Source organism: Quyinboa mangrovi (genome assembly GCF_042219825.1).
GTDB lineage: Bacteria > Bacteroidota > Bacteroidia > Bacteroidales > UBA5342 > JBHJHP01.
In genome coordinates this window covers 115,343-576,715 of record NZ_JBHJHQ010000002.1, presented here as the reverse complement: position 1 = coordinate 576,715, position 461,373 = coordinate 115,343, and the positions used below count along the sequence as shown (strand labels likewise).

At 39.1% G+C, this 461,373-nt stretch carries 377 protein-coding genes and 1 pseudogene (2 of these 378 only partly in view); 195 read left to right on the top strand and 183 right to left on the bottom strand.

Annotation, left to right across the window (positions count from 1 at the left end):
• The 15 genes from ACE1ET_RS05705 to ACE1ET_RS05635 all read left to right on the top strand — a co-directional run.
• Positions 1-466 carry the 3' portion of a 7-carboxy-7-deazaguanine synthase QueE gene (locus ACE1ET_RS05705; protein WP_375727402.1) on the top strand. Its footprint begins 398 nt before the window's first position, so only the last 466 of its 864 coding nucleotides appear in the window; the start codon falls outside the window, past its left edge; it ends in the stop codon at positions 464-466.
• On the top strand, positions 463-1,335 hold the full coding sequence (locus ACE1ET_RS05700; protein ID WP_375727401.1) for an NADPH-dependent 7-cyano-7-deazaguanine reductase QueF: 873 nt from the start codon (positions 463-465) through the stop codon (positions 1,333-1,335). The genes ACE1ET_RS05705 and ACE1ET_RS05700 overlap by 4 nt, the downstream gene beginning before the upstream one ends.
• 165 nt (positions 1,336-1,500) lie before the next feature.
• A complete protein-coding gene (gene tnpA / locus ACE1ET_RS05695; protein ID WP_375727400.1) occupies positions 1,501-1,953 on the top strand; it encodes an IS200/IS605 family transposase in 453 nt (150 codons plus the stop codon).
• A 458-nt stretch (positions 1,954-2,411) separates the two neighbouring features.
• Positions 2,412-3,242, top strand: coding sequence for a helix-turn-helix domain-containing protein (locus ACE1ET_RS05690; protein WP_375727399.1), 831 nt, complete (start codon positions 2,412-2,414; stop codon positions 3,240-3,242).
• A 103-nt stretch (positions 3,243-3,345) separates the two neighbouring features.
• Complete coding sequence (locus ACE1ET_RS05685; protein ID WP_375727398.1) at positions 3,346-3,882, top strand: YceI family protein; 537 nt, start codon at positions 3,346-3,348, stop codon at positions 3,880-3,882.
• Positions 3,883-3,892: 10 nt separating this feature from the next.
• Complete coding sequence (ygiD, locus tag ACE1ET_RS05680; RefSeq protein ID WP_375727397.1) at positions 3,893-4,783, top strand: 4,5-DOPA-extradiol-dioxygenase; 891 nt, start codon at positions 3,893-3,895, stop codon at positions 4,781-4,783.
• A 214-nt stretch (positions 4,784-4,997) separates the two neighbouring features.
• Positions 4,998-5,798, top strand: coding sequence for a M48 family metallopeptidase (locus ACE1ET_RS05675; protein WP_375727396.1), 801 nt, complete (start codon positions 4,998-5,000; stop codon positions 5,796-5,798).
• Between the two features lie 3 nt (positions 5,799-5,801).
• Positions 5,802-6,608 (top strand): SDR family NAD(P)-dependent oxidoreductase, encoded by an 807-nt coding sequence (locus ACE1ET_RS05670; protein ID WP_375727395.1) that lies wholly within the window; start codon positions 5,802-5,804, stop codon positions 6,606-6,608.
• 304 nt (positions 6,609-6,912) lie between these two features.
• Positions 6,913-7,479, top strand: coding sequence for a magnetosome magnetite crystal formation protein family (locus ACE1ET_RS05665; RefSeq protein WP_375727394.1), 567 nt, complete (start codon positions 6,913-6,915; stop codon positions 7,477-7,479).
• Between the two features lie 71 nt (positions 7,480-7,550).
• Positions 7,551-8,798, top strand: a complete 1,248-nt coding sequence (locus tag ACE1ET_RS05660) for a S41 family peptidase (protein ID WP_375727393.1) — start codon at positions 7,551-7,553, stop codon at positions 8,796-8,798.
• A 3-nt stretch (positions 8,799-8,801) separates the two neighbouring features.
• Positions 8,802-9,074, top strand: a complete 273-nt coding sequence (locus ACE1ET_RS05655; protein WP_375727392.1) for a hypothetical protein — start codon at positions 8,802-8,804, stop codon at positions 9,072-9,074.
• 27 nt (positions 9,075-9,101) lie between these two features.
• Complete coding sequence (locus tag ACE1ET_RS05650; protein WP_375727391.1) at positions 9,102-9,302, top strand: hypothetical protein; 201 nt, start codon at positions 9,102-9,104, stop codon at positions 9,300-9,302.
• Entirely contained in the window at positions 9,299-9,784 is a 486-nt protein-coding gene (locus tag ACE1ET_RS05645; protein ID WP_375727390.1) for a tetratricopeptide repeat protein, read from the top strand. The genes ACE1ET_RS05650 and ACE1ET_RS05645 overlap by 4 nt, the downstream gene beginning before the upstream one ends.
• Before the next feature lie 146 nt (positions 9,785-9,930).
• A complete protein-coding gene (locus ACE1ET_RS05640) occupies positions 9,931-13,974 on the top strand; it encodes an FG-GAP-like repeat-containing protein (RefSeq protein ID WP_375727389.1) in 4,044 nt (1,347 codons plus the stop codon).
• A gap of 52 nt (positions 13,975-14,026) precedes the next feature.
• The gene (locus tag ACE1ET_RS05635) at positions 14,027-14,812 is read left to right on the top strand and encodes a hypothetical protein (RefSeq protein ID WP_375727388.1); all 786 of its coding nucleotides are present in this window, start codon (positions 14,027-14,029) and stop codon (positions 14,810-14,812) included.
• A gap of 80 nt (positions 14,813-14,892) precedes the next feature.
• Here ACE1ET_RS05635 and ACE1ET_RS05630 read toward each other — a convergent pair whose 3' ends face one another.
• On the bottom strand, positions 14,893-15,438 hold the full coding sequence (locus ACE1ET_RS05630; protein ID WP_375727387.1) for a ClpP family protease: 546 nt from the start codon (positions 15,436-15,438) through the stop codon (positions 14,893-14,895).
• An 81-nt stretch (positions 15,439-15,519) separates the two neighbouring features.
• On the bottom strand, positions 15,520-16,620 hold the full coding sequence (gene pelA / locus ACE1ET_RS05625) for a pectate lyase (protein WP_375727386.1): 1,101 nt from the start codon (positions 16,618-16,620) through the stop codon (positions 15,520-15,522).
• Positions 16,621-16,900: 280 nt separating this feature from the next.
• Here pelA and ACE1ET_RS05620 point away from each other — a divergent pair, with 280 nt between their 5' ends.
• The 6 genes from ACE1ET_RS05620 to ACE1ET_RS05595 all read left to right on the top strand — a co-directional run bounded on the left by ACE1ET_RS05620 (position 16,901) and on the right by ACE1ET_RS05595 (position 22,944).
• Entirely contained in the window at positions 16,901-17,974 is a 1,074-nt protein-coding gene (locus tag ACE1ET_RS05620) for a hypothetical protein (protein WP_375727385.1), read from the top strand.
• Between the two features lie 51 nt (positions 17,975-18,025).
• On the top strand, positions 18,026-19,804 hold the full coding sequence (locus ACE1ET_RS05615; protein ID WP_375727384.1) for an aminopeptidase P family protein: 1,779 nt from the start codon (positions 18,026-18,028) through the stop codon (positions 19,802-19,804).
• A complete protein-coding gene (locus ACE1ET_RS05610; protein ID WP_375727383.1) occupies positions 19,801-20,928 on the top strand; it encodes a glycosyltransferase family protein in 1,128 nt (375 codons plus the stop codon). Before ACE1ET_RS05615 ends, ACE1ET_RS05610 begins: the two co-directional genes overlap by 4 nt.
• Before the next feature lie 260 nt (positions 20,929-21,188).
• A complete protein-coding gene (locus tag ACE1ET_RS05605) occupies positions 21,189-21,659 on the top strand; it encodes a macro domain-containing protein (protein ID WP_375727382.1) in 471 nt (156 codons plus the stop codon).
• 83 nt (positions 21,660-21,742) lie between these two features.
• Complete coding sequence (locus ACE1ET_RS05600; RefSeq protein WP_375727381.1) at positions 21,743-22,360, top strand: hypothetical protein; 618 nt, start codon at positions 21,743-21,745, stop codon at positions 22,358-22,360.
• A gap of 20 nt (positions 22,361-22,380) precedes the next feature.
• Positions 22,381-22,944 (top strand): GNAT family N-acetyltransferase, encoded by a 564-nt coding sequence (locus ACE1ET_RS05595; RefSeq protein WP_375727380.1) that lies wholly within the window; start codon positions 22,381-22,383, stop codon positions 22,942-22,944.
• 11 nt (positions 22,945-22,955) lie between these two features.
• Here the strand turns inward: ACE1ET_RS05595 and ACE1ET_RS05590 are convergent, their stop codons facing one another.
• Complete coding sequence (locus ACE1ET_RS05590) at positions 22,956-24,374, bottom strand: glycoside hydrolase family 88 protein (RefSeq protein WP_375727379.1); 1,419 nt, start codon at positions 24,372-24,374, stop codon at positions 22,956-22,958.
• Between the two features lie 344 nt (positions 24,375-24,718).
• Here ACE1ET_RS05590 and ACE1ET_RS05585 point away from each other — a divergent pair, with 344 nt between their 5' ends.
• On the top strand, positions 24,719-26,737 hold the full coding sequence (locus tag ACE1ET_RS05585) for a family 43 glycosylhydrolase (protein ID WP_375727378.1): 2,019 nt from the start codon (positions 24,719-24,721) through the stop codon (positions 26,735-26,737).
• 439 nt (positions 26,738-27,176) lie between these two features.
• On the opposite strand, the gene metG is transcribed toward ACE1ET_RS05585, so the two are convergent.
• The gene (gene metG, locus ACE1ET_RS05580) at positions 27,177-29,210 is read right to left on the bottom strand and encodes a methionine--tRNA ligase (protein WP_375727377.1); all 2,034 of its coding nucleotides are present in this window, start codon (positions 29,208-29,210) and stop codon (positions 27,177-27,179) included.
• A 256-nt stretch (positions 29,211-29,466) separates the two neighbouring features.
• On the opposite strand from metG, the gene ACE1ET_RS05575 reads away from it, so the two are divergent.
• The 6 genes from ACE1ET_RS05575 to ACE1ET_RS05550 all read left to right on the top strand — a co-directional run bounded on the left by ACE1ET_RS05575 (position 29,467) and on the right by ACE1ET_RS05550 (position 37,323).
• Positions 29,467-30,192, top strand: coding sequence for an SOS response-associated peptidase (locus ACE1ET_RS05575; RefSeq protein ID WP_375727376.1), 726 nt, complete (start codon positions 29,467-29,469; stop codon positions 30,190-30,192).
• Positions 30,193-30,372: 180 nt separating this feature from the next.
• Positions 30,373-31,476 carry a lipid II:glycine glycyltransferase FemX gene (locus ACE1ET_RS05570; protein ID WP_375727375.1) on the top strand — a complete coding sequence of 368 codons (1,104 nt, stop codon included), beginning with the start codon at positions 30,373-30,375 and terminating at the stop codon, positions 31,474-31,476.
• A gap of 206 nt (positions 31,477-31,682) precedes the next feature.
• Complete coding sequence (locus ACE1ET_RS05565; protein ID WP_375727374.1) at positions 31,683-32,417, top strand: DUF3667 domain-containing protein; 735 nt, start codon at positions 31,683-31,685, stop codon at positions 32,415-32,417.
• Between the two features lie 1,078 nt (positions 32,418-33,495).
• The gene (locus ACE1ET_RS05560) at positions 33,496-33,888 is read left to right on the top strand and encodes a hypothetical protein (protein ID WP_375727373.1); all 393 of its coding nucleotides are present in this window, start codon (positions 33,496-33,498) and stop codon (positions 33,886-33,888) included.
• Between the two features lie 318 nt (positions 33,889-34,206).
• A complete protein-coding gene (locus ACE1ET_RS05555; RefSeq protein WP_375727372.1) occupies positions 34,207-35,499 on the top strand; it encodes a serine hydrolase domain-containing protein in 1,293 nt (430 codons plus the stop codon).
• Between the two features lie 693 nt (positions 35,500-36,192).
• Positions 36,193-37,323, top strand: coding sequence for a Fic family protein (locus tag ACE1ET_RS05550; RefSeq protein WP_375727371.1), 1,131 nt, complete (start codon positions 36,193-36,195; stop codon positions 37,321-37,323).
• 71 nt (positions 37,324-37,394) lie between these two features.
• Here the strand turns inward: ACE1ET_RS05550 and hemH are convergent, their stop codons facing one another.
• The 11 genes from hemH to ACE1ET_RS05495 form a co-directional block, all read right to left on the bottom strand.
• A complete protein-coding gene (gene hemH / locus ACE1ET_RS05545) occupies positions 37,395-38,408 on the bottom strand; it encodes a ferrochelatase (RefSeq protein WP_375727370.1) in 1,014 nt (337 codons plus the stop codon).
• A gap of 500 nt (positions 38,409-38,908) precedes the next feature.
• Entirely contained in the window at positions 38,909-39,811 is a 903-nt protein-coding gene (gene hemF, locus ACE1ET_RS05540; protein ID WP_375727369.1) for an oxygen-dependent coproporphyrinogen oxidase, read from the bottom strand.
• Between the two features lie 41 nt (positions 39,812-39,852).
• Positions 39,853-41,223: a protoporphyrinogen oxidase gene (hemG, locus tag ACE1ET_RS05535; protein WP_375727368.1), complete on the bottom strand. Its 1,371-nt coding sequence runs from the start codon at positions 41,221-41,223 to the stop codon at positions 39,853-39,855.
• Position 41,224: 1 nt separating this feature from the next.
• Positions 41,225-42,604 carry an oxygen-independent coproporphyrinogen III oxidase gene (gene hemN, locus ACE1ET_RS05530; protein WP_375727367.1) on the bottom strand — a complete coding sequence of 460 codons (1,380 nt, stop codon included), beginning with the start codon at positions 42,602-42,604 and terminating at the stop codon, positions 41,225-41,227.
• 3 nt (positions 42,605-42,607) lie between these two features.
• Positions 42,608-43,639 (bottom strand): uroporphyrinogen decarboxylase, encoded by a 1,032-nt coding sequence (gene hemE, locus ACE1ET_RS05525; protein ID WP_375727366.1) that lies wholly within the window; start codon positions 43,637-43,639, stop codon positions 42,608-42,610.
• Between the two features lie 5 nt (positions 43,640-43,644).
• Positions 43,645-44,940, bottom strand: coding sequence for a glutamate-1-semialdehyde 2,1-aminomutase (gene hemL / locus ACE1ET_RS05520; RefSeq protein WP_375727365.1), 1,296 nt, complete (start codon positions 44,938-44,940; stop codon positions 43,645-43,647).
• A 27-nt stretch (positions 44,941-44,967) separates the two neighbouring features.
• The gene (hemB, locus tag ACE1ET_RS05515) at positions 44,968-45,936 is read right to left on the bottom strand and encodes a porphobilinogen synthase (RefSeq protein ID WP_375727364.1); all 969 of its coding nucleotides are present in this window, start codon (positions 45,934-45,936) and stop codon (positions 44,968-44,970) included.
• Between the two features lie 4 nt (positions 45,937-45,940).
• On the bottom strand, positions 45,941-46,732 hold the full coding sequence (locus ACE1ET_RS05510) for a uroporphyrinogen-III synthase (RefSeq protein WP_375727363.1): 792 nt from the start codon (positions 46,730-46,732) through the stop codon (positions 45,941-45,943).
• Complete coding sequence (gene hemC / locus ACE1ET_RS05505) at positions 46,725-47,657, bottom strand: hydroxymethylbilane synthase (RefSeq protein ID WP_375721054.1); 933 nt, start codon at positions 47,655-47,657, stop codon at positions 46,725-46,727. The genes ACE1ET_RS05510 and hemC overlap by 8 nt, the downstream gene beginning before the upstream one ends.
• Positions 47,658-47,668: 11 nt before the next feature.
• Positions 47,669-48,916 carry a glutamyl-tRNA reductase gene (gene hemA, locus ACE1ET_RS05500; protein ID WP_375727362.1) on the bottom strand — a complete coding sequence of 416 codons (1,248 nt, stop codon included), beginning with the start codon at positions 48,914-48,916 and terminating at the stop codon, positions 47,669-47,671.
• A 105-nt stretch (positions 48,917-49,021) separates the two neighbouring features.
• Positions 49,022-49,372 (bottom strand): hypothetical protein, encoded by a 351-nt coding sequence (locus ACE1ET_RS05495; RefSeq protein WP_375727361.1) that lies wholly within the window; start codon positions 49,370-49,372, stop codon positions 49,022-49,024.
• 761 nt (positions 49,373-50,133) lie between these two features.
• Here ACE1ET_RS05495 and ACE1ET_RS05490 point away from each other — a divergent pair.
• The 3 genes from ACE1ET_RS05490 to ACE1ET_RS05480 are packed head-to-tail and all read left to right on the top strand — an operon-like array spanning position 50,134 to position 58,138.
• The gene (locus ACE1ET_RS05490) at positions 50,134-55,317 is read left to right on the top strand and encodes a TIR domain-containing protein (RefSeq protein ID WP_375727360.1); all 5,184 of its coding nucleotides are present in this window, start codon (positions 50,134-50,136) and stop codon (positions 55,315-55,317) included.
• Between the two features lie 38 nt (positions 55,318-55,355).
• Positions 55,356-57,692, top strand: coding sequence for a RyR domain-containing protein (locus ACE1ET_RS05485; protein ID WP_375727359.1), 2,337 nt, complete (start codon positions 55,356-55,358; stop codon positions 57,690-57,692).
• Positions 57,693-57,706: 14 nt separating this feature from the next.
• On the top strand, positions 57,707-58,138 hold the full coding sequence (locus ACE1ET_RS05480) for a lysozyme inhibitor LprI family protein (protein ID WP_375727358.1): 432 nt from the start codon (positions 57,707-57,709) through the stop codon (positions 58,136-58,138).
• Between the two features lie 13 nt (positions 58,139-58,151).
• Here the strand turns inward: ACE1ET_RS05480 and ACE1ET_RS05475 are convergent, their stop codons facing one another.
• The gene (locus ACE1ET_RS05475; RefSeq protein ID WP_375727357.1) at positions 58,152-59,135 is read right to left on the bottom strand and encodes an endo alpha-1,4 polygalactosaminidase; all 984 of its coding nucleotides are present in this window, start codon (positions 59,133-59,135) and stop codon (positions 58,152-58,154) included.
• Positions 59,136-59,337: 202 nt separating this feature from the next.
• Here ACE1ET_RS05475 and ACE1ET_RS05470 point away from each other — a divergent pair, with 202 nt between their 5' ends.
• Complete coding sequence (locus ACE1ET_RS05470) at positions 59,338-61,404, top strand: DUF6055 domain-containing protein (protein ID WP_375727356.1); 2,067 nt, start codon at positions 59,338-59,340, stop codon at positions 61,402-61,404.
• Between the two features lie 18 nt (positions 61,405-61,422).
• Here the strand turns inward: ACE1ET_RS05470 and ACE1ET_RS05465 are convergent, their stop codons facing one another.
• The 4 genes from ACE1ET_RS05465 to ACE1ET_RS05450 form a co-directional block, all read right to left on the bottom strand.
• Positions 61,423-62,271 carry a hypothetical protein gene (locus ACE1ET_RS05465; protein WP_375727355.1) on the bottom strand — a complete coding sequence of 283 codons (849 nt, stop codon included), beginning with the start codon at positions 62,269-62,271 and terminating at the stop codon, positions 61,423-61,425.
• Positions 62,268-62,924: a hypothetical protein gene (locus ACE1ET_RS05460; protein ID WP_375727354.1), complete on the bottom strand. Its 657-nt coding sequence runs from the start codon at positions 62,922-62,924 to the stop codon at positions 62,268-62,270. The genes ACE1ET_RS05465 and ACE1ET_RS05460 overlap by 4 nt, the downstream gene beginning before the upstream one ends.
• 78 nt (positions 62,925-63,002) lie before the next feature.
• The gene (locus ACE1ET_RS05455) at positions 63,003-63,686 is read right to left on the bottom strand and encodes a hypothetical protein (RefSeq protein ID WP_375727353.1); all 684 of its coding nucleotides are present in this window, start codon (positions 63,684-63,686) and stop codon (positions 63,003-63,005) included.
• An 80-nt stretch (positions 63,687-63,766) separates the two neighbouring features.
• Positions 63,767-64,195, bottom strand: coding sequence for a DUF3788 family protein (locus tag ACE1ET_RS05450; RefSeq protein ID WP_375727352.1), 429 nt, complete (start codon positions 64,193-64,195; stop codon positions 63,767-63,769).
• 187 nt (positions 64,196-64,382) lie between these two features.
• On the opposite strand from ACE1ET_RS05450, the gene ACE1ET_RS05445 reads away from it, so the two are divergent.
• From ACE1ET_RS05445 to ACE1ET_RS05430, 4 genes are all read left to right on the top strand, one after another.
• On the top strand, positions 64,383-65,003 hold the full coding sequence (locus ACE1ET_RS05445) for a Crp/Fnr family transcriptional regulator (RefSeq protein WP_375721061.1): 621 nt from the start codon (positions 64,383-64,385) through the stop codon (positions 65,001-65,003).
• Between the two features lie 325 nt (positions 65,004-65,328).
• Complete coding sequence (locus tag ACE1ET_RS05440) at positions 65,329-66,594, top strand: plastocyanin/azurin family copper-binding protein (RefSeq protein ID WP_375727351.1); 1,266 nt, start codon at positions 65,329-65,331, stop codon at positions 66,592-66,594.
• A 2-nt stretch (positions 66,595-66,596) separates the two neighbouring features.
• The gene (locus tag ACE1ET_RS05435) at positions 66,597-67,433 is read left to right on the top strand and encodes a DUF5777 family beta-barrel protein (protein ID WP_375727350.1); all 837 of its coding nucleotides are present in this window, start codon (positions 66,597-66,599) and stop codon (positions 67,431-67,433) included.
• A 1-nt stretch (position 67,434) separates the two neighbouring features.
• On the top strand, positions 67,435-67,851 hold the full coding sequence (locus ACE1ET_RS05430) for a QcrA and Rieske domain-containing protein (RefSeq protein ID WP_375727349.1): 417 nt from the start codon (positions 67,435-67,437) through the stop codon (positions 67,849-67,851).
• 86 nt (positions 67,852-67,937) lie between these two features.
• Here the strand turns inward: ACE1ET_RS05430 and ACE1ET_RS05425 are convergent, their stop codons facing one another.
• From ACE1ET_RS05425 to ric, 14 genes are all read right to left on the bottom strand, one after another.
• On the bottom strand, positions 67,938-68,234 hold the full coding sequence (locus tag ACE1ET_RS05425) for a DUF1905 domain-containing protein (RefSeq protein WP_375727348.1): 297 nt from the start codon (positions 68,232-68,234) through the stop codon (positions 67,938-67,940).
• 74 nt (positions 68,235-68,308) lie between these two features.
• Positions 68,309-68,881, bottom strand: a complete 573-nt coding sequence (locus tag ACE1ET_RS05420; protein WP_375727347.1) for a GNAT family N-acetyltransferase — start codon at positions 68,879-68,881, stop codon at positions 68,309-68,311.
• 140 nt (positions 68,882-69,021) lie between these two features.
• A complete protein-coding gene (locus ACE1ET_RS05415) occupies positions 69,022-69,687 on the bottom strand; it encodes a class I SAM-dependent methyltransferase (RefSeq protein ID WP_375727346.1) in 666 nt (221 codons plus the stop codon).
• Between the two features lie 112 nt (positions 69,688-69,799).
• The gene (locus ACE1ET_RS05410; protein ID WP_375727345.1) at positions 69,800-70,015 is read right to left on the bottom strand and encodes a DUF5652 family protein; all 216 of its coding nucleotides are present in this window, start codon (positions 70,013-70,015) and stop codon (positions 69,800-69,802) included.
• 243 nt (positions 70,016-70,258) lie between these two features.
• Positions 70,259-72,061: a GAF domain-containing sensor histidine kinase gene (locus ACE1ET_RS05405; RefSeq protein ID WP_375727344.1), complete on the bottom strand. Its 1,803-nt coding sequence runs from the start codon at positions 72,059-72,061 to the stop codon at positions 70,259-70,261.
• A 362-nt stretch (positions 72,062-72,423) separates the two neighbouring features.
• Positions 72,424-72,993 (bottom strand): FMN-binding protein, encoded by a 570-nt coding sequence (locus ACE1ET_RS05400; protein ID WP_375727343.1) that lies wholly within the window; start codon positions 72,991-72,993, stop codon positions 72,424-72,426.
• Positions 72,994-73,001: 8 nt separating this feature from the next.
• Positions 73,002-74,201, bottom strand: a complete 1,200-nt coding sequence (locus ACE1ET_RS05395; RefSeq protein WP_375727342.1) for a hypothetical protein — start codon at positions 74,199-74,201, stop codon at positions 73,002-73,004.
• A gap of 503 nt (positions 74,202-74,704) precedes the next feature.
• Complete coding sequence (locus ACE1ET_RS05390; RefSeq protein WP_375721073.1) at positions 74,705-74,893, bottom strand: ferredoxin; 189 nt, start codon at positions 74,891-74,893, stop codon at positions 74,705-74,707.
• Positions 74,894-75,023: 130 nt separating this feature from the next.
• Positions 75,024-75,338, bottom strand: coding sequence for an antibiotic biosynthesis monooxygenase family protein (locus tag ACE1ET_RS05385; RefSeq protein ID WP_375727341.1), 315 nt, complete (start codon positions 75,336-75,338; stop codon positions 75,024-75,026).
• Between the two features lie 16 nt (positions 75,339-75,354).
• Complete coding sequence (locus ACE1ET_RS05380; protein ID WP_375727340.1) at positions 75,355-75,552, bottom strand: ferredoxin; 198 nt, start codon at positions 75,550-75,552, stop codon at positions 75,355-75,357.
• A 5-nt stretch (positions 75,553-75,557) separates the two neighbouring features.
• A complete protein-coding gene (locus ACE1ET_RS05375) occupies positions 75,558-75,854 on the bottom strand; it encodes a hypothetical protein (RefSeq protein ID WP_375727339.1) in 297 nt (98 codons plus the stop codon).
• Between the two features lie 91 nt (positions 75,855-75,945).
• Complete coding sequence (locus ACE1ET_RS05370; RefSeq protein WP_375727338.1) at positions 75,946-76,467, bottom strand: hemerythrin domain-containing protein; 522 nt, start codon at positions 76,465-76,467, stop codon at positions 75,946-75,948.
• Position 76,468: 1 nt separating this feature from the next.
• On the bottom strand, positions 76,469-76,912 hold the full coding sequence (locus ACE1ET_RS05365) for an RrF2 family transcriptional regulator (protein ID WP_375727337.1): 444 nt from the start codon (positions 76,910-76,912) through the stop codon (positions 76,469-76,471).
• Between the two features lie 3 nt (positions 76,913-76,915).
• Entirely contained in the window at positions 76,916-77,638 is a 723-nt protein-coding gene (ric, locus tag ACE1ET_RS05360; protein ID WP_375727336.1) for an iron-sulfur cluster repair di-iron protein, read from the bottom strand.
• 111 nt (positions 77,639-77,749) lie between these two features.
• Here ric and ACE1ET_RS05355 point away from each other — a divergent pair, with 111 nt between their 5' ends.
• The 7 genes from ACE1ET_RS05355 (at position 77,750) to arr (ending at position 84,179) form a co-directional block, all read left to right on the top strand.
• A complete protein-coding gene (locus tag ACE1ET_RS05355) occupies positions 77,750-79,996 on the top strand; it encodes a nitric-oxide reductase large subunit (RefSeq protein WP_375727335.1) in 2,247 nt (748 codons plus the stop codon).
• Positions 79,997-80,633: 637 nt separating this feature from the next.
• Entirely contained in the window at positions 80,634-81,053 is a 420-nt protein-coding gene (locus ACE1ET_RS05350; protein WP_375727334.1) for a DoxX family protein, read from the top strand.
• Between the two features lie 90 nt (positions 81,054-81,143).
• Positions 81,144-81,692: a dihydrofolate reductase family protein gene (locus tag ACE1ET_RS05345; RefSeq protein WP_375727333.1), complete on the top strand. Its 549-nt coding sequence runs from the start codon at positions 81,144-81,146 to the stop codon at positions 81,690-81,692.
• A 226-nt stretch (positions 81,693-81,918) separates the two neighbouring features.
• Positions 81,919-82,353, top strand: a complete 435-nt coding sequence (locus ACE1ET_RS05340; protein ID WP_375727332.1) for a YybH family protein — start codon at positions 81,919-81,921, stop codon at positions 82,351-82,353.
• Positions 82,354-82,395: 42 nt separating this feature from the next.
• Positions 82,396-82,821, top strand: a complete 426-nt coding sequence (locus ACE1ET_RS05335; protein WP_375727331.1) for a VOC family protein — start codon at positions 82,396-82,398, stop codon at positions 82,819-82,821.
• 117 nt (positions 82,822-82,938) lie between these two features.
• Positions 82,939-83,388, top strand: coding sequence for an SRPBCC family protein (locus ACE1ET_RS05330; RefSeq protein WP_375727330.1), 450 nt, complete (start codon positions 82,939-82,941; stop codon positions 83,386-83,388).
• A 386-nt stretch (positions 83,389-83,774) separates the two neighbouring features.
• Positions 83,775-84,179 (top strand): NAD(+)--rifampin ADP-ribosyltransferase, encoded by a 405-nt coding sequence (gene arr, locus ACE1ET_RS05325; RefSeq protein ID WP_375727503.1) that lies wholly within the window; start codon positions 83,775-83,777, stop codon positions 84,177-84,179.
• Between the two features lie 98 nt (positions 84,180-84,277).
• On the opposite strand, the gene ACE1ET_RS05320 is transcribed toward arr, so the two are convergent.
• Positions 84,278-84,475 (bottom strand): hypothetical protein, encoded by a 198-nt coding sequence (locus ACE1ET_RS05320; RefSeq protein ID WP_375727329.1) that lies wholly within the window; start codon positions 84,473-84,475, stop codon positions 84,278-84,280.
• A gap of 453 nt (positions 84,476-84,928) precedes the next feature.
• Here ACE1ET_RS05320 and ACE1ET_RS05315 point away from each other — a divergent pair, with 453 nt between their 5' ends.
• Positions 84,929-85,300 (top strand): hypothetical protein, encoded by a 372-nt coding sequence (locus tag ACE1ET_RS05315; RefSeq protein ID WP_375727328.1) that lies wholly within the window; start codon positions 84,929-84,931, stop codon positions 85,298-85,300.
• A gap of 621 nt (positions 85,301-85,921) precedes the next feature.
• Here ACE1ET_RS05315 and ACE1ET_RS05310 read toward each other — a convergent pair.
• The 13 genes from ACE1ET_RS05310 to ACE1ET_RS05250 form a co-directional block, all read right to left on the bottom strand.
• On the bottom strand, positions 85,922-86,362 hold the full coding sequence (locus tag ACE1ET_RS05310) for an NUDIX domain-containing protein (RefSeq protein ID WP_375727327.1): 441 nt from the start codon (positions 86,360-86,362) through the stop codon (positions 85,922-85,924).
• 76 nt (positions 86,363-86,438) lie between these two features.
• Positions 86,439-87,332 (bottom strand): pentapeptide repeat-containing protein, encoded by an 894-nt coding sequence (locus tag ACE1ET_RS05305; RefSeq protein WP_375727326.1) that lies wholly within the window; start codon positions 87,330-87,332, stop codon positions 86,439-86,441.
• Positions 87,333-87,549: 217 nt separating this feature from the next.
• Positions 87,550-88,446: a cation diffusion facilitator family transporter gene (locus ACE1ET_RS05300; RefSeq protein ID WP_375727325.1), complete on the bottom strand. Its 897-nt coding sequence runs from the start codon at positions 88,444-88,446 to the stop codon at positions 87,550-87,552.
• Between the two features lie 91 nt (positions 88,447-88,537).
• Complete coding sequence (locus ACE1ET_RS05295; RefSeq protein ID WP_375727324.1) at positions 88,538-90,181, bottom strand: DUF5060 domain-containing protein; 1,644 nt, start codon at positions 90,179-90,181, stop codon at positions 88,538-88,540.
• A gap of 17 nt (positions 90,182-90,198) precedes the next feature.
• Positions 90,199-90,897, bottom strand: a complete 699-nt coding sequence (locus ACE1ET_RS05290; RefSeq protein ID WP_375727323.1) for an SDR family oxidoreductase — start codon at positions 90,895-90,897, stop codon at positions 90,199-90,201.
• 189 nt (positions 90,898-91,086) lie between these two features.
• Positions 91,087-91,584 (bottom strand): SRPBCC family protein, encoded by a 498-nt coding sequence (locus ACE1ET_RS05285; protein WP_375727322.1) that lies wholly within the window; start codon positions 91,582-91,584, stop codon positions 91,087-91,089.
• The gene (locus tag ACE1ET_RS05280) at positions 91,574-91,900 is read right to left on the bottom strand and encodes an ArsR/SmtB family transcription factor (RefSeq protein ID WP_375727321.1); all 327 of its coding nucleotides are present in this window, start codon (positions 91,898-91,900) and stop codon (positions 91,574-91,576) included. The genes ACE1ET_RS05285 and ACE1ET_RS05280 overlap by 11 nt, the downstream gene beginning before the upstream one ends.
• A 168-nt stretch (positions 91,901-92,068) precedes the next feature.
• On the bottom strand, positions 92,069-92,449 hold the full coding sequence (locus ACE1ET_RS05275; protein ID WP_375727320.1) for a hypothetical protein: 381 nt from the start codon (positions 92,447-92,449) through the stop codon (positions 92,069-92,071).
• A 134-nt stretch (positions 92,450-92,583) separates the two neighbouring features.
• Positions 92,584-93,879 carry a class II aldolase/adducin family protein gene (locus ACE1ET_RS05270; RefSeq protein ID WP_375727319.1) on the bottom strand — a complete coding sequence of 432 codons (1,296 nt, stop codon included), beginning with the start codon at positions 93,877-93,879 and terminating at the stop codon, positions 92,584-92,586.
• 150 nt (positions 93,880-94,029) lie between these two features.
• A complete protein-coding gene (locus ACE1ET_RS05265; RefSeq protein WP_375727318.1) occupies positions 94,030-95,397 on the bottom strand; it encodes an FGGY-family carbohydrate kinase in 1,368 nt (455 codons plus the stop codon).
• Between the two features lie 53 nt (positions 95,398-95,450).
• Entirely contained in the window at positions 95,451-96,719 is a 1,269-nt protein-coding gene (locus ACE1ET_RS05260; protein WP_375727317.1) for an L-rhamnose isomerase, read from the bottom strand.
• A 7-nt stretch (positions 96,720-96,726) separates the two neighbouring features.
• Entirely contained in the window at positions 96,727-97,041 is a 315-nt protein-coding gene (gene rhaM, locus ACE1ET_RS05255; protein ID WP_375727316.1) for an L-rhamnose mutarotase, read from the bottom strand.
• Complete coding sequence (locus tag ACE1ET_RS05250; RefSeq protein ID WP_375727315.1) at positions 97,041-98,168, bottom strand: L-rhamnose/proton symporter RhaT; 1,128 nt, start codon at positions 98,166-98,168, stop codon at positions 97,041-97,043. Before ACE1ET_RS05250 ends, rhaM begins: the two co-directional genes overlap by 1 nt.
• 256 nt (positions 98,169-98,424) lie before the next feature.
• Here ACE1ET_RS05250 and ACE1ET_RS05245 point away from each other — a divergent pair, with 256 nt between their 5' ends.
• The 5 genes from ACE1ET_RS05245 to scpA all read left to right on the top strand — a co-directional run bounded on the left by ACE1ET_RS05245 (position 98,425) and on the right by scpA (position 106,148).
• On the top strand, positions 98,425-99,303 hold the full coding sequence (locus ACE1ET_RS05245) for a helix-turn-helix domain-containing protein (protein WP_375727314.1): 879 nt from the start codon (positions 98,425-98,427) through the stop codon (positions 99,301-99,303).
• Between the two features lie 125 nt (positions 99,304-99,428).
• Positions 99,429-101,522, top strand: coding sequence for a dipeptidyl-peptidase Dpp5 (dpp5, locus tag ACE1ET_RS05240; protein ID WP_375727313.1), 2,094 nt, complete (start codon positions 99,429-99,431; stop codon positions 101,520-101,522).
• Positions 101,523-101,696: 174 nt separating this feature from the next.
• Entirely contained in the window at positions 101,697-103,571 is a 1,875-nt protein-coding gene (gene mutA / locus ACE1ET_RS05235; RefSeq protein WP_375727312.1) for a methylmalonyl-CoA mutase small subunit, read from the top strand.
• Between the two features lie 45 nt (positions 103,572-103,616).
• Positions 103,617-103,958, top strand: a complete 342-nt coding sequence (locus ACE1ET_RS05230) for a four helix bundle protein (protein ID WP_375727311.1) — start codon at positions 103,617-103,619, stop codon at positions 103,956-103,958.
• 39 nt (positions 103,959-103,997) lie between these two features.
• Complete coding sequence (scpA, locus tag ACE1ET_RS05225) at positions 103,998-106,148, top strand: methylmalonyl-CoA mutase (protein WP_375727310.1); 2,151 nt, start codon at positions 103,998-104,000, stop codon at positions 106,146-106,148.
• Positions 106,149-106,195: 47 nt separating this feature from the next.
• On the opposite strand, the gene ACE1ET_RS05220 is transcribed toward scpA, so the two are convergent.
• Together ACE1ET_RS05220 and ACE1ET_RS05215 are read right to left on the bottom strand one after the other, a co-directional pair.
• Positions 106,196-106,528, bottom strand: coding sequence for a hypothetical protein (locus ACE1ET_RS05220; RefSeq protein WP_375727309.1), 333 nt, complete (start codon positions 106,526-106,528; stop codon positions 106,196-106,198).
• A gap of 17 nt (positions 106,529-106,545) precedes the next feature.
• Positions 106,546-106,791, bottom strand: a complete 246-nt coding sequence (locus tag ACE1ET_RS05215) for a transposase (protein ID WP_375727308.1) — start codon at positions 106,789-106,791, stop codon at positions 106,546-106,548.
• 262 nt (positions 106,792-107,053) lie between these two features.
• Here ACE1ET_RS05215 and ACE1ET_RS05210 point away from each other — a divergent pair, with 262 nt between their 5' ends.
• The 4 genes from ACE1ET_RS05210 (at position 107,054) to ACE1ET_RS05195 (ending at position 111,398) form a co-directional block, all read left to right on the top strand.
• On the top strand, positions 107,054-107,410 hold the full coding sequence (locus ACE1ET_RS05210; protein WP_375727307.1) for a DUF8058 family membrane protein: 357 nt from the start codon (positions 107,054-107,056) through the stop codon (positions 107,408-107,410).
• 126 nt (positions 107,411-107,536) lie between these two features.
• Positions 107,537-108,352 carry a 1-acyl-sn-glycerol-3-phosphate acyltransferase gene (locus tag ACE1ET_RS05205; protein WP_375727306.1) on the top strand — a complete coding sequence of 272 codons (816 nt, stop codon included), beginning with the start codon at positions 107,537-107,539 and terminating at the stop codon, positions 108,350-108,352.
• A gap of 149 nt (positions 108,353-108,501) precedes the next feature.
• Positions 108,502-110,022, top strand: a complete 1,521-nt coding sequence (locus ACE1ET_RS05200; RefSeq protein ID WP_375727305.1) for a TolC family protein — start codon at positions 108,502-108,504, stop codon at positions 110,020-110,022.
• Positions 110,023-110,207: 185 nt separating this feature from the next.
• Positions 110,208-111,398, top strand: coding sequence for an outer membrane beta-barrel protein (locus tag ACE1ET_RS05195; protein WP_375727304.1), 1,191 nt, complete (start codon positions 110,208-110,210; stop codon positions 111,396-111,398).
• Positions 111,399-111,579: 181 nt separating this feature from the next.
• Here the strand turns inward: ACE1ET_RS05195 and ACE1ET_RS05190 are convergent, their stop codons facing one another.
• Together ACE1ET_RS05190 and ACE1ET_RS05185 are read right to left on the bottom strand one after the other, a co-directional pair.
• On the bottom strand, positions 111,580-113,229 hold the full coding sequence (locus ACE1ET_RS05190) for a hypothetical protein (protein ID WP_375727303.1): 1,650 nt from the start codon (positions 113,227-113,229) through the stop codon (positions 111,580-111,582).
• A gap of 1 nt (position 113,230) precedes the next feature.
• Complete coding sequence (locus ACE1ET_RS05185) at positions 113,231-114,022, bottom strand: ABC transporter ATP-binding protein (protein ID WP_375727302.1); 792 nt, start codon at positions 114,020-114,022, stop codon at positions 113,231-113,233.
• 272 nt (positions 114,023-114,294) lie between these two features.
• Here ACE1ET_RS05185 and ACE1ET_RS05180 point away from each other — a divergent pair, with 272 nt between their 5' ends.
• The 3 genes from ACE1ET_RS05180 to ACE1ET_RS05170 all read left to right on the top strand — a co-directional run bounded on the left by ACE1ET_RS05180 (position 114,295) and on the right by ACE1ET_RS05170 (position 116,478).
• A complete protein-coding gene (locus tag ACE1ET_RS05180) occupies positions 114,295-115,389 on the top strand; it encodes a nickel-binding protein (RefSeq protein WP_375727301.1) in 1,095 nt (364 codons plus the stop codon).
• Between the two features lie 156 nt (positions 115,390-115,545).
• Positions 115,546-115,932, top strand: coding sequence for a cupin domain-containing protein (locus tag ACE1ET_RS05175; RefSeq protein ID WP_375727300.1), 387 nt, complete (start codon positions 115,546-115,548; stop codon positions 115,930-115,932).
• A 93-nt stretch (positions 115,933-116,025) separates the two neighbouring features.
• Positions 116,026-116,478: a group I truncated hemoglobin gene (locus ACE1ET_RS05170; RefSeq protein WP_375727299.1), complete on the top strand. Its 453-nt coding sequence runs from the start codon at positions 116,026-116,028 to the stop codon at positions 116,476-116,478.
• Between the two features lie 139 nt (positions 116,479-116,617).
• Here ACE1ET_RS05170 and ACE1ET_RS05165 read toward each other — a convergent pair whose 3' ends face one another.
• From ACE1ET_RS05165 to ACE1ET_RS05135, 7 genes are read right to left on the bottom strand one after another with little or no spacing between them, the layout of a single operon-like run.
• The gene (locus tag ACE1ET_RS05165) at positions 116,618-117,334 is read right to left on the bottom strand and encodes a hypothetical protein (RefSeq protein ID WP_375727298.1); all 717 of its coding nucleotides are present in this window, start codon (positions 117,332-117,334) and stop codon (positions 116,618-116,620) included.
• Positions 117,335-117,346: 12 nt separating this feature from the next.
• Positions 117,347-122,050: an efflux RND transporter permease subunit gene (locus ACE1ET_RS05160; protein WP_375727297.1), complete on the bottom strand. Its 4,704-nt coding sequence runs from the start codon at positions 122,048-122,050 to the stop codon at positions 117,347-117,349.
• Positions 122,050-125,169 carry an efflux RND transporter permease subunit gene (locus ACE1ET_RS05155; RefSeq protein WP_375727296.1) on the bottom strand — a complete coding sequence of 1,040 codons (3,120 nt, stop codon included), beginning with the start codon at positions 125,167-125,169 and terminating at the stop codon, positions 122,050-122,052. Before ACE1ET_RS05155 ends, ACE1ET_RS05160 begins: the two co-directional genes overlap by 1 nt.
• A 20-nt stretch (positions 125,170-125,189) precedes the next feature.
• Positions 125,190-126,251, bottom strand: a complete 1,062-nt coding sequence (locus ACE1ET_RS05150) for an efflux RND transporter periplasmic adaptor subunit (RefSeq protein WP_375727295.1) — start codon at positions 126,249-126,251, stop codon at positions 125,190-125,192.
• Positions 126,252-126,255: 4 nt separating this feature from the next.
• Positions 126,256-127,740, bottom strand: a complete 1,485-nt coding sequence (locus ACE1ET_RS05145; RefSeq protein ID WP_375727294.1) for a TolC family protein — start codon at positions 127,738-127,740, stop codon at positions 126,256-126,258.
• Between the two features lie 3 nt (positions 127,741-127,743).
• Positions 127,744-131,133, bottom strand: coding sequence for a hypothetical protein (locus ACE1ET_RS05140; RefSeq protein ID WP_375727293.1), 3,390 nt, complete (start codon positions 131,131-131,133; stop codon positions 127,744-127,746).
• Positions 131,130-132,041 (bottom strand): ABC transporter ATP-binding protein, encoded by a 912-nt coding sequence (locus tag ACE1ET_RS05135; RefSeq protein WP_375727292.1) that lies wholly within the window; start codon positions 132,039-132,041, stop codon positions 131,130-131,132. The genes ACE1ET_RS05140 and ACE1ET_RS05135 overlap by 4 nt, the downstream gene beginning before the upstream one ends.
• A gap of 339 nt (positions 132,042-132,380) precedes the next feature.
• Between ACE1ET_RS05135 and ACE1ET_RS05130 the strand changes: the two genes are divergently transcribed.
• The 4 genes from ACE1ET_RS05130 to ACE1ET_RS05115 are packed head-to-tail and all read left to right on the top strand — an operon-like array spanning position 132,381 to position 136,398.
• Positions 132,381-133,985, top strand: coding sequence for a tetrathionate reductase family octaheme c-type cytochrome (locus tag ACE1ET_RS05130; RefSeq protein ID WP_375727291.1), 1,605 nt, complete (start codon positions 132,381-132,383; stop codon positions 133,983-133,985).
• A gap of 11 nt (positions 133,986-133,996) precedes the next feature.
• Positions 133,997-134,677, top strand: coding sequence for a cytochrome b/b6 domain-containing protein (locus tag ACE1ET_RS05125; RefSeq protein WP_375727290.1), 681 nt, complete (start codon positions 133,997-133,999; stop codon positions 134,675-134,677).
• On the top strand, positions 134,674-135,192 hold the full coding sequence (locus tag ACE1ET_RS05120; protein WP_375727289.1) for a YeeE/YedE thiosulfate transporter family protein: 519 nt from the start codon (positions 134,674-134,676) through the stop codon (positions 135,190-135,192). Before ACE1ET_RS05125 ends, ACE1ET_RS05120 begins: the two co-directional genes overlap by 4 nt.
• A gap of 6 nt (positions 135,193-135,198) precedes the next feature.
• Positions 135,199-136,398: a YeeE/YedE thiosulfate transporter family protein gene (locus ACE1ET_RS05115; protein WP_375727288.1), complete on the top strand. Its 1,200-nt coding sequence runs from the start codon at positions 135,199-135,201 to the stop codon at positions 136,396-136,398.
• Positions 136,399-136,469: 71 nt separating this feature from the next.
• Here the strand turns inward: ACE1ET_RS05115 and ACE1ET_RS05110 are convergent, their stop codons facing one another.
• The gene (locus tag ACE1ET_RS05110) at positions 136,470-137,783 is read right to left on the bottom strand and encodes an aspartate kinase (protein WP_375727287.1); all 1,314 of its coding nucleotides are present in this window, start codon (positions 137,781-137,783) and stop codon (positions 136,470-136,472) included.
• Between the two features lie 160 nt (positions 137,784-137,943).
• On the opposite strand from ACE1ET_RS05110, the gene ACE1ET_RS05105 reads away from it, so the two are divergent.
• On the top strand, positions 137,944-139,239 hold the full coding sequence (locus tag ACE1ET_RS05105) for an MFS transporter (protein ID WP_375727286.1): 1,296 nt from the start codon (positions 137,944-137,946) through the stop codon (positions 139,237-139,239).
• A 53-nt stretch (positions 139,240-139,292) separates the two neighbouring features.
• Here the strand turns inward: ACE1ET_RS05105 and ACE1ET_RS05100 are convergent, their stop codons facing one another.
• Both ACE1ET_RS05100 and ACE1ET_RS05095 read right to left on the bottom strand, forming a co-directional pair.
• Positions 139,293-139,556: a DNA-binding protein gene (locus tag ACE1ET_RS05100; protein WP_375727285.1), complete on the bottom strand. Its 264-nt coding sequence runs from the start codon at positions 139,554-139,556 to the stop codon at positions 139,293-139,295.
• Between the two features lie 172 nt (positions 139,557-139,728).
• The gene (locus ACE1ET_RS05095) at positions 139,729-140,442 is read right to left on the bottom strand and encodes a phosphatase PAP2 family protein (RefSeq protein ID WP_375727284.1); all 714 of its coding nucleotides are present in this window, start codon (positions 140,440-140,442) and stop codon (positions 139,729-139,731) included.
• A 117-nt stretch (positions 140,443-140,559) separates the two neighbouring features.
• Between ACE1ET_RS05095 and ACE1ET_RS05090 the strand changes: the two genes are divergently transcribed.
• The 10 genes from ACE1ET_RS05090 (at position 140,560) to ACE1ET_RS05045 (ending at position 150,145) form a co-directional block, all read left to right on the top strand.
• A complete protein-coding gene (locus ACE1ET_RS05090; protein WP_375727283.1) occupies positions 140,560-142,995 on the top strand; it encodes an SPOR domain-containing protein in 2,436 nt (811 codons plus the stop codon).
• A 1-nt stretch (position 142,996) separates the two neighbouring features.
• On the top strand, positions 142,997-143,467 hold the full coding sequence (locus ACE1ET_RS05085; protein WP_375727282.1) for an NfeD family protein: 471 nt from the start codon (positions 142,997-142,999) through the stop codon (positions 143,465-143,467).
• A gap of 4 nt (positions 143,468-143,471) precedes the next feature.
• Positions 143,472-144,503 carry a flotillin-like protein FloA gene (gene floA, locus ACE1ET_RS05080; RefSeq protein ID WP_375727281.1) on the top strand — a complete coding sequence of 344 codons (1,032 nt, stop codon included), beginning with the start codon at positions 143,472-143,474 and terminating at the stop codon, positions 144,501-144,503.
• A gap of 212 nt (positions 144,504-144,715) precedes the next feature.
• Entirely contained in the window at positions 144,716-145,357 is a 642-nt protein-coding gene (locus tag ACE1ET_RS05075; RefSeq protein WP_375727280.1) for an O-methyltransferase, read from the top strand.
• A 284-nt stretch (positions 145,358-145,641) separates the two neighbouring features.
• A complete protein-coding gene (locus ACE1ET_RS05070) occupies positions 145,642-146,625 on the top strand; it encodes a TolB family protein (protein ID WP_375727279.1) in 984 nt (327 codons plus the stop codon).
• 267 nt (positions 146,626-146,892) lie between these two features.
• Positions 146,893-147,438, top strand: a complete 546-nt coding sequence (locus tag ACE1ET_RS05065) for a carboxymuconolactone decarboxylase family protein (protein ID WP_375727278.1) — start codon at positions 146,893-146,895, stop codon at positions 147,436-147,438.
• 66 nt (positions 147,439-147,504) lie between these two features.
• On the top strand, positions 147,505-147,927 hold the full coding sequence (locus ACE1ET_RS05060; protein ID WP_375727277.1) for a DUF1348 family protein: 423 nt from the start codon (positions 147,505-147,507) through the stop codon (positions 147,925-147,927).
• Between the two features lie 130 nt (positions 147,928-148,057).
• A complete protein-coding gene (locus ACE1ET_RS05055; RefSeq protein WP_375727276.1) occupies positions 148,058-148,822 on the top strand; it encodes a helix-turn-helix domain-containing protein in 765 nt (254 codons plus the stop codon).
• Entirely contained in the window at positions 148,812-149,132 is a 321-nt protein-coding gene (locus tag ACE1ET_RS05050) for an O-methyltransferase (RefSeq protein WP_375727275.1), read from the top strand. The genes ACE1ET_RS05055 and ACE1ET_RS05050 overlap by 11 nt, the downstream gene beginning before the upstream one ends.
• A gap of 155 nt (positions 149,133-149,287) precedes the next feature.
• The gene (locus ACE1ET_RS05045; RefSeq protein WP_375727274.1) at positions 149,288-150,145 is read left to right on the top strand and encodes a hypothetical protein; all 858 of its coding nucleotides are present in this window, start codon (positions 149,288-149,290) and stop codon (positions 150,143-150,145) included.
• Positions 150,146-150,248: 103 nt separating this feature from the next.
• Here ACE1ET_RS05045 and ACE1ET_RS05040 read toward each other — a convergent pair whose 3' ends face one another.
• From ACE1ET_RS05040 to ACE1ET_RS05025, 4 genes are read right to left on the bottom strand one after another with little or no spacing between them, the layout of a single operon-like run.
• Positions 150,249-151,556, bottom strand: a complete 1,308-nt coding sequence (locus tag ACE1ET_RS05040) for a glycosyltransferase family 2 protein (protein WP_375727273.1) — start codon at positions 151,554-151,556, stop codon at positions 150,249-150,251.
• A gap of 3 nt (positions 151,557-151,559) precedes the next feature.
• Positions 151,560-152,963: a TackOD1 domain-containing metal-binding protein gene (locus tag ACE1ET_RS05035; RefSeq protein ID WP_375727272.1), complete on the bottom strand. Its 1,404-nt coding sequence runs from the start codon at positions 152,961-152,963 to the stop codon at positions 151,560-151,562.
• A 3-nt stretch (positions 152,964-152,966) separates the two neighbouring features.
• Positions 152,967-154,019: an HlyD family secretion protein gene (locus tag ACE1ET_RS05030; RefSeq protein ID WP_375727271.1), complete on the bottom strand. Its 1,053-nt coding sequence runs from the start codon at positions 154,017-154,019 to the stop codon at positions 152,967-152,969.
• Positions 154,020-154,029: 10 nt separating this feature from the next.
• Positions 154,030-156,351: an SPOR domain-containing protein gene (locus ACE1ET_RS05025; protein ID WP_375727270.1), complete on the bottom strand. Its 2,322-nt coding sequence runs from the start codon at positions 156,349-156,351 to the stop codon at positions 154,030-154,032.
• A gap of 735 nt (positions 156,352-157,086) precedes the next feature.
• Between ACE1ET_RS05025 and ACE1ET_RS05020 the strand changes: the two genes are divergently transcribed.
• The 6 genes from ACE1ET_RS05020 to ACE1ET_RS04995 all read left to right on the top strand — a co-directional run bounded on the left by ACE1ET_RS05020 (position 157,087) and on the right by ACE1ET_RS04995 (position 168,701).
• The gene (locus ACE1ET_RS05020; RefSeq protein ID WP_375727269.1) at positions 157,087-158,538 is read left to right on the top strand and encodes a glycoside hydrolase family 28 protein; all 1,452 of its coding nucleotides are present in this window, start codon (positions 157,087-157,089) and stop codon (positions 158,536-158,538) included.
• 7 nt (positions 158,539-158,545) lie between these two features.
• Positions 158,546-160,648: a TIM-barrel domain-containing protein gene (locus tag ACE1ET_RS05015; protein ID WP_375727268.1), complete on the top strand. Its 2,103-nt coding sequence runs from the start codon at positions 158,546-158,548 to the stop codon at positions 160,646-160,648.
• 22 nt (positions 160,649-160,670) lie between these two features.
• Entirely contained in the window at positions 160,671-161,795 is a 1,125-nt protein-coding gene (locus tag ACE1ET_RS05010; RefSeq protein WP_375727267.1) for a glycoside hydrolase family 88/105 protein, read from the top strand.
• A gap of 192 nt (positions 161,796-161,987) precedes the next feature.
• A complete protein-coding gene (locus tag ACE1ET_RS05005) occupies positions 161,988-164,834 on the top strand; it encodes a glycosyl hydrolase (RefSeq protein WP_375727266.1) in 2,847 nt (948 codons plus the stop codon).
• A 3-nt stretch (positions 164,835-164,837) separates the two neighbouring features.
• The gene (locus tag ACE1ET_RS05000; RefSeq protein ID WP_375727265.1) at positions 164,838-167,672 is read left to right on the top strand and encodes a glycoside hydrolase family 2 protein; all 2,835 of its coding nucleotides are present in this window, start codon (positions 164,838-164,840) and stop codon (positions 167,670-167,672) included.
• Between the two features lie 12 nt (positions 167,673-167,684).
• Positions 167,685-168,701 carry a glycoside hydrolase family protein gene (locus ACE1ET_RS04995; RefSeq protein WP_375727264.1) on the top strand — a complete coding sequence of 339 codons (1,017 nt, stop codon included), beginning with the start codon at positions 167,685-167,687 and terminating at the stop codon, positions 168,699-168,701.
• A gap of 155 nt (positions 168,702-168,856) precedes the next feature.
• Here the strand turns inward: ACE1ET_RS04995 and ACE1ET_RS04990 are convergent, their stop codons facing one another.
• From ACE1ET_RS04990 to ACE1ET_RS04980, 3 genes are all read right to left on the bottom strand, one after another.
• Positions 168,857-169,045 carry a type II toxin-antitoxin system antitoxin gene (locus ACE1ET_RS04990; RefSeq protein WP_375727263.1) on the bottom strand — a complete coding sequence of 63 codons (189 nt, stop codon included), beginning with the start codon at positions 169,043-169,045 and terminating at the stop codon, positions 168,857-168,859.
• 12 nt (positions 169,046-169,057) lie between these two features.
• The gene (locus ACE1ET_RS04985; protein ID WP_375727262.1) at positions 169,058-169,912 is read right to left on the bottom strand and encodes an SPFH domain-containing protein; all 855 of its coding nucleotides are present in this window, start codon (positions 169,910-169,912) and stop codon (positions 169,058-169,060) included.
• Positions 169,913-170,164: 252 nt separating this feature from the next.
• Positions 170,165-170,680, bottom strand: a complete 516-nt coding sequence (locus ACE1ET_RS04980) for an aminoacyl-tRNA deacylase (RefSeq protein ID WP_375727261.1) — start codon at positions 170,678-170,680, stop codon at positions 170,165-170,167.
• Between the two features lie 326 nt (positions 170,681-171,006).
• Between ACE1ET_RS04980 and larE the strand changes: the two genes are divergently transcribed.
• Genes larE through ACE1ET_RS04950 form a run of 6 tightly spaced genes read left to right on the top strand, consistent with a single transcriptional unit; the run spans position 171,007 to position 176,787 of the window.
• On the top strand, positions 171,007-171,843 hold the full coding sequence (gene larE / locus ACE1ET_RS04975; protein WP_375727260.1) for an ATP-dependent sacrificial sulfur transferase LarE: 837 nt from the start codon (positions 171,007-171,009) through the stop codon (positions 171,841-171,843).
• A gap of 28 nt (positions 171,844-171,871) precedes the next feature.
• Positions 171,872-173,056: a nickel pincer cofactor biosynthesis protein LarC gene (gene larC, locus ACE1ET_RS04970; protein WP_375727259.1), complete on the top strand. Its 1,185-nt coding sequence runs from the start codon at positions 171,872-171,874 to the stop codon at positions 173,054-173,056.
• Complete coding sequence (gene larB, locus ACE1ET_RS04965) at positions 173,046-173,783, top strand: nickel pincer cofactor biosynthesis protein LarB (RefSeq protein WP_375727258.1); 738 nt, start codon at positions 173,046-173,048, stop codon at positions 173,781-173,783. Before larC ends, larB begins: the two co-directional genes overlap by 11 nt.
• Before the next feature lie 2 nt (positions 173,784-173,785).
• Positions 173,786-174,520, top strand: a complete 735-nt coding sequence (locus tag ACE1ET_RS04960) for a hypothetical protein (RefSeq protein ID WP_375727257.1) — start codon at positions 173,786-173,788, stop codon at positions 174,518-174,520.
• Between the two features lie 12 nt (positions 174,521-174,532).
• Positions 174,533-174,934, top strand: a complete 402-nt coding sequence (gene nikR, locus ACE1ET_RS04955; RefSeq protein WP_375727256.1) for a nickel-responsive transcriptional regulator NikR — start codon at positions 174,533-174,535, stop codon at positions 174,932-174,934.
• 56 nt (positions 174,935-174,990) lie between these two features.
• Positions 174,991-176,787 carry a TonB-dependent receptor plug domain-containing protein gene (locus ACE1ET_RS04950; RefSeq protein WP_375727255.1) on the top strand — a complete coding sequence of 599 codons (1,797 nt, stop codon included), beginning with the start codon at positions 174,991-174,993 and terminating at the stop codon, positions 176,785-176,787.
• A 74-nt stretch (positions 176,788-176,861) separates the two neighbouring features.
• Here ACE1ET_RS04950 and gnd read toward each other — a convergent pair whose 3' ends face one another.
• From gnd to ACE1ET_RS04930, 4 genes are all read right to left on the bottom strand, one after another.
• Positions 176,862-178,316, bottom strand: coding sequence for a decarboxylating NADP(+)-dependent phosphogluconate dehydrogenase (gene gnd, locus ACE1ET_RS04945; RefSeq protein ID WP_375727254.1), 1,455 nt, complete (start codon positions 178,314-178,316; stop codon positions 176,862-176,864).
• A gap of 14 nt (positions 178,317-178,330) precedes the next feature.
• A complete protein-coding gene (locus tag ACE1ET_RS04940; RefSeq protein ID WP_375727253.1) occupies positions 178,331-179,605 on the bottom strand; it encodes a nickel-dependent putative hexonate epimerase in 1,275 nt (424 codons plus the stop codon).
• A 10-nt stretch (positions 179,606-179,615) separates the two neighbouring features.
• On the bottom strand, positions 179,616-180,695 hold the full coding sequence (locus tag ACE1ET_RS04935; protein ID WP_375727252.1) for a sugar kinase: 1,080 nt from the start codon (positions 180,693-180,695) through the stop codon (positions 179,616-179,618).
• A gap of 134 nt (positions 180,696-180,829) precedes the next feature.
• Positions 180,830-181,675, bottom strand: a complete 846-nt coding sequence (locus tag ACE1ET_RS04930; RefSeq protein ID WP_375727251.1) for an SDR family oxidoreductase — start codon at positions 181,673-181,675, stop codon at positions 180,830-180,832.
• A gap of 202 nt (positions 181,676-181,877) precedes the next feature.
• Here ACE1ET_RS04930 and ACE1ET_RS04925 point away from each other — a divergent pair, with 202 nt between their 5' ends.
• Genes ACE1ET_RS04925 through uxaC form a run of 3 tightly spaced genes read left to right on the top strand, consistent with a single transcriptional unit; the run spans position 181,878 to position 185,608 of the window.
• Complete coding sequence (locus ACE1ET_RS04925; protein ID WP_375727250.1) at positions 181,878-182,906, top strand: LacI family DNA-binding transcriptional regulator; 1,029 nt, start codon at positions 181,878-181,880, stop codon at positions 182,904-182,906.
• A 24-nt stretch (positions 182,907-182,930) separates the two neighbouring features.
• Entirely contained in the window at positions 182,931-184,181 is a 1,251-nt protein-coding gene (locus ACE1ET_RS04920; RefSeq protein WP_375727249.1) for a tagaturonate epimerase family protein, read from the top strand.
• Positions 184,182-184,201: 20 nt separating this feature from the next.
• Positions 184,202-185,608, top strand: coding sequence for a glucuronate isomerase (gene uxaC / locus ACE1ET_RS04915; RefSeq protein WP_375727248.1), 1,407 nt, complete (start codon positions 184,202-184,204; stop codon positions 185,606-185,608).
• 1,274 nt (positions 185,609-186,882) lie between these two features.
• Here uxaC and ACE1ET_RS04910 read toward each other — a convergent pair.
• Entirely contained in the window at positions 186,883-187,494 is a 612-nt protein-coding gene (locus ACE1ET_RS04910) for a hypothetical protein (RefSeq protein WP_375727247.1), read from the bottom strand.
• Between the two features lie 29 nt (positions 187,495-187,523).
• Positions 187,524-189,467, bottom strand: a complete 1,944-nt coding sequence (locus tag ACE1ET_RS04905; protein WP_375727246.1) for a CotH kinase family protein — start codon at positions 189,465-189,467, stop codon at positions 187,524-187,526.
• Positions 189,468-189,669: 202 nt separating this feature from the next.
• On the opposite strand from ACE1ET_RS04905, the gene ACE1ET_RS04900 reads away from it, so the two are divergent.
• The 10 genes from ACE1ET_RS04900 (at position 189,670) to ACE1ET_RS04855 (ending at position 200,766) form a co-directional block, all read left to right on the top strand.
• Positions 189,670-190,791, top strand: coding sequence for a metallophosphoesterase (locus ACE1ET_RS04900; protein ID WP_375727245.1), 1,122 nt, complete (start codon positions 189,670-189,672; stop codon positions 190,789-190,791).
• A 161-nt stretch (positions 190,792-190,952) separates the two neighbouring features.
• Entirely contained in the window at positions 190,953-192,599 is a 1,647-nt protein-coding gene (locus ACE1ET_RS04895) for a S41 family peptidase (RefSeq protein WP_375727244.1), read from the top strand.
• A gap of 277 nt (positions 192,600-192,876) precedes the next feature.
• Complete coding sequence (locus tag ACE1ET_RS04890; protein ID WP_375727243.1) at positions 192,877-193,629, top strand: hypothetical protein; 753 nt, start codon at positions 192,877-192,879, stop codon at positions 193,627-193,629.
• A 116-nt stretch (positions 193,630-193,745) separates the two neighbouring features.
• Entirely contained in the window at positions 193,746-193,937 is a 192-nt protein-coding gene (locus ACE1ET_RS04885) for a hypothetical protein (RefSeq protein ID WP_375727242.1), read from the top strand.
• A gap of 56 nt (positions 193,938-193,993) precedes the next feature.
• Positions 193,994-194,617 carry a hypothetical protein gene (locus ACE1ET_RS04880; protein ID WP_375727241.1) on the top strand — a complete coding sequence of 208 codons (624 nt, stop codon included), beginning with the start codon at positions 193,994-193,996 and terminating at the stop codon, positions 194,615-194,617.
• A gap of 31 nt (positions 194,618-194,648) precedes the next feature.
• Entirely contained in the window at positions 194,649-195,068 is a 420-nt protein-coding gene (locus tag ACE1ET_RS04875; protein WP_375727240.1) for a peptidase associated/transthyretin-like domain-containing protein, read from the top strand.
• Positions 195,069-195,134: 66 nt separating this feature from the next.
• Positions 195,135-195,998, top strand: a complete 864-nt coding sequence (locus ACE1ET_RS04870) for a hypothetical protein (protein WP_375727239.1) — start codon at positions 195,135-195,137, stop codon at positions 195,996-195,998.
• Positions 195,999-196,198: 200 nt separating this feature from the next.
• Positions 196,199-196,612: a Fur family transcriptional regulator gene (locus ACE1ET_RS04865; protein WP_375727238.1), complete on the top strand. Its 414-nt coding sequence runs from the start codon at positions 196,199-196,201 to the stop codon at positions 196,610-196,612.
• 75 nt (positions 196,613-196,687) lie between these two features.
• Complete coding sequence (gene katG, locus ACE1ET_RS04860; protein ID WP_375727237.1) at positions 196,688-198,895, top strand: catalase/peroxidase HPI; 2,208 nt, start codon at positions 196,688-196,690, stop codon at positions 198,893-198,895.
• Positions 198,896-199,053: 158 nt separating this feature from the next.
• Positions 199,054-200,766 (top strand): T9SS type A sorting domain-containing protein, encoded by a 1,713-nt coding sequence (locus ACE1ET_RS04855; protein WP_375727236.1) that lies wholly within the window; start codon positions 199,054-199,056, stop codon positions 200,764-200,766.
• A gap of 390 nt (positions 200,767-201,156) precedes the next feature.
• On the opposite strand, the gene ACE1ET_RS04850 is transcribed toward ACE1ET_RS04855, so the two are convergent.
• Entirely contained in the window at positions 201,157-203,583 is a 2,427-nt protein-coding gene (locus tag ACE1ET_RS04850; RefSeq protein WP_375727235.1) for a glycoside hydrolase family 2 TIM barrel-domain containing protein, read from the bottom strand.
• A gap of 221 nt (positions 203,584-203,804) precedes the next feature.
• On the opposite strand from ACE1ET_RS04850, the gene ACE1ET_RS04845 reads away from it, so the two are divergent.
• Together ACE1ET_RS04845 and ACE1ET_RS04840 are read left to right on the top strand one after the other, a co-directional pair.
• A complete protein-coding gene (locus tag ACE1ET_RS04845) occupies positions 203,805-203,975 on the top strand; it encodes a hypothetical protein (protein WP_375727234.1) in 171 nt (56 codons plus the stop codon).
• Between the two features lie 12 nt (positions 203,976-203,987).
• A pseudogene (locus ACE1ET_RS04840) lies at positions 203,988-204,587 on the top strand (TPM domain-containing protein); the annotation flags it as partial.
• A gap of 72 nt (positions 204,588-204,659) precedes the next feature.
• On the opposite strand, the gene ACE1ET_RS04835 reads toward ACE1ET_RS04840, so the two are convergent.
• Together ACE1ET_RS04835 and ACE1ET_RS04830 are read right to left on the bottom strand one after the other, a co-directional pair.
• The gene (locus tag ACE1ET_RS04835; RefSeq protein WP_375727233.1) at positions 204,660-206,276 is read right to left on the bottom strand and encodes a hypothetical protein; all 1,617 of its coding nucleotides are present in this window, start codon (positions 206,274-206,276) and stop codon (positions 204,660-204,662) included.
• A gap of 180 nt (positions 206,277-206,456) precedes the next feature.
• Positions 206,457-209,372, bottom strand: a complete 2,916-nt coding sequence (locus ACE1ET_RS04830; RefSeq protein WP_375727502.1) for a bifunctional fucokinase/fucose-1-phosphate guanylyltransferase — start codon at positions 209,370-209,372, stop codon at positions 206,457-206,459.
• A gap of 77 nt (positions 209,373-209,449) precedes the next feature.
• On the opposite strand from ACE1ET_RS04830, the gene ACE1ET_RS04825 reads away from it, so the two are divergent.
• A complete protein-coding gene (locus ACE1ET_RS04825; RefSeq protein WP_375727232.1) occupies positions 209,450-210,247 on the top strand; it encodes a metal-dependent hydrolase in 798 nt (265 codons plus the stop codon).
• Between the two features lie 2 nt (positions 210,248-210,249).
• Here the strand turns inward: ACE1ET_RS04825 and ACE1ET_RS04820 are convergent, their stop codons facing one another.
• From ACE1ET_RS04820 to ACE1ET_RS04800, 5 genes are all read right to left on the bottom strand, one after another.
• Positions 210,250-210,591: a cupin domain-containing protein gene (locus ACE1ET_RS04820; protein ID WP_375727231.1), complete on the bottom strand. Its 342-nt coding sequence runs from the start codon at positions 210,589-210,591 to the stop codon at positions 210,250-210,252.
• Positions 210,592-210,602: 11 nt separating this feature from the next.
• The gene (gene tal, locus ACE1ET_RS04815) at positions 210,603-211,559 is read right to left on the bottom strand and encodes a transaldolase (protein WP_375727230.1); all 957 of its coding nucleotides are present in this window, start codon (positions 211,557-211,559) and stop codon (positions 210,603-210,605) included.
• A 141-nt stretch (positions 211,560-211,700) separates the two neighbouring features.
• Positions 211,701-212,270, bottom strand: a complete 570-nt coding sequence (locus ACE1ET_RS04810; protein ID WP_375727229.1) for a YceI family protein — start codon at positions 212,268-212,270, stop codon at positions 211,701-211,703.
• Positions 212,271-212,303: 33 nt separating this feature from the next.
• Positions 212,304-213,020 carry a pirin family protein gene (locus ACE1ET_RS04805; RefSeq protein WP_375727228.1) on the bottom strand — a complete coding sequence of 239 codons (717 nt, stop codon included), beginning with the start codon at positions 213,018-213,020 and terminating at the stop codon, positions 212,304-212,306.
• A 93-nt stretch (positions 213,021-213,113) separates the two neighbouring features.
• Positions 213,114-214,004 (bottom strand): AraC family transcriptional regulator, encoded by an 891-nt coding sequence (locus tag ACE1ET_RS04800; protein ID WP_375727227.1) that lies wholly within the window; start codon positions 214,002-214,004, stop codon positions 213,114-213,116.
• Positions 214,005-214,262: 258 nt separating this feature from the next.
• Here ACE1ET_RS04800 and ACE1ET_RS04795 point away from each other — a divergent pair, with 258 nt between their 5' ends.
• The 12 genes from ACE1ET_RS04795 to ACE1ET_RS04740 all read left to right on the top strand — a co-directional run bounded on the left by ACE1ET_RS04795 (position 214,263) and on the right by ACE1ET_RS04740 (position 232,840).
• Entirely contained in the window at positions 214,263-216,170 is a 1,908-nt protein-coding gene (locus ACE1ET_RS04795) for a toxin-antitoxin system YwqK family antitoxin (protein ID WP_375727226.1), read from the top strand.
• 5 nt (positions 216,171-216,175) lie between these two features.
• Entirely contained in the window at positions 216,176-217,468 is a 1,293-nt protein-coding gene (locus tag ACE1ET_RS04790; RefSeq protein WP_375727225.1) for an energy transducer TonB, read from the top strand.
• Between the two features lie 254 nt (positions 217,469-217,722).
• Complete coding sequence (locus ACE1ET_RS04785; RefSeq protein ID WP_375727224.1) at positions 217,723-218,412, top strand: NADPH-dependent F420 reductase; 690 nt, start codon at positions 217,723-217,725, stop codon at positions 218,410-218,412.
• A gap of 421 nt (positions 218,413-218,833) precedes the next feature.
• Positions 218,834-220,273, top strand: coding sequence for a circularly permuted type 2 ATP-grasp protein (locus tag ACE1ET_RS04780; RefSeq protein ID WP_473774470.1), 1,440 nt, complete (start codon positions 218,834-218,836; stop codon positions 220,271-220,273).
• A gap of 10 nt (positions 220,274-220,283) precedes the next feature.
• Positions 220,284-221,246: an alpha-E domain-containing protein gene (locus ACE1ET_RS04775; RefSeq protein WP_375727223.1), complete on the top strand. Its 963-nt coding sequence runs from the start codon at positions 220,284-220,286 to the stop codon at positions 221,244-221,246.
• 10 nt (positions 221,247-221,256) lie between these two features.
• Complete coding sequence (locus tag ACE1ET_RS04770) at positions 221,257-222,009, top strand: proteasome-type protease (RefSeq protein ID WP_375727222.1); 753 nt, start codon at positions 221,257-221,259, stop codon at positions 222,007-222,009.
• Between the two features lie 5 nt (positions 222,010-222,014).
• Positions 222,015-222,860, top strand: coding sequence for a transglutaminase family protein (locus ACE1ET_RS04765; RefSeq protein WP_375727221.1), 846 nt, complete (start codon positions 222,015-222,017; stop codon positions 222,858-222,860).
• Positions 222,861-222,948: 88 nt separating this feature from the next.
• The gene (locus tag ACE1ET_RS04760; protein ID WP_375727220.1) at positions 222,949-224,409 is read left to right on the top strand and encodes an arylsulfatase; all 1,461 of its coding nucleotides are present in this window, start codon (positions 222,949-222,951) and stop codon (positions 224,407-224,409) included.
• A gap of 111 nt (positions 224,410-224,520) precedes the next feature.
• The gene (locus ACE1ET_RS04755; protein ID WP_375727219.1) at positions 224,521-226,161 is read left to right on the top strand and encodes a SulP family inorganic anion transporter; all 1,641 of its coding nucleotides are present in this window, start codon (positions 224,521-224,523) and stop codon (positions 226,159-226,161) included.
• 151 nt (positions 226,162-226,312) lie between these two features.
• Positions 226,313-229,084 (top strand): T9SS type A sorting domain-containing protein, encoded by a 2,772-nt coding sequence (locus ACE1ET_RS04750; RefSeq protein ID WP_375727218.1) that lies wholly within the window; start codon positions 226,313-226,315, stop codon positions 229,082-229,084.
• Between the two features lie 137 nt (positions 229,085-229,221).
• Positions 229,222-231,936, top strand: a complete 2,715-nt coding sequence (locus ACE1ET_RS04745) for an alpha-L-arabinofuranosidase C-terminal domain-containing protein (RefSeq protein WP_375727217.1) — start codon at positions 229,222-229,224, stop codon at positions 231,934-231,936.
• Positions 231,937-232,009: 73 nt separating this feature from the next.
• On the top strand, positions 232,010-232,840 hold the full coding sequence (locus ACE1ET_RS04740) for a metallophosphoesterase (protein WP_375727216.1): 831 nt from the start codon (positions 232,010-232,012) through the stop codon (positions 232,838-232,840).
• On the opposite strand, the gene ACE1ET_RS04735 is transcribed toward ACE1ET_RS04740, so the two are convergent.
• The 14 genes from ACE1ET_RS04735 to uvrB form a co-directional block, all read right to left on the bottom strand.
• Positions 232,837-233,787, bottom strand: coding sequence for a CPBP family intramembrane glutamic endopeptidase (locus tag ACE1ET_RS04735; RefSeq protein WP_375727215.1), 951 nt, complete (start codon positions 233,785-233,787; stop codon positions 232,837-232,839). The genes ACE1ET_RS04740 and ACE1ET_RS04735 overlap by 4 nt on opposite strands.
• Positions 233,788-233,884: 97 nt before the next feature.
• Positions 233,885-234,328 carry a 50S ribosomal protein L9 gene (gene rplI, locus ACE1ET_RS04730; RefSeq protein WP_375727214.1) on the bottom strand — a complete coding sequence of 148 codons (444 nt, stop codon included), beginning with the start codon at positions 234,326-234,328 and terminating at the stop codon, positions 233,885-233,887.
• Between the two features lie 17 nt (positions 234,329-234,345).
• Positions 234,346-234,615, bottom strand: a complete 270-nt coding sequence (gene rpsR, locus ACE1ET_RS04725; protein WP_375721189.1) for a 30S ribosomal protein S18 — start codon at positions 234,613-234,615, stop codon at positions 234,346-234,348.
• A 3-nt stretch (positions 234,616-234,618) separates the two neighbouring features.
• A complete protein-coding gene (rpsF, locus tag ACE1ET_RS04720) occupies positions 234,619-234,966 on the bottom strand; it encodes a 30S ribosomal protein S6 (RefSeq protein ID WP_375721190.1) in 348 nt (115 codons plus the stop codon).
• Between the two features lie 195 nt (positions 234,967-235,161).
• Complete coding sequence (locus ACE1ET_RS04715) at positions 235,162-235,569, bottom strand: hypothetical protein (RefSeq protein ID WP_375727213.1); 408 nt, start codon at positions 235,567-235,569, stop codon at positions 235,162-235,164.
• 60 nt (positions 235,570-235,629) lie between these two features.
• Positions 235,630-237,129, bottom strand: a complete 1,500-nt coding sequence (locus ACE1ET_RS04710) for a TolC family protein (RefSeq protein WP_375727212.1) — start codon at positions 237,127-237,129, stop codon at positions 235,630-235,632.
• Positions 237,126-237,830 carry an ABC transporter ATP-binding protein gene (locus ACE1ET_RS04705; RefSeq protein ID WP_375727211.1) on the bottom strand — a complete coding sequence of 235 codons (705 nt, stop codon included), beginning with the start codon at positions 237,828-237,830 and terminating at the stop codon, positions 237,126-237,128. The genes ACE1ET_RS04710 and ACE1ET_RS04705 overlap by 4 nt, the downstream gene beginning before the upstream one ends.
• A 10-nt stretch (positions 237,831-237,840) precedes the next feature.
• Complete coding sequence (locus ACE1ET_RS04700) at positions 237,841-239,079, bottom strand: ABC transporter permease (protein WP_375727210.1); 1,239 nt, start codon at positions 239,077-239,079, stop codon at positions 237,841-237,843.
• Between the two features lie 10 nt (positions 239,080-239,089).
• Positions 239,090-240,283, bottom strand: coding sequence for an efflux RND transporter periplasmic adaptor subunit (locus ACE1ET_RS04695; RefSeq protein ID WP_375727209.1), 1,194 nt, complete (start codon positions 240,281-240,283; stop codon positions 239,090-239,092).
• A complete protein-coding gene (locus ACE1ET_RS04690) occupies positions 240,280-241,542 on the bottom strand; it encodes an efflux RND transporter periplasmic adaptor subunit (RefSeq protein ID WP_375727208.1) in 1,263 nt (420 codons plus the stop codon). The genes ACE1ET_RS04695 and ACE1ET_RS04690 overlap by 4 nt, the downstream gene beginning before the upstream one ends.
• On the bottom strand, positions 241,532-242,782 hold the full coding sequence (locus ACE1ET_RS04685; RefSeq protein WP_375727207.1) for an efflux RND transporter periplasmic adaptor subunit: 1,251 nt from the start codon (positions 242,780-242,782) through the stop codon (positions 241,532-241,534). Before ACE1ET_RS04685 ends, ACE1ET_RS04690 begins: the two co-directional genes overlap by 11 nt.
• Before the next feature lie 89 nt (positions 242,783-242,871).
• Positions 242,872-243,975 (bottom strand): DUF6340 family protein, encoded by a 1,104-nt coding sequence (locus tag ACE1ET_RS04680; protein ID WP_375727206.1) that lies wholly within the window; start codon positions 243,973-243,975, stop codon positions 242,872-242,874.
• Entirely contained in the window at positions 243,972-244,553 is a 582-nt protein-coding gene (locus ACE1ET_RS04675; RefSeq protein ID WP_375727205.1) for an acyltransferase, read from the bottom strand. The genes ACE1ET_RS04680 and ACE1ET_RS04675 overlap by 4 nt, the downstream gene beginning before the upstream one ends.
• A gap of 140 nt (positions 244,554-244,693) precedes the next feature.
• Positions 244,694-246,712: an excinuclease ABC subunit UvrB gene (gene uvrB / locus ACE1ET_RS04670; protein ID WP_375727204.1), complete on the bottom strand. Its 2,019-nt coding sequence runs from the start codon at positions 246,710-246,712 to the stop codon at positions 244,694-244,696.
• Positions 246,713-246,935: 223 nt separating this feature from the next.
• On the opposite strand from uvrB, the gene ACE1ET_RS04665 reads away from it, so the two are divergent.
• The 16 genes from ACE1ET_RS04665 (at position 246,936) to ACE1ET_RS04590 (ending at position 258,071) form a co-directional block, all read left to right on the top strand.
• Positions 246,936-247,391 carry a hypothetical protein gene (locus tag ACE1ET_RS04665; RefSeq protein WP_375727203.1) on the top strand — a complete coding sequence of 152 codons (456 nt, stop codon included), beginning with the start codon at positions 246,936-246,938 and terminating at the stop codon, positions 247,389-247,391.
• 58 nt (positions 247,392-247,449) lie between these two features.
• A complete protein-coding gene (locus ACE1ET_RS04660; protein ID WP_375727202.1) occupies positions 247,450-247,920 on the top strand; it encodes a hypothetical protein in 471 nt (156 codons plus the stop codon).
• Positions 247,921-248,178: 258 nt separating this feature from the next.
• Positions 248,179-248,664: a T9SS type A sorting domain-containing protein gene (locus ACE1ET_RS04655; protein ID WP_375727201.1), complete on the top strand. Its 486-nt coding sequence runs from the start codon at positions 248,179-248,181 to the stop codon at positions 248,662-248,664.
• 3 nt (positions 248,665-248,667) lie between these two features.
• Positions 248,668-250,128: a fibrobacter succinogenes major paralogous domain-containing protein gene (locus ACE1ET_RS04650; RefSeq protein WP_375727200.1), complete on the top strand. Its 1,461-nt coding sequence runs from the start codon at positions 248,668-248,670 to the stop codon at positions 250,126-250,128.
• A gap of 65 nt (positions 250,129-250,193) precedes the next feature.
• A complete protein-coding gene (locus tag ACE1ET_RS04645; RefSeq protein ID WP_375727199.1) occupies positions 250,194-251,669 on the top strand; it encodes a right-handed parallel beta-helix repeat-containing protein in 1,476 nt (491 codons plus the stop codon).
• A gap of 163 nt (positions 251,670-251,832) precedes the next feature.
• Complete coding sequence (locus ACE1ET_RS04640) at positions 251,833-252,507, top strand: VOC family protein (RefSeq protein ID WP_375727198.1); 675 nt, start codon at positions 251,833-251,835, stop codon at positions 252,505-252,507.
• Between the two features lie 31 nt (positions 252,508-252,538).
• On the top strand, positions 252,539-253,219 hold the full coding sequence (locus ACE1ET_RS04635; RefSeq protein ID WP_375727197.1) for a 3-keto-disaccharide hydrolase: 681 nt from the start codon (positions 252,539-252,541) through the stop codon (positions 253,217-253,219).
• Between the two features lie 18 nt (positions 253,220-253,237).
• Entirely contained in the window at positions 253,238-253,687 is a 450-nt protein-coding gene (locus tag ACE1ET_RS04630; protein ID WP_375727196.1) for a VOC family protein, read from the top strand.
• A 197-nt stretch (positions 253,688-253,884) separates the two neighbouring features.
• Entirely contained in the window at positions 253,885-254,526 is a 642-nt protein-coding gene (locus ACE1ET_RS04625; protein ID WP_375727195.1) for a hypothetical protein, read from the top strand.
• 91 nt (positions 254,527-254,617) lie between these two features.
• Entirely contained in the window at positions 254,618-255,433 is an 816-nt protein-coding gene (locus ACE1ET_RS04620; protein ID WP_375727194.1) for a hypothetical protein, read from the top strand.
• 104 nt (positions 255,434-255,537) lie between these two features.
• Positions 255,538-255,669 carry a hypothetical protein gene (locus tag ACE1ET_RS04615; protein ID WP_375727193.1) on the top strand — a complete coding sequence of 44 codons (132 nt, stop codon included), beginning with the start codon at positions 255,538-255,540 and terminating at the stop codon, positions 255,667-255,669.
• Complete coding sequence (locus tag ACE1ET_RS04610; protein WP_375727192.1) at positions 255,651-256,190, top strand: hypothetical protein; 540 nt, start codon at positions 255,651-255,653, stop codon at positions 256,188-256,190. Before ACE1ET_RS04615 ends, ACE1ET_RS04610 begins: the two co-directional genes overlap by 19 nt.
• 121 nt (positions 256,191-256,311) lie before the next feature.
• The gene (locus ACE1ET_RS04605) at positions 256,312-256,635 is read left to right on the top strand and encodes an ArsR/SmtB family transcription factor (RefSeq protein ID WP_375727191.1); all 324 of its coding nucleotides are present in this window, start codon (positions 256,312-256,314) and stop codon (positions 256,633-256,635) included.
• 6 nt (positions 256,636-256,641) lie between these two features.
• A complete protein-coding gene (locus ACE1ET_RS04600; RefSeq protein ID WP_375727190.1) occupies positions 256,642-257,106 on the top strand; it encodes an SRPBCC domain-containing protein in 465 nt (154 codons plus the stop codon).
• A 42-nt stretch (positions 257,107-257,148) separates the two neighbouring features.
• Positions 257,149-257,562: a DoxX family protein gene (locus tag ACE1ET_RS04595; RefSeq protein ID WP_375727189.1), complete on the top strand. Its 414-nt coding sequence runs from the start codon at positions 257,149-257,151 to the stop codon at positions 257,560-257,562.
• 44 nt (positions 257,563-257,606) lie between these two features.
• Positions 257,607-258,071 (top strand): phage tail protein, encoded by a 465-nt coding sequence (locus ACE1ET_RS04590; RefSeq protein WP_375727188.1) that lies wholly within the window; start codon positions 257,607-257,609, stop codon positions 258,069-258,071.
• A gap of 63 nt (positions 258,072-258,134) precedes the next feature.
• Here ACE1ET_RS04590 and ACE1ET_RS04585 read toward each other — a convergent pair whose 3' ends face one another.
• Positions 258,135-258,725, bottom strand: coding sequence for a hypothetical protein (locus ACE1ET_RS04585; protein ID WP_375727187.1), 591 nt, complete (start codon positions 258,723-258,725; stop codon positions 258,135-258,137).
• Positions 258,726-259,492: 767 nt separating this feature from the next.
• Here ACE1ET_RS04585 and ACE1ET_RS04580 point away from each other — a divergent pair.
• The 4 genes from ACE1ET_RS04580 (at position 259,493) to ACE1ET_RS04565 (ending at position 266,755) form a co-directional block, all read left to right on the top strand.
• On the top strand, positions 259,493-261,205 hold the full coding sequence (locus tag ACE1ET_RS04580; protein WP_375727186.1) for a hypothetical protein: 1,713 nt from the start codon (positions 259,493-259,495) through the stop codon (positions 261,203-261,205).
• A gap of 33 nt (positions 261,206-261,238) precedes the next feature.
• Positions 261,239-261,916: a hypothetical protein gene (locus ACE1ET_RS04575; RefSeq protein ID WP_375727185.1), complete on the top strand. Its 678-nt coding sequence runs from the start codon at positions 261,239-261,241 to the stop codon at positions 261,914-261,916.
• A gap of 213 nt (positions 261,917-262,129) precedes the next feature.
• On the top strand, positions 262,130-265,339 hold the full coding sequence (locus ACE1ET_RS04570) for a ligand-binding sensor domain-containing protein (protein ID WP_375727184.1): 3,210 nt from the start codon (positions 262,130-262,132) through the stop codon (positions 265,337-265,339).
• An 81-nt stretch (positions 265,340-265,420) separates the two neighbouring features.
• Positions 265,421-266,755, top strand: a complete 1,335-nt coding sequence (locus tag ACE1ET_RS04565) for a rhamnogalacturonidase (RefSeq protein ID WP_375727183.1) — start codon at positions 265,421-265,423, stop codon at positions 266,753-266,755.
• A 93-nt stretch (positions 266,756-266,848) separates the two neighbouring features.
• Here the strand turns inward: ACE1ET_RS04565 and ACE1ET_RS04560 are convergent, their stop codons facing one another.
• A complete protein-coding gene (locus ACE1ET_RS04560) occupies positions 266,849-267,433 on the bottom strand; it encodes a DUF502 domain-containing protein (RefSeq protein ID WP_375727182.1) in 585 nt (194 codons plus the stop codon).
• Positions 267,434-267,628: 195 nt separating this feature from the next.
• Here ACE1ET_RS04560 and ACE1ET_RS04555 point away from each other — a divergent pair, with 195 nt between their 5' ends.
• The 20 genes from ACE1ET_RS04555 (at position 267,629) to ACE1ET_RS04460 (ending at position 286,141) form a co-directional block, all read left to right on the top strand.
• Positions 267,629-267,853: a putative signal transducing protein gene (locus tag ACE1ET_RS04555; RefSeq protein WP_375727181.1), complete on the top strand. Its 225-nt coding sequence runs from the start codon at positions 267,629-267,631 to the stop codon at positions 267,851-267,853.
• A gap of 41 nt (positions 267,854-267,894) precedes the next feature.
• On the top strand, positions 267,895-269,043 hold the full coding sequence (locus ACE1ET_RS04550) for a hypothetical protein (protein ID WP_375727180.1): 1,149 nt from the start codon (positions 267,895-267,897) through the stop codon (positions 269,041-269,043).
• A 292-nt stretch (positions 269,044-269,335) separates the two neighbouring features.
• The gene (locus ACE1ET_RS04545; RefSeq protein WP_375727179.1) at positions 269,336-269,806 is read left to right on the top strand and encodes a GNAT family N-acetyltransferase; all 471 of its coding nucleotides are present in this window, start codon (positions 269,336-269,338) and stop codon (positions 269,804-269,806) included.
• Positions 269,803-270,294 carry a GNAT family N-acetyltransferase gene (locus ACE1ET_RS04540; RefSeq protein ID WP_375727178.1) on the top strand — a complete coding sequence of 164 codons (492 nt, stop codon included), beginning with the start codon at positions 269,803-269,805 and terminating at the stop codon, positions 270,292-270,294. Before ACE1ET_RS04545 ends, ACE1ET_RS04540 begins: the two co-directional genes overlap by 4 nt.
• Before the next feature lie 184 nt (positions 270,295-270,478).
• Entirely contained in the window at positions 270,479-271,639 is a 1,161-nt protein-coding gene (locus ACE1ET_RS04535) for an MFS transporter (protein ID WP_375727177.1), read from the top strand.
• Between the two features lie 61 nt (positions 271,640-271,700).
• Positions 271,701-273,077, top strand: coding sequence for a S41 family peptidase (locus ACE1ET_RS04530; RefSeq protein ID WP_375727176.1), 1,377 nt, complete (start codon positions 271,701-271,703; stop codon positions 273,075-273,077).
• 425 nt (positions 273,078-273,502) lie between these two features.
• Entirely contained in the window at positions 273,503-274,048 is a 546-nt protein-coding gene (locus ACE1ET_RS04525) for a hypothetical protein (RefSeq protein WP_375727175.1), read from the top strand.
• Between the two features lie 138 nt (positions 274,049-274,186).
• Positions 274,187-275,296, top strand: a complete 1,110-nt coding sequence (locus ACE1ET_RS04520) for a 3-keto-alpha-glucoside-1,2-lyase-like domain-containing protein (RefSeq protein WP_375727174.1) — start codon at positions 274,187-274,189, stop codon at positions 275,294-275,296.
• A gap of 518 nt (positions 275,297-275,814) precedes the next feature.
• Positions 275,815-276,051, top strand: a complete 237-nt coding sequence (locus tag ACE1ET_RS04515; protein ID WP_375727173.1) for a DUF2188 domain-containing protein — start codon at positions 275,815-275,817, stop codon at positions 276,049-276,051.
• A 269-nt stretch (positions 276,052-276,320) separates the two neighbouring features.
• Positions 276,321-276,572: a DUF2188 domain-containing protein gene (locus ACE1ET_RS04510; RefSeq protein ID WP_375727172.1), complete on the top strand. Its 252-nt coding sequence runs from the start codon at positions 276,321-276,323 to the stop codon at positions 276,570-276,572.
• A 2-nt stretch (positions 276,573-276,574) separates the two neighbouring features.
• Complete coding sequence (locus ACE1ET_RS04505; RefSeq protein ID WP_375727171.1) at positions 276,575-277,186, top strand: hypothetical protein; 612 nt, start codon at positions 276,575-276,577, stop codon at positions 277,184-277,186.
• Between the two features lie 19 nt (positions 277,187-277,205).
• A complete protein-coding gene (locus ACE1ET_RS04500) occupies positions 277,206-277,604 on the top strand; it encodes a TerB family tellurite resistance protein (protein ID WP_375727170.1) in 399 nt (132 codons plus the stop codon).
• 2 nt (positions 277,605-277,606) lie between these two features.
• Positions 277,607-278,869 (top strand): MFS transporter, encoded by a 1,263-nt coding sequence (locus ACE1ET_RS04495; protein WP_375727169.1) that lies wholly within the window; start codon positions 277,607-277,609, stop codon positions 278,867-278,869.
• Positions 278,870-278,886: 17 nt separating this feature from the next.
• Positions 278,887-279,777 carry a hypothetical protein gene (locus ACE1ET_RS04490; protein ID WP_375727168.1) on the top strand — a complete coding sequence of 297 codons (891 nt, stop codon included), beginning with the start codon at positions 278,887-278,889 and terminating at the stop codon, positions 279,775-279,777.
• Positions 279,778-280,033: 256 nt separating this feature from the next.
• Complete coding sequence (locus ACE1ET_RS04485; protein ID WP_375727167.1) at positions 280,034-280,522, top strand: ester cyclase; 489 nt, start codon at positions 280,034-280,036, stop codon at positions 280,520-280,522.
• A 170-nt stretch (positions 280,523-280,692) separates the two neighbouring features.
• Complete coding sequence (locus ACE1ET_RS04480; protein WP_375727166.1) at positions 280,693-281,685, top strand: S41 family peptidase; 993 nt, start codon at positions 280,693-280,695, stop codon at positions 281,683-281,685.
• A 427-nt stretch (positions 281,686-282,112) separates the two neighbouring features.
• The gene (locus ACE1ET_RS04475) at positions 282,113-282,901 is read left to right on the top strand and encodes an energy transducer TonB (protein WP_375727165.1); all 789 of its coding nucleotides are present in this window, start codon (positions 282,113-282,115) and stop codon (positions 282,899-282,901) included.
• A gap of 4 nt (positions 282,902-282,905) precedes the next feature.
• Positions 282,906-284,108 (top strand): DUF5700 domain-containing putative Zn-dependent protease, encoded by a 1,203-nt coding sequence (locus ACE1ET_RS04470; protein WP_375727164.1) that lies wholly within the window; start codon positions 282,906-282,908, stop codon positions 284,106-284,108.
• A gap of 286 nt (positions 284,109-284,394) precedes the next feature.
• Positions 284,395-285,345 carry a hypothetical protein gene (locus ACE1ET_RS04465; protein WP_375727163.1) on the top strand — a complete coding sequence of 317 codons (951 nt, stop codon included), beginning with the start codon at positions 284,395-284,397 and terminating at the stop codon, positions 285,343-285,345.
• 187 nt (positions 285,346-285,532) lie between these two features.
• Positions 285,533-286,141 (top strand): YdeI/OmpD-associated family protein, encoded by a 609-nt coding sequence (locus ACE1ET_RS04460; protein WP_375727162.1) that lies wholly within the window; start codon positions 285,533-285,535, stop codon positions 286,139-286,141.
• A 93-nt stretch (positions 286,142-286,234) separates the two neighbouring features.
• Here ACE1ET_RS04460 and ACE1ET_RS04455 read toward each other — a convergent pair whose 3' ends face one another.
• Positions 286,235-286,378, bottom strand: coding sequence for a hypothetical protein (locus tag ACE1ET_RS04455; protein WP_375727161.1), 144 nt, complete (start codon positions 286,376-286,378; stop codon positions 286,235-286,237).
• Between the two features lie 70 nt (positions 286,379-286,448).
• Here ACE1ET_RS04455 and ACE1ET_RS04450 point away from each other — a divergent pair, with 70 nt between their 5' ends.
• The 11 genes from ACE1ET_RS04450 (at position 286,449) to ACE1ET_RS04400 (ending at position 294,856) form a co-directional block, all read left to right on the top strand.
• Positions 286,449-287,582 (top strand): ATP-binding protein, encoded by a 1,134-nt coding sequence (locus tag ACE1ET_RS04450; RefSeq protein WP_375727160.1) that lies wholly within the window; start codon positions 286,449-286,451, stop codon positions 287,580-287,582.
• A 340-nt stretch (positions 287,583-287,922) separates the two neighbouring features.
• Positions 287,923-288,510 carry a dihydrofolate reductase family protein gene (locus ACE1ET_RS04445; RefSeq protein WP_375727159.1) on the top strand — a complete coding sequence of 196 codons (588 nt, stop codon included), beginning with the start codon at positions 287,923-287,925 and terminating at the stop codon, positions 288,508-288,510.
• 89 nt (positions 288,511-288,599) lie between these two features.
• Positions 288,600-288,968: a DUF1801 domain-containing protein gene (locus ACE1ET_RS04440; protein WP_375727158.1), complete on the top strand. Its 369-nt coding sequence runs from the start codon at positions 288,600-288,602 to the stop codon at positions 288,966-288,968.
• A 12-nt stretch (positions 288,969-288,980) separates the two neighbouring features.
• Complete coding sequence (locus ACE1ET_RS04435; RefSeq protein WP_375727157.1) at positions 288,981-289,199, top strand: DUF4287 domain-containing protein; 219 nt, start codon at positions 288,981-288,983, stop codon at positions 289,197-289,199.
• A gap of 520 nt (positions 289,200-289,719) precedes the next feature.
• Positions 289,720-290,109: a VOC family protein gene (locus ACE1ET_RS04430; protein WP_375727156.1), complete on the top strand. Its 390-nt coding sequence runs from the start codon at positions 289,720-289,722 to the stop codon at positions 290,107-290,109.
• A gap of 177 nt (positions 290,110-290,286) precedes the next feature.
• Positions 290,287-290,715, top strand: coding sequence for a hypothetical protein (locus tag ACE1ET_RS04425; RefSeq protein WP_375727155.1), 429 nt, complete (start codon positions 290,287-290,289; stop codon positions 290,713-290,715).
• Positions 290,716-290,799: 84 nt separating this feature from the next.
• Entirely contained in the window at positions 290,800-291,198 is a 399-nt protein-coding gene (locus ACE1ET_RS04420; protein WP_375727154.1) for a VOC family protein, read from the top strand.
• Positions 291,199-291,391: 193 nt separating this feature from the next.
• The gene (locus ACE1ET_RS04415) at positions 291,392-292,165 is read left to right on the top strand and encodes a DUF6090 family protein (protein WP_375727153.1); all 774 of its coding nucleotides are present in this window, start codon (positions 291,392-291,394) and stop codon (positions 292,163-292,165) included.
• Between the two features lie 18 nt (positions 292,166-292,183).
• The gene (locus ACE1ET_RS04410; RefSeq protein ID WP_375727152.1) at positions 292,184-293,008 is read left to right on the top strand and encodes a DUF6090 family protein; all 825 of its coding nucleotides are present in this window, start codon (positions 292,184-292,186) and stop codon (positions 293,006-293,008) included.
• A gap of 9 nt (positions 293,009-293,017) precedes the next feature.
• Positions 293,018-294,088, top strand: a complete 1,071-nt coding sequence (locus ACE1ET_RS04405) for a DUF3500 domain-containing protein (RefSeq protein WP_375727151.1) — start codon at positions 293,018-293,020, stop codon at positions 294,086-294,088.
• Positions 294,089-294,274: 186 nt separating this feature from the next.
• Positions 294,275-294,856 carry a Crp/Fnr family transcriptional regulator gene (locus tag ACE1ET_RS04400; protein WP_375727150.1) on the top strand — a complete coding sequence of 194 codons (582 nt, stop codon included), beginning with the start codon at positions 294,275-294,277 and terminating at the stop codon, positions 294,854-294,856.
• A 174-nt stretch (positions 294,857-295,030) separates the two neighbouring features.
• Here the strand turns inward: ACE1ET_RS04400 and ACE1ET_RS04395 are convergent, their stop codons facing one another.
• Positions 295,031-295,963 carry an NAD(P)-dependent alcohol dehydrogenase gene (locus tag ACE1ET_RS04395; protein WP_375727149.1) on the bottom strand — a complete coding sequence of 311 codons (933 nt, stop codon included), beginning with the start codon at positions 295,961-295,963 and terminating at the stop codon, positions 295,031-295,033.
• A 466-nt stretch (positions 295,964-296,429) separates the two neighbouring features.
• On the opposite strand from ACE1ET_RS04395, the gene ACE1ET_RS04390 reads away from it, so the two are divergent.
• Positions 296,430-296,954 carry a hypothetical protein gene (locus ACE1ET_RS04390; RefSeq protein ID WP_375727148.1) on the top strand — a complete coding sequence of 175 codons (525 nt, stop codon included), beginning with the start codon at positions 296,430-296,432 and terminating at the stop codon, positions 296,952-296,954.
• A gap of 151 nt (positions 296,955-297,105) precedes the next feature.
• Here the strand turns inward: ACE1ET_RS04390 and ACE1ET_RS04385 are convergent, their stop codons facing one another.
• Positions 297,106-298,326: an outer membrane protein assembly factor BamB family protein gene (locus ACE1ET_RS04385; protein WP_375727147.1), complete on the bottom strand. Its 1,221-nt coding sequence runs from the start codon at positions 298,324-298,326 to the stop codon at positions 297,106-297,108.
• 248 nt (positions 298,327-298,574) lie between these two features.
• On the opposite strand from ACE1ET_RS04385, the gene ACE1ET_RS04380 reads away from it, so the two are divergent.
• Positions 298,575-299,177 carry a riboflavin synthase gene (locus ACE1ET_RS04380; RefSeq protein WP_375727146.1) on the top strand — a complete coding sequence of 201 codons (603 nt, stop codon included), beginning with the start codon at positions 298,575-298,577 and terminating at the stop codon, positions 299,175-299,177.
• On the opposite strand, the gene ACE1ET_RS04375 is transcribed toward ACE1ET_RS04380, so the two are convergent.
• The 3 genes from ACE1ET_RS04375 to ACE1ET_RS04365 all read right to left on the bottom strand — a co-directional run bounded on the left by ACE1ET_RS04375 (position 299,137) and on the right by ACE1ET_RS04365 (position 303,628).
• Positions 299,137-300,762 (bottom strand): HAMP domain-containing sensor histidine kinase, encoded by a 1,626-nt coding sequence (locus ACE1ET_RS04375; RefSeq protein WP_375727145.1) that lies wholly within the window; start codon positions 300,760-300,762, stop codon positions 299,137-299,139. The two genes, ACE1ET_RS04380 and ACE1ET_RS04375, sit on opposite strands and share 41 nt — an antisense overlap.
• 79 nt (positions 300,763-300,841) lie before the next feature.
• Positions 300,842-301,579 carry a 23S rRNA (guanosine(2251)-2'-O)-methyltransferase RlmB gene (rlmB, locus tag ACE1ET_RS04370; RefSeq protein WP_375727144.1) on the bottom strand — a complete coding sequence of 246 codons (738 nt, stop codon included), beginning with the start codon at positions 301,577-301,579 and terminating at the stop codon, positions 300,842-300,844.
• Positions 301,580-301,687: 108 nt separating this feature from the next.
• The gene (locus ACE1ET_RS04365) at positions 301,688-303,628 is read right to left on the bottom strand and encodes an ABC-F family ATP-binding cassette domain-containing protein (RefSeq protein ID WP_375727143.1); all 1,941 of its coding nucleotides are present in this window, start codon (positions 303,626-303,628) and stop codon (positions 301,688-301,690) included.
• A gap of 439 nt (positions 303,629-304,067) precedes the next feature.
• Here ACE1ET_RS04365 and ACE1ET_RS04360 point away from each other — a divergent pair, with 439 nt between their 5' ends.
• The 6 genes from ACE1ET_RS04360 to ACE1ET_RS04335 all read left to right on the top strand — a co-directional run bounded on the left by ACE1ET_RS04360 (position 304,068) and on the right by ACE1ET_RS04335 (position 310,411).
• A complete protein-coding gene (locus ACE1ET_RS04360; protein WP_375727142.1) occupies positions 304,068-304,790 on the top strand; it encodes a hypothetical protein in 723 nt (240 codons plus the stop codon).
• A 91-nt stretch (positions 304,791-304,881) separates the two neighbouring features.
• The gene (locus ACE1ET_RS04355) at positions 304,882-305,475 is read left to right on the top strand and encodes a hypothetical protein (RefSeq protein ID WP_375727141.1); all 594 of its coding nucleotides are present in this window, start codon (positions 304,882-304,884) and stop codon (positions 305,473-305,475) included.
• 9 nt (positions 305,476-305,484) lie between these two features.
• Positions 305,485-305,997, top strand: coding sequence for a hypothetical protein (locus tag ACE1ET_RS04350; protein ID WP_375727140.1), 513 nt, complete (start codon positions 305,485-305,487; stop codon positions 305,995-305,997).
• A 157-nt stretch (positions 305,998-306,154) separates the two neighbouring features.
• Positions 306,155-309,169 (top strand): glycoside hydrolase, encoded by a 3,015-nt coding sequence (locus tag ACE1ET_RS04345; protein WP_375727139.1) that lies wholly within the window; start codon positions 306,155-306,157, stop codon positions 309,167-309,169.
• Between the two features lie 126 nt (positions 309,170-309,295).
• Positions 309,296-309,700, top strand: coding sequence for a hypothetical protein (locus ACE1ET_RS04340; protein WP_375727138.1), 405 nt, complete (start codon positions 309,296-309,298; stop codon positions 309,698-309,700).
• A 6-nt stretch (positions 309,701-309,706) separates the two neighbouring features.
• Positions 309,707-310,411, top strand: a complete 705-nt coding sequence (locus ACE1ET_RS04335; protein WP_375727137.1) for an RluA family pseudouridine synthase — start codon at positions 309,707-309,709, stop codon at positions 310,409-310,411.
• Between the two features lie 197 nt (positions 310,412-310,608).
• Here ACE1ET_RS04335 and trxA read toward each other — a convergent pair whose 3' ends face one another.
• Genes trxA through ACE1ET_RS04315 form a run of 4 tightly spaced genes read right to left on the bottom strand, consistent with a single transcriptional unit; the run spans position 310,609 to position 312,037 of the window.
• Entirely contained in the window at positions 310,609-311,019 is a 411-nt protein-coding gene (gene trxA, locus ACE1ET_RS04330; protein WP_375727136.1) for a thioredoxin, read from the bottom strand.
• Positions 311,020-311,021: 2 nt separating this feature from the next.
• A complete protein-coding gene (locus ACE1ET_RS04325; RefSeq protein WP_375727135.1) occupies positions 311,022-311,159 on the bottom strand; it encodes a hypothetical protein in 138 nt (45 codons plus the stop codon).
• Positions 311,149-311,436 (bottom strand): co-chaperone GroES, encoded by a 288-nt coding sequence (locus tag ACE1ET_RS04320; RefSeq protein WP_375727134.1) that lies wholly within the window; start codon positions 311,434-311,436, stop codon positions 311,149-311,151. Before ACE1ET_RS04320 ends, ACE1ET_RS04325 begins: the two co-directional genes overlap by 11 nt.
• Positions 311,437-311,455: 19 nt before the next feature.
• On the bottom strand, positions 311,456-312,037 hold the full coding sequence (locus ACE1ET_RS04315; protein ID WP_375727133.1) for a glutaredoxin family protein: 582 nt from the start codon (positions 312,035-312,037) through the stop codon (positions 311,456-311,458).
• A 249-nt stretch (positions 312,038-312,286) separates the two neighbouring features.
• On the opposite strand from ACE1ET_RS04315, the gene nhaA reads away from it, so the two are divergent.
• Positions 312,287-313,609 carry a Na+/H+ antiporter NhaA gene (nhaA, locus tag ACE1ET_RS04310; protein WP_375727132.1) on the top strand — a complete coding sequence of 441 codons (1,323 nt, stop codon included), beginning with the start codon at positions 312,287-312,289 and terminating at the stop codon, positions 313,607-313,609.
• Positions 313,610-313,621: 12 nt separating this feature from the next.
• Positions 313,622-314,620: an alpha/beta fold hydrolase gene (locus ACE1ET_RS04305; RefSeq protein WP_375727131.1), complete on the top strand. Its 999-nt coding sequence runs from the start codon at positions 313,622-313,624 to the stop codon at positions 314,618-314,620.
• Positions 314,621-314,632: 12 nt separating this feature from the next.
• Here the strand turns inward: ACE1ET_RS04305 and kdsA are convergent, their stop codons facing one another.
• Entirely contained in the window at positions 314,633-315,448 is an 816-nt protein-coding gene (gene kdsA, locus ACE1ET_RS04300; RefSeq protein ID WP_375727130.1) for a 3-deoxy-8-phosphooctulonate synthase, read from the bottom strand.
• Entirely contained in the window at positions 315,441-316,718 is a 1,278-nt protein-coding gene (locus ACE1ET_RS04295) for a replication-associated recombination protein A (protein WP_375727129.1), read from the bottom strand. The genes kdsA and ACE1ET_RS04295 overlap by 8 nt, the downstream gene beginning before the upstream one ends.
• A 207-nt stretch (positions 316,719-316,925) precedes the next feature.
• Here ACE1ET_RS04295 and ACE1ET_RS04290 point away from each other — a divergent pair, with 207 nt between their 5' ends.
• Positions 316,926-317,441 (top strand): DUF6265 family protein, encoded by a 516-nt coding sequence (locus ACE1ET_RS04290; RefSeq protein WP_375727128.1) that lies wholly within the window; start codon positions 316,926-316,928, stop codon positions 317,439-317,441.
• A 57-nt stretch (positions 317,442-317,498) separates the two neighbouring features.
• Here ACE1ET_RS04290 and ACE1ET_RS04285 read toward each other — a convergent pair whose 3' ends face one another.
• A complete protein-coding gene (locus tag ACE1ET_RS04285; RefSeq protein ID WP_375727127.1) occupies positions 317,499-318,263 on the bottom strand; it encodes an exodeoxyribonuclease III in 765 nt (254 codons plus the stop codon).
• A 182-nt stretch (positions 318,264-318,445) separates the two neighbouring features.
• On the opposite strand from ACE1ET_RS04285, the gene ACE1ET_RS04280 reads away from it, so the two are divergent.
• Together ACE1ET_RS04280 and ACE1ET_RS04275 are read left to right on the top strand one after the other, a co-directional pair.
• Entirely contained in the window at positions 318,446-318,991 is a 546-nt protein-coding gene (locus tag ACE1ET_RS04280; RefSeq protein WP_473774469.1) for a glutathione peroxidase, read from the top strand.
• Positions 318,992-319,050: 59 nt separating this feature from the next.
• Positions 319,051-319,929, top strand: a complete 879-nt coding sequence (locus ACE1ET_RS04275; RefSeq protein ID WP_375727126.1) for a carbon-nitrogen hydrolase — start codon at positions 319,051-319,053, stop codon at positions 319,927-319,929.
• Between the two features lie 9 nt (positions 319,930-319,938).
• Here the strand turns inward: ACE1ET_RS04275 and ACE1ET_RS04270 are convergent, their stop codons facing one another.
• A complete protein-coding gene (locus ACE1ET_RS04270; protein ID WP_375727125.1) occupies positions 319,939-320,328 on the bottom strand; it encodes a hypothetical protein in 390 nt (129 codons plus the stop codon).
• 45 nt (positions 320,329-320,373) lie between these two features.
• A complete protein-coding gene (locus tag ACE1ET_RS04265; protein ID WP_375727124.1) occupies positions 320,374-321,462 on the bottom strand; it encodes an EFR1 family ferrodoxin in 1,089 nt (362 codons plus the stop codon).
• A 110-nt stretch (positions 321,463-321,572) separates the two neighbouring features.
• Between ACE1ET_RS04265 and ACE1ET_RS04260 the strand changes: the two genes are divergently transcribed.
• The 3 genes from ACE1ET_RS04260 to ACE1ET_RS04250 all read left to right on the top strand — a co-directional run bounded on the left by ACE1ET_RS04260 (position 321,573) and on the right by ACE1ET_RS04250 (position 325,221).
• Positions 321,573-322,046 (top strand): SRPBCC family protein, encoded by a 474-nt coding sequence (locus ACE1ET_RS04260; RefSeq protein WP_375727123.1) that lies wholly within the window; start codon positions 321,573-321,575, stop codon positions 322,044-322,046.
• A 323-nt stretch (positions 322,047-322,369) separates the two neighbouring features.
• Positions 322,370-324,805: an ATP-binding protein gene (locus tag ACE1ET_RS04255; protein ID WP_375727122.1), complete on the top strand. Its 2,436-nt coding sequence runs from the start codon at positions 322,370-322,372 to the stop codon at positions 324,803-324,805.
• Positions 324,806-324,939: 134 nt separating this feature from the next.
• Complete coding sequence (locus ACE1ET_RS04250; RefSeq protein ID WP_375727121.1) at positions 324,940-325,221, top strand: encapsulin-associated ferritin-like protein; 282 nt, start codon at positions 324,940-324,942, stop codon at positions 325,219-325,221.
• 74 nt (positions 325,222-325,295) lie between these two features.
• Here ACE1ET_RS04250 and ACE1ET_RS04245 read toward each other — a convergent pair whose 3' ends face one another.
• From ACE1ET_RS04245 to ACE1ET_RS04220, 6 genes are all read right to left on the bottom strand, one after another.
• Positions 325,296-326,306, bottom strand: coding sequence for a beta-ketoacyl-ACP synthase III (locus tag ACE1ET_RS04245; RefSeq protein ID WP_375727120.1), 1,011 nt, complete (start codon positions 326,304-326,306; stop codon positions 325,296-325,298).
• Between the two features lie 76 nt (positions 326,307-326,382).
• Positions 326,383-326,568, bottom strand: a complete 186-nt coding sequence (gene rpmF, locus ACE1ET_RS04240) for a 50S ribosomal protein L32 (RefSeq protein ID WP_375727119.1) — start codon at positions 326,566-326,568, stop codon at positions 326,383-326,385.
• A gap of 14 nt (positions 326,569-326,582) precedes the next feature.
• On the bottom strand, positions 326,583-327,095 hold the full coding sequence (locus ACE1ET_RS04235) for a YceD family protein (protein ID WP_375727118.1): 513 nt from the start codon (positions 327,093-327,095) through the stop codon (positions 326,583-326,585).
• 99 nt (positions 327,096-327,194) lie between these two features.
• Complete coding sequence (locus ACE1ET_RS04230; RefSeq protein WP_375727117.1) at positions 327,195-328,364, bottom strand: sensor histidine kinase; 1,170 nt, start codon at positions 328,362-328,364, stop codon at positions 327,195-327,197.
• A 28-nt stretch (positions 328,365-328,392) separates the two neighbouring features.
• Positions 328,393-329,295, bottom strand: a complete 903-nt coding sequence (gene rsgA, locus ACE1ET_RS04225; RefSeq protein ID WP_375727116.1) for a ribosome small subunit-dependent GTPase A — start codon at positions 329,293-329,295, stop codon at positions 328,393-328,395.
• 44 nt (positions 329,296-329,339) lie between these two features.
• A complete protein-coding gene (locus ACE1ET_RS04220) occupies positions 329,340-329,942 on the bottom strand; it encodes a hypothetical protein (RefSeq protein ID WP_375727115.1) in 603 nt (200 codons plus the stop codon).
• Between the two features lie 152 nt (positions 329,943-330,094).
• On the opposite strand from ACE1ET_RS04220, the gene ACE1ET_RS04215 reads away from it, so the two are divergent.
• The 6 genes from ACE1ET_RS04215 to ACE1ET_RS04190 all read left to right on the top strand — a co-directional run bounded on the left by ACE1ET_RS04215 (position 330,095) and on the right by ACE1ET_RS04190 (position 338,710).
• Positions 330,095-331,252, top strand: coding sequence for a hypothetical protein (locus ACE1ET_RS04215; protein WP_375727114.1), 1,158 nt, complete (start codon positions 330,095-330,097; stop codon positions 331,250-331,252).
• Positions 331,253-331,543: 291 nt separating this feature from the next.
• Entirely contained in the window at positions 331,544-332,191 is a 648-nt protein-coding gene (locus tag ACE1ET_RS04210) for a Rossmann-fold NAD(P)-binding domain-containing protein (protein ID WP_375727113.1), read from the top strand.
• A 104-nt stretch (positions 332,192-332,295) separates the two neighbouring features.
• The gene (locus tag ACE1ET_RS04205; RefSeq protein WP_375727112.1) at positions 332,296-333,564 is read left to right on the top strand and encodes a serine hydrolase domain-containing protein; all 1,269 of its coding nucleotides are present in this window, start codon (positions 332,296-332,298) and stop codon (positions 333,562-333,564) included.
• A gap of 100 nt (positions 333,565-333,664) precedes the next feature.
• A complete protein-coding gene (locus tag ACE1ET_RS04200) occupies positions 333,665-334,405 on the top strand; it encodes a 3'-5' exonuclease (RefSeq protein WP_375727111.1) in 741 nt (246 codons plus the stop codon).
• 5 nt (positions 334,406-334,410) lie between these two features.
• Positions 334,411-335,841: an MltF family protein gene (locus ACE1ET_RS04195; protein ID WP_375727110.1), complete on the top strand. Its 1,431-nt coding sequence runs from the start codon at positions 334,411-334,413 to the stop codon at positions 335,839-335,841.
• 1 nt (position 335,842) lies between these two features.
• On the top strand, positions 335,843-338,710 hold the full coding sequence (locus ACE1ET_RS04190; protein ID WP_375727109.1) for a PD-(D/E)XK nuclease family protein: 2,868 nt from the start codon (positions 335,843-335,845) through the stop codon (positions 338,708-338,710).
• A 2-nt stretch (positions 338,711-338,712) separates the two neighbouring features.
• On the opposite strand, the gene ACE1ET_RS04185 is transcribed toward ACE1ET_RS04190, so the two are convergent.
• Together ACE1ET_RS04185 and ACE1ET_RS04180 are read right to left on the bottom strand one after the other, a co-directional pair.
• Positions 338,713-339,858 (bottom strand): acyloxyacyl hydrolase, encoded by a 1,146-nt coding sequence (locus tag ACE1ET_RS04185; RefSeq protein WP_375727108.1) that lies wholly within the window; start codon positions 339,856-339,858, stop codon positions 338,713-338,715.
• 71 nt (positions 339,859-339,929) lie between these two features.
• The gene (locus ACE1ET_RS04180) at positions 339,930-341,156 is read right to left on the bottom strand and encodes an isocitrate dehydrogenase (NADP(+)) (protein WP_375727107.1); all 1,227 of its coding nucleotides are present in this window, start codon (positions 341,154-341,156) and stop codon (positions 339,930-339,932) included.
• Positions 341,157-341,326: 170 nt separating this feature from the next.
• Between ACE1ET_RS04180 and ACE1ET_RS04175 the strand changes: the two genes are divergently transcribed.
• Complete coding sequence (locus tag ACE1ET_RS04175) at positions 341,327-342,697, top strand: exonuclease domain-containing protein (RefSeq protein WP_375727106.1); 1,371 nt, start codon at positions 341,327-341,329, stop codon at positions 342,695-342,697.
• A gap of 1 nt (position 342,698) precedes the next feature.
• Complete coding sequence (locus tag ACE1ET_RS04170) at positions 342,699-344,531, top strand: YgiQ family radical SAM protein (RefSeq protein WP_375727105.1); 1,833 nt, start codon at positions 342,699-342,701, stop codon at positions 344,529-344,531.
• A gap of 575 nt (positions 344,532-345,106) precedes the next feature.
• Here the strand turns inward: ACE1ET_RS04170 and ACE1ET_RS04165 are convergent.
• The 4 genes from ACE1ET_RS04165 to ACE1ET_RS04150 form a co-directional block, all read right to left on the bottom strand.
• Complete coding sequence (locus tag ACE1ET_RS04165; RefSeq protein WP_375727104.1) at positions 345,107-345,472, bottom strand: DUF1801 domain-containing protein; 366 nt, start codon at positions 345,470-345,472, stop codon at positions 345,107-345,109.
• 151 nt (positions 345,473-345,623) lie between these two features.
• Entirely contained in the window at positions 345,624-348,632 is a 3,009-nt protein-coding gene (locus ACE1ET_RS04160) for a glycoside hydrolase family 2 protein (RefSeq protein ID WP_375727103.1), read from the bottom strand.
• A 45-nt stretch (positions 348,633-348,677) separates the two neighbouring features.
• On the bottom strand, positions 348,678-353,114 hold the full coding sequence (locus ACE1ET_RS04155; protein ID WP_375727499.1) for a rhamnogalacturonan lyase family protein: 4,437 nt from the start codon (positions 353,112-353,114) through the stop codon (positions 348,678-348,680).
• A gap of 207 nt (positions 353,115-353,321) precedes the next feature.
• Entirely contained in the window at positions 353,322-356,957 is a 3,636-nt protein-coding gene (locus ACE1ET_RS04150) for a hybrid sensor histidine kinase/response regulator transcription factor (RefSeq protein ID WP_375727102.1), read from the bottom strand.
• Between the two features lie 272 nt (positions 356,958-357,229).
• Here ACE1ET_RS04150 and ACE1ET_RS04145 point away from each other — a divergent pair, with 272 nt between their 5' ends.
• From ACE1ET_RS04145 to ACE1ET_RS04130, 4 genes are all read left to right on the top strand, one after another.
• The gene (locus ACE1ET_RS04145) at positions 357,230-357,994 is read left to right on the top strand and encodes a polysaccharide deacetylase family protein (RefSeq protein ID WP_375727101.1); all 765 of its coding nucleotides are present in this window, start codon (positions 357,230-357,232) and stop codon (positions 357,992-357,994) included.
• Between the two features lie 24 nt (positions 357,995-358,018).
• Positions 358,019-358,753, top strand: a complete 735-nt coding sequence (locus ACE1ET_RS04140) for a DUF169 domain-containing protein (protein ID WP_375727100.1) — start codon at positions 358,019-358,021, stop codon at positions 358,751-358,753.
• 27 nt (positions 358,754-358,780) lie between these two features.
• Positions 358,781-359,665 (top strand): helix-turn-helix domain-containing protein, encoded by an 885-nt coding sequence (locus tag ACE1ET_RS04135; protein ID WP_375727099.1) that lies wholly within the window; start codon positions 358,781-358,783, stop codon positions 359,663-359,665.
• Positions 359,666-359,740: 75 nt separating this feature from the next.
• Positions 359,741-360,391 (top strand): NAD(P)-dependent oxidoreductase, encoded by a 651-nt coding sequence (locus ACE1ET_RS04130; RefSeq protein WP_375727098.1) that lies wholly within the window; start codon positions 359,741-359,743, stop codon positions 360,389-360,391.
• Between the two features lie 88 nt (positions 360,392-360,479).
• On the opposite strand, the gene ACE1ET_RS04125 is transcribed toward ACE1ET_RS04130, so the two are convergent.
• The 10 genes from ACE1ET_RS04125 to ACE1ET_RS04080 all read right to left on the bottom strand — a co-directional run bounded on the left by ACE1ET_RS04125 (position 360,480) and on the right by ACE1ET_RS04080 (position 387,824).
• Positions 360,480-363,275 (bottom strand): T9SS type A sorting domain-containing protein, encoded by a 2,796-nt coding sequence (locus ACE1ET_RS04125; RefSeq protein WP_375727097.1) that lies wholly within the window; start codon positions 363,273-363,275, stop codon positions 360,480-360,482.
• A gap of 98 nt (positions 363,276-363,373) precedes the next feature.
• Positions 363,374-366,328 carry a glycoside hydrolase family 97 N-terminal domain-containing protein gene (locus ACE1ET_RS04120; protein WP_375727096.1) on the bottom strand — a complete coding sequence of 985 codons (2,955 nt, stop codon included), beginning with the start codon at positions 366,326-366,328 and terminating at the stop codon, positions 363,374-363,376.
• A 304-nt stretch (positions 366,329-366,632) separates the two neighbouring features.
• On the bottom strand, positions 366,633-369,812 hold the full coding sequence (locus ACE1ET_RS04115; protein ID WP_375727095.1) for a LamG-like jellyroll fold domain-containing protein: 3,180 nt from the start codon (positions 369,810-369,812) through the stop codon (positions 366,633-366,635).
• Between the two features lie 113 nt (positions 369,813-369,925).
• Positions 369,926-372,004, bottom strand: coding sequence for a beta-galactosidase (locus tag ACE1ET_RS04110; protein WP_375727094.1), 2,079 nt, complete (start codon positions 372,002-372,004; stop codon positions 369,926-369,928).
• Positions 372,005-372,021: 17 nt separating this feature from the next.
• A complete protein-coding gene (locus tag ACE1ET_RS04105; protein ID WP_375727093.1) occupies positions 372,022-376,005 on the bottom strand; it encodes a beta-L-arabinofuranosidase domain-containing protein in 3,984 nt (1,327 codons plus the stop codon).
• Positions 376,006-376,053: 48 nt separating this feature from the next.
• Positions 376,054-378,108: a beta-L-arabinofuranosidase domain-containing protein gene (locus ACE1ET_RS04100; RefSeq protein WP_375727092.1), complete on the bottom strand. Its 2,055-nt coding sequence runs from the start codon at positions 378,106-378,108 to the stop codon at positions 376,054-376,056.
• 216 nt (positions 378,109-378,324) lie between these two features.
• Positions 378,325-381,141 (bottom strand): two-component regulator propeller domain-containing protein, encoded by a 2,817-nt coding sequence (locus ACE1ET_RS04095; protein WP_375727091.1) that lies wholly within the window; start codon positions 381,139-381,141, stop codon positions 378,325-378,327.
• Positions 381,142-381,429: 288 nt separating this feature from the next.
• Positions 381,430-382,869, bottom strand: a complete 1,440-nt coding sequence (locus tag ACE1ET_RS04090) for a BNR repeat-containing protein (RefSeq protein ID WP_375727090.1) — start codon at positions 382,867-382,869, stop codon at positions 381,430-381,432.
• 79 nt (positions 382,870-382,948) lie between these two features.
• Positions 382,949-384,361 carry a hypothetical protein gene (locus ACE1ET_RS04085; protein WP_375727089.1) on the bottom strand — a complete coding sequence of 471 codons (1,413 nt, stop codon included), beginning with the start codon at positions 384,359-384,361 and terminating at the stop codon, positions 382,949-382,951.
• Positions 384,362-384,473: 112 nt separating this feature from the next.
• Positions 384,474-387,824, bottom strand: coding sequence for a glycoside hydrolase family 2 TIM barrel-domain containing protein (locus ACE1ET_RS04080; RefSeq protein ID WP_375727088.1), 3,351 nt, complete (start codon positions 387,822-387,824; stop codon positions 384,474-384,476).
• A gap of 675 nt (positions 387,825-388,499) precedes the next feature.
• On the opposite strand from ACE1ET_RS04080, the gene ACE1ET_RS04075 reads away from it, so the two are divergent.
• A complete protein-coding gene (locus ACE1ET_RS04075) occupies positions 388,500-388,898 on the top strand; it encodes a pyridoxamine 5'-phosphate oxidase family protein (protein ID WP_375727087.1) in 399 nt (132 codons plus the stop codon).
• Between the two features lie 21 nt (positions 388,899-388,919).
• On the opposite strand, the gene ACE1ET_RS04070 is transcribed toward ACE1ET_RS04075, so the two are convergent.
• The 18 genes from ACE1ET_RS04070 to ACE1ET_RS03985 all read right to left on the bottom strand — a co-directional run bounded on the left by ACE1ET_RS04070 (position 388,920) and on the right by ACE1ET_RS03985 (position 404,579).
• Positions 388,920-389,291 (bottom strand): DUF2255 family protein, encoded by a 372-nt coding sequence (locus ACE1ET_RS04070; RefSeq protein WP_375727086.1) that lies wholly within the window; start codon positions 389,289-389,291, stop codon positions 388,920-388,922.
• A 12-nt stretch (positions 389,292-389,303) separates the two neighbouring features.
• Positions 389,304-389,531 carry a tautomerase family protein gene (locus ACE1ET_RS04065; protein WP_375727085.1) on the bottom strand — a complete coding sequence of 76 codons (228 nt, stop codon included), beginning with the start codon at positions 389,529-389,531 and terminating at the stop codon, positions 389,304-389,306.
• 27 nt (positions 389,532-389,558) lie between these two features.
• Positions 389,559-389,960 carry a cupin domain-containing protein gene (locus ACE1ET_RS04060; protein ID WP_375727084.1) on the bottom strand — a complete coding sequence of 134 codons (402 nt, stop codon included), beginning with the start codon at positions 389,958-389,960 and terminating at the stop codon, positions 389,559-389,561.
• Positions 389,953-390,741, bottom strand: a complete 789-nt coding sequence (locus ACE1ET_RS04055) for a carboxymuconolactone decarboxylase family protein (RefSeq protein WP_375727083.1) — start codon at positions 390,739-390,741, stop codon at positions 389,953-389,955. The genes ACE1ET_RS04060 and ACE1ET_RS04055 overlap by 8 nt, the downstream gene beginning before the upstream one ends.
• 9 nt (positions 390,742-390,750) lie before the next feature.
• Complete coding sequence (locus tag ACE1ET_RS04050) at positions 390,751-391,617, bottom strand: aldo/keto reductase (RefSeq protein ID WP_375727082.1); 867 nt, start codon at positions 391,615-391,617, stop codon at positions 390,751-390,753.
• A 55-nt stretch (positions 391,618-391,672) separates the two neighbouring features.
• On the bottom strand, positions 391,673-392,884 hold the full coding sequence (locus tag ACE1ET_RS04045; protein ID WP_375727081.1) for an NAD(P)-dependent alcohol dehydrogenase: 1,212 nt from the start codon (positions 392,882-392,884) through the stop codon (positions 391,673-391,675).
• Positions 392,885-392,899: 15 nt separating this feature from the next.
• Positions 392,900-393,664 carry an SDR family NAD(P)-dependent oxidoreductase gene (locus ACE1ET_RS04040; protein WP_375727080.1) on the bottom strand — a complete coding sequence of 255 codons (765 nt, stop codon included), beginning with the start codon at positions 393,662-393,664 and terminating at the stop codon, positions 392,900-392,902.
• An 11-nt stretch (positions 393,665-393,675) separates the two neighbouring features.
• Complete coding sequence (locus tag ACE1ET_RS04035; protein WP_375727079.1) at positions 393,676-394,248, bottom strand: DapH/DapD/GlmU-related protein; 573 nt, start codon at positions 394,246-394,248, stop codon at positions 393,676-393,678.
• 8 nt (positions 394,249-394,256) lie between these two features.
• Complete coding sequence (locus tag ACE1ET_RS04030; RefSeq protein ID WP_375727078.1) at positions 394,257-394,748, bottom strand: cupin domain-containing protein; 492 nt, start codon at positions 394,746-394,748, stop codon at positions 394,257-394,259.
• A 39-nt stretch (positions 394,749-394,787) separates the two neighbouring features.
• Positions 394,788-395,468 carry a cyclophilin-like fold protein gene (locus ACE1ET_RS04025; RefSeq protein WP_375727077.1) on the bottom strand — a complete coding sequence of 227 codons (681 nt, stop codon included), beginning with the start codon at positions 395,466-395,468 and terminating at the stop codon, positions 394,788-394,790.
• A gap of 206 nt (positions 395,469-395,674) precedes the next feature.
• The gene (locus ACE1ET_RS04020; protein ID WP_375727076.1) at positions 395,675-396,331 is read right to left on the bottom strand and encodes an SDR family oxidoreductase; all 657 of its coding nucleotides are present in this window, start codon (positions 396,329-396,331) and stop codon (positions 395,675-395,677) included.
• Positions 396,332-396,350: 19 nt separating this feature from the next.
• Positions 396,351-397,439 (bottom strand): Gfo/Idh/MocA family protein, encoded by a 1,089-nt coding sequence (locus ACE1ET_RS04015; RefSeq protein WP_375727075.1) that lies wholly within the window; start codon positions 397,437-397,439, stop codon positions 396,351-396,353.
• Positions 397,440-397,775: 336 nt separating this feature from the next.
• The gene (locus ACE1ET_RS04010) at positions 397,776-399,194 is read right to left on the bottom strand and encodes an MATE family efflux transporter (protein WP_375727074.1); all 1,419 of its coding nucleotides are present in this window, start codon (positions 399,192-399,194) and stop codon (positions 397,776-397,778) included.
• Between the two features lie 11 nt (positions 399,195-399,205).
• Positions 399,206-400,393 (bottom strand): MalY/PatB family protein, encoded by a 1,188-nt coding sequence (locus ACE1ET_RS04005; RefSeq protein ID WP_375727073.1) that lies wholly within the window; start codon positions 400,391-400,393, stop codon positions 399,206-399,208.
• Positions 400,386-401,243, bottom strand: a complete 858-nt coding sequence (locus tag ACE1ET_RS04000; RefSeq protein WP_375727072.1) for a DUF3737 family protein — start codon at positions 401,241-401,243, stop codon at positions 400,386-400,388. The genes ACE1ET_RS04005 and ACE1ET_RS04000 overlap by 8 nt, the downstream gene beginning before the upstream one ends.
• 282 nt (positions 401,244-401,525) lie before the next feature.
• Entirely contained in the window at positions 401,526-402,422 is an 897-nt protein-coding gene (locus tag ACE1ET_RS03995) for an oxidoreductase (RefSeq protein ID WP_375727071.1), read from the bottom strand.
• A gap of 180 nt (positions 402,423-402,602) precedes the next feature.
• Positions 402,603-403,661 carry an alpha/beta hydrolase gene (locus tag ACE1ET_RS03990; RefSeq protein ID WP_375727070.1) on the bottom strand — a complete coding sequence of 353 codons (1,059 nt, stop codon included), beginning with the start codon at positions 403,659-403,661 and terminating at the stop codon, positions 402,603-402,605.
• 24 nt (positions 403,662-403,685) lie between these two features.
• Positions 403,686-404,579 (bottom strand): cupin domain-containing protein, encoded by an 894-nt coding sequence (locus ACE1ET_RS03985; RefSeq protein ID WP_375727069.1) that lies wholly within the window; start codon positions 404,577-404,579, stop codon positions 403,686-403,688.
• A gap of 297 nt (positions 404,580-404,876) precedes the next feature.
• Here ACE1ET_RS03985 and ACE1ET_RS03980 point away from each other — a divergent pair, with 297 nt between their 5' ends.
• From ACE1ET_RS03980 to ACE1ET_RS03970, 3 genes are all read left to right on the top strand, one after another.
• On the top strand, positions 404,877-405,800 hold the full coding sequence (locus tag ACE1ET_RS03980) for a helix-turn-helix domain-containing protein (RefSeq protein WP_375727068.1): 924 nt from the start codon (positions 404,877-404,879) through the stop codon (positions 405,798-405,800).
• Between the two features lie 46 nt (positions 405,801-405,846).
• Positions 405,847-406,755, top strand: coding sequence for an aldo/keto reductase (locus tag ACE1ET_RS03975; protein ID WP_375727067.1), 909 nt, complete (start codon positions 405,847-405,849; stop codon positions 406,753-406,755).
• Between the two features lie 181 nt (positions 406,756-406,936).
• Entirely contained in the window at positions 406,937-407,833 is an 897-nt protein-coding gene (locus tag ACE1ET_RS03970; protein WP_375727066.1) for a helix-turn-helix domain-containing protein, read from the top strand.
• A gap of 170 nt (positions 407,834-408,003) precedes the next feature.
• Here ACE1ET_RS03970 and ACE1ET_RS03965 read toward each other — a convergent pair whose 3' ends face one another.
• From ACE1ET_RS03965 to ACE1ET_RS03850, 24 genes are all read right to left on the bottom strand, one after another.
• Entirely contained in the window at positions 408,004-408,216 is a 213-nt protein-coding gene (locus ACE1ET_RS03965) for a hypothetical protein (protein WP_375720739.1), read from the bottom strand.
• 42 nt (positions 408,217-408,258) lie between these two features.
• Complete coding sequence (locus ACE1ET_RS03960; protein ID WP_375727065.1) at positions 408,259-408,942, bottom strand: hypothetical protein; 684 nt, start codon at positions 408,940-408,942, stop codon at positions 408,259-408,261.
• 77 nt (positions 408,943-409,019) lie between these two features.
• Positions 409,020-409,583 carry a Crp/Fnr family transcriptional regulator gene (locus tag ACE1ET_RS03955; RefSeq protein WP_375727064.1) on the bottom strand — a complete coding sequence of 188 codons (564 nt, stop codon included), beginning with the start codon at positions 409,581-409,583 and terminating at the stop codon, positions 409,020-409,022.
• Between the two features lie 549 nt (positions 409,584-410,132).
• Positions 410,133-411,149: a DUF2971 domain-containing protein gene (locus ACE1ET_RS03950; protein WP_375727063.1), complete on the bottom strand. Its 1,017-nt coding sequence runs from the start codon at positions 411,147-411,149 to the stop codon at positions 410,133-410,135.
• Positions 411,150-411,451: 302 nt separating this feature from the next.
• Positions 411,452-411,826 (bottom strand): endonuclease domain-containing protein, encoded by a 375-nt coding sequence (locus ACE1ET_RS03945; protein ID WP_375727062.1) that lies wholly within the window; start codon positions 411,824-411,826, stop codon positions 411,452-411,454.
• A 186-nt stretch (positions 411,827-412,012) separates the two neighbouring features.
• Positions 412,013-413,896 carry a rhamnogalacturonan lyase gene (locus ACE1ET_RS03940; RefSeq protein ID WP_375727061.1) on the bottom strand — a complete coding sequence of 628 codons (1,884 nt, stop codon included), beginning with the start codon at positions 413,894-413,896 and terminating at the stop codon, positions 412,013-412,015.
• A gap of 15 nt (positions 413,897-413,911) precedes the next feature.
• The gene (locus tag ACE1ET_RS03935; RefSeq protein WP_375727060.1) at positions 413,912-415,738 is read right to left on the bottom strand and encodes a rhamnogalacturonan lyase; all 1,827 of its coding nucleotides are present in this window, start codon (positions 415,736-415,738) and stop codon (positions 413,912-413,914) included.
• A gap of 10 nt (positions 415,739-415,748) precedes the next feature.
• Positions 415,749-418,124, bottom strand: a complete 2,376-nt coding sequence (locus ACE1ET_RS03930) for a glycoside hydrolase family 2 TIM barrel-domain containing protein (protein WP_375727059.1) — start codon at positions 418,122-418,124, stop codon at positions 415,749-415,751.
• A gap of 251 nt (positions 418,125-418,375) precedes the next feature.
• Positions 418,376-419,146, bottom strand: a complete 771-nt coding sequence (locus ACE1ET_RS03925; protein ID WP_375727058.1) for a GDSL-type esterase/lipase family protein — start codon at positions 419,144-419,146, stop codon at positions 418,376-418,378.
• 53 nt (positions 419,147-419,199) lie between these two features.
• Positions 419,200-421,275, bottom strand: coding sequence for a beta-galactosidase (locus ACE1ET_RS03920; protein WP_375727057.1), 2,076 nt, complete (start codon positions 421,273-421,275; stop codon positions 419,200-419,202).
• A gap of 5 nt (positions 421,276-421,280) precedes the next feature.
• Positions 421,281-422,498 carry a mannonate dehydratase gene (uxuA, locus tag ACE1ET_RS03915; RefSeq protein ID WP_375727056.1) on the bottom strand — a complete coding sequence of 406 codons (1,218 nt, stop codon included), beginning with the start codon at positions 422,496-422,498 and terminating at the stop codon, positions 421,281-421,283.
• 10 nt (positions 422,499-422,508) lie between these two features.
• Positions 422,509-423,324, bottom strand: coding sequence for an SDR family oxidoreductase (locus ACE1ET_RS03910; protein WP_375727055.1), 816 nt, complete (start codon positions 423,322-423,324; stop codon positions 422,509-422,511).
• 61 nt (positions 423,325-423,385) lie between these two features.
• On the bottom strand, positions 423,386-426,121 hold the full coding sequence (locus ACE1ET_RS03905; protein WP_375727054.1) for a beta-galactosidase: 2,736 nt from the start codon (positions 426,119-426,121) through the stop codon (positions 423,386-423,388).
• 129 nt (positions 426,122-426,250) lie between these two features.
• Positions 426,251-429,130 carry a glycoside hydrolase family 2 protein gene (locus ACE1ET_RS03900; protein WP_375727053.1) on the bottom strand — a complete coding sequence of 960 codons (2,880 nt, stop codon included), beginning with the start codon at positions 429,128-429,130 and terminating at the stop codon, positions 426,251-426,253.
• 42 nt (positions 429,131-429,172) lie between these two features.
• Positions 429,173-431,950 carry a sugar-binding domain-containing protein gene (locus ACE1ET_RS03895; RefSeq protein WP_375727052.1) on the bottom strand — a complete coding sequence of 926 codons (2,778 nt, stop codon included), beginning with the start codon at positions 431,948-431,950 and terminating at the stop codon, positions 429,173-429,175.
• Positions 431,951-431,967: 17 nt separating this feature from the next.
• Positions 431,968-435,306: a DUF5107 domain-containing protein gene (locus ACE1ET_RS03890; protein WP_375727051.1), complete on the bottom strand. Its 3,339-nt coding sequence runs from the start codon at positions 435,304-435,306 to the stop codon at positions 431,968-431,970.
• Positions 435,307-435,342: 36 nt separating this feature from the next.
• The gene (locus ACE1ET_RS03885; RefSeq protein WP_375727050.1) at positions 435,343-436,728 is read right to left on the bottom strand and encodes a sugar porter family MFS transporter; all 1,386 of its coding nucleotides are present in this window, start codon (positions 436,726-436,728) and stop codon (positions 435,343-435,345) included.
• A 7-nt stretch (positions 436,729-436,735) separates the two neighbouring features.
• Positions 436,736-438,349, bottom strand: a complete 1,614-nt coding sequence (locus ACE1ET_RS03880; RefSeq protein WP_375727049.1) for a glycoside hydrolase — start codon at positions 438,347-438,349, stop codon at positions 436,736-436,738.
• A gap of 14 nt (positions 438,350-438,363) precedes the next feature.
• Entirely contained in the window at positions 438,364-440,910 is a 2,547-nt protein-coding gene (locus ACE1ET_RS03875; RefSeq protein WP_375727048.1) for a glycoside hydrolase, read from the bottom strand.
• Positions 440,911-441,009: 99 nt separating this feature from the next.
• Positions 441,010-443,940, bottom strand: a complete 2,931-nt coding sequence (locus ACE1ET_RS03870) for a T9SS type A sorting domain-containing protein (protein WP_375727047.1) — start codon at positions 443,938-443,940, stop codon at positions 441,010-441,012.
• Positions 443,941-443,969: 29 nt separating this feature from the next.
• Complete coding sequence (locus ACE1ET_RS03865; RefSeq protein ID WP_375727046.1) at positions 443,970-445,670, bottom strand: RagB/SusD family nutrient uptake outer membrane protein; 1,701 nt, start codon at positions 445,668-445,670, stop codon at positions 443,970-443,972.
• Positions 445,671-445,682: 12 nt separating this feature from the next.
• Positions 445,683-448,412 carry a SusC/RagA family TonB-linked outer membrane protein gene (locus ACE1ET_RS03860; protein ID WP_375727045.1) on the bottom strand — a complete coding sequence of 910 codons (2,730 nt, stop codon included), beginning with the start codon at positions 448,410-448,412 and terminating at the stop codon, positions 445,683-445,685.
• A gap of 21 nt (positions 448,413-448,433) precedes the next feature.
• The gene (locus ACE1ET_RS03855; RefSeq protein WP_375727044.1) at positions 448,434-450,248 is read right to left on the bottom strand and encodes a RagB/SusD family nutrient uptake outer membrane protein; all 1,815 of its coding nucleotides are present in this window, start codon (positions 450,246-450,248) and stop codon (positions 448,434-448,436) included.
• A 16-nt stretch (positions 450,249-450,264) separates the two neighbouring features.
• Positions 450,265-453,528, bottom strand: a complete 3,264-nt coding sequence (locus tag ACE1ET_RS03850; protein ID WP_375727043.1) for a SusC/RagA family TonB-linked outer membrane protein — start codon at positions 453,526-453,528, stop codon at positions 450,265-450,267.
• 352 nt (positions 453,529-453,880) lie between these two features.
• Here ACE1ET_RS03850 and ACE1ET_RS03845 point away from each other — a divergent pair, with 352 nt between their 5' ends.
• The gene (locus tag ACE1ET_RS03845; RefSeq protein WP_375727042.1) at positions 453,881-454,819 is read left to right on the top strand and encodes an AraC family transcriptional regulator; all 939 of its coding nucleotides are present in this window, start codon (positions 453,881-453,883) and stop codon (positions 454,817-454,819) included.
• Positions 454,820-454,965: 146 nt separating this feature from the next.
• Here the strand turns inward: ACE1ET_RS03845 and ACE1ET_RS03840 are convergent, their stop codons facing one another.
• The 5 genes from ACE1ET_RS03840 to ACE1ET_RS03820 all read right to left on the bottom strand — a co-directional run.
• A complete protein-coding gene (locus tag ACE1ET_RS03840; protein WP_375727041.1) occupies positions 454,966-456,765 on the bottom strand; it encodes an alpha-L-rhamnosidase-related protein in 1,800 nt (599 codons plus the stop codon).
• Between the two features lie 134 nt (positions 456,766-456,899).
• Positions 456,900-458,267, bottom strand: coding sequence for a glycoside hydrolase family 28 protein (locus tag ACE1ET_RS03835; protein WP_375727040.1), 1,368 nt, complete (start codon positions 458,265-458,267; stop codon positions 456,900-456,902).
• A gap of 43 nt (positions 458,268-458,310) precedes the next feature.
• Positions 458,311-459,657 (bottom strand): rhamnogalacturonan acetylesterase, encoded by a 1,347-nt coding sequence (locus ACE1ET_RS03830; protein WP_375727039.1) that lies wholly within the window; start codon positions 459,655-459,657, stop codon positions 458,311-458,313.
• A gap of 357 nt (positions 459,658-460,014) precedes the next feature.
• Positions 460,015-461,325: a citrate (Si)-synthase gene (locus ACE1ET_RS03825; RefSeq protein ID WP_375727038.1), complete on the bottom strand. Its 1,311-nt coding sequence runs from the start codon at positions 461,323-461,325 to the stop codon at positions 460,015-460,017.
• Positions 461,326-461,352: 27 nt separating this feature from the next.
• On the bottom strand, positions 461,353-461,373 hold the end of the coding sequence (locus ACE1ET_RS03820) for a peroxiredoxin (protein ID WP_375727037.1). The gene runs 543 nt beyond the window's last position; 21 of the gene's 564 nt are visible here — the last part of the coding sequence; the start codon falls outside the window, past its right edge; its stop codon occupies positions 461,353-461,355.

Below are 461,373 nucleotides of genomic sequence, written 5' to 3'. Positions count from 1 at the left end.
TATAAAAATAGCTATTGAAACCAATGGAACTATTTTTAATGAAAAGCTGGCTGACCTGATAGATTTTTTCAGCATTTCTCCCAAATTAAAAAATGCATTGCCGACCCTTGAAAAAGTAAAAAAAGCAGGCATTGTGCTGCCTGCTGATCCTGACAACTATAAAATGATACAAATCAATATCAGGGTGCTTCAAGACTACATTGATTTGTGTAAAAATTCGCTGGAAAAAGATTTTCAGCTTAAATTTGTAATTAGCTCAGAGAACGAAACGAATGAGATAAAAGATCAGTACCTGGACCGGTTAACAGGCTGGAAAAGTGAAGACATCGTACTGATGCCCCTTGGATCAACCCCGGAAGAACTGGCCCAAACGCGCTTAATGGCCATGGAAACTGCCATAAAAAACGGATTCCGCTACACCCCACGGCTTCAGGTAACTTATTTTGACGGAATTGCAGGTGTATGATGAAACCGGAAGAACAACATTTAGGTAAAGAAAGTCAGTATCCTCAGCACTACACTCCGGATGTACTGGTTGCCGTGCCACGGTCTGAAAACCGTGAGTTGTACAATATAAAGGATGAGAAACTACCGTTCTGCGGGGTCGATGTATGGCACGCCTATGAATTCAGTTTTTTACTGGGGAAAGGACTTCCGGTTGCAGGCATGCTTAAAATTGTATATGCCTGCTCCAGTAAATTTATAGTAGAAAGTAAATCGCTGAAACTTTATCTGAACTCGTTTAATATGACCCGGACCGTTGCCGAAAGGGAAACGGCGGTACAAAACATCTGCGTCACAATTAAACGTGACCTGGAGCGACTTCTGAAAACAACCGTTCAGGTCACTTTTTTTGATCAGAATGCTTCTGTTCAGCCTTTTGATTTTGTAGGTTATCCATTACTTGAAGACATGGTTGGGATTGATCTGACCATTGAGGAATATTCAGAAAATCCTGATATTCTCAGGCCACACCCGGGGATCACTTCACTGAAAATTTCCACCCATCTGTTGCGCAGTAACTGCAAAGTAACGCATCAGCCTGACTGGGGTTCAGTTTACATCTCAATGGAAGGCCCAACAATGCCGGATAAAACTACCCTGCTGAAATACATTGTTTCGTTGCGTAACGAAAATCATTTTCACGAGGAGATCTGCGAGATGATCTACAAACGTCTGGATGACATATTTTCTCCAACCGATTTGATGGTGTGCTGCCTTTATACCCGTCGTGGTGGTCTGGATATAAATCCGGTTCGTGCAAAAAACCAACACTTCAGACTGCTAAACCTGGTTCAACCTAACAAACTGACAGAAAGAGGATTCAGGCAATAAATATCTTTCGTTATATCGCATCAAGCTACGCATGATGCTGAAATACCACGTGCCGTTGGCACTGATCCAGCATTTATATCCAGTGAGAATAAATAGCCCGTACAAACTTGACGATAAGGTCTGTATTCACTAAATTTATCATCTAATTCCTAAAACTAAACAACCATGCCACAGTCTCTTGTTAAGAATTATGTCCATATCACATTTTCAACAAAAAACAGGTATCCTTTTATTGATGAAAACATTGAAAAAGAACTTTACAGTTATATTGGTGCAATATGCAGAGAATATGAATGTTATCCTGTAAAAATTGGGGGTTATAAGGACCATATTCATATTTTATGTCTCCTTTCACGAAAGATGGCCTTAATGAACCTTATTGAAAAGATTAAATCACATTCTTCAAAGTGGATAAAAACCAAAGGGAAATGTTTCGAGTTATTTTTCTGGCAGAGAGGCTACGGTTGTTTTTCTGTTTGCCAGAATGCAGTTAAACGCGTTGAAATGTACATTGAGAATCAAAAACAACATCACAATAAAGATACTTTCAAAAAGGAGTATTTGAAATTACTACAGAAAAATGACATTGATTTCGAAGAAAAATACGTTTGGGATTAATCGACGTCGCACCTTTGGTGCTTTTCTGGCCCTTCTGCCCATTGCATCAAGCTACGCATGATGCTGAAATACCACGTGCCTTTGGCACTGATTTTCACCTCTCCCTCTCCTTCGCCTAGGACTGCATCCTATGCATAATTAACTACGCGCCGTTGGCGCTAACCTACTTCAGTTACTTGTTTGAACACAAAAAGGTGCGATATAACTCTGTAATGAACGATTCCGCCGCGGAGCAGAGCGGGATCAATAAGGAATTGAATTATTCCTTTAATCGCCTCAAGGGCTGGAAAATAAAACCTACAGATCCCTCTACAAAAGCCCGGGATCAGTTCGACTTTGTAATTTCAGTTCACTTCGTTTCTGAAATCACAATCTCACTGATTTAAAATTATTACATGAACACCTCCACAACTTTAAACTGCTAACTTTGTTCTGATAGAAAATATAATTTGTTGCATATGCAGGAAATGTTCAAAATAAACAGGGTTTTCCCTGAAGATGTCGAGCGCATTCAAACATCTGAGAATAACCCACACACACACGATTATGAAGAACTCCTGATCGGTGTGGAAGGCAGTCTGGAACATTTCATCGATTTTGAATCCACAAAAATGGATGCCCCATTTGTAAGTTTTGTAACCAAGGGTAAAATACACCGCGTTATACCCTATTTAAAAGACGGGAAATGTGATATCTGGGCTATCCGGTTTAAAAGTGAGTTTATACCAGAAACCACTTTCCAGTTATACACCTATTATCACAATAATGCAAACATCCCGCTCCCGGCCGATCGTTGTTTTAAAAGAATGGAAACCATTTGTCGCATGATGCTGGAAGAAACGGAAGCTGATCAACCGGATTATTCGATTGTCCGCCACCTGTTAAGTGCACTTTTTACCATGGTTGAATCCGAACGTAAAAAATTAGTACCGGACGATTCTGAACTGATTAAAACACAAAGCTCTACTTTTAAAACATTTCTGGTGACACTCGAAGAAAATTTTCGTCGTCCAGAAGGTGTTGAATTTTACGCTGAAAAGCTCTTTATGAGCAGCCGTAACCTGAACATCATCTGCCAGAATATTATGCAGAAAAGTGTATCTGAAATCATAGAAACACGCAAGTTGATAGAAGCCAAAAACCTGTTGATGACCACTGATAAAACCATTTCTGAGATTGGTTTTGAACTGGGATATTCTGAAAATGCCTATTTTACCAGTGTATTTAAACGCAGGTCAGGACAAACTCCCGGTGAATTTCGCAAGGAAATGCAGCAGCTTATTTCCTGATTTTATAATTCCTTTTCCGAAAAGTGATACCTCTGGCGTGACAGGATGCCCGTACTTTGTATCAACAAAAAAGAACAAAGTATAAATAATAAAAATAACGGAAATGGAAACAAAAAAAACAATCTGGACATTAGATCCTTCACACAGCGAAATTACGTTTAAAGTTAAACACATGATGATCTCCAATGTAAGGGGCGAGTTTAAATCGTTTAGCGCACTTATAGAAGGAGAGGATTTTGAGAAAGCAAAGATCAGTGCTTCAATTGAAGCAGCATCGGTTTTTACAAATAGTGAGGACCGCGACAACCACCTGAAGAGTGCAGACTTTTTTGATGCAGAAAATTATGCAGCTCTTACCTTTGAGGGCATTTCTCTTAAAAAGTTAGATGATGATGAATATAAACTGACAGGCTTGCTAACTATTAAAGGTGTGAGCAAAGAAGTGACCTTCGACGTTGAATTCGGTGGTATCAATAAAGATCCGTGGGGTAACTACAAAGCAGGATTCTCTATTGAGGGAAAAATCAACCGGAAAGATTGGGGACTTAACTGGAATGCAGCCCTTGAAACAGGCGGTGTACTGGTGAGTGATGATGTAAAAATATCAGCTGAAGTACAATTTGTAAAACAAGAAGCATAACAACTGAAGTATGGAACGGAAACAGTTTCTCAAAATTCTGTCCCTACTTCCATTAACAGGAGCAGCTATGAAACTGAATGCACTGAATAAACTGACATCCATGGACAGCACGGAGCTTATGCCCCTGCTGTTTCTGGGTCATGGTAGTCCGATGAATGCCATTGAGGATAATGAGTTCACGCGGAATTTTCATGATATAAGTACGAAATTCGAAAGGCCAAAGGCTATATTGTGTGTTTCCGCACACTGGGAAACGCGTGGAACATTCCTTACTGCTATGGATCAGCCGCCAACAATTCACGATTTTGGAGGATTCCCTAAAGCACTGTACGATGTGCAGTATCCGGCACCGGGCAGTCCTCAACTGGCAAAAGAAACGTCGCAGCTAATCGGTTCAACCAAAGCGGATGTGACACAGAAATGGGGACTTGACCATGGAGCATGGAGTGTGATCAAACACCTCTACCCCAACGCTGATATACCGGTAATAGAAATGAGTATAGATTATACGAAAGATCCGGAATTTCACTACAACCTGGGGAGGGAACTTGCCGCATTACGCCGTAAAGGGGTTCTGATAATTGGGAGTGGAAACCTGGTGCATAATCTGCGGATGGTGGACTGGGAAAATATGAACACCATTGGGTATGGTTTTGACTGGGCCGTAGAAGCCAAAACCAAAATGAATGACTGGATCCTATCGGGTGACCACAAAGCGTTAATGCAGTATAAACAGCAGGGGAAAGCCCTGCAACTGGCTATTCCAACGCCGGATCACTTTCTGCCTTTGTTATACGTTCTGGGATTAAAAGAAGGAAAGGACGAAATATCGTTGTTCAACGATAAAACAATGGCTGGTTCATTGAGCATGACATCGGTTTTTATAAAGCCTGAGAACTAAAGAGTAAAAATGCATACGTAAAATAAGTCTGTCTCTTATATGGGGCAGACTTTTTTGCTTGCTTCAAAACCTGAATACAGACTATGTTAATCTTATTTCTTTATTCAAAACCAATAAAATTCCGGCACTTTTAACAAATACTGAATTTGTTTGTTAATGTGTTATCAGAAAGATAAATAATTTGTCTATTTCTCACTTGGTAACATAAAAGTCTATGAAACAAATCAGCATTATTTTAAGCGTTTTATTTTTAACCGCCTGTGCTACTGTTCCCCTAACAGGCAGAAAACAGTTTAAAGCCGTCCCGTTATCTCAGATGTTGTCTTTAAGTGCAAGCAGTTATGAACAGGTACTACAGGAAAATGCCATTTCCGATAATGAGAAATATCGTGATATGGTTAAGACTGTTGGTCACAACATTTCAGCTGCCGTAGAAAAATTCTTTACGGAAAACAATATGCAGGATGAGATAAATAATTACAAATGGGAATATAATGTGTTAGTCTCAGACGAATTAAATGCATGGTGCATGCCGGGTGGGAAAATAGCATTTTACGAAGGCATTATGCCTGTATGTGAAAATGAAACCGGGGTTGCCGTGGTCATGGCTCATGAAGTTGCTCATGCCATTGCAGAACACGGCAATGAAAGGCTATCGCAGCAACTGGCACTGCAATTGGGTGGCATGGCACTATCTGAAGCCCTTGAAAAAGAGAAGGAAACTACTCAGAATTTAGCGATGCTTGCCTTCGGTGTAGGCTCACAGGTAGGAATGATGTTGCCATACAGTCGGTTACACGAAAAAGAAGCGGATGAGATGGGGCTGTACCTGATGGCCATGGCAGGATACGATCCCAAGGAATCCATTACTTTCTGGCAGCGTATGATGGCCAACAGTGCAACAACAACGCCGGAATTTTTATCCACACATCCAAGTCCTGATAACCGGATCAAATACCTGGAAAGCAAGATGGATAAGGCCATGGAATATTACAATGCTTCAAAAGCGAGTTAAAACATGAAAGTAGATAACAAGGTTATAGTCGTTACAGGTGCCGGAAGCGGCATGGGCAGAGAAATTACATTGCAGCTTTTGTCTAAAGGGGCAAAGGTTGCCATGGTTGATATCAATGTAAAAGGCATGCAGGAAACTGCATCACTGGCCGGAGGTTCAAATCTGTCAACGCATGAAATTAATATTGCCAAACGTGATGAAGTTGAGAAATTACCTGAATCGGTAATTAAGGTGCATGGCGCAGTGGACGGATTAATCAATAATGCCGGAATTATTCAGCCATTTATTGACGTGAATGACCTGGGTTATGATACGATTGAACGCATTATAAATATTAATTTTTATGGTACATTGTATATGACTAAATCATTTTTACCCTATCTGCTAAAACGTCCTGAAGCACACATTGCCAATATATCCAGCATGGGAGGTTTTATTCCTTTCCCCGGACAAACATTTTACGGTGCTTCCAAAGCTGCAGTGAAACTTTTAACGGAAGGATTATATGCAGAACTTCGGCATACTAACGTTGGCGTGACCGTTATTCATCCCGGAGCCGTGAATACAAATATTATGTCCAACTCCGGCATTAAGTCCGAAGCCGAAGAAAAAGCTTCAAAGGATACACAAAGCAACATGGCGCTGCCTGCTGATAAGGCTGCAGAAAAAATCATACTTGCCATAGAAAAAAATAAATTCCGGGCAATGGTTGGAAAAGATGCCAAAGGTTTAGATATACTATACCGACTGGCTCCCAGATTTGCTGTAAAAATGATTGAAAAACAGATGAGTAAACTGGATCTGAAGTAAAATTTTTGCACTTTCTGCAGAACAAGGCAGTCTTATATTCTGTCAATATACCTTGAACCAAACCCAACAGATTCTATTATTTTTACTGAATACATATAAGTCTAACAGCTTGTAAATATAGTATTTGATGCTTACTTTTGATAGTACACAAAATACTAAAACCATAATTATGAACCTGTTAGTCTTTATTACGAATATGAATTTCAGAATACAGGCACAAATGCCATAAAAATGTCATGCTTAAACCGTAACAGTTTAAACATTACCGTTGTAATTTTGAAACCATATTTAAAAAGGAATTTCGGTGGAAACAATTGGCTCAAAAATTTCAGAAATAAGAAAACAAAAAGGATTATCCCAGGAAGAACTATCTGACAATGCAAATATTAACCTGAGAACACTTCAGCGTATAGAAAAGGGAATAAATCAACCACGGGGAAATACATTAAAAAACATATGTACGGTTTTGGAAATTAATATTGAGAACCTTCTTGATTACAATAAAAAAAAGGACTTAAAATTTTTACAGTATTTTCATTTATCTGTTTTGGCTTGTATCTTCTTCCCTCTTGGCAGTATCATACTTCCAATGGTGTTATGGCTAACCAAACGTGATAAAATAATTGATTTGAATGAACAAGGTGTTAATCTTTTAAATTTTCAAATTTTATGGAACCTGATATTCTATTCCTCTTTCATATTATGGTTCCTCCTAAAAATAAACCATTGGAGCAACAGTAATCTCTTATTCTATGTAATGGGGGTACTGTATGTCATAAATATATTTTATGCAATTATTGTAAGCATATTAATTGGAAAAGGGAAGTTAAAAATGTACTATTTAAATATTTTTCCTTTTATAAAAATGTGAACCAATGGAAGAAAACATCTATCGCTTGATTGCATTATTCAAATTACTACTCTAATTTAAATGCCACTATTATGAAAAATACAATCCTTATCCTGTACATTTTTATTTCTATTGCTTCCTGTGCTCAAAACAGCAGCATTGACTGGCGGGCTGATATCGACTATCTGAAAACCGAATTACCTAAAAAGCATTACAATTTATTTATGGTAAAAAGCCAACAGGACTTTAATAATGGTCTGGACCGGATTGCTGCACAAAAAAATGAGCTGTCGGATTTTGAAATTGCCGTAAAATTGCAACAACTCATCGCTTCCATGGGCGATATGCACACCTCTGTAAGCCTCAAACCATTCTTTGATTTTAACCGTATGCTCCCTTTGGGACTGATGTGGTTTAACGACGGAATTTTTGTCCAGACAACCACCAGAGATAATGAAGCTATCCTGGGAGGCAAGCTGCTAAAAGTAAACGGAACACCAGTAAACACAGTAATTGACTCGCTTTCAACTATCACAACTATAGATAACCAGGCAACGGTAAAAAAGATAATCCCGGAAACTTTACCTGCGATACAGCTTTTAGAATACTATGGATTTGCAGATTCAGACACTGTAGAACTACAGATTGAAAATGAAAACGGAGACATCATAAATTACAACATAAAGCCCGAAAGAATCAACAGAAGTAATGCCGTTAGGGTATTACCGGAACCTCTCCCACTATGTTATCAAAATGGAAGAGACCTCTTTTGGGACAAAATTGTCAAAGATAATAACGTCTACTATATTCAGTATAAGCAATGCTGGAGCCGGGAACATGTACCTTCCGGATTCAGAGGAAATGTTCAGGATTTACCTTCTTTTACAGAATTTCAGAACCGGATTATTGATACCATCAAAGCAAACAACTTTGATAAAATAATTTTCGACATCCGTTTTAACGGTGGCGGAAACTCGGATCAGGGAACCCAACTGATTAAAGAATTATCAACGCTAAAAAAAGCCAATAAAAAAGGTAAACTATATGTCATTATCGGACGCAAAACTTTTTCCTCCGCAATTATAAATGCCATGGATTTTCGAAATATGACCAACGCTATTCTGGTAGGTGAAGAAACCTCAGGTAAACCAAATCATCTGGGCGAAGTAAAGCGAATGCAATTGCCCTCTTCAGGTCTGTCAGTTCAGTATTCTACCAAATACTTTAAACGAACAGACAAGGATCTGAAAACCATAACTCCTGATCATATTATTGAAGCCAGCTTTAAAGATTTTAAAGAAGGACGCGACCCGTTTTATGAGTGGATAGTAAGTCAATAAAACATGAAAATATTTTTAAAACTAAAGCATTGGCAACTATTCCTTGTTTGGATTTTGAGTCAATTTCTATTCATTGCAACGTTACATACTGACTTTTGGTTAATCACATTCGAATTTTATGCTTTTACTGCTGTTGGCTGGATTTATTCAATCGGTAAGGTAACCAGTAAATTGAATTCAGATAATAAATCTAAAAACTACAAAGAAGAGCTATTGATGATTTTATATTTGATTTCAGGAATACCTTTTGCGTGGACATTCAGAGATTTTTTCTAATCATCATCTGATCATACCCTGTTAATTATGTTAGGTGGATTAATTGGATTTCCTGCGATGTTATTATTATTGAATTTTTCTGCAAAATCATATAAAAAACATTTATTAAAAAGGCCTGTTAAGCCAGGTGATTATTTAGCGGAAATGGTAATAATAGCTTTTTGGATTATTGGAATATGGATTATACAACCAAAATTGAATCAGATTATAAAAGGGAATAAACCATGAAAGGAATAAAGTATCAATATTTAAAATTAACTTTTACAATTTTATTCTTACCTATTACTTTTTTTTCAGCTTTTTCTCAAATTAATAATTTAACCGGTTCAGATTCTTTACTGCAAAGAGCCCAAGAGCTATTAGAGCAAAGGAAGTATGAAAGATGCAGGGACATGTCACTAAAAGCACTGGATATTGATCCTAATTGTGGTCAGGCATATATCTTAATTGCTTACGCCTACATTTTAACAGCCGATTCATGTTTTGATAAAAACCTTGAAAAGCGGATGGTTTATTTTTTGGCTTTAGATAAATTTGAAAAAGCAAAAGAAGTTGATACTTTATTGACTGAGAAAGTGAACAAATTAATTAACATTTACAGTAATTATTTACCAGACCTTGAAGAATGTTATTGTTTTTTTTATGAAGGCGATACTGTAAAAATTGGTTGTTGGATAAATGAAAACACTGTCATTAGAAATGCTCATTGATGCGTACAATTGTTATCAATTTGAGAATTAACTTATAATCCAATTACAACTCCCACATTTAACACTTTTTTGATTTTCAATAAATTCCTTATTTTTAAATCCGAATGTAATATGATGCAGACAGTGACCAATGCTGTTTAAAATACATGAAAAGAGCCGGATATATACAACTACTTCATTCTATTTCTGCACTTAAAATAATTGCTGCTTATATTTTTTTATCCTTTGGTTCATCAAATATGCTGCATTCCCAGCCTTTCAGGGAAATAAGTTTACAAAGTCACTTATCATCGGCATTTAACAATAATGGCATTGCTGTGGCTGATTACGATGACGACAATGATCGGGATATATTTATTGTTTCCCGTTGGAATAATATCACAAATGTTCCGGTCGCCAGTCAGCTTTTTCGAAATAATAACGATGGCAGTTTTACCGATGTAACAGCAGAATCCGGTATTGTGAGTAGACACAATTATTTTGAAGAAACGGTACCCGGTCCTTTTGGTTTCGGGGAACAGATGAGTGCTTCGTGGGGGGACTACGACAACGATGGTTTTCCGGACCTGTTTCTGGCCAGTGCCTTGTTTTACGAGCTTTACCATAACAATCAGGACGGAACCTTTACGAATGTAACTAAAACAGCAGGATTTACAGAGAAAAACAGCTGCTACAGTACGCATGCCCTCTGGTTTGATTTTAACAACGACAGTTATCCCGATCTTTACATTACCAGCGTATTCAGCTGTTCCGGGGCATTGTACAAAAATAATGCGGACGGAACATTTACGAATTTCACCGACAGTGTTGGTCTGAATCCTTCCGGGCAGGCTTCATGGATGTCTATACCCTGGGACATTAATAGTGACGGTTTCCAGGACCTGTACATTGCAAAGGACTTTGATCTGCCAAACGAATTTTTCATCAACGATAAGGGTACTTTTTTCAGAGACAGTGCAGCGGAATACGGCATAGAAGACGAATTTAAAGACGGTATGGGATTAGCCCTTGCCGATTACAACAACGATGGCTATCCTGACATGTTTATTACCAGCATCAACGAGAGTGCACTCTATAAAAATATGGATAACAGATCATTTACAGATGTGGCACCGGAGCTGTATCTTGAAAAGACGGAATGGGCCTGGGCCTGTCAGTTTGCAGATTTTGACAACGACCTGGACCAGGATCTGATGGTTCTGAATGGCTATTTTCTGGAATTCCCGAATAAATATTATGAAAACCTGCTGAACACAGGCGAAGAAAAATTTGAAGAGAAAGCAGCAGCTTATGGCCTGGATGAATCTACTTATTCCAGCAGCCTTGCTGTGTTCGATTACGACAACGATGGTGACCTTGATATGCTGGTAGGAAGTACTGACAAACAAATTCAGTTCTTTGAAAACCAGCGCATCGAGACAGCACCAAAAAATACCTCAAATTGGGTCAGCATAGATCTGGAAGGGACAACTTCAAACCGCGATGCTATCGGGACACTTATTCAGGTAAAAGTTAAGGATCAGGTCTTATCACGGTATAAACATGGCTCTTCGATTATGGCTCAAAGTCTGTTACCGGTTCACTTTGGCCTGGGATCCTATAATACCATTGAAGAATTAACCATAACCTGGCCCTCCGGTCTAAAGGAGACATATTACAACATTCCGGCAAATAAATCTTATTATTTTACCGAAGATTACGGGTATTATGAAATCTACATAAATACCAAAAAGATACCCGGATGTACAGATCCGGCTTCATGCAGTTACGATCCTGCAGCTACATTAGACGACGGTTCCTGCACATACCTTGAAAGTTTTGCAATTGAGGGCAATACTACGGCGGGTGTACTCACAGAACAGACCTATTCATATCCTTCAGCACCAGGAAGCACCTGTTACTGGCAAATTACAAATGGGAAAATCATTGAAGGTCAGGGTGATTCAGTGGTGACTGTGAGATGGGGAATTGCTGAAAAAGGTGGACTATCTGTCCGGGAAGTAAATGCATGTTCAAGTCTGCCCGTTGTACTGGATGTGAACCTTAATGCAACGGATGTACCGGATAATATTTCTGTCGCCCGTATGTGGAACGAATCCCTGTTACAGGCCATCCGTGAAGATTATGCCCGTCCCACCGTTCACGCAAGAAATCTGTTTCACACAAGCATAGCCTTATACGATGCATGGGCCCTTTTTGATGACAAGGCAGAAACCTATCTCATAGGAAAAGAACTGCATAATTTCATTAACAACTTCAACGGCTTTAGTACAGGTATCAACAAAGATGTTGCGGTAAAAACCGCCATGAGTTATGCCGCTTACAGGCTGTTAAGTTACCGGTTTAAGAATTCACCACATCATGATGAAACGCAACAGCGGTTTGATGCCCTCATGAAGCTGTTCAATTATGATATGGATTATACGTCATCCAACTATTCAGGAGGTGACCCCAGAGCTTTGGGAAATTTCATTGGCCAATCCATTATTGTTTACGGGTTAAGCGATGGCTCCAACGAAATTAATAAATACGCTAATACGTTTTACAAACCGGCTAATGAACCGCTGATTCCAAATTTGCCGGGGAACCCGTCTGTCTCAGATCCAAACAGGTGGCAACCGCTGCAGCTGGAAATATTTATTGATCAGGCGGGCAATATCACATCCGAAAACACGCCGGCTTTTCTGAGTCCGGAATGGGGCAATGTAAAACCTTTTGCACTGAAAGATGAGGACGCGAGCAGTTATTCCAGAGACGGAAATCTTTATACCGTATATCATGATCCCGGTTCACCACCCATGCTCAACAAAATGAAGCTGAAAGAGTCAGATATGGATCTTTACAAATGGAACTTTTCCATGGTTTCTGTATGGAGTTCTCATCTCAATCCTTGCGACAGCGTAATGTGGGATATTTCGCCCGCTTCAATAGGAAACATTGATTTTAACACATTACCGAAAAGCATCACAGAACACAATGAATTTTACAATTTTTTAAATGGTGGTGATACCGGCAAAGGGCGAACGGTAAATCCGGTAACAGGAAAAGCCTACGAAAGCCAGGTGGTTCCACGGGGAGACTATACCCGTGTTCTTGCCGAATTCTGGGCCGATGGTCCTGATTCTGAAACACCACCGGGACACTGGTTTGTATTGCTCAATTACATCAGCGACCATTCTGAGTTTAAGCGCATGTTCAAGGGACAGGATTTTTTTGGCGATCAGCTGGAATGGGATGTAAAATCGTATTTCACCCTTGGTGGTGCCATGCACGACGCTGCAGTGACATCCTGGGGGATAAAAGGATGGTATGACTTTATTCGTCCTGTTTCAGCAATACGATACATGGCCGATATGGGTCAGTCAACCGATCCAGAGATGGATAACTATACCATTAACGGTATTCCACTGATTGACGGTCTCATTGAAATTGTGCAAAAAGGTGATACCCTGGCAGGACCTCACGATGAAAATGTGGGTAAAATAAAACTGTATGCCTGGCGTGGTCATCACTACATCAACAATCCCGAAGTGGATCAGGCAGGTGTTGGCTGGATCCTTGCCGAAAACTGGTGGCCTTATCAGAGACCATCTTTTGTTACGCCTCCTTTTGCCGGTTATGTATCCGGACATTCAACTTATTCGAGGGCAGCTGCTGAAGTTATTACAGCTCTTACGGGAAGCCCCTATTTCCCGGGTGGCATGGGTGAATTTGTGGCAAAGAAAAATGAATTTCTGGTATTCGAAGAAGGCCCCAGCCAGGATATCACCCTTCAATGGGCTACCTACAGGGATGCTTCCGATCAGTGTAGCCTTTCCAGAATCTGGGGCGGCATACATCCACCCTGCGATGACATTACAGGGCGGCTTATTGGGGAGACAATCGGAAAAGAAGCGTTTGCCTTTGCCGAACATTACTTTAATGGCGATGCTACAGGCATTCAGCTGATTAATCAGGGGAATAATTCAGAGATTTATCCGAACCCGGTCAGTCATGGGCTGGTATATATTACCAGTACCGGCACAAATCAGGATTTCAGACTTTACGATGTGAATGGCAAAGAACTTAATATTGACCGAATAAAATATCACCAAGAAACTCATAGTGCCACCCTATCTGTGGATAATTTACCTAAAGGTTTTTATCTGTTAAAGTCAGGTCAGAATATATGGAAAATTGTTATTGAATAGTACATAAAAACAAATGCAAAACCGATACAGCATATTAAGATCTCCCCTTTTCATGATAGGTTTGTTCACACTACTACTGAATGATTTTTATTTAAAAACAATATTTGGCAATTGGCTGACCGGCAAATTATCGGACCTGAGTGGTCTGTTTATATTCCCTCTATTTTTATCTGTATTATTTCCAAAACAAAATAAGACACCTTTCCTGCTCACAGGCTTCATCTTTATATTATGGAAATTACCTGTTGCTGATTTTTTATTTAGCTTTTTCAGAGACTTTGGAATTCCTATAGGCAGAACAGTAGATTATACTGATTTTCTGGCACTCGTAATGTTGCCACTGGCTTATTATTACATGAATTCTCCATACAAATCGCTCAAAATAAATCCAGGATTGCTCGCCGTAATATCGCTTTTCGCTTTCTGTGCAACAACCATATCTCGAAAAGAAAAAATAAAGTATTCAGGGATCAACAAAATTTATCATTTTGATTTTTCAAGGCAATTACTGATTCAAAGATTAAACAGTTTATCAGCAAAAAAGATATACAGAGCACCTGAAATTATGGCGATTCATTATAACTCAGAAGAAGACCTGTTTATATCAAAAACATTTGGAGATACGGTGGCCGTATTCCTTGACGAACAACAAATTAAAAATAACGACACCATTCACTATGCCACAAAAATGGCAGATTTCATCATTGATGGAAATGACTCAACCTCAACATTAAAATTTTTAAGTATCTACAGGAGTACTCCTTATTATTCAGAGAAAGATTACAGAAAAAAAGTGATTAAGGTCTTTGAAAGGAGAGTAATAAAAAAAATTAAGTGACCATAGCTTGATTGAACACATAAAAATACCCTGATCAAACCAAAGCCTGACCAGGGTAATATATTTTACACTAAACTATTCTAAACCAGCTTATCCAGCTTTCCGTCTACTATGCCGTATTCAATGGACTCTTCTGCTGACATCCAGTAATCACGGTTAAAATCCTTCATTACCTTTTCCACCGGTTGTCCACAATTTTCAGCAAGAATTTCTGCCCCCAGCTGTTTTGTCTTAATGATCTCACCCATCTGAATTTCAATATCAGCGGCTACCCCTCTTGCGCCACCACTCGGCTGATGAATCATCACCCGGGCATGCGGCAAAACGAACCTGCGTCCTTTGGCTCCCGCCGAGAGCAAAATAGATCCCATGGAAGCTGCCAGACCGGTACAAATAGTTGAAACAGGACTGGAAATACCTTTGATGGCATCATAAATGGCAAAACCTGATGTGACATAACCACCCGGACTATTAATAATAAGCTGAATCTCCTTTCCCGGAGCAACCATATCAAGATACAATAAACGTTCAATGACGTGTTTGGCAGAATCATCATCCACCTCACCCCACATAAACACTTTCCGTTCATCCAGTATTTTAGAATCTATTATATCCTGTAGTTTCATTTCTTTGTGCATATTTTTAAGCTTTATGTTTCAAATAATATTTAATAACGTTTGCCAACACAATATTGTTAGTTACAATAATTACTTCCCTCCATATTTCTTCTGCCATACCGGATAATCCTCGGTTAACAATTGCTCCGGCCATCTGCCGTAATAGGCATATCCTCCACGTCTTTCCTGTTCAATTTCATTTAATTTGTAATGGATCACTTTATCACGTCCAATAAAAATTGGTTTATCTGTTTCCAGTTCATAAAACCGTGCCCAAAGTGGTGCCGCGTCCGGATCTGATTCCACAAAGGCATCCGGCTTGCCATTTTCACCCCATTTATGATGATAAGCCAGACCTGTAATCTGTACATCCTTAAACCACTGAACTGCACCTTCAATGGCTACTTTTACCTCCGGAGAAGGATTCGGTATTTCCATCAGGAACCGGACGATATCCACGCTTTCCTCTCCTGATAATGAAGGTGGTTCAAAGTTACGTGCCCATGCAGGTTTCAGTGTATTCTGGTCATACTGAGCGCACCATACGGTTAATCGACCATTTTGTTTTACCTGGGTCTTTAAAATACAATCTATTCCCTTCTCTACAGCAGACTCACTCTTTTCACGATGACTCTCATCCACAAAACCAAATGGTGCCTTTTTCTGAGCAATGTCACGCAATATAAACATCACGTTCATCATGGCATTGTCGTTATACGTAATCTCTGAATAATAGCCATGCTTCCTGAGTGGATAAAACTGTGGCCAGCCACCGTTATCATATTGAGATTCCAGCAAATAATCAAGGCCTTTCAAAAAAGATTCTTTATATTTTTTTTGTCCGGTTGCATCATACATCAACGCTAAAAACCGCATTGGACGTGTTGTGGCATTGTTATCAATGGTATTGGCTTCACCCTTTTCTTCAATTTCCTTAAATACTTCCTTATCCGGTTTCTTTGACAGGTCGGTATTCTTAGGCCATGCGCCATATTTTGACTGGTACAGCAAAACATTATCTGCAATATCCGTGGCTTCTTTCGATTCATACCATTCCGGAGAGCGATGTAAAATGGATTCTCCCCATTTAAAATTTACACCTCTGAATGTCCCCTGAGCATAAATAACTTCAGGTAACAACAGGATAACTCCCAATAAAAAGACCTTTACGACCTTAGTAAAACAATACATAACCGATACTTTTAGCGTTATAAAATTGTCCGTATTTCCTTTGCGACCTGTAAAATTAGACTTATAATTCAATAATGAAAATTCGTTTCAGTTGTTAAATTATTAAAAAACCTTAACAACCTGCATTTTTATATATCTGTTAAACCGATTTTAACGTATTATTTAATAAACAGAGGATTACAAAAATACCGCTTGCTTAATTTATCTTATTCTCAAAATGAACAACTTCAATGGTTAAAATCTTATTATATTTGTAACTATGATGGATAAAATGGTATTCATGAAGAATCGCATAAAAGCACGCTTTTTATTTATGCTTCTGCTGTTAACAACAGGGTTTTGCTCACAGGTATTTTCCGTGAATATTTCATATGAAAAAGATTTTGAGTACCCTGTTGATTCTTTGGCAAAAGTGCGTCTGAATAATCAACACGGGAGCGTCAACATAACCTTTGCCGATATTGATTCCATTTACATCAATGTGAATCTTTCTGTAAACCTGGATCTTAGTTCTGATTCTTCAACATTTTTTACGCACATTAACTACGCTGTTTCCGGATCATCCCAAAAAGTTGACATAGAGTTAATTGTTGACCCGGATTACGCATCCAATTATTTATACGATTCTGAGATCAATATAAAGGCTCCGTCCTATCTTTTATGGAGCCTTACAAACAAGTTCGGTGATGTATTTCTGAATGGTCCGCTTACCATACAAAATTTAACACTGGATTACGGCAAACTTCATGGGACAGATTTACTGTTTCAGCCTCAGCGCATTTCAAATCTCACATTCTTTCAGGCCGATGTAACCCTGCACTATATTGCCAATGCACTCATCCATTGCGAAAATTCAATTGTAGCCGTGAACCGCATCGATGAAGCCGTTATTAAAAGTGAATTTTCCACCTGGACTGTTCAGGACGGTGACAATCTGAACATTTCTACCGAAACAGACAACTTTAATATCAACAATGCGGGTGATGTAAAGCTTAACGGCATGTATTCTGAGTTCACCATTAATAATGTGACCCGGAATCTTGAAACGGTTTTAAATTATGGGAAGTTTCGGTTAGGCGATGAAAAGCCCGGTTTTCAGTCTATTAATATTGATCATAGTAATGTGTTCACCAACCTGGTATTTCAACGGTCTGTCTCTTTTAACCTTAATGCAGATATAAAATATTGTGAACTGGTGGTTGACAGAAATCTTTCAGCTTCGGTTAAAACCATTGAAGACGGGGCGTCAAGAATGATCAATGGTGTTGTTGGCAGCAATGCCAATACGGAATCTGCCGTAACGGTAATCGGACGTTTTGAGAATATCAACCTGAATCTGGCAGGCATCAAATAAAATATAACCTATATAAATACACAGAAGTTTTATTGCTTTAAACTAACAATTATGAGTGAAGTAACAACACGGATTGAAAACCTCAGAAACCGGATGCGCAACCATAATATCCAGGTCTGGCTTGTTCCGGGGACTGATCCGCACATGAGTGAGTATCTCCCTGAAGAATGGTCGGAAAGGGCATATATATCAGGTTTTACCGGGTCAATGGGCTTCGTCGTTATTACCCTGAATGACGCAGGTTTATGGACTGATTCCCGCTATTTTTTACAGGCAGAAAAACAGCTTGAAGGATCGGGTATCAGATTGTTTAAAAAAGGAATTGCCGGCACTCCCGAACCCATCAACTGGGTTAGAGAGAATCTTGATCCGGATCAGACAGTAGGTCTTAATGGTCTGATATTTCCTGCCGCAGAAGTGGAACGTATTCAAACTGTATTACAGAAGAAGAATATACATCTTGATACAAGGCATGATTTACTTTCTGAAATGAGATCCGAATCAGGGGTAAAAAGCGTTAAACCTGCAATGCTTCTCAGCATTGATTACAGTGGCGAAGCAACACAAAAAAAACTGGAGCGCCTGCGTAAGGCATACTCAGGAAAATGGATGGCCGTATATTCGGCACTCGATCAGATAGCCTGGCTCTATAACATACGTGGCAACGACGTGGTCTATAATCCGGTCATCATTTCTTACGCCATCGTTACTCATGAATCAGCTTATTTATTTGTTGATCCTAAAAAAATTGAAGACAGCGTTAAATCAAAGCTCAGTAAATCAGGGGTGACTATCTTACCATATGAATCCATTTTTGATTTTATACGTCAACAGCCTACCGATATCAGATACATCACCGAAAAAAGTGCGTTAAACTATGCGGTATACAGCACCATGGCGGAATCCCATACAGTTGAAAATGAGGTATCGCTGGTCAACCATTTCAAATCCATTAAAAATAATGTTGAAATATCAGGGTTTAAAAAATCCATGGTCAACGATGGCATTGCCATGACCCGGTTCATGATATGGTTTGAAAAGGCGATGGCTAAGGGAAAAACCATAACGGAATATGATATTGGGGTTCAACTGAAGCATTTTCGTTCACTTCAGGAAGGATTTATGGACGAAAGTTTTAACACCATAGCCACATTTAATGAGAACGGCGGATTTGTGCATTATTCACCTCCTGCTGAAGGTAGTGCAAAAATTGAGAAAGATGGGGTTTTGCTGATGGACTCAGGAGGTCAGTATTTGTTCGGAACAACCGATATAACCAGAACCATATCTACCGGGAAAGTGGATCAACAGGCCAAAAATGATTTTACACGGGTACTACAGGGACATATTAACCTTGCAAATGCTGTATTTCCGGTAGGGACCAGAGGTGTTCAGCTGGATATTCTGGCGCGTGAAACCATGTGGCGCATGGGGCTTGACTATGGTCACGGAACGTGTCATGGTGTTGGGCATTATCTGAATGTACATGAAGGGCCTCAAACCATACGTAAGGAAGGAAACGATGTGGTGCTTGAACCCGGTATGGTCATCACCATTGAACCCGGATTATACCGCGAAGGTAAATGGGGACTAAGAGTGGAAAACATGGTGTATATTGCAGAAAAAATGACAACAGAATTTGGTTCATTTCTGGGATTTGAAACCCTGACACTTTTCCCGATCGATCTGAGAATGATCAACATGAACCTTCTGGATATCAAAGAAATTGAATGGGTGAACAACTATCATAAATTGGTTTACAATGCTTTGTCATCACACCTTGAACCGGATGAGGTGACCTGGCTCAAAGAGAAGACACGACAGATTTGAACGAAAAGCGGATACATATAGTCGCTTTGGATATACCTTACCCCGCAAATTACGGGGGTGTAATTGATATCTTTAACCGGATAAGGGCTCTAAATAACAGTGGGATTAGGATCACACTGCATGCCTTTTATTCAAACCGTACGGAGGCGCCCGAGCTTAAAGAATATTGCGACAGTATTTTTTATTATAAACGTAAAATAAGTATCAGAAATTTCTTTTCGTTTATGCCTTTTATTGTTAAAACCAGGATAGATAAAAAGCTGCTTTATAACCTTCTCCGGGACACCGACCCTATTTTATTCGAAGGACTGCACACCACGGCATACCTTAATCATCCGCGATTGAAAGGCAGAACAAAACTGGTAAGAATGCACAATATTGAATATGAGTATTACTACCAGCTGGCAAAAGCGGAGAAAAATGCATGGAGAAAGTTGTATAACCTTATCGAAGGTTTTAAACTTAAGCGATATGAAAAAATAATAACGGTAGCGGATCATGTCGTCACCATTTCGCCGAATGATTACGATCATTACAACGCTACTTATCCCAATATAGAACTTATACCATCGTCGCATTCCACCCGCAAAATTGACAGCCTGCCGGGATACGGAGAGTACATCTTTTATCATGGAAAGCTCAGTGTTCCTGAAAATGAAAACGCCGTAATGTTTCTGCTTAAGAATGTTTTTACCCGTATAAAAACGCCATTTATTGTTGCAGGCATGAATCCATCAAACCGACTTAAACGAGTAATCAAAAAACTGGACCATGTTACACTGATCGCTGACCCCCCGGAAGAAGAAATGCTGAATCTGATCCGGGAAGCACATATCAATCTGATTGTAACTTTTCAGGCAACAGGTCTTAAATTGAAATTACTTAAATCGTTGTACTATGGCAGGTTTTGTATTGTGAATTCTCCAATGGTGAGCGGTACGGGGCTGGAACCACTATGCGAAATTGCCGATACTGCTGATGACCTGATCAAAACGATTGACGAATTTATGCATATTAATTTCAGTCCTGATCACATCAAAATTCGTCATGAGAACCTGATGCTGATGTTTGATCCTGTAGCTAATGCAAAAAAATGGACGTCTCTCCTTTTCCCTGAAGAATAACAGACTACACCTCCTTTATTTTCCGTTTTAGCAATCCATTATTCACGGACTCCAGTCTTCACATAAAACATGAATCATTTTTTTAAGTGGTCAACCTATATCAGGGACGTACATATGTCTTATGTCTTGTGTCTTATGTCTTGTGTCTTGTGTCTTATGTCTTGTGTCTTGTGTCTTATATCTTGTGTCTTATATCTTGTGTCTTATATCTTATTTAAACTTAATTTCGTAAATTTAATCTATCCAAAGTTGAGTCAGTTATGCAAACAATTACTTATGTAAAAGGTGATGCTACAAAACCACAGGGAAGTGGACCTAAAATAATTGTACATATCTGTAATGATATTGGAGGATGGGGAGCCGGATTCGTCCTGGCACTGTCCCGGCGATGGAAACTACCTGAACAAAATTATATGGAATGGTTCAGGAGTGGTAAAAATTTCAAACTGGGAGAGGTACAGATGGTTCAGGTTGAACCTGACATATGGGTGGCTAATATGATTGGTCAAAGAGATGTTGTTCCGGATGAAAACGGGAAACCACCAATACGGTATAAAGCAGTTTACCTGGGGATGGAAAAACTGGAGAAGAAAGCTCAAAAACTAAAAGCTTCCGTGCACATGCCACGCATTGGTTGTGGATTAGCCGGAGGTAAGTGGAATAAAATTGAACCTATTATTTCAGAGAATCTTACAAATCAGGGTATTCCGGTAACGGTATATGATCTTTAAACCTCCTGTATTTGATCAGGTTCTGTAATTTTGTATCTTGTTAACTGTTTTTGAAAAAATTCTATTTCCTAATATACAATGCTATGACTGAACGATTCCTTAAAGCAAAACACTGGCAAATATTTCTGCTAACCTTTGGGATTCCCTTTGTAATGCAAATTGTAATGATGATCACCATGATGTCTGAGATCATTTCAAATCCGCAGGCACCTCCCGCAGATTTTATAGAGCATATGAGGTTTATACCCATAATAATGTTTGTGTTCGCAGCGATATTCTATGCCTGGATATGGTCCGTTGCTACTGGTTTGCAAAACAAACTACCTGAGGGTGTAACGATGAAAGTCAACAGATTTAAAGTCTTCTTTTTTATTCCCATGGTTTATCTGCTACTTTTAATACTGGCAATTTCCATATTCTTTGGCGATCTGACAGCCATGGAAACAGAACCGGATCCGGTAAAAATACTTACACTTGTTTTATCCCTTTTACCTTTCCATTTTTTTGCGATATTCTGTATTCTTTACATCCAGTATTTCGCTGCTAAAACAATTAAAACGATTGAATATCAAAGGGAAGTATCCTTTGGTGATTTTATCGGAGAATTTTTCCTGATATGGTTCTACCCTATTGGGATATGGTTCCTGCAACCAAAAATAAATACCTTTGTCAATAGTAATGCGAACTCGGATGTATTATAACCTGAAATTTGATTCACCTAATGAATATTACCATTAATGAACTTACACCGGAATTGCTGGTCGACTATCTCCGTTTTTTTGATACTATGGTGTTTACCGAAAATCCGGATTGGGATAACTGTTACTGCTACGAATCTTATTTTACAGGGACTTCTGAGGACTGGACAAAGGATAACAACAGAACTGCCGTTATAAAACTGATTGAAAAAGGGACAATGACAGGTTACCTGGCATTTGATAAACATAAACCTGTTGCATGGCTTAACATCAACAACAGGAATAATTTCCCTTCACTGGAACGTTTCAGAAAAATCAAGGTCGATCGGACAGAAAATATCTGTTCAGTGGTCTGTTTTGTGATTCATCCGGACTACCGTAGAATGGGAATAGCAACACGGTTGCTTCAAAAAGCCATTGCAGATTATTCGGATAAAAATTTTGACTTTATGGAAGCCTATCCGGGTAACGGAGACCTGTCGTGCGAGAAACACTATAAAGGACCGCTCTCGATGTATGAAAAAGCCGGCTTCAGTTTATATAAAGAATATGAACATCTTTATGTAATGAGAAAATCCCTTCAATGAAATTCTGTTACCTATCTTACCAAATTAATTTTTGTTGAAACTAAGTTATCCGCTGATTTTGTTTGCAGAATATAGATACCTGAATTTAAAGCATCCGTTTTCAGGGATATCAGTTGAGGGCCTGCCATCAGGTTCTGATTCGTTATTACCTCCTTTAATCTTCTGCCATTAATATCATACAGTGCCATGGAATAGTCTCCCGCATGATTGACCTGAAGCATGATTTGTAAGCCAGTTGCGCTGTTGCGTACATTTACACCGAAAGGCACAGCAGACAGTTCATTCAATGCAGAAGTAACCTGAGCCAGTTTGTATGTTTCGGCTCCGGCCAACAAAAATGCGCCCAGACCAAAATCTTCAAAATTCGGCTCTTTATCGTAAGATAAGGGTTGTCCGTCTGAAGGTTGTTTTCCGGTTCCCTGAACCCAACCCAAAAATCCGTTATCATGCAATGCATCACTGTGTAATCCGTTCCAGCCCTTTATTACTGAAGGCATATAGGTTTCCTTATCAAGAATCCCTTTGTTCATTCCCCATGCCAGTCCGTATACAAAAAATCCGGTTCCCGATGTCTCTTTTCCGCCGTAATCATTCGGATCAACAAGACTTGGATTCCAGAACCCATCCTCTCTCTGACAATTGATTAATGCGGCAGACATGTCTTTATAAACATCAAGATATTCGGCATAATGCGTTTCTGTTTCAGGAATAACGTCCAGCACACGAACCAGGGCCGCGTACACCCAACCATTGCCCCTTGACCAGTAGCAGGCTTTACCATCGGGTGTGGTATACGGCGGATCAAAATCCTTATCCCTCCACCACAAACCATCTTCCGGATTGTACAATCCGTTTGTACCATGCTGGTTTTTCGTATAACTGAACATTTCGTACATGCGATTAAAGTATTTCGGATCATCATGAACCACACCCAGTTTGGCAAAAACCGGCATTGACATCTGTATGGCATCAATCCACGACCAGTCATCAATTTTTGTGGTGTTGATCATATTATCAATATTTGTCGTGATAGGAGCTATTTTCTCCGGTTTAGGATCCAGTAAATACAATTCAATATAAGTCTGACCACAACACTGATGATCCCCGTCCCGGGTATACAAATTGCCGTAGGTTGGATTCCAGTCGTGGCTCTCCGCCCAATCAACTGCATAATTATATAAGGTATTATCTTCACTGACATAATACATGGCCATCAGACCTTCATAATATGTGGCACGTGTCCAGAGGTTACTTGGTCTTACTTTATCCGTAACAATATCAGCTCCCGGATCAGGCCATTTAGCCATAAAATAATTGTTTGCCAGCTCCATATCAGATAAAATCTCCGATGCCGGAGGCAGAGTCTGAGCAATGCTCAACACAGGAATCAAACCAAGAAAAATGCATAAAAGTGTACCAAAGCGTTTCATAGTATATTTAATTAACAACAATTATTATTAGTTAGCAGTGTAGTATTCCACATTCAAAAAACTGTAACATTACAGATTTATCAAGCTCAGAAAAAATGCCGCAGCTGTCTTGTAAATGCAATAAAGGAATGACGTTCAGTAATAAAACGATCTGAATTGAAGTATTAAACCAATCAAATTTCATACTCCGCATTAAAGATATAAAAGTTTGATTAAAAATGAAGCAACCAGGTGATTTTCAACATAAAAAAATGAAATACAGGGAATTCCAAAGCTTTTTATATTTTTGTATCGGTGAACCATTGGATTAATTAAGGATAAACCAATACTATTACGTTATTGCTATGGACAGATTTAAACGCTTAACCTCCTACTTAACTGTAGTCTTACTGTATATTATTATGAACTCAGGCCTTCCTGTTTTTGCACAGAACTGGCCTGCCGGAATACATGATCCGTCCAGCATTGTAAAATGTAAAGATGTTTACTGGATTTTCGGAACCGGTGACGGCATATATTCCATGTACTCCACAGATCTTGTTACCTGGAAAGCAGGACCTACACCATTTACCAAAACGGACTTTCCATCCTGGATCCTGAATTATGCCAAGACATCAACCGCAGAGTTCGAGGGTAATTTCTGGGCACCCGACATCATTTACATGAATAATAAATACTATTTGTATTACTCATGTTCGGTATGGGGTACCATGAGTTCATGTATCGGTGTGGTCGTCAATAAAACACTCGATCCTGCAGATCCCGACTTTGCGTGGATTGACCAGGGTGATATTGGTATATATTCCAACGGAGGTTATATTAACGCGATTGATCCGTCCGTTATGCGCGGACCGGATAATAAAATCTGGCTAAGCTATGGATCGTTCAACAGAGATGGAATTAACGTTTATGAGATCGACTCGATAACAGGCAGACCTAAACCAACAGGCAGAACTTCCATTGCCAATTCATGGACCGGTCCAAGCAGCAATAATTATGGTGAAGGAGAAGGTGCCTGTCAGATATATCACGACGGTTACTATTATTTATTCTATAATAAAGGAGGTTGTTGTAATGGAATAGCAAGTACCTACTATATTGTTATGGGGCGATCCAAAAGTCCAAGAGGACCATTTCTTGACAAGTCAGGAAAAGCCATGCGTGTTATTAGTGCCCCCAGCGGAGGCACCCTGTTTTTCAGGCATGATAACAGCCGTGGCCTTGATGACCGCTATTACGGTCCGGGTCATGTTGGATATTTTAAAGAAAACGGCGTTGAATACATAACATTCCATTACTATTCACCGAACGGTTATTATCCCAGCGAAGCAGCCAATTATATGGGCGGTCCAACGCTTGGATTCGGTATGATTGAATGGGGAGCAGACGGATGGCCTTCCATTTCATTCGATTTTCTGGATAAAGGGTATTATTCACTTAAAAATGCCCTCAGTTCCAAAGCACTGGATGCACAAAACCATTCTATTAATTCGACCGATCTGTACCAGTATGCATATAATTACGCGATGGAAACACAGAAATGGCTGTTTACACCTCTGGGAACAGGCGAATATACCATTCGTAGTTACGCTGATTCTACGCGCTACATTGAAGCAACAGGTGCCAACAATGAGGAGTCCATTCAGCTCACATCATCGTATTCTGGTGCAATAAACCAGAAATTCAGACTTGTACAGTCACCAAATGGAAAAACACTGATTTATCCGTCAAGATCGGATAAGATCTTTGAAATTCCTAATGCATACACTACTGATTATCAGGTTAAATTGTGGTCAAATACGAACTCTGACTGTCAAAGATGGTATGCATCTTCCTACAAAGAAACTTTTGCTGTATCACAGGAGAATGTAAATTTCAGTTATACCGACACCATTTATAAAGAGGTTTCTATTACAAGTAACGCAACCTGGAATATCAGAGTGGAAGATCCTTCATGGCTTGTATTTTCTCCGTCTAAAGGTTATGGCGACAAGCAATTACTTGTTTTTGCCAGAGCCAATACCACTGGTGCTGTCAGAACCAACAAAATGATGATCCGTACGCTGGGTGGTCAGGAAGCTGTGATTAATTTTACACAGGCAGCAAAAACAAATACTGCCATTGAACATACAACAGCGCTGCAATTTGATGTGTATCCAAACCCAACAAGCGGAATGATTCACCTTATAAGTACCGCAGATGCCGTTTATTCAGTATTTGATAATACAGGAAAAGAAATCCTTTCAGGGAAAACAACCTCTACTGCTTCGATACTCGATTTAAGCCGACAGGATCCGGGAATATACTTCATTAAAGTTGTTAGCAAAGATCAAACAGGAACAAAAAAAGTAATAATAGAATAAATAGCATTAGAAGGATGTGAGCAAAATGGTTAAAGCTATTTTTTTACTCTTCATATTGAATTAATCAATTGCGTCCAGAAATTTAATAATGGCCGTATATAAATAATTCAGGATAACTTTTCCTCATTTACGCACTTTTCAGAATGCTACCAAAATAGAAAAGAAACTACTATCCGAATAATACGTGGTATAAGATTTAAATGCTTGCATGCCGGGAACGCATTTTTTTGTCATTCTCCAGAGCATTTTTCATCGATTGGACAGATCCTAAAGCTGACATAACTTGTAATTTTGAAACTAAATATTGCAAATGTTATCCGTTTTGAAATATTTAAGTTTCAAATTCCGGCTTTATTATACTCTTAATGAACCCTATAAACAGTAATGCATAAAAAAGCCTCAACCGGATGGCTGAGGCTTTACTATTTCTTATATTTATTTACCTGACCACAAAACCAGGTTTCATGGGATTTTCAGGTGCTACAAATTCCAGTTTACCTTTGTCATCCTCAGCCAAAAGGATCATACCCTGACTTTCGATGCCACGTATTTTACGCGGTGCCAGATTGGCCAGAATTAAGACTTTTTTACCGGGTAGCTCTTCTGCCTTAAAAAACTCTGCGATACCTGAAACTACCGTTCTCTGATCGATTCCGGTATCCACTTTCAGTTTCATCAGCTTATCCGTTTTAGGAACACGCTCTGCCTCCAGTATGGTTGCGGTACGGATATCCATTTTCACAAAATCGTCGAATTCGATATTAGGCTTGGCCGGTTCCAGCTTTATCTCGTTGGCTGAGTTTGCTTTTTTAGTATCCATCAATTTTTGGATCTGTGCCTCAACCACTTCATCTTCTATCTTCTCAAACAACAGTTCGGGTTTACTGATTGTGTGCCCTGCTTCCAACAAATCCGCATTACCCAGATCATCCCAGCTAAGTGCATCCACATTCAGGAACCCTTTTAGTTTATCTGAACTGAACGGCAGGAACGGAGACAAGCCAATTGCACAATTAGCCGTAATCTGCAGACTGATATTCATAATAGTCTTAACCCGTTCCGGATCAGTTTTCTGTAGAGCCCATGGCTCACAATCCGCCAGATATTTATTCCCTAAACGTGCAATGTTCATGGCTTCGAACAGCGCTTCACGGAAACGGAAACTATCCAGGGACTTTTCAATCCTGGCCTTTGTTCCCTTCAGTTCTGTCAGGGTCTGTTTATCATAATCCGTCAATTCACCTGCAACCGGCACCTCACCTTTATAATATTTTTGGGTCAGCACCAAAGCCCGGTTCACAAAGTTGCCGAGAATGGCAACCAGCTCGTTATTGTTGCGGGCCTGAAAATCCTTCCAGGTAAAGTCATTATCTTTTGTTTCGGGCGCATTGGCAGTCAACACATAGCGCAATACATCCTGTTTTCCGGGAAACTCTTCCAGGTATTCGTGTAACCATACCGCCCAGTTTCTGGAGGTAGAAATTTTATCACCTTCCAGATTCAGAAATTCATTGGCCGGCACATTTTCCGGCAGTATATAATCTCCATGCGCTTTCAGCATAGTCGGGAACACAATGCAGTGGAACACAATATTATCTTTTCCTATAAAGTGCAGCATTCGTGTGCTTTCGTCCTGCCACCACGTCTTCCAGTCATCAGTCAGTTCTCTTGTAGCAGAGATATAGCCAATAGGTGCATCGAACCATACATACAACACCTTCCCTTCTGCTCCTTCCACCGGAACCGGAACTCCCCAGTTCAGGTCACGGCTTACCGCACGAGGCTGTAAACCCATGTCGAGCCACGATTTACATTGCCCGTACACGTTGCTTTTCCACTCCTTATGGCCCTCAAGGATCCATTCCTTCAGAAACGGTTCATATTTATCCAGTGGCAGATACCAGTGTTTGGTTTCCTTCAGAACCGGTTTACTGCCCGAAATTACTGATTTAGGTTCAATCAGATCTGTTGCATTAAGCGATGAGCCGCAGCTTTCGCACTGGTCCCCATAGGCACCACCTTTTTTACATACCGGACAAATCCCGGTGATATAGCGGTCAGCCAGAAACTGTTTGGCCTCCTCATCGTAATACTGCTCACTGGTCTTTTCAATGAATTCCCCTTTTTCGTACAGGGTTCTGAAAATACCTGAAGCCTGATCGTAATGCGTTGGTGTGGTGGTACGCGAATAAATATCAAAGGTGATTCCGAAATCCTCAAACGATTTTTTTATGATCCCGTGATACCGGTCCACAATATCCTGAGGTGTGACACCCTCATTTTTGGCTTTTAACGTAATCGGCACACCATGTTCATCCGATCCACCTATCAGCAATATATCCTCACCTTTCATACGCATATACCGTGCATAAATATCGGCTGGGACGTAAACACCGGCTAAATGTCCGATGTGAACGGGGCCATTGGCATATGGTAAGGCTGTTGTGATAAGGGTTCGTTTAAAATCTTTCATGGTGTTTCCTGCGTTAAAATTTACAAAGCGCAAAGATAATAATAGTGACAGTATTTTTACAGCTTATATTACATTTTATACTAGTGTATCATATAACCGGATAGATTCTAAAAGTATGTTTTCAAACACCTGACTTACTGATTTATACAAAAATGTCATATATTTATCAGCATTCTTTAATATAGATTCCGTTCTATGATGAGGTAAAAATATTGAGGGAGTAAAATCTTTTGTACCAGGTAACAAAATTTGATGTATGTGCTTTCATTATTCTCTGGCAACTAATGTAAGGAAGTTAAGCAAACGTTTTGGGGTTACGAGTGATCTAATTAAAGATTATACACCACTCATACATTTCAATGGGTTCTCTCATCCACAGGCCCCTGTCATTTTAAATCAGGACGGTCCAATAGCTATTATGGCGAACTGGGGATTAATACCCGACTGGGTACGAACTCTTGAAGAGGCTGAAAAAATGCGTAATAATACGTTGAATGCACGAGCCGAAACAATTTTTGAGAAACCATCGTTTAAAACTCCCATCAGAAACCACAGATGTCTTATTCCGGCGACCGGATTTTTTGAATGGAAACAATATGAGAACAAGAAGTATCCGCATTATGTATTTGTTAAAAACCTGGATGTTTTTGCGTTTGCCGGTATTTATTCAGAATGGGGAACCGATATGGGGAACAAATCATTTCATACCTTCTCGATCCTTACAAAAGCTGCCAATCCATTAATGTCTGAAATAAACAATATTCAGAAACGGATGCCCGTAATTCTCTCGCCTGGGAATGAAAAGCGCTGGATCAATTCAAAACTGAATCACAGAGATATTGTGGAGATTCTGAATCAGGAGAATAACGATAATCTGGATTTCAGGACCATTCGCCATGATTTTATGCAGAGCTCTGAGCCGGCAGATAAAGTGCTTAAAACCTGGCACTATCCCGAACTGGATAATAATCTGTTGTTTTGAGAGATTATTATATCACAGGATATTCACCCGTTATTAATCTGCTATCAGGCAATATTCCAATACCTTTGCCCGGGTCATCCCAAAACGACAGAAACTCCTGCCCCGCTTATTGGTGAAAACAGAATTCCCCCCGACAATTTCATATTGCGTTTTGATTCTTTAGCTTTGCAGCAAAAAAGGATGATTTGTGAGTTTAAGACAAAAGATATCGAAGAACTCAAACCAACAAACATATTACCTCAAAATCCTTTTTGGGGACGTATAAAGTTTAATCAGGGATTCTTACCAAAAGGATTTGAGTTATCGATATCAAAAGATTTACTTCGTACCGATGCCAATGTACTTGAAAAAAAGAATGATGATCTGCTGGTGTTAATAAAGTACGTTGATGCCAGCAATTGTTTTGCGTATGTGCCTTATGGCCCCAAATTAGAACCAGAATTCGAAAACCAGGGATTATTCCTGGAACAATTATCCGAATCCATACGTCCTTTTCTTCCTCCAAACTGCATATTTATTCGGTATGATTTGATTTGGGAAAACCAATGGGCTGCAGAAGAAGAATATTTTGATAATACCGGTAATTGGCTGGGACCTCCTTCAAGCCAAACCCAGGAATACAGAGTTAACTTTAAAACGAATACCTGGAATTTGAAAAAAAGTACTGAAGATAATTTACCTAAAAATACATTCTTCCTTGACTTGAAACTTAAGGAGCAGGAATTACTTCAGAATATGAGGTACAACACCCGATACAACGTAAAGAAAGCATTCAAAAACGATATTCGGGTCCGTGAATATGGAATCGAACATATGGATATTTGGTACAGTCTGTATCGCGAAACCGCAATCAGACATAATCTGCCTTTGCAAACACAGGAGTTTTTTTCGACTATATTCAGGAATCAGGACAACAGCAAGAAAGGTGTAACAGTCAAGATGTTAATGGCCGATTTAGATGGAAAATTTCTGTCTTCCATGTTTTTGGTGCTCTCCAATAAACGAGGAACCTACCTTTACGGTGCCTCTGCATCCGGTAAAAATAACCTGATGGCAAGTTATGCCCTACAGTGGGAATCCATAAAGCTGGCTAAAAGCTGGGGGTGCACTGAATATGATATGTTTGGATCAGCTCCAAACCTGAATACAAACCATCCTTTGCATGGCGTACATGTGTATAAGAAAGGGTTTGGTGGAAATCTTTACCATAGAATGGGCTGCTGGGATTATCCGTATAATAAAAAACTGTATGATTTATTCAGAATACAGGAGTTGAATAACTAAAAAGGTGACCATACTCATCTGACTCACTGTTTTTATATATTCCGACCAGGTTCTTAAGTAAAACTATGAACCTAAAACATTATCGTGCCGCATAATCCAAAGCATTATCACTTAGAGTTTGCGGTTGCACCTTGTTTATTTATTATTTATTCCATAGATTTAAACATTCCAACTCATAACACCACTTAGACAAAAAAAGTATTCATATGCCAGAGCTTAAGGCCCCCGACAAATGCAGACAATGCAACAGTGAACTTTATGGAAACTATTGTTCAAACTGCGGACAGCCGCGGGAGTTAAAACGCATAAACGGGCATTATGTCCTTTCCCAAATAGGAAGCGTACTCAGCTTTGAAAAGGGGATCCTGTATTCCATCAAGGAACTGATGATACGTCCGGGAATCAACATCAGGAAGTTTATCACCGAAGACCGTAACCGCCTGGTAAAACCTGTCGTTTTTATCATTGCCACATCGTTGATCTATACCATTTTTCAACAATTGCTGCACTTTGAAGATGGCTATATAAATTACTCTATTGGAGGTGAAACGGCAGTAAGCACAATTTTTGAGTGGGTCTCGACACACTATGGCTATTCCAACATATTAATGGCTGTTTTTATTGCTTTATGGATCCGTCTGTTCTTCAGGAAGTATAAATACAACTTCTTCGAAATCCTTATCCTGTTGTGTTTTATCATGGGTGTAGGCATGTTAATCTTCACTGTTTTTGGAATTATGGATTCCATTTTCACGTTTAAGATGAGGGATAAAGGATACGTATTTGGCTTTCTGTATATTACCTGGGGCATCGGACAATTTTTTGACAAGAAGAAAATAATCAATTATGTAAAAGGATTATTCAGCTATTTACTGGGAATGATCACGTTTAGTATTGTAGCAGTTGCCTCAGGCCTTATCATTGATGCATTGAGCAAATAATTCAGGTTGAACCTGAGAACTATAAATGCTTGTATTGCAGCAATTCGTTTGGACGTGCGGTCGTACTTTGCATTTTTTTAATGATGTGATTTTAAAATCATCGCTAGGCGTAGTAGAGACGCGATTAATCGCGTCTCTACAACCGTTATTTCATTAGTCCTTTATATGCGGCCGTGCAGCGTTTCAATTTCAAAAGGGGTAACTCTCTCCGGCCTTGATTGACCTGCATAATTATTACCAGGGGTGGCATTCACTTCGTTCATTTACCCCGGGCTAAAGTAATACGACCCCTTCAGGGTCGATCTGGCTTATATCTATAAGTAACAACACAATGTATAATTGTCTACCCCTCTTTATTTCGAAGCAAAGCGAAGAAAAAGAGAGGGGTCAGTTTGATGTTAGCAAGTTGATGTTCGGGTCCGGGGTGAGTTATTTTACTGCCAGTCACCCCATGTTGGACGTAGTGTCCACACTACGTCCCTTTTTCATTTATCGTTTATATATGCGGCCGTGAACTGTTTTTATTTCATCTGAGGTGACATTTTCCGGCCTTGATTAAACTAACATTTGTTACCCAGGGTTACGCTCACTTACTCGCTCACCCTGGGCTACAAATCTTTGACCCTTTCAGGGTCATTTTTGTTACTGTATCGTCCTGCCAAATCAGGACTACTCAGTAACCCCAGGAGGACGTGCCCATAGCTCCAACAAAGCTATTTACCTGTTGAATGCCATATTTACATAAGGAATCCAATTCCTGATTTCACACTGAGCTTGTCGAAGTGTCTTAATTCTCATCTCCCTGGAGGTTAGTCTCCGGGTGAATATTGCAAAGTCGGAAGATTCACCCGTGAAAATATCTCAAAAAACAACAATGCTATGAACCACATCCAATTTCCAACTAAATGCTGTCCCTGAAAAGATAGTCCGGAGTGACATGAAGTTCAAAATTGTCTTGGTTCTTATGTCTTTTAAGTATTCACGATTAAATAAATTTTAAGAATATATTTTATGGAAAAACCACTATTCAAGCATCATAATTATGTAAACATTATTTTCTAACCAAAATGACCCAAAGATGAAAACATTAGTAATTGCAGTTCTGATTATTTTCTGTTCAGTTTTGAATGGATTCGCCCAAAACAGAATACATGGGTGGGATACTGAAAAGATTACATCCATACAGGTCGATCTTACATCTCCTTTAGATGAAACTCTGGTTTATGCATTTAATGCCAGGCAGGATATGGATACAATCATCACTTTTTTAAAAAATGTGGATTTCAGGGAGCTTAATGGAAACAGCATTGACACTGATGGACAAAAGAATTATTGGAGATGCAAAATTCTTTTCGTTGGTCAGAGAGATCAGGTCTATCTTAACAAGCATTCAGCCTGCATTGGTAAAACATCATTTATAATTGATCCCAATGTGATTGATGATTTCCGAAAATTGATCAACGGTCTGTAAGATATTTTCATGTTCAACAAAATGAATTATTTATGTAAATCCGCAGGAACCTTTTATTTATAGTCACCGGGAGGTTAGTTCCATATCCGGCAGTATTCACCCGGTGACTATGCACATGTCCGCAATATCGTGTCCCTAAGGGACAAAACAACAGCACCCAAAAGTCTTATATCTTAAATCTTATGTCTTATGTCTTAAGTCTATGTCTTGATTCTTGATTCTTGTAAATATTAATCCAATTATCTAATTTTATCAACCGTCCTCCTGATCATGTCAGATATGATCTTCTTAACTTTGTATCTATAAAAATATTCAATTATGAAGAATGCCATCACTATTTTATTCTCAATTATCCTTACAGTTTCAGGATTCGCGCAGACAAAATCAATCCTTTCAACGCCTCCGCTTTCAGAAGCCACAGCAGCAAGTGCCGGTATGTCTGAAGAAAGACTGGAACGCATAGATGACATGCTGATGGAGTGCATGAACCTAAACCAGATTCCCGGTGCTGTTGCCCTGGTTGCCAGAAATGGAAAAATTGTCTATTACAAAAGCTTTGGAATGGCAGACGTACAAAGCAAGCAACCGTTTAAGCGGGATGACATTTTCCGTATCGCCTCACAAACCAAGGCCATCACATCTACGGCTGTTATGATGCTTTGGGAAGAAGGTAAATTCAGATTGGATGACCCCATTTCAAAGTACATTCCTGAATTTAAAGATGCCCGGGTCCTTGTTTCTTTTAACGACAGTGACTCCAGCTATACCACCCGACCGGCAAATAAACCCATAACAATTCGCCATTTACTAACACATACATCAGGTATAGGATATGGCTTTATAGATAACGATCAGTTTAGAAAGATTTATCAGAAAGCAGGAATTATTGACGCCTTCTCAAACAGAGCGGTGACCATAGAAGATAATATTAAAAAGCTGGCAAAACTGCCACTGCATCATGACCCGGGTGAGAAATTCACCTACAGCGAAGGGCTCGACGTACTGGCTTATTTTATTGAAATTATATCCGGGATGCCTTTGGATCAGTTCTTTAAAGAACGAATTTTTGAACCTCTGGGAATGAAGGATACCTACTTTTATTTACCGGATTCAAAGAAACGACGGATGGTACCGGTTCAGACTAAAAAAGATGATAAATGGGTGCGGTTCACAGATACCACATATTATAACCCGGACTATCCGACTACAGGTGCCAGGATGTTTTTTTCGGGTGGTGCCGGTCTTTCCAGTACCGTAAAAGACTATGCCAATTTCCTGCAAATGTATTTAAACAAAGGGGAGTTTAACGGTAAGCGTCTTTTAAGCAGAACTACTGTGCAAGTTATTATGGCGAACCAGGTTGGTGATCTGCTTGGAAATTCCGGTGCGTATTACGGACTTGCGTTCGGCGTGCTTAACCAGGATGGGCAGAACATGGGTGGTAGAGGCAGTGCCGGCACATTTGACTGGGGCGGTTATTTTAACACACAGTATTTTGCCGATCCCAAAGAAAATGTCATTGGTATTCTGTTTAAACAGACCCAAAACAGTGGCCCTGATGATACCGGCTGGAAATTCCGTCAACTGGTTGGGCAGGCCATAGATGATTAAAAACGGTAACATCTGTCGTTAGATCAGGGAGCAATTCGTTTGGACGTGCGGCCGTGCATGGTTTTAATTTCATTTGGGGTGATCCTCTCCGGCCTTGATTTGATTGGCATTCCTTTACCCAGGGTTACGCTCGCTATACTCGCTTACCCTGGGCTACAAATATATGACCCTTACAGGGTCGATCTGGCTTACATCTATAAGTAACACAATGTATAATTGTCTACCCCTCTTTATTTCTAAGCAAAGCGAAGAAAAAGAGAGGGGTCAGTTTGATGTTAGCAAGTTGATGCTCAGGTCCGGGGTGAGTCATTTTACTGCCAGTAACCGGGTGAATAATTCAAAGCCTGCAATAGTTACTAAATCATTATAAAATATCTGCGAAAATCAGCGTAAAACATCTGCGCTCCAAATAGCTATCAGGTCTGCGGGAACAATATAAATTTAAGCTATTTTGCAATCTCCACTATGGCTTTGGCCCAGTCATCGGTAAAAGGATTCATCCGGTTTTTCGATAAGCGGGACTTAAAACCAATGGAATATTTTTATTTTTTAATGTCTGGATGTAAAGTACATTAAGTTTTTGAGGTCAGAATCACACCAAACATTAATTTTCTAATTTTTTAATGTTTATTCCATTTTATCTCGTATATTTGATGTCTAACTCAATGCAAACATCAATAAATACACTTTTTAATGTCTGAATTATTGTATCAAATAAATCCAAACCGGGATACTCCATGGAATGACCTACCACCTTTACCGCTAAAAAAAGAACTATATCACACAATTGAGATACTTGAAAAACTTGGAGGGGCAAAAGCAGCTTTAGCGAGACTGCAAGGTAGAAGTGCAGTTATACCGAATCAAGGATTGCTAGTTAACACAATAAGCTTACAGGAAGCGAAACTATCAAGTGAAATAGAAAATATTTTTACAACTGATGATGAACTTTATAAAGCATTTAGCGATAAAAACGCGGAAACTAAAAGTGCATCAAAAGAAGTATTAAGATACCGCGAAGCTCTTTGGTCCGGATTTAACTATCTAACTGAAACCGGTCAATTTAACCGACAATATTTTATAAAAGTATTTCAGGAAATAAAACAAACGACAGATGAAATCCGACCTGATTTTTCCAATACTACGATAAAACAAGCTGGCACCGGGCCAAATGCCGGCCAGGTAATTTATACACCACCCAGAGGCCAGGCATTAATTATAGAGAAACTGGATAATCTGACAAGCTTTTTAAACGATGATGAGCAGTACAGAATTGATCATTTGCTAAAAATGGCTATCGCCCATTATCAATTTGAGGCTATCCACCCGTTTCGTGATGGAAATGGCAGAACAGGAAGAATTTTCAATATCAACTATCTTACACATAAAAAGCTATTGGATGTTCCAATATTATTTCTGAGCCGTTACATCCTTGATCATAAAGATGACTATTACAGAGGACTCATGGGTATTTCACAACGAGGAAATTGGAAAGACTGGCTTTTATTTATGATGAGAGCTATTGAATATACTTCCAACATCACTTATTATAAAATCAACGACATAGTCTCAGCTAAGGATTCTATTCTTGAATATATTAAAAAAGATCAACGAAAAATCAGAACACCAGAGCCTTTGTTAGAAGCACTCTTTACTCAACCTTTCACAAAGGTAAAACACCTCGTAGAAGCTGGTTTATATGCTGAGAATACTGCCAGAGATTATCTAAACAAACTTTGTGAAATGCGTATTTTAGAAAAAAAGGACATTGAAGGACATCATTATTATCTAAACATGGAACTATATCGAATCCTATCTCAATAATTTAAACCCGGACAAACATTATAGATATACTTAACAGGCCGCTTATAAAGGACAATATATATCAATGCCCCTCATGTATTCTCCACAATCTCCACAATGGCCTTCGCCCAGTCATCGGTGTCGTTCAGACTGTGCACCAGGGTGAGTTTTTCGCCGCCATGTTCCTTAAACAGGTCCTGGTATTCTACTTCCAGTTCCACAAAGGTTTCCAGGCAGTCCGCCACAAACGATGGTGCCGTGATTAAGATGTTTTTCGCACCTTCCTTAGCCTTTTGTTTGATGAGCTCATCGGTAAAGGGATTCAGCCAGTTTTTGGATAAGCGGGACTGAAAACCAACGGAATACCGGTCGCTTTTTAATCCGGCCGCTTTGGCCAGCAAACGCGTAGTCTGGTAGCAGGTGGCTTTGTAGCAATAGGTACCCTGTTCCGGAAAATTGTTGACACAGTCGCATTCAGCACACTGGTATTGCGGATGGATCTTGTTGATCTGCCGTTCAGGCAAGCCGTGATACGAAAAGATGACATGGTCGTATTTCTCCGGTTCGTAAGATGCAATGCGTTTGGAAAAGGCATCGACAAATGCCGGATGATCGTAATACTGATCTATAAAACGGATGCCGGGCATGGCCTGCCATTTTTTGGCTTCGGTAAACACCAGGTCGAAAATGGAACCGGTGGTGGAAGAAGCATATTGCGGGAAGAGCGGAAAGACGATGATCTCGTTAAAGTCCTTATCGTGAATTTCGTTCAGCACTTTGGTCAGGGCCGGTTTGCCATAGCGCATGGCTGCAAATACCTGCACCTCCTCTCCTTTCAGTTTCTGTACCTTCACAGCCAGCTTCATCAGGTTGATGAGCAAAGGTGAGCCTTCGTCGGTCCAAAGGCGCTGGTACAAGCGGGTGGAGTTTTTTACGCGAAACGGAATGATGATAAGGTTAACCAGCATTTTCTGCAGCAGCCATGGAATATCGATTACACGGCGGTCGTTCAGAAATTCGGTAAGGTAACGGCGCACGCTGGCCCTGTCCGGGTTGTCCGGCGTTCCCAGGTTTACAATGAGCAGTGCAGTTTTTTTATGTTTCATGATGTGATTGTGTTAAAATCAATATCCATCGTTGGGCGTAGTGTCCGCACTACGTCGGTAATTCGATACCGGAGCTATTGATAATTGGCCTTGGTATGTCATATTTTACATCCTTCAAATAAAATCCTCCGTCTTCGGATCCAATGATCCGAAGCCACCTCCTTTTCCAAAGGAGGACACGCTAACAGCTTCAATAATGCAAATTACCAACTTTAATTCAAATGCTTACAAAAAAAGCTCAATTCGCAATTTCAAATTCGCAATTCGTAATTATATGCGGCCGTGCCTCGTCTTTATTTCATTTGCGATCACATTCCCCGGCCTTGATAAACATTGCATTCAATTCCCGGGGTGGCATTCGCTTCGCTCATTTACCCCGGGCTACAAATATGTGACCCTTTCAGAGTCATTTTATTACTGTATCGTCCTGCCAAATCAGGACTACTCAGTAACCCAGGAGGATGTCATGATCGCAAATCTTGCGTCTTGTGTCTTGCGTCTTATGTCTTTAAATTCGTCCACTCTATTCCCTTCTTCAGAAAACCCACCGTTTTTTCCTCTTCCGAGCCGGGTTGCAGCTGAACATTAAAGTCCCAGTCCACCTCGGGAGGCATGCTGACCAGGATGGATTCGATGTTGCCCTGACTGGCCAGTCCGAACCTTGTGCCCCGATCGTACATCAGGTTGAACTCCACATAGCGTCCTCTGCGGAGTTTCTGCCACTTTTTCTGTTCAGCACCGAACGGTTTTGAACCATCCTTTGCCATCAGTTCAGCATACATATGCGGATAAAGTTTAGCCAGATCGGAGGTAAATTTTAGCCAGTCATCCAGGTCGTTGTTCTGATCGGGCGACTGGTGATCGAAAAATATGCCCCCGATTCCCCGTGTCTCATCGCGGTGAGGCAGAAAAAAATAGTCGTCTGCCCATTTCTTAAAATCAGGATAATAACGCGGATTATATTTATCGCAGACTGCCTTTATTTCGTTGTGAAACCATGCTGCTTCCTCCGGATCAACATACATGGGGGTAAGATCGATGCCGCCACCGAACCATTCTGCCTTGTCATCGAGGGCAAAATAGCGTACGTTCATGTGTATGGTTGGAACAAAGGGATTGGAAGCATGAATGATGGATGAGATGCCGGTCGCCAGAAATGTTTCGGCTTCCTGATGGAACAGCGATTTCATGGTTTCGGTCACCGGCCCGGTTACGTACGAAAAGTTGACCCCGGCTTTTTCAATAATGTTACCACCTTCCATCACACAGGTGAGGCCTGAACCAACTTCCTTTTCCCACGGATGGTCCTCAAAAACACCTTTTCCGTCAGCCTCTTCCAAAACACTGCAGATGTTATGGTGCAACATCCGGTACACCTCTTTTATCTTTTCACCGTTTTTCAAAGTATGGAGAGTTTAAAAACATTCACCAATTATAACCCGGATCAGTCTTTAAGGTTCAATGCTAAATTTGTGGCCTGCTTTACGCGGTCGGCCATCCCAATGCCATCGTGTATGTTTCCGGCCAGGATCAGTCCCGGATACTGCTGCTGTACGGTCTCTATTGCTTCCAGACGTTGCGCCGTGCTGGCTTCGTACTGCGGTATGGCATGGTGATACCGGTATATGTTCAAAAGATCCGGTTTTTCACTGCACTGCAGTGTTTCGCGTATCTCTTTCAGCACAATTTCTTTAATCTCTTCGTCGGACATATCCACCATTTCGGGTTTGCGCGATCCACCCATGAATAGTGAAATCACAGCGCCACCTTCGGGTGCTCTTCCGGCAAAAATAGACGACGGAAACAGGATGCCCAGGGCATTGCGTTTTTCTTTCGACGGGATCAGTCCACCAAAGGCATTCAGTTTGATCCCCTTCCAGGCATTGAATCCGGCAATAGCCTGAACCACTTTGGCATAGCGGGCATTCGACAAATCCTTCATAGTAGCTGCTTCCACAAAAGGCAACAGGTCCGGCAGGTTATTGCCTGAAACCGTGGTGATCACCTGGTGATATGTCCTTTTCACCTTCTTCCCTTCGCCATTTGTGAAGGTGATGGTGTATTTTTCGGTATCCGGCTGTACACTTAAATCCTTACATCCGGTTAGTATGTTGTCCTGTCCGATGGCTTCGGCCAGTGCTTTAATCAGCTCTTTCAGTCCGCCTTTAATGGAAAATACCTCGCGGGACACCCTTTTTTCAAGCTCTGTTTTTGGCAGCTTATGTTTTGCCATGGAGCCTTTAATGAAACTGCCGTAATCCTGCTCCAGGCGGTAGAGTTTCGGTAAGGCAAAACGTGTGACCAGTTTGTGCGGATCACCGGCATAAATACCCGAAACAAACGGATCGACGGCATAATCAAGGTAACTGCGGCCCAGACGGTGCAGCACCATGTCAGCTACCGTTTCATCGGGATTGGTTCCGGGCTTGCGAAACGGTTCACCCAGTATCCTGAATTTATCCAGCATGGAAAACAGCGGTGTGGCTATGGCTGAACCGAGACCGGAAGGCAAGGCATGCCATTTACCGTTTTTCCAGATCCAGCGGTTTTTAGACTCTGCATTCGCCGTCTCCACCTCTATTTTATCTTTCAATTCATCAAACAACAGGACCAGCTCCGGTGCACCAATCACACCCGTACTCGGCCCGGTCTCGAACAAAAATCCATCTTCATTCACACTGTTGATCACACCACCAACACGCACATCGCGTTCCAGAACGGTGACGTCCTTACCGTATTTTTTAAGGTAAAAAGCCAGCGTCAGACCAGTCAGTCCGCCGCCAATTACTGCGTATGAAGATTTGCTTTTATCCATATTATACCGTTTTTGAATATTGCATGGGTTTGCTTTTATAGGCCGGATCAAACAGTACCGCCAGATTACGGATAAACAGTTTTCCACTTTCGTTCACCTGCAGCCTGTGATCGCCGTATTGAATTAATCCGTCGCTGATCATTTCGGATAAACGCTCTTCCTTAAACCCTGTGATCTCCAGGAATTGATCCGGTGAAATGCCATATTGTGCTGAAAATGCATTCATGTCAAACTCATCGTTACACATCACCTGCGTAATCACATCGCGCACAATCGCCTCATTATCTGTGAGTTCATATCCTTTCTCAACCGGAAGTTTCCCGTTTTCTATCAGTTCTTTATACTGTTTAATTTCCTTAACGTTCTGGGTGTAGCCATTCTCCAGCTGACTGATGGCCGACACACCGAAGGCATAAACCTGTCCTGTAGTCCGTTTGGTACAGTAACCCTGAAAATTGCGGTGCAGCATGTTATTTTCAAGTGCCGTATTCAGTTCATCTTCAGGCAACACATAATGATCCAGACCGATAGCCTTGTAACCGGCTTCCAGCAAAATATCGCGTGAACCCAGAAACATATCCATCTTTTCACCGGGTCCCGGCAGGCCCTTTTTCTCCAGTATCTGCTGATGTTTTTTCATCCATGGCACATGGGCATATGAAAATGTGACGAGGCGATCCGGACGAATAGCCGCTGCTTTTCTGATGGTTTCAGTAAAGCTTTCCACAGTTTGTCCCGGCAGGCCGTAAATAAAATCCAGGTTAACCGAAATTCCGGGAGACAGCGACTTGATATATGTCACCAGCTCCTCAACCGGAACAGCCGATGGTTGACGGTTCACCGTCTTCAATACCTCTGTATCAAAATCCTGAATACCCAGACTGAAACGGTTAAAACCTGCCGCTACCAGCTTTTGAATGTAGGTATTGTCGAGGTATGCCGGATTGCATTCAATGGCAATTTCCGGTTTTTCAATGGCTTGAAACTGCCCCAGCAGCTTACCGGTTATCTCCGTCAGGTAACTTACGTCGACCGCATTAGGCGTACCACCGCCAAAATGTATCTGTGATATTTTGCGGTTTTTATCCAGCTGTGCAATAATGTTGTCTATCTCCTTGTGAAGCGTCGTGAAATAGTCATCCACGGCATCATCGTTCCGGATGGTACAGGCGTTACAGCCGCAGTAAAAACAGATTTTTTTACAAAACGGCACATGAATATAAAAGGCAATCAGGTTGCTTTTATCGGCATCTGACTGCTCAATCATTTTAACATATTCCGTTTCGCCCACCGCATCGTTAAAAAAGTTTGCCGGGGGATAGCTGGTATAGCGTGGTACCGGTGCGTTATATTTTTCAATTAATTCACTTATCTCTTTCATCTTCTATCTCCTCCAGTCTGCATTGCGCAGCCAGTCTGTCATAAATTTTATCTTCTCATACGGTATTCCCGGAATAAACCCGTGCCCCAGGTTACAAATCCAGTTCTGGTTCTCCCGGCCAAATAGCACATATTCTTCCAGCACCTTCACGATTTCATCCTCACTGCCAAACAACATGCGCGGATCAATGTTCCCCTGCAATCCAATTTCAGGATGAACCAGTTCGCGTGCCGTTTTAATCGGCGTCTGCCAGTCGATGCTCAGAAAATCGCAATAATCCGGGGTGATCTCTTTTATGCCTGATCCCACATCTTTTGGGAAATAGATGAACGGAATGTTCAGCTGCCTAAGTTCTGCTGCCACCTCCCTGACCATGGGTAAGAACAGCTCCTTATACAAGTTGAACGGTATCAGGCCGGCATGCGTCTCAAACAGCTGAAATGCACTGATGCCATGTTTTACCTGGTTGCGGGCATAAATTATGGTGAGATCTTTTATGGCGTCCACCAGCTTTTTTGTGGTGGCTTTATTTTCATAAATGAATTTTACAGCACTGGCAAAACCTGTCTTGCTGCTCAGCCCTTCCAGCATATAACATAAAACCGTCAGCGGACCGCCGCAAAACCCGATCAGTGGAATTGATGCCGGTTTGGTTTCAATGATCTGATCAATGGCATTGTAGATGTACTGCAACTTTTCCGGATCAGGATGTAATGCTGCCAGCGGATCTGCTTTTTGTATCAGTGCTTCATCAAACTGCGGCCCGTCATCTGTAAAGTCCAATCCCATCCCCATGGCATACGGGATCACCAGGATATCGGAGAACAGGATGGCTGCATCCACTTTCAGGTCTTCTACCGGTAACAGTGTGACTTTAGCCGCCAGTTCCGGATCTTTCATCATCTGCCAGAACGAATATTTTTCTTTTAATGTCAGGTAGGACGGTAAAACACGGCCGGCCTGTCGCATGAACCAGATTGGCGGACGTTCGGTATATTCTCCGTGAAGGGTTTTCAGCAACAATGGTTTATCCATATATCTTATTTTTTCAGGCCTTTCATAACCTCAAAATTCTTTTTTATAGTCATCTCAATATCCTCGTCACTGTGCGCCATAGACACAAAAACGGCCTCAAACTGCGATGGTGCATAATAGATGCCCTGCTGCAGTGAACCGTTAAAATAGTCCGCAAACAGGCTGGTATCGCAGGTCTGCACATCGGCAAATGAGCTCACCGCCTCATTGCGTGTAAAAAACACGGTAAACATGGATCCTACCCTGTTGATAACCGCCGGAATTCCAAGTTCTGTAAGGTTGTTCCGGAAGCCGGTCACCAGACGATCGGATTTTTTCTCCAGTTCTTCATACAGTTCAGTCTTGTCATTGAGTGTTTTCAGCGTGACATAACCAGCTGTCATGGCCAGCGGATTTCCCGACAGTGTTCCGGCCTGATATACCGGTCCAAGAGGTGCAAGTTGCTCCATGATCTCACGTTTTCCACCGTAGGCGCCTACAGGCAGACCACCACCGATAATTTTACCGAAAGTAGTTAAATCGGGTTTAATACCACAAATGCCCTGTGCGCCACTTCGCGAAAGGCGGAATCCTGTCATCACCTCGTCGAAAATCAGCACAGCACCGTACGTATCACAAAGATTTCTCAGTCCGGTAACGAATGATTTTTTAGGCCTTATCACACCCATGTTTCCGGTAACAGGTTCAAGGATAACGGCGGCAATGTCTTTTCCTTTTTCAGCAAATACCTTCTCCACAGCATCCAGATCGTTGTAGGCTGCCATCAGGGTATCGCGTGCTGTTCCGGGCGTAATACCGGGTGAATCTGGTGTTCCCAGCGTCAGCGCTCCTGAACCTGCTTTAATCAGAAAACTGTCGCCGTGACCGTGATAACAGCCCTCGAATTTCAATACCAGGTTGCGTCCGGTATAGCCACGCGCCAGGCGTAGGGCACTCATGGTAGCCTCGGTTCCTGAGTTAACCATCCGGATCATCTCCACCGACGGAACCATCTCTTTTATCAGTTCCGCCATGGTGGTCTCTATTTCAGTCGGAGCGCCATAACTTGTACCGCGCATCGCAGCTTCCTTCACCGCCTCAATGACCGGTTCATACGCATGACCCAGTATCATCGGGCCCCACGATCCCACATAATCAATGTAGGTGTTACCATCGATATCCGTGATTTTGGATCCTTTGGCATTGCTGATAAATACCGGATTGCTTTTTACGCTTTTAAAGGCCCTTGCCGGTGAATTTACACCGCCCGGCATGCCTTCCTGAGCCTTTTCAAATGCTGTTATACTTTTGTCAAATTGCATTGTTTTCAGTTTTTTCGTCGGATTGAATTACAGTTTCTCAATGATGTCCTGTGTAAAGTAGGATATGATGATGTCGGCACCTGCCCGTTTAATGGAGGTCAGCATCTCCATGGTCAGCTTTTCCTCATCAATCCAACCATTGGCTGCCGCTGCTTTGACCATTGAAAATTCACCGCTCACATTATAGGCTGCCAAAGGCAGATTGAAATTATTTTTAACGTCGCGGATAATATCGAGGTAGGACAATGCCGGTTTAACCATCAGGATATCAGCGCCCTCAATCACATCCTGCTCCGCTTCACGCAGGGCTTCCATGCGATTGGCAGGATCCATCTGATAGGTTTTACGGTCACCAAATTTCGGTGCACTTTCGGCAGCATCTCTGAACGGTCCATAGTAGGCCGAAGCAAACTTCACCGAATACGACATGATGGGTGTATTCTGAAAATTCGCTGCATCCAGCGCTTCACGAATGGCTTTTACACGGCCGTCCATCATATCACTTGGGGCTACCATATCCACACCGGCTTTTACAAGTGATACGGATTGTTTTGCCAGGGTCACCAGGGTGAAATCGTTATCCACATCACCGTCTATCAGTGTTCCACAGTGCCCGTGTGTTGTGTATTCACAGTTGCAGATGTCAGCAACCACATACAAATCAGGCACCGCTTTTTTAATAGAATGAACCGCCTGCTGCACTATGCCGTGATCATGACAGGCGACCTCGCCGGTTTCATCCTTATGTTCCGGAATACCAAACAGTAAAACAGATTTTACCCCTTTATCATACAATTCCTTACATCTTTCTGTCAGCACATCAACCGACATCTGGTAATTGCCCGGCATGGATGCAATTTCGTTCTTTACGTTTTTGCCATACCTCACAAACAGAGGCATGATCAGATCATCCCGGGTAAGTTTGGTTTCGCGTACCAAATCTCTTATCACCGGTGTTTTTCTTAATCTTCTCAATCGTGTTACAGGAAATGCCATGATTTTATTGTTTTTTGTGTTCGTTGTATGTAATGCTTTCTTCAATCAGTGTTTCAGATTTGGGTTCAGAGGCAATCACCAGCGGTTCTATGCCATGCGACCTGCAGGCTTTGGCTGTCACCTTTCCAATACAGGCTGCTCTGACCTCATTCATTTCAATATCTTTTTTAAACAGTGGTGCAAAATGATGCACCGCCGAAGGGCTGTAAAACAGGATCAGTTTATAATGCCCCTGAATAACACGCTCTTTAATACGGCTGTCTGCAAAATCCGGCGATATGGTGTTGTACAAATCCAACCGTGTCACGCTGCAGAACCCATCGAGTTCATCCGTAAACTTTTGGTCAGCCAGCTTTCCGGTTGACCACAAAACCTTGTCGTTCGTATGTAATACCTGTTGCTTCAGTTGTTTTGCGAACTGAACAGAATCCTTAGTGTTACTGATAAAGTCCGGTTCTGTGCCGTATTCCTTCAGTGCCTCCGCAGTTTTATCACCGATCACGGCCGTTTTAAGCCCTGAGGGCAAAGCCGTTTTCAGGCGATCAAAAAAGTATTTCACCCCGTTAGAACTTGTGAAAACAAGCCATGAATACGACTGCAGCTGATCCGGAATGATGCCGGCACCCTGGTCCGGTTCAACCGGTACCGTTTGGATCAACGGCAATTCCAGCAATTCATAACCGGAACCGGAAAGCAATGGTTTCAGGGCTTCTGAATTTCCTTCAGCCCGTGTGGAGATAAAGACCTTCTCTCCTGCTTTAGTGCTTACACTATGTACAGATGAACGCTTATCCATTCACTCTTATTTCGTCCAGAATATCTTTACCACCCCTTTCGATGAGTTTTTCTGCCAGCTCAATTCCCAGGTTCTCAGCCTGTGCTGCGTCTCCGGAGAGAACTTCCGAAATATACCTGGAACCATCCACCGATGCAACAAAGCCTTTCAGGGTTAACCGGCCTTCTTTTAGTTCGGTGTAACACCCCACAGGAACCTGGCAACCACCCTCCAGGGTACGCATAAATGCGCGCTCCGCAGTGATGGATATCCATGTGTCTTCGTTGCTTATTTGCTGCATAACGGCATCCAGTTCGGGTCTTCCGGTGACCGTCTCCACGCCGATGGCTCCCTGGCTCACGGCCGGAATCATAATATCGGGAGAAATAATTTCCGACACATGCTTTTCCAGTCCGAGGCGCTTCAGTCCGGTATAGGCCATAATCATGGCATCGCAGTAACCGTCTTCCATCTTTTTGAGCCTTGTATTTACATTCCCCCTGATATCGACAATGGTAATATTTTTATTGTAATTCAGTAGTCCCGCCCTGCGTCTCAGACTTGATGTTGCAACGCGGTCTTCCGGAGTTAAATCTTTTAGTTTTTTGCCGGTAAAACTCACCAGGGCATCGTTAATGTCACCCCGTTCGCTTACGGCTGCCAGTTTCAGACCTTCGGGCAGCTGTGTCGGCATATCCTTCAGGCTATGCACGGCAATATCGATTGTACCGTTGATCAGTTCAACCTCCAGCTCCTTTGTAAAAAGCCCTTTATCGCCAATTTTTGATAACGAAACATCGAGTATTTTATCCCCTTTGGTCTTAATAATCTTAATTTCAACAAGTAACTCAGGAAAGTTTTTTGACAGGATATCCTTCATATAGTTAGCCTGGTAAAGCGCCAGCTGACTTCCCCGTGTACCTATAACCAGTTTTTCAAGTTGCATAAACAAATGCCTTAATCATTAAATAAAAATAAAGACTGAACTTTCTCTATGATGCTGTCATCCTTTTCATTTGTTGATAAGGCTTTCAACTGCTTGATCACGTTCCTGGCATATTTCTGAGCCAGACGTTCGCCATATTCATCCATCAATTTAATTTCGTCATCACCATAAAACTTCCTGGAATTTTCAATCTCATTCTTCTGTATGGTATTGATATTCTTTGTAATGGAATTGATGACAGGCCTTAATCGTCTGTGTTCGAACCATTCCTTGAATTCATCTGTCATTTCCCTGATGATCGTGCTGGCCTTATCCAGACTGTCGAAGCGCATTTTATTGGTATAATCCACTGACCCTTGCAGGTCATCCACAGAAACAACTTCTGCATTCTGCAACTCTTTTATACCATCATCAATATTTCTGGGAACAGAAAGATCTACAAAGATATTTGGTTTGCCGTTAATGTATTTTTCAACGTCAGACTTAGTAATCAGATGATTTTTAGCACTTGTTGCTGTAATTACAATATCACATTCCGGAAGATGCTCTTTAAAATTCTCAAAGCGGATTGCATTTCCTTTATACAGTTTGGCAAATTTTTCTGCTGTTTCGTAGGTGCGGTTCACCATATAAAAGTTTTTGGCTCCCTTATCACTTAAATAGTTTAAAGCGATCTTCCCTGTTTCGCCGGTACCGATTAAAAGAATATTTTTCTGGGATAAATCACCGAGTCTTTTGTAACACCAGTCGATTGCTACATAACTTACAGATGTGGCTCCCTGCTGTATTCTTGTTTTGGTTCTGACTTTCTTACTCGTTTCGAAGGACTTCTGGAATAAACGCATCAGTATGGCTCCGGTAAGGGCCGCTTTGGTGCTTCTCAGATAGCATTCTTTCACCTGATTTACAATCTGATTCTCTCCTAGAACAAGTGAATCAACTCCTGAAACCACCTCAAACAGGTGTTTGATAGCCTCGTCGTGTATGTATACGTAAAATGAATTATTGAAATCCTTTTCAATGTGTTTAAACTCTTTGAGGATCTCGACAATTTGTTTTATGGTTCTGTTCTTACACGATCTGTCACGGTAGAAATAAATTTCGGTCCGGTTACAGGTGGATAAAATGACGATCTCTTTGACGTCGGTTTGATCTATAATAAGTTCTGATAATGGTATCACCTCATCCTCAGCAATATAAAACGACTCGCGAATTTCAATGTTCGCTGTCTTATGGTTTATTCCTAATACACCAATCATGACTTATAGAAATATTAATAAAAAATTTGAAAATTCATAAAACCAGCCGGCTATTACAATATCCATACGGGTATATTGAACCGGTAATAATTCAGCAATCCGGAATTATGAAAATATTGGAGGTGGATTTGGAAACAAGGAAAAATCATCATATGCTTCATCAGCATAGTAGTCCCTGTTCTTTGGTGGACTGAAATTACCTGTATACACCGGAAGTACATAATCCAATCCTGTTATACTGATAACCTCAGACATCGCATATTGTACATCTGTATAATGAATGGTATCTTCTGATATTTCCTGTTCAGAAGACTCCATATAGATGCTTTTGGCTTCAACCTTTTCGACATGTGATTTACTGTGCTTTTCAACAGATAATGTTATCATAAACACCGAGTAGATCACGGCGATGATGACATATGGTAATAGTGTTGAAAATGCTCCAAAGAAAAACATATACTTAAAATTGAGTCACAAATTTAGTATTATTTGGTTAATGCACACATAATTGATAACATCAGTTAACCAAATATGTTATAAAATATATGTTTTAATATGTGTTAAAGATTTTAATCATTTAATAAATTGAGATATATCAACGAAGCAGTTATTTTCTCTCATTCAAGGGCACAATAAAGGATATTATGAATAAATCATAGCGATTATTCCCGGATAATCTCCAAATTGGTTTTGAAACTTAAATATGAAAATCCATAAGGATCATATACTCAAAAACAGTCTGTCGTACTATTATCAAAATCTAAATTCCATATGACTCTTAGCCTAAAACATATAAGATGCAGTTCAGGTAAAACATACGTTAAGTGTAAACTTTTCAATAGTTTAAATACACAAAAGAATAAAACATATTGTACTCTGGAAACAAGTAAATATAACAATTGCATTTTTATTTAACTAAAAATCTAAAACTTTAATACGAATTACGTTTTTTAACTATCTTTATGCATCAAAAGTTTGTTTTTAACATTAGATTGATAATTGAAGAGACGCCTGTATAACAAACTTAGACTTTAACACATACTTGCAATTATATCAGTTCATTATCTACAGCTTTCGGTGTAATAATTCATATACGTAATTCTATATGTCCGGGGCTAAATAAGTGGGTAGGAATATTGGCATGATGGGCTTGTTTTAACTTCATTGCGAATTTATATAGAAATATTGATCACTTGAAACAGTAAATCATTAATCTCATGAACCCCCAAAACTTTCAGTATTACGCCTTTATCAGTTACAGCAGAAAAGATGAGAAATGGGCAAAATGGTTACAGAATAAGCTTGAGACTTATAAACTTCCAAGCATCATCAGAAAAGAGACGGGCAATCATATACCCAAACAGATAAGACCTGTATTCCGGGATAAAACAGATATTGGAGTCGGAAGTCTTACCCAATCCTTAAAAGAGGAACTGGAAGATTCAAAATGTCTAATTGTGGTTTGCTCACCCAACAGTGCAAAATCTGAATGGGTAAACCATGAAATAGAAGCTTTTAAAAAGATGGGGAGAAGTGATAAAGTCATCCCTTTTATAGTAGATGGAATACCTGATGAAAATAATGATGACCGGAACTGTTTTCCTCCGGCCATTTCTTTGGACACACTTGGAGCATCTGTTACAGAGTTAGGTAGGGATAAAGCTTTCGTAAAAATAGTAGCCGCTATCCTGGGATTAAAATTTGACCAACTATGGAACCGGCATAATCGTCTTGAGCGCAAAAAGAAAATTATTCGTCGGAGTATAGCTACCGGTTTATTTATTATGTTTGGAATAGGTGGATATTTATCATGGGATTATTATATCCCAAAATATGAATATTACGTAGACTATGTTGACAAATGGGGTATTCCGGAGGGAGTAATCAAACTATCAAAAAAAGAGCGTGCCGTTAGAAACAGGTTTTATCAATTTACTTATGAAAAAGGATTATTGCGCTCAGTGATGCACTGCAACTCTTCGTTAAGCCCTTTAGAACACGACCATTCAGAATATACTGACAGGCCAACCAAACAATTTATTATTTATAACAGCAAAAAGCAACTCAGTCAGGTTGACTTTGCCGATCGAAATAATAAAGTTTTGATGAGCTTTAAATATGCAGGGAATAAATTTGATGAAGTAGATTTAAAAAACGCCCAGGGGAAAGATGCGGTATTAGCCAATAATATGACAAGTATTAGAGAAAATCTTTTAAATTCCACACTTAACAAAAGTAAAATAAACCATTATTCCATAACGCGAAATGATGAGGGATATGCTACTTCCGTCTATTATAAATATGGCGGATTAGAAAATGTATGCGATGCCAACGGTATATTTGGGAAAGCTTTCTCACTTGATGAAAAGGGAAGAATAATAAGCATACATTTTTTAGATGTTAATGGCGATACCCTGGCCAACCGTCAGGGACTTGCAGGGAAAAAATATAATTATGACAAATTTGGGAATATTTGCAAAGTTGAATATGTAAACCTTAAAAACCAACTCTCTATAAATGAAAAAGGCTACGCCTGTGAAATTGTGGAAGCAGATATGAATGGTAATATCTCATCTTTTTGTGAATACAATGATAGTATGCAACCTGTTAATTGCGATGATCTTTATTTTAAAATGATTATTCATTACGATGAAAAAGCCAACATAAATGAATATCAGTTATATAACACGAATAATGAATTATGTACTGGTAAAGAGGGCTTCGCCATAAAAAAAATCATCTCGGATGAGTATGGATATCCACGTAAAATTTATGCATTTGATGAAAAACAACAAAAATGTACGATAAATCAGGGTATATTTCTATACGAACATTTCTATGACAAAAATGGCAATTTACAAATTGAAAAAGCTTTTGATAAAGAAGAGAACTTAACCTATTGTACAGATGGATACGCCAAATCGGCAATAACATATAACGATAAATTTGAAATTATAAACATATCCTTTTACGGGATCAATAATAAACCGTGTCTTTTAAATGGTGGCTATTCATCCTTTTCAAAAGAATATGATGAAAATGGAAACATAATTAAGGAATCGTATTTCGACATTGACAGCAAGCCTGTTTTAATTTCAGAAGGATTCGCCATATACAATGCCCGGTATGACAGCAGGGGCAACCTCATAGAATATTTTGTTGAGGATACTGCCGGTAATCCCTGCTACTCAAAAGAAGGCATCTACCGGGTAGCATATGAATACGATCTCGCAGGAAACAGAACTAAAACAAGTTTTTTTGATACCAACAATAAACCAACAGCTTTAAAAGATTGTAATTATGCCAGTTACACCTCCGTTTATGACAAACGAGGAAATGAAATTGAAACTGCATATTACGATGAAGACGGTAACCTTGTGCTAAACAATACAGGCTATGCCATTGTGCGTAATGTTTATGACATTAAGGGTAATGATATTCAAACTACACATTACGATACAGATAAAAACCCGGTTATAACAAATGAGGGATGTTTTAAAATCATTTCAAAATTTAATACCAGTAACTTAGAAACAGAACAAGCTTACTATGATCTAAATGAAAATCCGGTAACTGCTTCAAGGGGATACCATAAAATGATATCAGAATATGACGAAAGAGGTAATTTGACGAAACAGACTTATTCAGATATTGAAAATAAGCCTGTCAAAAGTAATCAGGGATTTTACGAATATACTGCGAACTATGATCTATCGGGTAGACTTCTTGAAGTAAATTACGCAGATAAAAACAAAGAAGAAATTCATAGTAATGAAAATGATGATCCGGGCTGTAAGTATGACGATGCCGGAAGGCTTATAGAAAAAATCAATCTGAATGAAGACGGTAAATGCGTTATGAATGAAGAGGGATATGTTAAGCTTAAGAACAAACTTGATGACAACGGAAATATTGCGGAGCAAACCTATTACGATGCCGATGATAATGCAATGCTACACAAAGATGGGTACGCAAAACTACGTTTCACATATGATGAACATGGGAATATTGCCGAACAGAGCTGTGTTGGAATTAGTGATAAACCTGTAATTTGTAAAGCCGGTTATGTAAAATATAAGGCTATATACGATGCCTACGGCAATATTACGGAAATGAAGTATTTTGGTTTTGATGACCATCTCCGGCTTATTAAAGATGGTTATGCTGGTTATACCGCCAAATACGATAAAAGAGGAAACCAAATTGAACAGCATTTTTTTGGTGTTGATGGAAATCCGTGTTTTAATTCATCAGGATACGCTTCTGTTTTCAGAAGATATGTTGATAACAACCCTACTTATATTGAATTTAAGGATCTGAATAACACTATTGACAATTTAAATGAAAGTATTGCGATTGTTGAAAATACATACGACGACACTGGAAACCTTGTTAAAAAAGCCTTTTTCAACAAAGATCATCTCCCCTGTACAAATTCGGCAGGTGTATCTTCCAAACAGTCCGTTTATGATAATAAAAATAATGAGATTGAAACATCTTATTGGCATAATAACCAACTGGTATATCCTGGTTCAGATGGCTATACGTTAATGAAATCTGTGTTTAACGAACATGGACAGGTGACAGAACAAACTTATTTTGGATCACAAAGAGAACCAATAACCGGTAATAATGGATATTTTAAAGTCAGGATAACGTACGACGAAAATGATTATGAAAAAGAAAAGAGATTTTACGACACAAATGATAACCTGACTTGTTGCAGTGACGGCTATGCTATTATGAAATCAAAATATGACGAAGAGGGCAACTTACTGGAACAATCTTATTTTGATAAACAGTCATCACCCACACAATACAAATATGAAGGTTATTCAAAAATAATTTTTAAGTACGATAAAAGAGGCAATGTAACCGAGAATACCCTATTGGATTCGGATGGGAATAGCTGTACCGGTTTATTGGGTTTTGCAAAAATTATTAATGAATACGACATCTATGGGAATAACACGAGTGTTGCATATTATGATACCACAGGGAAACTTGTAAACCACAGGCAAGATAATTATGCCAGGCAGGTATCCAAATACACACCAGAGGGATTACTATTAGACGTGACCTATTATGGCCCCGATGGGGAATACGCATTGTTTCAGAACCATTATTCAGCAATTAAGTTTGCTTATGACGAGTACGGTAACATGGTAAAAGTTAGTTTTTGGGGTGCAGATTCTTTGCCCTGCTTCAACGAAGATGCAGATTATTATTTTTCATCATCAACATCTTCCTATGATCTAAGCGGCAACCAGACAGAACAATGGTATTATGATATTGATGGACAGCCAAGTGTTGATGTTAGCGGGATACATGGCTTTAAACTGAAATATAACAAAAGAAATAAAGTAATTGAAAGAGCATACTTTGGCATTGATCGCAAACCAATATTAAACACTGAAGGAATCGCAAAAAAGGAGATAGAATATGATGAACGTAATAATATGACCGAAGTTAGATTTTATGATGTTACTGGAAACCCATGTAAGACTAAAGAAGGCTATTCGAAATTCTCCTGTATCTATGATAGTTATCAAAGGGTAACAGAACAAAAATTTTACGATGAAGAAAATAATTTATGCAATAGTGCTGAGGGCTATGCCAAATTCACAAAAATGTACGACAGCAGAAGTAATCTAATTGAAGAATCATTGTATGATGAGAAGAATAGCCTAACGGTTCCTCCCAAATACAAGTATGCAACAAGAAGATTAAAGTACAACGAAAAAAGCCTTCTTATAGAAGAATCATCTTTAGATACAGATGGCAATTTAATGATTCAGGATGATGGGAATGCCTTTATCCGATATAAATATGATGACCGGGGTAATAAAACTGAAACCAGCCTTTATGATGTTAATGATCAACCATGCAATTCAAAATCAGAAGGTTTTCATACTATAAAAAATGTGTATAACTGCAGGAATAAGATTAAAGAGATGATATGTTTGGATCTCAATAATAACCTTATCTGCGGAACGCTTAGTTTTGCCAGAGCTGAATTAAAATATAACATATTCGGACAAATATCGGAACGATTGCTATATGATGAGACAAACACCCTCATTGAAAACAAAGAAATTGTTTATATAACTAATATTATTCCTGAAACCCAAGCCAGCAAACTGGACTTTCAGAAAAATTCTATACTGTGTGCTTATGGAAGCTGGGATATGACAATGACAAGGGAAGAATTAATAAAGGTGACTGCTCAGGAAAAAAATTTAGATAAAAAAATAATAATCTGTCTGTGGTCAAATAATGAATTTTTAGAATATGACTTCAAAGCCGGACAGGTTGGTTTTTACCATATAAAATATGAAGTCCCTGCTTTTAAATACGACGAAATATTGTTGAAATATAAAGAATACATACATAATTATTAAACTTTCATTATCATCCGTTTTCTTCTCATCATAACATCATGAAAAAATTATTCGATAAACTCATATTAAAATCGTTTTGGGTTCAACTGGCAGCATTGATTGGCTTGATCGTAATACTGGCTTCTGTTTTTTTACTTTTCAGTAGCAGGCTTTCTCTGGGCAGCGAAGTCGTTACACATATTGAAAAGCTGATAACACCGGTTCCTTCAGATTCATTAGTCTCGCAACAGGTTGATCCGATCAAATCCAATGCCCATACACCTCCACCTGTAAAGGACAGAGTATGGTTTATTGTTAGCAGGTTAATCGATCCTGGCTATCTGAATGACAGCGAAGACAAACTATTTACACTTATAGTTACTATTTTGGGATGGATACTTTGTGGCGGAATAATGATTGCAATCATTACCAATGCGTATTTTGAACGGATTAAAAAACTTGAGAATGGTCTTGTCCGGTACAAGTTTAAAAACCATTATATTCTGTTCGGTTATAACTCTATGACGGCTGACTTAATTCAGCAGATTTACAACTGGAAAGGATATCATACCAACGAGGTAATCGTGATTCACTCAGATCAGGATGCAACGACGATAAGAGCTGCACTCAGGGCAAGTATCAATCATAAAATCCTCAAAAACATATATATATATCGTGGTGACAGAAGTTCTCAGGAAGAGTTAAGTAAATTAGGTCTTGAACATGCTAAACTTGCCATCGTTACGAATGAAACAAACGAAACCGGATCAGATGCAAAAAACATTGATTGCTTTGATAAAGCTGCAAGAATGATCCGTTCCAAAAAAAATGATACAAGAAAGATTCCTTTTTATGTATACTTCAATGAATCTCAAACCTTTAGGATAGCTAAGGATTTTAACGTGGATCCGGATTATAATGATTGTGTGAGTTTTTATCCAATCAGTTTTTATGAACAATGGTCGAAACATCTTTTTGTCAACTTTGCCACGTTCTTTAATGATGAACCGATCTACCCACCTCTGGACCAGGAACCTATAACAAAAAACAGCAACTTATTCGTTGATCTTTATATCCTGGGATATAATAAAATGAGTTTGGCATTAATTACGCAGGCGGCCAGAATATGTCATTTCCCGAATAAAGAAAAAACAGTTATTTCTGTGATAGACAAAAAAGCTAGTGAGATAGAACAGGCTTTTAATGCAGAATTCAGAGGAAAGGACCGTCTTGATGACCTGGAGATAAAGTTTTATGATTATGATGTTTACTCAGAAGACACACACAATTTATTTCATAGCAGCATTAATAACCTACACGCAATGACTTATATTGCAGTTTGTTTCTCGGATCCTGACTTTGCCCTTTCTGTTGGATTAAGTCTGCCACTGGAAATTTTTACGCAACGGATTCCTTTACTTATCAGACAAAACGACAACCACAATCTTCACAAGAACTGTCATCCCAATGTATGGTATTTTGGCATGCAGGATAAAAACTTCATTTTTGATGATATGACAGACATTATGGCCTCAAAAGCAAACGAAACTTATAATGCGTTGGTAAATAAACCCGACTCATTTACGCATCATCAACACCAACTTTGGGATGATTTATCTGAAACTTATAAATGGGCTAACAGATACCTTGTTGATAGTTACCCGATAAAATTAAGAAGTCTTCATCTTTCTGAAAAAAATATTGGCAAAGGACAGGCTAATGAACTGATTTCATCAGAGACAGAACACCGTCGGTGGATGGCTGAACGCGTAATGTCCGGATGGACTTACGGAGACAAACGAAATGACCGTTTAAAAGTACATCCACTTCTGGTTCCGTATAAAACCTTAAATCAGGATGAAATTGAAAAAGATAAAATGTTGCATGCGCAAGTTGTAAAAACGATGATTAATCTTAAAAGTGAATATGATAATTTCAAGCGGTATACCGAGGCCCCTGAAACTTATGTTAAAACAGCGAATATCCGAGCTAAGAAGCTTGATAATGCCATCACCATCAACAGCCTTGAAAACAGCGAATTAACAGGCAAAAAAGGAGAATATTTATGTATTGGTTCTGAAGGCGAACAATGGATTATGACGGAAAATAATATAACCGAAAAGTACCTGTTAATTTCGGCCTCTGCTGATAACGAAGGCTTTAGCACATATAGGCCAATTCAGGACAAACACATCGTCTCGGCTAAACGGCTCACCACCAAAAGAGCTATAAGAATTTCGGCAAACAATATTCTTTACGGTAAGATAGGTGATATGTTGCTGCAACCATTAGCACCAGGGAATACATCTGAACAATGGATCGTAGATGCAGATATATTTTCAAAAACATATGTCAGAGTAAATCATTCGAACCATGTTTCTAAAAATAAACCTTAAAACTATTTAATCCCATGCACTTATTTCGGAATACCTTAAGTAGCATTATGATTGTGTTGTTTCTTCTGGCTTTTGCACAATCTGCTAAATCACAAACACAAGCAGAAATGAACCAGGAAGCTTTTGATAGTTTTGCGGAAGCTGATAGTGTTCTAAATGTCATATACCAGCAAATATTTATCGAATATGCAAATGATAGAACATTTCTGGAGAACCTGAAAAAATCGCAACGCCTTTGGATAAAATTCAGGGATGCCGAAATGGAAGCCAGATTTCCAATGGATGAACGAAGTCATTATTATGGAAGTATGTTTCCAATGTGTTATGCGGCTATCAAAAAATCATTGACGGAGGACAGGATTAGGCAGCTAAGGGTATGGATTGACGGTCTTCCTGAAACTGAAGGCTGTACAGGGTCCGTAACAAAAATAAAAGAAGAAGAGTAGGTTAATATAAATTTTACCTGATTTCTTCAAAGTACTCAAAGGCATCTATAATATCCAGGTAAACACCATCAAATCCGGCAGCGATAACCTTATCCAGGTAGGCATCATTGCTTCCAAAAATAATTTTCTGCCATTCCGGATCCCAGAACCAAACCTTGTAGTTCCCTTCCCAGTCCGGGTTTTCTTTGTAGAGCCATTCCGGTGGACTTTTAAGCCACATATTATTCCAGTAGTACCTGTAATCTTCGGCTTCCCCAATGCTCATGTAGCATATTACGAGACGAGTCCCTCCATTCTTTTTTAGTTTCAGTTCCGCTGTTTCCTGGGCAGTAAAAGCCACATTCTCATGAAATAAATCCAAGATGATAAGATCGTAATTTGTAGCAGATACAGCCTCGATAAAATCCTGTTTGGTGGCAAATTTACCGCTGTTAATAAGGTATAAAAAGTTTTTAGCATCAGTCACTGACCCAACATCTTTACTGTTTACATTGTACGGTTCATTGGGATAACCCGGAATATCGTTCAATTTCCTGTTATCTGCGGCAAAAGAGATAAATCCATTAGTATTGCTCCTGGCATATGAATCATCCATTTTAATATGTGTTGAACAATAATCTGTCACTAAAACCTCCACACCATTCTGATCATATAACAGACAATAATCCAGCATATATTGCATTTCAGATGTTGGAGTAGCTTCGTTATCTTTATTATACCCATAAAATAAGTCTTCGCGACCAACGGCATTAATGGCGTTCAAATATGTGGTTTCCAAAACACCATCAACCTCACCATTATTTGTGATCAGTTCCTGGCCATTCTGTGGAATGACAATAAAACCCGGCTCAGTATTCCGGGCATAATCAGAAATACGGATCACGAAATTCCGCATCTCCTGACGAAAATCCACATTATCAGGAAGATTATTTTTTTCACAGGAACTCAGCCCTGTAACAAACAAATAAATTATCAGAATCTTATACCCGGTTTTCATCGTTTTATGGTTATTATTAGGATCACGCATAAATAATTACATAATAAACATGCGTACAGCGACATAGTTTATCTTACCATAAGAATTATTCTTAAGCACTGCCCTTATAAATAGCACAAATTCGCAAATCTTTTGCACTTATGTTTGCTGTTCTTGTACCACAAGCGGATTTAATTTAAGTTTGCTGCAAACAAATGAAGAAATGCGATACACAGACATAAAGATTCTAATACTGTTTTTATTGGTTTTGGGTATAATTCCCGCAAACGCCGAGACTCAGGAGAAAGCAATTTATAAACCTTCTTCCTTTGGCAATATGGACCTTAATAACGCGTCCAGTCAATGGTGCTACCAACGAAGTGTGGAATCAGAGAATTTTATTATATTCTGGGAAGCCGGTTATGGATCGAACCCTAAAACAGTAGCCAACGCAGATTACAGAGTCAATACCGATGCTGTTCTGTCCATTGCTGAAGAGGGTTTTGCCATGTATCGTGATTCCATGAAATTTATTATTGAAGGGCAGTCTAAAACAGATCAGTATAAAATGATCATTCTGTTGTTTTATACCACCGACTGGATTGCCAGTGGATCAGGTGTAGATGATATGATCGGACTGCTTAATCTGAGTGCCTGGGCTGCCCAGGCTTTGGGCGTAACTGTAGCGCACGAAGTTGGTCATTGTTTTCAATACCAGGTACATTGTGACGGATTCCCCGGCGGATGGAGATATGGGTTCGGATCAAACGGATCCGGTGGAAACTGCTGGTGGGAGCAATGTGCACAATGGCAGGCATTCAAAGTATTTCCGGATCAACAATTCAGTGACTACCGCTTCAGTGAATACCTGAATAATACCTACAGAAATATTCTGCATGAGTCACCGCGCTATGCCAACTATTTCATCCAGGATTACTGGACCTATCTTCATGGATTTGATTTTATTGGATACTTATGGAGGGAATCACAATACCCCGAAGATCCGGTTGAAGCCTACAAGCGACTGACTAATATATCGCAGTCAGAATTTAACGATGAGATGTACGATCGTGCAGCGCGGTTTGTCACCTGGGATATTCCGGTACTGCGGGACAGAGGTAAGAACTATATCACATCACGTTCGTCCAATACAGTGAGTTCTTCGGATGATGGCTATCTCATTATCGATTCGGACGAATGTTTGGAAAACTACGGCTACAATACTTTCCGACTGAATGTACCCGATGCCGGCGAACCGGTTACGGTTTTCTTTGAAGGCAAAGCAGGTTCAGATGGTTACCGGAATGTAAAAAACAAGGCTTATGCAGGATGGCGTTACGGACTGGTTGGCCTGAATGCAGATGGAAGCAGGTTCTATAGTTCAATGAAATCGCCGAGTTATATAGGATCGCTTGATAATCCCAAAGACACTTTAACCGTTCTCTGTCCGGAAAACTGCACAAAGCTATGGCTGGTTGTGACCGGTGCACCGTCCCAACACTGGCGTCATCCATGGGACGATGATAATTCCAACGATGAGCAATGGCCATACCAGGTAAAATTTGCAAATACCAATTTGTATGGCACCTTCAATTTTACAGAAGAAGATGTGCCACATGATGCCACCATTACACAACATGTAAGAATGGTCCCCTTTGTTGGCAGTGCCAATCCGTATCCAAGTACACCGGTTCAGCCAAACATGGGAACCATCTGTAAGGCTTTCTGTCTGAACCTTTCGGATGTTAAAGCTGCGTTCGGCTCAACCATTAAATACTGTGCCATTAACCCGGATGGAAGCAAAAATTACACATCTACGGCCAATGCTCCCGGTCACTGGTTCGGCAAAAGCGGAAATGTGACCAACTGGGGAAACAGCAGCTATATTTTCTCGGAACTAAACTCAGGAACGCTGACTTTCAACATCGGGCAATATCCAAATCTGTGTAAGGAAGGCGATGAATTTACTATTAAACAGGGACTGGTTTACACACCAGCAGGAGGCTCACAGGTTACGGTGACCTTTGTATTCAACATACTTGTAACATCTGATATTACTGCCGGGATAGATGAAAAACAGGCAAATCAACCGGATTCTCCCGTTTTGAATAATCATGTCAGCGATTATATCGTTCTGAATAAATCGTATGAGAAGGTCATCATCTATAATATGAATGGGCAGGTTATAAAATCAGCATCAAATACCAGTAGAATAAATTCAGCCGATTTAGCATCCGGCGTTTACCTGGTATATGTTAACGGAATGACGGAAAAGGTGGTGAAACTGTAGCCGGTCTATTAAATATCATTATCGGACATATACTCCAAAATCGACATCAAGTCTGGCGTAATCATGTTTCGGCGAAATGATTCGGTCCGTCACTTTATTTTCATACGTCCAAACCATTTTACTTCTGGTGTAGTTGATTTGCTTTTGTCCGAGTGAATAAGCTGAATGGCAAAACAGTCCTACTTTTTGGTTTTTAATGCTAAACAAATCCAGTTTTATCTCAATTCCGGGTTTTATAAAGGGATTATACGTCGGTTCAGTTTCGTAGGTGTAGAGTATTTTTTCGTTGGATAATTTTCTTTTCAGGTAAAACTCCGCGTCCTGTTTTAAAAAGGTGGAATAACCAATGTTACAGTATAGATCCAGATTAAGTCCAGGAATGACATTAAGGTTAAGTTCAGGCCTCAGATATATTCCCATGTCGTTAGCTGCAAATTGCCGATAATTTTTGTCCAGCATAATATATTCAGGATCATGATAATAATGAAAATCTTCAAAGCCTGATATATAATGATGTATAAGCATCGATCCGATTCCCAGTCTAAAGAATGAATTCAGCTCGTATTTGATGACCGCATCATAACCAAGATCAAAAAAATCATCCAGCATTAATAGTTTCAAATCTGTGGAAACATGTTCCCCCACATCAAATTTTATACCGAGCTTAACTGTTATCCAGTCAAATTCATCAGGATATACAGCCAAATAATTCATAAAATCCAGATCCTGCTGTGTATCAAATTTAGTCAGATTTAAATCGGCAATGCCAATAGAAGCCGAGTACCCGAAATTTCTGACTAAAGGTGTTTGTGATTTTAAAATCAGTATATTGATGATGAATAATATCAGAAAAAGTAATTTTCTCATCGTTCAGAAGGAATAATGTTGATAAGATCTGTTGTATCGGATAGAATAGTTCCATCGTCTAAAAACACATCTGTTCTAAACTGTGCAAAAGAATTTTCAACATGAATTTTTAAAACAATTCCTATGGAAGTGTAACTATAAAAATGTATATCATTTATAAAAGCTAATGCTTCATCTTTCTGATGATAAAGATCATATCGGTCTCCAAATGAAAAAAGGATGCAATCTGACAGTTCACTATTTGCCTGATAAGTCCCATTTAAATCAAAAAGTGTATATATTTTAATCGCTTCAACTTCATGATCAGTTTTGTATCCTCTAACTTCATATACCATTTTCTCCCCGGGAGATCCAAAAAATTTCTCAAGTGGAGTATAACCATCATAAACGATTTCTTCTTCAATCGTTAGTTTAAGACAAACCGCATCTGAATACAATGTATCCACTTTTGAATACCATGTATCTTCACCAATGTATGTGCTTATAAAATCCAGAGTTACCAAATCATAAGTCAAATTTACTGTTTCAGGTTCCGGATTTTTCTGAGTACAACTAAAAAATGAACTTATCAAAACTATTGGGATAAGAATAATTTTTAAAGCTGCATTCAGAAATGTAGTATTAGTTGCTTTTGTTTTGCTTAAATATCTCACAGGTAAAAATTTTCGAAATCGACATAAAGATAACGGATTTATGCTATTGGTTGCATGCCATTGTTCGTTAAATAAAACCTATTTCCCGTATTCATACCCGGTTATCCAGTTAACTACCATCTCATCAGAAAACAGTTTCCCAATAACCCTGTATTTCGAATATTTCAAAGGATTTTTACTATTTAGTTGTTCTGACATCACCCCAATTTCGGGTTGATAGTAACTGGAATGTACAAACCGTATTTTGTCCCCGTTAACAGAAATAAATCCGACATGCCTGTCCAGTCCTACCAGGTAAATACCCTCTCCTTTTTCTTTTAAATAAGATTCAACCACCCCTACAGATCTGTTGTGAAACCTTTTAATATTTTCTTTTTCCACCAGTTTTTTGATGAAAACTTCTGATGGATCCTGTGCCCATCTTATACGCGGGATAATAAATCCAATATCAGACAATACATTCGTTACAAAATACCCACAGGCAATGGCCCCTTGCCCCGGGGTTCGGGTCGTTCCGTAAAAATCCCACGGTGTACCGTACCAGGCCGGAAACACATGCTGTGTCAGTTCATAGATTAAATAGTTTCTGGCTGAACCAACTATGGAGTCTTTCGTCACAGAATCTCCCATTGCATAAAACTCACAGTAAGCATCTCTGTTTTTAATGATACTTTTTATAGTGGACTTATAATCTGAGGGAATGGTTTGTCCATTAACTGAAGATACAATTATCCAAAACAGAAAAATTAATGTTTTTCCCACAACAGGCATATTTGAATCCATATCTAAAACTACAGATTCTTAATCAATTAGTCAATCTGAATCCTATATGAGAGACTGTTTTATTTCAACCCTTTCTTGTATCCCGTTACCTCCAGGAGATCTGCCAACTGCTGCGATTCGGTAATCTGAAATTCCAATGGAATTAGTTTTCCAAATGTCTTTGTGGAATACAGGCTTTTTTTCAGGTCATCATTAATGCTGAGTTCAGTAACACCAGGTCTGGTCTTTTCTGTAAAATAAAAGGCCACCCTAAAATATTTATTCCAAACCGATAACCAGAATATGGTCTTCTTTTTATGCACCACTTTACACAACCAGGCACCACCATCCTTGTAATACCGCCACTGGAATTCCAATTCATATTCGTTGACTGCAATTTGTCTTAATTCTGAAAAAACGGGATATACATTTTCGCCTAACACTTGTTCTAATACGTCATCGGTTGGTTCTATCTGCGGATCGCGGAGTTGAGGTTTTTCTGGAGTCATTTTAAGAGTTTTAGAGGTTTTGCAATTTTCAAAGTTATAAATTTTAATGAATTAAAGCTTACGGTCACTTATACAAACAGCATCCATTTTATTTGAATTCAGTAAACAAAAGCTTATAAATATTTATTATATAATAAAGTTTAAGGAAATTTGTAACAACTGAAGTATTAACCAAATCGATAATACTATGTCAGCTTCTATCGATCATCTTCCGCTTTCTGCTGAACTTATTGAGCTCATCAAAGCAAATTCAACAACCATCGATGTTCCCAGAAATACAGAGGTCATGTACGAGGGCCAGTATATTAAAAATATTCCTATTGTGATTAAAGGTCTGGTTAAAGTTTTTATTAAAAATGAAGATAAAGAATTATTGCTTTACTATATACAACCCGACGAAAGTTGTATTATGACTTTTAACGCCAGTCTGGATAATTCTCCCAGCAGAGTTTTTGCTTCAACGGAAGAAGATTCATCGGTAGTTTTGATGCCGGTTGACAAAGTATTTAAATGGTTAAAAGAATATCCGGAAATGAATGTGCTGTTTTTTAAACATTATAATGCAAGATACAGCGAATTAATTGAGATGATTAATCATATACTGTTCAATAAAATGGATGTTCGTCTTTTAAATTACCTAAAATCAAAAATCAAAGTTAAGAATCAAAATCCTATCCGTATTTCCCACAAACAAATTGCCAATGATCTCGGTACAGCCAGAGAGGTTGTTACAAGGATTCTTAAAAAACTGGAATATGAAAACAAGGTTCAACAGAATTCCGGATTAATAAAAGTTATGCATGTGTGACTGTAGTCACTGACTTTCTTATTTCATCTCCATATTTTTGTTTAGAATCAATTTAAATAATTGAATGCAAAATATGGATATCTCCGATTGTATAGTAAAGGTATTAGGTTTTGATTTCTCTTATGCATTGTTCTTTAAATGCATTGTTAGCTGAATCACATGTATTATGCTAATTATCCTTACTGCAATTTTCCTCCTCACATCCCTCACAAGTATCTGTTCCGTGTACTTCATTTGAAATAAGTACATGTGTGAAAACACGAGGGTTAATGTTACTTACCCTTTTAGTCTAATATCATTCGTAACTCTTATAAAATTAATGCTTATGAAAACTACATTTACACTTCGTAAACTTACCAGCTTTATTACTTTGTTCTTTGTAATCAACGGATCCGTTAGTCTTGCTCAAAAAAAACACATCGTAGAGGCTTCCATAAATGTTTTCACACCTTCTGAATTAACCATTAACGAGGGTGATACGATCGAATGGAGAAATATAGAAGGATGGCATAATGTAGATGGATTACAATCAACCTATCCCGATAACCCTGAATCATTTGGCAACAGCCAGGGCAGCGGATGGGTTTATTCACATGTATTCAATACTCAAGGTATATACAATTACCATTGTGACCCGCATGTCGGTCTGGGTATGAAAGGGAAAATCACAGTTGAAGCTTCAGAAAACAACCAGAGGTATGCTTTAACTATCAACTTCTCATCCATGAATCCTCACGTCGGTCAAACCTTGTATCTTTCATTAGTTGATTCTGAGACAGGAAAAGAAGTTGAACGAAAAACAGAAGATATAGATGCCTCCTTTTCTGTCCAGCTTTCGGGCCTTGAAAAAGGACATTCATATCATGTGGACTTCTTTGCTGACTTTAACGAAAACGGCATTTACGATACGCCTCCAACGGATCACGCCTGGAGAATGGAGGTCAATAACGTTTCAGACGATGTAATACTTGATTTCGTTCATAACACGAATTTCACTGATATAAGCTGGAAATATAAACTGACTTTGAATTTTATGAATATGAATCCGCATCTGGGACAGAAATTAACGTTTTACCTTGTTGATGCTGCCAATGGATCAGTCATCGATTACAAGATGATATCAGAAATCATCAATCCTGATTTTTCCATTGAATCTTATAACATAGTTCCAGCTGGTTCCTATAATCTTGATTTTTATGCAGACCATAACGGAAACGGAACTTACGATGCGCCTCCTGTTGACCATTCCTGGCAAATATTACTAAACAGTATCAGCAGAGATACAACACTATCATTTACACATAATACAAACTTTACAGATATATCGGCAGTGACACCAATAATAGCTCCACTCAGTGAATCACCAACACTATATCCCAATCCCGTTTCTTCTGCTTTAACCTTGCAGTTGAATGATTCCGGCTATGAATACCATTCCATCTATGATATTTCAGGCAAGCAACAGAAGGTTCATATTTCAACCTATAATAATGTAATGGATATAAAAGTGAATGAACTGAAAGCGGGAGTTTATTTCGTTGAACTTCAGAATAATAAAGACAGAATGCTTCTCAAATTCATAAAAAACTAACTATGTACAGATCATTTACCATAATACTTTTGGGTTTAATTTGCACAATTGCGTTCTCTCCTGGTGCAACAGCACAGGATGCAGAACCTGTTGAATACGTTTTTAAGGGAACCAGGATTGTTAATGACCAGTCTGTCAATCTTGCAGATAAAGGTGAACTGTTGCTCCTGGTCCAGCACCGTTTCGGAGATGTGAGTGGTGGTTATTATGAGTTATTCGGTCTTGATCAGGCAACAATGCGACTGGGATTTGAGTATGGTTTTGGATCATTCTTCAATGCGGGCATAGGCAGAAGTACATGGTTGAAAACCTACGATGCTTTCGCAAAACTAAGACTGGTGCGTCAAACGTCCGGGTTCCCTTTTACAGCCGTTATTTCCGCCGGGGGTTCAGTCCCTACAATCAGAAATTTTTTCCCTGAGCCAATGAATTCATTTTCAGATAAGGTCTCAGGAAATGTGCAACTTTTGCTCGCAAAAGAAACTGGCAATTTTGGATTTCAGGTGTCCCCCGGATTCATTAAAACCGGAACCATTGCGGGTCTGAATAAGGACTTATCATTCTTTATTACAGGAATTACAGGATCAGTAAAAATTGTAAGAAAAGTCTCTCTTAATCTGGAATACCTGCACGCCTTTAACAAACAGGTTCCGGGGGATAATACACTTTCATTGGGCATTGATATTACAACTGGGGGGCATTTATTTCAACTGATTTTTTCCAACAACCAAACCATGTTGAACCAGGGATTTTACTCCAGCAAGACCGGTTCATGGACCAGCGGTAACATCTACTTTGGGTTTAATTTAATTCGAGAATTTACATTAAAATATTACTGATATGGAACGAAAAGAATTTATAAAAAAACTGACCATTGGCGGCAGCGTGCTCTTTGCCTCACCACTGCTTTTTAATGCTTGTACCGAAGATAACGGCATGGTTGACAACCATACTTCGAATGACATTGTCATTGACTTAAATGATGCTGCATACTCTGAACTGTCAACGGTGGGAGGTTTTGCCTATAAGGATAATATCATTATTTTCAGAACAGGAACGGACACCTATATGGCGCTTTCAAAGCTATGTACGCATCAGCAATGCACCGTCAGCTATAACCATTCATCGGGGACAATACCCTGTCCCTGCCACGGGTCAATCTATTCAACTTCAGGCGAAGTATTAAATGGTCCTGCTACACAGGCACTAAAACAATACACAGTAACTAAAGATGGTAATACCCTGATTTTAAAATAGTCTGTCAAAATATTTAAATATGCCGCTCGAAACCCCTTCATTAAACATGTTGGCAGAATTCATTACGTTATGTATAAATGGTTTGGTTAAATCCAGATAATGACATCCACACGTTTACCTGCCGAAAGGTTCTCAGCGGCCCTTATCTCTGCTTTTAACGGTAAGGAATATGCATTTGTTTTGGTGTCAAACCATATGGCGGTTTTCCACTCGCTTTTCCCTACTCTTGCTGTTGCTTTTAGTCTGCCCCAGCCTTCCTCTTCTGATTTGAATGTGGTTCTGATCTCTTCAGATACTGGCAGAGGTAGTGTCACGAAGTACCAACTGCCCTTGCCTTTATATTGCCATGGTTCAGCTGAAAATGTATATTTTATTCCTTTCATTGTTTCCAGTCTTCATTGATGTATTTTAATGCTTCAAATTGTAGCCGATATGAGATTTGTTACGGTATATTAGTTTATACTTTTTTAAAATAGGCTGTTATAAACCCACCAAATACTTCATGACTGAATTCAAATCCGAACCGCTTATAAAAATCCACGACCTCCTCATTTCCATTGGATACATAAACATATATACCTGTTATTCCTTCCATGCTTTTCATCCATTCTATCACCTCATTGCTTAGTTGATAACCAAGCTTTAATCCATGATATTCCGGTTTAATATAGATATTATTAAATGTTCCCAGCCTGGAAGGCAGTTTCTGTTCGTCAGGATAAAATATAAGTTGTCCTTTTTCATAAATAGTGTTGGCCCAGTCAGGAACGTAATATTTCAAATCTTCTGTCACATCTGATACCTCTGCATATACATAGCCAACCGGAGTATCACCATCAAAAGCTACCAATACCTTCTTCATTTGAGCACTTTCGAAACTTGGCTTTAGTCTGTTGTCAAATGTCATTTCCTGCAACACATCCGTTCTGAAATGAGATTTCTCTGCCTGATAAGCCATCAACTCATTACAGAGTTCCCTGCATATCACAATATTACCGCTACTTATATCCTGTATTCTTATCTTTGCCATCTTAAGGATTCTGTTTGTTTTAATCCATCATAATTGGAAATCGCAATGTACCCGATTCTGTTTAACTTTTATCTGTGATACCGTTAATTTTTCAATTTCAAAGTTCAAATTCCGATATGCCTTTTAATTCTTTCTACTGCTCATTTTAGATACACCATTTTTACCATAAACCTTGCTATATTATTAGGTTTTGACCCGACTTTGAAATCTACAGATTGCGAAACCTTAGTTATTATACGAGGAGAAAAAAACCTGTGATCTCCTTCGTGCATAAAAAATTTAAGGTATAAATTAAGTATCTGACGAATTATAACCGGAAATCGTGGTTCAATAACAATAACTCGTCCATTCCTTTTTAGAACCCGGTATATTTCGCGTAATGCTCTTTCCGGCTGAATGAAATGATGGTAGACGCCTGTCAGTGCAACCACGTCAAACATATTGTCAGACCAGGGTATATTAACTTCGGCATCAGCAACTTTAAGGTCAATGTGTATATTTTGTTTTTTCGCTTTATCTTCAACTTTCTTTAAAATATTGGGGGCAATATCAGTACCATATAAGTTTTTAGCACCTGCAAGAGAAAGCGTTTCCAGAAGTCTGCCGGTAGCACATCCAATGTCTAAAATGTGAATCTTATCTATCTCGTCTTTCAATTCCAGAACAACGCTTTGATCTATCTCTTTAAGTTTAAAAATTGGAATCCAGATACTGTTATCATATGTATCCAGTACTTTAGCATTATACGTTAGATAATTGCTTATCTTATATCTGCTTTTAACATCAACGTCAGATTCTGAAGTCATTTTATTCTGGTATTAAATTAACCAGTATCCTTCATATTCAAATACGCTTCCACACCATTATAAACTGTTTATAACACTGCTGTAATGACTTACACAAAAGCGAATTTTCCTGTTAGGTTCTTGCCTTTCCTCTTTGCATTAAGATATATACTATGGGTAAAATACCTGCGGTATTAAAAACGGCAATGCAGATAAACCAGGCCAGTTGATTATTACGGGCCGATTTCCATAATGCGATTACTTTCCATACTGCTTCCCACAGCATAACAACGATGAGAACCGGTAAAAGCCAGGGAAATGAATCATGTAATTGTTGTAAATTTTCCATGGTGAATAATTTTGCGATAGAGATAATTGTTTCAATTTTGGCAGCTTAAATGTAAGGAATTCAGAGGAATAATTCAAGGATTTTATAGATGCAAGAATCAAGACATAAGAGCCAAGATTTTTGTATAGCACACGAAATCCCTTGTTATGGCTTTCAAATGTGCTATGAACTGTCCTTCTTTCCTGAAAGGAGGTGTCCCAATTCATCGGGATGGAGGATTTATATGTACATTCTTATGCAATACTAAACAGGTATGTTTATTTGAAAAGTGCTGCCCTTTTTTATTTCGCTGCTGAGAGTAATATGTCCCTTGTGTAAATCTATAAATTCCTTACAAAGTATTAAACCCAAACCTGTTCCTGACTCATCCATTGTACCCCGTGTACTAACCGATTCATTTATGCTGAAAAGTTTATCACAACGATCCTTTGTAATTCCAATTCCGTTATCTTCTATTGAAATGCAGGCACAGCCATCATCGTAAAAACAGGATACGTTAATATGTTCGCCTTTATAACTGTACTTTATCGCATTGGTTATAAGGTTCAAAACTACAGTTTTGATCATATTCTTATCAGCCGTTATAACCATCTCATTTTCGAAAGAAGTATTAATCGTAATCGCTTTGCTTTGTGCCTGAAGATTGAGGATCCCTATAGTTTCGTCGATCAAATTATTTAATTGAAAAGTTGATGGGAGATACGTTGTTCTTTTAGTTTGTAATCTGGACCATTCCAGGAGATTATTCAAATAGCTATATGCGCCCAAAAGTCCCTTATTTATCAATGCGGAGTAATTCTTAACCGTAATATTTTCAACACCTTCAAGTTCCTCCTCCAACAAAGTACTAAAACCAATCAGTGAGTTATAGGGATTCCTTAAATCATGCGCAACAATTGAAAAGAACTTATCTTTTGTGGCATTAAGAGTAAGCAATTCTTCGTTCTGTTGTTTTATTTTTTCACCGTCACGAAGCTTTTTTATATGCATCCCTACCATATTGGCAACTGCAGTTAATAAATGAATATGAATATCATCCCAAACCCGGTATTTATAGATGTCAGAGAATCCTATATAACCAATCCACTTATGATTGGAATATATAGGAATTGCAAGGATCGACTTAATATCGAACTTTTCTAAGAACTTTTTTTCCACGACAGGAAAATCAGATAGATTTCCTGAAATGGGCCTCCTTTGTTCAAAGTGTTCAACCCACCTGCTGAAACCGATTTCATGCAACTCTACATGCTGCAAAACCGGATTATCTATTTCCTGCTTTACTCCGGGTGCACATACTTCCTGTGTTTTGCCTATATATTTAAATTCACTGTCATATTCATAAATAAAAATTCGTGACGTTTTAGATGTATTCAATATTAGTTCAAGACCTCTTTTCAGACTATCTGATCCGTTACTCAGAATAAGCTGTGAAAACTCTGATATGGCTTTTTCAAATTGCAGTTGCTGCTTTAATTTCCCTCTTGACAAAGCAACCTGCCTTGAAAAAAAGATATGAGAATATATGAATATGGCAATGGTTAATACAAACAGTCCCCAATCAATATACTGATTAACTGTCACACCAGAACTTTGGCCAAACACCTGAGTCAAGGTCACAATAATATATGTTATGGTGATCACAAGCAGGGAATATAATTTCCAACCTCTTATATTATTGAAAAATATGAAAACTAACGAAATGGGAATAATAATGGTAACATGAAATATTTCTCCGAATTTCATGTAAAATGTACCAAGGTAAATGGTGGAAAAAAAGATAAGCAGAAGCAGAATTTTGGATGCTGTTTGTTTTCCAAAATAATTTAAAACAACAGGAACTGTAAAAATTATGACACATAGAATGTCATAGATTATATTGAACGACGAATATATAAGATCCAATACAGCCGCGATTAACAGGATAGAGATTGTGAGTAAACTTATCATGTTTACTAGTCTGATTGAGTCTTCATTAACAGAATTAACAGCACTGAATGTCCCCGCAGAAATATTTTTATTTATTCCCATTTTCAGTTTATTCATAATCAGATTTATTTATTTCCCAACTAACTATTAAAACATATACTTTATTGCAGGTTACATTCTGAAAGCAATGTTTTATTAGAAAACTTAATTCATACAAATATGTGTTCTAAGATATGTAGTTATAAGGAATAATGCAAAAATGATGCAGATCTAAAATGTAAGATCAATTAATGTGTTTGTACCGAAGCGGATTTTGACTACAGATCGATTCTTTGTACTAAATCAGATTCCCTAAGAATACATCTACAAATCTAAGGCTTGAATGGTAATCTTCAAAAATAGAGTAAACGTCTTTGTTTCAAATAATAAGAATAGTTCCCTATGATTTCAGGTTTAGGAAACCCCTGAGAGGAATAGAATTACCATTTCATTCGCTGTAAGATACCTGTCTTTTCCTGAACATCAAATGTTAGAGCATTCACTGAAATTGTAGCACCGGAAATGGCATCGATATTTTTTCCCACATCAAGGTTATCTGTACCATCAAATCCGGCAAACTGCCTCAGCCATCCACGGGCAGTAACTTCCTGACCGTGTGTAGCCTGATAATTAAATACTTTCACCAAGCGGACGGTTTTATCCGGATCAAAAAACATGAAATAGTCAAAATATTCTGAATCACCGTCATGATTTTTATTGCCGTTGATGGAACATCCTCCTGCCCTGCAGCTTAACACGCGTCCAACATACACAAAAAGGATGGTCGCCTCAGGATCATCCACTATCCGGAAAAACTTACCATTAACCGCATGCGTTTTGATTAAGGAGTCAGATAAGGTAATTTCCCTAAGGTGTTCAACAGAAGGTACTTCATATTTTTGAAGTGCCTTCTGCAGGCTTTTATGCTTAAAATCAACAGTATTTTGCGCAGGCACTCCAAAAACTGAAGCTGCAAATACTATTCCGATTATAATAATCCTGATCCCCATGTTCAGTTTTAAAACATCACACCTATTCCGGCACTGAAAACCTTACTGTAAGCATTATCACTTCCGTTTTTCACAAACTGCATATCAGCCTTAACCACAGCTCCTTTTGTCAGCCCCAGTGTCAATCCGGTGGTAATAATATTCTTCTCATAAGCAGGATTCGCCATGATGGATGATTCAACCTGTTGGTGTGTGTTCAGATATTCATAGCGAATAAATGGAACCAGTTCATTTTCAGTATTACATAACCGGAATACATTATACCCTGCTTCGACATACCAGCCGGTCATGGCACGTCCTAAATCATTAGGGTTTCCGTTTGAATCTGCAGTAAAGGCGTTATACTGAGCCGTATTGGTTAAACCGGTGTAATAAAACTGCCCCCGGAATTCAAATCCACTTAAGGAATACCGTGCATCAACACCTAGCATTGTGATCCCTACAATTGATGAGTCTGCCTTTGCAAGCCCTGCCTCATTGTTTTTATCCATGCCATTGTACAGAGTACTCTCGGTTGAACCAATATAACCTGAGACGCCCACATTTAATCCCCTGATGCCATAGTATTCAAGTTTCAGAGCCAGGTCCGGAGAGCTGATAAATGACTCTGCTCCCTTCTGACGTCCTTTTCTTAAGCCGTTTGAACCGTTCAAATGTGGCGAACCATCGTAGCCGTTAAAGCCATTCATAAGATAGGCCTGATACTTTAACGAAGCCTGCAGAATATTTCCGGTGATACCAAATCCTATTTCACGCCATGTGGTCGGTGCTATGGTATTGTCAATTACAGGGCGTTCCACACCGTTAAAGGTTGTCGGTTCGTGATATTCATTGGTGATCCCCATGGGAACAAGGATCAGTCCCGCTCTCAGATTGATGTAGTTGTTCAGCCGGTGTTGTAAAAAAGCCTGTTCCACATATACCTCCTCTACATGTTCAAACTCGAGTTCAGAAACAAACTGTGTTTTACTGCTGAAATTATAACCCAGTAACATAACCAAACGGTGTACATCAAGCTTACCGTTGTTTTTAACATCTGCATCCAGTGGCTGATTATAATGAACCTCACCATAACCTCCAATCACGAGTCTGCCATCTGTTGATAAGAGTTTTTCTGCAGAATTAATATACTGATTTTCCTCGTTTTTCTGTGCAAACGTTAAGCTGGTCCACACCAGCACTGCCATCAAAAGCCCTGTCCTTTTCATTGCTATTTTAATTTATTCTAAATATAGATTTCCAATGCAAAACTACCAAGTCAGTAGGAAACAGCAATCATAAGATGTTATGATTTTATGAAAAAGAATTACGTTTCAGGATTTTTTACAGAAAAGGTAAGTGGACCCTCAGATATGGGATTCCCTATATATTTTGAAACTTCAGGATAATAAAAAATAATCTAAAAGTGGGGATAATAAAGAAAAGATCACCGGAATACAGATGATCATGAAGGCAGGATATTTGATTCAGTTTAAGGGTAATTTAAACCTTTTACTGTAAAAAAACGAATTCCCCTAAACAGAAGCGATTTGTCCTCTGTCCGGGGAATAAAAATTTAATGCCGCTGTGCACCAATGCTGAAATGCCTTTGAAGTATAAAATACGTTTAAATAAAAGCACGTACGGTTTAAATAAACGATATACCAATCTTCATATTTTTCCTGAACTTACCTGTTTCAGCAACAGTCAGGATTAAAATGAAGAGGCTTTACTACTCAAATTTAATGACTTCAACGGGACAGCTTTCTGCCGCTTCTTTAATATCGTCTTCATTGGAAGCAAAATCAGCGCCATCTTTCACGACAGCTTCATCTTCCATTTCAAACACATCCGGGCAAATTTCTTCGCAGAGTGCACAGGCTGTACAGCCCTCTTCGATCCATACTTTCTGAATTGACATAATATAAATTTTAAGTGTTAAACAATTAGTTTTAAAACGTTTATATTCTATCTCACTAAAAATCAAGCAACATACAAATGTAACAGAACTTTATTTAAGGTGTTCAATAAAACCTTTATCGTAACATTATTTAATACTCCAGTTCCACTTTACTGATCCGCACTTTGTATGACTCATACCACATTGCCCTTCCTTTTTGCTTGGCATCCCTGTGCACACTGTTTTTTGCCCATCTCCGGATGGACTCCATATCTTTCCAGTAACAAACTGTAATTCCTACTTCATTTCTGGCAGATTCCATACCAATAAATCCCGGTTGTTCTTTCACCAGTTCTTCTATCTTATCCGACATGTCACTGTAGCCCAGATCACCTTCCGTTCTTACCGATGTAAAGATAACTGCATAATATGGTGGTTTTGGTGTATTCGCGTACATTTTGTCCATCTTTTTCTGTTCTTTTTTACGAGATCCTAATAATCCGGGTAGGACAATTTTCTAATGCCTGCATGATGTTATGTTCATACAGGGAATAATCCACTCCCGGCATAACGATCATCCTATCAATAACCCTGAATACTGCCGGTGCATAAGCCTTACAGATACCACAGGCAATACAGGCCCTTTCGCTTTCATCCTTCCACACTTTCTGTATTCCCATATGTATTACTCATAACCGCCCATGCAGGACAAACATGCATTGGCATAGGCGTCATACTTATCAAATGCAGGCCCCGGCCTACCATTAACCGTAATAATATTATCCAGCCTTACCAGTTGGTCGACTCCTGTGTATACAAACTCCCCCTGATCTGCCTTTAATACACCACGGCAAATCCCCTTTGTATCTGCCAGTTCGTTGTGGCGATTAAACCAGAAAATTCTTACCTGCTGCCCCCTCAGTTCCTCCAGCACATCAAAAAAGTCCGGATCAACGGGCATATAAGCATCATATTTATCCATAGTAAAACACGTTTTAAATTTATGTTTTGCAGGAATAAATTGCATATTGGTCCATTTGACTCCCTTTTTCCACAGGAGATTCAGAAGCAGATCATGCCCTGGCCAACAGGCTTAAGTAACTACTGATCCTACCACCGGTATTATGCTCCTTCAAAACAGCGTCATACTGAAGCAGGATCTTCTCCTTCTCTTCTTCGGGAATAGCCTGTTCTGCCATGGGATACAATATATGATCTTCTTTGTAAATATGATCCATCAAAAGAAAAGAATAGCCGCGGGCATTTTCGATGACCTTTTCCTTATCCGATCCTGACAGACCATCTTCCATACCACGCACAAAATCTCTTCCTTCCTCATGTTCGTGTAACATTACCGGAACAGGATTACAGTGCATGCAATCTTCATTCTCAAGCATGGCTTTGAACAGAATATCTTCTTCCTTGGCATGGTGAAACTTATCAGCATAGTTTTTTATAAAATCTATAGCCTGTTCAAAAAAAGCAGCATCAAGTGCTTTTCCTTTTTCAATCTCCTCACATTCATTTAATATGAGCTCAATTACACCCATTATATTGCGGTGTTCATCTGATAAAATATCGGTTACGTTTTGCATTTTAATATAATTCCAGTCGGTTTAAAACAGCCGTTCCATTTTTAATTTTCTCCGAAAGCGACTGAATGGTTTCCGTGGTAACAATTGCATAGAATCCATCCCTTATCGCCTTGTATTTTTCATGCAGCGGACACGGATTATCGTTATTGCATTGCTTTAAACCAAATCCGCATTTGTAAAACCAGGCATCCCCCTCCATCACATGAATCACATCAAACAATCGTAATGCCGTCTGTGTTTCGCTGAAATGAAATCCGCCACCACGGCCTTTCATTGAATCCAGCAAGCGGTGCTTTGTAAGGGTCTGCAGAATTTTTGCTGTATATGCAGCAGGCGCCTCAATTTCCTGTGCAGTCTCCAAAACACCGGGCCTTTGTTTTTCCCAGTTTCTTAACTGTATAAAAACCAGTGCCCTGATGGCATACTCTGTACTTTTTGATAGCATTACTTATGATTTAACCGATATTTCACGGGCTAAATTTAATGCTTTCCTGAACAATATGTTGTTTTCAAGGTGAATATGACGATGCAAATCATCTTCAAACTCTTTCAGGGTCTGATAGGTAACCCTGTAAGTATTACATCCGTCAGGAGGACATGTATATCCGGATGTGATTTCTGACATATGCTCAAAACGGTCTCCCTCCGTCTGATGTTCCTCAAACATCGTTTCTATCGTACTGACAGCTTCCTTATACTTCTGTTCCGAAAGGTTGATCTCTGTATGCGCCATACGTCGAATCAACGGAAAAAGAATCAGCTCTTCTTTCTTCATATGTGCAGATAAATTACCTGCAGCCCCGTCAAACAGTTCCTTCACTGTGAATAACTCAGGATGATGCGCTCCATGTACATCACACAGTTTCTGCAGTTTTTGCTGTAAGAAAGGAATGGTATCATTCACATAACTGTGATGTCTTTTTTCGATATAATCGCATAACTCACCGGGGGCAAGACCATTAATATAGGCTGAATCAGCATCTTTCTGCTGCAGCAAATCATTTAGATCCTCCATTAATTGCCCGGCATCAATATTTGATTTCTTGCAGGCCTCATCAATACTTATGCCTCCACCACAGCAAAAGTCTATGCTGTTGCTTTCGAAAAGCTTAGCAGTTTTAAAGTTCTGCTTCACGATATCCCCAACTCTTGTACTTCCACTTATCTCCATATCTTTTACATTTATTTTGTAACAAAGATATAATTAATTTATAAAAGGATATACAGGTCCTTTTATATTTTTATCATATATTTGTTCAACTAACTATTAAACAATTCTTCTATGAGCACAAAAAAACTCTGGACCGGTTTTATTCTGGTCATGGTGATTTCGTTCGGTATCCTTGGTTGGTTCGGACACGAAATTTACAGGGATGCACCCCCTATCCCCGACAAAGTAGTATTAACGGACGGCACACAGGTCATGTCGTCAAAAGATATAAAGGACGGCCAGAATGTATGGCAGTCTACAGGAGGACAGGAACTGGGAACAGTTTGGGGTCATGGCGCCTATAAAGCACCTGACTGGACAGCAGACTGGCTGCACCGGGAAGCTGTATATATATTGAATGTATGGTCGCAAAATGAATTTTCAGTTCCTTATGATCAACTGGGTGATGAGAAGCAGGCCATGTTACAAAAACGACTGCAAAACCAGTTACGCAAAAACAATTATGATCCACAGACCAAAACCCTGACCATCTCACCTGTACGCTACCAGGCCTATGAAGCCGTAAGTAAACATTACAAAGGTTTATTTATGGACGATCCCGGACTGGCTGAACTCAGGGAAGCCTACAGTATACCTGAAAATGCCATCAAAGATCCGGAGAGAATGGCCATGATGAATGCCTTTTTCTTTTGGGCCAGCTGGGCTACGGTTACAGAACGACCGGGTAAAGAGATCACATATACCAATAACTGGCCTGCTGAAAAGCTGGTGGGTAACACGCCACCCGGATCGCTCCTGCTCTGGACCGGATTCAGTGTTATTATTCTATTATTCGGAATAGGCCTGCTGGCATGGTATTATGCATCCAATCGCGACGAGGATGACCACAGTACAGTACCAAAAGTCAATCCTTTGTCCGGTACAAAACTGACACCATCCATGAAAGCTACTCTCAAGTATTTCTGGGTTGTTACCGCATTAATCCTGGTACAAATCTTAATGGGAGTAATTACAGCGCATTACGGTGTGGAGGGTTCCGGTTTTTATGGGCTGCCACTGGATAAAATGCTGCCCTACTCTATTTCACGAACGTGGCATATTCAGCTGGCCATTTTCTGGATTGCCACTTCATGGCTGGCAACCGGTTTATTTATTGCACCGGCTATTTCAGGGAGAGAACCCAAATATCAGCGCTTTGGCGTGAACTTTTTGTTTATCGCACTTCTGATCATTGTTGTCGGATCACTTGCCGGTCAGTGGATGGGTGTGATGCAAAAACTGGGTCTGATCGAAAACTTCTGGTTTGGACATCAGGGGTACGAATACGTTGATCTCGGCCGTTTCTGGCAGATCTTTCTACTCATTGGCCTTGTCCTGTGGCTGTTTTTAATGGGACGTGCCATTCTGCCGGCCCTGAAACAGAAAAATGAACACAGACATCTTTTAACCATGTTCCTCATTGCCTCCATCGCTATTGCCGCTTTCTATTCAGCAGGACTGATGTGGGGAAGACAAACCCATCTTGCCATGGCAGAATACTGGCGCTGGTGGGTGGTTCACCTCTGGGTGGAAGGTTTCTTCGAAGTGTTTGCAACCGTAGCGATCGCCTTCCTGTTTGTAAGGATGCAACTGATAGGATCGAAAATAGCCACTTCAAGTGTGCTTTTCTCTACCATTATCTTCCTGTCAGGCGGCATAATCGGTACGTTCCACCATCTTTATTTTACCGGTACGCCAACTGCGGTACTGGCTCTCGGTGCCTCCTTCAGTGCATTGGAAGTTGTTCCGCTGGTTTTGATGGGGTTTGAAGCCTATCACAATATCAGGCTCAGCAGAGCCGGTGACTGGGTGTCGGCCTATAAATGGCCTATCTACTTTTTTGTGGCTGTAGCATTCTGGAATTTTCTTGGTGCCGGAATCTTTGGTTTCCTGATTAACCCGCCCATTGCTCTTTATTATATGCAGGGACTCAACACCACACCGGTTCATGGCCACACCGCCCTGTTTGGTGTATACGGCATGCTGGGCATCGGCCTGATGCTTTTTGTGCTTCGTGATATGGACCTGAGCGCCAACTGGAAACAGAAACCGATCAAAAATGCCTTCTGGCTGCTGAATATCGGATTGCTGCTGATGGTTGTGATTAGCGTACTGCCGGTAGGACTTGCACAGACCGTTGCCAGCGTAAAACACGGACTGTGGTATGCCCGTTCTGCAGAGTTCCTGAATACACCACCGTTGCAAACCATCCGCTGGCTGCGGGTGATTGGTGATACCATCTTTGCCTTTGGGGCACTGATCCTGGCCTGGTTTGTCTTTGGATTGAAATTTGGCTGGTCGCTGAAGAAACAACAATAATTCAATGAGCCGCTGCAAAGCGGCTCTTTTTTTATTCCTGCATAACCAGAAATGTAGTATAGGCTGTAAAGGTTACCAGCAGAACAGCGGCTTCCCAAGGTCTAGTTTCTTTCTCTGTCCCGTAAACATAGCTATAAACAGGAAAATGGTTCCACCGGTTAATATCCAGAGATCGGTATTGAAATGGGTATTATAAGGAATAGGCTTCACAAGTGAACTGATCCCGAGAATCAGAAAGATATTAGATAAGATGTCATTCCCAACGGTGATATCGTTGTGATGCTATAGGTGGAGGATTTGTATAGGATCCTTATTAAAATCCGTATCTATCCAAAAACAGACACCTTTTCCTAATAGTTGGAAGTGGGAACCTTCAGGTTAGCTAGGTTGCCACCCTCTTTTTAAAAAAGAGGAACATGTTTTACAGCCTCTGATTTTAAAGGATAATTTATATTGACACTTATTCCGTAAAATCATAAATTTACAATCCTATTCCACTCTTACTTATTTTATCCCACAAGTTACAGCCCTCAGTTCAGCCCTCATTCCATTTGAGAATTCATACGGTGCTATCAGGTAAATGGTTGGCATGACTATGTATAAATTCTCAATAGATTAAGATCAAAAAAATAATACAATGAATACTTTAACGGACAAATGGACATCCTGGTCGCCTTTTATACTGGGATTATTACGAATTGTTGCTGCGATTATGTTTATGATGGCAGGAGCGATGAAACTTTTTGCTTTTCCGGCGGGTATGCCTCCAAATGGAGAAACTGTAGAATTATTATCGCAAATGGGAATAGGTGGAATTCTTGAATTCTTTGGCGGTTTACTTTTGCTTCTGGGGCTGTACACAAGACCTGTCGCCTTTATTCTTGCAGGGGAAATGGCTGTGGCCTATTTCCAGTTTCATGCACCTCAGGGCTTCTGGCCGGTTATGAACAATGGACAGACGGCCATTTTGTACTGTTTTATCTGGCTGTATATTTCTGCCGCCGGAGCAGGTTCTTTTAGTATTGATGCGTTGAGAAAGAACGCAAAGAACACATAATCTACAACTTCAATATTGTTGATGTAGTCAGGGACCGGAGGTTTTCGTACGACTATTTACTGATAATCAAAGAATAAATGATCATAAAATATGAGAAAGGTAATTGCGGCAATTAATATGACGATTGACGGATTTTGCGACCATACGGCCGGACTGCCGGATGAAGAGATACATCAACATTATACAGAATTATTGGATCAGGGAGACGTCATACTTTACGGCAGAACAACATATCAGCTTATGGAATTTTGGCGAACTTTTTTAGAAAATCCTTCAGAAGATGAATCGATGAACGAATTTGCCAGGGCTATTAACAAAATTCAAAAAATTGTTTTCTCCCATACGCTTAAAAATACAGACTGGGAAAGTGCAACCGTAGCAAATCTTGGTTTAAAAGAAACGGTTTCAGAACTCAGGCAACAATCAGGAAAAAATATTTTTATTGGCAGTCGCAGTTTAATTATACAACTATTGAAATTTAACCTGATTGATGAATACCAACTTTGCATCCATCCTGTTGTTGAAGGAAAAGGTTTGCCGTTATTTGAGAATATACAAGACAGGAAAATTTTAAAACTGGTGAAAACCAAAACATTTAAAGGTGGTGTCGTAGCGCTTTACTATGAGCCAAAACAATAAGAGGAACATGGAAGCGCCTGCAATGAACACTTAAAGACCAAACAGACATGCATTAACCATATAAAGTAAAACGTCACAAAAAATGAAAAGTAACCCCGGCATTGTGCCACCGCTAAAGTTAATGCGACACGCGGTAATGCCGGGGTTACTGAAGACTTCGTAGAAAAGGGTTTCAACCCTTTATGTAGTCTTTTAACCGGACAATAGTGAAAGTAAATTCTAAATTATGGAAGAGGAAATAAGACAACTAATACTCCAAAGGGTATTAGCAGTAAAAAAAAGAGAGATAAGTAAGCTTAGTATGTATTACACTAACGATGTTATTTTGTTTGACGTGGTTGGAAATCTTAAATATACAGGAATTGATGCTTTAATAAAACGCCTCAAGGAATGGCTCGCATCCCTTTCGGAAATAAAAGATTTTGAAATTAGTGACATAAAAATAGAGGCGGCATCTGATATTGCCTGCTCCAGTGGTTTAAATCATGTTGATGCCATTACTGCCGACAAAAACAAACTCGATATGTATTGGCGTGAGACAACCTGTTATACAAAATCGGATGGTGTATGGAAAATAATGCATACCCACAGTTCAGTACCATTTGATCCCACAACAGGTAAAGCATTAGCTCATTTGAAACCTGACTTGATTGTAAAATAAACTGATGGGGATAAACATATGGCGAATAGTAAATTACTTCAAATGAACAATGTCGGTATCGTTGTTGAATCGCTTGACAGTGCCATTGCCTTTTTCACTGAAGTAGGGCTAAACCCGGAAGGACGGGCAATGGTTGAAGGGGAATGGGCCGGACGCGTGACTGGACTTGGAAATCAGTCGGTAGAAGTTGCCATGATGGTTACCCCCGATGGACACGGCAGAGTTGAACTCTCCAGATTTATTACACCGTCTACGATATCCGATCACAGGAAAGCCCCTGTGAACTCACTCGGCTATTTACGGGTTATGTTCGCTGTTGACAATATCGACGAACTGGTAGTGCGGCTCATAAGACAAGGTTCTGAACTTGTTGGAGAAATAGTTAAGTATGAAGACGCTTACCGGATTTGTTATATCCGTGGACCTGAAGGTATGCTCATCGGTCTGGCTGAACAACTCGGCAGGTAAAGAGAAATTTAAAAACATTAAAATATTACACAATTGAATTTATTGACAAATACAGGATCTGATATATAAATTAAAAACTTTCATTCAAAACGAATCGTTTCACTAAATAATTGAATCATGAAAACCAACACAGTAACATTACACCGTGTCCTGACTGCTTCTCCTGAGAAAGTATTCAGGGCTTTTGCTGAACCGGATGCCTTTGCGTTCTGGTTGCCGCCTTATGGTTTCATATGTAAAGTTCACCAAATGGAGTTTAAAGAAAACGGAACATACAAAATGTCGTTTACCAATTTCTCTACCGGGAACGGGCATTCCTTTGGAGGTGAATTCATCGAAATAAAATCCAATGAATTAATCAAATACACCGACAGGTTTGATGATCCCAACTTACCCGAAGAAATGATTACTTCGGTATCGCTAAAGGAAGTTTCCTGTGGAACTGAACTTCAAATCCAACAGGTAGGTATCCCTGATATTATCCCAGCTGAAATGTGCTACCTTGGCTGGCAGGAATCACTGGAAAAACTCAAGAAACTTGTGGAACCGGAGATCCCGGATAATTAATACATCTGGTTAACCTGGAGTAACATTCACATTAAAACGATAAGCACGTGGAATTCACCCCCAACAATGCTGTGGTCAAACTCTGTATTCAGGGCATGCACATGGAAGATACGGGCAAGGCAGAAGACGCAGGCAAATTATTCCTTCAAGCATGGCATGAAGCATCAGACGACTTTGAAAAATTTTTGGCTGCTTATTATGTTGCCCGTCAGCAAAAAAATGTTTCCGGCAGATTAGAATGGCTGAAAAAGAGCCTGGAGCATGCACTAAAAGTAAACGACCACACAGTTAAAAGTGCATTCCCTTCTTTGTATTCAAGTATTGCCCAATGCTATGAGGCTTTAGGCGAGCCTGATAAAGCAAAAAGGAATCACGAATCAGCCACTTTGTTTAAAAATGAACCAGGTGACAAAGGCCCTTTTTATCATGGAACGAAAGCAGATTTAAAAATTGGAGATTTTTTATTCGCAGGAAATACATCTAATTACAACCATGAACTCCGGATGAATCACATTTATTTTACGGCTCTTGTAAATGGTGCCGGTCTTGCGGCTGAACTGGCAAAAGGTGATGGAACCGAACATGTCTATATTGTTGAACCAACCGGAAATTTTGAAAATGACCCGAATGTTACAGATAAAAAATTCCCGGGTAATCCTACACGCTCTTACCGGACAAGAGCACCTATAAAAATCGTTGGTGAAATAAGCGAATGGGTCAGACTTACACCTGAAGAACTTCAAAAATGGCGCGAAAAGCTGGCTAACAATAAAGGTGAAATTATTAATTGAATTTCTGTAAGAATATATGATATATAAGAATAAAAAAACCAGCTCAGATTAACATCTGATTGAGCTGGTTTTTTAATTGGAATAACACAATTTGTTGTTTAGCTAACATTACAACAATTTGTACATATGCTTATTCTACTGTAATAGTCCTTAGCCTTAAGGATTGCCCCTTTACTGTTTATAAACGAGCCCAGAAAAATCCTGTTCTCAGGATTTGGCAATCTGAAGCAATCCATATGATGAATGATATGATAGCCTTGCAGATTCTCATTGATCGTTACATAATACCAGTTCATTTTATGTTATTTTAAAAAAGAGAGAGTTTCATGCAAATTATAAGAACAAGCCTATTGGTAATTCATGGATAATCATAATGGAAAACGTGACCTTCCACCTGATGTAGGAAAAGTAATCTTCCATTTTCACCGGATATGAATATCAATTTGTTGCTTGTTTTATTAAACAATATGAAAAGAACCTGACTGAGATCTAAATCTGCGAGTAAACGGGGTATAACTGACTTTAATGTTCAAATAAAATCCGCCTAAAATTAGGAAGATAAATAATAAATATCAAGCCATTCCTTTCTAAATAAGCATCTTAACTATTAATATATGCCTAAACAATGTTTATTTATGTTAAAACCGCACACAATTATTTGTTTAATTCTGTTGCGCAAAGTTTGCACAAACTACTATTTCATTCTATATTTACATTAACTGAACGTCTAATGCATAATTCCACCGGGTATGAACCAAAACATAACGTTGATTTACGATCAACAGGCTAATGTATTTATTAATAAAATAGTAGGCAAAGTTGATCTGAACTATATTCTGGATACCTGGCAGAAAGCCCTTGAATCGATGGATATTCCGGGTAACTTTAAAGGGTTTATTATTGACTGTGAATTCGGTCATTTTGATTTTTCTCTGAAACATTTCGAAAAAATGGTTATGATTTACCGCATGCATGTGTCTAAATTAAGAAATAAAAAGGTAGCCATCGTATCGAACGATCCTCACGATGTGGTATTTTCTACCCTCCTTGAATTTGCCAATAAATACAATACCAAAACATTTTCAACCCACGAAGCAGCACTCCATTGGATGCACGCATAACAGGCCTTAATGTGGCGCTGTGATACGAATCGCCGGAATCTCCAGGTAAGCTGTGAGTCTTCCTCCTTTGTCCAAAGGAGGTGGGTTTGTCAAAGACAAAGCCGGAGGATTTTATTGTCTGGCTGTTTCTTCTCCCATGGTACCATGTTTTCGGTTTTCACGGGCATAATTTTTATTGTACTGATTGTAATTTAGTTTCATATGCTTAATAGGGTTTGTTCAAAGGTATAAATCCCCCACCAATTGTCAAGCCAATTGGTACCCCCTTTTGAAAAAGTGGGACGCGGTGACCTGCAGGTTTGCTTTGGGCCGTCCTCCTTTGCTGACAAAGGAGGTGGATTCGTCAATGACGAAGCCGGAGGATTTTATTGTCTGACTGTTTCTTCTCCCATGGTACCATGTTTTCGGTTTTCACTGGCATAATTTTTATTGTACTGATTGTAATCTAGTTTCATATGCTTAATAGGGTTTGTTCAAAGGTATAAATCCCCCACCAATTGTCAAGCCAATTGGTACCCCCTTTTGAAAAAGTGGGACGTGGTGACCTTTAAACATTGAACTTGTGAACCTGCTACATTTGGATGAACATAAGGTTCGTTTAACCATTTAACAGGAATCCTGTTAAAAGTAACCATACAATACTTCTTTGGTGTAGGCTGATTTTTTGTTTCGGATCTCGACAAGTAATTTTTTAACGAATCCGCCAATATCATATTTGTCAATATCATTTAAATCCACCCATTTATATTCCTCCGCTTCATCGTTCAGAACAACATGATTCGAATCCGTTCTGCAGATAAAATCAATAAAAATAAAATGCTTCCGTTCATGAAATACTTTATTGAAAACGGTTTCCGTTAAGCTTACCAACTGAATATCGTAGATTTCCAGTCCGGTCTCTTCAAGTATTTCACGCTTCAATGCCTGCTCCATTGTCTCACCCAATTCAATATGACCACCGGGAATAACATACTTATCATTCCACTTATGCGATTTACACAGCAGCACTTTATTGTCGGAATTAAATATAACTGCACCTACAGTCGGTTCCGGATATTTCATAATTCAAGTCTTTGTTATACATAACATCTCTACAACTAAAATGGTTAGAATTACAATCTGCAATTCCAATATAATATTATGTAGTTAAAAGGGTGATCCCAGATAAATCTGCTTTGCCGCTTTTAAGAAATTCATATGTCATACGGTCTGCCTGGCAATCTTTAAACTGAATGCCTTTTAAATTTCTGCCTTTAAAAAAATTATTTATCAGTAAGGCATGCTGAAATGTCACCTTTTTAAACGCGCAGTTTTCAAAAGCACAGTCCTCCAATGTACCTTCAAAAACGATATTCGCTAGTTGACTTGCATTAAACAATGTGCGGTTCCACACGGCATTACTTAAAGTGCTCTTTGAGAAATCGCACCCTTTAAATGTTGCGCCGGAAAAATCAGCCCCGGAAAAATCACAGTCGATCATATGATTTCCCGTAAATTCAGTATTCTTCAATGAGCAATCAATAAATTTATTATCAACCAGGTGAGATCCTTTAATGTGGCTGCCGGTTAGTTCGGAATCAGAAAAGTCGCAGTTCACCACATGATTACCCTTAAGCAGCAGGCCCGACAAATCTGAACCGACAAACAAACAGTTTTTCATGTTGGAAGCACTGAATTTTTCGTGCAGATTCTTTAATCCGGAGAAATCAGCATCCACCCAGTTTCCATGCGACATATCCCAGCTGTTTTTGTTCACATGAACTTCATCATTCTGTTCTTCCTGCTTATCAACAACAGATATGTCCTGCGCGGAGGTTATTGGTTGATTGCTTTCCGAAAAATAATTCAGGTCTACATTCAGTATCTCTGCCAGACGATTGAATGTTACGATATCAGGCATGGACTCTCCCCTCTCCCATTTTCCTACAGCCTGAGAACTGATAAACAAACGTTGTGCAAGTTGGGCCTGCGACATATTCATTTTCTTACGTGCTTCAGCAATTTTATTGCCAATGATCTTTGCGTTTAACATGACTATTTTATTTAAGTATTCGACACAACAAAGATACCGGGTCCGGTTTTCGGCATCAAAAAATTCCCTTTACCTTTAGTTGTATTTCCGCTACTTATAGTTGTTTTCAGGTTACATAAGGTTGTATTTGCAGGATCACAAAAGAACTGATTCACTTATATCATAGTTTAAGTCTGAACCCCGGCAATGCACTCAGGCTTCGGTTTTAATTATGAATTCAACAGTTATTTCTGCATTCACTCTGCAACTGACTGCTTTCAATTTGAAATGTGGTATGTCCGATCCCGAATTCATGCGAGAGCTCATGTTGCAATTCACTGATAAAATCATCTTTATAGCCCTCAGGCATAATAAGGTGAACCGTCAGGGCAATCTGCGTTGTACTCATGGCCCAGATGTGCAAATCATGCACGTCGCGAACCCCCTTTTTACCCAAAAGGAAGTTCCTTACATTTTCAAGATTAATTTGTTTGGGTACCGCATCGAGTGCAAGATCAATGGAGTCTGTGAACAGTTTCCAGGTTCCCAACAATATGACCACGATAATGACACAACTGGTGACAGGATCGATCCATAACTTTCCTGTGAGATTAATAAGCAGACCTGCAACCACCACACCCAACGACACACCTGCATCAGCTGCCATATGCAAAAATGCACCTTTTATGTTCAGATCATCTTTCTGTCCTTTCATGAACAACAGTGCGGTTGCCGTATTTATAAATACGCCAATGCCGGCTACTATCATTACCTGAGAACCAGCTACGGGTTCAGGATTACTGAATTTACGGAAGGCATCCCAGGCAATCAGGCCCACAGCTACAAACAACAATAGCGCATTCAGAATAGAGACAAGAATCGTTGTTTTACGTAATCCATAGGTATATTTTCCTTTGGGCTTCATGGTTGCCAAACGGGCGGCAACCCATGCAAATACAAGGCTCAGCACATCGCTGGTATTGTGGCCGGCATCTGCCAACAAAGCCGATGAATTTGCGATCAGTCCATAAATAACCTCCACAGCAACAAATGCTATGTTCAGTCCAATTCCAATCGCAAAGGCTTTACCGTGATTATTTTGATGTGCGTGTGAATGTGTATGCTGATGTGCCATAAAACTTTTCTGTATCTGTTATTCCCGTCCCGTCGTCTGCCTGTTTAACAGATGAATGATGCCAACTGTTTTAAATTTTCTCCGCATTGCGTCATTTTTTTAAGATCAATACCCAGTCTGAAGCATGATCCGGTGCCATGAATTCAACAGGTGGTTCATTTTCCACAACAGTGATTAAATCCAGTTTTATTTTTTCTCCCGATTCGGCATTGAGCCACAAATTGTCCGCATAATTCCCCGGTTCGATGTTAAGCGCAAAAGATACACCATCAGGGTCAAATACCAGATACTGTTGTCCCGGTTCGGCCAATGCATAAACACGCAACGCAGGATGGCGGGATAACAATTCATCGTGTGGCTCCATCCGGTAAAATTTAACATCTTCGAGCATGGTCCGGCTCAGGATGGAAATATATTTTTCTGAAAGCCTGTATGGATTATCGTCACTAAACGGAAGACCTTCAGGTCCACTCGCTACCAATTCATATTCACCGGCATGCCCGTTCCATGTAAAAGATGCACCAGCCGTTGCACAAGCCCAGGCCGAGCGCCGCAAATCGTCCTGGGTTGCATGTGTTCTTTCCTGCCAGAAACGTCGCCAAAGCACATTCCCTTCAATCATATAAACCGGTTTATCCCTGTATCCCAGTAAACATGCCATATGATGTGTCCATGGTTCCTTCCACAGATGCCGTTCCATATCTTTATCCGGTGCAGCAATCTCATGATTCTCCACCGCTGCAAAGGTATATTCAGGCAAATCATAATGATTTTCACGCGGGAACTCATCTTCATACGTTGCCAGATGCTTAAAAATGTCGTATCGTTGTATGAGCCTGGCAAATCCCAGTTCCTGATCCTCCCTGTCACCCGGAACTTCCCATACATAATTCCAGCCTGCCAGATTCGCAAAGGGAGCAAGCCGTGCCACCATATATTTTACAAAGAAATCTTTTTGCTGACTTGTAAGGTCTACCCATGACGGACCGTCATTTTTACTGCCATCCACACCCAGAAACATATGAACACCAATATCATTGTTATTGAACCAGGCCAGATGCTTTTCCATCAAATGCCAGACCTTAAGATTCATGCTTTCATAGAGTTCTCCTTCGCGATACAACTCGAGATCCTGTGTTTCCGGCTCAGGGCCATCGTGATAATACTGCCCGAAACAGCACAACGATAATAACCAGTTTACCTGAACATGATTATATCCATTGTCCTTAAGTTTCTGATACACATTTTCCACAATCCATCCAAAGTCCTGTGCAATTGAGCCATGACCTGTTTCATAATATGATTTGAGCCAGACCGGATCGGTTCCGTTATATGCGAACCAGTGTGGATTATTTGTATAGGGTTTCAATATACCTTTGCCGGCATTTTCAGCGATACATTCAAAAGATCCCTTACCTCCTTTGGTGCTGTCAGACCAACTGTATTCATAAGTCCATTCTCCAGTTTCATTTGGTATGAACCGGATCTTCCAGATATTTCCTACGTTAAAATTACCGCCTCCCTTACCATCACCATCGTAAAAACCCCAAAAGTTTTTAATCTCTCCAGAAGGCGATCTGAAGATTACGTTCAGCTCCACGTCCGTAAACTTGTTCTCATATTTTGTACGATTAATAACCCGGGTTTCGAACATACGGAAAAGGCTGACCTGCTCTGCAGCAAATAAAATGCCTGTGAATGAACAAAGTATTATAAGAGATAAGAATCTTTTCATTGGAAATGCTTCAATTATTATCTGGGAAATGCTCCGTTGTTGATGTCAATACAATGGCCGTTTACGTATTCCGGGCTTTCCGTTCCCAGCCAGAAAATAACTTTTGCCACTTCTTCCGGTTGCGCAAATCTGCCTGAATATACGTTGCCAAGAAATGCTTTCTGACGGCTTTCAGGAATGCTGTTTTTCATTTCTGTTTCCACAATGGCAGGAGCTACCGAATTAATAAGAATACCATGCTTACCAAGTTCTTTAGCATAACTTTTTGTCACATTAATCAGACCTGCTTTAGAAACACCGTACCAGATATCAGGATGGCCAATATGACCGGCAATGGAAGCCACATTAACGATTCTGCCACTTCCGTTTTTTATCATATTTCCGGCAACACTGTTCATCAATTCCACAGGCGCCTCAATGTTCACTTTTAGCAGATCGTCTTTAAGTGTTTCGGGATAAGCGCTATAACTTACCGTATTCATTATGCCCGCATTGTTGATAAGCACATCTACCGGATCAATACCTTCAATTAAACCTTTAATCTTATCTGTTTCACGCAAATCAAAAGCCACATGTGTGCAGTTTACCTGTTCTTTTAATCCTGAAAAATCGCGCGCCACAATCGTAACGCGATATCCTGCATCCAGAAAAAGTTTTGTGGTCACCAGACCAATTCCCTTATTTCCTCCTGTAATAAGTACATGATTATTCATCATACTGTATTGTTATGAATTCATGAAAAATTTAAACGATATGCCGATTATAAATGTGAAACAAATCAGCAACCGAATAAAATTAATCATTTTATATGAAAGTCTTCAATAATAAATCCATAGGCATAGGTGAAAATATTAAAGAGACTCCGGTTCATTGTTATTTAACTGAACCGGAGTTGGTATAATGTTTTAATTATTCTCAAAAATCTCATCAAGATTTTCAAATGCAGAAAGGAATCCTTCCCTGAATCCCATATTAACCATCATTTCAAGATCATTTAATTCGTCAAAGGTTAATAAAACTCTCACTATGGTTCTTTCTCCATTCGAAGTAAAATCCACATACCATTTTGAACGCGGTGCAGATTCTTCAACATTTCCTTCAGAATCACAAAATGCAACATTGGAGGAGAAATTTTCCAAGGAACGTATTGAACTGAAGTCAGACCTTGAATAATTTTCCTCACCATCCGGTCCCATCATCGCATACAACCAAAATCCTCCAACTCTGAAATCCATCTTTTTTGTAGTGACTTTCCAGGGTTTTGGCGCCCACCACTTGTCCAGAAGTTCACTTTCAGTCCATGCTGACCATACTAGTTCGATGCCGGCGTCAAACTCCCTGTTAACCAAAATTTGCTTGTTTTCCTTGTCTACGGAAAAATTTAATAAGAGACTACTTTTCATTTTGTTTTGATTTTAAATCTGTTAATACTTCATCCAGTTGATTAAACCTGTCATTCCAGATATTTTTAATCTGACCTAACCATGTTTCAACTTCACTTAATTTCTCTGGTTTGAAGTGGTAGTAAATCTCGCGTCCCTTTTTATCCTGTTTTAATACATCACATTCATCAAGATAACGGATATGCTTTGATACAGCCTGCCGTGTCATGTCAAACTGCTCTGCAAGCGCATTAGGTGTCATAGTCTGCGTAGCCAGAAGAATAAGAATTGCTCTCCGTGTTGGATCTGATAGTGCCTGAAAAATATCACGTTTCATAATAACATATATTTGCAACCATTCAGTTGCAAATATATGCAACTTTTTAGTTGCGCAATAAATCATTTAACGTTTTTAACACAACGAATGTCTAAATTCAATGACTTAACAATGCAAAAGAAATTTAATAAGATTTAAGTTGAAGGTACCCGAAAATTTAAATCGTGTTTATTCAAAAATCCACTTCAGTGCAGCTTCTTCTGTGGAAAATGGTTTTGACTGATAACCGTCATCCATGGTTTTTACCAACGTAGTTACTACAACATCATGGGGATTATTGGTAAGAATTGCTATTTTTTTTTCATAAAAAAATTCCAGATTGTCTTTGTAAAATTCAGGAATCTGATGATATTCATTCAGATTAATTTTCAAATGAGCCGAACGATAATCCAGAATGAAACCTGTAACATCTTCAGGAATCAGGCCTTTTCTGAAAATATTCTGCCACGATTCAAAAATATTTTCAAGTTGGACAGTACCGGAATATCTTTTATAAAAGATTTTGTTTTTTACCTTGTATTCAACCGAGTATGTTGAATTTTCCTGCATAATTGAAGTATTATATGAGCTTATTCAGTGGCCCAAAATTAATAAATTTATGTAAACAGAATTAATTATTCCAAAGTATTATAAAAGCCATCCTGAATTAGAGCAGCTTCCCATTCTGACTAAAATAATACTCCTCAACTCAGGAACTTCTTCCGCAGATCCTCCACCTGGTCATCATTTATTGGGTGCATTTCACCTAGCGGAGCACCCAACGTAAGCGATTTGGCACTGAATTCTGCCACCTCCAGGCGGTCAAAGGTATTCAATAATTTATCACCGGTCACAAGCACAGAATCGTTCTCGATGATCACTGCCGGTGTTTTACCCGAAATCAGGTTCAGAATAGTTTCATTACCTTTAAAATGTGAACCAAAGGGCACACTGGGCACATCCTGTAAGAATATCCAACTCTCCGGAATGGTTCGCACATCGAATTTATTTCCGGTTACACCGAATGCCATTAAATAGGGTGATTGTGTAAGTATGATTGAGTTGATATTCGGATTACGTTTATAAATTTCCTGGTGCAACCAAACCGAACGACTTGGAATTTTTCCCGGCTCACGCTTTCCGTCTTTTATCTGTACAATATCTTTTCGCTCAATATCCCATCGGTTCACGTTGGTTGGCGTTATCAGAAAATCATTACTGCGCCAACGAACAGAAACTGTTCCGTATGTACTGATCATTAAGCCCTGCTTGCAAGCACGCCGTACAATCCTTACAATTTCGTCACGGACGAATCTTTCATCAGAGGGATAGCTCACATGATCCAGTTCAGGTAGCAGTACCGGAATCTGTGAATCGAAAGCTTCGATGTCCTTATCAGACAAATATCTTGGGTCACCTATTGATTTGGCATTAATTAATGTCCTGGAGCAGAACTCCATAGCTTCGAAACGCTCAAATGCATCTATAAGATTGCTTCCACCAACCACAACACCATGGTTTTCCATGATGACCGAATTATGACCTTTTGCAAATACATCGGCAATACTTTCTCCTAATGCTTCACTTCCCGGTAATGCATATGGCGCAAACCCAATAGGTCCACATACATGTTTAGCCTGGGGAATTACATTTGTATTTGGGATCTGTCGTACAATGCTAAATGAAACAAGCCCCGGCGGATGAGCATGGACCACCGATTTAATATCCTTTCTGATCTCATATATGGCTTTATGGAATGGATATTCCGATGATGGCTTATGCTTTCCGATGATCTCGCCAGTCTGTTTTACACAGATGATATCCGAAGGACGTAAAGATCCTTTATCTATGGCAGATGGAGTTACCCACATGTCACCGTTATCATCCATTATCGAAATATTCCCACCCGACGTGGTTGTCATACCACGATTATATATACGGCTGATCACCAAAATGATCTGATCGCGGGGATGCATAAATCTGGTTTCCAGAGCTTCCATGTTACACGGTTTTTATTGTTTACATAATCGGGGCTAATTCCGGTCAATGTGCTTTAATGCTAAAGCATTTACACAACGTTCAAATTTACATCTTATACCATTACCAGTCAATAAATTCATATAGTAATTCCCGTTACATGAAACAGATAATTACTTTGTGGTTATGGCAAATCCCTCCCATCTTTTTAACCCAAGGTCCAGTGACGGTAAATCATCTGAAATTGCATTCCAGACCACCAGGGCAGCACCAAGTGCTGATGAGTTATCGATCTCTGAAGTATATACTGTTTTATCGGGAAATGTTGTTGCCATCTGCCTTACATAAATCTCATTGCGGGCAAACCCTCCTGATACGTAGATGTTTTTAACCTCATCGGTAAGAACCAGACTAAGTGCTTCACACTCTACATCTGTTAAATCCAGCATTAATTTATGATATGCCTCTTCAAAAGAATCAAAAACCTGTAGATCGGCCTCAATATCTGTAAAATCAGACGGAACACCTTCTTTGAAAAAATGCCTCTTGTGACCAAACTTATGATCCAGCTCATCCAGCACATCCTGATCACAGCAAACGGTTTTATAACGGTTTGGATCAACTTCGAAATATGCATTCAAACGCTCTGTATTCACATCGTGAATATGTCCCATAAATAACCTCGAAGACTTGACTGGCTGCCGGTTAATACTCATAAAGCTCAGGCAATCACTTTCAAGTTGATCCATGGTTAATGGCTCAAAATTAAATGGATTCATGTTGATGCACCATGTTCCGGTTGAAATCAGCACAAACTTTTCTTTTGAAGCCAGAATATATGGTGCCAGAGACGCAGAACTGTCATGAATTCCAATTCCGCACTTGTAGTTTAAACCGTTTAATTCTGCATCAACCAGCGTCTCATTTGCAACGGGTTCAGGCAGTTTAAGTTCCTCATCCACACACCACTGATGGTACTTCATGTTGTCATAGTCCCAAAGAGCAGTGTGACAACCAATGGATGTATATTCAGAAAATACCTTACCCGTTAATGTATGGCACAGATACTGCGGAAAATGAAGGATATATTCAACCTGCTTAAATATCTCAGGTTTTGTTTTCTTCAACCAAAGTGCCTGCAAACCGGAATTCAGCATATCTAAAGCCGGAGAGGCTGTTCTACGACTGAATTCCGCAACACCTCCATACGATTCGTATAAAGGACCGGTAATGCCTTCCGGCATTGGTTTTAAATAATTGTAAGCAGGCGTTAAGCGCTTCCCTTCGTTATTAAGATACATGAGGGTAGCACCATAGGTAGAAAAATTGACTGCTTTAACTTCGTATTTTTTATTAAGGCTGGTTAATGTGTCTTTCATCCAGGATTCAATTTTTTCAATATCATCACATTCGAAATCTTCATCATCGGTGATGCAATTAAATTTATGCTCCTGCTGAAAAACCAATTTAAGCTGCTTATCAAAGAGCAGAACTTTTTTATTGGTTTTCCCGATGTCAAATACAACAATTACCTCCATCATATATGCGGTTAATTATAACGTAAAAATCCCCCGGGAACCAGGGGATTTTCTTATTATCGTTTACTTAAAACTTCTTTTTCGTATTTCTGTATTTCACCGATATAATCCATTCCTGTCGGTACACCTTCCTTCAGACAATAAAAATCCCAAACAGCAGCGAAAGGCATAGTTTTTAATTCTTCCAACACAGCTAAACGTTCGAAATTTTTACCGGCTTCTTCAAGCGCTACCAAATCTTTAGTTGGTTCCAACATGGCAATTAAGAATGCTTTTTGTGCCGCACGCGTACCGGTTACATACGCACCAATACGGTTGATCGATGCATCGAAGAAATCGAGACCAACATTTACACGGCTCATAAAATCATTACGCACAATTTCTGATGCAATTAGCTGAATCTCTTCATTAAGTGTTACAACGTGGTCAGAGTCCCAACGCACAGGACGGGTTACGTGTAGCAACAATCCGTCAACATACTGAAGAACAGCCGAAATTTTATCACCTGCAATTTCTGTTGGATGGTAGTGACCATTATCAATACACATCAAAATGTTATTCTTTACGGCATAGCCAACATAGAACTCATTGGAACCAACAGTCATTGACTCAAGGCCTATACCAAAAGTTTTACTTTCAACGGCATCTTTCATGTGTTCTTTCGGATATTTTGTAGCCATACCTTCATCCAATGACTTTTGTAACAATGTACGATATCCGTTTCTGTCAATCGGTGTATCTTTTGATCCGTCCGGCACCCAGGTATTGTGTACACAAGGAGTTCCCAGTTGCTTTCCGGCTTCTGCCGAAATTGCACGGCAACGTTTTAAATGTTCAACCCAAAACTGACGGATTTCTTCATCTTTACTGGACAGTGTAAATCCTTCTGCAGCTTTGGGATGCGCAAAGAAAGTTCCATTAAAATCCATTCCAATTCCCTGTTCTTTACACCAATCTATCCAGCCTTGAAAGTGCTTTAATTCAATCTGGTCACGGTCAACAATTTCGCCCTGAAACTCGCCATAAATTGCATGTAGATTTACACGCTGTTTTCCCGGAAGTAATGACATTACCTTTTCAAGGTCCTGACGAACATCAGCAACCGATTTTGCTTTACCAGGATAGTTACCTGTAGTTTGGATCCCACCACCAGACAATGTTGCATCAGGAGTTTCAAAACCACCTACATCATCGGTTTGCCAGCAGTGGAGGCTTATAGCTAGCTTGTCCATATCTTTTAATACCTGCTCGGTATCAACGCCAATTTCGGCATACTTCTCCTTTGCTATTTGATAAGCATCATCAATTTGTTTGGCTTTTTTCATAATATTATTACTTTAAATAAAATACTTCACGCAGTGGTACAGATACAGGTGAATTATCCTCATTGACCTCCATAAGATCCTTATTATAATCCCACCATTTTTTCACCACAGGATTTGTACCTAAATCCTGTGAGTTGCTGTCGCCGCTGAGTAACTGGTATGCAAAAAGCGTATGTGTTTCCTCATCCAGAAAAATCGAATATTCCGAAATTCCTGCATCTTTGAGCAGCTTCTTTAATTCAGGCCATAATTCATCGTGGCGACGTTTGTACTCCTCAACATTACCAGGCTTCAGAAACATTTTAAATGCGACTCTTTCCATTATCCTAAAGCATTAAGTTCCGGATACAACCATTTTGCAACACCAATAACTATGATAGATAACAGTATAGCTCCGATTCCAAAAAGAATTGTGTTATACGATTTTTTAGAAACCCCTTTCCATTCTTTACGATAGAAACCCCACATATTGGCAGTAAGAATAATGGTTGCCATATGCAAGGTCCAGGAGCTTGCTCCATTGCCTATTTTAGTTTCTCCCATGCCGTAGAAAAAGAACTGCAAAAACCATGTTGTACCGGCAAGTGCACAAAGCAGATAGTTACTCACAAGAGGTGTTTTCTTATCCACAAAGTCTTTACCTGTTTTGTTTTTAATAATCAATCCAAGCGACCAAATAAGATTGGTTGTCAAGCCTCCCCACAAAATCACAAAAAAGATAATATTATTTTCAAATAAATATTTGAACCCTCCGTTTGCCTCTGAAATAAAAGGATAATTTGCTTCAACAGCCAGAGCTCTTACAGCTTCTCCCATTTCTTTACCTGTATCTATACCAAAACTAAAGAATGCACTTAAAACACCCGAAACAATGGCAATCAGCAAACCTTTGGCCAGTTTAAACTCCTTGTTTACACCTTCCTTGCTGCCACCCAGGTCTTTATCCTTTAATATTCCGGCACGACCACTCAGAATGATACCTACAAGCAGGATTAAAATACCCAACAATACTATTCTACCACCACCACTATTGAACAAGTCAGTAAATGCCAACCCTGACGGAAGAAGTTCCCCTAATCCCGGAATATTCCTTAATATTGGTAATCCTAAAGAACCTACTACAGAAGTTATCCCAAGCAGCACTGAATTTCCAAGAGACATTCCAAGGTAACGGATAGCCAAACCATAAGTTAAACCACCTACTCCCCATAAAAGCCCCATAATATAAGTGTTGCGAAGCACACTCCATTCAGCAGACTGCAATACTTCATGCCAGTGAGGAACTGTTAAAGCAACAGCAATATACGGCATTATAAGCCATGAAAAAAGTCCGCCTGTAATCCAATAGATTTCCCAACGCCACTTTTTTACCCAGTTAAATGGCATATACCAACTCCCGGAAGATGCTCCTCCCAGCGAGTGAAAAATAATACCCAATAATGCATTCATAGTTACCGATAAGTATTAGTTGTGTTATGAGATTTTACAATGTTCAAAATTAGAATGAAAAAATTATGCAGACAATGAATATAATGGCTTTAGTTTTGCACTTTTTGATACTCTGTAAACATTTTTTTGTATTTTTCAGAAAACATATCACACTGTTATGTTGACATTTAAATACTTTCAATGTATTTGATTCGGTATTATTGTTTACATTTTTGATTTTTAATTTATAGTTTTACTGACGAAAAAAATCAGCTGCATGACGGAGGTAAATGAATATTTCAAATATCTGACCATTAGTGATGAAGACAGAAACTGGGGTGTACACCTAAATGTTACCGGTTTTGCCATGATTAATCCAGGTATTGTGTACCCCCCATCGGGCCACCCTTCCGGTTATTTCTTCACGTGGGAACGTGGCAGGGTAATGGATGAATACCAGATAAACTATATAACAGAAGGTTCAGGAATTATAGAAACACGTCATGGAACTTTTCCAATTATACCCGGAACAATCATCGTGATCAGACCCGGAGAATGGCACCGTTACAGACCATCAAAAGAAACCGGATGGAAGGAACACTACGTAGGATTTCAGGGAGAATATGCGGATCACATATTTTCAAATGGCTTTTTTCACGATTCCAAACCTGTTATTCACATTGGATTTCAGGACCAGATACTAAAATCCTTCTACTCAATTTTTGATGTTGTACGGGATGAAAAAGCTGGCTATCAGCAGGTGGCATCCGGAATATTGATACAACTGCTTGGCAGTATCATATCGTGCGTAAAAAACAAGGATTTTGAAGGAAAAGATATTGAACGTAAAATCCGAAAGGCCAGACTGTATTTCAGGGATAACCTGAATAAAAATATTGATGTGGAGGAACTGGCTGCAGAGCTAAACATTGGTTATTCGTACTTCAGAAGAATGTTTAAAAAATTTACCGGCATTTCTCCGGTTCAGTATCACCTGATGTTACGGTTGCAGCGTGCCAAGGATCTTTTGGTATCAACAGATATGAGTGTTAAGGAAATTGCACTTGGATTGGGATTTCAGTCCATCTTTTATTTCACCCGAATTTTTAAGAAAAAAATGGGCGTCCCTCCCACTGATCTCAGGAAAAAACTTTAATCAGAATCAAGAACCAGGATACAAGAATCAGGCTTTTCGCGGATTATCGAAAAAGTCCTGTGATTTATGTTCTGTGACCGTAAAGAATATTTTTGTATTTTGGCTTTTGTAAACACACACTTATTATGAAGAACTTAATTTACATTTTAATTGCAGCAGTTATGGTAGCCTGTGGTAATGATGATAAAAAAGAAGAAAAACACGAGTCGTATAACAACCTGGAGTTCAAAGTCCCTAATAAAAGAATGACTCCTGAGACCCTGTGGGCATTGGGAAGAGTTGGGAATGTGACTGTATCTCCGGATAAAACGAAGGTACTGTATACTGTTTCGTGGTACAGCGTGGAGCAAAATAAAAGCTTTAGCGACATTTATGTTAAAGACATTAATATCGGCGACATCAAACAGCTTACTTTTTCCGATGATGTAAAAGAGCAGAATGTCATCTGGAGGCCGGACGGGAAGAAAATTGGGTTTATATCCGGGAAAAGTGGCCGGTCCCAGATATGGGAAATTGATCCCGATGGTAAAAATGCCCGAATAATAACAGATATTCCGGGCGATGTGGACGGTTTTATTTATGCTCCGGATCAAACTCACATTGCTTATGCTAAAAAGGTTAAGGTTGAACCTAATGTGCACGACCTTTATCCTGACCTCCCTAAAGCCAATGCCAAATTAATGGATGACCTTATGTACCGTCACTGGGACGAATGGGTAAATGGAGAATTCTCACATATTTTCATAACTAATTACAATTACACAAATAAGGAATTAATTGGTGAGGGAACAGATATTATGAAAGGTGAACCATGGGAGTCACCTATGCGTCCGTTTGGAGGTATGGAACAGCTAAGCTGGAGCCCTGATGGTAAAAAACTGGCATACACGGCCAGAAAAAAGAAAGGAATTGATTATGCCACATCAACAAACTCTGATATTTACCTGTATGATCTGGAATCCGCTTCAACTACTAACCTGAGTGAAGAAAACAAAGGATACGACAAAAATCCGGTGTTTTCTGGCAGTGGTAATATGATTGCATGGGAAAGTATGGAACGTGATGGTTATGAAGCAGACGTTAACCGGCTGATTATACATGATTTTGTGGCAGAAACAGATTTTATATATGAAAACGACGATCTGAATGTTTCGTCTTTAACGTGGGATGCCAATGATGAAGGAATCTATTTTATTTCTGACTGGCATGCACGTGATCATATTTACAGATTTGACTTACTCAACAAGGAAAACACACAACTTACAAAAGGTGATTTCGATTATACCTCTGTCCATGTTGGAGACGGGAACCTGATAGCAACCAGGATGTCTATCTCCCATCCTACAGATATCTACCTGATTAATAAGGAAACCGGTGAGGCAAAAAACCTTTCAAATATTAACAAGCCGATTCTGGATCAGCTGACCATGGGTAAAGTTGAAGAACGCTGGGTAAAAACTACGGATAATAAGGATATGCTGGTATGGGTTATTTACCCGCCAAATTTTGATCCGAATAAAAAATATCCAACCCTGCTTTACTGCCAGGGAGGACCGCAGGGAACTGTAAGTCAGTTCTGGAGTTATCGGTGGAATTTTCAGATAATGGCTGCTAATGATTATATCATTGTGGCTCCGAACCGCAGAGGGCTGCCCGGCTTTGGCAAACGCTGGAATGAACAGATTTCAGGTGATTACGGAGGCCAGAATATAAAAGATTACCTTTCTGCCATCGATGCTGTCGCTAAAGAAAAATATGTGGATAATGATAAGCTTGGTGCAGTAGGTGCAAGTTACGGAGGCTATTCTGTACTTTATTTGGCAGGACATCATGAAGGTCGCTTCAAAGCTTTCATTGATCATGATGGCATGTTTAATTTTGAATCAATGTACCTTGAAACAGAAGAACTATGGTTTCCAAACTTTGATATAGGTGGCCCGTTCTGGGATAAAAACAATTACAGGGCCCAGCGTTCATACAGATTCTCACCTCACAATTTTGTGGACAACTGGGATACTCCGATTCTTATCATCCAGGGAGGCAAAGATTTTCGTGTTCCTGAAAGTCAGGGCTTTATGGCTTTCACTGCTGCTAAAATCAAGGGGATTCCTGCAGAACTGCTGTATTTTCCTGATGAGAACCATTGGGTATTATCGCCACAGAATGGCGTTTTGTGGCAGCGCACATTTTTTAACTGGCTCGACAAATGGCTTAAATAGATTTACTTAGGTCGTTTTAAAATTTTATGCATCCAGTCCGGGCCGGATTGTAAGTTGTCTTCTTTAGATTTATCCTTAATTACAGAAAAAAATCTTTAATTAATGACACTCTCTTCAAAAAAGCATTAATTTTGCCCCCGCTAAACAAGGAAATATATTAAATAACTTATAATTATGGCTGATAATAAAATGAAGTTGTTTAGTGACTTTCCGCCCGTATCCACACAGGAGTGGATGGACAAAATTGTTGCCGATCTCAAAGGTGCCGATTTTGATAAAAAGCTGGTGTGGCGCTCAAAAGAAAACGTTGTAGCCCGCCCTTTTTACCGGAATGAAGATCTGGATAATTTAAAGCATCTGGATGTTCTTCCCGGCGAATTTCCATTTGTACGTGGCGTAAAAGCACAAAATAACAGCTGGTATATCCGTCAGGATATCAGTGTTAAAGATGTAAAAGAAGCCAATGCCAAAGCATTGGAAATTTTAATGAAAGGTGTGGATTCACTTGGTTTTTGCTTTGATTCTAAAACACCCGTTACCGAAGAGAACCTTTCCGGCTTACTCAGGGATATTGATCTTGAGTCTGCTGAAGTTAATTTTAGTTGTCCTGACGGGTTTACCGAACTGGCCAAACTTTTTGCGGCATACGTAAAATCCAAAGGGTTCAATGCTGAAAAAGTTTCAGGTTCAATAAATTTTGATCCTTACGGCAGATTATTATGTACCGGAAAACTTTTCGGAAAGGACGGTGACATTGAAACTGAATATGTAAAAACACTGATAGAAGCAACAGCTGCATTGCCAAACTTCAGAGTAATCACCGTTAATGCCAAGCATTTAAGCAATGCCGGCGCATATATTACTCAGGAACTGGGTTATGGCTTAAGCATGGGTAACGAGTACCTCGCCAAACTTACTGATGCAGGCTTAGGTGCTGATATTGTAGCATCAAATATTCGCTTCAATTTTGGCGTAGGATCCAACTATTTTATGGAGATGGCCAAATTCAGAGCTGCCCGTTATTTATGGGCTGTGATTGCCAAACAATTTGGTGCCGCTGAAGAAAACTGCAAAATGATTGCTCATGCGGAAACCTCAAAATGGAATATGACCATTTATGATGCACATGTAAACATGCTCAGAACACAAACAGAAGCCATGTCTGCATCCATAGCCGGCGTACATTCCATGACGGTTCTGCCGTTTGATAAGCCATTTAAAAAATCTGACAAATTCTCAGAACGTGTTGCACGCAACCAACAATTATTACTGAAAGAAGAATCTCATTTTGAGAAAATTGTGGATGCGTCTGCCGGATCATATTATATCGAAAACCTGACCGACAGCATTGCTCAGGAAGCCTGGAAATTGTTCCTCGACACCGAAGACAAAGGTGGTTATCTGACTGCTGTAAAAGCCGGATTCATTCAGGAAGCAATAAAAGAAGCTGCCAACAGTCGCCGTCAGTTTTTGGCTCAGCGCCGTGATGTGTTACTTGGAACCAACCAGTATCCAAACTTTAACGAAGCTGCCAAAGAAAAAATTGAAGTCGAAGGCGCTACAGGATGTTGTTGTGCCAACAAGAATAATGAACGTCTGGTTGAGCCCTTGAAATTTGGCAGGGGCTCTGAAGAATTTGAAGCATTAAGACTGGCTACCGAAGCAGCTGCTAAACGTCCGAAAGTATTTATGTTGAAACTTGGTAACCTGGCCATGCGTCAGGCACGCGGACAGTTTTCCGGTAATTTCTTTGCATGCGCCGGTTATGAAATAATTGACAATCTGGGTTATAAATCAGCTGAAGCCGGTGTAAAAGCTGCACTGGATACCAAAGCTGATATTGTTGTAATCTGTAGTTCTGATGATGAATATGCCGAATTTGCTCCTCAGGCTTATGAAGGTTTAAAAGGCAAAGCCATTTTCGTGGTAGCCGGTGCTCCTTCATGCATGGACGAACTTAAAGCCAAAGGCATTGAGAATTTCATTCACGTGCGTTCCAATGTACTTGAAGAGCTGAAAAGTTATAATAAACTATTGTTTAAAGATTAAAGATAGAAGATTTAAGACAAAAGACTAATGCACAATTTCAGGGAATTGAAAATATGGCAAAGAAGTAAGGAACTTTCGGTAGAGATTTATCTGCTAACTAAAAATTTTCCTTCAAATGAACAGTTTGGACTTATTTCACAAACACAAAGAGCTGCTATATCGATTCCTTCTAATATCGCCGAAGGTTCAAGTAGGAATACAAAAAAGGATTTTTTACGTTTTTTGAACATTGCAAAAGGATCTTCTTTCGAATTGGAAACTCAACTTATAATTGCTTCTGATTTAGGATACATAAATACAGAAGTTTCATTGGATATTGTTAGCAAAATTCAGGAACTTCAAAATATGTTTCATGGCTTTATTCAAATGCTTGAAAATAAGTCCTAAATCTTACATCTTAAGTCTTAAATCATAAAAAATAATATCATGCGACCAGATTTTAAACAAACAGATATAAAAACCGCTGAAGCCAAAGGCGTAACTGCAGAATGGCTTGAGGCGAACGGAATAAAAAAAGACTGGCTCACTCCGGAACAAATTCCGGTTAAACCAGTCTATACCAAAGAGGACCTTGAAGGCATGGAACACCTGAACTATGCAGCAGGACTTCCACCATTTCTTCGTGGCCCGTATTCAGGCATGTATGCCATGCGTCCCTGGACAGTGAGACAATATGCAGGATTTTCCACTGCAGAAGAATCCAATGCCTTTTACCGCCGTAACCTGGCTGCCGGACAGAAAGGGCTCTCTGTAGCTTTTGACCTGGCTACCCACCGAGGTTATGATTCCGATCACGAACGTGTGGTTGGAGACGTTGGGAAAGCCGGTGTGGCTATCGATTCGGTAGAGGACATGAAAATCCTGTTCGATGAGATCCCACTGGATAAAATGTCAGTTTCCATGACTATGAACGGTGCGGTATTGCCGGTTATGGCATTTTACATCGTTGCCGGGCTGGAGCAGGGCGCAAGCCTCGAACAACTTTCAGGAACAATTCAGAACGATATTCTGAAAGAATTCATGGTGCGTAACACCTATATTTATCCGCCGGAATTCTCCATGAAGGTCATCGCCGATATTTTCGAGTTTACTTCACAGAAAATGCCGAAGTTCAACTCTATCTCAATTTCGGGATACCATATGCAGGAAGCCGGAGCCACTGCAGATATTGAGATGGCTTATACTCTTGCTGACGGTCTGGATTACATCCGCACAGGTATTAAGGCAGGTTTAAATGTGGATGCATTTGCACCGCGTCTGTCCTTCTTCTGGGCAATTGGAATGAACCATTTTATGGAGATTGCCAAAATGCGTGCTGCACGTATGCTTTGGGCAAAAATTGTAAAACAGTTTGAGCCTAAAAATCCAAAATCCATGGCCTTGCGCACACACTCGCAGACTTCAGGATGGTCACTGACAGAACAGGACCCGTTCAATAACGTAGGCCGTACTGTAATTGAAGCTATGGGTGCTGCATTGGGTCACACCCAATCGTTGCATACCAATGCTCTGGATGAGGCGATTGCACTTCCAACAGATTTCTCTGCACGTATTGCGCGTAACACACAGATCTATATTCAGGAAGAAACCAACATTTGTAAAGCCATAGACCCATGGGCCGGTTCTTACTACGTTGAATCGCTGACAAAGGAACTTGCGGATAAAGCCTGGGCTTTAATTCAGGAAGTTGAGGAACTGGGAGGTATGTCAAAGGCCATCGAGACAGGTATTCCTAAAATGCGAATCGAAGAAGCAGCAGCACGTACGCAGGCGAAAATCGACAGCGGAGCACAAACCATTGTAGGAACCAACAAATACCGTTTGGAAAAAGAGGATCCGATTGATATTCTTGAAATTGATAATACTGCTGTTCGGTTGTCGCAAATAGAGCGACTGAATAAAATAAAGGCAACCCGTGACAATGAGGCTGTTCAGGCTGCCCTTGAAGCCATTACAAAATGTGTTGAAACAAAAGAAGGCAACCTGCTTGAACTGGCCGTTAAAGCGGCTCAGTTAAGAGCAACACTGGGTGAGATATCGTACGCCTGCGAAAAAGTCGTAGGACGCTACAAAGCAGTAATCAGAACTATTTCAGGCGTGTATTCTTCAGAAACCAAAAACGATTCAACTTTCCAGCATGCCAAAGAGCTTGTTGAGAAATTTGCAGAAAAAGAAGGCCGTCAGCCACGTATTATGATCGCAAAAATGGGTCAGGACGGACACGACCGTGGTGCTAAAGTGGTAGCAACCGGTTATGCTGACTGCGGTTTTGATGTGGATATGGGACCGTTGTTCCAGACACCAGCCGAATCAGCTAAACAAGCTGTTGAAAATGACGTGCATGTACTGGGTGTTTCTTCCCTGGCAGCTGGACATAAAACGCTGGTACCTGCCGTAATTGAGGAATTGAAAAAACTTGGTCGTGAAGACATCATTGTAATTGCAGGTGGTGTTATTCCGGCTCAGGATTATGAATTCCTTTACAATGCCGGCGTGGCCGCAATCTTCGGTCCCGGGACTTCCGTGGCTAAAGCCGCATGCCAGATAATGGATATACTTCTTGATGAAGAAGAATAATTTTTAGTGGGAGTGCGATTTTCTGTCGCGCTCCCACTCATATTTAATTACCATTCCAGGCCAAATTCATTCGCTACGTTTTTATTTACTATTTTTTCAACCTGTATACATTTATAATTCCTGTACGAAGAAAACGCCCAATCTTCAGGTTTATCAACTAAACCAGCCTCCACAGGATTGTAATGAATATAATCAAAACATTGTTGCACATAATTCCTTTCCGGAAAATCAATATTTAAATAGGTACCAGATGCTGAAGAAAAGTAAGCAGGTGAAACACCTTTTACTTCGGTAAGACACCTTGCTTTAGTCTCTTTTCGAAACAAAGATCCACTTCTATTTTCCTGTTTATTAATGGCACTGGTATATGACCGAAGCATTATGCCAATAGAATCATTTATGTACGCTTATTAGTTTTAGCGAGGGCTTCGCTCAAAGCGAAACCCCCGCTACCGCTATTTACTTTTATCATTAAATGAAAATGATTTGGCATTAAACAGTAGGCAATAATATCAGCATACGGCGAAATATGCGTCTCTATCTTCTTCAAAAAGAAAAGATAATTTTCCTTACAAAAGAAAATATCCTGTTTATTATTGCCCTGGTTGTAAACATGATATAACTGATCACTTTCAAAATCCATAGCTTTAGGTTTTAGTGCAAAAACAAATTTACATAAAACTTAACTCAAGAGGGAGCGGGACGGTAAGTCTCACTCTTATTCATCCGGATAATTAATCCATTCATCCCTTGACTCCGGGTCATTGGATGAATAAAGCATATAGCGAGGGTTTCACTTAAAGTGAAGCCCTCGCTTATTTTATACCCTTAACCAAATTTCTCTAAATTTCTTAACTTTATTGATCATTCTGTTTTCAGACGGATGACTCAATAAATTTATAACCATGATTAAGAAAATAATTGGTGTCTATTCTGTATTTCTGGGAGTTTCAATTATCGGAATGTGGATAATGATCCTAAGTACTGAAGGTATAACTGAAGGTAATACCGAAATAACATTTCATCTTGCTTCCGAATTTACAATGGCCTTACTTTGTTTAATCAGTGGTATTATGCTTTTAAAAAATATGAGGCATTCAAAAGAAATCAATATTCTTGGCCATGGAATGGTATTATATTCAGTAATCAATGCAGCTGGTTACTACGGGGAACGTGGAGATTCTCCTTTCGTTGTAATGTTTCTAATTATTTTTTGTTTATCAACCGCATCTCTCTTTATTTCTGTCAAAAACTCAATATAAACAGGTTTATCAAGCGCATGTATTTATGTCCTTCAGTGAATCAACAAGAATATTAAAAATTAATCTATATTTGGACTTTTTAATTGCGGAAACAAAAGACAGGTTTTACACATCCATAATCCATAGATGGAACAATATATTAATATTAAAAAAGAAATCAGAAACAGCGAATCTGCATTTCTGAAAAAGCTTCCAGGCTTTATTATTACTCTAATTACAAAAATCATTAAACAAAAAGATCTTAATCTTCTTCTGAATAAATATGGACATTTAAATGCATATGATTTCCTGGGAGCCATGCTGGAAGAAATGCAAATAACAATTGATGTGAAAGGTCATGAAAATCTGCCGGACCACAGCAAGTGCTTTTTTGTGGCAAATCATCCTTTTGGTGTTGCTGATGGTATGATCCTGACATACCTTGTTTCACGAAAATATGGAGAATATCGCTCCATTGGTAACGATGTGTTCTTACTTATACCACCATTAAAACCAACCATTGCAGCCATTAATGTTTTTGGCACCAGTCAAAGAGAATATTACAGGGAGCTTGACAAAGTTTACAATTCTGAACTGCCTATTACTCATTTCCCGGCAGGCATTGTTTCCCGTATTGTTAATGGCAAAGTTATGGATGGCCCCTGGCATAAAAGCATGATCACTAAATCTGTAAGTTGTCAGCGCAACATCGTTCCTTTGCATTTCCAGGGAAAGAACTCACAACTTTTTTACAGCATATACAGAATTCGAAAGCTTTTAGGGATCAAACTGAATATTGAACTCATGCTACTGCCACGCGAATTCTTCAATAAAAAAGGAAAAACCCTTACTGTTCAAATAGGTAAAATGATTCCCCATACCACATTCGACAAATCCAGATCCCATGTAGAATGGGCGCAGTGGTTAAAAGAAGAAACATACAGACTGAAATCTAACAATTAGTTCCTTTATTGTTCCACCTCCTGAAACTTTTTGATTTTAAATGTAGCCAGTTCTGCATTTTTTTATACTTTTAACAGGATTACAAATTGTATGACCTGTTTTACACATTGTGATATTTTATAGTTTCACTGAATTTAAATTTACCTGTTATGAAAAAGAATTTCCTATTAACTGTAATTGCATTTTTATTTATTTCATCTTCCTTTCAGGGGCAAACCATACATCGCTTAACGCTTGATAAATGCGTGGAACTTGCCGGCGAACAAAGTTTTCAAATGCGTAAAAGCAAATCGGCATATGAAATTGCCAAATATCAGTATCTTATTCAAATTAGCAGATTAAATACCAGTATTAGCTTTAACTTTAATCCGGATTTTGATCAACGATATAATCCTGATCTGGATTTTAAGAATAGTAATGGTGAAAATCTTCACAAATCCAATAGATCCTTTAGTACAAGTTCATATTTCAGTATAAATCAACCTTTACCTACAGGAGGAGATATTTATTTCAGTCCAGGATTTTCAACAAATAAGGCCTATTATTTTTCAAGAACTACTGAAAATGATATATCTGAATTAGAAGTCAAGGGCATATCATTTAGCCCTTCTTTAAGATTAGTTCAACCTCTTAATGTACTTTATGCATACAATGATTACATACACATCCAGGAAAAAGCAGAGCTAAATTTTGAAAGTGCTGATTTATCTTACAGACAAATAATTTTTTTAAACCAATTTAATATTGGCAATATATACTTTAACTTACAAAATATCCTAAAGAATATAGAAACTCAAAAAATGCTTTTATCCATTAAACAAAAAGTTTATAATACAGCATCAGTTAATAGTAAAAAAGATAGCTCCGAATTGCTTAAGCTTGAAATCGAGATTGAAAGAACAAAAACAAAGCTCAACAATTATTATCATAGCTACACGGGTATCTCCAAGGACTTAAAGGAACAGCTTGCACTGCCTGTACAGGACAGCTTAATACTTACAAAAGAAATGCAGACCGATGAATATCTGTTTAATTCAGACCAGTTAATAAGAATTGCTTCCGAGCGTCATCTTTTAATTAAAAAATACAATATTGAAATAAAGCTTGATGAGCTAAAATATAAAGAGATAGAATCACAAATTTTGCCACAGATTGATTTGACACTTAGATTTAATCCATATGCCTCTGTCACCGGCTCCGGCGATCTGTCTTATTTAGATTTAACAGCAGATTCATGGTATCAATCCAAACGAAGGATTGAAACATTAAATGATCTATCTGTCGGTTTAAGTATCGGTATTCCAATCTATGATGGGAAACGCACACGAAACAGTTTGAATATTACCGATGAAGAAATCAGAATCAATAAGATAAATATTGAAGAACAGGAGCAACTAATTCAAAAGAACATTCATACTTTGGTGGAACAAATTGCCTATACCTTGGAAAATATAAAGATTATTGAAACTACGATGGAATCATCACAACAAAATATGGAAGACGGCATTCAAAAGTTTTATAATGAGGAAACAGATACTTACAGGTTAGCGTATGACCTAAAGTTGTGGGAAGATGCTCAGTTAAACTATTCCGCCATGCAAACGAATTACAACCTTCTCATTAACAGACTGGAATACGAAATCCTGGATCATCTTGAAAATGTTCAATAGCCGAATCAAATGCCTAAAGTTCAACCGGCATTTTCGGTGTGATATGAAAACATCATTAAATCTGAACTCATTAACAGAGCTATGAGAATGGTGAATCAATATTATCTAAGGATAATCTTTTATTTTATTACACAGCCCTATCGTTTCTACAATTATTCAATATATTTACAACATATTACCGGATCATGAAAAAGAAATATTATCTGTTATTAGCAAGCATTATTCTATTTGGCAATTGTTGGGCGCAGTTTGACTTCCGTGATGGGTATATAATTAAACTCAACAAGGACACAATTTGGGGAAAAGTTAAATACAGCATTACGAATGAAAAATACGAATCCTGCAGTTTTAAAACGGATGCCGGAGTACATAATTATAAACCGGATGAGTTAAAAGGATACGGTTTTAAAGAAGGGAACTTTTTCATATCAGGTATTGTGGAAAATGCATTTTCAGAAGTACTGGTAACCGGGCCAATAAGTCTGTATAAAAATGCCGGTACATTTTATGTTAAAAAAGAAGATCAGGACGGCATAATGCTGGAAAAAAAAGATAAACCGGTAGAAATTGACGACATTTCGTATAACAGGGAAGATAATCGCTGGAAAGGCATTTTAAAAGTTTTGACCAGTGATTGCCCCAAAAGATTAGATTATTACATAGATGATCTTAATTACGATTCAAAAGATCTGACCTGGATAGTCGTTAAATACAACAGGAATTCAGATAAATCATATGTTGAGTATAATGCAGGTAAAAAATGGGCCAGAATAACATGGGGAGCTTCAACCGGCATTAAGCTGAATACCCTCCATTTGAATAATTACGGAAGTTTTGATTTTCTTAATGAAGAAACGCGGTATCTTGACCCGACTTTCGGATTGGTTTTTTGTGTTAATTCTCCGCGACTGAATGATAACATAGCATTTCAGGCTGAACTGTTTTACACTCCTTCAAGGTTTGCTTCGGAAAAGAATTTCAGTTACAATATTTACGAAGAGCAACACAGGACAGAATTTAAAATGAACGTCCTTACATTACCATTATCAATTAAATACAGTTTCCCGGTAAAACAGAATTTTGTGTTTATACAGGGAGGATTTAATTATGATATTCAGCTCAACAGTAATTCTGTCCACTCTGCTACGCGATACTGGGAAAACGGGAATGTTTATCCAGCTGTTGAACCTTTACAGATAGAAATTGATAAAACACAATTCGGTTACTGGGCATCTGCGGGTTATGAATACTCATTTGATTATTTTTCAGCAAGTCTTCAATTAAGATTTAACAGAATGTCGAATATGGTAAAAAATCCGTATCTGATCGGTAGAATTAATACTCTGTCTATTTTATTTATTGTATACGCTAAATAATTCCGCATTCCCTGTCAATTCTGGAATTACGAAAAATGAATTCGAATTAAATTTTGCGATAGTATTAAAATAACCACCCGATGTAATTCATTTTAAGTGAAAGCCTGACTTTATGTTGCGCCCACACTAAAACACGAAATTCTGGATCATCTTGAAAAGATACAAAAGCAGAATCTAATGCCTACAGTTCAACCGACTTTTTTCGGAGTGATCTGAAACTCATCATTAAACCTGCACTCATAAAAAGTGTTGCAAGAATGGTAAATGCAATATTAACCAGAGATAATAAATATATCATTCCAATCATTGCACCCATCAACGCCATGTAAACCATCATTCTCAATGTCATGCCACCTTTGCGTTGCATGTCCCTTGGTTGGGTAAAAGGCAATGGGTTCTTCATGAATATTTCACCTACTACTGCATATAATGCCGTTCCCACTGCACCAAGTAACAAATAAACCAGAACATTGACAGGCCAGATCAATAGAACTATAATTGTAAACATCAGATAAATGGGAATGTAAAATTTATACAACATGGCTTTTATAGCTCCGGTTTGGAGATGTTTTTTATCCGGAGCCGGCAAGACCTGATAAATCCAGCCTGCACCAGCATTATCTGTATAGGGTAGTTGATAAATTGTGCTCACACCAAAAAATCCCATAAAAATAAAGACCAGATATTTGGGTGTTGTTGCCAGATTATGAAGTGATCCAAAAAAATCTTTAAAGTCAGGTTTTAAAAATATAATTAACATGATCAGGATATATCCAAACGCAGGATAAACCGCCTGTTTAAATTTTCTGTCTCTTTTTGTTACAGACATTGTCATCTGCCATCCGGCTTTCTCCATATCCGATACGCACAATATGTTTCTGGCAAGATTCCTAATTTTTAGTTTCACACCCGATCCAGACCTTTCTTTATCTTTCTTTTTCTCTGTTTTATCATCCGTATTAAGTAACGAGCTGAAACCGGACGACATGAAACGCACAACCAGAACTGATCCCAGGACTGTAAAAAGAACCGTAAGTCCAGCCATGATTAAATCGTATGACGAAGTAAATGAAGCGAACAGTCTGGTAAAACCTGCCAGCCAGATTGTAGGAACGAGATATGTCCACCAGCCGGTAGACATAACTGCCTGATCCGGGGAGACCATTTCAAACATCCGTGGTAACAACTGATAACCACCCATGATGAGAATTGCAATACCAATCTGCAGGTAGTTCAGTGCATCCTTAAAACGTTCCCCTGATATAAATTTAGAGAGTACCTGAAACAGCAACATACAAAACAACAGAGCCATCCATGAGGCTATGAGTACTGATAAAAGCATACCCAGAACCATTAAACCTCCGTGTATAAATATCACGAAAATAAGCCCCGGCACTGACATAGCACCTCCTATCAGTCCCATATACGTTTGCACATGAACCAATCGGGTCAGCAATAAAGTCCGTGAACTGACCGGCCGCGGCAAATAAATATCATTTTCGTTTTCATCAAAAATTACACTTGAGAATTCGGTCAGCAAAATGGTGGTCAACATCACAATCAGGATGGAATAGTAAATGGTAAAACCAAATATTACATCCTTTGTCTGTATAAATATCATTGCGGTAAAGATGCCAAACATCCCATAAAAAATAAGCTGTCTCCCGAAGGTCATCTTTCTTTTTCGATTGGTATTCAGGGAACTGGGTTCTTTCCTGAAATCGATGCTTAGCTTGGCATTCATGATAGCCTCAAACTGCAAAACATCAGCGCCCATCATCCGAACGAAAGGTCGTAACAGGCGGATTAATTTCATCAGTAATTCAGCCATCCTATTCGCCTTTAAGTGAATTCAACAATTCTTCCGTTTCGACCGTCGACATTCCATTACCGGTAAGTTTCGCAAACAACTGCTCAAGGGAGATAGCTTCATTGGCTTTAAGTTCTTCAAAACTTCCGTCAGCAACCACATTCCCATTGTTGATCAGAATGATCCGGCTCGAAATTTTTTCCACCACATCCATGAGGTGAGAACTGTAAAAAATGGTTTTACCCTGTTTCGCCATTGAGGTCAGTAACTCCTTGACCTGAATCACAGAATTGGCATCAAGTCCGTTCAATGGTTCATCCAGAAACAGAATATCAGGATTATTCAACACACCGGCAGTGATCAGAACTTTTTGCTTCATTCCTTTCGAAAAGGTATCCATTCGTTGATCAATATTCTTTTCAAGACCAAAATACTTCATGAAATGATTTATCCTGTCTTCCGTAACTTCCGGCTTCATGCTGTACAATGTACCAATGAGCGAAAGGTATTCTTTAGGTGTCAACATTTCGTACAATGCACCATTTTCAGGCACATATCCTATATGTTTCTTTATTTCTGTAGCGTCCTTTTTCAAATCATATCCAAATACTTCAATATCACCCGTAAAATCGGTTATCATACCACAGAGAATTTTTACGGTGGTGCTTTTACCTGCCCCGTTGGGTCCGATATATCCAATTATCTGACCATTGGAAATATCCAGGTTAATTCCTTTTAAAACTTCGTTGGCTGTTTCGCCTTTTCCATAAGTCTTATGTAAACTTCGGATTGTAATAATTCGTTCGTTGTTCATATCAGGGTTATAAAATAACTTTCAAAAGTAACCTTTTACACTCAGATTCAAAAGGATATCATAAGTAATATTATATTGGACAAACCTGAGATTAAAACCGTATATGTAATATTGTTTCCTGCGTAAAATTGAAATTATTTACGTACCTTTATAATGTAATACAATTTATTTATATAGCTCTCCATTCCAATACAGACTAAAACAGATAAAATTGTTTAGTCCCTCTTTTATTCAGCGCAGTATGTTTTAAACTATAATTTAATTCTAAAAGTATGCCAATTTATATGGATCGTCACGATGTATCAGAAACAGTCACTGCCGAAAATGTGGCATGGTTACACCAGCAGGATTTAAAAGTAGAACATCAGTTTAACTGCAGAGGACTAACGTACTGGTTCGACGAAAAAAGAAAAATAGCCTTTTGCCTGATTGAAGCACCAAAGGCTGAAAATATACATGCTATGCACAATGTGGCGCATGGTGAAGTTCCTCATACCATAATTGAGGTTGATGCGACTATTGTTGAATCTTTTTTAGGAAGAATAGAAGATCCGGAATATGACAACAATACGGAGTTCAACATTATTAATGATCCAGCCTTTCGAACCGTAATGCTTATCCGCATTAAAACAGATAATCACGAAACCACTGATTCACATTCATTACAAACTTTTCTTACAGAATTAAACTTGACAATAAAACATTCCGAAGGACGTGTTGTAGAACAAAATACCAAGCGTATACTGATTTCGTTTAAATCAGTAACAAAGGCAGTTTTGTGTGCTGTAGAAGTATATACAAAGGTTTACAATGCAACACAAAATAATAATTTATCCCAAATTAAGCCCAAGATTTGTTTGGATGCTGGGCTACCTGTAACAGGCAGAAGCACATTTTTTGAAGAAACCATTCAAAAAACTGAACGTTTTTGCAATGTTTATGGTCATAAAATTGTGATTTCTGCCGAAGTTAAAGATCTCTACAAAAGTGAAAATATGAATGCTTTTATTGAAACAGAAGATATTGCTGTTTTACCTTCGGTTGATGAACTTTTTTTAAATCATTTAATGGATTTCATTGAACAGGAATGGCAGAACTCCGAAATTACTGTTGCCCATTTTAATAAGACCTTAGGGATGAGTAAATCAAACCTTTACCGAAAAATGATTGAACTTACTGGTAAATCGCCGAATACATTTTTAAAAGAATACCGCTTAAATAAATCATTGGAATTAATTCAAAAGAATCTTTATACAATTTCAGAGATCGCTTTTAATACAGGCTTTTCAAGTCTTTCATATTTTTCAAAATGTTTTCAAAAACGTTATAATTTAGTACCAACAGAATACATTCGAACATTGGAATAATTTACCTCGCTATTTTTATTTGATCTAAATTTACTTTTTTTTGAACCAAATGTCCACCTGTTTCAATCTAAATAGGTATAACTATGCTGTATACAAATTACTGTAAAATTTTAGGGTACTAATTAGGTTCAATTTCAAATCATAAAAAGTATAATCATGAAAATCTTAAAAGACAACATTGAAGTAAAAATGGAGATTCCCGGAGCAATTATTCGCCAGCAAGTCGATTTTGGCGATGCAACCGGATTAGGGAAAATTAGTAGTGAATATTTCAGTCTTTCAAAAGGTGTAGATACAACTCCACTGTTCATAGGACTTGAAGGAAACCTCTGTCAGTGTCCACATTGGGGATATGTATTAAGTGGACAGCTTACAACCACTGATGCGCATGGAATTGAAGAAACCGTGAACGCGCATGATCTTTTTTATTGGCCATCAGGACATAATGTTAAAGTCACTAAAGATGCTGAAATTATAATGTTCAGCCCTCAGCACAAGCATACGCATGTAATCAATCACATGATTGAAAAGGTTAAAGGATAAATAATGCTTATGAGGGCATTTTTGTATGTATTCTCTAAAAACAATGGAATTCACTTTTAATTAATAACTAACTGATTATAAATTATTACCATTATGAAAAAGTTAATTTTAACAGTATTCACCTTTTTAATAATAATATTTATGAGTCACTCACAGGAACCAACTAACACAAAAGAAACCACTCTTTTTGAGAGACTTGGCGGCACCGAAGGAATTGCAAGCATAGTAGATGATGTGATTGAAGCACATATGAATAATCCGGAAATAAAAGCTCGTTTTCTACCATACAAAGAACAACCGGAACGTATGGCAGTCATCCGGCAACACACTATTGAATTTTTCAGCGCAGGCAGCGGAGGTCCGGTTCAATATACAGGAAAAGATATGCCTGACACCCATAAAGGGATGAATATATCTGCTGCTGAATATATGTGCGTTGTTGATGATATAATGATGGTTCTGGACAATCATAAGATTGATGAAGAGTCAAAAAAGGATGTACTGGCAATTTTATGGTCATTAAAAGGGATGATAATGAACATGTAAATTTATTTATAAATAGTTTATATGATCAGCGATGGTTTCGGTAAAACGAAGCCCTCGCCGGTATCCCTTAATAAAGTACTCACCCGAGATCATGAAGTCTTCAGATGAGTACTGTGCATATGAATTAGTTGTCAGTTGCTTACCGTAAGAACTTTTCCCTTCTCTGTAAATTAAGTAAGCCAAACAATATAAAGATTACAGAGGCAGAAAGCATAAATATCCGGTTATACATAACGGTTTCTTCCCACAACAGAGCTGCTGTACCCTCCAGCTGTCTGAACGGATTCAGAAATATATTCCACATTGATTCGCGTAATACTCCCTGCATTATAAAATAGATCAGGCCAATTAATACAACAACTACTGCCGTAGCATTTCCATTCTTGATCCATGTAGAAAGGAAAAACGCCAGATTACCTACAAACAATACTACTACCATCAGCTGAAGGATCATCGGAATATAGTCAAAATCAATCAGTAGGACCCGGGCCAGGTATGCCAAGGGAAACAACAGTGCAAAAACTATCAGAAAGACCATTATCAGCCTAACAAACCATACTTTATAGCGGTAATCCGGTATACCGAAAATAATTTCCAGGGTCCGCATATCCGCATCATTCTGAATCCCAAAAACAGTAGGATAAAAAATCAGCAACAGTGATGGTAACAGTAACAAGCCATATATTTCATCCTGAGTAAAATAATCATCATTAAAAGCCTGAATTGTACCGAAAATCAGGAAGAACAATAATGCCGATAATACAAACAGCCAGAATTTGCCACCGAAGACAATTTTAAGGTTATATGTAACCAACCGCCATGTGTTATTTAATGTATTTTTAAATGTAATTCCCATTTTTTCTTCAGTTTAACGGGTTGATTTAATCAGCCACAAATAAGCATCTTCCAGTAAAGGTGTCTCATTAACAGCATCTTCGTAAGGTTGTTGCGCAGACAAACACCTCACCCTGATACTTCTTCCCTCACGCATATGATGAACTACTATCAGATCTTTGGTTACTTCCTCAAATTTTTCAACAGGGACACTAAACCGCCATACCTTCCCTTCAGCCTCGTCAGCCATAGCTTTCGGTGTTCCTTTATAAACCACATTACCACGGTTAATAACAGCCATGTAATTACATGAACTTGAAATATCTTCTATGATGTGTGTAGAGAAAATAACTACACGTTCACGGCTCAGTTCCACCAAAAGGTTTCTGAAGCGGATTCTTTCCCTCGGATCCAATCCGGCAGTTGGTTCATCCACAACAAGAATGCGTGGCAGATGCAATAATATCTGGGCAATTCCGATACGTTGTTTCATACCACCCGAAAATGAACCGATGCGTTTATCTCTGTTTTCCAGCATATGCACTGCTTCAAGCACATACATAATGCGTTCTTTACGCAATTTACTATCTGTAATACCTTTTAAAATAGCCTGATAATCAAGGTACGCATAAGCCGTCATATTCTCGTACATGCCAAATTCCTGTGGCAGATACCCGATCAAACCCTGCAGCTCCTCACGGTTCAACTCTGTATCGTGTCCGTTGATCCAAATTTTACCATAACTCTGATCCAGAATACCACAAATATTACGCATCATCGTTGATTTACCTGCACCATTGGGTCCCAACAGGCCAAACATACCAGTGGTAATTTCGAGGCTTACACCTTTTAGTGCTTTGAATGGTTCTTTCTGGAAACCAACACCTGGAATTCGTGATACCAGTTTTACATACCACCGAAATATTTTCGGGTAGTTTTCCGGTTTTTTCCTGCCCGATATTAACGATGGTGATAGGGCCATTGCGGCAATGATAAGATACCAGAAAATTGAAATAATAATTACCATGGCAAGATTATTCCAACGCATGTAAAACAATAAACCATAAATGGCAGGAATTCCAAAAAACAGTATGGTCTTTACTTTATTAAGGAACCTGTACGCTTTCACTTGGGCACGAACAAATATCCCCATCAGTCCCAGGAACATGATATATATGATAACTGCAACAATAAATGAATATATATCTTCTGTCATGTGGAACCATCCCAGATATATGAGAAAAATAAAAACCGGGATCTGCCATATCAGGTTCTGCCATAACTCTTTTTTGCTTTTCACGTCATCCACATCAACACCTGACATTGCCATCGATGAGCTCCACTCACGGCCAAACAACGACGGTCTGCCGTAAATTTTAACCAGATTCTGGATGGTAATAATGATGGGATCATTATCACCTATTAGTTTTGTATTTGCCCGCTTAAAACTGCTGAGTGCCAGATATACCATTGCAGGAATTCCTGTGATCACTAAAAATCCTACTGCCAGCTGCCACAGGAATGTACTAATTTCCGTTATGGTTACCACCAAACCTGCCACAACCATAATTCCCATCGGAATTGATATGGATAATTCAAGACGTTTTATCCACTGAACCACATTTTCAAGTGCAAGATAAAGTGTTGGAATAAATACCAGTGTCAGAATTGTGCTCACCGATAAACCTCCAATTACTGTAATTGCAAAGGGAACACCGATTAGTGAAACATATTCGGCATCACCCATCGCCAGCGGTACCATAGCCACAATTGTGGTTATTGCAGTAATCAATATAGGCCTTACCCTTGAAAGACCGGCCGTAATTAATGCACGGGATGTACGGTTCCCCTGTTTTCGCAGGATATTGGTAAAGTCAATCAGTATAATTCCGTTATTGACCACAATTCCAAGTAAGATCAGAAAACCGGTTAATGTATTGGCGTTGTACAGCGAGTTTCCTGACAACATCAAAAACAGGAATGATCCTATTGCTGCCATAGGCACTGAAAATAACAGAACTATCGGTGTGATGAAAGATTCAAAAACCGCTGCCAGTATCATGTAAATGAGCAGCAGTGCAATTCCGAATAAAGAATAAAATTCATTCAGATCCGATTCTTCATGTACCATTTCCACTGCAATACCCTGAGGGATATTATAGGCATCCACAACCTGCTCTACCTCCATTTGTGCTGCTTCCAGCAAGGTCTTGGATTCGTATATTTCGTTGTTAAACTGGTAAATAACCTCCAGGTGTTTGGTCTGATTTAAACGTGTAATTTCCCTTAAACCTCGGTCCGTATAAACATTGGCAAAAGAACCCAGTTCATGTCCTGCTCCCGACTGATCCGTTGAACTTGACACCTGCAACTCTCTCAGATCATCAAAGGTTTTATCCACATTTGTATCAACAGTGTCGCTATCATACGTTATCATGATTTCGTACTCCTCCCCACCCTGCTTAAAATTCACGTTGGATGATACCTGACGACTGAATGCATTTAGCTCGTTGGCCACATCTGAAAGAGAGAGGTTGTAATCCGACATCAGATGGCGGTCGAAATTGATGCGTGCTTCAGGTTGGTTTTCGCGGGCTGTTTCCCAGGCTCTACTCACATTATCCAGTTCCTCAAGATAATATTCCAGGTCATCTGCAATAGTGACCATCAAATCAAAATCCTGCCCTTTAATAACGATATAATCCTGTTCCTGACCTATTCCCATCATTCGAAGGAATCCTGTGTTACCACGGCTGCCCGAACCTCTGCCCGAATTACCGCCGGCAGAACCAAGTCCGCTGGACGAAGCTGTACCGGAGATACTGATATCTGCCGGTTCCATTTCGCCAATCTTACGTTGGATGGATTCGGATAAATCCGCAAACGACAAATCGTTTATTTTTTCAAACTTGTCTTTCAGTTTCAAGGTTATAACGGCGTCTTCTTCCTGAATGCTGGAAATAACATCCTGTATTTCCGTCACATCCTTCAGCTTATCTTCGATCTGAGTTACCAGCTTATCCGTTGCAGCCAGGGTTGAACCCGAAGGCATGGTAACTGTAACTCTCAGGTCGTTGGTCTGAACTTCCTGACTGGTGCTAATACTTACCATATTCGCACCAAAAATGGTAACAAAAAACAGTACCACAGCTATAATAATCGTCGCCACCGGATTTCTGAAGGCCGTCTTCAAAAACAAAAGATAAAATCTTACGGCACGGTTCCTGATGGATACGGTTTTAAATGAATTTATTTTACCAGCCTGTTGTTTTTTTATCACCACGTGTACTGCCATTGGTATCAGCAACATGGACACAATAAGTGAAATAGTCAGGGTTGAAATGATCGACACCCCAATATGTTTCCCAAATAATTTGATCAGGTAGTTTGAAGAAAACAGGAACGGCAAAAACACAGTCACAGTGGTGAGTGTTGCCGCCACCACTGATCGCCACACCTCTTTGGTTCCTTTTATCACCGAATCTGCCGCATTGTATCCAGCCGATCGCAACCGGTATATATTTTCAAGCACAACAATGCTGTTATCCAGCAACATTCCCACAGCCAGCGCCAAACCTACCAGCGTAAGACTGTTTATTGTAAGATCGTAAGCATAAAAGAAGTTAAACGCTGAATAAACTGAAACAGGAATAGCCAGTGCAACTATCGTTACAAGACTTATATTTCTAAGAAATACCCATAAAATGAAAATTGCAAGCAGACCACCGGTCAGAGCCAGATCGATAATCTGGTCTATGTTATTTTCCATGACCTCAGCAATATTCTGCTGCACTACAATTTCCACATCCAGATATGCATATTTCTCATTCTGCTTTTCAATAACATTCTTAACAGCATGTGAAACATCAATAATATTCGCCTGAGCATCATTTAATACCACTATACTTACTGCATCCTTGCCATTGACACGGCTGATGCTAGTTTCATCCTTTTCGCCATAAAATACTTTGGCTACATCCTTTAACCGGATATTATCCTGAATGACCAGGTCCTCAATATCCGATACTTTCTGGTATTCCCCTTCAACATAAACAAAATAACGTTTCCCCCGCTCCTCTATCTTTCCGGCATAACTCCTGTCCTGTAAACTGGCTGATAACATCCGTCGAACCGATGCAGGCGTAATATGGTGCGCTTCGCAGGATTCCTTATTCAGAATCACCTCAACAGATTTTTCGCGACCTCCATATACCGTAATTCCGGCCACACCGTCAATATTCTCCAGTTCGGGTCCTATTTTTTCATCCACCACATTGCGTAGCCTGTCTGTTCCTCCACTGCCTCTTACCTGCAGTTCCATCAGAACAGTGCTCATACTTTGCATCTGATCGCTGGCCTTTACAACGTTCACCTGAAATTCATCAGGTAGCGCCCCACGAACACTGTTGATACGTTCTTCCAGCTTCAGATATGCATATTTAAAGTCCACATCGTCCTGATAAGTGATATGGATCGATCCGCTGCGGGTTCCTGCTGTTGACTCAATCTCATCAATCCCTTCCAGACTGCCAATAACACCTTCAAGCGGAATAACTGCTTTTTCCTCCAGATACTCAGGGGTAACTTCAAGAGAAGAAGAAACCTGAACATAAACATCCGGCAGCTCTGCACTGGGAAAAAGTTCAAGCTTGAGTTGCTTATAGGAGATAACGCCCAGCATTGTTACTGCCAGGAAAAGCATCGATATAAGTACCTTCCTGTTAATCACAAATCGCATTATCTGGTCTCCTTTTTTAAACCCAGTTTAATTAATCCTGTTTCGATCACGTAATAAAAGCACGGGATAACAACCAATGTCAACAGCGTAGATGTTATCAAACCACCTATTACGGCCCATGCCATTGGAGAACGTAAGGAGGCACTTTCACCAAACCCAAACGTTAACGGCAGCAATGCCAGAATGGTTGTTAATGTTGTCATTAAAATTGGCCTTATACGTCGCTGTCCGGCTTCCACAATGGCATCTTTAAGCTTATACCCTTCCTTTTGCAACTGATTTATGGCATCCACCAGAATAATGGAATCGTTCACCGCAATACCCGCCAGCATAATAATACCGATGTAAGCCATGATATTCAGTGCCGCACCCTGGATATAGAATATCCCTATACCACCTACAATTGCAAGAGGAATTGTCAGAATTATCGTAAACGGATGAACCAGACTCTCAAACTGAGAAGCCAGCACCATATAAACCAGGATCAGTGAAAGGATCAGGGCAAATGTGAGGTTATCCATGGATTCCTTACGTTGCGCCTCTTCTCCGGTTATTTCAAATTTATACTCATTCGGAAAAGCAATTTCACTCAATTCCTGAGTTATTTGTTGTGAGATCTTATCGAGTGGAATATCACCCACAATGTCTGCAGTAATTTTTACGATGCGATTCTGATTGTTATGCAATATTTCGCGAGGTGCTGCCGATGTCCTGATGCTCGCCACATCCCTTACCGGGATCTCAACATCACCCGAACTAACTTTTAAATCTTCAATCTGCGATAATGAAGTTTTATCCATTTTAATGGTGATATCACTCAGTTCCCCTGAGATATCCATTTGTCCGGCAGATGTGCCTTCCAGACGCTGGGAAATTACATTCACCACATCAGAAACGCTTACATTCAGTAAACCTGCCCGGTAACGGTCTATCACTACCTCAACTTCCGGTGCACCTCCTTCCACAGACGATACAAGGTTGGTTATATTGGAATCCTGTTTTAGTTTATTCATGACCTGAACCGAAAGGTTTTCCAGTTCATCCTGATCTTCTCCTGAGATCTCAACCACAACCGGCTGACTTTCATTTCCAAGAATGGACTGCAAAGCGGTTTGTTCCTGACGGGTGACAACATCAATCTCATCTGATGACGGATAGTACTTGTTGATCTGCTCCATAAATACATGAGCTGGAATGGTACTGTCCGGTTCAAGAATTACTTTGATGGTCGCCATATTCTGATCTTCAAAAGCTCCGTTTTCATTTGATGTCAGTCCGGATGATGGTCCCGTCTGAGCATAAATCATATACAGATCATCACCAACAACACTTCTAATCACGCGCTCAACAGACTCAACGGCACCGGAGGTTCGTTGTAGCTGTGTCCCTTCCGGCATTTTGATATCCACGTAAAAGTCCCGCGATTCAGTCTGTGGCATAAATTCACTTCCAAGATCTCTCAACATTAAATAACCGCCGCCCATTATTAAGAAGGCGAGAAAGATTATTAATCCCCTGTGCTTCAGAAATCCCGTGAGCATTTCACCATACCATGTCAGTTTTACGGATCTGTTGGTAGCCTGAACAAATGTTTTTTTCTTTCTGTACATCCAGTAATAAAACATAGGGATCATAAAGATGGCAGCTACCAGTGAGCACAACAGTGAATAGGTAACTGTTAACGCCTGATCCTTGAATAACTCACCCGATGCACCATGCAGATAAACGATAGGCAGAAATACAACAATAGTGGTCAGCGTAGAAGCAATAATGGCGCCACCAACCTGCGATGTTCCGTTAATGGCTGCATCTTTTGTGTTTTCACCGTTTTCATGCAGCCTGAAGATGTTTTCGATAACAACAATGGCGTTATCAACAAGCATACCTGCACCAAGTGCCAAACCTCCAAGTGTCATGATGTTCATGGTAAGGTTATCAAAATACATCAGGACAAATGTTGCCACAATAGATATCGGGATTGCAAATGATACAATCAACGTCGGACCTATTTTACGCAGAAATAAAAGCAGTACAAACACGGCAAGGATAATACCGTAAATGGCGCTGTCACGTACCTCGTTTATGGCAGAAGAAATGAAATCGCCCTGATCCTGAACTATTTTTAATGTATATCCGGGTAAAGCCTTTTGTAAGGCCTTAAGTGCTTCTTTCAAATCATCGACGGCCTGAACCGTATTGTATTTGGTTTCTTTATATACTGATAAACCTAAAGCCGGAACCCCGTTAATGGTCACCAGATTTTCACGGTCCTTAGGTTTATAATAGACTTTAGCTACTTCTTTCAGTAAAACTGGTGTTGCCTGAACCGATTCAGAGGACTGCTGACCAGTGGTGCTTTCCACAGTTGGCCGGGCCATTTTAACAATCACATTTTCCAGGTCACTCAGACTGGTCAGTTCGCTCATCCCTTTCACCACATACCGGCGTCCCATTTCTACCACGGATCCACCCGATACATTCTGATTAAAACTGTTGATACGGCTAACCAGTTCACTGGTAGTTATATTATACGCCTTCAACAGATAATCGTTGGTTTCAATGACGACTTCCAGTTCCTCGCCTCCGTCAATCTCCACGTCAGCAATACCTTCCAGCCTGATCAGCTCATTTCGGATATAGTTTTCAGCAACTTTTCGCAGGTCGTCCATGTCCTGATCCGTTTTGCGCTGGAACGCGATCAGCATCACAGGTTCAGCATTTGGATCATACTGGGTAATGTTCAGTTCATCCACCTCCTCGTTCTGGGCAATCACGGCTAAAGCCTTTGAGAGATCCAGAAAGGCTTCATCCATATCCTTCCCCCAGGTATATTCCACTTCAACACGGGCCTGTCCCACCCTGGAAACAGATGACACATTGGTTACTCCGGCCTGACGAATAGCAAGCGCCTCCACCCGGTCCACAAACATTTCCTCTATCTCTTCGGGTGGACGTTCTCCCGATTTGATTTCCACATATAATCGCGGATTATTAAGGTCAGGGAACAAGTCGATGCCTAATCTCTGAAAAGAGATATAGCCCAGTAACAATATCCCGGTTATCACCATGGTAACCGTTACCGGATAATTGACAGAAAACCCTGTTATTTTTTTTAGCATTACACTTCGGTTTAAAATGTTTACTCTACAATTTTCAGTTTAGATCTGTTACGCAGGGTTTCGTAGCCACGGGTGATCAGTTTATCTCCCATGCTCAATCCATCTGTCACTTCCACATAGTCGTTGTTTTCAATTCCGGTGGTAATTCTTCGTTCCTGAGAATAACCCGATTCAGCAATAAATACAGACTGCACACGACCTCTTCCCCTGATGATATCCTTTGGTATTACAATGGCATTTTCACTTCTTTTTGCCACAAGATCTGCCTTAACAAACATTCCCGGGAGGAGCAAGCCTTTTCCGTTATCAATGGTAATGAAGGTTTTAAAAGTTCTTGCATCAGGGTCAATGGCCGGAGCAATCTGGTTGATTACGCCATGAAGTGTATCATCCGGAACATTGTAATTTGTAATATACACATCCATGTTTGTCTTTACTTCAGAAAAATACTTTTCGGGAAGATTGGCATCCAGATAAAGTTCCTTGTTGTTGGTAATCCGGAGTACCTCTGTCCCACTTGCAACTTTTGTTCCGGGAGTAAAATAAGGTAAATCCACGATTGTACCACTAAAAGGAGCAATAACCTTCATTTTGGCAAGGTTTAACAATGCACTTTCCATATTATATTCCGAATTCATTTCCGCAATCTCAGCATCTTTTAATTCACGTAAGGTCACACCACCTTTTTCATACAAACTCTTTTGCTTTTCCAGCTCCTGTTTTGAAATTTCAAGATCAAGTTTTGTAGATTCAATATGAATATTGTTTTCATACTCTTTATCTTCGATCCGGATAATAATATCGCCTTCTTTTACTTTATCTCCCAGAGCGTAGGGTTTTCCCGTGGACGGATTGGTCTGCAACCGGTATTTCCCTGCAAGTTCGGTAGAAAGGGTTGCATCCATTAGTGCATATACCGAACCGGTTGTATTAATGAATGACTCTATTGTAGATGGCACAATTTCCTTTACTGACACAGGAACTTCCAGTTCAGCTGAATAACTCTGAACAGATCTCTTACAGTTGGTCAGCAAAAGAAGAGCAAAAGCAAATAGTGTGAATTTTAAAAGTGCTGATTTCATGGTGTTATTTTTTATCGTTATTTATTACTTCAGGTATAACAGGTTTGTTATTTACAAAATCATATAAAGTCTGAATTTTCAGATTCAGCAGTTCCAGATTATAGTTGATGATGGTATTGGTCAAAGAGTTTTTCTGACTGGTTAACTGGTTCTGAAATAAACGAAGATCCATACTTGTCAGGTCCCCGTTTTTATAGCGTTCCAGATTAATATCATAGGTTAGCTGAGCATTCTCCACACTCTTTCTGGCAATTTCCACCTGGTTGTACAGGTTGGTCAGATTGCGGATAATCTCCCGAATTCCCAACACAATCTCAGATTGTTGAAATTCCATGCTCATTTTACTGTTATCCAATGCCAGTTCCGCCGATTTTATGGTTGCTTTACGTTCTCCCCAGTCAAACAAAGGAATATCGAAAGAGAAACTTAAGTTAGGCTGAACCCTTGTATTCTGATCATTAAACATAGTATTAATATCTCCAGAATTGCTGTATACTCCAACCGTTGCTGCAACACTTCCTGAAAATTCATTCGTTGTTTTAGCCCGGATGAGAGAAAATGTCGAATTTTGAATATCAATTTCGCGTTGCCTTAATTCCAGTCTGTTCTTCAATCCCATTTCCACTGCTATCTTCGGATCAACATCTACCTTATTTACCGTAATATCGGTTATTACCATAATGTCTTTATCAATATCATCTCCGATCTGATACAGGAAATTATCCTTGGCATTTTGCAACTGAACCTGTTGATTGTACAAATCAGATTTTGATGTGGCTACATTTAGTTCGGCCTGATAAAGTTCTTCCAGTGCCGAAAGTCCACCATCAACCTTATTTTTAATAATATCATAACTTTCTTCATTATTCTTCAGATCCTCCTGTGCAATCAGTAAACTTTGCTGTTGCTGATATACATTATAAAACAATTGTCGTACCTGACGTTCTAAATTCATTTTTGTCAACGCAAATTGAATTGCAGAATTTTCATAATCAAGCTTAAGTTCTTCATATTGTACTTTGAGATTATTATATGTAAATAGAGGTTGATTGAATGACAAACTCAAATTATTTGAAAAATTATTTGTTTCATTCCAACTTCCGTCGACTGAGTTATTATTTTTATTATAACCATATCCAAAGTTATTGGATAATAAAAGTTCACCGCCGGTTGCAACTAAAGGTTGCAAAACTCTAAAATCGGCATTACTCCCAAAATTCTGATCGTCATAATAATTATCTCCTCTCGTGTCATACTTATTTTCATAAGACATAGTGAGAGGCGATGTCCTTAGTGAGAATTGTGATTTCTGTCTTGCTTTTTGTGCATTCAGATTCTGAAGACTCCGGTTCATTGAATTCTCAGCCTGTCTGATATCAGGACTGTTCTTCATGGCGATATCCAATGTCTGATCAATGGTTAACATTTCCTGTGCACTCAGGAAAGATGCCATTAATAATGTGATTGTGAATAGTGTTAAGCGTTTCATATTTTAATTTCGTTTTACCCATTTAACTGCATCTGCAAATACTCTGCGGGCATCTGTTTTATTTGTAAGTACAATTTTTGCTGTTCCTTTCTGAAAAAAGAATGACCCCAGTTTATTCCAGCCATTTTCAGTACTGTTATTCATCTGAAATTCCACTTCTTCCTTGTCCTGACCGTTATACACAAAATACTGGTACTCTTTTCCTGCTTCTTCAAACTGGGGACCTCCGCCACCACCGGGGCCTCCACCTCTTCTTCCCCTGCCACGACCAAGCATGGCATCGCGCGGAATGTATACGTACACATCATATACCCCTTCTGCAGGCAGATCCTTTTGCCATGTTACGGTGCGCTCACCATTTCCCTCATGCGTATAATAGGCCGATTTTATGATGGCTCCGTTAAAGGCTGTATGCGCAACACTTCGCCACACATGCGGTATGCGCCAGGGTTCTATAGAACCGTATTTAGGTTCTTCTTCATTTTTCAGTTTATCAAAATACTGTTTGATCCTGGTGTCGGTATTTTCCTGTTCCATTGAGAATCCAGGATCCTCATTATCAACTACATATTCATTATCATTGTATAAGGTGACCGGATCGGATACCGTTTTTGCATATTCTTCAGGAATAATCCTGTAATTCGTCTCCGGCGATCTCATAAATTCATTATACGATGCAGGAATATTTTGTGACAACACTGTATTGACCATCATCATTCTTGGCATATCAAACAGCATTATCTGTATTTCTTTTGTTTCATCAGGTTTAAACAAATAGATCCGTTCTTCACTCTGATTGCTTCCACCACCAAAACCGCCTCCTCCCATTCGGAAGTCGACATCCAGTATGCCATCCACATCCGAAATATTAGTTACTTTAAATTTTACCAGGTAAACAGGTCCTATATCATCTCTGGTTTCTATATAAAATGTTTTACCAAACTCAAAAGCAGGAATGTCTCCCCTGTCGCCCAACTGAGCAAGGAAGGGTGAAATATCCACATTAAATTCTTTCTGAAATGCCGATTTTAGCGAATCCGTTTCAATAATATGAAACTGGTTATCCATAAGGAAATCATAAAGGAAATTATCAAAACCTGTTATCCCTGCACTATACTTGAGCCCGTCAAGCAGGAACGCCCCTTTTTGGCGAATGACGACCGGTATAATGTTTTTCTTGTCCGGATCAGAAATAATGTCCGAAACAGAATTATTCTGCAGTAAAAGATTGGCCTCTTCTTCTTCTCCCATTCCTCCTCTCATGGCGCCACGAAAATCGAAGTTGTCGGATTCCCGCAAATAACTTTCCAGAATAGTTCCCATTAAAGGATAATCTTTTGAATCTACCCCTTCAACCAGGCTGAAATAGTATGGGAAAAAGGAAAACGGATTTAACGTATACTGAATTCCTGAATAGGAAACAGGACCGTTATTAAACCGTCTGTTATCCGAGCTTAGCTGAATTCCAGAGTTAGAGAAGAACGTACTACCAATAAATCGTCGGAATACATTTACTTCAGCGTCAATAGGTCTTACCGCTTGTCCACGGTTTCTAAAACTTTCATATTTTTTAAATCTTCTGAAATCAGCCAGTTGCATCCCTATACCACGTTCAGGATAAAGAAAAATATCAGGCTGAGTCGTTTCAAAGGAATTATCCAGCAACCGTTGAAAAAACATAAAATGTGCAGGAACCTCTACAAAATTAACCTTATGATACGGAAACGTATTTATGAAACTGTTGTTATCGTATCTCGATTTTTCATTCTGTATTATATAACCAACCGTATCTTTTAAATTGGACAGGTGATACGAGAAAAAGTCATCGCCGGGCTTATAAAAGAGATTATATTCCACAGAATCCACACTCACACCAACGCTGTCAAATTTACCTATAACCAGGGTCAAACCTTTTGCCGGATATGATGTTTCAAAACTGTATTCATCTCCGTTTATATTCATTTCTCCTTGGGATAAAGGCCTTAATCGTTTTGATGTCTTAACGGTTAAATTGTAATCCGAAAAGTAACCTGTTCTGGTTCTTAATGTCTTTGTATTAAAACTTACACCCGGAACAGGATACCAGAATGTTTCAGGAGTTAGCAGAACAAAATCGCTACCGATATACGAGAATTTATTATCCAGTTTGACGGGTCCCACATTACGGTTCTGTTTATATTCTTCATCCGAAATATCAAGGTAACAAAAGGCATCATCAACCGAACCGGAATAACTGAAGTTATATATTAAGGTATCGTTATCAGGGATTTTAAGTACAGGAATCCTGATAATCTGCTTCTCTCTGGTAAACGAAACAGGCGATCCTGTTTTATCCGTAACACCCTTAATTTTAAAACCCGGATTCAGCGAAAACGTTAGCGTATCATTTGCTTTAAGCGCATTAACAGGTCCTTCTATTTTAGCGCTTACTGTAATACCATCGCCTTTATGCGTCACCATAATGGCATTGTCCGTAACATCGAGATACTTGCTTTCTGCATATTTATTATTAAGGGTCAGATACGCGTGTCTGTTTTTAAATACAGCATTTGAGTTCAAAAGATACCATCCACCTGCTGTCCCTCCTATTCCCAGTAAAATCAGAAACAGGAAAAAATAGAATACTTTCCCATACACCCTGTTAGGCAACCTGTTAAAGCTGGTAATTGTAGCTGCGATAAAGGCCATGCCCAGGAAAAAATAAAACATCCGGTGAGCAAGCAGCATGGGCACATCGGCAAATCCCGTAATTCCGGAATATGCCATAGGCGTATAAAACGCCATATAGTCAAAAATACTGAAATACTTGTTCTGGAAATAAAACAGTGTCAGTGCCACATAACCGATCAGAATTAAAAAAGTAACAGACTGATTCTTGATGAGAATCATAAGAACATATGCAAATCCTAAAATAAATACGAGAGTCGGCAAGGTAATAAGCAGTGGATAATACAGATAAGCTATCCAATCCACTTTTGTATCCGGTACAATTAAATTAAATACGAGTGTGACCACCAGAAAAAACAGGGTCATTCCGAAAAATACGGACAGGGTTCCCCATGTTTTGCCAATAACATACTCATTGTTCGAAATAGACCGGGTATAAATAACCTCGGCAGTATCCATTTTTTTATCCCGCTTTAAAAAATCTGAAGCCAGAAAAATTGCAATAACGGCCTGTGCAACATTAAGCAGTAAAATATTAATAAGTGGCAGATTGGCAGGAACAGCCCTGTAATCCCACTGAGCTGCAGCCGGAATGATAAAAAATGCCAGATCGACAAATACAATTATTAATAAGGCTATGATAAAGAATATCCTGAAAAACCAGCTGCGAAGCAGAGTCTTTCTTTCGTAATGTGCAACATTTAATATATTGGGTATAGATATCACAGCGACCAGTTATTTAATTTGTATTCCATAAAATAAACGTAAGCATGTTCAAGGTTCGGATAAACCGGCTTTGGATTATATGCTTCCACATCATCTCCTACCAGCTGCAGCTCCCATCCCGATCCTGCCGGTATCGTAGATATAACAGGATACTTAACTTTTAATTCGTCATATTCCTCCTGCGTAGCCTCAATCTGCCAGACATGACCCTTGGTCATTTCGATCAGATCCTCCGGCGCACCATTAAAGGCCAGCTCACCTTTATTTAAAAGCGCCATTTGATTACACGTACTGGAAATATCGCCCACTATATGTGTCGATAATATAATTATGGTATCACCCTGCCCTATATTCGACAACAAATTTCTGAATCTTATACGTTCTTCCGGATCAAGTCCTGTCGTTGGCTCATCAACAATGATAATTCTCGGTTCGCCAATCAGGGCCTGAGCAATACCCAACCTTCGCTTCATTCCACCGGAAAGTTTATTCGCCATCCGGTTTCTGAATTCATACAATCCAACATTCCCTAACATTTCATCCACCTTTGCCATCCGCTCCTTTCTGTTTCGCATTCCGGCAAGACGCGCAGAATAATCAAGAAATTCCCATGTTTTCATTTTAGCAAAGAACCGGAAATCCTGTGGCAAATACCCTAACATCTCCCGAACTTCCTTGCGTTGTTTTACCAGATCCTTCCCATTCAGAAGCACTTCACCTTCAGAAGGATTCATAAGCGTGACCAGAATTCGCATGAGTGTTGATTTTCCGGCACCGTTTGGCCCTAATAGCCCAAACATACCTTCTTTAATGGTAAGGTTAACACCTTTCAGAGCTTCAAATCCGCCCGGGTATATTTTTTTGAGATTATTTATTTTGATTTCCACAAGAGCTTTTTCAATTTTCATTTAGACACAGACCAAAGTATGTTTATTCCAGCTTCACAAAAAAAATTTAAAATTTAACATATATATCTTAAAAAGGCATTATTCAGGTATGTAAGCAATAAATACACTTATACACTATTAGTATTTTTTCAGTTTACGACAAGCCTCTTAGCCAACGGACTTCGTAACTAATTTTTAATCAGTTTAAATACATATTTTTATATATCTAATTATTTATATTAATGATTTTTTTAGTTAATTAAAATTGCACTACCTTAGTGCCTTAATTGAGAATTTATTTGAATTCATTTTAAATAACAGCCAATATATTTTAAAACTATTTAACAAGTATTACAACATATGTTTAAACCTGTAATAACAGTCATATTAACAGTAGTTGCGCTTTTGGTTTTACTTAATGTAACCCAAAGCAACGAATACTACAACCTGAAGCTGGAGAAGCTTAAACAGGAATATGCCATCAAACCGGTTCCTTCCATTGATCACAGTAAATTACCTGAGCTCAACAAGGAATTTAAAACGCCTCAGGAAGTGACGGAAGCATGTAACGGCTGTCACACTGAAAGTTACAAAGAAGTAATGAATTCTTCTCACTGGAACTGGGAACGAATTTCTTACGTAGAGGGAAGAGGTATTACGGCAACCGGTAAAAAAGATGTATTGAACAACTTTTGTATCGGATCGAACACCAACCAGCAGGCCTGTGCCAAATGTCACATTGGTTTTGGTATGTCTGATGACCATTTTGATTTTAAAAATGCCCGTAACGTGGATTGTATGGTTTGTCATGACAACAGTGAAGATTACCACAAGGGTGCTTCTCTGGCAGGATATCCCGACAGAAGTGTTAACCTGAAGGAAGTGGCACAGAGTGTTGGCAATCCCAAGAAAATGAACTGTGGAAGCTGTCACTTTTATAGTGGTGGTGGTAACAACGTTAAACATGGTGATCTGGAAGAATCCCTTCTGGCCTGTACACGCGATGTGGATGTTCATATGGCAGCCAATGGAATGGATATGAACTGTGTATCATGCCATACTGCAAAGAATCACAAAATACTTGGAAGATTATATTCGGTATCATCCACAAATACTCAGAGGGCAACGTGTGAACAATGTCACACATCAACGCCCCACTTTAATGAACTTTTAAACCGGCATAATGCAAAAGTTGCCTGTCAGACATGCCATATCCCGGAATATGCAAAAGTTAATGCTACAAAAATGGAATGGCACTGGTCTTCTGCCGGTAAGTTAAAAGATGGTCAGCCTTATTTTGAGGAAGATTCTCTGGGCAACCACACTTACCTGTCAATTAAAGGTGATTTTAAATGGGAACGTAATGTAAAACCGGATTATATGTGGTTCAACGGAACAGCTGACCACTATGTACTGGGCGATACCATTAAATCTGTTCCTGTTCAGATGAATACACTGTTTGGATCACACGATGATCCTGACTCAAAAATTGTACCGGTAAAAATTCACCGTGGGGATCAGATCTACGACAAGAAATACAATATGCTAATCCAGCCAAAACTTTACGGACCTGAAAAAGGAGACAGTGCATTCTGGAATGATTTTGACTGGAATGAAGCGGCTAAAGCTGGTATGGAAGGCGTTGGATTGCCATACAGCGGCGATTACGGTTTTGTTAAAACAGAAATGTACTGGCCTATCAACCATATGGTTTCGCCAAAAGAACAGGCGCTGAAATGTTCGGAATGTCACACACGCAGCAGCAACGGACGTCTGGCAAAACTTAACGATTTTTATCTGCCGGGAAGAGATTATAACAAACCTCTTGAAACAGGTGCACATTTTCTTATAGCTGCGGCATTGTTAGGCGTTTTAATTCATGCGCTCATCCGTATTATTATTGTCATTCGCAAGAATAGATATAAAACTGAGATCATAGACTACGAAGAAGAAGATAACCAATAAAATTTAAGACATTGAAACGCGTATATATTTATAAAGGTTTTGAACGCTTCTGGCACTGGACACAGGCTTCATTAATTATTTTCCTTGCTGTTACAGGCTTTGAAGTACACGGATCTTTCACCGTATTTGGATTTGAACATGCTGCCATGTTTCATCGCGTGGCATCTTACATGTTAATCGTTCTGATCGTATTTGCAATATTCTGGCACATAGTAACCGGAGAATGGAAACAGTACATTCCAACGACCAAAAAGCTGAAAGCTCAGATTATGTATTACAGCTTTGGTATGTTTAAAGGCGAAAAGCATCCAACCAAAAAGACTGAATTAAGCAAAATGAATCCTTTGCAAAGACTCACATACCTTGGATTCAAACTTGTTTTGATTCCAGTAACCGTAATTTCGGGTATTATTTATATGACCCAGAAAACACTCGATAAAAACAATATCGTGGTGATTAAGGATTTTTCGCTGGATTCAATAGCATTCTGGCACACGCTAGGTGCCTTTCTGTTAATTGTCTTCCTTATTATTCATGTTTATATGACCACTACCGGTCATACGCCGACTTCAAATATTCAGGCTATGATTACAGGCTATGAGGATTTAGAAGATGAAGAAGACGAAACAACAGAAGTTAAAGCTGAGAGTAAGGACAAAAAAGTTAAACCCGTAAAAGAAACAAACTCATGAAAGAGAGACCATATATGAATCCGTATTTAGCCGGATTCCTTCTCGGATTAGTTTTACTGGCCACAATATATATTTCAGGCCGTGGCTTAGGAGCAAGTGGCGCATTAAAGAGCGTGGTTGTGGAAGCCGTAAATAATGTTGCCCCGGCTCATGCAGAAAAAGCATTATTTTTTAAAGAGTACAACGCTGCACATAACGGATCACCAATGCACAACTGGCTGGTATTTGAAATGGTCGGTGTGGTAATCGGAGCATTCTTTTCAGGTGTCATGTCCAACCGGGTTGGTTTAAAACTTGAAAAAGGCCCTAAAGCTACTAAAACAATGCGTATTGTTGGTGCTATCGTTGGCGGCGCATTATTTGGTTTTGGTTCACAGCTGGGAAGAGGTTGTACCAGTGGTTCCGCCCTGAGTGGAATGGCAGTGCTATCGTTTGGAGGTATAGTAACCATGATGGCTATTTTTGGAATGGCGTATGGTGTAGCGTATTTTTTTAGAAAACTGTGGTTAAAATAAGATATTATGGGACCTTTAGTACCTTTTGTATTTAGTCCGGAATTTGGATTATTGCTGGCCGTTTTTATCGGCATCGGATTTGGATTTGTTCTTGAACAAGCCGGTTTTTCTTCTACAAAAAAACTGGTAGGATTGTTTTACGGTTATGACTTTACCGTTCTCAGAGTGTTTTTTACCGCAGGTGTAACAGCAATGATAGGTGTTTTGCTTTTAGGGCATTATGGCCTTTTAAACACAGACGTAATCTATATTAATCCAACCTTCCTGCGTTCTGCCATTGTAGGTGGTTTAATAATGGGTATCGGATTTGTTCTGGGAGGATTTTGCCCTGGAACAAGTGTCTGTGCAGCTTCTATTGGTAAACTGGATGCCATGGCCTTTATACTCGGATCCATACTGGGTATTTATGCGTTCGGAGAAGCATATCCTATGATTAAGGATTTTTACATGGCCGATAAGATGGGACCGCTGAAGATAAGTGACTTCTTCGGAATGTCAGATTCTTTGTTTGCCTTTGTACTGACCTTTATTGCGATTGCAGCATTTTACTTTACCTGGAAAATTGAAAATAAGGTAAATCACAGAAGCAATTACATTGATCCGAAAACAAAGCTGCGCTACCAGATAAGTATGGTGGTACCGTTTTTATTCATCGCTATCATTGCATTCTTACCAGGCAAATACGATATAATTCAGAATCGCATTGCCAAAGCCAAGGAACAAAAGAAATGTGTGTTTCATGAAATAGCCCCGGACAAACTGGCCGACGAAATTGCCAACCACTATTACGAGTACAATATTATTGATGTCCGCTCTCCTGAAGAATTTGAAGCATATCATCTTCCCCTGGCAATCAATATTCCCTTTGAAAATATTCAGAACCGTGAATGGGAGCAGATATTCAAACAGAAACTGAAGAAGAATGTATTCTATGCCGATAACGACACTCTGGTTAAAATGTCGTGTCTGAAAGCCAAATACATTGGCAGTTCAACCAACATGATCCTGAATGTAAGTTCACAGCACTTTCGGAATATGTTCTTTGAAATTGCACCTCCACCGGACAATGCAACCAAGGAGGAACAGCAAACATACGTTTACAGGTCGCAGACTGCCAAAAAGATGAATAACCTGGTAGAGGCACTCCAGAATATCGGAAAGCCCGTTAAACGCGAAATTAAAGCCGTATCGGGTGGTTGTTCTTAAACAACACCAACAATATAAAATAAAAAAGGTGGATTTCTCCACCTTTTTTATTGCGCTTATTTTTTATTCTTTTAGTCGAAAAGTTCTTTACTCAATGCCTGAAGTGCTTGTTTTTTGTATTTGGCATCAACCAGTAAGGACATGTTGTAACTGCTTCCTCCGTACGATATCATTCTCATCGGAACATCTTTAAGGGCACTCGTAATTTTAGCCGCATAACCGCTCTGTTCAGCAGACAGGTCTCCTGCCACACAAATAATCACCTGATCGGTATTGACGAACACAGAACCAAATTCCTGCAGCTCTTCCACTATTTTAGCGAGATTCTTATCCTGATCGATAGTTATTGATACACCAACCTCCGATGTGGTAATCATATCAATAGGTGTTCTGTATTTCTCAAATATCTCGAAAACCTTTCTCAGAAAACCGTAAGCCAGTAACATCCTGCCACTTTTTATTTTTATAACGGTAATACCGTCTTTGGCTGCCACAGCTTTAATTTTATTCGGCTCACTGTAAGCACTTATCAACGTTCCGTAAGCTTCAGGATTCATCGTATTCAACAAGCGAACCGGAATATTGGCCTTGCGTGCCGGAACCACACTGGTAGGATGTAAAATCTTAGCTCCAAAATAAGCGAGCTCAGCTGCTTCCTCAAACGACAGATTCTTAATCGGTTTGGTATTTTCAACGATTCGTGGATCGTTGTTATGCATCCCATCTATATCCGTCCATATTTCTATTTCATCAGCTTTTATGGCTGCTCCTACCAACGAAGCGGAATAGTCGCTGCCACCACGTTGCAGGTTATCAATTTCACCCTCAATATTCAGACAAATATACCCCTGAGTGATAAGCAGTTTCTCATCCTTATATTTATCAAGCTGTATGGCAATTTTTTCTTCTATATATGCGGCATCAGGCTCCTTATCAGCATCGATTCTCATATATTCCAGTGCCGGTAATAATGCCGAACTGCGTCCGGATTCCAACAAATAGTAATGCATCAGTTCTGTTGAAATTAGTTCCCCCTGGGCATGAATAATTTTTTCTTCCTTTTCGGAAAAATCAGTTTGGGCAAAAGACCGCAGAAAATCGAATTTATCTTTAACTAAAGCATGTCCCTTCTCATTGAATTCGTCGGAACTTAAAAGCTCATTCACAACGTCTTTATACTTATTTTCAAGTGCATCAACAACATCTTTTGCACCCTGAATATCTTTCTTAAAATAGTGTTTACAAATTTCAACAAGTGTATTTGTGGTTCCTGACATGGCAGAAAGAACAACGATTTTCCGCTCTCCTGTATCTATTAAATCAGCAACATGTTTAATTCTATCTGCGGATCCTACTGATGTTCCGCCAAACTTTAGAACTTTCATTTTAGAGGTATTTATACGTTATTATTCGATTAATAATCTGCTTTTTAATTTGGCTGCAAATATAATATTTTATCAATTTATTTAATATTTCAACAATAAAATGATACATCTGTTTATTATATTTTACTATTGTGATTTTATAAGCAGACTAAAAATTTGAATGAGAAACATATCTGATATACCCTTTAATCCTTCAAAATTTAAATTCTTTTATGGCTGGATTATTGTCGTTGCCGGAACCGTAGGTGTAATATTCAGTATTCCGGGCCAGACTATGGGCGTAAGTGTTTTTACGGACCATTTGATAGAAGCACTTAAACTGGACCGGGATACATTAAGCATTGCCTATATGCTGGGAACCATAGCGAGCTCATTTTTATTGACGTATGCAGGCGTTTTATACGACAGGTTCGGTGCCAGATATGTAGCTATCGGTGCTGCAGCATTCCTGGGCATTTCATTAATTTTTGCATCCTACAGCCCTGCCATCAGTAACGCAGTATCGTCATTTCTGAACATACGGTTCTCAATTGTATCCTTCACAGTAATCAGCATCATTTTCTTTCTGATCCGGATAAGCGGACAAGGTGTGCTGACCATGGTTTCACGCAACATGATCATGAAATGGTTTGACAAGCTTCGTGGTCGCGCCAACGCCATCAGCAGTGCTTTTGTATCGTTCGGATTTGCGATCTCACCGTTGATATTCAGTATTCTGATTCAAAACAACAGCTGGCCTGTTGCATGGAGAATCATAGCAGTAGCATTAATGGCTTTTGCTGTTTTTGCATTTATTTTTTATCGCGATAATCCGGAAGAAAGCGGAATGAAACCGGATGGTAAAACTATGAAAGTTAAGAAGGAAACCGTGGTTCAACGCAGACAGTTTACATTAAAAGAGGCTCAAAAAACCTGGCCATTCTGGGTATTCACATTTGCCCTGGCATTTTATAGCTTTTTCGGCACAGGCTTCACTTTTAACATCGAGTCTATATTTGAGACCTTCGGATACGATAAAACCGCAGGAATAAAAATTCTGATCCCGATATCCGTTGTTTCAATTGCCGTATCATTAATCGGCAACTTCATAAGTGATTTTGTCAGGTTGCAATACCTGCTGTTTGTATTAATATTCGGGCAATTACTTTCAACTATCGGGATTGTGCTTCTTGGAAGTTCACTGGGATATTTTCTTACCGTTGCCGGCTTCGGAATAATGGGCGGCATGTTTGTTGTGCTTGTTTCGGTTACATGGCCAAGGTTTTACGGACGAAAACATCTGGGAGCGATATCGGGATTCAGCGGTTCCATACTCGTATTCTCCAGTGCGACAGGTCCGTTCTTTTTCAGTAAGATCCTGACGCTTACCAAAGGATATCAATTGACAGGAATCATTGGCATTGCCATGGTTATTATCCTTGCCGGGACTTCCTTAAAAGCTAAGAACCCACAATAAAAAAGCAGCACTTTTAATTTTAAGGCTGCTTCTTTAATTTTTTACGGTAGTGTTTACACTAATTTCTCCTGTTGTTCGGCCAAAATGTGCTGTGCCATTTCGAGAATCGTTGTATCATCAAGCACAACAATACCTCCATCTGGTCCCGGTTCATAATGTACCCCGGCGCTTCTCCCTTCCTTAAAGTTGTAACCACCGAAATAATTACGTACAGTTTCTACCTTTAAATCGAGTTCATCCGCAATGCGATGCATACTGCCGTGAGGCAGACTATCTTTTATCTTGCGAAGTTCATTAAATGTGAGTGTTTTCGTCATAGCCCAGGAAATTATAAATTATTTACTCTGATTAATTGCATGCATTAAAGATAAAGAAATTTGCTCTTTATCAAAATTTTTACATGTCTAAAAAATGTTAAGTCTGTGATGTTTAATGTACTTTAACAGACTTAAAACCTTTGTTGATAACAGTATAAAAAAGAAAGGTGTTTTACGGCATAAAATCTTTCACAAAACCTGACAGCAGAATGAAAAAGAATATACTTAGCAGAAACACAAGCACCACACTTAAAAGTTGTGCTTTTTTAAATCCTGTTCTGGTATGACTGCCAATGATACGCTCAGTGGTTATGGAAGAAAAGGCCGGAAGTTTCATCCGCAGAAAATCCAGTCCCTTATATGTGGCCCAACCAATAAGGATTCCCAACAATCCACCGGCAATAATATCAAACGGGAAATGCACCCCCAGATAAATTCTTGAAAAACCGTTAAGAAAAGCCCAGGCAAACATGGTAAGCGAGAACCAACCGTTTTTTACAATCAGTGATAACAGCATGGCTACACCAAAGGTATTGGCGGCATGCGAAGACACAAAGCTATACAAACCGCCCCTGTATCCGTTCACAATATGAATGTCGTACATCAGCAACGGATTATGCGATGGCCGTAACCGTCCCACAAGATCTTTTATCAGACCTGAAAGCTGATCAGCCAAAAGTACGGTTATAGCAATGGAAACAATGATAAGAATACTTTCTCTGCCTTTATTGGCAATGATCACGTAAATAAGGATCAGAAAAAACGGCAACCACGACATCGTATCCGTAACTGCCCACCAAAACCCGTCTGCCATAGCAGAATGTGTTCCGTTTAATACATTAAAAAACCGGATGTCAAGATTATTCACCCAATCAAAAAAGGCCATATCAATTATTTTAGGAGCTCTAATATACTATGTTTTAACGCAATGACAAATTACTTTGTTGCTTTTCTCTTTTAAAAAAAGCCGCTATCTTTGAGAATCGTAAAAGAATAAGACACAATGCAATTAAAACAGGCCGTTTTTCAACTCATTATAATCGTATCACTCAGTTTTTTTTCTTCGCTCAAGGCACAAACTAAACTAAGTGATGAAGCTGAAGAAATGTACCGCACCGAAAATTACCGGGAAGCTGCTTTCTTGTATAAAGAAATCCTTAAAAGTTTTCCAACAAACGCCATATATAATCATCGGTATGGTGTGTCGGTTTATGAAATAAACGGTGATCTAGATGTGGCCAAAAAACATCTTGAATTTGCGGCAAAAAAAGGCATACGTCTCTCCGGTTTTTATCTGGCAAAGATTTATTTCAAACAATACGAATTTGATAAAGCCATTGAGTACTATAATCAGTTCAAGGCTTACATCAGAAATAGCGATCCGCGACAGGAAGAAATTAAAAAAGGCATTGCCCAATGCGAAGAAGGGAAAGAAATGCTGCAACGTGTAGAAGACATTCAGGTTACAGATACACTTGTTGTTCCGTTTGAGCTCTTTTTTAAACACTATGATATCAGCCACGAAACCGGAAGCTTTTCGAATATTCTTCCCAATGATTCTGTAGCAAAAGACTCTCTGTATCTCCTCTACCTTCCGGAAAAAGCAGACAGAAGTTTTTACGATGAATTTGTGAATGCCACTGAAAAAAGAAATCTTTTCAGAAAAGATAAACTTCTGGATGCCTGGTCTGAACCAAAGGCAATAGATGCCATCAATACCACTTACAACGAAATATTTCCCTTCCTGATGAGCGACGGACTAACCATGTATTTTTGCTCTGACCGACCGGAATCGTTTGGGGGTTACGATATTTTTGTGACACGTTATAACCCGTCCATTAATGATTTTCTTCCACCTCAACCTATAGGTATGCCGTTTAACTCTTATGGTAACGACTACCTGTATGTGATCGATGAGTTTAAAAACACAGGCTGGTTTGCTTCGGATCGACATAATAAAGCAGGATTTGTAACCATTTATAAGTTTGTTCCCAATCCAACAAAAAAATTCCTTAATACAACTGATATCGACAAACTACGGAGTGCTGCGTTAATCCACGAGGTAAAGTCAAACACAGGCGAACTGTCAGGCACGCCAGATACAGAAGATACAACATATGATGCGGTTGTTCCTGAAGACATGGAGGATATTGGCATGATTGATATACAAGGACCACGGCAACGTGAATTTACCTTTATTATTAACGATACTACAGTTTACAAAAAGATGTCGGACTTTAAGAACAGGGATGCGCTGACAACTTTTAAAACATATTTAAACTTCAAAGACAAAACTGATTCACTGTCGGATGCCATTACGAATTACCGGATCAAATATGAGTCAGAAGGCAATGAAGCACAGAGAAGCTCTTTAACAGGTAAAATTCTCAATGCTGAAGAAATGCTGCAGAATTATCAGTCGAAAGTAGACTCGTTGGAACAACGCACGCGAAAGCTGGAAATTGACGCCCTGAAAGCCTATACCAAAATGATAAACGAAGACGAGGCATATCTGGCTCCATGGAAACCTGAACCCCTGGAAATTGATATCCCAAAAAATATTATTCCTTCGTTTTATAATCCGTATTTAAAGCAGAACTATAAAGATATATTTACGCCTGCTGAAATTGAACGGCTGAAAGATGTTGAGAAAGATAAACTCACAGCTGATAACCTGGTACTCGACTGGCAGGAGATTCTGATGAAACTGAACAAAGATCCCAATGCCGACCGCATTATTGTAGAAAAGTTGATAGAACGCGATTCTGCTTTTGCTGAACCAATGACCCGGGAACAGCTGGCTAAGATTTCGGATCAGATGCGACAGGAAAGCACGGATTACTATTTTAAAGCGCTGACAGGGAAATATGACATCCTAAAAAACAAGAACCTGTTCCTTGCCCGGATGACTCCTGATGCAGCAACTCAGAAAGCCATGAAAAAGTTGCAGCAGGATGCTGAATTCAGCTATTACAACGCATCGATGAAAACTCAGAATTTTACCGACTATCAATACCTGAACTTTGACGAAGTTCAGCAAACCACAGGTAATCTTGAAAGTTCTATTGATCTGCTGGAACGGGAAATAATAACCTACGACAAAGCGAAAAAAACGGCTGTAAAACCGGCTCCTGAAATGGTTGCGGAAAAAGTTCCGGTAAAGGATTCAATTGGGCATGTGATAACATATAAGGTACAGATTGGGATCTTTAAAAATAAGCCCAACGCATCTGCACTTTCTAAAATTCCTCAGGTCACCACCGAAACTATTGATGGAGCACTGATCCGTTATTATTCGGGTGAATACAACACAAAAGAAGAGGCCGAGGCCGAAGCAAAAACAATTGAAGCATCCGGTTTCCCCGGAGCATTTGTGGTGCCGTTCATTAACGGGAAAAAAAGTACATGGGAAGACATACAGAAACTTAATTCAAAATAAGATGAACCTCCTTATTATTATTTTGCTCATCGTAACAGGAATTTTCCTGTTCGCCGTTGAATTTCTTCTCATCCCCGGTATTACCATTGCTGGTATAGGCGGATTTTTATTCATTGCTGCCGGAATTTATTTCGGTTATGCAGAATACGGTACTCCAATTGGTCATTATATCTTTGCTGCATCATTGGTTCTTACAGCCAGCGGGCTCTATTTTATGCTTCGCGGGAAGACCTGGAAGCGAACGATGCTGAATACGAATATTGAAGGTAAAGTTCCTGAAATTAATGCACTGGAAGTCAAAATTGGTGATCATGCCATCACCACTTCGAGATTGGCTCCCATTGGAAAAATTAAAATAAATGATACCTTTATGGAAGCAAAATCTCAATCCGGTTTTATTGATCAGAAAACTGAAGTTGAGATTGTAAAAGTTTTTAAAACGAATGTCATTGTAAAACCCGTAAAAAAATAACATTATGAGCAACCCCGGATTATTTGGACTGATGGCTCCTGCCACAGATATAACCAACCTTGGATTAATAGGATTAATTGCTGCCGTAGTCGTTCTTTTCATTATCATTTTGTACTACGTACCTGTGCTGTTATGGTTTTCAGCATACGTATCAGGTGTAAGAATTTCACTCATCCAGATGGTGCTTATGCGCATCAGAAAAGTTCCGCCGCCAATTATTGTGCGGGCTATGATTGAAGCACACAAAGCTGGGCTGAGAGATATAAAACGTGATGATCTGGAGGCACACTACCTGGCAGGCGGACACGTGGAACAGGTTGTGCACGCGCTGGTATCGGCCAGTAAGGCCAACATTGACCTTCCATTCCAGATGGCTACGGCCATTGACCTTGCCGGTCGTGATGTGTTCGAAGCCGTGCAGATGTCGGTAAACCCAAAGGTGATTGACACACCACCGGTAACTGCCGTGGCCAAAGACGGAATACAGTTGATTGCCAAAGCCAGGGTAACCGTTAGGGCAAACATCAAACAACTGGTTGGTGGTGCAGGTGAAGAAACCGTTCTGGCCCGTGTTGGAGAAGGTATTGTATCATCCATCGGTTCTTCTCAAAGTCACAAGGCAGTACTTGAAAACCCGGACTCCATTTCGAAAGTTGTGCTTGACAAAGGTTTGGATGCAGGGACTGCATTTGAGATCCTTTCCATTGATATTGCCGATATTGATATTGGTAAAAACATTGGTGCCGTTCTGCAGATTGACCAGGCTGATGCCGATAAAAATATTGCTCAGGCCAAAGCAGAGGAACGCCGTGCCATGGCCGTGGCCCTTGAACAGGAAATGAAAGCCAAAGCACAGGAAGCCCGCGCCAAAGTTATTGAGGCTGAAGCCGAAGTACCAAAAGCCATGGCCGAAGCATTCCGTTCCGGAAACATGGGTATCATGGATTATTACAAATTCAAAAACATTGAGGCTGACACCAACATGCGCGATTCCATCTCGAAACCGGACAGCAGCAACAGGAAGAAAAAAGATTAAGGATAAAAACATTTATAGAAGTTATTCCAAAAGAAATATCAGAACAGACCTGATTTACGGATTGTACGCATCCTTTAAAATTACCCCTAAATCCCCTGAAGGGGACTTTAAGCCTTCCGTCAGCTGACGGAGAGGTTTGGATGGGTAAAATAATATTGCTGTCGCTTTGTTGAAAATATTTTTTTTGGCATTTGAACAACCTTCTATCTTTTATGAAAGAACTACCGGATAAACTGGAACAATACATTCTGGATCATATAGATGAAGAGCCGGAATACCTTCAGAAACTGAGCAGGGACACCTTTGCCAATATGCTTTACCCCCAGATGCTAAGCGGACATTTGCAGGGACGCCTTCTGAAAATGCTGTGCCGTATGATTAACCCTGAACGCATACTGGAAATTGGCACATTTACGGGCTACTCTGCATTGTGTATGGCCGAAGCGTTGCCTGAAAAAGGTACGATTGATACCATTGAAATAAATGATGAACTGGAAACCTTTATCCGGGAACATTTTTCAGCTACCGCAAGTGGTTCAAAAATCAACCTGATCATAGGTGATGCCCTTAAGGTTATTCCTGAATTGCCCGGAACATGGGATCTGGCCTTTATTGACGGGAACAAACGGTATTATCCTGAGTATTATAATCTGATATTTGACCGCATAAAAACCGGGGGCTACATTATTGCCGATAACGTGTTATGGAGCGGCAAAGTAGTTGAACCTGCCGACCCCAGAGATACCCAAACAAAGGGCATACTTGAATTTAATAACCTGATAGCTGCCGACAAGCGCGTTGAAAAAGTGATATTCCCCGTACGCGATGGGTTTACGGTTATACGAAAGCTGTAACCTTCATAATCCCATTTTGCTTCTCTTTACTGACGCTTCTTGCTTTTAATCAATTATTTATTTACTTTTAGAACAGAAAACCTAATAAGGATTTATCTGATCAATAGTACTTGCATTAAAATTTTATTTTAAAATCGTAAGTGGAATATAAGTTACTTTTCATTAAAAATAATACGGAATTTTAGGTACATGGAGTATAAACATAAGTTGTAGCATAAATGCAACCTTTTCCATGTAATAATCATCTAATTATTATTAAAATAATAAAATTTAAACCATACAGTATGAAAACCAGCAAATTACATTCATTAATCTTCTTCCTGCTAATATTTGGTGCAATTTCCTGTGAAAAGAATGATGACATAAAAAATATCGATTCCGGTATTGGATTGTACGATTTCTATTTATATGATGTAAACAGTAATGTTACAACAAAAATAACCTCAAGTTCAGATAACATAGAATCATCATATTCAATTTCACCGGATAGTAAAAAGGTACTTTTTGTTGATAAAAATGGAATTAATGAAATGAATATTGATGGTTCTGAAAATAAGATTCTGGTTACAAATGGCAATAGCCCATGTTATTCTCCTGATGGTAATAAAATAGCTTATATTATCGAAAACAGGCTTTTTGTAATTAATAGTGATGGGACAAACGAAAATCAGATTTACGATGAAGATTTAGGATTATGGCATCCTATGTGGTCAAAAAACGGAGAATATATTGTATGCAGTTCTGATAATGGAATATGTATTATTTCATTAGATGGTGATTTACAAATAATTTCTTCAGGTAGTAGTACCGATTGGTATGATTGGTCAAATGATTCGAAAAAAATATTCTATAGTAAATTTCTTTCAAATAATTATTATGCTCAAATTTTTAAATACGATATACTTCAGGATAAAGAATCTCAAATTACAGATATTGATAAATATAATTATACTCCAAAATATAACCCGGTTACGAACGCGATTTTATTTACATCATCATATGCTGATTATGGAGGAGACCTAATAACATGCGACGAAGATGGTTTAAACCAAAACGTAATCATACATAAAGAAAAGATAGAATCACCCTGTTGGTCTCCAAACGGTGATAAAATAGCATTTGTGACTGAGGGATCAAATTTAGCTATGATTGACAGGAATGGAGAAAATTATAAAGTTATAAATGAAATACCTGGCGCCTGCATGACCCCCATATGGTCGAATGATGGGAATTATATATTATACTACAGAGCTCTTTTTTACCACTAGACATTCTAATAACATATTCCGCCGAATAACACTGCATACACGATAAGAAGAAAAGAAAAATCTGTTCGCCGGTTATTACACTTTTGAAAAACAAAAAAACTTACCAAAGTGTAGATTGCATAGCGGTTCCGGTGCAGGTTGTCACTTCGGACTCCCATTTGTGAAAATTGTCTATCCATCGACGACGTTTGTCCATTTTAGAAAGCTTTAATAGTCCCAATCTTTGTAGTGTCAATATTGACAAGCAATATTTAAAAAAGATTAAAGATGGAAAACTTAGTTAAAACAGAATTTAATGTCCCTACAAAAGAGCAGGTTTCTACAACAAACCAGGAGATTTTTGATGGCTTAAATAAGGCACTAGGGTTTGTCCCTAATCTTTATGCAACAATAGCATATTCTGACCATGGATTAAAACGGTATTTGGATTTCCAAAATGCTAAAACGTCATTATCGAATAAAGAAAAAGAAGCCGTTAATCTGATTGTAAGTCAGGTAAATGGTTGTATTTATTGTCAGAGTGCACATATTGTGCTGGGAGAAATGAACGGATTTGATAAGGATCAACTTTCTGATATACGCAAAGGTAAAAGTGAAAATATCAAGCTAAACGCCTTAGTGAAATTGGCTGCAGACCTAACCGAAAACAGAGGTAATGCGAGCACTGATAATGTGGAAAACTTTTTCGCTCAGGGTTATACCAAAGAGAACTTAGTTGATCTGATTCTTCAAATTAGCGACAAAACCGCAATGAACTACTTACACAATCTTACTAAAATACCGGTAGATTTTCCCATTGCACCTTCATTATAAATTACAAACAGAAGAAGGAGAAATATTTAAGGTAGTATTTCTCTTTCTCTGTAAAACTTAACCAAAATGAATTACGAAGATAAACGATATCCACTTCCACCGTTTACAATGGAAACTGCCGTTGAAAAAGTACAAAAAGCAGAGGATGCCTGGAATAGCAAAGATCCTTTAAAAGTATCTAAAGCTTATACCATCGATTCTGAATGGAGAAACAGAACTCAATTTATTAATGGACGTGAAGAGATTATTCAATTCTTAAAAGAGAAATGGAAAAATGAAAGAAATTATAAACTTAAAAAGGAACTTTGGGGTTTTAGAGAAAACAGGATTGCAGTAAGATTTGAATATGAATATAAAGGTAAAAATGACCAATGGTTCAGAGCATACGGAATTGAGCTTTGGGAATTCGACGAAAATGGATTGATGCAAAAGCGTTTTGCAAGTATAAACGATATGATAATTGAGGAAAAAGATAGAAAGTTAATGTAACAACAGGCTTATGATTCAGGATAATAATTGCACCCTTATAAATCCCCAAACAGGAAACCTGGCTTTTAGGTTATTCTATTTTGAAAAGAATAACCCGTTTAACCATATTCAAAGAATGAATTATTATTCAATGATTTGGTTAAAAACCGGTGAAGGAACAGCAAAAGCTGATTTCTCTGAATATAATTTCAAGGAGAATGTATTATTTTCATTTTCACCTTATCAACCTTTTATGCTTAATCCTGATGGAGAAATAAGCGGATGGGTGATCAACTTTCATCCTGATTTCTTTTGTATTCATAAGCATCACAAGGAAGTGGCATGCAATGGTGTATTGTTCAATAACATTTACAATCCTCCCTTAGTACACATTGATGAGAAAACATCCATACATTTCGAAACGGTAATTGAACAACTTAAAACTGAGATGCAAAACCCGGCTCTGGCGCAATATGAATTGTTAGTTTCGTACCTGAAGATATTTTTGATTACTGCATCAAGACTTAAAACAGAACAGCACACAAAAGCCAGTGAAGTAGCATTAGAAAAGGATAAACCATTTATTTTACAAAACCTGAAAAACGCTATTGAGTTACATTATAAAACAAAACATACGGCTCGTGACTATGCCGATATTCTGGCAATTACCCCCAAAGCGCTGACAAGACTAACCAGGACTCATTTCAATAAAACCCTGACCGATTTAATTGCAGAACGCATAATTATAGAAGCTAAAAGAGAATTATACTTAACGAATAAAACGGTGAAGGAAATTGCTTATGAATTAGGCTATAACGATGAGTATTATTTTAGCAGATTTTTCAAAAAAAATACGGATGTAGCGCCACAACTTTACAGAGAGACAGTTGGCTTTGATAAAGGGAATGCCGGGTAGAGTCCATAAAAAAATCAACCTGATTCCTGGCGATGCCCTTAAAGTTATTTCTGAATTGCCCGGAACATGGGACCTGGCCTTTATTGACGGAAACAAACGGTATTACACTGAGTATTACAACCTGGTGTTTAACCGCATAAAAACCGGTGGCTATATTATTGCCGATAACGAGTCATGGATCGGCAAAGTAGTTGAACCTGCAGAACCCGGAGACTCCCAAACCAAAGGCATACTTGAATTTAATAACCTGATAGCTACCGACAAGCGCGTTGAAAAAGTGATACTCCCGTACAGGATGGCTTTACGTTGATACGAAAACTGTAACATCCATAACCCTATTTTGCTTCTCTCCACTTACACTTCTTGCTTTTAGCCAATTATTTATTTACTTTTACTACCAAATTAACCTGGTTAAAATTTATCTGATAAGTATTGCTTCCTTCAAAAATTAAATAACCCAAAACTATGAACAGCTTTTTTCTGCGCCCTTTTACAATTATAACACAGAGACTTTTAAAAAATTATCTCCCGCTATTATTGTTCGGTTCACTTCTGGCATTTATATCATGTGATTCTGAGCCCGATGAACCTGTTGGATTACGCATATCAAACTCTGAGATTTCAGTCAGTTATAATGATTCTGTCTTCACCGGAGCACAATCAGACTATGAAATTTATTATAACATTGATAATCAGTTTATTGCGTCAATTAGTGGTGATAATGTCATTGGTGAGCATGTTGGCAAAACTACTATCACAGCCATAAGTAATGGCGTATCTGAGAATATTTTAGTGAATGTTCAATCTGTTAACCATCTGTTTGAATATCCCATTAATGATTACTCAAACGGAAAGGAATATTATAAAGATAAATTTTCAAACTTCAATCGTGAATACGAGGATGATACAACCCTGGTCTTTTTCATCATAAGCTATGAAGAAAGAGAGGGATATTATCTACAATTGGATTTCACCTCTGAGAATAAGACAAAAAATGCCATTTTAACATTCCGGATTGGTAATTCAGTTAAAGTTTTTGATTCTCTTTCCGAGTACTTTGAATTTTTTGATGATCCAAACGATACTACAGCAATTCTAATCAACGCTTATGATCCATTAATTGCTTCTGAATTGTCTGTTATAGTACTTGACAAACCCAATCAAATATGCATGGCTCTTATAACTGAAACATCACCGGGCATTACGCTCACCAATAAAAACACAAAAATGAAATATACAGAGAAACAATATTATCAAATGCCTCAAAATATAATTCGAAAGAGTTTAGTCAACAGTTTCAAAATAACTACAATAGATCAATGAATCTAAAGTAGAACCAACTATTTGCCAATTCAATTTATATCCACTAAAACCTGACTTATAATTTAGTATTGCACAGCATCATACATAAAATACTGCCATCGGATTATATCCCCATATCCCTGGCCTGGCGGGATGATTTGGCCGGGTTCCACGGATCTTTGTAGGACGAATACCAGAACATCTCCAGTACGTAAGCAAAGGTTCGGACAATGCGCATAAACACACCCACATAGAAAAACATTAAGGGCACATAGATCCAGTATTTCCACTCCTCGCTTTTACGTTCCGAAAAGCCCATGGCAACAGCAAATTGAATAAAGTTCTTAATGATGTACAGGAACAGTTTGAAAAAGAAGATCTGCCAAAAAAATTCAATGTTGGTTATAATCAGTCCGATGATGTAGTAAAACCAAAGAAAGTCCATAACCAGGTTGAAGAAAATATTTTCAAAGCTGGCAAAGAAGTTCAGAAAATTAAAATTGCCCTGCGGCAGTAATACATCAAAATGTTTTCTGAGCCGGAACCGCACCAATGATTTTGACCAGCGCAATCGTTGTTTTGTAAGCTTCCATGGCGTATTGGGGACGCTGGTCAGACAAACCGCACGATCAGCAAACGCAATTTTATACCCTCTTTTCCGCACTTTCACGGTAATGTCACCATCCAGACCCGGTCCGATATCCCAACCGCCAAGAGATGAGATTACCTCACGATCGAAAGCACCAAACGCACCGGAAACAATTTTATAGATACCCAGGAACGAGGTTACAATTCGTCCCATGGATATGGTAAACAAATATTCAATGGCTTCCAGGGTGGTCAGCACGTTTTCGTTATGATTACGAACCTTTACGTTCCCCCCCACGGCTTTAACCTTGGGGTCAATATAAAACGGCAACAGCACCTGCTCAATGGCATCGCGGTCCATGCTACAGTCAGCGTCCAGATGAACGATATACTTCCCTTTGGTATACCGCAAGCCGAAATTAGCAGCACTGGCCTTTCCGCCGCGATTTTCGTTCCGCAGAAAACGGTCTATCATTTTCTGCTTCTCAAGATTCCGGCAAATGGTAGGCGTATCATCGCTGGATCCGTCATCGATTATAATCAGCTCATAGTTCTGCCAGGTTTGTTCCTTTAAGCTCAGTACAAGCTTATAAATGTGCTTTCCTTCATTTTTACCCGGAACAATAATGGAAACCAAAGGATTATCGAGCCACAACTTGTTTTTGGCCATATCAAATTTCCGGTTCCGGCGTTTCTTGCCCAACACAAAAATCAACAGAACAACAATTTCAAAAAAGATATATCGCGGGACTTCCAGAAAGAAGAAATACCAGAATAACCGGACTATCTTTTCAAAGCCCATATTATACCAGTATTCAAAAAAGTTGTCCCAAAGTGTTGTCATAGGCTACGATGATAACATCTCATTCACGATGACATCTACCGTATCATCTTCTTCTATTTCGTGAATTTTAAAACCGGTTAATATCCTGCCCTTGTAAGTATCGTTACTGTCAATAACTTTTGACAGGGAATCCACATTTTCAGATAACTGTTTTTCAATCTTAAACTGGAACTCATCCGGAACAATGAACATAAATGTATTATTCTTAAACGAAAATATGGATGATGGCGGCGAAGATTTTAAAATAATCTCTGATATTTCATACTGCAGTTTATTCAGCTGTTGTTTACTCAACACATCTTCCTGTGTAAACCTCAGGTTGATTGAACCAACAATAGTACACGAACTGTACCGTTTTGTCCTGTCAATTTCGAATTGCAGATATGTTGTAAATATATTGTACGGAATAAATCCGGGGAAGAATGTCTCGTCTTTCAGTGTGGGGCTGCTGATGCCTGATTTTGCGATCTCCTTACCCAATGATGTAAGTTTAAATGAGTGGATATCGTAAGGCATCAGATCTTCCAGCTTATTGTGCGATTTGCAGTTCATGCAGAACGCTTCCATAACCGGCTCCTGGAAAAACTGTTTGCAATCCTGACATTCGTATGCAACCGAGGGTTTATCGTAATCCACACCAATATGGCGGCACACTTTTTTGCATTTCGGACAAACCAGTGATCCTTCTACCATAAAGTCGCTCTCGGGTCCCACATAGGCACATACAAAGTGGTGCATGATGTTTTCGGCTTTTAACTGGGCCGAGGTACAACTGGGGCACAATTCACGAATGTTGTGATATACCGAAAAACAATCCGGGCACAGATGAACCCTGTCCATAAAGGTGCTGGATAAATATCCCTCGGAAACCGAATCCGCCAGCAACGGCAGAATTTCCTGTGCGGACTGATCATTCGAAATATGAATATCTATGAATGGATAAACATAACCGTACAGGTTACCAATATCTATAATGGGTCTCAACTCCCTCTTTCTGGTATACAGAAACCGGAAAGCCTTGGTTATGATGCGAGTGGAATATGGCGGCAATGAAATATTCGGAAGTTCATCAATGCTGTTATTGATGCGTTCTGAAATAATGCCCACTTTGGGATCGTTGGGAGAACGTACTATTCCGTCTGTCAGCTCAAGGTAACGCTCGGGTATTTCATCGGGATCATTAAACAGGAAAACCGGCGACAGATAAGTTTTCTTTGAGTTGCTCGTGCGGATCTGCTCTATGACTTTACCTGTTTCATACGTGAACTCAACATGCAAATCGATGGCCACTGCATCAACAGCGTTATCCTCAATATCTGCAAGGTTAAATGAGGCTGCATCGGCAACCAGCAATATCAGTCTTCCTTCAGAATTTGATAAAATGGCATTTTGTTCGTTTGATCCCATAGCTTAAAACAAAAAATCAAGAAAACGTTTGGTTTTAAACACCTTGACTCCGAGATTACTGTAATGCAACGGCCATTCCTTCCGGTGCTCCTCGTCCCAGGGCTCAACAATTATCTTTAACCGCATATTATTCGGATCGGTCGGATTTTGTAAATACAGCGGCATTTCCTGGGCAGTATAACTTATAAAGGAGACCTTGCCTGCTGACATTTCTCCTCCGGGAAATTCTATCCTAACCTTCGACCCTATTTTAAAGTCACCAATATCTGACTGTTTTACATAAGCCGCAATCGTAACATTTTTCGGATCAATAACCTCCATAACGATTTCCCCCTTGTAATTTATCTCTCCCGGGCGCTTGTGGATAAGATTTACCTTTCCGGCCACAGGAGACGTATAATACAGATTACGCGACATCAGGTTCCGCTGGTGCAATAACTCGCCTTTTTCGGCCATGCGTTGCTCCAGTTGCTTTTTATAATTTTCGAGGTATTCAACTTCTTTCTTCAGACCCGATATTTCACTGGAAATACCGTCTACAACAATTTTCTTCTTATCTACCTCACTCTGGTTCGAAATATCGAGATAAACTTCCTTTTCCAGCTTACGCAGATCCGCTCTTGCACTGCTGTATTGCTTCTGCTTTTCCTGAATCTGTGTATTTTTCAGTCCGATAGACTTTTCTGTATTTATAATTTCACGGTTGTACCAGTCATCAGCCAGAAAGTTATCCTGCTCGTCCTGCAACGTATCATAATCCTCACTGGGCGTAAAATAAAACAGGGTATCACCCACATTTACAAAATCGTCCTGGTTCACATAAAAACGCGATACCTTAACATCCTCCATAAATTTAACGTTGAATCCTTCTGTGACCAGTTCTCCAGAACTGAATACAAGTAATGTTTTTTTACCCACATAGAAGATAAGGCTGCCCAATATGGCCCAAAGTATAACAAGATAAATAATACGGTCCCAGTTTTTGCGCTTTTTCATCTCTATCTCAGCGATGCTGCGCAAACTGCTTCCTCTATTGTTATATGAGAATTTCTTCATGCCTGACTGATTAATAAACCATATAAATCCATGGTTTTGGGAGATCCGGCCATCGTTCCGAAAAGTTATTCAATGTTTTCTGTGCTGCGTCAAAGTTATTAAAATAGCCCAAAACAACACAATATGTTCCATTCCTTTTCCAGGTTACCTGACCATCAAAATTAAGTTTTTTAAGTTTCGCTGAAAGCACCTTAGCATCCGCCTGGTTTTTAAACGCACCAGACTCAACCCTGTACGGCTGATAATGCGGGTCACTGCCCGATTCGTCTGCAAGATCAGATGTCATCCGGTTCAGTCCTCTCAAATCACTGAAACAATAGTTCTGAATTCCTGTGTTTTTTATGATGTGCAACAAGGTATAATCCAGATCCTGCAAGGTTGTAAAGTCCGAAGGACGAATGGAAACAACCAGTTTATTCCTGTATTTATCTTTTGTAAATCCGTTTAAACGCTCTATCAACTGGTGTTCATTCTTCGCATTATAATTCATAATGTAAACCTGATCACAAATACCAAAAGCCTCTTCAATAATATTTTCAGGATAATAAAACGGTAATGAAACAGACAATCCCATTCCGTTGGTAAGGCACCATTGTGCTGTTGTTTTGTAAACAGAGATCAGTTTAGCCAGATAGCTTTCCTCATGCGTTTTAAAATCATCAAAACTATGTGGTTCCACATCCAGATGAATTGCTTTCAGTCCATACGCTTTAAAAGGCGCAAGATAAGCTGCTACATCTTCGGGGGTTTTATTTACAAGATCATTATTCCCGATCAGGCCAATCGACTGGATGCCATAGCGATCTGCCTTCCGGATAAAGTCTTTTAGTTTTTCATCATCGTTCAGACGGCTCAATGATATTAGTACGTGGTCTATCTCGCGGTCACGCATAAAGGTAATAAGATGGTCATTATTCATCACGTTAAACAAGGTTGACCACAAATACACAGAACGTGTTCCGGGATAATTTTTATACGACAGGTCATAACCCAGTTTATCGAGATATTTTACCGGATCTTCGCCTTTGGTGGCATAACTTACATCCAGCAACCTCAGATATATATCTTTCTTCTTATCCAGAATACCCGCTTCATAATCCAGAAATTCATCAAAATAACTGAGTGCTTTTATTCCGTTAAATCCCAGCAGATTGATCTCACGTTTTTTTAATTCCCTGCTGATCCGTTCTTTCAGTAAATCTCTCTGATATACCAGGTAAACAAAATCCTGGATTTTTTCTTCGTACAGGCGGGTCAGATTCAGGACATCGGTATACACCTGATCTTTTTCCTGATTGTATTCATCTGTCAGTATCTGCCTCTCAACTTTCACAAGCTCCTTTTTACCGGTTGATTTTGAAACCGGAAGGTTTAAGGTTACCCCGGCAGACGGATATTTTCTGGCCGTTGTACTTAAAAAATCATACATATTATAACGCACATACGGTCTTACACTTACGTTATCCATGTAATCATCATAAGTATTATCAAGATTATTAATTTTCAGGGCATATTTCAGGCTGTCGTATTCCTCCATGGGAATACCTTTCAGAATATTATCCGTATTGATCCCAAAAACAGACAAATCTTCAACATTCAGCAATTCTTTATTATCAAATCCGGCATTCTCAATAATCTGCTGATTACGCTTTAACAAAAGCTCCACTTTTTTTATTTCTCCTTTTATCTTTAATAAACGTTCCCACTCTACACGTTTCAGATAAAATAATTCCTGATAAATATCAAAAAGCCCCCAAAGTACTTCAAGACGCTGCTGCAGATAAGGATTCTGAGCGCTCACAAACGAAGCTGTAATATACTGACGTGTAAAGAAATATTCCTGCTTTATGCTCTTTTCCTTTTGCTCAATAAGGTCAATCTGCTTTTGATTTTCCAGGGAAGCCAGCTTCTTCCGGTTTCCGATGGTGCCGGTTTCCATAATGTTCCATTCCAATCCAAAATAAGTACGCTGATTGTAGTAAATATCTTCATCGGCAGCAAAACCACCCTTAAGGTTATTATTATAGTTTCCGGTGAACCGGATCCCTAAATCAGATTTTAAATATTTCTGTTTTAATGCATAATACTGTTCTGCCAGATCACTGTTATTTTTAATCATTTTATTTCCGGATAGAAATAAAAAGTCCGGAATGTCCTTACTTACCGGCTTATCAGTATTCGTTAATAAAAAAACATTGGAGGAATCCAGCAATTGATTAACCCTGGTTATAGACTGCTCAAGAACAGATTCAAACTTATCCTGAGCGCTTAAAATAAAGCCAGGACAAGTAAGTATCAGTAATAACAGGTATGCTCTGAAAAATTTAACCATTGGTCAACTTTTGAGTGATAAAGATAGAAATCTTTTTTAAAATAACATTACAAAATCGAATATTTTTTAACATTAAATTAATTTTTAAACACTTAAAGCAAAAGAAATCTGTCCGGCAAGCACTTATAAGCAATGATTATCAGGCAGTTAATTATTATTAATTTAATATTAACAACGCTAGACACATCAGGATCAGATATGATTCTCGTTGAAACGAACCATTTTGTATCTGTTTTCGAACAATTGCAGTTTTTAATGTCCGGAGAGATCAGAACTTTGTGTGTTATCAATTCAAATTAAATATAAAGTATTGTTTCATAGCAATTTAAAAATCAGGACTAAAGTCCCCTCCTGTAGATATGCCGGGGTTGTTAAAAATTTTAATTGACCGGATTTAACCCATAATTCAATATTTAACCAGACAGGGGGATTTGTTTTAAACAATTTTTTTAAATTTTTTACAAAGCATAAAAAGTCATTTTTTACAAAAATGGAATAAAAGCATCGTATATTTTAAATTACCATATAAGCCTTAATAACAAACCACTAACCTGAATACTATCTTGCTAATCTTTAGGGAATGCCCTTACTATTTACACTTTCTGTCACTGGAATAATATGTATTTTTTTTGTATATTCGAACCATTTTGAGGTAAATTTCAAACGACCATTAATTAAGCAGGCTAACATCCCGGAATCAAGATGAATGCAATTAATTTATTTTCCAAAAATACTATGACCAACAACTCAGTAAGAAACCTTTTCACGTTTTTTCTTCTCATTTTTTTCACTTCGGTTTCATTTTCCAGCGAAATAAAGAGACCAGACTGGACAAATGACGTAGGCGCCCGGACGTTTCCGGATAAGTCCATTGTTATAAAAGTTAACGATTACGGCGCGTTTAAAAACCAGTTTATTGCTTCAACCAAAGCCATTCAGAAAGCAATTGACACATGTTCTGCCCAGGGAGGCGGCACAGTTGTTTTTGATCCGGGCGTATACCATACCGGTGCTTTATTTGTAAAGAATAATGTGAATCTTAATATTGGTGAAGGCGTTGAACTTCGCGCTTTAATCGGACTGGAATACTATCCTGAAATTACCACACGTGTTGCCGGTATCATAATGAAATGGCCATGTGGTGTGATTAACATACTCGATCAGCACAATGTTGCCATAACCGGAAAAGGCGTGGTGCATGCCCAGGGAATGATTCACTGGGAACGCTACTGGAACCTGCGCCATGAATACACGCCAAAAGGATTACGCTGGGCATCCGATTATGACTGTAAAAGAGTACGTACCATAGAAGTCTCAAACTGTAAAGATGTTACCATTAAAGACATTACCATTAAACAATCCGGTTTCTGGACAGTCCACCTGTTTTTCACTGAATATGCAACCGTGGATGGAGTCATCATTCGCAATAATATTGACGGATTTGGTCCCAGTACCGATGGTGTAGACATTGACTCATCGTCCAAGATTGAAGTTATGAATTGCGATACAGATTGCAACGATGACAATTACTGCGTAAAAGCCGGTCGTGATGCGGATGGCATTCGTGTAAACAGACCATCAGAATATGTTTATTTTCACGATTGTATCGCAAGACGTGGCGGTGGCGCACTGGTGATAGGAAGTGAAACATCCGGTTGGATCAGGCATGTATTTGTGGAAAATATGAAAGCCATCGGTTCTCATAATGTCATTTACCTGAAATCAGCAAAAACACGTGGCGGAGGCATTGAAGATATTATTATGACCAATGTAAAAGCCACTGGGGTGCGCGATTTTTGCGGTGTAACGGTAAACTGGAACCCTGCGTACAGCTATGCAAAACTGGAAAAAGAAATGGATAGCATTCCTGCGCACTGGAAAGTCATGCTACAGGAAGTTCCTGAAGAAATAGGAATTCCCCATATCAGAAATGTAAGTGTCAGTAACATTAAGGCAGACAGCATCAGAGGCTCAGCATTTAACATACAGGGCATTGACAAATCCATCATCGAAAATTTCACATTCAGCGACATAAAGCTTTCTGCAGCAAAAACAGGAATTATAAACTGGGCAGATGGCATTAAATTTGATAATGTAACACTTAAAACAGTCGGAAACCCGGAACTGACGATAAAAAACAGCAAACACATTTCTACAAAAGGATTGAAAATTGAACGTGTTAATTAAAAAATAAATGGAAAAAAGATTCTACATCAGGCTCTCACTGCTACTTGCATTGGTTGCCGTTTCCTTTTCCTGCAAAGAATCCATGGAAAGGGAAGTAAAAGTTTCTCTTCAGGATGAATATCCCGCGTTTTTAATCCCTAATGGCACACATAGTATCGCCATTGTACCTGAAAATGAATTGACCGGCAGTATCGGTTTTATTAAGAACAACGATACAACCTGGGTTAAAGGAAATCCTGAGGTTGATGCATCTATTAAGAATCAGATCGAGTACAGCTGGCCTTTGGATGATGAAACAGAAGTCACATTCAGAATTAAAAGAGACAGTGCAAATTTCGATCTGAATTTGTCCACCACTACACCCGAACCTCCGACTGAATGGCTGTTAAATATAAAGTCTGTGCCGGATGAATACTTTACCGGTGTATTTGAGCGCGTGGTTGATGGAAATCAAAGTGCGTCGTGGACAGATGGAATTCAAACGGCATTAAACCTTCGGGGAACTAAAATGGATGTTAAACTGAAACCAACAGTTTCTGCCTATGCTCCGTTTTATGTATCGTCAGAAAACTATGGTCTCTTTGTTAAAGGCACATGGCCTGGGGTATTTGATTTCTGTAAAAGCAATCCAGAACTCGTGAAAGTAGCTTTTGAAGGACCTGAACTGAATTTCAAACTTTACGTGAACGGAAATCCAATGCAGGTTGTACAGCAACATGCACGCGATGCGGGACCTTCCATTATTCCTCCACAGTGGGCCTTTGGTCCGTGGAGATGGCGCGACCAGCATTTTAATAAAAAAAGCTACTATGACGGAACCACCAAAAAGGCACCTTACAATACCGACATGGTGGAAGACGTACTGATGATGCAGGCCTTCGACATACCGGTAACCGCACAGTGGATAGACCGTCCGTGGGGGCCGGGTCCGAGAGGATTTGATGATTATAAGTTTGACACCAAAGAATTTCCCGATCCCGAAGGCATGATCAAGTGGATCAACAGCAAAGATCAGGAACTGATGCTCTGGATAGGACCTTTCGTTATGGGTGATATGGCTGATTACGCTGAAGAGCACCACTACGGACTGGTGAGTAAACCATGGTTCAACACACCTTCCGTACTGATGGATTTTACCAACGACGAAGCTGTGGAATGGTGGGGAAAGAACGGCCCCGGCAAACTTGCTAAAATGGGCGTTAAGGGTTTTAAACTTGACCGGGCAGACGGTGAAAAACTGGCCGATTCACTGCACCTACGCACCAGCATTGAAACTACATATCGCGAAAATTATAACGATTATCCCAGACAGTATGTGAAAGCTACATACGATGCTGTAAAACCTGTACTGGGCGACGATTTTGTGTTATTCCCGCGGGCAGAATATACGGGCAGTTCCAGGTATGGAGCCATGTGGGCAGGAGATACCAATGGTAAGCCCGAAGGATTACGATCAGCTATTATCGGTGTACAACGATGTGCTGTAATGGGTTATCCAAACTGGGGTTCAGATATCGGTGGCTACTGGGGACAGTTTTCGCGTGAAACAGCATTACGCTGGCTGGGATTCGGGTGCTTCTCTCCCATTATGGAAGTGGGCCCGACCAACAACCTGGCATTCTGGAGCAATCCTACAAACCCCTCCTATGATTCGGAACTGATTGCCACCTGGCGTTTGTATTCAAAAATTCATTACAAACTTGCACCATATATCCATGAGCTATCCGCTAAAGCCAGTGAAGAAGGAACACCAATAGTCAGACCACTGTTTCTGGTTTATCCGGATCAGAAAGAGGCTTGGAACGACTGGCAGACTTATATGTTCGGACCGGATATTCTGGTTTCAGCCATATGGCAGAATAAAGATGTGGAACACAAACTCTACCTTCCGGCAGGAGAAACATGGGTAGATGCGTGGAATACAGGGAAAGAATACAAGGGAGGTTCTTACATCACTGTTCAGGCTCCATTGCATAAAATTCCATTCTTTATCCGCAAAGGTTCAACCATTGAACTTGGAGATTTGAATGCACTTTACGAAGAATCATTAACCATAGCATCAAAAAAACCTGACCTGAAAGCACTTGAAGCTGCTGAAGGTTGGAAATAAACAAACGTTAAATTTCTGAATTATGAGACTTATTAAAATTGCAAGCCTCTTTTTTCTGTTCGGTTCTTTAATGGTAACCGCACAGAATATTCCTGACAGGAACGAAGTGTTAAAAACCATGATCCTGACCAATAAATATTTTATGGACAAATGGCCGGATGTAGGAAAAACCATTATCACAAACCGCGAAAGACCCAGTAATATCTGGACACGTGGCGTTTATTATGAAGGACTAATGGCATTGTATTCCATCTATCCGAAAGAAGAGTATTACAAATATGCGCTCGACTGGTCAGAGTTTCATCAATGGGGATTCCGCAATGGAAATACAACCCGGAATGCGGATGACCAGTGTGCAGGGCAAACGTATATTGACCTCTATAACATTGAACCGCACCCTGAACGTATTAAAAACGTTAAAGTGTGCATTGATATGGTGGTCAATACACCACAGAATGACGACTGGAGCTGGATTGATGCCATTCAGATGGGTATGCCGATTTTCGCAAAACTCGGAGTTCTTTATAACGATGACCGCTATTTTGAAAAAATGTACGACATGTACATGTATACAAAAACTCAGTTTGGATTAAACGGCCTTTATAATCCAAAAGATAAGCTTTGGTGGCGCGATGCAGATTTTGATCCACCATATAAAGAACCAAACGGAGAAGACTGCTACTGGTCCCGCGGTAACGGATGGGTGTTTGCAGCACTGACAAGGGTTCTGGATATTATTCCTGATGATGCACCTCACCGCAACGAATACCAAAAAACATTTTATGAGATGGCCAGTGCTTTGGTCCCGATCCAACGCGAAGACGGATTCTGGAATGTCAGCCTGCATGACCCGGATCATTTTGGCGGAAAAGAAACAACTGGTACAGCACTTTTTGTGTACGGTATGGCCTGGGGCATTAACAATGGTTTACTGGACAGAAACACATATCTCCCGGTTGTCACAAAGGCATGGAATGCCATGGTAAAAGAAAGTGTACACAAAAACGGATTTTTAGGCTTTGTCCAGGGAACAGGTAAAGAACCCAAAGATGGTCAGCCTGTAACCTATGACAGTGTCCCTGATTTTGAAGACTACGGCTTAGGCTGCTTTCTTATGGCCGGATCAGAAGTGTATAAATTGGAATAGACACAAGTATCAGGCATCAGGACACAAGCCAAAGCGGTTTGTCCCTCTTTAGCTGCTGAGTAGTCCTTGTTTAGAAGGACGTATCGAGGCAAAAAGGAGGTGGTCCCGATGGCTATCGGGACGGAGGATTTAACTAATGATAACCACAGCACAACATTAATATCCAAAAAGAAATCAGATAAATTACATCCAATGAATAAAATTTTTAAGGCACTTATTATTGCAGGAATAGTAACAATGGGAATTTCCTGCAACTCTTCCTCATCACAAAAAGAAGACGTAAAAGCCGGCTGGCCGGAAGTCACCAATGTTACCAAACCATGGGCCAGATGGTGGTGGATGGGCAGTAACGTAAAAGATGATGACATATCTACGGCTATGTCAACCTATGCCAAAGCCGGATTAGGAGGCATGGAAATAACTCCGATTTATGGCGTTAAAGGTCAGGAAAGTGAGTTCATTAATTTCACTTCTGACAAATGGATGCAACGTTTGGAACATACGCTGAAAGCAGCTCAGGACAACAACATGGGCATTGATATGGCTTTGGCTTCAGGCTGGCCGTTTGGAGGTCCGTGGGTTGAACCCAAAGATGCGTGTAAGTATGTCACGTTTAAGACATGGGATCTTCCTGCAGGCACAAAACTGGAAGAAAAAATAGAAATGCAACAGGCTCCTATTATGAGGGCCGTTGGAAAACGTGCTTCATTCAAGGATTTGAAATACCCCATTGCAAAAAACGACAGTCTGCAGGTTTATGCTTTCGACCAGGTCAGATTTCCGGTCACATTAAAACCGGTTACAGTGATGGCCTTTGCTAAAGATGGTGAAGTGTTTGAGGTAACTGATAAGATTGATGAAAATGGCATGCTGAACTGGTCAACAGATAAAGACTGGACCATTATAGCAGCCTTCCCCGGAATGCATGGTAAAATGGTGGAACGTGCCGGACCGGGTGGCGAAGGCGATGTGATCGACCACTTTTCAAAACAGGCCATTGGTGATTACCTGAATCATTTTGATGAAAGTTTTAAAGGTCATGATATTTCGGGTTTACGCGCATTTTTTAACGATTCGTACGAAGTGGATGATGCCCGCGGCGAAGCAAACTGGACACCGGAATTTTTCAGCGAATTCCAGAAAAGAAGAGGTTATGATCTGAAGGAAAAATTACCGGCACTGCTTGGAATGACCACCAAAGAAGAACAACAGCGGATCCGTTGCGACTACCGCCAGACTATATCTGATATGTTGTTGGAAAACTACACTGTTCCATGGGAAGAATGGGCTAAAAATAAGGGTAAAATTATCCGTAACCAGGGACATGGCTCTCCGGCGAATATTCTGGATCTCTACGCAGCCAGCGATATTCCGGAAACAGAAGGAACCGATATTCTGAACATTAAATTTGCTTCATCTGCAGCTCATATTACCGGTAAAAAACTAACGTCTGCAGAAGCAGCTACTTGGTTGCGTGAACACTTTCTGGCAAATCTGGCAGATACAAAAGAAAATGTAGACCGTTATCTGATTGGAGGAATCAACCACATTGTATACCATGGTACTGCTTTTTCGCCCGAGAGCGAAGGATGGCCCGGAAGAATGTTCTACGCTGCCGTACACTATGCTCCTACCAATCCGCTGTGGCGTGACTTCCCGGCTTTCAACACATATGTAACAAGGGTACAATCCTTTTTACAGAGAGGGACTGCTGACAACGACATTCTGGTTTATTTCCCCATTGAAGATGACTGGATGAAATACGATCACACAGGCATGCAGCATTATCATGGCGCACAACACGGATCAAACGTTTACAACCTGGCAGAAGAACTCCAGAAAGAAGGTTACACCTTTGATTTCATTTCTGACAGAATGGTAAAAGATCTTTCAGCAGACGGCAAACTGATTAAAACCGACGGTGATGCCACATACAAAACGATACTGGTTCCTGAACTGGATTATATATCACTTGAAACATTCAAAAAGCTGACCGATCTTTCCAAACAGGGTGCTACCGTAATCTTTATGGGGGCTCTTCCTGATGATGTTCCGGGGCTTGGAAACCTGGAATCCCGCCAGAATGATCTCAACCTGATTGTTGACGAACTGGGCTCAGCAACAGATGTAGATGAATTTAGCAGTTATAATTCAGAAAAAGGTAAAGTTTTGGTTGGATCCAAACATCAGCCAATGCTGAATGAAGCCGGAATAATCCCGGAAGAACTGGCTGCTGATAACCTGGGATTCATTCGTCTGAATGACGGTCAGGCCAAAACATATTTTGTGACCAACTGGTCGGGTAATGCTGTAGATAAATGGATCAACCTGAACGCGAAAGCAAAATCAGTTTTGATTTACAACCCTGAAACCGGGGAATACGGTAAAACACAACTAAAGGAAGATGGCAATAAAACAACGGTTCATCTTGTGCTTAATCAGGGTGAATCACTGATTCTGCAATTATGGAACAAAGATGTGGCAGCCGATCCTTATCCCTACTGGACAGAAGGCAGCGCAGTAGTTGCTCTGGATAAAAACTGGAACCTGGTATTTAAAGATGGTGGACCTGAAATTCCGGAATCAGTACAAAATGTTGGTTTAGGTTCCTGGACAAGTCTTAGCGAACCAGCTTCGTGGTTCTCAGGAACTGCAGTATACAGTACCGAGTTCAGTAAGCCGGAAGCTTCTGCCAATGCATGGAAACTGGATCTTGGAACCGTGAATGAAACAGCAGAAGTATTCCTGAATGGAAGTTCATTGGGCACGTTAACGGGTCCGGATTTCACCCTTGTGATAGATTCCTCTTTAGTTAAGGATCAGAATAAGCTGGAAGTTTATGTTACAAACAAAATGGCAAACCGAATCATCTATATGGATAAACACCACATGCCATACCGGATATTTTACAACATTAATTTCGCAGCTCATCTCAGGGAAAATATGGGACCTGACGGAAAATTCACTGCTATCAACTGGGAGCCGGTTCCATCAGGACTGACGGGCCCCGTGGTTTTAACATCCTTGAAAAAACAATAAAATATGAAGTACATTAATATAAATGCACTTATGCGTTTCAGAAAATATGCCATTGCCACACTGATGTGCGTGTTTTTCATTCCAACACATGCCGGTGATACAAAAACAGAATTCCAGTATCTTTCAGGGAAAGGATATCAGGACACCAAAACCTGGGACTTTTTCTGCACCGGCGGAAGAAACAGCGGCGTTTGGACAACTATCGAGGTTCCTTCGCACTGGGAACAGCAGGGATTTGGAAATTACGACTATGGCCGCGATTATATGACATATGGCAAAGACTTCCGTTTTGCTGATGAAAAGGGGCTTTACAAATACACATTTAATGTCCCTGCGGACTGGAAAAACAGGGATGTCAATATTGTTTTTGAAGGTTCAATGACCGATACAGAGGTAAAGATCAACGGCAAATCTGCCGGTCCTATACATCAGGGCTCATTCTACCGGTTTAAGTACGATATCTCAGACCTGTTGAATTACGGGGCAGATAACCTCCTTGAAGTAACGGTGAGTAAAATGTCATCCAACAAATCGGTAAACCGGGCTGAGAGGTATGCGGACTACTGGATATTTGGAGGAATTTACAGACCTGTTTATCTTGAATCGGCGCCAAAAGAACACGTTGACTACGTCGCTGTGAATGCCAAAGCAGACGGAAATTTCGCAATGGACGTGTTCACAAAAGGCCTGACTAAGAAACGCACTATAAAAGCTATCATCACTGATTATGACGGCAATGAATATGCTGTACTGAAAGGCAAAATTTCAACGGATGATTCAAAGACAACACTGACGGGTAACGTAAAGAATATCAAACCATGGACACAGGAAACTCCTGCTATTTATTTGGTTAATATTGAATTACTGGACGGCAAAACCGTGTTGCATAAAACCACCGATAAATTTGGATTCAGAACCATTGAGATCCGAAAGGAAGATGGCATCTATATTAACGGTACCAGAATTAAAATGAAAGGCATCAACCGTCATGCCTTCTGGCCGGAATCAGGGCGTTGTCTGAATGACGAACTGAACCTGAAGGATGTGAAAATGCTGAAAGATCTGAACCTGAACGCTGTGCGTTGCTCACATTATCCTCCGGATAAAGTTTTTCTGGATTATTGCGATTCTCTGGGATTATACGTCATTGACGAACTTGCAGGATGGCAGAATGCATATGATACAAAATCGGGTGAAATACTGGTGGAAGAAATGGTAAAACGCGACTTGAACCATCCTTCGGTTATATTCTGGAGTAACGGAAATGAAGGCGGTCATAATTTTGATCTGGATGACGACTATGGCAAATGGGATCTTTCCAACCGCCCTGTTATTCATGCACACCATAAACCGGGCAATGACTTTAACGGCATCGATTGTAACCATTACGAAGACTATTACAGCTGTAAAAACATTCTGAAGGGACCCAATATTTATATGCCTACCGAATTTTTGCACGGACAGGATGACGGTGGTATGGCTGCCAGTCTGTACGACTTCTGGGAACTTTTCTGGAATGAAAAACTTTCGGGTGGTGGTTTTCTCTGGACTTTTGTAGATGAAGGTATTTCACGCACAGATTTGAACGGATATATTGATGTAAACAGGGTCAATGCACCAGATGGCATTGTTGGGCCACACCGCGAAAAAGAAGGAAGTTATCCTGCGATGAAGGAAATCTTCTCTCCCATTAAAATCAGCATGAAAACATTGCCGGATGATTTTAATGGTACTATTCCGGTTGAAAACAGATACCATTTTACGAATCTGGATAAATGTACATTCAACTGGAAACTGGTTGATTTTAACAAGCCTGCAAACAGAAGGTACGGATACGAAACAAAATATGCATCCACAGCCACTTCGCCTGACGTGGCACCGGTAAAAAGCGGATCGTTGCAACTGGATCTTCCTTCAGACTGGAAATCGTACGACGGATTATTGCTGGAAGCCATCGACCCTGCCGGAAACAAAGTGCTGGACTGGAGCTGGATGATCAAGTCTAACGATGACATCCGAAAACTACTGGTTACATGGGAAAACGGATCAGTTGATGTAACCGAAGATGATGAAACCATTAGTCTTCATGGCGGTGAAGTAACGCTGATCCTGAAAAAATCAGAAGGAACTATACAGGCACTGAGGAACGATCGTAGTCTTCCGTTATCGTTTAAAAACGGTCCGGTTTCTGTAAGCGATGTACCTCAGACTCTGAAAGAAATGAAACAGTATAAATCGGACGATGGTTACAGCGTTGAATTTCTGTTTGACGGCGACCTTAAAATGATCAAATGGACCATGAACCCAACCGGTTGGGTAAGTCTTGACTATGAATATATGCAGGAAGGTAAGCAGAGCTTTACAGGTGTATCTTTCGACTATCCTGAGTCCAGAATCATTGGCGTAAAATGGTTGGGACACGGCCCTTACCGTGTTTGGAAAAACAGGCTTCAGGGTGGAAACTATGATGTATATGAAGCCTTCTATAACAATACGTACACCGGATCATCACCGTGGGATTACCCCGAATTCAAAGGGTACTTTTCAAACATTGCCTGGATGGATTTTAATACCGTTGAAGGCCATTTCCTTGTAGTAGCTGAGCAGAAGGATCTTTTTGTACGCCTGTTCGATTTTTGTTCACTCTCCGCACCTGAAACGTTGCCACGTTTGCCCAAAGGAGATATCTCCTTCCTTGACGGCATTCCTCCAACCGGAACCAAACTCTGGATAAACATCAGTATGAATACAGAGCGATTAGGTCCTTCAGGAGAACTGAATGTGATGCAAAAACCGGTTAAACGGAAATTATATTTCTATTTTGGATTACCACAATAAAACGCAATAAACGTGAAAACACTTAAATTTTTAGCATTAATTTTTATTCTTACAGCCGGCACATGCAAAGGGCCTGATAAGGTAACGGAACCCAAACTGGCGGATAAGCCTTTATACCGCGATACGATATTTGACGGAGCAGCAGATCCGTCAGTCATATGGAACAGGGAAACCAAAAGCTGGTACATGTTTTATACAAACCGTAGAGCAACACTCGCGCACGGCAATGATGTCAGCTGGGTACATGGTACTCCGATCGGCATTGCAGAATCAAAAGATGGTGGCGCATCGTGGCATTACGTGGCAGATGCAGATTTTAAATCAGACAAGGACAGCATCACATACTGGGCTCCTGAAGTCGTATGGCACAACGGCCTGTATCATATGTTCATAACCTTGGTTCCGGGAATATTTACCAACTGGAGTCATCCCCGACACATTGATCACTACACCAGTAAAGATCTGCTGCACTGGGATTTTGATTCTCAGTTAAAACTGGCAACCGACAAAGTTATCGATGCCTGTGTGGTTCAACTATCGGATGGCACATGGCGCATGTGGTATAACAATGAAAAAGCCGGGAAATCCATCTGGTACGCAGACAGTCCTGATTTATACAACTGGACAGATAAAGGTCTGATCACCCTCAATGGAAAGCAACGTGGTGAAGGACCAAATGTATTCAAGTGGAAAGGTGAATATTACATGGTAGTAGATGAATGGCGTGGCCTGGGCGTATTCAAATCCGACGATGCGTTGAACTGGACAAGACAGCCCAACCGTATTCTTGATGTACCGGGAACCGGTAAGGAAGATCAGGTTATCGGGCAGCATGCCGATGTTGTTGTTAATAATGATCGTGCGTATATCTTCTACTTTACCCATCCGGGAAGAAATAGTCCGGGTGGCAGTGACCATGAGAAAGCACGCTCCTTAATTCAGGTTGCTGAACTTGAAACAGATGAAGATGGTAACATTATTTGCGACAGGAATAAGCCGGTGTATATCAACATGACAGAGCCAAAATAACAACTTAGGGTTTCGTTTGAAACGAAGCCCTAAGCAGAAAAGTGCCCTAACATAGCGAACTAAAATCTTAAGATTTTAGTCACCGGGTGAATAGTTACATTATTTTTTTATTCACCCGGTGACTATCTTGAAACCAGTGAAGATTTCTTTTGGCTTTATTTCTCCAAATCAGAAGAGTTGGATTTAGTTTTATCCTGCTTCAATCGTCCTGCGTCTTTTAAGCTTTTATGTATAATCCATTCCAGCTGTCCGTTAGTACTTCTAAATTCATCTGCGGCCCATTTCTCCACTGCTTTCATCAAATCAGCATTTATCCTCAATGCAAATGATTTTCTGTCACTCATAAATTAAAAACTTTAATGATTTAATGTTCCGGTATTTATAACCGGTTCAACATCGCTGTCGCTGCACAATACCGTTAAAAGATTGCTGACCATCGCAGCCTTTTTATCTTCATCCAATTCTATAATCTTTTTCACAGAAAGTAATTCCAGTGCACTTTCCACCATACCAACTGCACCTTCCACTATTTTAGCCCTGGCTGCAATAATTGCTGTTGCCTGCTGTCTTTTAAGCATCGCCTGCGCAATTTCCGGAGCATAGGCCAAATAACCTAAACGTGCCTCGATAACCGTAATACCTGCAATACTCAGTCGTTCCGAAATTTCTTCTTCCAGACTTTTATTAACCTCCTCAAAATTTGAACTTAATGTGATGGAACTGTTCTCATCTTCAAATTGATCGTAAGGATATGATCCTGCCAGTTTACGTACGGCAGCATCTGTTTGAATCTTTACAAAGGCCTCATAATTATCTACATCAAACATGGCCTTATAGGTATCACTTACCTTCCATACCAGTATAGCACTTATCATAATTGGATTGCCCAGTTTATCATTCACCTTTAAACGCTCACTTTCAAAATTCCTGGCCCTTAACGACACCCTGGTCTTATAGTAAAAGGGAATCACCCATCCAAAACCGTTCTTTTTAACTGTTCCGTAATAGGAGCCGAACAGCAGTAGTACTCTTGAACTGTTAGGATTGACCACAAAAAATCCTTTTAAAAGAAATATGGTCAGTGCAATCAGAATAAGTCCTATCAAAACCATGTCGTAAATAAATACATACACTCCGGCAATTATAACTGCCAATACAACAGCAGACATAAGGTATCCGTTAATGGCTAATACTTCCTTATCTGTTTTCATCCGTGTAAAATTTATGATATTAATATGATATCAAATATACATCATATTCTTTAGAATGTCAATACGCTCTTCCGGAAAATAAGAAATCTATTTCCAGCGAAGCAGTCTACTGCTGAATCCCATGCATTATCTATTGATTATCCGTGTTTATGGCTATAATAGTAGTATCGATCTCGCCTATAAGAAAAAAGGGTGCGACTCACAGCCACACCCTTAATTTCCCATTTTGCTTAATATCTTCTCTTATTAAGACTAATAATAATCCAGCTCCCAACGTTCTGCCGGATCATGCGGTATAGCCACTGTCTTCCATGAAAACCTAAAGACCTTTGGATTTACCAACCGTTCATAATCTTCATAATTCATCACTATCAGTTCGGTATGTGTTCCGGCATTGAATGCTATTTCATCATCTTCAGTCAGAGATTCAGCCACAAATACATCCATTCCATAAAGATTACCGAACGGAGGCATTGCACCAATCTCACAATCCGGAAACATCGCTTTGAACTCTGATTCGGTTGCCAGTTTTATATTTGTTGTTCCAAGCATGATTTTGAGGATGTCAAAATCAACCTGATAAGATGCGGGTAAAACGGCCATTGCCATTTTATTATTAATTTTCAGCATAACAGTTTTTGCAAACTCTTTTCCCGAAATATGTACTTTCGCTGCTTTCTCCTGCGATGTGTTGGCCATCGGGTGAAACAATATATCGTACCGTATATTATTTGCGTTCAAAAACGCTTTTAACTTTTTTGCAGGCATACTATAACCTTTAGGATTATTATCAGTGATACAGGACTTGTGCCCTTCTTTATTATTGTAGCTGATTAAAGACCTGAGTCAAATCAGTTGAGAGAAGCCGGGAGCTCTGATCGTTTATCAACCGGATAATCCAAGCTAACAGATTGATAAAGGAATACTTGCATACAGAACAAATCTGACACTTACAATTTAAAGAATTAATTTCAAAAAAATAAGTGTCTGCAATCTAAAAAATTATGTTGTGCAATTATAAAAGGATACAGAATGTAATTTAGAATTGGCTACGTCAAATGTTTTGATAATTTTGTGTTACTTTTAATTAAATCGTGTCACGAATTATTATGAAGTTTCTCAATACTGAATTACAGGAAAAACTCAATGCCCTTAAAATATGGTTTTCACACTATAACGGATCCATTGTTGCATTTTCGGGTGGGATAGATTCCACACTGGTGTTATACCTGGCAAGAAAATTTCAGGGGAAAGAAAATGTTATTGGCGTAATTTCAAACTCTGAAAGTCTGAAACAAAAGGACTTTATGCTTGCTCAGAATTTCTGCAATACGTTCGACATCAACCTTGAGGTGATAAAAACCACAGAGTTAAACGATGAGCGTTATAACTCGAATCCTGTTAACCGTTGCTTTTTTTGTAAGGAACATCTGTTTACTGATCTTTCAAATATGGCAGCGAAATATCCGCTCTTTAAAGTATTAAGTGGAACCAATTATGATGATCTGGGTGATTATCGCCCTGGCATTGATGCAGCCAAAAAACTGAATGTCCTCTCTCCCATGGTCGACTGTAAAATAACCAAACAGGAATTGCGTGAGATTGCCCGCTATTTCGAGTTGCCTAACTGGGACAAACCTGCCAGTCCATGTTTAAGTTCCCGTATGCCATACGGACATAAGGTGACAAAAGAGAAACTCCTTCAGGTTGAGATGGCCGAGAATATTTTAAACGACCATGGATTCAATGATGTCAGGGTCAGGCATTTTGAAACCTATGGAAAAATTGAGGTTTTAAAAGAAGACCTGGAAAGACTGCACAACCAAAAAGATGAAATTGTAAGTAAGATTACGGCTCTTGGCTTCAACCAGGTTGTGATCGACAGCGAAGGTCTGGTATCCGGAAAGTTAAACAGGGGAATTGGAAAATAAGACTATGACAATTTAGATATAGCTGCACATGAAAATATTATACTATGACTGCTTCGCCGGAATCAGCGGAGATATGAATCTGGGCGCATTAATTGATTTGGGTGTTAATCCGGACTATTTAAGACAGGAGCTTCAAAAATTAAATATTGATGGTTTTCAGCTTAAAACAGAAAAGGCTGCCCGAAGAGGCATTAACGGAACCCTGGCCACAATCATCATTGAAAATCCTGAAAATGAAAAGCACCGGCATTTGCGCCATATAGAGGAGATCGTAAACAGCAGTACCCTTTCGGATCAGGTCAAAAAGACAGCGCTGAATATCTTCAACCGGATTGCGGTGGCAGAAGCAAAGGTGCATGATATCGATATACAGAAAGTACATTTCCATGAGGTGGGCGCGCTGGATTCCATTGCGGACATAGTTGGAGCAGCCATTTGCCTTGATTATCTCAAAGTAGATAAGGTATTATCATCACCGGTTCAGCTTGGTGGAGGAACCGTAAAATGTGCCCATGGCATAATGCCTGTGCCGGCGCCGGCCACTGCTCTGATAGTAGAAAATATTCCGGTCAGAACCGGTTTGGTTCAGCACGAGGCAACCACACCAACCGGAGCTGCTATTCTGGCTGCAACCGTAGATGAATTTACAAACAACATAGAATTTCCGATCAGCAAAACAGCTTACGGCATTGGTCAGCGGGATGTTTCTGAAGTGGCTAATGTTCTCAGAGTTTACCTCCTGGAATCATCACAACCTGACAAGGATGTAAAATCTGAAAACGCAACAGTCCTTGAATGCAATATAGATGATATGAAGCCCGAGCATTTTGAGTTTTTAATGGATATCCTGTTGGACAAAGGTGCAAGTGATGTGTGGTTTACGCCGATCGTGATGAAGAAATCCAGACCGGCGCAAATGATCTCAGTGCTTTGCGTACCTGATAAAGCAAAAATTCTGAAAGAAGTACTTTTTAAACATTCCACCACGCTCGGAATTCGGGAGCAACATATTCAAAAACACCTGCTGACAAGGGACGAACAGATTGTAACAACAGAGTATGGCGATGTCCATATTAAATTGAGTTATTATGGCGGCAAAGTACTGCACAGTAAACCCGAGTTTGAAGACTGCAAATTACTGGCCGTGCAAAATAATGTTTCGGTTTCTGACATCGAAAAAGCTGCATTAAACGCATTACAAAATGAAAATTAAAGATATTCTGAACCTTTATAAGGATGGCAAACTGGATCTAGATCTGGCTGTTAAAGAGCTATCCGGCAAAGGTATCGAAGAAATGGGATTTGCTGCCCTGGATACTGACCGTCTGAAACGCACCGGTATTCCGGAGGTAATATACGCTGCAGGCAAAACAGTGGATCAGGTTGTAAAAATTGCAGAACGGCTTCACCAGAAAGGCATCGATATCCTGGCGACTAAGGCAACGGAAGAGATGTATGAATTTGTCCGGAGTGTAATCCCGCATGCCTCATACAACAAATTGGCAAAAACCATAACTTACAAGCATAAAGAGGAACCCTTAAATAAAGGATACATTACCATAGTTGCAGCCGGAACTTCTGATATGCCGGTAGCTGAAGAAGCTGCCGAAACGGCTCGTTTTCTGAATAACCGGGTTGAAACAGTTTATGATGTGGGTGTTGCAGGAATTCACAGGCTTTTCAATAAGCTTAAAGTTATTCAGGAAGCCCGGGTCATTATTGTTGTAGCCGGAATGGAAGGAGCTTTAGCCAGTGTTGTTGGTGGTTTAGTCAGCAAACCTGTTATTGGCGTACCGACCAGCGTGGGTTATGGGGCATCCTTCAACGGCATTTCTGCTTTGCTCACGATGCTGAACAGTTGTGCCAGCGGAATAAGTGTTGTGAATATTGATAACGGGTTTGGAGCAGCCTGCCAGGCATCGCTTATTAATCAATTATAACCATGAGCGAACTGTATTTATTACTTGGAACAGCTGCCTTTCTGGGTTTCTTTCATACAGCAACAGGACCGGATCATTACATCCCTTTTATTGTGTTAAGTAAAGCACGTAACTGGACCCAAACGCGTACCATGTGGATTACATTCATCTCTGGTGTTGGTCATATTTTGGGTTCTGTTGCACTGGGTGTTATTGGCATTGCATTGGGAATCAGTTTGTCAAAACTGGAACTGATAGAATCACACCGGGGAAATATTGTAAGTTATATGCTGCTAACCTTCGGATTGCTTTATACAGCTTATGGAATCTTCAAATTTATAACCCGGGGGAAACATTTTCATCTCCCAAAATTTCTTGTCCCAAAAAAAATACGGCGTCTGCAACATATGGTAACACACAAACCCTATTTACTCAATAAAGAAGTAAAGGTAAATGACAACACAGAAGATGTGACTAAAATAACGCCATGGATTCTGTTCCTGATTTTTGTGTTTGGACCATGCGAGGTACTGATCCCTCTGCTGATATTTCCTGCAGCTAAATTCAGTGCAATGGGAATTGCATCCGTAAGCATTGTTTTTGGAATAGCTACTATATTGACCATGCTACTGGTGGTTTATTTAGGATTTAAAGGAACATCAACAATAAAAATCAAAAACGGAGACAGGTATTTTCACCTTATTGCCGGTTTGGGCATATTAATCTCAGGCCTGGGAATGCAGTTTTTTGGTTGGTAAAAATTTAATATTATGACAGTTACACGTTTTGGAGTATCGCTGGAAGAAGATCTGTTAAACGATCTGGATCACATTGTTACAGAACAACGCTTCCCGAACAGATCAAGGGCGCTGAGATATCTTATCAGTAAGTATAAAAGTGAAAAAAATATTGAAGACAACAAACTTGTTACAGGCGCCGTCGTTCTGATTTATGATCACAGGATAGCTCGTTTGCACAGTGAAATTGCCAGTTTAAAACATGAATATAACTGTCTGGTGCTATCAAGTCAGCATATTCATCTTGACGAAAAAAACTGCATTGAAACAGTAGCAGTAAAAGGACCTGCACAAAAAATTATCAAAATCAGTAATAAACTATTGGCAATTAAGGGGATTCAACATGGAGATTTTGTCATCTCCTCTATTGAATAACTCAATACGTAACCTCCTGTAAAGCAATTAATCTTATCATTAATCAAATTTATCCCATGAAAAAACACCATCTGGCAGTTGCTTTGCTCCTGTTATTCATAAACGGGCTACATGCTGAAAATCTAAAGGACACCATAAAAATCAACGAAGTAGTTGTAACAGGATCCAAAAAAGAAGTCTCACGAAAACTTGTCCCACTTTCGGTAAGCCAGATCTCAAACGAAGAAATTGAAAACACAGGTGAAATAAATATCCTGCCAACATTGAGCACTTATTCTCCCGGAATATTTGTCACGGAACGTAATATTCTGGGGTTTGGAGTTTCAAGCGGTGGAGCCGGAGCCATTAGCATACGTGGGGTAAGTGGCACACCAAATACCGATGTTTTAGTCCTGATTGATGGTGATCCTCAGTACCAGGGAATATTCGGACATCCTCTACCCGATGCTTATGTGGCCTCTGATGTTAAGAAAGTGGAAATTATAAGAGGACCCGGTTCTATTCTGTATGGATCAAATGCCATGGCGGGCGTTGTTAACATCATCACAAAACAGCAGAATGACGAAGGTTTTAAAAGTAATTTAGGAGCATCGTACGGATCATACAATACAAAAAAATTATACGGAACACTGGGTTATAAAAAGGATAAGCTCAGTGTATTTGCCTCTGTCAATCACGACCAGACCGACGGAGTACGGGAGAACAGCGATTTTAAAATATTCAACAGTTATTTAAAACTTGGATACCAAATAAATAAACATTTCAACCTTACCGCAGACCTGAATATGGCCAAATTCATAGCCCACGACTCAATATACGGTGGTGAACCGGAACTTTTCGGCATTGATATTTTAAGAGGAAAAGCAGCTGTTTCACTGGAGAACAAGTTCGATAAATCCGAAGGAGCCATCAAACTGTTTAACAATTTTGGCACACACAACTTATCTGATGGCTGGTACTCCACCGACCGTAACAGTGGTCTGATGATTTACCAGACATTCAAAGCATTTAAAGGCAGTTCAATTACTGTTGGCATCGACGCTAAACAATACGGAGGGAAAGCCAATATGGGAATGGCGAGGGACAGCCTCATCCTTATAACTGAAGTGGCCGGTTATGCTTATGTGCAACAGAGTATTTGCAAAAAACTTTCATTAACGGCCGGATTACGCATAGAAAATAACTCTGATTATGGCAATGAACTTGTCCCTATGGCCGGATTAACCTACAATCCTGGCAGTAATACATCGCTTAAAGCTTCTGTATCCAAAGGATTTCGAAGCCCTACCATGATGGAGATGTACCTTTTTGCACCAAATCAGGATCTGAAACCAGAAAAACTTTTCAATTACGATATTACCTGGATACAACAATACAGGGAAGGAAAACTGAATACAGAACTAACATTATTTCTTGTAAATGCAAAAAACATGATTCAGACAGCTAATTATGTGAGAAGTAATTCCGGTTCGTTTACAAATAATGGAATTGAGTTTGCGATAAACTACAGGGCTGCAAAAAACCTACACCTGCATGGCAACTACAGCTATTTAAACCTTAGCAAACCATTGCTTGCAGCTCCTGAGCACCAGTTTAATGTAAGTGCCAATTACGGTTACAAGATATTTAATGTAAATATTTCAACGCAGCACATTCAAAATCTTTATACATCCTTAAATCCTGATATAAAACAATCTTACACCTTACTGAATATGCGTATTCAGGCACAGGTTCAGAAAAACACAAGTGTATTTGTTATGGCCAATAACCTGCTGAACCAGAAATACGAAATTAATTACAGGTATCCAATGCCGGAAATTAATTTTTCAGCGGGGATTAAACTAATATTATAGTCAGGTTATACAACAAAAAGAGCGGGTTATAAACCGCTCTTTTTTTATCATTTTCTAAATCTGTATATTTATTTTTATACATCGTAAGTAGATGCAGAAGTATCACCTCCTCTACCTGTCCAGTTGGTATGAAAAAACTTACCTCTGGGCTGATCCACTCTTTCGTAGGTATGTGCTCCGAAATAGTCACGTTGCGCCTGAAGCAGATTTGCCGGTAAACGTTCTGTACGGTATCCGTCAAAATATGCCAGTGCAGTAGAAAATGCCGGTACAGGAATTCCCTTGCTGGCTGCGGTAGCTACCACATTACGCCATCCGGCCTGCGCCTTATTAACTTCTTCTTTAAAATAAGGATCGAGCAACAGGTTTTCAAGTTTTGGATCGTTATCAAACGCTTCTTTAATACGTCCCAGAAATGCTGAGCGGATGATACATCCACCACGCCACATCAACGCAATACCACCGTAATTAAGATCCCAGCCATATTCTCTGGCTGCATCCTGTAACAGCACATAACCCTGCGCATACGACACTATTTTGGATGCATATAAGGCCTGCATGATATCCTGAACAAATGCCTTTTTGTCTGCATCGAATGATTTTTCAGGACCTGTAAGAATCTTAGATGCCCTTACTCTTTCATCTTTCTGAGCTGATAAGCAACGTGCAAAAACAGCTTCTCCTATCAATGTCAAAGGAATACCCTGATCCAAAGCAGCTACACCGGTCCATTTTCCTGTACCCTTTTGTCCTGCAGTGTCCAGTATTTTTTCTACCATTGGTTCACCATCCTCATCTTTGAATCCCAGAATGTCACGGGTAATCTCAATGAGATAACTATCCAAAACGCCGGTATTCCATTCTTTGAATACTTCATGCATTTCATCAGCACTCATCCCTAACAGATCGCTCATTATCTGATAGGCCTCGCAGATCAACTGCATATCGCCATACTCAATACCATTATGCACCATCTTTACAAAGTGCCCGGCGCCGTTTGCTCCGACCCAGTCACAACATGGCGTGCCATCTTCCACTTTTGCAGAAATAGACTGAAAAATTGGTTTCACATGTTCCCATGCCTTAACGGAACCACCCGGCATGATTGAAGGACCTTTCAATGCACCTTCTTCACCACCTGAAACACCGGTTCCGATATAAAGCAGTCCTTTACTTTCCACATACTTTGTTCTGCGTATGGTATCCGGGAAGTGTGTGTTACCACCATCAATGATGATATCTCCTTCTTCAAGATATGGAATGATTTTTTCAATAAAATCATCCACCGCCTGACCCGCTTTAACCAACATCATTACTTTACGTGGTCTTTTAAGGGATTTTACGAGATCTTCGATACTGTGTGCGCCGTAGAATTTTTTACCTTTTCCACGACCTTCAATAAATTTGTCAACTTTTTCTACAGTCCGGTTAAATACGCTGACTGTATAACCATGGCTTTCCATGTTTAACACAAGGTTTTCACCCATTACAGCCAGGCCAATTAACCCGATATCTGATTTAGCTTCCATAGTGTTTTATATTTCTATTGTTTAATAAATCTGCTTTTTTCTGCCCATAAACCGATTGCCGGATTGGAGATGTAGTATATTTCTTCACCATCAACCACATTGAATCCGTCTTTCAGTTTTTCAGGATCATATTTCTTCATGGCTTCATCAAGCTTCCCGTAGTTATAATTTACCGAACGGATTTCCTCTTCAGTAAGGTGACCCGGACAATACGTTACACTGAACCGGTTTTCTGTTGATCCATGAATCAGGTGAGCCGCCGCACTCAGGTTATTCTGAATGTCTTCGTTGTTCTTTACAAAGTCGAGCACTTCCGGAGTGGTACGGTAACCGTATTTCCGAATCAGCCGGTCAATTTCCTTGTCTTCCCCGAATTCCTTAAGTGCCGGTGCAAGGACAATCAACTCACCTGCATCAGCAATGGCCATGCGGGTACGGTAAATACTTTTGTTGCCAAGCCATGTACTTTTAAATTCTGTAGGATCAAGATAGACGACCACTTTTTTCAGTGGTTTATCCAGCATGGTAAAGTTCACTTTCAGCGACAGGTCAGCTGCCTGCGTAAACACATCCAGATCGTCACCGATATACAGACCACGCGTTACCAGTTTACCACTGTCATCGCGGCCAACAACCGTATGAATATACACCACAGGCAAATCCTTTATAAAATGATCCGAAGCATAATTCAGGAGCTTACGAACCGGATTTATGGCGCGTCCCATAATACGTTCCATGCCGTAAACTGCTCCGGCAAAATGGCTCTTATTAATGCCTTCAGGACCACCCGTACCTACAAAAAGATTTTTATTGTAATTGGCCATTCCAATTACCTCGTGAGGTACCACCTGACCGATGGACAGGATCAGATCATGGCCACCATTCAGAATCATCTTATTAAGCTGTGCGGGCCATTCATAATCCAGCATCCCATCTGTATATTCTTTTACAACTGCCCCCGGAACGCGACCAACTTCAACCACATCGTTACGCCAGTCGTGTACTTTGAATTTATCCAGTGGAATTCCGGGATACATCTGCGTCAGTTCTGCTTCTGTCATGCCTGCATGTGTACCCAATGCAGGTAGTACGTCGGCAAGCTTATCGCCTACTTCTTTATATATAATAGATGTGATTTCACCGGCACGGGAATGGTAACGTGTAAAATCCGGCGGAATAGCCAGAATTTTTTTGCGGTCACCAATCTTACCAAATGCCTCCAGAATTCCCTGTTTCAGGTCTTCTGATGTGAGCACATCTGTTTCTGAACCTCTTTGATAATAAAGCATATAATTTATTTTATCGTTTTACGCGGGCATTGCCTTCCCATATACTCCAGACCATTTCCTCATCTGCAGGTTGCGCATAGTCAGTAAGGAATGTGGTTGCCATGGCACCCGTTGCCCATCCGAACTGAATCCATTTTTCCGGATCCCATTGCTTTAAAATACCATATAACAAACCACCTACGAAACCATCGCCTCCACCAATACGGTCCAGCACATGAATATCACGCAGGTTCACCACATGCCAGTTTGTTCCTTCCAGCATGATGCCTCCCCACATGTGATGATTCGCATTGACAACCTCACGCAAGGTAGTGGCGAATACAGATGCATTCGGAAATGCCTGCTTAACACGGCCAATCATTTCCTTGAATCCGTCAATTTTTTCTTCGATACCTTTTCCACCTGCATCAGGACCTTTAATACCAAGACACAGCTGGAAGTCTTCCTCGTTTCCAATCAGAATATCAGAAACAGAAGCTATCTCCATAAAGGCTTCGCTCAATTCCTTTTCACGACCTTTCCAGAAAGATGCCCTGTAATTCAGGTCGAACGAAATGCGCGTACCATGTTTTTTAGCCGCTCTTGCCAGTTGCAGACAGAACTCGCTGGTATCAGGAGATAATGCTGCAATCAAACCAGACAGGTGTATAATTTGTACACCTTCTTCACCAAAAATTCGTTCCAGATCAAAATCTTTCACATTGAGGGTCCGGCCCACTTCACCTGCACGGTCATTATGCACCCTTGGTCCCCGTGATCCATAACCACTGTCGGCAATATTAAACTGGTGACGATATCCCCAGGGATCACCCTGTTCAACCTCAGGACCTTCATAATCCATGTGACGGTTTCTAAGGTTACCCTTAATAAATTGTGCAATCGGACTCCCTTTCACAAATGTTGTCAGCACCTTTACCGGCAGACCCAGAAAAGAAGGAATGCTGGCCACATTGGTTTCTGCACTTGTTGCCTGCAGCTTAAATGTATCGCTGCTATGCACAGGTTGACCATTTTCGGGAGTTATTCTTACTCCCATACTTGTTGGAACAATAAGAGAATACTTACAATTATCTTTTAATGTCAGGCTCATTTTATAAATTTTACTGGTTTTCTTTATCAATTTATTTGGATCATTTCAAGGTAAAGAGATTCCGGCAAAAGCACATAATAATTTTATGTGTTTTACAATTATTTATGATATGATCGTATTCCTAAAACTAACTGTTAAACTCCACCAAATGCACTGTAACCGCCATCTACCGGAATAACGATTCCTGTAACGAACTGTGCTAAATCTGAAACAAGATAAAGGCAGGTTCCGATTAATTCGTCCACCTCACCATAACGTCCCATTGGTGTATTGTCGATGATCTTTTTACCTCTTGGGGTCATCTCGCCGGTTTCTTTATCAGTCAGTAAGAACCTGTTCTGGTTTGTCAGGAAAAATCCGGGGGCCACAGCGTTCACACGTACACCTGTTTTGGCAAAGTGAACCGAAAGCCATTGCGTAAAATTGTTAATGGAAGATTTTGCAGCAGAGTATGCCGGAATTTTTGTCAACGGACGATAAGAGTTCATGGATGATACATTAAGAATTGATCCTTTTCCGCTGCGAACCAGTTCTTCACCAAATACCATGGTCGGTAATAAGGTTCCTTTAAAGTTCAAATCGAAAACCCAGTCAAAACCTGATGAATCCAGTCCGAAAAACGAATCCTGAAAATCTTTTTCCACGTTCTCTATGGTTTCCACTTTAGTAGTCGCCTTTGGAGAGTTTCCACCTGCACCGTTGATCAGGATATCTACAGGTCCTAATGTTGCGTGTACTTTTTCTTTCGCCTGAATGAGAGAATCCTTATCAAGCACATTGCAGGCCAGACCAACACAATCTGTTCCTGTTTTTGCTTTAATGTCTTCTGCTACTTTAACGGCTGCTTCTTCATTAATGTCAAGAATAGCCATTTTAATGCCCGATTCTGCCAACCCTGTGGCAATAGCTGTTCCAATTACTCCGGCGCCGCCGGTAAGCACAGCTACTTTGTTTTTTAAGTGTTCAAAACTATACTTCATAATAAAAGTAATTTGTATTTAATTCGTTAATTAATGATCCGTAATTTAAACCTCCCTCTTTAAAAACAGATGTGGTACAAGTAAGTTTTATACATCAGAAATCAATGAGGTCACCATAACAAATAAACAATTTTTTTTTGAAAAATGCAATCGATTGCATTTTTATTTTTCTTTTCTTATATTTGTTTGATTAAATTATATTATGTCTGCAAAAAAAACCACCATACATGACATTGCCCGTGAACTTGGAATAACGGCAAGCACTGTATCCAGGGCACTGAATAATCATCCTTCTATAAGTAAGGAAACCAAGAAAACAGTGACAGCCAAGGCTAGGGAGATGCATTACAGTGCCAACAGTCTGGCCTCCTATCTGCGCAAGGGCAAAAGCAACACCATCGGGCTGATCGTTCCAAGAATCAACCGGTTCTTTTTTGCGGATATTATTGCAGGAATAGAAAGCATCACCAATCCTGCAGGCTATAATCTTATTATATGTCAGTCGGACGAAAGCTATAAAAAGGAAGTTGAAAATATCAATACCTTATTCGCTAATCGTGTGGATGGCTTACTGTTATCAGTTTCAAAAGAAACGATATCGACTAAACACCTGGAACTTTTAACGGATAATAACATTCCTCTGGTTTTAATTGACCGTATTATTGAGGGTATTGATGTGAGCCGTGTTACAAATGACAATTTTTCAGGAACCTATGAAGCCACAACTCACCTGATTAAGCAGGGTTACAAAAACATTGCGCATTACGGTGGTGATTTCAGTTTGTATATTTATGAAAGGCGACTGGAAGGTTATAAAAAAGCGATGCATGACCATCATCTGCCCATTAAAGAAGAATGGATTGCAGAACATATGGTTTCGCGTGAAGATGCCTTTGATTTTACAGCAAATTTGCATAACTTGAAACAATTGCCGGAAGCATTTGTATGCGCCAGTGATTACGCTGCACATGGTGTATTATTATATCTGATCCAACATGGAATTATGGTTCCCCGGGATGCAGGCATCACCGGATTTGCCAATGAACCATTTACGCAATATGTGCAGCCTTCACTGTCATCCATACATCAGTTTGGAAATGAAATGGGAAAGAAAGCTGCCAATGTTTTATTAAACGAAATTGAGGCGAAAAGTGAAGATAGCTTAAACCCGCAAACAATTTATATCAAACCGGAATTATTAATCAGAGAATCATCTAACAGAAATATTTAAAAAGTTAAATTAAATACCATTACAATGAAATTAGTAAAATATTCTATGGGAGTTGGCGACCGTTTTGGCCAACAAGGTAAAGCACAGTTAAAAGCCCTGATGAAAGCCCACAAGGAGCTTGGTCTTGAAGTTGCTCCGGTATGGAACAAGTCGAACCGTGAACATCAGATTATTGGCACACAGCCGGATTCTGTTCGTACTGAAGCCGATAATGCCGTTAAAGCGCTTGGGTATGACGGTCCTTATTATGTAGATGCCGATCATATTAACGCAAAAACTGTTCATGGTTTTATTGCGTCTTCTGATTTTTTCACTCTGGATGTGGCTGATTTTATCGGTGAAAAACCGGAAGAATCAGAACTGAAAGCATTTGTAGAAGCCAACAAAAAATATGTTGGTGATTTCAAAATTCCGGGTATTGATCACACATTTAATGTAACAGAAGACCTTTTGGTTGAGATTGGCAGCAAATTCCTTTTTGCAGTAAAACAGGCCAAAGAAGTGTATACCATAATAAAAGATAACAAGGGTGACTTTATCGCCGAGCTTTCTATGGACGAAGTGGATGTACCACAAACTCCTCTGGAAATGTTTTTCATCCTCAGTGCCGTTGCTGCTCAGGAAATTCCTATTCAGACTATCGCACCGAAGTTTACCGGCGATTTCTTTAAAGGCATCGACTATGTTGGTGATATTGACAAATTCACCCAGGAATTCGAAGAAGATATCCTGGTACTCAAATATGCCGTTAAGGAATTTGGATTACCAGAAAACATTAAACTGAGTGTTCACTCTGGTAGTGATAAATTCAGTATTTATCCGATCATGGGTAAAATCATCAAAAAACAGGGCACCGGTATTCATATAAAAACTGCCGGTACAACCTGGCTGGAAGAAGTTATTGGTCTTGCCATAGCCGGAGAAGACGGACTTGCAGTTGCCAAGGAAATTTATCGTCAGGGCTATGAAAAACGTGAAGATTTTATGGCGCCTTACCGTACAGTTATCGACATTAATGAGGACAATCTTCCTTCACCGGATGAGGTGGATTTGTGGTCGTCTGAAAAATATGCCAATACCTTGCGTCACGATCAGGAAAATCCTGATTTCAACCTGGATTTCAGGCAGTTGATCCATATCTCATATAAGATCGCAGCAAAAATGGGTGATAAATACCTGAACATGGTTCAGAAATATGAAGATATTGTGGGTAACGAAGTGACCACTAATATTTTTGACAGACACATTATGCGTGTTTTTAACTACGTGGTATAAAACCGGAAAATAAATTAATAATGAAACCATTTTTAGACAACGATTTTGTTTTAAACAGTGATGCAGCAAAAAAACTGTATCACGACTATGCTGTTCAGATGCCAATCATCGACTACCATTGCCATCTTATTCCGCAGCAAATTGCAGAGAATAAGAAATTCAAAACCATTACCGAGGCGTGGTTGTACGGTGATCACTATAAGTGGCGTGCCATGCGTACGTTTGGTGTGGATGAACACTATATTACAGGCGATGCCAGCGATTGGGAGAAGTTTGAAAAATGGGCGGAAGTTGTGCCATTCACACTACGTAACCCGCTATATCACTGGACTCACCTGGAATTAAGAAGATACTTCGGTATTGAGGAACTGCTTTCACCGGCAACTGCCAGATCCATATACGACCGCTGTAACGAATTGCTGAACAGCGATGAATACAGGGTTCAGGGTCTGCTGAAGAAAATGAAAGTGGAGATTGTATGTACCACTGATGATCCAATAGACGATCTGAAATTCCATACGCAGCATAAGAATTCAGGGGCCGAACTGAAGATGATCCCTGCCTGGAGACCCGATAAGGCAATGGCTATAGAAACAGAGCAGTTTAACGAATACCTGGATAAACTGGAAAAAGTTTCCGGCGTTAAGATCTCAGCGTTTAAACATCTGATTGAAGCCATAGAGGTACGTCACCAGTTTTTCCATGATAACGGTTGCCGTTTATCGGATCATGGGATCGAAGAATTTTATGCTGAAGCGTACACCAAAGATGAGATCAAGGATATCTTCAAGAAAGCAAGAAAAGGTGGAGAAATCAGTGATCCGGAAGTGCGGAAGTTCAAAACGGCCATGCTGTTTGAATTCGCAAAAATGGATCACAAGAAAGGCTGGGTTCAACAGTTCCATTATGGTGTGATCCGAAATAACAACAGCCGGATGTTTGCGCAAATGGGACCTGATACCGGTTGGGATTCCATCGGTCAGTTCAACGTGGCTAAGAACATGCAATTGTTCTTCGATAAACTGGATCAGGAAGACAAACTGACTAAGACCATTCTGTACAACATCAATCCATCTGATAACGAAGTTATCGGAACCATGATAGGTAATTTTAACGATGGTTCCGTTGCCGGTAAAATGCAGTTTGGCTCCGGATGGTGGTTCCTGGATCAGAAAGACGGTATGAGCAAGCAGATGAATGCATTGTCGACCCTTGGACTGTTGAGCAAATTTGTAGGTATGTTGACCGACTCAAGGAGTTTCCTATCCTACCCACGCCATGAATATTTCCGCAGGTTGCTTTGTGATCTGTTGGGAACCGATATGGAAAAAGGTGAGATTCCTGCAGATTTTGATCTGGTTGGTAGCATTGTACAGGATATTTGTTACAACAATGCAAAGGAATACTTTCCGTTTGCACACGATTAATCTTTTTTAAGATCAAATATTTCAGAGGCCGTTCGAAAGAATGGCCTCTGTTTGTTATTATTTAAGGGATTTAACACCCTCTCCCTTTGGGATTCACCCAGTTAATACTTTTGAAGCATCAAAAGTATTCAAAAATGCTCGCTGCAAATAAATCGCTAAATAACCTGCCTTTGCTAAACCTGCTGTGAGATTTAATTTTTTAATGCTATTAATTTCATCAGTTCAAGCCACCCGCAAATCCGCTGAATTTGCAGCATATCCAACGCTTATTCAACATAATTATTGGTTTTGAACAAATTCTCGAGTGATTTCAATGAAACCTCGAAGAGGTGACAATAATATTGAAGACGATTTGTCCTTCCAATGAAGCCAAATTAACGCTACAAGATCATCTTATCCGACTCACCCTGGATCATATAAATTTGCAAATCCATTACAACTGATCCCTCTTTATCAATTCACTTCGTTCATGACAAAGAGGGATGATTCATATCAGGCTGAAAGAAACCAACTAAAATTTTAATATTCTGATTCCCATTCATCAGCTACCAATAACCGACAAAAACGATAGCACGACAGTATAGGTATTGCACGGTTATAATGAAGGACTTCACTTCTGTACCCCGGATGGCATCCGGGGTTACAAATCTGTCACTCCTTCGGAGTTGCTTCTTATTTGCATATGCATATATTTTTTCAGGATTTCAATGCAACCTCGAAGAGGTGACAATGATATTGAAGACGACTTGTCCTTCCAATGAAGCCAAATTAAAGCTACAAGATCATCTTATCCGACTCACCCTGGTTCATATAAATATGCAAATCCATTACAACTGATCCCTCTCTATCAATTCACTTCGTTCATGACAATGAGGGATGATTCATATCAGGCTGAAAGAAACCAACTAAAATTTTATTATTCTGATTCCCATTCAACAGCTACCAATAACCGACAAAATCGATAGCACGACAGTATAGGTATTGCACGGTTATAATGAAGGACTTCACTTCTGTACCCCGGATGGCATCCGGGGTTACAAATCTGTCACTCCTTCGGAGTTGCTTCAATTCTATATAAACGTATTTTTCTTCAGGATTTCAATGCAACCTCGAAGAGGTGACAATATTGTAGAAGTCAATGAACGATAATTAAATCTGGCCGCGCAGAAGTGAGCAAAAATGAGATAATGTTATTGCCGGTCATTTGACGGAAGCTGAATAATGTAATAGGATTCAGACAAGATCATGAACAAATCTTATTTTTTCATACTTCATCAGATCATTATGGTTAGAATAGTGGTGAAGATGCTCCATATGCTGATGCCATTGATAAACAGAATCTCCGTAATGCCATTGACCCCATTTAATACCACGGATACAAATACGGAAATAACGATGACAAACACTATCACTAAACCGGCAATGCCCAAAAAATAATTATCCGGCAACACCGCTACCTGAAAAGTAATGATCATAACCGGTAAGGTAAGAAAAACCAGGGCTGCAAATACATTATGAAAAAAACGCTGAAAAGTAGTCCCTAAGTGTTTAAAACTGTACGGATAAATATTGTGCGGTATAAATGCCAGAAAAGTGAGAAATGCGAAACTGTAATCGATGTACCTCATGTAGTCGGCATGTTCACCAAGATCGTAATGTTTCGACAAGAGCCAGAAAAAACTGTAATTCAACAAGGCAGCACCAAGCAGCAGACGTTTATATCCTTTTTTAAATTTTTCGCCATACAACACCTTATTGCTCAGGAAGCTCAGCGTCTGTCTTTCGGGATCAAAATCAACATGCTGCAGAGTTTTTCTTACCGTGTGAGGCAACAAGCCTGCATACAAAAAGCCGGTGAGTAATATTCCGAGTTTAATCCAGAACATAAGCAGAAATACCGGATCAACAAATATTCCTATTGCTTAACAATGCGGAATACTTCTGATCTGTTTTCAGTAAACAATTTTACGAAATAAATTCCGGAACCTAACTGCGACATATCAATTGATTCTCCAACCAGATGCCCTGCTTTAACTTCTTTTCCGCTCACATCCATAATACTGAAAGACAAATCCGATGCAAAAGCCTGATCCGAAGAGATAAACAGCTGACGGCTTACCGGATTCGGGTAAACGCTCAGGTTCAACCGTGGTGTATGAGGTGCCAATCCCGATGGAATGCTTTCTATTTTTTCAAATACCCATTGCTGATTCAAATTGGATGTGATATGATTATCCCATTCAATGGTCCGGGTGCCATTTGATGTCCCTCCTCCGGAATTATCGATGGCGTTTCCTGTTCCTACATTAACAATTCCAAACAGATTTACAGATCCGAGCGGTTCAAGAGTCCAACGCAGTGAATCGTTAGTTTCAGAAATATCACTAAGCGCCAGGCTGTTGCCCACACCCATTCCCTTGATGGCCAAACCAGACAGTCTGTTTTCGAATCGAACGGTTCCATCGCCCAGATCAACAATCTGCCATTGCTGGCTAAACTGATCCTCCAGGAATTCCCACATATTCAGTGCATTTGGATCTGTTTCCTTAATATCAATCACAAGGCTGGAATTCTTATTCCGGATGGCGTAATAGTAGTTTTCAATCACAAATGGTTCCACATACTGTGCAAGATTATCGTTCAGAAAACTTACACGCTCTTTCATATAATCCCGAAGAAAATCAATATTCTCTTCCCAGGTATCAAATAAAAACTGCTCAAGATATACCTTGTCAGGCAATATATTCCAACGTTCAAAGTTTCTCACCTGCGACTGATCAATCAGGTTGGCAGCATCGTTAATATAATTCTGAACAGAATCGGAAATGCCGGATTCCACCAACTGTTCCCAACGCTTCCCTACAGCTCTTACAAACCAGTCGTCCTGCCACAATCGGTTGATCCATACTCTTGGGTTATACGCACTTTCACGCATAAGTTTGTATTGTGCATCTTCCTGACGGCTGTCGTTGTTGAACGCAATATCATAATCCCACATTGGCCCCCAGAAGAGCTTATCGTTCGAACGCTTCTTATATATGTTAGTGCTCCAGAAACAATCAGGGTTCCCTGTGAGTTCGGAAGCAATATACCAGTTTACCAGCGTGGCGGAGTCATTGTATGCACGATAACCCGTCTCCGGATCTTTATAATTTTCTGCGAACAGAACATCTTCATAATGCTGTATATATGTCTTAATATAATCCAGTTGCTCCGGATTTATATCATCATCATCAGGGTACTTAATTGTTGTTTTAACACCCCGGTTAGTCTGAAACCATACCGGTTCACGGTCCGCAAAACCGTCTACTTCCAGCAGGTAACCTCCTGAAAGGTCAGGTAAAGCAACAACAGAGGTATCCTGTTTTTCAACAGGCACACGATTCTTAGCCACCTCCACCTGGTCGGTCAACATGTAATTCCCCACATAATCACCATTAAGGATCACGTCCACAAATCTGAAGTCGGGATTATATTCAAGATTCACCCACTCTCCTATTTTAAACGCCAGAGCATTACGGATCAATGACTTATCTGCATAATTGGCCAGTAATACCCAATCACGGTTTTTGGCTCTCATTCCCAAAAGGTGCTTATCATCATCCAGTTTAATACGGAATGGTTTTTTGGGCATTCCCCATGTGGAATTACCGCGTCCGCGTATCTTCATGGGTAAAGTATCGTTTTTTATATCCGGATCACTACTTAAAATATAAAGTGTTCCCGGGATGTATGTATCTTTACTGTTGATGGCTGCTCCATCGGTATCAATAATGAGCGTTGTAAGATTAGTGACCTGTTGTTGTGAATGAACAGATACCGCAAGGATCAGTGCAAAAATCAGAAATATACTACGCATTATGAGTAAAGTATTGGCATTAAAACTTTTTGTTCCCAAAGCAAAAACAGCGTTAAATTAAACTTTAAAACCGATAATTAAGAATAATGTCCGATTTTTTATATCATATTTAAAATTTGTATTGCTTCTGTTCCTCTTCAGAATGTAATTACCGAACATTTAAGTTACTTTGTGGTTTATTCAAAGAACACAATTCAAACAAATGAAAAGCATTGTTCCATTTATTTTCCTTACCATTTTTCTAGGCATCATTACAGGTGCGGTAATCTATCTGACACACCGGTTTAACTGGTATTTCAGCATACCATATACGCGTATGCTTTATCCCGTTTTTGCAGTACTGGCATTATTTATGATGTTTGGTGTATTTACTACAGCCAATTCCGTTTCGCTGGCAGGACATATTATTTATATCCTTGCGGCCATGACCATGGGATTGATGCTTTACCTGTTGATTTCGGTCATATTAACGGATATCCTCAGACTATTTACCGGCTTTAAACCGCTCACTTACGGGCTTATCGTTGTGATACTGACATTGGGCATCAATCTTGCCGGCACACTCAATTCATGGAACACCAAAGTCACGCATCATACCATTCCAATTAAAGGATTGACACAAACCGTCCGGGCTATGCACCTGTCTGATGTGCACCTGGGGCATTTCAGGGGAAAACGCTTCCTGCACAAACTGGTCAGTAAAACCAATGCACAAAATCCCGATATTGTCTTTATCACCGGAGACCTGTTCGACGGCCGTTACCGCTTATCGAAAAAAGATCTGCAACCGTTGACAGACTTAAAAGCCCCGGTCTGTTTTATTGAAGGAAATCACGATAAATATACTGGCGTACAAACCATTAAAACCATGTTGCGTGAATTGGGAATCCAGGTGCTTGAAAACAACATGACCGGTTTCAAAGACTTACAGATTATCGGGCTGAACCATATGGCTGCCGACGATCAAACGTTTAATGTGCATACACAAAATGGTCATGCCACTATAAAAAGTACCCTGGACAAACTTTCTCCGGACAAAAGCAAACCAACCGTATTGCTGCACCACAGTCCGGATGGTATAAAATATGCCAGCAAACATGGTGTGGACCTGTACCTTTCCGGCCATACGCATGCAGGACAACTGGTTCCCATAAAATATATTGCCGCCCTGATGTTTCAGTTTAACCAGGGCCTGCATCACTATAACGGCACTACCATGTTTGTATCACAGGGCGCAGGAACCTTTGGCCCTCCCATCCGTTTGGGCACCATCAGCGAAATCTCCCTGCTGACTTTGCAGCCGGAACATCTTCAAGCTGAATAACATACCTTCATGGTTGTTCTTTATATTGTCTTTCTGTAACTTTATTAAAAAATGTCCCTTCATACTAGCTGCAAAAATATATTCTGGTTATATACACAGATAATTTTGCACAACAGAAAAAAATAAATGCTCTTTTAGGCAATATTCAAAATAAACGGGTCATGAAAAGCCTCACTATAATTTCAATATTTTTTGTTGCAACAACTATATCCAGGGGACAGGTTGGTGTTACATTTCAACTGGATCTTGACAGCCTGATAAAACTGGAATTATTTTCTTCTGAATCAAATGACAAAGTGTTTGTCGCCGGGTCATTTAATAACTGGGAGGGTACTAACTATGAGTTGAAGAAATTACCCGAATCAAACATATATTCCGGCATATTTAAATTAGGAAACGTTGGAGATACAATATCATACAAATTTGTGATTAAAAAGGGAGACTATTCTTTCTGGGAATGGAAACCTGATCCTAAAAATCAAGATAATGGAAACAGAAAATATAAATTAAAAACAGAAGAAAATGTAATTCCCGTTACCTGTTTCAGCCATAATGAGTATTTCAGCTATCCGGTTATATTCAGTAAAAAGAAATTACAGGAAGATTATCTGCAGTTTCGAAACATTCTTGAAACTACACATCCTGCATTATATGATTATACAGAAAAAGCCGTGCTCGACTCCATATTCGACAAAAACTTCATAAGGATTGATTCTGATCTGAATTTCAGAAGTTTTCTGATTCAAATGACTGAAGTAATATCAAAAGTTGGTTGTGGCCATTCAAGCTTATGGATTCCTGATGATTACTGGAAGGTTGCACCGGAAAAACTTTTTCCTTTAGAACTCTGTATTTCAAGCAATAAGGTATTTGTAAAGGGTAGTTATGATACAGTACAGCAAATTTCTGTCGGAAGTGAAATTGTAAGTATCAACGGAACCACGATGCCTGTTTTGGTAAACAAACTCACGTCGCTCACTTCTGCAGACGGATTTAACCCATCCTATCGTTTATCCAAAGTAAGTGGAAATTTCTCCGTCAAATATGCTCTTTATTATGGTTATCCTGATTCTTTCGCTATAGAATACATTCCTCCTGAAAGTCAACGTAAAATGCAGGCTAATCTTAAACCTGTTGCCAAAAAAGATATTGATAACGCAAAACAAAGTGTCTCAAAACTGAATTTTGAGGAATTGGAAGCCAGCCAAACCGGCATACTCACAATTAATTCTTTTGGATACTATGGGCAGGTAGATATGTTTAAAAAGTTCATTGACAGCGTTTTCCTGGTTATCAATCAAAATGACATTAAAAATCTTGTTCTTGATGTACGTGGTAATAGTGGTGGAGATCCCTTTTGTGCTTCATATTTATGGGCTTATCTCGAACCAGAGCCCTTACCCTATTTTGAAGACCATTACGGAAAATATGACACACTTGCCAATCCTGTTCCTAAACCAGTTAATCACTACAAAGGGAGATTGTTTACTCTAATTGATGGGAACGGATTTTCAACAACTGGACATTTTTGCGGGTTATTGAAATATCACCGGGTTGGAAAGTTTATAGGTTCAGAAATGGGTTCAACCTATACCTGCACGGGAAACGCAACTTATCCTCCGCTGAAAAATACCGGCATTATGGTAGGAACAGCTCGTGTTAGAAGATATACAGCTGCCGTAAAAAACATGAATCCCCGAAGAGGAATTATGCCCGACTACCCGATAGAACAATCTCAGGATGACATAATAGAAAACAGGGATGCTATCATGAACTTTACCCTTAACTTAATTAAAACAACAAAATGAAACTGAAGTTAATGAAAGTGTTGTCTATGGAATTGATCATTAAAAGTGGAAAACAGCATTGATCTGTAACAATAATACAATATCAGCTACCCACTATTTTTCAGGCTCTATAACATATTTTCCGGATTGCCATTCATCCCTGATTTCACTACTTTTATTCTAATAAACCGAAACGACTTAGAAATGATTAAAATGACCTGAATTCCGGTTTATAATATGATTGGTACTTTACACGGAATACAGGTTGTAACATTATTTAGTTGTAATCGAACTAAACATGAAAGGTAAATTATTCTGCATTGTTAGTATATTGTTATTATCATCTTGCGCACTTTATACTCCGCAAGTAGCCCCGCCCATTTTAATTGAAGAAAAAGGTGAAACAGAATTAGATTTTGGTGCCAGTATTTCCAGCTTTCTAATCACTCCTGGCGCAGACGTAAGTGTTGCTTATGGTTTTACTGATAAAATACATGCACAAGCTTATGCCAGTTATATATCCAGCGGAACTATACATCTGCAGTTGCTTACAGGCTACAGATTTAATATAAATGAAAGAGCAAACATTAGACTGCTTGGTGGATATTTTTATGGTAATGGGAATGTGAAATATCAGGAAGGATTTAATGAACCAATGAATTATAAAGGTTTTTACCAATCAATACTAGGTAAATTTCAATATACAAATACGTTTAAAAATCATAATAAAATTTGGGGACTTTCTTTTACCATTGGAAATTTCACACCGTATTACAAGGTATATTATGTTGAGTCTTCAAACGATATGGATAAAGTAATAGACCAAAAAGGAATTTTATTTGAACCATATCTTTTTTACCATTATAAAATTTCAGATAAGTTGGGGATAACCTTCTCATACTCTAACACATGGATAAAACCAATAAATCAATTAAATAATGATTATCCTAATCACTATGAATTAGACTATAATAAGTATGGAAATTTTGGAATAACGTTAAAATATACCTTGAAAACAGGTAATAAAAAACGTTTAAACAAAACCCAGTAAAAGGTAACAAATTCATGCATGTAATTGAATAAATGCAGTAAATTATAACACAAAAGATGAATGAACGATCAGATTATTTACGGAAGCGAAGTTTGGTAACTTGATTACAAGAGGAATTGGAAACGCATGAAATAGCTTTGTTCATCAAAAATGATTTTCATTCCTCTAAAACAGCAGGATATATAACATCTGCCATTGATCTTTATGTTGAAAGTGCAGATGTAGAAAAAGCAACTGCAATTGTAGATGACCTGATTAGGGATATGGAATTGAAGAAAAACATTAGTTATAATGTGCAATCCCATTGAATTTAAGTCTTCAGGATAGATAGACAATGATATTACATTAACTAACTTAAAATATAATGATGAAAAAACTCCTTTTCCTAGTATTTACATTATTGCTCTTCACTCAAAACATTTTTTCTGATTGTACCGCATGTTGGGAATTAAAGTATGTAACGATTACCACAAAACAAAATAAAGAAATAACCGGATTTATTAAATGGAACAGGGCGTGGTATGCCAATATATGGACTCAAGGTCTGAAACTACCAGATAAATTTCCTGACGATTATTACTATTACTTTTCTCAATGGGAAAACGGAGAATCGGAAGTATTGATTATTAAGGTTATCAACTCCATGCAATTAAATAAAAAGGAGAAGATATATTATGCGTTAAATTCTGATACAATCATGATTAATTATGCTGAAATAAAAGAGATCAAAAAAATACATCATGAACCTGATAACATACATGGAGCAGGAGAATTAACCATAATAAATCAGGAATTTAAAGACATATTAAAATCCAAGCCATGTAATTATAAAATGATTGATGATGGTGGATGTGAATTCTATTTTCTGAATTATAATCTTAAAATTGAAAAGGAAAAATTTGACTCTATGGTTAATTGGTCAAATATTAATAAAAAAACTACCCTTGAAAATGATTCAATATTCATTATAAAAAGCTGTTATGATTAAATTCATGCATTATTAACTAAATACAATACCAATGAAATACATAATTATTATTTTAAACCTGATCTGCTTCACCGTATTCAGTCAAACGGATTCCGGAAAAGCAGACACTTGTCAGTATGAAATTCTTAGCGAAGCAGCTTCTAAAAACACGGTTGAATTTGTTGTTTATGAAAATGGTGAGCCATTAGTCGGGGTTAATATTGTATTGTTAAACCGGGAATCAGACACACTTAAAGGCACAATTAGCCATGTAAACGGAGAAGCAAAGCTGGTCATTGATAATGGAATGAATATTAAAGACAAAACCGTGAGAATATCTTTTATCGGCAGTCAGTCCTGTAGTATTGATCTTTCCGAAATAATCGGGAAAAAAGTCAGTGTTAAACTAAAACCTGAAAAAAAGGATAAAGATGACGGCGTTAAGATTATCCCGGTTAAAAAAGGTAAATAGCAGTAGTATACTCTGATCTTTATTAAAAAGAAGAGTCAATAAATTAATTCACCTGTGAAGTATTATATGAAACTAAGCAAAATTCCAATATTACTTATAACATTCGTTTTCACCTTAAATAGTTGTGGTTTTTATAATGTTACAAGAACATATGACTTACCACAAAATTCAGTTGAAGATGCTTCTGAGCCTAAAATTGTTCATAATAAAAACTTATTCGGTCTGGATGCTAAATATTTGGGAAGTCTTAAACTAGAATACAATGGAGCTCCCGGAAATATTACAAAAGATAACGTTTTTATCAAATTAAAAAGTGAAGCCAAACACATCCATGGTGATTTAATAAATATTGTTTACTATGAAAAGATGATAGATTCAGACATCTGTTACAGATGCATAGCTGACATATATAAACTACATGAAAATCAGTACTCGGATGTTGTTCTGTCATCAGATTCAAGAGATATTCTAAGCTATGAGAACAGACCTTTGTTAAATTGGAATGACTTTAAAATATTCCTGCCTGAGGATTCATCAATCCCATATAAAATCTCTGTCAATATCTTTATGAACTCAGAAGTGAACGCCTGGCTTGGAACTTTAAAGAATTTTAGAACAAATGCCACTATTTTTTTTGATGCTTCCAGCGTTAAAAGTTCCTATATGAGTGACTATAATTTAAAACATATTCAGTTAATCTTTGATTTGGCACAAGTCTATGCACAGAGGCTTGAATCTTATGTAAATAATGAAATAAAAAGGACAAGTAGCCGATCCAAAATTCAGAAGATTTTAGATGAGTATTACGATAAACTAAAAGAAGAGATTAATACATACAGTACAGAAACGGATTATGGACAAAACATTGAGATTCAACAAAGCTGGTGCAAAAAAATTGAAGCTTATAAAAATAAAGAAGTTATTGACTAACTTCAACTTGTATCAATAGAATTCCTCAGTGTTTACATTTATGCTTAGCATACACATATTACTCGGTATTTATTCAATTGACATACATATACCCTGTTAATTTCATAAGATTTCTTAAAACTACCAGATTCCTGAACCCAATTAAGCTTAAATATGTTTACTATTAAACGAGAATATTTTTCTTTTAATAGTAATTTTTGATGAAAGCAGAAGAACTCAGAAATAAACTCACAGAAAAAGGTCTGAAAGTCACCCCGCAGCGGATGGTTATTCTGGAAGCTATCTATGCGTTAAATCACCCCACAGCAGAAAATATAAGTGATGTTATCCGCAGGAACCATCCGAATATTTCAACTGCTACTGTATACAAGGTACTGGATGCATTTGTATCCTGCGGACTGATTCAACGGGTTCAAACCGAAAGGGATCACATGCGCTATGACGCACTCATGGAAAACCATCATCATCTTTACTGTCCCGAAACGGACAGGATTGAGGATTACAATGATGAAGAACTTAACGAACTGCTGGCCGGATACTTTAAAAAGAAAAATATACCGAATTTTAAAATTGAAGATCTGAAGCTTCAGATCATTGGCAAATTCGATGCATAGCTCCATAACCTCATCTTTACCCGCCATAGCAAATTCATAATTTAACACGGTTATAAACCACAAAATTGATGCAAAATGGAACACAACTCAGATGATTTAAGCAAATGCCCTGTTCACGGGGGAACACAAAAACAGAATGTGGGTGCCAGCGGAACAAAAAACCGTGATTGGTGGCCTAACCAGTTAAAAATAAATGTACTCAGACAACACTCTTCGCTTTCTAACCCGATGGGTGAAGACTTTGATTATACCAAAGAATTTAATAGTCTCGATCTTAAGGCTGTTAAAAAAGATCTGGAAAAGATAATGACAGATTCTCAGGACTGGTGGCCTGCGGATTTTGGGCATTACGGTCCTTTCTTTATCCGTATGGCCTGGCACAGTGCAGGAACTTACCGTACCGGTGATGGCCGTGGTGGTGCCGGCGCGGGACAACAACGTTTTGCACCGCTTAACAGCTGGCCGGATAATGTAAATCTGGATAAGGCCCGCCGTCTGATCTGGCCTGTCAAGCAAAAATACGGACGTAAAATATCATGGGCAGACCTGATGATTCTGGCCGGTAATGTGGCCCTGGAATCCATGGGATTTAAAACCTTTGGATTTGCAGGCGGTCGCGAAGATGTTTGGGAACCAGAGGAAGATGTGTATTGGGGAACAGAAACTGAATGGCTGGATGATAAACCGCGTTATTCGGGCGACCGCGATCTGGATGATCCGTTGGCAGCCGTACAGATGGGATTGATTTATGTGAATCCTGAAGGCCCGGGAGGTAAACCTGATCCGGTAGCCGCAGCTCACGATATTCGCGAAACATTTGCCCGTATGGCCATGAACGATGAAGAGACAGTGGCACTTATTGCAGGTGGTCACTCGTTTGGGAAGACCCATGGTGCAGGCGATGCTGCCCTCGTGGGACCTGAACCCGAAGCGGCCGGAATTGAAGAGCAGGGATTGGGTTGGAAAAGTTCATTTGGTTCAGGTAAAGCCGGTGATACCATTGGTAGCGGACTGGAAGTTACATGGACACAAACCCCTGCCAAATGGAGTAACTACTTTTTTGAAAACCTGTTTAAATACGAGTGGGAACTGACCAAAAGTCCGGCGGGTGCCTATCAGTGGGAAGCAAAGAATGCAGAAGATGTTATTCCACATGCGCATGATACATCACAAAAGATTAAGCCTACCATGCTGACGACCGACCTCTCGCTACGGTTCGACCCGGAATACGAAAAAATATCCCGAAGATTTTACGAACATCCGGATGAATTCGCAGATGCATTTGCAAGAGCCTGGTTTAAATTGACCCACCGGGATATGGGACCAAAATCGCGTTACCTGGGGCCGGAAGTACCTGCAGAAGATTTGCTGTGGCAGGATCCGATTCCAACTGCAGATCACCCGTTAATTGATAAAAATGATGTGGAAAACCTTAAAAAACAGGTATTAGACTCGGGGCTTTCCGTATCACAACTTGTGAGCACAGCCTGGGCTTCGGCATCCACTTTTAGAGGATCAGATAAGCGTGGAGGAGCTAACGGAGCACGCATTCGCCTTGAGCCACATAAAAACTGGGAAGTCAATAATCCGCAGGAACTTGCCAAAGTTCTGGATGTTCTGGAAAACATTCAGAGGGATTTTAACAATGCACAGAGCGGCGCTAAAAAAGTATCGCTCGCAGACCTTATCATTCTTGGCGGATGTGCAGGTGTTGAAAAAGCAGCAAAAGATGCTGGCATTGGAACTACCGTTCCGTTTACACCAGGCAGAATGGATGCTTCGCAGGAACAAACCGATGTGGATAATTTCGCGGTACTGGAACCCGTGGCTGACGGATTTCGTAATTACCTGAAACAGAAATTCTCTATTGCCACGGAAGAATTACTGATTGACAAAGCACAACTGCTCACCCTTACCGCACCGGAAATGACCGTTTTGATAGGTGGCATGCGGGCATTAGGAGCCAATTTTGATGGTTCTGATCTGGGTATTTTTACAGATCGCCCGGGTGTTTTAACCAACGATTTCTTTATCAACCTTCTTGATATGGGAACGGAATGGAAACCGGCAGATGAATCACATGAAGTCTTTGAAGGACACGACCGTAATACAGGACGGTTAATATGGAAAGGCAGCCGGGTTGATCTCATTTTTGGTTCAAATTCTGAACTCAGAGCATTAGCGGAAGTTTACGGTAGTTCAGATGCGAAAGAAAAATTTATGACGGATTTTGTGAATGCCTGGGATAAAGTAATGAATCTTGATCGTTTTGATCTGAAATAATATGCGAAAACAAAGCAATAAGGCAAAAGGTGGTTTGATTTCAGACCACCTTTTCTATTTAAATATCAATGCTTATCCCGAATTTTAAAGTACAATACAATTGATAACTTAAAGGATTATAGTAATATTGTGTACTTAATACTAATATTGATATTGTGATGAAAACCGTAAAAAGAAACCCTGCTCACGTTCATGTGGCGGTATCCTTCAGATTATTAGCATTTTATATGCTTATCTCATTCTTTTCAATCAGTGCCATGGCAGCAACAGGAACCTGGAACAGTATTGTTACAGGTGGGCCAATAAATTACCTAACTACAAATTCAGAAAACCAGGCCGTGGATCTTGAGGGTAAAAAAATGACCGTTGTATACCTTGAAAATCTTGGATTTGATAAAATCGGACAAAACACCAACGCAGAAGATGTGGCCTGGCTGCTCTCGCAGGGCTACCAGGTGATTGAGCTGGATTATGCGAACAGTGAAGATGCCGTATCTCCTAAAATAAATAATGATATTATAGCCATTAACGACGAAATCAATTCCGGATCATTCTGTGGTCTGACTGATTGTTCCACTACCCGATCGTATATTCTTTTTGAAGGTTACCGCATTGCGCGCGATGTATCTTATTTTAAAAATGATCCGAAGGTGTATAACTGGCCTTCATCAAACGGACCACTCGATTCACTGTATATGGATATTGTATATCCTGCCAATGCAGCAGAGAAAGTACCCGTGGTACTGTCATTCTCTTACAGCAACAGTTACTATGAAAAAAGCACAAACAACAAACGACATTTCAGACTTTTCCTGGGATATACACTGGCCATGTTCGATGACTCATTTCTTGAAGGTGCACCAGCTAAAGGTATCGCCTGGGCCATTGCAGACCATCCTAAATACTGCGATTGGGGCAAGGGTAAACCAATAGAAGGTGATGATAAGGATTATGGAGGGTATGAAGTAAATCCGGATGCAGCACAAAAAGTAAAATCAGCCGTGCGTACCCTACGTGTTGCAGGTGATACACTTGGATTATCCGGTAAGATAGGGATCTATGGCTTCTCCCGCGGATCGGATGCCGGGTCAATGGCCATCGGTGATAAAACTGTGGAGGAATTTGAAAATGCAGGCAACCACATTGGTGTTTCGGATGATGTTCAGGCGGCAGCACTGGGATCAGGAGTCTTTGATTTCACACAGATATTCAATACACTTGACGATGGTGATGGAAACCTTGAGTCCAAATGTCCAAAGGTGTGGGGACCACTGGATAGCAACCGGGCCTTGTGGGAATCCATGGGATCTGCAAACCTTGTGCAAACATCAGCCACAGCACCAGTCATGTTCTTCTATAATACCGGTGATGCCCATTATTACCAGGATCAGATTCAACATTTAAAGGAAAAACTGGAATCACTGGATGTACCAGTCTCTACGATAACAGACTATGGTAATGGTCTTGGTGATCTGACAAACAATACCCATGGTGTGCCAAAGGATACCGCATCACTGGCTAAACTTTATGCATTTTTTAACGAATACCTGGCAACTGCAAGCGATACAACCAACACAGCTATTCAGGCTCCGTCCATAAACACAACTAATTTATTAGTCACAGTATCACCCAATCCGGCGAGTAATGAATTGCGTTTAATGGTTGATCTTGTAACTATGGGAAATCTGAAAATAGAAGTCTGTAATTTATCAGGAATGGTCCTCTATAAAACAGAAAAATATTATAATCGAACTGGCAGGATCAATGAAACAATAAACCTGAATAGTATTGATCTCCCACAGGGAATCTATATGCTTAAAGTTTTTTCTGAGGATCAGCAAAGCATCAGCAAGTTTGTGAAAAAAGGGTAATACTGATGTATTATCCTTCTGTAGTGCAAGTGTATCGTCAGGTTTTTCAATTTGATGAATTTAAACCAATGGTTTAAATTCATCCCTTAGGGATTTCTATCTTTCTATATGTATGCTGTTTTACAATAATTACAACCCGTCAGGTTTAACTGAAGTTACATGACCTTATCATACTCAATACTGTGATAATTTATCAATCCAGAAAAATGGCAGTATAATAATCTGACAATGGATTACAGAATATTTTAGAGATGATTGGATTATAAATAATAAACTAAAATCCCGAAGGGATTAAATTATGATCCTCAGACAACTAAAACATAAAAATCAGGCTCCCTTATGATTGGAAACCTGATTTTCAGCTGTAATATCTTGTGTTCTGAGCCCTCTTTATTCAGCTTTTATTTGCACCGTAGCTCCTTTCAACCATGGGGCCGAAAAATCTACACTGATCTCTCCTGCCTCGCCGTTTGCCTGAATGTATGCTGTGAGTTTTCCCATAAATACGCGCTGACTGCGGTCGGTATAACTGGTCATATCCGAAGGATTTCCGGCCTCGAGTCCCAGCAATTTGGCTGGTCCATGAATCCGGCAACTTACCTCATCATCAGATAAGCTAACGGGAACGCCGTTTTCATCCACCACCTGAATGGTAACAATTGATAAGCCCTTGTCTTTATCCACAATTTTCTCTTCAGTAGTTGCTTTCAGGGCAAAAGGCCTTTCAGAAGTCTGAATGACATCTGTACATATTTCCTTTCCATCTTTATCCAGTCCTACCACCTCTAGTTTACCTGGTTTAAACGGAATATCCCATGCAATCACTCCGGTCTCATCATCATATGGTTTTATCTCGCCGACCTCCTCACCGTTCAGCATCAGTCTGGCTTTAGCTGCATTGGTATAGCAGACCACCCTGATATTCTGGCCTTCATTATAATTCCATATCTGCCAGGCATCAATAGATTTATAATCCCTGTTCCTCCAGTTGGGATACGTTCCCACATAAGCAAAAGGCTTATCACTCCAAAGTGCTTCCCTGAAATAACCACGTGGTTTAATGACGTTGGCCAGGCTGATTAAACCGGAGTTGAAACCACGCGACGGCCAGCGGCCTGCTTCTCCAAGGTAATCCACACCAGTCCAAAGAAACTGACCAAAAATATAATCGTTGTCCCGTACGGCCTTCCATGCCGCCATATCGTGCCGGTTTTCGCTGCCGTAAATTATACGGTCCGGGTATGTCTTGTGATCTTCGGCGTAGCGATTTTCAGTGTAGTTATAACCGGCCACATCCAGTGCGCCGGGATAGGCAGTCTGGTTCGACATAACCACACCGGCCAGTGCAGCAGTAGCCGGACGTGAAGTATCGTATTCTTTCACCACTTTTACAAGACGTTTGGCAATATCGCCTAACCTGTTTGCATCAGGGCTCTCAGGCTTGTAGCCGCCATACATTGGCTGACTGATGGCTGAACCATCCAGCACCGGATGCGAATACGGATCGTTGGGATAATCCACTTCGTTGCCAATGCTCCACATCATGATGGACGGATGATTCCTGTCGCGGCGTACCATATCACCAAGATCACGGCTGCTCCACTCTTCGAAAAAGTCGTATGATCCTTCAAATCCGGGTGTTCCAACATTCCAGCCTTCCAGCCACTTCCGTTTCGGAAATTCCCATTCATCGAAGGCTTCATCCATAACCAGCAAGCCAAGTTCATCACATAATGCATATAAATCGGGTGCCTGTGGATTATGGCTGGTACGAATAGCATTACATCCGATTTCCTTCAGTTCTTTCAGTCGTTTTTCCCAAACCAGTTTTGGCACTGCAGCCCCTAATACGCCACCGTCGTGATGCAGGCAAACACCTTTAACCTTCATCCATTTTCCGTTGAGCGCGAATCCCTTATCCGGATCAAATGTAAAGGATCGAATGCCGGTTTTTGTTTCGGTCTGATCCAAAACTTTATTCCCGCGTTTCACAGTGGTTTTAAGTGTATAAAGGGTCGGAGAATCCAGACTCCAAAGCTCGGGATTCTTTACATTTAATGATGTCAATGTTTTATTTGACTCATTCTGTGACACAGAAAGTTTCGAAACAGATTGAGCTACCTTTTTTCCGTCTTCAGTATATAATTCGTTTACTATATCGAGCTTTACAGCTTTATCTGAACTATTTGTCACCGAAGTTTCTACTTTTAACGTTGCCTTCTTAGCTGAAGATGATTCCGGGTAAACAAACACACCCCATTCAGAAATATGAACCGGATTGGCATATACCAGCCATACATTCCTGTAAATTCCCGATCCGGTGTACCACCGGGAATCTGCCTGCCGGCTGTGATCCACGCGTACAGCCACCTCATTTGGTTCACCGTATTTAATGTAAGGCGTGGCATCGTACATAAACGAGATATAGCCGTTGGGCCGTTCGCCTAATAGGTGTCCGTTTAGATAGACCTTGCTGCGGTTGTACACACCTTCGAAGTAGAGGTAGACTTTTTCCCCTGATTTATCCTTTGGAATATTAAGCGATTTACGGTACCAACCTATTCCACCCGGCAAATATCCTGTACAGCTGTACAACGATGGATTAAGCGTACCTTCAACCGACCAGTCATGAGGAAGATCAAGTGTGCGCCATCTGTTGTCATCAAAATCGGGTTGTGCTGCATTTTCCGGATCAGCCAGAATAAATTTCCAGTTGTCGTTTATTTTTTGGGGAGTTCCAAAAGAAACCTGAGCATTGGTTGTCATGATTGTCATCAAAGTGACAATAAGCGTTAGTGTTGTCTTAAAGGTTTTCATGATATGTGATGTTATAAAGTACTTAACTGATATCAAAAAGGGGTTATATTACCATTAACAAATATACCAATCAAGGTTACTATGATCAAGTAAAAATTCAGCAATAAGTGGTAAATAATTGAGCACGAAGCAACAGTTTCGCAGATATGTAGTATAAATTCCAAACTCACTATGAATCTTATGCCTTATTTTATACATTTGAATGACTAAAAACTAATAAAATGAAAAAATACCTGTTCTTATGTATCGTTTTAATTTTGCCTGTGATTCTTATTGGACAGGAAAATGAAAGTAAATATACCTCACGGGCTGTTGTTCAGGATTACGGATCATTTTTGAGCACAACTGAAAGAGATTCGCTCACAAATGATATTTATAACGTTTATCAGTAAACCACCGTCACAGTTTTAATTTATACGGTAAAATCTTTGGAAGGTAAAAACATAAAGGATTATGGTCTTGAAGTTTTTCAAAAATATGGTGTTGGGACCAGAGGTGTAAATAACGGAATTGTAATTTTATTGTCGAAACAGGATAGAGAGATACAAATATTCACCGGATTTGGTTTGGAATGGGTGCTTCCTGATACACTTTGCCAGAATATTGTGAATCATATGCTCTCCTTTTTCAGAAAAGCATCCTTTTACCAGGGATTATCACTGGGCCTGAAAGAGATAAATCAAATTGTTTCTGATTATGACTGGAAACCTTATAATATGAAACTTAAGAACCTTTCGGCGAAAGAAAACGGTAAAATTATAGCATTCACTTATAGTAATGTTTCAGACGATAAAACCAACAAATACGGAATGGATTTTGATCCTCAGTTTTCAGATGATTACAAAATATCGCTCTTCAAAAAAGACAAAGACTTTAACCTTTTCTACACAAAAAACATGAATGACTTTATCTCAAAAATTCTTTACCGGTCCGAAATAACAATTTATGCCCGCCTGATTGATTTTGACAGTGGTAAAATGGAATTGACCGGGATTAAAGAATAGGCAATGTAACCATTTATCCTGTTTACAATTTCCCCTCTTTGCAATTATGATAACCTGAATGCCTCTGAGAAATCACCACATAATCGGTTGATAACTCATTTCGGTCAACCGAACTTTTTCAGCACCATTAAAAATACTAAAATGACCTGAGAATTCTGCATGACCATGATCTTTGAATACCACAGACAAAGCATATGTTTGAGGTGTTGTTGAACCTGCAACCAGTGTAACTTCATTCTCTGACCACTCGACGGTATAATTCAACAGATCTTCAGCACTGATTTCAATTTTGGACGTATCAATATTTCTGAAACGGATTAAACTCTGTGTTTCATAATTCTTTTTCATCTCAAACTCAAAACAGTATTTCGTCCCCGGTTGAAATTTAAGGGTATCAGCATCCATCGCCCAGATATTCTCGCCATATATCCCAGCTTCCGGAATTTTATAAAAAGCCTTATAATTCCGTTGTACAACAACCAGTTCTTTGGTATCAGTCAGGATTAGGTCATCTGTGCCTTCGTAATATTCTATGGTACAATAGGAAACGCCAAAGTCGTCCGCTACCCATGACTCAAAATTTACTTCGGTATTCATGAAGTCAACGTCTGGCAACGATTCAAAAATACGATTTCCGTAAGTGCCGCTCATGATGCAATTTGTAGGATTATTTAAACCGATATGAGGTGTAAAACTTTTTCCCTTAACAACAATCCTGCAGGATATTTCAGGATCCAGATTTGCGGCTAAGGCATAGTTATCGCCATAATAAACGGTATCCACATCTTTTGCGAGTATATTTTTTCCGTAATAGGTTGAATCAGGAAAAGAAACAAGGCTATTGACTTTATATGCTGAATTCTCAATGAAACCGTCCACATAACTTTCAAAACCTGGAACAGAAGCCTCCATATTTTCTTTATTGCATTTGGTTTCAAGATTTTGACGAATCTCATCTTTTCTGATGAGTGTAGCCTGAGTCAACAGGATATTTCCAATGGAATCGTCATCCAGTTTACCATTGTCATAAAGGTCAGCTTTTAAATCCGCAATTAGTTTTGAGAGATCTGAGGTCGAATTACCAATCTGCATAATGGCTGAAATAGCCAGCAAGCGGGCATTAGTTTCACCTTCTTTTGTAATATCCAAATGCTCTGATGTAATGGTATCACTGGTTTCACCCATTTCATAGACTGCTAAAATTTCATTCTGAGCCTGTCGTTTAGCGTTCATGAAAGTGTCACCCTCAGCCACCAGCTTCATAACGCGGTCTTTTTCAAGATGTGACAGCAGATTTATATTCAATGTGGATTGGTCTGTTATGTTGGCAATCGCACTTAAAGTTAACTGTGCTTCTGAATTTTCTCCCGTACATTCATTGAAATAAAATCCGTTTGCCTCCACAATAACATACGGTGAAACGAGCGATATATTGGATATCTCAAATTCACCACGATTATTGGTAATCTCACTTTTAAACATACGACCGGTCTGCCCAAGTTCATTGTTGAGTTCAATAACAGAAACTGTGGTTCCGTTGTTATAAGGTCCCTTCTGAACCTGCCCTGTCAGTTTTTCTATTTTAATAGTCTTTTCGCTATCATTCTCATCCGTTATATCCGGATCAACACCGTAATCGCATGACACTGCCAGCATCAAAAAAGAAAGAAAGTAAATAATCTTTTTCATGGTATTTCATTTTAGAGGTTTTTGATATATGGTTACATTTAGTTCGTTTCAGGTACTTAAAACACTCTCTGTCGAGAGAGACTATTGCCGGTCTTATGATGAACATATGACCGATCAGACTAACAAATTTAAGAAACTTATCTAAAGACAGAAAGCTTCAACTTCCTAAAAAGATATGTTTTACGACCTTGAAACCTGAAATCCCAACTGACTGACATCCATGCTTACAAACCTTGCCCTGTTATTGGGTGGTTCACTGGTAAGCACATTCTGTATTTTTGCCGCTGCTTCCGAATCCTTTGCACATATCAGCATATATCCTCCACCACCGGCTCCAAGCAATTTAAAACCGAAGGTATAATCTTTTATCTTATCAATAATCTGCTGAACCTCAAGCGTGTTTGTGCCTGAATCCAAAGCCATATTAAGCTGCCATGAGCGGGCAATCAGCTCGCCTGTCCGTTTAAAATCATTTCTTTGAATGGCCTCTGCCATGGCGTATGAGTGCTGCCTGATATCGTTTAAAAGTCTGAGTCTGTTACCCTCATTCAGGAACATACCCCGTACGATTTCTGCCAGAATATTTTTTGCCACACGGGTAACACCGGTATAATACAGTAACCAGTTGCCTTTGGTATTGACATCGGTAAACACATGATCCGGTAACCAGCGTACATTCATCACTTCCTGAGTCCCCGGCTCTGATTCCAGCAGTTTGACTCCGGGGAAAATACCGCCATACTGATCCTGCCAACCGCCACCGGTGGTAAGCAATTGCTCCAGAATAAGGGTGCGATGTCCAATGGATTGCAGATCCCAGTTCAGGGAGCAGAAATCTGATAAGGTCCCCAGTACAGTTGCTGCCAACACAGAGCTGGTCCCAAGTCCGGAACCTTTGGGAATAGCCGCTAACAAAGAGATCTCAAAACCACCACCAAATGCATCCAGTTGCTTCTCTAACGAAACATATTTGGTTCCGCAAAAATCGGGATGAAAACCTGCCAGGCATAATGCAGCTTTTGGAATAGAAAACGCAGAACCAACCACATTGAAATTCCTCAGTTCATCGTATGTACTAATTTTCTCTGCAATACCTATATCTATAGACCTCAGGGTAATTTTTTTCTCACTGGATAAACGAATGTATACCTGAATTGGAGGTTGACCGTTCAGTTCAACAGCCATATTTAATACACTACCTCCGCTTTGCAGGCAGAATGGTGGCGTATCGGACCAGCCACCGGCCAGATCCAAGCGTATAGGACTTCTTCCCCAGATGATCTGATCAGAACAAATATTTAACTGAGGCAAAGGATTATGCTCTATGGAACTAACAATAGCCTTTTGCAGCACCTCAAATGCCTGTTGTTCCTGGCCTGAACCATCTTTACCACTTTGTTTCAGAACCTCAGAACGAAACATATGGTCCCTGAAGCGGATCATAGGCGAAACCGATTCATCAAGATTCTGTGGCAACGGAAGCTGACCTGCCACAAATTCACCTGCAATTTGTTTCAGGTTTGCCTGGTAAAACACGCTGTGCTGATAATTTTTTGCCAGACCGGATAAGTTCAATAATCTGTATTTTTTGCGTTGATCCTGAAGACGTTCCAGGTTGGCATTGGCGCTTATCTGATCTGCAGAATACCGTTCGGAGGATAACCAAAGTCCCTGGGCAGCATTATCGCCGGTAATATCTATCATCCATTTTATAATACCTTCGCTTAATTCTTTTTTTGTCAGAACCGGGAAAATAGCAGATGATTGAATATCCGCTTCACCATCAAGTCCTGCTTTAGAGAAATCGAGGGTTCGTTCTTTTAGCCAGTCTGCAAATAATGTACCCATCCATGTTGTGTTCGGATCAGCCAAGGCACCACGAAAAGCATCATCGATGCTATAGGGCCGGATACAATATTTTTCCGTTCCAACCGGAATAATATCGAGGCACATACCTTCAGGTAAATTCAACTTCCAGTCGTTCTCAGGCACACCGGTTATTATGTGATCATGATTCAGTTTCCAGTCCGACGGAACATGACTGTTTTCGATCCAAACATTATAATGACCGGCATTCCACTGAACCGAGGATTCTGCATTCTGCACAAATAACGAAGGATGAACCTTCACCCGGTTATGCCAGATAGCTCTCTGATCTTTAATCCTGTTTTGGATCTTCTCAGTAGAAGAAATCAATTCACGTGATGTACCGTAATGATAAAATTCTCCTTTGTTTAAAGGCACGATTCCCACCGTCAATGCATTCAGTTCATCATCCTTTACATCCGGTTTTGTTCCCAATGCCACACCAAAGGTGCTGTACAGGTCATAATAATCAGGAATGCCGTTTTTAAATTTATCTTTCTCCCAACCACTCCGCTTCATAAGCAGATTAACGGCTTTATCACTCAGGATCCAAATGCCGATATCCATCATAAACAAATGAGATGTAGCGAGCGATTCAATCTTTTGGTGATCGGGCTTCTGCAGCATAAAATCGAGCTCACGTGGATTATTTTTAGGCGTAAAAAAGACACCATGACGGGCTGCCAGATGCGGATCAACCCAAATGCCCAGACATACCACATCTGCATCCGGAACTGAAATATCGGAATCACCGGTAAGGATCATCACATCACCACTGGCAATCAGTGTATTTTGATCCGGAGATGTCAGGCTCATTACCCGTTCCAACAAAGGCAACTGCAAATCAAGCAGGGTCTGATCAAGGCTTTGTCCACGACTCCATCTGAACACCGGAATAGGCGTCAGTATTTTACCGGATGGCGCATACCCCGGAAGGCGCCTGCTCTGTCCTCCTGCATGAATAATAATCTTCTTATCCTGCGAGAGATAATTTTCCATGCCGCCCAGCTTTTTGGAATGTTCTGAAAGAAGAAAAGCAGTACCGCCTCCTGAACCAATTTTATTTCCCGGAGGATCGGAAGCCACGAACCAATTTTCTGGTGAATAATGCGTTATGGTATGAAAAGCTGATACCAGATTTTCCGGCAGCGACAAAAGATATTGCATTTTATTGGGTTTTGAATCTGTTAAATAATATTGTAAAACCGGCAGTAATACCGGAATACTCACCAAAAGTAGTGATATAAAACCAAAATAGAAATAAGTGATAACCGTCAAAAACTATTATATTTTAGCCTTCAGATAACATGGATATACTAACACATATGGTTTCCGGCGTGGCTGTAGGAACAGTTCTTGCTTCTTTTTCAAGGCGAGGATTTATGGCTAAAGCCCGTATTTTATCTGCTTCTGCAATTGGTGGTATATTACCTGATTTTGACGTTTTCAGTTTATGGTCAGGATTTGATAAAACATTTGGCAGCACCCTCAATCTGCAAGATGGAAACAAGATTTACTATGCACAATACTGGTATTCACATCATGGTTTCTTCCATTCATTTTTTGCGGCATTTTTAATCACACTAATTTTAGGTTCTTTACTTTTTCTGTTTAAAAATGGTCGTGGAAAACATTCCAAAGAAAATTTTATCATTCATCTTAAAAGAAGTTCTTTGATTCTTCTTGCCTTTTGCGCAGGCTACATCATTCATCTGCTGGAAGATATGCCTACACCCGGATATACATGGGAAGGAATAAATCTTTTCTGGCCATCTTCACATTATTCCGGTGGAACCGGCGAAATCTGGTGGTGGAATAATTATGATTTATTTTTAATCATAGCCGGAGTTGCGGCCGTCAACCTTACAATTTTACTTCTCCCAAAAATAAAAGCAAGAAAATTAACGCCGCTAATTTTTGTAAGTGGCCTTATATTCTGCATTGTACAAATAAAGTCTCGTCCTCAGAATTTTGACTACACCTCGTTTAAAAAAGAATACAATAATTTTGAGCTGCAATCAAAAGAAATCCAGAAACAAATCCTTGGTAAAAGATTATATTCCTGGATGGATTATTTTGATAAAAAAGTTCCTTTCAATTTCTGAATTTACTTTTTCAAAAAGTCTTCCCGCAAAGGTGTAAAGTTATCCACAATTCTGGCCGTAGGACTGAGCAACTGAATAGTATGCATTTTATAAGGTGGCACAGAATACATATCACCCGCTTTTAAGTGTTGATCGGGTTCACCTTCGCAGAGAAAAATAAGTTCTCCCTCGGCCACATAAGCAGTCTGTTCGTGCGGATGATTATGCGGTGGTTCCGGCTCACTCCAAGGACCATTGGTAAAATCAATAACTACTGTCATCAGGTTTTCCGTATGGATGATTTTTCGTTGTAAGCCTTCTTTGACCTTTTCATAAGGTGTTTCATCAAATTTTAATACAGTCATTTAATATCAGATTATAGTTTTTCCTTCATCAACTCTTCCAGTTTTATCAAATCGGCACTGAATTTCCGAATCCCTTCAGCCAGTTTTTCCGTAGCCATTGCATCTTCGTTCAACATCCAACGGAATGTTTTTTCATCCACTTCAATCTTCTCAATATCAGCTTTCTTGGCCTCATCCACAGAAAGCTGGCGTTCCACCGCTACATCCATACCTTCCATTTCTTCTAAAAGATCCGGCGAAATCGTGAGCAGATCGCATCCGGCTAATTTAAGAATTTCCCCCGTATTTCTGAAACTGGCTCCCATCACTTCGGTTTCATATCCAAACTTTTTATAATACGTAAAAATATCCGCTACAGATTTCACACCCGGATCATCTTCTGCAGAAATAGAATCCACGCCCCAATCTTTTTTGTACCAGTCGTGAATCCTTCCCACGAATGGAGAAATAAGCTGCAAACCTGCCACAGCACATGCAATGGCCTGAGCCTTACTAAAAAGCAGTGTCATATTACAGTGAATATCGTCTTCCTTTAAAATTTTAGCCGCCTGTATACCTTCCCAGGTAGATGCTATTTTTATGAGAATTTTTTCTCGCATCACACCTTCTTTTTCGTACATATCAATGATATGCCGTGCTTTTTCAACCGTTTTTTCGGTATCAAAACTTAATCTTGCGTCTACCTCGGTAGAAACCCTGCCAGGTACAATTCTCAATATTTCAAGTCCAAAATTTACAGCAACCCGGTCCATAGCCAGATCCAGCTGTTTAGCTTTATCCGGTTCATGCTTTTTAGCAAACTCAATTGCCTCATCAATCAGTTTTGCATATTGCTTATTTTGCGAGGCTTTTAATATAAGAGACGGATTCGTGGTTGCATCCTGGGGTTTATAATCTTTAATTGATCCAAAATCGCCTGTATCAGCCACGACTTTTGTAAATTGTTTGAATTGTTCAAGTGTATTCATGGTTTTGAATTTTTAATATATCAGAACGTTTATAACGTTTTAGTTATAAGCATAAAAACACTGTATTTGTTCAATTCTTTAACACAAAAAAACCTGTGGAAACAACCACAGGTTTTTATTTCACAATAGTGTCGAAAAATGTTATTCAACCACTAAAGTTACTCCAAGAACAAAGATGTCATCAATCACTTTGTCTCCCAGGTTATCAAAAAATGAACCTGACCCATACCGCACATCATACTTTGCTCTGTCAATATTTATATTTGCTGCATATGTGTTTCCTTCCTTTGTCACATCAAAGGTTACAGGATGCGTGATCCCTTTTATGGTAAGATCTCCTTTAACAGTAGCTTTACCATTCTTCAGTGGAGATTTCCCTTTGATAACCAGTTTGGCTTCCGGATGTTTCGCCACACCAAAGAAGTCATCGGATTTAAGATGATTTACCAGTTTCTGGTTATATTCCTCACTCTCAAGGTCCAGATTTTTAATGGTGCTCATATCCACCACAAACTCTCCGCCCGATATAACATCGTTTTTCACTACAATGGAACCACTTTTCAAACCTACGGTCCCATTATGTTGACCACCAACTTTTTTACCAACCCAGGTAATTTCACTTTTTTGGGTACTGGCCGTCAATTCTTCTGCTGAGACTTTGCTAACCAGCGCGCTCAGCACTACAAAAATTAAAAGATTAATTGTTTTCATTGCTTATGTATTTAATTTGATTAAAAATATTTATTATCCAATCTGCATCGGAACTTCCATCACTAAAAGCGATGTTCCGCTTTCTGTTTCTATTTTTACTTTTTCCGTTTCGCTGATCCCAATTCCATCACGTTTACTTAAGTTATTTCCTTCAATGGATACATTACCTTCCAAAACAAAAACATACACACCATCACTGGCATCTTTAAGTTCATACTCTACCGTTTTGTGTGCTGTAAAATGCCCCATACTAAACCAGGCTTTCTGATAGACCCAAACACCCTTATCGTTTTTATCAGGCGAAAGGACCTGAAAGAGTTCATTTTCTGTTTTCAAGTCACGAATTGAAACCTGATCATAGCGCGGTTCAATATTTTTGCGGTCAGGAAAAACCCATATCTGAAGAAACTTCACCGACTTATCGCTGTTCCGGTTATATTCACTGTGAAACACACCTGTTCCCGCACTCATTACCTGCACATCTCCTTCCTGAATTACTGCCTGATTACCCATATTATCCTTATGTTCAAGATCACCGGATAACGGAATGGAAATAATCTCCATATTATCGTGCGGATGCATCCCGAATCCTTTTCCCGGTGCCACTTCATCGTCATTCAATACGCGGAGTGCACCGAAATGAATACGTTCAGGATCATAATAATTCGCAAAACTGAATGTATGATGGGTATCCAGCCAACCATGATTGGCATGTCCCCTACTGTTTGCCTTATGGATTATGGTTTTCATATCTCACTCCCTTTTTGTTTTTATATTACACTACAAAGGTACGGTGAGTTGGTACGGCAGGCCATGCGAAAATCAGGTCGGGTATTGCAAAAATCAGTTCTGTCGGGCTGAATTGCGGAATTCCAAAGGTGCTACACCACTATACCGCTTAAAAAAGTTGCTGAAATGCGCCGGTTCTTCAAATCCAAGCTCATAAGCCAGTTCCTTGTTGGTTAATTCGGTAAATAATAATGAACGTTTGGCTTCAAGAATAATCCGATGTAAAATATATTCTTTGGCTGATTTACCTGTCAGCGCTTTAACCGACTTATTAAGGTAGTCACTGGTCACAGATAACATATCAGCATAATCCGATACTTTATGGTTGATCCGGAAATGCTGCTCAATTAAATTCTTGAAATTTCTTACCAACTGATTTCCTGCCTCCAGAGATTGAAGATCTTTTGCTTTGTTAAGTGAACAATGGTTATTACTCTGAATCAGCAATAATTTTAACAATGCACCAAGCGCATCACTTTTATATTCCATCTGCATTTGAGAATAGTCACAAATATGGCTGACAATGGTTCTGTAATATTCAAACTGTTCATTGTTTAAAGGAAGTGGTGGTGTTTCCCCGTGCTCATTAAACAAATAAACATCATCCACCATTTTGTCGTGAATATTGTTTTTTATCAGGAATAACTTGTTGAAATTCAACACCCAACCGGAAGGACGTTCTGATGCAATGACCTGGTGAACCTGACCCGGATATACGAAATACAGGCTCTTATCGAACATATCATAACTTTTAAAATCAATGTTATGAATGCCTTTGGCCTTTTCCAAAAGAATGATGGTATAATAATCATGACGGTGAGGTTTATCCGGTCTTCCTTCCATCTCATCATACAGTGCGGCAACATCTTTCAAAATAAACTCAACAGGATCATCATTCTGATCTGTTAAAGCATATGTTTTTATTTCGGTATGACCACTAAGCATTTTTTCTGGATAGTTGGAACTTTAAAAACACCTGATGCGGTTATTCTGTTTATAACGGTTATAAATTTCACTAATAAAGCCTTTCATAATAAGGTATTCTACGTTTTATATAACATTTTTTAACTTTCTGATTGTATAATTAATAGCCATTGTATATTTTAGTGTTGTCAACTTAAACTTTAAAGTTTAGCTGTTTGTCATGTTTGTTGCTATTAAAACGTTTAACCGCATATTATCTAACCTTAATTATTCATACTCATGACCCGAAAAGAACATCTCATATTCTGTAAGAAATGTCTGAACAGAAAATATGACAGTAAACAGGGAATTATCTGTAATCTAACACAGAAGCCAGCGGATTTTAAAGAAACTTGTGAATCTTTTTCCTTAGATCCTGAAATCAAGGACGTTGACAACAGATCTGAAGAGCCGGTAAGTGCAGCACTGATAGATTCCAAACAGGGAGAACAAATCCTTGCATCTCTGAAATATTATCAGGATTTTAATTTTGCTGTTGCTGGTGGTCTGATGACCATGCTGGTGAGCGCTGTTGTTTGGGCGGTTATAAGCGTTGTGACAAAGATGCAAATTGGATTTATGGCCATTGGCGTTGGTTATCTTGTTGGAAATGCAGTCCGTTATTTTGGATCAGGTGTAGATAAAAAATTCGGAATTCTTGGTGCTGTTTTATCCATGTTGGGTTGCGTTTTCGGAAATCTGTTTGCTCAGGTAGGCTTTATAGCACAGGAACAGGCACTTGGATATTTTGAGACACTAAACTATTTAAATTTCAGCCTTATCCTGCAAATCATGGCGGAGTCATTCTCACCAATGGACCTGTTATTTTATGGAATAGCCATTTACGAAGGTTACCGGTTTGCTTTTAGAAAACTAAGCAATGCTGAACTTTTAAAAATACAAAATGGTGAATATGATGGTTTACCTGCAAATCAGAAATTCAAGAAACCATTGGTTATTTCCAGCGTTGTTATTATGGCTCTTTTTATTTTCACACTGAGCAGAGGCAACAATGGTTTCAAAACTTATTACTATGAGTCAGGCCAGCGAATGTATGAAGGAGAAATCAAAAAGAACAGGCAGAATGGTCCATGGACATACTGGTACGAAAACGGAAGCAAGCAGCTTGAAGCTAATTATGTGAAAGGATCGCAGGAAGGAAACTGGAAATGGTACAATACAGAAGGCATACTTATTCAGGATGGATTATATAAAGATGGGCTGGAGAACGGACAATGGAAGCACTATTATGATAATGGCAGCATAATGGACTCCGGACGGTTTGAAAACGGACGTCAGGAAGGCTTTTGGAAAGGTTGGAATGCAAAAGGTCAGGTGAGCTTTGAAGGTAATTACCATCTTGACAAACCGGAAGGTAAGTATACAACCTATCATGAAAACGGAAATATCCTTTCAACCGGCAACATGCATAAGGGTGAAATGACAGGTACCTGGTATAATTATTTTGAAGATGGCAGTCCTGAAAGTGAAATAACTTACAGGGATAAGAAACCTTATATTCTAAATGTTTGGTTAAAAGATGGAAATCAGATTATAAAAGACGGAAACGGTGAATATGTATCCTATTACGGGAATGGCCGGGTCAGTCAGAAAGGGAAGCTTGAAAACGGTATAAAAGTTGGTATCTGGAAAGAATATTCCAACGTTGGAGCATTGAGGACAGAATATGTAATGGAAGATGACATATTCAAAATTATAAGTGCCTGGGATATACACAATAACCATATCATAATCAATGGTGAAGGAGATTATGTGAGCTATTATCCCGAAAGTGATCAACTATTTGAATCGGGGAAACTGGTTGAGGGAAAACGGGAAGGTGAATGGATTACTTATGGACCTGGTACGGGGAAATTACAAGCTGAACAAAATTATGAGACAGGTCATCTGAATGGTCCGGCAAAACTCTATTTTGAAAGTGGCGAACTCCAGGTTGAAGGAACTTATAAAAACGATAAGCAAACCGGTATATGGAACTGGTATTTTGAAGATGGAACAGTGAGTTCAAGTGTAGAATTTATAGAGGGCAAAAAGACCGGAATACAGGAAATTTTTAATGAGTTCGGAGAAAAAACAAAAGAAGAAATATACGAAAACGGAGAGTTAAAAGACCTGCGTATAATTTAAATAATATGATCAGACAGTATAAAACAAAAATTATCAGATACAAGCTCTTCCTGGTTTCCGGATTGATGTTGCTTGCCCTCTCTGCTTACGGCCAAAAAGTAAAAAAAGTAAAACAAAAACTACCGGATAATTTGGCAAGAGAGTTTTATGTACTAAAATCAGATCCTGATATTAAAGAAGGATATTACAGGGAGGAGAACAAAAGAACCGGAAAATTAACTGAAGGAAATTACCATAATAATAAAAAGAGTAAGTTATGGTCATACTACTCAAAAGATGCAGGCGACAAAAAAGCTAAATACCATCTAAATAAAAGAGGAACCTATTCTAACGAGAGAAAAGATGGCATCTGGCAGTATTATAATTATAGGTCTTTAGTAGAGAGACTTGAGTATTATTCATCAGGAATACTGGACAGTGCATTCATTTTTGATGATCTTGGCATAAAGGTTCAACGAGCCGTGTTTTATTATAATGGTCATGATAGTGTAATTTTTCAATACAATGTAAATGAAAAACCTGTTTATGCTTATGACTCAAAATCGGATCAAATTCTTAGGTATCACTTCTATAATAATCCTCCTGAATATATGGCAAAGATCGACGGCAACTGGATAAAAACAGGTCTTGATTATCCGGCACTGCTCATTAACTTTGAAGAACTAATGGCTTTCTACAAGAACAGGATGAAAGAAAATTCAGAAGGAATAGTTGGAATCCCAATTATTCAGGGAACGGTTGATAAAACCGGAAAAACCACAGATTTAGTTTTTTTAGACAATTTGAAAGACCTGAATGAAAATGATTTTATCACTCAAAAGTCATTTAATGATAGCATAATGTCGTATCTGTATTCTAAGGATCTAAAATGGATTCCAGCACATAAAAATGGTGAGGCCATTTCTTCCAGGTTTTATTTTAATCCAACCGGATTCAAAAATTATATTCATGACAATCCTATTTGTTATGAAAAAGAAGATGCCATTATTTATATAAAACCGGAAGATATGCCTTCTTTTCCCGGTGGCGAAATGGCAATGATGAGTTATTTGAGTAATATAATCAGGTATCCGGCAGAAGCACAAAAAAAAGGGATACAGGGAAGGGTTTATGTAAATTTTGTAATTAAAAAAGATGGAACTATCAAAAATATTAAAGTTATAAGAGGTGTACATCAGTCACTGAACGAAGAAGCTGTAAGAGTAGTAAAAAACATGCCCAAATGGATTCCTGGAAAAGTTAATGGTATACCCGTAAACGTAAGTTTTATGTTGCCAATTAATTTTGTACTTAATTAATATTCAAAAAAATGAAAACCGTGCACCTTGTTCTTACAATGTTGCTTATTGTATCATCAACATTTTGCTTTCTAAATACATTTTCATACCTTTAATAATGCAATTAATTCTCTCATTTTAATTGCATTATACAGGTATACATTCCCATTTTACTTGCTTGCATAACAGATTAGATCTGCTGTTTACGGTAGATTGTCGGACTATGCTGAAAAAAGACACTAAACTGAAGTAAGCTCATTAAAAGCACTTTATACATGAAAGTTACGATATTAGGTACCGGTGTTGTAGGACAAACCATTGCCAGCCGGCTTGTTGAATTACACCATCAGGTGGTTATGGGAACACGCAATCCGCATGAAACCATCCAGCGTACAGAACCAAATCAGATGACCGGAACATCATTTTCTGAATGGCATAAGATTAACTCAGCTGTAACATTAATGGCATTCAATGAAGCAGCAAATGAAGCTGATCTGGTTATAAATGCAACGAATGGCTCAGTATCCCTGGCTGTGTTAAAAACAGTTGGTAAAGAAACACTTAAAGGTAAAGTCCTGCTTGATGTTGCCAATCCTTTGGATTTTTCAAAAGGCATGCCTCCTTCCCTGGCAGTATGCAATACAGACTCCCTTGCAGAACAGATTCAACGTGAATTTTCTGAAACCCTGGTCGTAAAAAGCCTGAATACCATGAATACTGTAATCATGATGCATCCGGTAACGATTGCAGGCGATCACAATGTATTCGTTTGCGGGAATGATGAAAATGCAAGACAGATGGTAAAAGACCTGCTTTACAGTATTGGATGGAAACATGAGAATATTCTGGATCTTGGAGACATCAGTGCCGCAAGAGGAATGGAAATGCTCCTGCCGATCTGGCTCAGACTGTACGGCACATTCGGACATGCAAATTTCAATTTTCATATTCAAGCAGATAAATAGCTAATAAATATTATGTTTCGTTGCCGTTTATACAATTCAGGGGCTAAAGAAAATAAATGACGTAAAAAAATATACTAATATGTTACTCTTGAAATTGATGTATCTTTAAAGGAATCCGACAGCTGACTATAATAAAGTAATTTTGAAACCTTAAAAAGACAATCAATACCACAATGCACTATAATTATATCTATAAATAAACTTTTTGACACATTTAACACACTTTCATGTAATAATTTGCTATAATTGTATCGGATTTGAACTTTAAATTCTGTCCATGATTTTTAAGTTCATGCTTTGGAAGCTTGATGAATTATAATGAATAATTCAAAATAAATAGCAAAATGCCTGATCAGAATAAACTTGATTATGGCCTTTACATGAAGCTTTACAATATAGTATAACAAATTCAAAAAGGTATATGCCAAGAATAAGTTTTGATCAATATATCGCAAAAGGTTTTTATGATGAAATGTTTGACGCAAACGGAAAAGTCAGACCTCATTATAAATTATTCAAAAAAAGACTGGATAAACTGGGTTGGACCAAACTTAATTTCCTGCAGCATTCAACAGACAGGGCCCAATTGTCATTGGGCATGACTTTTAATGTTTACAGCGACAACCAGGGAATAGAACGTATATTACATCTTGATATTCTTCCGAGAATAATAGATGGAAATGACTGGAATTATCTTGAAAGAGGTTTAACTCAGCGCATCATTGCATTAAATATGTTCATTGATGATTTATACAATGAACAAAAGGTTCTGAAGGACAAGATCATTCCACATGAGTTGATTGCAGGAACCAAATCATACCTTAAAGAGTGTATGGGAATAAAACCACCCCTTAACGTTTGGAGTCATATAACCGGAACCGACCTTATTCGCGGTGAAGATGGTAAATTTTACGTGCTCGAAGATAACCTGAGATGCCCGTCCGGAGTATCCTATATGCTTGAAAACAGGGAAATTCTTAAACGTACCTTCCCAGAGCTTTTTGAAAAACTGCATGTTCGACCGGTTTATAATTATATGCATCATTTGCGCGATATGCTGGAGTCACTTACTCCGGTTCAGAATGCAAATATTGTGGTACTTACACCCGGAATTTATAACTCTGCATATTTTGAACACGCCTACCTGGCTCAGCAAATGGGTGCCGAACTTGTAGAAGGAAGAGATCTTGTTGTAAAGAACGATATTGTATATATGATCACTTCAAAGGGTTTACAAAAGGTTGATGTAATATACAGAAGGGTTGATGATGATTTTCTCGATCCGATGGTATTCCGGAAAGATTCAATGCTGGGAACATCCGGACTTTTTAAAGCCTATAGAAAAGGAAATGTTGTACTCGTAAATGCACCCGGAACAGGAGTAGCGGATGATAAGGCAGTGTATGCCTATATTCCACGTATCGTAAAATACTATCTTGGAGAAGATATTATAATTCCTAACGTTAAAACTTACATCTGCTCCGAAGAAAGCGATCTTAAATACGTGATTGAAAATATTGATAAGTTGGTGATAAAACAAACCGATGGATCCGGCGGTTACGGGATGCTTATCGGACCGAAATCCACTAAAGATGAACAACAAACATTCATAAAAAAAATAAAAGCTAATCCAAGGAATTACATTGCACAGCCAACGATTAATTTATCAAGAGTTCCTACTTTAACGGAGGGTTCTATTGATGGCAGACATGTAGATCTGCGACCATATATACTTTACGGTAAAGATGTAAAAATTATTCCCGGTGCTTTAACGAGGGTAGCCCTGAAAAAGGATTCACTTGTGGTGAATTCATCGCAGGGCGGAGGAAGTAAGGATACCTGGGTTTTGGACAATATTTAAATTTCACACTATGTTAAGTAGAGTTGCAGATGCCATATACTGGATGAACAGATATATTGAAAGAGCCGATAATTATGCACGGTTTCTGGATGTAAATTTCAACCTTTCGCTGGACCTTCCCCCTGACATTTCGGAACAATGGCAGCCTTTGGTAGCGACAACCGGAGACTGGGAGTTATATAAAAGTCTGCATAGCAAACCCGTAAAAAATAAAGTCATTTATTTCCTGGGTTTCGACGAAAACAATCCAAATTCAATTCTCAATACCATAACCAGCGCACGTGAAAATGCAAGATCTGTACGACCGGACATCACGAAGGAAATATGGCAACAAATCAATAATTTATACTATTTGGTAAAAGATGAAAAAGAGAAAAAACGATGGCAGAAAAATGATCCCCGAAGTTTTTTTAATGAAATAAAAAAGGGATGTCAGTTATTAAACGGTATCTTCGACACAACTCTTTCCCGGAACGAAGGTTGGCACTTTGGAAAAATAGGACAGCTGATTGAAAGAGCCGATAAAACATCAAGGGTACTGGACGTAAAATACCATATGTTGTTGCCAAAGCTGGAAGAAGTGGGTTCTCCTTTTGATCTCATTCAATGGACAGCCCTCTTAAAATCTGTGAGCGCATTCGATATGTACAGAAAACAATACGGGAAGCTAACCCCCTTTCATATATCAGAATTTCTTATTCTGGACGACGCATTTCCAAGATCAATACTTTACTGTCTCGATAAAGCAGAGAAATCCTTAAACGTTATTACAGGAAGTACAACAGGTTACTCAAATAAAGCAGAAAAACAAATCGGAATTTTAAAATCACAGCTTGAATATGCCGATATAAATGATATTTTTAAAACCGGATTACACGAATATCTTGATAATTTTCAGGTTAAATTAAATGAGACATCATCAGCTATTTTTGATACATTTTTCTCAATTGAAAATGCTTTAAGCATCAGCTAATCATTTTATTATGACATATTGTTTAGCCATTAAAGTTAAATCTGGTATCATAGGAATTTCAGATACCAGGATCACGTCGGGGCACGAAACTACAAAGGCAAAAAAAGTCTTTACCATAAATAAGAATCAACATTCATTTTTCATTATGACCTCAGGGTTAAGATCTGTCAGGGACAAAGCCTTAACTTATTTCAGAGAAATAATTGATGAAGATGATTCGTCCTTTAATAAACTTTACAAGGCAGTTAATGCATTTGCCGCACAGGTTAAAAGAGCAGCCAAAGAGGATAGAGAAGCACTTAGGGAGGCCGGATTACATTTTAATTTATTTGCACTGGTTGGAGGTCAGCTTCAGGATGACGACGGACATAAAGTATTTCTTCTGTATCCAGAAGGAAACTGGATAGAAATTACGGAAGGTTCTCCGTTTATGATCATTGGGAATAACGGATACGGAAAACCTATTCTCGACAGGGTATTGAAATATAATTCAAGTCTTAAATTCGCTCTAAAGGCCGGATTCCTGTCATTTAATGCAACACAGGTAAGCTCAAACGACGTGGATTATCCAATCCATGTGGTGTATTACGAAAAAGACAGTTACAACATCATAGAAAAACAATACAAAAAGGAAGAACTGCAAAGTATATCTCAGTTCTGGCAGCATCAGTTGAGTGAATCCATAAGCAATCTGGATGATAGTTGGATGGATAAACTTTTCACTAAAAACGGCGATGCATTTGAAACGCTTGACGAAGAATAAACCGGATGAATCTGCACATATCGCATATAACAGAATATTTTTTTAGTACAGATGTTTTTTTTGAACCTCACGTTCTTAGATTCAAACCGAAGTTTACACCATACTGTAGTGCGAAAGAGCATCACATAACGGTTGATCCGGAACCAGCAGGACTTTCCCGCTTTCTGGATTCAGAAAACAATGACATCCAGCTTTGCTGGTTTAACGATGTACATAGTAAACTATACATTAAAAGTGAATCGTTGCTGACCATTAGCCCCTATAATCCGTTTCAATTCCTGATTTATCCGCTCGAATATAACGTTTTACCGTTTCATTATAACGCAACAGATTCTGAGTCACTGGAAATCTACCTCAGGTATCAGGATGTACCGGACAACCTTGCAAATTTTGGGAAGCAGATATTAAAAGCTTCCAATAATGAAACTATTCCTTTTCTGACCAATATTACAAAGGCCATACACGATGATTTTCTTATAGAAACGCGGCTGGAAGGTGCACCTTACACTCCGGCAAAAAGTTTTAACTTAAAAAGAGGTTCATGCAGAGATCTGGCATGGATGCAAATCAATCTCCTGCGCTTTCTGGGTATTGCGTCAAGATTCGTTAGCGGATATTACTTTCTGGACGATGATGCTGTAGCTTTTGAGCTACATGCCTGGCTCGAAGTTTATTTGCCGGGAGCTGGTTGGATCGGTCTTGACCCCACACATGGCATAGCTACCGGTAATCATCATATTCCTGTGGCATCAAGCCGGATTCAGGAAAATACAATGCCGGTTTCCGGTTCCATAAGAGGAAGCGCTACATCAAAAATGGAAACGAATCTTTACATTCAAAAGTTAAAATAGCTGGCCCTGAACTGTAATTCCAACAGCATTTTTGTTTGTTTTATCAATCATGTTTATCTTTAATGCTTCAAATTACTTTCGTAAAAAGATGAACAAATCCCTTTATACATTTTCAACCGTTATTGCCGGATCAGTTTTATTGTCTGCAACCTCTTGTCAGCCTAAGGAGAAGAAAACAGCAGAAAAACCAAATATTATCTACATTTTAGCCGATGATCTTGGCTATAGTGACGTAAGTTGTTACGGACAAACCCATTTTCAAACGCCAAATATTGACCGCCTTGCAGCATTGGGGATGAAGTTTACACGTCATTATGCAGGTTCTACTGTCTGTGCCCCTTCGCGATCATCTTTAATGACCGGAATGCATACCGGACATACACCCATTCGTGGCAATATGGGCGTTGAACCGGAAGGACAGGTTCCAATGGATTCCGCAGCTCTCACAATTGCGGAAGTTCTTAAAAAAAACGGATATGTTACGGGCGCTTTCGGAAAGTGGGGATTAGGTTATCCCGGATCCGAGGGTGATCCTAATTTTCAGGGTTTCGATGAATTTTTCGGTTACAACAGTCAGACACTGGCGCATAATTATTATCCGTATCATCTGTGGCATAACCAAACCAAAGTGATGCTGGAAGAAAACCAGGGACATCAAAACGGCGTGTATGCTCCAAACCTCATTCACAAACATGCGCTTCAGTTTCTTGAAAATAACAGGGATACATCTTTCTTCCTTTTCTATCCAACCATTATGCCACATGCAGAACTAGTTGCACCGGAAGAATATATGGATCAGTACCGGGGAAAATTTCTCCCTGAAAAAACCTATAAAGGAGTGGATGATGGTCCACGTTACCGGCTGGGGCCCTATGGTTCACAGGATGAATGTCATGCCGCATTTGCAGCCATGATAAAACTGCTGGACGATCAGGTAGGTGAAATCATTGATAAAGTTGAAGAACTTGGCCTGAGCAAAAACACACTCATTATTTTTACGTCAGATAACGGACCACATAAGGAAGGTGGTGGTGATCCTGATTATTTTAACAGCAATGGCCCGTTCAATGGCTATAAACGCGATTTATACGAGGGTGGCATCCGCGAACCCATGATTGCAGTCTGGAAGGATCATATCAACGCAGGTTCCGAAACGGATCATATTTCAGCCTTCTGGGATGTTATGCCTACAGTATGTGATATGATTGGCGCAGAAGCTCCTATGGATATTGATGGGATATCTTTCCTTCCAACCATGCTTGGAAAACCCCAGAAAGAACACGATTATCTTTACTGGGAATTTCATGAACAGGGAGGTAAACAGGCTGTATTGATTGACAACTGGAAAGGTATAAAATTCGGCATGCAGGAAAATCCGGATACAACACTTGTTCTTTTTGACCTTACCACTGATACAGGTGAGTTACATAATGTGGCAGATCAGCATCCTGAGATGGTTGAAAAAATGGATCTGATCATGTTGGAGGAACATCACAAATCAGATCTTTTTCCGTTTGAATATGAAGAAGTTCCGGAACCGGTTCAATAAATAATGTTACGGTATCAGGAATACTTAAAAGGGTAACATAAAAAATTTTCTGCCATTTCCGGAACAACGGATCTGAAATTACTCTAATTTCGCGCTTTATTTTACTCCAGGATGGAAAACATATTCAAGCCGAAATTCTTCTCAGTTCTAAAATCAGGAATATCTAAAAAACAGTTCTCAGCCGATGTTCTATCGGGAGTAGTTGTCGGAATTGTAGCATTGCCTCTTGCTATAGCATTTGCTGTCGCCTCAGGTGTATCACCGGAAAAAGGATTAATTACAGCTATCATCGCCGGTTTTATCATTTCTTTCCTTGGTGGCAGCCGCGTTCAGATCGGTGGTCCAACCGGTGCTTTTATAGTCATCGTATATGGAATCCTGGAGAAGTATGGATTTGAAGGGCTTATGATTTCAACCATTCTGGCTGGCGTAATTCTTATTTTATTCGGTATTCTGCGTCTTGGAGCCTTATTGAAATACTTTCCGCATCCCTTAATCGTTGGGTTTACTAGTGGCATTGCCCTGGTTATTTTTTCCACACAGATTAAAGATGCGCTCGGACTGGATCTTGACAAAGTACCTTCAGCTTTTATTGACAAATGGGGAACATATGCCGCTAATCTTAATCATATCAACCCGTATGCACTTGCCATTACTGCCATTACGATCCTGATTGTAGTCTTTTCAAAAAAGCTTACAACCAAAATACCGGGTTCTTTTATTGCCATTTTGCTTACAACGATTGTGGTAAAACTTTTTAACCTTCCGGTTACAACAATAGAATCGTTTTTTGGAGATATCCCAAATCAAATCAGCTTCAATTTTCCCCACATACAATTGTCCGAATTGTCTGGTTACCTTGCTCCTGCCCTTACAATCGCCTTGTTGGGTGGAATAGAATCATTACTCTCTGCTGTAGTGTCTGATGGTATGATCAGCGGAAATCACAGGTCGAACACCGAACTTATTGCACAGGGCATTGCCAATATCGTTACACCCTTTTTCGGTGGAATTCCTGCAACAGGAGCCATTGCACGTACAGCAACAAATGTAAAGAACGGCGGTAGAACACCAATAGCAGGTATCGTTCATGCTGCTACACTGCTGCTCATCATGTTGTTTCTTGGACAATGGGCAAAACTGATCCCGATGTCTGCACTGGCCGGTATTCTGATTGTGGTTGCCTACAACATGAGTGAATGGAGGTCCTTCCGATCTGTACTACGCGGATCTGTATTCGATATTATTGTTTTACTCAGCACTTTTATACTGACCGTACTGGTAGATCTCACCATTGCCATTGAAGTTGGCGTCGTTCTGTCTGCATTACTGTTTATGAAGCGCATGGCTGATATCGGTAATGCTGAGGTAAAAGAAAAAATTGACAGCGACCTGATAGAGAACTACTCAGAAATTCCTAATGGCATTTCGATCTATGAGATCAGCGGACCAATGTTTTTTGCATCTGCGAAAACCTATTCGGAAACATTGAAGGAAATTGGTGCTAAAAGTAAAGTTCTTATTATCCGTATGCGTCATGTGCCCTTTGTGGACTCTACCGGTTTACATAACCTAAAAGAAGCCATTAAGATAATTAAGCAAACCGGAGTAAAAATTGCTTTCTCCGGTGTTAACAGTAGTATTCTTCAAAACTTTGATACGTTTGGACTGCTTGAGCTTGTACCAGCCGACCATATTTTTGATTCATTTGAAAAAGCGGTTGCTTTTGCGAAAAAGGAATTGCAGAACTGATCCTTCTAATCACATTCCGTGCTTCATTTTTTTTAACTGTTTATACTTCTGCGCGTTTACAACACCCGTAGTAAAAATATTTAAAAAGATCGTCGATTATATGACAGGTAAAGTGTGATGAAATAGCGTTCTTTGTATAAAATTCAATGCAATGAACTATAAAAGACTTTCTTTATTTGGCATTTTAATCATTGTGGCTGGACTGTCCACCCTGTTTTTAACGACAGAAAGAATCTCATTTCATGATGAAGATTCAGACTATGAAGAAGAAAATGAGGAAAGACCCGATGAAGAAGTTTTGACGGGAAAAGAAAAGGAACTATTCCTTAAATACCTGGAAGGAAGACAACAACAGACCTTGCTGAAATCCGTGTCGGTAAATGGCGAAAGCAGCTACGCCAATGGTGCCCTTACCGGAACATGGAAACACAAAGTGCCCCATACCACAGGCTACGGTTACCGTGTTGATAATTCAGCGTACGATTCGCTCCGAAATGTGTTCTATGTGGTTACATATGCCGGCCATTTATACAAACTTGAATACGAGAACCAGATAAAATGGACCTTGCTTAACCATAAGATACAGATGAATCCACCTGAAAACGCTTCAGCAAATCCGATATTTACAGGGACTCTCTTAGGTGACTCAACGTTCAGGCTTATACGAAGTAACGATAACCAAAACCGTATGGAATATTCTGATGACGATGGTAAAACATGGAACATCAGCACCGGAGCATCAGTAACGAGAAGCTGGTCGAACCAGGCATTTGAAATTACCAGTGGTAATGCCAAAAAAATTATTTTACATACTTACAACTCGAATTACCACCATTTATATTTCTCAGCGGACAATGGTAAAACCTATCAGGAATCCTCATTGACTTTTCCAATATCCACTTACGATGTAAGAATAGCCAAACCATTTAACACTAACGATGCCTATCTTTGGGTATGGTGGAAAGGATCAAAAAAGGTTGATATCTATAAATATGATCCGGAAATTGAAGATTTTGAACTGAAGTATAATTCGCCTTCCATGCTGGCCGGAACAAATCTATCCAGTGCTGCGGCAACATTTTACGGGGGAAAATATCACTTTTACCTTTCCACTATCAATTCTGATTATACCATTTATTATTCGGATGATGAAGGTCAGACGTGGACGCAGAAAAACGCAGGAAGAGACAAACCTTTTGAAATCATAAGCCCCAACAAGCCCAATATCCTTATCAGTGGGTTTGAGGACATGAAACTTTCTGTGAATTATGGTTCTACCTGGACCGGATATGATCACAAACTTGGATGGGATCTTCAACACCTGAAAACATTTGAAATGTCCGGCGGAAAATTCATTACACTTGCAGGTCTCGATTTTGGTTGTTATGTCTCAGAAACACCAGAAAATAAAGACTCCTATATCTGGTGTAATAACGAAGCATGGTATGCCATGCATTACGATGCTGCCACCAGTGAACGTTACAATTCTGTTTATATGGCTAATCAGGACAGAGGCACAACAGCTTATCCTGATACAGCTTCAGACGTTAATACGGTTGATATAGATGGAACAGATGTACTACGGGTTTGCTTTGCCAGCAAAGAAAAATCGGTATGGACATGGTTCTACTATGGAAGGATAAAACACAGATTTAATTTTCCAACAGGTATCGGTGGTGAGGCTGTATTTGATGGCTTAGGGAACTGGTGGGCTGCACCTATCGTTGCTTCACCTGATGAATCCGAAGATGCAATATATGCAGCATATGGCAGTAATCTGAAGAAATTCACATATAATTCCGGTTCGAATTCGATTAGCCAATCCACACATGATTTTAACTTCAATTCCAGTTTTGGTGATGATTTGGGTGGATTCGGATATTCAAAACTGAACCGGAATAACTGGTATGCCGCATTAAATAACGGTGTATTTCTATATTCAAAAGATGCCGGAATTACGTGGACAAAAACCCTTTATCCTGGTCCTTACCCAAAAGCAAACGATCAGTCGTATAATTATCCGAAAAACCAGATTGTTATAAAAGCATCCCAGATTGATTCCAACAGGGTGTATTATGCTGGTGTTGGTAATACTTTTCTGATTTCTGAAGATGGTGGCAGAATATTTTTACCCCATAAGAAAGGGCTTGATATATACAGGATGAGAGATTTTGACCTGTCTCCGGATGAGAAATATATTTTTGCTGCATGTGGATATGAAGGTGCATGGGTATTTTCAGTTGAAGATAATTACTGGTATCAAATGAACGAGGATCCGATTCCAAGTGTCGATTTTACTGATGTTCAGTTTATAGAAAATAAAAACTGTGTAAGATATAGTACGTTCGGCAGTGGAATAATTGATTTCTACATCAACACCATTTTTCCTCCACATCCACCAATAGATTTTTCAGCAAGCGCCCTAACAGATTTTGCAATTCTTTTAAGATGGACAGATAATTCGTTTAATGAAGATGGCTTTATTATAGAGCGGGGCTCTGACGGCTCTTTTGTGACTATTGATACAGTTAGGGCAGGAACCAATATCTATGTCGACCGGAACCTTAATTCATCAACTACTTACCAATACAGATTAAAAGCCTATAATAGCGGCGGATCATCAGTACCAACATCGACAGTTGAAGCCACAACAAAAACAGCTACCGGAATGGATGAGATAAATATGAATATTAAATTATATCCGAATCCTGCAGATAAGATCTTGAATATAGAACTTGGGGCAGTTAAGAACGATGTAATTCTCAATATTATAGATTTAAAAGGGAGAACGCATATTACTGAAAAAATATCCCGTGGAACAGAGAGGCTTAAAATACCGCTGGACAATCTTGATCAGGGAACTTTTATCCTGGATATTACGTATGATGGCAAACATTTGACGCGGGAATTCATAAAACAGTAATTTTATCCATCAGATTTATAAAAATATTGCGTTAAATTAAAAATTATCACTTCCAATAAGTGTTAGTTTTACAATCATTCGTATATTCGTAACTTTGAAATAATATTGATTTGAATACTAAATTTTTAACCCGTATCATGAAGAATAATGTAATCATACTTTTTTTATTGCTGGTAATTTCATGTACCTCTAAAAGTCAGGTAACTTTTGAAGTAGATGGAAATGAACAGGGGAAAGCTATCAGTACCAATCTGATTGGCGCATTCTTTGAAGACATAAATTATGGAGCCGATGGCGGATTATATGCTGAGCTTGTACAGAACCGCTCTTTCGAATATTATCCGGTGGCCGGTTATACTGACATGCAGCCGCTTGATGCATGGTCAGTTATAACTGAAGGCGGAGCTGTTGCAACCATGACAGTGGAAAACAGCAATCCCATTAATGAAAACAATACACACTACCTGAAATTTGCAGTTTCCAATACAGGATCCAGTGTAGGATTTAAAAACTCCGGATATGATGGAATCTCAGTGAAAGAGAGAGATAATTATGATTTTTCAGCATATGTAAGATGTGATGGAAGCTTCTCTGCTCCGGTGTCGGTATTGATAGTTAACGGATCAGGAACAGCAATTGGGGCATTTATCATAAGTAACATTACAAACGACTGGCAGAAAGTTTCAGGCGTAATCACCGTTACCATGACAAGTGATGATGCAACCTTACAACTAAAGACAAAAGAAGCAGGAACCCTCTATTTTGATATGATTTCATTGTTCCCTCAAAACACATTTAAAAACAGGAAGAACGGATTAAGGCAGGATCTGGCACAGGCTGTTGCTGATCTTCACCCACGATTTTTGCGTTTCCCCGGAGGATGTGTTTCCCACGGACGTGGAAATGACAATGCTTACCGCTGGAAAGAAACAGTTGGAGATGTTGCAGAACGCACACCAAACTGGAACCTGTGGGGCTATCATCAGACTTACGGCCTTGGATTTTTTGAATACTTTCAGTTTTGCGAAGATATCGGAGCCATCCCGTTTCCGGTTCTGCCACTGGGTGTATCCTGCCAGTTCCGAAACAGGGAAATTGTGCCTATGTCAGAAATGCAACCCTGGGTTGATGATGCGCTTGATTTAATTGAATTTGCAAATGGTGATATAACCACTACGTGGGGTAAAGTAAGGGCAGACATGGGACATCCTGAACCATTTAATATGGAATACATCCTACTGGGAAATGAAGAAGATGATATTCCAGAATTTCGTGAGAGATTCCTTTTAATTGCCAATGCTATAAGAGAAAAGCATCCGGAAATTAAGATTATAGGCACATCAGGTACTGATGATACGGGAAGCTATTACAGAAGTCTGTGGGAGTTCAGCAGGGAAAATAATCTGGATGCAGTAGATGAACACTATTACAATTCACCATCATGGTTTCTGACGAATAATCACAGATATGACGATTTTCCAAGAACCGGACCGAAAGTATTTATTGGTGAATATGCCTCGCAGGGTGATCAACTGTACAATGCTATTTCTGAAGCAGCTTACCTGACCGGTGTTGAACGTAATGCGGATATCATTGAATTTACCTGCTACGCGCCGTTATTCTGTAATGAAAACCACAATCAGTGGAATCCTGATCTGATCCGTTTTGATAACAACAATCTGGTGAAAACAGCGAGTTATTATGTACAGCAACTATATAGTTGGAATGATGGTGAAGAATATATTCCAAGTACTTTGACTGTTCCTGAGAACAGTGCTCCGTTTGTGGGTAAAATTGGCGTAGGAAGCTGGAATACGCAGGTTGTTTTTGACGATGTAAAAGTTGTAAGCAACGGAACCGTATTACTGGATGAAAACTTCAGTGACGGAGCAGCAAACTGGACGCCATTTGATGGCTCATTCAGTGTAAGTTCAGGAACTTATGTGCAATCAAGCGGTCAGACACCGGCATGGAGCATTGCCAACACAGTTATTGATAAAAGTGAGTATACTTTTACGTTAAAGGCTATGAAAACAGGAGGAGCAGAAGGTTTCCTTATTCCATTTGCTCTGCAGGATGACAGAAACTATTACTGGCTGAATATAGGTGGTTGGGGAAATACTCAAAATGCCGTTGAACAGGCAAGCCAGGGCTCAAAAGCTACACTTGTCTCAAGGGGAGGGAGCATCTCAAACAACAGATGGTACACTATAAAAATTGATGTTAAAGGGCAGTCGGTTGATTTCTATATGGATGACAATCTCCTGTTTAGTATTCCTGCACCGGACGGACCGGTTAGCGCGTCTGTTGTTAAGAACAACCAGACCAACGAACTGATTATTAAGATGGTAAATTCTGATCCGGAACCTGTAACAGTCAATATGAAACTAAAAAATGTGGATACATCTGTTGATGCAAAAGTAACCACACTAACCGGACCTTCATCTTCATCCAGAAATTCATTAAACTCACCGGATTTGATTAAACCTGTAGAATCAACCGTGTCAGTTTCCGGTTCATTTGATTATACGCTGCCGCCTTACTCGTTCCAGCTGTTCAGAGTTAAACTGGGAAATTCAACCAGCCTGAATGATGCTTCACGTAACAGTGGCAGTGATCTGACAATAATGCCGAATCCCGCACGTGAGAGTGCATTAATATGTTACAACAATACATATGGGGAGCCTTACAAAGTTTATATTTATGACACTTCCGGAAAAATGGTTTATAAAAATATAACCAAAAAATCTACAACCAGGGTTGATAAAGAAAATATGAAATCTGGAGTTTACTATGTGAAAGTAAACGATAAAGGGAAAGAATTTAATGGGAAATTAGTGATAAACAATTAAGTGAATTTTTATTCATAACGTAAAGGGACCGGATATTTTTACTGGTCCCTTTTTAATTCGTCCTGACAGCAAAATGATTGGTTTATTTAAATGGAAATATGCAACTGCATTCCTAATAGCAGGAATACTAATACTCTCCTACGCCTATATTGAGACCTACTGGATCAAAACTAAAAAGCTCACAATATACTCTGAAAACCTGCCCGCTTCTTTTAATGGCAAAAAGCTTGTTTTTATTTCGGATGTACATCTAGGACCATATATATCTGAAAAAAGAGTACAAAAAGTTGTAAAGCGGATCAATGCATTACAACCTGACATTATCCTGTTGAGTGGTGATTATATTGACATGAAAGCAAAGTACATTGCTCCTGTTTTTGATGCGCTGCAAATCCTCAAGGCTCCCATGGGTAAATATGGTGTGCTTGGAAATCATGAGTTTATTGAAGACCCTCAACAGGTTATACGTAAATTCAGGGAGAGTAAAATAAACTTATGCCATAACAATTCATTTTGGATTACTGAAGGTAGGGACAGCATTAAAATAGGTGGTGTAGGCGATTTATGGGAATCAGACCAGAAGATAGAAAATACCATCAACGATGTCAGAGATTCTGATTTTTGCATTTTATTGTCACATAATCCGGACTATATGGAGGAATTAAAAACCAACAAGATAGACCTGATGTTGTCCGGTCACACGCATGGTGGACAGGTAACACTCTTTGGACTTTGGGCTCCCCTGTTACCCTCGGATTATGGCCAGAAATACCGTTACGGCCTAAGGCAGGTAAAACACACGCAATTATATGTCACATCCGGAGTTGGTGTGGTTGGTGTTCCGTTCCGGTTCTTTTGCAGACCGGAAATAGTTGAGATTACCCTAAAGACTACTAAAGATTAAAACGAATCCTCTGTTAAAGTTGTTTTGCTGATCCTGACAGGTTGAATCAGCTTTTTAAAACCATTGAACCGATAAAACAACCAGGCCACAACCATAAAAATCGATCCTGATATCAGAATACCATACCACTGTGATGTCGGATCAATGGTTAATACCTGAAACGCAGAATCAGTCTTAAGTGCAGAACCGGTATAATTTACGCCAACAGCGAGAAAAAAATTATTAATAAAATGAATCCCGATTGCCATTTCAAGTCCGTCATCCAGAATAGTAATCAATCCAAGAAAAGCACCAAGAAGCACATAACCAGGCATCATTTTCCAGAATCCGTATTCATAAACTTCGGGATTTGCCGAATGCATTAAACCAAACAGAACGGACGTAAGTATCCAGGCTATGACCGGATATTTAAATATATTTCCAAGCAGCTGATACAGATATCCCCTGAAAAAGATTTCTTCGAAGCTCACCTGAAAAGGGAAAAAGATTAATGCAATAAGAAATAACCATATAAAAGACTTTGCTTCGAAGGTTATTTCATAATTATCAGGATCCATAAAATAGTCCGCCAAAGTAGACCCTCCCAGAATAATTCCCCATATCAGAATGGCAAAACCTATGCGTTTAAAATCCAGTTTTTCTCGTGCAGTCACAAAGGTCAGCATCGGACGGCGATGAAAAATCTTAGCAAAAAAAAGTCCGAAAAAGGGTACAAGAAAGGAGGACATAATAATCAGAAATCCCACATTATTTGAGATCCCCATTCTGCTGAAATCCATTGATTTTAAGACGTCCTCTGTCAGTTCACCTCCATTCAGCATGGCTACACCTCCTAGAACTATAGATAAAATAAACTGCCCAATAAAATATGACAGTATTATTAGCATGACTGCGGGTAAGTAGGCAACAAATGCCCTGTTTCCCTTTTTTATCTGATCAAGAAACATGATATAAGATTTAGTGAGGTACAAATATAAAATAAAAAACCCCGATTTGCATCGGGGTTGTATAGTTTGAAAAACGATAAATCGTAATTTGGAAATTCTATTCCGGTACTACTTCGAATCCTATTTCAACACTTACTTCTTTATGCAATTTCAGCGTTGCTTTATATTTACCAACTTCTTTCACGGCTTCTTTAATGCTGATCAGTTTACGATCCACATCATAACCTTCTTTTTCCAGTGCTTCAGAAATCTGAATATTGCTTACTGAACCAAAGATTTTACCGGTAGAACTTGTTTTTGCACCAACAACCAGATTAACTGAACCAAGTTTTCCTGCCAGTTCTTCTGCTTCCTGTTTGATTTTAGCCAGCTTGTGAGCTCTCTGCTTCATATTTTCAGCCAAGACCTTTTTAGCCGACTCAGTAGCTACAACTGCTTTTCCCTGAGGTATAAGATAGTTTCTGCCGTAACCGTCCTTAACAGTGATAATGTCGTCTTTATATCCTAAACCTATAATGTCTTCCTTTAATATTATATCCATTATACTATCCTCCTCAATTATTTCATCAAATCAGTTACATACGGTAATAAAGCCAGGTGACGGGCTCTCTTAACGGCCTGAGCCACTTTTCTCTGGAATTTTAAAGATGTACCGGTTAACCTTCTTGGGAGGATTTTTCCCTGTTCATTAAGAAACTTCTTAAGGAATTCCGGGTCTTTGTAATCAACATATTTGATTCCGTTCTTTTTGAAACGGCAATATTTTTTTCTGTTAATATCAACCGAGGGCGGTGTTAGATATCTAATTTCTGACTGACTCTGTGCCATGGCTTAGTTCTCCTTTTTTGCTTTTAGATTCGACCTTCTTTTCTCTGCATACTCAATAGAGTATTTATCCAATCTGAATGTAAGGAAACGAATGACCCTTTCATCACGACGGTACTCTAACTCTAATTTTGCGATCAAATCTGGTGTTGATTTGAATTCAAGCAACTGGTAAAACCCTGTTGATTTTTTCTGAATGGGATAAGCTAATTTCCTTAATCCCCAGTTCTCCTGATGTACAATCTCAGCTCCGTTATCAGTCAGGAGCTTGTTGAACTTTTCTACCGCTTCCTTCATCTGGTTCTCAGACAAAACGGGAGTTAAAATGAAAACGGTTTCATAACTGTTTAACATACTCTCTATAAATTTAATTAATGATTATATCCTTAATTTTCGACGCGCAAAGATATTAATTATTTTATTTACAGCAAACTGTATCAGGCATTTTAAAAAATATTTAAACCTATTATAGTTTAGGTGAGTATTTGACTGCTGGCACTAATATACATCAGCACCGGTTAATAACAGACTTCCTTGAAGATTCAATAATTAATCTACTTTAGGAGAACAGAATACGGTTAGAATTTTATTTTCACTTAGCCAAATTTGTATTCCTATTTCATCAAACTCGATAACTTCCTGATAATCATCGTTAACAGGCATGTAAATTTGATCTGTCTCTCCAGAAGGCTTCAATTTAAACTTCCTGGTAAATGTGTTGAATGATAACCCTATAAGGTTAGTTCCCTTAAAAAACAACTCTTTTCTACAAGCGATTGAAACGATACAATTCTTTTCGGTATAAATATCTAAACCTTCATCTTCTAATTCATATCCATCCCAGTTAGTAACATCATCACTTTTAGTAAAACTAAAATCAAATTCTGAATACGCTTCAATGTTCTCGTTAAACACGAATAGACCTACTCGATTAAATGGAATTAATTCAACAATCATAGTTTTGATCTCAGATTGTCTCTGAAAAAAATATTCACGCGAGCATTTCGACCGGTCCAATTAATTGATCGGTCTTTGCTCCTTGAAATCATAATATGTTTTACGCATAAGATCGGCCAACAAAAGTTCGTAGTTTATGTAAGCTGACAAATGCGATAAATAAGCATTGTTCAAACGTTCCCTCTCCAACGCCAAAGCCTGACTGTCAATATCTCCATCTGAATAACGTGACAATGTGATTTTAAAACTCTTTTCAGCTACTGCAACATTTTTCTCCAGCAGCTGCAGGCGTTTTAAACTATTGCTGTAATTCGCAACCAGATTTCTGACTTCATTATCTATACTCCGCGCAAGTTGCTCCTTCTGATAAATATTCTGTTGCAACTGAGCCTTAGCCCTGTTAACCCGCGCTTTGTTCTCACCCCAGTCAATAATTGGTATACTGATATCCAGGGAAACGCCATAATTCGGGCCCCTGTCTGTTAAATTTGTGAATACACGATCAGTAGTCTGGTTCAGGTTAAACGCACCGGGATTATCTTCATCATCAATTCCGGTTAATCCGTAAGAGGCATTTATAGCACCGGAAATACGCCCCTGTGCTTTTTGCCGTTTAAGATTCAGCTCATTCAGTTCAATCTGGATATCCTGCTCCCTAAGTTCAAGTCTGCTTTTTCTGGCATACTCCAGAGCTTTATCAAGTTCCACAACAACGGGAGTATAGTCCATATTGGCATCTATTGTTATACTATCAGTAATGGGAAGTCCCAACAACTCCTTGAACGAATTAGACGCCGTCTCCAGGTTCACCCGGTTAAGGTCATAGTTATTCTGAGCCTCGGCCAGATCCACTTCCATCTGCAGCGCATCAACTTCCCGAATAAGACCCACAGCGAATTTATTCTGAGCGATGTCATATGCCTCTTTTTGCCTGTCCAGATTCAGTTTTGCAATATCCATCCTCTTCTGAATGGCTAACAGGTTATAAAAATTATTACTTACGTTATACACCAGGTTCAGTTCTTCACGTGTTAATCTTTTTTGAGAACTTTCATAATTCAGTTTGGCAGTCTTAAAATTCGTCTGAATATCATTATATCCGAAGAATGCATTTAAAGGTTGGTTCAATCTGACGGCGGTATTAAATCTCGAGGTTCTGGTACTGTTTGTATAATCGGTAATAACACTTGGGTTAGCTTCCAGAAAAATATTTCCATCAGTTGGTAAAGGTTGTGTAACCCTTAATCTGCCTGAAAGTGCATTCGTCTTTAAGGGATTATACGACACAACTCCTGTTGGATCCCTGAATTCATAAATGGTATTGGAAAAACCCGGCACCTGCATATCCATATCCACATGTGTTTTCAGGCTGCTGGTTGTGGCCTTAAGATTAAACTCTGCCATTTTTATATTCTGCCTGAGAATAAGGATATCATAACTCGACATTTTTGCTATAGCTATACTGGTTTCAAGATCCAGAAGATGTGCCTGCGGTTTTTGTGCTTTTAGTCCTGATGTGCACAGAATAACTGCGCTTAATATGTATAGTATACGTTTCATTTTCTTAGCGTTTCGGTTTTGTTGTGATTTTTCTTATCAGTATCTATCAGGCCGTCTTTTATGTGGATAATCCTGTCGCTGTAATCCGCTATTTCCTGTTCATGGGTAATTAAGATGATGGTATTTCCTTCCTTGTGCAACTGATCAAACAAATTCATAATTTCCAAACCGGTTTTGGTATCGAGTGCCCCGGTTGGTTCATCCGCTAAAAGAATTCCGGGTTTGGTTACCAATGCCCGTGCAATAGCAACTCGTTGCCTTTGTCCACCCGATAATTCAGATGGCTTATGTTCCATTCTGTCAGAAAGGCCTACACGCGACAAAGCTTCCTTTGAACGTTCTAAGCGTTCATGCTTCGTCATTCCGGCATACATCAACGGAAGCTCTACGTTGTGCAGTGAACTTGACCGCGGCAACAGGTTAAAGTTCTGGAAAATAAATCCGATTTCCTTGTTTCGCATCGCAGATAATTCGTCATCCGTCAGCATACTTACATCCACTCCGTTAAAAAGATATTCTCCTGCAGTTGGCACATCAAGACAACCAATCACATTCATCAATGTGGATTTGCCTGATCCGGACGGTCCCATGATGGCAACATATTCGTTCTGTTTAATCTTCAGGTCAACTCCACGAAGCGCCCGAACAGAAACCTCACCCATGAGATAATTTTTTTCCAGTCTGTTTATTTCAATTAACATAATTCTTCGTTTACTCGTAACGGATGGATTCAATAGGATTCAGGTTCGATGCATTCTTAGCCGGAAGATATCCAAAACTTATTCCCACTACCACAGAGAAGCCAAATGCAACAAATACAGAGTAGAGCCGGATAAAGGTGTTGACATCCGTGAACAGCGATATCAGCAAAGAAAGTGATACACCCAGCAACACGCCAATTATTCCACCGGTAATACTAATGGCCACTGCCTCTGTCACAAACTGGCTCATTATATCTGCTTTTCTTGCACCAATGGCCCGTCTGATCCCTATTTCGCGGGTACGTTCCATTACCGTTGCCAGCATAATATTCATAATTCCTATGCCTCCTACCAGCAACGATATGGCAGCAATAGCACCCAACAGAATATTGTAAATCCTGCGTTCCTTCTCTTCCTGCTTCAGCAGTTCGAGTGGGATGATGATGCTGAAATCCGCATTATTAAAATGATGCCGGTTCAAAATGCTCCGGATCACTTCCGAACTTTCTACCAGCATGCCGGCTTCCTTTATCTTGACCGTAATTTGTCTGATCTCACTTTCATATTTCTTTGAGCGCTCAAACCGTTTGTTAAATGTTGTAAGTGGCATGTAAACGTCATTGTTCAGGTCACGCGATGCCAGCTCACCAACCGTCTCCGTAAAAAGCGCTTTGGGCTGCATGGTTCCTACAACTTCCATCCACTGATCTTCTATCTTTACTTTTTTACCGATGGGATCCACACCGGCAAAAAGTTCTTTGGCTACACCAGCACCCAATACACAAACTTTAAGGTTCCGTTTATAATGATCCTCATTTATAAACTCTCCTTCATCTGTTTTCTGGTTCAAAATATCAATGTAGGAAGGTGTAATTCCGATAACGGTAGACTTAACTGATTTATCTGAGAACTTTACATCTGTGCTCTTTTCTGCCTGCGATGCCACATCCTCCACATAAGGAACGATTTCCTTTATGGTTGAAGCATCCTGGAGCGATAAACCGGGTGAAAATTTGGCTCTGACTTCTTCAAGTTCTGCATCAGACAGATCTTTATCACGAATAATAATATTATTTACACCCAAGTCCTGGTATTTGGCAATAGCCTCACGTTTAGCTCCTTCTCCAATGGATAACATGGCAATAACAGATGCTACACCAAAAATAATCCCGAGCATAGTCAGAAAAGATCTGAATTTATGATCGTACAAACCGGTCAGCGCTAAACGTATATTTTCTTCAAACTGCATAATTTCCTGTTTAAATAATTTCTTTCAGTGGTACGACCCGGGCACCATTCTTTAGGTCACTTTTCAAAACGGTAACGGAATTATTCTTTAAACCGGTTTCCACTTCTGTTTTTACCGGTTTATGTCCTTTTAAAACATATACATAGCTTTTCCCGTCTTCATTCAGCACACATTCATTCGGGACCAGCAGTACATCATTTTCATCGGCACTGACATACTCACAACTCACGGTCATCCCAGGTTTAAGCCGCTCATCCGATACATCCATTGTTACAATAACATCAAAAACCTTTTTTCTTGACTCGTTGTTGGATCTGTGACAGAGGCCGCTTATAAATGTTATGGTACCATCGAAAAACACACCATCCAACGCATCCAGTTTGACCTTAACAGGTAAACCTTCCTTTACCTTGCTGATATCCGTTTCATTCAATACGGTTTCAACTTTCATCCAGGTCATATCAGGGACATCGCCCATATTCCTGCCCGGATAAATTTCGTCTCCAATTTTCAGCAATTCTCCGGTTCTGCGGTTATAGCCCACCTGAAAAATTCCATTGATGGGTGAACGAATGGTTAGTTTGGGTAAAATATCAATCGCATTATCAATCTCATTTTCCAGACGTTCTATTCTGATCTCCTGAATCCGGCGTTCTTTTTCCTGCTGAATATCAGCAAGCTCAAGTTTTCTTTTGGTTTTCTCCAGCCTTATCTTAGCCTGCTCAAACTCCAGTTCCTTCACTTTCTGTTCATTTTCAGAGGCAAACCGGGCACTCTCCATCTCGATCTTATTCAATTCAAATGTTGCCTGTTCACTACTGAGCGCTGCCAGCATACTGCTTTTATCAATCTGCTGTTGAACCACCATTTTTTGCATGTTGGCATTTTGAGTTTCAAGATCAATCTTTCTGTCTGCGATATATTTCTTTACTTCAGACGGGTCAAGCTGGATGACTGAATCACCTGCTTTAACGGCAGTTCCGTGATCCAGAATTCCTGTTATTTTCATTTCGTACCAGTAGCGGCCGTATCGTGGCAGAACAAAGCTTTTCTTATTGACTGCCTGCAGCGTTCCTGTCTCGGTAATCGTAAGCTTAAAATCTCCCTTTTTAACCTCCTTATAGGCATACTCCTCGCCAGAACAGGAAATAAAAAGCATCGGCAAAACCAGAATCAGATATATGAAATTAAGTTTCCGGTTCATACGTCTTTGTTTTTAGCTGATTTAGTATTCGTATCTTCTTCCACTGCAAATGGGTCGACCAAAGCCACCTCATCGCCTTCTTCCAGTCCTTCCTCCACAATAACAAAATCGTTGTTGGACTGCGCAGTTTTTATATCCTGTCTTTTAAATTTACCACCTGATTTTACATATACGTAGTCCTGCCCCATCTCTGAGAAAACGGCTTCCAATGGCACAAACATGACATCGTTAATTTCATCAATAATTATTTTACAACTTACGGTAAGTCCGGGCATCAGTTTATTATCTGTAGAATCCGTAATCAGCACTTCCACAGGAAAGACTTTTATATCAGAGTTGCGTTCCTTGTTAACAGCCAGATTAGCCACAGATACCACTTTCCCATGATAAACCTGCCCGGAAAAAGCATCCGGACGAATTTCCACATTCAGTCCTTTCCTTATCTTTGAAATATCAACCTCATTAATTTTAACAGTGGCTTTCAGTTCTGACAAGTCAGGAAGCTGAACCAGCGGCTGTCCCGACCAGCACTGATCTCCGATCTGATATTTGGCGTTGGTACTCCAGTTTTCAGCAATGATCACAATACCAGGATTTTTTGATACCAGAATAAGTTCATTCAGAGTTTGTTTAGACTCTTCAAGCTGGGAACGTGCCTGTTCAATCGAGAGTTTTTTCTGGGAGATTTCCTCACGCTGTATCTTTTTTCGGTTCTCAATCTGTTCAAGTGCTTTCTCAAGTTCAATCTCGGCCTTTTCAAGATTCAGTTTAATCTTTTTCCGTTCGATTTCGGAGTAGTAATCAGAATTTTCAAATTTTATCTGCGATATCTCCTTGTTAATCTTAGTAATCTGGTAGTCAGACATCAGATCCTTAATTTCGGATTCATGCTGCGCCTGTGTCCGTTCCAGCTCAGCCTGATTTATTTCCAGACTCGACTCGGATTCCACAATAGCTTTATTCACTTCCGAAGGATCAAATGTAACAACCGTATCCCCTTTTTCTACTTTACTTCCATCGGTTACCAGACTGGAAATCTTGAGGTTACCATATCGCCAGGAAGACAGGTTTGGCGTACTTATATTGATTGAATTTGTGGCGTTTACATCGCCCTCCTCTGTTATTTCAATTTGAAATGTTCCCTTTTGCGCTTTATATACAGATATCTCCTTCCCGTTTTTTGAGCTGCACGAGACAGTAATTATCGCAAGTATCAGCCACAGAATATTAGTTATCTTAAAAGGTGGCTTATTTTTCATTAATTGTATCATTTGTGTTATTGTTGATTTGAGTGGTGTCAAGAAAATTAATTTTATGAACCTCAGAATCCTGTGGCTTATTTAACAGAACAACATCGTTTTCACCAAGACCACGAGAAACAACAGCATTTTCAACAGACTCATAACCTGTAATAATTTGCTGTTTATTTATTTTCCCTTTTTTTAAAACATATACATATTTTACACTGTCAATGGATTCAATGGCTATCTGCGGAATAACAAGACAATTTTCCTGCCGTTTAATAATTACATTACATTTTGCTGTTGTTCCAAGGTCAGGAATCTCACTGGTTTCATTTACCATCACTGTAACATCAAAAACCTTAATTTTAGAATTTCTGCTTACCGGTTTTCCAACAGGTGTCATATGACTGATTTCGCCCTTTGCCAATAAACCAGGAATAGCATCAAAGGTAATTTCAACAGGCTGTTTCATTTTCAGGCGTTTAAACTTGCTTTCCGGCACCTGGAGTAATACTTTTACACTCCGCATATCCGGCAGATTAACAATTCCGTCTCCCGGCCATACCCTGTCACCGATTTTCAGTTTTTCACCGTTGGGACTTCCAATCGTAGCCATACCATCCTGCGGAGCAGTCAGAACCAACTGATCAAGATCATCTTTAATCCGGGAAATATATAATTCAAACCGTTTGATCTGTAGCGTCATCTTACGAAGTTCTGCATTATTAATCTCTTCAGTTGAATTAAGCTTGTCTTCCAGCTTCTTACGGGTTATTTCAGCTTTTTCTATTTCGAGACGGGTCAGTTTTTTTTGTACATCAGATGAGTATTTCATCTGAAGTGAATCCATAAATACAATAGCGGTCTGCACTTCATTATTCTTTACCTGAGCTTCAAGAAGTGCTTTATTCATGGCAAGACTGGCCTCCAGTTTTGTATATTGAGCTCTTGCAGAACTTAAGGATTTTAATCTGTTATCATAATTTGTTACCAGCTGCTGATTTTCCAGAATACATACCGTATCCCCCTTCTTCACTAACTCACCATCTTCCACCAGATAGGAAACAGTAACATTATAGATCCGTGGACAGGAAACGGAAACTGAGTTTACAGCATCCACAACACCTTCAATCTGCACGCTCTCTGTGAAGTCTCCCCTTTCAACTGTAGAATAAACGTACTTATCGTCTTCACCGGAACATGAAAACAACAAAAACATCACACCAATAAATTTCAAATAATAAAAAAACTTCATCAGGGTTACTTCTACTTCAAAAGGTATACAATATAAACTTAACGGATTCAGCGGGTAAATATTACTTACACTTTTACTGCATTATAAATTTAATTCATATTCAACTGTGCTTTTATTTGCTTATCTTCTTTTAATCGTTTCTCTATCACACTAATATATGAACGAATCAGGTCATAATCCGGACTTGACTCCGAAAGTACTTTCGAATCAAGATATATGTACCTCGCATTCACAAGATATTCCATTGTTTTCTCCAGATCGTCATGCATCTCATAGTAAAACGCCATATTAACTGCAGCACGTGCCTTTATTTTGCCACCGGCGCTGTCATAAACAAGTTTCCATTCCCGGAATGCATCATCCGGTTTACCATTTTGATAATATCTACTACCAACTCTTATTCCGGGAGATCCTGATTGAAAATAGACCCGTTGCACTTTCTTCCATCCCGGAAAAAGATCGGATATAGAAGCTTTTCCTGCATCCCAGGCGGCCTCAGATACTAATGTTTCCAATAACCCATGCCGACTCTCATCATCTATTTCCATGTAATCGAGATCAAAAAGCAAGGTATCTCTGTGCGTTTTAGTTGAAAGAAGCTTTAATGTTCCTGCATCATAAAACCGCCATATAGTATAATACTCTGTGTAAGCTGAATAGTAGGAATTATCTTCATTACCCATAAACCAGTTATCAGGTAAAATATTGTATTCCAAATCATTCACATAAGAAAACAAATCAAGGGAAGCTATAATATCCACATGATTTGAATCGGCGAGATTCAGAACCTGATTTGGTGATAACATCTGGTTGGTCCATGCCCTTGACTTATTTGAAAGATTACGTTCCAAAACGACAACGGTATCCAGATAATCTTCCTGATTCAAGGTATTGGCTGCATTCAGCACACATGAAATTCCTAAAGAATCAACATGTAAGGTATCTTTCAGTTCTTTTCTGCTTTGACTCCGGATTTTGCCGCTATAATTATACCTTTTTGTTGTCATGTAATTTCCCAGAGTGCCAGGCTGCTGAACCGTATTATCTACCAGTAAAATTCTACTGTATGAACCGGAAACAGGATCAGTAGCCGGCTTCAGTATTTCAATTGACAACTCTTTCTGCGCCACACATGAAGAAAGTATCAAGGCTGAAAGAATTACTAAAACAATATGTAATCTCTCCTTTTTCATTTATCTATCAGCATAACAGTATCCGTTGCTTTATCGAGCCTGTATCTCTGATGACTTTCGGGACATTCGGCTTCCTGATTTACATCAAACTTCAATTTATGACCGTAAACACTCACCCACCCGGTTTGACGTGCAGGATTCCCAACAACTAATGCATACGGTTTAATATTTTTTGTAACCACTGCACCTGCTCCTATCAATGCATATTCACCTATTTCAACGCCACACACAATGGTGGCATTGGCGCCAATGGATGCGCCTTTCCTGACCAAGGTTCTTACATACTGGCCTCTCCTGTTGACATGACTCCGGGGATTGATTACATTGGTGAATACCATGGAAGGACCAAGAAATACATCATCTTCACAAACCACGCCGGTATAGACGGATACGTTATTCTGGATCTTTACATTATTTCCCAAAACAACATCCGGTGAGATAACTACATTCTGACCAAGATTACATGTATTGCCAATCGTACACCCCGACATTACATGCGTAAAATGCCAGATTTTTGTACCATCGCCAATTTGACAATTATCATCAATAACTGCAGTCCCGTGTGCAAAGTAATTCATGTTAGCGTATTGGAAGTTTCAAGCAAAACTAATCTTTTCCCGCTATCAAAGCAATAATTGAGCCAAATTAGAATAATAGTTTAAGGAATTTTAAAATATTAATATGCTTTGTTGTTGTATCGCATTCTTTAACTTTCAATTTACATCTTTTCATTCACCAGTTCCTGCAGACGTTTAATTTCATCGCGATACTGGGCAGCTTCAATAAATTCAAGTTTTCTGGCGGCTTCTTCCATTTTCTTTTTAGTGGCAGCAATGGCTTTCTCAAGGGCATCTACATTCATATACTGTACAACCGGATCAGCTGCCACATTAACCTCTGATGGTCCCGAATAAGCTTTGGGTCTGCTTTCCTTTTCCTCTTTTCCCGAAATGGTTCTGCCTAATGCTTTTGTAATACCTTTAGGCGTAATACCATTATCGGCATTATACTTCAACTGTTTTTCCCTCCGCCTCAGGGTCTCGTCAATGGTGCGTTTCATGCTGTCGGTAATCTTATCTGCATACATGATCACCTTACCGTTTATGTTTCGGGCTGCACGTCCTGCCGTTTGGGTCAGTGAACGTTCTGAGCGTAAAAAGCCTTCCTTATCTGCATCCAGAATAGCCACCAGAGAGACTTCCGGTAAATCCAGACCTTCACGCAACAGGTTGACTCCGACCAGCACGTCAAAATCACCACGTCGAAGGCCTTCCATAATTTTTACACGTTCCAGGGTGTCCACATCCGAATGAATATAACTGCAACGCACCGACATCCTGTTCAGATATTTGGTGAGCTCCTCCGCCATACGTTTGGTCAGTGTTGTTACCAGAACCCGTTCCTGTTTTTCAACCCTTATCCGAACCTCTTCCATCAGGTCATCAATCTGATTCTGGCTTGGGCGGACCATAATTTCAGGATCAAGCAGTCCGGTTGGACGGATCACCTGTTCAGATACCACACCTTCGCATTTCTCCAGTTCATAATCAGCCGGTGTGGCACTTACAAAAATGGTCTGTCCGGTTATGGATTCAAATTCGTCAAATTTCAATGGCCGGTTATCCATGGCTGCCGGTAAACGAAAACCAAAATCCACCAGGTTTTGTTTGCGGCTTCGGTCTCCACCATACATCGCCCTGATCTGAGGAATGGACACATGACTTTCATCTATGATGGTAATGTAATCATCAGGGAAGTAATCCAATAAACAGAATGGTCGTGTACCGGGTTTCCGGCCGTCAAAGTACCGCGAATAATTCTCAATTCCTGAACAATGACCAATTTCCCTTATCATCTCCAAATCGTAGGTCACACGTTCTTCAATGCGTTTAGCTTCAAGCGGCTTGCCAATTTCCTTAAAAAAATCCACCTGTTTTACCAGGTCATCCTGAATGGTATAAATGGCTTCCTTTATGCGGCTTTTATTCGTCACAAAAATGTTTGCCGGGAAGATCATAACTGAATCCACTTCGTCCTTTTTGCTGTTATTAATGGGATCAATCAGCAGAATTTCCTCAATCTCCTCGCCCCAGAAAATAATGCGGTAAGCAAAATCGGCGTCGGCCGGATAGATATCCACTGTATCTCCTTTTACACGAAATGTGCCGTTTCGGAAATCAATTTCATTTCTTGAATAAAGGCTGTCAACCAAACGCCTTAGAAATACATTTCGCGGAATCTTGTCTCCCACTTTTACCTGTATCAGGTTGGAATGAAAATCTTCCGGATTTCCCATACCATACAAACAGGATACGGATGAAACCACCAGTACGTCCCTTCGGCCCGATAATAATGCCGAGGTCGCGGATAAGCGCAGTTTCTCAATCTCATCATTGATAGACAGATCCTTTTCAATGTACGTATCAGTGACCGGCAAATAAGCTTCCGGCTGATAATAGTCGTAATACGACACAAAATACTCCACCCTGTTATCAGGGAAAAAAGCTTTAAACTCTCCGTAAAGCTGTGCGGCCAGAGTCTTATTATGGCTCAGCACCAAAGTGGGACGTTGAACCTGTTCCACTACATTGGCAATGGTAAAGGTTTTACCGGATCCTGTTACCCCTAAAAGTGTCTGGTAGTGCTCACCACTGTTGATCCCTTCCACCAGTTGCCTGACCGCTTCAGGCTGATCACCGGTGGGTTCAAATTCCGATATGATTTTAAAATCTGCCATAAATTACATTATTATTCATAACACGTTCGGGCGTTTTCTGTTTGGTTTACCGCAATGAGAATGTAAAAATAACAGGAATAAACGACACAAGAAAAACAATATGAGGAAGAAAAAAGAAATGATCAGAAACGGCAAATGAAAGAAACTTCATGTGTCCCAATTTTGATTTTTTGATTCATTAATAAAATATCGTAAATTTACACGTGCACCTTAATTAAAAACCATGATTAGAAAATTAGTTCCTGTTATTGTCACACTACTTATTTTCATTACAATTTTAATATTCAAAAGTCAAATATTTGCAGATTCTGATAATGACCAAAACACCGTAAACCATAAGATCGAATTAAACGCATCAAAGAATTCTTCAGAATTAAAAGTGAATTCTCCATCGGGAAAACGACACCTCCTTATTCAGGAATCTAATCATTTGCCTGTTCCAATGACTGATATAACAGTGTATGAATTTAAATCAAATGGTTTTATTCTTACACGTGGTTTCTCGTACAGTTCATTATTGGTATGCTCTGTTTCTGGAAATGATACGGATGTGAAATGCAAGTGGTTAAATGACAATGAGATTCTTATTAGTTATCCTGACAGTTGTTCCGCTATTAAATTCAAATCGTCATTTGTGATGCACAACGATTCATTAAAGATCCACTATACAACCTTTTAAACAGAATACGGATGTGTTGTGAAGCTAAATCATAAACTTAAATATAAATGCTGAACATATGAAACCAACTTTTATCCCGCTTATTGCTGTACTCATTATTTTGACAATAATCCCTGCTTTAAATGACAACCTCAACATTGAACAACAAATACAGGCTGCAGACAGATACCAAACGGTTGTCGTGAATAAAAAAAACAAGGTTGTTAAAAATATGCTGTACTCACCTTCACATTCTAAATATGTTGTGACATGGGAAGAAGGTTTTGAAAAATCATTTACATATACAAATGTTATGTTGTTTTATGAAATAAAAGAGCTATATAAATCCGGTTCTCAATATTCAATAAACCAAATTTTAGATGGCAAACAGGTAATATTGCTTGAAGGAACAGACCTGAATTTAACATACAAATGGTTGAATGATCACGAACTGGACCTAACTTTTAAGAACAATTCTGATTTCATGTTACGGTATGACATGCTTGAATTCCGCGGTGATACTGTTCGGATTACCTATCATAATGAGTAGCAAATTTCTTTATTTCCGGTATTGATTAATATCATAATAAGCAACCGGCTATTCTTATTCTCGTCAAAGTTATATATATTTACAAGTGGCTATGTGATAATTTTCATTCGCTGATTGAAGCCCCCACGCCTTTTACTCATTAAATATAAGTGTAGCTTCAGGAATAATTTTCCTGATAACCCGATCTCAAAATCTCTCACGTTTTACCTCATTTAATATGATCCGGAAATTATTTACCAAATTATTAAACTGAATGGTATGCAAAATATATTACAACATCTGGTTTTTTTAGGTTGTATATCGGTTTCCCTGTCAGGAATGGCACAGGAAGCCCTTCCTGTCTCCGGGGGAATGGCTGAAGGAAGTAATGGTTCATCGAGTTTCTCTGTCGGGCAGATCCAGACAAATCCTGTTGAAGGCGACGGGGTTTATATGCTGGTAGGGGTACAGCAGGCTTTCGAAATTTCTTCTGAAGCGGGTCTGGAAGATTTTTCCGGAACGCATCTAACATTGACTGCCTTTCCCAATCCTGCCACTAATGTTCTCATTCTTGACGTGGATACCTTTTCAGTGACGAACTTAACCTACAGATTATTCGATCAGGAAGGCACGCTGGTAAAAACGGAACACATCGGCAATGTTCAAACCCGTATTCCGACAAATGACCTGGCTAAAGCCACTTATTTTCTAAGGGTACTGAAAAGCGATGAGCTTCTTAAGACATTTAAAATAGTAAAAAACTGAGTCATGAAATATCTGTTAACCTTTTATATCCTGCTTTTTCTGTCAATCTTAGGATCAACAGAGCATATCGTAGCACAAGCCCCCGAAAGAATGACCTATCAGGCAGTTATCAGAAATACCACCAATAAACTGGTGACCAACACCAGTATTGGGATTCAAATCAGTATTCTGCAGGGTTCGGTTTATGGACAGGCGGTCTATGTGGAACGGCATTTCCCGACAACTAACAGCAATGGTTTAATCACACTGGAAATCGGAGACGGCACTGTGGTAAAAGGCAGCATGTCTGAGATTGACTGGAGTGATGGCCCCTACTATCTGAAAACTGAAACAGACCTGAAGGGCGGAGCCAGTTATACCATTTCTGGAACCAGCCAGTTAATGAGTGTTCCGTATGCACTGCACGCCAAAACGGCGGAACAACTGCTTGGACAGGCATCAGAAACTGATCCGGTCTTCTCATCCAGCGATGCAGCCCTGATCAATGAAAATGATGTTTCGAATATTAAAAACCTGAGTGGAACAAATACAGGAGATCAGGATATCAGTAACCTGGCAACTAAAACAGAACTTTCAGACTCAACACAAATGCTACTCGGTAATATCCCTGATGTAAGTGGATTTATTACTGCCGAATCAGACCCGGACTACCATGCCTGGGATAAAGACTATAATGACCTTATCAATACACCGGAATCGTGGGACAGCACATATGCAAGTATCAAAAATAAACCCAATCTGAGTATCTATGCCACAAAAAACATGTCAAACGGCAGGATCACAAATCTTGGCAATCCGGTTAACGATAAGGATGCCGTTAATAAAGCCTATGTGGATGCCATTTTGAAGCAATTGAGTGATAAGGGATTGATTGTTTCCGATGTTGATGGAAATGTTTATTCCACTGTCAGGATCGGACCGCAGATATGGATGGCTGAAAACCTGAAAACAACAAAACTCAATGACGGGACAGACATTGCACAGGCCACAGATAATACCGAATGGGGCGCATTGACCGGGCCTGGTTGTTGCTGGTATGACAATGATAAAAATACCAACGAACCTTTGTTTGGCCCACTTTACAACTGGTATACTGTTGAAAGTGGCAAAATATGTCCTGAAGGCTGGCATGTTCCTTCAGATGCTGAATGGACTACTTTAGCTACGTTTTTGGGAGGCGAATCAATAGCCGCCGGGAAATTGAAAGATGCCGGTACTTCACTTTGGATCGCACCAAATGCGGCAGCTACCAATGAATACGGTTTTTCAGTCCGTCCCGGAGGATACAGAAATTATACCGGAGCATTTGGCAGCATCAATTATTATGGATATATGTGGAGCGCGACAGAAAACAATACAACAACAGCATGGTACAGAAGTCTGTACTACAATAGCGGAAACATGGTTAGAAACAGTATCGACAAAAAAACCGGCTATTCCATCCGATGTGTGAAAGATGAATAATCTTTTTCGGTTTTTTATAGCCGGATCAATGGAATAAAATACATTTGTGATTTAAAACCATCGTCATGAAAAACATCCTTACCTTTATATTGCTCATCCTCGGAATATCAGCAGGTGCCACAACCTATTATGTTGACACAAACGGAACAGACTCCAATTCCGGAACATCAGTGGATTTACCGTTTAAAACTATTACCAAAGCATTGAACCAGGTTACTCCGGGAGATTCCATTCTTGTGCGAGGTGGCATACATAATTATTCATCGACCATTTACATCTCAAAAAGCGGAACAGAAAACGACACCTGTTATCTTTTTGCTTATCCGGGTGAACGACCGGTTCTGAATTTTTCGGGAACGGATTTCGGGAAAAGGGGCATCAGTCTGACCGGAAGCTACTGGTATATTAAAGGCTTTGATATTACAAAAGCCGGCGATAACGGGCTGAATATTTCCGGTGGGAGTCACAATACAATCGAATTCTGCTCATTCTCTGAAAATAAAGATACCGGCGCCCAGCTCGGTGGCGGGGCTCACGATAATACCTTTATAAACTGTGATTCGTACTATAATGCCGATCCAACAGATTATGGTGATGCCGACGGATACGCGCCAAAGCTTGATGTGGGCAGCAATAATAAGTTTATCGGTTGCCGGGCATGGGGCAACTGCGATGACGGTTGGGATGGATACATGCGTGGCACCACCAACGTAACTACCATACTGGAAAATTGCTGGACCTGGGGAAATGGCTGGCTGAAAGACGGAACCAATCCAGGATCGCAGGCAAACGGAAACGGGTTTAAAATGGGTGGTGGCGATAACGGCAACAGTGCAATGCTGGAACACCATTTTTATCTAACCAATTGCATGGCATTTTATAACAAGGGCAAAGGATTTGATCAAAACAACAACGTTGGAACCATGTCTATGCTGAACTGTACGGCCTATCGTAATACTTCATCAAATTTTAAGTACTATAAAACCCTTGCCGCCGGCGAATCACTCATCATTAAAAACTGCATTTCCTACCAGGGCACTGTCGACATTCCCGATTTTGCTGTTCAGGCTACCAACAGCTGGTTGATGACCACACCATTTTCTGCAGACGATTTTGCCAGCATTGACACCACAGGTATTTCCGGACCACGAAAAGCCGACGGGAGTCTGCCCGATGTACCTTTTATGCATCTGGTATCGGGTAGTGTTTTCATTGATGCAGGAACGGATGTAGGTTTACCTTATAACGGATCAGCGCCCGATCTTGGGGCCTTCGAGTTTTCAGCAAATTCCGGCTTCCAACCCGCTCAGTTTGATGACGTAAAAACATTTTTCTCAAACGGAATTCTAAATATTCAGTTCTCTGTTTCAATAGATGAACCGGTTAATGCATCCTTGTATACCATCAGCGGACAGAAACTGTACTCTACCAGTTTGGATCAACAGGTAAATAAAATTACAGTTCCGGGATTACAACGCGGAATCTATCTGCTACAATTAGGAAATGGTCGGATTAAAAAGACCGTGAAAGTTCTGAACTAATTTGTACGGATTCGTATAACTTCAAAACATATTACTTGTAAAAGCGGTTAAATATATATCTGTTTTGCATCGTGAAATAGAATCCGGTGCTTCAGATAAAGTGACCGGGATTTTAATGAGCATTAATCCCAGGTAATTTTAAGCGTTTTTAATTAGGATTGTCATGCATATTCAGGAACTAACAATCTATACGTCAAAACTTTCAGAACAAATCAGTTTTTATTCGAATACTCTGGGGCTGAAAATGGTAAAACAAAATCAGGATAGTGTTTCTTATGGTATCGGACGTTCCATCCTAACATTCCAACATGCACCGGAAACAACACCATATCATTTTGCAATTAACATACCCTGTAACCAAATAGAGGAAGCACTGGTATGGGCACAAAAGGATTTAGAAATTTTGCCCTTTGAAGGTTCTGAAATTCAGAATTTTAATTCCTGGAATGCCAGAGCCTTTTATTTTTATGACCGGGATAAAAACATTGTTGAACTGATTGCCAGACAAAATCTTCATAATGAATCAAATGATGTTTTTTCAGAACATTCGTTTCTGGAAATCTCAGAGATTGGTTTACCTGTAGATGATATTGCTCCGGTTTACAGGTATATCCATAGGTCTACCGGCCTGGATATTTACAGCGGCGATATAGACAGGTTTTGTGCCATAGGTAACGAACACGGTCTATTTATCTGCATCAACAAACATAAAAAGGACTGGATACCCACTATGGAGAAGGCGTATTCTTCAGCATTTGTGTTACAGTTTGCACAAAACAAAAAGGAATGGAGAATGGAATTCAACGGACAAGAGCCGGAAATAAAATCTTTAAAATAGTTATATTCGGTTCTGTTTAAATTAAAACGCGATGATGAAATATCTGTATATAATTCTGTCTTTGTGCTTTGCATTCAACGGTTTTACAAGGGCACAAAAAACAATTCAATTATTTAACGGAAGTAATTTAACCGGTTGGTATGCGTTTGAACCGGAATCAGGAGTACATCAGGATGCCGGAGAACTTTTTAAAGTTGAGGATGGCATGATCAGGATGTACGGTGCCAAAGCCGGATACCTGATGTCGGATCAGTCTTTTCATGATTTTACCTTAACTGCTGAGTTCAGGTGGAATACAGATACAGCATTTACACGAAAAAATAATAAACGGAACAGCGGACTGATGTACTTAGTCCCTGAAACTACACCTGATACACTTTGGCCTAAGGGAATTCAGTTTCAGATTAAAGAAGGAGCGACCGGGGATTTTATTCTCTTGCAAGATGTTACCCTTATAAACAAAGGAAGCCGGACAGAGCCGGGAAGAAGTGTGGTGGTTAAACGATTGACCGATGCAGCCAACCCCATCGGCGATTGGAACACACTGACCGTTACCTACCACAACGGAACCATCAAACAGGAACTTAACGGTAAACTGGTAAACGAAGGTACTGAACCTTCCGTAACAGAAGGCAGGATCTTATTGCAGTATGAAGGTTTCCCCATTGATTTCAGAAAAGTTGACATAACTGTTGAGCCGGATCAACAATGAAATAACGGTGTATAAAAGATGAAACAGGATAAAATAATCCCCAGCCTTTGGTTCTGCACACAGAGGGGCAATATCACCGAAGTAGTAAGGTATTATAAAACAATTTTTGGTGAAGCTTTGCAGGAAGGCAGTATTATTCCGCTTGGTGAAACACCCAGTGGGAATGCTGAAATGTGTGAAATAACAATTTTTAGTCAAAAGTATTCAATGATGAGTACTGAACAGGAGCACCACTCCTTTAACGATGCCCTGTCCCTGACCATTAACTGTAAAGATCAGGATGAAATAGATAAATTCTGGAACTATTTCACAAATGAAGGTGAAGCATCGCAATGTGGCTGGTGCATCGACAAATATGGACTTCGATGGCAGGTGATACCTGAAAATCTGGGAGAACTGATGCAAAAACCCAATGCATTTGATGTGATGATGCAACAAACCAAAATTGTGATAGAGGAATACATCTAATAACCGATAATCTAATGCGACCGTAAGTCAGCAATACGATTCTTTGTACGATATTACTTTGTTTCTACCTAATAACTGACTCAGATTATATCTAAATAAGGTTCGAATATGCCGATTCGCTGAATTTATTCTTTTTTATCATTTTAAAATTAAATACCTTGTATGGGTATTAATCTCATAAGTATAGTCTTAGAATTATGAAATCTAAATGTTTCGTTGAATTAAACAGCCTTAGAAGATATCATTATTTACTTATTGTACTTATAGTTGCGTTGCATACCTCCTGTGAAGAAGAAAACGTAAACCTAAATCAGATCTTCAACTTTTATGACTATGCGTTTATTAATGGGATTGTTTGTTATGACAGTACCGGAATCAGGTTAGATTCATCGTCTTACATGTTTAATTGTACTGATTTTATCTATCCGGCCGGATTTGAAATTCCATATGAAAAAATTGAAATTAAGGCTGACAGCACAGTGGTTCTGCATTTTACTGTACATAATATTAAAAATGCCAGATACAGCCGGATAAGCCAGAAGCATGACACCTTATATTTCTATACCGACAATGCTGGTTACACTGAATTTTCATTTAAAGGCTTACTGATAGGAAATGTACTTAGACTACCTGGTTACGGTTACATATATTATAAGAAATCATGTAACGGAGCTGCCTGCATTTCCGAGACAAAACGCATAACCAGCCTGGGATTTCCTGATACAGAAGGATTAATTAATGCGTTCCCGGAAGGCCCTATCATTAATTATCCCATTCATACAATTAAAACTTTGTACATTCAACAATATGAACTCGTTTATTTGTTGCACACTGAGTAATTAATATGCCTGTATCGTATTATTAATATAGCTATATTTTTACAGATTAGCTTTTTGAATATAAATTCGTTTGCCATAAGATGCTGATATCATGAAGATATTTTTTAATTTATTCTCACTTGCTTTGATCACATTACTTCTGTCAACATCCTGCACAAAAGATAAGGCCGAAATTAAAACATTTGATCCAAAGGATTTAATAAAATCACAGATTTCAAACGATCATATAATTGCCCGCTACAGGTATTCCAGTAAGGGTAAAATTGAAGAAGTGGAAAGCAGATATTATTATAAGAAATATATGTATGACGATGAAGATAAACTTGTCAAAGAAGAGAATTCAATGAATTTAGACGTTCTTTCATCTTCTACATCATCTCCAACAGATAACGGATTAGTAACAGCTGAAAACTGCATACTTACAAATTACCGTATTTTCGTTTATGATGGGGTTGACAGCTTAAAGGAAATTGAATATTTTCATAAAGAGGACGAACATTTCACTTATAAATCAAAAAGATCTTTAATATACAACGATGGTCATATAATAAGAGTAAATCTTCACGATAAAACCGGCGAAATTAAACAATTCTTTACATATACGTATGATGACAATGGGAATGTGATCAGTGAAAAATACTATACAGAAAATATCGAGCCTGAGTTAATAAGTGAAATTACTTACAGCTATGATGATAAAAAGAATCCGTTCATCATATTTAATCAATTAGGTGTTCCCGGAATTTACACAAATTCGAATAATATTATTGAAGAGAACTTTACATTATATGTTGCCGTTCCAGGTGCCGATAGCACGACTTTCAAACGTAACACTTACGAATATAATTTACAGGGTAACCCCATAAAACTGATGACTGAATACGACGAATTTATCTACACATATTAGTTCACAATTAATAATCGCACGCTTACATTAACAGATCCAATTTATTTTAACCACTCATAAAAACCAAACAACACATGATGAACGAAACTTTTAACTGAGAAAAATTGTACAAAACAGGTGGACTGGCAGCATTCGCCATTGTCGCAATCATTCCGGTTCAAATTATTATTTTTTCGGCTTATCCGCCTCCTGAAACGGCTATGGCCTTTATTGATTTATGCATCATAACTGGTTGATTGGCATACTGAGTCTGGATTTTCTGTATTACATCAATAATGCTCTGCTAATTCTTGTCTATCTTGGCCTTTTCGCGTCCATGAGAAAAACTGATTTCGCAAACCTGCTCATTGCAATAACCATCGGTTTTATTGGCATTGGCATTTATTATGTTTCTTCTGTAGCTTTTGAGATGTTGTCGGTTAGTCGGCAGTTTTTCACAACAGAATCAATGGAGGCTAAACAACAACTTCCAGGCATTGCCAAAGGATTGATTGTAACGTATAAAGGAACGGCCTTCGATGTGTATTATGTGTTTAATGCCATTACCCTGCTTATTATTTCAAAGACAATGTTGAAATCAGGTATATTTAGTAAAGGAACAGTCATCTGGGGAATTATCGCCGGACTTTTAATGATCATACCTTCAACTGCCGGCACATTAGGTTTAGTATTCTCGCTTGTTTCACTGCTACCATGGATTATTTTTTCAGTAATGGCCGGAAAAAGATTATTGGTTCTTTCTGCTAAAACAGTTTGAAAAGCGTGTAATACCATCGGATGACATAATCAGTCGCTTTTAAATTTTATTCCTAAAAAAGTTTAAAATATTACGTGTAGCTAAATAACTACATGTATATTTGTAGTCAAATAACTACGTAATGAATTTAAGACGCGATGTATTTCAGGCCATAGCTGATCCTACCAGAAGAGCGATTCTGGTATTGCTTGCTACACATGCCATGTCTGCCGGAGCAATAGCCTCAAATTTTGACACGGCCCGACCAACAGTCTCCAAACACCTGCAAATCCTCACAGAGTGTGAATTACTCAACCAGGAACAAAATGGCAGAGAGATTTACTATCATTTAAATCCACAGAAAATGAAGGAAATAGCAGATTTTATTGAACCTTTCCGTAAAATGTGGGACGACAGATTTAATAAACTGGAATCCATCATGAAAAGTTATAGTACTGATAAATAAAATATAATGGAACGCAAAACTAAAATTCATGCAGAGGACTGCAAACAGGAACTGATGATCACGAGAGAATTCGAGTTGCCGTTGGAATTACTTTTTAAAGCATATGTGGAACCAGAAATTGTAGAACAATGGATGGGCACCAAAGTACTGAAACTTGAGAATAAGAAGCACGGTAGTTACCAGTTTGTAACAACTGATCCAATGGGAAACACATACGGATTTAACGGAACGATTCATGAGTTTGTTCCGAACAAAAAAATTACACGAACGTTTGAAATGGAATCGGTAAGTTTTGGTCCGCAACTTGAATTTCTGGAATTTGAAGCACTCTCTGAAAACACCAGCAAGCTTAACATGCATATTGTCTACCGATCGGTATCGATCAGAGACGAACAGCTAAAAATGCCGTTTGCCAGGGGCATAAATATGGCACACGACCGTTTACAGGCAATTGTTAGTAAGCTGATCTAAACACCTCACTCTATTTGTTTTATTATCTTAACAGTAAAAATAATGCAAACAAAAAACAAAGAACAGGTTATGCCAATTGGTAGAAAAACCGGCAGATACATTTATTGGGTGGCCACAATCTTTCTCTCTTTAGGAATGTTGGCAAGCGGAGTACAGCAATTGCTGCAAATTGGCGGGTTTGTGGATATTTTTCATCAATTGGGTTATCCAATATATATGATGTCCATATTGGGATTCTGGAAAATTCTCGGGGTTATCGCCATTCTTACCCCTAAATATCCTCTTGTAAAAGAATGGGCGTATGCCGGATTCTTTTTCATCATGACTGGTGCGGCAGCTTCTCATCTTATGATCGGACAACCATTTGTTGAAGCATTACCTCCACTTTCCCTACTCATTGTGACCATCCTGTCCTGGTATTTCAGGGCTCCGGGTAAAAGAATTGTTAAGGTATAATGTATTAGTGATAATAAGAGAATAAACACATAGGAGATAAAATTATGTCATACAAAGTAGATTTTGCAAATGTATCAACAACTGGACTTGAATCATCGCCTGTTGCCGAGGCTTTAGCCGGATTACGTGCCAATGAAGCCCGTTACTTCATGAATAAGTATAACCATGAATTTACAGTTGAACCAGCGGAAGAAAGCAGGGAAACGCTTGCTTATGTTAACCGGGTTCTGAAAGAAGAACGTAATATTGAGTTTGCAGCCAAACCGTTGGAGACGTCGCAGTTCCAGGTGGAAAACATTAAGTTTTCTTATGTATTTTATGAAGATGGTTTGTCTGTTAACGTAATGTACACGGTTGATAATCCCAAAAAACGAGCGGTTGGCTTTAAACTTTCTGAAGGAATGGAAATACCAAAAGAACTGGAGCCAAAATTTAAATTTGCCCGCCAGAGATCGAAACTGGCAGGTACCATCCGTGGATCATTTTTTGTTATAAAAGGGGAATATTAAACTTCGAATTGCAACAAATTCCAAATTATTAACATACTTGCCGCAGCAACAAAAGTAGAACCTTTACTTCTGCTTCAGTTCCATTCTGGCCTTATGTAGTTCAGTGTTTATCTTTGTATAGCGGTCCAGTGAGTTTTTCTTATGCTGTTCGTATTCCTCCATCAACTCCTGGTATTCTGTTTTGGTTTTTACTGTAACTGCATTACTACGTTTAAACATCAAAAACATAATACCGGCAAAAACAAGAACAGCTATAATAATAGCGTAAAGCGTTATTGAATACGCACTTTTATCAACCTGCATTCCAAGCACAGGAATAGAGTTTTGTCGTTTGATGCTTTCATCAAGCTTTGCCTGTAGTTGGTCGGTTCTGCTTTTATTGGTCTTAAGATCATTTTGTAAGGAAAGAATCTGGTTCTCACTTTTTATAATCACCTTTTCCAGATTACTGATGGAGTCCTTCACAGCACCGTAAAACTGATCTAACTGATCAGGCGTCATAAAATATTGCAGGTTCCAGTAATTCAGGTTCTTCTTAAACACATCATATTGCTGTTCAAGATTTGGCTCTTCCTTCCATGCATTAACGTCTTTTGCGAAAGTAGAAACGGTTACGGATATCAATAAAAATAAAACTAATGTAAATCTTGTCATAACTTTAAATTTCAAACATTCATCAAACGAACAAAAATTTTTATTATTGCTTTTTTTCAATCTGTAATTTCTAATAAGTAAAGACAACTAAATACGCCACTAACACGTAAACTAACATAAATTATTTCTGATAAAATGCCTTTCTGTTTTTTCTGCCCTCACCAACACTATTCAATTACCTTTGTGATTATATCATGTATTTGTTTTCGACTACAATTTACATAATTTTAAAACCATAATTACAATTAAAGTCAAAATGAATAAAACTTACCTCATGAATCATATGAAAAATCAGTCCTGATTATATCATACAATATGATCAAAAACAGTGAATATGTTACGGTTAAGATTGTATTTCCGACGAGCTTAGCTATCCTGAATTCGAAATGGCGGACTGACGCCTGAGATAACTTAATGAGGCTGTCCCAAAAGACAAATAAAAATATTTTTAACGTATAAATTGTAAGCAATCTTTATTTTACCCCTCCAAACCTCTCCGTCAGCTGACGGGAGGCTTTAAGTCCCCTTCAGGGGATTTAGGGGTAATTTTGTAAAAACTACTTACAATCCGTAAGTAAAGATAATTCTGATATCGTTTTTTGGACAGTCTCATGCATGGATGAATATCAACAATATATGCAACAAAGAACATTGGTGAATCTTTATCTTTTCACCAACTATTATGGTGTATATAATTATTTCAATTTTCGTGATTATCTAATAATTCTATATATTTAACCTCTAATAATTTAACCTCCAAAACAATAGTGAATACATTTGAAAAAACTCTCAAAGACAGTTCTTTGTTACTTATGGCCTTTGTTACATTGAACCACCTTCTGGTATTATTATCTTTTGCCACCATAAAGGGATTACTGCCTTATACATTTCCATTGTCATTTATTCTGCCAGCACTCCTGTTGTTTTTGATTGTTAAACACAAAAGTCTCAAAGAAAACATTTCAATCTTTACAGTAAGCCTGGGTGTCATAGTTTTCTCCCTTTTAATTGCATCATTTTATTTCGACCTGTCCTGGGACGGACAATGGTATCACCAATCCGCCATCTATCACATGGTCAGTGACTGGAATCCTTTAAAAGAGCCTATTCGTGATTTTGAAATACACAACAGTTCTTCCATTTGTCATTTCCCGAAAGGATCGTGGTATTTTGCAGCATCGGTGTACAGTTTTACAGGCAATTTTGAAGCTGGAAAAGGTCTGAACATTATTGTACCATTTATTGCCCTCTTTTATATTTTTGCATCTCTTCGGGAACTGAAATTGTCCTTTAGCAAATCCCTTGTGATTTCTGTAATAGTTATACTGAATCCTGTTGTTTGGTGCGAAATCACATCTTACCTTGTTGATGGACTCCTAATTCTGTACATCAGTATTTACTTGACGGCAGCAATCCTTTGGATAAAAAAGCAGGATAATATCAACTTGTTGATGGCAGCCATGACAATTTCTTCCTTAGTGAATGTGAAATTTACCGGATTGGTTTTCGTCTGTACACTGGCGTTATTTCTTTTCATTTATCTTCTTGTGGTGAACCGGAAGCACTGGTTCAAATTTGCGTACCTGCATGCCATAATTCTTGCCGGATCACTGCTTATTACTGGATATAATCCTTACATGACCAATTACAAGGAACGAAATCATCCGCTCTACCCTATTATGGGAACAGAAGAATATCCCAGTGTCTTTGAGACAACAGGAAGAGATGATAACGAATTGTATGAAACACCGCATAACATGATGGGGAAAAACCTATTATACCGAATGTTTTATGCCACTTTTGGAAGGCCTGATAACGCACCCTATTACAAGAAGAAGGATGTCAGTCTGATGTGGCCGTTTATGTCGAACACATCTGACTGGGAAGCCTACTACTTTCATGAGGTCAGGGTCAGTGGTTTTGGCCCCTACTTCAGTGCAACCATCATTCTGGCTCTCGCATTGTCGGTTACTTTATTGCTCCGGGATAAAAAGAACAGGTTAAAACTGCTTATTGCAGCATTTGCCGTTCTTTCTACGTTGATGTTCAGCAGACATTTATGGTGGCCAAGATTTGGGCCACAAATGTGGCTGCTCCCTATGATTCCGCTTCTTTTCTCATTTTTCAATTCGAACCGAACTAAAACGAAGTATCTGAGTTATTCTGTCGCAGCTTTGTTGCTGATTAACGGAGTAATAGTAATGTGGGTACACATGGGATGGGAAACCCGTTCCTCTTTTTCTCTTCGTGAACAACTAAACGAACTGAAAACCAATAATACATCCATTGAAATTGATTACGGTTGGTTTGGAAAGGCCCTGGAAGAAAGGTTGGATCTCTGGCAAATAAATTATGAACCCATACCCGGAAAAGAAATAAAGCAGGGACCTCATAAAAAAATGATAAGTGTGGTGGAAGGTTATCCTAATATGATTATATATCGGGAAAAACAGGACGAAACGACAGCTAAAGCAGATTAAGAACATAAATTTTTTGAACTGGAATCATACACTATGGATCAATACCTTATTATAATTTTTATTGCAGTGCCGGCAGTTATTTTATTTCTGGTGATTTTTTTCAATAAAAAAGCCGTTGTAAAGCGTAAATTAAAGAACGCCGTGGTTAAACCAATTCTAAATTTCAATACGGGTGATATTGCTAAAATTACCGGTAAAATTGAAATCGCAGAAGTACCACTCCAGGCACCATTATCCGGAAGAAAATGTGCGTATTACTTTGTACATGTGGAACAAAAAGTGTCATCCGGCAAAAATACGCACTGGCGCACGTTGATAAAGGAAGAAAGATCGTGCAAATATGTGATCCGTTCCGGATATAAATGTGCTTATGTGGATGAAAACAACCTTAAAAGTTATATCGTTCAGGACCGGAAATACAGATCCGGATTCAGAAATGATGCTACACCGGATCTGGAAAGGTTTCTGAATACACATGGTTACAAAAGTGAGGGACTATTGGGCATGAATAAGACCATACGCTACAAGGAAGGTATTCTGGAGGAAGGTGAAGAAGTTGCCGTGGCTGGAAGAGGTGAATGGAAGTTCTCTAATCTGGTTGGCCTTCCCGATATATATGACAGGGTACTCGTCTTTAGTTCCATAAAAGGTCATCCTGTGTACTTAAGCGATGATCCTGACACCATAATATCTCTGAAAAACAGAAGTTAAAACAATTCATTCAAATGTTAATTTAACAACAATTCGTCACAAAAATGCTTACCAAACTCATAATAAATCCTATATCAATATTTTAACATATAGGAATACTTACATTTTAAGACAAAAATGTATGTTATTTAAAATTTATTATTACTTTAGCATTAATTTTAATTAACACCTATTTAACATTAATAAGAAAAAACTGATACAAATGAATACCTGATGGCACGACATTTAAACATTATAAAGGCACTTTTTGTGGTCATTTATACTTTTATGTCTGTTCTAATAATAGCACAACCACAAGATAATTTACCCCAATTCAGATTTAATTCTGTCACTGTGGATAATGGTCTTTCCATTAATAGAACCAATGAAACGACAAAGGATACCAAAGGTTTTATATGGATCGCTACTTCGGATGGTATATGTAGATTTGATGGATTAACCACTAAAAATTATTATGCTCAGGGCTCTGGTATAGTGGATGAATCAGATCAAAACTTCACGTCTATCCACACTGATCATTCAGGCAATTTGCTGGCGGGGTCATATCATTTGTACAAATTTGACTATGATTCGGAGAAGCTGGAACGAGTATATGATGAAGACAATAGAAACCAACCAATAAGAATACGTTCAATTGTAGACGATGGTATGAATGGGATATGGATTGGGGCCCGGAACGGGATCTTCCATATGGATTCAGCTTTCAATATTGTACATCTACCGCCTGACAAAAATAATCGTCAATACGAAACATGGGATCTGCTTGTCACTAAAAATAAGGTATGGATAGGATCTAGAAAATATGGTCTGCTGGTTTTTAGTTTTAAGGACAGTACATATACTAATTTAAATCTTAAAGATGAAACCGGACACCCCGTTCATGATATTATGTGCCTTTTTAAAGATAATGAAACGATATGGGTAGGCACCAAGAATGCTGGGTTGTTCAAAATTGATGAAAACACTCAAACGGTTTTATCCAATGAATTTCCCGACAATTCCGTTCGCAGAATCAGGGATATAACGCGTGATGATAAAAACGATATATGGCTTGGAACCCTGGACGGACTTTATCTGTATAAACCTAAAACAAATAACTATTTCAGATATGCCTACACCTACCATCCGGTTTCAAGTATCACTTATAATTCAATCTTCAATGTTTTTATTGATGATGATGATATTATGTGGTTGAGTACATTTTCCGGAGGTGTGAACTATACAGATCTAAACTTTAAGCCAATAGGCTCAGTCACAGGAAAAGAAAATAATGATGCGTCTCTGAGCTCTCCCATTGTTTCTTGTTTTACAAGTGACAACTATAATAATGTATATGTAGGTACGGATCATGGTGGCCTGAATTACTGGAACAGAAAGACAGGAAAATTCATTTATTATCCGCATGCACCCGAATATATTAGCGGAACTAATATTAAATGTATGACTTCTGATTCCAGTGGAAAAATATGGATCGGAACATATGAAGGAGGAATCAGCTGTTTTAATCCAGTTACAAAAAAATTCAAATATTATACCTCAGAGCGAAAATTAAAAGGAGCACTACAAAGCAACAATATATATACGCTGGCATTTGATAAACAGAATAATCTATGGATCTCAGGAGACCAGGGCGTTGACCTGCTTGATATAAAGACGGATTCCATTCATCACAAATATACAAACTCTAATAAAAGTGCATTTTGCATTGACACAAAAAGTAATACTGTCTGGTATGGAAACGGTGATGTCGGACTGCTATACTTTGATTGGCAAAAAGATACATTTGTTAATTATCTCAATCGCGATAAACTGTATAGTACACACACCATATTTGTAGATTCGGAAAGCAACTTGTGGATTGGTGGAAAAAACGGAATAATGGTTGCTGTGCTGGAAACCGGAAAAATTGTTGACTATACAACAAATGATGGGCTATCAAGCAACGTTGTCAACAGCATCCTCGAAGACAATAAAAAAAATATATGGGTATCCACCTCGTATGGATTAATGAAACTCGTTAATGCAGCTAATTCTCCTGAACGTTTCGACATAAATATTTATACCGAAAAAGACGGTTTGCAAAGCAATCAGTTCGAACCCAACTCGGCTTATAAAAGCAAACAGGGAGAACTCTTTTTTGGTGGTATAAACGGGTTCAACTTCTTTTACCCGGATAAAATAAAACAGAATCCATTTCCTCCTGAAATGGTTATCACCGATCTGAAAATTTTCAATAAACCGGTACTGATAAATCAAAAAATAAACGGCCAGATAGTATTGGATAAAAGTATCAGTGAAAAAACAAGTCTTGTACTAAATAAAAAACAAAAAATATTCACGCTGGAATTTATGGCTCTGCATTATTCCAACCCCGAAAGCAATAAATATAAATACATGCTGTATCCGTTCGAAAAAGAATGGAACTACGCCAAATATCCAAGAAATTTTGCAACCTATTCGTCTCTGCCACCGGGAAACTATGTTTTTAAACTTCAGGGAGCCAATAATGACGGAAAATGGCAAAATGAAGTTATGGAACTAAACATACGAATAAAACCACCCTTTTGGATAACATGGTGGTTCATTACGCTTACCGCTATATCATTGATACTCTTATTCATAGTTACTTTTAATTTACGAATCAGACAAATTAAAAAGCAAAAAGAGAAACTGGAAAATCTGGTTGAGCAAAGGACAATAGTACTTGAACAAAAAACCCTTGAACTTGAAAACCTGAATAAACTGAAAGACAAGCTCTTTTCTATAATTGCACACGATTTAAAATCACCATTCCAGTCAATTCTTGGCTTTTCTGATCTTCTCCACAATGAATATGATGAATACGATGAAGAAAGCCGTGCCCAATACATTGGTCTTATAAATGAATCTGCCCATAGCTATTATGAACTGTTGGATGGTTTATTGTCGTGGTCGAGAACACAGATGGGGACGATACAATATACGCCTAAGGCACTGGAAGTGTCGTCTATCATAGAAAAAACAGTAGATTTACTTCAGCACAAAATACAAAGGAAACAGATAAAACTGGTGAATAAGATCAATAACAGTGTATGTGTGTTCGCAGATGACCAGATGGTAAATTCGGTGATTCAAAACCTGATTGGAAATGCTATAAAATTCACCAAATTACAAGGACAAATTACACTGAACTCTGTACAGGAAGGAGATGTTATCACCTTCTCTGTTGAAGACAATGGCATAGGAATGACACCAAAACAAAAGAACAACCTGTTTAGCATTGGCAATACAAATTCAGAGCCAGGAACAATGGGAGAACCCGGAACTGGTCTTGGGCTCTTGATTTGCAAGGAATTTATAGAAAAGAACAAAGGTAAAATCTGGGTTAAAAGCGAAAAAGGGAAAGGTTCAACCTTCTTTTTTACTCTCCCATCCGCCAAATAAGATTCCGAAATTCGTTTTCCATTTTTGATGATTGCCAATAATTCATATTTTTGCCAATATGAACCAAAATTCAATCACAACATGAAACACTTCTTATTGATATCTCTTTGCATACTCGCACTAACCACAATGTCCTGTTCAACTGAAAAAGAAACTGATGTTTTTCCTGATGGATCAAAAATACCGGAATGGTTCTCTGATTTCACAAAGGTAAAACCTGAAGATCTTGGAAAAGGGTACAACATAATGGATTATGGTGCTGTGAACGACAGTACAATCCTGCAGACGGAGGTCATTCAAAAAGTGATTGATACGGCCAGCAGTCAGGGCGGCGGAGCTATTATAATACCTAAAGGTGTATTTTTGAGTGGTGCCTTATTTTTTAAACCCAATACACATTTATATGTATCGGAAGATGCCGTTTTAAAAGGTTCAGACAATATTGAAAATTACCCGTTTATACCCTCCCGTATGGAAGGTCAGAGCCTGGATTATTTTGCAGCACTTGTCAATGCTTACGGAGTGGACGGATTTACAATTTCGGGTGGAGGAACCATAAACGGGAACGGACTTAAATACTGGGAAGCTTTCTGGCAAAGAAGAAAAGAAAACCCGAAATGTACAAACCTGGAAGTTTCGAGGCCACGTCTTGTTTTCATCAGAAATTCAGATAATGTCCAGGTGCAGGATGTCAATCTGATAAACTCAGGCTTCTGGAGCAGTCACTATTATAAATGTAATAATGTTAAGATACTGAATCTAAGAATTACGTCACCACACAAACCAGTAAAGGCTCCGAGTACCGACGCCATTGACCTTGATGTGTGTTCGAATGTACTGATAAAAGGATGTTACATGGCTGTAAATGATGATGCAATTGCGCTGAAAGGTGGCAAAGGTCCTTGGGCAGATCAGGATACAACAAACGGTGAAAATACAAATATCATCATAGAAGATTGTGAATTCGGTTTTTGCCACTCTGCCTTAACATGCGGAAGTGAATCCATTCATGACAGGAATATTTTAATGCGCAACTGTCATGTGAATGAAGCCAAACGTTTACTCTGGCTAAAAATGCGACCGGATACACCTCAGAAATATGAGTATATAACTGTGGAAGACATCACCGGACAGGCTTACAGCATGATTTATGTGAAACCATGGACCCAGTTCTTTGACCTTAAAGGCCGGGAAGATGTTCCTGTTTCATACTCTGATCACATTACGATGCGCAACATCAGTTTGACCTGTGACAAATTCTTTGATGTGGCAATAACAGAGCACGACAGACTCTCGAATTTCACGTTTGAAGACCTTGCGATAGAGGCTAAAAATGCAACATTCAACCATGAGTTTGTACAAAACTTCACGTTAAAAAATGTCGTGGTTAATGGTAAAAATCTGTCAAACGACTAGAAGGATTATTATCTTTTAATAACTGTTTGTTACTGACATGTACATCGTGTCAGCAACAAACAGAATTTGTCTTTAGTAATTATATTTATCGGGTTACAACAGTTGTTCATCCTTTTCAAAACCGGAAACACCGGCAGACACCACAAATTTCATGACCTGAGCCGGGTTAGCTTTTAAGGGCTTTACATTCTTTACCGGAACAATAAACAGTTCTCCGGAAAAATTATAGGAATGCGGAAAATAAACCGCCACCTTGTCTTTAACTTCGAGCAACGACAAATCCTTTTCGGTTAAGAAACCTACCTTTTCCAGTTGAGCCTCTTCATTAACCAAAACCAAAACCGGATTACTAAACTTCTTCTGTTTGCCGACAAATGCCGACAACAGGTCATTGAAAGCCGAATATATAATCTTCAGTAGCGGAACTTTTTCAAACAACTTACCGGCAAGCATCTTTACCGGACTGGCAATAATGGTCTGACCCAAAAAACCGACAAGAACAAGCAAAATGACAATAATAACAATTCCCAGTCCCGGAATGTAAAAACCAATATCGGTCAACAAGCTCTCCAAAAGTCCGTCAAAGAATGTAAAGATAACCCACAAAATATAAATTGTAATTGCAAGGGGTGCTATAAACAGTACGCCCTGAACCAAATAACCAGCAAGCTTTTTCATATCCGTATATTTTACTTTTTCCAAAGATAAGGAATTGAAGATTTACTTATATTTTTAAGAAAAGATGAATTTTTATTTCGGGTTTTTCCTGACTGTTTATAAATAACGCCAAAACATCAACATTTCCTAACATTTTTTTAACATTATATAAAATCATTTTGTATCTTGTGGACGCAATTTAAATCATTCAACAAAATGGATAAAAGAGATATCAGAAGATTACACTCAGCATCAGTTTTTGAAATTGATGAATTAAGAAAGGTCCTTGAAGACAACAACATAAGCACATTAGTTCGTGACCAGTTTCAGGAAAGTATACGTGCGGGTTTTGCGGATGCAAATCCCGGATTAGTGGATATCTACGTACTTGATGAGGATTTTGAGGATGCTGTAAAGCTGCTTGCAGAGTTTAAAAAATAGTTGGCATCATCTTTGTTAAGAGAAAATAAAATAGAATAATTATGAAAAAGTTTACATTTAATTTATCATTCCTGTTCATTGTTACACTTATCGTGGTTTCGTGTTCAACCGGTAAAAAGGCGTTAGAACATGGCGATTATTACAGTGCAAGCTTACAGGCTATTAACAGACTTAGATCCAAGCCTGATTCTAAGAATGCAAGGATGACTCTGGAACAAAGTTATCCGTATGCTCTTGATTTCTATAAAAATCAGATTGATGCGGCCATGCGAACCGAGGATCCACTGAAATACAGCAAAATTGTAGATTATTACGGCAGGATGAATCACCTGGCAGATGAAATTGACCGCTGTCCTGCAGCTAAAAGTATAATTCCAACTCCAAGGCGGTATTATTCTGAGATTGCTGAAGCCAAAAAGCTGGGTGCCGAAGAACGCTATCAGCTGGGAATGACAGCCCTTGGTATTGGCACACGACAAGCTGCAAAAGAAGCCTATTATCATTTTGTGGAATGTAATAAACTTATTCCCGGTTTTAAAGACGTGAATGATAAGCTGGATGAATCCAAATACATGGCAACCCTGAAAGTATTACTGGAGCAGATTCCGGTTCCTGGGTCACTCAATGAAGTAAGTTCTGAATTCTTTTACAACCAGGTGATGGAACATCTTAAAAAATCTTACACTACAGAGTTTGTCAGGTTTATGTCGCCACAGGAACTGGATGCAGAAGATGCACAGCCGGATCAATACCTTCGGATGAAGTTTGAGGAATTTGTAATGGGACAGGTTTATGATAAGGAAAAAGTGGAAGATGTTTCAAAAGACAGTGTGGTTGTTGGTCAGGTTACTTTGGAAGATGGTACCAAGCTGGATGCCTATAACACGGTAAAAGCCAAGCTTACAACCTTCCACAGGGAACTGAGTTCACATGGTGTTCTGGATGTCATTCTTGTGGATACCTATAACAACCAGGTGATTGCACAACGTAAATTCCCGGGTGATTATGTGTGGGCTACAGAATGGGGTTCATTCTCAGGCGATGAAAGAGCCTTATCGGCAAAACAACTGGCACTGACCAAACAAAAACCGGTTCCTCCCCCTGCTCCACAGCAGTTGTTTATTGAATTTACCAAGCCAATATACAACCAGGTAACGACTTTTCTTGCCAACTACTTTAAGCAACAATAATATTAAAATATAAAATTCATTAATGGCGCAGACTGGTATCTGCGCCATTTTTTTGACTTATAAATTTTCAAACTGCTTGTAAGCTCCTGTCAGTAATATTAAGGATTTCTTCCTTTAAGAATTTATGGCTCCCCTCCCCTTTCGTCTATTCTATTACTTTTTTATGTATTTTAGTCTCACCAAAATGAGAAGAACCTGTATCTCCTGGATACACTCTGACATAAACTGCGATATGAAATTATCATTACACAACTTAAAAAAAAGCAGATAAAATCAGGTTTTAACTCCTCAATTGAATACAAAAAACGATAGAGATTTGGTGACAATAGAAAAAATAACCGAAAACAAAAAACAGTTCCTTGATTTATTGTTGCTGGCAGACGAACAGGAAAATATGATTGACAGGTATTTAACGAGAGGAGATTTGTTTGCTTTATACGACGATGATTTAAAAAGTGTTTGCGTTGTAGTGCAGATAAATAGTGATACTTGTGAGTTAAAAAACATTGCAACATACGATAGATATCAAGGTAGAGGATACGGTAGAACATTGATAAATTTCATTTCTGATTTTTATAAAAACGACTATAAAATAATGCTTGTGGGAACTGGTGAAACACCCGCAATTCTGTCCTTTTATGAAAGTTGTGGGTTTGAAATATCACATCGGGTAACGAATTTTTTTACAGACAATTATGACCATCCTATTTTCGAGGGAGAAATACAACTTATTGATATGATTTATCTTAAAAAGAATTTATGAATGGTATAATAATACGAGAAATCGGAGAAAATGAAATTCATAAACTCGAGGATATGCTATATGAGTCAGTTTATCAGCCGGATAAAAATAATCCAGTTCCAAGAGATGTCATAAGAGTTCCACGAGTCTATGCCTATATTGATGACTTTGGAAAGTCGAAGGATGATTATTGTTTTGTTGCAGACTTAAATGGACGGATTATTGGAGCCGTTTGGGTCAGGATCATTACAGGAAAAATAAAAGGCTATGGAAACGTTGACAACCAAACCCCGGAGTTTGCAATTTCATTATTTGAGGAATATCGCAATCAAGGTATTGGAACAAGGTTGATGGACAAGATGATTAATCACTTACAAAGATGCGGATACAAGCAAACTTCATTAAGCGTACAAAAAGAAAATTATGCAGTCAAACTTTACAAAAAAGTTGGATTTGAAATTATTGATGAAAACGATGAAGATTATATAATGTTATTGAAATTGAATTAAAACAAACACTACCTCTAATACGCAGTCATACTGCATGGCAGTACTTTTAAATAAAATATTACAACATTCGCGGGATGTCTCTTTTGTCCTGACAGTTCCTTTCCCGTCGGAAAGAAACTGCCACGACACCATACCGTGGGAACGTTATGCGCAAATATAAAAAAGACACTATAACTAAAATAGTATGAGTAAAACTAAAAGTAATTGGTCTCTTCTGCTTATTGCATTTATTGAAAGATTTGCATTCTATTTATTTAATAGTTCCCTAATTCTTTACCTGTTTTCAGGAGACAATTTCTCGGAGGAAAAATCATTAGCCATCTATAGCATATTCAAAATCCTAATCTATTCCTTGCCCATAATCATGGGGATTGTTTCTGATATAATGGACAGAAAAAAAGTCTTTATGATTGGCTTGATTTTATCCATTATTGGATACGCATTAATACCAATATTATCATTTAATTATTGGTTACTTATTTTTTCAATTGTAATTCTTGCAATAGGGATAGCAATATTAAAACCAAACATTACTGTATTTATTGGGGACAACAGTTCTCAGACTGGAAACATTAAACGACTTTTCCGAGATTTTGTACAAATGGTGTTCTTAATAAGTCTCGCACCAATGATTGTAAATGGTATAAACGATTCATTTACAGACAAGACTTTAGTGATATCAATAATTTCAAGTTCAATATTAATACTTATTGTCTTTCTTATATATCATTTTATTTCTCCTAAGAATAACCATCAACCTGTTGACAATGACCTGAAACCGAAGCAACCTATTCTATTGTTATCCTCAATTTTCGTTTTAGCTTTTATTGTAATTGTATTGACTAATAAGATTAGTCCTATGTTAGCAATTGAGACTGAAGGTTCAGAATTGACTTTTCAAAATATAACTAACTTTTTTTCAGTACCTGTAACAATTATACTTTTGGTTATATTAGCTATTAAATCAATTAGAATTCAGCTTAACAGTATTGCTCTTCTACTCGGATTAACTACAATTGGATTTTCACTCATATTTCTTTCAATTTATTTTGATGAGTTTTCAAAATTTAGCTTTTCACCGGACAGCAAATTATCAGTTTTAGCCTTGATTGTAGTTTTTGAGACATTATTCTATCCTATAATTATATTACTCCTATATAAATTTTCAACTAAATATAAAGGGTTTGTTTTGGGATTATATTATTCTTTAATTGCTTGGATCGCAATTTCTTTTAGCAAAATGGATTTAGATAGATTATATTTACTAATTCCAATAATTATTTTGATTATGTTAGGAATTGTAGCGATTCTGAAAAGAAATAATATTAAAACCATCTGTACATAATACGCAGTCATACTGCATGTCAGTACTTTTAAATAAAGCATCACAACACAGCGCAGCAAATATGAAAAAACTAACAATTCTATTTCTTTGCATTCTTTCTTTTCCTGTTTTAGGACAAGTTAAGTACGCCTATTATTCAAAGGCAGAAGTCAAACAAGACTTAAATTTTGCTTATGAAAAGCTCACGAACATTCATCCTTTATTTTTAGATGAGAATAAATTAAGTCTTTATAAAAATCAATTTTCAAAAATTGAAAACTCTGTAAAAGACAGTATGACTCAAAATGAGGTGTATATACTTTTAGCACCTTTGTTTGCATCGTTAAATGATGGGCATACCGGCATTATTATTCCAATGGAACAACGTAAAGCATACTCAGCTGCAGGCGGAAAATCATTCCCTTTTTTCGTGGATATTATCAATGATTCTGTTTATGTATCCTTTTTTTGCGGAAACGACACCTCCCTGTTTCAAAATGGAGAACAGATTCTTGAAATCAACGGAATAAATGCCACCGAAATAGTTCGAAATATGGAACCACTATTTTCGGGAAACCTACAAAAAGTTAAACAACGGGAAATAGCCCAAAATTTCAGATTCTTAATCTGGATGCTGTATGGATTTGAAGATAACTACGTGTTATCAATAAAAGATAATCAAAATAACATTAAAAAGTTGACTGTTACAGGCGTTACGAGTACTGATTTTATGAAAAACATAAAACACATGCCTAAAACAAAGCAAGCATATTATGATTTGCAAATAAATCAAAGCACAGAAACGGCTGTTTTGAAAATAAAATCATTTGGTGATTTGAATGGATTTTGTGCATTCGCCGATAGTGCTTTTATGAAAATAAAGGAATACAAAATTCAAAATTTAGTAATTGACATTCGGAATAACGGAGGAGGACGCAGCGTTGTTGTAGATTCTTTAATGAATTACCTGACAGATAAAAACTATGCTCAATATAAAAAGATTAAAGTCCGCATCAGCCCTGAATTAAAAGAACATTACAAAGTAAGATACCCCGACAGATCAGACTGGATAAACAAGTATGGGATCGATGACTTTGTCGTTCTTGACCACAACGAACAAAAGCCAGATATCAACAACAAACATTTTGACGGCAAACTGTTTTTACTGACGAATAATTTAACGTTTAGTGCTGCTGCCACATTTGCAGGAGTATTTAAAAATTTGGAAATGGGGACAATTATTGGAGAAGAAACAGGAGGCACAATATCATACTTCGGAGACTTTTGGTTTTTAAGTACACCTCATAGCAAGATTACATTTTATGTGTCACCCAAACAATTTATACAATATGGCGGACAAGATTATAACAAAGGCGTGATTCCGGATTGTATCGTTGCTGACACAGATAATGCAATCATCAACTACACAAACAACTTGATTGAAAAAGATTACAAATAACCAATGCTGACATATTTTATTGCATAGCTTTCATTGGTATGCGAAGTTCGGATTTCCGTCTGATTGTATTAGTCCATGGGCACCCAGATAATCACTTACAATCTGCTACCACAACAAATAATTTACTGTTGAGCACAAACCGAAGAGATCGTGCTATGAAAAAAAACTAAGTCTAAATATCTGACACGAATCTATCCCCTGATGATTTGGTTTTCAATTGGAGTTAGTTACACAATTGACGCATTTAAAGAAATATCGAATAATCTTAAGTCAGGGAAATATCAGTAACATCATTCAGGTAAGTGAATGGTATTTTTGTATATTTATAACCTTAAGAAAAAGGCCAGTGCCTGACATTGTAAACCATGTGCTCCAACACATGATGCATCATCCTGAAAGTAGTTTAATACGTATGAATGAAGATTATGGATAGAAAAAATTTCTTTAAACAAGCGTGTTTCGCAGGCGTTTGTTTTTGCGGATTTAGTAGCATTTCCGATTTAGCAACCAGCAATACATCACCAACTGAGGATAACAATAAACAACTTAATCAGGATTGGCTATCTGATTTGCTTTCCAACTTAAATCAGGAACTGGGAGAGGATATTTTAAGAAGTATTATTAAAAAATCATCCATAGTGCATTACAATAATTTAAACATGGATGCATTACTGGCAGATTATGTTGGCGATTTGGATAAGTTTAATACATATATTGAAAGCGCCTGGGGATGGAAGATTGACTATAACAAGACCGCAAAAGTATTAATAGCAGATGAAAATAAAGCGAATTGTGTTTGTCCGGTTTTAGAGCACAAAAAAGGATTGAACACTTCGGCAATCTGTTATTGTTCTGAAGGATTCGCCGAAAAAATGTTCTCTTATGTAACCGGAGGTCCTGTAACAGCTACAGTAATTTCTTCTGTTAGAAGAGGAGATAAAAGCTGTAAATATAAAATTGAGATGCCTTAATTAATGCAACAATCACAAACGACCAACAAAGGGTTATATAAAACATGACTGCTTTAGTAGACCTACAAGAAATTCTAAATCATACAGTTAGGCACAATACTGAAAAACGACACAACCATTATTAAACATAACCGAAAGATGAAAAAAACAAAACTAATTTTACTTTTTGCATTATTTTCAGGCATTTGTCTTGCACAAAAGAAAACGAGTTGTATCAATTTTACATCCAAGGACTGGAAGACTTTTGGCTCAGAAATAACAGAGTTCGATTCAATATTGACAACATATATTCCCAAAGGAACCGGAATTGGATATCTGGATGGTTTCGATTTTCAAAATGGAACTATTGAGTGCGATTTATATTCACCATCAAACAAAGCATATTTGGGGCTTGTGTTCAGGATCACATCTTTGACTAATTTTGAAAACATTTATTTCCAACCTCATACCAGCGGGAAATGGGACGCTGTACAATATGATCCGATTTTTAACGGGTCCGCAACGTGGCAACTCTATAATGGTACAGCATATCAGGCCGTAGCAAATATTCCTGTTAGAGAATGGTTCCATGTAAAAATCCAGGTTATAGGTGATTCTGCAAAAGTCTATCTCAACAATCATCCCAAACAGGTATTGTCCGTGAAATTAAAACATGATTATTCATCAGGTTCTATTGGCGTTTTCAGTTATCATCCTGCTTATTTTGCCAATCTTAAGGTGACAAAATCTGATACGGTTTTATCATTAAAGCCCGAACCAACACCTCCTTCAAACAAAGCATACATTTCAGGTTGGTTGATTTCTGAACCCTATAACAATTATGATTTCAACCTTGAAAAACCATTCTTAAATGATAGCATTGTAAGTAAATGGCACAAAATAAATACCGAAGAAAACTATTTGATGAACCTTAACAGGCATTTTACTTTTTCAAAATCAAAAAACACGGTACTGGCAAAAGTGATTATCAATTCAAAAAAGCCACAAAAAAAGAAATTATATGTTGGCTATAGTGATAAAATAAAAATTTACCTGAATAACAACAGCCTTTTTACGGGTGATAATAGCTTTCATGAATCCGACAAATTTGAAGACAGAGGCTATGTACTGGATAAGCATCAAATGACAGAACTTCCATTACAAGCAGGTAAAAATGAGTTGATCCTGGAAATTTCGGAAAAAAAGTTCGGATGGGGTTTTATAGCACAGCTGGAAAATTTAAAAGGCATTGAAATTATACATCCATAAAGACCAATAACAAACCATCAATTAAACTAACCTGTAAATAAATTTGTGAAAACAAAGCTGCATTTTACTACCTGGCATGCAGAGTAAATTCCAGGTTGAATGCACGACCGCATTGCAGTGCAGACGGTGTATCAATAAAGGATTATTCGTTTAATCGCCCCCAATGGCGGAGTATAACACCCTTTGATTCCCCGACAAAAGCCCGGGATCAGTTCGACTTTGTAATTTCGGTTCACTTCGTTTCTGAAATCACAGTATTACTGATTTAATCCGCCCGCTTTTGTCCAATCTATCACTTTTTTATGTATTTTAGTCTCACCAAAATTGAAAAGAACCTGTATCCTTTTGATACGCTCTGATATAACCTGACATGCAAAATTATTTGAAAACATTACTAAAAATAAGGCAGATAAGAATCGGCTTAATCCTATTAACCGGAACATAAAACCGAATAATTGTAGGTATATATACTAGTTGGCGGTAATTTTGAAAAGACATTCACTACTAAATATTAAACTATGACTAAAAGAAAAACCTATCACGTAACAAAAACTGACGACGGTTGGCAAGGAAAACTTGAAGGCGGTCAAAGAGCATCTGTTAAAGGAAATACAAAAGAAGAAGTCTTAAAAAAAACGATTGAAATTGCAAAAAATCAAGACAATTCATCGGTGAAGATTCATAAATCTGATGGGAAATTTCAAGAAGAAAGAACCTATCCAAAGAAATCAGACCCGTTTCCTCCAGAAGGCTAAAAAGCTTGTGCATAAGGGTTGAATTATTTTATGAAATTGTAACGAGCGTAGAGTTTTGGTTAAGCTTCATGATTAGTAATTTAATTAATGAACTTATAAAACAAAAAACTATGAATATATTAAAAAGCGTAATTGTAGGAGTGGGTGCTGTTGTGTGGAGCCTTAAGACAAATATGACTCGTGAAATTTATAAAAACAATTTTTCCTATCAAGATAATAGCAAGGGGGTTCGAATCCCCCTCTCCACTCTCCTATAAACTAATTTCATCATGACAAAAAAAGCAAGCAAAAGCAATCTGACAGAGAAATTCAGCAAGGCGGCATCCTCAAATAGTGGGCGTGTTCATGTTGTTCCGAGCAAATCTGGGTGGTCGGTAAAAAAAGAAGGTGCAAAACGTTCAACAGCAGTTAGAGCAACAAGAGAAGATGCTATAAAGGCTGCCAAGGATGTCAAATCAGCTGATAGAATTATTGTCCACAAGAAAGATGGAACAATTCAAAGAAATACTAAAAAGAGATGATTATGAAAGAAAATAATGTATTCATTAATTGTCCTTTTGATAATAATTACTTCAGTCTTTTAAAGCCATTATTATTTTCACTATGTTATATTGATTTAAATCCACAAATCTCAGAAACCTCAGATTCAGGAGAGATAAGACTTCATAAAATCAAAAATCTTATCGAAAACTCACGTTATTCCATACATGACCTTTCTCGTATGGAACCAATGATAGATTCTGACCTTCCAAGATTTAATATGCCATTTGAGTGTGGAATCGACTTTGGAATGAAACTATCCAACCCCGCTGAATTTGCAAACAAAAGATTTTTGATTTTAGAAAAGGAGCAATATCGTTACCAAAAAGTTATCTCCGATATTTCTGGAAATGATATCAAAGCACATAAAAATAATCCTGAACAAATAATTAAAGTAGTTCGAGACTGGTTTAAACCAAACAATCCAAATATTCCAAGACATAAAGAGATTTGGCTCGCATATAATGAATTTGAGTTTGACTATGAAGAAATCTTAAATGCGGAAGGTTATGACCCAAAAGATATAAACTCACTGACTTTTAGTGATATTATAGAGTACATGAAAACATGGATAAATGACTACAATAAAAATTAAAAAACTAAAATAAACCAAAATGAATGAAAATGAAAAAAAAATGTTTTTGGGTCTATACCAAATGCTTCTAGCTGATGCTGAAGTTCACCCAAATGAACTTGAATTACTTTATCAAATTGGAAAAGAAAAGGGCGGTATTTCAGAAGAAGAAATTCAACGTGCTATTTTTTCTCCGAATACTGTCATATCTCTTGAAACTTTAAGTGATGAAGGGAGAATTGAATATTTATATAATCTCTCTCGCATTGCATGGGCTGATGGAAAAATTGATGATAAAGAAAAAGATATACTTGAAGATGCAAGTAAACGGCTCGGATTTGCAGAGGAAAATGTAACTGAAATCGCAGAATTTCTATTGGAACAAGCCAAAGGGAAAATGCCATTTGAAGAAGTATTACAAATCATTAAAAATTCTTAATTATGGCACTTAAAGATATTTTCATTACTCAAAAATCAGCTGATAAGAGACAAAATTTTCAGCAAAACGAAACAGGAGATTCTATTGCTTTAATATCTGGAGCTTCATACACAGCGAAAGGAACAAAAGATGCTGGCTATTGCGGAGGTTCATCACAGGCTTTGTTACCTAAACTGCATGCTGTATATATGCAACTTACTCGGTATATACAACAAGACGAAATAAAGCAAAGTGAAAGGAAAAGTTCAATTAAACAAGAAATTAGCGGTTTGGAGGCAAAAAAAGCAAATGCCGAAAATCGTTTTAATACAGAACAAGATAAGTTAACACATGAAGAAAATAAAATCGAAAAAACAACAAAAGAAATTGATGAGATAAAAGAAAATCCTAAAATTATTTCGGGAGATTCTTTTGCTAAAACAAGTTTCTGGATTGGTTTGATGATAATTGTTATCCTTACAGTTTATTTGTTTGTATTTTATAGTTCCGCAGCATATTCTGCATTTTTCAAAGATTTTACTCCCGATGACACAAAAATAACTCAAGCTATTTTCGACTCGCAAGCAATCGGGAAAGCGCTATCAGACGGAATAACTGAACTAATATTCATTTTAGCAATTCCTGCTGTTTTTTTAGGATTGGGATTTTTAATACATAAATTTTCAGATGAAAAAGGATTTGCCAAATATTTCAAAATTACCGGACTTATCGTAGTCACTTTTATTTTTGATGTAATTATTGCGTATGCAATTGTTAAGGAAATTTACGATATAAAAGTTGGTGGGAGTTTTACAGAAATGCCAGAAATGAATTTAGAAATGGCATTTAAAGAAATTAATTTTTGGATAATAATTTTCGCAGGTTTTGTTGTTTACATAATTTGGGGTCTAGTATTCAGCTTTACTATGAAGGAATATGAAAAGATGGATAAAGTAAGATTTGCCATTAAAAATAAAGAACAAAAACTTATTGAATACAAAACAGATTGCAAACAAATCAGAGAAAAATTAGTCAGTCTTAGAAGTGAAATAAACAACATTCAAAGTGAAATTGATAAATTAAGAATTCAATTAGAATCTTATGTGTTGTACTTTAATGATGTTAGAGAAGGTGTTAATAATTACTTCACAGGCTGGGTCGGATATTTAAAATCAACCAGCTCATCACAAGCACACATTCAAGAGTGTGAACATATTAAAGAAAAATTCTTATCGGAGTTAAAAAATTCAGATTTTATTAAATCTAATGCTGTTGCAAAAAACTAATCACAAATTTTAGACTTATGAAAAAACTATTTTATATTTCAATTTTTGCTTTTTCATTAATAGCATGTGGCGGGGGTAGTAATGTAAAACAAAATAATAATAATATCAAAACCGAGAAGCCTCAAGAAAAACAATTAAATATCTCAATACTCCTGGATTTATCGGACAGAATTAGTCCTAAAATAAATCCTGATGCAAAAAAAAATGACATTGAGAATATTAGAACAATAACTGAATTCTTTAAAACAAATATGTCCAACTTGGGGGCTTATAAAGCAAAAGGAAAAATTCGCCTTTTTTTTAGTCCACCCCCCTCTAATGACAATATAAATTCAATTGTCAACAGACTCAATATTGATTGTTCCAAAATGGATAATAAGGGACGAAAAGAAGTTTATGACAATATCGCCGATTTATATTCAAAAAATTTAGAAAACATTTACCAAGAAACTATCGAAACAAGTGCCTGGGAAGGCAGCGACATTTGGCGATTCTTCAAAGATGACGTTAAAGATTTTTGCATTGAAAAGGACACCACATATAGTAATATTTTAATTATTCTAACGGACGGTTACCTCTATCATAAACAATCTGTTTTCAACAATAAAAATCGTTTCTCTTATCTTTTAGGTACTAGCAATTTAAAACAATATAGAAAACAGAATTGGGAAGAATTAATAGAACAAAATGATTTTGGGATAAAGACCGAAAGAAATGATTTGAGCAATTTAGAAGTTCTGGTTTTAGAAGTAAAAGCTGAAAATCCGAACAATAAAATTGATGAAGATATTTTAAGATACTTATGGAAGAAATGGTTTAAAGAAATGAATATTACTCATAATGAAGTATATCCGTCAGCTTTGCCGGCGAATACAAAGACAAGAATTGAAAGCTTCTTAAATTATTGATAATTGCTATTAATAAATATACATCTTGTGGTAATTAATAAAACCCAGCCCATAACACGTGGTATGATGCATGACTGGGTTTGTGCGCCCCGAAACTTAGGGGCGACAAGTCGAATTTCGTCCCAACCTTCGTTTCGGTCGGACACTCAGACTCTCGTCTGACCGCCACGAACTCATACTCACCGTTGTATGCCATTTTAAAATGACCTCATACCATTGACAGTAATAATAACATAACATTTAAACGAAAATTAATATGAAAAAATCTTTCTTCTCAGTTTTGCTTCTTGCGGCAAGTGTTCTTTTTTACAGTTGTAGTTCAAATACACAACAATCCAACCTGAACGCAAATCGTGATGTCGTAAAAAAATATCATGAAGTGTGGAGTAATGGACAGGTGAATGAATTAGACAAAATATTAGCACCAGATTTTGTCTGTCATTTTATAGACGGAATTGAGTGGAAAGGAATTGAAGGAGCAAATAGTTCTATTACAAGTCATAGAAAATCCTTTCCCGACTGGAATGAAGAAATAGTTGATATGATAAGCGAAGGCGACAAGGTGGTAACAAGATTTAAATCTACAGGAACTCAACTGGGAGCGTTTAATGGACTTGACCCGACGGGAAAGAAAGTTACCATCTATGAAACTGCTATTTACAGAATAGCAAACGGTAAAATAGCAGAGCAATGGGGGTTTCCTGATGCACTAAGTTTGAACCATCAACTTGAAACGAAAAACTAAAATTGACAAGTAAAAAACGGCATACAACAAGGTATAAAAATAATAGCCGGGATAGTAGTAAATTCAAGGGTTGTAGCCCGCTCAAACTACCTGGCGGTTTGACAGGAAAGTAGCCCGCAATCGGCTACACCATATACAGGTGATCGTTAGCAGCATAAAATCAAAAACGTATGAGATATTTTTTACTGGTTATATTCCTTGTCATTCAACTTTCCGGCTTCCCGCAAAGCAACTACGATGCATATTTTAAAAAGACCGTATCAATTATTGAGAAGAATTATATCGGATATCACTATATAAGCAATGGAAAGCTGGATTACTACACCTATTTCAAAACAAACCTGTTAAACACCCATCTGAATACGATCTCTGATTTAGCAAAAAACATTCAGCTTTACATGGATTTTTTTGAAGACAGACACCTGTATCTGACGGTCTCCGATTTTTACAAAAACGCTCCCATAGCAACTGACACGTTTAAATGCGCATCCATTGATACCCATACCTACTATCTGAAGATTCCGGATTTCGATAACCAGGCTGCATTAGACAGCCTCTTAAACTGTTCCATAGAAAGAGATTCAATGTTACTTTTTGAAAACCTTGTCATTGACCTGAGAAGGAATGGCGGGGGTAAAAATTTATTTTACCGACGTCTGCTCCCGTTAATTGCTACAAATGATATGTATACACGCAGGTATGAATTATTGGCAACAAAAGAAAACTGGGCGTCTCATCAAACAAGAAATAAAATGGGAACTCTAACTGAAAAGGAGGAAAACAAAATTATAGATGCACCCTGGCAAAAAAGCCATCATAACTTCATTACTGAATATAGCCCATCGGGTGTTAACCAGTATCCCAAAAGAGTAGCTGTTCTTGTTGACAGAAATACAGGCAGTTCTGCGGAAAAATTTGTTCTGTGTGCTAAACAAAGTTTTAAAGTTAAAATCTTTGGAGAAAATACAGCAGGAGCCGTTGATTTTGGAGATGTCTGTGTGAATGAAATCATTAAAGACTCACTCTATATTGTTTATCCAACAACTAATGTGTATGATTACAAAATAAATGGTGTTGATTCACGAGGCATTGCACCTGATTTTTATCTGCAACCAGAAAACCAGATTGAACAAATACTGAACTATTTCGAATATTGGAATTGAAAAAATTACGCATGCTATCACGAAATAAACCACAGAAAAACAACGGTTTATGATTATCGCAATACCGGCTATGACTTCATAGTCTGTTACCCACTCCACCAGCTCTTCAAATTTCATATCGCGGTGCTGGCTTGCATTTTCAGCATGGCCATTTAAAGTCGTTTTTATATACCAAAGACAACCGGTCCGGGTATGTTTAATTATAATACCTCCTCTTATGTCCTTTGCATTACTTTTTTATGTATTTTAGTCTCACCGAAATGAAATGAACCTGTATCTCTTTGATACGCTCTGATATAACCTGTAATGCAAAATCATTTAAAAATAATACTAAGAAATTAAGCAGATAAGAATTCGGCTCAATCCTATTAACCGGAACATAAAACCGAGTAATTGTAGGTATATATTAGTTGGCGGTTATACTAAGATGAAGAAACTAAGATTCATATTGATTCTAATTTCCTTGATTTCATTAAATCAAAAAGCATTTGGAACTGCTCAGATTCCTGACTTCTTGATTTATGAAGGTGATACACTAACAATCTATGCAAATCCACTTGAAAGCTATTTTGAAAATCATCCAAGACCTGATAGTTTATTTGCCGAAATAGGATACAACTCTACAGCTTGTTGGAGAGGTTACATTGCTTACTGGGAATTAAAAAATGACAGCCTGTACTTGCTTGAATTACACGGAGATTCAACCAGAATTGATTTATCGCTTATTTTCAAAGACAAAGAGACAAATGATAAAATTTTCGCTGACTGGTATAGTTATTCAATCTTAAATCCCTACGGAAAATTGCTCGATTACGAACATATGGGATACGGTTCGATTTATGAGTTTGAGAAAAAATTTGTATTTGAAAAAGGTATTCTAACTGACACAAAGATTTATGATAACTCTAAATCAAGAAAAAGTAAATACACGGAGAATCCTGAATTACTTAAAAAATACATTAAAGAGAATATTGACTATTCAAATATTACCAATGAACCGTTTGAAAAAGCGCGAGTATATGTTCAAATTTTAAGTGTAACAGAAGACGGAAAAATTGATAGTGTCTATGTTGTTCGAGGGTGGGACGATGAAAGAGACAAGGAAGCTGTTCGAGTTGTAAAATCTATTCCTGAATGGGATGTTTTATACAGACACGGAGAGCCATTTAATCTTATTTGGACTATACCAGTAATATTTGGAAAAGAAGAAGAATAAAAGCATGAAAAAATCTTTATTTCTATTGATAATGATTCTCGGTGTAAACAAATTATTTTCACAAAGTATTCAAAACGAGATAAAACTGGATTTTGATGGCGCAGTTAAAATGATGAATATAATAGATGCTATCAGTAAATTGGAGAATAATGAAAAAATCGATAGCTTATTTAATACTGCTATTAAGTCAGAAGCATATGTTATTAGTGAAGAAAGATTTGGCGAAGAAGATCAGGCAGTGCCTGTAACATTAGAAGATTTCAGAAAATTTATAAAAAGCTTCACTTCAGATTCTGTAAATTATACAGTTAACAATAAAAGATTGAATTTTTTAAAGCCATATTTTCAGGATGCTGTTGATAATCCGAAAAAATATCATGAAATTATTGATGTAATTAAAGATATAACACAAGATGAAATTAACCAAACATTAAAAAAAGCATTGGATTGGTCGCTTCCTGATATAAAAATTGAAGTTACTATTCTCATTTCATTCGATATTGGAGGTGCAGCATGGGCATATAAATCAGAAAACGGGAAAAACTATATTATGTACAGCGTGCCATTTTTGTTTGATGAGGCCGGACGTTTTAATAAAGATTTCTTTTTGCCAACAATTGCACATGAAATTCATCATGTCGGTTTTCCTATTGATACAGTGCTGTCTCTTTATAATTATAAACAACTAAAGGATACAAGCAGATTAAAATTATATACTGATTTTATTGCCGGAATGATAAAAGAAGGAATGGCACAAAAGTTTTGCAGCAACGCCCCTAATAAATTCTCCGGCAAACCATACAGTAATGAGGTTTTTGCAAGTATCCCAAAGGGAATAGAAAATTGGAATTATTTTATTTCAGATTTTGAGAACATACATGATTCAGCACAAGTTTTTCTAAAACAAATTGTGAACGGACAAATAACCAATCCCGAAGAATTTTATAAACGATACGATAATTACTGGACTTGGAGAGCAGGAAATATTGAGAATAAAGAATTTGTATATGGACGAAGGTATTATTATGGTGCAGAATTGCTTGGAGTGGTAAATTTAGCACTCGGCAAAGAACCATTATACGAAATCATGAAAGATTACAGAAAACTTCCGTATTATTATAATATTGCAATAAAAAAGCAAAGACCTAATGATTATGAAAACTATATTTTTGAAGACAAAATCGTAAATGCAATATTGCATTTATAGTAGTATTGCCGTAATAATCTAAGGTTTATTAAGACCTTTTATTTTAGAGCAAAAACTGTTATAATAGCATGCGCTATGAAAATATTATTTTAATTAACAAACAAAACAAAAACATTTAATAACAAAGAAAATAATCTACGCCCCGCTAACACGCAATATACGTAAGCCGAGGATGTGAGTAAAATAATCTTTAATACATTTAATAAAAATTGTAACGGTTTGACAAATTGGAGCTTCGAAATCTGCCACTACTCATACAATTTACCGTTGTGTTTAATATTATAAAATGAGAATGAACTTAATTAAAATTGGGTTAATAATATTAATATTTTATTCTTGCGGAGGGAAAAGTACGAATAAGACTGTGAGAAGAATTGAAACAAATTTTGAGAGCTCAAATAGTGATACTGTCTTAGTAAAACAAGATCCCTTTACAAAAGATTCTGTCACAAAAAATACTGAAAAAAAAGAAGCGAAGTTACTATTGCTTGATTCATTCAGAATTGCTGACTTTGTATTTCTAACAATAAAAGCTGATTCTGTTTTTACAACACAAACTGATTCTTTAAAGTTTGGAAACTTTTTAATTAATATTAAAAAAGACTCACTGAATGACTCTTGTTCAATTAGAGATATTGTATCAAAAGCTGTTTCTTCTCATTATATTACCAGGGATGCAACAGATAAAAAATACTTCTTTGATGTTAAAAATTTATACTATTTAAAAAGTCCTGTAGTTTTAAGATATTCATATGAATTTCCAGTTGAAGATGCATCTGAAAATACTATCTTTTATCTTGAAAAAGATAAAATAGTCAAACTGTTGAAAGTCAATAACTGGGATTATTATCAAAATGGCTTAAAACCCAAAAGAATAAATGACTCAACAGTTAAAATCATTTATACGAGTAGAGATAAATTCGGTCATTTCCATGATGATTACTCAATACTAATAAATTCGAAATCATTAAATGTTGAATTTATAAATCCTGTAAAACAAAAATTTAATTTTAAAGGAAAGGCTGTTGATGAATTCACACTTTATGTATCAAAAGAAGAAGCAAAAAACCAGAGAGCAATAAGGGATTCGTTCATAATAAAAAAAGATATAGACTTTCAATTTGATTCAATCTACTGGGATCTAAATATACTGAAAATAACTGTTCCTGGTATTGACTCTGGATTCGTTAATATAGATGAAAAAGGTATAAAAATCCCTGTGAATAATGCATGTTAAAGAAAAACTAAACACAACATGCGGTCATAGTGCATGCGGTTTTATGAAGGTTCGTGGCTCGTAAATCAAAGTTCGTGTAACTTGATAGGAAATCGCTTTGAGATGCCAAACGTTTCATATCCCCATCCGTTAACGAATATCATTATACTTTCAACAAAGAATAGTGTAAACTTGAAACAGCTTTAAAATGAAAAATGAAACTCAGGGCGAAAACAAAGCAGAAAAACCGGATCTGCCTGTTCTGACCTTTACTTCTACGGAAGAGTTTACGTCATGGTTGGCAAAACATCATAAAATATCAACAGGCATTTGGATGCGGATTTACAAAATAAAATCCGGAGTACCGACAATAACCTATGCGGAAGCACTTGATGTAGCATTATGCTATGGTTGGATTGATGGACAAAAAAAAACGTATGATGCAGGATCATGGCTTCAAAGGTTCACACCAAGAAGACGCAAAAGCATCTGGTCTAAAAGAAATCGCGAGCATGTTGAACGACTTTACAAATCAGGAATGATGCAGGCAGCAGGCATTAAAGAAGTAGAAGCAGCAAAAGCAGATGGAAGATGGGAGCAGGCGTATGAATCCTCCGGCACCATGGTTGTACCTGAGGACTTTTTAAATGAACTGGCTAAGGATAAAAAGGCAGAAGCGTTTTTCAAAACACTCAACAAAACCAATATTTTCTCAATTGTATGGCGACTGCAAACCGCTAAAAAACCTGAAACCAGACATAAAAGAATGAAGGCAATTCTTGAGATGCTAAAGAATGGTGAGAAATTTCATTCCTAAACTAAATAGCAAAAAATGTTATGGATAACGCATAGAATTCCAGATGAGAACTGATGTAATATTAAACATTTCGAACAGACAAGAAGGCAGGAGCTAAGATCCTGTCATGGGTGTATACGGTTTTGTTTTATCCTGCAAATCCATATTCCGTATGCCGTCGTTTTCGGCTTGACTATCTGCACTTCCTATAATTGTCAACAGCTCAACAACATACCATGGGAACGTTAGCTTTAACATTAAAGAACCGATTATATACTTGATAAATTGACGAAAATAACATAAATTGCGTCAATAAATTGACGGTATTATGAATTATTTAGTCAGAGACTTATCTGAGAATATAATTAAGAAGTTACAATCCAACAAAGTTGTAATAGTTTTTGGCGCACGAAGAGTTGGAAAAACTGTTCTTGTCAAAGAATTACTTGAAAAAATTGACGAACCTGTGCTATCCTTAAATGGTGAGGATATTTACGTCCATGATAAACTTGCAATCAGAAGTGTTGAAAATTATAAGCAACTGCTAGGTTCATACAAATTTCTTTACATTGACGAAGCTCAGAAAATTCCTGAGATTGGCTCAAAACTGAAACTAATGATTGACGAAATTGAAGACTTAAAAATAATCATCTCTGGCTCTTCGTCTTTCGACATTCATAAGGATGCAGGCGAACCATTGACTGGAAGAAAGTATTCATTCAACCTTTATGCACTTTCTGAGAATGAATACAATCAAATTGAAAATAACTTTGAAAAAATTGATAAGGTAAGAGAAAGGCTAATTTTGGGTAATTATCCTGAATTACTACAAATACCTGACCGGGAAGACAAAATAGACTACCTAAATGAAATGGTAAGTTCATATCTCCTAAAAGACATCCTGGTTTATGAAAACATAAAGAACTCACAAAAAATATTTAACCTTTTACGGTTAATAGCATTTCAAATTGGAGGCGAAGTGTCATTACAAGAGTTGGGCAAACAACTCGGAATCAGCAAGAACACTGTAGAAAAGTATCTTGATTTATTAAGCAAAGTTTTCATTCTTCATAAAGTAGAAGGATTTAGTCGAAACCTAAGAAAGGAAATCACAAAGAATTCCAGATGGTACTTTCTTGACAATGGAATAAGAAATGCCGTGATTGCAAATTTTAACCCCATTGAATCGCGGAATGATGTTGGAGCACTTTGGGAAAACTATATGATTAGTGAGCGACTTAAATACCAAGAAAACAATAGACTTTCATCTAATAATTATTTCTGGAGAACTTATGAGCAACAGGAGATTGATTGGGTTGAAGAAAGAGATGGTTCTCTTTTTGGTTATGAATTTAAATGGAAAGAATCAAAAATTAAGATTCCAAAACAATGGAAAAATGCTTACCCCGATTCGTCATTTGAAGTAATAAATAAAGACAACTTTGATAAATGGTTAACATAAAAATACTAAAACCAACACACGGTATAGTTGTAAAAAACAGTGCCCGATAAATTGAAATAGTTTCAATTTATCAGACTCTCTTTAACCTCCCTTCTACTTCCTTTAAAAATTCATCATCAAATCCCTCGTCTGCATTAAACAATACACACGTTTACAGCGTTAGTATTGCAATAGTTTACCCTTTATATTATTGTCTCCACTTATCTCCTTTGCATTTAAAACTTCTGATCTGCGGCCTGGCTGCTGGAAGCTGTATTGCAAACATTTTCTCTGAGAATTTTCTTTAAATAAGATAATAGTGAAACACTGAAACGCTGAAACAATAATAAACACAGAGGCAATGAGAAAACTGATTTCATTTATGCACATCTCGCTGGACGGCTTTGTTGCCGGACCTAAGGGTGAGATGGACTGGATTACGGTGGATGAAGAACTATTTGATTTTGTCGGTAAGCGCATAAGCAAAACCGATACGGCCCTGTACGGACGGGTCACCTACCGGATGATGGAAGATTACTGGCCCACCGCAGCCGCTCAACCCAATGCCAGCCGGCACGACATTGAACATTCGGCCTGGTATAAAACCGTACACAAAGTGGTGCTGTCCAAAACACTGTCCGGTTCAGGCTCACCTGACACAACGGTGATCAGCGACAACCTTGGGGAGCAGATTACAGCCCTGAAACAGTCCGGTCCCGATTCGGGAGATGGTAGCGAGATCCTGCTCTTCGGAAGCCCGTCAGCGACGCATGCGCTGATGCAACTGGATTTAATTGACGGTTTCTGGTTGTTTGTCAATCCTATGATCCTGGGTCATGGCATTCCCTTGTTTGCAGATATTAAGGCAAAAATAAAACTGAATCTGGTGAGTACCAGGCAATTTACCAACGGAGTGACGGAACTGAATTATACCGTAAAACGCCCCTGACACTTAACAGAACCGGATCAACAGAGATTAAAGAATATATACAAGTGCTAATACATCAAGGTTTCAATTTGTGTCAATTAAATATTCAAGTGACTGAGTTTTTAGATGCATTAAACCATCCAATGCGACATGAGATTGAACTTCTCCGGGAAATAATTTTAGGTTCAACAGGTGGCTTAACAGAAAACATAAAATGGAACGGTCCTAATTACACGTTTGATCAGCAGGACAGGATAACCATGAGAATTCAACCACCCAAACAGATACAATTGATCTTTCACATAGGTGCTAAAAAACAAGAGCAACCAAAAGATAGAATTATTCAGTCACAGTCAAAACTTTTAGTATGGAAAGAGAACGACAGAGCAGTTGTAACATTCAAAAACAGCTCTGACATTGATCATGGAAAAAAAGAGCTGTCAAGCATTGTAAACGAATGGATATTAAACACGAAATAAACGAATTTAACCATGTCATTTCAAGCGTACTTAGACAATATTCAGAAAAAGACAGGGAAATCACCTGAAGACTTTAAAGATTTAGCCACTCAGAAAGGATTTCTGGAGAATGGCAAACTGAAATCGGATGTAAAAGCCGGACAAATTGTGCAGTGGCTGAAAGATGATTTTAAACTCGGACACGGACACGCCATGGCTATTTATGCCCTCTTTAAAGGAAAAAAAGAGTAATCCTTGTTATTAGAATTATGCAGGGACAGGTTGGTACAGCATCAATATGCAACAGCTTTCATCCAAGAAAATACTCAGAACTTCAGTCCAGATACGATTTATACCCCTTTTGACAACCATGCCTGGTTGCCATCTCCCCCTTTTAAGGGGGAGAAACAGTGGGGGTATCTATTTATCTTGTAAATTGGTCACAGGTTCAGGACTTTATCATGAACGATTTCTTCTTTAAAAGGCATATTGAGCACACATTCTGTCATATATAAAACCATAGGAATGTTTTTTATCTGCCGGTTTTTACCTAATTTTAAAACGCATTTAAGAGCCACTCACTCTCGCAAAACAGCTCTCCCATATATAATAAATCTTCAATCATTCCCACTAAGAATACGCTTTACATGTGTTGAGGAAAACTGCACCATTTTATGCAGCTCATCATTATATAAGTGCCTCTACTATGCCAGGAAGCTTTTAGTGCTTTTGAACTAATTATAGGAATAACTAATATTTAAAATAAACAGAGATGAAAAATGAAAATCCGGTGGTTTGGTTCGAAATTTACGTCAATGATTTAAACAGAGCCAAAAAATTTTATGAAACAGTTTTTAAATTTGAACTGAGTGAAATGCCCATGCCTGATACAGGAGAGAACATGAAGATGTTGTTTTTTCCGGCCGACATGGAATCTAAAAACAGGGCATCAGGTGCCCTAATAAAAATGGAGGGATTTGAAGCAGGCGGAAACAGTACCATTGTCTACTTTATGAGTGAAGACTGCAGCATAGAAGAAGCACGGGTTGCCAATGCCGGTGGTACTGTTTTTAAATCCAAGATGTCGCTCGGGGATTATGGTGCTATGGTGCTTGCTATTGATACCGAAGGCAATATGATAGGCATCCATTCGATGGCTTAAACCATTATTCCATTCCTTATTCCTCTAAACGAAACAATTTGCAGGTTATGAATGGTCAGGTCATCATTATTCCTTTTGGTATTAAGCCGGCTGAAATCTATCAGTTCTTTTTCGGTCTGTCGTCTTGCACAGCTCTTTCGGTCACTATATTATCGGTTCATAATAAAAATAAAATACATGCAGTTTGACCAGAATAACAAAATTGTAAAGCTCTGTGCTGAAGGCATGGACAGGGAAGGAAGGGGAGAAAAAGATGAAGCACTTAAACTTTTCAGACAAGCCTGGAATGAAGCATCGAATGATTTTGAAAAATTTATTTCTGCACATTATATAGCACGACGCCAGGAAACGATTGAAGATAAACTTAAATGGGACGAGACTGCTTTACAACTGGCACTCAAAATAAATGATGAAACGGTAAAAGACGCCTTTCCTTCCTTGTACTTAAATATTGGCAAATGTTATGAAGATCTGAACGACGTTGACAGTGCCATGAAAAATTATGATTTAGCCCTCTCCTATGCCGGTTTTTTACCGGATGATGGGTATGGAAACATGATTAAATCAGGAATAACTCAGGGAATTAAACGGGTTTCAAATAATTAATAAAACAGGTCCCGCTGGTATAATACAACATGTAAACACAGAATATCAAAATTGATTCGTAATCACCAAAAATTTACAAATCGGATGAAACAACAGATAATAACTTTTCTGACCTTTCAGGAAAACAATGCAGAACAGGCCATGAACTTTTACGTGGCCTTATTCGACAATTCCAAAATTATTGATATTCAACGCTGGGGAAAGGATGGCCCTATAAAAGAAGGCGCTATTATGAAAGCCACCTTTGATTTAAACGGAAAAACATTTATGTGTAGCGATAGTCCGCCTGTCCATGACTGGACCTTTACGCCGGCGGTTTCAAATTATGTGGAGTGTGAAGATGAGGCAGAGATTGACAGGTTTTTTGTAAAACTCTCAGAGAATGGAACCGTAACAATGCCGCCGGATAATTATGGTTTCAGTCAGAAATTTGGATGGGTAATTGATCAGTTTGGTGTGTCCTGGCAATTGAACCTGCAATAATTCGCAAAACCTCAACATTTTACACATGGTGATTAAAGTTGTCATTTTTTATGTAACTTAGTAACATTATTCAGAAAGTCCCCTCTATCCCGGATGTTTATATATAAACGGTAATGCGTAATTACTATTTTAACACGTTGACATAGAGTTTGCAAAATCCGGTAACAACCTCACAATGAAAACTTACTATTGAATGAACCGGGAAATTTTTCCCTGTACGTCATTATTTGGATATGTACTATACATGATCACAATCTTTAGAAATATCCGTAAAAAACTGGCAGCCGAACAAAAAATCACAGCTTATTTACGCTATGCCATTGGCGAAATTCTGTTGGTGGTAATTGGAATCCTCATTGCCCTTCAGGTTAATAACTGGAAAGAAGACATAAAAAATATTGAGCTCGAAAGAAACACGTTGGAAAACATAAGGTCGGATTTGGTTTTACAGCAGGAAATAATAAACGAACAACTTCATTTTGAAAAACTTATGATTGCTAAAACCGACACTGCTTCCCTGTATTTGTCATCTTCATTACCATTGGAAAAACTCAATTCCCTCCTGGAAAATTTATCCGAACGACGGACTTTTATTGCAAATAAAACAAGTTATATCGGTATGAATAAAAACGGAGACAAAAAGCTTTTAAGAAATTCCGAACTGCAGGACGCAATAGTGCGTTATTATCAACAACTGGATTACATTACACAAGTAATAAATAATAATAACCTATTCATTATCGACAGACAGTTTGGCACATTTTTTTCCAATAATTCTTTAAATATCAAATTAACTGAAGATGGAAAAATTGATAATAATCAGAAACTCACACCCGAAAAACGGTTACAATTAAAAAATCAGCTACAGGTAAGAAAAAAGGTATCAGAAAATATTTACAGGCTTTGCCATGAACAACAGGAAACAACTCAATATTTGATTCAACTTATTGACAATGAACTTCATTAACACAATTTTTAATTTACAATGACTACGTTTTTCAGAAACATCCGACAAAAACTGGCCGCCCAAAACAAAGTTGCTGCCTACCTGCGTTATGCCATTGGCGAAATTCTGTTGGTGGTAATTGGAATCCTCATCGCCCTTCAGGTTAATAACTGGAACTCCATCAGAATAGAAAAAAATAAGGAATCTGTTTACCTTAAAAATATTGAACGCGATTTAATAGAACAACGTAAATCAATTGATGATCAGCTGAAGACTGAATTAGTTTTTTCACAAATGGCAAAATCAATTTTAACGTATTATAAAGAATATCATAAATTCAATGTTGATAGTTCTTTTACATCAGCCATTGGAGGCTTATGCGACCGAAGAACTTTTGTAAAAATCAATCCTACTTACACTGAACTGCTCTCCTCAGGAAATGTAGACATTATAAGCGATAATAAATTTAAAGGTGAACTCATAAACTACTATCAGGAATTAGAACGTTTAGAGCTGATAATCAATAAAAATAATAATTTATTTACGGATGCCGTTTTTGTACCCGGTATGATGAGGTTGAGTGAACTTCAAACGTCTTCTGTTTATGATGACATATTAACGTCGAATTTACTGAGCCAACATGTAAAAGATTCGTTGGAAAACTACATCCGGTTAAACGAAAAAAATTTAAAAGCGATTACCGCTTCCCAACTGGAAGATCCGGCAAATCAACTGATCATGATAAACTTAATAAATTACAGATACATTACGGCAAATATTCATTACGCGTTTCTATTAAACCAAAAAGAAAAAACACAAAATTTAATCGATGAATTAAAACTAATATTACGAATATTCAAATAAGTCTGTCTAATGAAAAGAACAGGAATTTTAATCCTGATTTTTCTAATTGCGATTAGCGGAATCAGTGGTCAAACCAGCCAAAAAATCGGGCAACAACTGGTGGCTTTCATGCATACCCTGAATGCTGATCAGTTACAAACCGTCAGTTATCAGTTTAGCGACACATCCAGGACAAAATGGACAAACCTTCCTGTTGGCCTGGCAAAACGGCCGGGAATCAGATACGGTGATTTGTCAGAACAAAGCAAGATTCAATTTCATCATGTGCTTACAACCCTGTTAAGTTCACAGGGCTATTTAAAAACCACGGGCATCATGATGCTGGATGATATTTTAAATGAAGTGTATGAAACGGCCTACAAAAAGAAGGAGATCAACGATGAAGCAATAAAGTATATACGGGATTTGAATTGGAAGTATGGCAATTATTACATCGCAATCTGGGGCAAACCGGGAGGCACAAATCCCTGGGGATTTCAGTTTACGGGCCATCATATTTCCATCAACGTGTCTGCCCTTGGTGATAATTTTTCGCTTACACCATTTTTCCTGGGTACTGATCCCGCCGAAGTTCATACAACGAAGTACGCCGGGCTACGTGTCTTAAGTAAAGAGGAAGACTATGGGTTTCAGCTGATCAATGCCCTTTCGGAAGATCAGCAGGCCATTGCGACCCTGAGCAGGGATGTTCCGGCAGATATTATCACCAGTCCTAACAGCTCACAGCGCTTAACAACTTACGAAGGGATTAAAGCGAGTGATTTGACGTCGGATCAACAGGAATATTTGAAGTACATCGTTACAGAATATATGAATAATCTGGAGCATGACAAGGCACGCGAATATCTGGATAAATTTTACAAGACAGGTTTGGACAGCATCTATTTTGCATGGATCGGAAGCTACGTTTCCCAAAAGGCTCATTATTATGTGATTAACAGCCCGGGCTTTATCATTGAATTTGATAATATGGGGTTTCAACAAAACGGAAACCATATACATTCCATCTGGCGGGAAAAAGGAAATGACTTCGGGGAAGACATCCTGAAAGAACACTATCTTGAGGATCATACCCATTAATCTTTTAAGGGTTCATGTATGTTCCGCTTCTTTAAAAAATCCATAGAATAATGGCTGAAGGTAATAAAGCAGGCAGCTATACTCGCTATGCCTTAGGTGAAATTCTTTTAGTAGTTATTGGAATTTTGATTGCACTGTCATTAATGATTTAAATGAGAAAATTAAAACTGAAGAAAAGTATATGACATGGAAAATAAATTTGTAGCCTATTTTTCAAGAATATCACCACTTTCAAAAGAAGAGGCGGAAGCCATCGCTGAAAGCATGCAAACGAAGAGATTCAGTAAGGGGGAATTCCTGATAAAAGAAGGACAATTTTCAAGCAAAACCTATTTTATTCTGGAAGGTTGTGTAAGAGAGTACATCCTGACAGAAGGTGAAGAGAAAACGACTAATTTCTTCACAGAAGAACAATGGGCCATTTCATTAAATAGTTTTACCCCGCAAAATGCTGCAACGCATAATTGGATTTGTGTAGAAGATACTTTGGTTGTTGAGGGAGACGAACAGCAAGGTCAGGCATTATTCAAGCGCTTTCCCCGATTTGAAACGATATCACGAACCATTATGGAGGCTGCCTTTGCTGAGCAAAGAGAAGCTTTGGCTTCTTATTATACAGACTCGCCTGAGCAACGTTATCTGAAACTGTTAAGAACAAGGCCTGAATTATTCCAACGAATTCCCCAATATCATCTTGCAAGTTATATTGGGGTAAAACCGGAATCTTTAAGCCGTATCAGAAAGCGGATTGCCCTTGATAATGATTAGCCTGTCTTAGTCCTGATTATTTAAATCCTTTTGTTCATTTATCAGCCAAATACTTAGCGTTATCTCGAATAATCCACCGGGTATGGCTGACTGAAGACCTATTTAACATCAGTTTATTATTTAATTACTGTTATTTTTTGAGTCAGCATTGACAAGTTCATTTAGTGAAATCCATCAAACCGTAATGACCACATTTCCTCTTTTATGTCCCATTTCTACATATTGGTGCGCTTCGGCCATTTTCTCCAAAGGGTAAACCCGATCAATTACAGGCTTGATCTTCTCCTGTTCAGCCAATGTTTTCAGATTGATAAAAGCGTCTTTTGGAGTTAAAGGAGTTCCCTGATCGATGGATATATATTTACCGTTTGGTGTAAGTGCTTTTTTGCTCTTTTCTTTAAGCACTGACGACTTCGAATTCCCCACTGCATCTATGACATAATCATAGGTTTCCAACTGAGCTTCTGCGTTGCTCGAAGTATAGTCTATAAGTTTATCACTGCCCAGCGAATGAACCATTCCAAAGTTTTTACTGCTACACACGCTTGTTACTTTAGCTCCTGCATTTTTTGCCAGTTGTACTACCATAGTGCCTATACTTCCTGATGCTCCATAAATCAGAACTCTGTCTCCGCTTTTTAAAGATGTCCTTTTTAACAAATGTGTGGCAAGTAAACCACCATAAGGTATGGCTGCCGCTTCTTCGAAACTAAGGTTTGTTGGCTTTAACGCAAGATTCCAGTCCTCAGGCAGGCATATGTATTCAGCATAAGAACCAAAATGGCGTTTTGTTGGTGAAACAGAACCATAGGCAAAAACCTCATCTCCGATATCGAATAACGTGACATCTTTCCCTTTTCGTTCTACAACGCCGGATGATACCATTCCTAAAATGGAATTTTTGGGTTTTCCAAAGCCGAATATCAATTGAACCATAAACCTGGCAACAGGTGATGCTTTTAATCCACGAATAAGAACATCGCTGGTGGTGACCGAAGTTGCATGTATCTTAATGAGTACTTCGTTATCTTTTGGCGATGGCTTTTCCACCTCATTCAAAACCAGGTTTTCAGGTGCACCGTACTTTAAACATTCTATAGCTTTCATAACTTTATCTTTTAATGTATTATTATGAAAACAAAATTATCCACGGCGCATTTCAATGTCATTGATCTGGGTTAAGAAATGAAATACCTTGATGGTTTTTATTACAGATAGAAAAGGAGTGACTTATAAAACTATATCGAAAAACACGATGATAACAGGCTCCGACGTATGATATTATACGATTTCACCTAACGTTTCAGACGTGCGGCCTTGATAAGTTTTTCTCTCACGTGGAGATGTTTTCTCCGGCCTTGTTTTACATTACCATATATTACCCCGGTGGTGCCCCGGGCTAAGTATTTTTTGCCCTTCAGGCAAATAAAAAAAATTTAATGCCACTGGTTGGTCACACGCTCCTGACTACTGCATTGTATGATTTACAACAACTAAACCGTCTGAATAACATCACTATATTTTAGGTAAAAGTGTACTATTTTCATATTTTTGTTACATAAAACCTGAAAAAATGAAAAATTCCGGATTATCCCTTTTACTGGTAATCATCCTGTTAGGATTAAGTGCCTGTTCCGATAACAATGAATGTTGCAGTACACCTGCCAAACAGATCTTTAAATTCAAAGATGGCAAGGAATACCTTGTAAACAATGTATATGTATTACTTGATAAAAACAAAGAAAACATGGTGGCTTATCCTGGGCCGAAAGATGTCCAGATGGAATACCCGGCTTTCGACTTTTATAAAGGGTACTACCTTGAACAACCAAATTACGGCATAAATACAGCGTATACAAGCATATCCATTTCAGATTACATAAACAATCCGGATAATTTCACAGCAGAAATGCTTGAAGCGGCCATAATAGAAAAAGATCCTTATGAGGAATACTACCTGGATGAAACTGGCTACTTACTTAATTCATGCCCGGAATGTCTTGAGAAAGATACAATCTGGCCAGCACTGGACTCCCTTAAATTTCACAAGCTTGTGGATAATAATGAATTGGAGATTTACCTGAAGCGTGTTAAATAAGGATATCAACTTACGTTAGTCGCAGGCACCAGTCTACTCCATTTTAGTGTCTCATTGGTTGGTACGGATTTCCATCCGTACCACATTGCAAATCAGGGATCTGTATACCTTGCAGTATTTACGAGAATGTTATTAAGCTGCTATTTTTTATTTACTTTTTCAGATTAAATACTTTCATCTGATCCTGGTACCTAACATACAGTTTGCCGTCGGCAATAACGGGGTGTGTAAACTGCTGCTGTCCATCGAACACTTTAAACTTACTGATAGTGTTAAATGCTTCTGCAGAAGGTTCAACCAGTGCCAGTACACCATCATCGCCATAGCAATACAACATATCGTCGGCAGCAATGATGCTGCCGGTTTTCAGACCCCGCTCCTGCCAGTTGGTCGTTCCGGTCTCCAGATTTACAGACATCCACGTGTGTTTTTTATTGGAGATGCCATATACATTGCCATCCAGTTCAACAGTGCCGCCAATCTGGTTATCAAAAGCCTGATTGTACCATTTGAGTGAAATTTCCGAAGCATCGTCATTCAGATTAAACATCCGGGCACCTTCACCGTAAGGCGATGAAATAAACAAAGCTCCGTTTTTATAATATGGTGAAATACAGTTGTCAGTCCAGTTCTTATAAGAATAAGCCGTCCACAGGGAATCACCGGTTTCATAGTCCACACCAATCAGGTAATGCAGGGTCATGGTTGCTACCACCTTCCGTTTGTTATGCTCAAAATATACGGCATTGCAATATGCACTGACATCATTTCTACCCGGTGCTTCCCATACCACAGAACCATTCTTCTGTTTCAGGGCCACCAATGCTGTGGTTTTCCCGCCTGGTGTAAAAATAACGACATCATCAACCAGCAACGGCGATTCGCAAAAACCGAAATTGGGAGGTTCTGCATTAAACCGTTCACCAATATTCAGGCTCCAGAGGATCTCTCCTTTTTGGGTATCCATACAGAATGCCTTGCCCTGACCGGACAACATGTATAATTTATCGTCTTTTACCACCGGCGTGCTTCTGGCGCCCGGAAAGCTGTTTTTGTTCCACTCTTTTCCGTAAGCCACATCCCATACCAGTTGCCCGTCAAGCGTGTAACAGTACATATGCCCCGTGGAATCCTGCATACCTGCTATAAATATATTTTTATCAGTTATAACAGGAGAAGAATATCCGGTTCCCAAACCACTGTCGATAGACCATACCAACACGGGGCCTTCTTCCGGCCATGCTTTTAGTAAACCTGTTTCGTCATAAACCCCGCTTCGGTCCATTCCACGCCAGTCGTAAATGAGATTATTTTTAGCAAAACCAACTGTGCACAGCACCAGTAAAAGTGTTCCGGAAATCAGTTTTTTCATTCTTTTCAATTTTATTCAGCCGCTTAAAATAATAAAAGATTTTAAGCTACAGATTAAGTCGGGTAAATTTAGGATCACTCTAAACAAGGTAGAATTTACACCGGCAAACTGACAGGCATTTCCGCTTGAAAGAGACGATCCATCCTCAAGGCGTAATATGTATATTTTTTTTAAATTAATTATTAGTTTTGATCAAATCATTCATTAATCAAACGCATTTTACTAATTTTACACCAAAATTTTTTTACATGTTTTCAGGAATAGTTGAAGAAGCAGCAGAAGTAGTATCGCTGAAAAAAGATGGAGGAAACCTTCATATTACCATGAAGTGTTCCTATGTAAACGAGTTGAAAATAGACCAGTCCGTTTCTCATAATGGAGTATGCCTGACTGTAGTGGATCTGACAAATGAAACATATACCGTAACTGCCATTCAGGAGACGCTGAATAAATCCAATCTCGGACATTTAAAAGTTGGTGATAAAGTAAATCTGGAACGCAGCATGATGATGAATGGCCGTTTGGATGGTCATATTGTACAGGGTCATGTGGATCAGACTGCAACCTGTGTGAGTGTGGAAGAGATGGATGGCAGCTGGTTTTTCACTTTCGAATATGAATTTGACAAGGAGAAAGGCAAACAGGGTTACATCACCGTTGAAAAAGGCTCAGTGAGCGTTAACGGCGTAAGTCTGACTGTTGTAAATTCAAAGGATAATCAGTTTTCTGTAGCCATCATACCTTATACGTATGAGTATACCAATTTTCATCAGATTAAACCCGGAACAGTGGTCAATCTTGAATTTGATATTATTGGGAAGTATCTGAGTAAGATGATGCGTTACCAGTAATATTAAGTGGCAACAGGATACTAAACTCTGTCCCCTCGCCTTCTTTTGAGGTAAGGTTTATTTCACCGTCCATCAGGTCAACAAGCGCTTTAACAATAGATAAACCAAGACCGGTACCATTATGCTTACCGCTAAAGTAATGATCATCATGCGCCTGTGTAAATCTGTCATATATATCTCTTTGCTTTTCCGCCGGGATCCCGATTCCTGTATCAGTGACTTTGATATTTAATTTATCGCTCAGCTTATCTGCGCTAACTTTTACGAATCCTTTTTCAGTAAATTTTAATGCGTTATCCACCAGGTTTATGATTATCTGACTCAAACGTTTTGGATCAAGAGACAAATTATTCACACAGTCCCACCTGACTTCAAATAACAGGTTGACATTTTCAGCAATTTTATCTGAACTGGAATAAATCGCTTCTACCTGTTTGAAAAGTGTACAGATATTTACTTCTTCAGGAATGAGCTTTAACTGACCAGCTTCAAGTTTTGAAATATCCAGAATATCATCGATGATCCTTAATAGCTGGTTGCTGCATACTTTTATTACGGACCTGTATTCTCTTCTTTCATTATCACTTAAACCTTCCTCGTTAAGCAGTTCCGTAAAACCAACAATTCCATTCATGGGAGTACGTATTTCGTGGCTCATATTAGCCAGAAAAGCAGATTTCAGACGATCTGCAGATTCAGCATTCAGCTTTTCGGCATTGAGTTTTTTATTGGCTCTTAACAACTCATCGTTTTTTTCCCTTATTTCTCCGCGTGCCAGAGATATGCGTGAAGCCATATTATTAAACTCCTCAAATAACTTACTGAATTCAGAATTTGGATTTTCATGTATCCGGTATCCCAGGTTACCTTTCTTTATTTCAACTACTCCTTCTTTTAATCTTTCCAGAGGACTACTGATTGTACGATAGGTATGGATAGCCAGGAATATGCCCAGCGCAAATATTACAACCATCCACCCCATCCACAATGCATAATTTCTATTGGTATGCGCAATGACATGCCTTACAAATTCATCAAACTGTTTGTGGTACCTGGAGTTAATGAGTCTTAAAAATTCACTGAATTCAATCGCCGTTGCCCTGAAGTCTATTCCAGCTTTAATTCTTTGTTTTTCAGATATTTCTGGGTCGCTAATTTTCTCATTAAAATCCTCGTATTTGCTGATAAAGTTGCCCTTTCTCATCTCAATTTCCAATGCAAGCTTATCATAAAATACCTGATCGGTATAGTCAAATTTATAAGAGGGCATGTAATTCGCAAACTTATCAGACAGCTTGTCCAATGCTAAAAGAATGGTATCCTTTTGAGTTTTGAGATTTATACGATCCTCTACCCAGTCATTATTGTAGATGATGCTTTGGGTCAGTTTATCCACCTGGGGCACAATATTATCCACATCAGACAGCAGCACGGATGTCATTTTTACAAGGCTGACATCGCGTTCCATTAATATATTTAATTCCTCCTTTACGTCCCTGCTTCCTTTAAGCACAATCAGTGTCATTGCAGCTACCAGAAGAATGACCGGCACAAGCATTAGTATTAGTCTGTATTTTACTTTCATACGCAATATTCACATCATTTTGGGAGCAAAAAGAGAATACCAGCTGGATAACTAATTCTATTGTGAATCAATTAATTTATTATGCTAATCGTTGTTTTAGTACTTCAAAAATCAAAATTCCCGCTGCAACAGATACATTTAGTGAACCAACGGTACCAACCATCGGAATAGAAACCAAATGATCACATATTTTCAATACATCTGCAGAAAGTCCTGTATCTTCCGAACCCATAACAATTGCAAGGGGAACTGTCATATCCCCGGTATTAAAAACTGTATCTCCTTTTTCTGAGGCACCAAGTAGCATTAACCCGGATCCTTTTAAAAACTGCAAGGATTTTGTCAGGTTTCCGGTTCTGCAAACCGGTATCTTATGTAAGGCTCCGGCAGATGTTTTAATGGCATCGGCATTGATGACCGCTGAACCTTTGGATGGAACCAAAATAGCATCCACACCAGCACATTCCGCTGTACGGGCAATAGCACCAAAATTCCTAATATCTGTAACTCCATCGAGAACCAGAATAAAAGGCACCTTCCCGGCCTCGTATAAACCAGGAATAATGGTTTCAATGTTGTGATAGGTCACCTCCGAAATCCATGCAACAACACCCTGATGATTTTTCCGGGTAATCCTGTTCAGTCGTTCTACGGGTACTTTCTGAACCGGAACAGTACTTCCTCTGAGGGCACTGAAAAGTTCCGATGCAAGCTCTCCTTTCAAATCGCGCTTAATCATGACCCGGTGTATTTCTCTTCCGGCGTCAATCGCTTCGATTACGGCACGAATGCCAAATATGTAATCCGGGTTTGCCATTGTCTTTTATTAACGTGAATAGCGGGTTTTATTGTTTCAAAATTAGACTAAGGTGTCTAATAAATCAATTATTGAAGCCTAACGTTTGTTAACGAAGTATATATTGTGTTACAGTTTGCCGTTGAGATCATCCAGTTGCAAAGATGCTTCCTCCCATTCTCTCATCACTTTCTCAAGCTCTTTTTCCTTCTTCTGAAAAAACGAGTAAAGCGAGGCATCATTGATATTATCCGGATTTGCAAGCAGCGTTTTCATATGTTCAATTTCTCCTTCAAGCTGAGTGATCAGATTCTCATATTCCTTAACCTTTCTTTCTGCATAGCTTATCTGCTTATTCAATGCTTTGCGCTCTTCATAGTCATTTACCTTCTCTGCTTTCTGCTCCGGCTGTGATGCTTTTGCTGTTATTTTGTTCTTTCGTTCCAATTCCTGCAGCGTCTCCATCTTCTTGCGGTGCAGAAATTCATAAACCGTACCCAGGTGTTCTTTTACTTTTCCGCCACCGAATTCGTACAGTTTGCTACTTAACCCATCCAGAAAATCCCTGTCGTGAGAAACCACAATGGCTGTACCATCAAATTCATTGATGGCCTGCTTCAAGACCTCCTTGGAGCGGATATCAAGGTGATTTGTAGGCTCATCCAGCACCAGCAGGTTAACCGGTTCAAGCAAAAGTTTAATCATGGCAAGCCTGGAACGTTCACCTCCGGAAAGAACCTTCACTTTTTTATCGATATCCTCACCTCTAAACATAAAAGCCGCCAGAATATCGCGGATCTTTGTCCGCACATCTCCAACTGCCACATGATCAATTGTTTCAAAAACCGACAAATTTCCATCCAGCAGGTCGGCCTGATTCTGAGCAAAATAGCCCACTTTTACATTATGGCCTGTTTTAAGTTCTCCACCCATACCGCCCAGGTCACCGATAATTGCTTTTACAAGGGTAGATTTTCCTTCTCCGTTCTTACCAACAAAAGCCACCTTGTCTACACGCTCAATAATCAGGTTTACCTTGTTGAGTACAACATGTGATCCGTACCCTATTTTGTAATTTTCTGCTTCAACCACAATGGTACCTGAACGAGGTGCTGGTGGAAATCTTAGATTCAGGGCACTGTTGTCCTCTTCATCAATCTCCAGAACATCCATTTTCTCCAGCTGCTTAATTCTGGACTGAACCTGAACCGCCTTCGTAGCCTTATACCTGAACCGTTCAATAAATGCCTCGGTATCCTTAATCTGCTTCTGCTGATTTTCGTAAGCACGTTTCTGAGTCTCCCTCCGTTCCTCCCGGAGTTCCAGAAATTTACTGTACGGCACCTTATAATCGTAAATACGCCCCAGCGTAATTTCTATGGTCCGGTTGGTGACATTGTCAAGAAATGCCTTATCGTGTGACACCAAAACAACCGATCCGGGATACGTCTTTAAAAAGTCCTCCAGCCACTGGATGGACTCAATGTCAAGATGGTTGGTCGGCTCATCCAGCAACAGCATATCCGGCTTTTGAAGTAACAGTTTTGCCAGTTCAATACGCATACGCCAGCCACCGGAAAACTCCGAGGTAGGGCGATCCAGATCTTTAGCTACAAAACCCAGCCCTGTCAGTGTTTTTTCAATATGACCTTCCGTATTTTCCCCACCAAGAATATTATAGTGTTCAGACAGATCCGTTACTTTGTGAATAATATCCAGGTATTCCTCCGATTCATAGTCAGTACGAATAGCCAGTTGGTGATTATAATGGTCAATCTTATCGCGCAATTCCTGCAAATGACTGAAGGCCGTAGCTGCCTCCTCACGAACACTTTTACCATCCTGATGCACCATATGCTGAGGAAGATACCCAAAGGTAAAATCGTTGGGAACAGATAAAATACCGGTTGTTGGATTCTGCTTGCCGCACAAAATTTTGAGTAAGGTGGTCTTCCCTGCACCATTCTTCCCCACCAGTCCTATCCTGTCTTTTGTATTGACCAGAAATGAGATGTCCTCAAACAGCGCGAATCCTCCGAATAATACACTTATTTTATCAACCGATACCATATCCTCAAAATTTCGACAAAGATAAAATTTTTTGGGTCATGGATGGAATGAATAAATAGTGTGACCAAAAGCAAATTATATTCGTAACGTAAAATAATTGTTGTCAGGCTAAAATCAATATTACTTAAAGATTCTTCGCTTCATTTTACTACGCTCAGAATGACAATCCTTTAGGTTCATACGGTGCTGGAGGATGGGTTGGGTTGCAGATCTGTCGCAACCCAACCCATCCTCCAGCCTAACAACCAGCAAATACCTGTCATTCCAGGCGAAGCGAGGAATCTCTGATGCTTTAACCGGGCAACAGTAATTCAAAATACTTATGTTATCCTGACTCAAGCCTTTTATTGTGAATTTGAACAAGTCCAGGTTTTTTTATACTTAAACGATTAACTTTTTCGTTCCTGATAATACAAACCTGTTTAAAATGAGGATATATATGAAAAAATCTTCCAGACGAATCATTTTTCTGATTATATCGTTTACTGCATTTTATACTGCTATGCCACAGATAATACATAAAAATCATGGCACAAGTCAGTCAACTGGCACCGTTAGTAACGGCAGGCTCACCAACGGATACAAACTTCCGTATAACGGAGATAATTTTAAATATTACAGTTTTTTTGACTATTACATTTTAGGACGCTCTTATGTTCATTCCGATATTTACCGGATTACCCTCGACTCCTACGCTGATCTGAAGAAAATTTACCCGGACTATACATTTAGAATCATGGAATGTTCCGGCAGAAAAGGTGGCAGATCCTTCCCTCACAGGACCCACCAAAACGGGACAAGTATAGACTTTATGACCCCACTGATAAAAGATGGAAAAACAGATCTGTTCTGGGATCACACCGGAATGGCTCGTTATGCCCTGAAGTTTGATCAGGATGGAAAACTAAGCCTAAACAAAAAAGTACAGATTGATTTTGAAAAACTGGCGATGCATATTATTGCGCTTGAGAAAAATGCAAAGAAGCGGGGTTATCACATTAAGAAAGTTATTTTGGAGACCAACCTTAAAGATGAGCTGTTCAACTCAAAATTCGGTGATCAGCTCAAATCATCCGGAATATATTTTGTGAAGTCTCTTACTAAACGTATTAACGAACTGCATGATGACCATTATCACATCGATTTTGAAGAACTCAGATAGATATTTAATAATTAACACTTTCTGAGACAATTTTTTCTTATTTTTAAAGCACTGAAAAAAATTTACTTATTTAAGTTTAAGATTATCAACTATGATTTTTAAAAAACCTGTTTTGTTCCTCTTGTTCATGACGTATGGACTCTTTAACCTCAACGCTCAAATCGAAAAAGGAACCCTGTTGGTTGGAAGTAAGTCAGATATAAGTGCATCATCCGGGATGACAACAACTACTGGTGCGTTGGATTATTGGCAAACCCACATTTATGTAAACAGTGAGAAATTTACAAATCTGGCATTAAATCCGATTATTGGTTATTTCATCGCAAATAATCTGGTCATAGGACTAGTTATTCCCGTTAAATACCAGTCATATAACAAAACTGAAAAGGCCTATTCGGTTATGGGAAAACCATTTATAAAACTATATATCGGTAACGGATTTGTAAAACCTTATGCGCAAGTCGCAGCCGGTTTTGGCATACTGAACAGCGACAATTTGTATACTCAGTTTGGATATGATTACAGCGTTGGTATGGGAATAGCATTAAATGAAAGGTTTGTAATCGATATTGGCATGGGTTTCGCCTCGCTTAAATACAACGAAGTGGTTAATCAGTATGATATACCCAAAACACAAAAACTGACAGACCTTGGACTCGATTTAGGACTAGTTGTATTACTTTAAATTTTTATCATGGAACCAACTCAACAAACCTCAAAACAATTCTTCAGAACTATAAACACCCTGTTTTTTGCATTATTTGCCGGACAGCTTATTTTTGCAGGGATAGTCATTTTTTTGCAATCCGGCGTGGATTTAAGTTTTCGTTTTCCAGGCTCTGAAGACATGCTTACCATCGTGGGAATCGTAATTGCCATTATTGAATTATTCGTCAGCAGACTTATGTACCGGATACAGATTAATAAAATCAAAAAGGATAGTGTGCTCTCTTATAAACTGGCAATTTACCAAACGGCCGTTATTATTAAATTGGCGCTAATAGAAGGCGCATCGCTTTTTTTAATCGTAAGCTTCTTGCTTACAGCTAATCCAATAGCTCTGATTTTCCTGGCAATTATGTTTATACAGTTTTATTTGTTTAAACCATCCCGCGAAGAAGCCATTAGGGATCTACAACTTGATTATAATGAAACGGCACAGGTAAATAATCCTGATGCAATTATTGGAGAAATTAAAAATCTATGATCAATTGTAGAAACAACTTATAATGAGGCTTTAAAACTGCACAAAAGATATTAAGGCAATTTTGTAATACATTTTGTCGTATAAGTGCAACTTTTCCAACTTTGTTTATGATGAAACGGAGCCATAAAACCGTATTTTAGCGGAAAGCTAAAAATGAATGAAAAAATACTACTCTATTTTAATTGTTGTTCTGATATCTGTTTTTGCAAATTTAAGTGCCCAGAACATTAATATAAAACCTGATCCCTCAAAGGAATATCAAACTATTGAAGGCTGGGGTTCTTCGTTGTGCTGGTGGGCTCATATGGTGGGACAATGGGACGATGAAGCCAAAATTGATGAAATAGTTGATCTGATCACTTCACCGGATAAGCTCAATATGAACATCTTTCGCTATAATATCGGAGGCGGCGATGATCCCTCCCACTATTCTACGCCGGGAAATCCGGGACATATGGCAGACGGTAAAGGTGTGCGCGCCGAGATGGAAGGATTTAAATCGGGTGAAAATGAACCTTATGACTGGACCGCCGATGCCGGACAACGCAAAATAATGCTCAAAATCAAAGCGAAACGGCCGGATGCCATTTTTGAAGCATTTTCTAATTCACCACCTTACTGGATGACTTACAGCGGTTGTTCTGCCGGAAATAATCCTGCCGGTTCAGACAACCTGAAACCGGAATATTACGGACAGTTCAGTGATTATCTAATTGAAGTCTGCAAACATTACAAAAACACATACGGCATTGAATTTAAAACACTGGAACCGTTTAACGAATCGCTCAGTAGTTACTGGGGTTACCTCGGCGGACAGGAAGGCTGCCATTTTGATGCCTCCTCACAGATTGCCGTGATAAGGGAATTATATCCACGGTTACAGGCATCAGGATTAAATACGGTCATTTCAGCTTCGGATGAAACCAATATCAGTAGTTTTATCTATGCCATGAATGCCTACATTGCTGCCGGTGATATTATTCCAAAACTGGGACAGATCAATACGCATACCTACAGCGGCAGTGATCCGGAAAGGGTTGAAGCTTATAATCTTTCCCGTAAGATGGGTAAAACACTCTGGCAGTCTGAAACAGGACCAAGCGGTTTCAGTGGCAGTGGTCTAAGCAATAATCTGCAATTGGCTCAACGTATGTTTAGTGACCTTACCATAATGAAACCTTCTGCTTGGATCGACTGGCAGCTGATGGAAGAATGGAATGATAACTGGTGCCAGATGCGTTGCAGCTTTGCGGATGAAACTTACTATACCGTAAAGAACTTCTATATCAGAATGCAGGTCACCCGTTTTGTAAAACAAGGCTACCGTATCCTGGAGTCAGGAGCACCAAATATTCTGACTGCCATCAGTCCGGACAATAAGGAACTGGTAATGGTGGTTCTGAACCAAACCGATTTGGATCAGAACGTATCAGCAGATCTCTCAGAATTTGGAACGGTAGCTGCTTCTGCGACGGTTTACAGGACAAGCTCATCAGAAGACTGTTCAAAAAAACCGGATCAGGCTATAACAGAAAGTAAACTAAGTTATGTCTCACCGGCTCAGAGCATCACAACCTTTATCATTCCGGTAACTTTTACGGATTACGCTCAGTTCAGATTAACAGAAGGCATAACCTTCGAGGATCAAAATACGGAGGGCTTTTCGGGTACATCAGTACAATTATCGGAAAATGGGGCGAAAAGCGAACTGAACAGTAGTCGTTTTACGCTCTCAGCAGACGATAATGTGATCAGCTATGAAACCGGACAGAGTTTTGTAACGACACCGGAATACCGCTATCTGCATATCATGACCCGGTCGGGCATTCACAATTCTTCGCAAACGGCAACCGGTGATACAATTTTACTGGAATCAACTGATACCTGGCAGGATCAGGTCATCGATTTAGGCATCAATACTTCATTTTCAAAACTGATATTTAAAGGTGTTGATCCGGGAAACCCGCTTTTTATAGACAACCTGATCATAAACAATGATCCTGATCCAAGAGGAGTAACTGAGGTGGCTCCTTTTTTTGATTTTGAATCTGCTTCCAGCGTACCTGCAATGAGCAGAGTCCCATTCGAAAATGGTTCTGCTGTTCATGTTATTGCAAATTCAGATATCGTTGGGATGAATGTTTCGGGACATATTCTGGAATATCTGTACCCCATGGTGGCAAACCCAACTGTTAGTGAAGACACCTTATTATTTACACTTTACGCTCCACTGAAAATATCAGAGGCAACCGCTTATTTTCACATGCTGGTTAAGTCTCCTGCATGGAAAATAAATGTTACCATAGGTAATATCAGCAGGGAAGTTTCTGTTACGCAAGGTGAATGGACAGATGTCGTCATCGATCTTACGGGATTGTTAAACCAGGTTATCGGATCTGTTCAGATTTCGCCATTGGGATCGGTTAAACTGAATACGATTATGTATCTGGATGATATTACCTTTAATGATAATTCCGAACCCCGTACCTATGTTTTTGAAGCTCCGGAAAACGGTACCTATATCATTTACAGCCGGAACAGCAACAATGTCATTACGGCTAACGAAACTGGTGATGGTCTCATTCAGGATCTTCCTGATGATGGTTCTCAGAATCCGGATCAGCTTTGGGATTTCACTGCCACGGAAGGAGGTTACACTATCAGCAACACCGGTTCAGGTAAAGTGATGACTGATGAAGATGCTTATCTGCTGGCTTTAAACGAACCGGCGCCGGATAAAGACGGACAGGTATTTACTGTTTCTGAAACTGATGGTGGTTATGTAAAAATAGTATCAGTAAAAACAGGGAAAGCCCTTGATGTTGAAAGTGAAAGTACCGCAGCAGGTGCCAACATCGGTTTGTGGGATTTTGGTTCAACCAATAACTACCACCGGCAATGGGCCTTGGTTAAAATAAATGGTGCAACGGGATTACACCTCCCTGAAAAAGATGGTATAAATTCAGTCTTTTTAATTTCAGAAAAGGGGAAATTATCGATCTATAACCTTCCCTCCTCTTCAAATTTAACCGTTTATACCATTAACGGAACAAAAATCAGGGAGCTTCACAATGTGACTCAAAATATCAGTGTCGATCTTAAACCCGGAATTTATATCACAAGAATACATACTAATACCGGCATTTTCAGTCTCAAAGGGATTGTATACTGACACAAAATTCCGGGTTTGCCATAATATATTTTTTTCTTCTATCGTTTATACTATTGTATTTCCGACAATTAAATTTCATGTACCTTTACACCCTTAAAAGTTTATAAACCAACAAACTCTGAAAACATGAAAAACAGAATCAGAATATTTGGAATTCCCGTTAATCAGAGAAATGTGGTTCGCTGGAAAATTTATATTGACCGTGCCAGGATGTATATCGGTTATATAAGTTTTATAATGCTTGGTTTTGTTTTTCTGAACTCATTTCAGAACGATGCCATCAGGACTTATCTTGATCAGAATAAATTGTGGATTTATCCTGTCATTATGGTTCTGTTTGTCGTTGTATCCTTATTTCTTGGCCGTATGGATACGAAACTTGGTATGCGGCGTGAAGAAATGCGCAACCAGGCGGCAGAAAACCCGGTGACCATGGAAATTTTAAATTCACTGAGAGAAATCCGGGAAATGCAAAAACAGATGATTGCAGATCAGAAAAGTATTGAAAAATCAGAAAACAAAACTAAATAGCGACACGTGCCGGACAAATATTCCAACAAAAATATTCCCAGAAAATATCAGCCAAGAGGATTAACAGTTCTATACGAAGACCAGGATATTATTGTGGTCAATAAAATAAATGGATTGTTAACCATGAGTACGGGCAGGGACCATGAGAAAACCGCTTATTCACTTCTTACCGACTACGTAAAAAAAGGAAATAGCCATTCCAGAAACAGGATATTCATTGTGCACAGGCTGGATAAAGACACCTCGGGGATCCTGGTTTTTGCAAAGCATGAAAAAGCAAAACGCTTTTTACAGGATAACTGGCAGGATTTCAGTAAAACCTATTTAGCCGTTGTCCACGGCAACCCTGATAAAAAAGAAGACATTATCACATCCTTTTTAATGGAGAACAAATTGCACAGGATGTACTCAACGAATGATCAGAAAAACGGAAAATTTTCGAAGACCGGTTATAAAGTCATCAGGGAATCGCGCTATTTTAGTCTGCTTGAGATCAATCTTTATACCGGAACAAAAAACCAGATACGCGTTCATTTATTTGAAGCGGGCCATCCTGTTGTGGGTGACAAGATGTACGGAGAACGCGATAAAAGTATTAAACGTCTGGGATTGCATGCAGCATCACTCACGTTCATTCATCCTTACTCAAAAGAAAAAATGACTTTTGATTCAGAGCTGCCTGTCTATTTAAAATCGCTGCTGAAACAATAAAGAGGCTGTCCAAAAAGACAAATAAAAATATTTTAAACTTATAAATTGTAAGCAATCTTTATTTTACCCCTCCAAACCTCCCCTAAAGTGGGAGGCTTTAAGTCCCCTTCAGGGGATTTAGGGGTAATTTTGTAAATACTACTTACAATCCGTAAGTAAAGATAATCCTGATATCACTTTTTTGACAGCCTCTTTTTTCATGCAAGTCCTACTTCCTTTAGAATAGATCGTTTGGGTTTGACTCCCATTATCCGTTTCACTTCCTTTCCGTTATCGAACAGAATCATGGTCGGAATGTTCCGGATGTTATATTTCTGTGCCAAAGCCTGCTGCTTATCCACATTTACTTTGCCAATGGTTATATTGCCCTTTTGTTCTTCAGCAATTTCATTCAGTGTTGGTGCAACCATTTTACATGGCGCACACCACGGTGCCCAGAAGTCCACCAAAACTTTTCCACTTCTGATAACGGGTTTAAAATTCTTGTTGTCAAGAATTCTGATATCCTTACTTGGAGCCACATCCTCCACATTTTTCATTTTTCTGTAACTGTAAGCGATGTACCCTATAATCAAGGCCAGAACGCCCAATCCTATATACCATCCCATAATTACTTATTTTCTTCCAGGTTAAACGACTCCGGCTCTTCGGAAACCAAATCTGCATTCCCTTTAAAAACCCTTTTTAAAAACGCCCTGAATGATATCCAAACGTGGATCATCGGGCAACTCTGACTATCAAATCTCATCTGTTTCCACAATTTTAGCGAGTATCTCAGAATACTGAATCAGCAGGTATTTTTTCCCTTCAAATTCGGTTTCTGTTCCACCGTAGGTTTTATATAAAACTAAATCTCCAACAGAGATTTCAGCATTTTCAATAGTACTCATTGCCACCACTTTTGCAATGGTTTGTTTCTCTTTGGCCGAATCAGGAATAATAATTCCCGATGCTGTGCGCTGCTCTTTATTATCGTCGGTTACATCGAGCAACACATTCTGATTTACTGGTTGTAATTCTCTCATGTTATAATAGTTTTTGTTTTTATCCCTGTAAGCCTAATAACTCATTTATCCGGGCTTTGTTGAACCCAACAATTATTTCTCCGTTAATATCCGTCTGAGGAACCCCCTGCTGTCCGGTTCTGCGGACAAGTTCTTCCGCTGCTTTAGGATCACGGGAAACATCCACATCGGTATATCTTACCCTTTGATTTTTAAGATATGTTTTTAACGTGTTGCACCAGGAACATGTTGGTGTGGAATACACTGTTACCCTTTTTTGCGGTTTCCCTTCCTTTTTTACTTCTGCAAAATAAACAGCATCTTCAAATAATGCCTTATAGTGTCCGGCATTGTTACAGCCTTTCACAACATTCTTAAATGAACCATTCTCAAACTCAAGCAAAGCAGGAACCGAGGTGATACCAAATTCTGTGTGAATATCCCTTACCACTGTCACATCAGCATAATAAAGGTTCAAACCTTCCACATTCTCACTGCCTTCAGCAATATGCCCAAACGCACATTCACTTTGTTCCGTACCTTTTTTGTACAATAACAGGTAGGCTTTGTCTTTCCCTGATATTGCGTCCTTTAATTCCGAAAAAGAATTGATCTGTATCATAATTCTACCTCCTATTTTTTCCGATCACAAATTTATTTGAATCATAGCATTTCATCAATACTATACCGAGCGATTATAACCGGTTCACATATGAAATTTTACAGGAAAAAAGCTGTAAAATTTCAATTTTATAAAATTGGTTAAAAGCTTTACGACTAAGTACTCTGGCAGAACCTTTTTTAAGTATTTCCTGTTATAGATGTATAACTTACTATGGACTAACACATTCTAAACATAATCTGCACATAAATGGGTACAAAACAACCGGACAATTTCATAAAAGAGGTCATAATTACGCCAATACAGAAATTCACAAAGATTGAAAGTTTTAGTGGGATATTGCTTTTTTCAGCAACAGTTATTGCACTGATCCTGGCAAACTCACCTGTTGGAGAATCTTTTAACAATATCTGGCAATATAAAATCGGGATCAGTTCAAAAGAATTTCACCTGGTAAAGCCGCTAATTCTATGGATTAACGACGGCTTAATGGCCATATTCTTTTTTGTCATCGGGCTGGAGATAAAACGGGAACTTATGATTGGTGAGCTAAACACCATGAAAAAGGCCTCACTCCCTTTATTTGCAGCCGTTGGAGGTATGATCATTCCTGTTTCCATATATTTATTATTCAATACATCTCCCGAAACACATAGTGGTTGGGGAATTCCCATGGCTACAGACATTGCTTTTTCGCTGGCAATTCTAACATTGCTTGGTAAAAGGGTTCCGGTCAGTCTTAAAATTTTCCTTACAGCATTTGCCATTGTGGACGATCTTGGTGCTGTTCTGGTCATTGCACTTTTTTACAGTGAAGAAATTAAATGGATGCTCTTGCTTTATGCCATGATCCTGTTTGTTATCCTTTTAATTCTCTCCAAAAGAAATCTGTACTCTAATTATCTTTTGGTAATCGTTGGTGCCGTAATATGGTATCTGTTCCTTAAAGCCGGAATTCATCCAACCATAGCAGGTGTATTGCTGGCATTTACTGTACCAATAAGCCAGAAGATTGATATTAAAACATACAACGAAAAATTAAAAGGCATAGTGGCCAGAATTGCACGAACCGAGGACAATGATAAGCCAATATTAAAACACGAACATCTTGACGCTGTGGATCAACTGGAAGAACTGACTGCAAAAGTGCATTCCCCGCTTCAACATTTGGAGCATAAACTGCACAACTGGGTGGCATATTTTATTATGCCGGTATTTGCATTTTCAAATTCCGGGGTTATAATCAGCAGTGAATTTCAACCGAACGTACCATTGATCGGGCAGATTTCCGCAGGTTTGATTTTAGGTAAAAGCATAGGTATATCGCTGTTTTCGTGGTTGGCAATCAAACTGGGAATAGCTGAAAGACCGGCAGGTGCTGATTTTAAACAAATCGTCGGAATCGCTTTTCTGGCCGGCGTTGGTTTTACCATGTCCATCTTTATTGCAAACCTTGCATTCAGCAGCCAGATATTATTGCTCGATTCTGCGAAAATTGGAATTCTGATGGGTTCACTGATATCTGGTATTGTCGGTTATTTACTTTTAAGAAAGTATACATCAAGAGTATAAAACAAGATAATTATGAAACAACTTATATTTTCCATAATTTTTCTATTCTCCTGTTTAAACTTTTTTGCGCAACAGGATTCACTTCAGTGGCTCGATATTGAACTTGCCAACTACGACTATCCCTATCCGGTCAGCCACATTCAGTTGGATATTCAGAATCAGCATCTTCAAATGGCTTATATGGATGTTAAACCTGAACATTACAACGGTAAAAACATCATGCTTTTACACGGTAAAAATTTCAATGGCGCCTACTGGGGCACCACGATTAAAGCGCTGACCAAAGCAGGCTACCGTGTTATTGTTCCGGATCAGATTGGCTTTGGAAAATCTTCCAAGCCGGAACATTTTCAATATTCCTTTCAACAGCTGTCCATTAATACAAAAGCAGTACTGGATTCTATCGGCGTAAAACGGACTGCTGTTTTGGGTCATTCTATGGGAGGTATGCTGGCCACACGCTTTACGCTGATGTATCCCGGCAGCGTTGATAAGCTGGTTCTGGAGAACCCTATCGGTCTGGAAGACTGGAAACTTGTTGTTCCGTACAAACCAATTGAATGGTGGTACAACAACGAACTTCACAAAGATTATGATAAAATAAAGGCATATCAGCTCAACAGCTATTATGATGGCAAATGGAAAAAAGAATATGATGAATGGGTGAATCTACTGGCCGGATGGACGCTCAATTCAGATTATAAACGTATTGCGTGGAATGCAGCATTAACCTACGATATGATATTTACGCAACCGGTGCTGTATGAATTTCAGAACATTGAAGTTCCTACCCTGCTTATTATCGGAACACGGGACAGAACTGCTCTGGGAAAACCACTTGTCTCTGACTCTGTGAGAAAGACCATGGGCTTGTATAACAAACTCGGCAAAAAAACACAGCAGACAATTCCGGATTGTAAACTTGTGGAAATTCCAAGTATTGGTCACTTACCCCATATAGAGAGCTTTGAAGAATTTATTGCTCCACTGAAGACATTTCTGAAAGAATAGTCCGGAGTTGTGCTAAAGTGCTTTTCTGATCCGAACCAGTTTTTCCAGCAGTGGTTCAAGCAAAGCCAGATTCAGCATGTTGGCGCCATCCGATTTTGCATTGGTTGGATCGTGATGTGTTTCAAGAAATAAACCATCAGCCCCAACAGCAATTCCGGCTTTAGCAATCGTTTCAATCAGCTGAGGATTTCCTCCCGTAACACCTGAGCTTTGATTCGGTTGTTGCAACGAATGAGTTATATCCAGCACCACAGGGCACCCGGTCTTCTGCATTTCCGGAATAGTGCGGTAATCTACGATTAAATCGCTATAGCCAAACATGGTTCCCCTGTCAGTCAGCATCACTTTGTCGTTTCCGGAATCGATCACTTTCTGAACCGCAAACTTCATACTTGAACCGGACAGAAACTGTCCTTTCTTAATATTAATGGTTTTGCCGGTTTCTGCAGCTGCGACCAAAATATTCGTTTGACGGCACAGGAATGCCGGGATTTGGATAACATCAACAAATTCAGCTGCCATTGCGGCTTCATTGGCTGAATGAATATCGGTAACAGTTGGAACATCAAATGTTTCTGAAACCTTTCTCAGTACTTTCAGTGCTTTTTCATCACCTATTCCAGAAAAAGAATCCAGTCTGGACCGGTTAGCTTTTCTGTACGATCCTTTAAAAACAAACGGAATTTCAAGCTTATCCGTCACCTTTTTGATCTTTTCTGCAATCCTCAGTGCCATGTCTTCACCTTCGATGGCACATGGTCCTGCCAGAATAAAAAAGTTACCTGAATCTTTATGTTTTAATTTGGGTATGTTCAACGCGTTACTCATGGTTGTATTTATTTTTCCAAAGGGATTTCATCCGTTCACTTATTTTTGTTTCTGATGCATTTTTCTGAGGTGTATAAAACTGTTTTCCTTTAATCTGATCCGGCAAAAATTCCTGATCCACAAAATTTCCGGGATAGGAATGTGCATATTTATAATCTGCTCCGTACCCCAGTTCTTTCATCAGTTTGCTCGGTGAATTTCTTAAATGCAAAGGAACCGGCAGATTGCCTGTTTTCTGTACCAGACTCTGGGCATCACCAATGGCCATATATGCAGAATTACTTTTGGGTGAAGTGGCCAGGTATATCGTTGCTTCAGACAGTACAATCCGACCTTCCGGCCAGCCGATCCGTTCAATGGCCTCAAATGCCGCGTTAGCAATAAGCAAGGCATTCGGATTAGCCAGTCCGATATCTTCTGCTGCAAGAATTACCAGTCGCCGGGCAATAAATTTTGGATCTTCACCACCTTCCACCATCCTCGCCAGCCAGTACACGGCACCATTGGGATCACTGCCCCGAACCGATTTAATAAATGCTGAAATGATATCGTAATGCAATTCGCCATTTTTATCATACATGGCAATATTGCGCTGTAACTTTTCAATGACCAGATCATCGGTCACCACAATTTTATCATTGAAATTAGCTGATATCAGTTCCAGAATATTCAACAGTTTACGGGCATCACCTCCACTCTGACGAATTATTGCTTCATGTTCCTTAATCTCCCAATCCAGCTTTTTCAATTCTGAATCCTCTTTCAGGGCGCGATCCATGAGCTTTAGTATCCCGTCATTATCCAAAGGCTTAAGTACATAAACCTGACAGCGGGACAATAATGGAGAAATGACTTCAAACGATGGATTTTCGGTTGTAGCACCAATCAAAGTAAACACACCTTCTTCAACGGCCCCAAGTAATGAATCCTGTTGCGATTTGCTGAAGCGGTGAATCTCGTCAATGAATAAAATTGGATTTGGCCGGTCAAAAAACTGTGACTTACGGGCCTTTTCTATCACCTCACGCACATCTTTCACGCCGCTTGACACAGCACTTAAGGTGTAAAACGGCCGTTCCTGCTGATTGGCAATGATCTTTGCCAGGGTCGTTTTTCCAACTCCCGGAGGTCCCCACAGGATGAAAGAACTGATCTTGCCTGATTCAATCATTTCGCGCAACACCGCACCTTTTCCAACCAGGTGCTCCTGCCCGATATAATCGTCCAGAGACTTAGGACGCAAACGTTCCGCGAGTGGTTTTAAAGCCATAATTTAAAATGAAAAACAAAAATACAAATTCCAACTGAATCGGATCAATGATACTTAACTTTTCCAAAGTTTAAAACTTTGGAAAAGCTTATTCACTATCTATTCAACAAACCGTTTTACGATATTTTTTTAAACTACCCAATTCATAAACCGCTCAGCAAAATAAATTGTTATAATTACATCTATTAACTTTAACAATTATTTATAATGAAAAAACTTGCCTTTGCATTAGTGGCATTTTTTGTACTGCAGCTTTACGCTTCAGGACAAAATGAATTTCCAAACACGATGTTCTATAACGATTCTGTTGGTTCACCAAAAGCGGATTTAAGTGTAATTGCCTGGCTACAGGGACACTGGCGTGGAGAAGCTTTCGGTGGCATAACAGAAGAAATATGGACACCTCCTTTAGGTGGATCCATGATGGGCGCTTTTAAACTTGTATCAGAGGACAAAGTTACTTTCTATGAACTTGAAACCATATCAGAAGAAAACGAAACACTGATTTTAAGGCTTAAACATTTTCATTCCGATTTGAAAGGCTGGGAAGAAAAAGACAAAACTGTGGATTTCAAACTGGTGAAAGTTACATCTGGCAAAGTTTACTTTGAAGGCTTTACCATAGAACGACTAAACAAAAATGAAATCAACATGTACGTTGTTATTGAAGATGACAATAAAACTGCTGAAGTAAAATTTAATTACCACAGGGTGACTGATTAATCACGATCCCATTTACCTTTTCCAAAGTTTGAAACTTTAGAAAAGTATCTATCGGTTTTACTTCAACTCAACTGCTACCGGACAATGGTCACTTCCCATAACATCGGCCAGAATAGATGCATTTTTTACTTCGGGGATAAAACTTTCGCTGACCAAAAAATAATCGATTCTCCATCCGATATTCTTTCCTCTGGCACCTGCACGAAAACTCCACCACGAATAGGCATCTGTTTTATCCGGATAAAAATAACGGAAACTATCCACTAAACCGCTCTGCGTAAACCTATCCATGCCATCAATCTCTTCCTGCATATAACCGGCACTCTTATTATAATTCGCTTTTGGCCGGGCAATATCTATTTCAGTATGAGCTACATTAAAATCGCCACACACTATGACAGGTTTCGTTTCTTCCAGTTTTTTAAGATAATTGAAAAATGCCAGATCCCATTCCTGCCTGTAACCCAAACGTTTTAATTCACTCCCGGAATTGGGGACATAAACAGAAATCAGATAAAATTTATCATATTCTGCACACATAACCCGGCCTTCATTATCGTGGTCATTAATACCAATACCTTTCGATATACTCATTGGCTCTGTCTTAGAAAGGATGGCTGTTCCGGAATAACCTTTTTTCTCAGCTGAGTTGGAATAAATATGATAGCCCTCAAGCCCTCCCAACGCTTCTGCCACCTGATCATCCTGTGCTTTGGTTTCCTGCAGACATAACATATCAGGATCCATTGCTTTTAAATCCTCAAAAAAATTCTTTTGAACAACGGCACGAATTCCGTTTACATTCCATGAGATTATTTTCATAACTGATATTTTAGTCAATATTAATTGTCATCATACAAATATATCAAGCAACTGCTATATTACAAACCACTATTATCCTTAAAGTGTTTAGTGCAGAACCATTTTGATGCTCTTAACCATTCTTAACCCATGTTGAACAAACATCACTGCACACCATATTGTTATAAGCTAAAACAATTGCAATGAATAAATTCTACATCACTTTAATGCTACTATTTACAGGTGTAGCTTACAACGTAAATGCTCAAAAAAGTTTCTATGATTTCAAAGTGGAAACCATAACTGGTGATTCAATCAGCCTTTCACAGTTTAAAGGAAAGAAAATTTTAGTCGTCAATACGGCGTCGAAATGTGGCTTTACGCCACAATATGAAGGTCTTGAAAAATTATACGACACCTACAAAGACGCCAACTTTGTAATCATAGGATTTCCCGCCAATAATTTCTTACATCAGGAACCAGGATCCAACGAAGAAATAGCGAAATTCTGTAAAATGAATTACGGAGTCACTTTTCCAATGATGGCGAAAATAAGTGTGAAAGGGAAGGATATACATCCGGTTTATCAATGGCTGACCACAAAAAAAGAAAACGGTGTTCTGGATACAAAGATCAGTTGGAACTTTCAGAAATTTCTGATTGATGAAAACGGGAACTTCGTGAAAACGCTTCCTCCCAAGACAAAACCTATGGATGAAGAAATTGTTGGCTGGATTAAAAGTTCCTGAAGCGCCATCGCTGTTTATAATTTCATAAAAAAACCCGAAATTCGCATAAAATTTAAATTATGAAGATCGGGATCGTACAGCAGTCAAATACTGTATCAGTTGAACATAACAAATTAAAACTGGCTGAAAATATCAGAGCTGCAGCCAAACAGGGCGCACAACTGGTGGTTCTTCAGGAACTGCACAACAGCTTATATTTCTGTCAGACCGAAGACACCGAAATATTTAATCTGGCTGAACCAATTCCGGGACCTTCAACTGCTTTTTACAGCGATCTTGCCAAAGAAAATAACATTGTTCTGGTCACGTCATTGTTCGAGAGACGTACAGCAGGTATCTATCATAATACAGCCGTTGTGTTTGATATTGACGGATCTATGGCAGGAAAGTACCGCAAGATGCACATTCCCGATGATCCTGCCTATTATGAAAAATTTTATTTCACGCCAGGAGATTTGGGTTTCGAACCCATCAATACTTCGCTGGGACGATTGGGAGTTTTGGTTTGCTGGGATCAGTGGTACCCGGAAGCAGCACGTGCGATGGCCCTCAAAGGAGCTGAGATATTGATTTATCCGACAGCCATTGGCTGGGAAAGTACAGATGCCGAAGCAGAAAAAGAGCGGCAGCAAACAGCGTGGATGACAGTTCAACGCGGGCATGCTGTGGCAAATGGCCTGCCTGTTGTTGCAGTAAACCGAACCGGTTATGAACCGGATCCTTCAGGGCAAACCAATGGCATACAGTTCTGGGGCACTTCCTTTGTTGCAGGACCGCAGGGTGAACTTTTGTATAAAGCACCTGCTGATAAAGACGTTATTGAGATTATCGATGTAGATATGAAACGAAGCGAGGACGTGCGACGCATCTGGCCCTTTTTCCGGGATCGACGGATTGATGCATTTAACGATCTCCTGAAGCGCTTTGCTGATGAATAATTATAATAACTACTCCTCTTTCAGCTTCTCAATCGTATAACGTTCATAATTGTCTCCCGTTCCCCTCCAGAAAGTGAGTTTATCCTTTGAATAGGCATAGGTGTATGAACCTGACAAAATAAGTGACCAGTCAAAATCAGCCGTCCAGACGCATTCATCATCAAACTGAATGGTATAATCATCCCATCCAACCGTTCCATGACAAATAGCAGGAAACCGGGCTGCTTCACTCCCACCTTCAAAAGTAAAATCTTTTATGCTTAAAGTGATCGCTGTTGTTGAATCGCCACGGGTATAGGATCCGGCATATTCGCCATCAAGATCAGGCAAACTGTTTTTGGGATCACATGAAAAAAATATTGAAGCCAAAATAATAAAAAGAGGTATTGTATATTTCATATTGCGTTTTCTTAAATGTGTAAATTAAGACAAAAAGCGTTGCATTTAAAACTGATTTTTACGAAGAATTTTTCCTGGCTGATATCGATTCCAAAGTTTTAGTCTGGTTAATGAGGTATATTCAATGATTATATCGAACCACTTAAAACGCTGTAAAAAATGAACAACGCGATGTGTGAATATAATCACTGCCATATACAAAGCAGAAAGAACCAGAAACCAAATGGTTCCGTTTTCAGTAATAAATCCCGGTAAAGTTATCCCAATCCGCTGTAACAAACCAAGCAGCAGTGTAACCACAGCCGTATTAGTGAGCGTAATTACACCAACTACCATTCCGTGAGCAGTTTCAATGGCCCGTTTTGGACAGGCATTCATGCATTGCATACAACTCTCACATTTCACAGTCCAGAATGGCCGGTTATTAACTAATTTTATGGCATTAACCGGACAATTTTTATGACACAATCCGCAATTATCACAACTTTTTGTAGCCACAAAGGTTTTGGCAATAAAAAACCTTCCTACAAAATAATATGCCAAAGCGACCGGAGTTAGAATCAGATCAACCGGAAGATCGAGCAAGGACCTGTACACCTTTTTGCCTTTCAGTATCTTGTGTGCAAAATCTTCTGTTTTTTTTTCACAACGGTGATGAATTTTCAATATAGCTTTTTCCCGGAGACCCGGATGCAGGGATATCCAGTTTGATGGTAAATCAATGGAACGCATGCCTGCTATTTTATACCCCTTAAGCCATAGCACCAATGCAGCAAGCAACAGGGCAATTCCACTCACACCGGGTAGAAACCACCGATTTAGCATAACGCCCGCTCTCGTGTTCATCAAAAATACATGACAGTCGCCTGGATTACGGGGAAATCTGAAAATGTATTTTACCATCAGTGGTGGATAATTAAATCCATGTGTCGGCGATATAAACCCGATGTAAGAACCAGGTTCAATGCCTGGAATTATGTGCCGTTCCGATGAACCAAGATTTTGTTGAATTACCTCAAACCCGTTTTGAGATGCAACCTCTGAGACCCATTCAGAAACTCTTTTTGCATTTCCTGTTCCCGAAAACCAAAACAGATCAACTATCTTTTCTTTATAATCTGGTGATGCACTCATTCCCAAACGGTTTAACTTAATGTTCCACAGATTTATAAAGTACTAAAATTAATAAAATTCAGAACTTTTTATACCATACACAGGTTTATGTATCAAATAATCTGTTAACAATGCGTTTTCATACCATAAACAAATCCGTTGTCGTCAAAGCGTCTCTTGAAGAAGCCTGGGAATTTATACGCAACCCGGAAAATCTGAATCTGATTACTCCGGCAGATATGGATTTCAGAATCGTTTCGGATCTGCCTGATAAAATGTTTAATGGGCTTACCATAGCCTACAGGGTAAAAATTCCCGTATTAGGTATTACCGACTGGCTCACCGAAATTAAACACATCCGGGAACCTTTTACTTTTGTGGACGAGCAACGTGTGGGTCCCTATAAGTTGTGGTATCATTATCATGCATTAGAAGAAATTGAAGATGGGGTGAAAATTATTGACAAAGTACATTACCAGCTCCCTTTCGGCATTTTAGGACATCTGGCACACTTACTTTTTGTCAGACGTACACTGATGAAAATATTTGATTTCCGCAATATCAAATTCAAAGAACTTCTTGAAAATATAGGGCAACCAAAATAAACTTCACTGTTAATATCAACTCCTTTTATTTCTTTAAGTTTATCTGGATCCTATTTGTAAAAAATTTTAAAACAGCATTTTACAGTTCGTCAACCATCGTTTACACAAAAACATGATTTGAATAATTTGGATGCAATAACCGGGCAATTGTACTATATAGACTGAGGCTGAATAATACCTGTTAATTTGAAATATCCATATTTATTTTTATGTTTAACGTTAACTAAATTTTAACTCATATATATGTGTTTATATTAGTGTAAGTTAGGAGAGTTATGGTTTGGTACTAATGTCATTAATGTGCTATAAAATTTAAATTTCTGATGAACGAGAAGATATTTGCATCTGATTTTACCGAAGCTCCTTTTGGTTATGCACTACACAGAATAATTCTAGACGAAATAAATAATCCTGTTGACTATCAGTTTATTGAGGTTAATAAAAAATTTGAAGAATTGACTGGTATGTCAGCAAAAAAAATTACAGGAAAAACTGTCACACAAGTTCTTCCTGGCATCAGCAACGATAAATTTGACTGGATCAGTTTCTATGGCGATATAGCGATTAATCAGACATCAAAAGAATTTGAACAGTATTCCATTGTTTTGAGTAAGTGGTACAGAGTCAGCGTGTATTCTCCTAAAAAAGAATATTTTGTAACTTACTTTACCGATATCACGAAAGATAAACAACAGCTTGAAAATGACGCACTCATATTAGAATTATCCCGCAACATGCTATCCACAAATAACAGGACAATCAACTACATAGAAATTACAGAAAACCTTCTTAAACTATCAGGAGCTAAATATGCCATATTCAATTTATATTCTGATGATCAGACAAAAATAGAGCATAAAGCAGTCTGCGGCTTGACAGACCAAATAAACAAGGTATATAATAAATTTGGATATTCGTTGCAAAACAAGCAATGGAATATTACCCCTGGCAAACTGGCTGAAATTGTAAGTGGTGAAAATCTGAAAAAAGTTTCAATGGATGAACTTGTTGACGGTCAGATTCCTCCCATGTTATATAAGTCGGTTAATAAAATGTTGGGGCTTGTTAATATCTATTCTGTTCAAATCAGGCACGAAAATAATGTTTTAGGAGACTTTATATTATTTTATGATAAAAACAGGGATCTTGAAAATACTGAAGAGGTTAAGACCTTCGTAAACATTGTTGGAATTGCTCTGAACAAAATAAAGGCAGAAGAGGAAATTAACAGCCAGAAAGAAAGATTGTTGCACTTGATTAAAAGCACGAATACGGGCACCTGGGAATGGAATGTTCAGACAGGAGAGACAATATTCAATGAACGTTGGGCAAATATAATCGGATATACGCTAAAAGAGTTAGAACCTGTTTCAATAAAAACATGGGAGAAAATTATTCATCCGGATGATGTTGCTAAAAGTGAGGAGATATTACTCCGACATTTCAGTGGCGAAGATGAGTTTTATAATGTCGAAGTCAGAGTAAAACATAAAAACGGAAACTGGATATGGATTCAGGATAGAGGTCAGGTTATTTCAAGAACCAAAGACGGGAAACCTGAGTGGGTATTTGGGACACATCAGGATATCACCGATCGCAAAAATTCAGAAAAGGAATTATTAAAGGCAAAGGAAAAAGCTGAAGAAAGTGATCGTTTAAAATCCGCTTTTCTCGCAAATATGAGCCACGAAATCAGGACCCCAATGAATGCCATCGTTGGCTTTGCATCTTTTCTGCATGATAAAGACCTGAATCAGGAAGAAATACAAAAATATTCGGAATACATTATTTCCAGCGGAGACCATCTTCTGGAACTGATCAACGACATAATTGACATTTCCAAAATAGACGCAGGAGAAATCAGAACAACAATTGGTGAAACAAACCTGACGGAACTGCTTCAGGAAGTATATGGCATATTTGAACCACAAATGAAATTAAAACAAAAAGAAGGACAAATCATACTTGATGCTAAAATTCCGGAAAAAGACCATTATGTATATTCTGATGTTGTCCGTCTACGACAAATACTGTTGAACCTCATTAATAATGCCCTGAAATTCACACATAAAGGTAAGGTTGAATTTGGTTTTGAAGAAAAAGGGAATGAAATTGTATTTCATGTACAGGATACAGGTATTGGTATATCGGAGAAGGATCATGAGATTATTTTTGAACGTTTCAGACAGGCATCCGGATCAACCGAAAAAATATATGGTGGCACCGGCCTTGGTTTGTCTATCGCAAAAGCTTATGTAGAGCTATTAGGAGGCCGTATGTATCTTACGTCGGTTCCCGGAATTGGCTCTACATTCAGTTTTAGCATTCCCAACAATAAAGTGGTAAAAGCCAGGGTAACTTCAAAAAAAGAAACTACTCTACCGCTTGCATTTGATGGAGAACACATTTTAATTGCCGAAGATGACCTCATTTCGTTCAGTTATCTCTGTGAGATTCTGTCTAACTATAACCTGAAAGTCAGCCGTGCTGAAAGTGGTGAAGAAGCCATAAAATTAATACTGAATGATCCAACGATAAAGCTGGTACTTATGGATATTCTTATGCCCGTAATGGATGGCCTGGCGGCAACCAGATTAATTCGTGAAAAACAAATTAATATACCCATAATTGCACAGACAGCTTATGCATTTGAAAGTGACAGGGAAAGGAGTATTGAAGCAGGTTGTAATGAATATCTTTCAAAACCTATCAAAGAGGCTGTTTTAATACATGTTCTTCATACATTTTTAAAAAATTAAGCTGCTGTTATTTAAAACTGACATATATACTTTTTAGTACCTGGTTAATTTGTTATTTTTAAGAACCTAATATTAGAATCAATGGCTCTTATTTATAAAATTATATTAAACCCAATAAAAAAGGAGGCTAAAAAATGAGTGATTATCACGAACCCGCTGAATCTTTAAGTGAAAAAGCAAGATCGTTAACCCGAGCATTAAACAGTTTAAAAGAAGAAATTGAAGCTGTTGACTGGTATAATCAACGCTATGATGTGGAAAAGGATAAATCATTGAAAAATATCCTGAAGCACAATATGGAAGAAGAAATGGAACATGCCTGTATGACATTGGAATGGTTAAGACGTAACATGGATGGTTGGGATAATGAATTAAGAGAGAACCTTTTTAAAGAAGGAGAAATCGGACACCACTAAAATGTTGTATTTATCCGGAAAAAACAAAGGGCAACCAAATGGCTGCCCTTTACTGTAATATTTTATACCATCAACTATTTCACTTTATCACCGTCATAAGCCCACACCAGGTAACCAGCGCCCCAGGTAAAACCTGCACCAAACGTTGCCAGGATTATTTTATCACCCTTTTTGAGCTGCTTTTCCCATTCCCACAAACATAATGGCAATGTGGCAGAAGTAGTGTTACCATACTTTTCAATATTAATCATTACCTGATCCTTATTAATTCCCATATGGTAGGCAGTAGCTTCTATAATGCGCATATTTGCCTGATGAGGCACAAGCCATGTCAGTTCTTCTGATTTGATATTGTGTTTTTTCATCATGTTTACAGAAACTTCAGCCATATTCGAAACCGCATGCTTAAATACATGCCGTCCTTCCTGGTAAACGTAATGCTCATCATTATCCACCGTTTCGTGTGATGCCGGACGTACCGAACCACCTGCTTTCATTTGCAGATGCTTCAATCCGCTTCCATCTACATGTAAATCCGTATCCAGTATACCAATTCCTTCTTCAGTTGAAGGTTCCATTAAAACAGCCCCGGCTGCATCACCAAACAACGGACATGTAGTTCTGTCCTTGTAGTTGGTTATGGCCGACATTTTATCGGACCCTACCAGGATAACTTTTTTATGCTTACCTGATACGATATACTGTGTTGCAGTATCCAGTCCAAACAAAAATCCGGAACATGCTGCCATGATATCAAAACCGTAAGCATTTGTTAATCCTGCCAAATCGAGAATTGTGGATGCTGTAGACGGGAACGGGTGATCCGGCGTTGTAGTTGCACAAACAACCAGTTCTATTTCTTCAGGTTTTGTATTCGTTTTCTTTAAAAGCTTTTTTATGGCCTCGGCCCCCATAAAGGCAGATCCTTTATCTTTATCTTTAAGAATTCGTCTTTCCTTAATACCTACCCTGGTCATAATCCATTCATCAGTGGTATCAACCATTTGACTTATCTCATCATTTGTCAGACGGTATTCGGGCAGATAGGTTTCGATGCCTGTGATAATTGCTTTTAAATTACTCATCTTGAAATAAAAGTGTTTGCCATGAAATAAAAAAAGCCCTAAACGGAGTTAGGGCATATGCTATATAGCCTTAATACTACATATCAACTGCTTTCTCAACAGCCAGTCTACCTCTGTAGTAACCACATTCACCACACACAGTGTGATAAACATGTGATGCGCCACAATTAGGGCATACTGCTAAAGTTGGCATCTCAGCTTTGTAATGCGTTCTTCTTTTATCCCTTCTTGTCTTCGATGTTTTGTGTTTTGGATGTGCCATTTTTCCAAATTTATTTAATTGTTATTACCTAATTTTTTTAAAGCTTCCCAACGAGGATCAATTTCCTGTTTTTTTTCTTTTTTCGTTTTAATGATCCGTGATAACATTTCGGGATTACATTCTCCTTTTTTATGAAATTTGGAAATCGGAATGCTCAGTTTAACAAATTCATACACATACGATGAAAGATCAAAAAATCCTTCTTCCCTTGGTATGATTATTACTTCATCGTCAATTTCACTGAATTCCTCTCCGTATTTCAGGTAAAGATTAAATTCTCCCTTAATTTTTAAATCCATTTCATCCAGACACCGGTCACACGGTACATGAACTGTTCCTTTTAATTTAAAGTGCAACTCAAATGTCCGTGTTGTTTTTGTAATCAACAGTATTACATCAACATCTGAATCCGAAATTTCGTCATCATCAAAACACTCAATGAACGTCTTCTCAACATGGAACATCAACTCCTGTTTTCCGCTTTCCAAACCCTTTAGAGGGATAATATATTCTTCCAGCCTCTTCAAGTCCCCTGTTTAAAAACCCTGCAAAATTATAAAAATAACATCAACAAATAAAAAAATAGTTTCTTTTTTGCTTAAATAGTTGAAATTTACCGCTCAGCATCAGGATTTAAGTATTGGCAATATCACGCGTATCGTTGTTCCCTTATCCAGTTCCGACCATTTTACGAAGATTTTTCCATGGTGATAATTTTCCACAATACGCTTAGTCAGTGATAATCCAAGCCCCCATCCTCTTTTTTTAGTTGTAAAGCCCGGATTAAATATGGTTTTGAATCTCTTTTTGGGAATTCCTTTACCGTTATCCGTAAAATCGGTTATAACCATATCTTCTTTTTGCTTCATTACAATGGAAATTTCACCCACACCTGTTGTGGCATCAATAGCATTTTTAATGATATTCTCAATGACCCATTCAAACAACGGTCGGTTCACTTCTACCGGTATAAATGCACTCTGGTCAATTTCACTTATTATATTAATTTTTTTCGATGTACGGCTTCTCATATAGGCCAGAGCATCCAATAGCAGGATGGTATAGTTATGCTGTTCAAGCGAAGGCATTGATCCGATTTTAGAAAACCGTTCTGTCACCATATTCAACCGGTTCAGGTCCTTCTCCATCTCCGGAATCATCTCCGGGTTAAAGCTTCCTGTTTTCATTAATTCGGTCCAGGCCATAAGCGAAGATAAAGGAGTACCCAACTGATGCGCTGTTTCTTTTGAGAGTCCTACCCACACCTGGTTCTCCTCAGCTTTTTTTGAAAACGAAAATGCCAGGTAGGCCATCACAAAAAAGAATGCAATAAGGCCTAACTGTACATAAGGATAGTATTGCAACTGCTTCAATAAAATTGAATCGTTATAATATAGTGTCAACTCAAAAAGACCGGTTTCAGTCTGGGTCTCCAATTGAATAGGCTCCTTCTTTTCAGCAAACTGCACTGCCTTTTTCTTCAGAAAGACTTCCTGATTTACATTTTCCGGAATTCTGATATTAGCAAATGTAGAGATGGTATCGTGATAAATAATGATCAATGGAATAGTGGTATTATTCTGTAAAACGGTTAGGATAAGGCTTAAATTAACCGTTTCATCCGTTTCTGAAAGCATCTTATAAGCTTCAGCAGTAAGCTCCATTTTTTTTCGTTCTTCAATGGATAACCTTTTGGCAAGTAGATTGGAGAAGATCATGGAAGCTACCACAATAAGGCCTGCAAAAACCATCAGGAATAATTTCAAGCGGGTTTTGGTATCATATATCGTCTTCATTTCAGAAGTGTTTAATAATTTTCAACGGTTAAACCCTGTATTTATTGTCATCCGGATCCTCAAGTATATTCAGGTAACTCACGTACCTGGAATAACTAATCTCCCCTTCTTCCACCGCTTCTTTCACCGCACATCCGGGTTCTTCAACATGAATACAGTTATGATATTTACACTTTGCAGCTACTTTAAAGATCTCTGGAAAGAAATGGTATATTTCATTACGCTCAAAATCAATCGTTCCAAAACCGCGAATACCGGGTGTGTCAATAATGTAACCGCCAAGCTTTAAGGCATGCATTTCAGAAAAAGTCGTGGTATGTTTCCCCGAATGATGCGCATCCGATATTTCCTGAGTCTTCAGTTTTAAATCAGGATCAATGGCATTAATTAATGACGATTTTCCAACTCCGCTATGACCGGATAAAAGTGATACTTTACAGGAAAGTAAGGCCGCAACTTTATCAATATTTCTGTTTTTAACAACCGAAGTAAAAAAGCATTCATATCCTATTTCAGAATATATGGCTAACCATTCTGCCAGTGTATCTGTTTCTTTGTCGTTATATAAATCCGTTTTATTGAAAATCAGTTTAGCGGGTATATCATACGCTTCAGCAGTGGATAAGAACCTGTCGATAAAAACAGTTGTAGTTACCGGATGACTGACCGTTGCAACCAATACCGCCTGATCGATATTTGCAGCAATAATATGCGTCTGTTTTGAAAGATTGGTAGCTTTTCTAACAAGGTAGTTCTTACGGTCGTGAATGGCAATAATTGTGTTATTTTCAGGATCAACATCTACCCTGTCTCCTACAGCCACAGGATTTGTACTTCTGATGCCCTTAAGCCTGAATTTTCCTTTTATACGGCACTCAAGACTTTCTGTCTCTGTCTGGACCAGGTACCAGCTACCCGTATTTTTGGTCACAATTCCGGTTTTAACCATGCAAATTTTTTCTCAAAAATAGCGGATTATAGCATATCTTCAAAAAGTGGCTTCAGTCGTTTTATTTCACCGAACCAAATGACAGGTTTCTTATCAGGGTAATTTTTAAGAATTAATGAAGCAAGTTGGAAAAATGATTTAACCGGCGGGAGACCAGCATTTAACAGTTTCTGTTCATCATCGGTATTCGCCGCAATAAACATTTGTTTTATTTCCGTTATCCGTAGTAGTGCTTCCTCCCATGCATTTTGTTTGGCCAAAACGGAAGCATACAGTTGCAACATCAAAGGAATGGAAATCTGATGCATATAACCGGGAATTGGAGGCGAGGCATAAACCCTTGCAAATGCTTTTTCACTGTTTTCAATGTCTCCGTTCTGCACATAAGCCATGGTCAGATTAAACCAGTCTGAACGAAAATTGACCAACTCTGTCAACGCTCTAAAATCACTGATAGCCCTGTCATAATGGCGACGTTTATAATTACCCAATCCTCCATATCTCAAAGCTTCAGCCTTTGTCTCAAAATTATACGAGCGTTTCAATTTTTCGGACAGACGAAACAATTTATCCCACTGCTTTGAGGAATAGTAAATCCTTAATTTATCCACTTTTCTTTTACCAAACATTCTGCCCTTTTTCATATTGAACACAAAAACACATGCTATGTTTCGCAAATTTTAATAATTCTGCCCATTTTTTTTACTTTTGATCCCAATTCACTCTTTCAGGTTATACGCTGAGAAGTGCACTCAAAGAAGGCATAAGTACCAGTAAAGTTATGGGATCCGGCATTTACTATTTTAATCCTACAGCAGAAATGGCTGTTGCAAATGGCATTTTCAGCTACCAGCCACCCGCATTATTGCAATCATTCGAAAGGGATATGGCTTCTATAATGTTGTACTTTGCCGGTAAAAGTGACGTAGTCCTGATTCACCAACATCCAAAAGAAAGTTTTTTGGATAAAATCCGTTCTATAAAACCTGATCTGCCTGAATTTATGACGATGAATGAACTGATTGATTCCGGCAGAAAATTCGACGAACTTGTCCCCTGGGGATGGAGCCCTGTAGTCTATAAAACACTTGAATCGGTTTTTCCTTTGCTTAAGAACAGTTTTAAACAATCAATATTTTACACCTGGGACCAACAATATAAGACATATTACAGCAGAATGACCTCAGCTAAAGTCCTTGAGCAGATCTGTAATGAAAGCATCAGGGGTGTCGGGGAATTTGCTCTGCTAAAAGCCACTCAGTGTTTTAGCACAAGCGATGTTCAATACTTACTCTCTGAAAACGGGAAGCTGGTAATAAAAGCTCCCTTCAGTAGTTCCGGAAGAGGATTGCAAATGCTACGCAGACATAATCTTAATCATTCTAACATAGCCTGGATTAACAGTGTTCTGGAAAAACAGGAGTTTGTAATGGCAGAAAATCTCCACAACAAAATCGCCGATCTTTCATTTCATTTTAAGCTAAAAAATAATATAGAACCAGAATATCTGGGGACTGTTTATTTCGATACCAACAGCAACGGGCAGTTTAGCGGTTGCTTTTTAGGGAATCATCCTGGAAATACAATCAATAAAATAACGGAATTATTTATTGAAAACGGTGGAATTAAAATTATGGCAGCAGCAATCAGGAAATATTACAAAAATTACGAAGGTTTTCTGGGAGTTGATGCCATGATCATAGAACAGTCAGGTCATCTTCTCCTGCATCCGTGTGTTGAAATAAATCCACGGTTTACGATGGGATTGCTTACCCTCCAGATTAGAAAACATATTAGTTCAAATGGTTACTGGAAAATGTGGTTCAACAAGTCAGGAAATCTTGATACATATTTTGACAAAAGTACAGTCCCACTGACTCCCGTGTTTCCGGGCACCAAGTTTGCGGCAGTTCTTGACCTAACTCGGAAATATGTTTAACAGAATATTTCATACATATAGCCCTGTTCTTTTTATAATTCAGGTTTTCAGTTTGCCATACATATATCTACAGATAAATTCTTAAATTTGAACATTTAGTGGAATTGTGGTATAATAATTTTTTGAAACCTAACATTCTTCAGGTCTTTCAGAAATTAAAACCCGGAATTGATTTGTAATTTATTTGTTTATTTAATAATAATTTAATATTAAGCTATACGTGATTAACTAAGGTGTTGTTGTCAACAGAACAGATATTTAATATTAGATAATTTCTTAAGGGTACCTTTGATGAATAAATCAGTAGTTATTGCCGGATCAACAGGTTTGGTGGGTAAAGCATTATTACGTAAAGTTACAGCTGATAGTTTTTTCAATAAAATTAATACTTTAGTGCGTTATCAAAGCATAACGACAATGCCGGAAGTAAAGGAAATTGTAAGTGATTTTAATACGATTCACCACCTTCCCAAAGCAGATATTCTGGTCATTTGTCTGGGTACTACGCGTAAAAAAGCCGGTTCAAAAGAAGCATTTCGTAAAGTAGATTATGGCTATGTCACCAGACTTGCCAGGTTAGCTGAATCAGAAAACTATGAAAAAATTATTGTTATCAGCTCATATGGTGCCAATGCTGCATCCGGTAATTTTTATCTGAAGGTAAAAGGACAAATGGAAGACGTGGTTCAAACGGTAAATATCCCAGCAAGAGTAATTATAAGGCCATCATTATTATTAGGGAAAAGGGATGAATTCAGATTTGGAGAATCGATGGCTGCGTTTGTAATGAAAGTAATAATGCCGGTTCTGAAAGGGAGAATGTTAAAATACAAACCTGTGAAAGACACACAGGTTGCTGATGCTATAATAAAACTTGCAAAAGAACCGTTAAACGGAATTAAGATTATTGAGCCGCAATGGATTCATAAAAACACATAGTTTATTAACATTCTATTAATTTTTGTTTTCAGAGGCAATTGAATTTTTTATTTTTGAGGGGTTATAACACAATGAGGAGGTTTTTTAAAATATTTGCGCTATTAATGATTCTGCAACTGCTGTTTGTGGCACCAAACCATGATTCCATAGGTAGCGAAATTCCAAAAAAATTTGAACCGCCCCACTCTGATCACTTTTACAACTACCAATCCGATTTTAAATCATTCGATCATTTTGATTCACGCTTTAACCGCTTTCTTTCATTCTGGAACATTAAAGGAGCATCCGTTGCTGTTGCCAAAGACGGAAAACTGATTTATGCTAAAGGCTTCGGTCTTTCTGATGTTGACAATAATAAGAATGTGGAACCTTATAACCTATTCAGGATTGCAAGTGTATCCAAGCTCATCACCGCTACGGCAATTATGAAACTTGTTGAAGATGGTGAGATTACACTGGAAGATAAAGTTTTTGGTCCGCAAGGAATCCTGAATATGGCACCATATGACAAATACAGAGATAAAAAGGTAGAGGAAATTACAGTTCGGCATTTACTGGAACACAGTGGTGGATGGACGACACGTTATGGTGATCCTTTATTTGAACAACATAGCCTTGCAAAAAGAAATGGCTATAAAGAACCTCTATCAAGTGAGGACATCATTGCCATTATGCTTAAAAAGCGTCTACATTTCAGACCCGGTGAGGCATCTTACTATTCGAATCTGGGATTTGTCATATTAGGAAAGGTAATTGAGGCAGCATCAGGTGTGGACTATGAATTATATGTCAAAGCTAAAATACTTTATCCACTTGGAATTTTTGACATGAAACTTGCTGGTAACTACAGGGACACAAAAGAAAATCTTGAAGTTAATTATTACGAACAGCCGGGTGCTATAAAAATTCAGGACTGCGACGGATCAGGAGAGCTTGTTTCCAAAAGTAACGGAGGAAATAACTTAAAGGCACTGGAGGCCGCCGGAGGCTGGATAGCATCATCAACCGATTTAATGAAACTTTTACTGGCAATTGATGGTTTCGGATTTCCTGCAGATATATTATCGGAAAAAAGCCTTGAAACCATGGCAACACCAAAAGCCATTGGCTATTCTCCTCTTGGATGGAGAACTACAAACAGGCATGGGTACTGGCTTAGAACAGGAAGTTTTGCCGGAACATCCTGTGTTTTAAAAAGAAGACCTGATGGAATATCGTATGTAATCTTATGCAACACAAGTGCCTGGGTTGGCCCGGATTTTCCTTTTAAAATGGCATCATTTACTGACAGGGAACTGAACAGAATAAATAAGTTTCCCGATGAAGATAACTATCAGCACATGCCTTCAAAATATATTTCACTTAAAAACTGACATTTAAGGTTACAGGCAAAGTAGTATTTATACGGTTTATCCGTTCTGACTGTTTTTGAATTCACCATTTTTTAGTATTTTTAATCCAACATTAACCAGTATGGCTTTGAAAATAAAACCTGAACATATCCTTTTTCTTGACATAGAAACTGTTCCACTTGCTCAAAAACTCAGTGATTTACCCGAAAGTCATGCAAAATTATGGTCATTAAAATTTGAACAGTTCAAATCCAGAAATCCGGACAGATATGATGAATCGGTTGATGCAGCTAAAGCATTCAGTCTGGAAGGTGGTATATTTTCAGAATTTGGTAAAATAATTTGCATTTCCGTAGGAATTATGACCGAATCCGGTGGAACAAAACGGTTTAGGCTGAAATCCTTTGCCGGTGATGACGAAAAGGTATTGTTAAATGATTTTGCAGGAATGCTTAATAAATGGAGTTCTCCTGAGAAACAGCTTTGTGGACACAATATTAAAGAATTCGATGTGCCATACATTTGCAGACGAATGATTATAAACGGGATATCTTTACCGGATGTACTGAATATAGCAGGGAAAAAGCCATGGGAAGTCCAGTTTATAGATACGCTCGAACTATGGAAGTTTGGTGATTTTAAACACTATACATCATTGAATCTGCTTACAACCGTGCTTGGGATTCCTACACCAAAAGATGATATTGATGGCAGTATGGTTGCTGAAGTGTACTATTCAGATGATAATCTTCAGCGCATTGTCAGCTATTGTGAAAAAGATGTTTTTGCAACAGCACAGGTATACTTCAGGTTCTCAGGACTTCCACTGATGGAACAGGAAATGATTGAAAACGCTAACTAATTTGTTTGAGAAAGCTATCATACATATTGCTTCTGGCTATTCTTGTGACAATTTCAGGTTGTCATGATCACACATCAAAACATAAAGCCCGAAAGAACATTAATGACACTATTGATCTTCCCCAGATACTAAAAAGAGATACTTTAGTAGCTCTTACCGCATTTAGCAGCACTTCCTATTTTATATACAAAGGTCAGGCAATGGGCTACGAATACGAATTGCTAAAAAAATTTACTGAACACCTTGGTGTTAACCTTCGCATGGTTGTAATCCGTGATATGGACAGCATATTCAGTTATCTAAACAATAATGAAGTTGACCTGGTTGCTTATGCTCTGACTGTTACCAATTCCAGGAAAAAGGAAGCTGCATTTACCGTACCGCTTCAATATACAGAACAGGTTTTGGTACAGCGCCTACCGGATAACTGGCGTAATATGACCAGGGATAATATAGATAAACAACTTGTGACAAATGTTGTGGATTTAATTGGAAAAGACGTATATGTAAAACGCGGATCACCTTATTACTCAAGGTTGGTGAACCTGATGAGCGAACTGGGTGATACCATAAATATTCACGTGGTGAATCAGGACTTTACCACCGAAGAACTGATTTCAAAAGTTGCAGACGGAGAAATACCTTACACGGTAGCAGATAAAACAATTGCAGATCTTGCCAATTCGGGCTACGACAACCTTGATACACGATTAAAAATAAGTTTTCCACAACGACTTGCATGGGCTACGCGAAAATCATCGCCAAAGTTGATTGCTGAATTGAATTCCTGGCTTGAATCCATAAAAAATACAAGTTATTATAACATTCTGTATAATAAGTACTACAAGAACAGGTCACGTTATAAACAAATGGCATCCAGCGACTTTTTCTCCCATTCCGGAACATCCATTTCTCCATACGACGATTTATTTAAGAAAGCGGCCAAAGAACTGCACTGGGACTGGCGCCTTCTGGCAGCACAGGTTTACCAGGAATCCAGGTTTGACCCCTGGGCTGAATCCTGGATGGGTGCTGTAGGACTCATGCAAATTATGCCTGAAACGGCAGGCATGTATGGAGATTATGACCTTTGGGAACCGGATCAGAATATAGAAGCCGGCGTACAACACCTGAAATGGCTCTATACTATTTTCGATAATGATATAGACAGTATGGATCATATTAAATTTACACTGGCATCCTATAATGTTGGTCCGGGTCATGTTGGTGACGCGCGAAAGCTGGCGGCCAAATATGGCAAAGACCCCAATAAATGGGACGACAATGTAAGCGAAATGATTATTCTGAAAAGTGAAAAAAAATATTACACCGATCCGGTGGTTGAACATGGTTACTGCAGGGGCATAGAGACTTTCAACTATGTAAAAAGCATCATGGAGCGTTACGAACATTACAAACAGTTTTTTGAAAAGTAACATGGAATTATTTCTGCAACAGGTTGCCCGGCATTTAATCGAACATCATAAAAAAGAACTGCATAGCTACTGGCTGGTATTCCCCAATAAGCGAACCAGTCTCTTCTTTAAAACATGGCTTTCACAGTTAACAGACGATCCGGTTTTCGTTCCTCCATCTTTTTCCATTGATGAATTTATCGCCGAATTTACCGGTCTTGAGGAGATAGATCAGCTGGGTGCATTGTTTAACCTTTACAAGATACACCAGCAGGCAACCGGAAGCGAAGATACATTTGATGACTTCTACTTCTGGGGAGAAATGCTGATCAACGATTTTGATGACCTTGACAAATACCTGGTTGACGCCAAACAGCTTTACACCAATCTCCTGAACCTGAAAGAAATTGACCAGTATTTTATGGATCAGGCTACAGAGGAAGAAGAACGCATCAGGCATTTCTGGGAAGAACTTTTCAGATCGAAAAAACCGGGAACCAAAGAATTTTTACAAACCTGGGAAAAACTCTACCCGGTATATCAGGCATTCAGAATGAACCTAAAAAGCCAGAATCTGGGCACCAAAGGAATGCTTTACCGCGATGCCGTTGAAAATATCTTCGCGGTTGAACCGGAAAAACTGCCGTTTAAATCTGTGGGATTTGTAGGTTTTAACGCATTAACCAAAGCTGAAGATCAGATTTTTACTGTCTTACAGAAAACAGGGAAAGCAAGGTTTTTCTGGGATTACACGCGCGAAATGATCACTTCGGATACTACCCGTGCCGGATTCTTTCTAAAAAAACAACTGAAGCGTTTCCCGGGTGTATTCGATGAACCCGCCAAACAAAATCCGGGCCTGAACATTGAGGTTATTGCCGTTTCGTCCTCCTCGGCACAGGCAACCGTTGCAGGTAAAATACTGGAACAACAAAACGATATACCGGGCCTGAACACTGCTGTGGTTATGGCAGATGAAAGCCTGTTGCAAACTATGCTGAATAAAGTCCCGTCTAACGTTCAGGATCTTAATATTACCATGGGTTACCCAGTGAAGAACAGCCAGGTTTCTGCATTACTCGGTCAGATTACCAACCTGCAACAACGCGTAAGGTACCAGAAAGGGATGCCCAACTATTATTTCAAACTTGTACTGCAATTGCTCTCCAACAATATTCTGCAGCGCGTTGCACCTCATATCAGCGAACTAAGGAATGTGATGAAGGATCAAAACCTGTACTATGTACCTTCCACATTTTTTAAAGATGATCCGGTTTTAAAACTCATTTTCACACCTGTTGAAAACGGGAAGGAAGTGATCAACTACCTGATACGGATATTTGAAATGATCCTGTTAAGGCTGAATTCTGATCAGAAGGACGAGGAAACAGAACCAGTTATTGATACTGAAAAAGAAATGTTATTTGCATTATATACCCGTTTGATCCGGGCCGGCGACCTTTTTGGTTCAGCCGAAACCGTTCTGCCGGGAAGGGATCTTATCTTTAAACTGGTGAAACGTATTGCAGATAACATAACCCTGCCTTTTGAAGGAGAACCATTAAAAGGACTTCAGTTGATGGGTATTCTTGAAACCCGTAACCTTGAATTTGAAAATCTCATCATCCTGTCAGCCAATGAGGGATTTCTTCCTTCTACTTCTCACGGCACTTCATTTATTCCTTTTAACCTGCGAAAAGGTTTCGGGCTGCCAACCGTAGAGGAGCAGGATGCCATGTATGCCTATTATTTTTACCGGTTGATTTACAGGGCTAAGAACGTCCATCTTATATATGACTCTTCATCGCAGGGTGTTAATACCGGTGAGCCAAGCCGCTATATTTACCAGCTTAAATACCTGATGGATATTCCGGTTACTGAGCGAACCGTAAATTACGAAGTATCTCTCAGTACGATGAGAACCATAACCATTCAAAAAAACGAAGAAGTTCTACAGGCGCTGGAACGGTTTAAATCCGGTAGTTCAGCATTATCGGCCAGTAGTCTGAATGCGTTTCTGGATTGTGGTTTAAAATTCTACCTTGCGTATGTTGAACGCATCAGGGAACAGGACGATATTCAGGATGATATTGATGCAAGAATTTTTGGGAACGTATTTCATGATATCATGGAAACGCTTTACCAGCCTTTTTCAGGAAAGATGATAAACAGAACCGATATCGCTGATATCCTGAAAAACAAATCACAAATTGAAGCCACTGTAAAACTTTGTTTTGCCCGAAATTTCTTTAAGAACGAATCAATTACAGATACCTCCAGAATAAAAGGAAAGCTACTGATTTATGTGAAAGTACTGATAAAGTACACCACAAAACTGCTGGAATACGATATGAACAGCTGCCCTTTCAAATATATTGAAGGAGAAAAGCAGGTACAACACAGCCTGGTTCTTACAGATGGCAGCAGGGTGAACTTATTTGGGAAGATTGACAGGGTGGATGAAAAAGATGGCATTAGCCGTATCATTGATTACAAATCGGGAACCATTAATGTCAACACAAAAAACCAGATTATTTTAAAGGATTTAGACGCACTGTTTGACCGTGAAAAAGCCCTGAACCCGGATCAGAAAGCAATTTTTCAGACGCTGTTTTATGCCATGCTTTACAGCACAGAAAACGGAAATACATCAGAAATACATCCTGGCATCATACCAATCCGTAAGTTGTTTGGAAAATCAGCATTATCGCCACAAATATTCACTTCAAACGGAGATGTTATAAGTTATGACTCAGACGTAAAAGATCAGTATGAAGCTGGGCTTAAAGCAACAATCGAACGGATTTTTGACCCGGAATTATCATTCGCCCAAACTGATGATCTGAAAAACTGTGAATATTGCGATTTTAAGAATATCTGTGGCAGGTAAAACTAATCAAGCCCGCGGTTTATGGAATAACCAATTCCCCAGGTAATTTCCTTGGCTTTGTTGCCCTGCGCACGTAACGACATATCAATAAACATTCCTTTAATCAATCTATATCGCACTCCAAACCGTTCGTAAACAGGTAAGGAATCATACGTTAAAAAAGCCATGTAGCCAAACTGGGTAACCAGAGATAAGTGTCGTAAAATAAATTCACTGCTCACAAGTATTCCACCCTGATACAGCGAAATTTTTTCACCTTCCAGTGTTCTGGCAAGAGGTCCCAAAAGATCTGAATGTTGACCATCCAGCAAATATTGTTTCCATTTCAGGGAGTTGTCTTTAATCAGGTCAAATGCAATTCCCAGCCGGTGACGTTTTGTAAACCTTTTTGCAACCAGGATCTGAAGATTCTGAGCGAGATATGTTTCATCATGATCACTAATCCCCAAACTGCCTGCACCATAGCGGACATCCAGTCCCCACTTTTTATTAATTTCCGGATAATCAGCTCTTTCCTTCAGTTGAACCTCTTCTGCCTCAAGTCTGTAAGTCACACCGGTTCTGACGCCCAACATATTCAGTCCCATATTCGGCTTTTTCCCGGCTCCGTTTGAAAAATGAGAAATACCGGCACCAACATACCCGTTAAATCTTCCACTAATCTTAAAAGAAGTATTCAGGTTAAAATCAAGGTATGCATTCAGGTGCGTGCTCACACCAATATTATTCGGATTGGTAACCGGATCGTAAATATTCTCCACCCAACCCAAGCCGGTAGATACATCCCATTCTATTTTAAAATTCTTAAATTGATATATCGGGAAAGTACCGAAAAAGTAACCTGCGAGTGTTTTACCAATTTCAGGCGATGTAAACTGCCCTGCATTTAACCCTACTCCAATTTTAGGATAATCGTAAGCCCAGTGCCAGTATCTGTCCCCATTGGTTTTATAAAAATATCTGACTTCCAGCACATGATGAAAACCGGCAATCCTTTCAAGTTCGGGATAGTGAGCCCAAAGATGTGAATTTAAAAGGTTCACAGCAATATAGTTATTACGTTTAACCTTTACGGAATCCATATCCTGTGCATTAACCATTATGGTAAACGCAAGAAAAACGAATATATGGACAGTAATACTTTTCATTCCGGGTCAACACAAATGTAAAAAAAAGGCTGAACAAAATGTCCAGCCCTTCACTATCAATTTACATTTAACTATTTATTCAATTTTTTCTGCAGGTTTTGATCCAATGCTTCCAAAAAGTCCTCTGTATTTAAATAATGACTTTCATTTAAGTCTGAACCATAAATACACAATGCAAGATCCTTCGTCATGTGGCCGCTTTCAACGGTTTCCACACAAACATCTTCCAGTGCATTTGCAAAATCAATCAGCGCCTGATTTTCGTCCAGTTTTCCACGAAATGCCAAACCACGGGTCCATGCAAAAATTGATGCAATCGGGTTTGTTGATGTTGGTTTTCCTTTCTGATGCATTCTGAAATGTCGGGTTACTGTACCATGTGCAGCTTCAGCTTCCATTGTTTTTCCATCCGGGGTTACCAGAACTGATGTCATCAAGCCTAAAGAACCAAAACCCTGGGCCAGCGTATCGCTCTGCACATCGCCATCGTAATTTTTACAGGCCCATACAAAACCACCATCCCACTTCAACGCAGCAGCCACCATATCGTCAATCAGACGATGTTCATAGGTGATGCCTATTGCATCCATTTCGGCTTTATAATCGTTCTGGTAAATTTCTTCAAAAATATCCTTGAAACGACCATCGTATTTTTTCAGGATGGTATTTTTTGTGCTCAGGTATAAAGGCCATTTTTTATTGATAGCCTGCTGAAAACAACTGTGTGCAAAACCACGGATCGATTCATCGGTGTTATACATGGCCATTGCAATGCCATCACCTTCAAAATCATAAACTTTATGTTCCTGCTTTTCTCCGTTTTCACTTTCAAACGTTATCGTTAGTGTTCCTTTTCCCTTGGTTACAAAGTCGGTTGCACGATACTGATCACCGAAAGCATGACGACCAATACATATTGGTTTCTTCCACCCCGGGACCAAACGCGGTACATTTTTAATCATGATTGGTTCACGAAAAACAGTTCCACCTAAAATATTACGGATTGTTCCGTTTGGAGAACGCCACATGTGTTTCAATCCGAATTCCTCCACACGCTTTTCATCGGGAGTAATGGTAGCACACTTAATACCAACATGATATTTTTTTATGGCTTCGGCTGCATCAACAGTTATCTGATCATCTGTTTCGTCTCGTTTCTGAACGCTTAGATCGTAATATTCAATATCAAGATCAAGATAAGGTAAAATGAGTTTTTCCTTGATAAATTTCCAGATAACGCGGGTCATTTCATCTCCGTCAAGCTCAACAACGGGATTGGCAACTTTAATTTTCTCCATTTCTAATTTTTTTCTTGAATTAATGTATGAGGCACAAATATATAAAAATCTGACTATATTGATTTGTACCGAATTGCAAGTCTTGATAATAGAACAAAGAATGTTGGAAAGTGTTGAATTCTGATTTCACTAATATCTGTTTCGATTAATCTTTTACTATTTTTGACCCGATGTATGCCATTGTAGATATAGAGACCACAGGTGGAAGCGCGCAAAAGGACAAGATAACAGAAATAGCCATTTACAAACATAACGGAAAAGCTGTTGTGGATGAATATTCAACGCTTGTAAATCCTGAGCGGAATATTCCATATTATATCACACAACTCACCGGTATTTCAAACGAAATGGTAGCTGATGCACCATGCTTTTATGAGGTTGCGAAGGATATCGTGGAATTTACGAAAGACTGCATCTTTGTGGCTCACAACGTGGCATTTGACTACCGTTTTGTAAAGAATGAATTTGCCCAGCTGGGATTTCATTACCAGAAAGACACACTCTGCACCGTAAAACTGTCCCGCAAGTTACTTCCCGGACACACATCATACAGCCTCGGAAATTTATGTTCAGATCTGAACATAGCCATCAACGGAAGGCACCGGGCCGGTGGTGATGCGTATGCAACAGCTCTCCTTTTCAGTATTTTGGTTCAGCAGAACAATGGGATATTACCCAAATCCGAAAGCGATTTGATAGATCCCAAAATTCTGAATCCTTCTTTAAACTTTGAACTGGTTAAAAACCTTCCTGAAGCATGCGGCGTATATTATTTGTATAATCAGAATAACGATCTGATTTATATCGGAAAAAGCAAAAATATTCGCGGCAGAGTGTTAACACATCTGAATAACGGGAATACAGCCAAATCAGGAAAGATGGCATCAGAAATAGCCAATATTGATTTTGAACTTACCGGCAGCGAACTGATTGCACTGCTTAAGGAATCGCACGAAATAAAACAGAGCAAACCGTTGTACAACAGAGCCCAGCGCAGGACATTAATGAGTTACGGACTTTTTCTCTTTGAAGATACAAATGGCTATCTGAACCTGAGGATCGAAAAAACAGATCAGAAAATTAAAAAAGAACCATTAACGACATTCTCATCGCTTGAGGAAGGAAAAAACAGGCTGAACCGTTGGATCAAAAAATACCAGTTATGCCAGAAATTGTGCGGGATGTATGAAACCCAGGGTGCCTGTTTCAATTATCAGGTACATGAATGCCATGGCGCCTGCATCGGGCAGGAATTTGCGTATAGCTACAATTTAAGGATAGAAGAACTACTGAAAATATTAAAATACGATTCTCCCAATATGGCCATACTGGGAGAAGGAAGAAATCCTGAGGAAAAGTCTGTTGTTTGGGTGGAGAACGGCACTTATCTTGGCTTTGGTTTTTTTGATGAAACCACACAGTTTTCTCAACTTTCCGATCTGAAAGATGTTATTAATACATACCCCGATAACAGAGATATTCAGCAGATTATCAACAGCTACTTGCGCAAGCACAAAAAACTACAGGTAGAAAAATTCTGATATGTCAACAACCAAAAACTATAATTTAACAGACTGGCTCCCTACGACAAAGAAAGAGATGGAACTCAGAGGATGGGATCAGGCTGATGTCATTCTTTTTTCCGGTGATGCCTATATCGATCATCCGTCGTTCGGGCATGCCGTTATTGGGCGTTTACTGGAATCAATGAACCTGAAAGTGGCTCTTGTGCCACAACCCAACTGGCGCGATGATCTTCGGGATTTCAAAAAACTTGGAAAACCCAGATTATTTTTTGGCGTAACTGCCGGCTGTATGGATTCCATGGTAAACCATTATACTGCCAACAAACGATTGAGGTCGAATGATGCTTACACAGCAGATGGACGTGCCGGTGCCAGACCGGATTATGCAACAACAGTCTACAGCAATATTCTGAAAGATTTATTTCCTGACATACCGGTTCTAATTGGTGGTGTGGAAGCCTCTTTACGCAGAGTGACGCATTATGACTACTGGCAGGACCAATTGATGCCCTCAATTCTGGAAAGCAGCAAAGCAGACCTTCTGATCTACGGCATGGGTGAAACTGCGCTTAAAGAACTTGTCAGACTTTTGGAAAGAGGGGTGCCGTTTGAATCCATTAAAACCATAGAGCAAACAGCATTTATAGCTGATCCGGATCATCTGCCCAAAAATAAAAACTGGGAAGATATTACGCTTGCGTCCCATGAAATATGCATGGAGGATAAAACGGCATATGCCAGGAATTTTGCCATTATTGAACGAGAATCCAATAAATGGTTTGCACGGCGCTTGTTGCAGCCAACCGGCAACGGCGTGGTTGTAATCAATCCACCGTTCCCTCCTATGGACTCAAAAGAGCTTGATAAAGTCCATGCGTTGCCATACACCCGAATGCCTCATCCCAAATACAGGGATAAACATATACCGGCGTACGAAATGATTAAATTTTCGGTGAATATGCACCGTGGTTGTTTTGGAGGATGCAGCTTTTGTACCATTTCGGCCCATCAGGGAAAATTTGTGGTGAGCCGAAGCAAAAAATCTATCATCGATGAGGTAAAGCAACTAACAGAAATGGCAGATTTTAAAGGCTATGTTTCTGACCTCGGCGGACCATCGGCCAATATGTACCAGATGCAGGGGAAGGACCTTGATATGTGTAAAAGATGTGCCAGACCATCCTGTATTTATCCCATAGTTTGTGATAATCTTGATACAGATCATACACCTATGCTTGAAGTTTACAATGAAGTGGACAGCCTGGAAGGTGTGAAAAAAAGTTTTGTTGGAAGCGGAATAAGGTACGACCTTCTTTTAAATCCACATAACCACCTGCCGCTGTCACCGGACAAGGAAATTTACCTGAAGGACCTGATTACGAAACATGTTTCCGGAAGGCTGAAAGTTGCACCGGAACATACGGAGGATGAAGTACTAAAAATGATGCGTAAACCGAGCTATAAACTATTTTATAGTCTGAAAAAATATTTCGACAAAATCAATCAGGAAACAGGGATGAACCAGCAGCTGATACCTTACTTTATATCAAGCCATCCTGGTTGTGAGGCTGAACACATGGCCGACCTTGCTGTAAAAACAAAAACACAGGGATTTAAACTGGAACAGGTTCAGGATTTTACACCAACGCCAATGACACTCGCCACGGTTATGTATTATTCAGGAATTGATCCGTATACCGGAAAACCGGTAACCATTGCCAAAAACAAAAATGACAAACTGAAACAACGTAGCTTTTTCTTCTGGTATAAGAAAGAGTACCGCACTGCTCTGCGAAATGAACTCACCCGAATGAACCGTAAAGATTTAATTGGTAAACTTCTGGATTAAAGCACGTAACAAGAGGATCCCGGTTTTCATTCGTTTTAGAGTATTTATATAAAAAATTTAAAGGGACCGATCTGGCAACCGTATCCCTTTAACCCCAAAATTGATGTATTATGAAAAACCCCTGTGAAGTTCAAATTCATAAGGAAATCTAGTGCTCTATTCCTGGAAATACTTATCAAAAAACTTAATATTAACAGTTCCGGCCTTTTGTTCTATCATCGCTCTAACAACCCGCCTTCCTGCTCTGAATTGAGTTAAGATAAATATTGCAAAGAACATTGTAAGCATCTAAATTTCCTTTATAAAAACTGTATAACCTAATTACTTTAACTTTAATACCTCAAATTTACACTGTATTGATATTAAAAACAAATTATTTAACATTTAAATTAATATTATTTTAATATTAAAACCGAAAACCTTTTAAATAAAGAGTTTTATACAGATATTCAAAGTGTTAAAATATGTTTATTTTATTAATAAAATATCAATAATCTCACAAAAAAGTTTCAGAATCTCTACAAATCATGTTGATTTTGTAGATAACATATAATATATACGCAATAAATTACAGATTATTTAACATGAATTATGCCATTGCGATACAGGTCCAGTGCAGCCTGTAATATCGTTTCTATTTCATCAATAGGAATGTCTTCCATAGGATTAACTTTAAGTATTTTCATCCTGGAACGATTTTCCGCTTCCAGTCCCGGGAAATTCAAATATCTGCCTTCCACCATAAGAATGTAGGGTAAATTATCTTTCCTGTCTTCCCACAGATAACAGCATGCTTTGTTTTTAAAACAAAAGCAAGGCATTCCATATTTCACAGTTTCTGTTATTCTGCTATCCTGTTCCAGAATAATACTTCGTAAAGCCAGCAGGCAGCTCTTATTCGGTTCTTCTTTACAAAAATAAAAATCATCTGATGCGGCCATGAAAACAAATTTACACTACTTTTTATTCTGCGAACACATATCAATACAACAATCTAAAATATATTACAGATTTGGTTAAACTCAGAGTATACTTAAATAAAAAGGGATGTCTACCCAAAAGACATCCCTTATCCAACCTAAAAAATATCGTTCAATTTTTTAACGACGGTTTTACGTTTTTAAAAAATTCAGCTTCTACAATTCTTAGTTGACCTTTGGTATCCATATCTTCCGGATCCCGGAAACCATCCAGTTCCACTTTTCCACTCACTTCTATCATATTCTGAAACATATCAGCTTCTATACCGGCACCGGTAAGTTTTATTGTTACAGTCTTTCCTTCCGTTGGTTCAACCGGAATAAGAATGTAACCCAGACTACGCTCCGTTTCACCGGACCACACTTTTTTGTCATCCACAAAAATATCGATCGGATATGTCCTTCTCCTCCACCCGGTCATTTTTAGTGATACCTCATCAATTTCAGCTATCGTATCCAGTTTATACATAATCCAACCGGTGGACATTTTACCATCATTTGTCCATTCTGACATTTCATTGTCATCATAACTCATATAAGCCTTATCAGAATTGGCTCCGGCAATAGCTGAAGCAACAGGAATGGATTTACGGGTGACGGTATAAGAAGGTGTCAGAGGCGTGGGACCTTGTTCAAGATTACACGGCAAGCCTTCCGCCACAAATTGTTCAGACAATCCGTTTTGTACCTCCGCCGGAACAGTAACAAGACTGACTTTAGCAGCGTTTAGACCATCTGAAGTAGCCTTAAGTTTTATTTTGCCTGCTTTGGTAGTCGATCTGATCAGGACTCTGTTTACGCCACACTCTACAGGTAATGCTGTTTCTCCAACGTAGTTTCCCTCAGGACCTGTTGCGATACCACCTACCCACTCCGCATTTCCACTCAGTTCAAAATGTATCATATTCAATGCAGTTGGACAACGGTGTCCGTCTATATCAACCACCTCTACCTGCACCATTGCCAGGTCTGCGCCATCCGCTTTGAAACCAACCGGTGATTCCATGGTAGTAAGCTTTAATGCAAACGGTGCTCCTGCAGTCTTGATAACATCTTCAGAAACGACTTTACCCTCTTTAAAAGATACGGCCTTTATCTCTCCGGCTTCATATTTTATATTTGGGAAAGTATAAAGGAAGCGGTATGAATTATTGCCGAACCCCTGAGATTTTCCATTAACAAACAGTTCCACTTTATCACCGGACGAAACCACATAAACATCCTTTACGGTTTTATCAGTGTAATTCCAGTGTCCTATAATATGGGTCAAATATTTTTCAATATCTACCCATCCGGCCCACATCACCTGCTGGGCAAAAAAGTTATCTTTAGGTATTCGCATAGGATCTACTTCACCACTTCGCCGGTAATTCTGCTCACCACGGTAATGTGTATTGGTATCTGAAAATATTATTTTCGCACCTCCGCTGCTTACCCGGGTTCCTGTTCCGGGTCTTTGAATATAATAATCATACCAGCGTCTGACATTCTCAATGGCATGTGCATCCCGGTTATGGTTATAGGGTGATGCATCTGTTACTTTACTTCCGCTTACATTATGAGCATGCGTACCTCCAGAACCTTCCTTGTGATAAGGTGGCGTGTATTCATCCCAATATTTTCGCAGTCCTTCATCACGGGAATATTCTGTTGCAAACAGTGGCTTTCCTGCACTTTTATTAATATACAACATCTCCCCACCATACTCTGCCTCTTTGCTATCCAACATCTCCCGGCTACCGATAGCACGGCCACCATAAGGATCATAAGTATCTCTTATGACCTTTAACTCCGCCATATGCGCTTCACTAATATTCTCGTTTCCTCCTTCATAAAACAAAATGCTCGGGTTATTACGGTTATAAATAATGGCATCACGCATAACCTCACAGCGTTGTTCCCAGCGACGCCCTGTTACATCTCTTTCCGAATCTCCGGCCGGCATCACCTGAATTAAACCAACACGGTCGCACGACTCCACATCCTGTTTCCATGGTGTAATGTGCATCCAACGTACAAAATTTCCATTTGATTCAATCATCAGTTTATTACTGTAGTCGCTTAACCATGGCGGAACAGACATTCCTACACCCGGCCATTCATTGCTGGTTCGCTGCGCATAACCTTTCATCATAATGACCCTGTCATTCAAATAAACCATACCATTTTTAAACGCAGTCTTTCTAAATCCGGTGCGAACCGGGACCTCATCCACAACCCGATCATCAACAATCAACTCAGAGACAACCGTATACAAATACCCGTATCCCCAACTCCAGAATTCCAGATTAGTCAGTTCTGTTGAAGCCTTTAACTCGGCAATTCCATTTGGAGAAACGAGGCCCGGTATACCATCAAATCTTGCTACCTCATTACCTTTAAGGTCCTTAACAGTTATCGCCAGCCTGGCAACAACAGCGGTATTACTTTCATTTTTAACTTCAGAATCAACATGAATTTCGGCCTTTTTGCCTTTGATGTCTATATCCGTCGCATAAACATAGACCCCTGTTGTTCCCAAAGTCTTATACAAAGGAAGTGTCTGATAAACATTTCCCGTTGTGTACAGGTAAACGTTTTTAGGTATTCCGCCGTAATTGGCATTAAAGTTTCTGTCATTCCACTGATATCGCTGATTGTAAAACCGTTCCCTGTAGTCCCAGCTGTTATCTGTCCTTACAGAGACTACGTTTTTTGCCGGGTATGGTTTAACCAGATCTGATACATCCAACCCAACTGCAGTTATACCATTTTCATGGAGCCCTACCAACGTTCCGTTTACATAGAACTCTCCACCCTGTCTCACCCCTTCAAATTCCAGAAATACTTTTGGATTATTATCATTTTCCGGTAAAACAAAGGTCTTTCTATACCATGCAATCCCCGTAGAAAGCTTCGCGATATCCTTCATAAATGCCTCACTTTCATTCCATGCGTATGGCAGAGTTATCTCTTTCCATTCAGAATCATCAAATTTCAATGCAGAGGCCTCCGGTGCATCACCAACCAACAATTTCCACCCTGAATTAAAATTATATTTATGTCTTGTTACTTCAGCGTGCAATGCAAAAACGGCTGCCACTAAAACAGTAACTACACTTATCGTCTTTTTTATGCGCATTATTTTTCTTTTTAATTAAACCTAAAGGTATTCTTTAAAACAAGGTTATTCTTTACAAACCTTATATGTCACAACCCTATCAGTTGCTTTGATCTCAACAATATATATACCCGGCGCTAACGCAGACATATCTAATTCATTTTTACCGACAGGTAAAGTATTGTATAAAACCTTACCCGAAAGTGATTTAACCGTGATAATATCGGGACTTACGCCACCGGCAATATCAATGATTAACAGATCCTTAACCGGATTAGGATAAAGACTGATCTGATCGTTGCTCACATCCTGAAGTGGAGTAGATTTCATGACTTTTATAATCCCTTGTTCATTCAACAGTGATGTATCCCATGCCAAACCAGGACCGGGAACGGATGGTTCAATAACATTGAATGAGCCTGTTACGTTTGAATTAGCAAAGAGTTCAAAGCTGTCGTCTTCCTGATAAGCGTCAGAGGTAAGTTTATTCATTTGAAGTGTACCACCGAGACTGACAGTTTTGCCATTGGTCAGAATCTTATCGCATGTATTGCCATTGGTATTTACATCAACCAAAAGAGTTGCCCCGGCGTTCAGGGTTACATTATTATTGATCGTAAGCGTACCATATCTCCATCCTGGAGACAAAACGCCCCCATTATTAACCACAACTCTACCATTGATTATACCTGTGCCATCAAGTATTCCTCCTGAATTTATATTTACAGTGCCTGAACCTGTTGCACTTCCTGTAGTGTTATTTATATACAATACGCCAGAATTTACTGTCGTTCCACCTGAATACGTGCTGGAATTAGTGAGAAAAAGCATTCCTGTTCCTGTTTTTGTAAGGGAATTCCCCTGAATTACTCCATTAAAAATTGATGTATCATTTCTCTCTCCGATCACCCAGTTTTCAGTTTTCAGGTATGAATCAGATGCACCTGTTACGCTTCCAACATGTACTGTTTGTGCAATATTATCTCCACTGCTTGTCCCTGTACTGTAATACATGGTCATCCCGGATGCCAGATCGAAAGTCATATTTCCATACCCAGCACTTCCGCTTAAACGTAAAGGTGATACACCCTCAACATGAACGGTCCCCTGAAATTCAGACCAGTCTCCCCTGAATATTGTTCGATCAATATCTCCGGGAAGCACAATATTTAAAGTCCCCTTACCTGTAAGTTTTCCTCCGAAATTACATCTCATATCTGCTTCAAGCCTACCTTCATAGCCTTCCGGAACAAAAATGTTTGAATTGAAATCGGTATAATCACGGGTATTGCCCATTTTTAAAACACCCCCTTTAAACGTAATTAATCCGGTACCAAGTGCTCTTACATTCTGTCCACTTCCGGGATCATTAAGCTGAATCGCACCTTCCTCAATCACGGTTCCACCAGTATAACTGTTGCCATTATTTAGAAGATACAACGTTCCGGGACCTTGCTTAACTAACGCGCCGCTTCCTTTCAAATACCCTGCGACAGATAAAGTGGAATTTCCCTGGCTTATCTGAATAATATCTGTCTGTCCACTTATCATCATTCCCTTATCTGTATAACTGTCTTTTGATGTACTGTAATTGAGAAATGCATTATTCAATACAAATTCTTCAGAAGCAACAGAAGGATTTGCCCCTACGGCACTCGGCTTCCCTGCCACATCAAAACTCTCCGTATACAAAGTACCGCCATTGACAATTGTTTTCCCGGTATATGTATTTGAACTTCCGAAAAGCCGAAGCGTACTTTGTTCACTTACAACCACATCACCATCTCCACCCAGAACACCACTTCCCAGAATGCTATAAGTTACATTCCCATTAACAGACAGATTACCTATTGGCAAATTCCCTTTTAACAATATGGACGGCAGAGACTTTCCGGTTTCATCAAGTACCACACTGTCTCCTGCAACAAACTGTGTTTTGTTTCCGTCCAGCAACCAGTTATCGTTGTTTTGCAAATCCCAGTTAACATCTGTCCCATCCCATACAATGGTTGAAGGATCACGTGTTCCTATTATTTCCAATGCAATGGAATTTAATGTGTCCTTTACAAAATACTTCCGTCCGAACAAACCCTCAATGGTTATATCTGATAAATTACCGGTAAACTCAGTGCCATATTCAATCAGTGGATATAGTCCCGGTTTAATCACCTCGTCCAGATTATTGATCCTTATTACGATCTTATTAACGACAACACCACTATCACATATTATTTTATCACCCGGCTTAATCATACTGGTTGAATCATCTGTAAGATCAAACGTAAGAATCATTCCCGCCGTTAATACCAGATCATCCTTAAAAGTTAAAGAACCTGCTTCATTAGGATTCCCCGGTGCTATCACAGACCGTTTTTCAAAAGAACATGTCTTAAAGATTGTTCCATTTCCAGCAATAGTTGCGCCCCCAAATACGTCTACCTCACTCTCGCTAATTTCATTATTTATGACCAATGTCCCCTGTTCAACGCTGGTTTTACCTGTATATGATCCACTAACGCCAAGTGTCAAGGTACTGTATCCCGATTTAATCAAATCACCGTCACCTGCCAGATCACCGGTTCCCGAAAACTCATAGTCTACAGGAGAAATAACATAATTAATAGCCGGGGCAATAACATCATTTATAACAACATGGGTATGTCCGGTTCCTTCAATACCAAATAAAACGGAATCGTTTGCTTCATATGTAGATTGAATATTGTTCACATCCCAATTATTATCGGTTGTATTCCACGTTTGTGAACTAATTCCTGTCCATACAGCTTTTGCCCGCTGCATAGCAGGTATTGGTGGTGTAGTCATACCATTACCCAGATAATAATCCAGTTGAGCAGACTGGTAATAGCCTTTAGTAGTCATGCAAAGCCGGTACTCAGGATTATGTGCCAGAGTATAAATTCGTTGATTGGTGGGGGCCGTCGTATTAAATATCTGCAATGCCCTGTGATCTGACTTCTCATAAACAACTTCTTCACGCCAGTCTCCCATTATATCACCGTACAAAACAGGAACGTTACGCCAGGTGTATACCGCTCCCCAGTCACTTGCAGTCAATATTCGCTCCTCATAGTTGCCCACATAATTCCATTTCAGGAATTTAACACCATCCAGCATTTCACTTTGAAGATCACCATCCCACCATAACCGGAGATTGGGATAAGATCCGGTAATTACACTGGTAATTCTACCATCCTGAACATTATAGATACCATCCGTAAAAGTCCACATTTCAAACCCGGGATGCCTTGGATCAATATCTGCTACATTACCCCGGGCATAATCTCCAATAGATGCTCTGTATTGCGTTTGCAAAAAAGTTCCATCCCTGGCATCATAGTAATACCAGGCCAGTCCACTTGGATTATCCTGCTGAATTCCATAACCTTCCAGTCCTGGCCGATCCGGATCGAAATCTCCAATATGAAAACGGTCACCATGTACAATTCCCTGATATCCCAATGAATATAATGGCGTTCCATTATCATCCAGGACATATCCACCATCACAAATTTCATCCTTACCATCCAGATCCACATCAACGATACGTTGTTGATGAAATTCGGGAGCGTTGTAATTACCTCTTAACCATTTCCAGCGTTGTGTAATCTCACCGTTATAATCATATGCACTGACAAGGAGGTTAAACGCTCCATCATCCCTTCTGTTTTTTGCTTTAACAACTACTGAAGGATGAACTCCATCGAGGTACGCAATATTTAACTGTGTCTGTAGAGGACCATCAGATATATAATCTGTTGGAAGTGCAATTCTTGATTTTTCACTCCCTGTCATACCGTCCACAACAGACAAAAAATTTTGTATATCGTTTGTATAACTTAATGTCGATCCGTCTCCAAATATTGTACCATTAGCCGATTTTATAACGACTTCAGCTTTGCCATCCATATCAAGATCATATACTGTAACACCATCCCACATCCCGTTACTGATTACGGCAGCTCCTCCTTCTATGCCATCACGATTCAGGCTGAGTGGCCCCATATCTACCTGCCAAAGTCGTGTTCCATCTTTTTCATAGGCTTCCACTTTACAGGTTGCATCAGCAATATTGGGAATTCTATCCACAACAAACTCATATTCTCCATCTCCATCCAGATCACCAACCCAGGCCAGATGCACAAAATAATCACCCAGATACTCAATAGGAACTTCAAAAACCTGATTGCCATGAATCCCAACCTCAGGTGATTTTTCCTGCTCTACGCCATCAACAACAGGTGCGACGGCATATTTACTTGCAGATGCGTTGTTATCCGTATAGTTAGATACATTCAGATCCGAAGCAATTAATGTATTATCCCGATACAGATTATAGGTGGTTCCATTACTGAATTCCGTACCCAGTATTCTCCAGCTAATAAAAACCGATGAAGAATTCTCCCTGATCGCAACCGTCCCTCTACCCAGTTTTTCCATCTTTCGCTGAGCATCTGCCTGAAAAGGTATAAGCAATACAAGCATACTCACCGCTAAAAAAATTAATTTCGTAGTTTTATTCATAATGTAATTAAAAAATTATTCGTCTAAAATAATACAGTACAGCAAAGTATTATTTATCAGTATATGCCATGACATATCATATTATGACAAATTTATGATTTAAACCAGTTGATTGCTAATAACCAAAGTATAGTGCAAGTACAATGTTTAAATTTAATCAAAAACTTATTATTTTTTACCTGATCTGTATTTTGAAGGGCTGCTTCCAAAATGTCTGGAGAATGTTCTGGAAAAATTTGAAGGTTCTGTAAAACCTACTTTATAAGCTATCTCAGAAATTGTCATTCCGGTTGTTAGTAAGAGTTCTGATGCCCGCTCCATTCTTATACGAACAATGAACTCCTGTACTGTACTTCCCGTTACAGCCTTAAGTTTGCGATAAAGCTGCCGGGGACTTATTTCAAGAAACTTTGCAAGTTCTTCTGTATTGAAGTTAACATTGTCAATATTCCTCTTTACAAACTCAATAGATTTATTTAGAAATGCGTTATCCGGATCAATATTTTGATTCATAATATCACCAATGAACTTAGCACCTGCAAGTTGCTTCTGCATTTTTTGCCTGTTTTCCAGCGTACTCTTGATCTGAGCTTTCAATACTTCTACATTAAAGGGTTTTTGAATATAAAGGTCTGCTCCACTCTTCAATCCAATAATCTGATCTTCATTTGTCCCTTTGGCAGTTAATAATATAACAGGAATATGGCTTGTTTTTGCATTGGTCTTAACCAGGTTACACATCGCTATTCCGTCCATCCTGGGCATCATTACATCAGAAATGATCATATCAGGTATATTCTGAACAGCACTTTTCAAACCATCTTCTCCATTATTCTCCGAAAGCAGTGTGTATGTATCTCCAAGTTCAGCGGTAAGGTAAGATAGCACATCAGGATTATCTTCAACAATCAGAACTGAAGGTCCGCTTGAATTCAAATCTTCTGCTTCTGATGTATTATTCAGGATATGGTTCTGCATTCCTGATAATCCTGTTTCAGGTTCATTATAAGGAAAGCTTAAGCTGACTATTGTCCCTTTATTCTTATCACTCTCAATTTTAATAGTCCCTCCCAGAATATCAACATAATTTCTTGTTATTGTCAGCCCCATACCTGATGAATAGCCATAGAAAGGCTTTGTTCCTTCATTATTAAAAGGTTCAAAGATCGTTTTAAGCGCTTCTCTCTTTATGCCAACACCACTATCTTTAATTACAACAACATACCTGTTCTTGTCTTTCCCAAAACTAAATAGCACCTCTATTCTACCACCATCAGGCGTATATTTAAACGCATTGGATATCAGATTTAACAATATTTTTTCAAGTCTTTCTCTATCATAATATCCAATTAACTCTTCAATTTCTGAATTGAAAACCAAATCTATTTTTCGGTTCATGGCCATCATACTAAATGACAACACGCTCTCCCTGACAATACGAATCCCATTTTCGAGGGTATAATCCGGTAAAATTTTTCTGGTTTCTGATTTTCTAAAGTCCAACAGTTGATTGATAAGATTCGAAAGATGCATTACATTACGTTCAATAAGCTCCAGATAAAGTGCCTTATTATCTGATGACAGATGTCTGTTTTTCAACTGTTTGATCGGATCGACAATTAAGGTTAGTGGTGTTTTTAACTCATGTGACACATTGGTAAAAAAATCAATCTTCTCTTTATTTATCTCTTCCTGTTTTTCCAGATTCAGTTTTTCAATCAGCAATTGGCTTTTCAGGCGTTCACGGGAAATAATAATCCTGTAAGCCATATATATAACGCCTAACAATAATAATACATAAATGACATAAGCTACCCTTGTGGCATACCAGGGAGGCATGATGCGAATAAACAGGTGTATGCTATCAGAAATGATCCCATCAGAGGTCGCTACATAAGCTGACAGTGTATAATTGCCAGAAGGTATTTTTGAATAAGGTATTATATTGTGTTTGGTCTGCACATAATCTTCGTCAAAACCTTCCAGTTTATAGAAGATCACATCACCATTTTTATTCTCATAGTTTAAATCGACCAACGCAATTGAGAAACTTCGGTTATTGTTATTAAGAATTATTTTTTTGGTATTAATCAGTACCTTATTTAATATGACCTGATTATTAATTGATTTTCCGGGTTTAACCTCAATTCCAGACACGTATAGTTTTGAAAACAATAATACGGGCTGATAATCATCCGAATTAATCAGATCAGGATTAAAAGACACATACCCTTCTCTGGATCCAAAAAATATAGTATTATTCAATGTATCGTTATAACATGCGCCATCCAGAAAAACCCAGCTCATATTATTTTCCTGAAGCGAATAATTATAAATCTTTGATGTACCAAGATTAAACCTCGATATCCCTTTTTTATGGGCTATCCATATGTTACCATTTTCGTCTCCTGTAATAGCCGAGATGTATTGATCCTGCAATCCATCCTTCATCTCATAGGATGTAACAGAATAATTCTCAGGATTAATCCTGTTTAAGGCTTCTGATGTTCCTGCCCAGATTTCTCCTCGCTGATCCTCATATAAGGTATATACCAGATTACCCGTTAGCCTTTTCCTTTCTCCCTTAGTATTATCGATGTGTTGAACTTCGTTATAGTTCCCAATGCTGTCAGGACATAACACAACAATACCGGCACCTTCAGTAGCGATCCATAAATTATGAAACTGGTCTTCAACCAGGCTCATAACACTATGGTTATCAATTTCCCCCGAGAAATCATAAAACTTCAGCTGATGATTCTCCACATTAATTCTAACAAGTCCGTTGTATAAACCTGCCCAGATATTTCCATCATTGGAACTGACTAAACTATAAACCGAACTTACCAAAATATCCGGGAAAAGAGTTTTATTCAATATTTCAGTACTTTTTTGGGTCTCCGGATCATAACAGCTAATCCCCTTCAAACCACCAACCCATATTCTGCCAAACTTATCTTCCAGTAATGCCCTGATTTGTTTCTGTTCATTCTTCGATCTGAGGTAAGGATGGTGCTTCCCCAACTTCCCGTTTTTATAAATGAACATACCATCGTTGTTTGTTCCCAGCCAAAGTTCATTGTCAGTTTTAAGAATTGACCTTACAGAAGTTAATACCGGTTGTTCTGAATTTTCGTTTATCAGATGAAATAAATTAAAGGGTTTTCTGTTTGTATTAACTTTATACACAGTACCACTCCTCGATCCCAACCATATAAAATTCTGATTATCAATATAAAAACATGTAATATAATCATCTGTCAATGCGCCGGGTTGCCAAAGATTGGAATGATATCGTCGTTCATCTCCTGTAGCTGTATTATACGAAGTGAACACATTCCCCGAAATGTAATAACTATAACCGTGAATGGTTTTATTCCGGTTTAACTGGTTGGGAATATAACTCAGTAAGAGTGAAACATTATTAGGGACTAAACTGTCAGGTATCGTTCGAAAATAATCTAGTCCATAATTGTACTTAACATATTTGTTATCAAATGTAAGAATCCATAGCTGTTGGTTATCATCTGTGATTAAATTACGGATTCTGTTATTAGGTACAGATAACGAATCCCCCTGAATATGATTAAATACATCAAATTTATTCCCATCAAACCGGTATAATCCACTCCAACTTCCAAACCAGATATATCCCAGGGAATCTTTTGCAATACCATGGATAGATGTATTTGGAGAAATATCCGTACCTCTTTCGACTTCAAAAAAAAGATCCTGCGAAAATAAATTCTCAGCACTGCAACATAGCCAGATCAAGCACAGTATAAAACGTAAAGCACTCTTCATTGATACAATCCATTAATACCTGTTATATGATATTTCACTTTCAGTTATTGTATTGCATTAAATTAAACACTTTACTAAATAACCCATACTTTACCGAATTTACAAACGAATGTCTTAAAACGATAGAATTTGGCAATTATTGATCCAATATTCATCCATTCATTTTACTTCAAAAACAGATTTAGCTCTATCTTTGATCATGTCCATTCAAATTTCATCAGTGATTTTATTTTTATATGTCATACGTTCTGAAAGTATAAAAATCTGATATTATGAATATGATCAAAAAAACCGGGTATTTCCTTTTAATTCTGCTTAGTTTTCAATCCTGTAAATTCAATAAGTCAGAAAAGTCTGAATCAGGTTCTGATGCGCCAATAATCGTTCTCACCTTTGACGATGCTGTTATCAGCCATTATACATATGTTGCCCCTCTATTAAAGCAGTACGGATTTGGCGGAACCTTTTTTATTTGTGAATATCCCCGTCGTACACCAGCAGACACATTGCAATATATGAACTGGAACCAGATAAGCGAACTCAATAACATGGGATTTGAGATCGGAAATCATACCAGAACCCATAAACACGTGAACAGCATGCATCGCAGTGAAATGGAAGAACAGATTGCTTATATTGAAGATAAATGTAAAGCACACAATATTCCTAAACCGGTTTCATTTGCTTATCCTGGTTATGATACTGCTTCATTGGCTAAAGTCGTGTTAAAAGATATGGGATATACCTATGCCCGCATTGGAGGAAGCAGAAATTTTGTTCCTGCACAGGACAATCTTCTACTGATCCCGAGCTACAGCACTACCGGATCTGATGAAAACGCAAAGAACCGGATCATGGATATACTAAAGAATTCCAAACCCGGAGATATCATAGTATTTACCATTCACGGTGTACCAGACATTGTTCATCCGCATGTGAATACTTCACCGGAACTTTTTAGCGGGTATCTGAAATATATGCATGACCATGGCTACAAGGTTATAGCCATGCGCGACTTAAAAAATTACATTCCATGATTTTACATACTTTTTATAAAAGACATGATGAGACTGATTAGGACAAGTAAAATTGCAGATGCGATAATGTTAAAATATCATCCGGTTGCTGTATTTCGTTCAACAATAATACCTGAAGGTGCCACACAGTTTAAAGAAGGTAGATGGGGTTGTGTCGTTTCGTTATTAAATGCCGCAGCGAATGGGAGAACAGCTGTATTTGATAAAAAAACGACGCCTTGTATGGGCGGTCAGGTCGGATTAGGGTTCGGTTGTTATGATATGAATTTTATTAAGCATCTGTTATCTTCTGGTTTCCCGGATGGAAGAGAAGGTGAGTATTATCTTAAAAATATGGAGCTTGCCGAAAAATTTGCTACAGGATTACCACAAATTGTTACCGATAAGTACATAATCTTTAAGCCCCTTTCGGAATTAAAAGAAGTCGAGATCCCGGAAGTAATTATTCTCATGGTCAATGCTGATCAGCTTTCAGCGCTTATACTGCTTGCCAATTATGATAAGGAGACTCAGGATAATGTAAAAACAGACTTTGCCGCAGGATGCCAGCAAACAATATTGCTACCTCTTAATGAGGCAGAGAAAGGTGGCTCAACTTGTTTTGTAGGACTGACAGATCTATCAGTGCGAAAACTTGTAGACAAGGATACTCTATCATTCGCGCTTCCTTATAAACGCTTTTTAGAATTGGAAGATCAGGTTGACGAAAGTTTTCTAACCAAGGAAACATGGCTTAAAATTGCGCCAAGGATAGGTTAGAATTTTTCTACCAGAAACGATAATAAAATGACTCAAAATACTACATATAACAATTTTATCGAGAGCTATATAAAAAAACTTCCAACAGGATTCAAATGGCAAAATACTCCTTTGCAAATTTATCCATTGGAGTTTATTTCTAAGTACCTGATACTTCCCACACCGCTTCTTCAGGCTGATTATCATTTTTTTGTATATCTGAATAAAGGTGAATTTAACCATCAGGTAGGAATTGAAACCTATAATATTAAGGCGCCCGCCATTTTATATGTTCCGGAGGGAGAAGCTTTTTCAATCAAATCAGTTAAAGATGAATTAGTTGGATTCTTCATTCTTCTGGAAGATAAAGTAATCTCTTCAACCGTCAGTAATGATGAGTTACCTGATTTGTTGGCAATTGAAACTTTAATCAATCTGAATGCAGATAATAACCAGTGGCTTAAAACACTATGTGACTTATTGTACAGTGAAATTTCTTCTATCGATCCAAAACGTAAAGTGGGAACCGGACTTTTACAGGCATTGATCTACAAATTGAATGGTTTATCTAAGAACAAAAAGACACTTTCAAGACAAAATGAAATAGCCATTAGGTTTAAACAACTGGCAAATGAACATTATAAGACGCACAAATATGTAAAATTTTATGCCAAAGAATTAGGCGTTTCTGAAAATTACATGAACAGATGCGTGAAAGCTCATTTCAATAAAAGCAGTAAACAAATTATCCAGAATATTATTATTCTTCAAAGTCAACTCCTTATGTTCAGTTCCAGCAAGGATATTAGTGAGATTTGCTATGATGTTGGGATTGATGACCCGTCCTATTTCTCCCGTCTGTTTAAGAAAATCACAGGTCAAACACCATCAGTATTCAAAAATCAAATAATACACGGTTTGTCCGGTTTTTGATTTGATTATTAAAAGTATTTAATTTTCTTCATCTCTATCTTTGCGTAAGATTAAGAACATAAAAATCATGATGAGATGAAAATATTCTTACTGGGTGCCACAGGAAGCACCGGACGTGAAGTACTTAAACGATTGATTAAAGAAAATTATAATGTCAAAGCATTAGTGCGAAATCCTACAAATCTAGACCTAAAAGAACTTGGACAAATAGAGGAAGGGCAGGTTGAACTTATAACAGGAGGTGTGTTTGAGCCTGAAAAACTGAAAGAACATTTTAAAGGCTGTGATTTGGTTATTTCAGCACTGGGAACCGGAACGAACAACAATTATACAGAGATCTATTCCGAAGGAGGCCGGAATATCCTTGCAGCAATGAGAGTAACCAAAATAAAAAAATTGATTACCATCACTGCCGGACTGATTGACATGAGTGATTCTTCGACCGATAATTTTTTCCTGAACCGTATCATTCGTCCTAATTTCAATAAGGTTTATTACGACCAAACCCGTTGGGAAACGATTTTGGACGACACAAATGATATTGACTGGATTTGTGTACGGCCAACTTACCTGACGCATAAAGCATTTACCGGTAAATACAGAATTCAGAACAGGCATACTCCAAAAGGTGGAAGAAGAATAAGCCGCGCTGACCTGGCCGATTTTATTGTCAGGCAAATTGATTCGAATGCATATATTCACAAAAAACCGGTTATTGCATACTAATTCAAGTTGACGAAAGGAAGGCATAAAAAAAGGACGGAATGTAAACATCCCGACCTTTTCTGAGCAAATTACTATGAAAAACTATTTATTATTGTATTATCAGCTTATGAACTTCAGTGTCTTCTCCTGTTTTAACCGATACAAAATAAACCCCCTGGCTCACATTTTCAGGACAATCCAGCGTTGTGTTTGATGTTGCGTTTTTTATTGCGATAAGCCTCCCGTTTATATCTGTCAGTCTTATTACTGCAGGTGATGTCAGATCCTTCCCGAATTTAATATTAATCACCTTATCTGATTTAACCGGATTCGGGAACACCACTATTGTTTTATCAGATTTAAGACTATTGATCCCTGTTATTGAAGCTACTGTAATATAATCTGTTCTTGTCTTTGTTATACTTCCATTGGTTCCGGCCACCGTCAGCGAAACAGTATAGGTTCCGGCTGTATCATAAGTATGCTCCGGGTCTTCTTCGGTACTTGTGGTTCCATCCCCAAAATCCCATAAATAATCTCTGACAACATTAGTTGATAAATCAGTAAATTTTACGCTTGAACCAACATCAATTGTTCTGGTACTCGCATAGAAATTAACCGTTGAAACGGGAATTGTCGAGTTCGTTAGATTTGAATCCCAATGATACCATTTGGTATTCCAGCTTGCCCGCTCTTTTATGCCTTTACCCATTCTCAGTTTATAATCAAAATGTGCCTTTCTTGTATTTTCACCCTCATAAATATAATCTGTATTACATATTACTGCAATGACAACATTATTAGCAGGTTTTTTATCCAATGCCAACTTACATTCTCCGGCAAGCACTGGCTCTCCGTAAACGACAGATCCATCAGTAGCCCTGTAACACAACTGGCAACTCATGTTCTTACCGATGGGAAGAAATTCAACACTAACCGTATCTGAATTCACTATCAAAGGAATTTGGTTCGCACCTGACCATCCCGGTGTTGTCCTGTATTCCGGTGTTAGTAGACCCGTACCATCATCGGATGTTATTACGTAAGGCGTTGCATTCCAAATGCGTGGGTTCAGCCATGAAGGTTGCCATTCTGCACCAATTCCAAAACCAAAAGAACCATCAATCGTATTGCGGGCAGCCTTCGACCACATTCCAAGGTCAAGCATAGCCATTTTTGCCCTGTACTCCATAATCATACGTCTGGTCTGATAATCGCCCAGAGTATCTGCAATACCTTCAAGTACCCTGTTCTCACAGTATCTCCATATCCATGCAACACTATGATCACCAAATATCTGGCTGAAAACTATCGGGAATGTATTTCCGTACTGGGTTCCTCCCAATAAACTTTTCCATGTACATATCTGGCCATTTTCATCACCCATATTTACGCCTTCAGCAGAAGGACCTCCAAAGCTTTCATCCTGCAACCATCCACTATAGCATTCAATTGGCATAAACGGAGCGATCAAGGCACCAACATTAAGAAAACCCATCGACTGCGGTTCGACTCCGGATTTTCGTACTTCCATTTCCTGCTGTAACCAGGTATTACCTCCTTCCTGGAACCAGGCTGAATTTTTTGCTCCCGGTAAATCTGCCAGCAAGGCATGAATACCTTCATGGATCATTGCTCCCATGGAACCATCGTCAGGATATTTAGGATCAAACCTACTCACCGGGAAATATGAAGCCAATACCATAGGCCAGTTCTCACCCTGATAAGTTATATTTCCCATCCAGCCACCAAGTGCATTGGTATCGGCATTATCGGTACACAGGCCTGAACCATATAAATATATAGCGCTGCGATAGCCGTTTTTGGCTCTGTGGTCCGGCGGCCATCCCATAGTATCGCGGAAATAGGCGAAGTCCTTGTTAAAACGTTCAAGCATATTATCGATGGCTAAGTCTGTAACTTCCTGACGTCTGTTAGGGCCCCAGACAAAAGTCCACCATTCGGATGACTTACGCCCTGCAACGTTGGCACAATCGTCCAGATCCTTTGTAGGCATCTCAAGTGTCGGGTATTCATCTCTGAAATCATAATAGATCGGAGGATCATATGTCGGCCATGTATAGGCTGTACCATCATTGGTCACTCCCACGGTCACGTAAATAACAGACTCTGAGATAGCACCGCACTCATTAATAAACATTACCGTATATGTACCGGATTGATTGAGTTGCATATCTTCAAAACTAACCTGGTTTCCGGTGGCTGTAAATCCGTTTGAACTGTTCCAGAAATACTGTCCACCTTCCTGTTCATCGGCTGTAATAACCAGATTATCACCTACAAGAATTTTGGCAACATCAGATTCACTAATATCTGAGCCATTAACGTTCAGGGAAACACCAAATACTGTAGCTTCACAATCCCCGCCTGCCTGTCCGAAAACCTTCCACTCCAGAATTCCTGTTGCTGCAGGACTTTTCATGGTTATCCTGATACGCTGAGCCCATACACTACCGATGTTTAACTGATTATACATGTTCAGTTCAGTTCCAATATTTCCGGCATTGACCCATGCTGCACCATTCCAGTATTCGATATAAGCATCATTTGGTTGTGCAATACCCACATCAGCACCCGGATTATCATCCCACCAATATACTGCTGTTGATGTAATATTTACAGCCTTGGTCCATTCATACTGTACCCAGTTATAAATGCCATAGTCGCCTTCTCCGTTCCAGTTACCATAAGCCGTTCCTGTTTTTGCAGAACTGGTTGGCTCTTTGCCGTCATTCACTGCTCCCAATGTCTCCCAGGGTGAAACAAATGAGGTTGTTACAGTTGCATCAGGGGCAAGATTAACCGAATCCTGCTGTGCAAGCACAACACCCATTGACATAAACGTCAGAAGGAAGGTTAAAACCACTTGTTTAGAATTTCTCATAATATGTATTACTTAAAAAATGTATATTATTGTTTTATCACTTAATTATTTAACATTACACGCTTCATATGGTTTTATACAATTCTGAATCTCCGCTACTAATTCAATATGATTTTTTCAGCAGCCATAAACCTGGCATCCACTTTTAATACAGAAAACAATAACCCTCTGGCCAAATCAGAGCCATCAAGAGTAACGCTGTTTTCAGAATTTTCCACATATTGGTTTACCAATTCTTTAATTTTTTTTCCGGTGCAATCATATAGTGAAATATTAACCATTCCTGGTTTATTAAGCCTGTATGAGATTACAGCGCTTGAATTTACGGGATTTGGATAAACCTGCAAGGCTTTATTTATATTTGTTGCAGGATGATTAATATTGTCTGCAATTTCAGGAACCAGGGCGTACAATGCACTGGCCTCCTTTCCTGTAAGCACTCTGTTATATATTCTGAAATCATCAATTATCCCGTTAAATGCATAACTCCCGTTTTTCTCAGCACATCCAATGGTAAATGTTGCATTTCTGCCATTACCATAGGTCATCAGGCCCTGACTTTCAACTTCCCCGTTATAATAAAACGTAGCATAATCACCGTCAAAAGTAAGTAACACATGTGTCCAGTTGTTACTTGCCGGAGGAGAGGTGGTTTGAAGCACTTTTTTACCTGCTGCGGTATTCACCTCAAACTGGAAAATACCGTTATTTTCAATAGTTGCTATATCCCACATAAAAGGCGCATTTGTCCATCCATCCCGTTTTCCGCACAATCCGTGCCATCCACCTGTTCCTGTGCCTTTCCAGTAGATCCATGCAGAAACTGACATTTCATTTCCGCCAAGGGTCGGATCAAACGTTCCAATGGTAACATGGTTCGTTGAAGCATTCGAAAAACTCAGTGCCTTACCATACTTTCCATCTACCCAGGCAGGATTATTATGCAGAGTTCCATCAGGTGCTACATTATCACCTTTAACACTGTTTTCTGTTGTTACCCCTTCTCCTTCATCAAACGGGAAATAACCAACCAAACCGGAATCCAGAGCGACTTTGTTATTTGATATAATGGAATCAATGGCATATGTCATGGTATCAGTTTCAGAATTATCCAGGTTAGTTCTGATCACAAAACCACCATAAGGGTACATTTTTACATCAAAAGGTTCCGAAAATTTAACCCCTCTTTTAATGATCCTGTATGTTTTGATAGAATCTGTATATATTATCCCCTGTGTCGTATCATTAACAAAAGGCAGATCCAGAGTTATAGTCTTCTCTGTGGGTTCTCCGTTTATTCCGGCAATAAACCACCGGTCACCTGCTCTTCGTGCCAGGACAACATATTTTCCGGGGTAACCGTCAATATATTTCACTTCGTCCCAGGTATCGGGAATATTCCTCATGTATTCCTGCAAAAAATCCTGCTGCTGTGCCATGCCGTTTACGGACTCAGCAAAATGCTGAATTCCGGATAAAAAGATAACAGAAAGAGCAGCTTCAAATCCCTTGGTTGTTTTACGGGTTATACCAGCAATACCTGAAAAATTAACCGGTGTGAAATCCATGGGATCAAACAGGTTCCGCGTAAATGGAATTGTGGTACAGTGAGCTGGTTGAGCTTCGGCATCAGCCTGGTTAAACGTAATGTATTCCTCACCTTTGATGGATTCCATGGTCATCAGGTTGGGATAGGTTCTGGCCCAGCCTCTTGGGAATGTTGATCCATGGAAATTCACCGCAATTTGATAGTCCGCTGCATCTTTCAGAATGTCTGTATAGTATTTCATTGCCGATTGTCCGTCACCGGGGAAAAAGTCGACCTTAATCCCTGCGATGCCCATTTCCTGAAGTTTTGCAAATTCTTCCACACGTGAAGCATGTGTCAGCAACTTATTGCGCGGTGTGTAAAACGTAACAGTGTTCCAGTCACCGGCTGAATTATACCATAAAATGAGTTTCACGTTTTTTGTAGCAGCGTAATTTGCCAGTTCGGCGATTCTTGTGTATCCAATGTTCACATCCCAGTTAACATCAATCAGACAATACTGCCAATTCATAGAGGCGGCAAAATCAATGTACTGTCTTTGCACGTCATAATTAACTGAACCATCACCTAACATAATCCAGCTCCATGATGCTTTGCCCGGTTTTAGCCATGAACTAACATCATATTTTGCAGGGATGGCGAGATCAGTACCCAGGGTGGATTCTACCAGATCCCCAAGATCATCAGATAATGCAATAATTCTCCACGGCGTAAACCATGGCAGTACAGATTCAGGATAAACTACTCCACCTGTTGTACCTTCCGTTGATTGAGGAAACTGGATATTATATTCTCCCCCGGTTGAGATTTGACTTAACCTTGAACCACAATAATTTGAATCAACAGCAGTTTCGGTGAGACTCACCCAGAAATCCCCTGTATGAAACAGTGCCGGCATTACCCATCCGGCTGTATATGGTGCTGTTGTACCAACGTTAATATCCCGCCAGTACTGTTCTTCATATGATGGTTGTGTCTGGTTCCAACCCGATTTTGAATTCATGGCCGGTTGCAAAAATGCCTTTGCAGATGACAGAAAATTGAATGAAGATGTTTCTTTGGTTATCTTAACGACACTCGCTGTTTCTCCTGGGAAATAATACCGGAATGCTACTCCGTCATTGGAAACCTGAAAAATAATATCCATTAATGTATTATCTGCACCTTTTAGATGGAATACTCTTTTATTTCCAAGGTACGAGCACTCATGTTGTTTCCCATGTAACATGGTATACTGATCAGAGACTTCGGAAATATTTGAAACAGAATCGAGTACCAGGTTCTGAGACAGATCTGTGTCCGTTCTTACAACCCCCAGTTTTGATTGTTCCAGGACCTGTGAACCTGAATGATAAACCGAATACGTCATGTGCGCATCCTGAGTATATACGATTTTGGCAATAATTACCCCATCGGGACTTGTGATGCTGTATTCAACCTGTCCTAAACTGTTTACAACAGAGAGTAAAATGATGAATAAACCTAATAATATCTTTCTTTCCATAAATTATTACCTAAAAAGTTAGCCTATGCGATTTACTTAATTTACTTATATTTAGCTGTGACAATGGATCAGTGTATTCTACCTATCCGTTGCAAGTCCGCGAATACCTGTATTTTCACCTCAGTAGTATTCGGTCAGACTATGGTATTAATTGCGGTTGTGAACTAACTTAATCCTTTACCGGAACACCATAACTAATGTTTCGGGAATCAGCACAAATGTGTTTTAAGTGAAAATGTGCCCCGGTTCTGAAGCTATGACCAGGCTCTTATAAGGATCAGGCAATCAAACCGGGAACATGATCTTACACCTTGATCACCTTAAATAATTTGGTTTTACCATCCAATCTGACTTCGATAAGATACATTTGAGATTTATTCAGGTAAAACTCAGTCACATCTGAATCTGCTTTAAATTCCGTTACCAACTGTCCTGTAACATTATATACCCTGACGTTTGCATTAGTTGCATTTCTCAAATGAAATGCTCCATTCGTCAATACTGTCGGGGTTATGATCATTTCCGGCTGCGAATTGCTCTTTACAATCCGTATATCAGTAGAAACAAGAAAATTTTCAGCCCGGGCAGCAATAGTGTTTTCGTTCATTATACCCTGATAGATATTAAATTCGTCTATTGAACCGATCCATGTTGCATCAGCAGAATATCCCCCTTTACATAAGTAAGCAAATGAATTATCAAGGGCCTGAATTCTGTTGCTTCCGGTAAAAGGTTTTTTCCCAACCAATGAACCATTGACATACCATGTAATTTCGTCGCCTGAAAGCGTACTGACCAGATGGTAAAGCCCACCGTCGTCAAGCTTTGTACCATATACCCTGTCCTCAGCTGCCCAGGGAGACGTTGTGTTTTCGCATGAAATGGCAGCACTGCTGGCATTGTTATTAGCCAGCGTAATGTAGAAATAGTTTACTCCGAATGTCCCTGAGGTACCTCCGAAATAGCTTATCATTGTGTTTGCCGTATTCGTTGTACCTGCTTTAACAAATGCTTCAACTGTAACAGCCGAATAGTTATTAAGACCTATTATATCTCCGGGAAGGTCAATGTATTCTCCCTGTGCCGATGTAGTATAAATGCCATCTGAAATTGTACCCCCAACAAGTGTTCCGTCTGCAATTCCGACTGTATCATTTGCAGTACCGTCTTCAAAGGGATAAGAATGCATCAAAACAAGTGTAGTATCAATTTCTACAGGCATAGGATCATTTATAATGGTATTGTAATTAAACCATTTCTTATATATGTTTGCTTTGTATAATACATTTTTCACCGGTTTTATACGATAGTCATAATGATGTGTACGGGTTTTCTCTCCTTTATAAATATAATCCGTATTTGATACCACCGCAAAGACTACTCCGTTGGCTGGTTGCTGATCCAATGCGATCATACATTCCCCGCCAAAAACAGGTTGTCCGTAAATCATTTGTCCGTCTGAAGTTCTGTAACACAACTGACAGGTCATGTTCACATCCAATGGCTGGAAGTACATGACTACTGTATCTCCTGATACATGAAACGGGATTTGATTACCTCCTGACCATCCCGGCGTTGTTCTTGCTTCCGGAACATACCATCCGGCAGTATCCTTTGTCACTTTCACGTAGGGTGTTGAAGTCCATGGTTCAGGATGTAACCACGCCGGCTCATATTCAGCTATAATATTGATACCTGAGTATCCATTGATCAGGTCTCTGATTGAGTTAGTCCATGGTCCAAAGTCTACCAATGCCTGTTTCGCTCTGTATTCATAAATCACACGACGAATCTGTTCTTCTCCTATTGAATCAGCAATACCTTCTAATACACGTGAAGGACAATTTTGCCATATCCATGGAATACTCTTATCACCCAAAGCCTGAGCTAAATAAACCGGGAATCCGTTTCCATATTGTGTACCTCCTAAAAGTGTTCTCCAGGTACTGGCATAATCTCCCTGATATACACCTTCTGCTGCCGGACCTCCAAATGATCCATCCTGCAACCAGCCACTGTAACATTCTATTGGCATAAACGGAGCTACAAACGTACCTGCATTTAAAAATCCCATTGCACCATAACCACCTGATCTTCTGGATGCAGCTTCCTGCTGTAACCAGGTATTTCCTCCTTCATGAAACCATGCCGCATCCTTACAACCAGGCATATCCGCCAGGATTGCATGAATACCTTCATGTATCATAGCACCCATTGAACCATCATCCGGAATATTTGGATCAAATCTGCTGACCGGAAAATAAGATGCCAAAACGTTAGGCCAGGCTTCACCGTTATACATGCTTACCCCCATCCAACCACCTAAGGCTGTGCTGTCTGCATCATCTGTACACAAACCAGATCCAAATAAGTAGATCGCTGAACGGTACCCGTTTCTTGCACGTTTATCTCTTGGCCAACCCATTTCATCAGAAAAATAAGCAAACTCCCGATCAAAGTATTTTAACATGGAATCGATGGCTTCATCTGTAACCAATGAATTCGCATTGGGACCTTTTTTAAATGTCCACCAATTATAATTGTAATCTGTCCCCCCACATTGATCTGGCAAATTCTGAGTTGGCATAGGTAAATTTGGGTTTTCCGGCGTAAAGGCTATCGTTGGATTGTATTCAGGCCAGAAATATCTTGCTCCATTTTCCTGTGCGGAAACAGTCAAATGAAAAAGTTGAGTAAACACATTACCACACGAGTTAAAATATGTAGCATAATACGTTCCGCTCTGATTGGTCTCGACATCTACAAGTTTTAAGTTTTTCACATCGGCAGAAAATCCGTTTGGACCTTCCCAGTGCCAATCGTTGGTTTGTGCTGAATCAAGACTGCTAGGGATTAACTCAACTGTATTTCCGACAACGGCATAAGCACAGTTTAGGTCTAAGGTATCACCATCATTTATTTTTACAGCGCTTGTCAGTTCAACACTGCCACATGTATCAGTTTTGGTTAAGGTCACATTATCAACTCCAGTCCATCCACTGTTTTTTGCATCAAACTCTATTCCTATATACGAGCCGATAGATTCCGGTGTTGCAGTTGCAAATACCTGCAAACTTTCGGGACTGGTAACTAACCCATTAAATGTAGTACTGGCAAGAACATTTCTAACGCCGTCACCATTATCATAAAACAATGTAGCCACAAAATTATTAGCACCACTCCAGATATCATACCCATCGAAGGTCAACGTAAATTCATCCCCTGTTCCGATGATATAATCTGTAAGGTTGTATGCCGAACCGTCAGCTCCTTTCCAGTAAGCAGTACCTGCGGCTTCTACACCGGAGTCTGTTATAGGTCCGTCTGTACTCCATCCGGGAACACTCCCTTTGTTGTCAAAATTCGTTTTTACACCGGGTGATGTAAAATCACCGTTTGTAACAGCAATAGGCACCTGAGCCTGTATAGATGCAACACAAAAAAATACGACTGCCAATAAAATAAATGCAATTCCCTTTTTCATAAAATTTCTAAATCAATTACTTCTCATTTTTTTATCATGGTAATCAACCGATTCTATGCCTATATTATAGTTGCACTAAATTAGTTTTTCCCATTTTATATTTGAACTTGTCTCTATTCTTCAATAATGATTACTCCCCACGGATCAATGGCAAGTTTTTGCTGATTTCTCACCTTTGTATTCGTAAGCAATTCCGTCCCTTTTTTGTAGGGATACTCAATTTCCCTGGATTCGGATGAATAATTGTAGTAATACCGTATGGTGTTACCATCATCATTTTTACCCGATTTGGTTATTAAAGGCCAGTGCAAATCCTGATCGGCGGTTTTAAGCCCCAGATTCTCCAGTTCTTTCAATATAATTTTTTCCTGAATGGCATCTGACACCATGCAGCCTTCGTAAATTAATTTTCCTTTTCCATAATCATTCGATGTAATAGCAGGATACTTGTCAAAGTACCTGTAGTTATAATATGCCAATGCCTCAGCTGTTTCAGGTATGATGTATTCCGCCCAGGTATGTACTTTATTCTGATCTTCACCAACCCTGAAAGGATCACCTTTTAAGGTCATTTCTCCAATGCTTGAAAATTCCTGGTAATAAAATCCGCATAACTCACGCAAGGGGCCTGGTGCAACTGTTGGGCGCACCATTGAGTTTTCGTCGCAGAATCCGCTTTTAAACTGCATAATGATATGACCGCCATTTTCGACATAGGATTTTAGTTTTTCAAGCAGTTCATCACTTGCCACATATAATGAAGGAATGATTAACAATTCATAACCCTTAAAATCTTCATCGTACGGAAAAACAAAATCAACACCTACATTATTCTCGTACAGAATTTTATGGAACTGATCCATTTGGTTATACTTGTAATAGTTCCATGAATTTCCCTGATGATTAAACGGCATAAAGTTTAAAGCTGAGTTCGAATCGTGACTGAACAGTATTGCCACTTTATTCTCCTTTTTCAGGTTAACCAGCTTTTTACCAATAGCCTGAAGTTCATGAGCCGTCTTAGACATTTCAGCATAAGCCCTGTTGGGTTGCATATCGTGCGAAAGAATTCCTTTCCAGTAAATCTCCTGCCCGTAATGAATGGAATGCCAGTGCCAGTATTCCACCATATTGGCGCCTGAGCCCAAATGCGCATATACATTTTGCCGTAACTGACCGGGATAAGGTGGTTGCTGGTTTTTTGAATCCCATCCTGTGGTCTGGGCATTGGTTTCGGTAATCAGGTAGTTTTTATGTTTAACTGAACGGAAATAGTCACCGGCAAAAGCAATTTCACGTCCTGTCAGGTGGTCCTGCTGTTGGTGATACACATTCACGCCCATCACATCCATTAATTTAGCGCTTTCGTGTTGATCCACATTTTCTACCGATGTCATAAAGCATTGCATGATAAACTGGTCATCGCGTTTGTATTCCCGAACAATGGCTGACTGCCAGGTCAGAAATTCCGCCAGGGATTTACGGTTGTACCTTTCCCATTCCAGTTTATATCCTGTATTGGTAATGCCGTCGCGTGGAGCAAGCTCTTCCCAGCTATCAATGGTCATTCCCCAATAGTTTAATCCCCAGATTTTATTCAGGTTTTCGGGTGTTTTAAATTTATCTTTCAGGTAGTTCACAAAGCCGACCTGATAATTTTCGTTGTTTACACCACGTGTTTCAGTTTCATTATCAACCTGAAAACCAATGATGCCCGGATGCTGTGCATAATGCTCCATCATTTTGCGAATGATTCGCTCGCTGTAGTACAGGTAAGTTGGATCAGTGATGTTCATATTTTGACGGATGCCATAATAAGCCTTGCCCCCGTTTTTGTACTCCAGTAAAACTTCCGGATGTTTGTGCCAGAGCCATGCTGGAATAGAATAGGTTGGTGTTCCCAGAATTACCTTTATGCCTGCCTCATGCATTTTATCAATGATCCGGTCCATCCATGCAAATTCGAACTCACCTTCGCGGGGTTCAAACAGACTCCAGGTTGATTCTCCAACCCGGACAACCGATATCCCGGCTTCCTTCATCATGCGTACATCCTCATCCAGACGCTCGAATGGCATGTATTCATGATAGTAGGCCACACCATATAAGATATTATCAAATTTTTCCGGCTGAGCTTTCAATATTATGAAAACAAACAGACCTGCAATTGTCAGAATTATTTTATTGCCCATAACTAAAGTCTTGCTTATTATTTACCCACAATTAAAACCTTTTGCCTGGTGTTACCTGCTGTAACGATATAAATACCGGATGGTAGTTTTATCGTAAATCTAGCCGCCCCGGCTAAACGATTAAAAAACTGTCGGCCTGATATATCATGAATCCGAATACCTGTATCAGATAAAATATTAGTGACAACCAGCTGATCTCCTGCGCTGTAAATCAATGCAGTTTGTTCTTCTGGTCTTTTATCCGTATCAATTCCTGTTGCGTTTGTTACCATAACATCGAATTTGAACACAACACGGCGAGCCATAGTACCGGTGGAATATGTGAGTGCCTGGCTAACGGTATATGTATCCCCTTCATCACTTAATCCGGGAAATAACCCTATTTTAAAAGACAGATTACTTATGTCGAATTCAGAGAAAACAACGGAATTGCTATTCCAGTTTGTAACATATCCGTCCGGATCAAACCAGTGCCCCGGATTTGTTGCAGTGGAATTTGTATTCAGCGTTCCGGCCGGACTTAATGCTGCATATTTTAGGGTTGAACCAAAACTACTCCTTAACTCGGCAGTACTTAATCCAAATGCATCGTTTAAAAGCTGATCGTTAATAACCACAGTATTAAAAGGATAAACCGTGTTGTCAGGACCATATTCCGGCTTCACCCGCACATCGTAAACAAGGGTATCTGTTGCCGGTGTGGCTTCGGCATGCGCACTGCTTCTGGCAATCCATACCGCCATTTCACCGGGACCGCGGTTCGACCAGGCATAGTAAGGAATAGCCTTCAGTTTCTTATCCTGAAGTACGATGGTATTTGTTTCACGGTCAGCGGTCGCGATCTTACCATCAATCTGAAGACTCACCACTCCATTCATCCATTCCGGTTCACTTACTGCAGTAATTTGATTATTGTCTTCAATAACACTGTTCAGTACATGTCCGCCATTATCCGGCCATTCCAGCGTATATACAATCGGTCCGCGTTCCAGTGACACTTTACCTGCATCTTCTTCTACCAGTTCGTTAGCCACAGTCCGGTGTACATCCATCGGAAAATTAATCTGAATCACATCATCCGATGTCCAGGTTCTTGTGAGCACAATGTAGCCATCTGCATTCAACTCATATTCCACCGGTTCATCATTTACAGATAAGGTAATGTTGTTTACAGTGGCATCCAGATATCTGTACAATTCACCGGGGACAGGATTATTTTTTGCCCAGCCCGGAACCCTGAGAAGAAGACTGAATGCTTTTGATGTTTCAGGATTGACAGTTAGGCTGACATTCCCTTCCCACGGATAATTGGTAACCTGCGTAATCCGTACCGTATCTTCATTAAGACTAATCGTGGATTCCCCCTGAACATAAAGATTGACATAAATACTGTCACTTTTCTGTGCGTAAATATACCCCGGCATGGAAGGCACAAACCGGCATAAGTTACTTGGACAACAGGCACAGCCAAACCACTCTTTACGGGTATTGGCTCCCTGGTTGAACAGGTATTCCCCGTCTGACTCCAATGGATTCGGATAGAAGAAAAGATTGCCTGAAAGGCTTATTCCGGAAATAATGCCATTATATAATGTGCGTTCTATCACATCGTAATATTTTGACTGTCCGTGCATTAAAAACATACGGTGATTCCAGTATACATTTCCGATAGCCGCACAGGTCTCACAATAGGCCTCCTTGTTGGGCAAAACATAATTATGATCAAAGGCCTCACCGTCATGTTTGGCACCAATTCCACCGGTGATGTAGTATTTCTTATCAACCACATTTCCCCAAATCGTATCAATGGCATGCAGATACGAGGGGTTATTCGTTAAGGCAGCCACGTCAGCCATTCCTGAATACATGTACACCGCACGAACAGCATGTCCAACTGCTTCAGTCTGTTTAACGACAGGCAAATGACTCTGACTGTATTCTTTTCGCATCACACCTTTGGTTCCGCGCAGATCAAGAAAGTATTTAGCCAGCTCAAGGTAATCTTTGTTTCCTGTGACCCGGTATAATTTAACCAGTCCCATTTCAACAATCTGATGACCAGGCTCATATGTTAAACCGCCCACTAAAAAGTCTTTCACAAGAAGATCTGCACTCTTAATGGCTATATCCAGCAATGACCGTTTGCCTGTTGCATTATAATGCGCCACTGCTGCTTCATAAAGATGACCACAATTGTACAGTTCGTGGCTGAGATCCGGATCTTTCTCCCAGCGTTGTGCTCCTACCCAATCGTGTAAATTACCGGGTTCACCTGCTGTACGGGCTGTATACAAATAACCATCTTCTTCCTGTGCCTTTTCTATATAATAAATGAGTGTGTCCATCTGCTTTTCCAGTTCCTTATTGGGCAGACTTTGAATGGAGTACGACATTCCCTCCAGTATCTTATAAATATCTGTATCGTCGAAGGTGTATTCTGTAGAGAAATAACCAGGCATTAAACCACCGGCTTTCTTAAAATTATCCACACGTCCGGTGATGTAGCACTGATTCAGTGCAATAGGAATGGTTGTTTCCTGGTTTTGAAGAATACGGGGCGACCAGAATGCGTCGTTAAGTTTTACCTCTGTAAATGAAACCGGTTCAATCGGATAATCATGATATTCATGGGTACCACCGGTATCTGAACTTAATGAATCGCTTGCATCATAAATCTGCCAGTTATCGAGGTAAACAGTAGTCGCCGTTTCGTTATGGCCGTTATTTACCCAGGCACCACCACCTACGGGATTTGCCACGCTGAACGTATGCTCAAAAAATTGCCATTCTCCTTCGGTATCCGGTATCAAAAAGTAAATATAATCGCGGGCCTGCTCCACTGTTGCATCATCAGTGCTTGTGAACACACCACCGTTACCATAAATTCCTGTTTCGAAGGTACCATTGGTTTTAATCCATCCGCTCAATTTATATTCAACAGCATCAAAATACATATTCGGAGACTCAATACCCGATGTGCCATTCAGTTTTAAGCATGTAGCACCGCATTTAATATCCTCCCCATCAGAAAGGGTAACAAGTGTAGGAGGATTGCTCCAGGTTGAATACCGATCCATGGTAAGAAAACGCGGATCGTAAATAAGGTTCAGAACTTTCTCCTGGAAACAGTCGTTGTCCCTGGAGGTATTAACAACAATATCTTTATGTGTTGAACCGGTTAGAAATGTCAGCGTATCAAAGGCACTTGTTCCTTCCACGGAATTAAATGTCATAGTCAGATTGTAGCCGCCAACTGACTGTGCCTCAAGCTGTGAAATATGTGCTGCTGATAGCTCAACCCCGCTTAATCCATTTTTAAATGCCACATCAATTCCTTCTTCCGGAATATTGATACCCTTAACATTGAGTGTTGCTGTGGATTTTCCCCTGACATCCGATAAAACAATCTTAGATGCATTTACCAACACAGAAGGATCTGCAAACTCTGAATAAACCTCCCATTCAGTTACACCCAATGCTGCATAAGAAGTTCCGTCGGTTGAAGCATTCAGAAATAACCGTAGTGTTTTTGTCTTTACCGGTTCAAACTCAACAGCATTGACAGATGCAATATTCAGTGGGTATGCCTGTCCATCAGATAACGTAACATCCTGCCATTCAGACGAGCTGCTGTTCATGTACTGAATTTTCCAGGAAGAAGGCATGGCCACGCCATCGCCTGCCGTTGAACCGGCATTATCACACCAGAAATATACCGATACTTTATTAACGGATACCGAATCGGACCATTCATAACTTAGCCACTGAGATGCCGGACGGGTATTGCTCCAGGATCCCCATGTTTCAGAGTTACCTAATGCAGGTAATCCACCTCCCGCTAAACCAAAGCCAGCAGTTTGATTATTCACTGCATTCAGATTATTCCATGCTGCCGTATATGATGCTGTTACCGATGATACATTGGGCGCAACATTCACAAGGGTTTGCGCATTTGCAGTCAGCCCTGTATAGGCAAACAGAATCATTAAAGTCTTTAACATTTTCATGGCAAGTTTCATTATATTATCCTTTATTGTTTCTTTAATCCACTACATATGATTCAACCATATACCGTATGTGTAAGCACTGGAATGCCTGTCGGGATCCGGTAGATCTGTCCGGGTCCACTGTCCAATATTGACAAATGGGGTGAGAACGAGTTTAACCTCTTTTCCCCTTAAGAATCCTTTTGTTTCATAAACCGGCCCAAGCATTTTATCATCTTGTTTTTGAACCGGAACTGGTAACACGGATGTATTAATTCTAATGTCTTTATTCAGATCTGCTGAAGCGTCCAGCTGAGTATTCCAAAACATATCAAGAGCATAAACAACCGGCCCTCTCATAAAAGCTGAAGGAATAATTTCGGTTGGAACCTCTCTATACATGTGTTCCCCACCCGGTAAATAATACATGGTATAATCACTGTGATGTGCTCTTGTAATCCACTTCTCTTCCATTGGAAAACGAATTTCAACCATATCCCCTTTCTTCCATTTCTGTGAAAGCTGAAGATAAGTCCCTGATGTGACTTCACGAATTATATTGCCGTTTAATTTCACTTCAGGTGTTTTACACCAGGAAGGAATTCTTAACATCAGATTTTTGTCAACAGGATCTTCAGATACAATTGCCAGTTCAATTTTATCCGTTTCAGGATATGTGGTATTGATCCTGAATTTGAATGCATCCCCTTCATAATCCGATGCCAGATATTGGTTAATATAAAAATCTTTTCCGTTCTCCGCATAAACAAACGTTGGAATCAACGATATTATCCTGTGTCCGCTTGCAGTGCAGCAGTCCGGACCATGGAAGTAGCCATTCGGTTTTGTACCGTTTGGTGGTGTATGATACCGGCAAATGCCTTCTTCAGCTGCCTGAGCTGCAAATACGTGATTAATCATTAACTTTTCAATGGCATCCGCGTACTTCACATCACCTGTCAGTTCCAGCAGCATTTGTGTGAGTTGCATCCAGGACATGGTGGCACAGGTTTCCACTATATTTCCGGAAAGTGGTTTTACATAATCGTGTTCATAGTGTTCTGCCACGCTTACGCCACCGGTAATATACATTTGTCGTTCATTGATATCATTCCAGGCACCGGTCACTTTCCTTAATAGCGATTCATCCCCGGTTATGCGGTATAACCTTAAGAAACCCATGAAATTCATATGAAAGGTATGGGAATGCACATAGGGCTGAAGTTCATCCACACCAAGCTTTCCGTCGGCAACTGAATCGAGGCGGGAGAATGAATCCCAGCCACTCCATTTATCAATGTTACTGACCACCCATTGACTCCAGTCCAGATATTTTTGTTTACCGGTGAGTTCATACAACCGTGTTACCGGATCAGCCAGCAAAGTGCCTTCCCATGAATAATGCACACTGTGACCGGCAAACTGTGACGTTCCAGCCAACTTGTGCCGGATGTTTTCCGGTGGACGTAAATCTGATGGCCAGAACTCCTGCTTTCCGGGGCCAAAGTATTCTAAAAAGTATCCTGCCAGTTTTTCGGCAGCATTCAGAGCCTCTTCATTCCCTGTCTCCTCATAAACTGTCATAAAAGCATGAAATACAAAATAGAGTTCATAAGGATCCATCCCCCTTACCGGGCGTTCAGCAGAACGAAAATCTCTGGCTGTTGCACCAACATAACCACTTTCTTCCTGTGAAGCAATAATCCGGTCCAATACATCTTTTGCTTTAGCCAGTAAAGCCTGATCATCAGACTGGATTGCAGACAGATAGGCGGACTCTACCCATTTGCCATGCTGCTCTGCCTGTGTCCAGTTCCAATCCGTATGTTCCCGTTTAACAATAAAATCGACATATTTATCAATGGGAAATGTTTCCAGATAGTTTTTCCGGTTAACGTCCATGCGGTGTCCGAAAAACCCGGTAATGTTTTTAACGGCAGAAATCTTTACCGGCCTTTCCATTGCTTCTACTTTTACTGTTTTTTCTTTACCTGTTGACGTGCAGGATGTGATAAACAAAACTGATATCACCAGAAGCAGGAAACCTGATCTTACATTAATTTTTGACATGTAATAATTAAACCCTGACGTGATTTTAACGATAAAAGCTTTCTGCATATGCATGATGTTTAAACCTTGATATTGTGAATACTTAAAAATCCAACATCAAAGAAAAGGAATAAAAAAACAAACTCTTATGGGTTATAAATCAATTAAAAGGGGGTAACAGGGCAAGTCTGAAATGAATAAAAACCCCAATCATTTGAAGAAAAATACCATGGTGTTTTCGTGCGTTTGCATGGCACTGATCCCGAACCGTGAAACAAATCAGTGTCAGGATTTGGATCTTTTCTGGTATTCACCGGGTGAAATTCCATAAATGCTTTTAAAGGATTCTGTGAAGTTTTTATAATCACTGTACCCCAAAGCAGCCATAACTTCGGTAATAGTTGCTGTTTTGTTTTCGAGCATACCTCGTGCATGTACCATCTTAATCTCCTTGATAAATTCAAAGGCCGTTTTACCTGTAATGACTTTTATCTTTCGGGAAAGAGTGGACCGGGACATGTTCATTTCATTGGCTAGGCTTTCGATATTAAAAGAACTATCATCCAGATTGCTTTCAACAATATGTGTAGCCTTATCTATCATGGTCTTGTCAATCTTTACGAATTCCGGTGTTGATGCGCTTTCATTACTATCAACATACTGATGCATTTTAACCAGTTCTGCACTGTCAGCCCATTTTTCTTTATGACGTCGTTCTGTCCGTCGGGCAACTATGTATACACCATAAATTAAAGCGCTTAATCCCAACAACAGATAAATAACATACGCTATCCAGCTTTCAAACCATGCGGGCTGCCGTACAATACTCAGTGATGTTACCTGATTACTCCACAACCCGTTTTTGTCTGTTGACTTAACCTGAAAAGTATAATCTCCTTTTTTAAGATTACGATAAAATGCTGTATTTATACCTATATCGGGATAAACCCATTCATCCTCAAGCCCTTCCATACGATAAGCATAACGGATCTGATCCAAATGATGAAAATCCAGCGAGGAAAAGTCAATTTCAAGATTCTTTTCATCCGGAGAAATATTCAGTAACTCGTCATTCCTTTTACCATTCGTATAATCCATCATAATGCTCTTTCCACTGATTCTGATGTCCGTGATATGGGTAGATACTTTTTCGGGTATCCCTTCCAACTGTTGAGAAGGCGATATTGAGATGACACCTGAAATCCCACCAAAGAATATCTCATCCGGTTTATTGTAAAACACAGCATTCGAGAGAAACCGGGTCACCAGATAGTCGCTGTTTCGTGTAGAATAGATGCGATATGCACTGTTATATGGATTATACTCTTTTATATTCTGATTGGTTACAATCCATAAATGATTGTACTCGTCTACAACCACATTGTTAATGATATCTCCTTTCATACCACAGGCCAGACTGTAGTCCTCCAGATTGTTATCTTTTAAACTATACTTCAGCACCTCTCCCTTTCCGGTACCAAGCCAAAGGTTTCCATCACTGGTTGCATCAATACAAACAAAATCCTTTTTAAAAGGATGCCAGGTAAGTTTCAGTTTGGAGTCAATGGAACAGATGCCTTTGTTTTGCACGGCAAGCCAAATCGTTCCATCATTTGTTTCAGTAATATCTGCTACATGACCCAGATCTTCTGCATAAGGTTCCAGTTGTTTACCGGAAATGTGATAAACATATAAGCCCGTTCCGGTTCCGATCCAAAGTTTACCTGCTTTATCCTCCCATACAGAAGCCACTAATCCGGGATTATCTGAAACGTCGTTGAGTTTTATCTGCACTTGCAGTTCCATATTCAATCGGTCATGGCTCAATCCATATACCTCAGATCCATAAGTCACAGCCCAAATCATGTTTTCAGTTTTAGAACCAATCATGTCCTGAACATACCAGAATGGCAGATTTCTGACACTTTCACATTCTGAATAATGCATCAGGCCTTCCGTTTTGGCATCATACATGTATAATCCATATCGTTCCTGCGAAAGCCAGAAAAGGCTATCCTTGTCATAATACAAGGCAACGATAGCGGGATTTGCCCTGATCCTGTCCCTTAAACCCTTTAGTGGATATTTTTTTACCTTATGTTCGTGTATATCAATAATGAAACTTTTCACATCAAATGCAGAAACCCATAATTTACCTTCCCTGTCCTTATAGATTTCATACAGCATTTTATTATCTGAATCCAGAAATGGTGAGGTATCAACCTGTTCCAGCATTCCCTTTTCATTTATCCGGAATGCAAAAAGTTTCTTCTGAGTTGTCACCCATAAATAGCCAAATTCATCATCTCTTACCATATGAAAAAGATCCGCAACCGGCTGATTCATGGCATCCAAAGGCAAGGGTTGCGGAACATAACGCTGGGATTCGTTTTCTGCATCAGGTGTGAACCGAACAATGCCACGGCCCCAGGTTCCAAGCCAGTAACAGTTGTGCTCCTTATCCCGGATAATACGTTCAATATCCATATAATTCCGGTTATGAAAATAAGGTTCAAACTGATCCTTTTGCCTGTCCAACCGGTACATTCCTCCACCGGTTATTGAAATGAGGAGTTCGCCATCCGTGTTTTCATATACAAAATACACGCTGCGGGGCGCATTATCATAACTAATATCGTATGTATTAATTAATTCACCATCGGACTTAAACCGGAGTAATTTTCCTGAAACACTGATCCAGATTGTGCCATCATGAGTAACATTAATCGAAAAAACATTTTGAGATGAAAGTTCACCCAGATCAACAGGTGTTATTTTGTAGTTCTCTTTGCTAAGAATATAGGCTCCCTTTAATGTACCAAACCAGATGTTTTTGTTCTGATCCTCATTAATATAAGTGATGTAATTATCAGCCAGCAGATCGGGGTGCTGAAAATCGGAACGAATAGTAATGACTTCATACCCGTCATACCGGCAAAGTCCGTTAAATGTACCAAACCACATGTACCCATCACTATCCTGAAAAATACGGTGAATGGCATTCACCGGCAGTTTATCCAGTGCAGGAATTTCCCTCACCGTAATTTGCTGCGCGGATAATAAAGCTGAATCCAGTCCGAATACCAGAATGGTAATTATCAAAAAGAATCTATTTAGCTTTAATACTCGCATCTAAACTTTAACCTTAAGATACAAAGATAATAATCGGGTAAGGATTTGAAACTTTTAAATATTGAAAAACACCCAGCTTCGATACCTCTGATTCTAAGGTGTATCGATATAAACTCAGTTTTTTACTGAATAAGCAATACGGTATGAAATCCAAAATGTGAAAAAGTAGCAATGTAAACCGTATTATTAAGGGATACCATCTAATTGTAATAAATTAAGCACTAAAATACTTTGGTTCAAAAAAGTAAACTATGCTGTCTATTCTGCAACTGTTGAGACTGCATCGGGTAATTCGTAATGAGGCACGATAATATGACCTTTCAAATCACTTTCAGCCAAAACAAAAGATAAGACATTATATTTTAATAACATTTCACGGTCGATTAGACCCTCGGCTACGGCCTCCCCATCCTGAGAAACATCAAACTCATGCCATGTGTCCCAGTTTTCTTTTGCTTTGGCCATGTAAACCCTGTAATCCGGACCTAAAACATATAAATTATCCAAAGCATCTGCTGCAATATCACCACGATCGATCCTTGATTCTGCAATAACATCATTTTGCCAAACACCATTTTTATCCTGATAAATGTGTCTCATATATGCCTTAGTTCTTCTGTCGTACCAGGAATTTCCTCGGGCATCATCTTTCATATATGATTGTAATATGTGAATGCCTCCTTTACTATCTATCACCTGTGCTTCCTGATTAATCAAGCCACGATTTTGACCAACTGTCAGTACTTTGAATCCTTCTGAATAAAAATTCAGCAATCTCCGTTTATCAAAACTTCCGGTTGTTCCAATTAGCATGCTATCACTATTATACCAGGTACGTCCATCATCGTCGCTGAACGCATAACAAATATCATGATTGCTGTTGGGATCAGGTGAATCGCGCCAAACCAGTGAAACATGTAACCGTGTTCCTCCGGGTGTGTAATGTAATCCATTAATGTACCCGCAGTTATTCACATATCCCTCAGGCATCCCATCTGACCTGCCATGAAGATATTCTCCTATGTAAGTCCATGAATGAGAGGCTCCGGAATATTCCCATAAATGTGAATTCCCGTCTCCACTCCAACCGGTCCGACACTCAAACAGCATATCTCCATTTGGTTTTGAAATGAAACGCGGATAAGTAATTGCGCCCGGGAATTTGGCTTCATTCAAAATAACACCACTTTCAAGATAGTTTTTTACCGCACTGAATGATTCTGCGGACCAACTAACTGATTCAGGTTTATTCGCCAATCCTTCTTCTGAAACACGGTAATGTAGTTCATCATTATGATGATCGAAGGACAGATGTATAGTACCATCATTTTTACAAATTCCAAAAGAAATAGAATAATGTCCGTCACTGATATCGTGATCAGATATATAATCGGTAAATGCAATTGTTTTCCAGTTTCCTTCGGGTAGTTTTTTACGCGATAAACACACCTGTTTTTCCTTATTCCAGAAAACAATATACTGGTAACCTCTGTAAGTCATTACAGCATTTTGCTGAAAGGATACAAAATTTGCTCCGCTTTCTGTAACAAATGCCTGGTCAGTCACAGTATCGCACGATACTGTGAGTTCATTATCTAAATGAACCCGACTTTCATCTATTTCATTTGGAGTCAGATCAATACCCGCACTAAAAACATTAAAAAAGCAAATAGCCAAACCCAATAAAGCTAATCTCATTTGCGTTTATTTTTTATACTTTAAAAATAATGAACCAAATTATCCGATTAAGACTGAATTTACAAACTATCGTTTAACATCAACAAATCCTAACAAAAGGGATATTGAATAAAAAGGCCAGTTTCTCAATTTTATCAGCAATATGCCCAATCCCAATTGCACAGTGATGCGCCGGTCCCTGCTTACTCCAACTGTTCATAAATTCTTTCGCACCAATCGAAAAACGATATCGACTATTAGTATTCCCAATTTCAAGTACAGGTCCCTTTACTGATTCTCCTTCGGCCACTAAAAAAAAGATGCCTTCCTTGCCTTCCACTACAGAAAGAAGAGTCACAGGGCCATGTTTTACTGTCATTTGAATGGACAGTCCTTTACCCGGTTTCCCATGATACATTGGTAATGGGACTAGTTTCACACGCCCTTCAGCTATAGCAAAATGAGCCGGACCGTCATGACCAAGCATTATAATATCTTCATCAAAATCCATTAAATAGAACTCTGAGAAAGATCCTCCGGCACCAAATTCTGCCATAATTTTCATGGCCTGGGCATTTTTAACTTCACATTCTCCAGCCACAGGAATATTTCTCCCTGTCAAAAGCGTATTTCCAGCAATAACGGATGTAACAATATTCTCATAATCATTTCCGGAAATCCCCTCATAATAATAAGCCATTGCGCCTAAATTATGATTTTGAATCAACTTGTCAAACGCCACAGAAGTGCGGGCAGCTCTGTCAAGTTCCTCAATATCACATTCAGGTACAACGTCGAAAATAGCCTTAAACTCTCCGATTTTATCTTCCGTTTCTTTTTGTGTTACATTGTCACGGTACTCCTTAAGCTGACACATCTCCAGCAATTCAATCTGAGTTCCAAAAGTGGATGACTGTTTTGTAAGGTCTGTATAAACATCCAACATCCCATTATAGTAATGACCCAAAATACCTAAACGGTTCTTTCGCATAACTGAAGCTACATGTGCGGCTTCAGTCCAGGCTTCGATTTCCAGCCATGCTAAATCCTCATTTAAATGCCCGGTTATAATATCATACTTAATTTCTGATCTGTTAAATACACTTGCTATTTCAGGAACTGAACAGGCCTGACAATGTTCCAGCCAGATTCCTGTCATCTTTCCACGATCGTTTAATGCATTGAAATTTTCATAATTAAGTGCAGAAACAGGTTGAAGGTTTAAAATTATTATTGGCACCTTTGTTTTTTGAGCAACCGGTAATACCGTCGCTGAAAGTGCATATGTTGATATGTATAAAAAGACAATTTCCACATCCTGCTTTTTAAACAGATCTGCCGCAATAATTGCTTTATCAGTATTGTCAACCATTCCGGCATCTACTACCTCTACACCATATGCAGTAAGTCTTGTTCTAATCTGATTTTGATAACCTTTCAAATTATCTAATAACCCATCAAATTGATTCCAATATGTATCTAATCCAATACCAAATAAACCTACTTTAGTCATAGTTTCAATTTGTTTATAGTTTAATTCCGTCTCAATTCCGACACGTTATCTTATCAGAATTCTTTCTCATGGATAAAATTAACAGCAAATTTTCCGAATAAAAAATTCTACTTTAATCAATAATGGTTTTTATTACCTGTGAGCCAAAATCTGTTTCAACTTTTAGAAAATAAATACCCTTACTCAATGTACTAACATTAACTGTATGACTTTTACCTACTAAATTACCAACAATGACCATTTTACCTGCAACATTGTAAAAGGTATATTTACCCGAGGAATTATTATCTGACAGGATAGTTACATAATCACATGCCGGATTTGGGAAAACCCTTACTATTTCTGTCTTTGATGTATTTTGGTCAATACCGGTAACCAGAGAAGCATCTAATGTAAATTTATCAAAATTAAACCATGAATCTCCTTCATTCTGGGTAATGAGATCGTAGCCTATTAACAGGTTTCTGCCTTCGGCTGATACTGGCAAGGTATAGGAAAATGTGAAATTTTTCCACCCGTTTATATCTGTTTCTACTGCGTCAAAAGGCTTTGTCAATGTTTCCAATACTGTATAATCCGATGGTTCCGAATCATAAACAGCAAATTTAACCGCGATACTAACTCCTGTCTGTCCACCAGGCCAGCTTTCCGATGCATAAAAAGACAAATCAAGTTTTCGCTTATTTTCAGGAACAGTTCCTGCAACTGCCCAAATTGAACCACCATCATTATTAAATCCATATCCCGTATAGTTACCGTCATAAGCAGGCTTCCCTGAGTCCTGGCGACCACAATCCGTTGCATCTGCATCTGCCCACCAACCTGGTACATTCCCATTAAAAACAGTCGCACCTCCTGCACCATCCGCACGAAATTTCACATCATCAGCCGGTAATTCAAAACTTCCGTTCTGTATTCCAAACTGCTCGGAAGAAAGGCTATCCAGCCGGGTTATATGTATGAGGTTTATTTTTGCATTCGAGGCTCCGGCAGCCGGGGCAACAGTCATTTTGCCATCAATCACTGTAACAGTATCCGTGGCAACCTTCATCGAAGTATGAGTATTAAAACCTTCCAACACCAGCTGACCCTCAACTAAAATTTTATGATAACTATCTGTATAATCGGGATCGCCTGAACCAATACTGACCTGATAAATACCATTTTTAACAGCAATTTCCCATGTATAACTGATGTCGTCTTTTTGAATATGATTCAGTGTATTGAAAACCGGATTGGAAGTGAAGCTTCTTTCGCGCGTGTTGCCTGTGTTGGCAGGAGTCCATCCATAAAAATAACCATTACCCCGATCTCCAAAAGCCGAACCATCATCAGCAAGATATCCCTCAGGAGTAACACTACTAGCAGGCTGAAAATTGATCTGGATATCTCCGGGTAACAAGGTATCATTCGCAGATTTTTTGTAGTTCCAGATACAAGTATCGTTAAAGGCCACACCATTCTTAAACCCCTTGGAAATTATCGTATTATCTCCTTCTGACAGCGTGATATCATTCCATTGAAAAATGTGATTACTGCTTGTCTGAGCAGTAAAAAACCGGTTGTTAACGTTTAACTCAACAGAGTCGCAATTTGAGTATATTTTCACCTTTGTATTCCCATTGGTTCGTTGAGTAAAACGCCGGCTTGTAATATAAACAAACGGATCGGTTGTCCAGTTAGCTTTATAATAGAAAAAAGCATCCTTTTTTACTTTACGGTCACGGGTAACCAGCCCCTTATCATTTATACCCAGAGCATCACCTTCTGCCCGATAGTCTGATGCGAAATCAAAAGCTACCCAGACAGCGCTTGACCAGATGAATGGTCTTTCCAGCATAGCCTGATAATAGGCCTCATGATAATCACACTGATATTCTTCGGGATGAAATGATCCACCCGGATTAGGACGAATAGACACATCCTGATGGTGATAAATGCTGGCACCTGCACCATACTCACTCATTCCTATTTTGACATCAGGATGAGCGTCATGCAACCAATCGGCCCATGAGGCATAGTCAGTAAAAGAACCATCGTACCAGCCCATATACTTATTCCAGCCACACACATCAAGCAACCAGTGTGTATCAGCCTCATCGTGCTGAGCAGCACCTGTAGTCAAACGTGTTGAATCAAGATCGTGGGCCAGTGCATTCAATTCACCAATAAGTGGTGCCGGATCAGGGCCCGCATGAAAATTAACTTCGTTGAACATGCCCCAAAATAAAACAGACGGGTGATTGTAATTTTGTTTGATTAATTCATTTAACTGCGATCTGGAATTTTCAGTAAATGCAGTACTTGAACTTATCAAATTAACCAAAGGTACCTCAGTGCTGAGGACCATCCCTATGCTATCGCAATAATCATAGGTGAACTCACCGTGCTGATAATGAACCAGACGTAAATAAGTGCATCCTAAATCCTGAAGAATTTTCAGATCTTCTCTACGGTTTTCATTGCTAATGGCCCGTCCAATATCAGGACGATCCTCATGTAAACAAACCCCGTGAAGATTATATTTTTTACCGTTTAACACGAAACCTGTGTCTGCATCAACCGAAAAAGTGCGGAACCCAAGAGGTTGTATGAGGTTGTCTGTAATCACACCTCCAACTTTAAGATTTATCTCAACACTATATAAATACGGATTGAGAGTTGCATCCCATAACGTTGGCTCTGCAACTTCAACATCCATCGAAGTTTTAACTATTGTATTAGGGTTAACAACAACATTGGTTTTTACACTGTCCAGTTTTACTCCGTCCATATCCTTCACATAGGCTACAACTTCAACATCATTCTCCTGCGTTTCATGATTCCCAACCAGAACCTTAATATTCACATCAGCTTTTTCATCCGAAATATTATGCGGAGTTATATAAACACCGGGAGAAGCATAATCAAGAGGAGAAATAAATACAGGATCTGTAATTATCAGCTCAACATCTCGGGTTATACCGCCAAAAAATGAAAAATCACCAGAAAGCGGGGGAGCATCAATGGTTGAGGAATTATCAACTTTTACGGCAACCGTGTTATTTGCACCGTAAGCCAGATATTCTGTTATATCAAAAATAAAGGCTGCATACCCCCCGATGTGTGTCCCAACTCTCTGCCCGTTTACATACACATCTGTTTTCATATTGGCAGATCCAAACCTTATAAATACTTTTTTCCCCTGCCATGCATTTTCTGCCATGAAGGTTTTTCGATACCACCTGGCACCTCTGAAAAGATTATTCCCGCCATCCTGTCCATCCAAACCATTCCATGTATACGGGAGTTTAACCGTGAGCCAGCCAGAATCATCAAAATCAACTTTGATTACTTCTGATTCAGAGGCAGTACCAAACTTCCATGACTCATTAAAATTAACCAAAGTACGCTGAGCAAAAAGACAATTGATATTGATCAAAAATGGAACCAATATAAATACCCGGAACAGTACGTTTTTCATGTTTAAAATTTATATAAAAAATTTATTTATGTATCACCTAATTCAAAAATAGAAGAATATAATGCTCTGTGAATATAACTATCCTGATAATCAATAATGTTTTTTCTGCTAAAGCCGAATTATTACCAGAAAAAACCATTCCAATAAAATGTCAGATATTTATAATTTAGCACAAAGCGACCCTAAAATAGCAAATTATTCGTTATAAGAGAGTTTTGAGCTGACCAAAATATCACTCGCATTTTGATAAGGATTTCCTTATTAATTTACTAAAGGAAAATAATTAAATCGGATTACTTCGAATACCTATAACAGAAGAAAAATTATATTTTTTACCTTTTTCATCACTCCAGGTATGCCTCCGTGGTACAAAGGCGCCGGCCCAAAATGAATATCCGCATCAAGAAACATTTGATTCATTAGCTCTACAGATCTGGGAATCTTTGTAATTGATGGAGGAAATCGCTGTGTTTATAAAATTGAAGAACTGGGTATTTAATCCTTTAATCCGTTGTTTCTTATGCTAATTTCCAACAACCTGTCAATGAAATTCAGAATTCAAAGTGGCGTCGTGCAAGGTAATTTTTTATCATATGTAAAAAAAACGTGTCAATATAAATGCTATTTTAGTAGAATATTTTAAGAAAATAAAAAGAATTAGGAGGAATTTTAATTATGTCACAGCTTACACCTGAAATGAAGGAGATGATAGGGTCTCAGCAATGCTTTCACGCTACCGTTAGTAAAGATGGGATGCCAAATAATGCGCCCAAAAGATCAACCCGGGTTTTTAACGATGAAACGTTAATTTTCACGGAAGGTACAGGAGGAAAAACCTATCAGAATATACTGGACGGTTCTAAAGTAGCTGTAGCAGTAGTGAACCGAGAGATCATTGATGGTTACAGATTTATAGGCACTCCGGAAGTGTTGACCAGTGGCGATATTTACGATAAATCTGCAGAAATGTCTTTGAAAGCAGGGATGCCAAAACCAAAAGCTGTAATTCTCATCCATATCGATGAAATTCACAGCTTAAAACCGGGCCCAATGGCAGGCAAAGTCATCGGATAAATTTTAAAAATGATATTACGGTCAGTATACCCTGACCGTAGCAGCTTTAGCCCTTTCGCTGATCATTGAATTCAGGTAAGGGCTTTCGCTGTATTTCCGTCGGTAAGCGTCATCAATCTGTTTATTTATATCTACTCCTGAAACAGCTTCAAAATGTACGTCTTTTACCAAACCGGCCGCCTCAATTTTTCCGGCTTTTTGTTTCATGGCTGAACCATACCATTTGGATCTGGTTCCATTGTATGCCCTGACATAAAGCTTATCATCTACCGAAACCGACCATATCCAGGTTGGTGTGCCATAGGTTTTCCCATCGTCCCGGAACGGTGCGATATGAAAATCATCCTTTTCAGCTATCTGAGCTATCTCTTCTTTTGATAATCCTGTTGTCATCTTCAGTATTTTTTACATTTCATAACCCGGCTCTTTATAGAGCATCTCCTTTTTCCCTATAATCTCATTCGGATAAATGTCTTTTCTCCATTCATCAAAAGTGAAATCTTCAATGGACACCGAGTATGACTCATCGCCATACCCAATGACCTTCTGAGCAGCCTTAACGACTTCCTTAGCCAGTTTTTGTTTCTGCTCCTCTGTTTTACCTTCCAGTAACCTTATATGAAAGTGTGGCATAACTTTTACAAATTTGGATTAGTCACGTTAATCTTCCAGCTTGTCGTACTCTTCGTCAGTAACAGGTTCCAACCACTCGTTTGAAGCATCTTCGGCAGGAACCGAAATGGCAATATGTGCAAACCAACTATCTTTTGCAGCTCCATGCCAGTGATTTACTTCAGGTGGAATATTTACTACATCACCGGCTTTTAATTTTTGTGCCGGTTTTCCTTTTTCCTGGTACCAACCTTCTCCAGCCGTGCAGAGAAGTATTTGTCCTCCTTTATGATGAATGTGCCAATTATTGCGACATCCCGGCTCAAATGTAATATTGGCAGAAAAAACACCCTCTTTTGTTAATAACGCTATATAACTCTGGCCTATAAAGTATTCTGCATAGGCATCATTTTTTATGCCTAATGGAAATGGTTGTTTGAAATCACTCATTTTTTATTCTCCTTTTATTTGACTGTTTATTTTCCAGTATTGCCTCATTTATACAGCTTATCGCATTCAATGTTCTTGGAAACCCCATGTAGGGCAAACATTGCGTAATTGCTTCAAGCATGGTGTTTTTATTATTCCCAACACTCAGGTTCCCATACACGTGAGATTTTACCTGGCTTTCACAACCTCCCAGCGCACTTAAAATACATAAGGTTAATAATTCACGTGTTTTCAAATCCAGGGTGCCTCTGGTGTACACATCGCCAAAACAAAATGCAGACAAATAATTCTGAATGTGTTTCTGATTTTCAGGTGCATTCTCGTGCATTTTATCGATAATATCACCGAAAATGTCCTTTTGTACATTTAAGCCTTCATCGAAACGGGTTTCTTCCGTTACTCTTTTCTGGCTTTCAACGGGAAGTGTAATCTTTGCAGCTTTGAATACTTCATTTACCTTCTGTATAGCGTTTAACGTTTTTGGAAAGCCTAAATATGGACCACACTGATAGATTGCTTCTTTAATTTCAACCGGTGACACACCAATGTTTAAGGCAGCAAAAACATGTGCATGTAATTGCTCCAATGTTTGATTGGTTGTTAACACTACCAGTGTAATCAATTCCCTCATCTTATCTGATAAATCGCCATGATAAAAAACCTCACCAAAAATAAAGCGATTCAACATTTCCTGAAGGTCCGGATCTGTTTCCTCAAGCGGGCCTGAATGTCTACCAAAGAGCTCTTCAAACTTCTTCTTACTTAATTCTACCCTGTCCATAGTCTGTTTTTATTTCAATTTTCCTCCATAAACAGGAAACATACTGGCATCGCCATAGTCCTTAATCTGTTCCATATTTTTCAGAACTTCCATATCCTCTGCCGAAATCGCGAAATCTACATCCGCATTGTTTTTCATATGACCCGGATTCGCTGTTTTGGGTAATGGCAGCAAACCAAGCTCCAGACAATAGCGAATGGATAACTGAGGTATAGAGACACCATATTTTTCCGACATGTTTTTCACCTCTCTGTTCTTCATTAATTCTCCATGGGCAACCGGTGAGTAAGCTTCCACAAGAATGTCGTTCTCCTTACAAAAGTCTATCAGTTCTGTGGGTGTATTAGTGATGTGTGTCAGAATCTGGTTCACCATTGGTTTTACTGTGCACGACTGAAGAATGTTTTCAATATCAGCCTTTTGAAAGTTTGACACACCAATGGCGCGAATTTTTCCGGCTTTATAAACTTCTTCCAATGCTTTCCATGCCTCCCTGTTTCCTTCCTCATAATGATCATCTTCATGAAACTCCATCCATGGTTTCGGACTGTGAATAATCATCATATCAATGTAATCCAACCCCAGTGTTTTAAGCGACCCGTCAATGGAAGCTACAGCGTCGTCATAAGATTTAACTTCAGCAGCCAGCTTGGTGGTTACAAAAATCTCTTCACGTTTCAGTCCACAGGTTCTGATTCCTTCGCCTACGCCTCTTTCATTCTGATACGCCTGAGCGGTATCGATATGCCTGTATCCCATTCCAACAGCCTCTTTTACTGCTTTTACCACATCATCATCACTAATGAACCATGTACCCAAACCCAGTTTGGGAATCTCAACTCCGTTAGACAGAGTGTAATTTTCCTGTAAAATCATAATATCTCCTTTATTAGTTTTGTTCTTTTAATTTCAATCATCAATATTTATCTTATTAAAATGTTGCTGCATCAATAACATACCGATAACGCGCTTCTTTATTAACAACCTTATCCCAGGCTTCGTTTATCTGTTCCGCAGAAATTATTTTAATTTCGGGCTTAACGCCATTATCGGCACAATAGTGAACCACCTCCTGCGTTTCCGGCATTCCTCCAATCAGCGAGGCATTAAAATTAACCCGTGTAGATGCCAGAGCAATATTGCTAAGATTTATCTGAAAGCCCTCAGGCATACCCACATATGTGAAGTTACCATAAGGCTTTACACAAGCCACGTAAGGTGCAGCATTAAACTGGTATGGAATTGTACATATCATATAATCCAGTTGTTTAGTATAAGGCTGCATGTTTTTAAACGCTTCATCAACTACAATAACCTCTTTAGCTCCCCATGATTTAATATCATCCACTTTATCAGGGGTAGTTGTAAATGCATAAACTTCTGCGCCTTTTGAAACCGCAAGCTTAACAGCCAAATGACCTAATCCTCCAATTCCCGCAACTCCCACCTTATCGCCTATTTTAAAATCTTCTTTCATCAGAGGAGAATATGTGGTGATTCCCGCACACAAAAGCGGGGCTGCTTCCTGAAGACTAATATGATCAGGAATATGAACGGCAAAATGATCCCTCACAACAATATTGGTAGAGTAACCACCCTGGGTTATGCCTGTTGGTGATTTTTTATCCGGGTATCCGTAAGTAAAAAGCGTTTTGCCATTTTCACAATAATGCTCTTCTCCATGCTCGCAACTATCACACTCCATGCAGCTGTCAACCATACAACCTACACCGGCCCTGTCACCCACTTTAAACTTGCTGACATTTTTACCCACAGCAGTTACAATACCTGCGATCTCATGCCCGGGAATCTGAGGATATTGTTGTTGCCCCCAATGTCCTTTCATCTGATGAATATCTGAATGACAGATACTGGCATATTTAATATCAATCAGAATATCATTGTCTCCAAGCGGACGGCGTTCAAACGTCCAGGGTTTTAATTTTCCGGATGCATCGAAAGCTGCATAACCTTTCGATTTAATATTCTGTTGCACTGATTCATTACCTTGTCCAAAAACACTCAGCGGATTGCTGAAAATAACACCGGCACCGATTCCGGCTATGGCAGACTTCTGGATGAATTCCCTCCTGGATTGTCCAGCCTTCTTATCGCTCTTTTTTTCGTTCATTTTTTCGTTCATAGTCTCTTTTATAAATTATTTAAACGGAATATGGGTTATCTTTTCACATACTGACAGCAGCTTTTCCTGTAAAACTTCATCGGCAGCTTCGGGTTTAAATCTTTCCTCTTTTTTATGATACAGTAATCTGCCACTTTTTAAGGCATCCGAATCCTGAGAAACAGCCAGCCAGGCCTGTGTCTCATAACCCTTATCGAGATCGTCAGTCGCCCCATTTCCACCCATTTTGGTTGGCACCCAACCCGGATCGACCGCATTAACAATCATATCCGGATATTTCCGTGCCAGCGCCAGTGCCAGCATTAAATCATGGAGTTTGGTATCAGAGTAGCCTGGAAAATTGGTTCCATCTACTATCGACTCCAAACGATCCTCAGTAACGGTACCACTACGATGCAAGCCGGAGCTGAGGTATATCAGGCGCTCAGGACGATTAATTAGTGCAGTAAGGATATATGGGGCAAGACTATTGACTGCAAATAAAAGCGGAATGCCATCCCTGCTTTTAGCGTTCGCTGCAACATGTAATATTCCTGCATTGTGAATAATGGCATCAAAACTGCCCAACGCATTCACATTTTGTGCCAGCTCTTTGGTTTCACCTATAACTGACAAGTCACCGGTTAGTACGGCCTCCGCATCGGGGACCAGGTTTCCGGCATCCTCTGCTCTTTTGTCGTTTCGTGCATGAAGCACAACGCGATGGCCTTCTTTAATAAGCTTTTGAGCTGTAAGTAATCCAAGTCCGTCTGATGATCCCGTTATAAATATCCGTGACATAATACCTGTTTTTATCCGTTTTCCTCCGAAATATATTTAATAACTTTTGCCGGTATTCCTCCAACAATCACATTATCAGGCACATCCTTATTAACAACAGCCCCTGCCGCAACAATTGAATTTTCTCCTACCGTGACACCGGGCAAAATAGTGGCAGCAGCACCGATCCATGCATTGCGTTTAATAACAACAGGCTTCACTTCCAGTGCCTTTCTTTTAGCCGGATCAACGGGATGTCCCTCCGAGAGAAGATTTACCTTTGGCCCGATCAACACATCATCTTCTATGATAATTTTACCAAGGGCAAGCATGGTACACGCATGATTGATGTAAATGTTTTTACCCACACGCACAAACTCGGCATGATTAACGAAAACCGGTTTCTGAATATACGTTGTAGGATCCAAAGGTTCACCCGACATTTCACCCCAGATCCGGCGCATTTTATCCGGTTCAAACGTAGCATTATACTGAATTAATAATTCGGATGTCCACAAGCCTGATTCGCCAATCTGGTTATACTGAGGATCGCTGAAAGCAACTATCTCACCTGACTGCAGACGCTCAAAAACATTCTGACTCATTTCGCTTTTTAATCAATTTGTGCATATTCCTCATCTGTCACTGCGTCCTTCCATTCCACGATACCCTTCTCTGTATTTGGAACAAGATAGATATGGCTCATGCTGGCATCTTTTGATGCACCATGCCAGTGATCGACATTTGGGGGACATTTCACTACATCCCCTTTATGAATAACTTCAATGGGTTGCCCTTTAATCTGATGATAGCCAATACCGGCTGTTACAATCAAAATCTGACCGGCTGGATGCATATGCCAGTTACTTCTGGCTCCGGGTTCAAAATATACTTCTCCACCTGCAGTGGTAAACACCGAATCATTATCCACCAATCCTTTAACGTAAGCATTACCTGTAAAAAACTTTGCAGGTGCCAGCTGCCCCTTTTCAAAAACATGTTCAACTTCTGTTTTGGCATCCTTATTCTGACTGTTGGTACAGGATGCAAGGATCACCACAAAGGTCAGAACAGTTGTTTTTAAAATTGTATTTAAGTATCTCATAATCGTTTTATTATTTTTCAGTTTAACATCAGATCCGGACTATGAACGTTTCTGTATCTTTTTTACGACAGTTCCATTTTGTCCCGTTTCAATTTTCACAAAGTAAATTCCAGAAGGAACATGATTTATATTTACTGTATTATCCTGCGATGTCATGATGCTTTTACCATTAATATCGAGCAACGATATTCGGTCAAAACGCCCTGATACGTTCAGGTAATTCTCTTCCTGATCCAGATAAACCTGAAAAAGGTCCTCGTTTTCATCCTTATGTTTAATACTGGTTGCCGTATCAGCAAGTTCCAGTTTAACTGATACATCTCCTTCACCCAACACAGCTTTTAATTCCTGCTGAGTTATGTTGTTAATTTTTCCAAGCCGGGTAAAGTTCCATGAATTTGGTGCATAATAAATGACCAGTGCACTTCCCTGGTATAGAATAATATCTCCCGGTTCTGTTGTAATCTGTTCATCATTTCTTGGTAAGCTTGTTCCAATTGAACCTACTTTTTCCATGCTGCCGTAGTCATGCATTTCTATGGTCAACGGCTTATCCTTTAACAACTCAATTAAAGCAGCTGTTGAAGAATTATCCACTAAAGTTGCCGTAAGCTCGGATGTATTATTGACAGTTAGTTTCATCATCGTTTGCTGAGCTAAAATTCCGGTTGCTGTTAAACAAAAAACCACCGTTAAAAAGAAGGTCCTTAATGATCTCATTGTTTTCGTTTATAATGTTTTTATGACTTATCCATAATTTCATGTTACAAAGGTGAGGAGAAAAGACTACTAAACATTACCAAAATTACAGAGCCTCTTACCCCGATTACGGAATCAACTGCCATCGGTCTCAGAAAATAACAGTTTCGGCACTAATCGCTGAATTATAAAGGCATAACAGGTCTCATATGAAACCTTTACCGCTGCTATTCAACTGATAAAATTGCTTCTTCAACAGGAATATCACCCGTACTCAGGGCCATTACCTTACCCATGGTTTCCTGATGCTTTAATACTTCCAGAATGGTGGTAGCCACATCTTCCCGCGGTACCGTTTTCTGAAGATTCGCCGACCCCGGGGTTACGGTCACTTTTCCAATACCATCTTCATCAGTAAGCCTTACGGGCCGAATAATGGTATAATCCAGCAATGATTGTTGCAATTCCTTATCGGCAAAATGTTTGGCAATATAATAGGGCTTAATGCCGGACTGTTCCCATTTTGAACGATCATCGGCCAGGTAAGCACTGACCATCACGTAGCGTTTAACTCCGGACTGCTCAGCAGCAAGCATACTTTTTACAGCGCCATCCAGATCGACCTCCAGTGTTTTATCATAGCCTGTTTTTCCACCTGAACCAGCAGTAAACACAACGGCATCCGTACCGGTCATTGCTTCAGCTATTTCGTCAATACTGTTCTCAAGGCTTCCAACTTTTACCGAAATTCCCAGTTCATCAAAGAATGGTTTTTGTTCTTCCTTTCTGATAAAGGCAGTGGGAGAAAAATTATCTGATTCTTTCATTTTCTGCGCCACCAGTTTACCTATTTTCCCATGAGCGCCAATAATTAATACATTCATGATTATTTGGTTTTATTATTTAGTCATTTTGTTCTGAAGATTTCACAACAGCATGCAACAATTCATGCAGTTTCGCGGCACTTTTAAAAGTTGGTGCATTACGGGTATTATTCCGGATATCTCCGGCCAGAAGCTTATAGATACAAGCTACATTTCTTGCAATGGAATTGTCCGGCAGATCATCGTACATATCAGATGGAGGAGTCAATGGTTTCAGTTCCTCATCCTCTCCTTTTGCGCCTTTTATTTCAAGTTGTATCATTTGTCCATGACCGTTGGCTCCTGAAACCTGAATATCGCCATCTGTTCCATTAATTTCCCACAGAAGATTGGTGCCTTTTGACATACCTCCACGGTAATGCACAGATACTGCTGCTCCACTTTTAAGTTTCCCTGCGATTAAAATCTGATCTTCAGCTGTTTTTGGTTTCAGTTCGCCGGTATCTGTAAGCTTAACCTGTGGAAAGTTATTGAACATCTGCGCTTTTAATGTTTCAAAATCGCCTAGCACGCTTGTTAATCCGGCCAGAGTATGACCTAAAGGAATGTTAAGCATATCAGCACCGTTCGCTTTATCAAACAGATAATAGGAATCCGTGGTTGCCATATCACCCCAGTTGCCTCCTGAACCAATTAAAGTGGTTGATAATACTTTACCAACATATCCGTCTTCAATCAGCTTTTTCAAATAAAGTACTTCGGGTGCATTTACCATTTGCGTTCCAACAACCGCGACTACGCCTTTACTTTCTGCTAATTCTGCCAATTGCCTGGACTCTTCCAACCCATTACCAAGAGGGTGTTCGCAGTACACATGTTTGCCGGCTTCCAATGCAGCCCTCACCAGTTCAAAATGGTGAGGAACCTTCACAGTAACTACTACTAAATCCACTTCGGGCGATGCAATAAGTGCATCAGCATTTTCAAATGCATGAGCTAAGCCCAGTGCATCTGCTGTTGCTTTCGAACTCTCCGGTGTACTGTTGGCAACACCGATGACTTCAAAAACGTCTGTTAAAGATTTCAGGGCCGGAATGTGAGCTGTTGCAGCCCAATGACTGTCTGGATTCAATCCTATAAAACCAATTTTTATACGTTTTTTTTCCATAAACCTATTTTGTTTTAGTGTTTAATATTTTATAAAAGACCTATATATTAAGCCTTTAGCTTTTTAAAACGGGCAAATGAGGATAGCCAAAAATTAAAACTATGATGCTGGTCTGCATCTTTAATTTGGCTGTAGAATAAATGGGTGCGTAATACTTCTATCAAATTTAGAAACTTACAATACAAAGATTGGATAAAATACCTTAAAGTATATTACCTGCATTACAGGTATCCTTACCATAATTACAGAAATGGAAATTATACTTTTTCAAAATCAACGGAAGCTTAAATAAGCTAAGATAATAGGCCGAGATTTAAGTATTGTACTTTATTCAGGTCATGTAACCGGCATTTCATTCAACCATTTACTTTTGAATAATCGAAATAAAAATATTGCACCTCGAAAACACAGTTCAATGCACATGGCAATCCATACACCACGTAAACCCATTACCGGAGCTAAGATCGCAGCCAGGACCAAACGTATAGCCCAAATGCTGGAGAAATTCATAATGCTTGGGACAAGCGTATCTCCTGCTCCTACAAATACACCATATGCTACAATTGAAGCGGCAAACATCGGCTCAGCAAATGCTTCTATCCGCAACGCCATCACTCCCAGCGATATTATTTCGGCATCCGGGGTCATAAAACGCATTATTAAAGGAGCAGCAAAATACATGATGGCACCCATCACTGACATGACCAGCATTCCCAGAAAAACGGTGATGTATGCAAAACGTTTTGCCAAATGTTTGCGCTGGGCACCAAAACTTTGGCCCACCAAGGTAGTAGCAGCTTCTGCAATTCCATACCCTGGCATATAGCACAATCCTTCTGCTGTAATGGCAAAGGAATTGGCTGCAATTGAAGCCACTCCTAATGGCGCCACAATAACCGTAGATAATATTTGTGCTCCCATAATAACGGTATGCTCCAGGGTCATTGGAAAACTTATTTTCAGTGCTTTTTTTAATATATTTTTCTGAGGCCGGAAGCTTCCTTTTTCTTTAGTTAAACGTAAATTTTTATCTTTCGTAATCAGATATGACAACAATAAAACTGCAGTAACAAAATAGGCAATGGCCGTACCAAGGGCAGCACCGACGACTCCCAGGTTCGCACCCGGGACATGCAAACTGAAGCCCAGAACGTGTAATTCTCTGGATGGGAAAATCAGAAAAAAATTAAAAATAACGTCCAGTATTGTCATTATAACATTCAAAGCACTTGGGATATGCATATTCCCACTACTTCGCAACATACCACTGGCAAGAAAATTTAATTGAAGTGCAGGTAATGATAAAATAAATATTAAAAAGTATTTTGACGCATCAGCAGCAATCGAATTATCACCTCCCAACCAATAAGGCAATCGGGGCGCAACCACAGCACCAATAGCTACCAATACCAAACTAAACAATAACGTACTTATTATGGCTTGTCTGAGTATGGCTCTCGCCCCTTTACGGTCATTTGCTCCAATGCGATGCGCTACCTGAACCGAAAATCCCGCAGCCACAGTGGTACATATTCCCCAAAATAACCAGGTGGATGAAACCACAAGTCCTATAGATGCCGAAGCATGTGCACCTAAACTGCCAACCATCGATGCATCAATATACTGCATGGCAATGGATGAAAATTGCGCGATAATTGCAGGAATACTCAAAAGTACGGTTAACTGCAGTTGTTGCCTGAATGATAAGTGCTCCTTGTTCTGTAAAAGCGACAATAAATAACTACTTCTTTTCAAAAAGTTCTTTTTTATTGTTTCACGATAGCATCCAACACATTCTTAATCCGTATCAATCCCTCCTGTAATACATCTTTTGGACAGGCAATATTCAAGCGGATAAATCCCTCGCCGGCTTTACCATAAATTGTTCCTTCATTCAACCATACCTTTTCACGATCCAACATTTGTTTTACAAGTTCTTCAGATGAACTGTTTAAAACCGAACAATCAATCCACATCAGATAGGTTGCTTCAAGGGGAAGAATTGGAAATTCAGGTAAGTTTTCGGAAAAGAAATCTTTTACCATCAAATAATTCCCCCATAAGTATTTTTTCAAATTATCAATCCAAAGTTCCGAATCCGGATGTGTATATGCCGCAATTAAAGCTTCAACAGCAAAGGGACTGATATCGCATACTTCGTTAATATTTATCGCTTTATCTACACGTTTTCGTATTTCTTTATCGTAAGCAAAAATATTTGCAACCTGTAATCCGGCTAAATTAAAGCTTTTGCTGGGGGCTGTACAGGTCACAGAATTTTTTAAATATTGCAATCCTAATGAAGCAAACGGTATATGGGTATGCCCCGGATGTACAAGATCGCAATGTATTTCATCCGATACCACAAATACATTATTCCGGAAACATATTTCACCGACCCTTTCCAGTTCCTCTTTTGACCAGGCACGACCTGCAGGATTATGCGGATTGCACAACAGCATCAGTGTTGTCATAGGATCAGCAGCCTTTTCTTCCAGATCATCAAAATCAATGGAATAGATCCCATCGGAATAAATTAAATCATTGGAAACACTCTCACACTTATTATTTCTAATAGATGAGAAGAAGCAGTTATAAACCGGTTCCTGGACAATAACTTTATCTCCGGGATTAGTCAGGGCTAAAACAGCTGCTGAAACAGCAGGCACAACACCCGTAGTATATATCATCCAGTCCTTTTCGACATAAAAATTATGTCGACGTTCAAACCAACTGATTACAGCCTGATAATAGGCGTCTGGTACTTTTGCATAGCCAAATACCCCGTGCTGCACCCTTTCTGCAAGAGCGTCGATAATTGGCTGAGCTGTTTTAAAATCCATATCTGCCACCCACATGGGAAGAACATCCGGATTAGAATTGCTGTCCCATTTGTATGAATTACTTCCTCTGCGATCAACAATTTCATCAAATTTACCGGGCATATCAAACATTCACTTCATTTTCAACGGTTATAACACAAGCACCCGGTTCTTTGCAATTTTCATCAATAATCACTTCGCCAATACTTTGTGCAACGATCTCTCCACCCTTAGGATTTTTTACACTTTTGACAGGGCTATTAATTTCTGCTTTAAGTGTGCTGTATTCAAAGGCTAAATCAGCATCATCCTTCATGATGCAATTCTCCATGACAAGATTTTCAGCATAACATAACGGTTGCGTTCCACTGATCACACAATTGACCAAACGAAGGTTTTTTGAATGCCAGCCTAAGTATTCACCTTCAATAACAGAATCGTAAACAGTCACATTTTCGGTATTCCAGAAAGCATCTTTACTCTTTAAGTTTGAATTATGTATTTCAACATTCCTGGTATATTGAAAACTGTAGTTCCCCTGAAGCAAAAGATTGTCAATTTTAATGTTATCACAATTTTTGAATATATAATCACCATTTTTTACATTAACATCCTTAAATTCTATATTTCTGCAATACCAGACACATTCTACTGCATCGTTGAGCTGAACATTTTCAACATATAAACCGTCAATCTCACGAAACATTTTTGGTGCATCCACTCGAGTGTTTAACATCCGAAAATTATTACAATACCAAATGGCAGCACGTCCATATGGTGTAAACAATGAGTTCTTAATAACTGAATTTGTATTGTGCCAGAACGGATACTTCCCATAAAACTCACAATTATCGGCATAAATATCACGAGCTTCCTTTAAGGCTGATTCACCAGGATAAAACTTTACATTTATAAGCTGTAAATCGTGGGCCGCAAACAACGGTCGCTCTCCCTCAAAAAATCTATTTTCTAAGCAATTCATCAGATAGTTTCTTTATAATATTCATTGATGCAAATATCAGGATAGAAACTAAATTAATATGACCATAATTCCAGTACCTGCTACCAATATTACGGTTTCAAACCAGTAAAATGCAATAGACAAAATACGTTTACCGCCTAAATCAAGATGTGAAATTTTTCATTCAGTAAAGATGATTACTAAACTCTAAGTCCAACAACAGAATATTCTCAATAATAAATCAATGCATCCTGGATTGAACACATTGATCATTATGAGTAACGTATATAGGAATTCTGCAGGTCAGAAGGAAACGCCGGTCAGTTTTTCGGACAGCTCCCAGAGTTTTCCTGCCTTTTCTTCATCCCTTGAAAGTTCATTGGATTCAACTTTTACCGGATATCCCTTCATTTCCATGAAGCCATCAGGCCCGAAATAATCACCCGACTTTGCCTCCGGATCGGTTGCAGCTCTCAGAGTTGGCAGCGTTCCTTTCTCTACCTTTTGTGCAAAAAACAGGTTCATGAATCGGAAAAAGGGTGTATGCCTGGCCAGTTCTGTAGATGTAGCTCCTGGATGCGCTACAGTAACCAAAAGTCCATCAGGATCACCACTCAGTTTTCTGCTTAGCTCATAGGTAAAATACAGGTTTGCCAGTTTGCTGTCGCCATAGGCACGGTTGGTGTTATATTTTCGTTTATCCCAGTTAAAATCAGAAAAATCCAGTTTACCCATCCGGTGCCCCATACTCGAAGTAGCAACAATGCGGGAACCCTTTGTTTTTTTCAGGAGTGGCATCAAATGCCCCGTTAGTGCAAAGTGCCCCAGGTGATTCGTTCCCATCTGTATTTCAAAGCCATCCTCTGTTCTCGAAAAAGGACACATCATAACACCGGCATTATTAATTAAAATATCCAGCTGCGTGTATTTTGATATGAATTTATCCGCAAATGATTTAACCGATTTCAGACTGGCAAGGTCAAGGTCCATCACATCCACGTCAGCCGCAGGAAACTGATTTCTGATTTCTTCAGCAACACGATTTCCCTTTTCGGTATTTCTGACCGCCATAATAATTTTCGCTCCCTTACCAGCCAGAACCCTGGCCGCTTCCTTGCCTAAACCACTCGTTGAGCCGGTCACGATTACCACTTTTCCTTTTTGATCCGGAATATCCTGTGTTGTCCATTTTGTTTTCATCTCAATTCTGTTTAGCCAGTAATTTACAAAAAAAGATTCATATAGGTATCTAAAAGAAATTACACCAATATTTAACCGTTCTCAATCACAATGTTATCAATTAGAGGAATAAACAAAACACCTTTGAAATACGGGGAGTTTTGTTTATTCAATGTTCTGATTTGTTCATGGGATCATCTTTTACTTCAAACTTTCCTTAAAGAAGGATTCCAGTTTTTCAAAAGGAATATAGTTTTTATCACCACCGTCATACAAATCGATGTGATTAGCCTCAGGTATTATTACCAACTCTTTGGGTTGTGCAGCACTTTCATAAGCCTTTTTACTCCAGTTAATAGAGTGTGCATTTTCTCCAACAATAATTAAAACCGGACGTGGCGAGATCTCTTCGATATGGCTTATTAAAGGAAAGGTCATAAATGACAGTGCACTTGTCAGGGTAAAATTGTCCAAGGTATTCGGATGCCAGCCTCTTTCTGTACCATAGTATTCATAAAACTCTTTCATAACCGGAGGTAATATACCCGGTGCTTTTTGGGCGGGTTTTTTAGGCCACCCCATACCAGGCATTTTAGGTTCTCCTTTTTCAAAGTCCTCCCAACGTTGTTTCGCCAGGCGCTCTTTTGTCTTCTCACGATCCCTGGCAGTTGTACTTCCATCTATGCCATTTCGAATCCAGTCACTAATATCGTACATACTTGCTGTTGCAACAGCTTTAATACGGGGATCTGCCTGCGCTGCCGTTAGAGCAAATCCTCCACTGCCACAAATTCCAATTACACCAATTTTATCCCGATCAACAAAGTCGCGGGTACCTAAATAATCAACACCTGCACTGAAATCCTCTACGAAAACTTCAGGACTTGATAAATCTTTTACATCACCACCGCTTTCACCATTAAATGATTCGTCGAAGGTTAAGGCTACAAAACCCCGTAACGCCATTTCCTGAGCATATACGGTTGGTCCCTGTTCTTTGACTCCTCCATATGGTGCACCAATTAAAATGGCAGGATGCTTCTTAGATTTATCAAAATCTTTTCGCAGATACAAATGTGCGGCAATACTTATACCAAAACGGTTTTTGTATTGCACAGGCGTTAATGATAATTCCGGATTCAATGGTTTTGTCAAATAAATATCATCGCCCTGCGCTAATTTTAATGGTCCATCATTTTGACTATACATTATTCCTGTAAACATCAGGATTATTAATGTCAAGATTGCTACTTTCTTCATGTTTATTTGTTTTTAATTTATACTCTATAATTTATTGTAATCATTATCTGAAACCGGTTTCAACCATTCTACCTTTCCTCCGTTAGCCGGAATTGATATTGCAACATGAGAAAACCAGCTATCCCTGGATGCTCCATGCCAGTGGTTGACATCTGTGGGAATATAAACCACATCACCGGCTTTAAGAGATTTTGCAGATTTGCCATCCTCCTGGTACCAACCTGTTCCGGCAGTACAGACAAGTATTTGTCCTCCGTCATGATGAACATGCCAGTTATTCCGACAGGTCGGTTCAAAATTCACATTGGATAAAAATAATGGTGTTTTACCGGGCATAGTGACCATTTTCAAGTATGAACGTCCGCTAAAATATTTTCTGAACATAAAATTGTACATGCCCATACCAAACATGTTTCCCTTTTTAAATTCATTCTTTGTTAAGTACTTATCCCGGTATTCGAAAGTACTTTTACTTTCTTTCACAGGTAGTGCATTGTATTGGTCATCCGAAACAGCTTCAAGCCATTCATTACGACCTTCCTCTCCGGGAATTTCCAAAGAGATGTGGCTAAACCAACTTGTAGCTTTGGCACCATGCCAGTGTTTTACTCCGGCGGGAATATAAACAAAGGAGCCCTCAGACAGGCTGAGCGGTTTATCACCCTCCTGCTGATACCAACCCTCTCCAGCAATACAAAGAAGCATTTGCCCACCTCCACTCCTTGCATGATGAATATGCCAGTTATTCCGACATCCCGGTTCAAATGTTACATTTGCCATAAAAACCGGACACTCCCCTGGTTTCGTCAGTGGATTAAGAAAAGATTTTCCGGTAAAATATTTCGAAAACAAATCATTTGGCATCCCAGTACCAAATATGTTTACGTTTTCGAATGCTGTTTTGTCTGTGTACTTCATTTCAATTTCTTCTTATATTATTCTTCATGGTATGTTCATTATTCGTTTAATGAATAATTTCATCCGGAACAAAATTCGATGTAAAAGTTTAATAAAACAGACCCGGATTACGGAATAAGATACCCGCATTACAGATAACGCCCTAAAACTCTAATTTTCAGATTATTTAACAGGTTACACTCGCCGAATTCTACCCTAATTACTGTATTACTTACCAATATTACAGAATGTAAAATATCTTCGTATTTTATATCAGATACTTCATTAATTTTGGGTCATATTTTAACAAAAATAAAGATGAATGACATTTTTAAAATCAATTCTGTAACAGAGTATAACAACATGGTAGGACAGGAAACGCTGCACCCTTTGGTTAGCGATATTGATTTTTCAAAACTGCAGCCATTTTATGATCCGGACATTCACACTCACTATTCCAAAACACAATTGAACGTTTATGCTATATTTTTAAAAGACATCAAATGTGGTAGCATGACCTATGGAATACAGAACTACGATTATGAGGAAGGTACTTTATTGTTTATTTCTCCAGGACAGGTATTTGGAGTTGAAGGTGATATTAAAAATGAGTCATTATCCGGAACAGCTCTGATTTTTCATCCGGACCTTCTCCGGGGAACTACGCTGGGTAAACATATTGATGATTATACTTTCTTTTCATACGAAGTAAATGAAGCTCTGCATTTATCATCAAGGGAAAGAGAAAGCATAAACGAATGTTTCAAAAATATAAATTACGAATTACAACATGCGATTGATAACCATAGTAAAACACTAATAGTATCTTATCTGGAACTGTTCCTCAACTATTGCAAACGGTTTTATGAGCGCCAGTTTATCACCCGAAGCCATGTTAATAAAGATATTCTGGTTCGCTTTGAAAACGTTTTAAAGGATTACTTTAAAACAGATCTTCCAATTGATTTGGGATTGCCATCCGTGCGTTACTGCGCAGAAAAACTATTTATTTCTCCAAATTATCTTGGCGACCTGTTGAAAAAAGAAACCGGAAAATCAGCACAGGAACACATTCAGCAGAAAATGATTGATGTGGCTAAAGCTAAAATATTTGACACAGATAAATCAGTTAGTGAAATTGCTTACGAGTTGGGATTTAAGCATCCTCAGCACTTTACAAGGATGTTCAAAAAAAGCGTTGGAATGTCACCAACAGTTTATCGAACGTTTAATGAGAATTAAGCGCGGTTTCACATAAATAAGATTAAAAACTAAAAAGACATACAACATGATTTTAGAAGAAACATATACATTATCGAATGGAATTAAAATTCCAAAACTCGGCTTAGGAACCTGGTTCATTAACAATAAAAATGTAGAACAGGCTGTAAAAGATGCCGTAAGAAACGGTTACAGACATATTGATACAGCCCAGGCTTATCGCAATGAAAGCGGTGTTGGTGAAGGAATAAGAAATTGTGGTGTTAAAAGAAATGAGATGTTTGTGACCACCAAACTGGCTGCAGAGGCAAAATCGTATAAAAAAGCAGTGACATCCATTGACAAATCACTTACAACATTTGGTTTGGATTACATTGACTTGATGATTATTCACAGTCCACAACCGTGGATGAAATTTCGTGGAAACGATCCATACTTCGAAGGTAACCGCGAAGCCTGGAGAGCACTTGAAGAAGCGCATATAGCAGGTAAACTGCGTGCAATTGGAGTTTCAAATTTCGAAAAACAGGACATCGATAATATCCTTGCTTCCTGCACAGTAAAACCAATGGTCAATCAAGTCTTAGCGCATATAAGCAATACACCCATGGATCTTATCGAGTATTGTAAGGAGAAGGATATTCTTGTTGAAGCTTATTCGCCGGTTGCACACGGAGAACTATTAAAAAATAATGAAGTTAAAACCATTGCAGAGAAATACGGTGTTTCAATTCCGCAATTATCGATTCGTTACTGCCTTGAGCTGGGGCTTCTTCCCCTGCCTAAAACAGCAAATCCGGATCATATGAAAAATAATGCTGATGTAGATTTTGTTATAGCTGAAAATGATATGGACATCTTAAAAAACATAGCTAAAATTAAAGACTATGGAAGTGCCAGTATGATGCCGGTATATGGAGGCAAAATGAACCTGAAAACACTACTTGCAATGATATTTCGGACTAATCGCAGTTAGTTTAAATGAAATAGTAACAGAAACCTCAATTACCATTAGATAAGGTTTTTTATTGTCTTAACATCTCAGCTTATTACCTAAATCCACTATTTCTTACCCAAATTACGGAATATGGTTTTACAGCGGGTCAAGCTGATAATTGTTGCCTATCTTTGTAAGTGTAACCGATAAGATTTTTATTATGAGTCAGGTTAACAGAATAAATTCAGTAAAGGAATACAACAATCTGGTTGGACAGGAAACCCTGCATCCATTGGTAAGTGTTATTGATTTTTCCAAAGTTAAGCCTTTTGAGTTTTTCAAGGTGCATATGAATGTGTATGCCATTTTTTTAAAGGATATCAAATGTGGTAATATAACGTATGGGATTAACAACTATGATTATGAAGAAGGCACGCTGATTTTTATATCTCCGGGCCAGGTTTATGGCGTTGAAAGCAATGGCGAAAAGCAACAGGCCTTCGGCACTGCCATCATCTTTCATCCGGATCTGATCCATGGCACATCGCTGGGCAAAAATATTCAGGATTATACCTTTTTCTCATACGAAGTGAACGAGGCATTGCACCTTTCTGCGAGGGAAAGAGAGATTATAAACGATTGTATCAATAAAATAAACTACGAACTTGAACATGCTATTGATGCACACAGTAAAACACTTATTGTTTCTTACATTGAACTCTTTTTAAACTATAGCAAGCGGTTTTACGAACGTCAGTTTATTACACGCAGCCACGTTAATAAAGACATCCTGACACGCTTCGAGCATGTATTAAACAATTATTTTGCATCTGATGAACCTCTTGAATCGGGATTGCCGTCGGTTCGCCACTGTGCCGATAAGCTGTTTATTTCGCCAAACTACCTTGGCGACTTGCTAAAGAAAGAAACAGGAAAGTCAGCACAGGAACACATCCAGCTTAAAATGATTGGTGTAGCTAAAGAGAAGATTTTCGACTCTGAAAAATCCATCAGTGAGATAGCTTATGAGCTGGGGTTCAGGCATCCTCAGCATTTTACACGGATGTTTAAAAAGCAGGTGGGAATGTCACCGATTGAATACAGGAACCAAAATTAAAATAACCTGGTACAATAAAAACCCCGACTTCTAACGTAGCCGGGGTTTGGTTCCGATTATTTACTACTGCTTATAGCTTACAGTAAATACTTAATGCCTTAAATTACTTTGCTCACTGTAATTATTGTGCAATGCTGAATCAAAATTGAATGCATCCTAAAACGGATCGGTCAGTTTTTCCTGCCTTTTCTCTGCTTCATTATAAAACCAACAACACCCATAAATCCCCCCATGAATCCGCTTATAGCTCCACTCATGCCATTATTGAATGCATTCTGAGTATGTGTTTGCGGAAAAGAGATGATGAAATATACCATAATAAAACTCATAATGAATCCCATTATTCCTCCTATGAGTCCCTGTTTTACGTAAGTTTTAACCATGTTTTATTCTTTTTACAATTATTACCTAACTGATTATCTACCCTACCAAAGCAGCGTACTAATGAAAATACCCCACTGGTGATCCTTCATTTTCATCGGTCCATACCAATCATAATTCAGAGCACAACCGAAAGAGAACGTTTTATACGAAAGTCCGAGTCGACCATAAGCATGGCTCCTGTCGTGTTTTCCTGTTTCGGTATTCTGATTATATAATGCCTGAGCCCTCGTGTACAGCGACCACTTGTCCTTTATTACGGGTCTGTATTCTGCCATGGCTAAGGCCTCATAATTATGGCTTTCACTTAAATATAGTCCTGATATAATAGCACACATAAAGGTTCTGCTCATGTATGCGTACTGCCCTCCGGCATATGGACGAAAGCCCCATATTGAACTATAAGCAGCACCTGAAAGCACACTAACATTTTTAACCAGCTCATACTTCAAAAGCATCAGGTTCAAAGATTCTCTCAGGTATTCATCATTGTCGTAATTTGCTTTTATATATGAAAGTGAAAAAAATCCTAATTTGCTTTCCGGACTAAATTTTTTATCGATGATTAGTTGTGATGTCCAGCTTTTGGTTCCTAAAACAACTTCAAGCGGAATTGGTGCAGATGTTGGAGCTGCCCCACTTTTGGATTGTGCACTGGTTGGAAAAGAAACGAACAATGCGATTATCGACAACACAACAGAAAACGTATAAACTCTAAATTTATTCATGAAAATTATGCATTATAATGATTATAATGCAAAAGTAAAGGCCGGGAAAATGAAATCCTTTTACATTTGTTAAAAAATCATTTTCTTGATCGGATCCGGCTTAAAGAAACCTGTGAAATGCCAAGAAATCCTGCCGTATCACCCAGGCTAATGCGCTGTTGCAGATGGCCATATTCCTCAATAAACCGGGCATACCGTTCTGTTGCATCCAGATAAAGCAGGTTCTTCAGATTTGAAATTGCGGTATAGGCTACCATGGAAACAAACCTGCGGGCAAAGCTTTCAAACGAGTGATAGGTCTGGCACAAGCGCTCAAAATCTTCATATTCGAGATAACTTATCCTTGTATCTTCGATGGCTATAGTTGAATACTCAGCGGGCAGATTATTAAAAAAACTGTCGGTAGCAATAAAAAAATCCTCCTCTTCAAAAAACCGTAGTACATACTGATTGTCCTTATGATAATAGTTATGCTTTACCAGACCTTCCTCAACAAAAAAAAGACATTTACATATCCGCCCATGTGCATGGATCACCTCTCCCTTTTTATAATCCCGGGTTTGAAAACAATCCGACAGTTCTGCAGATGCCTCTTCAGATAAAGGGAATAAACTATTTACACCTTTAATAAACAAACTCATAATTCCGCTTTTATGGCAAGAATGCCAGCATTAGTTATACCTATAACTTAGATATAACCGGAAATATAAGTCTATTGTTGGAAAACAACAATTAATTAATCTTTTTCCTCTAATGCTCAAATACCTGGGATGCGTCATTCATAAATACCATGTCTCAAATTTCATGAGTTTAAACATGTATCTCTGAAAATATAGCCATGCGCAACGTGAAAGAAAATATCCCGGTTTATTGGGACAGAGATTTTTATAGAATCTTTAATAAAATCCCCCACCAATTGTCAAAGCCAATTGGCACCCCCTTTTTACTTCGATACGCTTCGCTACTCAGTAAGCAAAAGGGGGACAGCGTGATATCAATTTGCTATAGGCCGTCCTCCTTTGGAAAAGGAGGTGTCCCGATTTATCGGGACGGAGGATTTAGGCATTAAAGCTAGAATGACAAGCAATGGCTTAAAATCACTAGAAATTGAATAGATATTAACAAACAAAACTCTGTTTATCAAAGAATTAAAATCCTTAAACTATATTAAATTTGAAATAGTTCAAATTTTATTTTTTTAGTTTTTTGGTATCAATATCCCAATATAGATTTTTAATTCTAGTTTGTTCTATTTCTGGAGTATAACCTAACTGTTCATTACAAATCTCAAATAAGTTTGATTTTATACTTTTTACCTCATCGATATAGTTATATCCAACAATAATCTTTTCAATTTTAAGTAGTGGTACTTCATAATCGTTACTTTTATTGGAAGTAAAATAGATTGGTAATCTTAAATATCGAATGTTATTTTTATTTTCAATTATTTTGTATAAATCAGATTTAATAATCGGGAATATTGGTTCATTCTTTAAAGTAACAGTCCTATTAATTGCTCCTGAACGCATTTCTCTTCTATCAAATACCAAACGAACTTCCTTTTCTATACTAAACATTTTCGATTTATGAAATGCATACAATTTTCCAAAATCAACATCAATAAAAGGTTCTTGATTAACATTTGCATTTAGGAATCTAAGTAATTGCATAAACTTTCTTCTTTGGTCAACTCCATAACTCACTTTACTTAAATGAAAATCATTCCATTCATCTAAACTATTTTGAACTGAGAAAACTAAAGCAACTCCTTTCCCATTCTTTCCATAAAGTCTCCACATATTGAACTCATCAGATGAATTATTTAATATATTTTCCTCACAAAATGAAAAAATGAAAAGATTATCCTTAGCATCTTTGATAACAGAATCACTCAAATCAAATATTTTACTGGCAAAAGTAAATTCACGAGGATCATTTAAATTGTGTAAATTATATAAACGAATTGCTTTTTCCTGAAGAATAGAATTCAGTGCGAATATATTCGTAAAATGTACAACTTGTTTTTGTTCATAGTAATAAGGGCTACCAATAAGATTCAGATTTTCAGATGGTATAGTATAATGATTTCTTGTCCATACCTCTCTTCCCTCCTCAACATGTCCATTACGGAACTGACTAAAATTAATGCCAGGGAAAAGATTATTTACTCTTCTCTTAAATTTTAAAATTTTGTCATTTTTTTCCATAGATAAAGTTATAGGTAGAAAGTTTTATTTTTGTAAAGTAATTTCTTTTAAATATGTACTTACTGTTCAAATCAGGCTCATTTCAATTTTGGTGGATTAAAGGTATGGAATTGAGGGGAATTAAGCAAGGGTTTAGAAATAAGACATAAGATATAAGACTTGGTTTTGTGGCGCTTGTAGTTTTTAAGTAATGAAATCCTCCGTCATCCCGATATGCATTGGGATGACACCTCCTTTTGAAAAAGGAGGACATCGTGACGGTCTATCTACTGTGGTCCTATCAAAGTAAGGCTGAGGATTTATCAAACATCAGGTTCCTCTTCCAGTTTTTCTACCATATTCTGAATATCCATCGCCACATAATTAAGATTGTAGATTACTTCATTTTCTGAAAATCTCAAAACAGTATATCCCAATTCTGTCAACCACTTTTCACGGTCGTAATCTTCAGGGCCATTGGTTTTGTGAGAACTACCATCCACCTCAATGATCAGGTTTAGTTTCCGGCAAATAAAATCTACAATATAGTTTCCAATTTTGTACTGCCGGTTAAACTGATATCCGTTTAATTGTTTTGCCTTTAGTAAATCTCTCCAGAGAATAGCTTCTCCCATTGTGCCCAGTTTTCTGCTCTCCCGCGCAAAATCTTTATTGTGCTGATTGTAATTTAGTTTCATTTGTTCAGGGTTTGTTCAAAGGTATGAATACCTGGACCCTTTTCAAAAACTATTGTAACGGAAATCCTCCGTCATCCCGATATGCATTGGGATGACACCTCCTTTTGAAACAAGAGGACATCGTTAACCGTAATAAAGCTATGAGTCTTACTTTGAATATCTGAAAAATAAGAATACAGTTTAATCTTACTTTTTCATTCCACTCCCTAAATAAAACCCGGGATGTGGTGGCTGGTTGTAGGCTGTATTTTGCCACGCTATGCTCAACCGGTATTGCGGATCCTGCATCAGTGTTACAAATCTGTAGTCGGTTGGAATCGTAGTTGAATAAATATGTAATTCTGTATTATCTGCGGTTCGCCATATCACCTCTTCACGCCAGTCTCCCAATATATCCCCACTTAAACAAGGTGTTGCCTTGGTTCCGTTATTGGAGACACATTCTCCGGCTGTTAATAAATTAATGGTTGTGGAATTTTCCCAGTCCCATTTATCAATCTGGTTTCTGTCCAGTAACTCACGCGTTAGGTCCCCATCCCACCAGATCACAAAATTTGTTGATCGTGGCCCTCTTTCAGAAATTGTTTCGCCATGTACATCACGTAATCCACCCGGACCACCCCAGTTTTCGCATCCGGGATAGCGGGGATCAATATCTGCAGCGACACCTCTGCCTACGTCAACTCCGGGACCAACGCTCCAAAGAATTTCTCCGGTAGCTGCATCAAACATAGCAACACCCGGTGTTTGCAGGGCAACAGTTTTCCCTTCATTTTCGTGAATCCCAAATACCTCCTGCCCGGGCCTTTCCGGATCCAGATCAGAAATATGCAGAGCATCTCCATGACGCAAACCCGTGGTGTAAAGTCCCTGCCCGTTATCATCCACCGTCATAGCTCCCACACAAAATTCATCCTTCCCATCATTATCAAAATCACCCACACTTACCGAATGATTGCCTTGTCCGGAATACGGATTTTCTGCATCTTTTGAATCAAATACCCAACGTGAGGTTAACTTACCATTTCTGTAATCCCAGGCTGCAACAGCAGTCCGGCCATACCACCCGCGTACAAAAACGGCACTTGGCAGATGACCGTCCGGATAAGCCACACCTGCAGAAAAACGGTCAGCCCTGCTTCCAACACTATCATTATTGCCGTTTCCTCCTATGCCTCCCCAACCATCAATCGGGTAACGATCAGGCAGATAGTTTTCTGTTGCTAAAGCACGTCCGGTTTTCCCATCAAAAATAGTCAGATATTCCGGCCCGTTTACAATTTTACCATACATCGGAGAATTCCCGTCCAGCGTTCGCCAGTCCTTTTTCGGGTCACCAATTACATTCCCCTGTCCGTCGACTGTGCCATCTGCCGTTTTACATATCATTTCGGCACATCCGTCTCCATCAAAATCATAAACCAGAAACTGGGTATATGCTGCTCCGGAACGTATATTTTTCCCAAGATTAATTCGCCATAGCATGGTGCCATCCATCTTGTAGGCATCAATGATCTGTTCGCCGGTCAGTCCTCTTTGCGGTGGATTCCTTACAAAAGAAGGCTGCCACTTCAGAATTATCTCGTACTTTCCATCTCCATCCAAATCTGCTACTGAGGCATCGTTAGCTGAATATGTGTTTTCTCCTCCATTGATAATTGTTGAAGGAGGTATCTGAAGCGGCACGGTCAGATATTGTTTAACAACGGTATCTGCCTTCAAAGTAAAGTTGCTTCCTGATTTTTCGAACGGTTTTATGCCTGACTTAACTATTGAATAAATGTAGGTTTCAGATAAGCGGCATGTATGATCAATAAAAAAAGTAACCTTGCTGACAGGTGATGGATTAAGTTTTATGGTGTTATTATGACTATCAGATCTGTAAACATCAAACGAAATAGCATCAGCATCCGATTTCAGTAAGCGCCAGCTGATAAATGCAGAATCAGGTGATGTACGTACAACAACAACTCCCCGGTCCATATTCTCCATAAGTCGTTCTGCCTGTAACTCAAACCGGAATAAAGACAACAAAATGAAAAACGAAAGAAATGCAGATATGCGTCTCATGATAACCTTATAAAACTACTGCTTTGGAAATGTACTCTCTCCAATATAAAAACCTGTATTAGGCGGTTGATTATACCCAACATTTTGCCAGGCAATACTAAGCCGGTATTGTGGATCCTGCATTAATGTCACATAGCGATAATCCGTTGGATATATCGTTGAGTAAATCCTGATTTTCTGATTATCACGTGTCCTCCAGATCACCTCTTCCCGCCAGTCGCCAAACAAATCAGCGCTCAACACCGGTGTAGCCTTTGAGCCATTATTGGAATTGCATTCATAATCCTGCAGGAGAATTTTCTCCTTGTTCTGTTCCCAGTCCCATTTTGTAATTCTGTTTCTATCCAGCAATTCACGTAAAAGATCCCCATCCCACCAGATCACAAAATTTGTACTTCTGGGCTTGGGTCCTATATCGTTTCCTTTTGCATCGAACAAACCATCTACATTTGTCCAGAACTCAAATCCTTCGTACCTGGGATCAATATCAGCGGCACAGGCTCTGCCAACATCCCATCCGGGATTCTTTCCCCAAATAATCTCGCCAGTCAGGGCATCATACAATGCTTCACCGTACCCATTTTCATAGCCTTTTACAGGTTCCTCATTTTCATGCGGTCCCCACACTTCCATTCCCGGTCTTTGAGGAACCAGATCTCCTACATACAGTGCATCACCATGCCGAAGCCCTGTACTGAATATTCCTGTCCCATTATCATCTACAACCATGGCACCGTAAATTATCTCATCTTTTCCGTCATTATCCACATCAGCCACATTTATATTATGATTTCCCTGACCGCTGAATAACTCCAGTCCCGGCTTTGAGCTGTCAAATACCCACCGCTGAGAGAGTTTGCCATCCCTCCAATCCCACGCTGCTAAGACAGATCGTCCATAGTATCCCCGGCACATAATCACACTTGGAAGTTTTCCATCCAGATATGCTACGGCTGCCAGAAAACGGTCCGCCCTGTTAGCAGTATAATCATTCTGACCATTACCTCCAATACCTCCCCAGCCACCAAGATTACCTCTGCCGGGTACATAATCGGTTGTTGCCAGTTCTTTTCCTGTTGCTCCCTCAAAAATGGTGAAGTATTCGGGTCCTGTTACTATCTTACCAAATGTCCTGCTTTGTTGATTTCGGTCCACCCAGTCAGCATCCGGATCGCCAATAACGTTACCTGTACCATCCGTGGTACCATCAGCAGTTTTCATGGCAATTTCAGCTTTCCCGTCACCATCCAGATCGTATACCATAAATTGTGTATAATGCGCTCCTTCCCTGATATTTTTGCCAAGATTAATGGTCCACAATAAGGTCCCATCCATTTCGTAAGCCTGGAATATTGGATCAGATGTTAAGCCAAGATGCGAGTTATCATGTCCCCGCCCTGTCATGTGGATCACCAGTTCATATTGCCCATCACCATCCAGATCAGCTACGGATGCATCATTTGGAGAATACCGGTAAGGTGTCTGCAAAGGAATCTCCCAATAGGGCTTATCCCAAGGTTTACAGGTACTACTTTCATCTGTTTCTTTCTTATCCTGAATTGGCCTTAACACATATTGTGCATCATCAGTCGCCTTGTCATCTGTAAAATTTGTAACGGAAAGAGGTTTTGTATTTAGAAGTTTTCCATCCCTATAGAGGTTAAATGTTGCCTGTTCAGGGTCGGAATTTAACAAACGCCAGCTAATAAAAACAGAATCTTCCCCTGCAGGTATGGCCACCATTCCACGGTCCAGCCTTTCCAGATGACGCTGTGCATTCAGATTAAATAACAAACCCTGAGAAAGTATTAACAGAGAGAAAAGAATAGTATGCTTTAACATGTCGTTTAAATCAGTTTTTAATTTTCAGCGTTACTGCGCCCTGTTCCAGTCCATCAGCCTGTACATTTACTGTAATTTCACCTGAGTCCGCTTCAGCACGTACGATTGCCGTACAACTTCCATTCAGGACCCTGCGACTGGATTCAAAAAAAGGAATATGTGTCTCCAGATCAGCATTATCAACAGCAATAACAGAACCGGGTCCTGCTACCGTAAATGAAAGCATGTTATCACTGTTTGGGCAGGATACTCCGTTTTCATCTACTATTTCTGCCGTAACATACACCACATCGTCAAAATTGTCAGATAGTGTATTGCTGCTCGCAGTCAGCTTAATTTTAAGTGGATCACCAGCCGTCTTCATTTCATGAACAGTAACATCCTTACCGTCATTTCGCCCCACCACTTTTATGGTTCCCGGCTCAAAGGTAAATTTAGCTTTCACCGGAGCAGCATTTTCAGGAACAGAGAAAACGCCTCTTGATGTTCCATTCAGGAAAATCTCCACTTCCTGCGTATTGGCATAGACCTCCACTTCAGCCACATCATAGGTATCTTCATCAGCAGGACTCCAGTTTGAAACAAGCGGGCCATTGCCTGCATTAAAAGCACTGCGCACCAAATGCACATAAGGTTCTTCACCCCACCAGCTCTGACGCTGATATGCCAGTGTGGTCTCATTTCCCAGGCGATCCAGCAATCCAAAATGATGGGATATTGCCGGCCAGTTGGCTTCACCAAGATAATCTATACCTGTCCATAAGAATTGTCCTGACATAAACGGATTATCTCTCAGTGTCAGCCAGGCCTCACGTGTATGTCCGTTTTCTGTTCCCAGAACCTTACGTTCCGGTTTATCCAGGTGTGCCTGTACCAATTCCTTCTCACGATAATTCTGCCCTACAATATCCATCATATCAGCAAATCCGTTTTGATAGACACCGGAAGAATTTGGACGGAACAAAGCCATCGTAACCAAACTGCCAGGTGCAATTTCGTGTACCAGATCCTGCATTTTTTTATACGTAGAAAAACCCTGCTCATTGTTCAGGTTATCACGGATCTCATTTCCCACACTGTAGATAAAAATGGAAGGATGATTCCGGTCACGTAGTACAACATCGCGGGTATCAGCTTTCCACCAGTCATTAAAAAATAAGTTATATCCTTTTTCCGCATGGTTCTTAGCTGCCCGCCAGGTATCGAATGTCTCGTCCATAACCAGAAATCCCATCTCATCGCACAGATCATAGAATTCCGGAGCAAATGGATTATGTGCCGTTCTTATGGCGTTTACGCCCAGCTTTTTAAGCGTTTCAAACCGGAGCCTCCATGTGGTTAACGGTACTGCTGCCCCCAGAGCGCCACCATCTGCATGTAAGGCCACACCTTTTATTTTAATATTTTTTCCGTTGAGCCAGAATCCGGTAGCTGCCTCAAAATGAAATTCACGTATTCCAAATGTATTTGATACTTCATCAACCAGTTTATCTCCTTTATAAACAGAAGTAACAGCTTTGTACAATTCAGGACTTTTTACATCCCAACGTTGCGGATCAGCAACCGTAACCTCACTGCTGATGTTTGTTGCGTCTCCTGATTTAATGGTTTGCGTATTTTCGGCTGACCCAACTGTTTTACCGTTGGGATCAATTATTGAAGTCACAACTTTTATTGCTTCATCAGAGGTTGACGTGTTTGAGATTTTGGTTTCAATCGTAACTATTGCTTTATCAGCACTGATTTTTGGTGTTGTAATATAAACGCCCCATTGCGGTATATACACCGGATCTGTTATAACCAGGTTTACATGACGGTAAATTCCTGCACCGGTGTACCAACGGGATGCCGGCTGTATGGAATTATCCGCTTTTACAGCAATCACATTTTCCTTTTTCCCGTAATTCAGATAATCTGTCAGCTCATAACTAAAACTCACGTATCCATTCGGACGCTTACCCAGCAAATGCCCATTGATCCATACTTGGCTGTTTGCCATGACACCATCGAACTGAATAAACACGTTTTTATCCTGATCCTCTTTAGGCAGTGTAAATGCTTTTCGGTACCAGCCAATACCTGCAGGAAAAAATCCGCCACCCCGACCGGTTGGATTATCGCGGCTTACCTCTCCTTCTATGCTCCAGTCATGAGGAACATCAAGCAAGCGCCAGTCCTTATCCTTAAATTTTGGATTTTCTGCACCCTCAACGTCACCCAAATGGAACGACCAGTCTGCATCGAATGACTGGGTTTGTCTTGGATTAGTTTGACTACTTTGTTGTGAGAACACATTGGTTCCGGTCTGAACCGATAATAAGACAATTGCCAGGAAAAGTATAGTTTTTAATTTTGCATTTCCGGCTTTAAAATAACTAGTTTGCATTGTGGTTGGTTTTCTTCGTTAATATAAGACATCAATTATCCCGGAGTCAAAAATGTAACCTTTAGACTATTAGACATCACCAATAAGAATTGTATTCCATTAAAGTTACTTTTCTGACATAAGGCTTTCCAAACTACAAATCTACGGGATAAGTTAATGAGATTCAATATATAAATTGGGATAAAATTTACATTATCTGACACTTTAAAAAGACACAAGAACCAAGATACAAGAATCAAGATGTAAGACATTTAATCTTGTTTTGCTATATTTTGAATCAAGGGTTTTTCAAAGCCGACCCATTTTTCATACCCGTTTTCATTCAGGTGAACACCATCAACAGTCAGCTCCTTCTGCATATCACCGTTTGCATCCACAAACTGACCAAACAGATCGATGACATTGTAGCAGCCTTTTGACTCATGCTTTTTAATCAATTTATTTACAGTAAGTATATCCTCCTTGAGATAATCCCTCCTGGTAGGCAGAACTGTTTGCACATAGATCCTGGTCCCGGGCGATTTTCGATGAATTACTTTGGCAATTCTCAAAATATTATGTGCCACATATTCCGCTGATGGTACAACCTTATCATAGGTTAACTGATGCCTGTTGTCCACATCGTGATGCAGACTAAAGAGGTCATTTATACCAATAAGAATAAATACAGCCTTAGGTTTAAAATATGTCACTTCATCCAGACGCTTCAATACGCCATCTGTCACATCTCCCGAAATACCGCGGTTCCTGATATGTGCGACACCAAACTTTTCGCTCCAGTCCTTCCCTTTTTCTGTAATACTGTTTCCAATAAATACAATATCACCATATTCCAACGATTTGTCCATGAATTGTTTAATGCGCTTTGGATAATGCGTTTGTGTCCAGTTATTATGGTACCGCGAAACGACGTTGTCAGTTGGATATAATTCTTCTTTTTGTTTGGCTGTAAGCGGCGTCGTTTGTCCAAAAGCACATAGACCTATTAAAATTGTGCAAACTAGAATCAGGATTTGCTTCATTAATTCAAATTTTCTGTTTTCATCTTTTAAAAAACCGGTCTGAACACTTTTACTTACTGAAGTTTCCATACCGAAACACCGGCAGTAGGAATCTTTTTGGCTCCAAAAAGAATGCTATTCTCAGACACTGTATTCAGCTCATATTCCTTATCAGAATAATTCATTGCAATCCCAAAACCATCCCTGTATTCCACAATAATACCCTTTGGATAATCTTCTATACCGATGTGCAGCCTTCCATACAATTTCTTTAAAACGTCATATTCAAGATCTCCCTTATCACTATCGGCTCCAACATACGTTACAGTTCCTTCACCTTTTCCGGCAAAGGTAACAGCAGGTTTACCGGCATAAAAATCACCTGCATAACTACCCCAGATTTCTGTTTTCTTATATGGATTTAAAATGTCACCCCAGCTGGTCCAGCTATAATTGCTGCCGTCCATTTTCACCGTATCAGGCGCATAAGGCATCGGTAAATCGTAAAATTCTATTTCTGAACCTATCAGCTTATAGATTGGCTCTGCATATCTGGCCTGCCAAAGGTGACCTTTTTCATCCTGATGTCCTGTACGGCACGAGAGTACCAGGTTACCGCCCTGTTTAACGTATGCCGTTAATTTGTCAATTAACTCAGTACTTATCTGCTGATATGCAGGTACTACAATCACAGGATATCCAGTAAAATCCATCGTGTCCCGAATAAAATCAACAGGCGCTCCAAAAGACTTTAAAGCTTTATAATACTTTAATACATGCTGCTCCGTGTTCCACAGTATTGTTTGTTTATTCTGATTGATGGCAACCGTATTATCGGGATCATATAAAATTCCTGTTTTTCTCTCGAGGTACAACTCCGGTACTTTTCCTGGTTCCAACTGATGCCGCAATTCTTTTATTTCGTTGATGAACTGCTCATATTCCAGACCACCTGGCGTAGGTGTAATGCCATCCGTACCAACAATGCCGTAATGATACTGCTCATAACCGTAGATTGGCGCCCGAAACCGATATGTGCATGTAAACCTGCTACCTCCGGCAAAAACGTGCCACAACCACAAGTGAACAGCTCCCGGCAAAGGTTGCGAATTTATTCTTCCCCAGTTTACCTGTCCCGGCTGCAATTCCATAACACCGTACATTGGTGATAGCGGCCTGAAGTAATCATTTGCCATGGCTATACGCGAATATTCACCAACACGATACCCGTTTCTCCCAATGCCTTTGTCCTCGCCATAAACCATATACCGCGTATATGTTATAAAGTCAAGTTCTTTACTTGCACCGATAAACCGGGCATCGTACATCGGTATGTAGTTACTTGTGATCCACTGATCTTTATCGGCAAATTTTCTGATTGTTGTGGCCTGGTCATCCAAAAATGAAGAAGTTTCCGAATCACAAAACCTGCTGTGATCAAGTTTTTGATACAGGTTCATTCCCCACTGATTATATTGCGGAATATTGATTTCAGAGAAACTGCTGTAGGTTCCGCTCCAGAAATTTGTTCCCCAGGCTTCATTCAATGCATCAATGGTAATATATTTTCGCTGTAACCATTCACGAAACCGTTTTTGTGCATCTGCCCCGTAATCAACTGTTGAACGGGGTTCATTGTCCAGCTGCCATCCTATGATCCTTTTATCCTTACCATAGTGATTGGCCAGTTCAGCGATCATCTTTAAGGAATACCGACGGTAAAACTCGTTGGAAAAAGAAGCATGTTGACGCGAACCGTGATCAAATTTTGTCCCGTCCTCCCTCGTAATCAAAATTTCAGGATGTGACCGGGTCAACCAAACCGGAGGAGTTGCTGTTGACGTACACATTATAACCTTTAGATTATATTTAGCCGCAATATCTACAGCTTTATCCAGCCATCCAAAATCATAGACACCTTCTTCGGGTTCAAGCTGAGCCCAGGCAAATTCCGCAAAATGCGTAAATTCAAACCCCATTTCAGCCATTTTTTTCAGATCACGATCCCACTGAGATTCATCCCAATGCTCCGGATAATAATAGGCGCCAACGGTAGTTAGCTGTTCCGAGGGGAAAAAGGTTTCATTATTCTGTGCCTTACCTAAATAAACGGTAAATAAGATCATAAACAGAACCAGGGTGTATTTCATAATATTTAATTTTCTTTATTTATCATCATTCTCTCAATACCCAATTCAAGCCCACTAAGCTCTGCCAGCCCTTTTAATCTGCCTATCAACGGATAACCCGGATTTGCCGATTTGTTATAATCATCGAGCATTTTGATCCCGTGATCAGGACGCACAGGGATACGAACATCTGCACGACCTTCCGACTTACGTCGTTGTTGTTCTTCCAACAGTGCCTTCATAACCGGAAATAAGTCCACATCACCATAGATGTGACCCGATTCATGAAAACTGCCATCCGGTAGAAATATGTTATTTCGTAAATGTGTGAAATGAATCCTGTCGCCAATCGATTTTACTATGGCGGGTAAATCATTGGTCCTGTTTACCGATAAGGATCCGGTACAAAATGTAACTCCATTGGCTATTGAATCATTTTGCCTGCATATCCATTCCAGATCTTCCCGTGTACTTACAATCCGGGGCAGGCCCAACACCGGGAACGGAGGATCATCCGGATGAATACAAAGCTTAACTCCCGCCTGTTCCGCAACAGGAACCACATCGTTAAGAAACAGACGCAAATGTTCACGCAAACGGGTTGCATCAATTTCTTTATAGGTATCAATAAATTGCAGAAAAAGCTTTTTATAATCAGGGACTGAACCATCAATTACACCGTCAATAAATCCCTGGGTAACCACTATAATGTTATACGCCAGCAATTCCTTATCTTCCTCACTCATTTCAGATGCAAGTTTCCTGGACTTTTCCACTATCTCTGCCGGATAATCCGATTCTGCTCCTGATCTTTTTAAAATAAAAACATCAAAAGCAACAAACGTCGGAAAATCGAACAACATCACTTCTCCGCCATCATCAAGCTTAAAATGCAAATCGGTTCGGGCCCAGTCAAGAACAGGCATAAAATTATAGCAAACGCGATCTATTCCACATTTTCCCAAATTCCGGATCGACTCCTGGTAATTTTGAATCAATCGATTATAATCCTTATTATGTGTTTTGATTCCTTCGGTAACCGGCAAACTTTCAACCACGCTCCAATGCATATTATGCGCTTCAATCTGTTTTTTTACCTTCATGATTTCTTCCACAGACCAGACTTCGCCGTTCGGAATGTGATGCAATGCCGTCACAACTCCCTCAACACCCATTTGCCGCAAATCTGCTAAAGTTACAGAATCCTTTTGTCCGAACCAGCGCCAGGTTTTCTCTAATCCCATATCCACTTTTTTAAACGCCACTGTATGAGCTAAAGCCTCCGTCAACAGGAATAATGGCCCCGGTTATAAAGCTGGCTTCATCCGAACACAGGAACTGAACCAATCCGTTCAACTCAGTAATATCACCAAAACGTTTCATTGGTGTTTTAGCAATCACTTTTTTGCTGCGTTCGGTGAGTGAACCATCCGGATTAATCAATACTGCCCGGTTCTGATCACCAATAAAAAAGCCAGGTGCCACAGCATTTACCCTGATCTTATCGCCAAACTTCATAGCCATTTCCATGGCCAGCCATTGGGTGAAAATATTAATACCTGTTTTGGCTACAGAATATCCCGGAACCCGTGTAATGGCTGAATATGTAGCCATAGATGAGATATTAATGATGCTGCCGCTACCACTTTTTGCCATTTCTTCTCCAAAGATCATGCTGGGCAAAACCGTTCCGTTAAGGTTCAGATCAGTAACCTTCTTAAAATCTTCCATCTTCATATCAAAAAAGGTCTGATATTCTGTCAGCGTGGCTCCGGGCATGTTGCCACCGGCAATGTTCAGAAGAATATCAATTTTACCAAACTGATCCAGAACCTCTGCCCGAACAGCTTTTACAGAAGTCTCATCCAGAATGTTACAGACAAAAGCTTTTACAGTTCCGGATTGCTCCAGCTGCTTTATTTTATCGTTTAAGATATCTTCTCTTATGTCGAGCAATGCTACTTTTACGCCCTTCAGGAGCAAACTTTCTGCTATGCTGCTGCCTAAAACCCCGGCTCCCCCGGTTACAATAGCTACTCTTCCTTCAATGCTAAAATTGGTTGGTTGCATGATTCAATTTTTATTTTCAAAAATACGAATCATTCTTAACTATCAGGTATTAAATTCTTATTTAAAAATTAACTATCACCTTATATTCAGGTATCAAACGTACATTTACCAACTCCGCATTTTTAGCTTTATCATAAGCTTCTTTCAAATCAAAATATACACGTGCATCCTCAGACAACGGTTTAATTTGTAATTTAAAAGTCTGTCCTCCGGGATAAAACCCAAGCCTGTTCATCCCGGTAATCCATGTAGTTCCGTTATAGAAATCATCTGCTATCAAACGATCATCGTGATAAAGTTTCGCCTTATCACCTGTATAATTTATCTCCATATAAACATTATTCAAATCTTCGGGGTATTCATCAGGAAAGGATAAGTCATATGTTTTCTCAGCTGAAACAGACGTATACTCAGGGGTAGAATTTTCCATAATTTCAGGTGCCTTGAATCCGCTATAACCGGTCAGAAATGATGGATACTTGTAATTGTTATTTACCAACCAACTTCCATCAGAATTAAATATGATACGATCGGAATTGAAATATTCTATCTCCATCTTTGCCGCAAAGATCTGCTGATTTGACTGGTATGGAAATTCCAGCAATAAATTATTATCACCCTTTTGTACATATCCGGTCACATCAATTATGTTCAGCCTATTTGGTTGTATTTCGCTGTTTATCCATTTAGAATTAACCTGAACATGACTGGTTCCCTGAACATAGATTGTCAACGTCACCCTTTTTACTTCCGAAGGATTATTCAGATCAAAGTCTTTAAGAAAAAAACGGTGCATCAGTTTGCTTCGGCCTGACAGAGTTTGTGCATCACTGCTTATCAGCCACTGTGCATCATCCAACGGTTTTGTCTCCTTTACCTGCAATTCAACAGCCTGTTCAGGCACTGTAAACTTCTGTGTTTTAAATGTTCCTTTTTCAACTAACTGATTTATAGTGAAATTTGTCGATGTACTGAATGCATCAAGTTCATCTCCATCCATGTAGAGATTGGCATCTGAAACAAAGAAATGCTTATTTTTTGCTGTATCGAATAACCAGGAATGTAAAGCCTCCTCTTCTTTTAACACCACCACAAACAGTTCGGATCCATCATTTAAAATAAGCTTAACTGATGAGCCCATTCCGGCTTTAAGCTTATGAATGAAAATTGCATTTCCCTTTTTCTCCACATTTCCGTCAACGGTAACTATTTCGTCTATTCCTTTGGTATCGAAACATAATTCCGGTTCAATACAGGACGTTTCATAAAAAATCCAGGTATTATTGATATGCCCCACGGGCTGCACTGTAGCATAGCGTAATTTCACTTCGCCCATCTTAAAGTTCACAGGCCAGATGAACATAGCGCTGTCAGGAACTGTAATTTTTTCAGAAGGGAATGTTACTGTTTCGTCGTTTAGTTCTACTGAAAACTGAATCTTTTGCTTTGCTCCAGCAACATTATGCCTGCAATAATTTGAACTAAAAAGAAAAGCAGAGGTATTATCAGTTCTTACCACACAGTTCAGTTCATCCGGTTCATCGGGAAATACAGCCTCCATGGGTGCCAGCCTGTCGCCAAACTCATTCAAAAAATAGTGCAGTTTTTTAACCTCAAAATAAGATTTATTGAGCTGACCTGACTCCCTTATAGCTGCCTGAAAATCGTAAGAAACTACCGGATTAGTGTTCCAGTAACCGGTCTCTTCCTTGTTCTCTTCCATTGTAGTCAGAATGCCATGCGGATTAGATCCACCGGCAAACATGTAATATCCGGGCAGGTTACTTCCTGAACCTATTTTAGACATGATAATTCCAAGTCCATCTTTTGAATCTATGGATAAGCGCCTGTGATCCGTGTTCATAATGCCCACACCCACTTCACAGGTAAAATAAGGATACGCGTTATGATCAACATATGGCTTTTTAACCTGTTCGCCTTCATTCCCAATAGTTTCGCTGTTCCTGAAAGGTTTAAACACAAACTCATCACACGATGTGCCACGATTCAGGTCTGTCTGCCACGGGGCATCAGGATAGCCACCGTACAATGGAATAACTTCATAAGCCGGCACAGACGCATTGCCCCAGCCTGTTACGGTATACAAAGGCACATCAAACCCATATTTTCGTGCAGTTTTTTTCAGCCATAAAATGTGTGTTTCACCTCCTCTTCCACGCCTGTATTCATTTTCGAGCTGAACACCAATGACCGGACCACCATCTTTATACATCAGCCCGTTTAATTGTAAACCAACCTGTTTATACCATTCCTCTGCGTAATGCTGGTATTCCGGATCATTTGAACGATCCTTTATTTCAGGATTTGTGAGGATCCAGTCCGGCGTGCCACCATTACGGACCTCTGCGTGTACCCAGGGTCCTATGCGCGGATAAAACCATAAACCATGCTTTTGACACAACTCAGCAAATGCCCGCAGATCCTTATTCTCTGACCAGTCAAACTGCCCTTGTATCTCTTCATGGTGGATCCAGATGACATAGGAAGCCACAATATTGATTCCGCAGGCCTTCATCTTCAGCAGCACATCCTCCCACTGATCCCTCGGAATACGTGAATAATGGCATTCACCCATAACAGGAACAACAGGCTTGCCGTTTAGTGTGAGATAGCGGTTATTCACTTCCAGCTTACGGCCTTCCTGTCCCGGATCACCCATTTTAAGCTGATTTTCAATGACATCAGAATTTACTGTCACAGACTTTTTAAATGAGATAAGACTTCCCTGAGATGGGACACTTAAGGCCAGAAGTAAGGTTAGAACCAGATATTTCATCCGTTTAACGTTTTTATTTTGACTGAATATGATTTAAGATCGTATCAAAGATACTAAACCTTACATTGGCCCTATCTATTTCGCTTTCCAGAAATTTTATACTCCGGTATGCAGATGGATTAAATTAACTCATTTCTTACTTTTTGTGCGGTTGGGCTGTAACTCATCCGGATTTTCTTTGGTGTACATTTCCACCTTTTGCCGGTCTTTCTTTTCAAATAATTCGGTGATCACGTCCGCACTTAACGTATCTTTCGGCATAAATTCCGCGGAATTCATGTAGCTCACAATGGAATTCCGCAGCTGAGCCGATGCCGGTCCATTGTTCTTATCAATATTCAAAGTGGTTACCATTAACTTCCCTTTGCCAACATTCGCCTCAAACAGTTGCGCCAGCCGACGACTTAAAAACCATGTATCTATGGGTTGTAATATGGGCCTGAATGATGGTGGAAAACTGTCGATATTCATAATCTGACGATTGTTTACGATCTCCCACCACTGATAGTCGCTGTGATACGATGTTGGAAAATCCCGAAAGACGGGATGTTCATCCTGTAACAGGAAACCGGTGGTATGCGGAGGTCGCATTTTAAACCACGATGTATTCCAGAATACGGGCGTGAAGTAAGCTACCACATCCTTCCCATGCTCCACCTTACCGTTTGCCTCGAGCAGGACCTTGCCCCCTTCTTCCAGCCTTTTCAGTGCTTCTTTATCAAGGGTTGACGTATAGTAAATTTCATCATTTTGTACGGCAGAAAGGTTTGCCGGATATACCCAGAAGTCCCAACCGTTTTTATGACCACCAATGGTAACTTCCAGTCTGCATTGGGTTGCCTTGATAATTTTATCCAGTGAATACGAAATTTCTCCTATAGAGCTTAATTGCCCCGTTTGTACATTTGTTTCAGGAAAATTGCTTTTCAATAAAGTATCTCCAACTGCCGTTGTGATGACATACTCAGGTTGAACATCTTTAAGATCAAACTGTCCGTAATGTGACACCTCAACAGGAATAATCATTGTTTCATCGTTTTTGAACACAAATTTATCGAACAAAGCCAACGGAACTGTTTCACCATTAAAGCTGCTGATATCCTCTTTTGTAATATAGCCTTTCTCCTGCCAGAACACATTTAACATTCCGATAATGGCAGATCCCTGTCCCGGAAAATCTGTTAATCCCAGCAATTGGTAGCCATCAAGTGTTTCGGATCTCAGTTGGCCTTCAATTTCTGCCTTATAACACAATGCCTGTAATTTTCCCGAAGCCATTAAAAAATCCTCTGCCTGGTCGCCCATGTGATGATCATTCAGGATATCATTAAACATTTCAAAGTTCTTCGCTTTATAGACACCGGTATATTCATCAATCTCAGAGAAGTCAGGAAATACACAGTACTGACCCATCTCATGGGTAATATACGGCCTGCTTTCATCAACAATGCGGTTATCGTAATTAAAATCTGCTGAAGGCCTTTGTTTAAATGGTAATCCACGGGGATACGACCGTACAATATATTCACTCTCCGGATTTACACTCCAGCTTTTACCTATACAGGCTGCTGTGTAAATTCTGCGCTTATCTTCCTTTTTACGAACTTTCAGGTCCTTATCCAGAAAAGGAACATATGCTCCGTACGGTTCATTGCAGTAGGCCCACATCACGAATGACGGATGGTTACCATAGGCTTTAAATATGCGATCAGTTTCCTTTATGATATAATCATCTATCGGGCGACCTTTACCCAGTGCGGTCCCGTGGTTTGGCCAGCTTGCTGCTTCAGGCTGAAGATAGATGCCGATTTCATCAGCCGCAGTAAATGCAGCTTCCGGCGGACAGTTGGAATGAAAGCGAACATGATTCAAACCACTTTCTTTACACACTTCAAAAATCTTCTTCCAGGACTCAACATCCATTGGTGGATATCCTGTCAGTGGAAAAGCACCACATTCCAATGTGCCCCGAAAGAAAACGGGACGGTCATTCAGGAATATCTTTCCATCTTTGGTCTCAATGTGCCGCATCCCAAAGGTTATTTCTTTATTATCGGTGGTTTTATCTCCGGTGACAAGAGAAACATGCATCCGGTATACATTTGGTTCAAATTCATCCCAAAGTTTCATATTGTTTCCCATGGCATAATTCAACTCAATTACCTGACTATCCCCCTTCAATTGTACCGATTCAGATTTTTCTGGCAATGGTTTTGCGTTTGAATCAATTAAGGCCGCCTGAAGTTTAATTATAGCCTCTCCTGCCTCTGCATCTGTATTTTTAATCTGAATGACCGCCTTAACACTTTTCTTCTCAACATCGGGATAAAGCTGTACATCACCAATAAAAACGTCAGACTTAGCTTCCAAATACATATCACCAACTATGCCATTCCAGTTTCCCTGTGTATGATCCGAAATACTATGCGAATCGGGTCCGACATTTACTTTATCACTCCGGTTATCCACCACAATCGTTATATAATTCACACCGGTTTGAACCAGATTGGTAATATCAAAAATATGCGGTGTTGACAGGCTGTTTTGTTCTCCGGATTTTTTATTATCAACCCACACTGCTGTTTGCCAGTGCGGACGCTCCAGGTACAGTACAACACGTTTCCCTTTCCAGTCATCAGGAATGTTCACTTCTTTGCGATACCAGGCTGCTCCCTTATAATATTTATTTGGTGTAAGCCAGAAAGGAAATTTGATATCTCCCTTCTTTCTGAATTTAGCCAGAGCCGGATTGAAATAGAACGAGCTGTCATAAATGGAACCTGTCCAGGGTGTATGAAGATTGGGGGTAAATCCCTTATCATTGGTCATCATTGATCCGGGTAACTCAACCGTTTCATCCAGATTTTTTGAAAACCATTGTTCCGAAACGCCCACATCATTCCGATCCATCGCAAACTGCCAATCTCCCGAGAGATCAATTTGTCTTGATGATTGGGAACATGAGGTGACCAATAGCAGCGTAATAATACTTAGAATACTATTCTTCATGTATTAATCATTTAAAATTCCGATTCAATCTGTCCTAATGATTTACTCTGTATAAATATCGGTAGCCTCAAACTGTTTCTGCTGAATTTCATCAGTAAAATCAAGTTCATCCATATTTACTGAACCAGAAGGTTTAAAGGTATCACTTTCCATATATTGTAACAAACTTGACCTCAACTGACGTGCTACAGGACGTTCGGAAAGATTGTTAATTAAATCGATTGAAGAAAAAATGAGCTTTCCATTTCCAACTTTAGTTTCAAAAACATTAGCCAGGTGATGGTTCGTAACAAAATTATCAATAACCCTGACAATGGGGGTCACATTCAGTGAATCGATAATCATGGATTTGGAATGAATGCAAAGATCCCACCACTGCCATTCGGTATAGCCGCTGGTTGGAAAATCATTAAACGCCGCATGATTTTCATCCATCAGTAAGCCCATTGTACTGGGTTGATTCGGGAAATGAACCGGACTCCAGAACACAGGTACAAATCGACCATCAATGCCTTTTAACTTTTTGTAGTCAGGATTGAGCAGTACAGTTCTGCCTTTATCCAGTTCCTGTTTCGCTTCGGCAAACGATGAAGTAATCACAACATTATCAGAAGATAGGATTACCTTTTTCGGATAGACCCAAATAGGCCAGCTATTCTGATAATCAGAACCTCGTAATGCCACACTGATCAACAACTTTTCTGCTTTAACGGCTGAAACTTTAAACGCAATTGATCCTAAATCAGGATTATTACCTAAAGCCAGGTTGATATTGTTTTCGGTTCCTTCCAGCACTTTTTCACCGTGTTTGTTTGTTATGGTCCAGTCTAAGGTTTGATCCTGCATTTCTTTATAGAAGTTGGCAACTTCCAGGGAGGCAGTAAACATATCGCCATCCTCATAAACGGCTTTTTCAAAACGAAGAAGCGGAACAAGCTCTGAATTAAACTGACGAAATTCGTCTGCACTGATCACGCCTTTTGATTCCCAAAATGCATTCAGTAAACCAACCAAAGCCGTTCCCTGGCCCGGGAAATCCTGTAACTGTAACAATTGAAAACCATCAAAAGCCGGTGTTTTTAAGGCTCTTTCAATCTCCTCTTTGTAAAGCATGGCAGCCAGTTTCCCTGATGCGTATGTGAACTCAGATGCCAGATCCAGTAATCCGTTTTTTTCCAGTTCGTTTCTTACTGCCATAAAATTGAGTGGTTTAAGCACTCCTGTATATTTTTCAATCTCTGACATATCGGGATAAACAGAATATTGTCCGATTTCGTGAGAGATCAATGGAACTGGCACATGTTCACTGGCGGCCGTATAGTCTTCGTTAAAGTTTGGCGGCTGTGCATTAAATATTCCCTGTCCGCGAATCCATCCTTTATCGGTTTTTTGAGTGACAAAGTAGTCATCCTCCGGTTGGGCTATCGTACCTAACGGATACTGAAACGAATAGGTGGTTGTCATGTACAGATGACGGTTATCCTTAGCACGTAATTCAGCAACAGTGGAATTCATCAGATCAGCATTGCCTTCAAGCTCGTTGCCCAACGACATCAGAATAAAGGAGGGATGATTTCCGTATTCACTTAAAATCCGATCTGCTTCGTTCAATAAAAAGCGGGTTGTTTTTTCATCTTCACCAAAGTGCAAACTCCAATGGGGGAGTTCTACCTGAAAATAAAATCCAGCCTCATCGGCCGCTTCAAATGCTGCTGTGGGAGGGCACCATGAATGAAAGCGTAAATGATTTAAACCATACGCCTTGGCCTGTGTAATTAATTTTGCCCAACCATCTTTATGCATTGGCGGATGTCCGGTTAGCGGAAATATGACACATTCAAGGTTGCCACGTAAAAAAATACGTTTCCCGTTTAAGGTTAGTACATTCCCATCTTTTTGGATCTGACTGTAACCAAATTTTACACTTGAGCTTACATCTTTTGTAAACAGCCTGAATTCATACAGATTCGGATTGAATTCATCCCAGAGTTTGACTTCATCCGGTTTTGGAATAGTAACCTCATCTTTCCCGTTTTCCACAATTCCTTCTGCAAGCATAACTCCGGAAGTCGTCAGTATCTGATATTTCAAATCATTTTCAGAATTGGAATGAACGCTGAATACCGCTTTAATTCTTCCTTCAGCTACATTGGAATAAACCTGAAGATCTTTTATTTCATCGGGTTCTGAGGCTGAAAGTTTTATGTTTCCTATAATACCGTTCCACTTGATTTGGGTGTGGTTGGTATAGGAATGCGCCAGTTCCTGATTGACCGGGTCAGGGTATTTATCACTTGTGACATTAATCAGTGGATAAATATCAGAGTTGTCTATTAGAATTGTAACCGTATGTTTTCCAGGAGTTAATGATGAACCTAAATCGAAGCGATGTGGCGTTGTTAAACTTTCATTTTTCCCAATAAGTTTCCCATCAATAAACAGTTGGGATCGCCAGATGACCCGTTCCAGTTCCAGGTGAATGCTTTTGCCTTCCCAGTTTGCCGGAACATTAACTTCCTTCTGATACCAGGCTTTGCCAATGTACTGATGCTTTCGTGTTAATCCCCACATGACACTGTTATCCATTACCGGCACTTGCGTATTTGTTGTTCCCAATCCGGCATCGTCAAGGGTGCCCGGCAATTGAATGGTCACGCTTTCAAGGTTTTTGCCAGCCCATCCTTCATCCAGGCCTGAATTCATGGAATCCAGTTTTACAGTCCAGACTCCTGCGAGATCAATTTCCTTAACAGATGATTTTGAACACCCTGTAGTCATAACAACCATGACTACTACCAAATAATATAATACCGCCTTCATGTACTCATTTTTAATAATTAGCGCAATGTCTTTACGGAGATTTGCTCCAGTAAATCTTTTGATCCCACATGCATGGAGTTTAACGTCAAAACATCATTCAGATTTTGCATCGCATCGTTGTATGATCCTAAGCCAACCTGTGCCAGTGCGATTAGATACTTTGCATCTATTGTATTTCGTTTTTGAATATCATCTTCAAAAACAAGCAACAGAGGCAATGATGTGGCAAAATAGTCAATCTGTGCTTTTTGCTTCAGTTTAGATTCTCCAAATATTCTGATATCTGACAGTAATCTATTCGCTTCATCCGTTTTTCCCAATTCATTTAACGAAAGTGCCCTGTAGTACGATAACTCAGAATAGGCACTGACTGCCATGTCAATAAAATCGCCTTCTTCGTTGGTACTTTCCATAAAATGTGCATTGGCTTCTGCTTCTTTTCCCATAGCCTTTAAAGCCATACCTTTCCAGTAGTTTATATGGGCAACAGCCTGGAGCGGATGGTATTTTTCACCCAGGTTATCAGGTGTATTCACTGATCTGTTAAAGTATTCCAAAGCCGTCTCGGCATCACCTTCCTGTAGTGCCATCTGACCCAGCTTTAAACAGGCATAAGTGAATTGTCTCAATACCTGGCCCTCACCACCTTCCCATGGATGGAAATTTCGTTTTTCCAACAGATTCAACGCGTTGTTATATTCCCCGTTGAAATTGTATAGCGCTGCCAGTTCCACCGAAAAATCATCGCGGGTTGTGATCTGATCAATAACAGGCAATAAATCATCCAATCTGTCTTTTGGATCATCATTTAATTTTTTTCTCAGCTGGTCATATTCATAGCGAATCCGCATGTCGTTTGGAGAGCATTCAATGGCTTTAAGGAATGCCTGTCTGGCTTTTTTACCATCTTCAAAGGTATTCCAGTATGCAATACCTAAATTGCGGTACAAAGTTCCATAATGGCTATTGGCATTGGAAGCCATTTCCCAAACCCTAATGGCATCTGTGTGTCGCTTTAGATTGAAATAGTAGTTTCCCAATCCAAATGCAGCCACTGTATTTTCTTTATCCATTTGCAACGCCCATTCCAATACCAGTTGCTCATATGTTCGCGATGGGAAAACATAATCGCAGGAAGCTGATTTTGTCTTTTTCAGTAAATCAAGGGATTTCGCTGGGTCACCATTCCGTTCATACAACCAGGCCAGAATAAAGTCTGTCATTACCGATTTTGCCATCGGATTGGGCACAACACATTCCGGTATCCCACTGCTATGGTGCAGTTCAATTACAGCAATAGCCTCTTTATAAAAGCCGGCTTCAGCATAATCGAAAGCAATATCGATGATAGTTTGCGCATCGTTTCGTGATGACTCAATAAATTCACTGTAGTTTTCGGATAAAGTTGCTGATTCAAATTTTGCCCACTGATCGAGTGAATCATTTAAGAACAATTCTGACAATATCTTCTGTGCACTTTCTATACGCCCCAGATGTTTCAGGATAACAGAATTCAGGATATGTGCCTTATTATTTTGCCGGTTTGTATCCAAAGAAGCATCGAGATGCTCCAGGGCTGTTTCATAATCAGCCTTTAAACAATCCAGTGTTGCCAGCTGATAATAAGCAGCTGAACGCCACTCATAATTCCAGGTTGCTTTATAAAATAAATCATATGCTTCTTCTTTGTTATCCTGGAATGAACATGCTAAACCACAAAAATAATGCGCCTCACCAGATGCGGGATTCGGATGATATGTGGTCATGATGTCAATAGCCGTTCTGAAGTTTCTTTCAGCTTCAGCGAACCTGCCGTTTTTAAGATCCACTCTCCCCAAAGCAATATACGACTTGTAGCTTTTCGGATCACGTTTAATAGCTTCCTTCCAGTATGGTTCAGGATATCGGGTTGGATGACGATACAGCTCCAGGTGTTCACCTACTAATTCCAGCTCATTTGCACTTTCAATTTCAGAAGGTAGTTTGGGCTCAAAAGCAAGTTTACGATTCCTTTCTTTACGGATTTCACGTCGATGATACGCAATTAACTCCGTACCGTATTCATCAAGGACAATCAATGAAATTGAATTCTCCTGTCCTGATTCAATTGTCATGGTCTTGTCTATCCATGGTTCATCAGGCGAAACACAGACATTAGTGTATGTTTTTATACTATCGCCGATTTTCAGATTAATACGGATGTTTTCGAAAACACTGCTGGCAGCGACACCCAGATCCAACTTATTCCCTTGCAGGATTTCAAGTCGTACAGCCATTTGCTTATTGGCATTCTGAACGGGGCCTAACTTTTTAAAGCTCCACCAGTACTGCGAAAAGGTTTTGGTTTCGTATGGTAGTAAATAGGTGAAGTCGGGCTGGTTATCGGTATAAACTCCTGCCATCAGCTCAAAATAGGGTCCACCTTCATCCGTCAGTTCACGATCCCATGCTTTACCAAAGGCTTCACTTCCCCAGGTCCATTGTTTTTTACCGGGAGCAATATGTCTGTCGGCAACGTGAATAAAACCACCGTCAGCCTTAAAATCATATCCACCGAAGAAATCATATTTGGTATCACAGACCATATAACTGGTTGGGACAAGAATGTTGGCATAGTTTCGCAAATCGTTTTTTCCCGGTCTTTTATGATACGGTATCCCATAATAATCATTTTCTGCATTCGGGAAACTGCTCATTGCACGCACTGCATGATCGGCCACGTAATGTACATCGGGTGGGAAAAAGCTTTGATAATCTTTATGGACTTCAACGGCCACGTTTGCCCACCATAAAAAGGTTTGAGTCAGTGGGGTCCGGTTAAATAAACGCCCTCTTAATTCTATTAAAGCGCTATCAGGACGGATACGTATGCCGTGCATGCCTTTTAAACGATACATAGGGTCGTATTCCGACATCCAGACCGTTCTGGCACCATCTTCTTCCTCTTCGATAAAAACATCAGCAGGCATGTATGTTCCGGGGCGGTGGTGCTGAGGCCAGTTAAACTCCACGCCACCACTTATCCATGGGCCTGCCAGACCAACAAGGGCAGGTTTAATCACCTTTTGCTGGTAGAAAAAATTATAATTATTATTGGCTTTATCCTGTGCTTCAAAAATCCGGCCGCCAATCTCAGGTAACATCACCAATTTAACAAAGTCATTTTCCATTATTGCCGCCAGGTATTCTTTATCAACTTTATGATCGTAAACTTTATCGATGAATGGAACCGGATAAACTTTCCCCGATGATCCCTGATACACACGTTTTTCAAAAAATACGGGATTTATTTCTGATTTTCCAAGTTCATAAGTTGGTAGTACCAGCTTTCGTTTATATGCTTCAACATGTTTCATTTTATCCTTCTCCTATATATGGATCCTGTATTTATGCTAATTTAATATTTCTGCTTCAATTTCTTCCAGTGATTTACCTTTTGTCTCAGGCAAACGTTTATATATAAATATCAGTCCTGCGACACAAATCAGACCGTAGACCCAGAATGTCCCGGAAGCGTTGAATGCTTTGTTCAGTAGTGGGAAAGTGTAGGTTAACAGGAAACTTGCCAACCAAAGTGACACCGTTGCTACTGACATTGCAGCGCCACGTATTCTGTTGGGGAATATTTCTGAAAGGACAACCCAGGTTACGGGAGCTAATGACATGGCATAACAGGCGATGGCAGCGACAACCAGTAAAAGAAGCGGCCAGCCTGTAAGCTGGAAATAATAGGCTGCTCCCATGAATGCATAAATGCCTGAAAGTCCAGCTGCTCCAATAAGCATCAAAGATTTACGCCCCAGTTTATCTACGGTATAAATGGCCACGAAAGTAAATATCAGGTTCACACTTCCGGTAACAACAATATTAAACAATGTATCGGAAACCCCATAACCAGCTGCTGCAAAAACTTCCTGGGCATAATTAAAGATAACATTTATGCCACACCATTGCTGGAAGGCTGCTATAACAATACCTATCAGCAATATTTTTCTCATGCCTTTTGAATTCAGAAATTTAAAATTTGCTTTGCCTGCATCATTCAGTAAATTCCGGTGTATATTATCGTATTCCGTTTTAGCATATTTTTCACCTCCAATTTTACTCAGAATACTTAATACTTTGATTTGATTACCGTTTTTAGCCAGCCACCTCGGACTTTCAGGAACATAAAACATAAGCAGGAAGAATGCGGCAGCCGGAATTGTTTCTGCCCAGAACATCCACCGCCAGGCCATCTGCCCGTTCCAGGACGCCAGAATGTCTGCGGCAGTTGAGTCGGCCGGAACAGGTTCAGCTATCTGCCAGTTGGCAATCTGAGCCAGCAGAATCCCGATTACGATGGTGAGCTGGTTCAAAGAAACAAATTTACCACGCATGGATGCCGGTGAAATTTCAGCAATATACATGGGCGACAGGTTGGATGCGAGCCCAATGCCTATACCTCCGAGTACACGATAAAAAATGAAAAAGCTGAAGTCGGATGTTGCGCCGGTTCCAACAGCTGAAAGGGTAAAAAGAAAGGCTGAGAATATTAGCAATTTCTTTCTTCCAAATCTGTCGCTAAAAGCACCTGATGTGACCGCCCCAAGTAAGCAGCCGAGAAGTGCGCTGCTCATGGCCCAACCCTGAAGAAAAGGAGCATCACTGATATAAAAAAACTGCTCATAAAATGGTTTGGCTCCACCAATAACAACCCAGTCGTATCCAAACAACAGACCTCCCATGGCCGAAACCATGGATATGGCAAATATGTATTTTGTATTGAATGTATGCATCGTTCAGCTAAAAATTTATTGATTTAAGTGTATTCTGCTTTTCTATCACTAGTGTTGAAACCGAGCGTTTGGGAATAACAAGTTGGTCCAAACGCACCTGATATTTTTGAAGATTTCTTTTTTCATCTGTGATAAAAAAAGCTGGTTGACCGGTACTTATGTCACATCCTTTCAGACGGATTGGTTTATCTTCTTCCTTGTAGTTCACAAAAACAAATACCAGTTTGCCGGAAGTTGTATCTTTAAATGCTGCAACCTGTAAGTCTGTAGCCTGCTCTAAAGGTGATAACCCATTCTCAATTTTTGCATCAATCCGAACCATCCCGGGGCGGACAAACCTTGAATAGTTTCCCAGTGTCCAAAGTAGCTTGGTCTCGGTAATTTCACCGTCTAACCGTAGGTTATAATTTAACTGGCTGGTATCATTTACCACACCCGGTCCTTTGCCATCATCCAAATGAATCAGTCCATCCTTGTAATTAAACTGGGAAAGCGCTGTCCACCAATCCCATGATCGGGCATTTGCAATTGTAAGATCCGAATGAATGACACGTGCGACATACAGTGCGGTTGGCATTCCGGTATCGCGTCCCCAGCCACCATGGATTTCATCGTTTTTTTCAAGAATACAAAATTCAGTCTGCCAGAAATCCAGATCAGGATTAATCTCTTCCATACGATCTGCAAGTTTTTGCCGTATGTCAAGCTGTGTTTTTAATGGCCAGGTCGTGAAGTAGGAGTGTGCTGTAAGGGCATATTCCATATTATGTAAACCGCCTAAGTACATCTCTGAATCAGGATTAAAGAAGACATTGATCTGGTCACCGTTTGAGTTATTACCTTTCTTTTTATACAAATATTCCAGGTCCCCGGCTTCACCAACAATAAGTTTGGTATTTAAACCACGTGCATATAATTCTTTTGAAAGGAAGCTAATGTAGTTATACAGCTCCCTGTTGGTAGCTGGTGTGCCTTCCTGGTTGCTTTGATCCCATGCCCACTGAGGTTCGTTAAACGGGCTCAAATAATTAAAATATACCTTTTCATTTTTTTCAAAATGCTCTATGATGTCCACCAGAAATTTTGAATAAGCTTCATATTTATCCGACTTAAGGTTAAAACCTAAATCACCTTTTGTGGCATGTGCCAGGCCGTTTTTTGTGTAAAACACGGGTGGTGAAATAGTATAAGCCGTAAATTCAGGAACACCCCGCTTTTTTGCGGCCTGTAAAAACCAACGCTGACCCTTATATTTTGACCAGTCATATTTGCCTTCAGCGTCAAGGAAACACTCAGATCGTCGCCAAACATTTCTTATATCAGAATCATCACCTTGTTCCATTGATCCTGCACCTATATAGAAACGCCAGTTTGAGAGCCCGATCCCTTTAGGATTTCCGTTTTTATCTGTTTCCAGACTAAAGAGGAGATCGGCGATTTTTTCACGCTTGTAAACAGGCCAGTTTTCGCCCACATACTGTACACGCCAGGAATCGGATGCCCCAAAATTCTGAATAGTCTGGTATGTTCTTTCGGGGTTTACCAGAATAGTCACCTCACTGGTTTGAGCAAGTAAATGACCTGATAACAGTATTGAGAATATGATTAATATGTGTCTCATCCTTATCCGATTGTTTAATGTATTACAACTTTCGACGTTTCATAATGATAATTTGTCATTCCCGTAAGGAAATAAACACCGTTACTTAACTGATCTGACGGAATTATAATCCTTTGTTGTTGATTCACTGTGATTGTTTTTAACAGATCACCTGAAACCGAGTACAGTTTAAGATTTTTATATGAATGGACAGAAGGCAGGATGGCAATGATCTCCCTGGTATTACTGTTGTACCAGGCAACCATGTTTTGTTCTGTATGGTTTTGGTCAATCGGAGTTTCTTCTGCAATATCAGCTGTATACGTAATCACTGAATGAGCCGGGACAATAAGTTTGTCATCAGAAAGATCAATAACCTGCCTTTCAAGATTTGCATATTCATCAGTTAAAAAAAGCTTAGGATTTTTCAGCCCTTTTTGCGCATTATTTTTAAGTGATAGACTTACCACGCGTGCATCTTTCGTGAAATTTGCAGCAACCAGTACCAGTTTATTGATCTCTGCATTCGTAAAAATTGAAAAAACAACATTGTTAAAAGATTCCTCAACTGATATGTTATCCGAACGGGTAAAACCAATTCTGGTCATTCCCGGTCGAATGAAATGTGAAAAACTACCAAATGTATAAAAGAGTTTTGTCAAATGATAATTGCCATCGCTGTTATCTTTTTTTGTTAGAGCTTCTATTAGTCCAAAACGTGATTCTCCGTCAAATTTAACTTCATCAAACGTTGTCCACCACTGCCAGGCTGATACATTTGCAATGTTCAGATCAGCCATTATAACCCGTGCAAGTGAAAGTGCACATTCCATCTCTGTTAATTTTACTCCTGCCGGATAACCGTATCGATATCCATTGTCGAGCAAAGAATATTCAGTCTGCCATAAAATTGGCTTTGAATTCAAAGCCTGTGATTTCTGAAAAATTTCATTCCTTAAATCAATCAGTCTTGAACCATAATCTGTAAAATAACTGTGATACGTTGCGATATCTGAAAAAGAAGCTTTTTCAAGTAATGATAGTTGAGAATTTGTGTTCCAGAATTTGTTAAGCTGATTATCAGCATGTCCGGCTCCACCAACCATTCTTTCCACAGAACCAGCCTCTGTAATAATTATGTTTGAAGAAATACTGCGGGAAGTAAATTCTTTGTCAATCTCCGCCACCACATCAAAAATTTCTTCGTTAGTCCATGGTGTTCCCTCCTGGGTTACCGTACCACCGCTTGTTGTTGGTGCCCAGCCCCACTGGGGTTCATTCAGCGGACTTATATAATCAAAATGTATGCCTTCCTTACTGAAATGATCGCAAACATCAGCTAAAAATCCTGCATAATCATCGAAGTACTCCGGTTTAAGAATTGTTGCCATTGCGGTACCATAGTCCCGAAATCCAAGATGATTTTGGGTGTAAGCTACCGGAGGACTGTTTTGCCAGCCGATTAAATGATGTACATTATACTGATTGGCTTTTTGTAAAAACCATTGTTGTCCAATTTGTTTGTTCCAGTTATATCCGCTCCCATCGGAATTCAAAAAACCTTCAGTCCGCCGCGATGCTACACTGATCCGACTGGCAGTACCCTGTTCGGAAGTACCTGCACCAATATTAAAGCGCCATGCCGATAAGCCGATACCCCTGGGATTTCCATATGAATCGATGTCTGTACTGAATAATAATTCAGCAAGTTTTTCCTTTTTTTCAATGGGCCAGTATTTTCCTATTCGTTCTGTATTCCAGGCATCTGAAGAACCAAAATTCTGTATAGTTTGGTTTTTCGCGGAGAGATCTACGGTCAGGTCTATTTGTGAGCCGGCCGTTTCCCAGTTCGTCTTATTATTAACCGGTGCTGGAATATCAGTTTCATTAAAAAGAGCCTGAATCTGATTAGCTGAAAGTACCTGATTAAAAATTGTAATCTCATCTAAACGAGCTGATATATAATAGTTATCAGATCTATCAGGATTTCCTCCAAGATATAAGGAACTACCCTGAATAAGGCCGGGTGAGATCGCTAAATAGCCAGTGGATATTTCAGAACCATTCAGGTAGATCTTTACGCGTTTATCTTCTATTGTTATGGCGATGTGTAACCATTTATTTTTTTGTAATGTGATGGATTCAACAGTTTCGTAAAGCCCGTAATCCCGACTGTCGCTAATTAATGCACAACCATACTCTCCCCAACCAATTTGCGGAGTGAAAAAGAAATTAGAATTTGTAACTGGATTATGTATTTCAAAAAGTTGATGCCACGATCCGGCACCTGCATCCTCCCAATAAAAGAAGAATGAAATTGTACACGTATCAGTATTGAGTAAGTTTTTGTTAAAAGCAGCATAACTTTTATCCGTTGCCGTAAAATGCAGTACCGCTCCTCTTTCGCTGTCCGTAATTAATTTTGCGTTATTATAAAGCGATAATTCTGACTTTCCTGTTTCATCTATAACCATATTATTATTGAAACTGTAGTCTGCAACAGGAATAATATTACTTTGAGCAAATATTGAATAATTTGCATAAAATAATACAAGAGTGAAAGATAGTTTTAAAAAAGTCATCAAAATCCAGTAGCTTTTAGATAGACTGTGTCGGTGCAATCCATTAATAATAGCAGGAGATATTCAGTTGAAAATCTCCTGCTACTAATATAAAATAATTTATTTGATGATAATTTTTTCAGTACTGATAAAACCATTTTCGGTTAGCACTCTGACAATATAAATGCCTTGTTGTTTCATTGGTATAGTCAAGGACTTGTCATGTGTTACAGCAGCGTCCACTTTTTTACCTGTAATGGTGTATACCGAGTATTTTACGATATTTTCCTTAGCCAGAACATTAAGATTTCGTCCTTTTTGCCAATAGATTATATTGACATCCATCCCGTTAAATTCTAAATCTGTAGTAACAGCTTTAGAAGTAACTGTTACATATGCAGGAATTATGGACTGTAACTTAAGTTCGAAATTATCGAATGTTCCCCAGTTGTTGGCAGGTATGTGGTTATCTGTATCGGCCCCCTTGATACCAAAGGTTAATGAGCCACCATTTACTGCTACCGTCAGATCTCGTTTGGTGTTGGACCATTCCTCAAATGCCAGAGGTTTTTCTGTCATCTCACCTCCATCGGCGTATAAGAAAATCGTACTGTCATTACTGACAACACTCATTACGGAAACCTGATAAGAACCGTCAACCAATCCATTGACTGTTTGCCAGTTTTTGAAGGTATAATCGGCACTTTGCCAAATAGTCATATTCTTGGATCCGTCTACACCTTTATTTTCGATATAGGGCAGCCAATCGGTATCTGATTCATGATCCCAACCTAAAAAGTCTTCTTCAAAACCTGGGTTAATCAGATCTATGTCAGGTAACCGAACGATCTCAAAATTATCAAAAGTTCCCCAGTTATTGGCTGGTATTGAGTTCTCTGTTCCTGCTCCTTTCACCCCAAAAATCAGGCTGCCATTTGTGACATTAACCACAATCTTCCGCTTTGTATTTGTCCATTCTTCAAAAGCCAGGGGTTCTTCAACCAGTTCGCCTCCATCAGCATACAGGAAGATAGTACTGTCGTTGCTGACGACAGCCATAACAGAAACCTGATATTTACCGTTTGGAAGGTTCTCCAATGTTTGACCGTTTATAAACGTATAATCGGCACTTTGCCAAATCGTCATATTCTTGGATCCATCAACACCTTTGTTTTCAATATACGGCAACCAGTCAGTGTCTGATGTCGATGACCAGCCTTCAAAATCATTTTCAAATCCTGGATTTACAAGCCCAATATTCGACAACCATTTTACTTCGAAATTGTCAAAGGTCCCCCAGTTATTGGCAGGAATGCTGTTGCCGTCACCAACGCCTTTTACACCAAATTCAAGTGCCCCGTTAGTTATCTCAATTGTAAGTGATCGTTTTGTATTTGTCCACTCTTCAAAAGCGAGAGGTTCTGTTACCTCATTTTCACCACTTTTTGCAAACAGCGCTATGGTACTATCATTGCTTACAACCGCCATCATACTAATCTGGTAGGTTCCGTTTGGAAGATTTGAAAGTGATTGATAACTAATAAACGTATAATCGGCGCTTTGCCAGATGGTCATGTTTTTAGAACCATCAACACCCTTATTTTCTATATAAGGCAACCAGTCGGTATCTGAAGTTGAATTCCATTTGTCAAAATCATTCTCAAAATCAGGATTTATAAGTTCAACACTGGTGTCTCCTGCTTCCAAAGCTTTTTGAATTGTTACAATGGCATTCTGCACGGCTTTAATGGCATCATCCAGCTGCTGTACAGTAAGTCCCGAAGTATTAATCAATACAAGAGCATTTTCAATCGCATTCCCTAATTCCTGTTTCGCCTCATCAAATTCCGGCGTATTGGCAATCAGATCATTTGCAGAAAGCAATTCATTGATCAATTGTTGCACTTTATCCATAACTGAGATGGCACTGTTATAGTTATCTGCACTGGCTGCAGGATCAGCCAGTATCGTTTTTGCCGATTCAACCGATAATAGCATACCCGAATTATATCTTGTATCATCAATATCATCCAATGTTGCTGCATATGCTTCTGACTGTATAATAGCATCAACTAAATTCTGTGCCACAGAAAGGTTGTTCCTTAAACTATCGATGATTGCATAATCCGGTTGTTCTGAGTCCAAAAATTCCTCGAGATTCGATATTATGGCATCAAACGAAGTTTTTACATTCGCATCGGCTTCAGATGATGCAATAAAAGATTTTGCTGATTCAACATCAGAGGATAAATCAAGATAGTTATTGAAGAATGCCAGTGCTTCATCAATATTTGCCTGATAGTTAAGCATTTCTCCATCTGTTCCAAATACCCTTACTTCACGGGCCTTTTCCAGCGCATAGAAAAAATCAGCCAATACTACTTCCGAAATATCAGAATGAGCATTATATAACTCCATGCCTTTCTCGATTGAAGATTCGAACAGGGCAATAGGATCAAATTCTACCAGTTTGAAAACGCAGTTGGTGGCATTTGCCTGTGTTATGTCAGCAGTCTTTAGACGAAAGGCAGCTACACCGTTTGCGTCAAAATTCAGAGCATTTGGGCCTGGCGTGTAATTCATACCACTTAAATCTGCTGGCTTATCAATGGTCTCGAAGGCGTACCAATCGTCGAAAATATTGGTGAATCGAAACGCCAGTTCCTTATCATGTGTCTCGTTTCCTTCACGTCCATGTTCAGCATCCTGTGGTTCTATATAGGCCAGATTACTCCATGATTTCAAAAAATACTTATCTGACAAACCTTCATCGAGGTTACGAACATTGATATAACCCGGATTTCCCTCCTGCTCATCGAATACCCATAGTTGGGAGCCTGAACCGTCAAAATATTCTGAATATCCTACCTGATCAGACCAGGATGCTACCTCCGGATGATAACTCAACACCTTTTCGTTTCCCGCACCATCGTAAATAAGCAGATAATATTTCGTTCCATCAGTTTTGGGCATAAAATGCTCCTGTGCATTCACCTGACCAAAAAAACAGCAGCTTATTAATAATGCAATTAAATATTTTATTCGTTTCATTTCTTCAAGTTTTAAATTTCAAAATTACATTACCAACCCGGATTCTGAGATAAACCATTGTTTATTTCACTCTGAGGGATGGGGTATAAATTCATGCGTTCTTCGAAGTACCTTTTTTCAAGTTCCTTTTCCTGATAACCATAGGTGCCATCAGCATTTTTAGTTACATCCATTTTATATATTGGTTGACTTAGCTTATCAACCGCAATTCCCCACCTTCGTAAATCCCAGGCTCTCTGGTCCTCAAACGCAAACTCAATAAATCGTTCTTCTCTGATCCTGTCTCTCATTTCTGCCTGTGTCATGCTGTTGAGCTCAATTTCCGGTAATCCACCATGTCTTACAACTGTCTGATTCAAGAGGGTTGTAGCGGTCAGGTATGATTCTCCCAACGTTGAAGGACCATACAATTCATTGGCAGCTTCAGCCCAGATTAACACTATATCGGCGAATCTAAAAACAGGCCATTCCCGGTTTGATGTCTGATCCTGCCTCAGGTCAAGAGTCGGATCCATAAATTTTCTCAGATAATACCCGGTCTTTGTACCGTAGGCACGATCCATACCGTCACGACCTCCTTTGAAAATCTCGATAATTCGTGATTCAGAGTTTCTTTCATCCCAGTTGCTTCCATTTACTATTACGGTATGCAACAATCTTTGATCCCGGTTAATATACGGGTTTGCAGGATCGTAACCAGAATCAGGATCATTAATCTTTTTACCATTTATCATCCTGTAAGCATCTACCAGGTTCTGGGTTGGGTTGGTGCTTCCTGTGACATTAACTCCTTCTGATCCAACTGGAAAGTTAACTCTCTCTATATAATTAATATCAGCCTGACGATATCCCAGAATGATTTCAGGACTGGTACCATCAAACTGGTCATAGGGTCCGAAAGTAAATACGCGGTCAAAAGCAATATCCTGTGCAACATCCAGAACCTCCTTCCAGTAAACTATTTGTTGTTCAGAACCTTCAGTTACTGCACTGTTATATGCAGGACTAGCCAATAATAAATATGTTTTACACTTCAATGCCTTAACTGCTGTACCATTAGGTCTTCCCTGATCGGCGCCTTCATCCAGCAACGGTAATGATTCATTATCTATTAAATAGTCACATTCGTCAATAATGTAGTTCGCACAGGCCACAAAAGCAGACCTTGTTGCATCAAATGCGGTATTCGATAAACCACCGATGTCTTCTACTACATTGTCTCCTACCAAAACAACGGCTCCATATCTTTTAATCAGCTCATAATAATACAGTGCTCTTAAAAAACGAGCTTCAGACTTGTATGACTCAAGATTATCCAGGTAGACCTGTCTGTTAGCCGGTTCAAAAGTGTCATAAGTTGTGTTTTTGGTTTTCTCCAGAAACAAGTTCGCTTTATAAATGGCATGGTAGTATTTGATCCAGATATTATCAGGGTTAGAAACTGCATTCCAGTTGCCTGAATTAAAGTTCTGAATACCTGCCAAAGGATTGGCATTTTCCGCTTCATCAGTAGCACTGCCAAATAATTCACCCTGACTAAATCCTTCAGGACTAAATCCGTTGGGCATTTCACTGATCAAATCAACCATGTACCGATCTATATATGTCGGATTGTTCCACATAAGACCATCGGTAACACCAGTGTCCTGTTCCATACTGAGTTCCTGACACGATGAGAATATAATAATCAGGATACTTAAAATCGTTGATATTTTTATATAATGTTTCATATCAGTTCTGTATTAAAAGTTAAGATTTAAACCCAGAAAATAAGATTTCATCGGGGGATATCCTATACCTGTAAATTCTGGATCTGTATATTTCCAGTTACTTATTGTCAGCGCATTAACACCTCTAACAAAGAACCTGACTTTCTCTAAGCCTATTTTTCTAGAAGAATTCACAGAAAGTGAGTATCCAAGTTCCAGGTTGCGAAGTTTAATAAAATCACCTTTACGTACCCAATAAGAGGAATGCTGATAATTATTGGTATTGGTTAAAGACAACGTTGGGAAACCACTTTCATTTACAATTTCGGTCACTGCATTACCTGTTAACAAAGGTTGGTATAACTGATTTTCTGAAAGTAAAATATCCCTGTTGAACTGTCCCTGAAGCATCGCATCAAGGTCAAATCCCTTATACTCCAATCCAAGATTGAGGCCGGCGTCCATATTGCCCACGATATCTCCAATTGCTGTCATATCTCTGGAATCAATAATTTGATCGTTATTTAAATCCTTATATTTTAAATCACCAACCCTTGGCGTGCCAAAGGTTTGAACCGGAGATGACTGTATGTCGCCGGCGCTATCAAAATAACCATCAACCTCGTACCCGTAAACTGAGGAAACAGAATTACCAGTTTTGTTCAGATGCGCTAAAGATGATCCGTTAAGCGATTCTCCCATTTCATCTATTGTATTATTAAAATATGAGAATACCAGGTTTGCAGACCATTTTAGGCCTTTGTCCTGAGAAGAATAGCCTAATGAGAGATCAAATCCGGAATTGGTAAGTTTGCCGATATTCTCATACGGAAGGTCAGCTCCAGTAACATATGGATGAGTGTAATCAATGTACAAAACATCCGACCTTTTGTCCATGAAATAATCAAATGTGAACGACACATGATTAAACATCTCTAAATCTAAACCAATGTCCATTTTTTTGGAAATCTCCCATTGAATATCAGAATTGGCCAACATGCCTGGTTGAATACCGGTAATTACGTCCCAGCTTGTCCCGATAGGGAATGAACCACCCGCAACATAAAATTGTGTAAACGGATACCTTCCGTTGACATAACGGTTTAAGCCTGTAATACCATAAGACGCTCTTAACTTACCAAAATTGATAAAACTGTTGTCAGACAGGAAATCTTCATTTGAAAACACCCAGCCTGCAGATAATGAGGGGAATAAGCCGTATTGATTACCTTCTTTATACTGATCTGAACCAAAATAGCTGGCAGAAGCCTGCAATACATACTTTTTTGCATAAGTATAATTTACTCTTGCCCCATAATTATTCGTAAGGTATGGTGATAAATCGGAATTTGCACGGTATTCTCTATCGCTCTCGTAACGGAGTAAAACGTTTAAGTCATGCTTCTTTGAAGATGTGAGTTTGTACCTGATATCGGCATTGACCACATTGTTTCTTATGCTGCTTGCATTGCTCCACGTATTATACGGAGAATCTTCACCATATGTATAATAACTGTAAGTATTTCCAACAGCAGATGCAATTTGCTGTACAGGGAAATAACGCCAGTTGCCATCACCGTTAACAGCTCCATTATCAATTACGTAACCTATTCCGGCTGAAAGTCCATCCAGAATAAAATCGAGTTGCTGTGTTAAATAGAATCCTGCATTAAGGAAATTGGTAACAGAATTATTTCTCCCTCCATACTCAATCATTGCATAAGGGTTATTCGTAAGCAACGAGGTACCACCATAACTGTCGTTTGGATTAATAACATTAAATGCATTTGGTGGCACGGTATACATGGCTGTCCATATTTCGCCTGCTGAATATGCCGGGAAACTGTTGTTGTTTACCATTCCTGCCAGATCCATGGAAAACCGCGTTCTTTTCGATATGTTAATATCTATATTGGATCGCAAATTAAACTGGGTCAGATTCGCATTGGCTTTCATATCTGGGTTTACAGGTTTATAAATCCCGTCGTTGTAAAGGAACCCAACATTAATAAAGTATTGGATAAAGTCTGAGCCTCCCTGTACTTCAAGGTTCGCCCTTGATACGTTCGATGCATTTTTTACAACCCGATCGTACCAGTTCACATCGGGAAAAAGAGGTGATGACCCGGCTGCTGCAATATCTTCGTCAGAATATTTGGGGCTCAGTCCGTCATTCACAGCAGCCTGATTGTAGATGCTCATGTAATCACGAGCTCCAAGAACTTCAATTAAATTAGTTGGACTTTGCATGCCGGATTGCACTCTGAACCGTATATTACGTTTCTGCACCTCGCCTCTTTTTGTTGTAATTATAATTGCACCGTTAGCTGCTTCCATCCCGTACAAAGCCACAGCAGATGCATCTTTAAGCACAGAAATGGTTTCGACTTCTTCAGGGTTTAAATAAGTCATATCCCTTTCAAATCCGTCGATGATAATCAGCGGTGCTCCATTTGCCCCTCTTATTCTGAGGGTAGGTGAGTTATATCCTGGTTCGCCGCCTCCCTGCTCAACAAATAGTCCTGATAATTTCCCGTACAGGGTATTGCCAAAGTTGCTAACCGCACCTTTTGAAAGCTGATTTCCTGTAACAGTAGACATGGAAGAGGTAATAGTGCTTTTTTCCTGAATTCCGTAAGCAATATTTATCTCTTTTAACTGATCTGCCATTGCTATCTCAGATGTATCATTCTGGGCCCATACATATAACGGTGCCAGAAAAGAGATAACAAGCAATGCTATTTTATTTATATATTTTCTCATAATATTCGATAATTTGGCTGGTTAATATTTTGGATTCTGGTATAGTCCGGGAGTATTATTAACCCAGTCGTTATAAAATGGATGGAAATAATATTTATCCTCAAAGAAGTCTACCCAGTTGATCTTCTTTCTCGAAACAACTCCATCTTCAATTACCGCTCCAACCATATCGAGTTGCAACTCGTTTCCTTCTTTCCATCTTCTAAGGTCAAAGTATCGCTGCCCCTCCAGGAAAAATTCTACCTGGCGTTCATACTTAATTGCATTGTGAAACTTTTCCTTTTCGGTTGAACCCTGATAATTTGCCGCATCATATCCTGGCATGCCAGAACGGGATCTTATCTCGTCCAGATACTGAATAGCTTCAGCAGTTGGACCGTTATTGGCTTCACTCAGCGCTTCTGCATAAAGGAGGTATAAATCTGCCAGACGAATAATCGGATGCACAGGCGTATATACTACTGAAGGACCTGCTCCCAACTCCTCGTTTACAAATTTTCGTACCATAAAACTGGTTTTAAATTCGGGCCAGTCACCGTGTGTTCTGTCCGGTACATTCGGATCAATATCAAAATTAATCAGCTTGTCATTATAACTGGTTCCAAATTCAGAACCATGATATACAATGTTCTGATAAAATCTGGGATCTCTATCTTTCCAATATTCCTGGTCGTTATAGCCCGCTGCAATACCGGCATCCGAAATAATTGGTTTAGTCCCGTCTCCATTCTCATAACCTGAAATAGGAAATTTTCCGTTTTTCATCTGATATCCGTCAACATGCTGAAATGTAGGCTGATAGGTGACATCAACCCTGTTATACCAACCAATTCCATAAGGCCAGTTCATCATGTTATGCGTGTACTCCCATCCTCCTTCTGAATTATAAGAACCAAACGTTTGGTAAATGATGTTCTCGTCATTATGGTTAATAGCCAGTTCATAAACATTGTGCTCAACACCTGCAGCCGTATAAAGAGCATGGCCTGCTGCCTCTGCCTCGTCTATCGCCTCTTTACAGGCATTTGCAGCCCTTGTCCAGCGCTGTTCATCTGCGTTCCCATAACCCAGAACTTCAGGATGTTCATATCCGGTAGCATAATCGGGAGTCGGCCCGTTATACAAAGGACTTGCCGCATAAACCAGTATTTTTGCTTTAAGAGCTTTGGCTGCTGCCTTTGTAAATCTACCGGTCCATCGGTCTTCCCAATTCCGGGGTAACAATGTGGCGGCTAAATCCAAATGATAAACCAAACTATCAATCATTTCTCCAAAAGCAGCTCTTGCTATTGGTTCTTCGCCACCTTCCAGCCTCTTGTTAATCCAGGGTAAACTTCCCCAAACTCTAAATCCTTTAAAATACTGATAAGCAATATGCGCATGAGCTTCACCGAGCATGCGTTGAACATATTCCTGTTCGCTTGAAGATGATGTCGGGATTGAAGCTGCCTTTTCAATAAATGTATTGCATGTTCTTACTGCCTGGAATAAATAGTCAAGAGGATAAATCTGAGTTGTTGCAGAGCTTAGTGTCCCATTGACATATTTCATATACTGGTTGTCGCTGATATTGGGAACATACATTTGTTCACCAATATCAGACCAGCTAATGTAACCATCCCACCAGCTAAGGTTTATATTGTCGGCTCCGAAGTAATTATCGTGATAAAGCGAAAAAATTAACTGTTGAGCATTGTTGGTCGATGCGAATACTGTGTCAATAGTAATGTCAGCTCCTGCAGGCTTCTCAAGAAAACTTTCCTGACAGGAAAATAACGATGTGGCAATTATTATTAAACACGCATATATTACCGGATGAATTATATTCTTTTTCATGATAATTTATTTACAATTAAAATTGAACATTAACCCCTAAATTGATGACTCTTGATCTGGGGTATCTGAGTACTCCATTGGTCGTTTCCGGATCAATGTTTTTAATTTTTGAGAATGTCATTAAATCCATTCCGTTCGCATAAATTCTAAGACTTCTTAAGCCTAAGTATTCAATAAACCTCACACCAGACTTAAAGGTATATCCGGCCTCTATATTCTTTATTCTAAGATATGTTGCATCCTTAATCCAGTATGAACCTGTGTATTTCCAGTTGTCATTTGTACTTACAAGGCGAGGGTATGAAATACTTTCACCTGCTGCATATTTCTCAGGAGTATACCTATCCAGCACAAAATCAAGTACCGTTCCCTGGTTAGGAGTAGGACTATAATTTGTTCTGGTATTAATTGAAAAATTTGAAGCGCCCTGAAACAATACAGATAGTGAAAAACCTTTGTGCTCTATTCCGGTATTTAATCCAAACATAGTTTCTGGAAAACTGGGCGTATCTAAATATCCTTCATCCAGGTTATTAATTAATCCATCGGCATTTCGATCAATAAATTTTAAATCACCGGCTGAAACATCATGCCCGGCTGTAAATATCTGATATGCCTGATAATCTTCTTTACTTTCACCTGGATTTAAAGCGCTGTATGTAGCCCATAATTCATCACGGTACGCACTGGCTTCCGCCTCAGTCCTGAAAAAATCTTCCTGTTGATACCCCCAAAGTTCACCTACACGTCTTCCCGTTTGCATCCTGTAATCATAGGCCTGAAGTGGTTCATCCATTTCTATGATTTTGTTTCGGGCAAAAGAATAGTTTAAATCTACCCAGAATCTGGTATCTTTCATTTTTTGGTTCCAACCTAATTCAAATTCATAACCTGAATTTTTTACACGGCCCAGGTTCAATGCAAGTTCTCCTGTCTGCTGGTAGATTGGAACTACCCTTTGATTTATTAATATGTCCTTTCGGTCTTCAGTGAAATAATCAAACTTTACAGATAACTTACTATCAATAAAATACAGATCAGTTCCATAATTGATTTTTTTAGACGTTTCCCAGGTTACATTGGGGTTTCCTGCAGCACCCTGGTAGGCCATCGGATAGTTTTGTATCTCACCGGGTAAACCAAAATTAATTCCAATTTCACGCCATCCGGTGTACGCATCATTGTTCATCACATAAACATCAGGAAGATAAAGGAAACGTTGGCTCATTCTGTCATTTCCGACCAACCCATAGGAAAACCTTAATTTACCGTACGATAATATTCGTTCTCCTATTATGTTTTTGATCCAACTTTCTTCAGTAAAAGTCCATCCTGCAGAGTATGCCGGGAAAAAACCAAATCTTTTACCCTCTGCAAAATTCTCTGACCCATTATAACCCAGATTATATTCCAATAAGTATTTATTGGCGTAATTGTATGTTATACGTCCTACTAATCCAAGATACGATCTGGGTATTTCATTCCAATAGGTTTCCGTAAAGTGTGATTTATCTGCATTTACGAGTGCTAAAGCCGTAACATTATGCCCTCCGCTAAAATTATGGTTATAATTCAGTGCAAATTCATAGTACTCTTTTCTGGTTTTTGCCTGTGAAGTTGTATTATAAGGCAATACATTTTCCTGAACCTGGTAAAAGCTTACACTCTCATCCCCATTTAAGTAAGGTCTCCAGTAAGGGCGTTTCTTTTCGTCCTTGTCTCTACGAATAAAATTCTCAAAATAACTTACCACCGATACTGTACCTTTGGCTGAAAGACCTTCGGTAATAAAATCAAGTTTTTGATTGAGAATAAAACTATAGTCTGCCGTGTTTTCAAGTTCAACAGTATAACCACGTATGTCACTGTTCAGCAGAACAGAGTTTGCATTATCCTGAAGCAACACAACTTTACCATCCTTCACATATCCATCCCATGGAGACGAGTGAACCAGCATGTTCCAGTAAAAACCTTCAGCAGGTTCTCTTCCTGCTTGCCCCAAAGAAATATTTTCATTAAAACTTCCACCAATATTAATTTTTGCTGAGGTAGTATTGGTTATTTTTACATCGATGTTAGTTCTGTAATTGTATCTTTTGTAACTGGTTGATTTATTAATTTCAGGATTCAGGTTTTTAAACATACCGTCCTGGTTGAAATATCCCAGCGAGGCAAAATACATTAACCTGTCGGTACCTCCACTGATAGTAACATTATGTTGTTCCTGCAATGCATAATCCTTAATCATCAGATCTGCATAGTTGCTGCTGGGAAAGAAGTATGGATCACTTGTGTTCAACGGATTACCGTCAATCACTCCTTTAAACCTTTCTCTGACCGACTGAGGATATGGAGCTGTCGGATCCGTGGAATTAGCAGCAAAACCCATATACTCATTTGCCAGTCCTGTCTGGGTATAACTGTCAAGGGGATTAACTCTGAAACTAGGTACAAGGACAGCCATGGAACCTTTGTAATTAATCTGTGCCGGCCCGCTTTTACCACGTTTAGTCGTAACCAGAATTACACCATTTGCTCCCCTGACACCGAAAACCGCTGTTGATGAGGCGTCCTTTAATATTGAAAGGGATTCGATTTCGTTGGGATCAAGGAAATTAAATGCATTTTGATCCCGTTCAATACCATCTATTAAAATTAATGGATTTGAGCCTGAACCTGCGTCAAGGGTTCCTATCCCCCTTATTTTTATTGTGGCAGCATCCTTTCCGGGCCTACCGCCGGATTGGTTTGCGACAAGTCCTGGAAGTCTGCCCGCCAGAGCCTGTGAAACACTACTTACCGGTTGCTGTACAATATCATTCGAAGAAATGGAAGACATTGATCCTGTTACAGTTTCCTTTTTCTGAACACCATAACCAACCACAACTACCTCTTCAAGATTTGAAGTTTCTTCCTTTAAAACGATAGTCAGGTTTGTCTCATTGGCGGAAATTGGTATTTCCTGTGCCCCAAAACCAACTGAAGAAACTAATAAAATTCCATCTACAGGTACTTCAATGCTAAAGTTACCATTAATGTCAGTTACAGTACCCACTGAAGTTCCTTTAACAATAAGGGTTACACCGGGAATGGGTTCATTCGTTTCATCAACGACTGTTCCTGAGATTTTCACGTTTTGTTGAATAGCAATTAAATCATCTTTACCTTTAGTGGATGCATTTGCTTCAAAATAAGAACCAAATCCCAAAAAAAGAATAAGAAAAATCCAAACAGGTATAAGAAGGGCATTCTTAATGCTATTCCTGCTCGTTAAGTTCATAAACATCAGATTTTTTAGTTAACAAATGCAAACTTATGGAGATTGGAATGTGAAGGAAATGGATAATTTTACATAATTTTGCACAATCCAATTATTTATTACAAGAATTTATTTAGTGTATATTTTAAAATCAATCTAAATATTTTCTCATGTCATTTAGTTATATTCTGTTATAAATATAACAACGCTTTGTGATTAATTCATAACAAACAGTAAACCAGATAATTAAATAAAATAGAAATGAATGTTTTTAAAGAAGCTTTCGTGGACAATTTTTTAAAATTTATTCGATCCCTATATTAACAAAATTTACGTTTTTGACAATCTGATTATTTTAACAAACTGACTAAATATGCAGGAAACAGAACAAAACAGAGGTACAAAAAATTATAAAACAAGTTCTCCTGAAATAGGTAAATCGGAGAATTTTACCGGAGACAGAAGTGTAGTATTATCGAAGAAACAACTAAAAAAGATCAGGAAAAACCCCTTAATAAGCGGACTCTATATAACAGATATTGGATTCTACCCGAATGCGAAGCATCACTACAGAAAAAGAATTCTGGGCATAAAGGAACACATCCTTATTTACTGTATTGATGGATATGGCACGATTAAAATCGGGGAAGCGGAACATCAACTGGAACCTAATACTTTTTTTGTCATTCACTCTGATACTGCACATTCCTACTGGGCTTCACAAAAGGATCCATGGTCGATATACTGGCTTCATTTCGGGGGCGAACGCAGTTCCTTCTTTACGGAGCATTTTAGTAAGGTAAACTGGATAAAGCAATCCAGTAAATCACGTATTGATGATCGGATCATACAATTTAATGAATTACTTACTGCACTTGAATCAGGCTTTTCAAAGGAAAATATAAATTACGCTAATCTAAGCCTGAATGGCTTACTGGCATCATTCTTTTATGTTGAAACATACAGGGCTGTGAAAGGCTTTAGCGTAACTAATCCTGTTGACCAGGCCATCATTTTTATGCAAAAGAATATTAATACGACCATTAAAATTGCTGACATCTCTCAGCACGTTAAGCTTTCTGAATCCCATCTCAACAAAATCTTCAGGAATAAAACGGGGACTTCCCCCATGGACTATTTTATCAATTTAAAAATGCAGGAAGCGATACGGCTGTTAACCAATCAGTCATTGAAAATTAAAGAAGTGGCCTACAGACTGGGTTACAGTGATCAGTATTATTTTACACGTATTTTCACTAAACATATCGGCTCAAGCCCCGGATCATTTTCAAAGATGAGTATTCAACCATAGTATAGTTAAAATCACATACATCAATCATTAGTTGAAAATCTAACTATTACGCGAATTACTAATGCTTAAACAGACAACCAATCAAATTTATCTAAGGTTCTAATTTACCCGGACACCAGTGGAAATAAATTATTAATAAGCAATATTTATAATATCTCAACACCTTCAGGTGCTTTTATTTCAGTTTTTATTTTTCCGTTTTTCTGCTTTATATGTTTTACATACAACACACCCAAAGGAGTAGGAAATGTACCTTCAGCCCATTCCAAATCACCTAAATGCGGTTCAATCTTTATTTTTTTGCAGCCAGGTTCCAAAACTTTTATTCCCAGGATATATTCACTTAACCATGGCGTTGGTCCTGATGCCCATCCATGGCATAAACTGCGCCGCAGACCGATATAACAGTTGGCTCCGGTTGAATAGTGGTAATCCAGCTTAACTGCAGGAACGATATTATCTATTGGTGCGGCATTTTCTGCTTCTTTCAGATTGAATTCTTCCCAAAAGGTTGTTGCTCCTAACTTTAGCATGCCACCCCAGAATTGCCTTACATTATTCAGTGCATTTTGATAATCACCAGCCAATGCCTGTGCCTGCAGCATGTAGTATCCATAGAATGAGGAATATGCACTAACACCATTAGGGAACAGAATTTCCTGATCTACATCCTCCGGATTCATTATACCTGCCAATGCCAGAAGTGATCCGGCCTGATTTGATCCGTTAGGATCCGGAACCACCTTTCTCATTTTTTCAGCCAGTTTTTGATATTTCTCAGATTTTTCCGGCTCATTCAATACCCGGCATAAATAACTTCCCTTCTCAAACATCATCGTCATCAAAGCCTGAAGTCCCGCATGTATGGCAGCGGTGTCCCTAACCGATGGCCAGTCCAGAAACCGGAATCCAATTCCTCTGAGGTTTTCCTGTCCTTTATCATCTACATAGCGACTAAATTTATCCAACAAAGCCAGCATATATTCTTTTTGTTCAGCCAAATAATCCTTCCTGCCATGATATATGTACCAATCGTGCTGCATAATTACCCACCACATGGAATAAGACGGAATACCGTTCATAAAAGCCGGCAGCGGTGTAAGGTCTTTAAGAAAATCAAGTGTTTTCGGTACAACTTCATTATATCCGAAAACAGTACTTATAGTCATAACTTCGGGATGCATATCGCCGGCCCATACCATCCTGTCGCGTTTAATGCCGTCCCATAAATAATCCTGCATACACAAATGAACCGTATAAGCACCAGTCTCCCAGATTTTATTCAGAAGAGAATCATTGCATTTAAATGAACCCAGATAAGGAATATCCCTGAATGTTGCAATGGCCTTAACTTCTTTTATAGCCACCATTGCATCAGGTTCTGCCAGATCGATCCGTAAAAACCGGAAACCGGTGTTACCTACCTCAATATTGCCATACCCGGGCAGAGCTATTTCAAAATCACGCATGGCATGGTGATTTGTTGCCCCGCCTTCGGTTCCGGAGGTCCCATCACCTATAACATCACTACATGTCTCACTCACAGATTCCCCAAATCGTAACCTGACTTTTCGTGTAACACGGTTGCTCTGGGACGTAATTATTCGTACACCTCCCTGAATTTCTTTTCCAAAATCCAGGATCAAACCCGACACTGAACCGTTCTTATTGGTTATCCTACACACTGTTTGACGCCCAAAATAAGCCTGCCCGGTTCCTTTCTCCAGTAAAATATCTGCATTTTGCACCAGCGAATCGCTGGATATCCACACAATTCGTTGTGGTGTGAGATATACCCGGGCTAACGAATCAACTGTAGCTTTTGCAATCATCCTTTCTGTAAATGTTGGTGGATACTGCCCAATTAAACTCGATACAGAAAATAACGATAACAAAAAAAAGACTACTGCTTTAATGCTTAATTGTCTGTTCAAATGTATCATCATATAATGTGTTTATGAAACTCTCTTATCCAACTGAGTTGTGAATTTAAAAATAAAAGCGGAAATGAATGCTCACCCCCGCTTTTTAGTACCAACTAATTAATTATGAAAAAAAATCTAAGTATATAACGATGCTTTTAATTAAGCATCTTAAAGTCTATAACGTTTTCGTTAATTACCGGTTTATCCTCTACGTTCTCTGCCGATACTTTCTTAAGTATCACATTTTTAACCGGCAACTCCTTTTGTCCCAGAATCCGTGAAATAAATTTTACGTCTTTTGCCTGTATATTCTCAAGATAAATATTGCTTATCGGAGTAAGCCGCCTTTCATACGTTGGAACCAAATCCCTCCACTGGTATAACACATCGGTTTCAATACCCAAAATACCTTCACGCATCTTGTCGGCCACAATATTGCTAACATGTATATTTTTTACATATCCACCACGGCGTTCATTGGTTTTTATAAAAACCAGGTGGAACATGCTGGCACCATCAGCAACCTGACAACTGTCCATATAAACATTTTCTATTCCTCCGGATAATTCACTGCCGATAGCCAACAACTGGTGACCGTTCTTAACATAGCAATTTCTGATGACCAGATTTTTGGTTGGTGTATTCAAGCGCCATGCATCCTGATTGCGACCTGATTTAACAGCTATGGCATCGTCACCCTGATCGAATACACAGTTTTCAATTAACATATTCTGAGTCATCTCAGGATCAACCCCGTCGTTATTATGGCCATGTGCATAGACATTAATATTCCGTATCACTACATTTTTAGACATATAGGGATGGATAGTCCAAAACGGGCTGTTTATGACAGAAATGCCCTCCAGTAACACATTTTCACAGCGGTTAAACTGGATAAAATGCGGTCTTAAATGTGCGGTATCATTTACCATTTGTCGTTCCTGAACAGGAACATCTTTTGCAGCCAGATTATAGAGGCGTTTCAGGCTGTTCATATGAGCCGGCGGACGGGAAAACCAGGTTTTCCAGAGATCCATCCTTGCTTTCACTTTACCTTCACCGCTAATGGCAATATTTTTACACTCGTACGCATAGATTAACGGAGAATAATTGTAACACTCCAATCCTTCCCAGGTAGTATGCACAGCTGGTAAATAGTCTCCAGGATTATCCGAAAAAAGAAGGACTGCACCTTTGTCAAGATGCAAATTAATATTGCTCTTAAAATGAATTTTTCCAGTCTGCCAGTCACCCTCAGGAATAACTACTATTCCTCCTCCCGCGCTGTTAGCCTTATCTATAGCGGCAACAATCGCTGCAGAAGTTTTAACCTTATCATCCTTTACTGCGCCGTAATCAATAATGTTAAATGTTTCACAATTACTAAAATCAGGTATAGCGATTTCAGGCATTTCAAAAGGTGCATCAACTTTTACTGTAATGAGTTCAGGAGGAATACTTTTATTGCAGGATACAAGGACAGTACCTAAAACAATCAATACATATAACAGTCGGGATTTCATACTAACCAGATTTAAGTAATACCTGTTTTCTATAACTTTATAATTAGTTTCCATCCGGCTTAATTAACTCCACTGCCGGACTTACAGGCCAGAAGAAATTTTCATACGAATCCGGATGATTGGGATCATAACCTTTAAAATCATCTGAAACATATTTGGCCAGCTGCGGATAATTTTCTTTAATGGACTCTACAACACATTTAGCCAGCTCATAAGCTCCGTAAGGATTAAAATGAGTGTTATCCGCCAAAGGTTTATCCTGTCCCGGATAGGTATGAGCCGGATAATGTACAAATGCCTTTTTGGAGTTCTCCGGTCCCAAGGCCTCAAAAAGTTCTTTACTCATGGCATTCAGATCAATTAAGGGTACATTTTCTTCTTTGGCTAGTTGCCGCATGGCCTCCGGATATTCTTCAAGAGTATTAACAATCTTTCCGTTATCATCAAAAACCCTTCTGTTTGTTGATGTGACCAAAACAGGATGACCGCCTCTTTTCCGGGTTTCATTCATAAAGTATCTTAGCTGATCCTGATATGTCGTAAAGGGCTCCACATGACTACTTCCTGGTTTTTGATCATTGTGGGCAAATTCCATAAAGAGGTAATCACCAGGCTTCATAACACTTAATATTTTTTTAAGTCTTTTCTCACCCCGGAATGCCTTCAGTGTTTCACCAGATTCTGCATAATTGGCAACAACTACGTCCGGTTTCAGAAAACGAGGAAACATCTGTCCCCACGATGCCCAGGGTTCGTACATCTGATCCACTACAGTAGAATTTCCGGCAAGAAAGATGACAGGAAGATCATTCACAGCTTCAATTTCCAGTGATGACACACATGGTCTGGGCCCACCAAATTCCAGGGTAAGCTTTTTATCCCAATTCAGATACGCCAGTTCTCTCTTCTTCAATCTTATCTTTTCCTCATCATTTATTTTGGGTGAGCGAACATCAACAATAAATGATTTGGTTACTATTTGTTTTTTATCTGTTTTAATATCTTCCAGCATCAGCCGGCGATTTTCCGCTTTTACGGTTGTCTCGGATGTACCTTTCGGATCTCCCAATGTAACAGTTATTCTATAACGTCCCTCAGGAATATTTACGTTGAAATAAAACGGATGTTCACTGGTCAGAAAATCACTTGTCAGGTTGTTTTTTTTATCTCTCTTAATGGCATGAACCGTAAAATTACTGGCAATACCTAATCCGTTTTCTTTGCTGTAAACAGTTTTAGGTGTTACAGCAATATAACCTGCTGGTGTTTTTTCAGAACCGAAATCAAATTTTTCAGGAAATGCAGTATCGGTTTTAGTCTGCGCATGTGCTGCTAGAAAACCTATGGTGACAACACCTGCTAATAAAATTCCAGTAAGAAGTTTTTTCATTTGTAGTTATATTTTGCAAAAATGCTTGCTGTTCTGAATAAATAAGACATTCAGCTGTTAAAGAAAAAATAAGATATTGATAATGAGTGTTTTCTTAACTAACAAAAATAGAACATTCACAAAACAGTTCCAATGCATAATATGACTATATATTTACACAATATGACACTATTTTACATCAATAAGAGACTACTAAAAGAATCATAATATACTAAAAGAAAGATATTTAAAAAAATATATATAAATTAATTTGTTGTATTTGATACACTTATAATGCATATTATTATTGTGTCCACAACGCAAAAAACCCGCTACAACTAGTAACGGGTTTTTACCTTATTTTTTATAAATTGTATCCTATTTTATTCCAGCTTTCTCCATGAAAAAAGACAGAGGTTGAGATTTTGGTCGTTCGATACCGAAACCATACAAACGGTCCCAAACCAGCGAAGCCAAAACACCAAGTGATCGTGACACCCCGAACAAAACAGTATAAATCTGCTGCTCTGTTATACCATAACTGGTGAGTAATGAACCTGAAATAGCATCAACATTAGGCCATGGATTTTTAACCTTACCAGTCTCTCTTAACACATCCGGAACAACATCATAAATATCGCTCACTACTTTAATATACTGTGCATCAGGCTTGTATTTCTTAGCAAATTCAAGCTGAACGGTAAATCTTGGATCGGTCTGACGTAACACTGCATGTCCGTATCCTGGAATTACATTCCCAGAGTCTAATGTAATGTGTGCAAATTCACGAATTTGATCTTTAGTTGGACAACATGTATCAGCCCATGACAATAGTTTATTAATCCAATGCATAACATCCTGATTAGCCATTCCGTGCAGAGGCCCTGCTAGTCCATTCATACCTGCAGCAAATGAATAATACGGGTTTGATAACGCTGAACCAACCAGATGTGTGGTGTGTGCCGAAACATTTCCACCCTCATGATCCGCATGAATTACCATATAGAGTCGCATCAGTCGCTTTACTTCTTCACTTTCATATCCCATCATGTGAGCAAGGTTTCCTGCCCAGTCCAAACTGGGATCAATATCTATATACTTTTCCTGATGAAATACACGGCGATAAATATAAGCAGCTATAACTGGAAGTCTGGCTATCAAATCCATAACTCCTTCGAACATCGGATCCCAAAAATCTTTCTTATCCATACCATCATCATAAGCTTTCCTAAAATGTGACTGCTTTGACATGGCAAGAATCGCCGTATTTAACTGTATCATTGGATGAGCATCTTTAGGCAATGCATTGATGACATCAAATACGTAATGTGGAATGTCCTTTGCACGACGTGACCAATCCTGACTTATTTTTTTAACATCCTCTTTGGTAGGTAGCTCATCCATTAACATCAGGTAAAACAATCCTTCAGGTAATGGTTCGCCGTCAGGCTTGATTTTTGGAAGTACTTCCTTTAATTCAGGAATACTGTAACCTCTGAAACGGATACCACTTTCAGGATCCAGCTTTGAAGTGTCAGTTAAAAGACTTACAATGCCTTTCATTCCTGTTAATGCATGTGCGATCGTTACCTTTTGTAACTCAACATCACCGTGATCTTTGAGAATCTTTTTTAGAATTTCAGCTTTTTCAAGTCCCTTTTGATGCAGTTTTGCTTTGATTTCTTTCATTTGCTTCTATTTTGTGGAGTATTAGTATTAATGATATTGTTTTATCAT

Coding starts and splice junctions, on each gene's coding strand:
- ACE1ET_RS05700 (WP_375727401.1), top strand. CDS start 463: ATGATGAAACCGGAAGAACAACATTTAGGTAAAGAAAGTCAGTATCCT.
- tnpA (WP_375727400.1), top strand. CDS start 1,501: ATGCCACAGTCTCTTGTTAAGAATTATGTCCATATCACATTTTCAACA.
- ACE1ET_RS05690 (WP_375727399.1), top strand. CDS start 2,412: ATGCAGGAAATGTTCAAAATAAACAGGGTTTTCCCTGAAGATGTCGAG.
- ACE1ET_RS05685 (WP_375727398.1), top strand. CDS start 3,346: ATGGAAACAAAAAAAACAATCTGGACATTAGATCCTTCACACAGCGAA.
- ygiD (WP_375727397.1), top strand. CDS start 3,893: ATGGAACGGAAACAGTTTCTCAAAATTCTGTCCCTACTTCCATTAACA.
- ACE1ET_RS05675 (WP_375727396.1), top strand. CDS start 4,998: ATGAAACAAATCAGCATTATTTTAAGCGTTTTATTTTTAACCGCCTGT.
- ACE1ET_RS05670 (WP_375727395.1), top strand. CDS start 5,802: ATGAAAGTAGATAACAAGGTTATAGTCGTTACAGGTGCCGGAAGCGGC.
- ACE1ET_RS05660 (WP_375727393.1), top strand. CDS start 7,551: ATGAAAAATACAATCCTTATCCTGTACATTTTTATTTCTATTGCTTCC.
- ACE1ET_RS05655 (WP_375727392.1), top strand. CDS start 8,802: ATGAAAATATTTTTAAAACTAAAGCATTGGCAACTATTCCTTGTTTGG.
- ACE1ET_RS05650 (WP_375727391.1), top strand. CDS start 9,102: ATGTTAGGTGGATTAATTGGATTTCCTGCGATGTTATTATTATTGAAT.
- ACE1ET_RS05645 (WP_375727390.1), top strand. CDS start 9,299: ATGAAAGGAATAAAGTATCAATATTTAAAATTAACTTTTACAATTTTA.
- ACE1ET_RS05640 (WP_375727389.1), top strand. CDS start 9,931: ATGAAAAGAGCCGGATATATACAACTACTTCATTCTATTTCTGCACTT.
- ACE1ET_RS05635 (WP_375727388.1), top strand. CDS start 14,027: ATGATAGGTTTGTTCACACTACTACTGAATGATTTTTATTTAAAAACA.
- ACE1ET_RS05630 (WP_375727387.1), bottom strand. CDS start 15,438: ATGAAACTACAGGATATAATAGATTCTAAAATACTGGATGAACGGAAA.
- pelA (WP_375727386.1), bottom strand. CDS start 16,620: ATGTATTGTTTTACTAAGGTCGTAAAGGTCTTTTTATTGGGAGTTATC.
- ACE1ET_RS05620 (WP_375727385.1), top strand. CDS start 16,901: ATGAAGAATCGCATAAAAGCACGCTTTTTATTTATGCTTCTGCTGTTA.
- ACE1ET_RS05615 (WP_375727384.1), top strand. CDS start 18,026: ATGAGTGAAGTAACAACACGGATTGAAAACCTCAGAAACCGGATGCGC.
- ACE1ET_RS05605 (WP_375727382.1), top strand. CDS start 21,189: ATGCAAACAATTACTTATGTAAAAGGTGATGCTACAAAACCACAGGGA.
- ACE1ET_RS05600 (WP_375727381.1), top strand. CDS start 21,743: ATGACTGAACGATTCCTTAAAGCAAAACACTGGCAAATATTTCTGCTA.
- ACE1ET_RS05595 (WP_375727380.1), top strand. CDS start 22,381: ATGAATATTACCATTAATGAACTTACACCGGAATTGCTGGTCGACTAT.
- ACE1ET_RS05590 (WP_375727379.1), bottom strand. CDS start 24,374: ATGAAACGCTTTGGTACACTTTTATGCATTTTTCTTGGTTTGATTCCT.
- ACE1ET_RS05585 (WP_375727378.1), top strand. CDS start 24,719: ATGGACAGATTTAAACGCTTAACCTCCTACTTAACTGTAGTCTTACTG.
- metG (WP_375727377.1), bottom strand. CDS start 29,210: ATGAAAGATTTTAAACGAACCCTTATCACAACAGCCTTACCATATGCC.
- ACE1ET_RS05575 (WP_375727376.1), top strand. CDS start 29,467: ATGTGCTTTCATTATTCTCTGGCAACTAATGTAAGGAAGTTAAGCAAA.
- ACE1ET_RS05570 (WP_375727375.1), top strand. CDS start 30,373: ATGATTTGTGAGTTTAAGACAAAAGATATCGAAGAACTCAAACCAACA.
- ACE1ET_RS05565 (WP_375727374.1), top strand. CDS start 31,683: ATGCCAGAGCTTAAGGCCCCCGACAAATGCAGACAATGCAACAGTGAA.
- ACE1ET_RS05560 (WP_375727373.1), top strand. CDS start 33,496: ATGAAAACATTAGTAATTGCAGTTCTGATTATTTTCTGTTCAGTTTTG.
- ACE1ET_RS05555 (WP_375727372.1), top strand. CDS start 34,207: ATGAAGAATGCCATCACTATTTTATTCTCAATTATCCTTACAGTTTCA.
- ACE1ET_RS05550 (WP_375727371.1), top strand. CDS start 36,193: ATGTCTGAATTATTGTATCAAATAAATCCAAACCGGGATACTCCATGG.
- hemH (WP_375727370.1), bottom strand. CDS start 38,408: ATGAAACATAAAAAAACTGCACTGCTCATTGTAAACCTGGGAACGCCG.
- hemG (WP_375727368.1), bottom strand. CDS start 41,223: ATGGATAAAAGCAAATCTTCATACGCAGTAATTGGCGGCGGACTGACT.
- hemN (WP_375727367.1), bottom strand. CDS start 42,604: ATGAAAGAGATAAGTGAATTAATTGAAAAATATAACGCACCGGTACCA.
- hemE (WP_375727366.1), bottom strand. CDS start 43,639: ATGGATAAACCATTGTTGCTGAAAACCCTTCACGGAGAATATACCGAA.
- hemL (WP_375727365.1), bottom strand. CDS start 44,940: ATGCAATTTGACAAAAGTATAACAGCATTTGAAAAGGCTCAGGAAGGC.
- hemB (WP_375727364.1), bottom strand. CDS start 45,936: ATGGCATTTCCTGTAACACGATTGAGAAGATTAAGAAAAACACCGGTG.
- ACE1ET_RS05510 (WP_375727363.1), bottom strand. CDS start 46,732: ATGGATAAGCGTTCATCTGTACATAGTGTAAGCACTAAAGCAGGAGAG.
- hemC (WP_375721054.1), bottom strand. CDS start 47,657: ATGCAACTTGAAAAACTGGTTATAGGTACACGGGGAAGTCAGCTGGCG.
- hemA (WP_375727362.1), bottom strand. CDS start 48,916: ATGATTGGTGTATTAGGAATAAACCATAAGACAGCGAACATTGAAATT.
- ACE1ET_RS05495 (WP_375727361.1), bottom strand. CDS start 49,372: ATGTTTTTCTTTGGAGCATTTTCAACACTATTACCATATGTCATCATC.
- ACE1ET_RS05490 (WP_375727360.1), top strand. CDS start 50,134: ATGAACCCCCAAAACTTTCAGTATTACGCCTTTATCAGTTACAGCAGA.
- ACE1ET_RS05485 (WP_375727359.1), top strand. CDS start 55,356: ATGAAAAAATTATTCGATAAACTCATATTAAAATCGTTTTGGGTTCAA.
- ACE1ET_RS05480 (WP_375727358.1), top strand. CDS start 57,707: ATGCACTTATTTCGGAATACCTTAAGTAGCATTATGATTGTGTTGTTT.
- ACE1ET_RS05475 (WP_375727357.1), bottom strand. CDS start 59,135: ATGAAAACCGGGTATAAGATTCTGATAATTTATTTGTTTGTTACAGGG.
- ACE1ET_RS05470 (WP_375727356.1), top strand. CDS start 59,338: ATGCGATACACAGACATAAAGATTCTAATACTGTTTTTATTGGTTTTG.
- ACE1ET_RS05465 (WP_375727355.1), bottom strand. CDS start 62,271: ATGAGAAAATTACTTTTTCTGATATTATTCATCATCAATATACTGATT.
- ACE1ET_RS05450 (WP_375727352.1), bottom strand. CDS start 64,195: ATGACTCCAGAAAAACCTCAACTCCGCGATCCGCAGATAGAACCAACC.
- ACE1ET_RS05445 (WP_375721061.1), top strand. CDS start 64,383: ATGTCAGCTTCTATCGATCATCTTCCGCTTTCTGCTGAACTTATTGAG.
- ACE1ET_RS05440 (WP_375727351.1), top strand. CDS start 65,329: ATGAAAACTACATTTACACTTCGTAAACTTACCAGCTTTATTACTTTG.
- ACE1ET_RS05435 (WP_375727350.1), top strand. CDS start 66,597: ATGTACAGATCATTTACCATAATACTTTTGGGTTTAATTTGCACAATT.
- ACE1ET_RS05430 (WP_375727349.1), top strand. CDS start 67,435: ATGGAACGAAAAGAATTTATAAAAAAACTGACCATTGGCGGCAGCGTG.
- ACE1ET_RS05425 (WP_375727348.1), bottom strand. CDS start 68,234: ATGAAAGGAATAAAATATACATTTTCAGCTGAACCATGGCAATATAAA.
- ACE1ET_RS05420 (WP_375727347.1), bottom strand. CDS start 68,881: ATGGCAAAGATAAGAATACAGGATATAAGTAGCGGTAATATTGTGATA.
- ACE1ET_RS05415 (WP_375727346.1), bottom strand. CDS start 69,687: ATGACTTCAGAATCTGACGTTGATGTTAAAAGCAGATATAAGATAAGC.
- ACE1ET_RS05410 (WP_375727345.1), bottom strand. CDS start 70,015: ATGGAAAATTTACAACAATTACATGATTCATTTCCCTGGCTTTTACCG.
- ACE1ET_RS05405 (WP_375727344.1), bottom strand. CDS start 72,061: ATGAATAAACTGAAAATGGGAATAAATAAAAATATTTCTGCGGGGACA.
- ACE1ET_RS05400 (WP_375727343.1), bottom strand. CDS start 72,993: ATGGGGATCAGGATTATTATAATCGGAATAGTATTTGCAGCTTCAGTT.
- ACE1ET_RS05395 (WP_375727342.1), bottom strand. CDS start 74,201: ATGAAAAGGACAGGGCTTTTGATGGCAGTGCTGGTGTGGACCAGCTTA.
- ACE1ET_RS05390 (WP_375721073.1), bottom strand. CDS start 74,893: ATGTCAATTCAGAAAGTATGGATCGAAGAGGGCTGTACAGCCTGTGCA.
- ACE1ET_RS05385 (WP_375727341.1), bottom strand. CDS start 75,338: ATGGACAAAATGTACGCGAATACACCAAAACCACCATATTATGCAGTT.
- ACE1ET_RS05380 (WP_375727340.1), bottom strand. CDS start 75,552: ATGGGAATACAGAAAGTGTGGAAGGATGAAAGCGAAAGGGCCTGTATT.
- ACE1ET_RS05375 (WP_375727339.1), bottom strand. CDS start 75,854: ATGGATAAATATGATGCTTATATGCCCGTTGATCCGGACTTTTTTGAT.
- ACE1ET_RS05370 (WP_375727338.1), bottom strand. CDS start 76,467: ATGCAAAACGTAACCGATATTTTATCAGATGAACACCGCAATATAATG.
- ACE1ET_RS05365 (WP_375727337.1), bottom strand. CDS start 76,912: ATGCTATCAAAAAGTACAGAGTATGCCATCAGGGCACTGGTTTTTATA.
- ric (WP_375727336.1), bottom strand. CDS start 77,638: ATGGAGATAAGTGGAAGTACAAGAGTTGGGGATATCGTGAAGCAGAAC.
- ACE1ET_RS05355 (WP_375727335.1), top strand. CDS start 77,750: ATGAGCACAAAAAAACTCTGGACCGGTTTTATTCTGGTCATGGTGATT.
- ACE1ET_RS05350 (WP_375727334.1), top strand. CDS start 80,634: ATGAATACTTTAACGGACAAATGGACATCCTGGTCGCCTTTTATACTG.
- ACE1ET_RS05345 (WP_375727333.1), top strand. CDS start 81,144: ATGAGAAAGGTAATTGCGGCAATTAATATGACGATTGACGGATTTTGC.
- ACE1ET_RS05340 (WP_375727332.1), top strand. CDS start 81,919: ATGGAAGAGGAAATAAGACAACTAATACTCCAAAGGGTATTAGCAGTA.
- ACE1ET_RS05335 (WP_375727331.1), top strand. CDS start 82,396: ATGAACAATGTCGGTATCGTTGTTGAATCGCTTGACAGTGCCATTGCC.
- ACE1ET_RS05330 (WP_375727330.1), top strand. CDS start 82,939: ATGAAAACCAACACAGTAACATTACACCGTGTCCTGACTGCTTCTCCT.
- ACE1ET_RS05320 (WP_375727329.1), bottom strand. CDS start 84,475: ATGAACTGGTATTATGTAACGATCAATGAGAATCTGCAAGGCTATCAT.
- ACE1ET_RS05315 (WP_375727328.1), top strand. CDS start 84,929: ATGAACCAAAACATAACGTTGATTTACGATCAACAGGCTAATGTATTT.
- ACE1ET_RS05310 (WP_375727327.1), bottom strand. CDS start 86,362: ATGAAATATCCGGAACCGACTGTAGGTGCAGTTATATTTAATTCCGAC.
- ACE1ET_RS05305 (WP_375727326.1), bottom strand. CDS start 87,332: ATGTTAAACGCAAAGATCATTGGCAATAAAATTGCTGAAGCACGTAAG.
- ACE1ET_RS05300 (WP_375727325.1), bottom strand. CDS start 88,446: ATGGCACATCAGCATACACATTCACACGCACATCAAAATAATCACGGT.
- ACE1ET_RS05295 (WP_375727324.1), bottom strand. CDS start 90,181: ATGAAAAGATTCTTATCTCTTATAATACTTTGTTCATTCACAGGCATT.
- ACE1ET_RS05290 (WP_375727323.1), bottom strand. CDS start 90,897: ATGATGAATAATCATGTACTTATTACAGGAGGAAATAAGGGAATTGGT.
- ACE1ET_RS05285 (WP_375727322.1), bottom strand. CDS start 91,584: ATGAAAAGTAGTCTCTTATTAAATTTTTCCGTAGACAAGGAAAACAAG.
- ACE1ET_RS05280 (WP_375727321.1), bottom strand. CDS start 91,900: ATGAAACGTGATATTTTTCAGGCACTATCAGATCCAACACGGAGAGCA.
- ACE1ET_RS05275 (WP_375727320.1), bottom strand. CDS start 92,449: ATGCAGGAAAATTCAACATACTCGGTTGAATACAAGGTAAAAAACAAA.
- ACE1ET_RS05270 (WP_375727319.1), bottom strand. CDS start 93,879: ATGGAAGCTCTGGAAACCAGATTTATGCATCCCCGCGATCAGATCATT.
- ACE1ET_RS05265 (WP_375727318.1), bottom strand. CDS start 95,397: ATGATGGAGGTAATTGTTGTATTTGACATCGGGAAAACCAATAAAAAA.
- ACE1ET_RS05260 (WP_375727317.1), bottom strand. CDS start 96,719: ATGAAAAAAGCCAAACAAATTGATGATGCTTATCAAATAGCAAAGGAG.
- rhaM (WP_375727316.1), bottom strand. CDS start 97,041: ATGGAAAGAGTCGCATTTAAAATGTTTCTGAAGCCTGGTAATGTTGAG.
- ACE1ET_RS05250 (WP_375727315.1), bottom strand. CDS start 98,168: ATGAATGCATTATTGGGTATTATTTTTCACTCGCTGGGAGGAGCATCT.
- ACE1ET_RS05245 (WP_375727314.1), top strand. CDS start 98,425: ATGACGGAGGTAAATGAATATTTCAAATATCTGACCATTAGTGATGAA.
- dpp5 (WP_375727313.1), top strand. CDS start 99,429: ATGAAGAACTTAATTTACATTTTAATTGCAGCAGTTATGGTAGCCTGT.
- mutA (WP_375727312.1), top strand. CDS start 101,697: ATGGCTGATAATAAAATGAAGTTGTTTAGTGACTTTCCGCCCGTATCC.
- scpA (WP_375727310.1), top strand. CDS start 103,998: ATGCGACCAGATTTTAAACAAACAGATATAAAAACCGCTGAAGCCAAA.
- ACE1ET_RS05220 (WP_375727309.1), bottom strand. CDS start 106,528: ATGCTTCGGTCATATACCAGTGCCATTAATAAACAGGAAAATAGAAGT.
- ACE1ET_RS05215 (WP_375727308.1), bottom strand. CDS start 106,791: ATGGATTTTGAAAGTGATCAGTTATATCATGTTTACAACCAGGGCAAT.
- ACE1ET_RS05210 (WP_375727307.1), top strand. CDS start 107,054: ATGATTAAGAAAATAATTGGTGTCTATTCTGTATTTCTGGGAGTTTCA.
- ACE1ET_RS05205 (WP_375727306.1), top strand. CDS start 107,537: ATGGAACAATATATTAATATTAAAAAAGAAATCAGAAACAGCGAATCT.
- ACE1ET_RS05200 (WP_375727305.1), top strand. CDS start 108,502: ATGAAAAAGAATTTCCTATTAACTGTAATTGCATTTTTATTTATTTCA.
- ACE1ET_RS05195 (WP_375727304.1), top strand. CDS start 110,208: ATGAAAAAGAAATATTATCTGTTATTAGCAAGCATTATTCTATTTGGC.
- ACE1ET_RS05190 (WP_375727303.1), bottom strand. CDS start 113,229: ATGGCTGAATTACTGATGAAATTAATCCGCCTGTTACGACCTTTCGTT.
- ACE1ET_RS05185 (WP_375727302.1), bottom strand. CDS start 114,022: ATGAACAACGAACGAATTATTACAATCCGAAGTTTACATAAGACTTAT.
- ACE1ET_RS05180 (WP_375727301.1), top strand. CDS start 114,295: ATGCCAATTTATATGGATCGTCACGATGTATCAGAAACAGTCACTGCC.
- ACE1ET_RS05175 (WP_375727300.1), top strand. CDS start 115,546: ATGAAAATCTTAAAAGACAACATTGAAGTAAAAATGGAGATTCCCGGA.
- ACE1ET_RS05170 (WP_375727299.1), top strand. CDS start 116,026: ATGAAAAAGTTAATTTTAACAGTATTCACCTTTTTAATAATAATATTT.
- ACE1ET_RS05165 (WP_375727298.1), bottom strand. CDS start 117,334: ATGGGAATTACATTTAAAAATACATTAAATAACACATGGCGGTTGGTT.
- ACE1ET_RS05160 (WP_375727297.1), bottom strand. CDS start 122,050: ATGCGATTTGTGATTAACAGGAAGGTACTTATATCGATGCTTTTCCTG.
- ACE1ET_RS05155 (WP_375727296.1), bottom strand. CDS start 125,169: ATGCTAAAAAAAATAACAGGGTTTTCTGTCAATTATCCGGTAACGGTT.
- ACE1ET_RS05150 (WP_375727295.1), bottom strand. CDS start 126,251: ATGAAATCAGCACTTTTAAAATTCACACTATTTGCTTTTGCTCTTCTT.
- ACE1ET_RS05145 (WP_375727294.1), bottom strand. CDS start 127,740: ATGAAACGCTTAACACTATTCACAATCACATTATTAATGGCATCTTTC.
- ACE1ET_RS05135 (WP_375727292.1), bottom strand. CDS start 132,041: ATGAAAATTGAAAAAGCTCTTGTGGAAATCAAAATAAATAATCTCAAA.
- ACE1ET_RS05130 (WP_375727291.1), top strand. CDS start 132,381: ATGTTTAAACCTGTAATAACAGTCATATTAACAGTAGTTGCGCTTTTG.
- ACE1ET_RS05120 (WP_375727289.1), top strand. CDS start 134,674: ATGAAAGAGAGACCATATATGAATCCGTATTTAGCCGGATTCCTTCTC.
- ACE1ET_RS05115 (WP_375727288.1), top strand. CDS start 135,199: ATGGGACCTTTAGTACCTTTTGTATTTAGTCCGGAATTTGGATTATTG.
- ACE1ET_RS05110 (WP_375727287.1), bottom strand. CDS start 137,783: ATGAAAGTTCTAAAGTTTGGCGGAACATCAGTAGGATCCGCAGATAGA.
- ACE1ET_RS05105 (WP_375727286.1), top strand. CDS start 137,944: ATGAGAAACATATCTGATATACCCTTTAATCCTTCAAAATTTAAATTC.
- ACE1ET_RS05100 (WP_375727285.1), bottom strand. CDS start 139,556: ATGACGAAAACACTCACATTTAATGAACTTCGCAAGATAAAAGATAGT.
- ACE1ET_RS05095 (WP_375727284.1), bottom strand. CDS start 140,442: ATGGCCTTTTTTGATTGGGTGAATAATCTTGACATCCGGTTTTTTAAT.
- ACE1ET_RS05090 (WP_375727283.1), top strand. CDS start 140,560: ATGCAATTAAAACAGGCCGTTTTTCAACTCATTATAATCGTATCACTC.
- ACE1ET_RS05085 (WP_375727282.1), top strand. CDS start 142,997: ATGAACCTCCTTATTATTATTTTGCTCATCGTAACAGGAATTTTCCTG.
- floA (WP_375727281.1), top strand. CDS start 143,472: ATGAGCAACCCCGGATTATTTGGACTGATGGCTCCTGCCACAGATATA.
- ACE1ET_RS05075 (WP_375727280.1), top strand. CDS start 144,716: ATGAAAGAACTACCGGATAAACTGGAACAATACATTCTGGATCATATA.
- ACE1ET_RS05070 (WP_375727279.1), top strand. CDS start 145,642: ATGAAAACCAGCAAATTACATTCATTAATCTTCTTCCTGCTAATATTT.
- ACE1ET_RS05065 (WP_375727278.1), top strand. CDS start 146,893: ATGGAAAACTTAGTTAAAACAGAATTTAATGTCCCTACAAAAGAGCAG.
- ACE1ET_RS05060 (WP_375727277.1), top strand. CDS start 147,505: ATGAATTACGAAGATAAACGATATCCACTTCCACCGTTTACAATGGAA.
- ACE1ET_RS05055 (WP_375727276.1), top strand. CDS start 148,058: ATGATTTGGTTAAAAACCGGTGAAGGAACAGCAAAAGCTGATTTCTCT.
- ACE1ET_RS05050 (WP_375727275.1), top strand. CDS start 148,812: ATGCCGGGTAGAGTCCATAAAAAAATCAACCTGATTCCTGGCGATGCC.
- ACE1ET_RS05045 (WP_375727274.1), top strand. CDS start 149,288: ATGAACAGCTTTTTTCTGCGCCCTTTTACAATTATAACACAGAGACTT.
- ACE1ET_RS05040 (WP_375727273.1), bottom strand. CDS start 151,556: ATGACAACACTTTGGGACAACTTTTTTGAATACTGGTATAATATGGGC.
- ACE1ET_RS05035 (WP_375727272.1), bottom strand. CDS start 152,963: ATGGGATCAAACGAACAAAATGCCATTTTATCAAATTCTGAAGGAAGA.
- ACE1ET_RS05030 (WP_375727271.1), bottom strand. CDS start 154,019: ATGAAGAAATTCTCATATAACAATAGAGGAAGCAGTTTGCGCAGCATC.
- ACE1ET_RS05025 (WP_375727270.1), bottom strand. CDS start 156,351: ATGGTTAAATTTTTCAGAGCATACCTGTTATTACTGATACTTACTTGT.
- ACE1ET_RS05020 (WP_375727269.1), top strand. CDS start 157,087: ATGACCAACAACTCAGTAAGAAACCTTTTCACGTTTTTTCTTCTCATT.
- ACE1ET_RS05015 (WP_375727268.1), top strand. CDS start 158,546: ATGGAAAAAAGATTCTACATCAGGCTCTCACTGCTACTTGCATTGGTT.
- ACE1ET_RS05010 (WP_375727267.1), top strand. CDS start 160,671: ATGAGACTTATTAAAATTGCAAGCCTCTTTTTTCTGTTCGGTTCTTTA.
- ACE1ET_RS05005 (WP_375727266.1), top strand. CDS start 161,988: ATGAATAAAATTTTTAAGGCACTTATTATTGCAGGAATAGTAACAATG.
- ACE1ET_RS05000 (WP_375727265.1), top strand. CDS start 164,838: ATGAAGTACATTAATATAAATGCACTTATGCGTTTCAGAAAATATGCC.
- ACE1ET_RS04990 (WP_375727263.1), bottom strand. CDS start 169,045: ATGAGTGACAGAAAATCATTTGCATTGAGGATAAATGCTGATTTGATG.
- ACE1ET_RS04985 (WP_375727262.1), bottom strand. CDS start 169,912: ATGAAAACAGATAAGGAAGTATTAGCCATTAACGGATACCTTATGTCT.
- ACE1ET_RS04980 (WP_375727261.1), bottom strand. CDS start 170,680: ATGCCTGCAAAAAAGTTAAAAGCGTTTTTGAACGCAAATAATATACGG.
- larC (WP_375727259.1), top strand. CDS start 171,872: ATGAAAATATTATACTATGACTGCTTCGCCGGAATCAGCGGAGATATG.
- larB (WP_375727258.1), top strand. CDS start 173,046: ATGAAAATTAAAGATATTCTGAACCTTTATAAGGATGGCAAACTGGAT.
- ACE1ET_RS04960 (WP_375727257.1), top strand. CDS start 173,786: ATGAGCGAACTGTATTTATTACTTGGAACAGCTGCCTTTCTGGGTTTC.
- nikR (WP_375727256.1), top strand. CDS start 174,533: ATGACAGTTACACGTTTTGGAGTATCGCTGGAAGAAGATCTGTTAAAC.
- ACE1ET_RS04950 (WP_375727255.1), top strand. CDS start 174,991: ATGAAAAAACACCATCTGGCAGTTGCTTTGCTCCTGTTATTCATAAAC.
- gnd (WP_375727254.1), bottom strand. CDS start 178,316: ATGGAAGCTAAATCAGATATCGGGTTAATTGGCCTGGCTGTAATGGGT.
- ACE1ET_RS04940 (WP_375727253.1), bottom strand. CDS start 179,605: ATGCTTTATTATCAAAGAGGTTCAGAAACAGATGTGCTCACATCAGAA.
- ACE1ET_RS04935 (WP_375727252.1), bottom strand. CDS start 180,695: ATGAGCCTGACATTAAAAGATAATTGTAAGTATTCTCTTATTGTTCCA.
- ACE1ET_RS04930 (WP_375727251.1), bottom strand. CDS start 181,675: ATGAAGTATAGTTTTGAACACTTAAAAAACAAAGTAGCTGTGCTTACC.
- ACE1ET_RS04925 (WP_375727250.1), top strand. CDS start 181,878: ATGTCTGCAAAAAAAACCACCATACATGACATTGCCCGTGAACTTGGA.
- ACE1ET_RS04920 (WP_375727249.1), top strand. CDS start 182,931: ATGAAATTAGTAAAATATTCTATGGGAGTTGGCGACCGTTTTGGCCAA.
- uxaC (WP_375727248.1), top strand. CDS start 184,202: ATGAAACCATTTTTAGACAACGATTTTGTTTTAAACAGTGATGCAGCA.
- ACE1ET_RS04910 (WP_375727247.1), bottom strand. CDS start 187,494: ATGTTCTGGATTAAACTCGGAATATTACTCACCGGCTTTTTGTATGCA.
- ACE1ET_RS04905 (WP_375727246.1), bottom strand. CDS start 189,467: ATGCGTAGTATATTTCTGATTTTTGCACTGATCCTTGCGGTATCTGTT.
- ACE1ET_RS04900 (WP_375727245.1), top strand. CDS start 189,670: ATGAAAAGCATTGTTCCATTTATTTTCCTTACCATTTTTCTAGGCATC.
- ACE1ET_RS04895 (WP_375727244.1), top strand. CDS start 190,953: ATGAAAAGCCTCACTATAATTTCAATATTTTTTGTTGCAACAACTATA.
- ACE1ET_RS04890 (WP_375727243.1), top strand. CDS start 192,877: ATGAAAGGTAAATTATTCTGCATTGTTAGTATATTGTTATTATCATCT.
- ACE1ET_RS04880 (WP_375727241.1), top strand. CDS start 193,994: ATGATGAAAAAACTCCTTTTCCTAGTATTTACATTATTGCTCTTCACT.
- ACE1ET_RS04875 (WP_375727240.1), top strand. CDS start 194,649: ATGAAATACATAATTATTATTTTAAACCTGATCTGCTTCACCGTATTC.
- ACE1ET_RS04870 (WP_375727239.1), top strand. CDS start 195,135: ATGAAACTAAGCAAAATTCCAATATTACTTATAACATTCGTTTTCACC.
- ACE1ET_RS04865 (WP_375727238.1), top strand. CDS start 196,199: ATGAAAGCAGAAGAACTCAGAAATAAACTCACAGAAAAAGGTCTGAAA.
- katG (WP_375727237.1), top strand. CDS start 196,688: ATGGAACACAACTCAGATGATTTAAGCAAATGCCCTGTTCACGGGGGA.
- ACE1ET_RS04855 (WP_375727236.1), top strand. CDS start 199,054: ATGAAAACCGTAAAAAGAAACCCTGCTCACGTTCATGTGGCGGTATCC.
- ACE1ET_RS04850 (WP_375727235.1), bottom strand. CDS start 203,583: ATGAAAACCTTTAAGACAACACTAACGCTTATTGTCACTTTGATGACA.
- ACE1ET_RS04845 (WP_375727234.1), top strand. CDS start 203,805: ATGAAAAAATACCTGTTCTTATGTATCGTTTTAATTTTGCCTGTGATT.
- ACE1ET_RS04835 (WP_375727233.1), bottom strand. CDS start 206,276: ATGAAAAAGATTATTTACTTTCTTTCTTTTTTGATGCTGGCAGTGTCA.
- ACE1ET_RS04825 (WP_375727232.1), top strand. CDS start 209,450: ATGGATATACTAACACATATGGTTTCCGGCGTGGCTGTAGGAACAGTT.
- ACE1ET_RS04820 (WP_375727231.1), bottom strand. CDS start 210,591: ATGACTGTATTAAAATTTGATGAAACACCTTATGAAAAGGTCAAAGAA.
- tal (WP_375727230.1), bottom strand. CDS start 211,559: ATGAATACACTTGAACAATTCAAACAATTTACAAAAGTCGTGGCTGAT.
- ACE1ET_RS04810 (WP_375727229.1), bottom strand. CDS start 212,270: ATGAAAACAATTAATCTTTTAATTTTTGTAGTGCTGAGCGCGCTGGTT.
- ACE1ET_RS04805 (WP_375727228.1), bottom strand. CDS start 213,020: ATGAAAACCATAATCCATAAGGCAAACAGTAGGGGACATGCCAATCAT.
- ACE1ET_RS04800 (WP_375727227.1), bottom strand. CDS start 214,004: ATGCTTAGTGGTCATACCGAAATAAAAACATATGCTTTAACAGATCAG.
- ACE1ET_RS04795 (WP_375727226.1), top strand. CDS start 214,263: ATGACCCGAAAAGAACATCTCATATTCTGTAAGAAATGTCTGAACAGA.
- ACE1ET_RS04790 (WP_375727225.1), top strand. CDS start 216,176: ATGATCAGACAGTATAAAACAAAAATTATCAGATACAAGCTCTTCCTG.
- ACE1ET_RS04785 (WP_375727224.1), top strand. CDS start 217,723: ATGAAAGTTACGATATTAGGTACCGGTGTTGTAGGACAAACCATTGCC.
- ACE1ET_RS04780 (WP_473774470.1), top strand. CDS start 218,834: ATGCCAAGAATAAGTTTTGATCAATATATCGCAAAAGGTTTTTATGAT.
- ACE1ET_RS04775 (WP_375727223.1), top strand. CDS start 220,284: ATGTTAAGTAGAGTTGCAGATGCCATATACTGGATGAACAGATATATT.
- ACE1ET_RS04770 (WP_375727222.1), top strand. CDS start 221,257: ATGACATATTGTTTAGCCATTAAAGTTAAATCTGGTATCATAGGAATT.
- ACE1ET_RS04765 (WP_375727221.1), top strand. CDS start 222,015: ATGAATCTGCACATATCGCATATAACAGAATATTTTTTTAGTACAGAT.
- ACE1ET_RS04760 (WP_375727220.1), top strand. CDS start 222,949: ATGAACAAATCCCTTTATACATTTTCAACCGTTATTGCCGGATCAGTT.
- ACE1ET_RS04755 (WP_375727219.1), top strand. CDS start 224,521: ATGGAAAACATATTCAAGCCGAAATTCTTCTCAGTTCTAAAATCAGGA.
- ACE1ET_RS04750 (WP_375727218.1), top strand. CDS start 226,313: ATGAACTATAAAAGACTTTCTTTATTTGGCATTTTAATCATTGTGGCT.
- ACE1ET_RS04745 (WP_375727217.1), top strand. CDS start 229,222: ATGAAGAATAATGTAATCATACTTTTTTTATTGCTGGTAATTTCATGT.
- ACE1ET_RS04740 (WP_375727216.1), top strand. CDS start 232,010: ATGATTGGTTTATTTAAATGGAAATATGCAACTGCATTCCTAATAGCA.
- ACE1ET_RS04735 (WP_375727215.1), bottom strand. CDS start 233,787: ATGTTTCTTGATCAGATAAAAAAGGGAAACAGGGCATTTGTTGCCTAC.
- rplI (WP_375727214.1), bottom strand. CDS start 234,328: ATGGATATAATATTAAAGGAAGACATTATAGGTTTAGGATATAAAGAC.
- rpsR (WP_375721189.1), bottom strand. CDS start 234,615: ATGGCACAGAGTCAGTCAGAAATTAGATATCTAACACCGCCCTCGGTT.
- rpsF (WP_375721190.1), bottom strand. CDS start 234,966: ATGTTAAACAGTTATGAAACCGTTTTCATTTTAACTCCCGTTTTGTCT.
- ACE1ET_RS04715 (WP_375727213.1), bottom strand. CDS start 235,569: ATGATTGTTGAATTAATTCCATTTAATCGAGTAGGTCTATTCGTGTTT.
- ACE1ET_RS04710 (WP_375727212.1), bottom strand. CDS start 237,129: ATGAAACGTATACTATACATATTAAGCGCAGTTATTCTGTGCACATCA.
- ACE1ET_RS04705 (WP_375727211.1), bottom strand. CDS start 237,830: ATGTTAATTGAAATAAACAGACTGGAAAAAAATTATCTCATGGGTGAG.
- ACE1ET_RS04700 (WP_375727210.1), bottom strand. CDS start 239,079: ATGCAGTTTGAAGAAAATATACGTTTAGCGCTGACCGGTTTGTACGAT.
- ACE1ET_RS04695 (WP_375727209.1), bottom strand. CDS start 240,283: ATGAACCGGAAACTTAATTTCATATATCTGATTCTGGTTTTGCCGATG.
- ACE1ET_RS04690 (WP_375727208.1), bottom strand. CDS start 241,542: ATGAAAAATAAGCCACCTTTTAAGATAACTAATATTCTGTGGCTGATA.
- ACE1ET_RS04685 (WP_375727207.1), bottom strand. CDS start 242,782: ATGAAGTTTTTTTATTATTTGAAATTTATTGGTGTGATGTTTTTGTTG.
- ACE1ET_RS04680 (WP_375727206.1), bottom strand. CDS start 243,975: ATGAAAAAGGAGAGATTACATATTGTTTTAGTAATTCTTTCAGCCTTG.
- ACE1ET_RS04675 (WP_375727205.1), bottom strand. CDS start 244,553: ATGAATTACTTTGCACACGGGACTGCAGTTATTGATGATAATTGTCAA.
- uvrB (WP_375727204.1), bottom strand. CDS start 246,712: ATGGCAGATTTTAAAATCATATCGGAATTTGAACCCACCGGTGATCAG.
- ACE1ET_RS04665 (WP_375727203.1), top strand. CDS start 246,936: ATGATTAGAAAATTAGTTCCTGTTATTGTCACACTACTTATTTTCATT.
- ACE1ET_RS04660 (WP_375727202.1), top strand. CDS start 247,450: ATGAAACCAACTTTTATCCCGCTTATTGCTGTACTCATTATTTTGACA.
- ACE1ET_RS04655 (WP_375727201.1), top strand. CDS start 248,179: ATGCAAAATATATTACAACATCTGGTTTTTTTAGGTTGTATATCGGTT.
- ACE1ET_RS04650 (WP_375727200.1), top strand. CDS start 248,668: ATGAAATATCTGTTAACCTTTTATATCCTGCTTTTTCTGTCAATCTTA.
- ACE1ET_RS04645 (WP_375727199.1), top strand. CDS start 250,194: ATGAAAAACATCCTTACCTTTATATTGCTCATCCTCGGAATATCAGCA.
- ACE1ET_RS04640 (WP_375727198.1), top strand. CDS start 251,833: ATGCATATTCAGGAACTAACAATCTATACGTCAAAACTTTCAGAACAA.
- ACE1ET_RS04635 (WP_375727197.1), top strand. CDS start 252,539: ATGATGAAATATCTGTATATAATTCTGTCTTTGTGCTTTGCATTCAAC.
- ACE1ET_RS04630 (WP_375727196.1), top strand. CDS start 253,238: ATGAAACAGGATAAAATAATCCCCAGCCTTTGGTTCTGCACACAGAGG.
- ACE1ET_RS04625 (WP_375727195.1), top strand. CDS start 253,885: ATGAAATCTAAATGTTTCGTTGAATTAAACAGCCTTAGAAGATATCAT.
- ACE1ET_RS04620 (WP_375727194.1), top strand. CDS start 254,618: ATGAAGATATTTTTTAATTTATTCTCACTTGCTTTGATCACATTACTT.
- ACE1ET_RS04610 (WP_375727192.1), top strand. CDS start 255,651: ATGCATCATAACTGGTTGATTGGCATACTGAGTCTGGATTTTCTGTAT.
- ACE1ET_RS04605 (WP_375727191.1), top strand. CDS start 256,312: ATGAATTTAAGACGCGATGTATTTCAGGCCATAGCTGATCCTACCAGA.
- ACE1ET_RS04600 (WP_375727190.1), top strand. CDS start 256,642: ATGGAACGCAAAACTAAAATTCATGCAGAGGACTGCAAACAGGAACTG.
- ACE1ET_RS04595 (WP_375727189.1), top strand. CDS start 257,149: ATGCAAACAAAAAACAAAGAACAGGTTATGCCAATTGGTAGAAAAACC.
- ACE1ET_RS04590 (WP_375727188.1), top strand. CDS start 257,607: ATGTCATACAAAGTAGATTTTGCAAATGTATCAACAACTGGACTTGAA.
- ACE1ET_RS04585 (WP_375727187.1), bottom strand. CDS start 258,725: ATGACAAGATTTACATTAGTTTTATTTTTATTGATATCCGTAACCGTT.
- ACE1ET_RS04575 (WP_375727185.1), top strand. CDS start 261,239: ATGGATCAATACCTTATTATAATTTTTATTGCAGTGCCGGCAGTTATT.
- ACE1ET_RS04570 (WP_375727184.1), top strand. CDS start 262,130: ATGGCACGACATTTAAACATTATAAAGGCACTTTTTGTGGTCATTTAT.
- ACE1ET_RS04565 (WP_375727183.1), top strand. CDS start 265,421: ATGAAACACTTCTTATTGATATCTCTTTGCATACTCGCACTAACCACA.
- ACE1ET_RS04560 (WP_375727182.1), bottom strand. CDS start 267,433: ATGAAAAAGCTTGCTGGTTATTTGGTTCAGGGCGTACTGTTTATAGCA.
- ACE1ET_RS04555 (WP_375727181.1), top strand. CDS start 267,629: ATGGATAAAAGAGATATCAGAAGATTACACTCAGCATCAGTTTTTGAA.
- ACE1ET_RS04550 (WP_375727180.1), top strand. CDS start 267,895: ATGAAAAAGTTTACATTTAATTTATCATTCCTGTTCATTGTTACACTT.
- ACE1ET_RS04540 (WP_375727178.1), top strand. CDS start 269,803: ATGAATGGTATAATAATACGAGAAATCGGAGAAAATGAAATTCATAAA.
- ACE1ET_RS04535 (WP_375727177.1), top strand. CDS start 270,479: ATGAGTAAAACTAAAAGTAATTGGTCTCTTCTGCTTATTGCATTTATT.
- ACE1ET_RS04530 (WP_375727176.1), top strand. CDS start 271,701: ATGAAAAAACTAACAATTCTATTTCTTTGCATTCTTTCTTTTCCTGTT.
- ACE1ET_RS04525 (WP_375727175.1), top strand. CDS start 273,503: ATGGATAGAAAAAATTTCTTTAAACAAGCGTGTTTCGCAGGCGTTTGT.
- ACE1ET_RS04520 (WP_375727174.1), top strand. CDS start 274,187: ATGAAAAAAACAAAACTAATTTTACTTTTTGCATTATTTTCAGGCATT.
- ACE1ET_RS04515 (WP_375727173.1), top strand. CDS start 275,815: ATGACTAAAAGAAAAACCTATCACGTAACAAAAACTGACGACGGTTGG.
- ACE1ET_RS04510 (WP_375727172.1), top strand. CDS start 276,321: ATGACAAAAAAAGCAAGCAAAAGCAATCTGACAGAGAAATTCAGCAAG.
- ACE1ET_RS04505 (WP_375727171.1), top strand. CDS start 276,575: ATGAAAGAAAATAATGTATTCATTAATTGTCCTTTTGATAATAATTAC.
- ACE1ET_RS04500 (WP_375727170.1), top strand. CDS start 277,206: ATGAATGAAAATGAAAAAAAAATGTTTTTGGGTCTATACCAAATGCTT.
- ACE1ET_RS04495 (WP_375727169.1), top strand. CDS start 277,607: ATGGCACTTAAAGATATTTTCATTACTCAAAAATCAGCTGATAAGAGA.
- ACE1ET_RS04490 (WP_375727168.1), top strand. CDS start 278,887: ATGAAAAAACTATTTTATATTTCAATTTTTGCTTTTTCATTAATAGCA.
- ACE1ET_RS04485 (WP_375727167.1), top strand. CDS start 280,034: ATGAAAAAATCTTTCTTCTCAGTTTTGCTTCTTGCGGCAAGTGTTCTT.
- ACE1ET_RS04480 (WP_375727166.1), top strand. CDS start 280,693: ATGAGATATTTTTTACTGGTTATATTCCTTGTCATTCAACTTTCCGGC.
- ACE1ET_RS04475 (WP_375727165.1), top strand. CDS start 282,113: ATGAAGAAACTAAGATTCATATTGATTCTAATTTCCTTGATTTCATTA.
- ACE1ET_RS04470 (WP_375727164.1), top strand. CDS start 282,906: ATGAAAAAATCTTTATTTCTATTGATAATGATTCTCGGTGTAAACAAA.
- ACE1ET_RS04465 (WP_375727163.1), top strand. CDS start 284,395: ATGAGAATGAACTTAATTAAAATTGGGTTAATAATATTAATATTTTAT.
- ACE1ET_RS04460 (WP_375727162.1), top strand. CDS start 285,533: ATGAAAAATGAAACTCAGGGCGAAAACAAAGCAGAAAAACCGGATCTG.
- ACE1ET_RS04455 (WP_375727161.1), bottom strand. CDS start 286,378: ATGTTAAAGCTAACGTTCCCATGGTATGTTGTTGAGCTGTTGACAATT.
- ACE1ET_RS04450 (WP_375727160.1), top strand. CDS start 286,449: ATGAATTATTTAGTCAGAGACTTATCTGAGAATATAATTAAGAAGTTA.
- ACE1ET_RS04445 (WP_375727159.1), top strand. CDS start 287,923: ATGAGAAAACTGATTTCATTTATGCACATCTCGCTGGACGGCTTTGTT.
- ACE1ET_RS04435 (WP_375727157.1), top strand. CDS start 288,981: ATGTCATTTCAAGCGTACTTAGACAATATTCAGAAAAAGACAGGGAAA.
- ACE1ET_RS04430 (WP_375727156.1), top strand. CDS start 289,720: ATGAAAAATGAAAATCCGGTGGTTTGGTTCGAAATTTACGTCAATGAT.
- ACE1ET_RS04425 (WP_375727155.1), top strand. CDS start 290,287: ATGCAGTTTGACCAGAATAACAAAATTGTAAAGCTCTGTGCTGAAGGC.
- ACE1ET_RS04420 (WP_375727154.1), top strand. CDS start 290,800: ATGAAACAACAGATAATAACTTTTCTGACCTTTCAGGAAAACAATGCA.
- ACE1ET_RS04415 (WP_375727153.1), top strand. CDS start 291,392: ATGAACCGGGAAATTTTTCCCTGTACGTCATTATTTGGATATGTACTA.
- ACE1ET_RS04410 (WP_375727152.1), top strand. CDS start 292,184: ATGACTACGTTTTTCAGAAACATCCGACAAAAACTGGCCGCCCAAAAC.
- ACE1ET_RS04405 (WP_375727151.1), top strand. CDS start 293,018: ATGAAAAGAACAGGAATTTTAATCCTGATTTTTCTAATTGCGATTAGC.
- ACE1ET_RS04400 (WP_375727150.1), top strand. CDS start 294,275: ATGGAAAATAAATTTGTAGCCTATTTTTCAAGAATATCACCACTTTCA.
- ACE1ET_RS04395 (WP_375727149.1), bottom strand. CDS start 295,963: ATGAAAGCTATAGAATGTTTAAAGTACGGTGCACCTGAAAACCTGGTT.
- ACE1ET_RS04390 (WP_375727148.1), top strand. CDS start 296,430: ATGAAAAATTCCGGATTATCCCTTTTACTGGTAATCATCCTGTTAGGA.
- ACE1ET_RS04385 (WP_375727147.1), bottom strand. CDS start 298,326: ATGAAAAAACTGATTTCCGGAACACTTTTACTGGTGCTGTGCACAGTT.
- ACE1ET_RS04380 (WP_375727146.1), top strand. CDS start 298,575: ATGTTTTCAGGAATAGTTGAAGAAGCAGCAGAAGTAGTATCGCTGAAA.
- ACE1ET_RS04375 (WP_375727145.1), bottom strand. CDS start 300,762: ATGAAAGTAAAATACAGACTAATACTAATGCTTGTGCCGGTCATTCTT.
- rlmB (WP_375727144.1), bottom strand. CDS start 301,579: ATGGCAAACCCGGATTACATATTTGGCATTCGTGCCGTAATCGAAGCG.
- ACE1ET_RS04365 (WP_375727143.1), bottom strand. CDS start 303,628: ATGGTATCGGTTGATAAAATAAGTGTATTATTCGGAGGATTCGCGCTG.
- ACE1ET_RS04360 (WP_375727142.1), top strand. CDS start 304,068: ATGAAAAAATCTTCCAGACGAATCATTTTTCTGATTATATCGTTTACT.
- ACE1ET_RS04355 (WP_375727141.1), top strand. CDS start 304,882: ATGATTTTTAAAAAACCTGTTTTGTTCCTCTTGTTCATGACGTATGGA.
- ACE1ET_RS04350 (WP_375727140.1), top strand. CDS start 305,485: ATGGAACCAACTCAACAAACCTCAAAACAATTCTTCAGAACTATAAAC.
- ACE1ET_RS04345 (WP_375727139.1), top strand. CDS start 306,155: ATGAAAAAATACTACTCTATTTTAATTGTTGTTCTGATATCTGTTTTT.
- ACE1ET_RS04340 (WP_375727138.1), top strand. CDS start 309,296: ATGAAAAACAGAATCAGAATATTTGGAATTCCCGTTAATCAGAGAAAT.
- trxA (WP_375727136.1), bottom strand. CDS start 311,019: ATGGGATGGTATATAGGATTGGGCGTTCTGGCCTTGATTATAGGGTAC.
- ACE1ET_RS04325 (WP_375727135.1), bottom strand. CDS start 311,159: ATGAGATTTGATAGTCAGAGTTGCCCGATGATCCACGTTTGGATATCA.
- ACE1ET_RS04320 (WP_375727134.1), bottom strand. CDS start 311,436: ATGAGAGAATTACAACCAGTAAATCAGAATGTGTTGCTCGATGTAACC.
- ACE1ET_RS04315 (WP_375727133.1), bottom strand. CDS start 312,037: ATGATACAGATCAATTCTTTTTCGGAATTAAAGGACGCAATATCAGGG.
- nhaA (WP_375727132.1), top strand. CDS start 312,287: ATGGGTACAAAACAACCGGACAATTTCATAAAAGAGGTCATAATTACG.
- ACE1ET_RS04305 (WP_375727131.1), top strand. CDS start 313,622: ATGAAACAACTTATATTTTCCATAATTTTTCTATTCTCCTGTTTAAAC.
- kdsA (WP_375727130.1), bottom strand. CDS start 315,448: ATGAGTAACGCGTTGAACATACCCAAATTAAAACATAAAGATTCAGGT.
- ACE1ET_RS04295 (WP_375727129.1), bottom strand. CDS start 316,718: ATGGCTTTAAAACCACTCGCGGAACGTTTGCGTCCTAAGTCTCTGGAC.
- ACE1ET_RS04290 (WP_375727128.1), top strand. CDS start 316,926: ATGAAAAAACTTGCCTTTGCATTAGTGGCATTTTTTGTACTGCAGCTT.
- ACE1ET_RS04285 (WP_375727127.1), bottom strand. CDS start 318,263: ATGAAAATAATCTCATGGAATGTAAACGGAATTCGTGCCGTTGTTCAA.
- ACE1ET_RS04280 (WP_473774469.1), top strand. CDS start 318,446: ATGAATAAATTCTACATCACTTTAATGCTACTATTTACAGGTGTAGCT.
- ACE1ET_RS04275 (WP_375727126.1), top strand. CDS start 319,051: ATGAAGATCGGGATCGTACAGCAGTCAAATACTGTATCAGTTGAACAT.
- ACE1ET_RS04270 (WP_375727125.1), bottom strand. CDS start 320,328: ATGAAATATACAATACCTCTTTTTATTATTTTGGCTTCAATATTTTTT.
- ACE1ET_RS04265 (WP_375727124.1), bottom strand. CDS start 321,462: ATGAGTGCATCACCAGATTATAAAGAAAAGATAGTTGATCTGTTTTGG.
- ACE1ET_RS04260 (WP_375727123.1), top strand. CDS start 321,573: ATGCGTTTTCATACCATAAACAAATCCGTTGTCGTCAAAGCGTCTCTT.
- ACE1ET_RS04255 (WP_375727122.1), top strand. CDS start 322,370: ATGAACGAGAAGATATTTGCATCTGATTTTACCGAAGCTCCTTTTGGT.
- ACE1ET_RS04250 (WP_375727121.1), top strand. CDS start 324,940: ATGAGTGATTATCACGAACCCGCTGAATCTTTAAGTGAAAAAGCAAGA.
- ACE1ET_RS04245 (WP_375727120.1), bottom strand. CDS start 326,306: ATGAGTAATTTAAAAGCAATTATCACAGGCATCGAAACCTATCTGCCC.
- rpmF (WP_375727119.1), bottom strand. CDS start 326,568: ATGGCACATCCAAAACACAAAACATCGAAGACAAGAAGGGATAAAAGA.
- ACE1ET_RS04230 (WP_375727117.1), bottom strand. CDS start 328,364: ATGAAGACGATATATGATACCAAAACCCGCTTGAAATTATTCCTGATG.
- ACE1ET_RS04220 (WP_375727115.1), bottom strand. CDS start 329,942: ATGTTTGGTAAAAGAAAAGTGGATAAATTAAGGATTTACTATTCCTCA.
- ACE1ET_RS04215 (WP_375727114.1), top strand. CDS start 330,095: ATGGGATCCGGCATTTACTATTTTAATCCTACAGCAGAAATGGCTGTT.
- ACE1ET_RS04210 (WP_375727113.1), top strand. CDS start 331,544: ATGAATAAATCAGTAGTTATTGCCGGATCAACAGGTTTGGTGGGTAAA.
- ACE1ET_RS04205 (WP_375727112.1), top strand. CDS start 332,296: ATGATTCTGCAACTGCTGTTTGTGGCACCAAACCATGATTCCATAGGT.
- ACE1ET_RS04200 (WP_375727111.1), top strand. CDS start 333,665: ATGGCTTTGAAAATAAAACCTGAACATATCCTTTTTCTTGACATAGAA.
- ACE1ET_RS04190 (WP_375727109.1), top strand. CDS start 335,843: ATGGAATTATTTCTGCAACAGGTTGCCCGGCATTTAATCGAACATCAT.
- ACE1ET_RS04185 (WP_375727108.1), bottom strand. CDS start 339,858: ATGAAAAGTATTACTGTCCATATATTCGTTTTTCTTGCGTTTACCATA.
- ACE1ET_RS04180 (WP_375727107.1), bottom strand. CDS start 341,156: ATGGAGAAAATTAAAGTTGCCAATCCCGTTGTTGAGCTTGACGGAGAT.
- ACE1ET_RS04175 (WP_375727106.1), top strand. CDS start 341,327: ATGTATGCCATTGTAGATATAGAGACCACAGGTGGAAGCGCGCAAAAG.
- ACE1ET_RS04170 (WP_375727105.1), top strand. CDS start 342,699: ATGTCAACAACCAAAAACTATAATTTAACAGACTGGCTCCCTACGACA.
- ACE1ET_RS04165 (WP_375727104.1), bottom strand. CDS start 345,472: ATGGCCGCATCAGATGATTTTTATTTTTGTAAAGAAGAACCGAATAAG.
- ACE1ET_RS04160 (WP_375727103.1), bottom strand. CDS start 348,632: ATGCGCATAAAAAAGACGATAAGTGTAGTTACTGTTTTAGTGGCAGCC.
- ACE1ET_RS04155 (WP_375727499.1), bottom strand. CDS start 353,114: ATGCTTGTATTGCTTATACCTTTTCAGGCAGATGCTCAGCGAAAGATG.
- ACE1ET_RS04150 (WP_375727102.1), bottom strand. CDS start 356,957: ATGAAGAGTGCTTTACGTTTTATACTGTGCTTGATCTGGCTATGTTGC.
- ACE1ET_RS04145 (WP_375727101.1), top strand. CDS start 357,230: ATGAATATGATCAAAAAAACCGGGTATTTCCTTTTAATTCTGCTTAGT.
- ACE1ET_RS04140 (WP_375727100.1), top strand. CDS start 358,019: ATGATGAGACTGATTAGGACAAGTAAAATTGCAGATGCGATAATGTTA.
- ACE1ET_RS04135 (WP_375727099.1), top strand. CDS start 358,781: ATGACTCAAAATACTACATATAACAATTTTATCGAGAGCTATATAAAA.
- ACE1ET_RS04130 (WP_375727098.1), top strand. CDS start 359,741: ATGAAAATATTCTTACTGGGTGCCACAGGAAGCACCGGACGTGAAGTA.
- ACE1ET_RS04125 (WP_375727097.1), bottom strand. CDS start 363,275: ATGAGAAATTCTAAACAAGTGGTTTTAACCTTCCTTCTGACGTTTATG.
- ACE1ET_RS04120 (WP_375727096.1), bottom strand. CDS start 366,328: ATGGAAAGAAAGATATTATTAGGTTTATTCATCATTTTACTCTCTGTT.
- ACE1ET_RS04115 (WP_375727095.1), bottom strand. CDS start 369,812: ATGAAAAAGGGAATTGCATTTATTTTATTGGCAGTCGTATTTTTTTGT.
- ACE1ET_RS04110 (WP_375727094.1), bottom strand. CDS start 372,004: ATGGGCAATAAAATAATTCTGACAATTGCAGGTCTGTTTGTTTTCATA.
- ACE1ET_RS04105 (WP_375727093.1), bottom strand. CDS start 376,005: ATGTTAAAGACTTTAATGATTCTGTTTGCCTATACAGGGCTGACTGCA.
- ACE1ET_RS04100 (WP_375727092.1), bottom strand. CDS start 378,108: ATGCAGAAAGCTTTTATCGTTAAAATCACGTCAGGGTTTAATTATTAC.
- ACE1ET_RS04090 (WP_375727090.1), bottom strand. CDS start 382,869: ATGAGATTAGCTTTATTGGGTTTGGCTATTTGCTTTTTTAATGTTTTT.
- ACE1ET_RS04085 (WP_375727089.1), bottom strand. CDS start 384,361: ATGACTAAAGTAGGTTTATTTGGTATTGGATTAGATACATATTGGAAT.
- ACE1ET_RS04080 (WP_375727088.1), bottom strand. CDS start 387,824: ATGAAAAACGTACTGTTCCGGGTATTTATATTGGTTCCATTTTTGATC.
- ACE1ET_RS04075 (WP_375727087.1), top strand. CDS start 388,500: ATGTCACAGCTTACACCTGAAATGAAGGAGATGATAGGGTCTCAGCAA.
- ACE1ET_RS04070 (WP_375727086.1), bottom strand. CDS start 389,291: ATGACAACAGGATTATCAAAAGAAGAGATAGCTCAGATAGCTGAAAAG.
- ACE1ET_RS04065 (WP_375727085.1), bottom strand. CDS start 389,531: ATGCCACACTTTCATATAAGGTTACTGGAAGGTAAAACAGAGGAGCAG.
- ACE1ET_RS04060 (WP_375727084.1), bottom strand. CDS start 389,960: ATGAGTGATTTCAAACAACCATTTCCATTAGGCATAAAAAATGATGCC.
- ACE1ET_RS04055 (WP_375727083.1), bottom strand. CDS start 390,741: ATGGACAGGGTAGAATTAAGTAAGAAGAAGTTTGAAGAGCTCTTTGGT.
- ACE1ET_RS04050 (WP_375727082.1), bottom strand. CDS start 391,617: ATGATTTTACAGGAAAATTACACTCTGTCTAACGGAGTTGAGATTCCC.
- ACE1ET_RS04045 (WP_375727081.1), bottom strand. CDS start 392,884: ATGAACGAAAAAATGAACGAAAAAAAGAGCGATAAGAAGGCTGGACAA.
- ACE1ET_RS04040 (WP_375727080.1), bottom strand. CDS start 393,664: ATGTCACGGATATTTATAACGGGATCATCAGACGGACTTGGATTACTT.
- ACE1ET_RS04035 (WP_375727079.1), bottom strand. CDS start 394,248: ATGAGTCAGAATGTTTTTGAGCGTCTGCAGTCAGGTGAGATAGTTGCT.
- ACE1ET_RS04030 (WP_375727078.1), bottom strand. CDS start 394,748: ATGAGATACTTAAATACAATTTTAAAAACAACTGTTCTGACCTTTGTG.
- ACE1ET_RS04025 (WP_375727077.1), bottom strand. CDS start 395,468: ATGAGATCATTAAGGACCTTCTTTTTAACGGTGGTTTTTTGTTTAACA.
- ACE1ET_RS04020 (WP_375727076.1), bottom strand. CDS start 396,331: ATGAATGTATTAATTATTGGCGCTCATGGGAAAATAGGTAAACTGGTG.
- ACE1ET_RS04015 (WP_375727075.1), bottom strand. CDS start 397,439: ATGGAAAAAAAACGTATAAAAATTGGTTTTATAGGATTGAATCCAGAC.
- ACE1ET_RS04005 (WP_375727073.1), bottom strand. CDS start 400,393: ATGTTTGATATGCCCGGTAAATTTGATGAAATTGTTGATCGCAGAGGA.
- ACE1ET_RS04000 (WP_375727072.1), bottom strand. CDS start 401,243: ATGAATTGCTTAGAAAATAGATTTTTTGAGGGAGAGCGACCGTTGTTT.
- ACE1ET_RS03995 (WP_375727071.1), bottom strand. CDS start 402,422: ATGAAAACAAAATGGACAACACAGGATATTCCGGATCAAAAAGGAAAA.
- ACE1ET_RS03990 (WP_375727070.1), bottom strand. CDS start 403,661: ATGAAGAAAGTAGCAATCTTGACATTAATAATCCTGATGTTTACAGGA.
- ACE1ET_RS03985 (WP_375727069.1), bottom strand. CDS start 404,579: ATGAAGTACACAGACAAAACAGCATTCGAAAACGTAAACATATTTGGT.
- ACE1ET_RS03980 (WP_375727068.1), top strand. CDS start 404,877: ATGAATGACATTTTTAAAATCAATTCTGTAACAGAGTATAACAACATG.
- ACE1ET_RS03975 (WP_375727067.1), top strand. CDS start 405,847: ATGATTTTAGAAGAAACATATACATTATCGAATGGAATTAAAATTCCA.
- ACE1ET_RS03970 (WP_375727066.1), top strand. CDS start 406,937: ATGAGTCAGGTTAACAGAATAAATTCAGTAAAGGAATACAACAATCTG.
- ACE1ET_RS03965 (WP_375720739.1), bottom strand. CDS start 408,216: ATGGTTAAAACTTACGTAAAACAGGGACTCATAGGAGGAATAATGGGA.
- ACE1ET_RS03960 (WP_375727065.1), bottom strand. CDS start 408,942: ATGAATAAATTTAGAGTTTATACGTTTTCTGTTGTGTTGTCGATAATC.
- ACE1ET_RS03955 (WP_375727064.1), bottom strand. CDS start 409,583: ATGAGTTTGTTTATTAAAGGTGTAAATAGTTTATTCCCTTTATCTGAA.
- ACE1ET_RS03950 (WP_375727063.1), bottom strand. CDS start 411,149: ATGGAAAAAAATGACAAAATTTTAAAATTTAAGAGAAGAGTAAATAAT.
- ACE1ET_RS03945 (WP_375727062.1), bottom strand. CDS start 411,826: ATGAAACTAAATTACAATCAGCACAATAAAGATTTTGCGCGGGAGAGC.
- ACE1ET_RS03940 (WP_375727061.1), bottom strand. CDS start 413,896: ATGAGACGCATATCTGCATTTCTTTCGTTTTTCATTTTGTTGTCTTTA.
- ACE1ET_RS03935 (WP_375727060.1), bottom strand. CDS start 415,738: ATGTTAAAGCATACTATTCTTTTCTCTCTGTTAATACTTTCTCAGGGT.
- ACE1ET_RS03930 (WP_375727059.1), bottom strand. CDS start 418,124: ATGCAAACTAGTTATTTTAAAGCCGGAAATGCAAAATTAAAAACTATA.
- ACE1ET_RS03925 (WP_375727058.1), bottom strand. CDS start 419,146: ATGAAGCAAATCCTGATTCTAGTTTGCACAATTTTAATAGGTCTATGT.
- ACE1ET_RS03920 (WP_375727057.1), bottom strand. CDS start 421,275: ATGAAATACACCCTGGTTCTGTTTATGATCTTATTTACCGTTTATTTA.
- uxuA (WP_375727056.1), bottom strand. CDS start 422,498: ATGGGATTAGAGAAAACCTGGCGCTGGTTCGGACAAAAGGATTCTGTA.
- ACE1ET_RS03910 (WP_375727055.1), bottom strand. CDS start 423,324: ATGCAACCAACCAATTTTAGCATTGAAGGAAGAGTAGCTATTGTAACC.
- ACE1ET_RS03905 (WP_375727054.1), bottom strand. CDS start 426,121: ATGAAATATCTGGTTCTAACCTTACTTCTGGCCTTAAGTGTCCCATCT.
- ACE1ET_RS03900 (WP_375727053.1), bottom strand. CDS start 429,130: ATGAAGAATAGTATTCTAAGTATTATTACGCTGCTATTGGTCACCTCA.
- ACE1ET_RS03895 (WP_375727052.1), bottom strand. CDS start 431,950: ATGAAGGCGGTATTATATTATTTGGTAGTAGTCATGGTTGTTATGACT.
- ACE1ET_RS03890 (WP_375727051.1), bottom strand. CDS start 435,306: ATGAAACATGTTGAAGCATATAAACGAAAGCTGGTACTACCAACTTAT.
- ACE1ET_RS03885 (WP_375727050.1), bottom strand. CDS start 436,728: ATGCATACATTCAATACAAAATACATATTTGCCATATCCATGGTTTCG.
- ACE1ET_RS03880 (WP_375727049.1), bottom strand. CDS start 438,349: ATGAGACACATATTAATCATATTCTCAATACTGTTATCAGGTCATTTA.
- ACE1ET_RS03875 (WP_375727048.1), bottom strand. CDS start 440,910: ATGACTTTTTTAAAACTATCTTTCACTCTTGTATTATTTTATGCAAAT.
- ACE1ET_RS03870 (WP_375727047.1), bottom strand. CDS start 443,940: ATGAAACGAATAAAATATTTAATTGCATTATTAATAAGCTGCTGTTTT.
- ACE1ET_RS03865 (WP_375727046.1), bottom strand. CDS start 445,670: ATGAAACATTATATAAAAATATCAACGATTTTAAGTATCCTGATTATT.
- ACE1ET_RS03860 (WP_375727045.1), bottom strand. CDS start 448,412: ATGAGAAAATATATAAATAAAATAGCATTGCTTGTTATCTCTTTTCTG.
- ACE1ET_RS03855 (WP_375727044.1), bottom strand. CDS start 450,248: ATGAAAAAGAATATAATTCATCCGGTAATATATGCGTGTTTAATAATA.
- ACE1ET_RS03850 (WP_375727043.1), bottom strand. CDS start 453,528: ATGAACTTAACGAGCAGGAATAGCATTAAGAATGCCCTTCTTATACCT.
- ACE1ET_RS03845 (WP_375727042.1), top strand. CDS start 453,881: ATGCAGGAAACAGAACAAAACAGAGGTACAAAAAATTATAAAACAAGT.
- ACE1ET_RS03840 (WP_375727041.1), bottom strand. CDS start 456,765: ATGATGATACATTTGAACAGACAATTAAGCATTAAAGCAGTAGTCTTT.
- ACE1ET_RS03835 (WP_375727040.1), bottom strand. CDS start 458,267: ATGAAATCCCGACTGTTATATGTATTGATTGTTTTAGGTACTGTCCTT.
- ACE1ET_RS03830 (WP_375727039.1), bottom strand. CDS start 459,657: ATGAAAAAACTTCTTACTGGAATTTTATTAGCAGGTGTTGTCACCATA.
- ACE1ET_RS03825 (WP_375727038.1), bottom strand. CDS start 461,325: ATGAAAGAAATCAAAGCAAAACTGCATCAAAAGGGACTTGAAAAAGCT.